Source organism: Marinobacter sp. M5B (assembly GCF_042604615.1).
Taxonomy (GTDB): domain Bacteria; phylum Pseudomonadota; class Gammaproteobacteria; order Pseudomonadales; family Oleiphilaceae; genus Marinobacter; species Marinobacter salarius.
Genome location: NZ_CP156894.1, coordinates 1,152,801 through 1,614,173, shown reverse-complemented (window position 1 = coordinate 1,614,173; position 461,373 = coordinate 1,152,801). Strand labels below are relative to the sequence as shown.

Annotated in this window: 413 protein-coding genes, 4 tRNA genes and 1 pseudogene (2 of these 418 running past the window's edge); 141 read left to right on the top strand and 277 right to left on the bottom strand. The window is 58.2% G+C overall.

Annotation, left to right across the window (positions count from 1 at the left end; translation table 11 throughout):
• The 11 genes from AAGD24_RS07295 to AAGD24_RS07245 form a co-directional block, all read right to left on the bottom strand.
• A protein-coding gene (locus AAGD24_RS07295; protein ID WP_036204606.1) for an RND family transporter crosses the window boundary here: on the bottom strand, positions 1–905 show its start. 1,480 nt of this gene lie to the left of the window's left edge; only the first 905 of its 2,385 coding nucleotides appear in the window; it begins with the start codon at positions 903–905; the stop codon falls past the left edge of the window.
• Between the two features lie 46 nt (positions 906–951).
• On the bottom strand, positions 952–2,100 hold the full coding sequence (locus AAGD24_RS07290) for a YCF48-related protein (protein ID WP_379866999.1): 1,149 nt from the start codon (positions 2,098–2,100) through the stop codon (positions 952–954).
• A gap of 154 nt (positions 2,101–2,254) precedes the next feature.
• Complete coding sequence (locus tag AAGD24_RS07285; protein ID WP_036204601.1) at positions 2,255–3,643, bottom strand: DUF1329 domain-containing protein; 1,389 nt, start codon at positions 3,641–3,643, stop codon at positions 2,255–2,257.
• Positions 3,644–3,828: 185 nt separating this feature from the next.
• A complete protein-coding gene (pepN, locus tag AAGD24_RS07280; RefSeq protein WP_036204599.1) occupies positions 3,829–6,474 on the bottom strand; it encodes an aminopeptidase N in 2,646 nt (881 codons plus the stop codon).
• 30 nt (positions 6,475–6,504) lie between these two features.
• Entirely contained in the window at positions 6,505–7,347 is an 843-nt protein-coding gene (locus AAGD24_RS07275; RefSeq protein WP_085681349.1) for a DUF2797 domain-containing protein, read from the bottom strand.
• Complete coding sequence (locus AAGD24_RS07270; RefSeq protein WP_379866997.1) at positions 7,344–7,643, bottom strand: YeaC family protein; 300 nt, start codon at positions 7,641–7,643, stop codon at positions 7,344–7,346. The genes AAGD24_RS07275 and AAGD24_RS07270 overlap by 4 nt, the downstream gene beginning before the upstream one ends.
• A 138-nt stretch (positions 7,644–7,781) precedes the next feature.
• On the bottom strand, positions 7,782–8,657 hold the full coding sequence (locus AAGD24_RS07265) for a rhomboid family intramembrane serine protease (RefSeq protein ID WP_036204588.1): 876 nt from the start codon (positions 8,655–8,657) through the stop codon (positions 7,782–7,784).
• A 3-nt stretch (positions 8,658–8,660) separates the two neighbouring features.
• Positions 8,661–9,674, bottom strand: coding sequence for a metallophosphoesterase (locus AAGD24_RS07260; protein ID WP_036204586.1), 1,014 nt, complete (start codon positions 9,672–9,674; stop codon positions 8,661–8,663).
• A 4-nt stretch (positions 9,675–9,678) separates the two neighbouring features.
• Positions 9,679–10,563 (bottom strand): NAD(+) kinase, encoded by an 885-nt coding sequence (locus AAGD24_RS07255; RefSeq protein ID WP_007151855.1) that lies wholly within the window; start codon positions 10,561–10,563, stop codon positions 9,679–9,681.
• 132 nt (positions 10,564–10,695) lie between these two features.
• A complete protein-coding gene (locus AAGD24_RS07250; RefSeq protein ID WP_041334726.1) occupies positions 10,696–11,946 on the bottom strand; it encodes a DNA repair protein in 1,251 nt (416 codons plus the stop codon).
• Positions 11,947–12,160: 214 nt separating this feature from the next.
• The gene (locus AAGD24_RS07245; protein ID WP_091644146.1) at positions 12,161–14,227 is read right to left on the bottom strand and encodes an NADPH-dependent 2,4-dienoyl-CoA reductase; all 2,067 of its coding nucleotides are present in this window, start codon (positions 14,225–14,227) and stop codon (positions 12,161–12,163) included.
• 131 nt (positions 14,228–14,358) lie between these two features.
• Here AAGD24_RS07245 and AAGD24_RS07240 point away from each other — a divergent pair, with 131 nt between their 5' ends.
• Positions 14,359–15,417, top strand: a complete 1,059-nt coding sequence (locus AAGD24_RS07240) for an AraC family transcriptional regulator (protein WP_075195588.1) — start codon at positions 14,359–14,361, stop codon at positions 15,415–15,417.
• 209 nt (positions 15,418–15,626) lie between these two features.
• Here AAGD24_RS07240 and AAGD24_RS07235 read toward each other — a convergent pair.
• Together AAGD24_RS07235 and AAGD24_RS07230 are read right to left on the bottom strand one after the other, a co-directional pair.
• A tRNA-Asp gene (locus AAGD24_RS07235) sits at positions 15,627–15,703 on the bottom strand.
• Positions 15,704–15,828: 125 nt separating this feature from the next.
• Complete coding sequence (locus AAGD24_RS07230; protein ID WP_036204580.1) at positions 15,829–16,860, bottom strand: AraC family transcriptional regulator; 1,032 nt, start codon at positions 16,858–16,860, stop codon at positions 15,829–15,831.
• Positions 16,861–17,029: 169 nt separating this feature from the next.
• Here AAGD24_RS07230 and AAGD24_RS07225 point away from each other — a divergent pair, with 169 nt between their 5' ends.
• A complete protein-coding gene (locus AAGD24_RS07225; RefSeq protein ID WP_036204579.1) occupies positions 17,030–17,905 on the top strand; it encodes a MaoC/PaaZ C-terminal domain-containing protein in 876 nt (291 codons plus the stop codon).
• Positions 17,906–17,918: 13 nt separating this feature from the next.
• Here the strand turns inward: AAGD24_RS07225 and AAGD24_RS07220 are convergent, their stop codons facing one another.
• Genes AAGD24_RS07220 through AAGD24_RS07210 form a run of 3 tightly spaced genes read right to left on the bottom strand, consistent with a single transcriptional unit; the run spans position 17,919 to position 22,625 of the window.
• A complete protein-coding gene (locus tag AAGD24_RS07220) occupies positions 17,919–19,508 on the bottom strand; it encodes a response regulator (RefSeq protein WP_379866994.1) in 1,590 nt (529 codons plus the stop codon).
• A gap of 45 nt (positions 19,509–19,553) precedes the next feature.
• Complete coding sequence (fixJ, locus tag AAGD24_RS07215) at positions 19,554–20,180, bottom strand: response regulator FixJ (RefSeq protein WP_007151863.1); 627 nt, start codon at positions 20,178–20,180, stop codon at positions 19,554–19,556.
• Between the two features lie 36 nt (positions 20,181–20,216).
• Positions 20,217–22,625: a Lon protease family protein gene (locus AAGD24_RS07210; protein ID WP_228210815.1), complete on the bottom strand. Its 2,409-nt coding sequence runs from the start codon at positions 22,623–22,625 to the stop codon at positions 20,217–20,219.
• 167 nt (positions 22,626–22,792) lie between these two features.
• On the opposite strand from AAGD24_RS07210, the gene AAGD24_RS07205 reads away from it, so the two are divergent.
• Both AAGD24_RS07205 and AAGD24_RS07200 read left to right on the top strand, forming a co-directional pair.
• Positions 22,793–23,077, top strand: coding sequence for a hypothetical protein (locus AAGD24_RS07205; protein ID WP_036204572.1), 285 nt, complete (start codon positions 22,793–22,795; stop codon positions 23,075–23,077).
• 177 nt (positions 23,078–23,254) lie between these two features.
• On the top strand, positions 23,255–23,632 hold the full coding sequence (locus AAGD24_RS07200) for a PilZ domain-containing protein (protein ID WP_036204571.1): 378 nt from the start codon (positions 23,255–23,257) through the stop codon (positions 23,630–23,632).
• 6 nt (positions 23,633–23,638) lie between these two features.
• Here AAGD24_RS07200 and AAGD24_RS07195 read toward each other — a convergent pair whose 3' ends face one another.
• The 3 genes from AAGD24_RS07195 to AAGD24_RS07185 form a co-directional block, all read right to left on the bottom strand.
• Complete coding sequence (locus AAGD24_RS07195) at positions 23,639–24,109, bottom strand: flavodoxin family protein (RefSeq protein WP_379866991.1); 471 nt, start codon at positions 24,107–24,109, stop codon at positions 23,639–23,641.
• Between the two features lie 37 nt (positions 24,110–24,146).
• Positions 24,147–25,199, bottom strand: coding sequence for a recombinase RecA (gene recA / locus AAGD24_RS07190; protein WP_036204567.1), 1,053 nt, complete (start codon positions 25,197–25,199; stop codon positions 24,147–24,149).
• Between the two features lie 146 nt (positions 25,200–25,345).
• Positions 25,346–25,846 carry a CinA family protein gene (locus tag AAGD24_RS07185; RefSeq protein ID WP_228210812.1) on the bottom strand — a complete coding sequence of 167 codons (501 nt, stop codon included), beginning with the start codon at positions 25,844–25,846 and terminating at the stop codon, positions 25,346–25,348.
• Positions 25,847–25,928: 82 nt separating this feature from the next.
• Here AAGD24_RS07185 and mutS point away from each other — a divergent pair, with 82 nt between their 5' ends.
• Together mutS and fdxA are read left to right on the top strand one after the other, a co-directional pair.
• Entirely contained in the window at positions 25,929–28,562 is a 2,634-nt protein-coding gene (gene mutS, locus AAGD24_RS07180) for a DNA mismatch repair protein MutS (protein WP_379866989.1), read from the top strand.
• A 137-nt stretch (positions 28,563–28,699) separates the two neighbouring features.
• Positions 28,700–29,023: a ferredoxin FdxA gene (gene fdxA, locus AAGD24_RS07175; RefSeq protein ID WP_007151871.1), complete on the top strand. Its 324-nt coding sequence runs from the start codon at positions 28,700–28,702 to the stop codon at positions 29,021–29,023.
• A gap of 67 nt (positions 29,024–29,090) precedes the next feature.
• Here the strand turns inward: fdxA and AAGD24_RS07170 are convergent, their stop codons facing one another.
• The 6 genes from AAGD24_RS07170 to AAGD24_RS07145 all read right to left on the bottom strand — a co-directional run bounded on the left by AAGD24_RS07170 (position 29,091) and on the right by AAGD24_RS07145 (position 36,212).
• On the bottom strand, positions 29,091–29,756 hold the full coding sequence (locus AAGD24_RS07170; protein WP_036204562.1) for a LysE family translocator: 666 nt from the start codon (positions 29,754–29,756) through the stop codon (positions 29,091–29,093).
• Positions 29,757–29,787: 31 nt separating this feature from the next.
• The gene (locus tag AAGD24_RS07165) at positions 29,788–30,822 is read right to left on the bottom strand and encodes a hypothetical protein (protein WP_379866987.1); all 1,035 of its coding nucleotides are present in this window, start codon (positions 30,820–30,822) and stop codon (positions 29,788–29,790) included.
• 157 nt (positions 30,823–30,979) lie between these two features.
• On the bottom strand, positions 30,980–31,930 hold the full coding sequence (locus AAGD24_RS07160) for a DegV family protein (RefSeq protein ID WP_036204559.1): 951 nt from the start codon (positions 31,928–31,930) through the stop codon (positions 30,980–30,982).
• A 106-nt stretch (positions 31,931–32,036) separates the two neighbouring features.
• Complete coding sequence (locus AAGD24_RS07155) at positions 32,037–32,870, bottom strand: metal-dependent hydrolase (protein ID WP_075195840.1); 834 nt, start codon at positions 32,868–32,870, stop codon at positions 32,037–32,039.
• Positions 32,871–33,114: 244 nt separating this feature from the next.
• Entirely contained in the window at positions 33,115–34,491 is a 1,377-nt protein-coding gene (locus AAGD24_RS07150) for a solute carrier family 23 protein (protein WP_085681358.1), read from the bottom strand.
• Between the two features lie 92 nt (positions 34,492–34,583).
• Positions 34,584–36,212, bottom strand: coding sequence for an acyl-CoA synthetase (locus tag AAGD24_RS07145; protein ID WP_136633124.1), 1,629 nt, complete (start codon positions 36,210–36,212; stop codon positions 34,584–34,586).
• 146 nt (positions 36,213–36,358) lie between these two features.
• Here AAGD24_RS07145 and AAGD24_RS07140 point away from each other — a divergent pair, with 146 nt between their 5' ends.
• Both AAGD24_RS07140 and AAGD24_RS07135 read left to right on the top strand, forming a co-directional pair.
• Positions 36,359–37,864 (top strand): sensor histidine kinase, encoded by a 1,506-nt coding sequence (locus tag AAGD24_RS07140; protein WP_085681360.1) that lies wholly within the window; start codon positions 36,359–36,361, stop codon positions 37,862–37,864.
• Positions 37,857–38,495 carry a response regulator transcription factor gene (locus AAGD24_RS07135; protein ID WP_085681361.1) on the top strand — a complete coding sequence of 213 codons (639 nt, stop codon included), beginning with the start codon at positions 37,857–37,859 and terminating at the stop codon, positions 38,493–38,495. Before AAGD24_RS07140 ends, AAGD24_RS07135 begins: the two co-directional genes overlap by 8 nt.
• A gap of 7 nt (positions 38,496–38,502) precedes the next feature.
• Here the strand turns inward: AAGD24_RS07135 and AAGD24_RS07130 are convergent, their stop codons facing one another.
• A complete protein-coding gene (locus tag AAGD24_RS07130) occupies positions 38,503–39,921 on the bottom strand; it encodes a PLP-dependent aminotransferase family protein (protein WP_379866984.1) in 1,419 nt (472 codons plus the stop codon).
• A 190-nt stretch (positions 39,922–40,111) separates the two neighbouring features.
• Between AAGD24_RS07130 and AAGD24_RS07125 the strand changes: the two genes are divergently transcribed.
• From AAGD24_RS07125 to AAGD24_RS07115, 3 genes are all read left to right on the top strand, one after another.
• Entirely contained in the window at positions 40,112–40,921 is an 810-nt protein-coding gene (locus AAGD24_RS07125) for a PhzF family phenazine biosynthesis protein (RefSeq protein ID WP_379866982.1), read from the top strand.
• 61 nt (positions 40,922–40,982) lie between these two features.
• A complete protein-coding gene (locus tag AAGD24_RS07120; RefSeq protein WP_379866981.1) occupies positions 40,983–42,167 on the top strand; it encodes an NAD(P)/FAD-dependent oxidoreductase in 1,185 nt (394 codons plus the stop codon).
• A 142-nt stretch (positions 42,168–42,309) separates the two neighbouring features.
• Positions 42,310–43,065: a MauE/DoxX family redox-associated membrane protein gene (locus AAGD24_RS07115; protein ID WP_379866979.1), complete on the top strand. Its 756-nt coding sequence runs from the start codon at positions 42,310–42,312 to the stop codon at positions 43,063–43,065.
• Between the two features lie 22 nt (positions 43,066–43,087).
• Here the strand turns inward: AAGD24_RS07115 and AAGD24_RS07110 are convergent, their stop codons facing one another.
• The 4 genes from AAGD24_RS07110 to AAGD24_RS07095 all read right to left on the bottom strand — a co-directional run bounded on the left by AAGD24_RS07110 (position 43,088) and on the right by AAGD24_RS07095 (position 47,950).
• Positions 43,088–44,668, bottom strand: coding sequence for a phospholipase D family protein (locus tag AAGD24_RS07110; RefSeq protein WP_379866977.1), 1,581 nt, complete (start codon positions 44,666–44,668; stop codon positions 43,088–43,090).
• Complete coding sequence (locus AAGD24_RS07105) at positions 44,668–45,594, bottom strand: universal stress protein (protein WP_091641629.1); 927 nt, start codon at positions 45,592–45,594, stop codon at positions 44,668–44,670. The genes AAGD24_RS07110 and AAGD24_RS07105 overlap by 1 nt, the downstream gene beginning before the upstream one ends.
• Position 45,595: 1 nt before the next feature.
• The gene (locus AAGD24_RS07100) at positions 45,596–47,083 is read right to left on the bottom strand and encodes a SulP family inorganic anion transporter (protein ID WP_036204539.1); all 1,488 of its coding nucleotides are present in this window, start codon (positions 47,081–47,083) and stop codon (positions 45,596–45,598) included.
• 246 nt (positions 47,084–47,329) lie between these two features.
• Positions 47,330–47,950 carry a LysE/ArgO family amino acid transporter gene (locus tag AAGD24_RS07095; RefSeq protein ID WP_007151886.1) on the bottom strand — a complete coding sequence of 207 codons (621 nt, stop codon included), beginning with the start codon at positions 47,948–47,950 and terminating at the stop codon, positions 47,330–47,332.
• 83 nt (positions 47,951–48,033) lie between these two features.
• Between AAGD24_RS07095 and AAGD24_RS07090 the strand changes: the two genes are divergently transcribed.
• The gene (locus tag AAGD24_RS07090; RefSeq protein WP_036204537.1) at positions 48,034–48,933 is read left to right on the top strand and encodes a LysR family transcriptional regulator ArgP; all 900 of its coding nucleotides are present in this window, start codon (positions 48,034–48,036) and stop codon (positions 48,931–48,933) included.
• On the opposite strand, the gene alkB is transcribed toward AAGD24_RS07090, so the two are convergent.
• Entirely contained in the window at positions 48,903–49,553 is a 651-nt protein-coding gene (alkB, locus tag AAGD24_RS07085) for a DNA oxidative demethylase AlkB (RefSeq protein WP_379866975.1), read from the bottom strand. The two genes, AAGD24_RS07090 and alkB, sit on opposite strands and share 31 nt — an antisense overlap.
• A 106-nt stretch (positions 49,554–49,659) precedes the next feature.
• Here alkB and AAGD24_RS07080 point away from each other — a divergent pair, with 106 nt between their 5' ends.
• Both AAGD24_RS07080 and djlA read left to right on the top strand, forming a co-directional pair.
• Positions 49,660–52,527 carry an HD domain-containing phosphohydrolase gene (locus tag AAGD24_RS07080; RefSeq protein ID WP_379866973.1) on the top strand — a complete coding sequence of 956 codons (2,868 nt, stop codon included), beginning with the start codon at positions 49,660–49,662 and terminating at the stop codon, positions 52,525–52,527.
• Between the two features lie 90 nt (positions 52,528–52,617).
• The gene (gene djlA, locus AAGD24_RS07075) at positions 52,618–53,388 is read left to right on the top strand and encodes a co-chaperone DjlA (protein WP_317306525.1); all 771 of its coding nucleotides are present in this window, start codon (positions 52,618–52,620) and stop codon (positions 53,386–53,388) included.
• 18 nt (positions 53,389–53,406) lie between these two features.
• Here djlA and AAGD24_RS07070 read toward each other — a convergent pair whose 3' ends face one another.
• The gene (locus AAGD24_RS07070; RefSeq protein ID WP_379866971.1) at positions 53,407–54,033 is read right to left on the bottom strand and encodes a methyltransferase family protein; all 627 of its coding nucleotides are present in this window, start codon (positions 54,031–54,033) and stop codon (positions 53,407–53,409) included.
• A gap of 175 nt (positions 54,034–54,208) precedes the next feature.
• Here AAGD24_RS07070 and AAGD24_RS07065 point away from each other — a divergent pair, with 175 nt between their 5' ends.
• Together AAGD24_RS07065 and AAGD24_RS07060 are read left to right on the top strand one after the other, a co-directional pair.
• Complete coding sequence (locus AAGD24_RS07065) at positions 54,209–55,678, top strand: amidase (protein WP_379866970.1); 1,470 nt, start codon at positions 54,209–54,211, stop codon at positions 55,676–55,678.
• A 186-nt stretch (positions 55,679–55,864) separates the two neighbouring features.
• Positions 55,865–57,700, top strand: coding sequence for a sensor domain-containing phosphodiesterase (locus tag AAGD24_RS07060; protein WP_036204531.1), 1,836 nt, complete (start codon positions 55,865–55,867; stop codon positions 57,698–57,700).
• 16 nt (positions 57,701–57,716) lie between these two features.
• Here the strand turns inward: AAGD24_RS07060 and AAGD24_RS07055 are convergent, their stop codons facing one another.
• Both AAGD24_RS07055 and AAGD24_RS07050 read right to left on the bottom strand, forming a co-directional pair.
• Positions 57,717–60,803 carry an efflux RND transporter permease subunit gene (locus tag AAGD24_RS07055; RefSeq protein WP_379866968.1) on the bottom strand — a complete coding sequence of 1,029 codons (3,087 nt, stop codon included), beginning with the start codon at positions 60,801–60,803 and terminating at the stop codon, positions 57,717–57,719.
• A 5-nt stretch (positions 60,804–60,808) separates the two neighbouring features.
• Positions 60,809–61,891 carry an efflux RND transporter periplasmic adaptor subunit gene (locus AAGD24_RS07050; RefSeq protein ID WP_379866966.1) on the bottom strand — a complete coding sequence of 361 codons (1,083 nt, stop codon included), beginning with the start codon at positions 61,889–61,891 and terminating at the stop codon, positions 60,809–60,811.
• A gap of 325 nt (positions 61,892–62,216) precedes the next feature.
• On the opposite strand from AAGD24_RS07050, the gene ilvG reads away from it, so the two are divergent.
• Complete coding sequence (gene ilvG, locus AAGD24_RS07045; RefSeq protein WP_199448719.1) at positions 62,217–63,914, top strand: acetolactate synthase 2 catalytic subunit; 1,698 nt, start codon at positions 62,217–62,219, stop codon at positions 63,912–63,914.
• Positions 63,911–64,189 (top strand): ACT domain-containing protein, encoded by a 279-nt coding sequence (locus AAGD24_RS07040; RefSeq protein WP_199448720.1) that lies wholly within the window; start codon positions 63,911–63,913, stop codon positions 64,187–64,189. Before ilvG ends, AAGD24_RS07040 begins: the two co-directional genes overlap by 4 nt.
• 338 nt (positions 64,190–64,527) lie before the next feature.
• Here the strand turns inward: AAGD24_RS07040 and AAGD24_RS07035 are convergent, their stop codons facing one another.
• The 3 genes from AAGD24_RS07035 to AAGD24_RS07025 form a co-directional block, all read right to left on the bottom strand.
• Positions 64,528–65,556 (bottom strand): proline racemase family protein, encoded by a 1,029-nt coding sequence (locus tag AAGD24_RS07035; RefSeq protein WP_379866964.1) that lies wholly within the window; start codon positions 65,554–65,556, stop codon positions 64,528–64,530.
• Positions 65,556–66,704, bottom strand: coding sequence for an alcohol dehydrogenase catalytic domain-containing protein (locus AAGD24_RS07030; protein ID WP_379866962.1), 1,149 nt, complete (start codon positions 66,702–66,704; stop codon positions 65,556–65,558). Before AAGD24_RS07030 ends, AAGD24_RS07035 begins: the two co-directional genes overlap by 1 nt.
• 80 nt (positions 66,705–66,784) lie before the next feature.
• Positions 66,785–67,858, bottom strand: a complete 1,074-nt coding sequence (locus AAGD24_RS07025; protein ID WP_091641654.1) for an AI-2E family transporter — start codon at positions 67,856–67,858, stop codon at positions 66,785–66,787.
• A gap of 188 nt (positions 67,859–68,046) precedes the next feature.
• Here AAGD24_RS07025 and AAGD24_RS07020 point away from each other — a divergent pair, with 188 nt between their 5' ends.
• Positions 68,047–68,475 (top strand): SRPBCC family protein, encoded by a 429-nt coding sequence (locus AAGD24_RS07020; protein ID WP_075195858.1) that lies wholly within the window; start codon positions 68,047–68,049, stop codon positions 68,473–68,475.
• Between the two features lie 52 nt (positions 68,476–68,527).
• Here the strand turns inward: AAGD24_RS07020 and AAGD24_RS07015 are convergent, their stop codons facing one another.
• On the bottom strand, positions 68,528–68,950 hold the full coding sequence (locus AAGD24_RS07015; protein WP_036204511.1) for a tetratricopeptide repeat protein: 423 nt from the start codon (positions 68,948–68,950) through the stop codon (positions 68,528–68,530).
• A 200-nt stretch (positions 68,951–69,150) separates the two neighbouring features.
• Here AAGD24_RS07015 and AAGD24_RS07010 point away from each other — a divergent pair, with 200 nt between their 5' ends.
• Both AAGD24_RS07010 and AAGD24_RS07005 read left to right on the top strand, forming a co-directional pair.
• Positions 69,151–69,873, top strand: a complete 723-nt coding sequence (locus AAGD24_RS07010; RefSeq protein ID WP_036204509.1) for a YebC/PmpR family DNA-binding transcriptional regulator — start codon at positions 69,151–69,153, stop codon at positions 69,871–69,873.
• Between the two features lie 13 nt (positions 69,874–69,886).
• A complete protein-coding gene (locus AAGD24_RS07005; RefSeq protein ID WP_379866960.1) occupies positions 69,887–70,615 on the top strand; it encodes a glutamine amidotransferase in 729 nt (242 codons plus the stop codon).
• On the opposite strand, the gene AAGD24_RS07000 is transcribed toward AAGD24_RS07005, so the two are convergent.
• The 3 genes from AAGD24_RS07000 to AAGD24_RS06990 are packed head-to-tail and all read right to left on the bottom strand — an operon-like array spanning position 70,612 to position 73,378.
• Positions 70,612–70,962, bottom strand: a complete 351-nt coding sequence (locus AAGD24_RS07000; RefSeq protein WP_091641659.1) for an FHA domain-containing protein — start codon at positions 70,960–70,962, stop codon at positions 70,612–70,614. The genes AAGD24_RS07005 and AAGD24_RS07000 overlap by 4 nt on opposite strands.
• A 14-nt stretch (positions 70,963–70,976) precedes the next feature.
• Entirely contained in the window at positions 70,977–71,720 is a 744-nt protein-coding gene (locus AAGD24_RS06995) for a PP2C family serine/threonine-protein phosphatase (protein ID WP_286811316.1), read from the bottom strand.
• Positions 71,720–73,378 carry a protein kinase gene (locus tag AAGD24_RS06990; protein ID WP_379866958.1) on the bottom strand — a complete coding sequence of 553 codons (1,659 nt, stop codon included), beginning with the start codon at positions 73,376–73,378 and terminating at the stop codon, positions 71,720–71,722. Before AAGD24_RS06990 ends, AAGD24_RS06995 begins: the two co-directional genes overlap by 1 nt.
• Positions 73,379–73,594: 216 nt before the next feature.
• Between AAGD24_RS06990 and AAGD24_RS06985 the strand changes: the two genes are divergently transcribed.
• The 3 genes from AAGD24_RS06985 to AAGD24_RS06975 all read left to right on the top strand — a co-directional run bounded on the left by AAGD24_RS06985 (position 73,595) and on the right by AAGD24_RS06975 (position 76,586).
• Complete coding sequence (locus tag AAGD24_RS06985) at positions 73,595–75,037, top strand: phospholipase D-like domain-containing protein (RefSeq protein ID WP_305936973.1); 1,443 nt, start codon at positions 73,595–73,597, stop codon at positions 75,035–75,037.
• Between the two features lie 142 nt (positions 75,038–75,179).
• Positions 75,180–75,581, top strand: a complete 402-nt coding sequence (locus tag AAGD24_RS06980) for a PA2779 family protein (protein ID WP_350035802.1) — start codon at positions 75,180–75,182, stop codon at positions 75,579–75,581.
• 12 nt (positions 75,582–75,593) lie between these two features.
• Complete coding sequence (locus tag AAGD24_RS06975) at positions 75,594–76,586, top strand: PA2778 family cysteine peptidase (protein WP_379866956.1); 993 nt, start codon at positions 75,594–75,596, stop codon at positions 76,584–76,586.
• Here the strand turns inward: AAGD24_RS06975 and AAGD24_RS06970 are convergent.
• On the bottom strand, positions 76,580–77,257 hold the full coding sequence (locus tag AAGD24_RS06970; protein ID WP_041335864.1) for a class I SAM-dependent methyltransferase: 678 nt from the start codon (positions 77,255–77,257) through the stop codon (positions 76,580–76,582). The genes AAGD24_RS06975 and AAGD24_RS06970 overlap by 7 nt on opposite strands.
• A gap of 137 nt (positions 77,258–77,394) precedes the next feature.
• On the opposite strand from AAGD24_RS06970, the gene AAGD24_RS06965 reads away from it, so the two are divergent.
• The 3 genes from AAGD24_RS06965 (at position 77,395) to AAGD24_RS06955 (ending at position 81,454) form a co-directional block, all read left to right on the top strand.
• The gene (locus tag AAGD24_RS06965; RefSeq protein WP_174447640.1) at positions 77,395–78,429 is read left to right on the top strand and encodes an AraC family transcriptional regulator; all 1,035 of its coding nucleotides are present in this window, start codon (positions 77,395–77,397) and stop codon (positions 78,427–78,429) included.
• A 289-nt stretch (positions 78,430–78,718) separates the two neighbouring features.
• On the top strand, positions 78,719–80,530 hold the full coding sequence (locus AAGD24_RS06960; protein WP_041335862.1) for a choice-of-anchor D domain-containing protein: 1,812 nt from the start codon (positions 78,719–78,721) through the stop codon (positions 80,528–80,530).
• 99 nt (positions 80,531–80,629) lie between these two features.
• A complete protein-coding gene (locus AAGD24_RS06955) occupies positions 80,630–81,454 on the top strand; it encodes a DUF6160 family protein (protein ID WP_379866954.1) in 825 nt (274 codons plus the stop codon).
• Positions 81,455–81,511: 57 nt separating this feature from the next.
• Here the strand turns inward: AAGD24_RS06955 and AAGD24_RS06950 are convergent, their stop codons facing one another.
• Complete coding sequence (locus tag AAGD24_RS06950; RefSeq protein WP_036204490.1) at positions 81,512–81,829, bottom strand: DUF2007 domain-containing protein; 318 nt, start codon at positions 81,827–81,829, stop codon at positions 81,512–81,514.
• A 77-nt stretch (positions 81,830–81,906) separates the two neighbouring features.
• The gene (locus AAGD24_RS06945) at positions 81,907–82,284 is read right to left on the bottom strand and encodes a thiol-disulfide oxidoreductase DCC family protein (protein ID WP_036204488.1); all 378 of its coding nucleotides are present in this window, start codon (positions 82,282–82,284) and stop codon (positions 81,907–81,909) included.
• 107 nt (positions 82,285–82,391) lie between these two features.
• On the opposite strand from AAGD24_RS06945, the gene AAGD24_RS06940 reads away from it, so the two are divergent.
• From AAGD24_RS06940 to AAGD24_RS06930, 3 genes are all read left to right on the top strand, one after another.
• Positions 82,392–83,618 (top strand): RNA polymerase sigma factor, encoded by a 1,227-nt coding sequence (locus AAGD24_RS06940; protein ID WP_036204485.1) that lies wholly within the window; start codon positions 82,392–82,394, stop codon positions 83,616–83,618.
• A gap of 79 nt (positions 83,619–83,697) precedes the next feature.
• Complete coding sequence (locus tag AAGD24_RS06935; RefSeq protein ID WP_007151921.1) at positions 83,698–84,057, top strand: YciI family protein; 360 nt, start codon at positions 83,698–83,700, stop codon at positions 84,055–84,057.
• Between the two features lie 16 nt (positions 84,058–84,073).
• A complete protein-coding gene (locus AAGD24_RS06930; protein WP_036204482.1) occupies positions 84,074–84,427 on the top strand; it encodes a DUF1428 domain-containing protein in 354 nt (117 codons plus the stop codon).
• A gap of 1 nt (position 84,428) precedes the next feature.
• On the opposite strand, the gene AAGD24_RS06925 is transcribed toward AAGD24_RS06930, so the two are convergent.
• Positions 84,429–85,061 carry an MBL fold metallo-hydrolase gene (locus AAGD24_RS06925; RefSeq protein ID WP_041335856.1) on the bottom strand — a complete coding sequence of 211 codons (633 nt, stop codon included), beginning with the start codon at positions 85,059–85,061 and terminating at the stop codon, positions 84,429–84,431.
• 89 nt (positions 85,062–85,150) lie between these two features.
• On the opposite strand from AAGD24_RS06925, the gene soxR reads away from it, so the two are divergent.
• On the top strand, positions 85,151–85,615 hold the full coding sequence (gene soxR, locus AAGD24_RS06920) for a redox-sensitive transcriptional activator SoxR (protein ID WP_052479586.1): 465 nt from the start codon (positions 85,151–85,153) through the stop codon (positions 85,613–85,615).
• Positions 85,616–85,628: 13 nt separating this feature from the next.
• Here the strand turns inward: soxR and arfB are convergent, their stop codons facing one another.
• The gene (gene arfB, locus AAGD24_RS06915) at positions 85,629–86,042 is read right to left on the bottom strand and encodes an alternative ribosome rescue aminoacyl-tRNA hydrolase ArfB (protein WP_091641678.1); all 414 of its coding nucleotides are present in this window, start codon (positions 86,040–86,042) and stop codon (positions 85,629–85,631) included.
• Positions 86,036–87,028: a CobW family GTP-binding protein gene (locus AAGD24_RS06910; RefSeq protein WP_379866950.1), complete on the bottom strand. Its 993-nt coding sequence runs from the start codon at positions 87,026–87,028 to the stop codon at positions 86,036–86,038. Before AAGD24_RS06910 ends, arfB begins: the two co-directional genes overlap by 7 nt.
• Positions 87,029–87,168: 140 nt before the next feature.
• Here AAGD24_RS06910 and AAGD24_RS06905 point away from each other — a divergent pair, with 140 nt between their 5' ends.
• From AAGD24_RS06905 to AAGD24_RS06895, 3 genes are all read left to right on the top strand, one after another.
• The gene (locus tag AAGD24_RS06905) at positions 87,169–87,738 is read left to right on the top strand and encodes a DJ-1/PfpI family protein (RefSeq protein WP_041335849.1); all 570 of its coding nucleotides are present in this window, start codon (positions 87,169–87,171) and stop codon (positions 87,736–87,738) included.
• A gap of 47 nt (positions 87,739–87,785) precedes the next feature.
• Complete coding sequence (locus AAGD24_RS06900; RefSeq protein ID WP_036205757.1) at positions 87,786–88,154, top strand: ribbon-helix-helix domain-containing protein; 369 nt, start codon at positions 87,786–87,788, stop codon at positions 88,152–88,154.
• 107 nt (positions 88,155–88,261) lie between these two features.
• Positions 88,262–89,122: a PA4780 family RIO1-like protein kinase gene (locus AAGD24_RS06895; RefSeq protein ID WP_379866948.1), complete on the top strand. Its 861-nt coding sequence runs from the start codon at positions 88,262–88,264 to the stop codon at positions 89,120–89,122.
• Here AAGD24_RS06895 and AAGD24_RS06890 read toward each other — a convergent pair.
• The 7 genes from AAGD24_RS06890 to AAGD24_RS06860 form a co-directional block, all read right to left on the bottom strand.
• Positions 89,119–89,514, bottom strand: coding sequence for a hypothetical protein (locus AAGD24_RS06890; protein WP_085681383.1), 396 nt, complete (start codon positions 89,512–89,514; stop codon positions 89,119–89,121). The genes AAGD24_RS06895 and AAGD24_RS06890 overlap by 4 nt on opposite strands.
• A 23-nt stretch (positions 89,515–89,537) precedes the next feature.
• Positions 89,538–90,071, bottom strand: coding sequence for a hypothetical protein (locus tag AAGD24_RS06885; RefSeq protein ID WP_041335843.1), 534 nt, complete (start codon positions 90,069–90,071; stop codon positions 89,538–89,540).
• Positions 90,072–90,207: 136 nt separating this feature from the next.
• On the bottom strand, positions 90,208–90,882 hold the full coding sequence (locus AAGD24_RS06880) for a hypothetical protein (protein WP_036204465.1): 675 nt from the start codon (positions 90,880–90,882) through the stop codon (positions 90,208–90,210).
• Entirely contained in the window at positions 90,883–91,227 is a 345-nt protein-coding gene (locus AAGD24_RS06875) for a YdbL family protein (RefSeq protein ID WP_036205755.1), read from the bottom strand.
• A 29-nt stretch (positions 91,228–91,256) separates the two neighbouring features.
• Positions 91,257–91,475: a YnbE family lipoprotein gene (locus AAGD24_RS06870; RefSeq protein ID WP_051946621.1), complete on the bottom strand. Its 219-nt coding sequence runs from the start codon at positions 91,473–91,475 to the stop codon at positions 91,257–91,259.
• 5 nt (positions 91,476–91,480) lie between these two features.
• A complete protein-coding gene (locus tag AAGD24_RS06865) occupies positions 91,481–93,280 on the bottom strand; it encodes a YdbH domain-containing protein (RefSeq protein ID WP_197061284.1) in 1,800 nt (599 codons plus the stop codon).
• 19 nt (positions 93,281–93,299) lie between these two features.
• On the bottom strand, positions 93,300–94,868 hold the full coding sequence (locus tag AAGD24_RS06860; protein ID WP_036204463.1) for a bifunctional GNAT family N-acetyltransferase/carbon-nitrogen hydrolase family protein: 1,569 nt from the start codon (positions 94,866–94,868) through the stop codon (positions 93,300–93,302).
• A 159-nt stretch (positions 94,869–95,027) separates the two neighbouring features.
• On the opposite strand from AAGD24_RS06860, the gene AAGD24_RS06855 reads away from it, so the two are divergent.
• Entirely contained in the window at positions 95,028–95,531 is a 504-nt protein-coding gene (locus AAGD24_RS06855) for a C40 family peptidase (RefSeq protein ID WP_036204461.1), read from the top strand.
• Here the strand turns inward: AAGD24_RS06855 and AAGD24_RS06850 are convergent.
• Positions 95,528–96,565 (bottom strand): sodium:calcium antiporter, encoded by a 1,038-nt coding sequence (locus AAGD24_RS06850; RefSeq protein WP_036204460.1) that lies wholly within the window; start codon positions 96,563–96,565, stop codon positions 95,528–95,530. The genes AAGD24_RS06855 and AAGD24_RS06850 overlap by 4 nt on opposite strands.
• Before the next feature lie 34 nt (positions 96,566–96,599).
• Positions 96,600–96,995, bottom strand: coding sequence for a DUF2784 domain-containing protein (locus AAGD24_RS06845; protein ID WP_036204458.1), 396 nt, complete (start codon positions 96,993–96,995; stop codon positions 96,600–96,602).
• Positions 96,996–97,171: 176 nt separating this feature from the next.
• On the opposite strand from AAGD24_RS06845, the gene AAGD24_RS06840 reads away from it, so the two are divergent.
• Positions 97,172–98,290, top strand: coding sequence for a diguanylate cyclase (locus AAGD24_RS06840; protein WP_051946617.1), 1,119 nt, complete (start codon positions 97,172–97,174; stop codon positions 98,288–98,290).
• Positions 98,291–98,421: 131 nt separating this feature from the next.
• Positions 98,422–100,992, top strand: a complete 2,571-nt coding sequence (locus AAGD24_RS06835; protein WP_085681388.1) for an FAD-dependent oxidoreductase — start codon at positions 98,422–98,424, stop codon at positions 100,990–100,992.
• 27 nt (positions 100,993–101,019) lie between these two features.
• Here the strand turns inward: AAGD24_RS06835 and AAGD24_RS06830 are convergent, their stop codons facing one another.
• Positions 101,020–102,402, bottom strand: a complete 1,383-nt coding sequence (locus AAGD24_RS06830; protein ID WP_075195881.1) for an L-serine ammonia-lyase — start codon at positions 102,400–102,402, stop codon at positions 101,020–101,022.
• 329 nt (positions 102,403–102,731) lie between these two features.
• Here AAGD24_RS06830 and AAGD24_RS06825 point away from each other — a divergent pair, with 329 nt between their 5' ends.
• Entirely contained in the window at positions 102,732–103,844 is a 1,113-nt protein-coding gene (locus tag AAGD24_RS06825; RefSeq protein ID WP_036204452.1) for a GlxA family transcriptional regulator, read from the top strand.
• Here AAGD24_RS06825 and AAGD24_RS06820 read toward each other — a convergent pair.
• The 3 genes from AAGD24_RS06820 to AAGD24_RS06810 form a co-directional block, all read right to left on the bottom strand.
• The gene (locus tag AAGD24_RS06820) at positions 103,836–105,572 is read right to left on the bottom strand and encodes a formate--tetrahydrofolate ligase (protein ID WP_075195882.1); all 1,737 of its coding nucleotides are present in this window, start codon (positions 105,570–105,572) and stop codon (positions 103,836–103,838) included. The two genes, AAGD24_RS06825 and AAGD24_RS06820, sit on opposite strands and share 9 nt — an antisense overlap.
• Positions 105,553–106,482 (bottom strand): methylenetetrahydrofolate reductase, encoded by a 930-nt coding sequence (locus AAGD24_RS06815; RefSeq protein WP_379866943.1) that lies wholly within the window; start codon positions 106,480–106,482, stop codon positions 105,553–105,555. Before AAGD24_RS06815 ends, AAGD24_RS06820 begins: the two co-directional genes overlap by 20 nt.
• 72 nt (positions 106,483–106,554) lie before the next feature.
• Positions 106,555–107,916, bottom strand: a complete 1,362-nt coding sequence (locus AAGD24_RS06810) for a glycine cleavage T C-terminal barrel domain-containing protein (protein WP_379866941.1) — start codon at positions 107,914–107,916, stop codon at positions 106,555–106,557.
• Positions 107,917–108,133: 217 nt separating this feature from the next.
• Here AAGD24_RS06810 and AAGD24_RS06805 point away from each other — a divergent pair, with 217 nt between their 5' ends.
• Entirely contained in the window at positions 108,134–108,535 is a 402-nt protein-coding gene (locus AAGD24_RS06805) for a DUF2721 domain-containing protein (RefSeq protein WP_036205745.1), read from the top strand.
• Between the two features lie 11 nt (positions 108,536–108,546).
• Here AAGD24_RS06805 and AAGD24_RS06800 read toward each other — a convergent pair whose 3' ends face one another.
• The 7 genes from AAGD24_RS06800 to AAGD24_RS06770 are packed head-to-tail and all read right to left on the bottom strand — an operon-like array spanning position 108,547 to position 112,543.
• Positions 108,547–109,890 (bottom strand): diguanylate cyclase domain-containing protein, encoded by a 1,344-nt coding sequence (locus tag AAGD24_RS06800; RefSeq protein ID WP_036204444.1) that lies wholly within the window; start codon positions 109,888–109,890, stop codon positions 108,547–108,549.
• A 3-nt stretch (positions 109,891–109,893) separates the two neighbouring features.
• On the bottom strand, positions 109,894–110,172 hold the full coding sequence (locus tag AAGD24_RS06795) for a hypothetical protein (RefSeq protein WP_075195884.1): 279 nt from the start codon (positions 110,170–110,172) through the stop codon (positions 109,894–109,896).
• 11 nt (positions 110,173–110,183) lie between these two features.
• Entirely contained in the window at positions 110,184–110,612 is a 429-nt protein-coding gene (locus AAGD24_RS06790; protein WP_041335346.1) for a PaaI family thioesterase, read from the bottom strand.
• A 35-nt stretch (positions 110,613–110,647) separates the two neighbouring features.
• Positions 110,648–111,043: a thioesterase family protein gene (locus tag AAGD24_RS06785; RefSeq protein ID WP_036204438.1), complete on the bottom strand. Its 396-nt coding sequence runs from the start codon at positions 111,041–111,043 to the stop codon at positions 110,648–110,650.
• Positions 111,044–111,063: 20 nt separating this feature from the next.
• Positions 111,064–111,636, bottom strand: a complete 573-nt coding sequence (gene thpR / locus AAGD24_RS06780) for an RNA 2',3'-cyclic phosphodiesterase (RefSeq protein WP_075195885.1) — start codon at positions 111,634–111,636, stop codon at positions 111,064–111,066.
• Positions 111,629–112,213, bottom strand: a complete 585-nt coding sequence (locus AAGD24_RS06775; protein WP_177190601.1) for a CPBP family intramembrane glutamic endopeptidase — start codon at positions 112,211–112,213, stop codon at positions 111,629–111,631. The genes thpR and AAGD24_RS06775 overlap by 8 nt, the downstream gene beginning before the upstream one ends.
• A 6-nt stretch (positions 112,214–112,219) precedes the next feature.
• A complete protein-coding gene (locus AAGD24_RS06770) occupies positions 112,220–112,543 on the bottom strand; it encodes an antibiotic biosynthesis monooxygenase (RefSeq protein WP_036204434.1) in 324 nt (107 codons plus the stop codon).
• Positions 112,544–112,855: 312 nt separating this feature from the next.
• On the opposite strand from AAGD24_RS06770, the gene AAGD24_RS06765 reads away from it, so the two are divergent.
• From AAGD24_RS06765 to AAGD24_RS06740, 6 genes are all read left to right on the top strand, one after another.
• Positions 112,856–113,062, top strand: a complete 207-nt coding sequence (locus tag AAGD24_RS06765; protein ID WP_007151952.1) for a cold-shock protein — start codon at positions 112,856–112,858, stop codon at positions 113,060–113,062.
• A 171-nt stretch (positions 113,063–113,233) separates the two neighbouring features.
• A complete protein-coding gene (gene phnC, locus AAGD24_RS06760) occupies positions 113,234–114,085 on the top strand; it encodes a phosphonate ABC transporter ATP-binding protein (RefSeq protein WP_379866938.1) in 852 nt (283 codons plus the stop codon).
• Positions 114,082–114,945, top strand: a complete 864-nt coding sequence (gene phnD, locus AAGD24_RS06755) for a phosphate/phosphite/phosphonate ABC transporter substrate-binding protein (protein ID WP_036204430.1) — start codon at positions 114,082–114,084, stop codon at positions 114,943–114,945. Before phnC ends, phnD begins: the two co-directional genes overlap by 4 nt.
• An 8-nt stretch (positions 114,946–114,953) precedes the next feature.
• On the top strand, positions 114,954–115,784 hold the full coding sequence (gene phnE, locus AAGD24_RS06750) for a phosphonate ABC transporter, permease protein PhnE (RefSeq protein ID WP_126810427.1): 831 nt from the start codon (positions 114,954–114,956) through the stop codon (positions 115,782–115,784).
• 9 nt (positions 115,785–115,793) lie between these two features.
• Positions 115,794–116,804 (top strand): phosphonate dehydrogenase, encoded by a 1,011-nt coding sequence (locus tag AAGD24_RS06745; protein WP_075195888.1) that lies wholly within the window; start codon positions 115,794–115,796, stop codon positions 116,802–116,804.
• Positions 116,798–117,658, top strand: coding sequence for a LysR family transcriptional regulator (locus AAGD24_RS06740; protein WP_379866936.1), 861 nt, complete (start codon positions 116,798–116,800; stop codon positions 117,656–117,658). Before AAGD24_RS06745 ends, AAGD24_RS06740 begins: the two co-directional genes overlap by 7 nt.
• A 21-nt stretch (positions 117,659–117,679) precedes the next feature.
• Here AAGD24_RS06740 and AAGD24_RS06735 read toward each other — a convergent pair whose 3' ends face one another.
• Positions 117,680–118,351, bottom strand: a complete 672-nt coding sequence (locus AAGD24_RS06735) for an SDR family oxidoreductase (RefSeq protein WP_036204424.1) — start codon at positions 118,349–118,351, stop codon at positions 117,680–117,682.
• 192 nt (positions 118,352–118,543) lie between these two features.
• Here AAGD24_RS06735 and AAGD24_RS06730 point away from each other — a divergent pair, with 192 nt between their 5' ends.
• From AAGD24_RS06730 to AAGD24_RS06720, 3 genes are all read left to right on the top strand, one after another.
• Complete coding sequence (locus AAGD24_RS06730; RefSeq protein ID WP_036204422.1) at positions 118,544–119,569, top strand: 2-dehydropantoate 2-reductase; 1,026 nt, start codon at positions 118,544–118,546, stop codon at positions 119,567–119,569.
• 178 nt (positions 119,570–119,747) lie between these two features.
• Positions 119,748–120,527 carry an SGNH/GDSL hydrolase family protein gene (locus AAGD24_RS06725; protein ID WP_036204420.1) on the top strand — a complete coding sequence of 260 codons (780 nt, stop codon included), beginning with the start codon at positions 119,748–119,750 and terminating at the stop codon, positions 120,525–120,527.
• A gap of 66 nt (positions 120,528–120,593) precedes the next feature.
• Positions 120,594–121,445 carry a lipase secretion chaperone gene (locus tag AAGD24_RS06720; RefSeq protein WP_379866933.1) on the top strand — a complete coding sequence of 284 codons (852 nt, stop codon included), beginning with the start codon at positions 120,594–120,596 and terminating at the stop codon, positions 121,443–121,445.
• Between the two features lie 9 nt (positions 121,446–121,454).
• On the opposite strand, the gene AAGD24_RS06715 is transcribed toward AAGD24_RS06720, so the two are convergent.
• Positions 121,455–122,534 (bottom strand): alpha/beta hydrolase, encoded by a 1,080-nt coding sequence (locus tag AAGD24_RS06715; RefSeq protein ID WP_036204418.1) that lies wholly within the window; start codon positions 122,532–122,534, stop codon positions 121,455–121,457.
• A 215-nt stretch (positions 122,535–122,749) separates the two neighbouring features.
• On the opposite strand from AAGD24_RS06715, the gene AAGD24_RS06710 reads away from it, so the two are divergent.
• Together AAGD24_RS06710 and AAGD24_RS06705 are read left to right on the top strand one after the other, a co-directional pair.
• Entirely contained in the window at positions 122,750–123,577 is an 828-nt protein-coding gene (locus tag AAGD24_RS06710) for a zinc-dependent peptidase (RefSeq protein ID WP_379866931.1), read from the top strand.
• On the top strand, positions 123,561–124,727 hold the full coding sequence (locus AAGD24_RS06705; protein ID WP_269399899.1) for an AI-2E family transporter: 1,167 nt from the start codon (positions 123,561–123,563) through the stop codon (positions 124,725–124,727). Before AAGD24_RS06710 ends, AAGD24_RS06705 begins: the two co-directional genes overlap by 17 nt.
• 46 nt (positions 124,728–124,773) lie before the next feature.
• Here the strand turns inward: AAGD24_RS06705 and nuoN are convergent, their stop codons facing one another.
• The 14 genes from nuoN to AAGD24_RS06635 form a co-directional block, all read right to left on the bottom strand.
• Positions 124,774–126,213: an NADH-quinone oxidoreductase subunit NuoN gene (nuoN, locus tag AAGD24_RS06700; protein ID WP_379866929.1), complete on the bottom strand. Its 1,440-nt coding sequence runs from the start codon at positions 126,211–126,213 to the stop codon at positions 124,774–124,776.
• Entirely contained in the window at positions 126,213–127,748 is a 1,536-nt protein-coding gene (gene nuoM / locus AAGD24_RS06695; RefSeq protein ID WP_379866927.1) for an NADH-quinone oxidoreductase subunit M, read from the bottom strand. The genes nuoN and nuoM overlap by 1 nt, the downstream gene beginning before the upstream one ends.
• Positions 127,745–129,613, bottom strand: coding sequence for an NADH-quinone oxidoreductase subunit L (nuoL, locus tag AAGD24_RS06690; protein WP_036204407.1), 1,869 nt, complete (start codon positions 129,611–129,613; stop codon positions 127,745–127,747). The genes nuoM and nuoL overlap by 4 nt, the downstream gene beginning before the upstream one ends.
• Positions 129,610–129,918: an NADH-quinone oxidoreductase subunit NuoK gene (gene nuoK / locus AAGD24_RS06685; protein ID WP_007151973.1), complete on the bottom strand. Its 309-nt coding sequence runs from the start codon at positions 129,916–129,918 to the stop codon at positions 129,610–129,612. Before nuoK ends, nuoL begins: the two co-directional genes overlap by 4 nt.
• Positions 129,915–130,463, bottom strand: a complete 549-nt coding sequence (gene nuoJ / locus AAGD24_RS06680; protein ID WP_379866924.1) for an NADH-quinone oxidoreductase subunit J — start codon at positions 130,461–130,463, stop codon at positions 129,915–129,917. The genes nuoK and nuoJ overlap by 4 nt, the downstream gene beginning before the upstream one ends.
• A 42-nt stretch (positions 130,464–130,505) precedes the next feature.
• A complete protein-coding gene (nuoI, locus tag AAGD24_RS06675; protein WP_036205735.1) occupies positions 130,506–131,054 on the bottom strand; it encodes an NADH-quinone oxidoreductase subunit NuoI in 549 nt (182 codons plus the stop codon).
• Between the two features lie 31 nt (positions 131,055–131,085).
• The gene (nuoH, locus tag AAGD24_RS06670) at positions 131,086–132,063 is read right to left on the bottom strand and encodes an NADH-quinone oxidoreductase subunit NuoH (protein WP_288352322.1); all 978 of its coding nucleotides are present in this window, start codon (positions 132,061–132,063) and stop codon (positions 131,086–131,088) included.
• Positions 132,060–134,792 carry an NADH-quinone oxidoreductase subunit NuoG gene (gene nuoG, locus AAGD24_RS06665; protein ID WP_379866922.1) on the bottom strand — a complete coding sequence of 911 codons (2,733 nt, stop codon included), beginning with the start codon at positions 134,790–134,792 and terminating at the stop codon, positions 132,060–132,062. The genes nuoH and nuoG overlap by 4 nt, the downstream gene beginning before the upstream one ends.
• Before the next feature lie 30 nt (positions 134,793–134,822).
• Complete coding sequence (gene nuoF, locus AAGD24_RS06660; protein WP_379866921.1) at positions 134,823–136,205, bottom strand: NADH-quinone oxidoreductase subunit NuoF; 1,383 nt, start codon at positions 136,203–136,205, stop codon at positions 134,823–134,825.
• The gene (nuoE, locus tag AAGD24_RS06655; RefSeq protein ID WP_379866919.1) at positions 136,202–136,717 is read right to left on the bottom strand and encodes an NADH-quinone oxidoreductase subunit NuoE; all 516 of its coding nucleotides are present in this window, start codon (positions 136,715–136,717) and stop codon (positions 136,202–136,204) included. The genes nuoF and nuoE overlap by 4 nt, the downstream gene beginning before the upstream one ends.
• A complete protein-coding gene (gene nuoC / locus AAGD24_RS06650) occupies positions 136,717–138,462 on the bottom strand; it encodes an NADH-quinone oxidoreductase subunit C/D (protein WP_379867312.1) in 1,746 nt (581 codons plus the stop codon). Before nuoC ends, nuoE begins: the two co-directional genes overlap by 1 nt.
• 11 nt (positions 138,463–138,473) lie before the next feature.
• Complete coding sequence (locus AAGD24_RS06645; protein ID WP_379866917.1) at positions 138,474–139,151, bottom strand: NuoB/complex I 20 kDa subunit family protein; 678 nt, start codon at positions 139,149–139,151, stop codon at positions 138,474–138,476.
• A gap of 72 nt (positions 139,152–139,223) precedes the next feature.
• Positions 139,224–139,640: an NADH-quinone oxidoreductase subunit A gene (ndhC, locus tag AAGD24_RS06640; protein WP_041335332.1), complete on the bottom strand. Its 417-nt coding sequence runs from the start codon at positions 139,638–139,640 to the stop codon at positions 139,224–139,226.
• Positions 139,641–139,743: 103 nt separating this feature from the next.
• The gene (locus AAGD24_RS06635) at positions 139,744–139,971 is read right to left on the bottom strand and encodes a hypothetical protein (RefSeq protein WP_075195906.1); all 228 of its coding nucleotides are present in this window, start codon (positions 139,969–139,971) and stop codon (positions 139,744–139,746) included.
• 169 nt (positions 139,972–140,140) lie between these two features.
• Between AAGD24_RS06635 and AAGD24_RS06630 the strand changes: the two genes are divergently transcribed.
• A complete protein-coding gene (locus AAGD24_RS06630) occupies positions 140,141–141,385 on the top strand; it encodes an MFS transporter (protein WP_379866915.1) in 1,245 nt (414 codons plus the stop codon).
• Positions 141,386–141,536: 151 nt separating this feature from the next.
• On the opposite strand, the gene AAGD24_RS06625 is transcribed toward AAGD24_RS06630, so the two are convergent.
• From AAGD24_RS06625 to AAGD24_RS06585, 9 genes are all read right to left on the bottom strand, one after another.
• Positions 141,537–142,925, bottom strand: a complete 1,389-nt coding sequence (locus tag AAGD24_RS06625) for a C13 family peptidase (RefSeq protein ID WP_379866913.1) — start codon at positions 142,923–142,925, stop codon at positions 141,537–141,539.
• Entirely contained in the window at positions 142,922–143,488 is a 567-nt protein-coding gene (locus tag AAGD24_RS06620; protein WP_085681410.1) for a YdeI/OmpD-associated family protein, read from the bottom strand. The genes AAGD24_RS06625 and AAGD24_RS06620 overlap by 4 nt, the downstream gene beginning before the upstream one ends.
• 153 nt (positions 143,489–143,641) lie before the next feature.
• Complete coding sequence (locus AAGD24_RS06615; RefSeq protein WP_379866911.1) at positions 143,642–144,253, bottom strand: LysE family translocator; 612 nt, start codon at positions 144,251–144,253, stop codon at positions 143,642–143,644.
• Positions 144,254–144,994, bottom strand: a complete 741-nt coding sequence (locus tag AAGD24_RS06610; protein ID WP_379866909.1) for an ABC transporter permease — start codon at positions 144,992–144,994, stop codon at positions 144,254–144,256.
• Positions 144,994–145,941 (bottom strand): ABC transporter ATP-binding protein, encoded by a 948-nt coding sequence (locus tag AAGD24_RS06605; RefSeq protein ID WP_379866907.1) that lies wholly within the window; start codon positions 145,939–145,941, stop codon positions 144,994–144,996. Before AAGD24_RS06605 ends, AAGD24_RS06610 begins: the two co-directional genes overlap by 1 nt.
• A gap of 20 nt (positions 145,942–145,961) precedes the next feature.
• Positions 145,962–147,137, bottom strand: a complete 1,176-nt coding sequence (locus AAGD24_RS06600; protein ID WP_379866906.1) for an ABC transporter permease — start codon at positions 147,135–147,137, stop codon at positions 145,962–145,964.
• A 3-nt stretch (positions 147,138–147,140) separates the two neighbouring features.
• Positions 147,141–148,073 carry an ABC transporter substrate-binding protein gene (locus AAGD24_RS06595; RefSeq protein ID WP_379866904.1) on the bottom strand — a complete coding sequence of 311 codons (933 nt, stop codon included), beginning with the start codon at positions 148,071–148,073 and terminating at the stop codon, positions 147,141–147,143.
• Between the two features lie 226 nt (positions 148,074–148,299).
• A complete protein-coding gene (locus AAGD24_RS06590; protein ID WP_350036184.1) occupies positions 148,300–149,343 on the bottom strand; it encodes a DUF561 domain-containing protein in 1,044 nt (347 codons plus the stop codon).
• A gap of 17 nt (positions 149,344–149,360) precedes the next feature.
• Positions 149,361–150,236, bottom strand: a complete 876-nt coding sequence (locus tag AAGD24_RS06585; RefSeq protein WP_379866902.1) for a LysR family transcriptional regulator — start codon at positions 150,234–150,236, stop codon at positions 149,361–149,363.
• A gap of 142 nt (positions 150,237–150,378) precedes the next feature.
• Here AAGD24_RS06585 and gstA point away from each other — a divergent pair, with 142 nt between their 5' ends.
• Genes gstA through AAGD24_RS06570 form a run of 3 tightly spaced genes read left to right on the top strand, consistent with a single transcriptional unit; the run spans position 150,379 to position 151,615 of the window.
• A complete protein-coding gene (gstA, locus tag AAGD24_RS06580) occupies positions 150,379–150,981 on the top strand; it encodes a glutathione transferase GstA (protein WP_228210501.1) in 603 nt (200 codons plus the stop codon).
• Entirely contained in the window at positions 150,978–151,367 is a 390-nt protein-coding gene (locus AAGD24_RS06575; protein ID WP_379866900.1) for a nuclear transport factor 2 family protein, read from the top strand. The genes gstA and AAGD24_RS06575 overlap by 4 nt, the downstream gene beginning before the upstream one ends.
• A gap of 2 nt (positions 151,368–151,369) precedes the next feature.
• Positions 151,370–151,615, top strand: coding sequence for a 4-oxalocrotonate tautomerase family protein (locus AAGD24_RS06570; protein ID WP_379866898.1), 246 nt, complete (start codon positions 151,370–151,372; stop codon positions 151,613–151,615).
• Between the two features lies 1 nt (position 151,616).
• Here AAGD24_RS06570 and AAGD24_RS06565 read toward each other — a convergent pair whose 3' ends face one another.
• From AAGD24_RS06565 to AAGD24_RS06550, 4 genes are read right to left on the bottom strand one after another with little or no spacing between them, the layout of a single operon-like run.
• Entirely contained in the window at positions 151,617–152,408 is a 792-nt protein-coding gene (locus AAGD24_RS06565; protein WP_041335313.1) for a DUF4239 domain-containing protein, read from the bottom strand.
• 37 nt (positions 152,409–152,445) lie between these two features.
• Complete coding sequence (locus AAGD24_RS06560; protein WP_379866896.1) at positions 152,446–153,750, bottom strand: TRAP transporter large permease; 1,305 nt, start codon at positions 153,748–153,750, stop codon at positions 152,446–152,448.
• The gene (locus AAGD24_RS06555; RefSeq protein ID WP_305937001.1) at positions 153,740–154,234 is read right to left on the bottom strand and encodes a TRAP transporter small permease; all 495 of its coding nucleotides are present in this window, start codon (positions 154,232–154,234) and stop codon (positions 153,740–153,742) included. The genes AAGD24_RS06560 and AAGD24_RS06555 overlap by 11 nt, the downstream gene beginning before the upstream one ends.
• Positions 154,235–154,294: 60 nt before the next feature.
• Entirely contained in the window at positions 154,295–155,305 is a 1,011-nt protein-coding gene (locus AAGD24_RS06550; RefSeq protein ID WP_075195921.1) for a DctP family TRAP transporter solute-binding subunit, read from the bottom strand.
• 232 nt (positions 155,306–155,537) lie between these two features.
• Here AAGD24_RS06550 and AAGD24_RS06545 point away from each other — a divergent pair, with 232 nt between their 5' ends.
• A complete protein-coding gene (locus tag AAGD24_RS06545) occupies positions 155,538–156,845 on the top strand; it encodes a short-chain fatty acid transporter (RefSeq protein ID WP_040474210.1) in 1,308 nt (435 codons plus the stop codon).
• Positions 156,846–156,987: 142 nt separating this feature from the next.
• Here AAGD24_RS06545 and AAGD24_RS06540 read toward each other — a convergent pair whose 3' ends face one another.
• From AAGD24_RS06540 to AAGD24_RS06505, 8 genes are all read right to left on the bottom strand, one after another.
• A complete protein-coding gene (locus AAGD24_RS06540) occupies positions 156,988–157,242 on the bottom strand; it encodes a hypothetical protein (RefSeq protein ID WP_085681424.1) in 255 nt (84 codons plus the stop codon).
• A gap of 199 nt (positions 157,243–157,441) precedes the next feature.
• Entirely contained in the window at positions 157,442–158,365 is a 924-nt protein-coding gene (locus AAGD24_RS06535; protein WP_379866894.1) for a M14 family metallocarboxypeptidase, read from the bottom strand.
• Positions 158,366–158,389: 24 nt separating this feature from the next.
• Positions 158,390–159,079, bottom strand: a complete 690-nt coding sequence (locus tag AAGD24_RS06530; protein ID WP_379866892.1) for a DUF899 domain-containing protein — start codon at positions 159,077–159,079, stop codon at positions 158,390–158,392.
• A gap of 94 nt (positions 159,080–159,173) precedes the next feature.
• Entirely contained in the window at positions 159,174–159,581 is a 408-nt protein-coding gene (locus AAGD24_RS06525; protein ID WP_091641754.1) for a VOC family protein, read from the bottom strand.
• 117 nt (positions 159,582–159,698) lie between these two features.
• Positions 159,699–160,274, bottom strand: a complete 576-nt coding sequence (locus AAGD24_RS06520) for an O-methyltransferase (RefSeq protein WP_085681428.1) — start codon at positions 160,272–160,274, stop codon at positions 159,699–159,701.
• 22 nt (positions 160,275–160,296) lie between these two features.
• A complete protein-coding gene (locus AAGD24_RS06515; RefSeq protein ID WP_136633020.1) occupies positions 160,297–161,328 on the bottom strand; it encodes a branched-chain amino acid aminotransferase in 1,032 nt (343 codons plus the stop codon).
• 480 nt (positions 161,329–161,808) lie between these two features.
• A complete protein-coding gene (locus AAGD24_RS06510) occupies positions 161,809–162,159 on the bottom strand; it encodes a VOC family protein (protein ID WP_075195927.1) in 351 nt (116 codons plus the stop codon).
• A gap of 186 nt (positions 162,160–162,345) precedes the next feature.
• Positions 162,346–162,666: a helix-turn-helix domain-containing protein gene (locus AAGD24_RS06505; protein WP_085681432.1), complete on the bottom strand. Its 321-nt coding sequence runs from the start codon at positions 162,664–162,666 to the stop codon at positions 162,346–162,348.
• 142 nt (positions 162,667–162,808) lie between these two features.
• On the opposite strand from AAGD24_RS06505, the gene AAGD24_RS06500 reads away from it, so the two are divergent.
• Positions 162,809–163,045: a thioredoxin family protein gene (locus AAGD24_RS06500; protein ID WP_085681433.1), complete on the top strand. Its 237-nt coding sequence runs from the start codon at positions 162,809–162,811 to the stop codon at positions 163,043–163,045.
• A gap of 54 nt (positions 163,046–163,099) precedes the next feature.
• On the opposite strand, the gene AAGD24_RS06495 is transcribed toward AAGD24_RS06500, so the two are convergent.
• A complete protein-coding gene (locus AAGD24_RS06495; protein WP_085681434.1) occupies positions 163,100–164,569 on the bottom strand; it encodes a PLP-dependent aminotransferase family protein in 1,470 nt (489 codons plus the stop codon).
• 109 nt (positions 164,570–164,678) lie between these two features.
• Here AAGD24_RS06495 and AAGD24_RS06490 point away from each other — a divergent pair, with 109 nt between their 5' ends.
• Complete coding sequence (locus AAGD24_RS06490) at positions 164,679–165,455, top strand: aldolase (protein WP_085681435.1); 777 nt, start codon at positions 164,679–164,681, stop codon at positions 165,453–165,455.
• Positions 165,456–165,479: 24 nt separating this feature from the next.
• On the top strand, positions 165,480–166,358 hold the full coding sequence (locus AAGD24_RS06485; protein WP_379866888.1) for a dihydrodipicolinate synthase family protein: 879 nt from the start codon (positions 165,480–165,482) through the stop codon (positions 166,356–166,358).
• A gap of 120 nt (positions 166,359–166,478) precedes the next feature.
• Here the strand turns inward: AAGD24_RS06485 and map are convergent, their stop codons facing one another.
• The 8 genes from map to AAGD24_RS06445 form a co-directional block, all read right to left on the bottom strand.
• Entirely contained in the window at positions 166,479–167,210 is a 732-nt protein-coding gene (map, locus tag AAGD24_RS06480; RefSeq protein ID WP_264757619.1) for a type I methionyl aminopeptidase, read from the bottom strand.
• A gap of 34 nt (positions 167,211–167,244) precedes the next feature.
• On the bottom strand, positions 167,245–167,451 hold the full coding sequence (locus tag AAGD24_RS06475) for a ParD-like family protein (RefSeq protein WP_126810457.1): 207 nt from the start codon (positions 167,449–167,451) through the stop codon (positions 167,245–167,247).
• Positions 167,452–167,646: 195 nt separating this feature from the next.
• Positions 167,647–168,069 carry a DUF523 domain-containing protein gene (locus tag AAGD24_RS06470; RefSeq protein ID WP_264757613.1) on the bottom strand — a complete coding sequence of 141 codons (423 nt, stop codon included), beginning with the start codon at positions 168,067–168,069 and terminating at the stop codon, positions 167,647–167,649.
• Positions 168,070–168,177: 108 nt separating this feature from the next.
• A complete protein-coding gene (locus AAGD24_RS06465; protein WP_085681440.1) occupies positions 168,178–168,564 on the bottom strand; it encodes a hypothetical protein in 387 nt (128 codons plus the stop codon).
• Positions 168,565–168,736: 172 nt separating this feature from the next.
• Complete coding sequence (locus AAGD24_RS06460) at positions 168,737–169,072, bottom strand: hypothetical protein (protein WP_199480360.1); 336 nt, start codon at positions 169,070–169,072, stop codon at positions 168,737–168,739.
• 94 nt (positions 169,073–169,166) lie between these two features.
• Entirely contained in the window at positions 169,167–169,700 is a 534-nt protein-coding gene (locus AAGD24_RS06455) for an AAA family ATPase (protein ID WP_126810460.1), read from the bottom strand.
• A 245-nt stretch (positions 169,701–169,945) separates the two neighbouring features.
• Positions 169,946–170,449, bottom strand: a complete 504-nt coding sequence (locus AAGD24_RS06450; protein WP_126810462.1) for a copper chaperone PCu(A)C — start codon at positions 170,447–170,449, stop codon at positions 169,946–169,948.
• Positions 170,450–170,477: 28 nt separating this feature from the next.
• Positions 170,478–172,448, bottom strand: coding sequence for an alkaline phosphatase family protein (locus tag AAGD24_RS06445; protein WP_305937004.1), 1,971 nt, complete (start codon positions 172,446–172,448; stop codon positions 170,478–170,480).
• A gap of 105 nt (positions 172,449–172,553) precedes the next feature.
• Here AAGD24_RS06445 and AAGD24_RS06440 point away from each other — a divergent pair, with 105 nt between their 5' ends.
• Positions 172,554–173,558, top strand: a complete 1,005-nt coding sequence (locus AAGD24_RS06440; RefSeq protein WP_379866885.1) for a glycosyl transferase family 90 — start codon at positions 172,554–172,556, stop codon at positions 173,556–173,558.
• A 38-nt stretch (positions 173,559–173,596) separates the two neighbouring features.
• Here AAGD24_RS06440 and AAGD24_RS06435 read toward each other — a convergent pair whose 3' ends face one another.
• The gene (locus AAGD24_RS06435) at positions 173,597–174,181 is read right to left on the bottom strand and encodes a histidine phosphatase family protein (protein WP_126810464.1); all 585 of its coding nucleotides are present in this window, start codon (positions 174,179–174,181) and stop codon (positions 173,597–173,599) included.
• Positions 174,182–174,305: 124 nt separating this feature from the next.
• Here AAGD24_RS06435 and AAGD24_RS06430 point away from each other — a divergent pair, with 124 nt between their 5' ends.
• The 6 genes from AAGD24_RS06430 (at position 174,306) to AAGD24_RS06405 (ending at position 181,880) form a co-directional block, all read left to right on the top strand.
• Entirely contained in the window at positions 174,306–174,758 is a 453-nt protein-coding gene (locus tag AAGD24_RS06430) for a YaiI/YqxD family protein (protein WP_041336161.1), read from the top strand.
• A gap of 70 nt (positions 174,759–174,828) precedes the next feature.
• On the top strand, positions 174,829–176,619 hold the full coding sequence (locus tag AAGD24_RS06425) for an ABC transporter ATP-binding protein (RefSeq protein WP_199448161.1): 1,791 nt from the start codon (positions 174,829–174,831) through the stop codon (positions 176,617–176,619).
• A gap of 85 nt (positions 176,620–176,704) precedes the next feature.
• Complete coding sequence (locus tag AAGD24_RS06420; protein WP_136633886.1) at positions 176,705–177,478, top strand: ABC transporter ATP-binding protein; 774 nt, start codon at positions 176,705–176,707, stop codon at positions 177,476–177,478.
• Positions 177,468–178,400 carry an iron-siderophore ABC transporter substrate-binding protein gene (locus AAGD24_RS06415; protein WP_305937006.1) on the top strand — a complete coding sequence of 311 codons (933 nt, stop codon included), beginning with the start codon at positions 177,468–177,470 and terminating at the stop codon, positions 178,398–178,400. The genes AAGD24_RS06420 and AAGD24_RS06415 overlap by 11 nt, the downstream gene beginning before the upstream one ends.
• A complete protein-coding gene (gene fhuB / locus AAGD24_RS06410) occupies positions 178,390–180,420 on the top strand; it encodes a Fe(3+)-hydroxamate ABC transporter permease FhuB (protein ID WP_199480358.1) in 2,031 nt (676 codons plus the stop codon). Before AAGD24_RS06415 ends, fhuB begins: the two co-directional genes overlap by 11 nt.
• Positions 180,421–180,752: 332 nt before the next feature.
• Positions 180,753–181,880 (top strand): PQQ-dependent sugar dehydrogenase, encoded by a 1,128-nt coding sequence (locus AAGD24_RS06405; protein WP_136633243.1) that lies wholly within the window; start codon positions 180,753–180,755, stop codon positions 181,878–181,880.
• A 24-nt stretch (positions 181,881–181,904) separates the two neighbouring features.
• On the opposite strand, the gene AAGD24_RS06400 is transcribed toward AAGD24_RS06405, so the two are convergent.
• Positions 181,905–182,318, bottom strand: a complete 414-nt coding sequence (locus tag AAGD24_RS06400) for a GFA family protein (RefSeq protein WP_126810470.1) — start codon at positions 182,316–182,318, stop codon at positions 181,905–181,907.
• A gap of 123 nt (positions 182,319–182,441) precedes the next feature.
• Here AAGD24_RS06400 and dkgB point away from each other — a divergent pair, with 123 nt between their 5' ends.
• Positions 182,442–183,251, top strand: coding sequence for a 2,5-didehydrogluconate reductase DkgB (dkgB, locus tag AAGD24_RS06395; RefSeq protein WP_041335107.1), 810 nt, complete (start codon positions 182,442–182,444; stop codon positions 183,249–183,251).
• On the opposite strand, the gene AAGD24_RS06390 is transcribed toward dkgB, so the two are convergent.
• Together AAGD24_RS06390 and AAGD24_RS06385 are read right to left on the bottom strand one after the other, a co-directional pair.
• Positions 183,220–183,906, bottom strand: coding sequence for a DUF6064 family protein (locus AAGD24_RS06390; protein ID WP_379866882.1), 687 nt, complete (start codon positions 183,904–183,906; stop codon positions 183,220–183,222). The two genes, dkgB and AAGD24_RS06390, sit on opposite strands and share 32 nt — an antisense overlap.
• Positions 183,906–184,829 (bottom strand): aldo/keto reductase, encoded by a 924-nt coding sequence (locus AAGD24_RS06385; protein ID WP_036204296.1) that lies wholly within the window; start codon positions 184,827–184,829, stop codon positions 183,906–183,908. Before AAGD24_RS06385 ends, AAGD24_RS06390 begins: the two co-directional genes overlap by 1 nt.
• A gap of 213 nt (positions 184,830–185,042) precedes the next feature.
• Here AAGD24_RS06385 and dacB point away from each other — a divergent pair, with 213 nt between their 5' ends.
• The 4 genes from dacB to AAGD24_RS06365 all read left to right on the top strand — a co-directional run bounded on the left by dacB (position 185,043) and on the right by AAGD24_RS06365 (position 189,175).
• Entirely contained in the window at positions 185,043–186,620 is a 1,578-nt protein-coding gene (gene dacB, locus AAGD24_RS06380; RefSeq protein WP_379866880.1) for a D-alanyl-D-alanine carboxypeptidase/D-alanyl-D-alanine-endopeptidase, read from the top strand.
• A gap of 311 nt (positions 186,621–186,931) precedes the next feature.
• Positions 186,932–187,306: a DUF4398 domain-containing protein gene (locus tag AAGD24_RS06375; protein WP_036204295.1), complete on the top strand. Its 375-nt coding sequence runs from the start codon at positions 186,932–186,934 to the stop codon at positions 187,304–187,306.
• A gap of 27 nt (positions 187,307–187,333) precedes the next feature.
• Complete coding sequence (locus AAGD24_RS06370; RefSeq protein ID WP_041336782.1) at positions 187,334–188,149, top strand: OmpA family protein; 816 nt, start codon at positions 187,334–187,336, stop codon at positions 188,147–188,149.
• 156 nt (positions 188,150–188,305) lie between these two features.
• On the top strand, positions 188,306–189,175 hold the full coding sequence (locus tag AAGD24_RS06365; protein WP_379866878.1) for a DUF6279 family lipoprotein: 870 nt from the start codon (positions 188,306–188,308) through the stop codon (positions 189,173–189,175).
• A gap of 16 nt (positions 189,176–189,191) precedes the next feature.
• Here AAGD24_RS06365 and AAGD24_RS06360 read toward each other — a convergent pair whose 3' ends face one another.
• The 5 genes from AAGD24_RS06360 to AAGD24_RS06340 form a co-directional block, all read right to left on the bottom strand.
• Positions 189,192–189,962 carry an SDR family oxidoreductase gene (locus tag AAGD24_RS06360; RefSeq protein ID WP_379866876.1) on the bottom strand — a complete coding sequence of 257 codons (771 nt, stop codon included), beginning with the start codon at positions 189,960–189,962 and terminating at the stop codon, positions 189,192–189,194.
• A 16-nt stretch (positions 189,963–189,978) separates the two neighbouring features.
• Positions 189,979–190,668, bottom strand: coding sequence for a histidine phosphatase family protein (locus AAGD24_RS06355; protein ID WP_036204287.1), 690 nt, complete (start codon positions 190,666–190,668; stop codon positions 189,979–189,981).
• Entirely contained in the window at positions 190,668–191,732 is a 1,065-nt protein-coding gene (locus tag AAGD24_RS06350) for a phosphotransferase family protein (RefSeq protein ID WP_379866874.1), read from the bottom strand. Before AAGD24_RS06350 ends, AAGD24_RS06355 begins: the two co-directional genes overlap by 1 nt.
• 174 nt (positions 191,733–191,906) lie before the next feature.
• Positions 191,907–192,722, bottom strand: coding sequence for an SDR family oxidoreductase (locus AAGD24_RS06345; RefSeq protein ID WP_379866872.1), 816 nt, complete (start codon positions 192,720–192,722; stop codon positions 191,907–191,909).
• A gap of 210 nt (positions 192,723–192,932) precedes the next feature.
• Entirely contained in the window at positions 192,933–194,144 is a 1,212-nt protein-coding gene (locus AAGD24_RS06340) for an acyl-CoA dehydrogenase family protein (protein ID WP_379866870.1), read from the bottom strand.
• A 120-nt stretch (positions 194,145–194,264) separates the two neighbouring features.
• Here AAGD24_RS06340 and AAGD24_RS06335 point away from each other — a divergent pair, with 120 nt between their 5' ends.
• On the top strand, positions 194,265–195,158 hold the full coding sequence (locus tag AAGD24_RS06335; protein WP_085681464.1) for a LysR family transcriptional regulator: 894 nt from the start codon (positions 194,265–194,267) through the stop codon (positions 195,156–195,158).
• Positions 195,159–195,167: 9 nt separating this feature from the next.
• Here AAGD24_RS06335 and AAGD24_RS06330 read toward each other — a convergent pair whose 3' ends face one another.
• Positions 195,168–195,524, bottom strand: a complete 357-nt coding sequence (locus AAGD24_RS06330) for a hypothetical protein (protein WP_036204277.1) — start codon at positions 195,522–195,524, stop codon at positions 195,168–195,170.
• Positions 195,525–195,686: 162 nt separating this feature from the next.
• On the opposite strand from AAGD24_RS06330, the gene AAGD24_RS06325 reads away from it, so the two are divergent.
• Positions 195,687–196,853, top strand: a complete 1,167-nt coding sequence (locus AAGD24_RS06325) for an isocitrate/isopropylmalate dehydrogenase family protein (protein WP_036204275.1) — start codon at positions 195,687–195,689, stop codon at positions 196,851–196,853.
• On the opposite strand, the gene AAGD24_RS06320 is transcribed toward AAGD24_RS06325, so the two are convergent.
• The 3 genes from AAGD24_RS06320 to AAGD24_RS06310 all read right to left on the bottom strand — a co-directional run bounded on the left by AAGD24_RS06320 (position 196,840) and on the right by AAGD24_RS06310 (position 198,949).
• A complete protein-coding gene (locus AAGD24_RS06320; protein ID WP_036204273.1) occupies positions 196,840–197,409 on the bottom strand; it encodes a DUF1439 domain-containing protein in 570 nt (189 codons plus the stop codon). The genes AAGD24_RS06325 and AAGD24_RS06320 overlap by 14 nt on opposite strands.
• Before the next feature lie 116 nt (positions 197,410–197,525).
• Positions 197,526–197,717 (bottom strand): CPXCG motif-containing cysteine-rich protein, encoded by a 192-nt coding sequence (locus AAGD24_RS06315; protein WP_007152033.1) that lies wholly within the window; start codon positions 197,715–197,717, stop codon positions 197,526–197,528.
• Between the two features lie 5 nt (positions 197,718–197,722).
• Complete coding sequence (locus tag AAGD24_RS06310) at positions 197,723–198,949, bottom strand: pyridoxal phosphate-dependent aminotransferase (protein WP_036204271.1); 1,227 nt, start codon at positions 198,947–198,949, stop codon at positions 197,723–197,725.
• Positions 198,950–199,208: 259 nt separating this feature from the next.
• Between AAGD24_RS06310 and AAGD24_RS06305 the strand changes: the two genes are divergently transcribed.
• On the top strand, positions 199,209–200,192 hold the full coding sequence (locus tag AAGD24_RS06305) for a D-2-hydroxyacid dehydrogenase (RefSeq protein WP_085681465.1): 984 nt from the start codon (positions 199,209–199,211) through the stop codon (positions 200,190–200,192).
• Positions 200,193–200,275: 83 nt separating this feature from the next.
• Here the strand turns inward: AAGD24_RS06305 and AAGD24_RS06300 are convergent, their stop codons facing one another.
• The 4 genes from AAGD24_RS06300 to AAGD24_RS06285 form a co-directional block, all read right to left on the bottom strand.
• On the bottom strand, positions 200,276–200,941 hold the full coding sequence (locus tag AAGD24_RS06300; protein WP_007152036.1) for a response regulator transcription factor: 666 nt from the start codon (positions 200,939–200,941) through the stop codon (positions 200,276–200,278).
• Between the two features lie 44 nt (positions 200,942–200,985).
• Positions 200,986–202,932, bottom strand: coding sequence for an acetate--CoA ligase (acs, locus tag AAGD24_RS06295; RefSeq protein WP_286811763.1), 1,947 nt, complete (start codon positions 202,930–202,932; stop codon positions 200,986–200,988).
• A gap of 299 nt (positions 202,933–203,231) precedes the next feature.
• Entirely contained in the window at positions 203,232–204,770 is a 1,539-nt protein-coding gene (locus tag AAGD24_RS06290; RefSeq protein ID WP_036204264.1) for a fatty acyl-CoA reductase, read from the bottom strand.
• Between the two features lie 225 nt (positions 204,771–204,995).
• Positions 204,996–206,309, bottom strand: coding sequence for an AAA family ATPase (locus AAGD24_RS06285; protein WP_085681467.1), 1,314 nt, complete (start codon positions 206,307–206,309; stop codon positions 204,996–204,998).
• Positions 206,310–206,628: 319 nt separating this feature from the next.
• On the opposite strand from AAGD24_RS06285, the gene AAGD24_RS06280 reads away from it, so the two are divergent.
• From AAGD24_RS06280 to AAGD24_RS06265, 4 genes are all read left to right on the top strand, one after another.
• Positions 206,629–208,605: an HDOD domain-containing protein gene (locus AAGD24_RS06280; RefSeq protein ID WP_036204260.1), complete on the top strand. Its 1,977-nt coding sequence runs from the start codon at positions 206,629–206,631 to the stop codon at positions 208,603–208,605.
• A 23-nt stretch (positions 208,606–208,628) separates the two neighbouring features.
• Entirely contained in the window at positions 208,629–210,803 is a 2,175-nt protein-coding gene (locus AAGD24_RS06275) for an EAL domain-containing protein (protein ID WP_379867310.1), read from the top strand.
• Positions 210,804–211,042: 239 nt separating this feature from the next.
• A complete protein-coding gene (locus AAGD24_RS06270; protein WP_007152042.1) occupies positions 211,043–211,696 on the top strand; it encodes a class I SAM-dependent methyltransferase in 654 nt (217 codons plus the stop codon).
• Between the two features lie 49 nt (positions 211,697–211,745).
• A complete protein-coding gene (locus AAGD24_RS06265) occupies positions 211,746–212,753 on the top strand; it encodes a DUF2156 domain-containing protein (protein ID WP_041335081.1) in 1,008 nt (335 codons plus the stop codon).
• Here the strand turns inward: AAGD24_RS06265 and murI are convergent.
• Together murI and nudC are read right to left on the bottom strand one after the other, a co-directional pair.
• The gene (murI, locus tag AAGD24_RS06260) at positions 212,731–213,582 is read right to left on the bottom strand and encodes a glutamate racemase (protein ID WP_379866865.1); all 852 of its coding nucleotides are present in this window, start codon (positions 213,580–213,582) and stop codon (positions 212,731–212,733) included. The two genes, AAGD24_RS06265 and murI, sit on opposite strands and share 23 nt — an antisense overlap.
• Complete coding sequence (gene nudC, locus AAGD24_RS06255) at positions 213,579–214,400, bottom strand: NAD(+) diphosphatase (protein ID WP_075195969.1); 822 nt, start codon at positions 214,398–214,400, stop codon at positions 213,579–213,581. Before nudC ends, murI begins: the two co-directional genes overlap by 4 nt.
• Positions 214,401–214,542: 142 nt before the next feature.
• On the opposite strand from nudC, the gene plsB reads away from it, so the two are divergent.
• Positions 214,543–217,011, top strand: coding sequence for a glycerol-3-phosphate 1-O-acyltransferase PlsB (plsB, locus tag AAGD24_RS06250; protein WP_036204246.1), 2,469 nt, complete (start codon positions 214,543–214,545; stop codon positions 217,009–217,011).
• Between the two features lie 14 nt (positions 217,012–217,025).
• Here the strand turns inward: plsB and AAGD24_RS06245 are convergent, their stop codons facing one another.
• The 7 genes from AAGD24_RS06245 to ppc all read right to left on the bottom strand — a co-directional run bounded on the left by AAGD24_RS06245 (position 217,026) and on the right by ppc (position 224,741).
• Positions 217,026–217,835, bottom strand: a complete 810-nt coding sequence (locus tag AAGD24_RS06245) for a class I SAM-dependent methyltransferase (RefSeq protein WP_228210488.1) — start codon at positions 217,833–217,835, stop codon at positions 217,026–217,028.
• Positions 217,835–218,197: a UDP pyrophosphate phosphatase gene (locus tag AAGD24_RS06240; protein WP_075195971.1), complete on the bottom strand. Its 363-nt coding sequence runs from the start codon at positions 218,195–218,197 to the stop codon at positions 217,835–217,837. Before AAGD24_RS06240 ends, AAGD24_RS06245 begins: the two co-directional genes overlap by 1 nt.
• Before the next feature lie 85 nt (positions 218,198–218,282).
• Positions 218,283–219,080: an undecaprenyl-diphosphate phosphatase gene (locus tag AAGD24_RS06235; RefSeq protein WP_036204238.1), complete on the bottom strand. Its 798-nt coding sequence runs from the start codon at positions 219,078–219,080 to the stop codon at positions 218,283–218,285.
• A gap of 36 nt (positions 219,081–219,116) precedes the next feature.
• Positions 219,117–219,812 carry a tRNA (adenosine(37)-N6)-threonylcarbamoyltransferase complex dimerization subunit type 1 TsaB gene (tsaB, locus tag AAGD24_RS06230; RefSeq protein WP_075195972.1) on the bottom strand — a complete coding sequence of 232 codons (696 nt, stop codon included), beginning with the start codon at positions 219,810–219,812 and terminating at the stop codon, positions 219,117–219,119.
• Between the two features lie 4 nt (positions 219,813–219,816).
• Positions 219,817–220,470: an adenylate kinase gene (adk, locus tag AAGD24_RS06225; RefSeq protein ID WP_036204233.1), complete on the bottom strand. Its 654-nt coding sequence runs from the start codon at positions 220,468–220,470 to the stop codon at positions 219,817–219,819.
• 216 nt (positions 220,471–220,686) lie between these two features.
• Positions 220,687–222,057, bottom strand: coding sequence for an HDOD domain-containing protein (locus tag AAGD24_RS06220; protein WP_036204230.1), 1,371 nt, complete (start codon positions 222,055–222,057; stop codon positions 220,687–220,689).
• 38 nt (positions 222,058–222,095) lie between these two features.
• Positions 222,096–224,741 carry a phosphoenolpyruvate carboxylase gene (gene ppc, locus AAGD24_RS06215; RefSeq protein ID WP_336146151.1) on the bottom strand — a complete coding sequence of 882 codons (2,646 nt, stop codon included), beginning with the start codon at positions 224,739–224,741 and terminating at the stop codon, positions 222,096–222,098.
• Positions 224,742–224,844: 103 nt separating this feature from the next.
• Between ppc and AAGD24_RS06210 the strand changes: the two genes are divergently transcribed.
• A complete protein-coding gene (locus tag AAGD24_RS06210; RefSeq protein WP_007152054.1) occupies positions 224,845–225,078 on the top strand; it encodes a hypothetical protein in 234 nt (77 codons plus the stop codon).
• Between the two features lie 83 nt (positions 225,079–225,161).
• On the opposite strand, the gene AAGD24_RS06205 is transcribed toward AAGD24_RS06210, so the two are convergent.
• From AAGD24_RS06205 to cysM, 5 genes are all read right to left on the bottom strand, one after another.
• Positions 225,162–225,506 carry a hypothetical protein gene (locus AAGD24_RS06205; protein ID WP_007152055.1) on the bottom strand — a complete coding sequence of 115 codons (345 nt, stop codon included), beginning with the start codon at positions 225,504–225,506 and terminating at the stop codon, positions 225,162–225,164.
• Positions 225,507–225,634: 128 nt separating this feature from the next.
• The gene (mazG, locus tag AAGD24_RS06200) at positions 225,635–226,492 is read right to left on the bottom strand and encodes a nucleoside triphosphate pyrophosphohydrolase (RefSeq protein WP_041335064.1); all 858 of its coding nucleotides are present in this window, start codon (positions 226,490–226,492) and stop codon (positions 225,635–225,637) included.
• On the bottom strand, positions 226,489–228,726 hold the full coding sequence (gene relA / locus AAGD24_RS06195) for a GTP diphosphokinase (RefSeq protein ID WP_036204223.1): 2,238 nt from the start codon (positions 228,724–228,726) through the stop codon (positions 226,489–226,491). The genes mazG and relA overlap by 4 nt, the downstream gene beginning before the upstream one ends.
• Positions 228,727–228,784: 58 nt before the next feature.
• The gene (gene rlmD / locus AAGD24_RS06190) at positions 228,785–230,122 is read right to left on the bottom strand and encodes a 23S rRNA (uracil(1939)-C(5))-methyltransferase RlmD (protein ID WP_085681478.1); all 1,338 of its coding nucleotides are present in this window, start codon (positions 230,120–230,122) and stop codon (positions 228,785–228,787) included.
• Positions 230,123–230,158: 36 nt separating this feature from the next.
• On the bottom strand, positions 230,159–231,052 hold the full coding sequence (gene cysM / locus AAGD24_RS06185; protein WP_036204217.1) for a cysteine synthase CysM: 894 nt from the start codon (positions 231,050–231,052) through the stop codon (positions 230,159–230,161).
• A gap of 248 nt (positions 231,053–231,300) precedes the next feature.
• On the opposite strand from cysM, the gene AAGD24_RS06180 reads away from it, so the two are divergent.
• Positions 231,301–234,189, top strand: coding sequence for an ATP-binding protein (locus tag AAGD24_RS06180; RefSeq protein ID WP_379867308.1), 2,889 nt, complete (start codon positions 231,301–231,303; stop codon positions 234,187–234,189).
• 15 nt (positions 234,190–234,204) lie between these two features.
• Here the strand turns inward: AAGD24_RS06180 and pdxJ are convergent, their stop codons facing one another.
• The 13 genes from pdxJ to rpoE all read right to left on the bottom strand — a co-directional run bounded on the left by pdxJ (position 234,205) and on the right by rpoE (position 247,584).
• Positions 234,205–234,939 carry a pyridoxine 5'-phosphate synthase gene (gene pdxJ / locus AAGD24_RS06175; protein WP_036204211.1) on the bottom strand — a complete coding sequence of 245 codons (735 nt, stop codon included), beginning with the start codon at positions 234,937–234,939 and terminating at the stop codon, positions 234,205–234,207.
• Between the two features lie 4 nt (positions 234,940–234,943).
• On the bottom strand, positions 234,944–235,672 hold the full coding sequence (gene recO / locus AAGD24_RS06170) for a DNA repair protein RecO (protein WP_379866860.1): 729 nt from the start codon (positions 235,670–235,672) through the stop codon (positions 234,944–234,946).
• A gap of 7 nt (positions 235,673–235,679) precedes the next feature.
• On the bottom strand, positions 235,680–236,597 hold the full coding sequence (gene era / locus AAGD24_RS06165; RefSeq protein ID WP_036204205.1) for a GTPase Era: 918 nt from the start codon (positions 236,595–236,597) through the stop codon (positions 235,680–235,682).
• On the bottom strand, positions 236,597–237,286 hold the full coding sequence (rnc, locus tag AAGD24_RS06160) for a ribonuclease III (protein WP_007152064.1): 690 nt from the start codon (positions 237,284–237,286) through the stop codon (positions 236,597–236,599). Before rnc ends, era begins: the two co-directional genes overlap by 1 nt.
• Positions 237,283–237,672, bottom strand: coding sequence for a DUF4845 domain-containing protein (locus tag AAGD24_RS06155; protein WP_036204200.1), 390 nt, complete (start codon positions 237,670–237,672; stop codon positions 237,283–237,285). The genes rnc and AAGD24_RS06155 overlap by 4 nt, the downstream gene beginning before the upstream one ends.
• A 29-nt stretch (positions 237,673–237,701) precedes the next feature.
• Positions 237,702–238,487 (bottom strand): signal peptidase I, encoded by a 786-nt coding sequence (gene lepB, locus AAGD24_RS06150; RefSeq protein WP_036204197.1) that lies wholly within the window; start codon positions 238,485–238,487, stop codon positions 237,702–237,704.
• An 11-nt stretch (positions 238,488–238,498) separates the two neighbouring features.
• Positions 238,499–240,301: a translation elongation factor 4 gene (lepA, locus tag AAGD24_RS06145; protein WP_379866857.1), complete on the bottom strand. Its 1,803-nt coding sequence runs from the start codon at positions 240,299–240,301 to the stop codon at positions 238,499–238,501.
• A gap of 104 nt (positions 240,302–240,405) precedes the next feature.
• The gene (locus AAGD24_RS06140; RefSeq protein WP_036204191.1) at positions 240,406–243,132 is read right to left on the bottom strand and encodes an EAL domain-containing protein; all 2,727 of its coding nucleotides are present in this window, start codon (positions 243,130–243,132) and stop codon (positions 240,406–240,408) included.
• Positions 243,133–243,275: 143 nt separating this feature from the next.
• Complete coding sequence (locus AAGD24_RS06135) at positions 243,276–244,730, bottom strand: DegQ family serine endoprotease (protein WP_081899258.1); 1,455 nt, start codon at positions 244,728–244,730, stop codon at positions 243,276–243,278.
• 106 nt (positions 244,731–244,836) lie between these two features.
• Positions 244,837–245,295 (bottom strand): SoxR reducing system RseC family protein, encoded by a 459-nt coding sequence (locus tag AAGD24_RS06130; RefSeq protein WP_036204183.1) that lies wholly within the window; start codon positions 245,293–245,295, stop codon positions 244,837–244,839.
• Entirely contained in the window at positions 245,292–246,341 is a 1,050-nt protein-coding gene (locus AAGD24_RS06125) for a MucB/RseB C-terminal domain-containing protein (protein WP_227544260.1), read from the bottom strand. The genes AAGD24_RS06130 and AAGD24_RS06125 overlap by 4 nt, the downstream gene beginning before the upstream one ends.
• Before the next feature lie 41 nt (positions 246,342–246,382).
• Positions 246,383–246,952, bottom strand: coding sequence for a sigma-E factor negative regulatory protein (locus AAGD24_RS06120; protein ID WP_041335054.1), 570 nt, complete (start codon positions 246,950–246,952; stop codon positions 246,383–246,385).
• A gap of 14 nt (positions 246,953–246,966) precedes the next feature.
• Complete coding sequence (gene rpoE / locus AAGD24_RS06115) at positions 246,967–247,584, bottom strand: RNA polymerase sigma factor RpoE (RefSeq protein WP_126813012.1); 618 nt, start codon at positions 247,582–247,584, stop codon at positions 246,967–246,969.
• 199 nt (positions 247,585–247,783) lie between these two features.
• On the opposite strand from rpoE, the gene nadB reads away from it, so the two are divergent.
• From nadB to AAGD24_RS06090, 5 genes are all read left to right on the top strand, one after another.
• Positions 247,784–249,388, top strand: coding sequence for an L-aspartate oxidase (nadB, locus tag AAGD24_RS06110; protein ID WP_177190603.1), 1,605 nt, complete (start codon positions 247,784–247,786; stop codon positions 249,386–249,388).
• Between the two features lie 50 nt (positions 249,389–249,438).
• Positions 249,439–249,693, top strand: coding sequence for a succinate dehydrogenase assembly factor 2 (locus AAGD24_RS06105; RefSeq protein WP_007152075.1), 255 nt, complete (start codon positions 249,439–249,441; stop codon positions 249,691–249,693).
• Positions 249,677–250,165, top strand: coding sequence for a hypothetical protein (locus AAGD24_RS06100; RefSeq protein ID WP_228210485.1), 489 nt, complete (start codon positions 249,677–249,679; stop codon positions 250,163–250,165). Before AAGD24_RS06105 ends, AAGD24_RS06100 begins: the two co-directional genes overlap by 17 nt.
• Positions 250,166–250,179: 14 nt before the next feature.
• Positions 250,180–251,178 (top strand): folate-binding protein YgfZ, encoded by a 999-nt coding sequence (locus AAGD24_RS06095; RefSeq protein WP_228210484.1) that lies wholly within the window; start codon positions 250,180–250,182, stop codon positions 251,176–251,178.
• Between the two features lie 117 nt (positions 251,179–251,295).
• Complete coding sequence (locus tag AAGD24_RS06090) at positions 251,296–252,129, top strand: HDOD domain-containing protein (protein ID WP_036204169.1); 834 nt, start codon at positions 251,296–251,298, stop codon at positions 252,127–252,129.
• 145 nt (positions 252,130–252,274) lie between these two features.
• Here AAGD24_RS06090 and ung read toward each other — a convergent pair whose 3' ends face one another.
• The 13 genes from ung to ffh all read right to left on the bottom strand — a co-directional run bounded on the left by ung (position 252,275) and on the right by ffh (position 266,079).
• A complete protein-coding gene (gene ung / locus AAGD24_RS06085; protein WP_036204167.1) occupies positions 252,275–253,015 on the bottom strand; it encodes a uracil-DNA glycosylase in 741 nt (246 codons plus the stop codon).
• Positions 253,016–253,017: 2 nt separating this feature from the next.
• Positions 253,018–254,550, bottom strand: a complete 1,533-nt coding sequence (gene lysS / locus AAGD24_RS06080) for a lysine--tRNA ligase (protein WP_379866853.1) — start codon at positions 254,548–254,550, stop codon at positions 253,018–253,020.
• 51 nt (positions 254,551–254,601) lie between these two features.
• Positions 254,602–255,697 (bottom strand): peptide chain release factor 2 gene (prfB, locus tag AAGD24_RS06075; protein WP_126810486.1). Its coding sequence is split into 2 segments (ribosomal slippage): positions 254,602–255,624 and positions 255,626–255,697, totalling 1,095 coding nucleotides; the frame shifts between segments, so codons are not numbered across the junction.
• A gap of 386 nt (positions 255,698–256,083) precedes the next feature.
• Positions 256,084–257,817 (bottom strand): single-stranded-DNA-specific exonuclease RecJ, encoded by a 1,734-nt coding sequence (gene recJ, locus AAGD24_RS06070; RefSeq protein ID WP_228210483.1) that lies wholly within the window; start codon positions 257,815–257,817, stop codon positions 256,084–256,086.
• A 5-nt stretch (positions 257,818–257,822) separates the two neighbouring features.
• Positions 257,823–259,226, bottom strand: coding sequence for a threonine synthase (gene thrC / locus AAGD24_RS06065; RefSeq protein ID WP_228210482.1), 1,404 nt, complete (start codon positions 259,224–259,226; stop codon positions 257,823–257,825).
• Positions 259,227–259,238: 12 nt separating this feature from the next.
• Positions 259,239–260,540: a homoserine dehydrogenase gene (locus AAGD24_RS06060; RefSeq protein ID WP_036204154.1), complete on the bottom strand. Its 1,302-nt coding sequence runs from the start codon at positions 260,538–260,540 to the stop codon at positions 259,239–259,241.
• Between the two features lie 112 nt (positions 260,541–260,652).
• Positions 260,653–261,396, bottom strand: a complete 744-nt coding sequence (locus AAGD24_RS06055) for a DsbC family protein (RefSeq protein WP_228210481.1) — start codon at positions 261,394–261,396, stop codon at positions 260,653–260,655.
• 148 nt (positions 261,397–261,544) lie between these two features.
• A complete protein-coding gene (gene xerD, locus AAGD24_RS06050) occupies positions 261,545–262,477 on the bottom strand; it encodes a site-specific tyrosine recombinase XerD (protein ID WP_085681492.1) in 933 nt (310 codons plus the stop codon).
• A 109-nt stretch (positions 262,478–262,586) separates the two neighbouring features.
• Positions 262,587–262,943, bottom strand: coding sequence for a 50S ribosomal protein L19 (rplS, locus tag AAGD24_RS06045; RefSeq protein ID WP_007154388.1), 357 nt, complete (start codon positions 262,941–262,943; stop codon positions 262,587–262,589).
• Between the two features lie 26 nt (positions 262,944–262,969).
• The gene (gene trmD / locus AAGD24_RS06040; RefSeq protein ID WP_036204148.1) at positions 262,970–263,728 is read right to left on the bottom strand and encodes a tRNA (guanosine(37)-N1)-methyltransferase TrmD; all 759 of its coding nucleotides are present in this window, start codon (positions 263,726–263,728) and stop codon (positions 262,970–262,972) included.
• A gap of 3 nt (positions 263,729–263,731) precedes the next feature.
• Entirely contained in the window at positions 263,732–264,259 is a 528-nt protein-coding gene (rimM, locus tag AAGD24_RS06035) for a ribosome maturation factor RimM (protein ID WP_036204145.1), read from the bottom strand.
• 32 nt (positions 264,260–264,291) lie between these two features.
• Positions 264,292–264,537 (bottom strand): 30S ribosomal protein S16, encoded by a 246-nt coding sequence (gene rpsP / locus AAGD24_RS06030; protein WP_007154391.1) that lies wholly within the window; start codon positions 264,535–264,537, stop codon positions 264,292–264,294.
• A 153-nt stretch (positions 264,538–264,690) separates the two neighbouring features.
• Positions 264,691–266,079 (bottom strand): signal recognition particle protein, encoded by a 1,389-nt coding sequence (gene ffh, locus AAGD24_RS06025; RefSeq protein WP_036204143.1) that lies wholly within the window; start codon positions 266,077–266,079, stop codon positions 264,691–264,693.
• Between the two features lie 182 nt (positions 266,080–266,261).
• Here ffh and AAGD24_RS06020 point away from each other — a divergent pair, with 182 nt between their 5' ends.
• From AAGD24_RS06020 to AAGD24_RS06005, 4 genes are all read left to right on the top strand, one after another.
• On the top strand, positions 266,262–267,068 hold the full coding sequence (locus tag AAGD24_RS06020) for an inner membrane protein YpjD (protein ID WP_036204139.1): 807 nt from the start codon (positions 266,262–266,264) through the stop codon (positions 267,066–267,068).
• Between the two features lie 96 nt (positions 267,069–267,164).
• A complete protein-coding gene (locus AAGD24_RS06015) occupies positions 267,165–268,442 on the top strand; it encodes an HlyC/CorC family transporter (protein WP_041333515.1) in 1,278 nt (425 codons plus the stop codon).
• Between the two features lie 283 nt (positions 268,443–268,725).
• The gene (locus AAGD24_RS06010) at positions 268,726–270,966 is read left to right on the top strand and encodes a DUF1631 domain-containing protein (RefSeq protein ID WP_036204133.1); all 2,241 of its coding nucleotides are present in this window, start codon (positions 268,726–268,728) and stop codon (positions 270,964–270,966) included.
• Positions 270,967–270,991: 25 nt separating this feature from the next.
• Positions 270,992–271,786 (top strand): energy transducer TonB, encoded by a 795-nt coding sequence (locus AAGD24_RS06005; RefSeq protein WP_041333513.1) that lies wholly within the window; start codon positions 270,992–270,994, stop codon positions 271,784–271,786.
• Between the two features lie 11 nt (positions 271,787–271,797).
• Here the strand turns inward: AAGD24_RS06005 and grxD are convergent, their stop codons facing one another.
• Entirely contained in the window at positions 271,798–272,124 is a 327-nt protein-coding gene (gene grxD / locus AAGD24_RS06000) for a Grx4 family monothiol glutaredoxin (RefSeq protein ID WP_036204127.1), read from the bottom strand.
• Positions 272,125–272,436: 312 nt separating this feature from the next.
• On the opposite strand from grxD, the gene argF reads away from it, so the two are divergent.
• Both argF and AAGD24_RS05990 read left to right on the top strand, forming a co-directional pair.
• Entirely contained in the window at positions 272,437–273,351 is a 915-nt protein-coding gene (argF, locus tag AAGD24_RS05995; protein ID WP_228210480.1) for an ornithine carbamoyltransferase, read from the top strand.
• Positions 273,352–273,355: 4 nt separating this feature from the next.
• Positions 273,356–274,426 (top strand): ABC transporter ATP-binding protein, encoded by a 1,071-nt coding sequence (locus AAGD24_RS05990; protein ID WP_036204120.1) that lies wholly within the window; start codon positions 273,356–273,358, stop codon positions 274,424–274,426.
• Between the two features lie 11 nt (positions 274,427–274,437).
• On the opposite strand, the gene glpK is transcribed toward AAGD24_RS05990, so the two are convergent.
• The 3 genes from glpK to AAGD24_RS05975 all read right to left on the bottom strand — a co-directional run bounded on the left by glpK (position 274,438) and on the right by AAGD24_RS05975 (position 278,566).
• Positions 274,438–275,919: a glycerol kinase GlpK gene (gene glpK / locus AAGD24_RS05985; protein ID WP_036204117.1), complete on the bottom strand. Its 1,482-nt coding sequence runs from the start codon at positions 275,917–275,919 to the stop codon at positions 274,438–274,440.
• A 276-nt stretch (positions 275,920–276,195) separates the two neighbouring features.
• On the bottom strand, positions 276,196–277,770 hold the full coding sequence (locus AAGD24_RS05980; protein ID WP_036204115.1) for an ATP-binding protein: 1,575 nt from the start codon (positions 277,768–277,770) through the stop codon (positions 276,196–276,198).
• Between the two features lie 58 nt (positions 277,771–277,828).
• A complete protein-coding gene (locus AAGD24_RS05975; RefSeq protein ID WP_036204113.1) occupies positions 277,829–278,566 on the bottom strand; it encodes a response regulator in 738 nt (245 codons plus the stop codon).
• A gap of 299 nt (positions 278,567–278,865) precedes the next feature.
• Between AAGD24_RS05975 and AAGD24_RS05970 the strand changes: the two genes are divergently transcribed.
• Both AAGD24_RS05970 and AAGD24_RS05965 read left to right on the top strand, forming a co-directional pair.
• Positions 278,866–279,630, top strand: coding sequence for a GNAT family N-acetyltransferase (locus AAGD24_RS05970; RefSeq protein ID WP_075195990.1), 765 nt, complete (start codon positions 278,866–278,868; stop codon positions 279,628–279,630).
• Positions 279,631–279,666: 36 nt separating this feature from the next.
• Entirely contained in the window at positions 279,667–280,473 is an 807-nt protein-coding gene (locus tag AAGD24_RS05965; RefSeq protein ID WP_228210479.1) for a 1-acyl-sn-glycerol-3-phosphate acyltransferase, read from the top strand.
• A 1-nt stretch (position 280,474) separates the two neighbouring features.
• Here AAGD24_RS05965 and AAGD24_RS05960 read toward each other — a convergent pair whose 3' ends face one another.
• The 4 genes from AAGD24_RS05960 to AAGD24_RS05945 form a co-directional block, all read right to left on the bottom strand.
• Entirely contained in the window at positions 280,475–280,933 is a 459-nt protein-coding gene (locus AAGD24_RS05960; protein ID WP_041333500.1) for a peptidylprolyl isomerase, read from the bottom strand.
• Complete coding sequence (locus AAGD24_RS05955) at positions 280,933–283,143, bottom strand: acetyl-CoA hydrolase/transferase C-terminal domain-containing protein (protein ID WP_379867306.1); 2,211 nt, start codon at positions 283,141–283,143, stop codon at positions 280,933–280,935. The genes AAGD24_RS05960 and AAGD24_RS05955 overlap by 1 nt, the downstream gene beginning before the upstream one ends.
• 160 nt (positions 283,144–283,303) lie before the next feature.
• Positions 283,304–283,618, bottom strand: a complete 315-nt coding sequence (locus AAGD24_RS05950; protein WP_041333497.1) for a hypothetical protein — start codon at positions 283,616–283,618, stop codon at positions 283,304–283,306.
• A 249-nt stretch (positions 283,619–283,867) separates the two neighbouring features.
• Entirely contained in the window at positions 283,868–284,905 is a 1,038-nt protein-coding gene (locus AAGD24_RS05945) for an NADP(H)-dependent aldo-keto reductase (RefSeq protein WP_228210477.1), read from the bottom strand.
• Positions 284,906–284,995: 90 nt separating this feature from the next.
• On the opposite strand from AAGD24_RS05945, the gene AAGD24_RS05940 reads away from it, so the two are divergent.
• A complete protein-coding gene (locus AAGD24_RS05940; RefSeq protein WP_136633240.1) occupies positions 284,996–286,243 on the top strand; it encodes a glycosyltransferase family 1 protein in 1,248 nt (415 codons plus the stop codon).
• The gene (locus AAGD24_RS05935) at positions 286,209–286,784 is read left to right on the top strand and encodes a phosphatase PAP2 family protein (RefSeq protein ID WP_228210476.1); all 576 of its coding nucleotides are present in this window, start codon (positions 286,209–286,211) and stop codon (positions 286,782–286,784) included. The genes AAGD24_RS05940 and AAGD24_RS05935 overlap by 35 nt, the downstream gene beginning before the upstream one ends.
• Here the strand turns inward: AAGD24_RS05935 and dinB are convergent.
• The gene (dinB, locus tag AAGD24_RS05930; protein ID WP_036204097.1) at positions 286,759–287,823 is read right to left on the bottom strand and encodes a DNA polymerase IV; all 1,065 of its coding nucleotides are present in this window, start codon (positions 287,821–287,823) and stop codon (positions 286,759–286,761) included. The two genes, AAGD24_RS05935 and dinB, sit on opposite strands and share 26 nt — an antisense overlap.
• A gap of 124 nt (positions 287,824–287,947) precedes the next feature.
• On the opposite strand from dinB, the gene AAGD24_RS05925 reads away from it, so the two are divergent.
• From AAGD24_RS05925 to minE, 5 genes are all read left to right on the top strand, one after another.
• Positions 287,948–288,229, top strand: coding sequence for a DUF1244 domain-containing protein (locus tag AAGD24_RS05925; protein WP_228210475.1), 282 nt, complete (start codon positions 287,948–287,950; stop codon positions 288,227–288,229).
• Positions 288,226–288,615, top strand: coding sequence for a HopJ type III effector protein (locus AAGD24_RS05920; RefSeq protein WP_036204091.1), 390 nt, complete (start codon positions 288,226–288,228; stop codon positions 288,613–288,615). Before AAGD24_RS05925 ends, AAGD24_RS05920 begins: the two co-directional genes overlap by 4 nt.
• On the top strand, positions 288,612–289,382 hold the full coding sequence (gene minC, locus AAGD24_RS05915; protein ID WP_228210474.1) for a septum site-determining protein MinC: 771 nt from the start codon (positions 288,612–288,614) through the stop codon (positions 289,380–289,382). The genes AAGD24_RS05920 and minC overlap by 4 nt, the downstream gene beginning before the upstream one ends.
• A 65-nt stretch (positions 289,383–289,447) precedes the next feature.
• Positions 289,448–290,260, top strand: a complete 813-nt coding sequence (gene minD / locus AAGD24_RS05910) for a septum site-determining protein MinD (RefSeq protein WP_036204085.1) — start codon at positions 289,448–289,450, stop codon at positions 290,258–290,260.
• 3 nt (positions 290,261–290,263) lie between these two features.
• Entirely contained in the window at positions 290,264–290,518 is a 255-nt protein-coding gene (gene minE, locus AAGD24_RS05905) for a cell division topological specificity factor MinE (protein ID WP_007154416.1), read from the top strand.
• A gap of 8 nt (positions 290,519–290,526) precedes the next feature.
• On the opposite strand, the gene AAGD24_RS05900 is transcribed toward minE, so the two are convergent.
• The gene (locus AAGD24_RS05900; RefSeq protein WP_379866844.1) at positions 290,527–291,540 is read right to left on the bottom strand and encodes a DUF2804 domain-containing protein; all 1,014 of its coding nucleotides are present in this window, start codon (positions 291,538–291,540) and stop codon (positions 290,527–290,529) included.
• 131 nt (positions 291,541–291,671) lie between these two features.
• On the opposite strand from AAGD24_RS05900, the gene AAGD24_RS05895 reads away from it, so the two are divergent.
• The 3 genes from AAGD24_RS05895 to AAGD24_RS05885 are packed head-to-tail and all read left to right on the top strand — an operon-like array spanning position 291,672 to position 294,377.
• Positions 291,672–292,421 carry an START domain-containing protein gene (locus tag AAGD24_RS05895; RefSeq protein WP_379866842.1) on the top strand — a complete coding sequence of 250 codons (750 nt, stop codon included), beginning with the start codon at positions 291,672–291,674 and terminating at the stop codon, positions 292,419–292,421.
• A 58-nt stretch (positions 292,422–292,479) separates the two neighbouring features.
• Positions 292,480–292,971 (top strand): CBS domain-containing protein, encoded by a 492-nt coding sequence (locus tag AAGD24_RS05890; protein WP_036204075.1) that lies wholly within the window; start codon positions 292,480–292,482, stop codon positions 292,969–292,971.
• Between the two features lie 20 nt (positions 292,972–292,991).
• Entirely contained in the window at positions 292,992–294,377 is a 1,386-nt protein-coding gene (locus AAGD24_RS05885; protein WP_036204072.1) for a PhoH family protein, read from the top strand.
• Positions 294,378–294,447: 70 nt separating this feature from the next.
• Here AAGD24_RS05885 and AAGD24_RS05880 read toward each other — a convergent pair whose 3' ends face one another.
• Genes AAGD24_RS05880 through AAGD24_RS05870 form a run of 3 tightly spaced genes read right to left on the bottom strand, consistent with a single transcriptional unit; the run spans position 294,448 to position 297,394 of the window.
• Positions 294,448–295,974 (bottom strand): tripartite tricarboxylate transporter permease, encoded by a 1,527-nt coding sequence (locus AAGD24_RS05880; protein WP_036204071.1) that lies wholly within the window; start codon positions 295,972–295,974, stop codon positions 294,448–294,450.
• Entirely contained in the window at positions 295,974–296,420 is a 447-nt protein-coding gene (locus tag AAGD24_RS05875) for a tripartite tricarboxylate transporter TctB family protein (protein WP_036204068.1), read from the bottom strand. Before AAGD24_RS05875 ends, AAGD24_RS05880 begins: the two co-directional genes overlap by 1 nt.
• Positions 296,417–297,394, bottom strand: coding sequence for a Bug family tripartite tricarboxylate transporter substrate binding protein (locus AAGD24_RS05870; RefSeq protein WP_379866839.1), 978 nt, complete (start codon positions 297,392–297,394; stop codon positions 296,417–296,419). The genes AAGD24_RS05875 and AAGD24_RS05870 overlap by 4 nt, the downstream gene beginning before the upstream one ends.
• Positions 297,395–297,660: 266 nt before the next feature.
• Here AAGD24_RS05870 and AAGD24_RS05865 point away from each other — a divergent pair, with 266 nt between their 5' ends.
• The gene (locus AAGD24_RS05865) at positions 297,661–299,253 is read left to right on the top strand and encodes a sensor histidine kinase (protein ID WP_051946591.1); all 1,593 of its coding nucleotides are present in this window, start codon (positions 297,661–297,663) and stop codon (positions 299,251–299,253) included.
• Positions 299,250–299,930: a response regulator gene (locus AAGD24_RS05860; RefSeq protein ID WP_136633619.1), complete on the top strand. Its 681-nt coding sequence runs from the start codon at positions 299,250–299,252 to the stop codon at positions 299,928–299,930. Before AAGD24_RS05865 ends, AAGD24_RS05860 begins: the two co-directional genes overlap by 4 nt.
• 16 nt (positions 299,931–299,946) lie before the next feature.
• On the opposite strand, the gene AAGD24_RS05855 is transcribed toward AAGD24_RS05860, so the two are convergent.
• The 11 genes from AAGD24_RS05855 to AAGD24_RS05805 form a co-directional block, all read right to left on the bottom strand.
• Positions 299,947–301,299 (bottom strand): sigma-54 dependent transcriptional regulator, encoded by a 1,353-nt coding sequence (locus AAGD24_RS05855; protein ID WP_075195997.1) that lies wholly within the window; start codon positions 301,297–301,299, stop codon positions 299,947–299,949.
• On the bottom strand, positions 301,296–303,110 hold the full coding sequence (locus AAGD24_RS05850; RefSeq protein WP_379866836.1) for an ATP-binding protein: 1,815 nt from the start codon (positions 303,108–303,110) through the stop codon (positions 301,296–301,298). Before AAGD24_RS05850 ends, AAGD24_RS05855 begins: the two co-directional genes overlap by 4 nt.
• Positions 303,111–303,223: 113 nt before the next feature.
• Positions 303,224–305,404 (bottom strand): TRAP transporter permease, encoded by a 2,181-nt coding sequence (locus tag AAGD24_RS05845; protein WP_379866835.1) that lies wholly within the window; start codon positions 305,402–305,404, stop codon positions 303,224–303,226.
• 90 nt (positions 305,405–305,494) lie between these two features.
• Positions 305,495–306,475 (bottom strand): TAXI family TRAP transporter solute-binding subunit, encoded by a 981-nt coding sequence (locus tag AAGD24_RS05840; RefSeq protein WP_379866833.1) that lies wholly within the window; start codon positions 306,473–306,475, stop codon positions 305,495–305,497.
• A gap of 241 nt (positions 306,476–306,716) precedes the next feature.
• A complete protein-coding gene (locus AAGD24_RS05835) occupies positions 306,717–307,706 on the bottom strand; it encodes an ornithine cyclodeaminase family protein (protein WP_379866831.1) in 990 nt (329 codons plus the stop codon).
• A 100-nt stretch (positions 307,707–307,806) separates the two neighbouring features.
• Positions 307,807–308,232, bottom strand: a complete 426-nt coding sequence (locus AAGD24_RS05830) for a secondary thiamine-phosphate synthase enzyme YjbQ (protein WP_379866829.1) — start codon at positions 308,230–308,232, stop codon at positions 307,807–307,809.
• Positions 308,233–308,246: 14 nt separating this feature from the next.
• Positions 308,247–309,314 (bottom strand): succinylglutamate desuccinylase/aspartoacylase family protein, encoded by a 1,068-nt coding sequence (locus tag AAGD24_RS05825; RefSeq protein ID WP_036204041.1) that lies wholly within the window; start codon positions 309,312–309,314, stop codon positions 308,247–308,249.
• A gap of 1 nt (position 309,315) precedes the next feature.
• Positions 309,316–310,221, bottom strand: a complete 906-nt coding sequence (rimK, locus tag AAGD24_RS05820; RefSeq protein WP_036204038.1) for a 30S ribosomal protein S6--L-glutamate ligase — start codon at positions 310,219–310,221, stop codon at positions 309,316–309,318.
• A complete protein-coding gene (locus AAGD24_RS05815; protein WP_087148985.1) occupies positions 310,218–310,703 on the bottom strand; it encodes an ATP-dependent zinc protease in 486 nt (161 codons plus the stop codon). Before AAGD24_RS05815 ends, rimK begins: the two co-directional genes overlap by 4 nt.
• Positions 310,696–311,556 carry a mechanosensitive ion channel family protein gene (locus AAGD24_RS05810; protein ID WP_041336562.1) on the bottom strand — a complete coding sequence of 287 codons (861 nt, stop codon included), beginning with the start codon at positions 311,554–311,556 and terminating at the stop codon, positions 310,696–310,698. Before AAGD24_RS05810 ends, AAGD24_RS05815 begins: the two co-directional genes overlap by 8 nt.
• Positions 311,557–311,631: 75 nt before the next feature.
• Positions 311,632–312,450, bottom strand: a complete 819-nt coding sequence (locus AAGD24_RS05805; protein WP_036204032.1) for a hypothetical protein — start codon at positions 312,448–312,450, stop codon at positions 311,632–311,634.
• Positions 312,451–312,556: 106 nt separating this feature from the next.
• Between AAGD24_RS05805 and phrB the strand changes: the two genes are divergently transcribed.
• Positions 312,557–313,957: a deoxyribodipyrimidine photo-lyase gene (gene phrB, locus AAGD24_RS05800; protein ID WP_379866827.1), complete on the top strand. Its 1,401-nt coding sequence runs from the start codon at positions 312,557–312,559 to the stop codon at positions 313,955–313,957.
• A gap of 139 nt (positions 313,958–314,096) precedes the next feature.
• On the opposite strand, the gene AAGD24_RS05795 is transcribed toward phrB, so the two are convergent.
• Genes AAGD24_RS05795 through hemA form a run of 4 tightly spaced genes read right to left on the bottom strand, consistent with a single transcriptional unit; the run spans position 314,097 to position 318,057 of the window.
• A complete protein-coding gene (locus AAGD24_RS05795) occupies positions 314,097–314,855 on the bottom strand; it encodes a molybdopterin-synthase adenylyltransferase MoeB (RefSeq protein WP_228210456.1) in 759 nt (252 codons plus the stop codon).
• Complete coding sequence (gene prmC / locus AAGD24_RS05790) at positions 314,842–315,693, bottom strand: peptide chain release factor N(5)-glutamine methyltransferase (RefSeq protein WP_085681511.1); 852 nt, start codon at positions 315,691–315,693, stop codon at positions 314,842–314,844. The genes AAGD24_RS05795 and prmC overlap by 14 nt, the downstream gene beginning before the upstream one ends.
• On the bottom strand, positions 315,686–316,771 hold the full coding sequence (gene prfA, locus AAGD24_RS05785; protein WP_379866825.1) for a peptide chain release factor 1: 1,086 nt from the start codon (positions 316,769–316,771) through the stop codon (positions 315,686–315,688). Before prfA ends, prmC begins: the two co-directional genes overlap by 8 nt.
• A complete protein-coding gene (hemA, locus tag AAGD24_RS05780; protein WP_007155284.1) occupies positions 316,768–318,057 on the bottom strand; it encodes a glutamyl-tRNA reductase in 1,290 nt (429 codons plus the stop codon). The genes prfA and hemA overlap by 4 nt, the downstream gene beginning before the upstream one ends.
• 231 nt (positions 318,058–318,288) lie before the next feature.
• On the opposite strand from hemA, the gene AAGD24_RS05775 reads away from it, so the two are divergent.
• The 10 genes from AAGD24_RS05775 to AAGD24_RS05730 all read left to right on the top strand — a co-directional run bounded on the left by AAGD24_RS05775 (position 318,289) and on the right by AAGD24_RS05730 (position 326,754).
• Positions 318,289–320,037 carry a tetratricopeptide repeat protein gene (locus AAGD24_RS05775; RefSeq protein ID WP_136633791.1) on the top strand — a complete coding sequence of 583 codons (1,749 nt, stop codon included), beginning with the start codon at positions 318,289–318,291 and terminating at the stop codon, positions 320,035–320,037.
• Complete coding sequence (lolB, locus tag AAGD24_RS05770) at positions 320,034–320,672, top strand: lipoprotein insertase outer membrane protein LolB (protein WP_036204017.1); 639 nt, start codon at positions 320,034–320,036, stop codon at positions 320,670–320,672. Before AAGD24_RS05775 ends, lolB begins: the two co-directional genes overlap by 4 nt.
• Positions 320,669–321,526 carry a 4-(cytidine 5'-diphospho)-2-C-methyl-D-erythritol kinase gene (gene ispE, locus AAGD24_RS05765; protein WP_379866823.1) on the top strand — a complete coding sequence of 286 codons (858 nt, stop codon included), beginning with the start codon at positions 320,669–320,671 and terminating at the stop codon, positions 321,524–321,526. Before lolB ends, ispE begins: the two co-directional genes overlap by 4 nt.
• Before the next feature lie 19 nt (positions 321,527–321,545).
• Positions 321,546–321,620: transfer RNA gene (locus AAGD24_RS05760), tRNA-Gln, on the top strand.
• A gap of 52 nt (positions 321,621–321,672) precedes the next feature.
• Positions 321,673–322,623, top strand: coding sequence for a ribose-phosphate diphosphokinase (locus AAGD24_RS05755; RefSeq protein WP_036205696.1), 951 nt, complete (start codon positions 321,673–321,675; stop codon positions 322,621–322,623).
• A 155-nt stretch (positions 322,624–322,778) separates the two neighbouring features.
• Positions 322,779–323,432, top strand: coding sequence for a 50S ribosomal protein L25/general stress protein Ctc (locus tag AAGD24_RS05750; protein ID WP_036205694.1), 654 nt, complete (start codon positions 322,779–322,781; stop codon positions 323,430–323,432).
• A 30-nt stretch (positions 323,433–323,462) separates the two neighbouring features.
• Complete coding sequence (gene pth, locus AAGD24_RS05745) at positions 323,463–324,050, top strand: aminoacyl-tRNA hydrolase (RefSeq protein WP_041333474.1); 588 nt, start codon at positions 323,463–323,465, stop codon at positions 324,048–324,050.
• A gap of 36 nt (positions 324,051–324,086) precedes the next feature.
• The gene (ychF, locus tag AAGD24_RS05740; RefSeq protein WP_075196009.1) at positions 324,087–325,178 is read left to right on the top strand and encodes a redox-regulated ATPase YchF; all 1,092 of its coding nucleotides are present in this window, start codon (positions 324,087–324,089) and stop codon (positions 325,176–325,178) included.
• A gap of 21 nt (positions 325,179–325,199) precedes the next feature.
• A complete protein-coding gene (locus AAGD24_RS05735; RefSeq protein WP_379866820.1) occupies positions 325,200–325,928 on the top strand; it encodes a 4'-phosphopantetheinyl transferase in 729 nt (242 codons plus the stop codon).
• A 58-nt stretch (positions 325,929–325,986) separates the two neighbouring features.
• Positions 325,987–326,754, top strand: coding sequence for an ATP-binding cassette domain-containing protein (locus AAGD24_RS05730; RefSeq protein ID WP_075196011.1), 768 nt, complete (start codon positions 325,987–325,989; stop codon positions 326,752–326,754).
• Positions 326,755–326,803: 49 nt separating this feature from the next.
• Here the strand turns inward: AAGD24_RS05730 and fhuF are convergent, their stop codons facing one another.
• From fhuF to AAGD24_RS05670, 12 genes and pseudogenes are all read right to left on the bottom strand, one after another.
• The gene (gene fhuF, locus AAGD24_RS05725) at positions 326,804–327,574 is read right to left on the bottom strand and encodes a siderophore-iron reductase FhuF (RefSeq protein WP_379866818.1); all 771 of its coding nucleotides are present in this window, start codon (positions 327,572–327,574) and stop codon (positions 326,804–326,806) included.
• 37 nt (positions 327,575–327,611) lie between these two features.
• Positions 327,612–328,202 (bottom strand): annotated as a pseudogene (locus AAGD24_RS05720) (GNAT family N-acetyltransferase); the annotation flags it as partial.
• 32 nt (positions 328,203–328,234) lie between these two features.
• Positions 328,235–329,254 carry a TauD/TfdA family dioxygenase gene (locus tag AAGD24_RS05715; RefSeq protein ID WP_379866816.1) on the bottom strand — a complete coding sequence of 340 codons (1,020 nt, stop codon included), beginning with the start codon at positions 329,252–329,254 and terminating at the stop codon, positions 328,235–328,237.
• Positions 329,255–329,259: 5 nt separating this feature from the next.
• A complete protein-coding gene (locus tag AAGD24_RS05710) occupies positions 329,260–329,466 on the bottom strand; it encodes an MbtH family NRPS accessory protein (RefSeq protein WP_075196014.1) in 207 nt (68 codons plus the stop codon).
• Positions 329,467–329,546: 80 nt separating this feature from the next.
• The gene (locus AAGD24_RS05705; protein ID WP_085681518.1) at positions 329,547–330,476 is read right to left on the bottom strand and encodes an iron-siderophore ABC transporter substrate-binding protein; all 930 of its coding nucleotides are present in this window, start codon (positions 330,474–330,476) and stop codon (positions 329,547–329,549) included.
• Between the two features lie 8 nt (positions 330,477–330,484).
• Positions 330,485–332,512, bottom strand: a complete 2,028-nt coding sequence (locus AAGD24_RS05700) for an iron ABC transporter permease (protein ID WP_379866814.1) — start codon at positions 332,510–332,512, stop codon at positions 330,485–330,487.
• A gap of 95 nt (positions 332,513–332,607) precedes the next feature.
• Entirely contained in the window at positions 332,608–334,785 is a 2,178-nt protein-coding gene (locus AAGD24_RS05695; RefSeq protein WP_379866812.1) for a TonB-dependent siderophore receptor, read from the bottom strand.
• A 149-nt stretch (positions 334,786–334,934) separates the two neighbouring features.
• Entirely contained in the window at positions 334,935–350,996 is a 16,062-nt protein-coding gene (locus AAGD24_RS05690; RefSeq protein WP_379866810.1) for a non-ribosomal peptide synthase/polyketide synthase, read from the bottom strand.
• A complete protein-coding gene (locus AAGD24_RS05685; protein ID WP_379866808.1) occupies positions 350,996–360,700 on the bottom strand; it encodes an amino acid adenylation domain-containing protein in 9,705 nt (3,234 codons plus the stop codon). Before AAGD24_RS05685 ends, AAGD24_RS05690 begins: the two co-directional genes overlap by 1 nt.
• A gap of 68 nt (positions 360,701–360,768) precedes the next feature.
• Complete coding sequence (locus AAGD24_RS05680; RefSeq protein ID WP_126810534.1) at positions 360,769–362,082, bottom strand: lysine N(6)-hydroxylase/L-ornithine N(5)-oxygenase family protein; 1,314 nt, start codon at positions 362,080–362,082, stop codon at positions 360,769–360,771.
• A gap of 134 nt (positions 362,083–362,216) precedes the next feature.
• Entirely contained in the window at positions 362,217–363,881 is a 1,665-nt protein-coding gene (locus AAGD24_RS05675) for a multidrug ABC transporter permease/ATP-binding protein (RefSeq protein ID WP_379866806.1), read from the bottom strand.
• A 39-nt stretch (positions 363,882–363,920) separates the two neighbouring features.
• Entirely contained in the window at positions 363,921–364,514 is a 594-nt protein-coding gene (locus tag AAGD24_RS05670; RefSeq protein WP_126810535.1) for a sigma-70 family RNA polymerase sigma factor, read from the bottom strand.
• Between the two features lie 279 nt (positions 364,515–364,793).
• On the opposite strand from AAGD24_RS05670, the gene AAGD24_RS05665 reads away from it, so the two are divergent.
• A tRNA-Met gene (locus tag AAGD24_RS05665) sits at positions 364,794–364,870 on the top strand.
• A gap of 111 nt (positions 364,871–364,981) precedes the next feature.
• The gene (locus AAGD24_RS05660) at positions 364,982–365,407 is read left to right on the top strand and encodes a PACE efflux transporter (protein ID WP_075194959.1); all 426 of its coding nucleotides are present in this window, start codon (positions 364,982–364,984) and stop codon (positions 365,405–365,407) included.
• Here AAGD24_RS05660 and AAGD24_RS05655 read toward each other — a convergent pair.
• The 7 genes from AAGD24_RS05655 to AAGD24_RS05625 form a co-directional block, all read right to left on the bottom strand.
• A complete protein-coding gene (locus AAGD24_RS05655) occupies positions 365,400–366,101 on the bottom strand; it encodes a transporter substrate-binding domain-containing protein (protein ID WP_091644365.1) in 702 nt (233 codons plus the stop codon). The genes AAGD24_RS05660 and AAGD24_RS05655 overlap by 8 nt on opposite strands.
• Positions 366,102–366,207: 106 nt before the next feature.
• The gene (locus AAGD24_RS05650; protein WP_091644368.1) at positions 366,208–366,645 is read right to left on the bottom strand and encodes a VOC family protein; all 438 of its coding nucleotides are present in this window, start codon (positions 366,643–366,645) and stop codon (positions 366,208–366,210) included.
• A 104-nt stretch (positions 366,646–366,749) separates the two neighbouring features.
• The gene (locus tag AAGD24_RS05645; protein WP_379866803.1) at positions 366,750–367,754 is read right to left on the bottom strand and encodes an oligopeptide/dipeptide ABC transporter ATP-binding protein; all 1,005 of its coding nucleotides are present in this window, start codon (positions 367,752–367,754) and stop codon (positions 366,750–366,752) included.
• Positions 367,751–368,719, bottom strand: a complete 969-nt coding sequence (locus tag AAGD24_RS05640) for an oligopeptide/dipeptide ABC transporter ATP-binding protein (RefSeq protein WP_379866802.1) — start codon at positions 368,717–368,719, stop codon at positions 367,751–367,753. Before AAGD24_RS05640 ends, AAGD24_RS05645 begins: the two co-directional genes overlap by 4 nt.
• Before the next feature lie 19 nt (positions 368,720–368,738).
• Positions 368,739–369,671: an oligopeptide ABC transporter permease OppC gene (oppC, locus tag AAGD24_RS05635; protein WP_379866800.1), complete on the bottom strand. Its 933-nt coding sequence runs from the start codon at positions 369,669–369,671 to the stop codon at positions 368,739–368,741.
• Positions 369,671–370,591 carry an oligopeptide ABC transporter permease OppB gene (oppB, locus tag AAGD24_RS05630; RefSeq protein WP_036203943.1) on the bottom strand — a complete coding sequence of 307 codons (921 nt, stop codon included), beginning with the start codon at positions 370,589–370,591 and terminating at the stop codon, positions 369,671–369,673. Before oppB ends, oppC begins: the two co-directional genes overlap by 1 nt.
• 8 nt (positions 370,592–370,599) lie before the next feature.
• A complete protein-coding gene (locus AAGD24_RS05625; protein ID WP_075194955.1) occupies positions 370,600–372,342 on the bottom strand; it encodes a peptide ABC transporter substrate-binding protein in 1,743 nt (580 codons plus the stop codon).
• Between the two features lie 145 nt (positions 372,343–372,487).
• Between AAGD24_RS05625 and AAGD24_RS05620 the strand changes: the two genes are divergently transcribed.
• From AAGD24_RS05620 to AAGD24_RS05610, 3 genes are all read left to right on the top strand, one after another.
• Positions 372,488–373,765 carry an O-acetylhomoserine aminocarboxypropyltransferase/cysteine synthase family protein gene (locus AAGD24_RS05620; RefSeq protein WP_036203937.1) on the top strand — a complete coding sequence of 426 codons (1,278 nt, stop codon included), beginning with the start codon at positions 372,488–372,490 and terminating at the stop codon, positions 373,763–373,765.
• A gap of 140 nt (positions 373,766–373,905) precedes the next feature.
• Positions 373,906–374,952, top strand: coding sequence for a lipoyl synthase (gene lipA / locus AAGD24_RS05615; protein WP_075194954.1), 1,047 nt, complete (start codon positions 373,906–373,908; stop codon positions 374,950–374,952).
• Positions 374,953–375,056: 104 nt separating this feature from the next.
• Entirely contained in the window at positions 375,057–377,543 is a 2,487-nt protein-coding gene (locus AAGD24_RS05610) for an RND family transporter (RefSeq protein WP_379866797.1), read from the top strand.
• 405 nt (positions 377,544–377,948) lie between these two features.
• Here AAGD24_RS05610 and AAGD24_RS05605 read toward each other — a convergent pair whose 3' ends face one another.
• A complete protein-coding gene (locus AAGD24_RS05605; RefSeq protein WP_036203929.1) occupies positions 377,949–378,389 on the bottom strand; it encodes a Spy/CpxP family protein refolding chaperone in 441 nt (146 codons plus the stop codon).
• A gap of 220 nt (positions 378,390–378,609) precedes the next feature.
• On the opposite strand from AAGD24_RS05605, the gene ylqF reads away from it, so the two are divergent.
• A complete protein-coding gene (gene ylqF, locus AAGD24_RS05600; protein ID WP_041333456.1) occupies positions 378,610–379,497 on the top strand; it encodes a ribosome biogenesis GTPase YlqF in 888 nt (295 codons plus the stop codon).
• On the opposite strand, the gene AAGD24_RS05595 is transcribed toward ylqF, so the two are convergent.
• Positions 379,470–380,291, bottom strand: coding sequence for a helix-turn-helix transcriptional regulator (locus AAGD24_RS05595; RefSeq protein WP_379866795.1), 822 nt, complete (start codon positions 380,289–380,291; stop codon positions 379,470–379,472). The genes ylqF and AAGD24_RS05595 overlap by 28 nt on opposite strands.
• A gap of 40 nt (positions 380,292–380,331) precedes the next feature.
• Positions 380,332–380,856, bottom strand: coding sequence for a DUF962 domain-containing protein (locus AAGD24_RS05590; RefSeq protein WP_199448256.1), 525 nt, complete (start codon positions 380,854–380,856; stop codon positions 380,332–380,334).
• A gap of 218 nt (positions 380,857–381,074) precedes the next feature.
• On the opposite strand from AAGD24_RS05590, the gene fabB reads away from it, so the two are divergent.
• Positions 381,075–382,283, top strand: a complete 1,209-nt coding sequence (gene fabB, locus AAGD24_RS05585) for a beta-ketoacyl-ACP synthase I (protein WP_075194951.1) — start codon at positions 381,075–381,077, stop codon at positions 382,281–382,283.
• A 13-nt stretch (positions 382,284–382,296) separates the two neighbouring features.
• Here the strand turns inward: fabB and AAGD24_RS05580 are convergent, their stop codons facing one another.
• Positions 382,297–383,175, bottom strand: coding sequence for a sugar nucleotide-binding protein (locus tag AAGD24_RS05580; protein ID WP_075194950.1), 879 nt, complete (start codon positions 383,173–383,175; stop codon positions 382,297–382,299).
• A 249-nt stretch (positions 383,176–383,424) separates the two neighbouring features.
• On the opposite strand from AAGD24_RS05580, the gene AAGD24_RS05575 reads away from it, so the two are divergent.
• Positions 383,425–383,784 (top strand): hypothetical protein, encoded by a 360-nt coding sequence (locus AAGD24_RS05575; RefSeq protein WP_075194949.1) that lies wholly within the window; start codon positions 383,425–383,427, stop codon positions 383,782–383,784.
• A 4-nt stretch (positions 383,785–383,788) separates the two neighbouring features.
• On the opposite strand, the gene alr is transcribed toward AAGD24_RS05575, so the two are convergent.
• The 8 genes from alr to rnr form a co-directional block, all read right to left on the bottom strand.
• The gene (alr, locus tag AAGD24_RS05570) at positions 383,789–384,889 is read right to left on the bottom strand and encodes an alanine racemase (RefSeq protein WP_075194948.1); all 1,101 of its coding nucleotides are present in this window, start codon (positions 384,887–384,889) and stop codon (positions 383,789–383,791) included.
• On the bottom strand, positions 384,889–386,286 hold the full coding sequence (dnaB, locus tag AAGD24_RS05565) for a replicative DNA helicase (protein ID WP_036203907.1): 1,398 nt from the start codon (positions 386,284–386,286) through the stop codon (positions 384,889–384,891). Before dnaB ends, alr begins: the two co-directional genes overlap by 1 nt.
• A 183-nt stretch (positions 386,287–386,469) precedes the next feature.
• Positions 386,470–386,916 (bottom strand): 50S ribosomal protein L9, encoded by a 447-nt coding sequence (gene rplI, locus AAGD24_RS05560; RefSeq protein ID WP_036203904.1) that lies wholly within the window; start codon positions 386,914–386,916, stop codon positions 386,470–386,472.
• Between the two features lie 20 nt (positions 386,917–386,936).
• Positions 386,937–387,803 (bottom strand): hypothetical protein, encoded by an 867-nt coding sequence (locus tag AAGD24_RS05555; RefSeq protein ID WP_036203901.1) that lies wholly within the window; start codon positions 387,801–387,803, stop codon positions 386,937–386,939.
• Between the two features lie 27 nt (positions 387,804–387,830).
• On the bottom strand, positions 387,831–388,061 hold the full coding sequence (rpsR, locus tag AAGD24_RS05550) for a 30S ribosomal protein S18 (protein ID WP_007154918.1): 231 nt from the start codon (positions 388,059–388,061) through the stop codon (positions 387,831–387,833).
• A 29-nt stretch (positions 388,062–388,090) separates the two neighbouring features.
• On the bottom strand, positions 388,091–388,507 hold the full coding sequence (gene rpsF / locus AAGD24_RS05545) for a 30S ribosomal protein S6 (protein WP_036203898.1): 417 nt from the start codon (positions 388,505–388,507) through the stop codon (positions 388,091–388,093).
• Positions 388,508–388,739: 232 nt separating this feature from the next.
• Entirely contained in the window at positions 388,740–389,477 is a 738-nt protein-coding gene (gene rlmB / locus AAGD24_RS05540) for a 23S rRNA (guanosine(2251)-2'-O)-methyltransferase RlmB (RefSeq protein WP_036203896.1), read from the bottom strand.
• Between the two features lie 3 nt (positions 389,478–389,480).
• A complete protein-coding gene (gene rnr, locus AAGD24_RS05535; RefSeq protein WP_379866791.1) occupies positions 389,481–392,093 on the bottom strand; it encodes a ribonuclease R in 2,613 nt (870 codons plus the stop codon).
• A 273-nt stretch (positions 392,094–392,366) separates the two neighbouring features.
• Here rnr and AAGD24_RS05530 point away from each other — a divergent pair.
• Positions 392,367–392,453 (top strand) — tRNA-Leu (locus AAGD24_RS05530).
• Between the two features lie 120 nt (positions 392,454–392,573).
• Here AAGD24_RS05530 and AAGD24_RS05525 read toward each other — a convergent pair.
• The 4 genes from AAGD24_RS05525 to mpl all read right to left on the bottom strand — a co-directional run bounded on the left by AAGD24_RS05525 (position 392,574) and on the right by mpl (position 397,929).
• On the bottom strand, positions 392,574–394,427 hold the full coding sequence (locus AAGD24_RS05525; protein ID WP_379866790.1) for a hypothetical protein: 1,854 nt from the start codon (positions 394,425–394,427) through the stop codon (positions 392,574–392,576).
• A gap of 153 nt (positions 394,428–394,580) precedes the next feature.
• Positions 394,581–395,726, bottom strand: a complete 1,146-nt coding sequence (locus tag AAGD24_RS05520; RefSeq protein ID WP_036203889.1) for an acyl-CoA dehydrogenase family protein — start codon at positions 395,724–395,726, stop codon at positions 394,581–394,583.
• Between the two features lie 118 nt (positions 395,727–395,844).
• Positions 395,845–396,492: a flavin prenyltransferase UbiX gene (locus AAGD24_RS05515; RefSeq protein ID WP_228210432.1), complete on the bottom strand. Its 648-nt coding sequence runs from the start codon at positions 396,490–396,492 to the stop codon at positions 395,845–395,847.
• A gap of 42 nt (positions 396,493–396,534) precedes the next feature.
• Entirely contained in the window at positions 396,535–397,929 is a 1,395-nt protein-coding gene (gene mpl, locus AAGD24_RS05510; RefSeq protein ID WP_228210430.1) for a UDP-N-acetylmuramate:L-alanyl-gamma-D-glutamyl-meso-diaminopimelate ligase, read from the bottom strand.
• Between the two features lie 154 nt (positions 397,930–398,083).
• On the opposite strand from mpl, the gene AAGD24_RS05505 reads away from it, so the two are divergent.
• Positions 398,084–399,346 (top strand): 6-phosphofructokinase, encoded by a 1,263-nt coding sequence (locus AAGD24_RS05505; RefSeq protein WP_036203882.1) that lies wholly within the window; start codon positions 398,084–398,086, stop codon positions 399,344–399,346.
• Between the two features lie 63 nt (positions 399,347–399,409).
• Here the strand turns inward: AAGD24_RS05505 and AAGD24_RS05500 are convergent, their stop codons facing one another.
• Complete coding sequence (locus AAGD24_RS05500; RefSeq protein WP_379866787.1) at positions 399,410–399,661, bottom strand: GrxA family glutaredoxin; 252 nt, start codon at positions 399,659–399,661, stop codon at positions 399,410–399,412.
• 179 nt (positions 399,662–399,840) lie between these two features.
• Positions 399,841–401,967, bottom strand: coding sequence for a methyl-accepting chemotaxis protein (locus AAGD24_RS05495; RefSeq protein WP_300496669.1), 2,127 nt, complete (start codon positions 401,965–401,967; stop codon positions 399,841–399,843).
• Positions 401,968–402,073: 106 nt separating this feature from the next.
• Here AAGD24_RS05495 and AAGD24_RS05490 point away from each other — a divergent pair, with 106 nt between their 5' ends.
• The gene (locus AAGD24_RS05490) at positions 402,074–402,514 is read left to right on the top strand and encodes a YqaA family protein (protein WP_292049720.1); all 441 of its coding nucleotides are present in this window, start codon (positions 402,074–402,076) and stop codon (positions 402,512–402,514) included.
• Here the strand turns inward: AAGD24_RS05490 and AAGD24_RS05485 are convergent.
• Positions 402,457–403,899 carry an ABC1 kinase family protein gene (locus AAGD24_RS05485; protein ID WP_379866786.1) on the bottom strand — a complete coding sequence of 481 codons (1,443 nt, stop codon included), beginning with the start codon at positions 403,897–403,899 and terminating at the stop codon, positions 402,457–402,459. The genes AAGD24_RS05490 and AAGD24_RS05485 overlap by 58 nt on opposite strands.
• Positions 403,900–404,157: 258 nt before the next feature.
• Between AAGD24_RS05485 and AAGD24_RS05480 the strand changes: the two genes are divergently transcribed.
• Positions 404,158–405,246, top strand: coding sequence for a GGDEF domain-containing protein (locus tag AAGD24_RS05480; RefSeq protein WP_379866785.1), 1,089 nt, complete (start codon positions 404,158–404,160; stop codon positions 405,244–405,246).
• Between the two features lie 36 nt (positions 405,247–405,282).
• Here AAGD24_RS05480 and lipB read toward each other — a convergent pair whose 3' ends face one another.
• The 11 genes from lipB to AAGD24_RS05425 all read right to left on the bottom strand — a co-directional run bounded on the left by lipB (position 405,283) and on the right by AAGD24_RS05425 (position 415,310).
• The gene (gene lipB, locus AAGD24_RS05475; protein ID WP_379866783.1) at positions 405,283–405,921 is read right to left on the bottom strand and encodes a lipoyl(octanoyl) transferase LipB; all 639 of its coding nucleotides are present in this window, start codon (positions 405,919–405,921) and stop codon (positions 405,283–405,285) included.
• Between the two features lie 4 nt (positions 405,922–405,925).
• Entirely contained in the window at positions 405,926–406,195 is a 270-nt protein-coding gene (locus AAGD24_RS05470; protein ID WP_036203854.1) for a YbeD family protein, read from the bottom strand.
• A 32-nt stretch (positions 406,196–406,227) separates the two neighbouring features.
• Positions 406,228–407,394: a D-alanyl-D-alanine carboxypeptidase family protein gene (locus AAGD24_RS05465; protein WP_379866781.1), complete on the bottom strand. Its 1,167-nt coding sequence runs from the start codon at positions 407,392–407,394 to the stop codon at positions 406,228–406,230.
• Between the two features lie 31 nt (positions 407,395–407,425).
• Positions 407,426–408,295 carry a septal ring lytic transglycosylase RlpA family protein gene (locus AAGD24_RS05460; RefSeq protein WP_379867304.1) on the bottom strand — a complete coding sequence of 290 codons (870 nt, stop codon included), beginning with the start codon at positions 408,293–408,295 and terminating at the stop codon, positions 407,426–407,428.
• Complete coding sequence (mltB, locus tag AAGD24_RS05455; RefSeq protein ID WP_292049714.1) at positions 408,295–409,320, bottom strand: lytic murein transglycosylase B; 1,026 nt, start codon at positions 409,318–409,320, stop codon at positions 408,295–408,297. Before mltB ends, AAGD24_RS05460 begins: the two co-directional genes overlap by 1 nt.
• 138 nt (positions 409,321–409,458) lie before the next feature.
• The gene (gene rodA, locus AAGD24_RS05450; protein ID WP_292049713.1) at positions 409,459–410,601 is read right to left on the bottom strand and encodes a rod shape-determining protein RodA; all 1,143 of its coding nucleotides are present in this window, start codon (positions 410,599–410,601) and stop codon (positions 409,459–409,461) included.
• Positions 410,601–412,493, bottom strand: a complete 1,893-nt coding sequence (mrdA, locus tag AAGD24_RS05445; RefSeq protein WP_379866779.1) for a penicillin-binding protein 2 — start codon at positions 412,491–412,493, stop codon at positions 410,601–410,603. The genes rodA and mrdA overlap by 1 nt, the downstream gene beginning before the upstream one ends.
• 9 nt (positions 412,494–412,502) lie before the next feature.
• A complete protein-coding gene (gene rlmH, locus AAGD24_RS05440; protein ID WP_379866777.1) occupies positions 412,503–412,973 on the bottom strand; it encodes a 23S rRNA (pseudouridine(1915)-N(3))-methyltransferase RlmH in 471 nt (156 codons plus the stop codon).
• Between the two features lie 2 nt (positions 412,974–412,975).
• Complete coding sequence (gene rsfS, locus AAGD24_RS05435) at positions 412,976–413,326, bottom strand: ribosome silencing factor (RefSeq protein ID WP_036203834.1); 351 nt, start codon at positions 413,324–413,326, stop codon at positions 412,976–412,978.
• A gap of 88 nt (positions 413,327–413,414) precedes the next feature.
• A complete protein-coding gene (gene nadD, locus AAGD24_RS05430) occupies positions 413,415–414,047 on the bottom strand; it encodes a nicotinate-nucleotide adenylyltransferase (protein WP_292049710.1) in 633 nt (210 codons plus the stop codon).
• A 6-nt stretch (positions 414,048–414,053) separates the two neighbouring features.
• Positions 414,054–415,310 (bottom strand): glutamate-5-semialdehyde dehydrogenase, encoded by a 1,257-nt coding sequence (locus AAGD24_RS05425; RefSeq protein WP_379866775.1) that lies wholly within the window; start codon positions 415,308–415,310, stop codon positions 414,054–414,056.
• Between the two features lie 179 nt (positions 415,311–415,489).
• On the opposite strand from AAGD24_RS05425, the gene AAGD24_RS05420 reads away from it, so the two are divergent.
• From AAGD24_RS05420 to AAGD24_RS05410, 3 genes are read left to right on the top strand one after another with little or no spacing between them, the layout of a single operon-like run.
• Positions 415,490–416,500 carry a GGDEF domain-containing protein gene (locus AAGD24_RS05420; RefSeq protein WP_379866773.1) on the top strand — a complete coding sequence of 337 codons (1,011 nt, stop codon included), beginning with the start codon at positions 415,490–415,492 and terminating at the stop codon, positions 416,498–416,500.
• Entirely contained in the window at positions 416,497–417,495 is a 999-nt protein-coding gene (locus AAGD24_RS05415) for a GGDEF domain-containing protein (protein WP_379866771.1), read from the top strand. The genes AAGD24_RS05420 and AAGD24_RS05415 overlap by 4 nt, the downstream gene beginning before the upstream one ends.
• Positions 417,492–418,946: a bifunctional DedA family/phosphatase PAP2 family protein gene (locus tag AAGD24_RS05410; RefSeq protein ID WP_379866770.1), complete on the top strand. Its 1,455-nt coding sequence runs from the start codon at positions 417,492–417,494 to the stop codon at positions 418,944–418,946. Before AAGD24_RS05415 ends, AAGD24_RS05410 begins: the two co-directional genes overlap by 4 nt.
• Positions 418,947–418,956: 10 nt before the next feature.
• On the opposite strand, the gene AAGD24_RS05405 is transcribed toward AAGD24_RS05410, so the two are convergent.
• On the bottom strand, positions 418,957–419,535 hold the full coding sequence (locus AAGD24_RS05405; RefSeq protein WP_075194935.1) for an LON peptidase substrate-binding domain-containing protein: 579 nt from the start codon (positions 419,533–419,535) through the stop codon (positions 418,957–418,959).
• Between the two features lie 56 nt (positions 419,536–419,591).
• Entirely contained in the window at positions 419,592–420,848 is a 1,257-nt protein-coding gene (locus tag AAGD24_RS05400) for an HDOD domain-containing protein (protein WP_036203812.1), read from the bottom strand.
• A 145-nt stretch (positions 420,849–420,993) separates the two neighbouring features.
• Between AAGD24_RS05400 and ilvD the strand changes: the two genes are divergently transcribed.
• A complete protein-coding gene (gene ilvD, locus AAGD24_RS05395; RefSeq protein ID WP_379866768.1) occupies positions 420,994–422,829 on the top strand; it encodes a dihydroxy-acid dehydratase in 1,836 nt (611 codons plus the stop codon).
• 68 nt (positions 422,830–422,897) lie between these two features.
• On the opposite strand, the gene AAGD24_RS05390 is transcribed toward ilvD, so the two are convergent.
• Both AAGD24_RS05390 and AAGD24_RS05385 read right to left on the bottom strand, forming a co-directional pair.
• The gene (locus AAGD24_RS05390) at positions 422,898–423,323 is read right to left on the bottom strand and encodes a peptidoglycan-binding domain-containing protein (protein WP_379866766.1); all 426 of its coding nucleotides are present in this window, start codon (positions 423,321–423,323) and stop codon (positions 422,898–422,900) included.
• Positions 423,324–423,404: 81 nt separating this feature from the next.
• Entirely contained in the window at positions 423,405–424,520 is a 1,116-nt protein-coding gene (locus AAGD24_RS05385; protein WP_379866764.1) for an AI-2E family transporter, read from the bottom strand.
• Positions 424,521–424,670: 150 nt separating this feature from the next.
• Between AAGD24_RS05385 and AAGD24_RS05380 the strand changes: the two genes are divergently transcribed.
• From AAGD24_RS05380 to AAGD24_RS05370, 3 genes are all read left to right on the top strand, one after another.
• Entirely contained in the window at positions 424,671–425,015 is a 345-nt protein-coding gene (locus AAGD24_RS05380) for a hypothetical protein (protein ID WP_041333415.1), read from the top strand.
• A gap of 137 nt (positions 425,016–425,152) precedes the next feature.
• Positions 425,153–425,401, top strand: coding sequence for a hypothetical protein (locus tag AAGD24_RS05375; RefSeq protein ID WP_075194933.1), 249 nt, complete (start codon positions 425,153–425,155; stop codon positions 425,399–425,401).
• Between the two features lie 122 nt (positions 425,402–425,523).
• Complete coding sequence (locus AAGD24_RS05370; protein WP_350034698.1) at positions 425,524–426,423, top strand: haloalkane dehalogenase; 900 nt, start codon at positions 425,524–425,526, stop codon at positions 426,421–426,423.
• A gap of 19 nt (positions 426,424–426,442) precedes the next feature.
• Here AAGD24_RS05370 and AAGD24_RS05365 read toward each other — a convergent pair whose 3' ends face one another.
• On the bottom strand, positions 426,443–427,231 hold the full coding sequence (locus AAGD24_RS05365; RefSeq protein ID WP_036203796.1) for an acyl-CoA thioesterase II: 789 nt from the start codon (positions 427,229–427,231) through the stop codon (positions 426,443–426,445).
• A 198-nt stretch (positions 427,232–427,429) separates the two neighbouring features.
• Between AAGD24_RS05365 and AAGD24_RS05360 the strand changes: the two genes are divergently transcribed.
• Positions 427,430–428,944: a DEAD/DEAH box helicase gene (locus AAGD24_RS05360; protein WP_036205678.1), complete on the top strand. Its 1,515-nt coding sequence runs from the start codon at positions 427,430–427,432 to the stop codon at positions 428,942–428,944.
• Between the two features lie 17 nt (positions 428,945–428,961).
• On the opposite strand, the gene AAGD24_RS05355 is transcribed toward AAGD24_RS05360, so the two are convergent.
• From AAGD24_RS05355 to AAGD24_RS05340, 4 genes are all read right to left on the bottom strand, one after another.
• Positions 428,962–429,477 carry a dihydrofolate reductase gene (locus tag AAGD24_RS05355; protein ID WP_036203793.1) on the bottom strand — a complete coding sequence of 172 codons (516 nt, stop codon included), beginning with the start codon at positions 429,475–429,477 and terminating at the stop codon, positions 428,962–428,964.
• 441 nt (positions 429,478–429,918) lie between these two features.
• The gene (locus AAGD24_RS05350; RefSeq protein WP_379866761.1) at positions 429,919–430,758 is read right to left on the bottom strand and encodes a thymidylate synthase; all 840 of its coding nucleotides are present in this window, start codon (positions 430,756–430,758) and stop codon (positions 429,919–429,921) included.
• Entirely contained in the window at positions 430,755–431,543 is a 789-nt protein-coding gene (lgt, locus tag AAGD24_RS05345) for a prolipoprotein diacylglyceryl transferase (protein WP_036203787.1), read from the bottom strand. Before lgt ends, AAGD24_RS05350 begins: the two co-directional genes overlap by 4 nt.
• Before the next feature lie 15 nt (positions 431,544–431,558).
• The gene (locus AAGD24_RS05340; protein ID WP_379866759.1) at positions 431,559–432,353 is read right to left on the bottom strand and encodes a sulfite exporter TauE/SafE family protein; all 795 of its coding nucleotides are present in this window, start codon (positions 432,351–432,353) and stop codon (positions 431,559–431,561) included.
• Positions 432,354–432,439: 86 nt separating this feature from the next.
• On the opposite strand from AAGD24_RS05340, the gene AAGD24_RS05335 reads away from it, so the two are divergent.
• The 4 genes from AAGD24_RS05335 to dxs all read left to right on the top strand — a co-directional run bounded on the left by AAGD24_RS05335 (position 432,440) and on the right by dxs (position 436,499).
• Complete coding sequence (locus AAGD24_RS05335; RefSeq protein ID WP_379866758.1) at positions 432,440–433,225, top strand: NRDE family protein; 786 nt, start codon at positions 432,440–432,442, stop codon at positions 433,223–433,225.
• A gap of 48 nt (positions 433,226–433,273) precedes the next feature.
• Positions 433,274–433,528: an exodeoxyribonuclease VII small subunit gene (locus AAGD24_RS05330; protein WP_036203780.1), complete on the top strand. Its 255-nt coding sequence runs from the start codon at positions 433,274–433,276 to the stop codon at positions 433,526–433,528.
• Positions 433,528–434,427, top strand: a complete 900-nt coding sequence (locus AAGD24_RS05325; protein WP_379866756.1) for a polyprenyl synthetase family protein — start codon at positions 433,528–433,530, stop codon at positions 434,425–434,427. The genes AAGD24_RS05330 and AAGD24_RS05325 overlap by 1 nt, the downstream gene beginning before the upstream one ends.
• Positions 434,428–434,564: 137 nt before the next feature.
• Positions 434,565–436,499 carry a 1-deoxy-D-xylulose-5-phosphate synthase gene (gene dxs / locus AAGD24_RS05320; RefSeq protein WP_085681566.1) on the top strand — a complete coding sequence of 645 codons (1,935 nt, stop codon included), beginning with the start codon at positions 434,565–434,567 and terminating at the stop codon, positions 436,497–436,499.
• A gap of 18 nt (positions 436,500–436,517) precedes the next feature.
• Here dxs and ribA read toward each other — a convergent pair whose 3' ends face one another.
• The 6 genes from ribA to AAGD24_RS05290 form a co-directional block, all read right to left on the bottom strand.
• Positions 436,518–437,132: a GTP cyclohydrolase II gene (gene ribA / locus AAGD24_RS05315; protein WP_007154564.1), complete on the bottom strand. Its 615-nt coding sequence runs from the start codon at positions 437,130–437,132 to the stop codon at positions 436,518–436,520.
• 83 nt (positions 437,133–437,215) lie between these two features.
• A complete protein-coding gene (gene moaC, locus AAGD24_RS05310; protein ID WP_007154565.1) occupies positions 437,216–437,704 on the bottom strand; it encodes a cyclic pyranopterin monophosphate synthase MoaC in 489 nt (162 codons plus the stop codon).
• A 76-nt stretch (positions 437,705–437,780) separates the two neighbouring features.
• Positions 437,781–438,746 carry a Nudix family hydrolase gene (locus AAGD24_RS05305; RefSeq protein ID WP_350034709.1) on the bottom strand — a complete coding sequence of 322 codons (966 nt, stop codon included), beginning with the start codon at positions 438,744–438,746 and terminating at the stop codon, positions 437,781–437,783.
• A 2-nt stretch (positions 438,747–438,748) separates the two neighbouring features.
• The gene (gene argJ, locus AAGD24_RS05300; protein ID WP_350034711.1) at positions 438,749–439,966 is read right to left on the bottom strand and encodes a bifunctional glutamate N-acetyltransferase/amino-acid acetyltransferase ArgJ; all 1,218 of its coding nucleotides are present in this window, start codon (positions 439,964–439,966) and stop codon (positions 438,749–438,751) included.
• 127 nt (positions 439,967–440,093) lie between these two features.
• Positions 440,094–442,844 carry a preprotein translocase subunit SecA gene (gene secA / locus AAGD24_RS05295; RefSeq protein WP_041333407.1) on the bottom strand — a complete coding sequence of 917 codons (2,751 nt, stop codon included), beginning with the start codon at positions 442,842–442,844 and terminating at the stop codon, positions 440,094–440,096.
• A gap of 175 nt (positions 442,845–443,019) precedes the next feature.
• Positions 443,020–443,973, bottom strand: coding sequence for a M23 family metallopeptidase (locus tag AAGD24_RS05290; protein ID WP_075194901.1), 954 nt, complete (start codon positions 443,971–443,973; stop codon positions 443,020–443,022).
• Positions 443,974–444,266: 293 nt separating this feature from the next.
• On the opposite strand from AAGD24_RS05290, the gene AAGD24_RS05285 reads away from it, so the two are divergent.
• On the top strand, positions 444,267–444,713 hold the full coding sequence (locus AAGD24_RS05285; protein WP_036203758.1) for a DUF721 domain-containing protein: 447 nt from the start codon (positions 444,267–444,269) through the stop codon (positions 444,711–444,713).
• Between the two features lie 11 nt (positions 444,714–444,724).
• On the opposite strand, the gene lpxC is transcribed toward AAGD24_RS05285, so the two are convergent.
• The 15 genes from lpxC to rsmH all read right to left on the bottom strand — a co-directional run.
• Positions 444,725–445,639: a UDP-3-O-acyl-N-acetylglucosamine deacetylase gene (lpxC, locus tag AAGD24_RS05280; protein WP_007154571.1), complete on the bottom strand. Its 915-nt coding sequence runs from the start codon at positions 445,637–445,639 to the stop codon at positions 444,725–444,727.
• A gap of 196 nt (positions 445,640–445,835) precedes the next feature.
• The gene (gene ftsZ / locus AAGD24_RS05275; RefSeq protein WP_007154572.1) at positions 445,836–446,993 is read right to left on the bottom strand and encodes a cell division protein FtsZ; all 1,158 of its coding nucleotides are present in this window, start codon (positions 446,991–446,993) and stop codon (positions 445,836–445,838) included.
• Positions 446,994–447,094: 101 nt separating this feature from the next.
• Positions 447,095–448,330, bottom strand: a complete 1,236-nt coding sequence (ftsA, locus tag AAGD24_RS05270; protein ID WP_007154574.1) for a cell division protein FtsA — start codon at positions 448,328–448,330, stop codon at positions 447,095–447,097.
• Positions 448,331–448,366: 36 nt separating this feature from the next.
• The gene (locus AAGD24_RS05265; protein WP_036203755.1) at positions 448,367–449,206 is read right to left on the bottom strand and encodes a cell division protein FtsQ/DivIB; all 840 of its coding nucleotides are present in this window, start codon (positions 449,204–449,206) and stop codon (positions 448,367–448,369) included.
• The gene (locus tag AAGD24_RS05260; protein WP_075194899.1) at positions 449,199–450,176 is read right to left on the bottom strand and encodes a D-alanine--D-alanine ligase; all 978 of its coding nucleotides are present in this window, start codon (positions 450,174–450,176) and stop codon (positions 449,199–449,201) included. The genes AAGD24_RS05265 and AAGD24_RS05260 overlap by 8 nt, the downstream gene beginning before the upstream one ends.
• Positions 450,169–451,614 carry a UDP-N-acetylmuramate--L-alanine ligase gene (gene murC / locus AAGD24_RS05255; RefSeq protein ID WP_379866751.1) on the bottom strand — a complete coding sequence of 482 codons (1,446 nt, stop codon included), beginning with the start codon at positions 451,612–451,614 and terminating at the stop codon, positions 450,169–450,171. Before murC ends, AAGD24_RS05260 begins: the two co-directional genes overlap by 8 nt.
• Positions 451,607–452,692, bottom strand: a complete 1,086-nt coding sequence (gene murG / locus AAGD24_RS05250; protein ID WP_075194897.1) for an undecaprenyldiphospho-muramoylpentapeptide beta-N-acetylglucosaminyltransferase — start codon at positions 452,690–452,692, stop codon at positions 451,607–451,609. The genes murC and murG overlap by 8 nt, the downstream gene beginning before the upstream one ends.
• A complete protein-coding gene (gene ftsW, locus AAGD24_RS05245) occupies positions 452,685–453,887 on the bottom strand; it encodes a putative lipid II flippase FtsW (RefSeq protein WP_379866749.1) in 1,203 nt (400 codons plus the stop codon). The genes murG and ftsW overlap by 8 nt, the downstream gene beginning before the upstream one ends.
• Positions 453,887–455,230, bottom strand: a complete 1,344-nt coding sequence (gene murD, locus AAGD24_RS05240; RefSeq protein WP_379866747.1) for a UDP-N-acetylmuramoyl-L-alanine--D-glutamate ligase — start codon at positions 455,228–455,230, stop codon at positions 453,887–453,889. The genes ftsW and murD overlap by 1 nt, the downstream gene beginning before the upstream one ends.
• Before the next feature lie 14 nt (positions 455,231–455,244).
• Positions 455,245–456,330 (bottom strand): phospho-N-acetylmuramoyl-pentapeptide-transferase, encoded by a 1,086-nt coding sequence (mraY, locus tag AAGD24_RS05235; RefSeq protein ID WP_007154581.1) that lies wholly within the window; start codon positions 456,328–456,330, stop codon positions 455,245–455,247.
• Positions 456,315–457,706 (bottom strand): UDP-N-acetylmuramoyl-tripeptide--D-alanyl-D-alanine ligase, encoded by a 1,392-nt coding sequence (gene murF / locus AAGD24_RS05230; protein WP_379866745.1) that lies wholly within the window; start codon positions 457,704–457,706, stop codon positions 456,315–456,317. Before murF ends, mraY begins: the two co-directional genes overlap by 16 nt.
• Positions 457,703–459,187 carry a UDP-N-acetylmuramoyl-L-alanyl-D-glutamate--2,6-diaminopimelate ligase gene (locus AAGD24_RS05225; RefSeq protein ID WP_379866743.1) on the bottom strand — a complete coding sequence of 495 codons (1,485 nt, stop codon included), beginning with the start codon at positions 459,185–459,187 and terminating at the stop codon, positions 457,703–457,705. Before AAGD24_RS05225 ends, murF begins: the two co-directional genes overlap by 4 nt.
• Positions 459,188–459,191: 4 nt before the next feature.
• Positions 459,192–460,931, bottom strand: coding sequence for a penicillin-binding protein 2 (locus AAGD24_RS05220; RefSeq protein ID WP_126810564.1), 1,740 nt, complete (start codon positions 460,929–460,931; stop codon positions 459,192–459,194).
• Positions 460,932–460,961: 30 nt separating this feature from the next.
• Positions 460,962–461,369 carry a cell division protein FtsL gene (gene ftsL / locus AAGD24_RS05215; RefSeq protein ID WP_007154585.1) on the bottom strand — a complete coding sequence of 136 codons (408 nt, stop codon included), beginning with the start codon at positions 461,367–461,369 and terminating at the stop codon, positions 460,962–460,964.
• Positions 461,370–461,371: 2 nt separating this feature from the next.
• Positions 461,372–461,373, bottom strand: partial view of a 16S rRNA (cytosine(1402)-N(4))-methyltransferase RsmH gene (gene rsmH, locus AAGD24_RS05210; protein WP_036203728.1) — a 2-nt sliver only. 979 nt of this gene lie beyond the right edge of the window; only 2 of the gene's 981 nt are visible here; the start codon falls outside the window, past its right edge; only part of the stop codon is in view: it crosses the right edge, with 2 bases visible at positions 461,372–461,373.

Below are 461,373 nucleotides of genomic sequence, written 5' to 3'. Positions count from 1 at the left end.
GGAACCAGAACCGAGTAAGGGTCCAGGCCATACCCCAACAGCCTCAATGTGCCCAGTTGCAGGAACACCGCGATGATGGAGGTGAACACCGGAACCAGTGTTCCGGTAATGCAACGTGAGTACCCGAACAGCAACAGGGTCGTCAGGATAATGGTGATGCCCGCAAACCAGGCAATGGAACCAATACCCTCAATGAGGTCGCCCACTTTCTTGGCGAAACCGACGATGTGAATTTCAATGTTCGGATTCTGCGCCTCGTACTTGTCCCGGATCTTTTCTTCCAACTGGCGCGAGAACTCACCGTAGTCCAGCGGCTCGCCAGTTTCAGGGTTGTTCTCATAAAGCGGCGCGTACACGATGGTAGAACGGAAGTTGTCGGAAATCAGGCGCCCTACTTCGTTCGAACGGAGTACGTTCTGACGCAGCTGTTCAAGGGTGGCCCGGGAGCCATCGTAACCGTCCGGGATCACGGTGCCGCCCTGGAACCCTTGCTCAGTCACCTCAACCCAGCGAACGTTGGAGGTCCAGAGTGATTTCAATCCGGAACGGTCCACCCCGTTGAGATAGAACACCTCATCGGTGATCTGCTTCAGGGTTTCCATATACTCGGCTGTGAAGATATCGCCCTCTTCCACTTCCACGGCGATACGCACAAAGTTACCCAGGTTCTCCAGATCGTCCCGGTGCTCAAGCATATTGACGATGTAGGGATGCTCCAACGGAATCATCCGCTCGAAACTGGCATCCGGCTCAATCTTGACCGCGTTGTAGCCAAGGAACAGCGTCAGGAAGAAAAAGGCAATCAGGATGATGGCCCGATTGTTGAAGATCAGCCGTTCCAGGAACGGTTCTGCCTTCGGTGTAGTCAGGTAATGCTCGCCCTTGTCGTGCTTCGGGTTCGACATTCAAAAGCCCCTCTAATTTTCTATCTGTTGGTGCCGCATCAGGGCGTTATTGAAGATTCTTGCCGCGGGCGTCGGTGTGCTTCACGCCACCCTCGCCCACAATCAGCAGATTGGTTCCCGATACGGGGACAACATCCATCACCCCTTCCCGATCATCCCGGAAGTAGGGACGGAAGGTATCTCCACCGTTGGTGCTCATTAGCACTGCGCCACCATTGCCAACCAACGTGATACGGCCGTCTTCGGACACCGTGCCATCATTGAGGGTTGCGTCCGACTCACTGGGCACCACTTTCCAGCTTCTGCCCAGGTCGGATGAAAAGAAGATGTTCCCACGCAAACCGAATGCGAGTATCTCATTCACATTACCGGTTCCGATTGCTCCGAACAGGGAGCCCTCATAGGGGCTCTCACGTCTCTCCCAGCTGTCACCGCCATCGACGGACACGAAAATCTGCCCAGCCTCACCGACGATCACCAGGCCACCGCCAGTGATCTGGCCAATACTGTTCAGGTGAAAACTGCTGGGGTTTTCAAGCTTCGGCGCCCAGTCTTTCCAGGTCTTTCCGCCGTCCGTCGTGCGCAAAAACATGCCATAGGCACCAACAACGAAACCGTGGTTCTCATTTTCGAACCAAACATCCAGAAATGGGTTCACCGGGCCGATTTCAAGATCCGCCTGCAGGTTTTCCAGCGAGAAATACAGATCACCCAACGCCCAATCGAGGTCGTCTTTCTCGTCCTCCGGGGCTTCTTCCAGTTTCTGCTTCATTTCGTCGATCTGCTCCTGGCGACTTTCAATCGCCAATTCAGCAGCCCGGACACCGGTGAGCTGGAGCTCCCAGTTTTCGCCCGCATCGTCTGAATGGAGAACAACACCACTGTGCCCAACGGCCCAGCCATGCTGTTCAGTGCCAAAATCCACGCCGGTCAATGTGACGGATACCGGAACTTCACCCTGCACCCAACTTTCACCATCATCATCGGAAAAAATGATATGACCACGCACACCGGCTGCCACGATTCGTTCGCCCGCCGTGTCGACATCATTGAGCAGATGCTCTGGCGCAAGCGCAGTTGGCCGGGATGGGGTTTCGATGATATCTGCAAGCGCAAACACCGTGGGCGCGGACAATGCCATGGATAGTCCAAGACAGGCCGCTCCCAGAGTCTTGCACATCAACCTTGTAGCCATTCAGATTGCCTATATGTTGTGTTGAACTGTGTCACTCTGATTTTACCGGTCGCACCGGCCAATACTATGAATATACCGGTGACCTTCCGACCACCGGTATATCCGTCGCCATCCGTCTCTGGCGAAAATCGTGTTCCAACAGCGAGTCAAGACGTTAACGCACACTCCTGCGACGCAGGGAAGCCGGCGAGAAATACCGTCGGTTGGGCACGTCGTTGGTAAACTTACGGGTGGAACCCTCTTCGGTATCCAGGCCCAGCACGTGATAACGACGGGCCTGAAGGTCATGGTACACATCCAGCACTGTCCATACGCCAGGCAATTCATAATAGTTTTTCGCCAGGCCCATGGTTACGCGCCAGAGCTCACCGCGGCCATCGTACTGGTCCAGCAGCAAGGTGTTCCAGCTATCGGCATCCACATAGAAGCGACGCTTGCCGTAAATATGGCGCTCCCCTTCCTTCAGGGTCGCTTCCACAACATGCACCCGATGGAGCTCCCAACGGGTGAGGTCCGGATTCAGGTGGGAAATACCCAGGATTTCGGAGTAAGGCGTGCCCTGCTCACCGATGCGGTAATTGTTGTAGGGAACGTAGATCTCCCGCATACCCTCATATTCCCAATTGTAGCGGTCCAGGGCACCGTTAAAGATATCGGTGTCATCGGCTGTTCGCAGATTATCTGCGGCTGCAATCGGAGAGTCATAGCCCAGGTTGGGTGCACGGCGAACACGGCGCTGGCCGGCGTTGTAACCCCAACCATTACGCGGGTTGATAATCTGGTTCAGAGTTTCATGGATCAGGATGGCACCACCGGCGAGACGGGGTGGCGACTGGGTGAACGACAGATAATAGAAAATAACGTTATCGAGTTCTTCTTCACTACCCTCAGGGTTGTAGTAATTGAAGAAGGCTTCCTGCTGAGAGGTCACAAGGGAGTAATCGCCATCCGGCTGCACTGCCACTTCGCTTGAACGGCGGGTTACGGAAACGCCACGCCAGCGAGTCAGGTGATTCCAGATTACCTGCCAGGCTTTTTGCTCATTATTACCGTGCAGGATGGGGAAAGGATAACCGGCAAAGGCGCCATCGATCCCCTCGCCTTTACCCACTACCTCAGCATCTACGGCATTTTCCCTGGTGTTTTCAGCAACCCAATCCGGCACCGCGTGTGTGCGACGGCTTTTGTAGACCGGAATACGGAAGGTCGTCGGATAGGTGTCGAGCATGGCGCGGAGGCCGTCGGTCAGGTACTCGTCATACTGATCCATGTTGGACGCGCTGATGGTGAATAACACCTCATCGTCCGGGAAAGGGTTGATATGGTGCTGACCACTACCCTCATATCCGGTAGGGGCTTCGGTGAGGCCACCCGTCCACGCGGGAATGGTGCCTGCCTCGTTGCCGGCTTTCACGGAGCCAAACGGGGTAAGATCCTGACCCAGTCGAGCGGCTTCACTACTGGAAACGGCGGAACTGGCTGGCATGGCAAAAACCGAAAGAGCAAACAGACTGCCCAAAATCACATTGTTCTTGTATGTCATTTTTTAACCTTAAACCTGTCTGAAAGCCCTGTAGAAGGCTTTTCTTATTGTGTTGTCATGGAATATCGGCTCCTGACAGAGTAGCCGATTGGCCGATATTGTCTATCGACCGAAAGTGCGATTTTGTATCCGCCTGTGACAGGCCCCGCGTTGCGGCAGACGGATACCCCAGCGATCTCGCTTCCCTATTGGCCGGCAAGGCTCTTGTGAACCACCTCGTAGACATCCCGCGACAATCCAGACTTGTCACGAACGGTCTCCAGCGCCGATTTCATCTGCTCGCCGTGAACCGGCGCGAATTTGCGCCAGCGCGTCAGCGGAGACACCAGCCTGGCCGCAATCTGTGGGTTACTGTCATCCAGTTTTCGCACCTGCTCCGCCAGGAACTGATAACCGGCTCCATCCTCTGCGTGAAAGGCAGGGAGATTCTGGCCGGCAAACACCCCGATCACCGAGCGGATCTTGTTGGGGTTCTTCCAGTCGAACGCCGGGTGCTCCATCAGTTCATGGACTTTGCGCAAGCCTCCGGTGCGGGTACTGCCCGACTGCACCGCGAACCATTGCTCAACCACCTGGGGGTCGTCCTTCCACTGCTGGTAGAAGTCTGCGAGTGCCTGCTCCTGCTCTTTTTCGTAACCGGAGTTCACCAGGGCACGAAGGGCTCCCATACGATCCGTCATGTTATCGGCCTCGTTAAACTGGCTTGTCGCCAGCGTCCGGCCCTCTTCATCATCGATGTGCAGGAGCCAGGCCAGGGCGGTATTCCGCAAGCTTCGACGCGCCACGGCCTCCGGCGTCACCTCGTAGTGACCGCTCAGGGTGTTGCGGTGATAGCAGGCCAGAAGCTCGTCCCTCAGCGATCTCGCCAGATGCGCAAGCACGCGTTCACGGGCTCTGTGGATGGCAGGTACGTTGGGCTGATCAGCCAGTTCGATCAGATAGGCTTCGGATGGCAGTTGCAGCATTTTGGCAACCAGCGCCTGATCCAGAGACGAGTCCGCCAACAGGCTGCGATACGCCTCAACCAGGCCGGCGTCCACGTTCCCATCGGTGGACGACACCAGTGAGTTGATGACGTCCACCGCCAGGCGCTGTCCCGCGTCCCAGCGATTGAAACCGTCCGAGTCATGGCTCATCAGGAAGGTGAGCTGCTCCCGTGTCCACGGGTAGAATACCCGCACCGGCGCCGAGAACCCCCGCAACAATGAAGGCACTGGCCGCTCCGACAAGCCGTGGAATTCGAAGGTATGACTGGCGTCGGTCAACTCCAGGACCCGGTCCGTTGGCGCATCGGCATCATCTGCAGCCAGCTTCAGTGGCAACGACTCACCCTCGGCACCCAGAAGGCCGATGGCAAACGGGATGTGCTGCGGCTTCTTATCGGTCTGTCCCGGTGTATCCGGAATCGACTGTTTGATGGTCAGGCGATAGATGCCAGCAGCGTCATCAAACTCATCCCGCACTGTCAGCTCTGGCGTGCCAGACTGCTCGTACCAGAGACGGAACTGCGACAGGTCACGACCACTGGCATCCTCCATGGCGCGGACAAAGTCGTCTGTTGTCACCGCCTGACCGTCATGCCGCTCAAAGTACAGGTCACTGCCTTTGCGGAACAGATCGGGGCCCAGCAGCGTATGGATCATGCCCACCACTTCCGAACCTTTCTCGTAGATGGTCAGCGTGTAGAAGTTCGTGATCTCCATATAGGATTCCGGGCGAACCGGGTGTGCCATTGGCCCCGCATCCTCGGCGAACTGAGCGGTACGAAGCATGGTCGCATCCTCAATCCGCTTGACGGTGGGCGAACCCACATCGGCAGAAAAACAGGAATCCCGAAACACCGTGAAGCCTTCTTTCAGGCTAAGCTGGAACCAGTCGCGACAGGTCACGCGATTACCGGACCAGTTGTGGAAATACTCGTGGGCCACGATCGACTCGATGCGCTGGAACGCCATGTCCGTCGCGGTTTCCTGGCTGGCCAGTACGCACGAGGAGTTGAAAATGTTCAGCCCCTTGTTCTCCATGGCGCCCATGTTGAAGTCATCCACTGCGACGATCATGAAAATATCCAGATCGTACTCGCGGCCATACACCTCCTCGTCCCAGCGCATGGCGCGTTTCAGGGAGTCCATGGCGTGGTCGCACTTCTCGGCGTTGCGGGGCTCAACGTACATGCGCAGATCAATGTCACGACCTGACATTGTCTTAAAGGTGTCCCGCTTCTCCAGGAGGTCACCGGCCACCAGAGCAAACAGGTAGCAAGGCTTCGGGAATGGGTCTTCCCAGGTGACAAAATGCCTGCCGTCGGCCAGATCGCCCTTTTCAACATCGTTGCCGTTGGACAGCAGGATGGGATAGCGGGTTTTATCCGCCTCAACACGGGTGCGGAAACGGGCCATCACATCGGGCCGGTCAGGAAAGTACGTAATGCAGCGGAAGCCTTCGGCTTCACACTGGGTACAGAACATGCCCGACGATTTGTACAGGCCTTCCAGGCGCGTGTTGTTCTGGGGTTCGATCCAGGTCACGATCCCCAGATTAAACTGATCCGGCACTTCATGAAGGGTGAGTTTGTCGTCACGGTCCTCGTAGGCGCTGCCCTCCAGGGGTTTGCCATCCAGGCTCACCGATTCAAGTGTGGTCAGGCTGTCGCCGTCGAGTTCAAGGCTCTTGTCCGAGGAATCGCTGTCGGGATTCCGGCGCATGGCCAGGGTACAGTGAACCCTGGCCCCATCTTCAAACAGTTCAAAACGCAGATCCACATGGTCCACCAGAAAGGCGGGCACGCGGTAATCCTTGAGGAAAATGGTCTGTGGCTGACTGGTACGCATTCACTTTCTCCAGAATTCGTTGGGCCGGGCTCAGTGGTTTGGGAAGACCCGGAAGCGGACTTCATAACCGGTGTATTTACGGATATTGATAACACCGGTATCCAGAATCAGGTATTGGCCCTTGATCCCCTGGAGCACGCCGTCCGCCGAGGGCGACTTGTCCAGATTATGAGTTTTTACCGTCCGGGGCCATACCTCGACCGGATAGCTCAGAGCCAACCCGTCTTCATCGACAGCCCGGATACTGTTCTCACCGTGGGCGGCGCGCAATTCCGACAAATCGTCGGCGACCAGCTCCAGCATGCGGCGACGCTCTTCAACCAGATCCAGATCCGGCACGTCGCCTTTAAGCATGGCCCGCCAGTTGGTTCGGTCCGCGACGTACTTCTTGCACGCGACTTCCACAAAACCTGCTAACTGTCGGGTAGTCACCCGGACCATCGGGATGGCATCGACGGCACCCTGGTCTATCCAGCGAGTTGGCACCTGAGAACCACGGGTTATGCCCACCTTGAGACCGGACGAATTAGCCAGATACACCACATGCTCAATCATGCAGTGAGTCTCTCCCCACTCCGGCTCACGGCAGGTGCCCTCATGGTAATGGCATTTTTCCGGGCTCATGATGCAGCTGTCACAGGCGGCCAACTTGCGAAAACAGGGATAGCAGTAACCCTGGCTGAAACTCTTGTTGGTCTTACGATCACAGTTGATGCAGCGTATCACGCCATCGAAATCAAACTGCAACGGGTACCCGACCATCTCATTAAGGGGGATGAGGGTATCGCCCACCCGGATGGTATAGCTGACCGGATCACCGGCCTCTGCAGGCATCTTGCGCAGGCGACCGGTCACATCAACCAATGCGGTCAAGACTTCACCTCAAAGTACTGATCTGAGCCAGCGGTACCGTTTGACGATTTCCCTGCTGTGCGCGACACGCTGGGATCGCACGCAGTCCCCGCCTTTTCGCCGCGGTCAAGGTAACCAACCCGCTCTTCCATCGGTGTGTTGTGGTGGTCTTCGTAATAAATAACGGCCTCCATGCAGATCGACCGCTGCTCGTCACTCAGTTTACGATCATCCGGCCACTTGCCCAGCTCAAGGGCGCGCTTGAGGCTCTGATAAACAGCGGGGTCCAGCCGTTTGATCAGCTCTTCGTAGGTCATTTCGTTCTCCAATCATTTGCTAGCAAAAAATGTGAGGAAACCCGTTGACAACAATAAACGATAATGATTATCATTAACTCACCAAATGACGAAGGTCGTATTCATTTGGTCTCTCTCATCAGGAGCTATACGCTCTTTTCATGCCCCGCGGTTTCGCGGGGCTTTTTTTGGTACCGGCAAAATGGCCGCCAGGGCAAGGCCAGCCACAAAGCCTCCCAGGTGGGCTTCATTTGCCATCTGCCCCAACCCCACCATTTCGGTAAATGGCGTAAAGCCAATCACCATCCAGGCCACGGCAAACGTCACCAGTGCAGGCGGGAACTGGAAACGGGGCACGCGCCGCTGGCTCAACCAGCAATAACCCAGAATGCCGTACACAACGCCAGACAGACCGCCAAACAGAGGCCCACTCACGATGTACTGCAATCCGTTGGACAGCAGGCTGGTCACTACGAACAGGGCAAGTAACCGCGCACGGCCATCGAACCACTCAACCTGACTGCCCAGGAACCACAACATGACGGAATTAAAGATGATATGGGTCCAGCTGAAATGCAGGAAATCCGGCGTGATCAGGCGCCAGACCTGCCCACCAGCCAAGGTAGAAGACAGCGCCTGGATTCGATCCGCCATGGTACCAACATCATAGAAACGCGGATCGACGAACATCAACAGGGTGGATAGCTGATTCTGTCCCATGGCCGTCACCCAAGCCATCAATACGGCCAGGGCAATCATGGCGAGCACCATGGGTGCGTGGCGTGGCGACGGCTGCCAACGCCCCCCGACAAACACCGGCGATTGCGCTGTCGTATTGACAGCGTCCTGCACCTCGGGTTCCTTCAGGAAGCGCTCAAGGGCCTGTAACACCGGCTCCGTATGCTCAGGGTTCTCCAGCCACAGCACCTGTGACCCACCCTCCTCGGTGATCCGGTGCTCCACCCCCTGCTCTTTCAGCCAACGACTGAAACCAGCCAGGTTTATGTCGGTCTCAATCTGTTTCACGCGATACACAGGTTACCTCGCCACGCTGTCTTCGCTGGTGGGATAGTCCGGCTGCTCCGGCCTCTCCACATCCACCCAAACGAACTTGTCACGGGACAGGGTACGTTCGCCATCCAGGCGATAGGCCACTAGCTTGCCGTATTTGACCGCACTGAAGTCGATGCAGGCCACATTGTGTTTCAGTGGTGCCGGCTCGCCTTCCATCCAGTAATGGCCCACGAACACCGGTGGCGCTGAAGCGGGATAGCTGATCAGCTGGCCTCGCTCAGCGTCCGTCAGCTCACGACAGGCGACGTCCTCCGGCAAGGGGTCGGGCTGGAACACCACATCGGCGTAGGTTTTCGGGTTATCAGCCCAGAACTTGGTGCGGAAAAACTCCCTGACGTAGCCGTCTTTACCGGTAATCTTCACGCCCGGCGGCAAGCGAAGATCCGTGCCGCGCAGCAAGGTATCCATGACTTGGCCGGCGAAGGACTCAATCGCCGCCGATGCATGGAGGAACTCGTCATCGATACAGGCACCTCCCTGATTTTCCTTGAATTTGGTGATCAGGTCACTGTCCCAACACGCATGTACTGCCCGGAAATCCGGCTCATCGATAAACAGGGGAATGGTGTAGAACCACTCCAGAAACTCGTTCCATTCGTGGGGGTAATGCTCGAACTGTTCGAGGGTTTCGCGGATCAACCGGTCGTGCCGGGCATTGTGCTCCCGCAGGAACGTCTTGCCACTGCCGGGGCGGGCACGGGTGCAGTAGCCCAGGGCGTTGTACTCGTGATTTCCCATTACGATGCGGGCGGAACCGTGCTCGACCATGTCCCTGACCAGATGCAGTGCCTCACGGATACGAGGTCCGCGATCAATAATGTCACCAATGAATATGGCCTGGCGCCGGGGGTGTTCATAGACACCGTTAACCTTGCGATAGCCCATCTGGTCCAGTAGCCGCACCAGGGTATGAGCGCATCCGTGAATATCGCCGATAATGTCGTAGCCGCGGCTCGCGGATCTTTCCTGTCCTGGCATGTTGTTAGCTCGCTGCAATCTCACTGGCCCAGCCCAGCTTGTCCCGGCATGTGGCGTAAAAATTATGATCCGCGGGGTGAATCAGGCGAATCTTGAAGGGTTTCTTGGTGATTCGGATGATGTCGCCGGGGGCACAGGCAATGTTCATCTGCCCGTCGAAACTGATCTGCGGATAGGTTTCGTTGGTTTCACCGATCACCAGCTTGATCTCACTCTTGCCGTCCACCACGATCGGGCGACTGCTCAACGTGTGCGGGAACATGGGCACCAGCACGACGGCATCGAGTTTCGGATGCATGATCGGCCCGCCCGCCGATAACGAATAGGCGGTCGACCCGGTCGGCGTAGCCACGATAAGCCCATCCGAGCGTTGGCTGTATACGAAATGTCCGTCGATGTAGAGGTCGAACCCGATCATCCGGGTCGATTTGCCGGGATGCAGCACCACGTCATTCAGGGCGGTTCCAAAGCCCAGCGGCTGGCCATTGCGCTCCACGTGCCCATCCAGCAGGAAACGTGTCTCTTCGATGTATTTCCCCTGCAGGACCTTGCCCAGCCGTTCCTCCAGGTCAGACGGAGAAATATCGGTCAGGAAACCAAGACGACCACGGTTCACACCCAGCAGCGGAATCTTGGATTTGGCCAGTTCCCGGGCAGCGCCCAGCAAACTGCCATCACCACCCACTACAATAACCAGGTCACAAATTTCACCCAGCAGCTTCTTGCTGGCCACCTGAAGACCATGACCAGGCAGCATACTGGCGGTGTCTTCCTCAATGATCACGTGATAGTTATTGCTCACCAGATACTGTTTGAGCTGACGCAGCGATTCGACCACCTTTACGCTGCCCATGCGGCCAATCACGCCAATGTTTCTGAATTGATCCATGTAGCTTCCTGTGGGTGTCTGGGTTGGGCCGGGGCGGAACTGATTCATCACCCGGGGGCGTATCAGCACCCATAGTAACGAAATACGGCCCGATTCTGAAAAAAGATCCCGCAGGAAATCGCTAGAGGCAGGTTAGTTGGAGTCCTTCGGCCGGTGCTGTTCGCAGCGATCATCCACCTCTGCCCGAAACTCAGCCGGCTGACTGATGCGCATGACGGGCTCACCACAGGGTTTACCGTTGGTAAGCTTATGATGGCAGACCGGGTGTTCATAGTGGTCAAGCCATTGCCGGTAGGCCGGCTCATTGAGCCCGCAACGCTCAGCAGCGTAGGCCACAGGGTTGCGGAAATAGCTCTCGATATCATCGTAAGGCAGGGTAATATGACCTACCCCGGCGTGGTAGGCCACCAGGAAGACCGAATGGTTTTGCAGGTGATCCATGACTGAATTTTCGGTTGGCGGCTGGTGTCGCAAGTCATAGTTTTCCTGCTCCAGCACCACGATCTTTTCGTCTCTCAATTCCAGTTCGCGCTGACGGCGCTCCAGTTGCTCTCGCAGCAACACCACCTCGGCATCCGCCGTAGCACCCTCGCGCTCATTACGGGCCTCACCACTGGCGATCTGCTCCTGCATCATCAGGTACTGTTCATTGCGCTCAGCAAGGCGTTTTTTCAGCTGCTCATTGCTGAGTTTCTGGCGCTCATACTTCTGTTGGAGTTCGGCGGTTTCATTACGCAGAGCCTGCATCTCATGGCGGTTTTCACGCTGCAGATCAGACAGCGCATCGCGATGAACACTTTGCAGGGTTTTGATGCGAAGCCGCTGTTCCCGGATAACACGGGCAAGCCGCACCCGGTCTGCGGAAACCTCAGGTTCTTCCTGGGAACGGGACTCGGCACCCAACACAGGAATATCCTCTTCCGGCGTGGGCTCCACCTTGCGGAACCTCAGTGTGTTCGCATCCACGGCGCGCCGAATGGCCTGGAAGTGGTTGCTTCCCGGGGTCATATCAGGATCCCAGAAATCCTCGGCACTGGCAGACTTCGGGCATTGACTGCGACACACCAATCGAATCGGACCAGCACCCATATCCGGGCCCTTGGCACCTTTGCGGGCCAGTTTTTCTACGGGCAAGTTCCAATGGCTGTCAGCCCTGCCTTCCTCATCAAAATAGATTCGGAAGAAAACCAGCGAACGCACCAGAAGGTCGCTGCCAAGCAATACGTAAACGGCCTTTACATCGGTATCTGCCAGGTCGGACAGGCCAACGTAGCCATCAAGAAAGGCTCCGAACTCAGACGCACGCATCTGGCGCGACACGTCGCTGCCGTCCATGAAAAACACCGCCGAATAACCATCGCTTGCCTGGTCGGCAGACCCCATTGCTAACTCCCCACTCTCCGAAAACCCGACCGCTACACGACAAACACACCAAAAGTGTTCCGTTTTTTCGTCAGACACCAGAAACCGGCCCTGCACAGTGCGCGGGGCCGGCTTCAAACTGACAGACTTCCGGATAATAGTCTAGCGGGTCAAACCTCTGAAGGTAGAGTAAAACTGCAACGTTTTGTGATCAGGGCCCGCACGCCCGTGGCACTCAGAGCTCCGCTGCCAGGCGGCTGCCCTGATTGATCGCGCGCTTGGCATCCAGTTCCGCGGCCACGTCGGCGCCACCGATCAAGTGCACCTTCATTCCAGCGGCTTCAAGCCCACTCTGTAACTCACGCAAAGGCTCCTGGCCGGCACACACAACAATGGTATCCACCGGCAATACCCTATCCTCTCCCTGCTCGGCACCTTTCGGGGTCACCGTTATGTGCAGCCCGTCATCATCAATCTTGCGGTAGCTCACGCCCGGAACCATCTGCACCTGGCGATTCTTCAGTGAAGTGCGGTGAATCCAGCCTGTGGTCTTGCCCAGGTTTTTACCGACTTTCGATGCCTTGCGCTGCAACAGGTACACCTCGCGGGCCGGCTCCGGCACCTCCGGCTCCATGCCCTGAATACCGCCACGATGACCAACGCTCAGGTCCACTCCCCATTCACGCATGAAGTGCTCGGGATCCAGCGCCGCCGAGGTGCCCTTGTGGACGATGAATTCCGAGACGTCGAAGCCGATGCCACCGGCACCAATCACCGCCACTTTCTGCCCTACGGGCTTGCGACCCAACAGCGCATCCAGGTAACCAATGACACTGGGGTGATCCACTCCCTCAATCTCCGGTGTGCGCGGGCTGACGCCGCTGGCCAGCACCACATGGTCGTATCCACCAGCCTTGAGGGCATCGACATCCACACGGGTATTCAGGCGTACGTCCACCCCGTGCTTGTCCAGCATGACCCGGAAATAACGCAGGGTTTCGTAGAACTCCTCCTTGCCCGGTATCCGCTTGGCCACGTTGAACTGACCACCCACTTCGCTACCGGCGTCAAACAGCGTTACTTTATGACCACGCTCCGCCGCTACCGTCGCAAACGCCAGGCCTGCGGGGCCGGCCCCAACCACCGCGATCGTTTTGGGCTCGGCGGTTTTGACGTAGGTCAGCTCAGTTTCGTGGCAGGCACGGGGGTTGACCAGACAAGAGGTCAGCTTGCCGCTGAAGGTATGATCCAGGCAGGCCTGGTTGCAACCGATGCAGGTGTTGATTTCGTCCGCGCGGTCTTCGGCAGACTTCAGAACAAGGTCCGCATCCGCCAGGAACGGACGGGCCATGGATACCATATCAGCATCGCCTTCCGCGAGGATCTTCTCGGCAACATCCGGCATGTTGATGCGGTTGGTGGTCACCAGGGGGATGCTGACCTCGTCTTTCAGGCGCGCCGTTACCTTGGTAAACGCGCCCCGAGGCACAGAGGTAGCAATGGTCGGTACACGGGCTTCATGCCAGCCGATGCCGGTGTTGATAATGGTGGCGCCGGCTTTCTCGATTTCTTTCGCCAATTGCACCACTTCATCCCAGGTACTGCCATCTTCGATAAGATCCAGCATCGACAAACGGTAAATAAGGATGAAATCGCTGCCCACGCGCTCGCGAACCCGGCGAACAATCTCGATCGGCAGTCGAATGCGGTTCTCGTAGCTGCCACCCCACTGGTCAGTACGATGGTTTGTATGGGCCACGATGAACTGGTTGATGAAGTAACCTTCCGAACCCATGATCTCCACGCCGTCGTACCCGGCTTCCCGCGCGAGCGCCGCGCAGTTGACGTAATCCTCAATCTGCTTTTCGATACCCGCTTCGTCCAGCTCTCTAGGCTTCATCGGGTTGATGGGTGCCTGAATCGCGGACGGGGCCACCAGCTCCGGATGATAAGCGTAGCGACCGGCATGGAGAATCTGCATACAGATCTTGCCGTCGGCCTCATGCACCGCGCGGGTGATCACCTGATGCTTGTCCGCTTCTTCCTGGGTGTTCATCTTGGCCGCGTGCTGGAACACCGCACCTTCCACATTCGGGGAAATACCACCAGTCACAATCAAACCCGCACCGCCACGGGCACGTTCGGCGTAGAAAGCGGCAAGCCGATCAAAACCATTCTTCGCCTCTTCCAGGCCAGTATGCATGGACCCCATCAGTGTACGATTGCGAAGACGCGTGAACCCGAGATCCAACGGCTCCAGCAAATTGGGGTAACGTTTAACGCCCGGTGTCGATTCGGTCATGATCTCTCTCCTGTTATTGGATCGGCAATGCCGTGATATGGGCTCTAAATTAGCCATCCGGCCCTTCCCAAACAATATCCCGAAACAACAGTTTGATATCCTGTAACGACTTGTCGGACAATACCTGCATCATGAAAACGAGCACCAGACACAAAAACCCCCTTGGCGATATCAGCGTGCTGTACGTCGCCGTCATGGCCCGCGCACTTCGGGCCGAAGGCCGGGACCCCACAGACCTGCTGAGCCGGTTTGGGCTGGACGAACAAGCACTGGGAGCGCCTGCGGCCCGGATCAGCATCCCCCGGTTCATGAGAATGGGTCAGGCGGCTATCGCCCTCACCGGCAACCCCGCGCTCGGCCTGACGATGGGCCAGCTGTCTCGCCCCGTGGACGCGGGTATCGCAGGGCTTGCCGCCCAATCTGCCGCCACAGCTGGCGAAGCCATCAGCACGCTGATTCATTATTCCCTACTCAACAGCCGCAACAGCAGGGGTGTTCCCTGGACAGCCGGCAAGGGCCGTGAAGCGCATTTTTACTCCATCAAACCCTACAACGCGTTTAATTACTTCGTGGTGGATTCGGTCCTTGCAGCCTGGGCCCAATTCCTGAGGCTCATTACCGGCCACGACCGGGTCGTTGAACGGGTCTGCATTGAGTACCCTTCCCAGGGTTACGACGATGTGTTTGAACAGTGGTTCGGGTGCCCGGTGAAGTTCGGTGCCGAAGGCAACAGCCTCAGACTGGCCCCGGGAATAGCGGAAGCCGCTTCGCTACAGGCGCAGGCCGCCATGTTCGAGTCACTGTCAGGGCAGTGCGCACTGGAACTGTCACGTATCCGCGCCGGGTGGAGCACGGCTGACCGGGTGAAAGACCAGCTCCCACCCCTGCTACAGGGCGGCACTCCGACCCTGATGACCGTCGCCCATAAGCTCGGCGTCGCGCCCTGGACACTTCAAAGGCAATTGGCAGAGGAGAACACCGGATTTCGGGAACTGGTGGACGACACCCGCAAGGAGCTGGCTGTCGAGTACATACGGGAAACACGGGTATCTCTGTCAGAAATTGCGTGGCTATTGGGCTTTGCCAATCCGGCAGCATTTCATAAGGCGTGGCGTCGCTGGTTCAACACCAGCCCGGGGGAACATCGAAAACAGTACCTGGCGGAGCAGGCTGCCAAAGGCATTCTCTAAAAACCTGAAAGCACCACTACAACTCAGTGGCATCGTCCAGAGTATCGTCATCATCATCATAGTCTTCAAACTGACAATCCATCAGCTCTTCTTCGTAATCGGACATTATTCGTCTCCCAAGTTTCAAACAGGAGAACGATAGCATGGACAATATTACAGAGAGATGAATCGGGAATGACAACAAAAAGAGGTAATCAAAGAAGGGAAAATGGCGGAGCGGACGGGACTCGAACCCGCGACCCCCGGCGTGACAGGCCGGTATTCTAACCAGCTGAACTACCGCTCCGCGTGAGCCGCCACCTCGGGCGCAATCAAGGGTGTGACTGCTCGGTGACAACGAGGGCGCATTATAAAGAGGCCGCCCTGCATGTCAACGTTTTTCATGAAAAAAGTTCGGTTTTCAGAAGGCTCTTACATGGCATCAACCATGGCATCCTTTCCCTGTGCGGTCTTTCGGTATTCGATAGGCGTCATGCTCGACCAACGCTTGAACGCCCGGTAGAAAGTACTGGGTTCCGAGAAGCCGGTGAGATAAACGATTTCGTCAATGGATTCGTCGGTGGTTGCCAGCAACTGCCGCGCCAGGCGATAACGGAAATCCGCCAGCACCTGGTTGAAGCTGGTTTCTGCTTCAGTCAGGCGGGTACGCAGGGTTCGGGGCTTAATGCCAAGACGCTCGGCCACGGCATCCAGAGTAACCTCGCCGCTGTCCAGCAGTTCCGCAACAATCCGCTCGACCTGTCCGACGATGTCTTTCTTCTCAAGACGGGCCACCTGCTCACTGGCAAACCGCTCATGGAGGTCCAGCAACTCCGGTTCCGCATGGGGTGAAGCATGGGACAGCAGGGTGGCAGGGAAATACAGCCGGTTTTCCTTGGCGCCAAATATGACATCGCAGCCAAGCACGTCGATCACATGCTCCTGGCCATGCTCACGCTGATGCTCAAACTCGATGCGCGACGGATAGAAGCTGTCATCGGTGATCGATCTGAAAAAGGTAATCAGGCCCTGCACGAAACATTCGTTGAAGTGCCGCAGACGGCTGACTTCGCTGGAAGCGGCATCCAGAACCATGCAAGCCTCGTCGCCCTCGATGAAGAAGTCGGTATTGGCAGCATCGCTCAACAGGCGCTGATAGTTCTGAGCCCGCCGCAGGCCCTCGCCAAACGTGGGGCTACTCAGAAACAGATATTCCAGTACCTGCCCCTTGTAGGCCGGTAACAACTGACCCAGGTGGAGGCCGGCGTCGGAGTCACCCGACACATCCTCAACCACCTGCCAGAAATACAACTGGGCACTGTGAGGTGTTCTTAGCTGCTCGGTGTAGACATAGTCTTCATCCACTCCCAGCCGGGCAAAAATGGCATCTGTATCAATCCCTTTGCGTTTCATGGCCTGATAAATCAGGCGCAACATCACACCCGCATCGCGAAGTTCCTGCATAAAATCCCGCTTTATAGTTGTTTATTAATCGGCTTGGCCGGCCGGACAACCTTGCTGGCAAGCCAGGTCAATGCTCATACTGGCCGGGTTTGCCAGACTCTGAGACCTTAGTCTTATATTAGAGCATATCAGGCCACAGACGCACAGGTGTACCAGGAGAGATAGCAATATGACAGATACTTCAATCTACCACCGTCACCCGCCCGGCCTATGGTCGCTTTACAGCAAGGCCCTACTCCCGAAAACCAAGCCATCCGGCGACGAACTCAGGATCCCCGGCCTGTCCACCCGATTAATCGGTGTCAGTACGGCCAACGATAACCTGAAACGCTACCGGAAGGTATGTGGCTTCGATACACAGGCTAACGTGCCCATCACCTGGCCCCACATCCTGGCGTTTCCGTTGCATCTGAAACTGCTGACCGAGAAAGACTTCCCACTGCCCCTGCTTGGGCTCGTTCACCTTCGCAACAACATCACGCAGCACCGAGCCATCGGCACCGGGGAAACGCTGGACATCACCGCACGGCTGGACGGTCAGAACAATACGTCGAGGGGCCTGGAGTTCGATCTGGTCACCGAAGCCTGGTCCGCAGGGAGGCTGGTGTGGGAAGAGACGAGCACCAACCTGTTCCGGCAGCCGGATAAAAGCAAAAAGGCCTCGGGCGATAAACCTCCCGAACTGCCCCACTACCCTGAGACCACCGACATCAGTGCCGCGGAATCCATTGGCCGGCAATACGCGGGGGTATCCGGTGACAGAAACCCGATACACCTTCACGCGCTGACCGCAAAGGCCTTCGGTTTCCCCCGGGCGATTGCCCACGGCATGTGGAGCAAGGCCCGAGTGCTGGCACTACTGGAACAGCAAAGCGGCTGGCGCCCGGACGCGATATCCGTCTCCTGCCAGTTCAAGAAACCGCTGTTCCTTCCCGGAACCGCACAACTCAACTGGCAGGCGGGGCAAGACGGCTGGGATTATCAGCTACTGAATGCGTCCGGAAACGCACCCCACCTGAGCGGCCAGATACATTGGGAAAGTTAAGTGGGGAGAGAGGTTACTCTGTCGGCTCTCCGGAGCCGTCAGTGGACGCACAGGGCGAACCCACGGCCCCGGCGACCGGCAGGGTAAAGAAGAAACACGCACCACCGTGCTCGGGCCGCTCAAACCCGATATCACCGCCCTGGGCCTGGATCAGGGATCGACACATGGGCAAGCCAATCCCCATGCCTTCTTCCTTGGTGGTGTAAAACGGCAGGAACAGCTTTTCTTCCGCATCGTCCTGCAGACCAACACCATGATCGGTGACCGCCACACGGACACAGCCCGTGCCTGACATCGCCACGGTTACCTCCACAGGCTTTTCCGACTGGGCGCTGCGAGTGGACTCCAAGGCATTACGAATCAGGTTCAACGCAACCTGCTGTACCTGAATCGGGTCCGCCAGGACATCCGGCACGTCATTGGCCACCGAAATCTCGACGCCGCCCTCGTTGTTGCGGATATCCACTTCTGCGAACTGGCGGGTATCTTCCAACAGCGCCGCAATCGACAACACATCCTTTCCGGCAGCCGGCTTCTTCATAAACCGCCGGATGCGTCGGATCACCTCACTGGCGCGGTGTGACTGGGCTTCGATCTTCTCCAGCGTTTCCTCAAGCAACTCGTGGTCCGGCGCTTCCTTGGCCAACACGCGCTTGGCAACGCGGGCATAGTTGGTGATGGCCGTCAGTGGCTGGTTAACCTCATGTGCCACACCGGCAGCCATCTCCCCCATGGTGGTCAGGCGGGAGAAGTGGGCCAACTGCTCACGCTGCTCCTGAACCATGTGCCGGGCGTCGTCCAGTGCCCGCTCACTTTCAAGCTCAGCAGTGATGTCACGGAAGACCACAACCGCGCCATGCAGTTCATCACCATCCAGTTTCGGTGTCGCACGATACTCCACCGGAAACGGTGAACCATCTGCGCGTAACATCTCAATATCGCGCTGGTTCTCCGCAACACCCTTGGTACAGGTGGCATAGATAGGGAGTGACTCACATCCGTGGCCGGCGGTGCGGAAATGGAGATCGAAAAAACCCTCACCAATCAACTCTTCAACAGACCTGCGCATGATCAGCGCCGCCGCCGGATTGGCGAACACGATGGTACCCCTGGCGTCGAGACCGTAAATACCTTCGCTGATGGAATTGAGTATGCGGGCCTGATCGTTTTCAAGCTGGCGATTACGGGCCTGAAGCGCCCGCTCAAGGCGGATGACCCTGGCATGGGTTTTCACCCGGGCAATCACCTCCTGAGCCTGGAACGGCTTGGAGATGTAGTCAGCGCCTCCCAGGGAGAATCCCCGGACTTTCGCCTGCAGATCATCCAGAGCGGAGAGAAACACCACGGCGCTGTCTGACGTAACCGGGTCTGCCTTGAGGCGTTCACACACCTGATAGCCGTCAAGTTCCGGCATCATGATGTCGAGAAGGATCACTTCCGGCTGATGGCGATGAGCAAGGTCCAGCGCCTTTTCACCATCGTTGGCAATGAGCAGGCGATAACACTTGTCTTTCAGGGTCTCATAGAGAACCTTGAGGTTCTGCGGGTTGTCGTCAACGAGCAGAACCGTTACGTCTGTTGTCTCAAGGACAGCATCTGTCATAGAAGTACGGCCGGTTACGATGATGAATGCATGATGCCGGCCAAATCAGCGCGCGTCGATAAGGTCCTTTACGGACAGAACCATACGGACCAGGTGTGCCAGTGAATGAGTACCCATCTTATGCATCACCCGTGAGCGATGAATTTCCACGGTACGCTGGCTGATCTCCAGTTCGATGGCAATGACCTTGTTCGCCTGCCCGGCAATCATCCGATCCATGATTTCATGTTCCCGGGGCGTCAGGCTTTTTACGCGGCGCAGGATTTCCTGCTTCTCACCGAGAGTTTTGCGCTGCTCCTTGTCCTGTTCCAGGGCGGCTTCGATTTTCTGGAGCAGGGCCTCTTCACGATAGGGTTTCTGAATGAAATCGACCGCGCCCTCTTTCATGGCATCCACGGCCATGGGGACATCACCGTGCCCGGTGACGAAGATAATTGGCAGGATGGAGTGCTTTTCATTCAGTTTCTTCTGGAGCTCCATACCATCCATGCCCGGCATGCGGATATCCAGTACGATACAGCCGGCCATTTTTTCGGAGTAATCCTTGAGGAATGCGTTGGCATTGTCATAAGTCTTGACCGGCTTGCCATCGGATTTCAGCAGCAGTTCAAGAGAATCACGAACCGCCTCATCGTCCTCAACTACGTAGACCGTTTGCTGGGTATCAGTCATGTGCCTTGTCTCTCCTTTCAATGACCGCCGTGGCTCTTAATGAATCGACGGATCTTTGTGGTCGTCCCGGGCATGCTCCTGACGCTCATGCTCGCGCATTTTCTCCAGACGTTGCTGGATAATGCCAAAAACGCTCTGCTTAGGGTACCTGCCTTTGTCATCAGCCTTGCCTGCCGGTTTACCGAGCAACAGCGTAATCGCTTCCTCGGCACGGCTGACCGCATGCACGGCAAACTGTCCATTGCGAACAGCCTGGACAACCTCCTGCTCAAGCATCAGGTTCTGGACGTTGGTGGAGGGTACAATCACCCCCTGGGTGCCAGTGAGTTCCCCGGTCAGCCTGCAAGTGCTGAAAAAGCCTTCAACCTTCTCGTTCACGCCACCAATGGGCTGAACCTCTCCGAACTGGTTCACCGACCCGGTGATCGCCAGGTCCTGCCTGACAGGCAGGCCGGACAACGCAGACACCAGGGCGCACAGTTCCGCCAGTGAGGCACTGTCACCGTCCACTTCGCCGTAGTTCTGTTCGAAGGTCAGGCTGGCCGACAGGTGCATGGGATCCGTAACGGCAAAATGGGCAGACAACCAGGAACTGAGGATCATCACCCCTTTCGAGTGAATGTTACCACCCAGTTTGACGTCCCGTTCGATATCCATCACACCGCCATCTCCATAATAGCAGGTGGCAGTGATACGGTTGGACAAACCAAACTCGAATCCGCCGGTAGAGAGCACTGACAACGCATTCACCTGCCCAACGCAGGTGCCCGTCGTGGACACCAGCGTGGTGCCATCGCGGATGGAGTCGTAAAACTGATCACGGATACGGCTGCTGCGATATTGGGCGCTCTCCAATGCCTGATCCACATGGGAGTTCTGGATCAGCTTTGCCCCCGCCTGTCTCGCCCAGTAATCAGATTCCCTCAGCAGATTGGCGATATCCGCTGCGTGCAGCGACAGCCGATCCTGATGTTCTGCCATGCGCGAACTGTGCTCAATCACACGTGCCACGGCTTTGTTGCTGCAATGCAGCAGCTTCTTTTCGTTCACCAGGCTGGCGATGAACTTGGCGTACAGGAGCTGGCTCTCGTCCGTACGCATCATCTCGTTTTCAAAGTCTGCGGTGACCCGAAACAGCTCAGCGAACTCGGGGTCGTATTCCTGCAACAGCATCCAGGTTTCCCGATCGCCAAACAGTACGATCTTTACGTCCAGCGGAATCGCTTCGGGTTCCAATGAAATCGTGCCCGACAGGGTCAGCTCCCGTTCCAGCGAGTTGATCTGGATGGACTTGGATCGCAAGGCACGCTTCAACCCGTCCCAGACAAATGGCTGCTCAAGCACCTTGATCGCATCCATCAGCAGATACCCCCCGTTGGCACGGTGAATACTGCCAGGGCGTATGAGCGAGAAGTCGGTAAACACCGAACCCTTGAAGGTTACGCTTTCCACGTAGCCAAACAGGTTGTGGTAGGTGGGATTGTCCTCGACCACAACCGGCACTTCGTCGGTTTTCTGGTGAACCAGCACATTGACCAGATAGCGCCGGGGCATTTTTTTATCCAGCGACGCATAGGCGATGGCCGCCTGCTCTTCATTGTCTTCCAGAAAAATTTCCAGGCTCTCGGACAGATCCTTACGCACTTCCTCGAAATACGAAACCACCTCCGGCATATCCCTGTATTTCTCGATCAACTCGTCGATCTGGTGTCCGGAGATGCTTTCCAGTGTTTCCTCGTTGAGTGCCTGCTGGCTTTCGGCGTATTCCTGCTCCCAATCCGCCAGTTTGCGCAGGGCCTGACGCAGCTTCTTCTCGAGCTTGTTGATGTCGTTCTCGAATTTGTCCCGCTGAGCTTCTGTCAATGCCTGGAAGGATTCAGCGGTATGGGGTTCCTCGCCATTCATCGCCACCAGCCGATAGCCGCCGGGTGTCGTAATATTCAGGCTGACCTTCTTTCGCTTGGCCTGGGCCGCCACCTTCTCCAGTTCATCTTCCTGCTTCTTGCCATACCCGTTTTTCAGCTGCTCTGCACGCTCAAGGAAACTGTCGCTGTCGAACGTCTGGGGGATCATCTTCATCAGACGCCCCATCAACTTTTCCATATCCTGTTTGAGCTCGGTGCCCTTACCGGCGGGCAACTGAAGAACACGGGGAATTCGCGGTTCCTCGAAGTTGGCGACATAACACCAGTCGTGGCTCTGATTCTCAGTGTCCACGTGATGCTCCAGATAACGGAGCATCATCGTGCGCTTGCCTAAGCCGTTACGGCCCACGGCGTAGACGTTGTAACCGCCATGGGGCATGGCAAGCGCAAAACGCACCGCTGCCTGGGCCCGATTCTGGCCAACAATTTCCGCCAGGGGCTCGAGCTGTCGCGTGGTCTTGAACGGTAGATCTTTTAAAACACAGGCTTTGTAGAGCTGGTTCAGGGACAGTGACTTCAAGGTTCGGTCCTGTAACGGTATGAAAGCATTTTGGTGTTGGCCGCTCATTGTAGAATCTGGGGCCGGCCCTGTCGCGCTCTCGCTAAAGATTTAGCCCAACTTGTCGATAAATTGATCAATCGGGCATAATAACAGAGGCCTCAACCTCAGGGCGGGACACTCATTCAATGGATATTTATCGAAATCAGTCACAACCGTTGACGGTGCTGGAGTCACTGCGAAAACGCAAACCCTTTACCGCACCGCAGCCGCAACAGGCGTCACCGTCGCCGGAAAAACCGCAGGGCGACCGACGTGTACAGCCCGACCGACGCCGGGCACAGGTGGCTTTTGAGGGGCCAGACCGCCGCAAGAAGCGGTCCAGGCGCAGCCCGCGATTACTGAACCCGAAAACCGGCAAGGCCGCTCCCACCGAAGACCGCAGGGGACGACTGGTCAGCACCCAGGCCTGAACACCATGTCATTAGGGGCATGATTTTGCTGTCGGCACACTGCAGCCCCATTTTGATAACCCGGTCACAGTTCTTCGCTTGGTCATTTTTCAGTCACCATCGTGGGCACTAGACTTCAACGTCCCGGTGGAAGAACGGGCCAATAATAATCACAAGATACGCAACGGATGCCAACGTATGATGAGTGATTCCGCAGACCGCAGAATCAAGGACCGCTACCCTGCCATGTGCCTGAAGGTACAGCTGCAGGAGCGTGGCTTCTTTGGTCGAGGGAAGAATTCAACCGCTGTCACCTGCCTGGACCTGAATCGCTATGGCATGGCGGTGCTTTGCCCAAGGCCAGTAGAGTCTGGCGCCCGTCTCTATATGGACTTTCATGGCAAGTACATCTGCGAATCCCGTGTCGCCGCCCGGGTGATCAGTTGCCAGCCCTATCAGACCGGCTACCGGGTAAGCATCCAGTTCAGCTACTGTTTCGACAAAAAGGGGTATTCACGAACCGTGGACAATGCCCTTTCCCGCATTGAAGGCCTGTACAACCGCTACGCCAGCTAAAGCTTCCTAGAACAGCCCGGCATCCAGGCTGACGGCCATGTAGAGCCCCAGTTCCCGGCACTGATCCTCGAATTCGTCCCGATAGTCGCCATGACAGAGCAATGGCTCCTGCACCAGCCGCCAACGCAGGCCCGTGGTGATGGAATCGATAGCGCGATGGGTGCCGGTACCGTCGAGACCGGCGCGGATGTAGAAGGTGAAGGGCAAACCCTGGGTTTTCTCAAGGCAGGGGTAGTAACTGCGGTCAAAAAAATCCTTTAACGCACCACTCATGTAACCAAGGTTTTCAGTGGTACCGAGGATGATGGCATCACAGGCCAGAACATCTTCCGGGCCTGCTTCCAGCGGAGGGAGCACCGTGACCTCGACATTTTCGATGTCTTCGTGTTTTGCGCCCTGCTCTACGGCTTGCCTTAGTTTAAGGGTATTCGGGGAGGGTGCATGGGCGACAACCAGTAGTTTTTTCTTCGCATCCATACTATCTCCCCGATAACGCAGGAACTAATAACAGAGCTTAGAGAAGCTCACCGTTCGCGTCTGCTGTTGCCTCTTCCTTTGCCGCTTCTTCTTTCTTGGCCGGCTTGGGCATCAGCTTGTCACGCACCGCCGCTTCGATCTCATTGGCGATCTCAAGGTTCTCTTCCAAAAACTTGCAGGCATTGGCCTTGCCCTGGCCGATCTTGTCGCCCTTGTAGGCGTACCAGGCGCCGGACTTGTCCACGAAGCCTTCCTTCACACCCATATCGAGCACTTCGGCCATGTGGTAGATGCCCTTGCCGTACATGATCTGGAACTCGGCCTGCTTGAACGGCGGAGATACCTTGTTCTTGACCACTTTCACTCGGGTTTCGTTGCCCACCACTTCATCGCCATCTTTAACAGCACCGATGCGGCGAATGTCCAGGCGAACGGATGAGTAGAATTTCAGGGCGTTGCCGCCGGTGGTGGTTTCGGGGCTGCCGAACATCACACCAATTTTCATGCGGATCTGGTTGATAAAGATCAGCAGGCAGTTGGCATGCTTGACGTTACCCGTCAGCTTACGCAGCGCCTGGGACATCAGGCGGGCCTGGAGACCAACATGGCTGTCCCCCATCTCACCTTCAATTTCGGCCTTGGGCGTCAGCGCTGCCACGGAGTCCACGATGATGACGTCAACAGCGTTGGAGCGTACCAGCATGTCAGAGATTTCCAGCGCCTGCTCACCGGTGTCCGGCTGGGATACCAGGAGTTCATCCACGTTCACGCCCAGTTTTTCGGCATAGACCGGGTCCAGGGCATGCTCCGCATCCACAAACGCACAGGTTTTTCCAGCCTTCTGGGCCTCGGCAATCACCTGCAGGGTCAGCGTGGTTTTACCAGAGCTTTCCGGGCCGTAGATCTCACAGATGCGACCATAAGGCAGACCGCCTATTCCCAGCGCCACATCCAGGCCCAGGGAACCGGTGGATACCGCAGGGATCGCTTCCCTGGGCTGGTCGCCCATCTTCATGACGGCGCCCTTGCCGAACTGGCGTTCGATCTGGCTCAGTGCTGCACCCAGTGCTTTCTTGCGGTTGTCTTCCATCGTTGCAAACCCTCTGTCGCCAATGCCGTTATCGGGACGGGAGCCCGGCGGCCAAAATCATGGACTGCGGAACCCGGAAAAACCGGACTCCTGTATATTTGAACAGTATTAAAACACAACACGAAGGCAAGACCAACCCCTCCGTTTCAGGGCTTTTCCAGAAAGCCCCTAACTCCCTGTAACACATAAAGAACCGCCTGGCGCCGAACCTGATCACGGTCGCCCTGGAACTGCTCAACCACCGCTTCGGTGTCAGCCGGAGAGCGCCCCCAGGCAAACCACACCGTGCCTACCGGCTTGTCGTCACTGCCGCCACCAGGGCCCGCCACGCCGCTGATCGCAACAGCCACATCCGCACCCGTGGCCGCCAGGGCACCAGCAACCATTTCCCGTACCACCGGTTCGCTAACCGCGCCGTGCTCCCCCAGCGACGGTTCAGTCACACCCAGCAAGCCCCTTTTTGCATCGTTGCTGTAGGTCACCAGTCCCGCCAGAACGTAGGAAGAAGAGCCCGCGCGGTCGGTCAGCACCTTGGCAACCCAGCCGCCAGTGCAACTTTCGGCAGTGGCTATCGTAAGCTCGCGTTGCATTAATACGTCAGCCAATTGCGTGCCGGCTTCCGCCAATGCCTCGTCAGTCAGTGGCATAATGATCTCCTTCGTTTCATCATGGCGGTTATTTTCTTACAATCCCTGCCTTCACATAAAGCCAATGGATCCGGAACCGTTCATGTCAGCAGCCCAGACCGATCTGTCCCACCACACCCCGATGATGAGGCAATACCTCAAGATCAAGGGTGAACACCCCAATGAACTGGTGTTCTACCGCATGGGGGACTTTTACGAGCTGTTCTACGAGGATGCCAAGAAAGCCGCCGAACTGATGGATATCACCCTGACGGCCCGAGGGCAGTCCGGGGGCAGCCCGATTCCCATGGCGGGCATTCCTTACCATTCCGCTGAAGGCTACATTGCACGTCTGGTTCGTGCTGGTCAATCCATCGCCATTTGCGAACAGATTGGCGACCCGGCGACCAGCAAGGGGCCGGTAGAGCGCAAGGTGGTTCGCATTGTGACGCCGGGCACGCTGAGCGACGATGCGTTCCTGGAGGACCGCCGGGATAACCTCCTGGTCGCCATCTACAGCCACCGGGAGCAGTTTGGTTTTGCCTCCCTCGACATCTCCAGCGGACGGTTTACCGTGTCTGAACTGGACGATCTCGAGGGCCTGCAAGGGGAACTCCAGCGCCTGCGCCCAGCGGAGATCCTGATCAGTGAGGACTTTCCTTATCAGGACGTACTGGACGGCTATACCGGTATCCGTCGCCAGGGCCCATGGCTGTTTGAGTCCGACACCGCCCGCCGCGTGATTACCCAGCAACTGCAGGTCCGCGACCTGACCGGCTTTGGCTGCGAAGACCTCACGCTGGCCATCTGCGCCGCCGGATGCCTGCTGCAGTACGCCAAAGAAACCCAGCGCACCGCCCTGCCCCACATTCGCAAGCTCAGCCGTGAACGGCGCGAGGAAGCGGTAATCCTGGACGCCACCAGCCGCCGTAACCTGGAAATCGACACTAATCTCATGGGCGGCACCCAGCACACCCTGGCCTGGGTGATGGACCGGACGGCGACCGCCATGGGTGGGCGCCAGCTAAGACGATGGCTTAACCGGCCCTTACGGGACATTACCGTGGTGGAACAACGCCAGCAGGCGGTTTCAGCACTTCTGGACGGCTTTCACTATGAGCCGGTTCATGACCTGTTGAAAAGCATCGGTGATATCGAGCGGATTTTGGCCCGCGTGGCGCTGCGTTCAGCGCGCCCAAGGGATCTGGCACGGCTGCGGGATGCCTTTCAGGCACTGCCTGAGCTGCAAAAATCGCTGACCTCGGTCGAATCCCACCACATCGTCAGGCTGGCCACGACCATCAGTGAATATCCGGAACTGGCGAACATGCTGGAACGGGCCATTATCGACAACCCGCCGGTGGTCATCCGGGATGGCGGCGTTATCCGCGAAGGTTTTGACGAAGAGCTCGACGAGCTGCGTAACATCAGCGAGAACGCAGGCCAGTTCCTGCTGGACGTTGAGACTCGTGAGCGCGAGCGTACCGGGATCAGCACGCTGAAAGTGGGTTATAACCGGGTACACGGCTACTACATTGAAATCACCCGCGCCCAGTCCGGGCAGGCGCCAGTGGACTACATCCGCCGTCAGACCCTGAAAAACGCCGAACGCTTTATCACCCCGGAACTGAAAGAATTCGAAGACAAGGCCCTGAGCGCCAAGAGCCGCTCGCTGGCACGGGAGAAAGCCCTGTACGACGAGGTACTGGAAACCGTAGCCGCAGAACTGGCACCCCTGCAGGACGCTGCCCAGGCCCTGGCGGAGCTGGATGTGCTCAGCAACTTTGCCGAGCGGGCCACCAGCCTGCGCTTCAATGCCCCGGAATTCAGTGACACGCCCGGCTTCGATATCGAAGAAGGCCGCCACCCGGTGGTGGAACAGCTGTTGAGCGATCCCTACGTGCCCAATGATCTGCTGATGGACCAGCAACGGCGCATGCTGGTGATCACCGGCCCCAACATGGGCGGTAAGTCCACCTACATGCGCCAGGCAGCACTGATTGCCCTGCTGGCTTACACCGGCAGCTATGTGCCCGCCAACCGCGTGGTCATCGGGCCACTGGATCGTATTTTCACCCGCATGGGGTCGTCAGACGACATCGCCGGCGGCCGCTCAACCTTTATGGTGGAAATGACTGAGACCGCCAATATCCTTCACAACGCCACGGAATACAGCCTGGTGCTGATGGACGAGGTGGGGCGCGGCACCAGCACCTTCGACGGCCTGTCCCTGGCGTGGGCGACAGCGGAACACCTGGCCAAACACATTCGCTGCTACACCCTGTTTGCCACTCACTATTTCGAGCTCACGCAACTGGCCGACGATCTTGAGCACGCCGTTAATGTTCACCTGACTGCCACCGAGCACGACGACACCATCGTGTTCCTGCACAACGTTCATGACGGCCCGGCGAGCCAGAGCTATGGTTTGCAGGTGGCGAAGCTGGCTGGCGTGCCCCAGGACGTGATTCGCAATGCCAAGGAGCAGTTGTCCCATCTTGAAGGCGGTGCGGCACCAGCCAGGCCGGCAGCCGATCATGCCGCCGTGGCGCCGGCTGAACCTGAAAAACAGCCACGCACCGCCCGCGTTAGCGAGCCGGTTATGCAGGCAGACATGTTCGCCAGCCTGGAGCCCAGCAAAGTGGAAGAATGCCTGGCCGACCTGGACGTGGACGGACTGACTCCGCGGGATGCCCTTAACCGACTGTACGAATTGAAAGAACTGCTGGGGAAATAGCGGAACTCAGCGGCAGAATTGATCTGTGTAATAACGATAGTGCGCCTCAGCGCTTGCGACAGGGCAGGCCGCTCAATACAATATCGCGCAATTATTATTACACTGATGAGATTGACTACTGGACCAGGAAACTGACTATGACGTTTGTCGTTACTGATAACTGCATCAAGTGCAAATACACGGACTGCGTGGAAGTATGCCCGGTTGACTGCTTCTACGAAGGCCCGAACTTTCTGGTAATCGATCCGGACGAATGCATCGATTGCGCCCTGTGTGAGCCGGAGTGCCCCGCTGAGGCCATTTTCTCGGAAGACGAGCTGCCGGCGGATCAGGTCCAGTTTGTGGAGCTCAACGCCGACCTGGCAGGCAAGTGGCCCAACATCACCGAAAAGAAAGACCCGCTGCCAGAAGCCGAAGAGTGGGACGGCAAGCCGGACAAGCTGCAGTACCTCGAAAAGTAATAGCTGCGTTCAGCGTATTACCATCAAAAAGGGGAGCCTCGGCTCCCCTTTTTCATACATCACCACTTCACTGCGTCGCCAGTTTTGCCCCGATAGCGACGAAGAAGCCACCAGTCAGCGCGTTCAGCATGCGCTTTACGCCCTGCCCCACGCCAAGCCTTCTTGATTTGACCACCACCAACGCCAGCCCACATTGCCAGGCCATCGCCAGCACAAAGTGAACCGCCGCAAGGAACAGCGATTGCTGGAATGCATTCCCGGCGGGATCGATAAACTGAGGAAGCAACGCCATATAGAACAGCGCCGTTTTCGGATTCAGCACGTTCGACAGCAGGCCTTCGCGAAACGCCACCCAGATTGATACCGGTTTCATCAATGGCGGTTCGGCGCTCGATATCGAGGATTCATCGGCGTTTGCGGGGCCCCGGGCCATGGCCTGACGCAACGAACTCAGCCCCAGCCAGATCAGGTAGCAGGCACCTGCCCATTTGACCGCGGTAAACGCCCAGGCCGTCTCTACCAGCAGCACCGAAATACCCAGAGCGGACAGGGTCGCGTGAATAAACAACCCACAGCAGATGCCCACGCTGGTGACACAGCCATCCCGCAAACCATGTTTCAATCCACCGCGCCCGGCGTTCCGCATCACCAGCAGGGTGTCCACCCCTGGCGTGACAGTCAGTAGCGAGATGGCCACCAGATAGGCCCAGAACAGCTCCGTTGGTACCAGCATTGCCAAACATCCCACGCGAACGCAGGAGTGCTCAGCTCTCCTGCTGCAGAAGTTTTTTCGCCGCGGCCGACTTATAGAATGGCGCAAGACGACGACGGATCAGGGCCTCAAGATACCCCTCCTCCCGCAGCACGTCTATCACAGGAAGTGCGTAGGCATCCACCTCCGCCATGACCACATCGCGATCGACCCCAACGGCAGCTAACAGCTCAATTACCGGCTTGTCGCCATACAGGGTGAACAGGTGCTCCACCACGGCCCTGGCACACCCCTCAAAATAGGCCGTCTGTCGGAACTGCAGCCAGAACTCATACCCCAGAACCACAAACTCCTGAAGTTGTATGTCACCCAGCCCCTCGTGCAACTCTTCGATGGTTCGGTCTTCCAGTGACACCCATACGGCCATCACACTGTCGCGCAGCTCCTCGTCGCTCAGCGCCTTGTTCAGGAACTGTTCACTCCGGCTGATCAACCCCGGCAGGCTGTCGGACAACCAGGCCTTAAAACGGCGCTCAAAGGTCTCGTCCAGGCCCGGAACCGCCCTGTTGGCCATGCGCTTGCCAAACTTCATCATCGAGCCGACACCGGGAACACTCTTGGTAATCAGGTTGTCCTCGTAGAGGTAGTTCACCACGCCCTGATACACCACGTTGGAAACCAGCTCCTGATAGACCGGGTGAGCCATGATCTCGCTGATCACCCGCTCACGCTGCTGACGTAGTTCAAGGGCCTCTTCGACGAACCCGGTGGCCTGCTCTCGGGTGATAATATCCCGTAACCGGGACGTGCGCTGGACCGGCGCGTTCAATACCTCCGTGGCCATTTCGGCCGCCAGTTCCGGGATACCGGCATCCAGTTCCATGTTGATCACAATGCGCTGGATCACGCCCATAACCTGTTCCGCCGAGGTCAGCCGGTTCAGGGTGATGGCCCCGGCGTAGTCAAACAGTTCATCCACTTCGGTTTCGAGAAAACGCCGCAACTTGGCCCCTTTCAGGGAAGCCAGTTCGTGTTTTACGTGTTGCTCGAGCAACGCATTGGCGAGATCCGTTTTACCTTTGGTCATAATCGGGGTCCGGTGCTGTCTGGAAGTGGGCTTCTGAATTGAGAACGACATGAGGCTAACACGAAGCCCGACCGGCTGCGTTTGCCGAAGATACAGCCTTTGGTGTGCGAGTGGGCCAAGAATCGCGAGGCGCTACCGGGATGCCCGCTAGCCCCGGCTACTGGAAATCGCTGAATTCGTGGGGTTCTGCGGCAAGCGCCAGGCACAGGCTGCCGGGGCCGATGTAGATGCTGCTGGTAATGCCCATCTGGGAGAGCAACAGCTCAACACCGTTTTTCTCACAGGCGTCACGCAGGCGATTCAATCCTGGAAGGTCCTCGATTTCAGTCCAAGTCAGGCCGCAGGAAAGGCTGACATAGGGCGTCAACAGTCCTGCCTCGACCCTCGCGGTGGCATAGTTCATCACTTTTTCCACTGCCACGTCGAAACTCCGGGTTTTGGCGACAGGTTGTCCTTCAGCGCCCTGACCAAAAATAACCGGGGTAATGTTCAGTGCCTTGCCGAGAAACGCCACCAGTGCCGACACGCTCTTGTCTCCACGCCGACGGGCCCGTTCGCGGATATAGTGCAAATCCCGGGGAATCACGCAGGTGTAGATTCTGTCGGTGAACGTGTCGACTTCATTGCGTAAGGCGTTTTTCGAAAGCTTCTGCTCAATCAGGCGAAGGGTGTGAGCCGCCAGCAGCCCCTGGCCGGCAAAGATCTGTTTGCTGTCGATCACCCGCATGGAGAATTTGCCCTCCCGCCCGGCGGCGTGGCGGGCCTCATGATAGTGCCCCATCACACTGTTCATGGCTTCCGTGGCATTCTGGAAAATCAGGCTGCGAGACCGGGTGACCGTTTCGCAGATGGCAACGTCAAATTCCGTGACAATTTTTTCCATGAACAGGTCGTGGATCTGTTCGGCGGAGAAGGCGTGCGTTTCGGCGTGGTGGCCCTTCTGTAACAGGCCGCTCTGGTAGAATTCCTGGGTCCTGACCGGGTCGTGCTCGTCGATGTAGGTCTGGCCATCAATAACGGCCGTGACCGGCAGAACAAACAGATCGTGCTTGCGACTGAACTCATAGGGCAGATCGCAGGCGGAATCAACGATAAGACCAACGCGCATGGGGCCTCCAGCTATGGGAAGCTATTCCAGCCGGTTGCTTCCCTTTATTGTCATTGTTTTTGGCAGGCCCAGTCTTACACAAAGCGGTCAATATTTCAGCACCCTGCTAGCGAGCGGATGGCTTCAGTTCAAGTTCATTGAGGTTTTTCTCGATCAGTTCACGGTTATCCTGTTGCCACGGATGAAACCCCTTGCGGAAATAGGCCAGGAAGTCCGGCATGCACTTGCGCAACACCCCCGGTTTACCCCATAGAAAGTTAATACCACCGATCCACGTGCCGAGGCTCCACAACTTGCCGTCGGTTTTCAACAGGCTGCAGGTGTTCAGGAAGGTGTACTTGAAGAAATTCCAGGTCACAAACAGGAATACAATCCGGCGAAGACGCTCATTGCCAACGCAGTGTCGATAGACGTCGAAAGCCACCGATTTGTGCTCAGTTTCCTCGATGGCGTGCCAGCGCCACAGCTTTTCCATGTCCGGTGTGGCCCCTTCCATCCATTCCGGGTGACGGAGAATGGCATTCGCCAGCACCGCGGTATAATGCTCGGCACCGCAGGTTCCGGCCAGTTGGCGACTGGGCGGCAGGTTGCCTACCCACGCCATATGCCTGCGGAATCGCTCATCAATGGCATCGATGTTGTACCCACGAGCCTTCAACGCTTCGTTGTAGTGCTTGTGCTCCCGGCTATGCAGCGCCTCCTGGCCAATAAACCCGCGAATCTCTTCCTTAAGCTTGGGATCGTCCACCTTGTCCCGGTAGAGCCGAACCGCATTGATAAACTGCTGCTCGCCATCGGGGAACTGGAGCGAAAGCGCATTGAAGAACGCCGTGCGGAAGGTGTCATTGCCGTGCCACAGGGTTTTGAGGTCGTCGGCAATATCGAAGTGCATGTGTCGGGGTGCAACCGAAACGCCTTCGGGCGTGGAACTGATGGTCATGACTGCCTCCGGGTTATTGTGATTATGGAGCGGCATTCACCGTACAGCGGCAACGTCGCGTACGAAAATTGATCAGAGACTTCAGTTTAAACCCGAATTCAACACGGAAGGAAGGTGGCAACCCAAAAAATTGGACAAATTGTCACGAAATGACAGGTTGTCAAAAAAAGGAGGCATGGCTGAGCCAATGCCTCCAAGGACACATAAGGGTATAGTGCTTCGGAACAGCCAAGAGGCCGTCGGTTTAATGCTCTTCCGCGCCTTTAACGCCCGGCGCTTCTGGGTCGGATGTAAATCCGAGGAGTTTTGTTCGCTCAATCAGGAAATACAGAACCGCTCCGGTGGCCAGGCCCCAGCCCGCACCGTAAACCGCCAGAACCACGCCCATGGTACCGGCGATACCGCGCTCGGTGTTGTTCTCCAGTTGTTCGAGGCCAACCATCAGGCAGATGTAACCAGTCAGTAGTAGGGTCAGGGACAACGCAATCGGCAATACTGGCTGAAAAAAGCTTACCAACGGCAAAACAAATAACGCGATGAAGCCAGTGATCCAGAACGTACCGCCGCCGCTGTAGATAGAATCCATCGCGTTGCGGCCGTATTTATAGCGCTCAGCCATGGTAGCGGTAACCGCAGTCCAGATAGGGCCGGCAAGACCAGGATAAGGCGCAAAGAATGCGTGACCACCGTTACGAATGGCCGTTACCAGGTGGGCCCGGTCAATGCTGTTGTCGATGTCCTCATCCTTTCGCAGGTGGTCTACCCGATTCATCAATGACTGGCCAACCACGATATCGCCAAAGGCAATGACATAGGCAATCACCGCTGTCGGAATCGCATACATGAATACTTCGGCATCCGGAAACCCAACTGTAAACGGCAAGTAGTTCCAGAGCTCGTCGAATGCCGGCTTGGTGATTCCCCACTCCACATTTGGAACGGCATACTCACCGGTGGCAAAGCCCACCAAAATGGCAACAACCATGCCCGGAACCATGCCGTAATTCGCGATTTTACGGGCAAGATGGCTGGTGTCGACGAAGCCTTTGAAGGACACCGAAAACATCAGGTACAGGCAGACCAAGCCACCCACTATCAGGGAGATAGGGGTTTCCGCAAGCCGTCCACCGGCTTCAATCTCTCCCATCAGCGCAGCAATACCGGCACCAATAATAATGCCGCCTTTCATGGAACGGGGAATCAGCTCCACCAGCTTGCTACCCAAGCGGGTAACCCCCAGCACCAGAAAAATAATGAACACCAGGAACTGCAGCGCAAACAACGCTTGAATGGCTTCCGGACCCGGCTCGTAGTCACCCAGGAAGAGAAGCACTACAGGGATGCCCGGCGTGATCCAGCCCGGTATCAATGGAACACCGAGTAACGCTGGCAACATGAAACCGATGCCACAGATCACCACGTAGGCAAGCGCAACGTCGTAGGGCACACCGAGGTATTTCTCCAGAAGCGGAATCATCGCAAGGCTGACCACGAACATGATCAGCGCTTGCACCATTTCGGCAAACTCCCAGCGGTAGTGAACAAACGGCAGCCGAATCTTGAAGGGACCAGCCGGCCAATATGGCTGCTCTTCCCCATTTTTACGGTGGTAAACTTGCATAAAAAGTCTCCTGGTGCGGAATCATCCGCACCTCATGTTGTTTTTGTGTTAACGGTTTCCAGACCCGGTCGCCGGGCTATAACAGCACCAGATCAATCCAGTTCTTTTGCCTGGTCTCGCAGCACGAATTTCTGGATCTTGCCGGTTGAGGTTTTTGGCAGGTCAGTAAATACGATCGTCTTGGGCACCTTGAAGCGAGCCAATCGTTCACGGCAGAAGTCGATCAGATCCTCCTCGCTCACTTCGCTGGCTTCCGGCTTCAGGGTGATAAACGCACAAGGAGTCTCGCCCCATTTGGCGTCTGGCCGCGCAACCACCGCTGCCTCCAATACCGACGGATGGCGATACAGAGTGTCTTCCACCTCAATGGTGGAAATATTCTCGCCCCCCGAAATGATGATGTCCTTCAGACGATCCTTGATCTCCATATAACCGTCCTCGTGCCACACAGCCAGATCACCGGTGTGGAACCAACCGCCGCGAAAGGCTTCCTCAGTGGCCTTGGGGTTCTTCAGATAACCCTTCATTACGGTGTTACCGCGCAGGAAGATCTCGCCAATGGTTTTACCGTCTTTGGGTACCGGCTCCATGGTGCTGGGCTCACCTACCATCGTGCCTGCCAGCGTGTGATAACGAACGCCCTGACGTGCTTTGATCGTGGCTCGCTCATCCAGCGTTTTCTCATCCCACTCGGATTTCCACGCACACACTGTCACCGGGCCGTATACCTCGGTGAGACCATATACATGGGTAATCGCAATCCCCATTTCCTCAATGGCACCGATAACTTGTGCAGGAGGGGCTGCACCGGCTGTCATCGCCTTCACCTCGTGATCAATCCCGGCTTTCGCAGACTCTGGCACATTCAACAGAGCGTTGAGCACAATTGGCGCACCGCACATGTGAGTAACCTGATGATCGCGAATCAGCTGGAGGATTTTCTCCGGGTCCACCCGCCGTAGACACACATGGGTGCCTGCCATCGCTGTGACGGTCCAGGGGAAACACCAGCCGTTGCAGTGGAACATGGGAAGCGTCCACAGGTAGACGGGGTGCTGGCCCATTGACCACACGGCCTGATTGCCAAGGCTGTTCAGATAAGCGCCACGATGGTGGTAAACCACACCTTTCGGATTGCCGGTGGTGCCTGATGTATAGTTCAGTGAAATTGCATCCCATTCGTTTTCGGGCAGGTTCCACTGGAACTCCGGGTCGCCTTCCTGAAGGAACGCTTCGTAATCCAGATCGCTCACCTGGATACCTTCACCGTATTCGGGATCGTCAACGTCAATGACCAATGGCTTTGAGTCCAGACGACTGATTGCATCGCGAACCACGCTACCGAACTCCCGATCGGCCACCACCACTTTGGCCTCAGCGTGCTCCAGCATAAAAGCAATGGCCTCTGCATCCAGTCGCACGTTAAGAGTGTTGAGCACAGCCCCAATCATCGGAACGCCAAAATGACATTCCACCATCGCCGGAATATTGGGCAGTATCGCCGCCACCGTGTCGCCACGACCAATGCCCCTGCTGGAAAGCGCAGAGGCCAGTCGGCGACACCGTTCATAGGTCTGTCCCCAGGTATAGCGAATGGCTCCGTGTATGACTGCCGGATAGTCCGGGTACACACTGGCGGTACGCTCAATGAAGTCGATGGGAGAAAGAACAGAGTGATTGGCGCTGACTGGCTCGAGGCCCTGATCAAAAATTGATGTCATTGTTATGGTCCTGTAGGCGTCATTATTCTTATGGTGTATTAAAGAAGTCCACTGAAAGGGCTACAATCTCTGGTATCGAGATACTATTTTATAGCAACAATACTAGAAATTACACCAATGTATTATAGTATATATACTATATTAAAATGAAAAATAACCAAGGAAGCACTATCACAACCTTCCAACTGCCAAGTTCCGACCCTGAAGCGGGGCTTATACTCGATTCCGACAGCCAGCTGCTAGGCCAGAATCAGGCAGCGAAAGATCTGTGCGCAGAGACCGGAACCGACAACCCGATCAGACTGCTACCAATCAATTTCTCAGCTCTGATCAATGCCTGCCTTACCCAGGGACGTGCTATTGAAGGCGTGGAGAGTCGCCAGCATTCGGCCACCCTGTCATGGACCTTCATTCCCGACCAGGACTCTCGCCAGGTTCTGGCGCGGGGACGGGATGTCACCGACAATATCCGGAAACTGGATGAGGCAACCCGATCCAGCCGGCTGTACCGATTGATTACCGAAAACACCACAGATCTTATTTCCCGACATGCACCGGACGGCAGGTTCATTGACGCCACGCCGGCATCCTGGAGGCTATTGGGGTACTGGCCTGAGGAGCTGAGGGGGAAACCTCTTGAAGAGGTATTCCGAAGCAATGCGTTCAGCGCCGAAGTAGAAGAAGCCCGCAACCGGCTTCGGGACGAAGGCTACGCCACCATGACCATTGAGATCACTCACAGGGACGGCAGCAGGCGATGGTTTGAAATTGCCAGCCGGGCGATCAGGGAAACCTACACCGGAGCGGTGATCGAGGTCGTCAGCGTCTCGCGAGACATAACCGCAAGGGTAAGGTCCGAAGAAAACAACCGCCGTCTGGCTGAAGAACTCGCCCACACTGCCCGCCTGGCGACACTGGGCGAACTGGCATCCAGTATCGCCCACGAGATGAACCAGCCACTGGCATCTATCGTTAACTTTGCCAGTGCAAGCCAGCGCTATCTGAAACTGGCTCAGGAGAACCCGGAATGCCTTGAGCGGGTGGACGACGGTCTGCAACGAATAACCCATCATGCCAACCGCGCTTCGGAAGTCATCAAGCGACTGAGGGCCTTTCTACGCAAGGGGCAGCAACGCACCGCGCCGGTTAACATCAATGACTCGGTAACCAACGTCAAGCGACTGTGCCAATGGGATGCCGACAAGCATAATGTCGTCATCCAGGAGAACCTGACGCCGCTCAACCCTGTCCTCACTGCCGACCCGGTCTTACTCGAGCAGGTGTTGATCAACCTGATTCGCAACGGTATCGACGCCAATACCGAAGCCCGACAGGGTGACAGCGCCCCATCTCGCATTAAGATTGAAACCTGCGTAACACCAACGCAGGAGACCCTGATCAAGGTGACTGACTACGGAGCGGGCCTTGACGAGGAAGGCATGCGACACATGTTCACGCCTTTCTATACCAGCAAACCTCAAGGGCTTGGCCTCGGACTTTCCATGAGCCGCTCCATTATTGAGGGATATGGCGGCTTCCTGGATGCACAACCGGCGGAATGTGGCGGCCTGACACTGATATGCCGCTTCCCGCCCCCTCACTGCAAGAAGAATGAATCCGGCAACCCCAGGGAGACAGATCAGGATGAGTGATTCAGCCCATACTGTTTATGTTGTAGACGATGATGCCGGCATGCTGGAGTCTACCCAGTGGCTGCTGGAGTCAGTTGGCCTACATGTGCAGCCTTATGCAGATGGACGGCAATTTCTGAACGCCGTTAATCCGGAGCATACCGGCTGCGTAGTCCTCGACATACGGATGCCCGGCCTCGGCGGCCTGAACGTTCAGGAAGAGCTTCAAAAACGGGGCTCGCAACTTCCCATCATCTTTCTCTCTGGACACGCGGATGTGCCCATCGTGGTCCGCGCCTTCAAATCCGGGGCGTTTGATTTCATTGAGAAGCCATTCAACGAACAACTTCTCCTGGACAGCGTCCAGCAGGCTCTTCAGCAACATCAGAAAGCCAATAGCCAACAACGTGGAGACCAGCATACTGACACTCTGGTTGCTTCTCTGACACGGCGGGAACGGGATGTATTCGTGCCATTGGCACAAGGATACACCAGCAGAGAAATAGCGGAACAACTGAACATCGGCGTGAAGACAATTGACTTGTACAGGGCGCGCGTAATGAAACGGCTGGGCGTGGAGCGCGTGCCGGACGTCACAGGCATTGCGATTGCCATCGGTCTGCTGGATCCGATGAGCCTGCGACAGCAATAGGCCTGGGTCAGGCCCGGGACTCAGCCGCCACAGCCGTTGAAATAGCACCGAGGCGCGCAATCGCCTGCTCAACCCTCTCGCTCCAGGGGTTGGCACCGTTCAGCCGCAGACAATTTTCGTACTTGTCTGTGATAGAGAACATCAGGCCCGGAGCCACGTTGATATTCTCCTCCCGCGCCCGGCGAAACACCTCTGTACCGGACACTGTGCCAGGAAGCTGAACCCACAGTACGAAACCACCCTGGGGACGGCTGACGGCCGTACCTTCGGGAAACGAGCGCCCTACTGCCGCACGCATACGGTCCGTCGCCTCGCGATAGCGTTGCCGGGCAGAACGAAGGTAACGATCATAACCGCCCTGCTCCAGGAAATGCGCCACGGCAAGCTGCGGCACGCTCGCGGTGCCCAGGTTGCTGAAATACTTCTGTTGGCTAGCCTCGGCCAGATATTTTCCCGGCATCATCCATCCCAGACGCAAACCGGGCGAGATGGTCTTGGAGAAGGAATTGCAATAGATAACGTTGCCGGTGCGGTCAAAGACCTTTGCCGGTCTGGGTCGATGGGTGCCGTAATACAGGTCGCCGTAGATGTCGTCCTCAATCAACGGAACGCCCGCCGCTTCCAGCATCCTTACCATCTGCTGCTTGCGAAGATCAGACATCGTCGCGCCCATGGGATTGCTGTGATTGGGGACCACCACGCATGCCTTCACCGGCCATTGTTCCAGCGCCAACTCCAGTCCCTCCAGGCTCAGCCCTTCCGAAGGATGCGTGGGAACTTCAATGACCCGGAGCCCAACTACGTCCAGCGCCTGGAGGATGCCCGGGAATGACGGCGACTCAACAACTACGATATCCCCAGGCGAAGTGACCGCCTGCAGGGCAAGAATAATGGCTTCCTGGGCGCCGTTGGTGGCAAGAATGTCGTCGGGCGTGGTAATAATCCCCAACGCCGCCATTCGCTGGGCCACCTGACGGCGATATTCGATCTTGCCGGGAAAGGCATAGTCTAATGTTTCCAGCCCACGCCGCGCAGCCCAGAGGGTGGCATGCTGGATCTGCCGCACGGGCAAAAAATCGGGATGTGGCACAGCAGCGGCCAGAGGCACCATGCGCTTCTCTTCATCAGCACAAAGGTCAAGGGCCATGTCACGGGCACTCACCGGAACTGGCTTGGCCTTGTGCTTCTGCATCACCGGTTCCGGCGTATCCCGCCTGGGCAGATGCACAAAATAGCCACTGCGCTCCCGCGCTTCGAGGTAGCCTCGGGCCTCCAGCGTCTGGTGGGCCTGAAGCACCGTTGAAACGCTTACGCCAAACTGGCGGCTGAGCGCCCGAACGCCAGGCAGCCGCTCGCCTTCGCGATAAACCCCATCGCGAATCAATGCGTGTAACTGGTCTGCTACCTGATTATAGAGAATGCCCATCGCTTCATCCTGCCAGATCAATCCAGAATGGCTGCAGTACAGATCAAACAGATTCTCACCAGTACAGATGTCACACAGAAAAGCCTGTACCGGTCCAAAATCACAATATCTGAATCTGTTATGGTTGTCTGCATAAACGGAGAATGGTGACTCTGGCTATCATCCATCGAATCTCGCGAAAGGAAAGGGAATGAAAACACTACCGATATATCAGGTCGACGCCTTCGCCAGTCAGGTTTTTAGCGGCAATCCCGCGGCCGTCATGCCGCTTGAAGAGTGGCTGCCGGACGACGCCATGCAGAAACTGGCACTGGAAAATAACCTCTCGGAAACAGCCTTTCTGGTGCCCTTACCCGAGGAAGCGGACGAAGACTTCCACATACGCTGGTTCACTCCAGGCACTGAAGTGCCGCTATGCGGTCACGCCACCCTCGCCAGCGCCTGGGTCCTATTCAACAAGCTCGGGTGGCAAAAGGAACAAATCCGATTCCAGTCCAAAAGCGGCCCCCTGGGAGTGAAACAGACCGACGACGGCTGGCTGGAACTGGACTTCCCTAATCTGGGCTTTGAGGAACGCCCGACACCCGGCCTGATTCTGGAAGCCCTGGAAGACTGCCCGAACACGTCGTTTTTTGTCCCCAAAGACACCAACTATCTCATCGTCCTCGGAGACGAAGCGGCGGTAAAAACCGCGCAGCCGGACATCCGCAAGCTCAAGGAACTTGGCAATCTGGGCGTCATCATCACTGCGCCTGGCAATGACTGCGACTTCGTCAGCCGTTACTTCGCCCCCGGCGGCGGTATTGATGAAGACCCGGTCACCGGCTCAATCCACAGTATTCTGGTGCCCTACTGGGCCGAGAAGCTCGGCAAGGATCACTTGTTGGCACGCCAGGTGTCCGCCAGAGGCGGCGTTCTGCGGTGTGAACTGAAGGGCAACCGCGTCGCCATTGCGGGCCAGGCAGCGTTTTATATGGAAGGTTCCGTGCAACTGCCCTAACGTCTTCGCAAAAATGTATACTGCGCCGGAACTCCCAGAGCCAACACTGTAACTTCAAATCATGACAACCCAGAACTACGACGTCATCATCATAGGCGCCGGCGCCGCAGGCCTGATGTGCGCTCTTACCGCAGGCTACCGTGGCCGCAGTGTGCTGTTGATCGACCACGCCAACAAACCCGGCAAGAAGATCCTTATGTCCGGCGGTGGCCGCTGCAACTTCACCAACCTCAACAGCACGCCGGCCAACTTCCTCTCGGACAACCCCCACTATTGCATCTCAGCGTTAAAACGCTACACCCCCCAGCACTTCCTGGACCTGGTTGAGCGTCACGGTATTGAGCACGAAGAAAAAGCCGCCGGCCAGCTTTTCTGCAAAGACAGCAGCAAGGACATCCTCAACATGCTGCTGACCGAATGTGAATGGGCGGGCGCAGAAGTACGGCTCAAGACAAGCGTCAATACAATCAGCGGTGTCGATCACGGCTATCAGCTACAAACCAGCAGCGGCACCCTGACCTGCGAATCCCTGGTCATCGCCTGCGGTGGGCTGTCCATCCCCACCATGGGCGCAACCGGCTTTGGCTACGATATTGCGAAACAGTTCGGGCTTGCCATACTGCCCACCCGGGCAGGGCTGGTGCCCTTCACCCTGCACCCGGAGCTGAAGGAACAGTTGGCCCCGCTGTCGGGCGTCAGTTGCCCTGTGGATGTGCATTGCAACAACGAACATTTCCGCGAACCGATGCTGGTCACCCACCGCGGGCTTAGTGGCCCTTCGATGCTGCAGATTTCCAGCTTCTGGCACCCCGGCGACAGGCTGAGCGTCAATATGCTGCCCGCCACCAACGTAGAACAGGACCTGCACCACCTGCGTAAATCAAAACCGCAATCCACGGTGGCCCAATACCTTGCACAACACCTGCCCAAACGCTTCGCCCAGGCCCTGAACGACGTTCACGGCTGGGCCGGCCCACTGCAGGGCTATAAGAACAGCGACCTAGAACAGGTGGCCCGCGCCCTGGACCAATGGACCATCAAACCTGCCGGCACCGAAGGCTATCGAACGGCGGAAGTAACCCTCGGCGGCGTGGATACCCGTCAGCTATCCTCCAAAACCATGGCCGTTCTGGACAGGTCTGACCTGTACTTTATTGGTGAAGTGGTAGATGTGACGGGGCACCTAGGCGGACATAACTTCCAGTGGGCGTGGGCGTCTGGTGTGGCAGCTGGGAACACTGCCTGACAACTCATAAGTCTTATTACCGCAGTGTAACGTCTACTGCTCGTTGAAGCCTTCCTGAACCTGCTAGCCTGATGATAAATCCTTTGGTCCCTGTTTGTGGTGTTATCAGGGCGACCATTCCCAGATGGAGGAGCGCAGCACTATGGCTGACAACGACCAAAGCAAGTCTGCCCAACTTTACCGCATGGTCATGTCGGAACACTTGTGTCCGTTTGGCCTGAAGAGCAAATTCCTGCTCAAACGCAAGGGCTATCGGGTAGAGGATCATCATCTGACCACTCGGGAAGAAACCGATGCTTTCCAGAAAAAGCACAATGTAAGTACCACACCCCAAGCCTTTATCGATGGCCATCGCATCGGCGGTTATGATGAGCTTCGTGAATATTTCGAGCTCGACGATCCGGATACCGAGACCAGTTACCAGCCGGTGATCGCCATTTTCGGCACGGCTCTGCTGATGGCCGTTGCCATCATGTGGCTTTTCAACAGTGCGGTGTTCTCACTAATAACCATAGAAAAGTTCGTGGCCATTGCCATGATCCTTCTAGGGCTGCAAAAACTGCAGGATGTGGAGAGTTTCAGCACCATGTTCCTCAACTATGACCTACTGGCGCAGAAGCAGGTTGGTTATGGCTACCTTTACCCCTTTGGCGAAACCTTTGCGGGCATCCTGATGCTGGGAGGTGCGCTGATATGGTTAGCAGCTCCGGTGGCGCTATTTATCGGCACCGTAGGTGCCGTGTCAGTATTTAAGGCGGTTTACATCGACCGCAGGGAGCTGAAATGCGCCTGCGTAGGGGGTAACAGTAATGTCCCCCTTGGTTTCGTCTCTCTCACGGAAAACCTGATTATGATCGCCATGGGGCTCTGGATGCCCTTGAGGACGTATCTACTCTAAGACAAAAATGCATGCTGGTGTGCTAGAGATATTTCTCGACAGGTAACCAAGACAAAAACCCGGACTTCGCCCGGCGCCACCAATGGACGGTCGGCTCGCTGGTGAACACCGCTTCACCGCTGCGCCACTGAAGATCTCCGTCCTCGTCCAGGGCCACCTCCCAGCTATTACGGGGCTCCATGGTCAGCCGTATATCCGCCGCCACACGCTCTGCCAGCTCGGCACTGTGGATAATCAAAACGGTTTCACCGTTGAGGTAGATGGAGCGAAGGTTGACATTGAAAGACCCCACCACCAGGGTGCTGCGATCAAAAACCACAGACTTGGAGTGCAGGCTGACCTCACCCGTGGCGCAGAAGGCGTCGTCACTCAGCCATTGCCGGCAAGCTTCAGCATCGGGCTTGAGTTCGTAGATGTCTATGCCCTGCTCCAGCATGTAGGGGCGCCAGCGGGCGTAACCGGCATGATTGGTGACCAGGTCGTTTGAGGCCAGTGAGTTAGTCAGCGCGGCAACCTCCAGTTGCGGGCGCTCGTTGGCCCCCAGGGCCTGTAACTGTTCCCTGGCAAGAATGAGGTAGGCGGACTCGATCAGGATTTCCCTGGTGGCTGTCTGCGCCAGGCGTTGCAACGCCAGTGCGCTCCGTTTGGGTGTCTCGGATGGCGCGTCCATATGTTCAGGGGGAGGGTCAAACACCAGTTCCCCCTGAGCAATCGTCATTCGGCTGAACACGCTGGTCAGTTCAGACCTGCCCTGTTCCGCCCCGGTGGGGGCAGAGATGGGAAGCCGGGGTTGTGCGATAGCCTGCTGCCGAAGCCCCTCCAGCGTCTCGGCCAACTCCGCGCCAGTAGGCATGGATGTGTATAGATCGGAAGCGGGGTAAGCCCAGGGGCTGCTCCAGTAAGCCTGGAAATTATCCGCCATACCCTCAACCACCGGCCCCAGGGCAAGGACATCGCGATCCCTGAAATAGCGGCTCTCATCGAAGCCGAAATATTCATCACCAATGTTGCGACCACCGACAATGCCCGCAGTCCCGTCAACCACAAATGTTTTGTTGTGCATTCGGCGGTTTATTCGCTGGAAATCCATCAGGAACGATACCCATCGGCCCCAGCCACTGCGGTTTCTGGCTGGGTTGAAGATGCGAATATGAATATTTGGGTGGGTATCCAGGGAAGCAAACAATTCGCCGATCCCCTCGGCGTTAAAGTCATCCAGCAGCAGCCGGACCTTAACACCACGGTCCGCTGCGAGTAACAGCCGGCCGGCCAGGTGCAGTCCGGAGTCATCACGGTTCCAGATGTAGTACTGAGCATCAATACGGTGTTCAGCCGCCTCAATCATAGCGGCTCGGTATAGGAAGGCGTCCTGACCAGAATCCAGCAGGTAATAACCGGATTGACCGTTCGCGTCAGCCAGCCGTTGCCGGGACTGGCTGGAAAGGAAACTGTCGTCAGTCAACACGGCGGTTTCGGCTCCGGAATGAGTGGCCGGCGGCAAACTGCCGGCACAGCCTGTCAGCAACACCAGCAGCACTAGCAGCCCCGACAGAAAGTAGCGGGCCGACATCAGCCCGGCAACAGAGCGCCGCTGGTTCAGCATTAGCGCAGGATCACCAGCGGCTTTTTCGCCGTTTTCAGCATGGTGGTTGTGGTGCTTCCCACCAGGAACTGTCGAATTCGTGAATGGCCATAGGCACCCATTACCAGGATGTCGATGTCGTGTTCTTCCTGGTAGGCGTGGAGCGTTGGCTCTACATCCCCGGCGCGGATCGCCAGGGTGATGTCGGAGCCAAGGTCACCCAGCATCTTCTCTGCTTTCTTGAGCTGTTCCCAGCGGTCATTGGTGTCCGCTCCAATCATCACCAGATGAATCGGCATGCCTTTCAGTACCGGGCTACCCGCCAGAAGTTCCACGCCCTTGAACGCCGTGGCGCTGCCGTCAAAAGCCAGCATGGCGCTCTTTGGCTGCTCGTACTCGTCCGGAACCAGAAGAATCGGGCGGTGGACACTACGAATCACCGTTTCCAGTTGGCTGCCCACATGTACGTCACGGTCTGAACTGCTCTCACCGTGCAGCCCCATGACCAGCAGACGGGTCTGGTTTTCCAGGGCCAGCAAGGATTCCGTCAGATCCCCATGGCGCTGGCGCTTGATCACGCCGTCAATGCCCTGTTCCTTCACCCGGTGTTCTGCCTCATCGAGCATGTGATGGCCGTGTTCCAGGGCCAGCTTGGAACGCTTGCGGTCAAGCTCGGCAAGCTCATCCATCAGCTGTTCACGGCTTCCCAAGCCAATGCTACCAGCCAGGTCCGGCTCTGTTGGATAGCGTTCCTCGTCGAGAACGTGCAGCAGAGTCATCGGGGTTTCCATGTGCTTGCTGGCCCAGGCAGCGTAATCACACACCGCCGGTGCAGCCCGGGAGCCGTCGATACAGGCAACTACTCGTAGCATTTCAACCTCGCCTTGGTGATCCTTGTGGTTGTTATTCTGACCGGTTACGTCTTTGAATTCCTTGGCTTGTGTCATATCAGTGCGCCATCAACTGGTCAACGGCGTCGGGTTTATCGTGCACCCCAAAGCGGTCAACAATGGTGGCGCTGGCTTCATTCAGCCCGATAATCTCCACCTCCGCACCTTCGCGACGGAACTTGATAACGGCCTTGTCCAGAGCGCCCACTGCCGTAATGTCCCAGAAGTGAGCCCGGGTCAGGTCAATCACCACATTATCCACTGCTTCCTTGAAATCAAAGGATTCCGTGAATTTTTCCGAGGAACTGAAGAACACCTGACCGACAACATTGTAGGTGCGGGTATCTGTCGCCTCATCAAAGTCGGACGTCACCAGCATGTAATGGCCCACCTTGTTGGCAAAGAACAGGGCCGCCAGAAGCACGCCTGCCAGCACGCCGAAGGCAAGGTTGTGCGTGGCGACGACGACAATAACGGTCACCACCATCACAATATTGGTGGACAGGGGGTGCTCTTTCAGGTTCTTGATCGACGCCCAGCTGAAGGTACCGATGGACACCATGATCATCACGGCTACGAGGGCCGCCATTGGAATCTGTACCAGCCACTGATCCAGCACCAGCACGAGAACCAGCAGGAATACACCCGCTGTCAGCGTGGAAAGCCGGGTTCGGCCGCCGGATTTGATGTTGATAATGGACTGGCCAATCATCGCGCAGCCGGCCATGCCGCCCAGGAGGCCAGAACCGATATTGGCAACGCCCTGCCCTTTGCACTCCCGGTTACGGTCACTGGTTGTGTCCGTGAGGTCGTCCACAATGGTGGCGGTCATCATGGATTCCAGAAGGCCAACAATGGCCAGACCGACGGAGTAAGGCAGGATGATCATTAGGGTTTCAAGGTTCAGCGGCACGTCTGGCCACAGGAAAATCGGAAGCGTATCCGGCAGTTGCCCCATATCACCGACCGTGCGGATATCGATGTTGTAGACCATCGCGACGATGGTCAGCGAGACAATACAGATCAAAGGCGATGGCAGTATGCGGCCGACGACCGGCACCAGTGGAAACAGGTAAATGATACCCAGTCCGGCAGCGGTCATCGCATAAACGTGCCAGGTGACATTAGTCAGTTCTGGCAACTGCGCCATAAAGATCAGGATAGCCAGCGCGTTCACAAACCCGGTCACCACGGAACGGGACACAAAGCGCATCAGGCCGCCGAGTTTCAGATAGCCAGCGCCGATCTGCAGCAACCCGGTCAGCAGCGTAGCTGCAAGCAGATACTCCAGGCCGTGCTCCTTTACAAGAGTCACCATCAACAGCGCCATAGCGCCTGTCGCGGCGGAGATCATACCGGGGCGGCCGCCGACGAAGGCTATCACCACCGCAATACAGAACGAGGCATACAGACCCACTTTCGGGTCCACACCGGCGATAATGGAAAAAGCGATGGCTTCGGGAATCAACGCCAGCGCCACCACAATGCCGGCAAGCAAATCGCCGCGTATATTGGAAAGCCAGTCGGCCTTAAGCTTGTTCACCATATCGTTGGTATCCAGTCAGAGAGGGCAAATTCGGGACGTAAAAACCGGTTGTAGTCCTCATGAGGTGACTACCGGAGTTCAATCAGGACGTAAACCTGGAAGCACAGGACGCTAGGGCGGAGTGATCGTCGTAACTGTCGTGGGGACGTTCATTAAGGTACGTTCATAAGCTGCGAATTAAAGGCGGCGAAGCATACCAGAACGGTGCTGGAAAAGTAACCGGCGGGCCCGGAGACCGGGCCCTGTTTACGCCACCGGCCCGGACAGGCCGTTGCTGGCGAGGTGAAAGGCAATGATCGCCATCATGGAACCAATGGCGCCATCAATGAACCGCCAGGACATGGGGCTCGACAACCAGGGGGAAAGCGCCGCCCCGCCGAACGCCAGCAGGCAGAACCACATGACAGACGCACTGCTGGCGCCAGCCACAAACACCAGCGGGCTGGCCTGTTGCGCGCCGATGGCAGGGATCAGCAACAAGGTATCCAGATACACCTGGGGATTCAGTAGCGTTACCGCCAGGGTGGTCAACACCACGGTCCGCAGGCTCGAAACATCCGCTTTCCTGGCATCCAGGGCATCACGTCCTTTCGCAGCACGAGCGAAGGCCAGCAACGCCAGCCAGCTGAGGAACGCCACACCCAACCAGCGCATCACGTCCAGCGCTTCAGGCACGGCCATCAACGCGGCGTTAACGCCGAACATGCCTGCCGTGAACAGCAAGATATCCGCCGTCATGCAAATGCCAGCGCAATACCAATGATGTTCCCGGCGAATCGCCTGCCCCAGGATGTAGGCGTTCTGAGCGCCAATCGCAATGATGATGCCGCCGCACACCAGCAGCCCTGTCAGATAACTTGTCAGCATATTTCCCTCCGAATTTGCTGGAAGCTTAAGGGGTAAGGGCTATACTTAAAAATCATAAACCTTATATCCCATGAATATTTCTTATGTTGGATTACAAGCTTCTGCAGGCACTTGCCGCGGTGATCGAGAACGGTGGGTTTGAGCGTGCCGGGGAGATACTCGGGCTCACGCAATCCGCCGTATCACAACGCATCAAGTCACTTGAAGTACGCCTGGGCCAGCCGGTTCTGGTCCGGCACCCGGAACTGCAGGCAACGCCGGCCGGGAACAAGCTACTGAACCACTTCCAGCAGGTACAGCTTCTGGAAAGGGACCTGCGCAAAACCATACCCGCCCTTGCCGAGGACACCACCCGCCTGCGTATCGCTATCAACGCCGACAGCCTGGCCACCTGGTGGGCCGCTGTGGTTGGGGAGTTCTGCAGCCGGGAGGGTTTATTGCTCGATCTGGTTATTGAGGACCAGGACGTAGGCCTGAAGCGAATGCGCGATGGCGATGTCGCCGCCTGTCTGTGCAGCAGCAGCCAGCCCATTGCTGGCGGGCGTTGCGTGGCACTGGGGGAAATGACCTACATGCCGCTGGCGACCCCACAGTATGTTCGCCAGTTTTTTCCGGATGGCATCACACCAGAAGCTTTCGCCACCTCTCCGGCTATTGTATTTGGCCCCAACGACCAGCTACAGCACCGATTCATGGCCGGCTGTGGCTACCACGGCCGTTTCCCCTACCATTTGTGCCCCTCCTCCGAAGGTTTCGTCCAGCTTGCCAGGGCCGGCATGGGCTACGGCATGATTCCGCAAATCCAGGCCAGTCATTGGCTGGACAATGGGGGCCTGGTCAATCTTGCACCGGGTCATGAGCTGAAGGTGCCCCTCTATTGGCACTTCTGGCGACACAGCGGGGAGTTGCTACAGCGTTTGACCACCACGCTTGAGGGTGCCATCACCCACCATTACCGCGCACGGCGAAACGTCAGGTTGTAACGGCAGGCGCCCGTCAGCGAATGCAGTGCCTGCTTGAGCGTTAACACGCCATGGTAGCGGAGCCGCGCCGGGCCGCCCCAGACCACAACATCACCATGCTCAAGTGGCACTCGCTGCGGCCGGTCACTGCGCCGGGCGCCTCCGAACTGGAACATTGCCGGCGTGCCCAGGGACACAGAAACGATCGGCTGATCGAAGTCGTCCTCGTCTTTGTCCTGATGGAGCCCCATTTTGGCGCCAGGTGCATAGCGGTTCACCAGGCAGGCGTCCGGCTCAAACCCCGAGTAGCCCCCCGCGCTTGCTGCCTTTCCCGCCAGGGACCGAAACACGGCCGGCATCAAAGGCCAGGGTTCCCCCGAAAGCGGGTCGGTTTGCTGATACCGATAACCGCCCGCATCGGTCACCCAGCCCCAGTCTCCGCAACAAGTCATCGCCACCGACATGGCGTGGCCACCGGGTGTCTGCATTTGCCGAAACTGGGCCTGTTCCGCCACGACTGAAATCGCCTCCAGCAATCGGCTGGCGTCGGCCCGGGCAAAACGGCGAAGAACAACTGCCCCGTCGCAGAGCGGCTCGACCCAGGGCTCTGATGAAGATGACTCGAACAAATCCATGGTCATTACGCGTTCACCGTATGATCAGGAAAACCGGGAGTTTAACGTCTACCCTTAGGGCAGTGCAGTCCCCTGCGCTTCGCTACGCCAGACCACCGTTTAAGGATGAACCATGCGTCGGAACCGCCAGTCCGCACAGGTATCGCTTGCCTTTCTGATTGCCTCTACAATCACCCTCGGCATGCTGGCACTCACCATTGTACTGGTCGGGCAAAGCTTTCGCGGCATGGAAAGCGCCAAAATAACTGCCGCCAGCGCCACGGCCCGCCAGCTTGCCGTCAGTGTAGATGACCGGATCCGCGCCATCACAGGCCCGCCGTCAACCGCCCTCGCGGTCCTCAGCCATGACCCTTTGGCCGTCGCCGATACATTGCAACAACGCCTGGTCCGGATGCCGGTTGTCGCAGACATTCTCGATAGCAGCGACATCGTCAGTGCCGTTTACGCTGGCTATGACAACGGCGATTTTTTCCTGCTACGCAAGATACGTAGCTCTGGCGCCATGCAGTTTCCTGACGCCCCCACCAATGCGCAGTACCTGCTCCAGTCCATCACCAGGGCCGAGGATGGAAGGCCGCAACCCATATGGCACTTCTACGATGCCAGCCGCACCCTTCTGGAACGCCGCACGCCTTCCGACTACCGCTTTGATCCCAGAGATCGTGGCTGGTACGAGCTCGCTGATGCCTCCGGTACGACGGAACTGACCGCGCCCTATGTTTTCTTTACCACGGGTGAAACCGGTTTGACGCTTTCCCGACGGCAAGCCAATGCGAAGGGGATGGACAACAATACCGTGTTTGGCATCGATGTAACTGTTACCGACCTGGGTACGCAGCTGGCCGAACTGCGGCAGACGCCCGGCACCCGGATTGCCATCGTCAATGCCGAGGGTTCCCCCCTGGCCTACACAGGGCCTGATACCACCAACAGCGGAACAACATCCAACACAACAAAGCCACAGGGGCTGAATGACGGAGCCATCAACGCCGTCCTGGAACGCGATGGCATGCAAGCCACGAGTGAATTGGTAAACCGCTTTACCACTGAAAACCGGGACTGGTACGGCATGACCGAGCCCCTTGAGTCCCTGGACCAGGAGAACCTGAAAATCGCCGTGGCCATTCCCGCCGACGAACTATTGGCTGATGTTTGGGCAGCTTTGACCCGTCAGACTATCCTGGCGAGTGCTATCGCACTTCTGTTGCTGGTCATCGGCTGGTTCCTGGGCCGTCGTGTGGGTAGGCCACTGGAATTGCTGACACGCCGGGTGGGGGCACTCTCCCGTTTTCGTTTCGACACGTCCGTTTCCGTTGATTCCCATATTCGCGAAGCGCGTCAACTCAGCGTCGCCCTGGACGATATGGCCAGTACGATCCGCAGCTTCCAAAGCATTGCGACCGCACTCAATCGGGGTCAGGATCTGGATAGCCTTTTGCAGGATATCCTCGAACAGATCGTTCACATCCTCGGGCAGACCCGGGGTGCTATCTACCTGATGAGCCGTCAGAACAGCGAACTCAGGCTTTCCGTGGACCGCGACATACACCCGCCGGAGACCATCACCGGCGTCAACGCCAAGGACGACGACAACGACGTGATAAGGGCACTCCGTAACGCCCTTTCCGGCCATCCGGTATTCGCCATTCTCAGAAACCGGCGCAAACAGTTGATTGGGGCCCTCGTTATCGAAATGGAGCATGGTGAGCACACCCACCTCAGCGACGACCTGATCGTATTCGTCGATGAGATCGCCGGCTCCGCCGCCGTTGCGATCGAAACCCGTGAACTGATTGAAAGCCAGCAGGCGTTGCTTGAGGGCATCATTCGCCTGGTTGCCAACGCCATTGATGCCAAGTCACCGTATACGGGTGGCCACTGCGACCGCGTACCAAAACTCGCCCAGATGATGGTCGATGAAGCCATCCAGAGCCCCGCAGAACCCTTTGCCAACTTCACCATGAACGACGACGAGCGCTACGAGTTCCACCTGGCAGCGTGGCTTCACGATTGTGGAAAGATCACCAGCCCCGAGCATGTGGTGGACAAGGCCGTCAAACTGGAAACGATCTACAACCGCATCCATGAGATTCGCACCCGCTTTGAAGTTCTGCATCGGGATGCGGAGATCCGGTGCCTGAAAAGGCAACTGGCTGGCGAGAGTTCTCAGCAGGCGGAAACCGACCGGGATCGGGAACAGGAAGAGCTGCAGGAAGCCTTTCGCGCAGTCGCCAACGCCAACACTGGTGGCGAATTCATGTCGGAGGACGACATAGAGCACATCCGACAGATCGGCCAACGCACCTGGGTGCGTCATTTCAGTGACAGGCTGGGATTGTCCGGCGACGAAAAGCAGGTTTTGACTGGCACACCGGAGCAGACGCCACCTGCTACAGAACCTCTGCTGGCAGACAAACCCGGCCACCTTCGTCCCTGGGGTGAACACAAACCACCCGTTGCCAAAGACGACCCACGAAACCGGTGGGGATTCGACATGACACTTCCAGAACATGCCGTTAATCAGGGTGAGCTCCACAACCTGACCGTGGCAAAAGGAACCCTGACCCCCGAGGAACGCTTCCGGATCAACGACCACATCGTACAGACCATCTGCATGCTGGACGCCCTGCCCCTGCCTGACAGACTTGCGAACGTGCCCCACCTGGCAGGCACCCACCATGAACGCATGGATGGACAAGGTTACCCCTGCCGGCTGAACGCAGACGACATGGGCATTCCCGAGCGGATCATGGCGGTGGCGGATATTTTCGAGGCGCTGACCGCCGTGGACCGCCCCTACAAGGAGGGCAAGACACTGACCGAATCCCTGGCCATCATGCAGAGAATGGTGAATGACGGACACATCGACCGGGCGGTGTTCCAGTTGTTCGTCCAGACAGGTATCTACCGCCGATACGCAGAGCAACACCTGCGTCCGGAACAAATCGACGCCGTGAATGAAGAACGCTTTCTGACATGAACATTCCTCCATCGCGACGGGTTATTTTCGAATTCTTCGCCGAAACCCGTATACTTTGCGCAGTTTTAAACACTTGAAAAGGACACTGACATGTTCGGCCTGTTTATCGGCGGTTTGATCGGCTACCTGTTTGGCCGCTTTCCCGGCCTTCTGATTGGCGCTGTGGCAGGCGTACTGTTGACCCGATACATCAAGAGCCGTCTGTGGCAAAAACTGCGCAATGTGCAGACGGACTTCCTGGAATCCGTGTTTGCGGTGATGGGCGCCCTGTGCAAAGCCGATGGCGTTGTCACTCGCGATGAGATCCAGGTGGCGGAACGCCTGTTCGATCGGTTTCGTCTCTCCGGCGAACACCGGGAGCGCGCCAAGGCTGCCTTCAACCGTGGCAAGGCCAATGACTTCGACCTGGATGCGGAACTGCAACACTTCTTGCGGGTGAGTGGCCGCCAGCCCGCATTACTGCAGATGTTCCTTCAGGTACAGGTGTCTGCCGTTGCCGCCGATGGTGTGGTCCACCCGGCCGAACATGAGATGCTGGTGCGTATTGCCCGGGGCCTGGGACTGCCCGAGGCTCAGGTAGACCAGCTGGAAGCCATGTTGAGGGGCGCCCACGCCGGCCAGTCTGGCGCCGCAGGCCAGGCATCGTCCGCCAGCCAGATTGATGATGCCTACAAGGTTCTCGGGGTATCGCCTTCCGCCAGCGACGCCGAAATCAAGAAAGCTTACCGCAAACTGATGAGTGAAAATCATCCGGACAAACTGGCCGGGCGTGGCCTGCCTGAAAGCATGCGGGAAATGGCGGAAGAGCGCACCCGTGAAATCAGTCACGCCTACGACGTGGTCAAGGAAGCCCGAGACTAAAGTCCCGGCGAGCCAGACCTACAGCCAGCGAGGCACGCGCCTGCGATAGGCCTCGTAAGCCTCGCCGAATAACTCGGCGAGGGCCTTTTCCTCCACCCTCGCCTGCCTGACCAATACCGTTACGCCCGCAACCAGGCATACCAGCGAAAACACCGAAGGCAGCGCCAGAAAAAAGCCCAACTGGCCGAGCATAACCGCCATGAACACTGGGTTTCGGCTGCGACGATAAGGACCACCAGTGAGCAGGTGGCGATCCTGTTTTGGGTCAACACCCGAACGCCAATCCTCGTGCATGTAAGCCTGTAGATAATTGACCAGGCTGAACGACAGCAACAGGAGCACCATTCCCATGACCAGTACCGGCCCATGGTAGAGCGCATCGAAAACGCCCAGCCAGGAGTCAATATCCACAAAGACACGTGCTAAAACCACCGCCAGGATTGAAGCCCGAAAAACATTGAAAATGTGCCTATGCCACCATCCGGCAGTGGCCCGCTCGCCGTAGTTTATAAAGGAAAACCCCATCCTGGCGTGGAGGCCGAGGCTTCGTGCCGCGAACTGGAGGCCGATCAACAGGAAGAAACTGCCGAGAAAGTATCGGACGAGTGGTTCGGAAAATGAGTCGAAAGTGTCCAGGGGAATCATTAAATTCGCTTATTACTGTGATGGTGGCCAGAACAAGCTTATCGCCTGTCAAAACGGTCTGAAACTGGATTCTTACCTTTTGTGCAGAGCGATGCAATTTCCTGATATGACATATCATCACGTTTAGTCTTTGTATACAGTGGATGCAGCCCGGAGCCAACACGGAGTATCCGCCTTGACCATCCAGCCTCAAGCACAATCCCTGCACACGTTCAGTGACGATCTACTTGACCGGCATGATGCCACCGCGCTGGCCGAACTGATTCGCAACGGCGACGTCTCACCAGACGAAGTGCTTGGGGCAACCCTGGCACGGGCGCGGCTGGCAGAACCCGTTATCCATGGTCTAGTCGCTACCATTCCTGATAATGCGGAACTCATCGCGACTGAAGTCTGTTCCGGGAAAAACGGGCCAGGCTTGTTTTCGGGAGTCCCTACGGTAATCAAGGACAACACCGAGGTAAAAGGGTTCCCCACCTCCCATGGCACCGCAGCCATCGGTTCCTATCCGGCGGACAAAACCAGCCCTTTCGCCCGCCAGTTGCTGGCTCAGGGCCTGGTGTGTTTTGGCAAAAGCACTCTGCCTGAGTTCGGTTTCAACGCCACCACAGAACCCACTCATGGCAGCCCGAGCCGTAACCCCTGGCACCTTCAATACTCCACCGGCGCTTCGTCAGGAGGTTCCGCAGCGCTGGTTGCGGCAGGTGTTGTCCCGATCGCCCACGCCAACGATGGCGGTGGCTCCATCCGCATTCCGGCCGCCTGTTGCGGGCTGGTGGGGTTGAAACCAACCCGGGGGCGGCTGATCGATAACGATGCGGCTAAAACACTACCCATCAATATCGTCAGTGATGGTGTCGTAACACGCACGGTCAGGGACACCGCCAACTTCTATTACGGAGCGGAACGCTTTTTCCGGAACCCAAAACTCCCGGCCATTGGAAAGGTGGAGGGGCCCGCCACGCGTCCACTCAGGATTGGCCTGGTGACTGACTCCATTAATGGTCACGCCACGGACATGCAAACGCGCGCTGCCGTTGAAAACACGGCGCAGTTGCTGGAAAAGCTGGGGCACAGGGTGGAACCGATGGGGATTCCCGTTGCCTCCTCTTTCCCCGATGATTTCGCGCTCTATTGGGGAATGCTGGCCTTCGGCGTGCGCGCCAATGGCAAGCGGTTAATTCATCCAAGTTTTGACAAGTCACGGCTGGACGGGCTGACCCTTGGCCTGGACAAGTCCTTCAGGAGGCAGTTCTACAAATTGCCTGCTGCGCTCTGGCGCCTGCACCGGTCGTATCACGACTACGCCCGGGCCATGGCCAGTTACGATGCCATTCTCACGCCGGTACTCGGTCACACCACGCCCGAGATCGGTTACCTGAGCCCCACGGTTAATTTTGACACCCTGTTTGACCGCCTGACCCGATATGTGAACTTCACACCGTTGGCCAACGCCACCGGTGCACCCGCCATTTCACTACCAGCCAGCCTAAATGAGCACGGCCTGCCGGTCTCCATTCAACTGATGGGCAAGCACGGGGGTGAGCAGACACTGCTGGAACTGGCGTTCTTGCTGGAGGACGCCGCGGGTTGGCCCAGAATAGACCAGCATCCCGATCAACTGGTGGCGGGTTTCGCTCCATGAACGGACAGGGGTTCACAAGCGACAACCGGTTTCCATCCACGCCCCTCATGACTTCGAAATGGACAGTATCACGGCCAGGGGCGAATATGAGAGAGTCGGGGAATGGAAGCTGCTGGCGCAAAGACGGCCAATCGCTACTTATTGTCGTAAACTTACTATCGTTCCCGAAACAGACAGCCAGAGACTATGCCCGATACGGACACCTTCGTGACCTTTCACAAGGCACTGACGGAACTCAGCCACAGTCCCGCGTTTGTCGACAAGAAACGCCCGCAGAAACTCGCAGACCTGACGGCGCTCTGTGCGACGCTGCTCGACGTTGACCGGGTCAGTGTCTGGCAGTTCCCGGAGGAACGTGATCGCATTGAATCCGAGTGGCTTCATACCGGAGACTTGGCCACCGGTGAAACCTCCAGTCTATACAAGTCCTATAATCCGGAGTACTTCTCGGCCCTCGAAACCGAGCGCGTCATTTCCGTCCAAGACGCGCAGAACGATCCCCGAACCCGGGCCTTCACGCCTGGGTACCTGGCCCCCCTCAACATAATGTCAATGCTTGACGCACCGGTGTTTGATGGTGCCCGGCTTAGCGGCGTTGTTTGCCTGGAATCAACGCGCAGACGTCAGTGGACCCTGCCGGAAATCTCCTTTGTCGTCGCCATTGCCGACACCATCAGTCTGATCAATACCTACGAAGCCTGGCTCGACTCGCAACGCGCACTCGAATACGTCACCCGTTACGATTCACTGACCGGGCTATCAAACATCGACTCCCTTCGAGGCCGTATCGGCCATCTTGCCGGTAAAATAGAGCGACGGGGTCTTGGTAGTCTGGCCCTGATATGGATTGATGTGGATCGTCTGAAATCCATTAACGATGGGCTTGGGCCGCAGGTAGGAGACGACGTTATTGCCGAAGTCGGCCGCCGACTGAAAAAACTCTCCGTTCCGGGTAAGGATCTACTGGCCAGGATTGCCGGCGATGAGTACGCCCTGATTGTGCGCAACCACACCATGCGGGACTCTCTGGAACTGACTGCCTCACGGATACGGCAGGAGATTAACAAGCCCATCCGTCTCACCGGCCACGCCATCAACGTTGGCGCAAGTCTTGGTATCTGTCACCTGCCCGGAGACTTTCAAACCACCGAAGATCTGTTACGAGGCGCAGAAGCCGCCATGTACAACGCCAAGCAGCGAGGCCGGAACCAGGCCTGCTTCTTTGACTCCAGCATCCAGACAACGGCCCGTTCCCGCTTCGCCCTGGAAAACGAATTACGGGTGGCCATCAGCGACCACACTCTGGACGTGTTCTACCAGCCCATCTTGAACACCTCCGGGTTGAAAGTAGAGTCCCTGGAAGCACTGGTGCGCTGGAAGCACCCGCAACGCGGCTGGCTGCCACCCATTGAGTTTCTGGATATAGCCAGAAGCGGTGGCCTGATGTATGCGTTGGGGGAGTGTGTGCTCCGCCGCGTATGCGAACACTGGCAACAGGCCCGCAACCAGGGCATCACGGTGCCAGAGATTTCAGTCAACCTGGCGGCCGAGCAGGTGTCGGTGGCGGAACTGCCCAGCCTGATCCGGGGAACCTGCCGTGAACACAGCGTGCCGGTCAGCGCATTGCATTTCGAGGTAACCGAAGATTCCATTCAAGGGGATTTCAGCTCACTGACCCGTATTCTGAAAGAGCTGGTCGCCGACGGTGCAAGCCTGTCCATAGACGACTTTGGAACCGGTTATTCGTCGCTCTCCCGTCTCAAGAGCCTTCCCTTCTCGCGGATCAAGATTGACCGTTCCTTTATCAGCCAACTGCCAGACGACGAAGACGACTGCGCCATTACCCTGTCAATTCTCGGCCTGACGCGGGGCCTTGGGCTCTCGGTCGTGGCCGAAGGCGTCGAAACCGAAGCTCATGAACAGTGGCTTTTCCAGCAGGGCTGTGACTATCTGCAGGGCTATCGATACAGTAGGCCTCTGCCGTTCAACGCTCTCATGGATGAGTTTTTCCCACTGCCCTGACAATACAGCTCAGATGTCATGCGTCGCTGGAGTGATCAGCGGTAGCTGACTTGAATGCCCGCCCTACTTTGTCTCCCAGAACCAGCAGTGCAGGGGTCAGCAACAGCGTGAGCACCGTTGCAAATGCCAACCCGCCTGCGATGGCGCTGGATAGCTGGGTCCACCATTGCGTGGATGGAGCACCGATGCCGAGCGATGGCGTTAGGAGATCCACGTTTACCCCGAGCACCATTGGCATCAACCCGAGTATGGTGGTGATGGCCGTCAGCAATACCGGTCGCAGGCGCAGACATCCGGTTTCCAACGCGGCCTCGAAGGCCGCCATACCGCTTCGGCGCATCTGGTTGTAGGTGTCGATCAGAATGATGTTGTTGTTCACCACGATGCCCGCAAGGGCAATGATACCCATACCCACCATCACGATTCCGAACGACTGCCCGTTCAGCAGAAGGCCAAGCAACACGCCCGCCGTTGAAAGCACAATGGCCGATAGAATGAGCATGGTCTGATAGAGCGAATTGAACTGGGTCACCAGGATCAACAGCATCAGGGCAATGGCCACCAGAAACGCCGATGCCAGGAAATTCGAGGCCTGCTCCTGGTCCTCATTTTCGCCTGCAAATCGGACGGACACACCCTCGGGCGTTTCTGGCATTTGCTGCTGCAGCGCCATCAGAAGTTCGTCCGCACGGCGCCCCGGCTCTATCTCTGACTTGATCGTAATGGTGCGCTGTCCGTCTACCCGTGTAATGCTGCCAATCTTGTCACCGGGAGCCAGCTCAACAAACTCCGAGAGCGGCACCTGCCCGCGGCTGGTGTTAATCGTCTGGCGCTGGAATTGATCCAGCTCCCGCCAATTATTGGGCACTCTCACGGCGATATCGACTTCGTCGCGCACGTCCTCAGGACGATAGGTAGCGAGCACCAGTCCGTTGGTAATCAGTCGCACCGCACTGCCAACGCTGAGCACGTCAGAGCCAAATCGGGCGGCGGCTGAGCGGTCAACGTTCAGGCGCCATTCGATGCCCGGAAGGCTGCGGTCGTCTTCGACATCCACAAAGCCATCGATGCCAGACATCCGTTCCCGGACAAGAGCGACATACCGTTCCAGTTGGTCGCTGTCCATACTGCTGACCATAAGCTCAATGGGCTTGCCATCCGCAGGACCACCCTCTTGCTTGCGAAACTCCAGTTCAATGCCGGGAATGTCCGCAGTGAGTGAACGGAAATCTTCCAGTATCTGTGTCGCTGGCCGGCGCTCAAACCAGTCCGTGAACTGGAACTGCAGCACACCGATGACGTCCGGCGCCATCTGGTTTCCGGGGCTGACCATTGAGCGGGCATAGAGGGCTTTCACCTCAGGCATTCCCTGTAAACGCTGCTCGACCTGCCGAACGATGGAATCGCGCTCCTGAACCGACAGATCCCCTCTGGCCCTGACATGTACCTGCGCTGAATCCGGCTCCACGCTCGGGAAAAATTCAACACCATGGTTGAACTTGCCATAAGCCGCATAGATGACCACAACGACGCCAAGCACGCCAAGAAGTGTAAAGCCGGGCTTTGCCAACAATCGCCCAAGAACGCCACGATAGACGTCCGTCATGCGGCCACTGATTGCTGACTGGGGACGGCGTTTTCCGCCGCTGATGCTGCCAAGGACCGGCAAAAATACGAGAGCCATGGCCAACGAGGCGGCCAGACAGATGATAACGGTGGTGGGCAAAAAGCTCATGAACTCGCCGACCACGCCCGGCCAGAACAACAGGGGGATGAATACCGCCAGCGTGGTGGCGGTTGACGCGATGATGGGCCAGGCCATGCGGCTGGCCGCCTCGCCCCATGCAGACTTTACGTTCTGGCCCTCGGAGAGGTTCCTGTCGGCAAGCTCCGACACCACGATGGCCCCATCCACCAGCATGCCAGCCACCAGTATGAGGCTGAACAGAACCACAATATTAAGGGTAAAACCCATTCCCCAGATCACCAGGATACCGGTCAGGAACGCACCGGGAATGGTGAGCCCCACCAAAAGCGCAGAACGGGGACCCATGGCGGCAATGATCAGGACGATCACCAGCACGATGGCCGTCAGCACATTGTTGAGCAGGTCACTAAGGATATCCCGGACTTCACCGGACTGGTCCATGATATAGCGAACCTCGAGCTCGTCGGGCAGTTGCGGCCCGGCACGTTCAATCAGCGCCTTCACCTTTTCCACGGTTTCGATGATGTTGGAACCGGTCCTCTTGGAGATTTCCAGCACCAGCGCCGGCTCACCGTTGATCCTGGCGAACCCTCGCGGGTCTTTGAAGGTTCGCTGAAGCATAGCCACGTCGCCAAAGGTCACAACGGTGTCGCCGCCCACCTTGACCGGCATGGCCATGACATCTTCCACGGATTCAATAACGCCCGGAACCTTCATGGTCATGCGACCGGCACCGGTATCCAGGCTTCCGGCAGCAACCAATTGATTGTTGCGAGTGACCAACGTCGCCAACTGATCAAAGTCGACGCCATAGCTTTCAAGCACCTGGGGATCGACAACGATCTCCAGGAGGTCTTCCCTGTCACCACCAATGTCCACTTCCAGCACTTCCGGAATGCCTTCGATGGCATCCTGCAAACGCCGGGCAATAGTGACCAGCTCGCGTTCGGAAAGAGGCCCGGAGAGGCCAACCGACATGACCGGAAACAGCGCCACGTTAATTTCATTGACTCTTGGTTCGTCAGCTTCCTGAGGCAGCTTGCTGCGGGCGGTATCAACCTTTTCCCTCACATCCTGAAGCGCGATGTCCGGATCAAACCCGGCGTCGAATTCCAGCATCACCGAGGCGTGGCCCTCGGAAGCCGTACCACGCATTTCCTTGACGCCCTCGAGGGAACGCAATTCCTGCTCCATTGGCCGGATAAGCAAGCGCTCACCGTCTTCCGGGCTGATTCCCTCCAGTGTCATTGACACATAGATCATGGGAATGGTGATGTCCGGGTTCGCTTCTTTGGGGATGGTCTGAAAAGCCGCAACACCACCCAGGATCAGGAAAGCCAGTGTCAGCAGTGTGGTCCGGCTGCGGTCGAGAGCGGCGAAAATCAAGGTTCGCATATCGGTTAGCCCCGGTCCGAATCACGATCAACCGGGCGTACCTGCTGCCCGATGGATACAAAACCCGCGCCCCGGGTAATCAACCGGATTTCATCCGGCAGGCCAGTGACCCAGGCGCCATCCGTGGTGACGTTCAGGAGTTTGACCGTGGTAAACACCACTTCGTTATTGTCGCCCACATAGCGAACACCGGGCCGGCCATCATCCCCAAGACTGAGATAGGCCGGCGAAATGAACATCGCCTCCACTTCCGGCAGCGCAATGCGCAGCGTGGCACTACCGCCGGCAACCCGCTTACGTTCCGGGTTGTCTATGGCCACCTCCACCGGGAAACTACGGGTGTCCGGGTCTGCGGCACTGGCCACGAAATTCACCACGCCTTCCAGGCTGTCACCATCCAACGTGCGAATGGTTACGGCCTGCCCTTCTTCGACGGCGCTCACTGACTGCTGCGGGATTTGCCCCGTCGCTTTCAGCTGATCAACGCGTACCAGCTCCAACAGTGGTGACCCGACCTGGACCAGATCACCAAGGTCGACATCCCGTCGATTCACCGTTCCATCAAAAGGCGCTCGTGGCTCCAGGTTGTCAACAGCAAGACGTGCCTGAGTGAGCTCAGCTCTCGCCGCAGACAGATCACTTTGCAGGGTCAACACTTCGGATTCGGAGGTGAGATTCCGGGATCGGAGCTTCTGGGCAGCCGATAAATCGGCTTCCAATTTGCGAATGCGGGACTGCCATTGTTCTACCGAGGTACGTCGCCCATCCTCGGACAGTCGAAGCAGGACATCCCCCGCCTCAACCTGGTCACCCTGCTCCACCATCAGCTCTTCTACCGTGCCGGCTACCCGAGCGCCCACTGATACGGTTCGCCAGGGCTCCAACTGCCCCTGCAGCATTAACCCGGGCTCGTAAAGCCTTGTCCTAAGCACATCCACCTGAACGGAGGGCGCGCTATCCGACTCCTCAAGTGTGTCCTCTGGCGCCTCGTCCCGCGCTTCCTTGACGTCACCAGTTGCCATCCATACCACCAAGAAGGCCAGTACCAGAAAGGACAATCCGATAGATCCCAGTTTTGCTTTGGTCATTGATCGCTCGCAGTTACATTCGGGTGATGTCGGTTTACAGTCCAGGCAGTCGTTTTAGAAACTGTCAGAAAACGGTTGCATCCGGTTGTTTTCGTGGGGTAGATTCTACACATAAACTTCTCACAGATTCAGAGCAGATACTGATTTTATGAATCTCAACGCAGTGGTTGTCCTTGTGAAGCTAGTCCTGGTGGTCGTGGTACCGTCCGGGGGCTTCTGCGTGGACAAGCGGGTGAGATAGAAACAGACTCGACAAACACACGAAAGCCCCCGGCACCGAAAGGTCCCGGGGGCTTTTTTTTGCACCAGAAAAAGGAAAACGACCATGAACGGCGCACAGCACATTCTTGACGCGTTCCAACGTCATAACATCAGCACGGTTTTCGGATACCCGGGCGGCTGCATCATGCCGCTATACGACGCGCTGGTGGACGATGTGGGCGTAGAGCATGTGCTGTGCCGCCACGAACAGGCTTGCGCCCTGGCCGCCGACGGCTACGCCCGCGCCAGCGGCAAGCTGGGCGTATGTATTGCCACCTCAGGCCCCGGCGCCACCAACCTGATCACCGGCGTTGCCAACGCTCACCGGGACTCCATCCCCATGCTGGTCATCACCGGCCAGGTGCCCTCGGGATTGATCGGTACCGACGCCTTCCAGGAAACTGACGTATTGGGCATGACGCTGGGCATCGTTAAACACAGCTATCTGGTTGACGACGCGGACAGCCTGCCCGCGATCATGGAAGAGGCCATGGAACTGGCTCAAAGTGGGCGGCCGGGACCGGTGTGGATTGATATCCCCAAGGACCTGCTGCTGGCTGATGTCAGCGATGCTCCCTTCCCCCGGTCCGAGCCACGGGAGATCAGCTTCCCAGACCTGGCCGAAGCGCTCACGATGCTGCGGGCGGCCCGCAAACCCATACTCTACAGCGGTGGTGGCATCAGCCTGGCACACGCTGAAGATCGCTTTCGCACGTTTGCTGAATCCGCCGCTCTGCCAGCGGTGGTAACGCTCAAAGGTATCGGCAACCCGGGAAAACACAACCCTTACAACCTGGGCATGCTGGGCATGCACGGCTCCCGGGCGGCCAATAAAGCCGTGGATGAATGCGACCTGTTGCTGGTTATCGGTGCCCGCCTGGATGACCGCGCCACCGGCAGCCTGGATGGCTTCGCCCCCAATGCAAAGATGATTCACATTGACGCCGACGCCGCCGAGATCAACAAACTGCGCCCGACCGAGCTGGCTATTCGGGGGGACCTGAATGACATTCTCGAAACACTGACCAACGCCTTACAGGACAAGCCGCTGGACATCGGCGACTGGCGGAAACAGTGCCGAACCTGGTACACCACCGGCGGCTTCCACGCCGCCGACAACGAAGAACCCCTGGCGCCGATCACCGGCCCGGCCTTTGTTCGCCAGCTCTCCCGAATTGCCCCGGACGATACCGTCATCGCCTGTGACGTTGGCCAGCACCAGATGTGGGTAGCCCAGCACTACGACTTCGACCACCCGCGCCACCATCTCACCAGTGGCGGCCTGGGCACCATGGGCTTTGGCCTGCCCGCTGCCATCGGTGCCCAGTTTGCCAACCGCAATAGTACGGTGATCAACGTGACGGGCGATGGCTCGTTCATGATGAACGCCCAGGAACTGGCCACCATCCGCCGCTATAACCTGCCTGTAAAACTGATCGTCATGGACAACCAGTGCCTGGGCATGGTGCGCCAGCAACAGGAACTGTTCTACGGCAATCGTGAAAGCCAGATCAACCTGGACGACAACCCGGACTTCGTCGCCATGGCCCGTGCCTTCGACATCCCGGCATTACACATCAGCCGTACTGACCAGATCCGCCGTGGCATCGAAACCATCCTGGCCTACAACGGCCCGATGCTGCTGCATGTGGCCATCAGCCGTGACGATAACGTCTGGCCCATCGTCAAACCCGGCGCCAGCAACCGCGAAATGATCGACGAAACCCGACGCACCAACAACAAAAAGGAACACGTTGCATGAAACCGCAAAGCCAGTCCTCAACACCGAGCTATAAAATCAGTTGCCGCATGTCGCAGGAAGCGGCTGGCCTGGAGCGCCTTTGCCAGGTGGTCCGTATTCGCGGTTTCCGGATTGCAACAATGGCGGTGGAGTCCGCCGGGGAGCACCTCAATATCACCCTGACCCTGGAGGGAACCCGACCGATTGCCATGCTCCAGTCGCAACTGGAGAAGTTGCATACGGTCGCTGAAGTTGCCCTTGGTCAGGTTTCGGTGGTTCGGGCTCAGACTGCATGAAGTTTGGGAGTTGCCTGCCTTCTGTAGCCTGCCGATTTTGGGGCGGGCTTGCGGGGTGGCATCTGTATTTTTCTTGAAAAAGAACTCGCTTCGCTCAGACATCTTTTTCTGGCGAAAGATCCAGATACCACCCCGCGCCGAGCTGACCACGGAGGGTTCGCGAAGCGCGAAGAGAGGAAAAGCGACTGGAAAGGTTGACCTGGATATTCCTGAGCTGCACGTCGATAGGGGGTTGGGGTTATTTTTTCTGGCAAGGAAAAAGATGTCTGAGCGAAGCGAGTTCTTTTTCCAGAAGAAAAAATACCCCCACCCCCCGTATCCGCCCGCAAAACCTCAGGCTACAAAAGAATGTGAGTAAGCCCCCCACAGTCCACCATCGGATCATCGCAGTTCACGATGATATCCGCCCGGTTAAGAACGTAGCTCTTGCCGGTGATGGTATTCTCGACCACCTGGTGCTTCCCTTCCTGGCGCACGCCTGTGAACTCACCGATAAACCCGGTTTCACGCAGGGAGACGGTTTCCAGGCGGTCGCCCGGGCTGATTTTGCCCTCGTAGTTCATTAACGCAAGCCGTGCTGAAGTACCCGTGCCGGTGGTGCTGCGACAGATGACTCCAGGGTGCACATAAGTGGCCGAACGGGTGCGATACGAATGATCCGACAATTGTTCAACCGGCCCCATGAAATGGAGAAAGGGTAAGGGCCCGACATCACCCAGCGTGTAGTGGGAGAAACCACGCTCAGCCTGGATAGCCTCTACTATATGATAGGCGCATTCGCTGAGTTTGCGTTCTTCATCCAGGGTCAGGGAAAACCCAAGGCTCGTTGCATCTACCAGGGCATAGAAACCACCACTGTAGGCCACGCTGTAGGATACGTCGCCGATCGAGGGCACGTGGATGCTGGCCTGGTAGGTGTCAATGTAACTGGGCAGCCCGCCGCAGGTAATGGCTTCTACAACACCGTCCCGAACAAGGGCGTCAATGTGGACCAGGCCCGCTGGCGCTTCCAGGGCGAAACTCTGCCACCCTTCCCGCTTGGCGACAATGCCACTCTCCAGAACGGCCGTGGCGGTACAGATGGTGTTGGAACCGGAGTAAATCGGATATCCCATCACTTCCATGATGATATAACCGGCGACTGCCTCGGGGTCCGTGGGCGGCACCAGCAGGTCCACGGACATTTCCGGGATGCCGTAGGGCTCTTCCAGTAGTAGAGTGCGAAGGCCATCTGCCTTGTCCCGCAGGTATTCCATCTGGGCGCGCACGGTGTCCCCCGGAAGCGGGCAGATCCCGCCAGTTACTATCCGGCTGACATCTCCGCCGGCGTGGGTGTCCATCAGTTGCAGTTTGAGTTCGGGACGCATTAGGACTTCTCCAGGGCAAACGGGGCGCCATGCTCGGCCCATTGGGCATCCGGGACGATCACGATTTTGCCCAGGTAGTTGCTGTTGCGATTGACGAAGTAGCGTTCAGCTTCGTGCAACTCTGACAGTCTGAAAGCGGCGTGCAGCACCGGCTTCAGTTGGCCGCTGCGAATCCAGGCCACCAGTTGTTCGGCTTCCTCCCGGGTGCCGTGTGACACGCCGAACACCTGCACCTGATACAGGTAAATCCGTGTCCACATGATTTCACTGACGTTTCCGGCGCTGGCGCCAGCGATGCTGAGCCTTGGGTAATCATTGCGGCTGTTCATGTCGAAGATCATGGTGTCGATAAACTGATCGGTCATCTCGCCACCGGCCAGGTCCATCACGGCGTCTATCGGCCGCCCCCCAGTGACGGACCGCACCTGATCCGTGAAGTTGTCCATGTCGGAACGGTCCAGCACGGCTTCGGCGCCCAGCTTGAACAGAGGGTCGGCCTTGTCACGCTGGCTCAGCGCATAGGGAATCGCCCCCATGATGCGGCAAAGCTGGATAAGGGCCGTACCGACGCCACCACTGGCACCGGTCACAAGGATGTGCTCGCCCGCTTTTACCCGTGCTGATGTGAGCATGTGCAAGGCGGTCTGGTAGGAGCACATGCCCATGGCGGCAAGTTCGGCATCGGCCAGATCGGCATTCTCGACATGGTGAAACTGGTCGGAAGGCACAGCAATATATTCCGCGAACCCACCATCGGCGCCGTGGCCGTAGTAGTCCGGGGTCAGGTTGATATCCCGGCGGTCGTCGGCGTAGAGGTTGAAGTCCAGCAGGCCTCGTTGGCCGATCCGCGTATCCTCAACACCCTGCCCCACGGCGACGATACGCCCAACAACGTCCGCGCCTTGAACTCTTGGGAACGTCAGCGTGGCTGAGCCTCCCATCTGGAAGGAGGTTACGTCGCCTTTATCCTTGGTGGGGTATAGACCCTCCCGGGCTTTGCGGTCGGTGTTGTTCTTCGCGGTGGCGGTGACCTGGACTAGCACCTCTCCCGCACCAGGGGTGGGGATGGGCACGTCTTCGGTGTATTCCAGTTTCTCGACGCCACCGTGGCCGGTGAGCAGCATGGCTTTCATGGTCTTCTGGATCATGGGCGTTCTGCTCCTGCTTTGCTGGATATCAGGTCAGGATAGGCCAGATTCATACCAGTGTCAGGGCCCCCTGACAGCTTTTACCGCGCAATAACCTTGTAGATCGGCCGCAGTTTCGGGATCTGTTTGAGGACCACCTGGATGATGGTCATCAGAGGCACCGCCAGCAGCACACCCACCGGCCCCCACAACCAGCCCCAGAAGAAGATGGATACGAAGATAACCACGGGATTGATGGCCATGCGAAAACCGTGGATCCAGGGTTCGATGAAAAAACCGACGGTGGAGGTAAGTGCCAGGTAGCCGAGCGGGGCGATGGCCATTATCCAGAGTGTGTCGAGGCTGGTGGCAGACACAACCGCAAGCAGGATGATGGTCAGGATAACGCCCAGATAAGGGATGAATCTGGCCAAGCCGGCAACGAGCCCCCAAACGGCTGGGTCCGGAAGCCCCACTGCCCAGCAGATGAGCCCGGTGGTGATGCCAACCAGCAGGTTGCTGAGGCTGAGTACCGCCAGATACTGGGCGATCTGCTGCTGGGAATCGCGGGCAATCTGGAGCACATTGCGACGTTGTCGTCTCGGGAGTTGCCGCACAAAGTTGAGGATGATGCGGTCACCGCCCACCAACAGGAAATAGGTCAGGGCCAGCGCAAGTGCGAGGCCGGCCGCACCGTTACGGGCCTTGGTCAATAGCTGGTTGCGCCACGAGTCGGTTTTAAGCACGACAGTGTTGGTTGTGGTCTTCTCGTCCTTGGACAGTTCGTCCATGGACTCCTCCACTTTCTTTGCCGATTCGTTGACCTTGTCAATCTGGCTTTTAATGCCGCTCTCCCCCATGAGCAGTCGTGAGATCCCCTGTGGCGCCTGCTGCGCCCACTCCAGGGCAGGCGTCGCGACGGCGGCCCCAACACCCGCCAGACCAGCGATCACCACGATGATCAACACCAATGAGCTGAGCACCCTTGGGATCCCGGCTTTGTCATAGGCTTTTTTGACAAGGGGAAACAACAGCAGGCTGGTCAGGACCGCCAGGACAATTGGCAGGACAATCTGGTGGGCGACGTAGAGGGTATAGAGTATCCCGAGCGCAAAGAGGCCATTCAGTGGTGTCGCGAGTTCAGAGCGTGCGGGTTGTTCGTTATCGTTGTTCATGCGGGTCCATGCACCTTGTCGGGCTGTGTTGGGGGTATGATACCTGAGGCACCACGAGGCTCAGTGTACCTGTCGCTCGGCTGCCATTCAGCCCTTTTGGGCCAACGCCCGGTCATTGCCAGCACGTCACTTTTGTTGTAACACATAACCGGATACCCTGTTGGAAACTGTCTCTGAAGAGTTCATACATGGCGAACTACAAGATTGAAATTGACGAAACCTTTGATGTGCCGCGCAACCGTGTGTTTGCACTGTTTGCGGATCATGAGCGCTTCGGGAAGCTGTTGGGAGCACCAGTGAAGCGCATTCGCGACAGCGACCAGGCCGACCCCAACGGCCTTGGGTCCATCCGCAAGATCGGCATCGGCCCCATCGGCCTTGAAGAGACCGTCATTACCTTCGAGCCGGGGTTGCTTATTGAGTACACCATTTCCAGCATGAGCCCCATCCGCAACCATATCGGTCGCATCCGCTTCGACGATGCCGCCAATGGCAGGACTCGCGTCCAGTACACCATTTCCTTTGACGACATCGTGCCGTTCACCGGCAAACTGGTCAGCTCCGCTCTTGATCAGGGGATCCGTAAGGGCATCCGCAGGGTGCCCAAGTTGGCGTAAGCAACTGAAGAACTCGTTGCTGGGCGGGGGTATTGTGGCAGGTTGATAATGATCAATCTTCGGTTGCGGCACGCTCCCGCCAGTGGCGGGCCAGTTGCGGATCTGCCCTGGTACCAATGCCCGCTTCATAGGCCTTTGCCACTTCGGACATGCTCAGCTTGTCGCCAGCCTCCGCTGCCCTCAGATACCACTCGAAAGCCTTCGAATCGCTCTGTGCCGTGCCTTGCCCGGCTGCGTGCATATTGCCCAGGTTATACATACCCTGCCGACTCCCCGCTTCGGCAAGCGCCTGGTAACGTTCGAACGCCAGATCGTACTGGCCCATCTTGTAGACGGCATAGGCCTCCAGGACCTGGATCATCTCCCGAGCCACGCCCATCTGCTGATCCGGCTCGGCACTGTTTGCCACTGTCGGAGCTCCGGTGAACAGCAGCAAACTCACGGCTGCAATGAGCGATGTTCGAACGGACCTCATGGCAATCTCCGCGTTCGGTGATAATGGCGATGTTCCGACCGTAACACGAACACATTCTGCGGTACCTGACCGGAAAGTTCTGAAACCCTGGCACTTTGGTACCATGGAAGAGCCGTCGACAACCTCGATAAATAAGGCTGTCACCGGCCTGTGTAGTCGAGTAAAATCCGCACTTTTGAAAATGAAATTGAGGCAGCGTAATGGGCAGAGCCTATCAAAACCGCAAAGACTCCATGGCCAAAACGGCCGCCGCCAAAACCAAGGTCTACAGTAAGTACGGCCGCGAAATCTATGTGTGCGCCAAGTCCGGCGGCCCGGACCCGGATGCAAACCTCAGCCTGCGTGGCCTGATCGACCGTGCCAAGAAAGATCAGGTGCCCGCGCACGTCATTGAGAAGGCCATCGAGAAAGCCCGGGGTGGCGCTGGTGAGGATTTCTCCCCTGCTCGCTATGAAGGATTCGGCCCCGGCAACTGCATGGCCATCGTGGATTGCCTGACCGACAACCCCAACCGTACCTTCGGCGACGTACGCCTGGCGTTTACCAAGACCAAGTGCAAGATCGGCACCCAGGGCAGCGTCAGCCATATGTTCGATCACTGCGCCATTCTCGGCTTCAAGGGCGACGACGAGGAAGCGGCTCTGGAAGCACTGATGATGGCGGATGTGGATGTCACTGACATTGAGCACGAAGAGGGTATGATTACTGTGTTCGCGCCCCACACCGAATACGCCAAGGCGCGACAGGCACTGCAGGAAGCGTTTGAAGGCCTGGAGTTTGACGTAGACGAGATCCAGTTCCTGCCCCAGACCACCACCACTGTCGAAGGCGACGACATTGAGCTGTTCGAGAAGTTTATGGACATGCTGAACGACCTCGATGACGTCCAGAATGTTTACCACAACGCAGTCATCGCAGACTGACGGGAGCAACACCTTGGCCAGGGTCGTCATACTCAAAACAGGTAATACCTACCCGTCCCTTCTGGAGTCGTTCGGGGATTTCGATAACTGGTTTTTGGCCGGGCTGGATCCGGAGCTCGACCTTCACGTAGTCGATGTTACGGTTGACGACCTACCGGGCAAACCCGGGAATTGGGACGGGATCGTGGTGACGGGATCACCGGCCATGGTCAGCGACCGGGCGCCCTGGAGTGAGTGCACTGCCGCGTGGCTGGCTGAGGCAGTGACGGAAGAGGTGCCAGTTCTGGGGGTCTGCTATGGCCATCAGCTGCTGGCCCACGCTCTGGGTGGTGAAGCAGGTTATCATCCACAAGGCCGGGAAACCGGCACCCATCAGGTAGAGTTGCTGGACGCTGCGATGGATGACCCTCTGTTTAAGGGGTTGCCCCAAACATTTCCGGCGCAATTGACGCATCGGCAATCCGTACTCAGGTTGCCGGAGAATGCCGTTCTCCTGGGCCGAAACGAGTTCGAACCGCACCAGGCCTTTCGTGTGGGCCGCTGCGCCTGGGGTATCCAGTTCCACCCGGAATTCTCAGCAGAGGTGATGCGGGCCTACCTCAAGGTGCAGGCACCCGATCTGGAAAAGGAAGGGCTCGATGCCAAGGCTCTGATTGAGAATGTGATCGACGCGCCCAACGCCACGTCCCTGCTCGGTCGGTTCTCCCGACTCGTGCTCAACGGCCTGCCAACGGACCACTAATCCAGTATGTAGGCGGTTTTCTCCAGCGCATTTTCATCTTCGTCAATGAAGCGGAATTCGTTCCAGCCAATGCGAACCAGGTCGTTACTGTTCAGGCGCTGGCGTCGGTCAATCCGCAGTTCATTCACAAACGTTCCGTTGGTGCTGTTCTGGTCGGTGATGTAATAGTCCACCGTGCCTTCCAGATAGGCATTGGGCACCGCCTCGATCAACGCATGATGGCCGCTGACTGAAATCTCGTCGATGCGGATATCGTTATCGCCACGCCTGCCGACATGAATCTCCGGCTGATCCAGCTCAAAAGTGGTCACCACAACGTTGTCCACCAGTTGGGAAAGTGACGCCATACAGGCCTCCTCCATTAATTAAGAATCAACAGTACAACGGACACATTGTCGGCCGCCTCGTTATCCAGGCTCGCATCCACCAGCGCCCGGACTTTATCGTCGGGTGTTTCGCACACAGACATCAGCGACAGCCATTGGTCCTCTGGCAAGGCCCCCGTCAGGCCATCGGAACAGAGCAACAGGGAGTCTCCAGCTGCCATCCGCACGCGGCGGAAGCTGGCAATGGCCGCTGAGGCGCCAAGCGCCCGTGTCAGCACATTACGGAAAGGCACATGGGGCACGTCATCAGGGCGGATGCTGCCGTCATCCAGCATGTTCTGTACCACGGTGTCATCCCGGGTCTGGCATGCCAGTTCGCGCCCTTGAACGAGATAGCAGCGGGAATCCCCCAGGTGGGCAATGTGAGCCTCACCGTCAATCACCCAGGCCATGACCAGCGTGGTCCCCATTTTGGCCAGGTCCGCATCGGCAGCCCTTCGATCAGCAATTCGCTCACTGGCCAGGTTGATCGCAAACTGTATGGCATCGTCCGGCTCCTCCGGCACCCCCTCATCCGGCGACAACCAGGGCACCAGCACTTCCATCACCGTGTCTACGGCAATGCGGCTGGCCACTTCTCCGCCGTGGTAACCGCCCATGCCATCGGCAACCACCAGCAGCACCTGCTGGTTATCCTCGCTGACCCGCCAGTCAATAGCGTCCTGGTTGGCTGTACGCAACGCCCCTACATCCGTTATGCCAGCCACCTGGGGATTCATCACGATGCTTCCTCCCTTGCCTCACGGCTCGCCTGTCTTCGCAACGCTTCCGCCATGGTGGCGGCACTCAGGAAGCGCTTGTCAGGCTCCCGTTGTATGGCTTTATTAATCAGACGGACAACACCGTTGGGGAGTTCCGGGTTGAACTCGCGGACACTCCGTGGGCGCTTGTTCAGAATCTGGTAGGTCAGGTTGGCCAGGGTATCACCCTGATAGGGTGTTTCCCCGCACACCAGTTTGTACAGCGTGATTCCCAGGCTGTAGGTATCGGTGGCGCCAGTCACTTTCTGGCCCTTGAGCTGCTCAGGGGACATATACAGTGGGCTGCCCATGACACTGCCGGTGCGAGTCCGGGAGTCGTCGGAGATCTTGGCTATGCCAAAATCGGTAATCTTGATCTCACCGTTGTCCGGGTTGAAGATGATGTTACCCGGTTTGATATCGCGATGAATGATCTTCTGGCGATGCGCGTAATCGAGGGCATCCGCCACCCGGGCGACGATATCCAGCACCTTCGCCAACGGCAGTAACCGCCCCGGCTTGCCAAATTCACTAAGCGGCCTGCCCTTGGCATAATCCATGGCGATAAACGCAAGGTCGGCCTCTTCCCCGACATCATACACGGTGACAATTGCCGGATGGCTGAGGCGGCCCGCCGCCTCGGCTTCCCGAAAGAAGCGTGATTTCAGGTCCCGCAGCTCGTTGTCCTCAAACGCCTGGTAACTGAGCGTCTTGATAGCCACGGTACGGGCAATCTTGGGGTCCTTGCCGAGATAGACCACGCCCATGGCGCCCCGCCCTATCTCGCGCTCGATCTCGTAGCGGCCCAGGGTGGGCCGGCTGACACTTTGCTCGGGCATGACCAGGGTTCGGGTACTGTCAAAGCCACCGGGAGAAACAACGGTTGCCTCGGTGGTCAGGCTCCCGAGTGCCGCCAGGCGTTTTTCCACGTCCCGATACTTTCGCTTCTGCTGAAGAATCTGCTGGTAGGTGGCTGACGCGCGGTCATACTGCCGCTTGCGCTCCTGCTGAATGGCGATGTCGTATTGCAATGCCAAGGTATCTTCGGTGGGCGGGCATTCAGCCAGCACCTCCAGCGCCTCTTCGGGCTGTCCCTGTTGCAGCAGCAGACGACCAAGCCGCGTGCGGGCTACGCGGACATTCTCCGACAAGGCGACGATATCCCGCCTCGGTTGCAGCCAGAACAGCATGATGACATAGCCGACCATCAGCAGGGTCACCACTTCACCCAATGGCAGCCAGGCGCTCTGATAGAACATGAACGCTGCTTGCAGAACCACCAGTGCCCCGGCAATCAGTAACAGCACCGGCAGCGCGACCGCTCCACCCATTCTGGGAACTGCAAGTACCAGGATGAGTGTCGACATCATCAACCCGGCACGAATCGCCAGCGCCGACCACTCTGGCTCGACGAGCCCCCGGGCCTGCAGCGCTATTGCGAAGGCGTCCGGTGTCATATCCACACCCCGAACAGCATCCCCAATACCCTCAGGGTTGCCAAGAGCGCTGAACAGCACCCGATCCAACCAGCCCAGCAGTGGCAGCGCGTCACCCACAAACACACAAGCCAACGCCAGCACAACAATGAGCAGGCGCAGACTGAACAGACGGGAACCAATAAAAGCCAGTGAATTCACAGGAATCGTTATCGTAAATGATTGATCCAGCAAGTTTAGAAAGTGAACGCCGGCAGCGATAGTTCCAGAAGAACGTTTTTTGTAAGTGTTTGTTTACCTGTGACCACGATCACGTCGCGACCATTATTAACCCAGGATGACAAGGGTGTAAGGACGGCACAGGTTCCGGTGCAGTATAGTTTCGTCTTTGGACCTTTTCCGTCAGGAAGTACGACGATGACAGTGAAGTTACTGATCGGCCTGGTTATTCTGACCATCACAACAACTGGTTTTTACCACACATTGAAGCCCCTGCCACCGGGGATAGGTTACGAGGGCACAGTCCATCCTCTGACGAATGCCAGGCTTCTCACCGACAGGACCCTGCATTTCGGCAACGAGGAACCGCGGCTGGACCAGGAAATTTTCGACGAGGCCCTCAACATGATTTCGGCGGCTCGCCGTTTTGTTCTGGTGGATATGTTCCTCTTCAACGGCACCCGCGAGGAAGGCAGCCGTCAGCGGCCATTGGCAAGGGAGTTGACTGACGCCCTGCTCAAGCAACGCAAGGCGAATCCGGATGTGCGTATTGTCGTTATTTCCGATCCCATAAACACCGTATACGGTGGTACGGTCTCGCCCTACTTCCAGCAATTAAGGCAAGCAGGCATTCCGGTAATAGAAACCAGGTTGGAGCGCCTTCGTGACAGCAACCCCACCTGGTCCGGCCTGTGGCGCTTCTGTTGTCAGTGGATGGGCAACTCCGCGACCGGGGGCTGGCTACCAAACGCACTCGGTGAGCAACCGGTCACCCTGCGCAGTTACCTGGCACTCCCCAACTTCAAGGCCAACCACCGCAAAGTCCTGATCACCGACAACGCAGAGGGCTTTAACGCCCTGGTGACCTCCGCCAACCCCCACGATGGCAGTAGCCGGCACAGCAACATCGGCCTGCGATTCGGAGGGCCAGCCGTGGCCGATTTGCTGCTCAGTGAGCGTGCCGTTCTGGCGATGTCCGGTGCAGACACCGAGGTGGTGGACGAAATGATCAGCAGCCTGCCGCAAGCCGCAGCCGGCATCGCTTCGGTCGATACCATCCAGGTCGTCACAGAATCGGCCATACGGACAACCGCGAGAGACATCATTGGCACCGCAAAGGCAGGCGACAGGCTGGATCTGGCCATGTTCTACCTGTCGCACCGAACGTTACTGGAAGAATTGAAAGAAGCCCACGAACGCGGTGTCGAAGTGCGGATACTGTTAGACGCCAACAACGATGCTTTTGGCATGGAAAAAAGCGGCATACCCAACCGGCAGTCGGCCATGGAGCTTAATGGCGCCGGCATTACCGTACGTTGGTGCAACACCGAAGGTGAGCAGTGCCACAGTAAATTACTGATCAGGCGCGACAGCCACGGCAACGCTCAACTGCTGCTCGGCTCGGCCAACTTCACCCGCCGCAACCTTGACGACCTGAACCTTGAAACCAGCGTACTCGTGCGCTCCAACGTGCACTCAGAGATCGTGCGCAAAGCGGCCGGCTTCTTCGATGAGCAATGGAACCACGGCCCGGGCGAAACACCGGTAATGAGCCTGCCTTACAATGCCTGGGCCGATGAATCCCGGATACGGTATTGGCAATACAGGCTGATGGAGGCAACGGGACTGTCCACATTTTAAGTTTCCGTCACCATTAGGAACCTGGGACGCCGAAAACGCGTGCTACTATTAGGTCAGCTTGAATGTCGGATGTAGCCGTCGGCTACATCGCAGGCAGCAACCGGAAAGACCGCTTCTTGAACGAAAATAACAGGAGAGTGTAATGCAAACCCTGAGAAACCATCTGCGGTACGTATCGTTTGTCATGGCCATCATGATGGCTTTCGGCTCCGTTTGGGCATCGTCCGCCTCGGCGGGCATGGTTGGAACCGGTGAACTGCTGACCGAGCAACGCACGGATCTGGACCGCCAGTCACTGCTCAACATGCTTGAGCAGGATGAGGTTAAAGAGAAACTGGCGGAAATGGGCGTTAGTCAGGAGCAGGTTGAACAGCGCATACAGAACCTGACGCCGGAGGAGTTGTCGTCGTTTGAGCAACAACTGGCGGAGGCTCCCGTTGGCGAGGGCGTTGTCGGGATCATCGTTCTGTTCCTGCTGGTGTTCATCATCACCGATATGCTGTGCGCCACCAATATCTTCCCGTTCATCAACTGTATCCGGTAGCGCAATAGCTCCGTGATCCGTCCTACCCAGTTGCACCTGCTGCGAATCGTTGTCAGTCTCTTACTGGCAACGATTCTGGCGGGCTGCGCCAGCCGCCCCCAATGGCCCGATACCCCTGCCCTGAACACGGCCGGTGTTGACCAGCGGAAAGTGCTGGACCATGTTCCCTTCCACGCTCAGGAACTGTACCAGTGCGGCCCGGCATCCCTGGCCATGATGCTCAACAGCCAGGGCCTGAACACCAACCCCGCCGTACTGAAGGAGTTGGTGTACCTGCCTGCCCGCCAGGGCAGCCTGAAAGTTGAAATGGTGTCCGCCGCCCGATCCCATGGCTTACTGGTCTACCCGCTGGACGGTTCGCTCAAGAGCCTGTTGGAGGAGATAGCCTCTGGCCACCCGGTGCTGGTGATGCAGAATCTGCGATTCGATTGGTGGCCACAATGGCATTTTGCCGTGGCGATTGGTTACGACGCCAGCGACCGCTCCATCATCCTTCACACCGGCACCCAGGAGCGGCACGAGCAGGCACTGGAAGTGTTCATGGCCACATGGGACCGCGCAGACAACTGGGCCACGGTCATCCTGCCGCCCGACCGACTACCTGCAACGGCGCAGCCCCTGCTTTATCTGACATCCGCCAACGACCTGGAAACCACTGGCAGGACCATCGCTGCCACTGAGGCCTATCGAACGGCCGAGCAGGCCTGGCCAGACCAACCGGCTGCCATCATGGGGCAGGGAAACATTGCCTGGCAACAGGGCCAGGTGGACCTGGCCGCGCAACATTTCCTGAGACTGACCGCCAAATTCCCGAACCTGGCCGCAGGCTGGAACAACCTGGCCCACGCACTGGCCACCCAAGGCTGTGCCACGGCATCAAGAACCGCAGCGAGCTGTGCCAGCGCCATCGATCCAGAGCGTTTCGACGGCAATGTCCAGAACGACAGCGACAGACCCCGTCCCGTCGAGTGCCCTGCACTGGACTGCCCTACCCCGATTCACTGAATCTTCTGGAACAGCGCGACATCCTTGGCCGGAACCTCCAGGCGCCACCCATACCTCCGGGCCAACCAGGCCATGGTGAACTCCCGATAAAACACAACGTGGGTTGGGTCCCGCCGGTAATGCCAGTTGGCAAATAACTGGTCGTCTGTCTGGAAGCAGGTCATCACACCCAACCAGCCACCCGGTTTCAGCAGCCTGTCCAGCCGACGGAACGTATCCGCCGGGCGGTGAAGGTGTTCCACCACCTCCGTGCAGGATACGAAATCATACTGGCGGTCCAGAACAGACGTTTCCGGATGAAAGAAGGGATCATAGAGCGACATGTCCATGCCCGCTTCCCGCAGTATCCCGGCCAGCGCCGGGCCGGGGCCACAGCCAAAGTCCAGGCCGCGTGCACCCGCTTCCAGCCTTTCGAGTAACGGCCTGGTCATCTTCGAAAGAAAGCGGCGATAGCCCTCATCTTCCGGATGATTGTCGTGAAGGTTGTAGATATCCGTTTCCCGGCGCTCGTCCAGCCAGCAAGACGAGTCCATGACTGTGGCCTCACAGGTTTCACAACGATAATACGGTATGCCTTTGATGGTCTGGAACGGCACCAGTGAGCGTGTTTCACACACCGGACAGGGCACTTTCAATGGGAGATCTCCTGCAAAATCTAACGAATGTTTCATTGTCATTTCCGGCCATCACACCAGAACCGTGACCGGTGAGCAAAATCGACCCGAGCAACCCTGCCTATACTAGGCCAAGACAGAGTAAACAACTGTGCGCTGAACGCGACAGTTCCAGTTCAATAAGGCTACCTCTCATGGAACGAACGGTGGAAACGTCCAGCCCGATGGCGCTCGAAGTGCCGCTGATCTCGGCACGCTACGCCCGACAGTTTATTCGGTTTATGGAGCGCAAGGGCGTTCGGCGCCACGCCATCCTTGGAGATACCGACATTTCCAGCGACATGCTGGACGATCCCGATGCGAGTCTTTCCATGGGGCAGGTCCGGCAACTGCTAGGCAAGGCGGAGTGGCTGATGGGCGACGAGAGGGCGGCCTTCCAGTTCGGCCAGCAACTGGACCTCCCGGCCCACGGATTACTTGGCTTCGCCGTGCTCGGCCAGGAAAACCCCCGGCGACTGATCAGCATGATTGTACAGTACTTGCGCGTGGGCCTGCCGCTGATGGACATGGACCTCAGTTCAACTGGATCCACTTTCAGGATACAACTGATCGACAATTGGGGCCTTGGCGACTTACGCCCCTGCCTCACCAAAATCTATATGGGCAGCATCCATCGAATTTCATCCCAGGTGTGCAATCACTTCTGTTTTGAGTTCGATTTCGACTCGTCCCTGGAACCCGAGCAGTGGCGCAGCATTGCTGCCGACTGCGAATTTCGCTTCAACGCTCCGGCGAGCCAGGTCACCATGCCTTTGTCCGGCCGACCTGTTCGCAACGACGATACCGGCCTGGAATTCATCCTGGCCAACGCCCGCTCACGAGAGCGGGAACCATCAGAACAGGCCGATGAAACCGTCATGCAGGTGCGGGAGATGATCATGAGCCAACCGGGCCGCCCCTGCACCATGGACAATCTTGCACGTCGGCTCGACATGAGTCCCCGCACCCTGCGACAGCACCTGTCGACCGCAGGCACCTCATTCAGAGTGCTCAGAAACGAGATACGTCAGAACTTTGCCACTCTGTACCTCACCGATACAGTCATCCCACTCGATTCCATTGCTGAGAAGCTGGGGTTCAGCGACCAGGCCGGTTTTACCAAAGCCTACCGCTCCTGGACAGGCCAGACGCCCGGTGATGTCCGCCGGCAGGCCCGCGACCGTAAATAGCTCTCATCCTCAAAGTGCTCTCGCTCCTGATAGCCCGCACTGAATGATTTTCGGGATTTGAAGGGCGTCACGAAATTGGAATTTCCCCGGCTCTCTCTCCGCTTTGAACAAAAACCTTGCCGGCCTTAGCAATGACCCGAACCGCTCGGCGACGGCCTAATGGCACTGCGTGGAGATAGTAACCTCCGCGCAGTCATAAAGGGACACATTGCAAGACCGATACAGCAGTCCTCATCGGTGATTTCTGCATACCCACACAACAAAGATTGAAACCCTAGAGGACGAACTCATGAAACTCAGGAATCCCAACAAAAGCGTCCGCACGCTCGGTACTGCGATAGCAGCCGCGGCGCTTATGACCGGTGGTGGCAATGCCTTGGCCGAACCGGTGTCACTGGAACTGGAATTCACCTGCCCGTTCCCGTTGATTGGCGAACAGCCCATTCGAGCGCAAATCAGTGCCGATGTACCCACCCAGGCAACCGTGGGGCAACCCACACCAGAGTTCACGGTGGATGCCCTGACAACGGTGAATGAAGATTCCAGGCTGGGCCTCAAGCTGGTGGGTTCCGCCACCATTGAAGGCACCGCCACCAATGAAACCATTGTTGTCACGCCGAGCCGTGAGATTGACCTGACGGTACCGCTGACCATTCCCCAGTCGCCCATTCCCGATGAAACCGGCGAATTTACCGTTCCGGCTCAGGGCACTTCCCCGGCCATCACCTTCACCGAGGATGATGTTGGCGAGGCGGTCATCAGCATCGGTGGCCTTACACTCGACATGATCGCCCGTGTTGAGAACGGCGATATTGCGCCTGCGCCCATCGGTGAATTTACCTCCGAGTGTGTTCAGAACGCCGGCCAGGACAACATTCTGCAGACCGTGCAGGTGGTTCCCGACGAGCAGTTTGAACCCCGTATCGCGGTCAGCCCGGAAAACATCGACTTCGGCAACGTGCAGGCCGGCACCACCGCGGAAGAGGTGGTTACCATTTCCAATACCGGCCAGGCAGAACTTGGTATCAACAACATCAGCCTTGGTGGTGCGGACGCAGCAGCGTTCACCCAGACCAACAGCTGTACCACTGTTGCTGCCGGCGAAAGCTGCGACGTCAACGTCACCTACATCCCCGATGGCGAAGGTGACCAGAGCGCTACTCTGAGCATTGAATCCGGCGACGCCGAGAACCCTGTGGTGGACGTACCGCTGACAGGCACCAGCGTGCTCGCGCCCGTTCCGGAAATCAGCGTTACGCCTGCTGACGTCAGCTTTGGCTCGGTGATGCTCGGTGAAACTGCCACCGCACAGGTCACCATTGCCAACGAAGGCAACGCATCGCTGATGATCAACGCCATTGAGATCGCCGGTACCAACAGCAGCGATTTCACCCAGACCAACGACTGCACAACCGTGGCACAGGATGGCAGCTGTACCGTTGAAATCAGCTTCATGCCGTCTGCCGCCGGTGGACGCAGCGCGACGCTCAACATTGCCTCTGACGACCCTGAAACCCCGGACGTCTCCGTGGCCCTGAGTGGTCAGGGTAACGATGGCAGCGACGATGTGCTCGAGGTGCTTCTGGATCTGGAAGGACAGACCGACATCAACGCTTCCGGAAGCTCTCTGCCTCTCTCAGGCAGCATTGCAACGCAACTGGAGCTGGCAACCGGTATGTTCGAAGCAGATCTTGCGCTTGACCCCACCCAGGGACAGTTCAAGATCCCGCTGCTGTTCAAGAGCTTGACTGCCAACGCGAAAGTGACGTTCGAACAGGCTGACATGACTACGGGCACGCTGATAGACGGCAACCTGACGGCCAACTCCTCGCTGTATGTGGAAGTACCGAAGGTAACCGTACGCCTGTTCGGCCTGAAGATTCCGGTAGGTGGTGGCCAGGATTGCCGCACGGCGGATCCGGTCAACATCGAGCTGGCTTCGGTGGAAGGCACCAACTTCTCGCTGTCCGAAGGCGGCGATGTGACTGGCAACTACACACTGCCTCCCCTGCAGAACTGCGGTCCGCTGACCGACGTTCTCAACCAGTTCCTCGCCGGTCCGGACAATGGCATTGATCTGACATTGACCCCGAACCTCTGAGGGAAGTAAGGGAGGCCCCCAGAGGCCTCCCGGTTTGCCGGTAGCCGCACTTTCGGGTGCTGGCAAACCACCATAACAACACCAGGAAGGATGATAACAATGAAAAGCCTGAAGCAATCAGCGTTAGTGTTAGCCATCGCGGGCTTACCCCTGAGCGGGTATGCCGAACTCAAACCACTGCACGACGCCGACATGGGCCAGATTACCGGCCAGGCCGGCGTTACCATTGAACTCGAAACCCAGGTCACCATGGACGAGTTCACCTACACCGATGAAGGCACGCTGGGCATCAGCGACATCTTCATTGGCGGTGCGGATCGCATCGATATGTTCGAGGAATTCACCTCCGGGCGCGATGCCATTTTCGGCACCAGCAGTACGGATCTGATCGACAACATCAAAATTGAACTGGATGTCGCCGACGATGGCGATGCCATTATCAACGTATTCCCCATCACCGCACGGCCCGTGGACTTCGCCATACGCACCGGCGCCTGGGAGCTGCGGGGCAACGGCGGCGAGAGCACGTTGTTGGCGGACAACTTCTCTGCGGAGGGTCTTATACTCCAGGCCCAGGCAACCGTGGATACAGACACGGACACCCTCAACCTGACCACCCGGTTCGCCATCGATGAGCTGGAACTGGATGTGCCCTTCATGGCCGTGGGGATTCGTGACATGCGGATTACCGGCGCTGGTTACGATCCGGACAACCCTTCACTTCTGCCACTGTTCACACTGGTGGATATGGACATCTACAAGGATGCCAATGCGGCGGGTACCGACAGCCTGGCTATCGACATCAACACCTTTGAAGCCGATATGTCCATCGGCCAGGTGCTGGTGGGAGGCACCTCCATTGGTTCGGTGGGATTGGATGATCTTGCTATCCGCAACACCTCCATGCGGGTGTACGGGCACTGACACCCGGCATCGCTCTCCGGGCGCAAGCCCGGGGAGCCCCCAATCTCCGACCGGTCGCTACAACGCGCCAAAGAGCACCACCATCACGACCGCCAGGAACAGCAGAAACCAGGTGGCGTAACGGTTGGCCCGATCCTCTCCATGGGCAGACGCACTCTCCGGGGCATTTGCCGATTCGTATTCAGCGACCAGGGTACGAGCCAGGACGTAATCTTCATCCTCAACATGAACATTGGTAAATCCCGCGGCACCTATCTCGCCCATGGCCCCTTGCAGGTAATGACCGCCAACATGACACTCGATGCCTCTGGACTGCAGGAGGCCGGCGACGATATGGGCTTCGGCCAGATCTCGGGCGCGATACGCTATTTGCATTGGCAGGCTCCGGTCACTTCCAGGAATGTCTTAATTGAACCCTAGCCTGCTTCACGACATTCGTCGATTCTCGCGGGTTATTTTGGCAGTCGACCGGTCCTCTCCAGCCGTTCACCCACCCAGCGGTGATAAAGCTTTGCGAGTGCCGGGCGAATCACCGGTAAGCCAATCAGCCATGCCAGTGGCTTCAGCAACCACACCCGCGACATCAGCAAAATGTAGGCATCCAGTTCCCGATGAATGTTGCCCCGGCCATCTTCAACATGCAGTTCCTGAAGTGCTGCAACCGGGTCAATACCCAGCTGTTTCAACTCTTCGTCACGACCGGTGATATCAACCCACTCGACAGCGTCACCGGTTCGGCCCGCCAGCCGTTCATAAAATTTGCGATCCCTCACACAGCTAGGACAGGCGCCATCATAAAATACCCGAAGCCGATCTTCTGATGCGGTCATAGCCCTCTCCATTTGTTTCATCGCATTCACTTGATTACACGATAAAACAATGATTACTGTTATCAAAACAATCAGAAAATCGCCGCAAGGGACCAGGTGTAGCGACTATGACCATAGCCAGCCGTATCAACGCGCTTTACCAAACCGAGTCACGCCGGGTGCAGGCCACGCTCATTCGCCTGCTTGGCGACTTTGACCTGGCCGAGGAGTCCATGCAGGAGGCCTTCGCCGCTGCGGTGAAACAGTGGCCTGAACAGGGCATTCCTGACAATCCTGCGGCCTGGCTGATCAAAACTGGCCATCGACGCGGCATTGACCACATTCGCCGGCGACAGACCGCCCGGGATAACCTTTCCCGCGTCGCCGAGGACGAGCCCTACACCCCAGAGCCGGACACCGACCACATTGACGACGACCTGCTGCGGCTGATTTTCACCTGTTGCCACCCGAGCCTTGCCATCGAGGCCCAACTGGCGCTGACGTTGCGCGAGATATGCAGCCTTACCACCGAACAGGTCGCCAGCGCCCTGCTGCAGAAACCCACCACCACAGCGCAACGAATTGTCCGCGCCAAGCGCAAGATACGTGAAGCGAATATTCCCTACGAAGTTCCGGAACGAAAGGAGCTCCCTCAGCGCCTGCAGAGCGTCCTGAAGGTCGTCTACCTGATCTTCAACGAGGGTTATTCCTCCAGCGAAGGCAACACCGTCGTCAACATCAGCCTCGCTGGCGAGGCCATTCGCCTGGCCAAACTACTGGCCGAACTGTTGCCGGATGGGGAAGTCTTCGGCCTGTTGGCGCTGTTGCTCCTGCACGATTCACGGCGGCATGCGCGCCAGGACGCGAATGGCGAACTGATAACCCTGGAGGACCAGAACCGTACCCTCTGGGACCAGGAGCAGATTCGCTCCGGACTGGCCTGGCTCGCCCGAGCCCTGGAACTGACACCAGCGGCACCCTATACCCTTCAGGCTTCCATCGCCGCCGCCCACGCCAAGGCCGCCACCGCTTCGGATACCGACTGGGCCCGTATCGCCAGGCTATATCAGGCTCTCTATCAACGTCAGCCATCCCCGGTCATTGCCCTGAACCACGCCGTGGCGGTGGCCATGCGAGACACACCGGAGGAAGGCCTGAAGCTGCTCGACCAGTTGGCCGGCCACAAAGCCATCCAGAGTTACTACCTCTATCACGCCGCACGCGCCGATCTCTTTCGCCGTTCGGGCGACCTCGCAGGCGCCCGCACTGCTTATCAGAGAGCATTGACCCTCACGCAACAGGGGCCGGAACAACGCTACCTGAGCCGACGGCTGACGGCTCTCGACAGCGCGTGATAAAAAATTTTCCCGGGCTGTCGATTCAGCCACCTTCCGTACGACATACAGATAACCACACGCAAAAAGGGAGATTCACATGAAGTACGTGGCTCTGGTGTACTACCAGGAAAGCATCATCAACAACATGACGGAACAGGAGTGGCACGACCTCAACCAGGAGTGTATTGCCGGCGTGGAGAAGCTCACCAGTCAGGGCAAGTTTGTAACCGGCCAACCTCTGCAGCCCATCGACACGGCTACAACGGTGAGAGTCAGGGACGACGAGGTGCTGATCTCAGACGGCCCGTTTGCCGAAACCAAGGAACAACTGGCGGGTTTCTACCTGCTGGATGCCAACGACCTGAACGAGGCTCTGCAACTCGCGAGCCGTATCCCCCCTGCGCGCTTTGGCAGCATTGAAGTCAGGCCCGCGCGCGAACTTCCTCCCAAGGACTGATACCAGGAGATTCAACATGACGTATGTCGACGGATTTGTAGCGGCGGTCCCTACCGCCAACAAAGAGCAATACATCAAACACGCCAGCGATGCGGCCGTGGTGTTCAAGGATCACGGCGCCCTCAAACTGGTGGAGTGCTGGGGTGACGATGTGCCCGACGGCGAGGTCACATCGTTCCCCATGGCGGTGAAGTGCAAGCCCGATGAGACGGTGGTGTTTTCCTGGATACTCTGGCCCTCACGCGAGGCCCGGAACAGGGGCATGCCAAAAGTGATGGAAGACCCCCGTATCCAGGCGGATGTAAATCCCATGCCCTTCGATGGGAAACGCCTCATTTATGGCGGATTTGAAACGGTTGTGGACGAGTAGTCTACCCCAGCCGTTTCAACGCGTTCTCGATGGCCCCCGCCCAGCCATCCGGAGTCTCTTCCCTGAACCCGGACGTGCCAGTATATGCACTGGAGATAACCACGTCCGGTGTCAGGGTACCCAGCAACCTCACGCTGCGAGCCAGCTCTTCCCTGTCGCTGACACCCTTGATGTAACCCGCCTGCCACTCACCGGACTCCGACAGGAACAGGGTATCGCCGGTGAAGAGATAACGCTTCCCACTCGGAGACAACACCTGAAAACAGGTGCTTCCGGGTGTGTGCCCTGGCGTCGGGATCACCTCAATGTTGTTCAGTATGGTTTCACGATGATCAAACAGAACGTCGGGATCGCGGATCTTGGCGAACACCTCCCGCTCTCGGACATGACCGCCAAGAGTGGCACCAAAGCGTTGATGGATCGTCACCAGCGTCTCCCCCAATTCGTCCTGATGACTAAGGAGTTGATGGGCGACACCACCAAGCTCTGCCATTCTATCAATCTCGTGATGATGGCCTGTGTTGTAGAACAATACGTTGCCGTCGTCCCGGGTCAGTAGATAGGCGTGGGTTGTCAGCCCCGGAAACGGGCTTTCAACATCCGTTTCCCACAAATCAGTCTGGATCTGTCTCATCGCTTCCTCCTGTTGTTGTGTCAGGTTCGACAGCAGCTTAAAACCTGAAGTAAACTTGAGGTCAACAAATCCAGCGATTGGAGTTGGCTATGGTGAGCATAGAAAACGGAGAAATTAAAACCGCTCTGAGCGTCGGCGAGGTTGCTGAGCGCAGTGGAGTCGCAGTCTCAGCCATACACTTCTATGAGAAGAAAGGACTGATCGACAGCTGGCGCAATGCCGGAAACCAGCGACGTTTCCATCGGGGCGTGTTGCGTCGAATCGCCGTTATCAAAGTAGCGCAACGGCTTGGCATTCCGTTGTCGGAGATCGGCGAAACCCTGGCAACCCTGCCGACCGACCGCACCGTGACATCCCAAGACTGGCAGCGGCTCTCCGAGCAATGGAAGTCCGATCTGAATCACCGCATAGAGTTACTGGTCGGACTTCGGGATCAACTCACAAGCTGCATCGGCTGCGGCTGCCTGTCCATTGACGCCTGCCGGCTACGCAATCCCTGGGACGAGCTTGGCGATGAAGGCCCTGGCGCGAGATTGCTGGATAAAAACGAGTAGCCGATGGGCAGGGCTAGAGAGAAACCTTACCCCGCAGTGCCTTGGTTTTACCTTTCCGGGTCTTTTTGTCCACGCGCCGACGCTGTGATCCCTTGGTGGGGCGCGTGGGGCGGCGGGCTTTCTGCTGCTTCACCGCGTCCTGAATCAGGGCTTTCAGGCGTTCAAGGGCGTCTTCCTTGTTCAGCTCCAGGGTGCGAAATTTCTGCGCCTTGATGACAATCACACCTTCCTTGCTGATGCGCTGATCGGACAGTCGCATCAGCCGTTCTTTATAGAACGGCGGCAAACTGGAGTTGAGGACGTCGAAGCGCAGGTGAACGGCGGAGGCTACCTTGTTGACGTTCTGGCCACCGGCGCCCTGGGCCCGGATCTGGGTAAGCTCGATCTCCCAGTCCCCCAGTTCCACCGCATTGGAAATTTTCAGCATGACAGGTCCGTTTTTTCGATGGATTCACGCAGGCTGGCATCCAGTTCGTCAACGTCCAGGCTTTGCTCGCTGATGACTTCGAGACGGGACAGTTCTCGTGGTTCACACTCAGATACCGACAGCGCCCCGTCCGCCATGTTGATCGTCCGCCAGCCATCACTGGTTTGAGCCACAGCCTTGAACCGGACAAAACGGCTATCGAGCGACAATGCCAGCAGAGCGGTTTCTGAAAAGACCGTGTCTGGATGGACACGCCAGCCCACGCTGAAATGCCCCTGCCCACGGTTGCTGACCCGCTGCCACGGTTCGTCCTGGATATCGGGAACCGGCGAGGCTTCCGAAGAGGCATGGTGATGATGCGCGTGGGGCGTACTGACCTCGGAGAGCGCGGTCTCCCCGTCGAGCCAGGCGGATTCCAACCGGCCTTGCCGGGTGTGGAAAACAGCCGTCTTTCCCGGCTGCTGCTCGGCCACCCAATGATCAAACCGGGCAACCTGCTCCGGTGTGCAAAGGTCGGTTTTATTGGCGATCACAATATCAGCTGCCGCGACCTGATCCTGAAACTGTACGTTTTCCAGAACCTTTTGCTCTTCAAGCCTTCTCGGGTCGACCAGGCAAAGCACAGGGCCCAGTTGAAGCACATCCTGATAATGCTCTCCCGTCAGGGTTTCAATAATCTGGGAGGGATGCCCAAGGCCCGTGGGTTCAATCAGCAACCGGTCTGGGCGGGCTTTATGAATCAACTGGTTGAGTCCGATTTGCATCGGTAACCCGGCCACGCAACACATGCAGCCTCCTGGCACTTCCCGCACGAAAGCACCTTCGGTTTCCAGCAAGGCGCCATCAATGCCCACTTCGCCAAACTCATTCACCAGAACCGCCCACACCTCCCCTTCCGGCTTTTTTTTCAGCAAGTCCAGTATGGCGGTGGTCTTTCCCACGCCCAGAAAGCCGAGCACCAGATTGGTGGGTATTGGTGAAGTCATAGATCGCCCGTGTCGTTCATTGAAAAGGTCGGCAGAACATAGTGTTATAACATAACACTGTAGTATTCCCCTAATACCCGCTGCGATTCGCCCGCTGATACTGTATTCAGGCTACCACCAACAAGCACAAGGAGACGGGTATGAACGGTAAAAAAATACTGATGATCACAGGTGATTTCACCGAGGACTACGAAACCATGGTGCCCTTTCAGGCACTTCAGGCCGTTGGCCACACGGTGCATGCGGTCTGCCCTGACAAAAAGTCGGGAGACACCGTGGCCACGGCCATCCACGACTTCGAAGGCGACCAGACCTACACCGAAAAGCCGGGCCATCGTTTCGCCCTGAACGCCGATTTCGCCGGACTCAACCCCGCGGATTATGACGCGCTTGTCGTACCCGGTGGTCGCGCCCCGGAATACCTACGCCTGAACGACGACGTCAAGAAACTGGTCCGCCACTTCTTTGAAACCGAAAAACCGGTGGCTGCCATTTGTCACGGCGCACAGCTGCTGGCCGCGGCCGGTGTGCTCGAAGGCCGCGAATGCTCTGCCTACCCGGCGTGCCAACCGGAAGTGGAGCTGGCGGGAGGCCGCTTCGCCGCCATCGACGTTGACGCCGCGGTCACCGATGGTAATCTGGTGACAGCACCGGCATGGCCAGCGCATCCGCAGTGGCTGGCACAGTTTTTCAAACTGCTGGACAAGTGACGGAAACGGGGCTGCCAATGCAGCCCCGGATTCACGAGGACCACACCATGTGTAAACTCTTCGTCCACGCGGATTCCGAACTCTGGATCAGCCGCACCCATTCCCTGCGCATCGACGGCATGGTCACCAGTATTCGCATGGAGAACGCGTTCTGGAACGCACTCACAGAAATCGCGGCCCGGGACGGCATGAACCTGCCCCAGATGATCACCAGGCTTTATCACGAATCCATCGATGCCGGGCATGACCTGGGCAACTTCACCTCCTTTTTGCGGGTCTGTGCCATGCGATACGTCGCCCTGCAACTCAGCGGCGATATTCCCCGCGACACCCAGATACCCATCGCCTCCCTGGATGCCGACAAGATCCTCGCCAGGAACATGGACCAGAAGCCTCCCAGCGAAGCCACGCACTAAATCCGCGAATATGAGGGGTCTTTTACCAATTTCAGGTAAGATGCCCCCATACACGCCGGTCGACATCCGATGACCCGCCAGGCCCAACCAGCCGACCGAAAGGATCTATGAAGATACCCAAACGATTGCAGCCCCTTGTCGATGACGGCATGGTGGACGAAGTGCTCTACCAGTTGATGAGCGGCAAGGAGGCCCAGGTGTTCGTAGTGCGCTGCGGTGACAGTATTCGCTGCGCCAAGGTGTACAAGGAGGCTCAGAAACGTAGCTTCAAACAGGCCGTTCAATACCAGGAAGGCCGTAAGGTTCGTAACAGCCGTCGCGCCCGCGCCATGGGCAAGAAAACCCGCTACGGGCAAAAGGAACAGGAAGACGCCTGGCTAAACGCCGAGGTGGACGCCCTTTATCGTTTGGCAGGCGCTGGCGTGCGAGTACCGGAACCGTTTGGGTTCGTGGATGGCGTGCTGCTGATGGAGATGATTGCCGACGAAGACGGCAAAGCAGCGCCACGGCTGGACGATGTCACGCTCACGCCGGAGCAGGCTCGGGATTATCACAGCAAAGTCATTGCTGACGTGGTGCGCATGCTCAGCGCCGGCCTGATCCATGGCGACCTGTCAGAGTTCAATGTACTGGTCGATGCCACTGGCCCGGTCATCATCGACCTGCCGCAGGCGGTGAATGCTTCTGGCAACAACAGCGCGGAAAGAATGCTGGAACGGGACGTGGACAACATGCGCCGTTATTTTGGCCGCTTCGCCCCTGAACTGTTAAACACGGATTATGGCAAGGAAATCTGGGCGCTCTATGAGTCCGGCGACCTGCACCCCGACAGCCGGCTGACCGGGTGTTTCGAGCACGACACGGAAAGCGCGGATGTGGACGAGCTGATGGCGGTTATTGGTGCCGCGAAAGAGGAAGAGCGCGAACGTCTGGAACGCCTGAGGGATGCCGAGGCCGGCGACGACTAACCGGCCTTCCCCACGAACCGGGCTGCCATACGGTCTGACAACATCAGGTGGGCCAGCGCCGGGTACGGCAGGTAGTGACTAAGCAGGAACAGTACTCCCGAGGAATCCAGCCCGGCAGACAGGCCCACATAGGCACCCCAGGCCACGAACAGTGCGCCGAGAAAGCCGCCATAGGCCCACAGCACGCGCCCGCGCTCTTCACTGGTCGGCACCCGTTTCAACACCCGGGCCACCGACCAGCCGATGTAGGCCGCAATCAATGCTGCGATCACCACGGAAACCACCACCCCTGTCAGCCCGAACAGGAAACGCGCCAGATAGTTGGTGAGAAAAAACAGAACAACGGCGCTGACGGCGACAATAGTTACCCGCGAACGCTTCAGATCTTCCATACACAGAATCCCGGTCGGTTACATCACAAGGTCTGCACTGTTTTAACATTCCGGGCGCGCAGAAGCGACTTTGCTTCCTGAATCTGTTGTGTGCTTTCTGCATGAATGGCCAATACGTAATGGCCCTTGCGCAATGCTGACTGTGCCTTCATCAGATAGGGTGTGTGGTCCGGGCGGATTGTTATGCCCCCTGCGAGCAATAGCCCGAGCATCAAACCAAGCGCGGTGAGCGCAGACGCTGAAACCACCGTATTCTGCGAAATAAAGCCAATGCCAAGGGCATTCAGTATCACATAGACGACAAAACCCGACACGGCACCGCCGACACTCAGGCCCACATGGGAACGCACAAGCGTCTGCCAGATACCCTGGTCTTCAGGTTCAAGTTCTTTTCCCTGGCGCCGGTCCGCGGGGCTCAGCACGGATACCTGATCATTGGTCAGGCTGGTCTCGTTGCACAATGCTTTTGCCGTTCCATTGGCATCTGACTCTGTCTCGAAAACGGCAGCCACTTTGTGGCTTTCGTGCTCACCGGTCAAACTCATTGAGGGTTTCATGACAATACCTCCTGAGTCTTTCAGCGAATGGATGGGGCGTTTGCTGTGGAGCATCGCCCCTCTATCCACAAACATACAACACACATACCTGTATTTCGAATGACCATCCAGCAATAAGGCCCTCGGAGGGCCCGCTCTACCAGGCCAGCCAGATCACGTGGCGTGCGCCCTTGCCCGGTCGCAAAGCCCTGACCGTAACCGGCTCTACGGAGAAGCCCGCGCGGCGCAGCCTTTCGGTGAATGCATGCTCCGGGCCGGCGGACCAATAGGCCAGTACGCCGTCGGGGCTAAGGGACTTCTGGGCAGCTGCAATACCGTCCGGGGAGTAAATCCAGTTATTCTCCTTGCGGGTGAGCCCTTCCGGGCCGTTGTCCACATCCAGCAGGATGGCATCCCAGTTGCCATCGCCTTCTCTCAGCAACTCCGCCACATCGCCCACATGAACACTGGCACGAGCATCGTTCAGTGGATACCCGGCGGCAGCGCCCAGCGGCCCCCGGTTCCAGTCCTCGACCTCGGGCACCAGCTCCGCCACGGTTACCCTGGCATCCTCTGCAAGGGCCGACAACGCCGCAGCCAGCGTGAACCCCATGCCCAGCCCACCAATCAATACCCGGGGCCCAGCCAGGCCGCCGATACGCTCGCAGGCGAGCGTGGCCAGAGCGTCCTCCGAGCCATGCAGGCGGCTGTTCATCAGCTCACCGGTGGTACCGGCAATCTTGATAGAGAACTCATCATTACGTTGCAGCAGTCGCAACCGGGTCCCGTTACCGGGAATCGTCGCTGTACCGATTTCCTGGAATCGGCCCATCTATTTTTTAACCCACTGGCCATCCTTCAGGATGTACTGCCCCGATGGTGTTTTTTCCAATGCTTTCTGGCCGGCCACCGTTTCCACCTGGGTGACAGGAATATCGTGTTTCTCCGCAATGCGGGCGTATTCATCCCGACGTGCCTGGTTGATGGCGTCGACAATGCCCTGGGCGTTTCCGCTTGCCTTGACCACGTCCAGATAACCCGTTGGGGTTTCCCCTACCAGCCCTTGCTGTTTGGCGGTATCCAGCTGGTTTTTGGCCTCTTGCAGCCCCATTGCCGCGGCCGGTAGTGCCAGGCAAAGCACGAGGAAAAACGCACCGAGTTTGGAAAACCGTTTCATGAGTGACTCCCTGGATTCAGAATTGACCATCAGAACAACCCCTTCTCGCCGAAGAGTTCATCCACCTCTTCATCCACCTTCACGTAGATTTCATGCTGGATCTTGACGTTCAGGTTCACGGTGATGGGCTCCTTGGGCGCCTCCATCCTGACCGTAGGCGTGCAGGCCGCCATACCCAGGGCCAGTGCCAGCAGCACCAGCGTGTAACCACCTTTTCCGGACAAACCGCCCGGCCCAAATGCGACCATATACCTTACTCCTGATTGTTTCCCGCCCCGGTGGATTGACGTTGCGCGTCCCGCTCCCGTATCAGGTTGCGCACTTTTTCTGTCACGGCTTCATTGACCCGGCCACTCAGTTGCAGGCTGGTCAGCAACGCTGGAATGTCCTCTTCCAGATTGATATTCAGGACAATGGGATGACCATCTCGGACTTCGGGGCTGCTGCCTTCCAACCGCAATCCCAGCATAAGGGTACCATCCTGAGCGTAGTCTATCGTGCTGTTGAGAACCGAGTAGTGAAAGTTTTCCATGGCCTGGACCACCAGTGCCATCGCCTGGTTACCCTGGGCCATCCCCTTCAATCGATCGGCTGGCAGTTTCAGCGTGCCGCCAGGGGCCACCGCCTGGACCTGCCCGGCATCAATGCTCACACCCTCCGGACCAACCCGGACCGGAATGGCGCCCTGAAGCAAACCACTGCCCGCCAACCCCTCGGCGGGGTATACCTGCATCAGTTTCGCCAGCTCAATGCCGCTGAGTTCAAGGGGAATCCGCAGCGGCATGTCGGCAAGTTGCCATTCTCCGGGTGTGACCCGAACCTCGCCACCCAGAAGCTCGGAAGAGGCCTGGTCCAGAACCAGGGTACCGTTGGCGATCTGATCCCGGGGTGAGCGATAGAGGCCGGCGACCCGCACATCGCGCAAGGCGATGCCCGGATTGAGGGCATCCAATACCAGGTCGGAGGTCCGGACATTTACGTGGTCATTGTCCAGGTTCAGATTCACCCTGCCGTCGAGACCGGTCCAGGCCGTCCGGTCGTACAATCCATCAAGGTTATCGAAAACAAGATCTCCCTGAACGCGGATGCCCTGGGATGGGAAGCGCGCACTCAGGGCCGTCTCGACGCGGCCGTCACTCACCTCGAGCGCCGCTGGCCACGCGGTGAACGTATCCGCCAGCGCGCGACCGCCACTTGCTCCGACAGCGTTCATGCTCACCTCAAGCGCCGGTATCCCTTCGAACGGATAGTTCATGTCCATGTCAGCATCGACGCCGGCGTCCGACGAAAGCCTGCCGTCGATCTTCAATTCGCTGAGGGTGCCGTCCAGCTGCCCATCGAATCGCCAGGGCTGGGGAAGCAACTGGGGGTGGTGAATGGTGGCGACGGTCGCCTCAAACGGCCCCTCGACCGCAAGACGCTCCAATTCCATGGGGGTCAACTGATATTCCCCGACCAGAGTCACACCGGCCAGGTTGACCCACAGGCCATCCAACCGGGAATCCTTGCCGGGCGCGGCAATATCGTCGAACTCGACGCGGCTTTGTTCGCCGAGGGTCAGTGTTGCAGCCTGCTCGCTGGCTGTACCGCTGACCGTCAGGTTTATCCGGCCTTCCCCCATGGTCCAGCCAGCGAGGGCCCGCTCAGCCAAGCGACCTTCGATCTTCATGGCGCGAGTGATGAGTTGCCGTTCACCGGGTTCCAGGGGCCTTGAGATTGTCAGATCGCCCTCGGCATGGACACCTTGCGGCAGACTCAGTGCCAGTTGTTCGATCACAATGGCCTCGGGCATGGGACCATACCAGTGCCAGCGCCAGGCCAGCGACAGTTGTTTCCCCACCAGGTGATAGCGCTGCCCTTCCCGGCTCTGGGTCGCAGACAAACGGTCCAGCCGCAGGCCCGCCAGCGAGACGTCACCCCATCGCCATTCAACGTTGCTGATGCCATTGGCCTTCCGCCAGGTCTCCCACGCCACAAGGGCGTACAGGCCTCCCGCCATCGACAACATGACAATCAGGCTCAGAAGCAGTAGCAGGCATCGGCGTAGTGTCATGAAAGCAGTCATCAATGGGTCAGTGTCCGCGCCAGTTCACCGTGTACAGATCGTGGCGGCGATCCTTGAGGTTCTTCACGGTACCGCTGTTGCGGGCGGTAAGCAGTGTTTCCGGCCGTAGATCGGCAAAGGCGACGGTCTCCACATTCGGCGTGGTATCCGCGGCGATGCCATCACGGGCGAACGGAAAATCACAGGGTGTCAGGATGCAACTCTGGCCGTACTGCAACTCCATGTTGGGCACTTTGGGCAGGTTGCCGACATTGCCGGACATGACCACGAACAGCTGGTTTTCCACCGCACGGGCCTGACAACAGTACCGTACCCTCAGATAACTCTGGCGCTCATCGGTACAGAAAGGCACGAACAGGATCTGGATGCCCTGGTCCACCAGATGACGCGTCAGCTCGGGAAACTCCGCGTCGTAGCAAACCAGGACCCCAATGGGGCCGCAATCGGTTTCAATGGCAGTGACACGGCTGCCACCGGTGATATTCCACCAATAGGCTTCGTTCGGCGTGGGGTGAATCTTGGGCTGCGAGAACACTTGCCCGTCTCTCAGGAACACGTAGGCAACATTGCGAACCCGGCCGTCCTCTTCCTTGACCGGCGTGGAGCCACCGATAATGTTGATGTTGTGCCTCAGGGCCAGATCGCGCATCAGGTTGCGGAAGGGTTCGGCGTATTCCGTCACCGCTTCGATGGCTTCCGCCGGGGTCCCTTCACGGCTTTCAATGGACAGCAATTGCAGCGTGAACAACTCCGGGAACACCACGAAATCACCTTTGTAGGTGGACACCACATCCACAAAGTACCGGACGATGTCGCTGAATTCTTCAAACGATGCCACCCGGCGCTGCTGGTACTGGACCGTGCCGATCCGAACGGTGTCGGGCATTCGCCGGCCGTATCGCTTGCGCTTGCCGTTGTCGCCGTTGCGGGCCACCTTGGGATTCCTCCAGGTCAGGTGAATACCGTAACCCAGGGAAGCGTGGTCAGCATCCAGGTAGTGCGGAATAATGCCGTGGATTTCAAAACCGTTGTGTAATTGGAACGACAGTACTGGGTCCCGCTGCTTTTTCGATTTCACCGCCTCCACGTACTCTTCCACCGATTCAAACTTCTTCAGGCGCTTGGCCAGCGTCGGTAACCTGCCCGCGAACACAACGCCCTGCAACTCCAGCGCCTGGCAGAGCGTTTTTCGTTCGTTGTACAGGCGCTCACCAATGCGGTAGCCACGGCAGTCGGGGTCTACACACACCTCCATGCCGTACAGCCACTCCCCTTCCGGGTCGTGGCGCGAGGCATAACCATTACCAGTAATTTCTGTCCAGTCATGGGGCGCCAATGCAACGTCTTCACCAATACGAAACGTGGCGCAATACCCCACCACACGGTCACCCAGCATGGCGACAAACTGGCCCTCAGGAAAGGTGTTGATCTGCCCTGTCAGGGGGCCAGCTGTGTAGCCATACATCCCTGTGCCCGCGTACACTCGGCGGCTCAGGGCGATGATTCCCGGTATATCACCAAGGGTGGCGTTTCTTACGTACAGGCGCTGTGTCTTGTCTGAAAAGGGAGGACTCATGGAAACCTCGGAAGCTGGAAGCCTAAAGGCATAGTTCGCGAAATGTCCTCGAGCCGTCAAGTGGCCTCTGCAGAAAACAAATCGAAGCAAACTTTAACCTGACAAACCGGCGCCAGGCCTTTTAGAGTAGGCCCATGTAAAACGATTAGAGGCTTTCCCATGAATCGGCGCCCAGTGCTTCCGATGCTCGCAATCCTGATGGCCGTCGGCCTCGCAGGCTGCGCCAGTAACCAGAACCTGCCTCCAACGAATGGCACCACCTGGCAGCCCCCTCACAACGCCACACCCGAGGATGCTGCGACAGCAGATCGGTTATGGCAGGTATTCGAGCGTTACGAAGGCACGCCCTATCGCTACGGCGGCACCTCAGCCAATGGCTTCGATTGCTCTGGCTTCATCGCCACTGCCTTCGATGAAGCCCTCGGCCGTCAGTTACCCCGTACAACCTCACAGATGCTGGCATCCGGTGACGTGGTCGGGCGTGACCAACTGCGTGCTGGCGACCTGGTGTTTTTCCGTATCAAAGGCAAGGACCAGCATGCTGGCATCTACATGGGTGGTGACAGCTTCATTCATTCCTCGACCTCCATCGGCGTTACCCGCTCGTCCCTCAACGGATACTACTGGCGGGATCGTTTCAGCCAGGCTAGACGGTTTGACTAGCCAGCCAGTAACAACACTACGCCCAGCAGATAGAGAACCATGATAACCACGCTTTCTGTACCAATCTGACCGATACCGTGACGCTCACGGCGGATTAATCCCATCATCAGCACGCCGGACATCAATAGGGTGAGCGCCGCCCAGAATACCGAATCCTCCGGCATGGCATGGTAGATCGACCCGTCCCGGTAGGCGATATCGGAGGCTGCAGTAAACAACGTGTCGAACGCGTTGCCGCCAATAATACCGCTTACAGCCAAGGTCAGAGCGCCTCGGCGAACTGCGGCTATGGACGTCACCAACTCGGGGATTGAGGTACTGATCGCCGTCAACATCACGCCAACAATGGTCTGGCTCAGGTTAGCCCTGTCTGCAATCACCGTTGCCGCCGGCTCCAGCATCCAGCCTGCAATTCCGAGCACCAGCATCAGCGCCAGAAATTCAATCCAAAGCCGCAGCAGCGGCGGCATGGCTGTAACGTCGTCAGGCTCGTCTTGCCGCGTGTCCCTGGTTATTGAAGGCCGCCACATGGGCGATTCCGATGCGTCCCGCACCAGGTATATTCCGTAGATGTAGGCGCCCAGAAGAACCGGCGTGACCGGATGAACGCCGAAGAACGTCACGTCCGGCAGGTGGGGCGCGAACAGGATCAACGCCAGAAGGCAAATCAGCAAGCCGTTCTGCATCATGTTCGGCACAGACGCAGCCGCATGCTCAAGATTGGCGCGACGATAAACCATATCCGCCACCGCAAGGAAAAACGTCTGGACAGCAATGCCACCCAAAGCGTTGCTCACGGCCAGTTCCGCGTTGCCGTGCCACGCTGCAGTCACCGACAGCACCGACCCACCCAGGGATGTCGACGCCCCCAGAAGCACCGCGCCCGCAGCGGCCTCTCCTATTCCAGTGCGGTCAGCGAGTTGGTCCACAACCCGTGTGATACGCGTGCCGGCCAGCGCGATAATGGCGGCACACACGAAAAACACGAGACTACCCTGAAGAAGGGTCCAGCTTCCGGGAGACGATAGCTCCACGTTAAAAATCTCCTTGGAAAAGAGAGAATGGCACCTATCTGCGCGAGCGAGGCGGAAACCACCACCAGGTAGCGACGACCACAAGCCCGAATACCGTATAGGCGGCAATGAATACCCAGGCAGGCGCATCGTAATAGAGAATCTGCTGCAGCCAATGCTCGATAAAGCTGCCGGTATAGCCATCAATACCGGCCTTTGACCGCAGCCATATTTCCAGTGTGGTCAACGGGCAGACAATGCCAAGCCAGGCCTCTGCAACCACGATGGCAATCGCACCCAGGTGAGCCAGCCGGAACCACAAATTGTTCACCCAGCGCCAACCCAGGCCGTTGCCCGCCAGCACCAGAACCAACCCGAACAGAACGAAGGCCACCACCAGCAGATGAATGGTCAGGACGGTATCGGCGAGAATCTGATAAACGTTGCCCATGACGACTGTCTACTCTATCAAATTGCCAGGTCCCCATGATCCCGCCAGACAACATCGGTTGGCAAACGTGGACTCGCGCACGGAATGCACGATAATATCTGTAGCAAATATCTACAATCTTCTGTGGTTATGTCGGCGCCCCAAGCGCGCCCGCGATAAACGGAATTACAAACGCTATGGACCCAGCACCCGGAAATCATCTCCAAGCCGTCAAAATAGAACTTAACCGCCTTGAGACCTACCGGCGGCGCACCTATCTTGGCGTTCTGGCCTTGACCGTGGCTATCATGATGCTCAGTTGGGCCTTCCGGGAACAGGGCGACCCGTTCATTACCATCGCCTACCCTGTTTTTTCTGTCATTCTCACCATTCTTGGCTTCGCATTCTGGCGCCGATCCTTGCAGCTCAGAACCATGGAAATCACCCTCGTTGCCGTGGTCGGTACGATGATACTCAGCCGCCTCGCATGGCATTTTGCGGTTGGCGACCCGCTCGGCGAACACCTTCTTTTGCTCACGGGCGGGCACTACTGGGCAGTGGGTATCATGATCGTTGGCGGTTTTATTGCGCTTGGTTTTCGGGGCGGCATGGTGACAGGTGTCGCGACCTTGCTGTTTTCGGGCGCGCTGACCACTCAGGAAGTCTCTCAATGCTTCCTGGCAGCAGGCGATCACTGTCAAAACTGGGTATACCTGCTGCGCATCCATCTGTTCCTCACCGTTCTGTTGGTGCTTACCAGCGCCGGAACGCTGCTGCGTGAACGCTCCTGGAGTGCCTTTGCGCGAGCCGAGACCCTGCACCATTGGGCGAACACAGATCCGCTATGCGGCCTGGCAAACCGCCGGGGTGCTGACCGTTTCCTGTCTGCCGAAGCCGCCCAGGCAGACCGATACCAGCGCCCTCTGACCATCATTCTGATTGATATTGACGAATTCAAGAGCATCAACGATGACTACGGCCACGAAGTTGGTGATGCGGTGATTCGCGAATTTGCCGCTATCCTTTCCAAAACCGTTCGTGAAGTGGACCTCGCCGCACGCTGGGGCGGAGACGAATTCCTCGTCGCCACACCGGGCGTGGACCTTCGCAGCGCCCGCCACGCCGCACAACGCTGCCGCCGCGCCATTGAAAGGGCACCCATCGCGGGTGTCTCCGTGACTGCCACCGTCGGTATTGCCGAGTACCTGCCTGGACAGGGCATCGAGGATGCCATCAGCCGGGCCGACGCCATGCTATACCGCGCCAAGGCCGCTGGCCGAAACCGGGTGATTACGGAGGCCTGCGAACTGGCCTGAACGCTACGCGAGCATCCCTGCCGTTTTTGGACGACTTGATGTCGTATTGGATTTACCACCCTTGACCGATCCGGGCCACATTGAATCAAGGCCGCGCACGCGGCTGCCATTGTGGGTAAAGGGGAATCGAGATGGCACAACTACCGAAACGTGCAAAAGTCGTCATCATTGGCCAGGGCGGTATCGTTGGCTCATCGGTCGCCCACCACCTGATCGAACAGGGCTGGGACGACATCGTCGGGCTGGAAAAATCCGCCATTCCCTCGGACATCGGCTCTACCTCCCATGCCTCGGACTTCTGCTTCACCACCTCCCACGACAAGCTGAATATCTATACCACCAAGTACAGCCAGGCGTTCTATGAAAAGCGCGGCAACTATGTGAAATGCGGCGGCATGGAAGTGGCTCGCGCTGATGACGACGAGCGCATGGACGAACTCCGCCGCAAGGTCGGTTCCGGCAAGGCATTCGGCACCAACGTCAGTATGATTTCACCGAAACAGGCGAAAGAACTGTTTCCCCTTTTGAACGAAGACTGTATCCAGGGCGCCATGTGGGACCCGGACGCGGGGCTGGTGGTGCCCCGCTCCCAGAGCGTTGCAGGCGATCTGGTTGAAGAGGCGGTCGCTACCGGGAAATTGCAGGCCTTTGCCTACACTCCGGCCATCCGCATCGACGTACAGGACGGCCAGGTACGGGGCGTGGAAACCCACAAGGGCTATATCGAAACCGAGTACGTGGTGCTGTCCATGGGCATCTGGGGGCCCCTGATGGCCAACACCGCCAACTCGCCCCTGCCGCTGATGCCACTGGAACACCCGCTGCTGTTCTTCGGCCCTTACGAGGAACTGGCCGGCACCGGCAAGCAGATTGTCTACCCCTTGTTCCGCGACCAGGGCAACTCCGCCTACGTGCGGGATACTGGCGACCCTACCACCACCGAGGGTGGCCGCATTGAGTGGGGCTATTACGAAGCGGAAGATCCCCGACTGGTCTACCCCGCGGCCATCTCCGAGCCCGGCGAGGCGCGGATGTCGCCATCCATGCGAGATCTGACGTTGGATCAGGTTATGGACGCCTACGAAAAAGCCATCGAAATGACGCCGATCCTTGGCGAACTGGGCTGGGAGGAAAAGCACTCCTTTAACGGCCTGCTGTCGGTCACACCCGACGGCGGATCACTGATGGGGGAATCCCCGGAAGTGCGCAACCTCTGGTTCTGTGAAGCGGTCTGGGTCAAGGATGGCCCCGGTGCAGGCAAAATCCTGGCGGACTGGATGACCCATGGCTCTCCGGAGATGGACCCCCACAGCATCGACATCGCCCGCCACTATCCGCTGCAGAAAACCCCGGACTACGTTTACAACCGATGCTACGAAACCGCCAAAAAAATCTACACCCCGGCGGTGCATCCCCGCGAGCCCTACATGACCGGTCGTAAGATGCGAACCAGCCCCTTCTATCTGCGGGAAGTCGAGCTGGGTGCCTACTTCATGGAAGCCGCCGGCTGGGAGCGGGCTCACGGCTACGCCGCGAACGAGTCCACTTTGCTGGCGAAATACCGCGACCGCATTCCGGTACGGGAACATGAATGGGACGCCCGGCATTTCTGGGAAGTGTCCAACGCCGAGCAACTGGAAATGAGCGAATCGGTGGGCATGATCAACCTGTCCCACTTCGCTATTTTCGACATCTCCGGAGACGACGCCGAAACTCTGCTGGAGTATCTGTCCGTCGCCAAGGTGGGCGGTACCATCCCTCATGGCAAGGGTGTTTATACTCACTTTCTGGATGCCCGTGGCGGCATCCGCTCAGACCTGACCATCATCCGGCGGGGCGACAACGATTATCGGGTGGTCTGCGGCGGCGACACTGGCCATCGGGACCATTGCTGGATCAAACGCATCGCACGGGAAAAAGGCCTGAACAATATCCGCCTGCAGGACCGCACCGATGAGCTGGCCACCCTGGGGCTTTGGGGGCCGAAGGCGCGGGAAACGCTGGCACAGTTCGTCACCAACCCTGACGAGCTGTCGGCAGAGAATTTCCCATTTGCCACCGCCCGGGAACTGAATGTCCAGGGCGTTCCGGTGTGGGCATTCCGGATATCCTATGTGGGCGAACAGGGCTGGGAGCTCTACTTCCCGTTCAGCTATGGCCTGCGAATCTGGGATCTGCTGTACGACGCTGGCGTTACGCCGGTTGGCATCGAAACCTACGCCAACACGCGCCGTCTGGAGAAGAGCCTGCGGCTGCAGAACGTAGACCTCGAAACGGAGTACAACCTTTACGAAGCCGGACTCCAGCGACCCAAGGTCAAGGAGGCAGACTTCCATGGCAAGGCCGCCTACCTGGAACAACGAAGCTGGTCACAGCAGGCCGCGTACCTGTGCACCATGACCATGACGGAACATCGGGATGCCAACGGGGTATTGCGCTACCCGGTTGGCCAGTGGCCGATCCTCGACCCGCAAACCGGAGAAGTGCTGGTGGACAGTCACGGCCGCCGCTCCTACAACACCAGCGTGGTGTGGGGGCCGTCAGTGGGCAAGATCATCCTGCTGGGGTACATTCCCGTGGAGTATGCTCAAGAGGGCCGGGAACTGACCCTGGAATACTTCCAGGAGCACTACCCCATCCGTATCGAAGCCGTCGGCTACCGGGCGCTGTTTGATCCGGACAACGAGCGGGTCAAGTCCTGAACGCCATCGTTCAGCCAACACTGGCGGTCAGCACTCGATGATGTTGACCGCCAGCCCGCCTCTTGAAGTTTCCTTGTACTTGTCCAGCATATCGCGACCGGTTTCCCGCATGGTGTGCAGCACCTTGTCGAGGGACACAAAATGCTTGCCGTCTCCTCGCAAAGCCATAATGGCTGCGTCGATGGCTTTCACCGATGCCATGGCATTACGCTCGATACAGGGAATTTGCACCAACCCACCAATGGGGTCACAGGTCATCCCCAAATGGTGCTCCATACCAATCTCGGCCGCGTTCTCAACCTGTTCTGGTGAGCCGCCTGTCGCTGCAGCCAGGCCGGCAGCAGCCATCGCACAGGCCGATCCCACTTCGCCCTGACAACCCACTTCCGCCCCTGAAATGGACGCGTTTTCTTTGAACAGAACGCCAATTGCCGCCGCTGTCAGCATAAAGCGGACAACGCCGTCTTCATCCGCCTGGGGGCAGAACTCCCAGTAGTAGTGCAGCACCGCAGGAATAATGCCGGCGGCGCCGTTGGTCGGTGCAGTCACAATCCGACCGCCGGCCGCGTTCTCTTCATTGACGGCGAGGGCATAGAGATTCACCCAGTCGAGCGCGCTCAACGACGGCGATATCAGGTCCACTCGCGTTTTATCCATCAGCGAGCGATACAGCGACGCAGCCCTGCGCCGAACCTTGAGGCCTCCGGGCAACTCCCCTTCATGGCGGATACCGTTTTGCACACACTCACGCATCACCCGCCAGAGCTCGAGAATGCCTGTTCGAATGTCATCGGCCGTACGCCAGGCCTGCTCATTGGCCAACATTATGTCGGCGATGGTGAGCTCGTGTTCCTGGCAAAGGGCCAACAGGGTTTTCCCGCTGTTGAAGGGATAAGGCAAGGGCGTGTCGTCTGCGCGGATTTCCAGGCTGCCATCGGCGTTCGTCGCCACCACAAAACCACCGCCGACCGAGTAATAGGTATGCTCACACAGGCACTGCCCGTGCTCGTCAAATGCCTGACAGACCATGCCGTTGGGGTGTTCTGGCAGGGATTTCCGTCGGTAATACACGATATCGGTACTCTCGCGGAAACGAATCTGATGTTGACCAGCGAGGCTGAGTGTTCCTGTGCTTCGAATACGCTCAAGCCGCCCCGGCATTTGCTCCGGATCAATCCGGGCCGGTTGCTCGCCTTCCAGCCCCATCATCACAGCCGGTCCAGTACCATGCCCCTTGCCGGTAGCACCTAAAGAGCCATACAGGGATACCTTCAGTCGATGCACGGAAGCCAGCAGACATTCATCATCCAGGCCACCTGCAAACCGGCGCGCGGCCTCCATGGGCCCGACGGTATGGGAACTGGACGGGCCAATGCCTGCCTTGAACAGCTCAAACAGACTGACAGCCACTTTTCAGCCTCCTACCTTGGGGTGTGCTTCAAGGATAGCTCCTTCGACGATCCGCCGCCTGCTTGCTGACGACATTCGAACGATGGTTTACGACAGTTCTGACCAACCAGAATAGTGGCATAAACGTCGCTTCTGGATCATTCCGCAAACTTCCGTGTCGGTTGTGGACCATTCGCTACCGGGCCGCCAGCATAGAATGAGATCACATTGGAACTGATCACTTATTGCACTATCAAAAGGCAACAACTAGTGTTCAGGTTGAGGTAATACAATTGGTGTGACAGCCAGACATTGCCGCGACAGGCCCAGGCGGGGCAAGGGGGTTTACCATGACCGCTGACACAGGCTCACACACAGACAGGCCCGCCCAAGAGCCCTATCGGGTCGGCTTCCTGCTGATCGATAATTTCACCCTGATTGCCCTCGCCACGGCCGTTGAGCCACTGCGCATGGCCAACCAATTGGCCGGTACTGAACTCTATTCCTGGAAGCTGCTTACCGCCGAAGGCGAACCTGCCCGTGCCAGCGATGGCATTACCATGCTGCCCGACGGGTCGATCCAGGAAGAGCACCGGTTTGACCTGGTGATCGTGGTGGCCGGTATTGATGTTACCCGGAGTTTTTCCCGCAAAGAGGTCGTCTGGTTGAAGCAGATGGCGCGTCGCCACGTCCTCCTTGGGGCGGTCTGCACTGGCCCCTATGTCCTGGCCAGCGCAGGCCTTCTCGACGGTCATGCCTGTAGCGCCCATTGGGAATGCCTGGAGGCCATGCAGGAGGGTTTCCCACGGGTACAGACCAACAACCGCCTGTTCACCGTCGAGCGGGAACGCATGACCTGTACCGGTGGTACCGTCCCCATGCACATGATGCTCAGCTTTCTGGCAAGGCGTCACGGCCAGGAGCTCAGTAATGCAATATCCCACATGTTTGTGTGCGACCGGGTGCGCGAGGAAAGTGAACAGCAACCGATGCCCATGCACCCGCGACTGGCGTGCGCCCAACCCAAACTGGCGGAGGCGGCCCAGTTGATGGAGGCCAATATCGAAGAGCCCATCGAACTGAAGGAGCTGGCAACACTGGCCGGCATTTCGCGGCGGCAACTGGAACGGTTGTTCCTCAAGCACACGGGCTGCACGCCTTCGCGCTATTACCTGCGGGTGCGCCTTAACCGGGCACGCCGATTGCTCAAGCAGACATCCTGCTCGATTGTGGAAATCGCCTCCATGTGTGGGTTCGTGTCCGCCACCCACTTCAGCCGATGCTATCGCAAGACCATGGGGCGAGCGCCCAAACACGAGCGAATGGAAATTTATTCCCAGGGCTCTTCCAGCGCGGTTTTTACCGATTCCATGGCCAGCCTGCCGTCTTCCTCTCTGCAGGCATTGAGGCGCGCCCGGTCTGAGCCGACCTATGGCATTTTCGAGAACACCGGGTCAGGTTAACCCCACCACCAGGCCGTTTTCATCCAGAGCAATGTCCAGTGCCGCGGGATGGCGTGGCAAACCGGGCATGGTCATGATGTCACCACACACCGCCACCACAAAGCCGGCGCCGGCCGCCAGGCGCACTTCCCTTACCGGAAGCATATGGCCGGACGGCGCTCCCTTCACCGACGAGTCCGCCGAAAAGCTGTACTGAGTCTTGGCAATACATACTGGCAGGTGGCCAAACCCCAGGCTTTCGTATTCCTCCAGCTGCCGCTTCGCCACCGTGGTGAATTCCACGCTACCGGCGTGGTAAATGCGCGTGGCGATGGTGCGGATTTTATCCGCCAGCGGCAGGCCGTCTTCATAGAGAAAGTTCACCTCAGGTGTGCCTTCGTCCATCTGATCAAGCACCGCCTGGGCCAGTTCGGTGGCACCCTCACCACCCATAGCCCAGTGGTCGGCAGGCACAGCACGCACACCCAGCGACTCACTGATGGACTGCACCAGCGACATTTCCTCCTCGGTATCGTCTGGGAAACGGTTGATGCACACCACTGGCGTCAGTCCGAACTGCTGCAGATTACGAACGTGTCGCTCCAGGTTGGCGGCACCGGCCCTCAAAGCAGCAAGGTCGGGAACGGAGAGCTGGCTGCGAGGGACCCCACCCTGCATCTTGAGTGCTCTAATGGTACAGACAACCACGGCGGCGTCTGGCCGCAAGCCTGTTTGCCGGCACTTGATATCTATGAACTTTTCCGCCCCCAGGTCGGCGCCAAATCCCGCCTCGGTGACGACCACATCGTTCAGTGCCAGAGCCGCACGGGTGGCGGTCACGGAGTTGCATCCATGGGCGATATTGGCAAACGGCCCACCGTGGATAAACACCGGGTTGTGCTCCAAACTCTGGACCAGATTAGGCTGCAGCGCTTCTTTCAGAAGCACGGTTAACGACCCTTCCACACCCAGGTCACGAACGGTCACCGGAGTCATATCAGAGCGCCTGCCGATAATGATATTGCCCAGCCGCTGCTTGAGGTCCGCCCGACCGTCCGCCAGGCACAGGATCGCCATGATCTCGGAGGACACCGTAATATCGAACCCGGTTTCCCGGGGCACGCCATGGGCCGCACCACCAAGCCCGCACACCATGTTGCGCAGGGATCGGTCGGTAAGATCCATCACCCTCCGCCAGCTCACATAACGAGGGTCCAGGCCAGTTTCATTACCCCAGTGAATGTGGTTGTCGATCAACGACGCCAGCAGATTATGGGCCGTGGTGATGGCGTGGAAGTCACCGTTGAAATGCAGATTGATGTCTTCCATCGGAATCACCTGCGCGCGGCCACCGCCGGCTGCGCCCCCTTTCATGCCGAAACAGGGGCCCAGGGAGGGCTCCCGCAGGCACACGGACGAACGCACGCCCAGGCGATTGAAACCGTCGTTCAATCCCACACTGGTGGTGGTCTTGCCCTCCCCCGCTGGCGTGGGCGTTATGGCGGTCACCAGTACCAGCTTGCCCCGGGGCGCACTATCAGAGGTATCCACATAGGCCATATCCAGTTTGGCCTTGTAGTGGCCGAACGGCACCAGGCTCTCCCCTGGCAGACCGAAACGCTGCTGGGCCAGCAGCAGAATAGACTGAGGCTGGACCGAGCGAGCGATCTCAATGTCAGGAGTGCCCGGCGGCGGAAAGTCAGCTTCCGGTGGTGTTGCGGGTGTCAGCTTACTGTACTGAAGACTCATGGAACTGACCTCTCTGGTCCTCAATGGACCCACTGTGTTCTTGAATCCATTGCGCCGATTGGCGCAGGCCACCGAATGGGAAAAGATGAATGCCCCGTAGCAAAGTATCCGGGTTGTCCAGGCAATACTGGACAAGCGCGCGCACCATTCCGTCCGGCGACCACGCACGCAACAGTTTGGCGCTGCCAGGGCGTCGCAGCATCAGGCGGGCCGATGCTCCCACTCCGCATTGAGCCGCATAGGCAATGAGCGTTTTCACCCGTGTCGGGCCGGCCATGCCAATGTATACCGGCACCTCTTCCAGGATGCTGCCGAGGCTTTGCAGCCAGTCGATGACCACGTTGGCGTCAAAGGTGAACTGGGTGACCACCCAGAGCCGCGTGGACGTCGTGCGCGCGTATTCGCGTTTGATACCAAGGGCCTGGATGAGTGTTGCCCGGTCCGCCATGGGATGCCCGTCCGGATGGGCTGCCACACCGATACCATGGAATTGGAACTGGGCCAGCAAGCCAGATTCCAGAACGGCCAGGGTATCTGGAAAAGGGCCGGCGATCGCATCGCTGTCGCCGGCAATCAGCAGTAAACGGTCAACGCCGCTTTCATTCAGTTGCGAGAGCCAGTCCCGAAGTTGCCCGCGGCTCTCGGCCATACGTGCGGGTACGTGAGGAATCGGCTGCATGCCAACGCTCAGCATATGTCGGCATGCCCGCAGGGTATCGCTGAACTGGCCTTTTGGCAGAAAAGGCACGTAGACACAGGTGCCCCGCGGCAGCAAATCCGGCAAATGCTCCTGTGCCAGTATCTGGCGGGGTGTTGCCTCAATGGACGCCCAACGTACCAGGGCCTGCATCCGTGCGGTGGCTTCCGCGTCATGGGCACTGAACGGCTGTTTATCACTCACCAGTTTCATGAATCACGCACCCCATTGATACCTGCTTGCATCGGGCAGGCGACGGCCACCGCCGTCTGCCCCACTGCATTGCTAGTCCGCGAAGTCGATTCCCTTCGCCCGTGCCCTCTCGCGGGCGTTGGGGTTCACCGAAGGCCGGAACGGAACTTCCACCACTTCCGCCTCGACAGCCGTTGAGCCATCCGTAGCGGCGTATTCCACCGGCAGGTGGACCGTCAGGCGGGTGCCAACAGCACGCAGGTCAAACGGCACATAGGCCAAGCCAATATTGGTTTCCAGCTCGGGCGAATACCAGGGCGAGGTAACATAGCCCTCTGGCTCGCCGCCTTCTGGTCCGCTGACCAGCCAGAAGTCGTTGGCATAGTCGGTTACCTGGCCACCGCCAAAACGGATACCCACCATGATGTGACTGAAAGGCGGTCGGCCAGCGTCCAGTTGCTCGCGGACTTTCTCGAGCTTCTGCTTACCGATGTAATCCGCGTCCTTGTTGCGAGGCACCTGATACGCTAGGTTGCACTGGAATGGCAGGGTTTCCTGATCCACATCCTGGCCCCAGGAAAGGATACCGGCAGCAATTCGGCGGTGATGCGCCGGCGCAATCACTCTCAGATTGTGGGCCTCACCGGCGGCAAGCACGGTGTACCAGAGGTCTTCGGCGTATTTGGTGGCTTCCTTGAGGTAAATCTCGTAACCCTTCTCACCGGTAAAACCGGTTTGGGAGATAATCACGTCATGACCGGCCACCTGGCCCTCCATCAAGCCATAGTAGGGAATATCCTTCACTCGCTCACCGAACAGGTCAGCCATGAGCGCCTCAGATTTGGGACCCTGGATCTGCACCGGTGCTACATCGATTTCCGCGATGGTGACGTTGAAGCCCATCCCGATGTTGACGCCCCGCAACCAGAATTCCAGGTCGCTATCGGAAAGGGAGAACCAGAACTCGTCCTCGGCAACACGAAGCAGAACCGGGTCATTGAGAATGCCGCCCTCTTCATTGCACAAGATGACGTACTTGCCACGCATAGGTTTTATCTTGGTGGCATCTCGAGTAATCACATAGTTCACGAAGCGTTCCGCGTCCGGCCCCTTTACCTGAATCTGGCGCTCTACGGCGACATTCCACATGGTGACGTCATGTATCAGCGACTCGTATTCCACCATGGCGCCGCCATCTTCCGGACGGACATAGCCCCGGGGGTGATACATACGGTTGTAAACGGTCGCCCGCCAGCATCCAGCTTCGTACGCCAGGTGCCAGTATGGCGACTTGCGTACACGGGTGGAGATCAACATCTCCACCGGCGTGGGGCCGGACTGGCGCAGGTTAATGGGAACCCGACGGTCGGACTGGTCAACACTGTCAGGCTGGCGGGCGGCGCCCGCCCGTTGCTGCGGATAATCCAGAAGTGCTTGCTCAAATTTAACGGCCATTGCTATCTCCCCCTACCGGGTTGTCGATAGCTCTAATGTGACCCTGTTTTCAGTTATCAGGTTGAACCAATACGACACTGGCACAACCAAAAACGTCAACACCACCGTGATGAATCCTGGAAGCCGCGCCAAAGTGCCAAGCATGAGATGGGGCTACAGCAACCGACAAAGCCTGCTATATTGGTCAAACCTGTCCGTGCAGATCAAGGAGTCGACGTTGACACTGACCACCCCCGCCCTTCTGTTTCCCGCCATTTCACTGTTGCTGCTGGCCTACACCAATCGCTTTCTTGTTCTAGCGCAATTGATACGCCAGCTTAAGCAAATGGATACGGAAGAAGACCATGCCCTTATCGCCCGCCAGATCAGCATGCTGCGCAAACGCATTTTGCTGACTAAACGGATGCAGGCTTACGGTGTACTCAGCTTTTTTGTCTGCACCATGTCCATGTTTGTTCTGTTTGTGGGAGCTCAGCTTGCAGGGGCCATCGCGTTCGGCATCAGCCTGATATTACTGTCGGTCTCATTGTTGTATTCGCTGTACGAAATCGTGATTTCGACCAACGCCATCAACGTTGAGCTTGAAAACTTCGAAGCCAGGAAACGAGCCGGGGAGTAACACGCAAACGTTCAGGAAACCGGATCCGGTCTTCCTTTTTTCATCCGGTACATGGCGCTGTCTGCGTAGCGAATCAGTGCTTCATGGTTGTCCCCGTGTTCGGGATAGACAGCCACACCAATACTTGGAATCAATGTCAGGGATGCCATCGGCAACTCGTAGGGTTCACTGAGAGTTGCCCGCAATTTTTCAGCAACACTGTCCGCGTCACTTGGCTGTTCAATTCCATCAAGCAGCACGATGAACTCATCGCCACCCAGCCGACCAACCGTATCTGCGGCCCGAACCCCCTGCACCAATCGGCGAGCCATTTCCTGCAAGACCTGATCTCCGACGGCGTGTCCGTAGGTATCGTTGACCTGCTTGAAGTCATCCAGATCGAGGTACAGTATCGCCAGAAAGCCGACTTCCCTGGCTGCACGCGCAAGCGCTGTCTGAATCCGGTCCAGGACCAGGCTACGGTTCGGCAATTCCGTCAGCTGGTCGTACCTGGCCATATGCTCCAATTGCGCTTGCATTTGCTTACGCTCCACCGCGGCGGCAACCTGTATGCCGACAAACTCCAACAGCTCTCTGTCTTCGTCCGTGTAACACGCACTCTTTGATTGCCTTTGTACGGCAATCGCGCCGAACACACCCTGGGATGATTTCAGAGGCACACCCAGCCAGTGGTGACGTACCTCAACGTGCGAGGTATCGATCGCCTGAGGCGAAAAAGCCACGCTGCTTCCGGGCGTCAGCAACAGAGCCCTGGCGGAACGGATGACCTGTTCACAGAGAGAACCGATATCCTGAGAGAAACCGGGGGTTCCCGTCTCATGACGGTCGGCATTATAGGGAAAGTACAACTCACCGCCCTGCGTATCCACGAGCGCCACCATAAAAGCAGGCGCTGACATCAGGCCTTCCACAACCTGGTGAATTCGCCGGAACATGGCAGGCAGGCTATCCGAACTGTTCGCTGCGTCCGATATGGCATACATGGCGGCCTGCATAGCCTCGGCCCGCTTGCGCTGGGTCACGTCACGGGCGACCGCCACGCGGATCTGTTCCTTTTCAGACCAACGGGCAGACCACATGATATGGGCTGTTGAGCCATCCTTGCGGATGTAACGGTTCTCAAAGTACGGCTTCAGCTCTCCCCGCAGGATTTCTTTGACAGCCTGGCGCGTTTTCTCAAGGTCCTCCGGATGAACAAAATCCAGGATTCGCCGTCCAATCATTTCCTCCGGCAGATAACCAAATACCCGCTCACTGGCTGCGCTGACGTAGCGAACGTAGCCATCGCGATCTACAACGCAGAGTGCGTCCAGCAGCAGGTCGATAAAGCTTTCCGGCGGAATGGTGGGGCCCATGGCCTATCGGGTGCCCCAGATCCGGGCTACAGCACTATCGCTGCCCAGCAGTCCTACCACGAAACAGACGAGACTGATCACGAAAAACAGCACAATAGGTAACAAAGCGCTGAAGGTTTCCGCGAAGATTGAAAAGAAAAGCGACACCCCGGACAGAACCAGGAACAGGAAACCGACCACCAGCAGTATTTTACGATGCGACTGACGATAACCCTCGACGCTTCCACCTTTCTCGAAAAAACAGAGAATGGGCCAGAACAGCTTTCGAAAAATGTCTTTCACTGCACGCCACCTCACCTGTTTTTGGGGCTGACAATGGCCAGTGTCACCGTTGCCTTGGAGACAAGCCTCATGTCGCCGGCCTTGCCACAGTACACCTCAGACTCTACCACGGTTAACGTGGAGCCTGCCTTGAGCACAGTGGCGACACACTCGATATGTGTCCCGCTGGCTGACCGCAGCAGCTTCAGCGAGAAATCCGATGTCAGGACCATCTGCCCGGATTTAACAGCGGAGGCACCGGCAGCACCGGCCGTATGATCCGCCACCGTAGCCTGCACCCCGAAGTGCACGAAACCGTCCTGCTGCAGATGCCGTTCCGCCAGTACCAGACGGGAGCGACATTCACCGGTTTTGATAGACACCAGTTCCAGACCAATATCTGCAACAAACGGTGCCGATGAAAAAATCCGTTCCACTTCGTTATTGTTAAGCGTGTCCACGTTGTCTCCGGAACTGTGGTTGGCAATCCAGCGGTTTATGCCTCAAAAGTATGCACTGCAAGCTCGCTACGAACCGCTTCAGGGATGGGGACCGACTTTTGAGTCTCGTAGTCGAAATGAATCAGCACGGTAACGCCACGCGCAACCAAAACACCATTTTGCCAAGCTTCCTGGATTACCTCGAAGGAAGAGTTGCCGACTTTGCCAATTCCGGACCGCACCTTAACAGGCGTGGCCCAGTAACACTGGGCTTTGAGATCAATTTCCATGCGGGCGAGAATCAGTGGCCAGCCTTTCGGCTCCAGGGAAGGATGGAATATACGGAACACCGGTGTTCTCGCCTGCTCAAACCAGACCGGGTAAACCGTGTTATTGATATGGCCAAGTGCGTCGGTGTCGCTGAATCTTGGTTCGGTTTCGTAGTGGAACATTTGACTCCCCTTACATCGTGTTAGCGGCAAAGTCTCTCGGGATTTCCGGCGAGGGGAAACCGTTCAATGATCTGATAGACAGACCCATGAGCCCCCTGTGTGCTTTCAAACAACGCGATCCCGCCCACCGAAAAGGTCCCTATAGGTTGTCGTTCCTGAGACTCAAGCAATTCGGCGACTGACCCACGCTGCCTCTTGAAACGAGCCAACGTGATATGTGGGCAGAACGGGCGTTTTTCCTGCTCAAACCCAGGCATGCACAGACTCTGGTTAAGCACCTCGTGAAGCTCAGCCAGTTTATCCGCTGGCTGAACTCCGGCCCACAGATTTTTTGGAAAGTCCGGTCGGCCGAAGCAGCCCAGGCCGCAAACGGTGAGATCAAATTGTCCAACTGGCAGGTTTCGGGCAGCATCACATACATCTGGCAACCGCTGCCTGGCCACACTACCGAGAAATACCAGCGTAAGATGCAACTGATCCGGTCGCTGCCAGCGCGCCCCTGCAACCGGTTGCTGAATTGACACCAGACGCTGCTTCACCGAATCGGGGATTTCCAACCCGAAGAACAGACGATGTGTTTCTGGTTTATCCAACCCGCACCCCAAACCATTCCGGAAACCGACGCAGACAGTACAGCGCAATCATGTCGTAAACACCATGCCAGACCATTACCAGCAGCAGGCTGTCCGTCAGTGCATACGCTACTCCCAACACCACTCCCAACCCGGTCGCCAATAGAAAGTAGGTGAACGAAAGATAATGCACCATGCCAAACAGCACCGACGCAGCGACTATCGCAACCGCATCGTGGGTGTGTTGGGCCAGCCAACCCTGGATCGCCCCGCGGAACAGCAATTCTTCACCGACTCCTGCGAAGACTGCCAAGGCTACCAGCACCGACCAGGAATACTCGCAGGCGAAACGATGCAACTGCTCCAGTTGGGATTCCAGAGAGTCACGAAGCCGGCCCGGAAGCCAGGTCAGCATCATGATCACGACGTACGTTGCCACACTGCCGGCCACTCCCCATAGAACGACCGAGCCAAAGCTCAAACCATCGTACTGAACCGGTATACCGAACAGAAAAATCGCCAGCAGCCCCACCACACCAATGCCGGCCTGGAATCCCAATGCGGCCGTGGATGGGATCTGCGGGCGTTTTCGAGCCATGGCCACTCATCTACCTCGCTTGCCAGGCGGCATAACTACCCACTCAGGGTCCTCGAATTCGCCAAGCGGCGTAATTTCGCAAAATGGCGCGGCGCTGCGGATGATTCGGGCCACTTCCGGGTTATGCTGCCCTTCCATGGCATCCCGCTGCTCTTTGCTGTCCCAACTGGCGATGGCAATCAGCACATTCGGGTCACCAATTTTCCGGTGCAGCTCTGTTCCGCGCGCGCCCGGCGCCTGCTGGATGATCTCGCTGGCACGAACCCAGGCATCGGCGTATTCCTCTGCCGTGTGCCCTTCTCGTATGCGAACCTCGAAGATGTATTTCATGAGTTCACCCTCGTTCCAAACGGCAATTTCCCAAATAACGGGCCTCTGACTCTCAGAGTAATTGTTTTGATTTTGGATCGCATCGGTAAATGCCTACAAATAAACTTGGCAATTCCGGGGACATAGGAGTAAAGTTCGTTTCGTAGGAAAGATTTAGCACAGCATTTCACGAATAAGACGCATCTCTGTTGTTTTGGTAGTTGTCCGTCCTGTTTTTGATTCCGCGCGTTTTTTGTTTCCGCACAACGCTGATCAGTCATCGTTCAAGATGGTCTGGCGGCACATTAAATTATCGATTTCAGGATTATGATTATGTCGACTACTACCGGTACTGTTAAGTTTTTCAACGAAGCAAAAGGCTTTGGTTTCATCACTCGTGAAAGCGGCCCTGACGTATTCGTTCACTACAGCGCTATTCAAGGCGGCGGATTCAAGACCCTGGCAGAAGGCCAGCAGGTTGAGTTCACCGTAACTGACGGCCAGAAAGGCCCTCAGGCAGAGAACGTTGTTGCTGTTTAAATAACAGTCAGCACGTTTGAAAAAGGCAGCTTCGGCTGCCTTTTTTTATTGCCCCTTCATAATTTCGTCATTGACCTGTCACCTACCTGACACTGTTTTGTCACCCTCAAGGATTACCGTTGCATTGTAACTCGCAATAAAGCGAGCTTATGTATTGCAAAAGGTGATTCCATGCCGTCTGTGCATTCCCCCGATATGATGCTCCGCATCGAGGACATGGGAGTAACATACCCCGGCAACGTCCTGGCGCTGCGACCTACCACCGTCGAGTTCCACAAAGGTGAGTTTACGGTACTACTCGGCCTTTCGGGCGCGGGCAAATCGACCCTTCTGCGTTCACTCAATCATCTGGTGCAACCCACCACCGGCACGGTGATCTCGGCTGAGTTCGGCACCCTGAAGACCAGCAGGACGGTCCGCCGGCACCGATGTAGAACTGCCATGGTCTTCCAGCACCACCAACTCATCGAACGACATACCGCGCTCCAGAATGTACTCACAGGCCGGCTTGCCTACCACAGTACGTGGCGCAGCCTGTTTCCCCTACCGAGGGCGGAACTGGAGTACGCCTTGCGTTGCCTGGAGCGTGTTGGTCTTGGTGAAAAGGCCCTTGCGCGGGTGGATCAACTGTCTGGCGGCCAACAACAACGGGTGGGTATCGCCCGCGCCCTGGCGCAACAGCCGTCCATGATCCTCGCGGATGAGCCTGTCGCCAGTCTGGACCCCGCAACGTCCGAACGGGTACTCACACTCTTGCGCGATATCTGCCGGGAGGACGGTATCACCGCCGTAATGTCACTCCACCAGCTGGAGTACGCCCGGCGGTTTGCCGATCACATCATCGGCCTGGCAAACGCCCGGATCGTATTCGATGCGGAACCGGCAAAGCTGGAGCAACACCATCTTGATGAGATCTACCACAGCGCGAGCGTTGCAGTTTCCGACCCCGGCAAGACCGCCGCGCAGCCCTCCCACCCTCAACCATCGAACCATCCCACCAAGCAACTGGAGATCGCCCAATGAAACCGTTATTCAACCTCGTGTTAGTGCTCTGCCTGATGATGGGAATGAACATGCAGGCCTCCGCAGCAGACCCCAACCCGGATCTGCTGAAGGTCGCCCTGCTCCCCGATGAAAATGCCTCTGAACTGATCAAGCGCAACCAGCCTCTGAAAGACTACCTGGAAAGCACCCTCGGGAAAGAAGTGGAACTGATCGTCACAACGGACTATTCGTCCATGATCGAAGCCATGCGCTTCGGCCGTATCGACCTTGGCTATTTCGGCCCACTGTCCTACGTGATGGCGAAGAGTAAAAGCGACATCGAGCCTTTCGCCGCCATGATTGTAGACGGCAAACCCACGTACCGTTCCATCCTCATCGCCAATGCGGACTCGGGCGTGAAGTCCTATGACGATATCAAGGGCAAGAAAATGGCCTATGGCGATCGCGCCTCCACCTCAAGCCACCTCATCCCCAAAACGGTACTGCTTGAATCTGCCGGACTGGAAGCAGACAGGGACTATGAAGCCCACTTCGTCGGCAGCCACGATTCCGTTGCGGTGAACGTGGCCAACGGCAACGCTGAGGCCGGCGGCCTGTCGGAAGTCATCTTCCAGCATGTCATGGACCGCGGCCTGATTGATCGCGATAACGTCCGGATTCTTGGCTACAGCGGCGAGTTCCCACAGTATCCGTGGGCCATGCGGTCAAACCTGAACCCGGACCTCAAGGCAAAGATACGCGACGCCTTCATCAGCATTAATGACAAAGAAATCCTGAACAACCTTAAGGCCGAGGGGTTTGCCGCTATCGAGGATTCCGACTACGACGTGATCCGCAAGATGGGCGGCCTGCTCAACCTTGATTTCGCGAAGATGTAAGAGGCTTTATGACTCACACGACGACGGAACCGGCGGCCCTGTCGCCGGCTCCGTCGGCTTCCGTGCTGGACGAACACGCACGGGGCTGGCGGAGCAAGCTTTGGCAGGCAGGCCTGGTACTGGCGGTGGTCTTTTTCGCCAGCTGGTACGTGGACCTGCTCGACTTCCGCACCCTTGCTAACGGCGTCCCCGCGATCGCCACCCTGTTGCGAGAGTCACTACCACCTGATTTCACCAATGTGATGGACTGGATGTCGCCCCTGCTGGACACACTGGCGATGAGCATCGCCGGCACCGCGATTGCGGTTTCGGCCTCTGTGCCCCTGGCTTTTCTGGCGGCCCGAAACACCACGCCCCACCCTGCTGTGTTTCACCTGACCCGCACCCTGCTGAACGGCCTGCGTTCCGTACCGGAACTCATCATGGGCATTATTTTCGTCGCGGCCGTGGGTTTTGGCGCACTGCCAGGGGTGTTGGCCCTTGGCCTGCATTCCATCGGCATGGTCGGCAAGTTCTTCGCAGAAGCCATAGAGCATGTGGATGAAGCCCCCGTTGAGGCCGCTGATGCCTCCGGAGCCACGCGTTTGCAAGTACTCTGGCACGCGGTTCTGCCGCAGGTGCTACCACAGTTTGCCGATGTGTCTATCTATCGCTGGGAATACAACTTTCGCGCCTCCACCGTCATGGGCATGGTCGGTGCCGGCGGTATCGGCTTCGAGCTCATGGGGTCGTTGCGCATCATGCAGTATCAGGAAGTCAGTGCCATCCTCATTGTCATACTGCTGATGGTAACGATGGTGGACAGCCTGAGCGGCCACCTCCGTAAGACATTCAAATAAGGACAGCGAATGAAACCAAGAGTTGTCATCACCCACCGGGTCCACGACAGTATACTTGCCAGCCTGGAGCCCCACTGCGAGCTGATCACTAACCAGTCTGCCGTCACCCTGCCACCGGATTCGGTGAGAGCCCGCGCGGCTACGGCCGATGCCATGATGGCGTTTATGCCAGATCGCGTTAGCGAGGAATTTCTGGTGGCCTGCCCCGACCTGAAAGTGATCGGCGCTGCCCTGAAGGGATTCGATAACTTTGACGTGGACGCCTGCACCCGTCACGGAGTCTGGCTGACCTTCGTGCCCGATTTGCTGACCGTGCCCACCGCCGAACTCACCGTTGGATTAACCATAGGCCTGATTCGCCAGATCCGGCCAGCAGACCAGTTCGTCCGTTCCGGAGAATTCCAGGGCTGGCAGCCTCAATTCTATGGCCTCGGCATTGAAGGCTCGACCATTGGTATTGTGGGCATGGGAGCCATCGGCAAAGCCGTGGCTACACGGCTCCAGGGCTGGGGCGCACGAATACTGTACTCACAACCGGAAAGCCTACCGGCTGCCGAAGAAGACGCCTTGGGCCTTTCCAGGTCAGAGCTTGATGACCTGCTGGCCGAATCCGACATCGTCATACTGGCCCTGGCGCTTAATGAACATACCCTGCACACGCTCAACGCTGACCGCCTGCGCCAGATGAAACGCGGTAGTTTTCTGATCAATCCCTGCCGGGGTTCCGTCGTGGACGAGGCAGCCGTTCTGCAATCGCTGACGTACGGACATCTGGGTGGCTACGCGGCGGACGTGTTTGAAATGGAAGACTGGGCCAGACCGGACCGCCCGCAGCGGATTGATCCGGCACTGCTGGCCCACCCGAACACCCTGTTCACCGCACACACGGGCTCGGCCGTCAGGGACGTGAGATTTGCCATCGAACAGCGGGCAGCCGACAACATCCTTCAGGCGCTCAGAGGCCATCAGCCCCAGGACGCGGTCAACTCACCGCTCGAACCCAAGGGAACAGTATGCTGAACCTGGTCTGGCTCAAGAGTTTTATCACCCTCGTTCAGCACCGCAGTTTCCAGGCCGCCGCCAATCACCTCGGCATCGCCCAGCCCACCCTATCCCAGCACATTCAGAAACTGGAGGAGCAGCTGGACGTATTATTGATCCAACGCGGCAAGTCCGGTTGCGAACCCACCAGGGCGGCCCAGGCGCTGATGCCGTTCGCCCTAAGCATGTTACGCCTGGACCAACGCGCGCGGGAGGCGGTCACGGGAACAAGTCTGCGGGTAGGTGCCAGCTCCAACATCGGTATCTACATGCTGCAGCCTCACGTTCGCTCCTTCATGGACCGGAAGACCTCTCCGCACGTGGATCTGGTGATCGACAATAACCCCGCCATCGCACGACAGCTCACCAGCGGCGAATTGGATATCGCAGTCATGGAGTGGTGGCACCCCAAGCCCGGCTTCCAGGCCCGTGACTGGAAACAGGAGCCAGTGGTGTTGATTGTGCCGCCTGGCCACCCCTGTGCCGATATGACGCAGATCAACCGGGAAGCCCTGGCAGGAATGACGCTGCTGGGCGGCGAGCCAGGGACCGGCACTGGCCGTTTATTGGCTAATTTCTTTGGCGACGACGGGCCTTTTCCGGAGGTATCGATGCAACTGGGCAGTACCGAAGCCGTAAAGCAGGCGGTCAAGGCGGGGGTGGGTATTTCGCTGGTGTTGGCGGCTTCGGTCACTGACGAAGTGCAAGCAGGCACCCTGCGAGCCATCCCCGTCAGCGATCCCGGGCTTGCCAAGGAACTGGTGGTCATCTGCCCCGAGACGATTGCCCGGCACCCACCGGTCTCCAGCTTTGTCAGCCACCTATGCCACTGAGCGAGGCCCCCTGGCAAGTTATTACCAGGGCAGTTCCTCACCATTGCTGTGCCAGAAGGAGCCCGTGTTTTCCAGGTTAAGGCCCTCGATTCTCGCCGCCAAGCCCTTTGCTGACTCCTCGGGCGTAATCAGTCCGCCGAAATTCACCATACGGGTTTGCACATAACCGGGATGGAGCTGGGCCACCGCAATGCCCTTTGGCTTAAGGTCCATCGCCAGGGACTTGCCAAAGGCGTTCAGCGCCGCCTTGGACGCACGATAGCCATAGCGGCCGCCAGAGTCGTTGTCCGCGATGGAGCCCATCCGGCTGGTGATGTTGGCAATCTTACCGCCGTAAGGTATCTGGGACACCAGCGCTTCCGCCACCCTCAATGGCGCGTAAGCGTTGATTTCCATCTGGGTACGAATGGAATCGAAATCAATGCTGCCCAGTTTTTCATCCTGCAGCAGGCCGGCATTATTGATCAGCAGGTCGATCGACTGGCCCTTCACGCCGTCAATCAATGACTGAAGTCCACTTGCCGTGGTGACGTCAACAGATTCAATGACTCGAGTCGCCACCTCCTTGAGCTCGGGAGACGCTTCCCGACATACGCCAATCACGTCACAGCCTTCACCTGCAAAGTGACGGGCCAACTCAAGCCCGATGCCGCGATTGGCCCCGGTAATCACAACGGTTCTTTGTTCAGGCATGACAGCCTCCTGTTATTGAGATAAAGGTCCGTTATACGGACTCACCACTGCAGTGTTCAACCCTCAAGTTGAGAGAAAAATCGCCGGGCACTGTCGTTGGCGGGAAAGATCATCTCAACCCGTAGCTCCGCCTGATAGTTGACTCTCGCGGGCAGCCCTTCCACTATTTGGGAAAACAATAAGGCAAAGCCCGTGACGCAGAGTTCTTTCAAGGTCGTTATATTTGGCGCTGGCAGTATCGGCTGTTACCTCGGAGGCAGGCTGCTTTCTTCCGGTGTGAACGTGGTCATGGTGGGCCGAAAGACCATGCAGGAGCGCCTCCGAACCTCCCCACTGACGGTCACTGACTATGAAGGGTTTCGCTTCCACAGCCAGCTGGCCGAGCATCAGTATGTGACCTCTGCCGAGGCGGCAGGCAACGCCGATCTTGTGCTGGTAACGGTCAAATCCGCCGCCACCTCCGAGGCCGGCAAACAGCTCGCGCCCTGGGTGAGCGAGGGCATACCGGTGGTCAGCCTGCAAAACGGAATCTCCAACGCAGAGCACCTCCAGGCCGCTATGCCCAACGCCAACGTATTGGCCGGGATGGTTCCATTCAACGTGCTGCAACAGGAGCCGGGGCATTTCCATCAAGGCACTCAGGGCCACCTGATGGCCGACCGGCACCCGTCACTGCAGCCGGCCCTGCCCTGGTTTGAGCATGCCGGGCTCCCCTTGGAACTGCGGCGCGATATCGAATCGGTGATGTGGTCCAAGCTGTTACTCAATCTGAATAACCCGGTCAACGCCCTTTCTGGCGTTCCGCTGCTGGAAGAGCTCTCGCAAAGGGACTATCGCCGCTGCCTGGCAATGGCTCAGAGAGAGACGCTAGAGCTCCTTAAATCGGCAGGCATACCCACGGTAAAACTCACAGGCCTGCCTACCAAACTGATTCCTTCCGTGATGTCACTACCAGACTGGCTGTTTACCCGACTAGCCAAACGGATGCTCACCATCGATCCTGTTGCACGTTCCTCCATGTGGGAAGACCTCCAGGCCGGGCGCCCAACCGAAATTGACTGGATCAATGGCGAAGTGGTGAAACTGGCGGAAAAGCTGGGTACGGACGCACCGGTCAACCGCAAACTCGTGCGACTGATGCATCAACGGGAGGAAACGGAAAAAACCTGGGGTGCTTCTGAATTGCTGAATGAGCTCACCGATCACTCCAGACCATAACCTGCCGGTCAAAAGCGAACACATCGTTTCGAGAGGCCAGTCACACTCCAGCTCATCCCGCCGAAAAAGACAAAAAAACGGCCACTTCCGACCTGTTGCGCTGATCATAATTTGTGCAAGTTGCGAATGAATGGCGTCTCGCCAGGCACCATTCATCCCCAACAACGGAGACACAATAATGAACAAGATCCGACACTGTGACGAAAGAGACACCTCCTCCAAAGGCCATTCCCTGTTTCGACTCCTGGCGGTCACTGCGATGGCCATGGCTATGACAGGCTGCGGCCAGCTGGGACAACTGCTCAGCAATCCCCAGGTCTCTGATGCGGACAACGACCAGGTGATATTCCTGGGCGACTCAATCTTCGCCCTGTCCGGCAAGATCCAGGACGAACTGGAAGCCAAAGCCGGGGAAACCTTCCGCCGCTACACGGTCTCCGGCGCCGAACTCACCGGTGGGTTCCTCGCGCCCTCTGTTGTCGAGCAGTTCGCCACCGCACAGGAGGACAATCCCGACATCCGCACCATGGTTGGTAATGGCGGCGGTAACGACATCCTTATTCCGGCGATTGCCCTTGACCCATACAACTGCAAAACCCAGTGGTATCAGTTCGGCCGCCTCAGCAGCAAGTGCAAGGATCTGATCGATGATCTGTATGTGGACGGCGTGAACTATCTGAACGAATTGTCCGATGCGGGCGTGGAGAACGGCGTGCTGGTGGGTTACTACTACACCAAGAACGGCCTTTTCCGTCTTAAAAGCATGAAACAGGCGGTCGACTACGGCAACAAAATCCTCGCCAGGGCCTGCGAATATTCCACTCTCGACTGTACCTTCGTGGACCCAAGACAGGTGGTGACGGAGAGCGACATCATCTTCGATGGCATACACCCGGCCGATAGTGGCTCCCAAAAGATCGCAGAGTTGATCTGGCCGAAACTCCAGCCTTTGCTGTAACTCAACCAGGGGGCCGTCAACGACGTTGAAAGGCTCCCTGACAACCGGCGAACAGGAAAATACTTTGTGAAAACATCCCTTTGGCTTGCAGGGCTGGCCGTGGTGATTCTGGGCACGGCCGGCTTTATCCTTGGCCTGTCAACGACGCCCGTACAGCCTTTGACGTCCGAGACCTCGTCCACTCCGGTGCTGCCCGGCCAACCAGCTACATCACCGCCGGCCCAATCGCAGGGGCCATCAGCCCTGAGCAATGAAGACCTTGCAAAGCTCTCCGCGTACGAGCAATGGCTGGAAGAAAACCGGCTGCTGTTGCAGGGCATGCCCATGCTCGAACGCCAGACAGCGCTCTGGGAAAAACGGGAGGCACTGTTCGGTGACGAGGCCAGCCGTATATGGGGCGAGCGGGAGTCTCCCATGCATGCGAATCAGGACGCCTTTCAGGCGGAACTGCAGCGACTGGACCAAGCCCACGAAATCACCCCGGAAGAAACCGCGCACCAGCTTAAAACCTCCGTAGAACAGCTTTACAACAACGATATGGCCCGACGACTTATTGGCCCGGACGTGATGGCTCGCACCTTGTTCAGCCTCGACGCTGTTCAGAGCCACCTCCACACCTTATCGGCAGACGCTCGCCAGGAACGCATCAACAGCCTGCGCCGCCAGATGGGCTATCCGGAAGAAGCCATCAGCCGCCTTTCAAAGCAGGACCAGCAACGCAACGAACGCTGGCAAAATGGCAAAGCCTACATGGCCGAACGAAACCAACTTGCCCGGCGCTATTCCGGAGATCAACTGGATAAAGCGCTGGACGATTTGCGTGCAGAACACTTCGGGCGCTCTGCCAAAACCATTGCCCTTGAGGAACGGGACGGATTCTTCCGGTTTGAGCGAGAGCGGCGATTTGGGGTTAACTGAAATCCGCAATCACAATCGGTGAACGTTTCGTGACGGATCATAACGAGTCGGCTTCTCAGCCACTTTTCCATTCAACGATGCTTTGAAGAAATCCAGAACTTTCGCGTTCTTTAACGGCGACTCCTCAAAGTAGGCGTGGGAATCCCCGACATGAGGCTGGCTGGTAACGTCGATATAGGTCGCCACCCTGGAATCCAGCCGGCGCAGGTAATGGCCAAGCCGGGCTTTCTGCTGTTCGCCCATTTTCAGGCGTGAGGCCTTTAGTGCTCCGTCGTTTTCGTTGATGGTGATATAGAGACGATTGCGGTAGGGAATTCGGTCCACCCACTCGGCGTGGTTCTCATTATTGGTGTCCGCGGCCACCATCACAACGTTATCGAACAACAGCCGATCTCCGCTGTACACCGAACTCCCGAGCAAATGCTTGTAGAGATAGTTCCCCATGCTGTGCAACATCAGATTCACAGTGAACGGGCAGTGCTTCTCGACTTCCTTCGCAAAGTAGCGGTCCCACGCGGCGGCGTTGTCTGCAAACCGGGCTTCCGCACGCGCCTCCAGATCCATCACGTACTGCGCATGAAAGTCGCTCACCAGGGCTTCCAGCTTCTCCAGCACGCGATTGAATGCCCCTACCGAGGCGAGGGCGTCCCGCTTGTCGCTCTTGTAGCTGAGCACGCCGTGCAACCCTCCACCATTGGCGGGCCAACTGAACACAATGACTTCAACGCCGAAGTTCTGCTCCAGCCTTTCGGCACGATCAAGCACATCAGTCATATCGTTGTTGTAACCATGAACAAACAACAGCAGGTTTCTTCCGTTCGGGCGCGCACCAGCGCCGTGGCCGGATCTCTCGATCAGTTTGCGGGCCACGTAGGCGCTCGCCGGGTAGGTATTGTCGGGATTAAGATCGACACTCTTCGCCATTTGCGGTGTGATCTGGTCAGGCAGGATATCAATATGCCAGCGGTTTCGCCGGCGGGATGCCTCCGCCAGCCGCAACTCGTTGGGGCCTTCAATGGGTTTACTGCCAAAGGCCTCACTCTCTGTGTGTTTGCTTTCATCGACGGTTCTATTGGTTACGATATACATGGAGCAGATTCCTTTATGCTTCCATGCCACGGAACGACCTGGTGGCCACTACTGATAGGAAGTAACGAAAAGTTCCCTGACGGCCGCCCTACAACCCCCTATGATGAACGGCATCAGAATTCAATCGCACGGTGGGAATGTTGCTACCCAACACCTAATTAATTAGCAAACCGAACTAAAATGTCAAATCACCACACGGCCCCGGAATCTTGCCCATGCTGATCTACACTCTCTGCGCGATTTCCGTGATTGCCGCCTCGGTTTTCTATCTGTTTTTCTACCGCAACTGGCGTCGCGAGAGACAGCTTCAAACTCCCTTTCCGGAGAACTGGCGCGCGACGCTCGAGTCCCAGGTGCCCCTATTCCCCGGGTTGCCGGCCAAGCTGAAACGACAACTGGAACAGCATGTACAGTTGTTCCTGGCGGAGAAATCCTTTTACGGCTGCGATGGGTTCGAGGTGGACGACACCGTACGCCTGACCATCGCGGGACATGCCTGCCTGCTCATCATGAACCGCAGCTATTCCGACTTCGACGACATCCGCAGTATCCTGGTCTATCCGGATGCCTATCGTGTCAGGGATATTGAGCATGATGGCCTGGTGGTGAGCGAGAGTAACGAGATTCGCGCGGGCGAAGCCTCAAGTTATGGACAGGTGGTTCTGGCCTGGACACAGTGCGAGGAAGGTGCCGTCAACCCTGATGGGCACCACAACGTCATTCTTCACGAATTCGCCCACCAGCTGGACTACCTGGACGGCACTGCGGACGGCGCTCCGCCACTCAGTGGCGAACAGGCAAGACATTGGCAGGAAACAATGACCCAGGCCTATGAACACTTGAGACAGTCGCTTCAACATCACCAGAAGCCCTGGCTGGACCCATACGGCGCCACCGAACCCGCCGAGTTTTTTGCAGTGCTGACGGAAGCCTTTTACCAACAACCGGAGCACCTGAAAGCGGAACAGCCGGAAGTCTACGAAGCGCTGCAACGGTTTTACCGATTAGATACGGAGGCAATATCCCATGGAGAACGGCGATAAGACAAAGCGTGAGGAGTCGGGAGCAGACAACAACTCCCAGAACAGTCAGGCGCTGATTGACGCCATCAACATGCGCAGCATGTCGCTTATCACACTCACAAGTATCGCAACCCTTTATTTTATCGACTGGGCCCAGGCGGTTCTTTTGCCACTGGTGGTGGCGGTGTTAATCAGCTACGCCCTTGAACCCCTTGTCGCCACAATCAATCGGTTGAGAGTACCCCGTCCCCTGGCGGCGGCTGTGGTGTTGATTCTGCTTATCGGTATCATCGCCGGAGCCAGCATTCCCCTGAAGCAGGAAGCCATGGCTATGCTGGACAAGATACCGGTGGCCATCGAGCAGTTTCAACAGAATGAAGCCAGCCGCCCCAAGGACGGGGAAAGCATGATGGAAAAAGCGCAATCCGCCGCGAAGAAAATTGAGGCGACCGCCAGCCCCGATCAAGGTAACGGAGACGCATCGCGATCGGGTGCAACACCCGTGCGCGTGGTTGACGACCCTCTCGAGATCAAAGATTACGTACTTCAGGGTTCCCCGGCGGCGCTGGTGCTGATTTCCCAATGCTTCTCGGCATTATTGCTGGTGTATTTCATGCTCGCGATTGGCTCACTGTACAGACGCAAGATCGTCAAAATATCCGGGCCATCTTTTGCTCGAATGCGCAAAGCCGCCCGAATCATGAACGAGTTCCATCGCAGCGTACGGCAGTTCCTGTTTGTGATGTTTGTAGGTGCCGTATTCGTGGGCGTGCTGACCTGGCTGGCGTTCTTGGCATTGGGCGTCGAGCAGGCCGGTTTTTGGGGCGTTCTGGCCGGTGTCGCCAGTGCCATACCGTACCTGGGTCCGTTCCTGGTGCTCGTGGGCACGGGTGTGGCCGCCTTCATCCAGTTTGGCGAATTGGAGATGTCGATCGTCGTTGCCGGCACCTCGCTGGCCATCACCAGCGTTCAGGGCTATCTGCTGACGCCCTGGCTTACCAGCCATATTTCCAGCCTTAACGCGGTTGCCATTTTTATCGGCCTGCTGTTCTGGGGCTGGCTCTGGGGCCCCGTCGGGCTCGTGGTTGCCACTCCAATCCTGATGATCGTCAAGTCATTGTGCGACCATGTCGTTAACTTGCGTCCGGTTGGCGAACTTCTTGGTAAATAGAGTAAAACGGTGCTTCCACCCGGGCCGCAACTTTCGGAGCTAAACGTCAGAAAACCGTTGCCGACAGCCCGGCCACCCACTGGATCATTGGCGAGGGATAAACACCCAGCACCAGGATCAACACGGCCACGACCAGCAGCGTCAGCCCACCAATGCGGTTACCCCAGTCGTTGGTGGCGTCCATCCGGCGCATTCCGGGTTCCGGCAGGTACAGGGTGACCATCACCCTCAGATAGTAGAACAGGCCAATGGCACTGCCTGCGACGATACCGCCCACCAGCCACCAGCGGTTTTCAGCAACCCCCAGTGCCAATACATAGAACTTGCCGATAAACCCCGCCGTGAGCGGGATGCCAGCCAGGGACAGGAAGCTCACGGTCATCACGGCTGCCAGCCATGGACGGCGCCAGAACAGCCCACGGTAATAGTGTAGTCCGGCGGCATCTTCACCACTGAATGGGCTGGACAGCTGGGTAACCACGCCGAAGGCTGCCAGTGTGGTGACAAGGTAGGTCACCAGATAAACCCCCACGGTTTCTACTGCCAGTGCCCCACCTGCAACGATAGCCACCATCAGGTAGCCAAAATGGGCAATGGAGGAATAGCCAAGCAGTCGCTTCAGGTTGGATTGGAACAACGCCAACAGGTTGCCCCCCAACATGGTGATCAGGGCCAGCAGTGTTATCAGCGTGTTCAACCAGTCGCTGTTAAACACCGGCGCAACGGTCACCAGACGCAGTAACAGCACGAACACCGCCAACTTGCTGACCGTGGCGAGGAAAATGGTGGCCGGCGCAGGCCCACCCTGGTATACGTCCGGCGTCCAGAGATGAAAGGGAACAATGGAGAGCTTGAAGCCAAGCCCCACCAGCATCAACACAGCCCCAGCCAGCGTCCACGCATCGGAGGTGTTTGCCAGCCCCGTCGCCAGGCCCGCCAGGTCGAGATGCCCGGTACGGGCATAGATCAACGCCATGCCAAACAACAGGAACGCCGTCGCGGCCGCAGACAGAACCAGGTACTTGATGCCGGCTTCCAGAGACCGTTCTGCCCGAAAGCTATAGGCCAACATGCCGTAGAGGGGCATCGACAACAGTTCCAGGCTGATGAACAGGGTCGCCAGATGGTCGCTGGCCACCAGCCCCAGTGCCCCGGTCACCGCACACAGAAGCAGCAGGTAAAACTCTTCCTTGGGGCCAATGTAACCGGTCAGGTAATGATGACTCAGGGCGACCGTGACCAGCGCACACAGGAGCACCAGCACGCTGCCCATTAACGCCAGCCCATCCATAGTCATTAGTGGCGGCGATGACAATGCTGTAGAGGCCACAGGCACGCAGGCCAGAGCCAATACCAGCCCAACGGCCGAAACCAACGCCGTGGCGCCATGGTGCCGCTGCCAGGCTACGCCAAGCATGACGATCACCGCAGTGGTGCCAACGACAATCAGTGGTATGAGTGCAACCAGATTTGCCAGGGTCAGCATCAGTTCACCTCCCCTGCGTGGCTGGCCAGTTCTGCCCCGGCCTGCTCAAACAGCTCGGCAGCCGGGCCCGCTATCGGGGCGGTAATGTCGAGTATTGGCTGAGGATAGAGCCCCACCACAACCGTCAGCACAAGCAGCACCAACATCATGCCGTATTCTCTCGCGTCCGGCCCTCTCAGGGCGCCCTGGCGGTATTCCGGGCCATAATGCACCCGCTGCATCAGCAGCAGGGAGTATATCGCCGCCAGCACCAGCCCCACGCTGGCGATCACCACAACGACCGGTGCACTGGGGAAGGTGCCAAACAGCACCATGAATTCACCCACGAAATTGGCGGTGGCAGGCATACCCAGGGAGGCGGCAACGAAACACAGGGTAAAACCGGGCAGCACCGGAATTCGACCCCATAAGCCGCCCATGATCCGCATGTCACGGGTGTGAATGCGCTCATACAGTTGGCCGCTGAGAATAAACAGCCCGGCACTGGAGAAGGCATGGGCCACCATTAGGATGATCGCCCCCTGAATCGCCAGTTCCGAGCCTGAATACAAAGCAATCAGCACGAAGCCCATGTGGGAAATACTGGTATAGGCGATCAGGCGCTTGATGTCCTGCTGTCCACACGCCAGGACGGCACCATAGATAATGCCCACCAGCCCGAGTGTCATGGCGACAGGCGCAAACGCCTGGGACTCTTCCGGGAACAGCGGCAGCGCAAACCGCAGGATGCCATAGGCGGCGGTTTTCAACAGGATACCGGCCAGATCGACACTGCCGGCGGTCGGCGCCTGGGCATGGGCATCCGGAAGCCAGCCATGGAATGGGACCACCGGCAGCTTCACGGCAAAGGCCACAAAGAAGCCCAGCATCAGCCACGGCGCCAGCGCCTCCGGGACCTCAGTATCCAGCAAGGTGTCGTAGCTGAAAGACAGTTCGCCGGTGTTGGCATAATGCACGAACACCAGTGAGAGTATCGCCACCAGCATGAGCAGGCCACTGGCCTGGGTGTAGATAAAGAATCGGGTAGCGGCACGAATCCGGGTCTGTCCCGCCGAGCCGCTGTGCCCCCAGAGCGCGATCAGGAAGTACATCGGCACCAGCATCATTTCCCAGAACAGGAAGAACAGGAATAGGTCCAGCGCCAGGAATACGCCCACAACACCACCGAGGATGAACAGCAGGTTCAGGTGGAAAAAGCCCACACGGTGGTCAATCTCGTGCCAGGAACAGAGTACAGCCAATGCGCCGAGGAACCCGGTCAACGCCACCAGGATCAGCGACAGGCCGTCCATCGCCAGATGAATCTCAATACCAAAACGCGGAATCCAGGACGTTCTCCATTCCAGCAGCCAATGCCTGGTGACCTCGCCCGGCAACGCAAAATCACCGGATACCCAGAGCACCAGGCTGATGACCAGTACAAACAACATGGTGGCCAGCGCTATCCAGCGAGGCGCCCTGTCGCCCCACTGGTCCGCCTGCCAGCACAGCAGCCCACCCACAAACGGGATCAGGATCAGCCACACCAGGATCATGCTAGCCCTCCCGGCAACACCGCCAGAGCCAGCAGAATGATTGTGGCGCCCAACACCATGACCAGGGCGTAGCTGCGCACGCGACCGTTCTGGCTTTTCACCAGCCCGGCGTTAAGCGCACGCGCCAATAGCGCTGGCAGATTCATCACCAGGTTCACCAGATCCACCCTCAGAATCTTCACCATCCACTGCCAGGGCTGCACCAGCACCCGGTCAAACAGGGCGTCAAAACCCCACGCATGGTGCCAGAGTGTCCACAGACGAGCGCCTATGCCCTGCCCGACCTGTTTTGCAAGCCAGTCACGCCGCCAAAGGAACAGCCATGCTGCCAACAGCAAACCCGCGATAGCTGCGCCCATGGCAAGCACCTGCAACAGGGTGTGGCCGGTTTCCGCTGCTTCTCCGGGTGCGTCCGGGAAGAGTCCGCCAAGGCCCGGATAGAGCCAGGCGCCGATAAAGGTCGACAACGCCGCCAGCACCATCAACGGCAGGTGATGAGTCAGTGGGTTGGTGCCGGGTTCCGGATGGCGGGCGTGGTCGCTTCCCGGGGCTCCATGAAAGGTGCCCAGGATCAGTCGAACCGTATAGATGCCGGTCAACACCGCGCCCAGCAATCCAACAATCAATAGGCCGGTCTGGTCAGCCGCCATTGCCTGCCACAGGATTTCGTCCTTGCTGAAAAAGCCAGCCGACACCAGTGGCAATGCCACCAGCGCCGCACCGCCCACGAGGAAGCCACCATAAGCCACGGGCAGCTTGCGCCAAAGCCCGCCGAGCCGCCGCATGTCCTGTTCGTGGTGGCAACTGATGATCACTGCCCCGGCAGACAGGAACAGCAGGGCCTTGAAGAAGGCGTGGGTCACCAGATGGAAGATCGCAGCATCGAACGCGCCTACCCCCAACGCCACGAACATGTAGCCAATCTGGCTCATGGTGGAGTAGGCCAGCACGCGCTTGATATCGGTCTGGGCCAGAGCCGCAAAGGCCGCCAGCAGCAGAGACACCGCCCCGATCACGCCGACCAGCAGGAGCACATCCGGGGCCAGCAGGAACAGGCCATTGAGCCGGGCAATCAGGTACACGCCCGCCGTGACCATGGTCGCCGCGTGGATCAGCGCAGACACCGGCGTGGGGCCAGCCATGGCGTCGGGCAACCAGGTATGCAGCGGCACCTGAGCCGACTTGCCGAGGGCACCACCAAGTACCAGTAACGCCGCCAGGTTGGCGGTGGTACTGCCTTCCTGCCACTGCTGCGGAGCCAGGGCCAGCAATTGTTGGATATCGAGCGTGCCCAGCTCCATGAAGATCAGGAACAACCCGAGCGCCAGGAACACGTCGCCAATGCGGGTTACCACGAACGCTTTGAAAGCCGCCCAGCCATTGGCGCTGCCCTGGTAGTAATAGCCGATCAGGCCATAGCTGCAGAGGCCTACACCCTCCCAGCCGAGGAACAACAACAGCAGGTTGTCTCCCAACACCAGCAGCATCATGCTGAACACAAACAGGTTCATCCAGGCGTAGAAGCGGGTAATGCCTTCCTCACCGGTCATGTACCAGGCGGCGAAGAGGTGAATCAGGAAACCCACACCGGTAATCACCGACATCATCACCAGCGCCAGGCCATCCACTGCCAGGCCGATGGTGGGCTGGAAATCCCCGACGGCAATCCAGGTCCAAAGGGTTATTCCTTCACTGCCGCCTGCATGAGCCATCGTCGCCCATGCCGTGGCCAGCGACGCCAGCCCCACGCTACCAACGCCCACGACGGAACTGGCCAATGCGCCCAAGCGTCCGCCGCTGAACGCCAGGATCAGTGTGCCCGCCAGAGGCAATAGAAACGAAAGAATCACTGCCATCGCCATCATCCACGCATCCTGCTAACGGCATCCAGATTCAGGGAGCGGAAGCGCTGGTAAAGCTGAATCATCAGCGCCAGCCCAACACTGGCTTCCGCCGCCGCCAGTGTAATGACCAGCAGGAACATGGCCTGGCCGTCCGGCTGGTTCCAGGCCGTGGCCCCCACCACAAATGCCAGCGCCGCCGAATTGAGCATGACTTCCAGGCTCATCAGTACAAACAACATGCTGCGGCGCAGCATCAGCCCCAGCAGCCCCAGGCTGAACAGAATGGCGGCCAGGATCAGCCCATGCTCCATGGGAATTCCCGTCATGAGTTGCCTCCCTGGTTGCGGTTATCCATTGACCTCTGCTTCTGCTTCCGCAGGGGATTTGATCGCCGGCCCACATGGGACGCTGTCACCAGGGCCGCCAGCAGGAGAATGGCGGCCAGCTCCACCACCATCAACCAGGGCCCGAACAGAGTCAGGGCCACGGCCCGAGCAGTCAGCAGCTCACCATCGATCATCTGCCCCATGCCACCCTGACCGATCAGGGCCGCCAGGGCACCCAGAAGCAGCAACGTTAGCAACGACGGCCCTGCCCAATGGCGAGGATTCCGCCAGGACTGGTCCCGCTCTGCATCCGACCGCAGGTTCAGCATCATCACCACGAACACAAACAGCACCATGATCGCCCCGGCATACACGATGATTTCCAGGGCGCCGGCAAACGGTGCCCCCAGGGCAAAAAACACCAGTGCCACGGCGATCAGCGACACGATCAGATACACCACTGCATGAACCGGGCTCGTGCCGGTGATCACGCCAATGGTCGCCAGCACCGCCACCAGTCCGCTGACATAGAAGGCCAGCTCCATCAGGTTCCCTCCTCCGGCTTACGGTCGCTATTGCGGTGACTATCAGGGTAACAACGTGCGCACATCCTCCGGCGCCTCCTCGTTCTGGGCCTGCCCCTTGTCCTTACCCCCGATGGCCATGCCCGCCACCTTGTAGAAGTGGTAGTCATGGTCTTTGCCGGGACCGTTGATCAGCAGATCCTCTTTCTCGTACACCAGTTGCTGGCGATCGTACTCGCCCATCTCGAAGTCCGGCGTCAGCTGGATGGCCGACGTCGGGCAGGCTTCCTCGCACATGCCACAAAAGATGCAGCGGGAGAAGTTGATGCGGAAGAACTCCGGGTACCAGCGGCCGTCTTCCTGCTCTCCCTTCTGCAGCGAGATGCAGTCCACCGGGCAGGCTACCGCACACAGGTTGCAGGCCACGCAACGCTCTTCCCCGTCTGGATCGCGTGTCAGCACGATGCGGCCGCGGTAGCGCGGTGGTAGATAGACCTGTTGTTCCGGGTAGTTCACTGTCTCCCGCTTGCGAAAACTGTGCATGAACACCATGCCCAGGGTGCGCAATTGCGACCAGGTGGCCGGCAACAGCCAGAGCATGTGTTTGATGATCGGGACCTTTTCTCTTTCCATAAGTCCTCCCTTATTCAGCCACCAGGAGCATCACCGCCCCCGTCGCCAGTAAGTTGATTAGTGTTAGCGGTAAGCACACCTTCCAGCCAAAACTCATCACCCGGTCATAGCGGGGCCGGGGCAACGATGCCCGCAGCAGGATAAACAGCATCAGGAAGAAGCCGGTCTTGAGCGCGAACCACAGGATTGGTGGCAGCCACGGGCCGTGCCAGCCGCCAAAGAACAGCGTGACGATCAGCGCCGACACCAGCACCATGCCGACGTATTCGCCGATGAAAAACAGGCCGAATTTCATGCCGGAGTATTCAATGTGGTACCCGTCGGCCAGTTCCTGTTCCGCTTCCGGCTGGTCGAACGGGTGGCGGTGCGTGACGGCTATACCGGCGATCAGGAAGGTGGCAAAACCGAAGAACTGGGGAATGATGAACCAGAAACCTTCCTGGGCGTTGACAATGTCCCGCAGGTTGAACGACCCGGCCAGGGCCACTACCCCCATCAGCGACAGCCCCATGAACACTTCGTAGGACAGCGTCTGGGCCGTGGCGCGCATGGCGCCCAGCAGCGCGTATTTGTTGCCGCTGGACCAGCCCCCGAGCAACACCGCGTATACGTTGACCCCAGCCATGGCCAGGAAAAACAGCAGGCCAATGTGCATGTCCGCCACGCCCCAACCGGGGGTGATCGGGATAATGACAAACGACAGCAGCAATGAGGCAAAGGCAATCACCGGCGCCAGGACGAACAGCGGCCGGTCGGCGAATGGCGGTATCCAGTCCTCCTTGAAGAAGATCTTGATCATGTCCGCCACCAATTGCAGCGTGCCAAACGGCCCGACCCGATTGGGCCCGTAACGGTCCTGCCAGAGCCCCAGCAGGCGACGCTCCACTACCGTGAGCACTGCACCCAGCAGCACAGCACCCAGCAGGATCACCAGGGCCTGGAACATCCCCCAGGCAATGGCAGCCAGTTGCGGAGTCCACCAGCTCATGGTTCACCTCCGGCGGAGTTATCCAGTGCGACTGGCTCTCCCGGAAGCAGTCCGGCAAACAGCCCGGCCGGAAGACCGATCCAGCCTTTGGGCCAGCCATCCTGCTGAACCACCGATAGCGCTTCCCCAAGAATGGTCACCGTGTCACCGCCCCGGATCGACAAGTGTTCAGCGTCATCCATGCTCAGGGTGACACTGGGCGTTTGCGTACGCTCCTGAATGGGCACGGCCAATGAGGACGTCTCTTCGCCACCGAACAGTCTTGGCAGAATCAGAGCCCGTAAAGCTGGCGAGCGTTCTCCACTTTCGACGCCCTCGGCACGTTGAGGCGGCAGGCTGTAATGGCCCTGCCCCGGGACCGGACACACCAAACGCACGCCGGGGTCACCGCCGCGCAAATGCCCGCCTACTTCGTCGGTAAACTTGTTCCAGGCCTGGGGCGAGTTCCAGCCAGGCGCCCAGGCAAAGGGCACCTGCTGCCGGGGCTCGTGATAACCGCTGTAGCCCTCCATGGAATAGGCAAACGCGGAATCCGGGTCCTGCGGTACCCGTGGTTCGCTGACGTTCTGGTTGGCCCGCATGGAGGTACGGCCACTGTACCGGTGGGGCTCCCGCGCAAGCTGCAGGCCGTCAATTCGGTAGTGTGAGGCGGGAGCAGCCTCCTGCATTCCTCCCAGCTCTGGATGGGCCTCAACACACGCTGCGATGACGGTATCCAGGGTGATATCACCGGCCTTCTCGCCTTGCATGTTCACCGCCAGTGCGTGCAACCAGCGCCAGCTTTCATGAATACGGCTTTCCGGCCGCATGTAACCGGGGTCATATACCTGGAAGAAGCGTTGCGCCCGGCCCTCCAGATTAACCAGCGTACCGTCCGCCTCCGCGAAACTGGCCGCGGACAGCAGGAAGGTGGCGCGCTCGGCCGTTGCTGTGCGTTGATGATCAAGCACCACGCAGATCTCTGCCTGCGCCAGTGCTGTATCCACCGTTTGCCGGGGCAGTCGTTGGAACAGGTCGTTTTCCAGCACCACCACCGCATCCGCGTGGCCTTTAGCCAGCTCCTCCAGTGCCCGGTCCAGCGGTTGGCCGCCCATCATGGACAAGCCCGTGCTGTTGGCCTCGCGCCGTATCAGTGCCAGCCCTCCCCGTTTTGCGCGCCGGGACAATGCTCGGGCCACATTCCCGGCCGCTTCCAGTACCGGTTCGGAGGCCAGCGATCCACCACTCACCACCAAAGGGCGCTCCGCCGCCATTAAAGCAGTGGCAATGGTTTCAGCAGCCTCAACCATGGCCTCAGAAAGCCCTTCCACTGGCGGGGCGGCCGGGTCGATCCGATGGGCCACCGCAAAGCCAAGGCTGGCAATCTCATCGGGACTCAAGGCATAACGAGCCGCAGCCACATCGTCCAGCTCCGTTGTCGTAGGCCAGGCGATAAACAGCGGGTGGTAACGATCCTGCGCCAGGGTTTTGAGGGCTTCGGCATTCCAGGCGGGCACACCAATGGTCTCGCCCAGTGCCTCACGACGCGACAGCGCGGCCTGACGAAGGCTCAAACTCAGACGACCGGCGCTCTGGACCGGGTCCTCGCCCAGCACCAGCACGGCGTCGTGATTTTCCATCTCCCGGGGCGTGGGCGTTGGCAGGCCGGTATGGCGCTGCAGATGATTCATCAGGTCAAGGCAGGCCTGTTCCCGCGACTCAATGCCGGTGGAGAAATTTTCCACGCCGACCAATGCCTGCAACTGGTGATTACTCTCCAGGCTGGCCCGTGGCGAGCCGATGCCGATCACCCGGCGCGAATGGCGCAGAGCGTCGCTGATACGGGCCAGAGCGGTGTCCACTTCGAGGCTGACCGGATCACTGTCTGGCGATTCCCGGCATTCCGGCAGTCGCGGCCGGTCTGCGCGGTTGACGTAACCATAGCCGAACCGGCCCCGGTCACAGAGGAAATACCCGTTCAACTCACCGTGGTAGCGATTTTCAATACGGCGCAACTCTCCGTACCGCTCCCCCGGGCTGATGTTGCAGCCCATTGAACACTGGTGGCAGATGCCAGGCGCAAACTGCAAATCCCACTTGCGGGTGTAACGTTCGGAATGGCTCTGATCCGTGAACACGCCTGTGGGGCATACTTCCGTAAGATTGCCGGCGAAGGGGCTTTCCAGAATGCCTTCTTCGTAGCGACCGAAATAGACATTATCCTTGGCACCAAAGGCCCCCAGGTCGGTACCACCGGCGTAGTCGTTGTAAAAGCGCACGCAGCGGTAACAGGTAATGCACCGGTTCATCTCATGGGCAATGAACGGGCCCAGATACTGGTTCCGGCGCGTGCGCTTGCGGAATCGGTAACGCCGTCGATCATGGCCGGTCATCACCGTCATGTCCTGCAGGTGACAATGCCCGCCCTCCTCGCACACCGGGCAGTCATGGGGATGGTTGATCATCAGCCACTCCACCACACTGGCGCGGAAGGCTTTGGCTTCCTCATCGTTGATATCAATGCGGGTCTGGTCCGCGGCGGGCGTCATGCAGGACATCACCACCATGCCCTTGTCGTCGTCCTTGTCCTTATACTGTTTGACCGCGCACTGGCGACAGGCACCCACACTCCCCATGGCCGGGTGCCAGCAGAAATAGGGAATATCCAGGCCGAGGGACAGACACGCCTGGAGCAGGTTGTGGGCTCCATTGACCGTATAGCGTTGTCCATCCACGTGAATCGTCGCCATGTTGCCTGCCTATCCTTCGATGACTTTCGCTCAGATTTCTCCCACCGGAATCGGGTCCTGATGGGCCTCACCCCGGGGTTTGCTGACGCCCTGCTCAAACTCCTGCCGGAAGTGTTTCAGGGCCGTCTGTAACGGCATGGCGGCGCCGGGCGCATGGGCGCAGAAGGTCAGCCCTGGGCCGCAGTCCGCCGCCAGCTTGTCCAGTAGTTCGATATCGCCAGTTTCACCCTGCCCCAGTTCCAGTGCCCACAGCAGTTTGACCGTCCACGGCAGCCCGTCCCGACAGGGGGTGCACCAGCCACAGGATTCCCGCGCAAAAAACTCCTCCAGGTTGCGCATCAGCGCCACCATGCTCTGTTCCTGAGGCACCACCGTCAGCAATCCCGTCCCCAGACGACTGCCTTCCTTGCCCACGGTGTCGAAATCCAGCGGCAGGTCCAGATGCTCCGGCAGCAGAAACCCGGTGCTGGCGCCGCCTGGCAGCCAGGCCTTGAGTGATCGGTTGCCACGCATACCCCCAGCCCGCTCAAGGATTTCTGCGCCGGTTGTCCCCATGGGCAATTCCCACAGGCCGGGCTTCTCCACCGGGCCGGACACGCCATAGAGTTTGCTGCCGCCGTCTTCAGTGCGATCTCCGGAAAGTGCCTGATACCAGTCCGCACCCTTGAGGATCACCGCCGGCACGTTGCACAGGGTTTCCACATTGTTCACCACCGAGGGTTTGCCCCAGGCCCCCGACTGGCCCGGGAACGGCGGCTTGGCACGGGGGTTCGCCCGTTTGCCTTCCAGCGAATTGATCAGTGCGGTTTCCTCGCCACAGATGTACCGCCCTGCGCCGGTATGCACGGCAATGTCGAAATCAAAGCCGCTGCCATTAATGTTGGCGCCCAGCCAACCGGCCTCCCTGGCTTCGTCCAGAGCTCGGTTCAGAACTCGCGCGGCCTCCACGTATTCACCGCGTAGGAAGATGTAGCCGTAAAAGGAATTGTTGGCCAAAGCCCCCAGAATCATACCTTCGATCAGCAGGTGAGGCTGTTGCTCCATCAGCAGGCGGTCCTTGAAGGTGCCTGGTTCCATTTCGTCCGCATTGCAGATCAGGTAGCCCCGGGGCATGTCGCCACCCTGCAGGGTCAGGCTCCACTTGAGCCCGGCGGAAAAGCCTGCACCGCCGCGACCTCGTACATTGGCGTCTTTCATGGTGGCGATGATGGCCTGAGGGTCGCCGTTGTCCAGCGCCTTGCGAACCGACTGGTAGCCTTCCTTGCGCAGGTATTCGTCAAGCCAGATCACTTCGCCGTCGTCCCGCAGCCGCCAGGTCAGCGGATGGGTATCCGGATGGCGGTCCGCCTCCGGTTGCAACAGCCGGCTGCGATAACGCACGGACGCACGCTGGCTGGAAATGGACTCGCTCATGGGTAACCCTCCAGCAGGCCCGGCAGGTCGTCCGGCGACACCGGGCCATAGGTATCATCGTCAATCATCAGCGCCGGCGCGCCATCGCAGGCACCCAGGCAGCAGACCGGCAGCAGGGTGAACCGGCCGTCTTCTGTGGTCTGGCCATAGTCGATTCCAAGATGGCTCGCCAACGCCTGTTTCAATTCGTCGAAACCACTCAGAAAACAGGAACTGCTGTCACAGACCAGCACCACATGCCGGCCCACCGGCTGACGGAAGATCAGGCTGTAGAAGGTCGCCACGCCCTCTACCGACGCGGGGCCGATACCAAGCACCTTTGCAATAGCGCCAATGGCACCGTCCGGCACCCAGCCATAACGGCGCTGGACAATTTTCAGGGCCTCAATGCACGCGGCCTGGGGCTGCTCGTAGTGCCCTACGTCTTCCAGCATCGCGGCCTCATCCGCGGGATCAAGTTCGAATCCGTCGGTGCCGATAACCCGAGGTGTCTGCGGTGTTGTTGCCATCATCAACGGTCCACGTCTGCCATCACGAAGTCGATACTGCCCAGGTGGGCGATCAGGTCCGGTACGAAGCCTCCGCGCATCACCGCCGGTATCTGCTGCAGGTGCGGAAAACTCGGGGTGCGGATGCGGGTACGGTAGCTCATGGTGTTGCCGTCACTGGTCAGGTAATAACTGTTGATGCCCTTGGTGGCCTCAATCATCTGCAGGGATTCATTGGGTTCCAGCACCGGCCCCCAGGACACCTGCAGGAAGTGGGTAATGAGGGTTTCGATGTGCTGGAGCATGCGCTCCCGGGGCGGCGGCGTCGTCAGTGGATGATCCGCCTTGTAGTCACCCGCGGGCATGTTGTTGACGCACTGCTGGATGATTCGAAGGCTCTGGCGCATTTCGTCGATACGCAACTGCCCCCGGTCGAACACATCCCCGTTGTGACCCAGCGGCACCTCAAAATCGAACTGTTCGTAACCTGAGTAAGGCCGCTGCTTACGCAAATCAAAATCGCAGCCGGTAGCCCGCAGGTTAGGCCCGGTTACTCCCCACTCCAATGCCTCGGCTGTATTGAAGGCCGCCACATGGCGGGTCCGCTCGCGCACGATGGCGTTTTCCATCATCGCCCGCTCGTATTCCTTCAGGCGTGCAGGCATCCAGTCCAGAAAGCCCTGCACCAATTTTTCCCAACCCTGTGGCAGGTCCTGCATCACACCGCCAATGCGGTACCAGGCCGGGTGCATGCGAAAACCGGTAATGCCTTCGATCACCTCGTAGCCCCGCTGCCGGTCGCTGAAGGTGTAGAACACCGGCGTCATGGCCCCCAGATCCTGCAGGTACGTCCCGAGGAATAGCAGATGGCTGGTGATGCGGAACATCTCGGCCATCATCACCCGAATCACCTTCACCCTGTCCGGCACCTCAATACCGGCCAGTTTTTCTGCGGCCAGCACATAAGGCAGGTTGTTCATCACGCCACCGGTGTAATCAATGCGATCGGTGTAGGGAATAAAGCTGTGCCACGACTGGCGCTCGGCCATTTTCTCGGCGCCCCGGTGGTGGTAGCCAATGTCCGGCACGCAATCGACGATTTCCTCACCGTCCAGTTGCAGCACGATGCGGAAAGCCCCATGGGCGGATGGGTGGTTGGGCCCCAGGTTGAGGAACATAAACTCCGCCCCGTCGCGTTCACGCTGCATGCCCCAGGCTTCCGGGTCGAACCGCATGGCTTCCTGTTCGGCATCCTGGCCTTCCACAGTCAGGGTATAGGGGTCAAACTCGGTGGCCCGGGCGGGGTAATCCTTCCGCAGCGGGTGGCCTGTCCAGGTCGGCGGCATCAGGATCCGCTCCGGATGCGGGTGTCCGGCGACGGCGATGCCAAACATGTCCAGAATTTCCCGCTCGTACCAGTTGGCATTGGCGAAGACGTTGCTAACGGTGGGCACCCGCAAATCGCTCTCTGGCAGCCCAACCTTCAGGATCAGGTCTTCATTACGCTCCACCGACAGCAAGTGGTAGAACACGGTGAAGTCAGCCTCTGGCAGACCGTTCCTGTGACCACGCAAGCGCTCATCCACGGCCGACAGGTCATAGAGCATGGAAAATGGCGCTGGCTGCCGCTTCAAGTGGGTCAGGATATCCACGATGCTCTCACGAGACACCCAGAATACGGGCATGCCCGTCAGCGTGGGCTGTACATGCAGTACATCCTCTCTAAAATCGCCCAGCAGGCTCTCTAAGTCAGCGGTGCCTGTCGTCATCGTTGCGTTTGTCACAGTTTGTCCGGCGTTCTCAGTTCGGTGGCCTGGATGCGCTGGTCCCGCCATTTTTCACGCTGGGACGGCATCTCCGCCCGATAGACACCCTGATCGCCCACCACCCAGGACAGCGGGCGGCGCTCCTCCTGAATGGAGACCTGCAGCAACTGCAACCCCTGCAGAAAGGCCTCTGGCCGGGGCGGGCAACCGGGCACATACACATCCACTGGCAGGAACTTGTCGACGCCCTGCACTACCGAGTAGATATCGTACATACCGCCGGAGTTTGCGCAGGAGCCCATGGAGATTACCCACTTGGGTTCCAGCATCTGGTCGTACAGTTGCTGGATCACCGGTGCCATCTTGATAAAGCAGGTACCGGCAATCACCATGAAATCCGCCTGTCGGGGCGATGCGCGGATAACTTCGGAGCCGAAACGGGCAATGTCGTGGGGCGCGGTGAAGGCCGTGGTCATTTCCACGTAGCAGCAGGACAGCCCGAAGTTGTAGGGCCAGAGGGAATTCTTGCGGCCCCAGTTGACCGCGGAATTGAGAACGTCGCTCAGCTTGCCGGTGAACACATTGCGTTCAAGCTGGCGTTTCACCGGATCTTCCGACGGTTCCTGTTGCCGTACAGGGTATTGCGTGTCACCGTCCGGCGAAGGTTCCGCCCTGGTCAGTGTGTAGGACATGCTGCGCCTCCATGGGCGCTGGTCCCAACAGCGAAATCACCGTTGGCCCGCGCCATAATCGGGTGCGTTGAATCAGCCTGCCGGACTACGAGGTCTACCGCTGGATGATTCCGGGGCCCAGTCCAGGGCACCGGTACGACTGTCATAGAGCAGACCGGCCAGCAGAATCAGGATAAAAACCGCCGCGCCCCAGAATCCTGTCCAGCCCACGTCGGGAATGACAATGGCCCAGGCAAACAGGAACACGGCTTCGATATCGAAGATCACGAACAGCATCGCGACCAGATAAAACTTGACGGAAAAGCGTTGTCTGGCATCACCGGTGCCGACGATGCCGGACTCAAAAGGGAGGGATTTGCTGACACCCCGGCTACGCCCTCCAAGCAAGCTGGAGGCACCCACCATAAAGGCACAAAGGCCCAATGTGGCAACGATGAAGAAGCCGGTGGCCCAGTAGCGGACCAGCAAGTCAGTGACGGTGTCTGCCATGCGCTCTCCCTATGAATTCAGGATGAAGCCCTGACTAGAAACCTAACAGTGGATTAGCGTTTGCGCAAATAATGAACGGCGAAAATCAATGACCTGGGGCAACTCAGCCGCCCCTCACACCCAACCTGTCCAGATAGACATGGAGCTCCGCTTCGCTGATGTTGACGTATTCCACCACCCGGCCATAGAGCATAACCGTTGGCACGTTACGACCTTTTAACTCATGCTGGGTTTCGTGTAACACATAGAGAATGATCCGCTCCGTGCGGGTGAGACCGTCACGGGCGTCGGGGATGGTTTCCAGCAGGGTATCGATTTGTTCCGGCGTCAATGAACTTTCTACCTCACATCTGAAGCGCTGTTCTCAACAACGCACGAATTCACACCACAGACGGATCGGCCCCTTTAATTCAAGCGAGACCATCACTACAGTATTTCCGCACAACCCCACAAACTTATACGGACATCCAGACTAGCGGACAAGCGGGGACGGACGATTGATGCGGCAAACCATCATCAGCCTGACGTCACTGATCCTGAGCATCATTCTGCTCATCGCGGGTAACGCTTTCCTCATGACCCTGCTGGGGCTCAGGCTCAGCATCGAAGACTTCAGCGCCAGTGTGATCGGGTGGATCCTGGCGTTCTACTCCATCGGCTTTGTGGCCGGCACGCTCTATGCCGGGCGCATCATTGAAAAGGTGGGACACATCCGCGCGTTCGCGGTTTTCGCCGCGGTGCTTTCTGCCTCGATTCTGATTTATCCAATGGCCGTCCAGGCCGGACTCTGGGGTGGCCTGCGGGCCGTGGGCGGCTTCGTAATGGCCGGCCTGATGATCGTGATGGAAAGCTGGTTCAGCAGCAAGGCCGACAACCGTAACCGGGCCAGCCTGTTTGCCATTTACCAGGTCATCTTCTTCCTATCCACTGCCGGGGGTCAGGTATTGATACGCGTCGCCGACCCGGCGGGCTTTATTCCCTTTTCCCTGGCCACCATCCTGGTGGTGCTCGCCCTCACCCCCCTGACAATGACCCGCCGGGAGTCACCGTCGGTTTCGCAGGGTGAACGCCTGTCATTACGTAAACTCTATAACAAGTCACCAACGGGCACGCTTGGTGCACTGATCGCCGGGCTTCTCATCAGTGCCTTCTATGCCATGGGACCAGTGTACGCCAATCAGATTGGCCTGAACCTCGGGCAGCTCTCCAACTTCATGGCTTCGGCCATCGTGGCTGCCATGCTGATGGCCTGGCCCATCGGGCAACTGTGCGACCGCTTCGACCGATACCGGGTCATGCTGGTGGCCGCCATCGTCGCTGCCGTGTGCAGCCTGGCTGCCGCTGCTATTGGCAACATCAGCATGGTGGCCCTGGTATTGTTTGTCGGGTTGTACATGGGCATCAGTGCTGCCATCTACCCAATCGCTGTGGCCATCACCAATGACCTGATGGAAACCCACCAGATCACCGCAGCGAGCACAACGCTGTTACTGAGTTACGGCATTGGCAGCATCATCGGCCCGCTGGTCAGTTCCCTGTTCATGGACTTTCTGGGGCCGCGGGGCCTTTTCGTCAGCAATGCCCTGATGCTGGGAGGGTTGATCCTGTTTATGGTGGCGGGGCCGAAGCGCCAACACCCAACTGTGGAGCAGCAGGAGCAGTACTACACCGTCACTCCGGAAGCAGGATTGGGGGTTGAGGAACTTGATCCGCGCAATACGGAGTTTGAATCCCGGGAGACCTAGGATGCGCCTGTAACAACCCGAATGCGCCACCTTTTCATGGATGGTTTTAGCAGCTAACCCGGACAACGAACTGCCCACTTTTCCCGCCTCCACAGAAGAAGCGGCTGTGATCAGTGGGTCCATCGCGAGCTCATCACAGTGTTTTAGCTTTCTAAGGTGCAAGCTGAGGCATCTGGCTCAACCACTCTCGCAGGTTCTCACCCACGTGCGACTGGGGATAGGACCAATTCGATTCCTCCATACCAATCTCTTCTTCCCAGGTTCGGATCTGCTGGTTGATGTCCTCGAACATGACATCAGGGTCGGCCAATGACAGCCCCACACTCTGATAAACCGCCTTGGTGAACCAGGTCATCTCAGAGTCATCACCACAGCCGAAAGAGGTACGGTCTGCCCGGGCGGAGGTCATGATCAGTGTGTCTTCGTCCTTGAGTGGCTCTATCCATTGGCCGGAGTAGCATGCAGAAATCACCAGCAGTTTTCGGCGCACATTCAGTGGTTCCAGCATTTCCGCAAAATCCTGCGGCGAGAGGTTCGGCAACTCGATACCGGGTTGCTGCAACAGCAACTGCCCGTTTTGCATGCCGTGGCTGACCAGGTGAACCACAAGCAGGTCTTCCTCAGGATTCATCTGCGCATCCAATGCCTCCAGAGCTGAGGCAATGGATGGCCGGGTAGCCAGAGGAAACGTTTCATAGTCCCGGTGATTGAGCAGCATGATGGCGCGGTTTTCCACATCGAACTGCGCCTGAAGGCCAGTTTTGGCAACCTGGATATCGCGCATGAACACCGACTCGGTGCCGTCGCCACCAACTGCCAGGAAGTAAGCATCTGCTGCCTCCGCCTGTTCAGGGGCGAGGCTCTCGATCTGGTTGTTCAGGCGCCGACGGTCTTCGACGAGAATAGCCTCGGTCAAAAGCGCTGGCTCTTCCGGGACAGGTGCTTCCGCGACGTACTCTTCCTGGTCGACGAACTCACCATACTCCCAGGTTCCTGTGAGGCTACCCCGATCCTCCGATTCGCCGGTAAAGGCGTAGCTGCCTTCCCCGTGGTAATACCAGTCACGGAACTCCCCTTCGTAGGTGCCGTAATCCGTAACGTGTTTTCCCTCCACGGGCTCGCCATCTTCAAACTCAGCGATATAGACACTGCCACCGGCTTCGTAACGCCCCTCACCGTGAAACTCACCGTTCCGGAATTCCCCCTCGTAGCGACTGCCGTCGTCTTCGATTACGCCCTGTCCCGACATCGTCCCTTTCTGGAACTCGCCCTCGTAATGCCAACCCGCCGGGGACTCGAGCTCACCATGGCCGTGCCAGTAGCCCTCCTGGAACTGACCGGTGTAAACCATGCCACTGGCAAATTCCTGAACGCCTTCACCGTGAAAATAACCGTCCTGAATATCACCGGAATAGGTACTGCCGTCCGGAAGGCGGGCGTCAGGCGGAAGCAGTTGTGGCGCATCGCAGGCGGTGAGCAAAAGGATTGCGACAAGCGGGAAAGCTCGCCGCAGGGGGCTTGATACAACGGGCTTGCTCATCCAATCTCCTGTGTGTCCGCCGCCTTGGGCGCACTGAGTGCTTTGCTGTAATACCCTGAAGGATCAAAGCAGCAAACGCGCCGCTTTCCCGAGGCCAGCATGTCGCACGCATCGCTAATTCGCTTCGTCCGGGTTTTTGCCTGCTTGGCTGAGACAATCCAATGAATCCAGTCCAGACGCGCGATGGTGGTTGTCTCATTCCAAACCACCCGAGCCTCGGGGGCCGCTTCCAACGCCTCTTGCAGGTCCGAGGGAACTTCTGGTTCAGGTTCCTGGTCCACCGGCCTGATGCCCAAATCAACAACATCACCGACGCTCACACCTGCGGCTTCGAGATGTTCCTTGCTCACCTTTAGCCAATGGCTCAATTGACCATCGGGCTCGAGCGTTACCTGAAAATGATGACCGTTGAGGCTGGCCTCTACCGTTGTTCTTCCCCGCCTGGGAAGCTTTTCGCTTGCCTCCCGGGGCAGAACGATAAAGGCCCAGGGAGCGCCTTCGCCGGGCTTCGCCGGACAAAGTAATTCCGCGTTGAACTGAGAGTTTGTTTCACTTTGCTCCATGCTTTTCCTCCCCTCGACATGCACTAGGCATTACCACTTTCTTTGACTTTATCGCCGACATGTTTGGGAAATCTAACCGATGGCTACACCACAGACAATGGAGCAGTTTCCAACGACGGAATCACCCATACAAGCGCTGGAAGTGATTCGCCGCTACCTGCTCGCCGTTGCCAGCCCCACCCCAAAACCAACAAACGTCGCCCCACCCAGTTTATTGACCAAGTGCCCCCCTTTTTCAGATGAAAGCCAGCCACGGGCTGATCTGGCGAGGCGCGCATACAGCAAGTGGATGGCGACAACCAAAGCGCTGTAAGTGACGACCAAAAGGGCAAACTGGCCGACAAATTCAGTCGAGTAATCAATAAATTGAGGAAAAACAGACAGGAAGAAGAATACGGCTTTCGGGTTTGTGAGTTGCAATGTCAGCCCCTCAAGAAACTGGAGTTTCCTGCTCCGAGCTACCGTCGTCGCTTCCTCAATTTCGGTGACAGGAGACCGCCACAGTTTTACCCCCAGATAAATCAGGTAGGCGGCACCAATAAACTTCATGATGCTAAACGCCGTCGCCGACGTCGCCAGTACAATGCCCAGGCTTGTGGCTGAAATACCCGCAACAATGAACGTACCAGAGGCAATCCCCAGAATTCCGCCGAAGGCACCGGACACACCGAACCGAATGGCGTTGGTCAGTGTCAACATAACGCCTGGCCCCGGGCTGAGGACAGTCGCGATAGCGATAACTACGAACAGCAGATAACTACCCATCTAAACTCCTACGGATTGCAATCGACGATCCCAGGATCGTTCAAGTGCTTCAAACAGGCTATCCGTTGTCAGCGCAAGCAACCCGATCAGAATCGCCCCTTGCAGCACATACGCGGTATTGCCGTTCACCAGCCCGGCGATCACCGGATCGCCCAGGGTGCGGGCTCCAATGGTTGAGCCGATAGCGGCGGTCGCGATATTGATAGTAACAGAGGTTCGAATACCCGCGAGAATGACCCTTCCGGCCAGGGGCAGTTCTACTCGCACAAGGACCTGCACTGGCGACATGCCCATACCCAGTGCTGCCTCCCGTACAGCCGAATTGATACCTTCCAGCCCCGCCAGGGTATTGCGCAGAATGGGCAGCAAGCCATAAAGGACCAACGCAAGAAGAATCGGAGCCTCGCCGAAACCAAGCACTGGTACCGCCAACGCAAGTACAGCCACCGGCGGAAAGGTCTGGCCAATGGAGGCCACTTGCCCAACCAAGGGCAGGAAATCGCGGCCAAAAGGACGGGTAACAAAGATGCCGCCGGCCACCGCAACGAACGTACCCACGGCCGCCGATACGACGACCAGCATCAGGTGATTCTGAAGCAGGAATAAAAAGCTCTCCCGTTCATAGATCACCTGCTGCTTGCCCGGCTGCACCCAGTTAAACAATGGCTCCAGCACCGGCATGCCGGCACTCAGCACGAGCAGCAGTGAGGCCAAAAGAGTGGCAGGTAACCAGACACGCATTACACGCCTTCCTGGATAATGCGTTCACGGGTAATCACACCTGTCTCCTGCCCCTGCGCATTGAACACCGCGACCTGCCGCAGGTCCTGCCAGAGCATCACGGACAGAGCCAGGCGAATACTGTCCTCCTCCCTGAGCACATGCTCCCCGGGTTCCGACTGCCGCGGCTCGGTGTGATTGGCCATCAGGTCCCGCACAGGCCGCAGGCTCATCAGTTTCAGACCGCGGTCCTGCTTGCCAATCAGGTTTTCAACAAAGTCCGATGCTGGATGGCGGAGGATATTCTCCGGCGTGTCATGCTGGATGATGCGCCCCTGATCCATCACGGCAATGCGGGTGGCCAGCTTCAGTGCTTCATCAATATCGTGGGTCACGAAAACAGTGGTTTTACGGACCTGCTTCTGGATCCGCAGCATTTCCAGTTGGAGGTTTTCCCGCGTTATGGCATCCAATGCACCAAAAGGTTCGTCCATCAGCAGAATGTTGGGGTCCGCCGCCAATGCCCGCGCAACACCGACCCGTTGCGCTTGGCCGCCAGACAATTGCTGGGGGTATTTGTTGGCGTGGGCGCTGGGATCGAGATCCAACAAGGTCATCAACTCGTCGACTCGTGCGTCGATCCGCTCCCTCGGCCAGTTCAATAACCTGGGCACCATGGCGATGTTGCGCGACACCGTCCAGTGAGGAAACAACCCCGTACCCTGGATCACATACCCCATGTTCAGCCGCAGCTGTTCCGGATTCATGGTGGTGATGTCCTCACCATCCACCAATATCTCGCCAGCGCTGTGGGGCAAAAGACGGTTGATCATGCGCAGCGTGGTCGATTTACCGCAGCCGGAACTGCCCACCAGCACGCAGACTTCACCCGTTTCGATGGTCAGGTTAACCCCATCCACTGCGACGGTATCGCCGAAACGCCGGGAGACATTCTTCAGTTCGATCATCCGACCAGTTCCTTCCCCTATCAGGCCGTTGCCGGTGTCGGCTTGAGACTGGCCGCCAACATCGTGAGTAACGCGTCGGCAAGCAGCGCCAACGCAATCGTAGGCAAAGCACCGAGCAACACCAGGTCCATCGCCGCCTGCCCCAACCCCTGAAAGATAAAACCACCGAAACCACCCGCGCCGATGAGGGCGGCTACCGCCGTCAGGCCGATTGCCTGAATGGTTGTGATCCGTACACCCTCAATCATCACCGGCAGCGCCAACGGCAGCTTGAGCTGATAAAACACCTGGTGTTCATTCATACCCATACCCCGCGCCGCATCGGCCAGGCTTTCGGGAACTTCGGTAAGAGCCACAAAGGTGTTGCGCACCATCGGCAGCAAACTGTAAGCGATCAACGCCAGTAGCGCTGGCGCCCAGCCAATCCCCCGGATGCCAAGATCCTGCAGAAACGGGAGCGCTGACGAGAGCGCACTGAGTGGCGCAATCAGCAAACCAAATACCGCAAGGCTTGGAATGGTTTGCAGAAAACTCACGGCGCCCAGAAGAGGACGCTGCCAGGCGGGGCTTCGGATCATTTTAAGCGCCAGGGCGAACGCCAGGCCCGCACTGATGGTGACCGCACCCAATGCCAGCGCCAGGTGCGTCCAGAGCGCTTGCTGGAATTTGTCGGGGCGAGCGTTGAACTCCCGCACCAGCGACAGACTCTCCAGGCCCTCGCCACGCAGCAGGACAATCCAGCTCCCACCGATAAACACGAGCAGTATCAGTTGAAGCCAACGCCGAGCTTCGAGCCGGCCAAGGGTCTCAATCAACATCAGCGAAAGCAGGAACAGAAGAGACCAGAACCCTGCCCCGACCGACGAGCGGGCGTAGGGCGAACCCTCGGGCAGATGGAGGGCGGCAAACATATCCAGCAACAGCGGCATCGTTGCCAGTGAAAGCCCAATCAGGCCGAGCAGGAGCTCATAGCGACGACGTAACGGCAATGTGGACAGCACAATGGTCGCCAACAGAATCCCCGTAACCAGCCCTGCCCCTGTCCATCCCACGGCCGAAAACAAGCCATGGCCGGTGCCCGGAACAATACGATTGGGCTGAATAGTACCAAGGTCCAGCAACCAGACCAGTGCCAGGGCCAACACCCCAAGCACCGGAATGACTCGGTTTGGGCGCAAAGTCTCGGTGATCGCCAAATCTTAGTCCTGAGCCAGGGAATCCAGATAGTCCCGGGCAACTGCTTCGGCAGGCACACCATTCACCGCAACCTGACCATTCAGACGCTGAAGGGTTTCCAGGTCCAGTGACTCAAAGATCGGCGCAAGAACTTCGCGGATGTTCGGATACGTTTCCAGCACCTCTGCGCGCACGATAGGCGCGGGCTGATAGACCGGTTGAACGCCCAGGGTGTCTTCCATCACCTTCAGGTCGAGTGCGTTCAGACCACCATCAGTGCCGTAGGTCATGGCGCCATTCACATCGTTGTCGGTCAGGGCCGCAGCCCGGAGCGTCGCAGCAGTGTTGCCGCCGGACAGGATCAGCAACTGATCAGACCCCAGTTTGAAACCGTACGCTTCCTGGAACGCCGGCAACGCGCTGGCAGATTCGACAAACTCGGCACTGGCTGCAAACTTGAAGGCGCCGCCGCCATTGATATAGGAAGCCAGATCTTCAAGCGTGTTCAAGCCGTTCTCACGTGCCAGATCGCCCCGCACACTCATGGCCCAGGTATTGTTGGCTTTCGCCGGTGTTAGCCAGACAATGTTATGGGCCTTCTTATCAAGGCTGGCAGCCTGCTCGTAGGCCTTGGCGGCATCTTTCCAGATGTCCCGGTCTGCCTGATCATGGAAGAAAGCGGCATTGCCGGTGTACTCCGGGTACAGATCTATCTCGCCGGCCTTGATAGCATTGCGAACGATGCTGGTCGCGCCGAGCTGCAGGCGGTTCTCAACCGGAATGTTCGCTTCTTCAAGGGTTTGCAGGATCATCTGGCCCAACACAGCGCCTTCCGTATCGATCTTGGACGACACCACCACAGGGTCAGCAGCCATAGCCGGCCCGGCGATCAGAGCAAGGGTAAAAGCCGCTGCGCGGTAAAAAGGGGAGATAGCGGACACCGTGATTCCTCTCATTGGTTGGCCTTTCTTTGATTATCAAGCAGCAACAACACCCTAAGACGGGTTTCCGACTGCAGTTATCAGTCTATTGCAGGCAACTACGAAGACAAGGTTAATTTGGCTTCTCGCTGCATCATAGCGTCGACTAGCCCTCAAACATCACCGGCTCTGGCTTGCTGATTCGCGGAAGTCTCAATCTTCCATGCAAACTTGCTCCTGAGCCTGTCACTCGGTTTTGAAGTTACTTACCCACCCAACCTGCCAGTTCCCGCGTAAGAGCTGCCGCCGAAACCTCCTTGCAGCCACCAACATTCTGCCCCGCCCACAGAGGCGAAAAGTCACCGCTCCCCTCAGCTTCGGCTTTCGCACGTAATGGTGCAATGGCGGATGATGCCAGGGGGAAAGCAGGAGCTTTGGAACTCATCGGCCCCAATTCACGCATTATTCGGTTCACAATACCCCGGGCGGCGCCACCGCTAAACAGATTTGTCAGTGCGGTTACACGGCTGGTCTCTGATTTCAGGGCGGCGCGATGCACTGCTTTGGTTTGAGCTTCGGGGCACAACAAATACGCGGTGCCAATCTGCGCTCCGGCCGCCCCAAGCGCCATTGCAGCCACTACGCCTTTGGAGTCTGCAATACCGCCAGCGGCGATAACGGGAATGTTCACCGCGTCTACCAATTGTGGAATCAAGGCAAAAGTGCCGACCTGAGTACTGATGTCCCGCGACAGAAAAAACCCGCGATGGCCGCCCGCTTCAAGCCCTTGCGCGATAATGGCATCGACGCCCTGCGCCTCCAACCAAAGCGCTTCGTCCACGGTTGTGGCGGTCGACAGTATCTTCCCGCCCCACCCTCTTATACGAGCCATCAACTCGGGTGCCGGCAAGCCAAAGTGGAAACTCACCACCGGTGGCTTGAAGTCCGCCAAGACATCCGCTGCCTCAGAGCTGAAAGGGGCCCTTCCCGCTTGCGCGGATACATCATTAGAATCGATACCCAACTCGTCGAAATATGGCGACAGCGCTTTGCGCCAATGATGCTCTGCATCGGCATCTGGCTCTGGGGGCGTGTGACAGAAGAAGTTGACGTTGTAGGGCTTACTGGTCTGGCTTGTCAGTGCTTCCAACTCTTTTCGCAGTGCCTCAGAGCTAAGCATGGCACAGGGCAACGAGCCCAGCCCTCCAGCATTGGACACAGCTACAGCCAGTTCATGCCCCTGCACACCGGCCATTGGCGCCTGGATGACGGGCAGATCAATTCCCAGCACATTCTGGATGGTCATTTTTTACCTCTAGATTCTTAATTGGTGGAGAGTCGCTCCCAAAGCTCATGGGCAACCACCCCCAGAGCGCCTTCCCGACGACGCACCAGGTGAAGCTGTGAACGGCGGATCGGGTAACCTTTCAGATCAAGCGTTACCAGTTCGCCGGCCTCCAATTCACGGGCAATCAAGTGCTCCGGCAGACCGCCCCACCCCATCCTGGCCAGCACGATCTCTTTTTTAGCGGCAAAATCCGACACCGTCCACCTTAGGCTCTCCGGAACCACGTCCCGGCTCTGGTCATATTGCCCCTGCCCGGTACCCGCCACCACAACCTGAACGTACGGGCGCATTTCAGCATTGCTCAGCCGCTTGCGACTGCTTGCCGGACCATAGCCGGGATGGGCTACCGGGATGATATTCACAGCAGTGTAGGGCGAAGCATGAACTGCCTCTGTGGAAAGACCATCCATTGTGGCAATGATAAAATCAACCTCGCTCGCCATGAGTCGTTCTGCACTGCCACCCATGGCATCCGACATCAGCCGGATATCCGTGGCTGGGTATGCCTCCTTGAGCTCACCAATCACTGACAGGAGATTACCCAACGGACAAGTGGCGGATACCGACAGCCGCACCTCCGCTTCCTGGCTGGCCGACAACTTGCCGGCCAACTCCTTCAGAGCCTGTACCTGGTCCAGCACACCCCGTGCCTGGCGGTAATAGGCCTTACCGGCTGGGGTAAGCACCGGGCGGTAACTCTCCCGGGACAGCAGGGTTAGCCCGGTTTCCTCTTCCAGGCTTTTGATAGCCTGGCTCAAAGCGGGCTGGGATTTGTAGAGCACCTCAGACGCTTTGCGAAAGCTGCCTTGCGTCACGATGGCATCCAGTACACGCAATTGCTCCAGCTTCATCGACGCCTCTTGTTTCTTCACCCAAAGATGATTCTATTAAATTATCATTATCATAATAACTCAATATTATTTTATTCTTGTTGCAGGCAGTAATCTCCTCTGCATCCAAGCCTAGTGCTTATCACACAGAGGAGATCTACCGATGAAACTGTATTTCAAACCCGGCGCCTGCTCACTGGCGACACACATTGTACTTAGAGAACTGGGTATTGATTTCACCCTTGAGCCCGTTGATACCCAAACCCAGCGCACCGAGTCCGGTATCGACTATAAAACCGTCAACCCCAAAGGTTATGTGCCGGCGCTGGATACCGGCAGAGCGGTACTGACCGAAGGCGCTGCGATCCTTCAATACCTGGCGGAATCAACTACATTGATACCCGATGTAGGCACCCTTGAGCGAGCCCGTTTGCAGGAGCACCTGAACTACATTGCATCGGAGCTGCACAAGGCCTTTGGTCCCTTCTTCAAAGCCAGCGCAACGGACGAACAGCGTGCCCAGGCACTGGAGACCATCCCCCGCCATTTCGACTACCTGGAGTCTCTGCTCGACGATGGTCGAGCCTATCTGGTGGGCGACACCTTCACCGTTGCTGACGCCTACCTTTTTGTAGTGTGCAGTTGGGCTGCCGTGCCCGGGATCGATCTCAAGGATTGGCCGTTCCTGAACACCCTCTGGAATCGCATTGCGGCCCGGCCGAGCGTTAAAGCCGCAATGTCGTCGGAAGGACTGGTCGCACAATGAACTCGCCCAAGCCTTACGAAGCCATCCCGGTCCTGCTCGAAACCTATTTTGAAGGACTGCACAAGGCCGACAGCGCCATGCTCTCTGGCGTGTTCCATCCGCACGCCCAGTATGTGAGTGCGACACCAGAGGATTACCGGGTACTGTCGTTCGACGAATACCGGAAGGTGCTGGATCAACGGGTGCCGCCAGCAAGCAACGGAGAAACCCGCAACGAGCGCATCATTTCGATCGAAACGGGAGGCCCGACTCTCGCGTTCGCGCGAGTGGAAATGACCATGATGGACCGCGACTACACCGATTTCCTGACCCTGATCTACGATCAAGGCCGCTGGGCCATCATGGCCAAAATCTTTCACTATGAAATGACAAACCAGGGAGACTGACCATGCCGTACGTCAATATCAAAATTACTCGCGAAGGCGGCCCGGAGGGCAAGGGACCTTCTGCGCAACAGAAAGCGGAACTCATCGCGAGTGTTACCGACTTGCTCGTCCGAATTCTGGACAAAAAACCGGCCTCAACCATGGTCGTGATTGATGAAGTGGCGCTTGAGGACTGGGGAATCGGGGGATTGCCGGTGCCAGAATATCGGGCGCAAGTGACAAAGCACAAGACAGCGGCAAGGGAATGAATCACTCCTTGCGATCATTCAGCAGTTGAGTCATGACACTCTGGTTGACCTGTATAAGACCGCGTTTTGGTCGATCCAGATCAATTATTATAAAGACGATCAAGGTAATCAGTATGGAAACCAACACTATCGGCGCGAACATACGTTTTCCACTCAACCCTGCGGAATACCCCATTATTCCCCCGGAGGAGACGAACACTATAAACAGTAAAACCAGTACAACTTCTGGAACTTGCATTTGAAGCAATGCATTTCTTTTACCTTGGCTATCAATAACGTCATTGAGTGATTTTACAAATGCGCCAGTTGTTACCGGGCGAGGGTCCACCTCGGTAGCTGATATTGCCAATGCCCATAACCGATTCTGCAAGTCGGCGATTTTATCATTGTAGGAAGTACGCTCTTCCGTTTTGGTAAGGTCCAACTGGCCAATTTCTACACGCAAACCAACATATTGCCGGAATAGATTGCCAGCTTCGTCTCTGTATTCCTCTGGCAGCAATTGAACCCTCAGTATTGCGGTTCCTATGGCATTCGCCTCATCTATTAAGGCCATACTTCGATTATCATATCGTTGCATGGACATGCTGAATGTAAACCCAAGCAACAATGCCAATAAACCCAGTACGCTGGCCTGAATGGAACTCGTGAGCGCTTTAACTTCATCGTCCGTATGGGACTGCACGAAACGCCCTACTCTAAATCCCACTTCATTAAGCGCAACTATCGCCATGAAGAGAATTACAACGATAACGACACTGCTGAATCCGTAAAGCAGATCAAGTTGGTTCATAGGTAATCCTTGGGGAGACCGCGTAGCGGTGCTCTATTTACCACGGCCCCACAACATAACCAAGCTTTTCCGGTAACCACAACGCAATCCCCGGCACCAACATCACCAGCACCAGGCTGACAGCCATCGCAGCCACAAACACCATGGCCCAGCCGATGGTGTGTTCCAGGCGGATATTGGCGATGCGGGTGGTGACCATCAGGTTCACGGCGACTGGTGGTGTGAACTGGCCAATGGCGATGTTCATGGCCAGCAATATGCCAAACCAGATCGGGTTCCAGCTAAAGTGATTCATCAACGGCAAAACAATCGGAATCAGGATCAGGTAGATCGAGATGGCATCCAGCAGCATCCCGGCAATCAGCACCAGGACCATCACCAGACCCAACAGCACCCAGCCGTTTTCCGAGAGCGACAACAAGGCATCCGCAAGGTGCTGGAAAGTACCCAGCGTCGTCCCCGCCCAGGCGAAGATGCCCGCCAGCGCAATGATAAACATCACCACGCCGGAGGTAACGGCGGCGTCTGTCATCAGGCCCCAGAGGTTCCGCAGGCTGAGATTGCGATACAACACGCAACCGACCAGCACGCCGTATGCCACCGCCACCACGGCCGCCTCAGTGGGCGTAAACAGGCCTGAGCGCAGGCCCCCAAGGATGATCACCGGTGCAAACAGCGCAGGCAAGGCCGCCTTGAGGCTGGGCCAGAAAGGCGGGCGTTCGACCGCTTCGGGGTCTTCCCAACGGTACTTCTTCGCAAAATACAACGCTGGCGCCAGCAACGACGCGCCCGCCAGAATGCCCGGAAAAATACCAGCGGCGAACAGCGCCCGCAGATCAACACCAGGCACCACGATGGAATAAAGAATCAATGCAATGGACGGCGGAATCAGGATTGCTGTGGACGACGAAGCCGCAATCAATGACGCCGAAAACGGCTTCGGATAACCGGCCTTCTGCATGCTTGGCAGCATCACCATGGCAACAGCGGCCGCATCAGCTGGACCAGAACCGCTCATGCCACCCATGATCAGGCACACCAGCACCGCGACAACGGTCAGCCCACCATGGCGGGGGCCGATGATCGACTGGGCAAACCGCACCAGCGCGGCGGCAACGCCCGCACGCTCGAAGATCAGGCCGGTCAGGATAAACAGGGGAATCGCAATCAGCGGGTATTTGGCCACGCTGTTATACGTGTTGGTACCAAACGTGCCCAGCATCGCGGGCGGCAGTCCCGCGACGATACCCACCAGCCCGCCCAGGCCCAGGGCAATTGCGACCGGCATGCCCAACAGCAACGCCAGCAGGAAACTGCCAATCATCAGCAGATCAGGACTCATGGATCACCTCTGGGGCTTCCCGGCCGCGAAGGCGATCAACAAGGTTCTGGGTCATGCGGATAATGATGGCTGCAGATAGTAGCGGCAGCCAGATCACGTAAATCCAGTTAGGTAATCCCAGGCCTGGTGACAATGACTCCCACTGGTATTCCTGCATGGCGAAGGTACTGCCATACCACGTCATGATCCCCAGGACTGTCACCCCGCCCAGCCATTGCAGGACAAACACCACCTTTCGTGCCCAGGGCGGCAGATAGTGCTCGATCAACTCAATGCGAATGTGCTGGTTGTGTCGCGCAGCCACCGCAGCGCCTGCGAAGGTAAGCACCACCAAAAGGAACACCGAGAATTCCTCGGTAAAGGCAAAGGAGGCATCTGTCGCGTAGCGCACGATCACATTGCCGAGGCTGATCAAGCAGATCGCAACCAGGGCAATGGTGGCCAGCCAGGCATCGAGCCGGAATTTGGGAGGACGGGACGGCATGGTAACTCCGGTTCGGAAAGAGCGCCCACCGGCAACGGTGGGCGCCTGAACAGATCGCGCTTACTGGTTACGGTTGGCGACCGCTTCCTGCGCTTGCTTGACCAGATCCTCGCCAATGCGCGGAGTCCAAGTTTCATAAACCGACTGGGTGGCCTTCATGAAGGCATCACGCTGCTCATCAGTCAGTTCGGTGACCTCTACGCCACGTTCCTTGATGGCGGCCAGGGTCGCATCGATTTCGCTACGGGATTTCTCGATTTCCCACTGGCCGGCATCAATCGCCGCCTGCTTCAGCAGCGCCTGGTCTTCCTCGCTGAACTGGTCCCAGATGCTGTTGCTGACTGCAAACACCAGCGGGTCTGCCATGTAGTGCCAGCGGGTCAGGTACTTCTGGCCAACCTGATCGATACGCGCCACGTCAAAGACCGATAGCGGGTTCTCCTGGCCGTCGACGGCACCGGTGGTCAGCGCCGGCTTGGCATCGGCCCAGCTCATCTGGGTGGGGTTAGCGCCCAGGGCCGTAAAGGTATCCTGGAACAGCGGCGAACCGACTACGCGTATTTTCAGGCCATCCAGGTCGGCCGGCTCATCGATGGTCAGCTTGGAGTTGGAGAGCTCGCGGAAGCCATTCTCGCCCCAGGCCAGCGGTGTAACACCACGCTTCTTGATCGCGGCAAAGACAGCTTCGCCAGCCTCGCCCTGGGTGATCGCATCGATGGCGGCATAATCCGGCATCAGGAAAGGCAGGGAAAACAGGTTCAGCTCGGGCACCTGAGGCGACCAGTTGATGGTGGACCCCACCGACATATCGATCAGCCCGGAGCGCATCGCCGAGAACTCTTTGGTCTGGTCACCGGAAACCAGTTGGGAGTTGCTGTAGATTTTCATGTTGATACGCCCATCGGAGCGCTCTTTCACCAGCTCCACCCATTTGTCGGCAGCCTGGCCCCAGGGAAACGCAGACGGCAGTACGGTGGAAACGGTGTATTCATCCTTGTAGTCGGCTTGAGCAACGGCACTGAACAGCAGGGTAGCCGCCGCGGCAGCAAGAAGAGAGCGACGTTTCAACATGTGGTTTTCCTTTTTATTGGGATTGTGAAGATCGCTGTGCCGCTATCAGGCAGCGGACCAACGATTGATTATAGAAATCGGGCTATCTGGGAGCAATAGACGAAGGTGGGAGTACCCCCTTCCCCCAATGAATGAGTAATGCAATACGGCGAAAGGATAGTTGGTGCTACCCCAGGCTTTTAGTTTAGCTTGCCAGCAACAAAACAAGCTGAAAAAAATATTGGGGGACAATGTGTTAGACAGAGCAGCCAAACCTATGGTCAGTCTGGTAGACAAATACCTACCGGACCCCTACCTATTCGTCATCATACTGACACTGCTGTCATTCGTTGCCGCTATGGTGTTCCAGGGGCATAGCCCCATGGCGGTAGTAGAGATGTGGGGGGACGGTTTCTGGAACCTGCTGACCTTCTCAATGCAAATGCTGCTGGTACTGGTCACCGGCTTCATGATGGCGAGCACCCCACTGGTGCGTGGCATCCTGAACCGGATTGCAGGCCTTGCCAGAACACCGGGCCAGGCAATTGTACTGGTTACCTTCATCGCGTTGGTCGCCAGTTGGATCAACTGGGGCTTTGGCCTGGTGGTCGGCGCGCTGTTTGCCAAAGCCCTCGCCCGGCAAATCCGCGTACACTATCCGTTGCTGATTGCCAGTGCCTATTCCGGGTTCATTGTCTGGCACGGCGGGCTTGCAGGCTCCATCCCACTGACGATTGCCACCGAAAACCACTTCACAGCAGATGTGATCGGCGTTATCGGCACCAGTGAAACCATCTTCGCCTTCTTCAACCTGGCCATCGTCGCCGCACTTTTTATTATTGTGCCCCTGGTTAACCGCCTCATGCTACCCAACGAAAGAGACAGCGTGTACGCGGACCCCAAAATCCTGGACGATGAGCCCGACACTTCGGTTGTTATCAATCGCCCGGCCGACTATCTGGAGAACAGCAGAACACTTGCCTGGCTGATCGGATTCAGTGGTATCGCATTCATCTTCCAATACTTTATCGAGGGTGGCGGGCTGAACCTGAACATCGTGAACTTCATGTTCCTGTTCGTTGCCATCATCCTGCACCAGACCCCAAAGCGCCTGCTTGCCAGCCTGAATGAAGCCGTGAAAGGCGGCGCCGGCATCGTTATCCAGTTTCCGTTCTACGCCGGCATCATGAGCGTAATGACAGCTTCCGGACTGGCAGCAAGCATCTCAACAGGGTTTGTGTCCATTGCGAGCGCCGAGAGCTTGCCATTCTGGAGCTTTATCAGCGCCGGGGTGGTCAACATATTCGTGCCATCCGGCGGCGGCCAGTGGGCCGTTCAGGCGCCGGTTATGCTGCCTGCTGCACAGGAGCTTGGCGCTGACATATCCAGAGTGGCCATGGGCGTTGCGTGGGGCGACGCCTGGACCAATCTCTTACAACCTTTCTGGGCTCTGCCTGTGCTTGCCATCGCTGGGCTGAAAGCCAAGGACATCATGGGCTACTGCCTGATGCTGCTGATCGTCACCGGCATCATTATCAGCGCGGGCCTGACCTGGCTTTAACTGCCATCCAAATATAAAGGCCGGAGAGTAGCGCTACTCTCCGGCCTTTGACACGGATAAAAGCTATCTAGACACGCGTTCAGGATACGCCTCTAGCGCTTCCTCAGAATGGCGCGGTCTTGCTCAACCTTGCTCAATAAAGTCACATGCTTTTACCTTGGGCCATATGCCGCTCATGGAGCTCATTGTTATACTCACCAAGGCGCTCACGAGCGTTCTCAAGCTCTTTCCAGGCTTCCTGTAGCTCCGATAGATCTTCCTCGGCGGGCGCCTGGTCCTTGATGCCACTATCGAGGCTTTCGTATTTGGCATCTATCCGCTCAGCCACGTTCTGGTACTTGGCCCAGGCCGCCTGATACTGTTCCCGCTCGCGTTTCCAGTTTTGTGCGTTTGCCATTGCTTACCTCCCACTGGTGCAATTGAGTGATGGGGGATTTTCGCCTCACTCATCATGACGTTACGGCGGGAAGGGGCTTTTTCAACCAGAGACAAATTACGGAATAGACAGTTGGAAGCCGCCTGGGTTGAGCAGCCCCTCAAACATTTTTTCTGCTCATAACGACCCACGTTAGTTGCAGAATCATGACTGCCCTTCCCTACGGGTTCACCAGCACGTAGTCGATCGCCGCACACACGGCAGCAGCCTGCGCTGCATTGCATCGCTCGGGGGTTACACGTGGACTGTCGGGATAGACCTCGGTGGTGGTCCTGTATGGAGCACTGGTGATACTGGCGCACAGGCCCAGCTGTTTGAGCGGGTACTGAATGACGCCTCGAGCGGCGACCGGTGAGCCAAAGATCTCGCCGTTACCATCGGCCGGTGCGATGTGTGTGACCTGCTCCACCGCCTCAATCAACGCCTGTTGAAACTCGGGCTCTGGGCTTTCGCTGTCATCGACCAGATAGAAGCCGTCAGGAATTTCCCCCGGCTCGAACGGCTTGCCGTCTCGGGCCGCGAGCGCGGGACGAAACTCGGTTTCATCCGTATCAGTGGTCTCGTGCAGATCGATATGCATCAATGCATGATCGCGAACGGGGGCCACCAGGCGCATAAGCGCCGCCGCCTCATCCGCCAAACCGTCATCTCGGAACGAACGGTTCGGGTCGACCGCGTTCGGGTTCCAGCGATGAATGCGCTCGTATGCCCAAGGGCTGACGCACGGCGCAACCAACAAATTGACACGGCCCGCGTAATCCTCCGCATGCTGATCAACGAACTGCAGCGCACCGTGTACGCCGCTGGTTTCATAGCCATGAACCCCGCCTGTTATCAGCACGACCGGCAAATCCTCACGCCAGTCGCGGCTGCGAATCGCCATCAGCGGATAACGGTTGGCGCCATAATCCAGATGGCCATATTCTTCCACATCAAAACGTGGGCGCAGACGCTCGATCACGCTCAACACATCAGACTCGTAGCTCCGTTGACGGGTCTGCTGTGACAACCACTCAGCACGTTCCACCTCACCCCAGGGAGTGCCAGGCTTACCGATGGGATAGGGTGCGGGAGCCGTGTTCATATCATCTTTCCTCCATATGAGTTGTCAGACGTCGTACTCGTCGTGGCGGCGATTCCATACGTAGGGCTCCGTCTGCGGCCAGCCTTCCGGTGAGTCTTCCCACGTTTCCTGACGACCAAAGGGAGTCAGATCCAGGTATGTCCAGAGAGTGCCAAGATATTCGACGCCACGCGCACCCGTATAGTAGGTGCGGTAGATGTCATCTCCGTCGCGAATAAAAACACTGGCACCGTGCCGTTCACCGTTATCCGTGGTTGCGCCGAAATCGACGTTAAAGTCGCTCTCGTAAGAGGAATACCATGGAACAGGCGCCGTCCATCCCATCCGCGACCTGTACTGCACGAGCTTTTCCCTTGGTGCGCGTGACACCATAACCAACGACGTATCGCGAGCATGCAGGTGGGCCGGGTGTGTCATGGCATCTACCAACCAGGAGCAACCGTCGCAGCCAGCGTTCCAATCCGGGGCAAACATGAAGTGATAAACAATGAGCTGACGGCGCCCTTCGAACAAATCGAGCAGGGACACTGCGCCATTTTCCCCCTGGAGCGTATAGTGCTTGGCCACCTTGACCATCGGTAACTTCCTACGCTCTGCGTTCAGTGCATCCCGTGCCCGGGTTAACGCTTTCTCTTTTACAAGAAGCTGATCCAGCGCCGCTTTCCACTGTTCCGAAGAAACGACCTCCGGTAATGGCTGTTTATCTGTCGCCATTGTCTGAGTCTCCTATGCGTTCAATGTAGGGCCTCCGGCAACCGCGGAAACTGCATAACACTGCGCACGGTTTTGGGCTGGAGTTGTCGCCACACTAGTTCGACAGGTTTAGCTGCCAAGACACACCATACCTATCATTCAACCACCCGAATTTCTGGCTAAAACCATAATTATCCAGCGGCATTAGCTCTGAGCCACCTTCTGCCAGGGCTTTAAATACGTCCTCAATTTCGCTCGCCGATTCGCACTCAACATACAGCGACATGGAGGGCGTAAACGTAAATTGGTGATCAAGGTGGCTGTCGAGCGCCATAAACTCTCGACCGTTTATCTTAAACTTCGCCATTTTCACAGAACCTTCTGGTTCATGCTCGCCGGCCTGGTAACGTTGAATATCGTCGATCTCTGAACCAACGAATAGCGAGGTATAAAACCTGACGGCCTCCTCGGCTTTCCCAGCCTGCTCTCCAACAAACATGAGTGACGTTGCGATGGATTTCATCTGTGTCTCCGTTCCAATCAGATAACATTCCGCAGCGGACCACACACGCGCGCATCCGCCGGTGCTTAACGAGGTTGTAAAGAAACCGGTTCCAAGCGTTCCCACCACCAGTCTTGATTATGTTTTTTTACACGCCACGAACTCACCTTTGCCTACCGGCACAGTAGTGGTGGTAAACCCGCCAGTGCTGTCGACAAAATCAATGAATTCCCTCAGTTCCTCAGCGTGCGAAACCGCGTTGTCACACACCAGAATGCCCCCGGGCCGAATGAGGGAAACGATTTGGTCAGCAACTTGAACGTAGCTCGCGCGGTCGGCGTCAAGAAAAACCAGATCATACAAACGGCTAGCTTGCCCGAGATAATCGACGGCGCCCATTTGTACCACAGTGATCTTATGATCGAGATTGGCACGTTTGAAGTTGCTTTTGGCCTGACTAATCTTGAACGGAGACACCTCCAGAGTGGTCACATGCCCATCCTCTGGCAGCGCGGACGCTATCCACAAAGTGGAATAACCGTTAGACGTTCCGATCTCCAGAACCTGTCTCACGGCGCCAGCTTTTATCAGTACCGACAAGAACTCCCCGGTATCCCTGGTGATGTTGAGATACTTGCGATCTTTCTGCTCTACCGACGCATCGTTCTCTTTCCCTAGCGTCTCGAGTTCTTCTAAAAGTTCCTTGAGTTTCACGTCGCTACTCCAGAAGCAACATTCAGCTCAGCCAGCCGAATCTATCTTCAGTTCTGCCAGATTGCAGTGCCCGCAGTGCGTCGCTCAGTTTTCGAGTGTTAGGGCCGGTGCTACCATCGCCTACCTTGTATGTAGCGCCTTTGTGCACAAACGACCCCACACCAGAAAGAACAGCCGCTGTTCCGGATAACGCGGCTTCTCCGGTCTGAATCCAATCCATGACCTCAGCAACGGTAAAATCTCGTTCGATGACGTCATAGTTCAAGTCTCGAGCAAGGGTTATTACCGAATCCCGGGTGACGCCATGCAGAAACGACGCATCCAAAGGCTTCGTGAGCAGCTGAGAATCATTGATCAGGAAGAAGTTCGACGCCCCTGTTTCCTGCACATCGCCGTTCGGGCAGAACAACACCTGATCTGCTCCATGTTCTTTCCTGGCTTTAACGACATGGCGAAGCGCTGAGGCATAATTACCTCCGGCTTTCGCCTGACCGAAGCCGGGAGTACTCCGCAACTCCTGATCTTCGATCAGGATAGTCAAACCATGACCACCTCTCGAGAAATAATCTCCGACGGGCGATGCCAACACATAGAGCATGGCCTGTGCAGAGGGCGCACCCGCCGCACCGATGTTCTCCTCCGTGCCAATCAGTGCCGGCCGTAGGTAGAGCGCACCAGGTGCTTCCGGTATATCGTCAAAACATAAATCAACGAGTTGGCGGATCATTGCTTCGACAATGTCGGCGGGCGGCAGAGGCAAGCAAAGCAACTCGGCGCTGCGCTGGAAGCGCTCAACATGGCGGTCGAGGCGAAAAATACGAACGCCGCCATTCTGCATCCGAAAAGCTTTCATGCCCTCGAAACACGAACTGCCATAATGCAACACATGAGATGCTGGGTGTAGCGGCAAAGGTCCTACCGGCAGTGTCTCCACCTCAGACCAACGCCCATCGGCAAAACGGACGAGTGTCATATGATCGCAAAACTGAGTGCCAAATGGCGAGGCGGTATGATTAGCTGACGATACAAGCTTTGCTGACGGGGTTTCTTTCACGATTGAATGCCTCCGCAGAGACAGCGACCCATTTGCTTCATCTGTACACCTCCTTGTCTGCTTGTTTGATCCCGTCAGAACCTGGACTGAATCTACTGTTCCATACCTAACATTCAGTTTGAATTTTGGCTCCCTTTTGAACCAAACCCATGAACCGGTGCAGGCCACCACTGCTGTGGCCTATTCGCTTTATATCTCAATGTACCACTTGGGTTTCATGCGCCCGAAATCCCGGCGGACATTTGCTTTCAGTGCCTTCCTGGAATCCAACACCTTTGCATCACCACGCTCTCTGACCAAAGCGCCGTATCGTCGGCGTAAATACCCAGCGCGTTTGCCGTCCGTTTAGCCTCGGCATAACTGATGCCTGCTAAAGCTGCACTTGCGTGCTATACCACAACCAGTGGTTTCTTCCTGAACAACGGGTTCCATATTTGTACCATCTGACACGGAACGAACCGTTAGAGCAATCCCCAACGGTTACTCATGCTGTAATACATTGATGAGCTTCCCGAACGGATCACGAACATAGAACCGACGGACACCCCAGGGCTCACTTACCGGGCCGTACTCAATCTCAATATTTCCATTCTTCACTCTCTCCAAAGCGATCTCCAGGTTATCAACCTCGATAGACAGATCAGGAACTGGCGTTCCGGAGCCACCTTCCGATGCCACGCTTACCTGAGTAGTCATTTCCTCGCCCGAGCTATAGGTTCTTATCCATCCATGATCCATCACAATCTTAAGCCCAAAAATAGCCGAGTAGAATTTCTCTGCTTCGGAGGGGGTTGCCGCCGCTATGTTGGTAACGATTCGTTTTACCTTCATTTTGTCTCCCGCAGATTGAGGTTCATTTAGCTCTAACCGGTGAGTCGCTAATCGTCTGAAAGCTGAACGAAACTGTCGAGGCAAATGTTCTCGCTCATGAGTTCAGTTTGCCGCTGGCGCGGCCAACAAAATGCCTATTCTCTGTTGATTCCGAGAAGGATCATATGCGTTATGTGATAGTTGCATCTACACAGACTTTTCACTCTTTTCGCTCATTTCGACATCGAGATCTTGGATTTGCTGAATGATTTTGATGAGCCTCTGACCAGACTTAGTAAGCGAATACTCGGTACGCGGTGGGACCTCCGGGAAGCTCTCCTTGTCCATCAGGCCATATGCCGTAAGTTTTCGAAGTCGTTCAGAGAGGACTTTTGCCGAGATTCCTTCAATATGTCGCTCAAGGGCCCCCGGCCGGTTAATCCCCTTCTCCACGGCGAGAAGGACGGAAACCGACCATTTGCAGCCCACTATATCCTCCAACTTTCGATAGGTACTGCGAGTCTGCAAGAAATTTTCTCCTTTAGTTTCGACAAATTACACCAAAAGGTGCCCAGCCCACTCATTTGTGCCCACTAGTCAACGCACTCTGCCAACTCTATCGTTTAGTCGTGCGCACGCCAATCAACCAACTGATTCTAGGAGTTCAATAATGAGTGGCAAAGCTATTTTCTACCACGCAGGATGCCCTGTATGTGTCGCCGCTGAGGACCATGTTGCCGAGGCGATTGATCGCTCTCGCTACGATGTTGAAGTGGTCCATCTCGGCAACGACAAGAAGAGGATCGCCGAAGCCGAGGCAGCCGGAGTCAAGTCAGTCCCGGCTCTTGTCCTGGAAGGGGCTCCGTTCCATATCAACTTTGGGGCAAGCATCTCAGATCTGAAGTAATCGTTGCCTCCACTCGCGGCGCCTCTGATTGCTGAGGCGCCGCACTTTCGCTGTCTAACGTCCTGTCGAGTTCAACTCCTCCGCTAACAACTCCACCGATTGGGTTATCTCAGCTTTACTTAACGCTCCAAACCCAAATCGCAGGTGAGTCGGCGCCACCTGATCGTCCGTATAAGCAGTACTAAGGGTCGAATCCTTACCTGGCAGGCTATCCAGCTCCCGGCTTTTGGCCAGCTTGGAAATATCAACCCAGATAGCCATTCCGCCGGTAGGCAAAGTAAAAGATACCTTGTCACCAAACACCCGGGTGAATTCGGTCGCAGCAAAATTACGCCGGGCCTCATACTCCTTGCGCGTCTTACGAATGTGGCGCCGGACCTCACCAGACTCCATCAGGTTAGACAAAACCTGCTCTGTGACTGTATTGCCCTGGCGGTCAATTAGTATGATTTCCTGCGCAGCTCGTTCGATGAACCGGGTGTCCGCTGCGATGTAGCCAAGCCTTAAACCCGGCGCAAATACTTTGGACATCGAGCCAATGTGCACCACGTTCTCGGCATTGGGCAAGCTCGCAAGTGGGGGAACAGGGTTCGTCTCGTAGTGGAATTCATGATCATAATCATCCTCCAGCACCGCGAATCTGTGTGCTTTGGAAAGTTCCAACAGTGCTAGCCGACGATCCATGGGCAAGCAAACGGTGGTGGGATACTGGTGATGCGGTGTGACATAAATAGCGGCAACCGAATGCTCGGCGAGCAAAGCCTGCAGGTGTTCGATATCCAGCCCCTGGCCATCCAGCCTGCACTTCAGCACCTTGAAACCATTCGACTCGAAGGCTGCCCGGGCGGGCAGATAGCAGAGGTCTTCCATCACGATGGCCCCCTTACTCGGGTCCAGAATACGGGAGGCGAGATAGATACCCATCTGGCTACCCCTGACAATACACACCTGCTCGGCTGAGCAATTCATAAAGCGGTCACCAGACAGCATTTTCGCAACCGACTTGCGCAGATCAACACTGCCTTTGGGATCGCCATAGCCCAGCCTGGAGTTGCGGCTCAGCTCAATACAGACCCGTCGATAGGTGCGCGCCAGCAGTTGATAGGGGATCAACCGGGAATCCGGGGTGCCGTCATTGGTGACCGGCACTGCGTCGTAGGCGCTAAGCGCGTCCTGATAGAGGATTTCCACCAGCTCCGAGGCGGATCGAGTCCTGTTGGTACTGTTAACCAGTTGATGGTCAGAGGACGACAGCCCCTGCTCGGGCAGGGTCTCGGACACAAAGGTTCCCGACCGCGGGCGCGTAACCAGCCAGCCCTGGGCCTCCAGCTCTTCATACACCTGTTGCACGGTTTTGCGATTTACACCCAACTGCTCGGCCAGTGAGCGGGAGCCCGGCAGCATGCTCCCCGGCGACAGCCGGCCTTCCTTGATATCCACCGTCAACGTATTCAGCAATCTTGCATGCAGGGTTTTGCCGGGGCTGTCCTCCAGCCACAGCTGCGTTTTCCAGGGTCTTAACATGCCTGACTCTCCACTGGACCAGATAACCTAACAAAACTGGCTCTTATTGCCGGTCCAGAATAGCGATATCGTACTCCCCACGTCAAAGCTGACACCAAGGAGAACGCGTATGAAGACCGCCGCCGCAAGCAAGCAGGCACTGATGCAGAGTACCGAACGCGATATGCAAAGCATGATTCAGGATATGGAGCTGTCCGACCGTGAGAAGCTCGCACTCACCTGTCGCATTCTGTTCGACAAGGGGCATGACTCGGGTCTGGCGGGCCAGATCACCTGTCGTACCGGGCACCGCGACACCTTCCTGACCCAGCGACTGGGGCTGGGGTTCGACGAGATTACGGCCGACAACCTGATCACTGTCGATCATGATCTCAAGTCGCTGGCAGGGGAAGGCATGCCCAACCCCGCCAACCGCTTCCATACCTGGATCTACAAAGAGCATTCGGAGGTTAACTGCATTATTCACACCCACCCGACCCACGTGGCTGCGCTGGCCATGCTGGAGGTACCCCTGCAGATCTCCCAGATGGACGTCTGCGCTCTGTACGACGACTGCTCGTTCGTCGCGGACTGGCCTGGTGTCCCCGTAGGCAATGAGGAAGGCGTGCTGATCTCAAACGCCCTGGGCAACAACCGCGCCGTATTCCTCTCCCACCACGGCCAACTGGTCACCGGCAAGACGATCGAAGAGGCCTGCAACCTGGCCGTGCTGATAGAGCGCGCGGCACAGCTGCAGCTGCTTGCGATGGCTGCAGGAGAGATCAAGCCGCTGCCACACGAGCTGGCCCGAGAAGCACACGACTGGGTATCCACCGACAAGCGCAACAAAGTGAATTTTGCCTACTACGCACGGCAGGCGCTTAAACACCACGCGGACTGCATTTAACAACCTTTTTTCGAGGAACAGGACATGAACCTATCAGGCATCATTGGCTATCCGGTAACCCCTTTTAGCCAGGACAATAAACAGGTTGAACTCAATAAGCTCGGCGACGTCATCGATGTGCTGCTTGAAGCCAAAGTGGACGCCATAGCGGCCTTGGGCAGTGCCGGTGAAGCCGCCTATTTGAGTGAAGCGGAATGGAAGCAGGTGGCCGAGTACACGGTGCGACATGTTGCAGGTAAGGTGCCGGTGGTCATCGGCATCGCCGAGCTGACCACCGAACAGGCTGTGCGAAAAGCGCAGCATGTCTATCAAATTGGTGCGGACGCGATCATGCTCTCGCCATTCTCGTACTACAAGTTGAGCGAGGCGGAAATCTTCCAGCACTACGAAACAGTCGCAAGCGCCAGCCCACTGCCCATCATGATCTACAACAACCCCGCCACCTGCGGCGTGGATATGTCCCCAGAATTCATGCTGGAAATGGTTGAGCGCATCCCGAACGCCAGCATGATCAAGGAAAGCACCGGCGACATTCAGCGTATGCATAAAATCTACACGCTATCGGATGGCAAAGTGCCATTCTTTAATGGCTGCAACCACATGGCCCTGGAAGCCCTCAATGCGGGTGCCACCGGCTGGTGTACGGCGGCCCCCTGCCTGATCGGTGACAAGCCGAAGCAGCTGTATGATGCCGTTAAGCAAGGTGAAAACGAGAAAGCCAAAGAGCTGTTTTACCGGCAGTACGCGTTTCTGGAGTTTATCGTTTCATCGGGCTTGGCGGCAGCGGTGAAATCCGGCCTGGCCCTGCAAGGCAACGATGTCGGCAACCCGAGAAAGCCTCTTCTTCCTTTGAATGAGCGGGCACAGCAGCGCCTTCAGGGAATGTTGGAGGGGCTTGCTTAAGAGCAGGTGATAACAAAGGCTATTGCGGAGTTATCGATGCCTGTCTATTGAAGTGAGGGAAGTCCACGGTTTTGTAGTGAAGGCGCCGCCGCAACGAAAAAGCCGTGGACTTAAAGGCTCTTAACTATGCTCTTCGGCCCGGAGTGTCAGTACCTCATAACCATCGGAGGTAACGGCCACTGTATGCTCCCACTGAGCCGACAGCTTCTTGTCACTGGTGACAACGGTCCACCCATCCTTCTTCAACTTAACCTTGGCCTTACCCTGGTTAATCATGGGCTCTATTGTAAACACCATGCCTTCCTGGAGGACCAACCCTTTTCCACGCTGGCCATAGTGCAGAACCTGTGGCTCTTCATGCATTTCTCGACCAATCCCATGCCCACAATACTCGCGAACAACTGAATAGCCGTTCTTCTGGGCGTGGCTTTGAATGGCATGGCCGACATCTCCAAGTGTGGCACCAGGCTTTACGCTTCGAATCCCTTCCCACATGGCTTCATAGGTTTTATCGACCAAACGCCTGGCGACCGGAGGTACGTCGCCGATCATGTACATTTTACTGGAGTCAGCGATAAATCCGCCCTGCTCTAACGTGATATCTACGTTGATGATATCCCCGGATTTCAGTTTCTGAGCGGTCGAAGGAACGCCATGGCATACAACCCGGTTTACAGAGCTATTCAGAACATACTGATACCCATACTGACCTTTACTCGCTGGGCGAGCGTTCAGCTGATCGACGATGTACCTCTCCGCAAGATCGTTGATATCCATAGTAGATACGCCGATCTCGATATGGCCATCAAGGTAGTCGAAAACCGTTGCGAGGAGCCGACCGGACTCCCGCATTGCATTCAGTTCCTCGGTGCTTTTCCGTTTTACACTAGCCACCGACAGCCTTCCTTATGTCTACCTCGGCCATTTTCATTTGGTCGCGCATGATTTCGGAGAACGACATGCTGGGATTCGCCTCGGCAAGCATGCCAACTTTTATCCAATATTCAGCCTGAGCATTGATAGAGCGAACCATCACGGCACTTGCCTTGCGGATCTCCCCGTGTAATTCATCGTCAATCTTAACAATTCCCATAGCAGCCCCTTAATATACGATTTATATACGGATCATATATCGGCAGTGGCAGCCATTCAAGATGAGTAATGAACTGTTTAACGTGTGGCTGCACTGCGCAGAAAAGCGCAGCATAGGTAGGTCTGACATCCCATTGCCGAAGTATCAATCGTTCCGTTCTAATCATGGTTCAGGTGGTGCCTTGGAAAAGGACCATCACGCGCTTGTCGCGTGGATGGCGTTATTAGCTTCTGCTATCTCATATTGGCTAAATACCTGGATATTATGCCGACGTAACAACGCAGCCGTAACACCCATGCCTGGAGTTCGGTTACCTGAAAAGCGACCGTCATAGATAAATGAACTTCCACAAGAAGGACTGGAATCGGCCAGTATCGCTATCTCAATACTGAACTTTTTGCACAATTCCAGAGCAATAGAAGCACCTGCAATAAAATCGTCGGTGACAATATTTCCGCCCTTTTCAATAACGTCGGATTCGCCGTCTAATACATTGTTCCCGCCTCCTCCGTAAATCTCCGCAGGCATCCTTGGGATATTCATTCCGGCTTCAACTTCGGGACACACTGAAACAACCCGACCTTCTGTTATCCAGATCTCTACAAGCTGATCATTCATCGAAAGGCTCCCACCATCGTATCGAACCCGTTTCCCTAGAAGGCAGGCGCTCATTAATACTCTTCTCAACTTACTAGACCTCAATATTGCTGTGTTTATGCAGCATTCTCAAAATGCCATTGCCGATGATATCGCCACGATCAGTAGCCCAACCCACCCCGGGTGCATTCCTTTAGTTGCGAAAAGTACCAATGCGCTGGACACGCCCATTGAAATTGCCACCGCTCGGAGAAACAAGCCTCGGACATCGGTGACCGGATGAAGAGACATGAAAATGAGTACCCCCGCAATGGCCAGACCGAATACAGAAACGATGTGCCATGTGGCCCACAAAATTCTAACGTAACGCTCTCTGAGGACCGGCTGCCCCTGCGTTGGGACAATTGTCTCTTTACGCATTCGCTGGAAAATCAGAACTTCGCCAAGCACTGAATGGACAACCGCTACAACGATGGCGACCAGTCCACCAATTAACAACCAGCTTTCACTCGCCATCCGATTCATTCCTTTGATGCAGGGTCAGGGTGTAGTGGCTTACTTTAGCGCGTCCACCGACACGTATAGAGAATTACCATCGCAGCTTGCTATTTTCTACTGGCAGCAAGGTGAGATGGCCTTTATTTGAGGCTTGGGGGTCGAAACCATAGTCTCTGGTGATGTGCTTGACCTATGAGGCACACGGTTGGAGTGAAAAAATGAAAAGCCCAAACCATACATTACCAAGAAGTATCAGTAACTTGATGCCGCCCCGCGCAAAGGCCGGAATATTTTGATATCGGAATAAATACCCGATCACCACCCATTGCACAACCAGCCACACAACTGAGAAATACAGAAAACCTTTGTGGCACTCTACGTCAGTTGCTGTGTAATACGCATACCACCAAGCCGAAACTGCCCCCGTAGCGAGTAGCACAAGAATCACGCAAGATAGAATATTGCGCCAACGCGGGTAACCCGTTCTTAAAAGCTTTTCTTTCGCTTGGCTCAATTTTGCTGTCATTCAAGTCTCTTTTCCAATTGCCACACAACGCTCGGCACATGCCCCGGTTTGGAGCCACAAAGCAGCGGGAAAATTGTCCGCTAACAGTGAACTTTTAGGGGGTATGTATACGCTGCAAAATGAACGAAACACGCTCATTGATACTACCTCGTGGGACCTCAAGTGCTTCGTAACCCCATTGCGAGTACCACTTTTTCATACCCTCAAACACCTCTACGGACTGCTCAAACGTTTGATCACGTTCCGAATCTGTTTCGTAAATTTCTTTCCATGGAGGCAGAAAAAAGACAACGCTGTTATAGGGAAACTTTTGAACGCATTTCGCGATTTCATCGCGCATTAATGCGTCCTGCACATCGAGCATGTACAGCGCATCCAGCACCCCGCGATCAAAGAACATGGCATAGGCACAGGAAGTGACGTTCTGATACTTCTCGATATCCGAACGGAGTATCTCCTGGGCAAAAGAGACCGGGTCCGGTCGAGGCGATAACCCCGCCGCCAGTCGCTCCTTGATAATTTGCCTGGCAGACTCCGGTGCGAAACTATATCCGCGCTCTGCTAGTGCGCTGAGAATTGTAGTTTTGCCACCACCGGGACCACCAGTGATTACGAATCGATGGGTCATATCACCCCTAGACATTATGACTCCCCTCTAGCGGGCGACCGCCACCCTGCTCCACTCAACCATTTCGCCCTGAGACTCAACTGCACCGGCATCTACAACCGCAGTAACGCTAAACGCGCTTGTAGAGAGTTTCTGGTATTCCTTGCAGTGACAGGCAACAATCATCATAGGCGTCGCAAGCTACAGGTATTTAACTCCTCCGCATTGGCAGGAACCTTCGATCGCATACCCCCAGCCAACATCAATCAATGCCCGGAATGATCCATCCCGTGCTCTTCCATCTTCATGTCGCCGTCCAGCGGCTCAACATGCAGCATCACGTCCATCGTGTCTGCTCCGTCAAAGCTCACCGTCAGCGGCACGCGCTCACCTTCTTTCAACGGCCCATCCAGTTTTTCCAGCATCATGTGGTAGCTGTGGGGCTTGAGCTCCACGGTTTCACCGGCGGGGATGGTCAGGCCGTCTTTCAGGGGGCGCATGCTCATGGTGCCGTTGGTCATGGTGCTTTCGTGAATGGATACGTTCTTCGCCCTGGGAGTGGTAGCGCTGGTCAGGGTGATGTCGCTGTCGCTGTGGTTGGTGATCACCATGTAGCCAACGCCCATGGGTACACCGGGAGGCGTCGGGCGGCTCCAGGGGTGATTGATGGTTACGGAGTCTGAGGAATGATCGTGGGCGGCGGCCGGGGTGACAATCAGGGTGCTGCAGGCGATCAGGGCGCTGGCGGCCAGTTTTTTGAGTGGGCTCATGTTCCTTGTTACCTCATCAATGGTTGTTTCAATGGAAGTCGTCGTCAGGGCCGTGGCGTTCCGGTTTCAGGAAACGTGTGCCGCCAGAGCGCGAATTCAGTTGCTGGATATTGGTTGGCGCACCGGTTCCATCCAGCTCTACCAAGCCGATACCGGCGTTGTTCCATAGCCGTTCGCCAGCATCACGCCCCTCGGGCAGCCTGGGGCTCACTCGCATGCGCCGGCGCTTGGTAAACCAGTTCAGCGGGGACCAGGGCGCGTACAACCAGCGATTGATCCTATCCAGCCACTCCATAAGGGTGTGGGGGAATTCGTTCTTGAGGCCGCTGCTGGTAATTTGCCAGATTCTGGGCCGTTCCGGCCTGTGCCGCAGTCGAACATCGTAGACGAATGAGTAATGTACGTCACCCGAGAGAATCACGAAGGTTTCCGGTGTGCGGGAGTGGCCGAAGATATTGAGCAGAACGTTGGCAGCACCCCGGTGGGCCATCCAATTTTCAGCGTCCACCACCAAGGGTTTGCCGAAGAAGGTGAACACACTCTGGATGGCTTCAATCAGTTTTACACCAAACATGGGCGCAGGCGACACCACAATGACAGCGTCTTCGCCCATCACATCCTGCTGGAATTCGGTCAGCGCTTCCCAGTCCAGCAGGCCGGAAGGCCGCGCCCGATTGAGCTCGCTTCGCCATCGGCGGGTGCGGGTATCCAGCACCACCACTTTAGGTGACGTCTGCAGGGAGTAGTGCCATTGCTGAAACTGCAGCAGATCATCAATCAGTTGGTCCTGCCCGGCGTGATTAAACACGCCACCCTGCTCTGCGGAGGCGGCCAGTTCCTTGATGGCCGGCATGATGTCATCGAAGACGTCAGGGTTGTTGCCCCAGCCCTGGCACAACAGGTAGGCCACCAGGGCATTGCCAACGATGCGCCGGGAAAACGGGTGTTCATAGGTGGTGGTTTCCCAAAGGGCAGACAGGTTCCAGTCGTCGGTCACGTCGTGATCGTCAAAGATCATGTAGGTAGGCAAGTGTGCCAGCGCCCGGGAAGCTTGTGGCAGGCCAGCGACGAAGTCATCGATGGCGGCCTGCTGGTCCTGAAAAACGGCGGCATCCTTGGAAGCCAGCGCAGGCTGGTCCCGTTCGACCAGTTCCCAGCACACAGGCGACCACACCAAGAGGTACATGGCCATCACTTCGCTGAGGGAAATCAGGTGGTTGTGGGCATTGGCGGTGGTGAACACCGGTTTTCGCACACCGCCGAAGAATCGCTCGATCAGCGCTTCATTGCTACGCACATCCGGGAGCAGCTTTTCCCTGTGAAAGTAGGTGTCTGCGTTTTCCCGCAGGGTTTTGCTGTCGCTGACCGAACCGCCGGTGAGCGTTTCCTCGTACAAGCCCAGGCGGTCAATCAGTTGGTGTATGGCCCGCAGCATGGGGCCGGCCACGTCGTCCGCGTATATCTGGTCGCCGGTCATCAACAACAATGCTGGCCGGTCGGCGATATCGCCTTCGGCTTCCAGTAACGATTGATCCACTCTCACCATACCGTCGGAAGCGGCGGAATGGGGCCGCCGGCAGGAACCATGGGCGATCCGGTCCAATCGCTCCCGGATCACGAAGTCAGGCCGCTCGGCGCCCGGCAGGCACAGGTGTGGCGCCCATTCCCGTATCCATCGCTCGTCGCTCCCGACCGAATCCACGGTGTCGTCCGAAACGCCCAGGTCGTACCCGATGCGGGTGTTTGCCGGCAACGAGTCGTTCAATTCAACGTCGATCAGATAGAGGTAGGCGGAGGCGCCGAATCGCACCCTGGTGACGTCCTTCTCTGTCAGTACCCGGTCCATCCATGGCTCATCCGCATCTTGCAGATACAGGCGCAATCTCAGGGCGAGCGCACAGGAGCCGACCAGCCAGAGCGTAAGCCGGTTGAGAGAGGTATGCCGGAGAACAGGCCCGGCCAACACCGGCGACAGGGGCTTTGAAGATCGCTCATTCATTTAATCCTCCTGACACACTTTGCTGTTTTAGTGGTGTCTACCTGACCTATTTCGGGCCCTTGCGTGCTGCGGAAGGCGCGCCTCAACCAACGTCTGGTGACAACAATGCGAGTCGGTGACAATTTTTCCAAGAACCTGCACAAACTGGGTTACTACTCCGGAAACGCGGTGCGCTCCCTGGTTCCTCGAGCCTACTGGCAATGGCAGTGCGACCTGCTGATGTCGGAATACGAGGCGATGACGGGCGAACGCAGAGCGGCGATTGACGCAAGGGTTGCGTACTACAATCGCCTTTCAAACCCGTTCACGCTACCAGCAACCGCCGAACCCGCCGGCGACTTTACCTTCGCCGGCAAAAGCAGCGCCTACTGCTTCGATTTTCGCAATCTGATCCAGTGTTTCCCCCGGAACCGAAAAGTGGACTACCAGTTCGGTGATGTAACCGAAATCCCGAACGAACCCCGTTTCGTGAAAAGCCGCCCGGTACGTCGTGATGCCTCCAACCGTAACTCAGTATTGCTCAAACTCAACTCGGTTCGGCATTACCAGTTTGTAGAGGACCCGACACCTTTCCGCCAAAAGAAGCCCCTGGCGGTGTGGCGCGGCAAGTCCAACCGCCAGCACCGCATCGAATTTGCTACCCGCTTTAATGACCACCCCCTCTGCGATATTGGCTGCACCCAACATAAGGAACCCGCACCCCAGCCCTACCACAAGGACTTCATGAGCATTGAGGAACAGCTGCAGCACCAGTTTGTGGTGAGCGTGGAAGGCATTGATGTGGCGACGAACCTGAAGTGGATCATGGCCTCCAATTCCCTGTGCCTGATGCGCCGGCCCCGCTTTGAAACCTGGTTCATGGAAGGCTCACTGGTGCCCGGTTATCACTATGTAGAACTGTCCGATGACCACTCTGACCTGCCGGAAAAAGTACGCTATTACCAGAATCACCCTGAACAGGCAGAGGCCATCATTGCCAACGCCAACCGGTATGTAGAGAAGTTTTTCGATCAGCAGATGGAACAGACCATTGCACTGCTGGTGATCCAGAAATACCTTCACCTGAGCGGGCAAGAGGTGTACGACCTCCCACGCCTGAAGGCCGGTTGACCGATAGATAGGGAACATCGAGCCCTGGATTTGAGCGCCTAACTCCCCGGCGACACACGCGCCAGTATCGTCGGGTTTTCTGACAACGGCAGTGCCATAACCACTCCCTCGTTCGACGATGGGTATATGCCGGTCAGTGCCGTAATATTTACCTGATGGGATACCAGCACCACTGGCAGGCCTGGCTCCATTTCATTCACAATGGCGATGGTCTGCTGGGTATGCATGTCTGAGTTGCTACGGTTCTGGAAAAACGAGTTCAGCGACATCATCTCCTTCACCGGCCCCACATCCATTCCCCGCGCGGTATCGAGGCAGCGGCACCACTGACTGCTGAAGACCCTGGCCTCCTCAACGCCATGCTCCGCCAAATAGACCTTCCAAGCCCGCGCCTGCTCGCGCCCTTCGGCATTCAGGTTTCGCTGCGTGCTGCAATCGTCGACATCAAAGTTCGCGGGGTCGCCTGTTCCCGGTGCCAGGGCGTGTCGCAACATCAAAACCGCCCGGCCTTCCCGGAGAGCCTCCCAGGCCTCTGATTCATCGGCGTACGCAGTTCCTGCAAAAAGGGAAATCAGCCCCAGCGAAAACACAAGAAGTGCAGTAAGAAAACTGTGAGTTTTCATAAGTTTGTCGATCCTCCACCCGCAAAGCATGCAACCACGTAATTAATACGCACCCCAAACCTACCAGGCTCACATCATCAAAAGGTAAACTTCACCAAGCACCGAACCAACAAAGGAACCAAACATGCCAATCTGGGTCGACGCCGACGCCTGCCCCGTGCCCATTCGGGAAATCCTCTGCCGCGCCGCCACCCGCTGGCAGGTCGATACCACCTTCATCGCCAACCACGCCATTAACCTGCCCCCGAGCCCTTACATCAAACGCCGGCAGGTACCCCAGGGTTTCGACGTGGCCGACAACGACATCATTGACCAGATGGAGACAGGCGATCTGGTGATCACCCAGGACATCCCCCTGGCTGCCGAAGCCATCGAAAAAGGCGCGGACGTGTTCAACCCGCGCGGCCAGGCTTTCACCAAAGAGAATATCCGCCAGCGCCTGGCCATGCGCAACTTCATGGAAGAAATGCGCAATGCTGGCCAGGTCACCGGTGGCCCGGCGCCCTTCAGCCAGACCGACCGCAAGGAATTCGCCGACAAGCTTGACCGCTGGTTGCAACAGAACGCCAGTAGGTGATAATGATTCCATTTTAAATTCTCGACAAATCCGCTACCCTTGCCGCTTTCTGGCGCAAGCGGAGCGAACCATGACACAGTCTTCCCCCCACACCACCAGCAGCTTTGCCGCCCTGGGCCGACTGCTGAAATACGCTCGCGGCTATCGCCGTCAGATCATTGCCGCCACCACCTGCTCCATCATCAACAAGCTGTTCGATATTGCGCCGGAGATCCTGATTGGTATCGCCATCGACGTGGTGGTAAACAAGGAAGAAAGCTTTGTGGCGGGCCTGGGCTTTGAGACCGCTCAGGAGCAGATCACCATCCTGGCTGTGCTGACCTTCTTTATCTGGGCCGGCGAATCGATATTCGAGTACCTGTTCCAGATCCTCTGGCGCAACCTGGCTCAACGCCTGCAGTCCGACCTGCGGCAAGACGCCTACGAGCATGCCCAGAAGCTGGACATGAGCTTCTTTGAAGCCCGCAGCTCAGGGCAACTGGTCGCCACCATGAACGACGACGTCAACCAGTTGGAGCGTTTCCTGGATGGCGGCGCCAACGCCATGATTCAGGTGGTGGTGACGGTCGTTGCCGTGGGCGCTGTGTTTTTCGTGTTGTCACCGCTCATTGCCCTGCTGGCGTTTACTCCCATTCCGCTGATTATCTGGGGCGCGTTCTACTTCCAGCGCAAGGCTGGCCCGCTGTACGCCGACGTGCGCGAGAAGGTCGGTGACCTGTCGAGCCGGTTGGCCAACAACCTGGGCGGCATTGCCACCATCAAGAGTTTCACGGCCGAAAACCGGGAAGCGGAGCGGCTGAAAGCCAGCAGTGAAGCCTATGTGGACGCAAACCGCCGGGCCATTCGCATCAGCTCCGCGTTTATTCCGGTGATCCGCATGGCGATCCTGGCGGGTTTCCTGGCCACCTTTACCGTGGGCGGCATGATGGCCCTGGAAGGCTCTCTGAACGTCGGTGCTTACGGCGTGCTGGTGTTCCTGACCCAACGTTTGCTGTGGCCTCTGACCGGCCTTGCGGAAGTAATCGACCTGTTTGAACGAGCCATGGCCAGCACCCGCCGCATCCTGGACCTGCTGGCTGAGCCGGTTCACGTTCGGGATGAATCCGGCAAAACGCTGGAACAGCCGGTGAAGGGCGAAGTCACCTTCGAGGGCGTGAGCTTCCACTACCCGTCCAGCGGTGCCGGTATCGACGACATTTCGGTAGCGGTACCAGCCGGCAATACCCTGGCGCTGGTCGGGGCGACCGGTTCCGGTAAGTCCACACTGATCAAGCTGTTGTTGCGTTTCTACGACCCCACGGGCGGCCAGATCCGCATCGACGGCCAGCCCATCCAGTCCGTCAGCCTGAAGTCCCTGCGGGAGGCCATCGGCCTGGTCAGCCAGGACGTATACCTGTTTGAGGGCAGCATTCGTGACAATCTCGCCTACGGCTCCCCCGGCGCGAGTGACGAACAGATTATCGAAGCGGCCAGGACGGCGGAGGCCTGGTCATTCATAGAGGCACTGCCCGAAGGGCTTGCCACCGCCGTGGGTGAACGAGGAGTTCGGCTTTCCGGTGGCCAGCGCCAGCGCCTTTCACTGGCCCGCGCACTGCTGAAAGACCCGCCCATTCTGGTGCTCGACGAAGCCACGAGTGCCGTGGACAACGAAACCGAGGCGGCCATCCAGCGCTCCCTGAAGCGGATCGGGCACAATCGCACCGTGATCATGATCGCGCATCGGCTGTCCACCATTGTGGATGCCGATACCATTGCCGTGGTAGCCGGCGGACGCATTCTGGAATCCGGCCGCCATGAGGAACTGCTGGAGAACAACGGCCCCTATTCCGCACAATGGCGCGTACAGACCGGTCAGGCCTGACAGCACGCCATACATTGCCAGGCACACATTGATAGTAATTCGCATTTAGATTATTCTGCAGGCCCTCAGATCCTTGGGAGCCTGCATGTCTGCGTTCTTTGAAGTATCCAGCCTGGGCGTGCACATTGGTGACGCTGCGATCCTTGACGACATCAACATCGAGTTTCGTGAAGGCGAGGTCACTGCCCTGCTCGGTCACAATGGCTCCGGCAAGTCCACGTTATTGAAAGTGCTGGCCCGCCAGATGTCGCCTTCTTCGGGCAATGCAAGCCTTCTTGGCAGCTCATTCCGGACCACCGGCGCGCGGGAATTCGCCCGTACGGTCGGTTACCTCCCCCAACATCCACCGGGCACGGACGGCCTCACCGTACGGGAACTGGTTGCCCTGGGGCGTTATCCCTGGCGCGGGCCTTTAGGCCGCTATACCGGCGAAGACCACCAGTTCATCGACCAGGCCATACACGATACCGGGCTCGACCACTTCCATCACCGCTCTGTGGACACGCTCTCCGGCGGCGAACGCCAGCGCGCCTGGATTGCCATGCTGCTGGCTCAACAAACTCGCTGCCTGCTGCTGGACGAGCCGATTTCCGCCCTGGACGTCAAACACCAGGTGGAAACCCTGCGCCTGGTGCACCGCCTGGCCGAAGAACGGGAACTGACGGTGATTGTGGTACTGCACGATGTCGACCTGGCCGCCCGCTTCTGCGACCGCCTGGTGGCCCTCAAAGGCGGCCGGTTGATTGCAGATGGCAGCCCACGCGACATCATGGATTCGGGAACCCTGGAATCCATTTACGGCGTACCAATGGGGGTGATGGAGCGGGCGCCGGGCCAGTGGGTCTCGTATGTGCACTGAGCGTGTGGCTAAAACCCTGATTGCCATGGTGTTCATTGGTGCTCTGTCGCTGCCCGCCAGCGCCGGCACCTGGCAGCATGAAGGCGGCACCCTCACCCTGGACGAGCAACCTGAGCGGATTGTTGCCCTCAATTGGGCCGCCACAGAAGCCTTGCTGTTGCTGGGCGTGACGCCCGTGGGCGTCGCTGACCGCGATGGCTATGACGTGTGGGTGAATGAGCCGCAGCTTCCAGAGGAGGTTGCCAACATTGGCACCCGCGTCGCCCCCAGCCTCGAGGCTATCGCAGAACTCAAACCGGATCTGATTGTTACCAGTGCCGAAATGGCGCCCGCCGCAAAACTGCTGGAGCGTATCGCCCCCACTTACGTTATCAGTGTGTACAAAGAGGGCAGTCAACCCTTCGAGAAAGCCAGTGACATGCTGACCACCCTCGGCGAGATGCTGGGCCGCGAGGCTCGCGCCGAATCGATTCTGGCGGATATTGACACCACTCTGGAAACGCAACGCCGCCGGCTGGAAACGGCGGGACTGACAGACCGGCCGGTTGCACTGGTTAATTTCATGGACGCCCGCCACGTGCGTATTTATGCCCCCAACGGGCTTTACCAGAGTGCCCTGAATGCCCTCGGGCTGGAAAACGCCTGGCCCCGGCAAGGCAACTTCTGGGGCTTCTCGGTGGTGGGCCTGGAATCCATAGCTCCTTATGAAGACAGCCGTATTGTGGTGATTGCGCCCACCGCCCCCGGGCTTGCAGACACCCTGGCCGCCAGCCCGTTCTGGACGTACCTGCCAGCGGTCAACCGCCATCAGGTTTACGAGATCGACGCCATCTGGCCGTTTGGCGGGGTTTTTCCGGTGAAACGGCTGGCCACCATGCTGACAGACAGCCTGCTGGCCGGGGGCTCTGACAATGTACGCTAGCACCTCCGGCATGCCTGCTTCCCGGCCTGATATGCCCGCCAGGCTGCCCATCGCCGCCACACTCCTCTGGCTGGGCGCGTTACTTGCCAGCGCCGCTCCCTGGCTCAACCAGTTGGATGCCGGCGCTGTGGTGTCAGCATTCTGGGCCTTCAATCCGGACGACTATTCATCGGTTCTGGCTCACTTCAGTTGGGCGCCACGTGTGTCCATCGCCATTCTGATTGGCTGCGGCCTGGGTCTGGCCGGAGCCGTTACCCAACAGGTGCTGGGCAACCCACTGGCTTCGCCTACCACCCTCGGTGTGGAAGCGGGTGGCCAATTCGGGGTGACCGTTGCCACGCTGTTCGCGCCCGGTTTACTGGCCTTCAGCCCGGATCTGGTGGCCATTGCAGGTGGCCTCATCGCCATCGGCATGGTCATCGCCCTGACGTGGCGGCTTGGTTTTTCACCCGTGACGGTGATCCTTGCCGGCCTTGTCATCACCTTCTTTCTGGGCGCCCTTAACATGGCATTTCTGCTGCTCAAGGGTGAGTGGCTGGGCAATCTTTTCATCTGGGGCGCCGGCTCCCTGGTACAGAACAATTGGGGGCCGTTCATGGAGCTGTGGCCCCGCGTGCTGGTCATCTCGGTGCTGATATTGCTGCTGATGCGCCCGTTGCAGGTGCTGCAACTGGGGCAGTCGTCCGCCAGTTCACTGGGTGCCAGGGTCGGGCTTATTCGGGCACTGGCTCTGTTCCTGGTGGTACTGATGACGGCAACGGTTGTCAGCCGGGTGGGCGTCGTGGCCTTTGTGGGGCTGGCAGCGCCGGTACTGGCACGCCTGCTGGGCGCGCGTACATTAGCCAGTCGCATCCTGTGGAGCACGCTCATGGGCGGTGGGCTATTGCTGCTGGCGGATACCCTGGCGCATTGGGCATCTACCTGGGGTGATGGCTCCCTGGTGCCGACGGGAACCACCACCGCCCTCATTGGCGGCCCCATCATCCTGCTGGCGTTACAGGGTTTCAGAAACACCCATCACATGCCCGGGCAGGAATCCAACCTTGCGGGCTTCCAGCCCAGGCGGCGAGCGCCGTTGCTGGTCAGTGGTATCGTGACCGGGCTGATCGCACTGACCGTTGTCGTTTCCATGGGTTGGTCCCCGGGCCTGGATGGCTGGAACTGGACACCTGTCACCCAATGGGACAATGCCTGGGTGTGGCGCGGCCCGCGCCTGTTGGCCGCCATGCTGGCAGGGGTCGCATTGGGTCTCGCCGGCACGCTGATTCAGCGGATGACGGGTAATCCAATGGGGAGCCCGGAGATGTTGGGTATCAGCGGCGGCGCCGCGCTGGCCATGGTTCTTATCGTGCTCACCGGCGCGGATGTAGGCCGGGCCGGGCAGCTTGGCGCTGCGACGCTCGGCGCGGCCGGCGCACTCGGGTTATTGATTCTCCTGGCCCGAAAACATCGATTCGCCGGTAACCAACTGCTGCTGGGCGGCCTGGCCCTGTATGTATTCATGGATGCGGGGCTGAGATTGGTCATGGCCTCCGGCGGCACCGTCGCGTCACAACTGCTGAACTGGATGTACGGTTCCACCTGGCTGGTTTCCGAAACCGAAGCGTTTGGGCTGCTGGGATTCATCCTTCTTATCTGCGGCGTTTTGGCGCTGATCGTAAGACCCCTGACGCTCTTGCCTCTGGGAGATACTTCGGCATCGTCCCTCGGGCTTCCCGTCACTAAAGCCCGCCTGCTATTGCTGCTGCTTGCCGCGGTACTGACTGCATCGGCTACGGTGGTGATTGGCCCTCTGAGTTTCGTAGGGCTCATTGCACCGCACCTGGCACGGGTACTGGGGCAGCAAACCGTTGGCAGGCAATTGATCGTGGCCGGGTTGGTGGGTGGCCTTCTGTTGGCCCTGGCGGACTACCTGTCGCGCATTGTGGTCTTCCCCAACCAGTTACCGGCGGGCTTGCTGGCTGCGCTAGTTGGTGGCGTCTACTTCTTGTGGGGGCTAAGCCGGCACGGTAAAGCGTGACCGACGGGACGTGTCACCAGAGCACCAGGAGGCTGGCTATGATCAGAACAAACACACCGGCGCCGGCGGCCAGTTTCAGCCCTTCAATCGCTTCCTCTTCCGGGGTCATTGTACGTCTCCTTGTGTCCATGGGTATGGATGGTTCCCGTTGATATTGAAGTAACTGTACATGATACTCGCCCAAATGTTAATAGTTCTCATTACCGTTTTGGTAACGTCAGGGTCGTAATGCCTGGTCGTAATGTTATCGCCTGATACTGCCGGCCATTCCGTTCGTATCAAATGCTAGACTTTATCGATGCAGGAATAACCTGGCGGACGGAGATCATTCTATGAACCGACTCGGCAACATCGCGACTCTACTGGCGTTGGCTGGGCTGGCAGCGGCCGGGCCAGCCTTCGGGCAAACGTTCAGCTCAGACAAAGCCGAATTTCGTCTGGATACGGTCGCGGAAGGCCTGGAACATCCCTGGAGCCTCGCCTTTCTCCCCGATGGTTCACAGTTGGTGACCGAGCGCGAAGGCCGGCTACGCCGAATCGAGAACGGTGAATTGCAGGACAAGCCAATTGCCGGTGTTCCCGAGCTGGTGGTCTCCGGCCAGGGTGGCCTGCTGGATGTGATCCTGCATCCGGACTTCGAAAACAATCGCACTCTGTTCCTGAGTTACGCCCATAAGATCAGCCGCGACGGGCTGACGACCAGAGTGGCTCGTGCAACGTTGGACGGCGACCGGCTGTCAGAGGTTGAAGTGATTTTCGAGGCCCTCCCCCGAGGCAACACCAGCCGTCATTTCGCAGGCCGCATGGAGTTTGATCGCGATGGCAATCTGTACGTCGCGGTGGGCGACCGGGGTGAAATGGACCGTGCCCAGGCCACCGATGACGATGCTGGCGGCGTTCACCGCCTGACCGTTGACGGCGCCCCCGCGCCGGGCAATCCGTTTGTCGACGACCCGTCAGTGAATGACACCTTCTTCACCTACGGCAACCGCAACATTCAGGGCATGACCATTCACCCGCAAACAGGCGACATCTGGAGCCATGAGCACGGCCCCAGGGGTGGCGACGAGATCAACATCATCCGTGCGGGTAACAACTACGGCTGGCCAGACGTCACCTATGGCATCGACTACTCCGGAGTGCCCATCACCAGCAAAACCACCATGGAGGGCGTGACCGACCCGCTGCACTATTGGGACCCGTCCATTGCCCCCTCGGGCATGGCATTCTATACCGGTGACGAATTCCCGGAGTGGCGGGGAGATCTGTTTGTGGGTGCCCTGAAAATGCAGAAGCTGGTGCGCCTGAGCATTGAGAACGGCGCGGTCAGGGAAGAAGAGGATCTTCTGGAAGACCTGGGCGAACGCATCCGTGATGTGCGAATGGGGCCCGACGGTGCATTGTGGCTGTTGACGGACGCGGACAACGGCAAGGTCTACCGGATAGTTCCAGCAGAATAGTTCGACGAAGAAACCAGCGAAGCGTCAGTGAGGATCGTTGGTTCTCTCGGTTTTCTCAAACTGCGGAGTATCGTCGGTGATGGTGAACCAGTCCGACTTGGAGCCCACATAAACGTGTGATGCCGGCCGCTTTTCCAGGGGCTCATTGATCACGCCCACCCGCAGGCGCAGTATACCGGGGATGGCATCCACGCGGCTGTATAACTGGCTACCGCACCTGGGGCAGAACCCACGGTACTTTCCCGGCCGGGATTCGTATTCACGGATCAGGTCCTCACCCGCTGTAAAACGGGTACGGATTTTCTGGATCGGCGAACTGGCGGAAAATGCACTGCCGTGAGCCCGGCGGCACTGGCTACAGTGGCACAGGGCAATCGGCCCCAGAGGGCCGTCGTATTCAAGTTTTATATCGCCGCACAGGCATTGCCCTGTCAGCATAACGTGACCTCAACCATGGTTTCGCTTGCGGGTTCCGAAGGCCGGTATGATAACCACCCGCCACTTGAAGAACCAGCGGGCGGGCACCACATATAAGTCACAGCGTTCACGAAGGAGGACACTATGGCATTCAGCACACTTCCGAACATCGGTATGGGTACATTCCGCCTGAAGGGCAACGATGCAAGAGACGCCGTGAAGAGTGCCCTTTCCCTTGGCTACCGGCATATCGATACCGCCCAGATGTACGGGAATGAGGCTGAAGTAGGCGATGGCATTACCTCAAGCGGTATTCCACGACGGGAGATTTTCCTGACCACAAAAGTGTGGCACGACCAGCTCCAGCACAGCGACCTGATCAACAGCCTGCACGACAGCCTGTCGCGACTGAAGACCGACCATGTCGACCTCACACTGATTCATTGGCCATCGCCGGGCGACGCCATCCCCATGGAGGAATACCTGGGTGCACTGCGCGACGCGCAACGCGAAGGGCTAACCACCCACATCGGGCTGTCCAACTTCACCTGCGCGCAAATGGACAAGGCCAAGGAAATACTGGGTGACACGGCGATTTTCACCAACCAGGTGGAAGTGCATCCGTTCCTGGCCAACCGCAAGGTGGTGGAGCATGCCCAGAAGCTGGGCATTACCGTAACCGGTTACATGCCGCTGGCGGTGGGCAAGGTAATGGACGATGAAACCCTGGCTCGCATTGGCCGCGAACACAATGCGTCTGCTGCGCAGATTGCCATTGCCTGGGTGGCCTCCCGAGGGGTGGTACCGATTCCGTCGTCAACCCGGCCCAAGCACCAGAAGTCCAACCTCGACGCGCTGAACATCACGCTTAGCGAGGATGAAATTGCGGAAATTGACGGCCTGGACCGTGGTGATCGGATCGCTAATCCGGATTTCGCGCCTGCCTGGGACTGACGAAGCAGGCCATCGCCGCCAACACCAGCGTGGTACCCGGAATGACCGCCAGCACCCAGGTGCCTAATGTCCAAAGGGTCGCCACGCTGAACAGTGACCATATCAGTGGTAATAATAGAAACAGCCACCGCACCCGGCGGGGAAACAGCAGCATGCAGGGCACCGCGCCCAACGCCGTGACATCCGGTGTAACGGCGAACAGCGCTGCTGCCTGACCATTGCCGGTTTGAGCGACTGCGAGGAGAGGCGACAGCCCCATCAATGCGATCCAGCCGATGCCCATCAGCCAGCGAGACCATATCGGCCGGTTCGTTGCCGCATTCCAGGGCCAGAACAGCCCCGCCACCGTCAGTAAGGCACCCTGCAGGACAAAGGCCCAGCCGAACCAGATTGCCGGCAGATTGATCGGCCCGTAGTAATGCATCAGGAAGCCGGCCCCGCTCCATAGCCACGCCGCGGCCACCAGCAGCAGTGCACTGCGCCTCGCCATCGCGTCCCCACGTACCAGTAAGGCGCCAATCGCGATCACCATCACCACCGCAACACCCTGCCATGGCCAGAGATCCTGGTTGATGCGAACAAAGAGCCGAAGAAACACCTCCGGCCCGAACATCAGGAAATCCGACAGGGAATAGCTGAGCCAGGTGGTCCCCATCACAGCCCTGCGACATAGGCCGCCATTCGGCGCCGTTGTTTCTCATCCGGCAAAGCACCGTATAGGGCGCCCATGTTCTCTTTCATATGCTCAACGCTGGTGGTGGCCGGAATGGCACAGGTAACCGCCGGGTGGGAAAGGATGTACTTCAGGAAAAACTCCGCCCAGTTGCGGCAGCCCACCTCATCGGCCCAGGGCGGCAGTGCTTCGGACTGGAAGCGCCGGAACAGTCGCCCGCCCTGGAAAGGCCGGTTCGCAATCACGGCGATCCCGCGTTCCCTCGCCAAAGGCAGCAGTCGGTCTTCCGCCTCCCTGTCCAGCACATTGTAGGTCAGCTGCACAAAGTCCAGCGGTTCCGTCTCCATGATGCGTGCAAAGTCTCCGTGCCTGCGGCCATGGGAGGTGGTGATGCCGATATAGCGCACGTCACCATCGGCTTTCATTTGCTGTAAGGTTGCCAGGTGTTGCTGCCAGGCCACCAGGTTGTGTACCTGCTGCAGGTCAAAACGCTCTATACCCCACTTCCTGCGGGATTCCCGGTCCTGTTGCCGGGTTGCATCGCCGTCTCCGGTCCAGATCTTGGTGGCGGAAAACAGTTTTTCACGGGCATTGAGGGTGTCCAACGCCTCGCCCATCACCTCTGCCGCCGAGCCGTACATGGGTGAGCAGTCCACCAGGGTGCCACCGAGATCGAAAAAGGTTTTCAGTACCTCGGTACGCTGATCAATCAGGTACTGGTCACCGCCGACATTGAAGGTACGCCAGGTACCCATGCCCACGGCAGGCAACCGTTCGCCGGAGGAAGGAATGGGATTCATCATCACATCCCCCTTCGGAGCAGCCATCAGCGCAGGCATTCGACATGAAAGACCTGCCGCGGCCATGGCAGCCAGAAATCGCCGTCGAGTCAGTTCGTGCGCCATACTCACTCCATTTTCTGTTTCCATCATACTAATCAAGAGGTTGTACAAATGCTAACCAGTTGATTAGCATGGGCGCTTACATCCGTTAACAAAAACGCAATATAAACAACGCCCCTACTGGCATTTTTTAACGTCATGTAGAGCCTTTCCACATAGTACACGCTTAGAATATGGGCTATTGTTAATGCACTTGGAATCAATGAGCGCCACACCATGTTGCTGAAGGCACGACGCCACCCGAACACGTCCCGTTATGGAACTATCCGCCAGCATGGTCGGGTGGCCCGTGGCATGGTGGCCTCCACCATGGCTGCAGTCCTGGCAGTCGGGTCTGCCGGTGCCTTTGCTTCGGAGTCAGCCGAGGCTGGTGGCACCAATAAGACCTGGAGCAATCAGGTGCGGGATTACGCCACCGAATCCCTGAACGACGAACAGGCGCTGAGCCTCGCGGCCATCCCCATGAACGGGCCGGGCATCGAGCAGTACATCAATGCAGATGCCTTGATGAGCCCCGGTTCTATCATGAAGCTGGTCACCACCTATGCGGCGCTGGAAATCCTGGGGCCAACCCATCATTGGGACACCAGCTTCTACACCGATGGCGAGCTTGTGGGCGATACCCTCAACGGCAATTTCTACGTTGACATGGGGGGTGATCCCAAGCTGACCATTGAACGGCTCTGGAGCACCCTGAACGAGCTTCGCGGGATGGGTATCAGTGCCATCAACGGCAACCTGGTGCTGGACGGTGATGTGTTCCGCATCGCAGACGAGCAACCCGTTTTCGACGACAACGGTGACAACCCCCACGCTCCGTTTCTGGTAAAGCCGTCGCCATACCTGAGCAATCTCAACCTCGTTCACTTTCAGGTTCGCGCAGATGAACGCGGAACACAGGCCTGGAGCGCGCCTTCACTGAACGACGTGGTGATCGACAATCGAGTGATCGCTACTGCGGAAGCCCCCTGCCCCGCTCGCCGTCATTTTACCTGGGAGCCGTTTTTCCACGAGGATCACCGGGTCACCGTTCGGGTGTCAGGCGAATTACCGCAGGGCTGCCGCACCACGACCTATCTGTCGCTTCTGCCTCACGAACAGTACACCGCATCCATGATACGTTCACTGCTGTCAGACATGGGTATCGACATCAACGGCAAGAGCCTGCTGGCCAAAACGCCGGATGACGCCCGCCTGTTGCTGAGGACCACGTCTCCGGATCTGGTAACGATGGTTAGGGACATCAACAAGTGGAGCAGCAACGTGATGGCTCGCCAGTTGCTTCTTACCATCGGTGCTGAGAATCGCCTGGAAGATGAAGAAGACGATCGTGTGGCCGGTATTCGCGTCGTTAACGAGTGGCTACAGGAAAAAGGCGTCAATACCGCTGGCCTGGTGATCGAAAACGGTGCGGGTCTGACACGCGACGGCCGTATTACAGCGCGCCAGGGTGCGCAGATTCTGCAGCACGCCTGGAACAGCCCTTTCGCTTCGGACCTGATGGCCTCCATGCCGTTGATTGCTATGGATGGCACCATGGCCAGACGGCTGCGAAATTCCGGCCTGGACGGCAAAGGGCGCATCAAGACAGGTTACCTTGAGAACGTGCGCTCCATTGCAGGCTTCACCCGCGACGACACCGACACCACCTGGGCCATTGTCGGCATGGTCAACAACGACCCTGCCTGGAATGGTCAGGCCGTGCTGGACCGGATTATCTACTCCCTTCACTACCGTCCGCCCACTGGAACCACCCTCTCCAGGGCCCAATCCAGCGGCACAAAAATACGCTGAACCACACCAATAAGCGGTAACTGCCGGGTTTCGGTGGTTACCGTTCTGTCATTTACCCGCCCAAAGCCACCCCCCGCACCCGCAACCTTTTGTGGCGCATTCGGCAACAGATCCGTTGTAGCGACGCCTCTCCCTACCAAGTTTATTTCCATACCTTCATGCCGTAATCAGATCCCGCTGCTAATCTTAAGCGTAGCAGTAGCACTAGGTGCTTAAATGGCGGAGCCTTCAGGGGTGTCGCCAAAGACAAGTACCAACAAGAGTCTGGACGGGGCTATATCGCCCCGTTCCTCACTGGAAGGAGATTGTGCATGAGCAAGCATACTTCGATGTTAGGTGCTGCAGGTGTAATCAGCATCGCTGTCATTGCCGGAGGCTGCGCCAGTTCGGTTGAGCGGCCGGATGGTGAACTCCGGTCCGCCGAGTCTGCCATTCAGCAGGCGGTGTCGTCCGATGCCAGGGATTTTGAACCCGTACTCTTGAATCAGGCTCAGAACCGGGTTGCGGATGCCGAGGAATTGATCAATCGCGAACAATACCTTGAGGCAAGCCGCTTACTCGAAAAGGCAGCCGTGGATGCGCAACTGGCCGGCGCTCGCTCGGAAACCGCGAAAGCAAGACAAGCGGTTGATGAGGTCAATCGCAATATTGAGTCTCTTCGCAAGCGAATCGACGAACGCCAGTAAAGGCCTCATCGGAAACGGGAGATGGTTATGAATAAGCGCAACATGACTTTGGGTATGGCAGTAAGCGTTTCTGTCCTCGTGGCAGGCTGCGCCAGCACGCCCCAGGATAACGCAAAGGTCGATGAAGCACGGGCCGCCTATGAGGAAATCCGCAACGACCCGAACGTAGCCCGCAGTGGTGATCGCCAGTTGAGGAACGCAAGGGAGCAATTGTCCCGTGCTGAAACTCTGCTCGCGGACGGTGCGGACGTTACCGAGATTGAACACGCGGCTTATCTTGCCAACCGGCATGCACAAATAGCCGGTGAGCAGGGAGAGCGCGCAGAGCTGCAGGAGCAGATTGATTCCGCGGAAGCGCGTCGCAAGGAGCTGGAACTGCAGATGCGCGCTGACGAAGCGGCACAGGCCAGGCGGGAAGCCAAAGAGCTTCGCCTGCAAATGGAAGCCATGCAGGCAGAGCAAACCGACCGGGGAATGGTGTTGACCCTCGGAGATGTGCTGTTCGATCTCAACAAGGCCGAACTGAAGTCTTCCGGTGAAGCCACTGTCAGGCGACTGGCCGAGTTCATGGCCGAGTATGAAAACCGGCGTGTGCGGGTGGAAGGCTACACCGATAGCACCGGTGAGGCCTCCTACAATCAGGGGCTGTCCGAGCGTCGTGCGGAAGCCGTTCGCGATACCCTTGTCGATATGGGCATCAGCAGAAGCCGCGTTGAGACAAAAGGGTTTGGTGAGCAGTTCCCCGTTGCCAGCAATGACACCTCTGGCGGAAGGCAGCAAAATCGCCGGGTAGAGATTGTCATCTCCGACGAAGAGGGCAATATCAAAGCGCGGGAGAATTGATCACCCCGTTGCCACTTACCCATAAAAAAGCCCCGGTTTAACCGGGGCAAGTTTTTTCAAAAGATGCAAAGAATCAACGCTTCAACCTGATTCTGAGGTGTTATACGTCACTCATCGTTTTTGGATCAGGTTACCCGCTTTTCCCGAGGACCGATCATGATTCGGATTATTTCCATTGCGCTGCTGGGCCTCGTACTCCTCGCCGGCTGCAGCTCCACCAAGATGGCATATCGCTATGCGGACTGGGGCATCGTCTGGTGGGTGGACGACTACATACCCATGACCGCCGAACAGGAATCCCGGCTTGAACAGGACATCCGTGGCCTCCGCCAATGGCATTGCGCCACTGAATTGCCACGCTATTCCGAGTGGCTTGCCCAGTTAAAAAGCGATGTTCGCTCTGGCAACCTGAGTCAATCCACCGTTACCCACCACCAGGAACAGCTGCTTTCCTTTTTCCCCCCACTCATGGAGCGCGCAAGGCCGGCAGCCACACGCCTGTTATCAAGCCTCAGCGATGAACAGGTTCAACAGTTGGCCAGCAATATGGAAGAGAGCCAAAAAGAGCTGGAAGACGAGTTCCTGGCGGACAACCCGGAACAAACCCGGGAAGCCCGGGCCGAGCGCACGATGGAACGGGTTGAACGCTGGCTGGGGTCCCTCAACGAGCGACAGCGTGACACGGTCAACGCCTGGTCGGAAGGCCGGGGCAAGCAGACTGAAATCTGGCTGGAGGGGCGTCGGAATTGGCAACAGGCGTTAATCGATGCCCTGGCAACGCGAGACAGCGACGATTTTTCAGATCGAGTCCATTATCTAATGAGCAACTACGAGGAAGTTCGGGGGGAACGATACCAGCGGATGATGTCGGAAAGCCGGGCAGCCATGGCGGGCCTGATGACCGATTTACTGCAGCAGGCCGACCAGCGCCACCTTGACCACTTGCTGGAACAGGCGGCAACCATGCAGGGCGATTTCGATACCCTCGCCTGCACCAGCGAGGGTACCGGAAGCCTTAACGGCTAACGTCAGGACGCCCGGCTCAGATCGTCAGGTAACCGCCGTCCACGTTAATGCAGGTGCCTGTGGTATAGCTGGAAGCACCCGACGCCAGGTAAAGGACCGTGCCGGCCATTTCGTCCGGGTCTGCCACCCGCTTCATGGGGATGTGGGCCATCGCCTGCTTCTTGATGGCTTCGTTGCTGGTCAGCGCACTGGCGAACTTGGTGTCGGTCAGCCCCGGCAGCAGGGCGTTTACCCGAACCTTCTGCTGCCCCAGTTCCATGGCGAAGGACTTTGTCATGGATATCACCGCTGCTTTGGTGACGGAATAGATACCCTGGAAATGGCCAGGGTTAACACCATTGACCGAGGCCACGTTGATAATGGACCCACCGCCATTCGTCTTCATGATCTGTGCGCCGCGGGCACACATGAAGAAATAGCCGCGAATGTTCACGTCCACCGTCTTGTGGTAGGCGCCCAGATCCGTGTCTTCGATGGGACCGAAATAGGGGTTGGCTGCAGCGTTGTTCACCAGAACATCCAGCTTGCCGTGTTTCGATTCGATGTGCTGCCAGATGTCTTCAATCTGATCCATTTCGCCAATGTGGCAGGCATAGGCTTCGGCGCTGCCCCCGGCTTCGCGGATGCTACTGGCAACCGCCTCGCAACCGTCAATCTTGCGGCTGCTGACAATCACATGGGCGCCGTAGTTTGCCAGGGTGCGGGCGATGCTCTCGCCGATGCCACGGCTGGCGCCGGTGATCAGGGCCACTTTCCCACTCAGATCAAACAGGTCTTGCTTACTCATTCTTCACCTCAGTTCGTTATCGGAAGGTCACCAGGGAGGGATCTTCGGCTTCCAGGTGACTGTAATTGTTGAACACCGCCAGGCTGCGCCGGGCCCCGGAATGCAGAACCCGGGTAACACTGGTATTGGCAATCACGGAATTCATATCCAGGGCCTTGCGATCACTCAGTTCCAGCAGGTGCTGGGCGATCACGGCAATCGGGCCGCCGGATGTGGATACCAGGGTCTCGCCACCGTCGGCATACTCAATCAGTTGCTCCAGCGACGTAATCACCCGTTGACGGAACGCTTGCCAACTTTCGGTGTATTCGTGATCGTGTCCGCCACTGACCCAGCGCTGCATGGCTTCCTCGAACACCTGCTGGAACGCCCTTGCCGGCTTGGGGAAGGCGGCCAGATCACGCGCCATGCGTTCGCGGTCTTGCCACTCGGGGCGCAAACGCTCCACCACCTGGGTATGATCAAACTCGTTGAAGCCATCCACCGCCTGCATGTCTGGCAGTGCATCACCGTAACCACTGGCGATCGCCTCTACCGTTTCCCTATGGCGCTCCATGTTGCCGCCGAAGACCGCGTTGGGCGTCACCTTGCCCGCAAGCCACCGGCCGAGGACACGCCCCTGCTCCCAACCACGAGGAGAAAGCTGGTCATAGTTTTCCTTGCCGAAACTGGCCTGCCCGTGGCGAATCAGATAGATCGTTGCCATTACAGGTCACTCGCCTCGATCAGTCGCTGACAGCGTTTTTCCAGGTAGTTCGCGGCATGGCCAAAGGCGGCGAATCGCTTGTCTTTGGTCTGGCCGTGGTAAAAACGGTAATAGATCTGCTGGACAATCACCGCCAGCCGGAACAGACCATAGATCTCGTAGAAATCGAAGTTGTCGATCTTGCGGCCGGATTTCTCCGCATAGTAAGCGACCACTTCCTTGCGGGTCAGCATGCCCGGCTGGTGGGTCGGCTGTCGACGCAACATCTGGAACGGGCCTTCGTCATCGGCCTCAATCCAGTAGGCCAGGCTGTTGCCCAGATCCATCAGCGGGTCGCCGATGGTCGCCATTTCCCAATCAAGAACACCAATCACCTCGAACGGGTTGTCCTGATTGAGCACCACATTGTCGAAGCGGTAGTCGTTGTGAATGACCACCTGGGCAACGTCGTCCGGCATCTTGTCGTTCAGCCAGCCCATCACCGTTTCAAAGTCACCCACGTCATCCGTCTTCGCCTTGCGGAAACGGTCACTCCAGCCACCAATCTGGCGCTGCACATAACCGGCGCCCTTACCCAACTTATCAAGGCCGGTGGCCTTGGCATCGACATTGTGCAGGTCCACCAGTTTGTCGATCACATTCAGGCACAGCTTGCGGGTATCCGCCTCACTGAGCTCAAAGTCCTTGGGGAAATCCTGGCGCAGGATGATGCCTTTCAGGCGCTCCATGACGTAAAAATCGCAGCCCAGAATGTCGTGGTCGTCGCAGATGGCGACAATGTTCGGAACATACGGGAATTCGGGCTTGAGAGCCCGCATCACCTTGGCTTCCCGCAGCATGTCGTGGGCAGACTTGGCAATATGACCAAACGGCGGGCGCCGCAACACGTAAGAACGATCGCCATAGTCCACCTGGTACGTCAGATTGGATGCACCACCGGGATACTGCTTGATCGCAGGCGCGCCTTCCAGGTCCGGGATGGCCTGCTTCATGAAGCGGTCAACGGCCGCAATATCCAGCTCTTCACCTTCGCGGATATCAACAGCCTGGTCGATCTGGGTCATTCGGCTCTCCTCTGTTTAAACGATGGCGGTCAATATCGCCAGTCAGCAAGGCGGCAGGTCTCTTCAGAACACGCTGTAAATACGTCCCTGTACGCTCGTCCTCCGCCATCCATGGCTCCGGACGGTTCTGAAGAGACCTGCCGCCTTACTTCCTTATCTCGCAGTAGACTGATACTAGACCTTGCCACCCATTTTCTTCATCCAGCGCTTGCTTTCCTGATGCATCAACCAGTCAAACGCCTTGGGCGCGTGGCGTTTGAGTACCCACATGCGACGCTCTTTGGCGTGTGGCAGCACCCAGAAATCGCCTTTCTCTACCGAGCGGACAATATCCTCGGCCACGTTTTCAGCAGTGATGGTGGAGCGTTTCATCAGTTTGTTGACGTTCTGCTGAATGCCCGGAATATCCGACCGCATGCTGCTGGTCAGATTGGTCTGGAAAAACGCCGGGCATACGCAGCTAACGTGTATACCGGAGTCTCGCAGCTCCTGGCTGAGGGTTTCCGAGAGCGCAATCACACCGGCCTTGGACACATTGTAGCTGTCCATCAACGGCGCGAGCATAAGCCCGGCCATGGAGGCGATGTTCACGAACGCGCCGGAGCCCTGCTTCTTGAACTGCGGGGTAAAGGCCTTGCAGCCACGAACGACACCCAACACGTTGATGTCCATGATCCATTCCCAATCGGCCATGGTGGTGTCTTCAATCGAGCCCGCGGAAGCGACACCAGCGTTGTTCACCACCACGTCTACCCCGCCCCATTTGCCGGTGAGGTCCTCGCAGATCTTCTCAAGGTCGGTCAGCCGGCGCACATCGCACTCAACAAAGTAACCTTCGCCACCCGCGTTGTTGATCTCCTGCTCTACGGCAATGCCCTGCTCGGGATTAATATCGCCAATACAGACCTTGGCGCCTTCTTTGGCATACCGCAATGCAATAGCCCGGCCCAGGCCGCTGGCCCCGCCGGTTATAAATACTCGCTGTGTCATCTGTGTTTCACCGTTATCTTAGTTATCTGAATCCGTGCAAGAGCTGAAACCCCAAAACGCCAACTCGCAAGGTTTGACTGAGCGGACGGACGGGGTGTTCTGAAACTGTACGGAGCCATGGATGGCGGAGTCCAAGCGTCACATGGATGTGCCGAAGGAGCGTGTTTCAGAACGCCCCGTCCGTCCGCTCACACTCCGAAACTAGCGGGCTCACTTCCGGTACTTTGCCAGCTCCAGACGAGCAACCATCGCACGGTGAACCTCATCCGGGCCATCAGCCAGGCGCAAAACCCGAGCATAGGCGAACAGCTGAGTCAGTGGGAAATCATCGTCGCTGACACCAGCACCACCGTGAATCTGAATCGTATCGTCCACAATCTGCTGAAGCATCTTCGGAATAACCGCCTTAATCATGGACACTTCCTGCAAGGCTCCAGAGATACCTTTGGTATCCAATGCCCAGGCGCATTTCAGCGTCAGCAAACGCGCCTGCTCAATCGCCATACGGGCATTGGCAATCACATCCGGATTACCGCCCAGTTTAGCGATCGGCCGACCAAACGCCTCACGACTGGTCGCCCTTTTGATCATCAGTTCCAGAGTACGCTCCGCCGCACCGATGGCACGCATACAGTGGTGAACACGCCCCGGCCCAAGACGGCCCTGGGCAATCTCGAAGCCACGGCCGGGGCCCGCAATAAATGCAGTCTTGGGCAAGCGCACGTTGTCGAAGGACACAACACCGTGACCGTATGGCTCATCGTAGGCGCCGAACACCGGCAGCATTCGCTCAATTTTGACCCCAGGGGTATCCAGCGGCACCAACACCATGGAATGACGGCGGTGCTTGTGGGCATCGGGATCGGTCAGGCCCATGAATATGGCAACCTTGCAATCCGGGTGGCCAACGCCAGTGCTCCACCATTTGCGACCGTTGAGAACAACCTCGTCGCCATCCACGGTGGCCGTGGCTTCCATGTTGGTGGCGTCTGAAGATGCCACAGCTGGCTCTGTCATGCAGAAAGCGGAGCGTACTTCACCGCTTTGCAGACGGGGCAGCCACTCGGCTTTCTGCTCTTCGGAGCCGTAGTGGATCAGCACTTCCATGTTGCCGGTGTCCGGCGCGTTGCAGTTGAAGATTTCCGGGGCAATGAAGCTGCGGCCAGTTTCTTCGGCAATCAGGGCATAGTCGGAGTTGAGAAGCCCACACCCGTATTTCTCATCCGGGAAGAACATGTTCCACAGGCCCTGTGCTTTGGCCTTTGCTTTCAGTTCCTTGATGATGGGCAACACCACCCAGCGGTTTTCCTGCGCCATCAGTTCCTTATGGTACTGCTCTTCAATCGGGAAGATTTCTTCCTCCATGAAAGTTTTGACGCGCTTGAGATAGTCCTGGCCCTTCTCGGAAATACTGAAATCCATTGCCATGTCCTCTTGGTTTGACCGATATCGAGCCAGTCTAGTTTTCTATCCACTATTACGCGACTGAATAATTCTTATCATTTATCATAAGGCTGGCTTATTCGCGAAGGGGAGATGCTTATGGCACTGAATCGACTGGACCTGAACCTGCTGCATGTATTCGACACCATCTACCGGGAGGGCAGTCTGACCCGCGCCGCCCGGGCCCTCCACCTCACCCAGCCGGCGGTCAGCCATTCCCTGTCACGTCTGCGGGAGCATTTTGATGACCCATTGTTCAGCCGTCAGGGCAACCAGATGGTGCCCACTCCCCTGGCCCGTCGTTTCCTGGAGTCCATGCGCCCGGGGCTGACCCAGATACAGAGTGCGGTCAACCAGTTCCACGCCTTCGACCCTGCCAATCAGCGCAAAACCTACTCGCTGGCCTTGCGGGATATCCTCGAGTCGACGTTCCTGCCCAAACTGATGGGCCGGCTGGAAAGCTACCCTGAGTTGGAGATTGTCAGCCAGCGGGTGCCCCGGCGGGATATGGAAACCCAGCTAGCAGCGGGCAAATTGGATTTTGCGGTGGATGTGCTGTTGCCGGTCAGCAATCAGACGGGCCATGAACTATTGCGACACGACAGGTTGGTGGTGCTGGCGAGAAAGGGCCACCCGCTCACCGGCGGCGGCCTGACCTTGGACAAGTATCTCGAAGCCAAGCATGTACTGGTTTCGTCCCGGTCGGAGGGCCCCGGCATTGAGGACTTTGAGCTGTCGCGGTTCGGAGTGCAGCGAAACATTCGTCTGCGATGCCAGCACTACTACGCCGCCTGCCGGGTAGCTGAGGGAACCGACCTGTTGCTGACCATGCCGGAAAACTACGCGCGGATCATCGCGGAACGGGCTGACATCGATATTCTGACCACTCCGGTGGACCTACCCGGTATCGATGTGCATCTATACTGGCACAAGGCCTATGAAAGGGAGCCAGCGCTCATCTGGTTCCGGGAGCAGTTGGCCAGCATCGTGTGAGCGCCACCTTCAGTAGGCCCCCACCAGTTTCAGGAAACCAAGAAATCCGGCGGCGGTAATACCCAGTGACGCTACAACAATGCCGAAGCCCCACCAGATCGCGGCCCCATCAGACACCTCAGTGTCGTGCCCTCGCAAGGTGCGGTAGAACGCCCAGGGGCCAAGAATAAAGGCACCCAACACCGCAAACACCAGCCCCACACTGACGCCAGCAAATGTCCAGGTGGCCAGCACCGTGGCGCGATCAGATACCTGCTCCTTGACGCCATGGCGAAGCAGGAACTGTTTGCAGAAGAACCAGATCAGCGCGAACAGGATGATGACAAACAACAGTCCGCCAACGACGGTAATCAGGCGATAGAACAAGGCAAATCCTCAGTAAAATTAGTCAACCACAGCACTATAACCAGCAATCCATAACTGGTAAAACAAACGAGGGATTAAATGGTGTGGAATCCCCATGGCACATGACTACACTGAATCACACGACTGACTCTACGATCACAGCAACAGGAAGGAGTATCCGGAATGGCCCAGAAAACCCGAATTGCGGTGACCCCCGGTGATGGCATCGGTCCTGAAGTGGTTGCCGAGGCGGTACACTGCCTGGAGACCCTGCGCAAACGACACGATTTGCCGATGGAGTGGACACGCTTTCCCTGGCCATCCCATGCCTGGCACGAAGAAAACGGCGAATCCATGCCGGCTGATGCTCTGGACCAATTAAAATCCTATGATGCGATTCTGTTGGGTGCCCTGGGCGACCCCGGCCCGGTCGACGACCCGGACCGTTACCTGCTGCCAGACAGCATCTCCCTGGCCCCCCTGCTGGACATGCGCAAGGGATTTGATCAGTGGGTTTGCGAACGGCCCGCCAGACTGCTTCCCGGTGCCCGTCAGTATCTGGCGGATGAGCGCGCCAAAGACATCGACATGCTGGTGATTCGAGAAAACAGCGAGGGCGAGTACGTTAGCCAGGGCGGACGGCTCCGTAAGGGCGCACCGGATGAAGTGGCTACCCAGATGGAAGTATTCACCCGCCGGGCGACCGACCGGATTATCCGCTATGGCTTCGAGCAGGCCCGCCTGCGAGCCGCCGCACGCGCCGAAGAAGGCCGCACCCGACACTTCCGTACTCTGGACGGTAAAACCTGCGAAAGCCAGGTGTGCATCGTGACCAAACGCAATGCCCTACGCTATTGGGGCGACATGTACACCGAAGCCTTCGAAGAAATGGCGAAACAGTACCCCGACGTAGCAACGCACCACGAACTGGTGGATGCGGCCTGCATGAAGTTCGTTCAGGCGCCCTGGGCGTTCGATGTGGTGGTGGCCAGCAACCTGCAGGGTGACATCCTGACCGACCTGGCAGCCGTATTGTCCGGCGGCATGGGCGTGGCGCCCTCCTGCAACCTGAATCCCGACGAAAACGGCATGCCCTCGATGTTCGAGCCAACCCATGGCAGCGCACCGGATATTGCCGGCCAGGGCCTGGCCGACCCCACAGCAATGCTGTTCACCACGGCACGCATGCTGGAGTGGCTGGGGCGGAAGGACCCGGCTGTGGCCGCGGCCGGGCGGGAATTGTTTGACGCAGTAGCCGCTGATCTGGCGGAGAACGCCGGCAAATCCAGGGGTACACAGGAAATCGGCGCCGCCGTGCGCGAGCGCCTGGAGTCACTTACTCGGCCATAACGAACTCAAGCCGCCCGGGCGCAACCCTCACGTCCATGGGCACCATGCCGAACATTCGTTGGGTGAAGTCCGCTTCATCCAGCCGATACACCGGCATGGTTTCCAGCATCTGGGCAACCACCCTCATGACGTTATCCGTAACCGGTTTGAGATCCCCTTTGAAAAACGACGAATCGATACTGCTTTCCAACAGTTGCAGCCGCCGAATGTAGATCGCTTTCTCCTTACTGTCGTAAACAGGCGCTCCTTCCACTTTCAGGGCAATATCGACTGGCAGCTTTGCCATCAGCGCATTCAGGGCGACCTGCCCTCTCAGGTCAATGACAGCCACGTCACGGCCATCCGGGCCAAGGGTAATGTCCGCATTGCTCAGACTCAGGCTAAGTGGCGACCCGCTCTGCAGCTGCCGGCGATCAAAGTCACTGACGGTATCCTGAAAGTGGCGCTCCAACGTCGCTTCGGAAATGGAATAGGGTGACAGGCTGGCACAGCCGCCTAGCACAAACATGGATAACAGAATAACGGCCGAAAACAGGCGGGTTGATGCGTTGACCATCGAAAGACTCTCCTTTGCAGTTCCTCCTATCCTGAGCCAAGGTGGCTGCCCGGGCAAGCCGGGCAGGTTAATCATCGGTCAGGAATAAATAGACCCCGCCGAAGGTTGGCGGGCGGTTATTCGTTCTCGGCCCGGACAGTCACGGAGGGGGTCAGGTTCTCGTCGAGGACCACGTGGACCAGGATGGGCTGACAGCACACCTGGCAATCCTCCACGTACTCCTGATCTTCCACCGAAGGGTCGACGCTGAGATCCAGCGTCTCCCAACAGTAGGGGCATTGCACAAGCACTGAGTCCAGAGCCGACATGACGATCAGAACTGCTGCTTGGCCATCCAGGGGATGATCCGGTCGAAGGCTTCATCCAGTTTCTCGCACGTGGTCGAGAAACTGATCCGAACGGCGTTCGTGCACCCTTCCCCGAAGGCATCTCCCGGCACCAGGCAAACACCCGTTTCCTTGAGCATTCGCAATGCCAGGTCAGAACCGTCTACATGGGGCGGCAAATCCGGAAACGCAAAGAAGGCGCCACCGGGTTTGTACCCTGTCAGATACGGTGTCTGGTCGACCAATTCCACCACCTTGTCGCGGCGTTCACGGTAGATATCCACCATGTTCTTGACGCATTGCTGGTCTCCGGTGAGTGCCGCGACGCCCGCGAACTGGGACGGCGTGTTGGCGACAGAGGTGGTGAACATGTGAAAACGCCGCAGCGACTTGATCGCCGCCTGGCTTGCGATCACCCAACCTACCCGCAACCCGGCCATGCTATAGGTCTTCGAGAAACTGCTGATGCACATGATGTTGTCCAGGTCCATCGAGCAGTTCAGCACGCTGGCGAAGTCGTCATCGTCAAAGATGAGGTGGTCATAGACCTCGTCGGCGTATACCTGGATTCCCCGGTAGGCGCACTCTTCCAGAATGGTCTCGACGGTAGTGCGGGGGTATACGGCCCCGGTGGGGTTATTGGGGTTGTTCAGGATCAGTGCAAACGTGCGCGGCCCCATGGCCCGGATTACTTCGTCCGGATCCAACTGGTGGTCGTTATCCGCCCGGGTGGGCACAAACTTGACCTCACCACCGTTCATGCGAATCAGCGGTGCGTAAAGCAGGAACGACGGGTCAGTCACGATGAACTGCCGGCCTGGAGCAGACGTCGCCGAAATCGCCAGGTACATCGCCTCGGTCGCCCCGCTGGTGATCAGGATGTTGTCCCGGGTCAGCTTGCGATCGTAACGTGCGCCATAGTAATCCCGCAGGGCAACCAATAACTCGGGCAGGCCCGCGTCCATGGTGTACCCCGTCTGCCCGGCATTGAGCGCGTCAATATAAGCGTCAATGACATGCTTGGGGGTTGGCAAATCCGGCTGACCGATGGAAAGATGAATGACATCCTTCATGGTGGCCGCCATATTCACCATGCGACGAATGCCCGGCACCGGAACCGCCTGCATCGCCGGGTTCCAACTGGCCTTGTTCTTCCGGTATTTCACTTTACGCGGTTTGGTCTGGCCGGTTTCTCGATTGGCGGCTTCTGCCATAAACACCTCCTGGACGCGGGGCAAAATAGTAGCTACTCCTGCAGGTTAGTCAGTAAACAGGGGCCGTACAAGACATAAAACAGAAAGATTGGATTACCGGAACGAAACGCCGTAGTACCCGCTATAACAAGGGCTACGACCTTTATCTTATATGGGGTCAGGTTGACCAGTTCAGGCTCAGATACCAGACTGTAGACTCGACATCCGGACTGTCGATTCCCGCGGCCGGACGCGGACAAACTGCATTGGCGGAGGACAGATGACCCAACACAGCAAACCGGTTGTAACCGTTCTGACAGCACCCGGTGAAAACGAGCCTCCTGGCATGGATGCCCTGCGGGCACGAGCAGAGGTTCGCTTTGCCTCTGACGAGCCCACTCTGCGGGACACCTTGCCGGGCACCGACGTAATGATGGTGACGGACTTTCGTACCGAGGCCCTGGCCGCCGCCTGGCCGTCAGCGGACAAACTGCAGTGGATCCACGCCACCAGTGCCGGCGTGGATGCCTTGATGTTCCCGGACCTTATTGAAGGCGACGTTACCGTAACCAACGCCCGAGGCATCTTCGACCGCACCATTGCCGAGTACGTGCTGTGCACGATTCTGATGTTCGCCAAGGATTTTCCCCGCTCCCTGCGCCTGCAGGCAGAGCACAAATGGCAGCACCGGGACACCGAAAGAGCTGAAGGCAAACAGGTACTGATCGTTGGCGCCGGTTCCATCGGCGGGCAGATTGCCCGGCTATGCAAGGCCGCCGGCCTGAAACCCCACGGTATTGCCCGCAAACCCCGCCACGACGATCCGGATTTTGTCGCGGTTCACGGCAATGACGACCTCACCGAGCAACTGGGCCTGGCGGATTTCGTAGTCATCGCCGCCCCACTGACCCCCCAGACCGAAGGCCTATTCAACGAAAAAGCCTTCAAGGCCATGCGCAAGTCCGCCCGCCTGATCAACATTGGTCGCGGGCCCGTGGTGAAAACCGACGACCTGATTGCCGCCCTGAATAACGGCGACATCGCTGGCGCGGCGCTAGACGTGTTCGAGGAAGAACCCCTACCGGCGGATCATCCGCTTTGGGATATGGAAAATGTCATCATGACCGCCCACATGTCTGGCGATTTTATCGGCTGGAAACGGGCGCTGACCGACCAGTTCCTGGAGAACCTGGACCGCTGGCATCAGGGTGAGGAGCTGTTCAATCTGGTGGATAAGAAATTGGGGTATGCCAGTAAAAAGTGAGCACGCCCGCTCAAACAAAAAAAAGCGGAAATCCCATTCGCAGGGATTTCCGCTTTTTCAATTCAATAGAACCTCTGGGCCAATCAGCTACCAGACAACGACGTATCCGAAGGATCTATCTCCATTTGCTGGATCGCAATTACCGCCTGGGTCCGGTTGCGAACCCCCAGCTTCCGGAACACCGCCGTGATATGGGCCTTGATGGTAGCCTCTGAGACGTCCAGATCATAAGCGATCTGTTTGTTCAAAAGCCCCTCAGCCAGCATACCCAGCACCCGGAACTGCTGCGGCGTCAGTGACGCCAGTTTTTCGGAGAAGTCCGTCATGTCCGAATGCATCCGCTCGATCTTGTCCGCCACACCCTCCGGCAACCAGACGTCCCCTTCCAGGACTGCCTGAATCGCCTCGGTGATGGTTGGCAGAGGCGCCGACTTCGGAATAAAGCCCGACGCCCCGTAGTCGATCGAACGGCGCATCACCTGCATTTCTTCCGATCCTGACACCACCACCACTGGCAGGCCGGGGTACTGCCCGCGCATGAACACGAGCCCCGAAAAGCCGTGGGCGCCCGGCATGTTCAGATCCAGCAACACCAGATCCGCATCCGGATGCGACTCTACCGCCGCCTGCAGCGCCTTGATGCTGTCCACTTCCACTGTCTTGGCATCAGGTACCGCCTGACTGACCGCCTGTTTCAGAGCTGCCCGAAACAGCGGGTGATCATCGGCGACGATAATAGTTTGTGTCATTCAACAGATTCCTCACAGGGTCACAGCCTGATAGCAAGCAGGCCTTACTTGTTCGCACGACCGCTTATCAGGTCATCCACCACGCCCGGGTCCGCCAGAGTGGAGGTGTCGCCCAGCTGATCGTGCTCATTGGATGCGATTTTACGCAAAATACGACGCATAATCTTGCCAGAACGAGTCTTGGGCAGTCCAGGCGCCCACTGAATTACGTCCGGAGACGCAATCGGCCCGATTTCCTTGCGCACCCACTGGACCAGTTCCTTCTTCAACTCGTCGCTGGGTTCCTCGCCATGAACCAGGGTTACATAGACATAAATGCCCTGCCCCTTGATTTCGTGGGGGTAACCAACCACAGCTGCTTCGGCAACCTTGTTGTGGGCTACCAGGGCGCTCTCAACCTCAGCGGTCCCCAGGCGGTGGCCGGACACGTTCAGAACATCGTCCACCCGGCCGGTGATCCAGTAGTAGCCGTCTTCATCACGACGGGCACCGTCGCCAGTAAAGTACATTCCCTTGTAGGTACTGAAGTAGGTTTGCTTGAAGCGCTCATGATCACCGTAGATGGTGCGCATCTGGCCAGGCCAGCTGTCCAGGATCACCAGGTTGCCCTCAGTCTTGCCTTCCAGGATATTGCCGTCATTATCCACCAGTGCCGGCTTGACGCCGAAGAACGGCACAGTCGCGGAACCCGGTTTCAGATCGATGGCGCCCGGCAGCGGCGAAATCAGGATGCCGCCAGTTTCCGTCTGCCACCAGGTGTCCACAATCGGGCACTTGCTGTTACCGATTACGCGATGGTACCACTCCCAGGCTTCCGGGTTGATCGGCTCACCCACCGAACCCAGCAGGCGCAAACTGTCGCGGGTGGTGCCGTTCATGCAGGACTCACCTTCGGCCATCAAGGCACGGATGGCGGTAGGTGCGGTGTACAGGATATTGACCTTGTGCTTGTCCACCACCTGACCCATACGGGAGGTATCCGGGTAGTTGGGTACACCTTCAAACAGGACGGTAACAGCACCATTGGCAAGCGGGCCGTACAGAATGTAGCTGTGACCGGTGACCCAGCCAAAGTCCGCCGTACACCAGTAGACGTCGCCATCGTGGTAATCGAAGACGTATTCGTGGGTCATGGAGGTAAAGACCATGTAGCCACCGGTGGTATGCAATACGCCTTTCGGGGCGCCAGTGGAGCCGGAGGTGTACAGCATGAACAGCGGATCTTCGGCGTTCATGGGTTCTGCAGGGCAATCCGTGGACGCGCCCTTCATCAGCTCCTCGTAACTCTCGTCACGACCGTCTTTCCAGGGCACATCACCGCCGGTACGCTTGACCACGATAACCTTGTCCACATCTGCGCCGGCTTCCTTACTCAACGCAGCGTCGACGTTTTTCTTGAGAGGAATCTTGCGGCCGCCGCGGACACCTTCATCAGCCGTTACCACGAATCGGGATTTACCATTAGCAATCCGGGCACCCAGTGCTTCCGGAGAAAACCCGCCGAAGACAACAGAATGGATAGCGCCGATGCGGGCACAGGCCAGCATGGCAACACCCGTTTCAACAATCATGGGCATGTAGATAGTGACAACATCGCCCTTCTTGACGCCCTGATCTTTCAGAACGTTCGCGAACTTACAGGTTTCTTCGTACAGTTCGCGGTAGGTCACGTTGCGGGAATCGGCCGGGGCGTCGCCCTCGAAAATGATGGCCGTCTGATCACCGCGCTTTTCCAGGTGACGGTCCAGGCAGTTAGCGGCGGCGTTCAGTTGGCCGTCTTCAAACCATTTGATGGATAGGTTGTCGTAGTCGTAGGTGGTATTTTTCACCTTCGAGAAGGGCTTGATCCAGTCCAGTCGCTTGCCGTGTTCAGCCCAGAAGGTCTCCGGGTCATTCACCGACTGTTGGTACATCTTCTCGTACTGATCCCGGTTTAGCAGGGCCCGTTTGGCCACGTCCGGACTTACCGGATAAACCTGTTTATCAGTCATTGTGCTCCCCCTTATTAGTCAGAGTCTGTTGTCATTATCGGTTATTTAATAAAGAGCGTGACGGGCAAAAAAGCCCTGAAGACGGATACCCATAGTTCAACACGCGTGCCAGTGAACAATGAATTAGACTAACGTCCCAATCCGCCAGCACTTTTAGCTAGAATGACGGTCTCACGAGGGGTGACCCTATGTTCTGGAGCCTGCCCTAAAGGATAGACCCGCCAGCGGAAACAACAAGTGAGCTTCCGCCCCCCGGGAACCGGGGGGACGGGTAGAAAGGACAGCCGACTGACCGGGTGTCAGGCGGCTTTCTTGCGGGTCTGGGCAGCCCGCAGGCTGTACAGTTTCCTCTCCTTGAGAGCGTAACGGTTAAGACCTCCGAGGTGGATCTTGCACAGGTACAGCTGCCAGTCGATCTGGCGTGCATCCACCGGGAACAGGACACGATCCAGTTCACCCATGCGGGAAGCCAGGGCCATCAGCGAATCGTTACGGAAGATGTAATCCGGTGCAGTGTAGAAACCAAAGATGGTGGCGAGTGAACGCGTGGTATCGAGGTTTTTGAGAACCTTTAGCTCACGGTTCTGGCCAGCCAGCCTCAGTGCCTTGCCAGCGATGGACAACGGCACGCGCATCCCGCCAACCACAACATCAAACAGCTTGCGATTGACCGCCACAAACGGTTTCGTGGGCCGTCGATAGAACAACTGGTCATACGCTGCATAGTTGGACTTGGCTTCGGCCATCAGGTAGTCAATGAACGTGCCCAGCGAAATTGGGTTTGAACCGCCACTGCAGCATTGATAGATGCGGCGATGCCCAGGCTCGGAAATGGCTTCAGCCAGGGACAGGATAATGCTGTTGGCCACCAGGTCCACCGGAATCACGTCGATAATACCGCTGCGTTTGCCGGGAAACAGGGAGACCTTCTCACGGGCGTAGGCAAGTATGATCGCATCCGCCACCTTCACACCTTCAATCCATCCCGGCGAGGGTTCTTCCAGTGCACTTTCAATGATGGAAGGGCGAACAATTGTGAGTGAGCGCCCGGAAAGGGCTTTCATCAGGAGTTGCTCACCCAGCCATTTGGTAAACGTGTAGGTGTCGCTCCAGCCGTAGTTGTTGGCCTCGCGAATACCCAGGTCCACGAGCTTTTTCTCAAGCACTTTGCCGGAGTATCGGGCCTTCACGTCGGAGATCTTGTCCTGCAGAAGGTGTACAAGCTCTTCCGTTTCATAGTATCCGTCGGTGCTGCGGGGGATAGACTCTCCCGCCGGCTTGATAACGGACTCCGTGATCTGACCGGAATTTTTTCCGTTGACGTAGCAGGTGGATACCTGGATGACCGCCATAGTGCTGTTGAGCTCCGCCAGAGCGGCAACGTTCTCGAGGCAAAGGGTATTGATCTTCAGCGCCTTATCGAGCTCCTCCCGGAAATTTACGCTGGCTGCGGAATTGATAAACGCATCGACCTGCCCGGCAAGAGCACGGAACCGCTCCTGCGTAAGCCCAAAACGGGGTTCAGTCACTTCGCCGGTGATGCAATGAACGCGTTCCTCAAGAAAGCTTTCGAACGCCTCGTTGTCATCGTGCCTAAGGCGCTCGAACACGGAAGAACTCGCGATCTCATTGAGAAATCGTTCCCGCGCTGCCGGATGCCTTTTGTTACCGCGGATAAGCAGATGGATCCCGCCAATATCCGGCACCGTGCGAATCAGTTTTTCCAGTACCACCTTACCAAGAAACCCGGTGGTGCCGGTGATCAACACGTGTTTACCACGTAGTTGCTCAAGAACACCGGACGCTGACGCTCCATTCTGTTGCTGCTGTGTTGCCATGGCGAGAACTCCTTCTCAAATTCACTGTGTAGCCATCAAATGCAGTGGGTTTTACTGCATTTTGCGGGCCACGATTCCGGGAATAAGGCTGATTTTTGCACAGACCGAATGACAGTGCGGTGACATAGAGCAAAGTTACGCTACAAATTGCATCAATAAAATGACCATAAAATAAGGTGACTAAATGCAAAAAAAAGGAATGGAGAGAAACCGGATAAAAGGCGCTCAGGAACCGTTCTTGTCGGTGTCCGCCAGCGAGCGTAGAAGCTGATCCAGGGAGATATTGGACGGCTGCTCCTTAAGCGCCCGAATCAACCGGCTTTGTTCACCAAAACTGATACGGTCGTAGTACGGCTCCCGCTCTGGCTTATTTACTATTGCTTCCGCCTTACGGGGAACTGCCGCAGGGTCAACTTCTGCAGCGAGATGGCGAAGATGAGTCGCCATATGTTCTCGTTGTTCCTTTTCCAGTTTGTCCCAATTGAGAGAGGCTAAACCGGTCTGGATAATCTCAATGGCATCTGCATCCATTCTGCGCCCTAACAGTGCAAAGAGCCCCTGAAACGCTTCATAACGCAGCAGCGGCTTATCATTGCTGTCAGCCAGTATTTCACCGAGCTCTGCTGTCAGCCGCTTGCATTCCTGGGCCGGGTCTTTTGGTGCTTTTGCCTGGCCACCGCCGGACGCAGGCGCCGTATCCGCTGGGCCGGACGACACCCGGTGCCAATACGCCGCAATCCCCGCCTTTCGCGGCGGCAACTGGCGCAGCCGCACGTTCAGCATGTCAGCCAATGTTCGGAATTGACGGCTGGACGGATCAGAAGCCGGCAACAGTGCCACAGGGCGTTGATTCATCACTGACTGGCGCAAGGTTTCGTCACGCCAGATCGCACCCAGGTAATGCAACTGCAACCCCAGGTGCCGAACTGCAGCAGCATCAAGGCGCTGAAACACGGATCGAGCCTGACTTGCACCCTGGGCCATGTTCACCAACACGCTCGGCGTCCTTCGGTAGCCACGACGAATCAGAAGTTTTATCAGGGAGAAGGCATCGGTCAGCGATGCAGGGTCTGGCGTGACCACGACGCAGGCCAGTTCCGCCGCCGCAATCATGTGCATGCCGGTCTTCTGCAAACCCGAGGCCGTGTCTGTGATCACGTAGTCGTAGTTTTTCTCCAGCCTCGACAACGCCTTGAGAACACGCAGGCTTTCTTCAGCGGCCATATCCACACATTGTTCAACTCCCGAGGCGCCGGGAATGATGTGCAAACCCCACTCCGCTTCCATAATCACGTCGCGGAGAGAGCACTCACCGGCCATTACGTTGGCCAGGGTGCGCTCCGGATACCGGCCCAGCATGATACTGACATTAGCCAGATCCGTGTCACCATCCAGCAACAATACTCTGTAACCCTCTCGCGCAAGGGTCAGGGAAAGGTTCAGTGCCACCGATGTTTTTCCGACGCCACCTTTGCCACCGGTTATGGCCAGTGTTCTGGGTTGCTTCGGAATGTGCCTGGAAGTGCGGGAATCGGTCATGAATGCTTAATAGGCGCTGTCTTGTCCGTCGACTGACACGTGATCCGGGTAAAATTTGAGTACTGTGTCAAAGTGTAACCCGGACGGAGTTCTAACTGTAGACAAAAAGAGACGGGTTGAATGCCCGATCATGGACGGTTTTGCGACATTTAACCTGTAAAAAGTTTACACACATCACAACACGGGTAATACTCTGCTTAAAAAAGGACCAATAACTGTTTAATAAATGCAGGTTATTGACTAAGCTCCATCGGGTTAATGTTTATGAACAAGTCGTCAGATACTAACGAAATATCTGGCGCGTTACACAGGCAGGCCTATGCAGATTGCCCCTGACATACAGCTACCGAGTCTCCCGGAGGTTACCCTTCGGGCGCTTGAGGCCTGCCATCAGGATGAAAACTATCGCCGAATAAGTGACATTGTGTCTGCCGACACCGCTCTGGTCACTCGCGTTCTCGCCCTCGCCAACTCGGCACTGTACGGCCCCACCTCGCAAATACGTTCCATTGACCAGGCCCTGCTCCGGCTGGGAACCCGACGTTTTCACACCCTGGTTCTGACTGCTGCACTGCGCCAGATTCTTTACGAACTCGGGGCAGACCAGTGGCAACAGCTGCGGGACTTCTGGCGCCATTCCCTGACCACCGCCCTGACGGCCAGGGCTCTGGCAACACTGACTCGCTACCCCGAACCCGACCAGGCGTTCATGCTGGGTATGTTGCACAACGTAGGCGAGCTGATCGCACTGAAAACACCGCCTGGAGAAACCCAGCAATACTACTTTGACCACCAGTCCGATATTGCTGCCGAACTGGTCAATTCATGGGGGCTGGGCCCCATGGCGGTTGACGCTATGCGCTATCAGCAGGCCATGCCAACGGAAATACAGGATGCCGGGCACCTGGTCAAACTGATCAGTCTGGCAACGCGCCTGGCACTCTCGGACGCGGCGGGCATTGCGGCGGCGGGGACCATTTTTGGGCTCAATGAAGAGCTCACGCGAGAGATCAACCGCAGGATCGACCAGGAAGTGAGCGGCGTGGCCGAGTCACTGGGCATTCCGCTATCGGAAGACTACGACGCCCGCCATTCCAACCACAAACTCAAACAGACCATACTGAAACAGGCCATGGCCAGCCAGGCGCTGGAACTGTCGCCGATTCGCGGCAGTGCCCAGGAGAGTCTGGCCTCAACCGTCACCAGCCTGACACTGATCACCGGCCTGCCGGCACTGTATTTTGGCCAGGCCGGAGACGGGCTGACACTGCTATCCGCCAGCAACGGCGATACTCCTGACCTTACAGTTGCCAGCGGGCCGGCCACCAGCGTGTTGACCGAGGCCTACAGCAGCGGCACCGCCCTGTGTCTTGGTGACCGCACAACGACTGTGCTGGACCGCCAGCTGCTTTCTCTCTTGAAAACCCCTTCTCTGGTGGCTATTCCCGTTCGGGGGGAAGATCAATGTGCTGGCGTCTTTGTCGTCGGTACCGACCATGACAGTTCCGGTCAGACAGAAGAAATCGGTCGCCTGTTCAGCGCCAAACTGTCTGACGCCGTCACTGCCACGCTAGCCAATAGTGGTACCCAGGACAGTATGGAGTCGGAACTGGCCCGACAGGCCATTCGTCGCCAGGTCCATGAGGTGAGCAACCCGCTGACCATCATCCGGCAATATATCTATCAGCTACGGAACCGGCTGGATGATGACGAAGTACAGGAAGAGCTGGACGTCATACGTGACGAACTCGATCGCGCGGGGGATCTCCTGTTGCAGATCAGCCGGGGTCCGGGCCATGATGCAGCAAACCCGACCGGCGTCTGCAATCTTAATGACGAACTGAGAATTCTGCGGGACTTGCTGGAAGACAGCCTGTTCAGCGGCGACGACATGGCGCTGGAGCTTGACCTGTGCGCGGACCCCACCGATGTTACCGTGCCCGGTGCGGTCATCCGGCAGGTGGTTATCAACCTGGTCCGTAATGCGGCAGAATGCCTTGTTGACGGTGGCGAAGTGGCTATTCACACACAGGCACCGGTCTGGCAGAGCGGAAAAACCTGGGTGGAACTGGAAGTGGCGGACACCGGTAATGGAATTCCCGACGAGGTCCGAAAACACTTGTTTTCACCGGTTCAATCCACCAAGGGCAAGGGCCATAGCGGCCTGGGTCTGAGCGTGGTCAAACAGTTGATTGATGACATGGAGGGCATCATTAGTTGCCGCACGGGGCGCGGAGGGACAGCATTCCGAATTCTGTTTCCCGCGGCGGCAAATAAAAAAAACGATGAAAAATGACGAAGAAACGACGGGCTACTGACATGAAACCTGCGAGCACCGAGTGGACTTACGGCGACGACGGAAAGGCGCGCATCCTGGTCGTCGACGATGATCCGAGACTGCTTTCCGGCCTTGCTTCACTGCTCAGAAGCAAGGGGTACGAGGTCACCGAAGCGGAAGGTGGGCGCATGGCCTGTCGCATCCTTGAGACCGAATCGTTCGACCTGGCAATGCTGGATCTTCGCATGCCCGATGTGGACGGATTCGGTGTGATGGAACGCCTGTCATCGGAACAACCAGAATGTGGCGTGATTGTCGTGAGCGGTGAAAGCTCGTTCAGCGCCGTCAGCCGCGCCCTGCGCCGGGGGGCACTGGACTATATCCGCAAACCGTTCGACCCGGAAGAACTGCTGGCAACGGTCGACGGCGTGCTCGGCAAGCGTTCTCTGCTTCGCGCCCACGAGCACATACGAATGCGCCTGGAAAAGTCCGAGGAACTGCATCGCTACATCGTCAACAGCTCACCCGATATCGTTTTCATGCTCGATGGCGACGGGCATTTCTGTTTTGTGAACAGCAAGATTGAGAGTCTGCTTGGCTACCAACCCGCTGAGCTGTGCGGGCGTCACTTTCGCCACATCCTGGATGACCGGGACATCGCCCGGGGAACCTATGCCCTGAAAGGCCCGAATATCAGCGCCGACAATCCCCGGACACTGGAAGTTCGGCTCAAGACCCGAGGCAGCCGCAAAGCCACCCGACACTTTGAAATTACCGCGTTTCCGATTGACCCGGAAACCTGGCCCCACACCGTTCACGACGACGGCAAATACAATGGTCGCGAGGCCCGCTACTACGGCACTGCCCGCGATGTGACCGAGCGTAAGGAAGCGGAAGCCTTTATCAACTTCCAGGCCTACCACGACTTGTTGACCCGACTGCCAAACCGCGCCCTGTTCAAGGACCGGCTCGACCTGGCCATCACCCACGCGCGCCGCAGTGAGCAGAAGCTGGCGGTGATGTTCCTGGACCTTGATCGCTTCAAGGTTATCAACGACACGCTGGGACATGCCATGGGCGATCGCCTGTTGCAGGCTGTCACACAGCGACTGGAACGGTGTCTGCGCAAAGGGGACACCCTGTCACGCTTCGGTGGCGATGAATTCACTCTGCTGTTGCCGTCGATCCACGGTTACGAGGACGCAAGACAGATTTCAAAGAAGTTGATCAAGGCCTTGCGCGCGCCTTTCCAACTGGGCGAACACGAAGTTTTCGTAGGTGTGAGCATTGGCATTGCCACCTACCCGGAAGCCGGCGAATCCATGGATCAACTGATCCAGAACGCCGACATTGCCATGTATCACGTCAAAGCACGGGGCAAGGATGGCTATCGCTTCTACTCGGAGAGCATGAGCATTGACACGGCCAACCGCCTGAGCCTGGAAAGAGACCTTAGGATGGCACTGGAGCGCGATGAGTTGCGGGTGTTCTATCAGCCGCAAGTCTGTTCCTCGAGCAATCGCGTGGTGGGTTTGGAAGCGCTGGTGCGCTGGCAACATCCGGAAAGGGGATTGCTCTATCCACGGGACTTCCTGCCGCTGGCGGAAGAAACCAAACTCATTGCCAAACTCAGTGAATGCGTACTCGACCAGGCCTGCCATGATGTCGGCCAGTGGATTCGAGAAGGACACAGCGACCTGCGACTGGCCGTAAACCTGTCCCCGGTCCAGGTGGAGCACCCAAGGTTTGTAGAGACCCTGATGGCTCAACTCCAGGCCCACGGCTTCCCACCCCAAAACCTGGAAATCGAGATCACTGAAAACGTGATCATGAACGATCTTGAGCAGATCAGTCAGAAACTCCGGGAATTAGCGTCATTGGGCGTCAGAATTGCCATTGATGATTTCGGCACCGGCTACTCCTCCCTGAACTACATTCACCGGCTGCCCATTCACACCCTGAAAGTGGATCAGTCCTTCGTCAAAGCCATTCGCAGAGGCGAAGATGGTGCCTGTATTGTAAACGCCATTGTCGCCATGGCCCATGGACTGAAACTTCAGATCGTGGCGGAGGGTGTGGAAACGGACGAACAGCTCACCTACCTCAAAAGCCTGGGATGCCACCAGGTTCAGGGATTCTTCTACGGCCCGGCGCGGCCTGCAGACGTCATCGGCAAAACCCTCGGACATACCCCGGCGCGCGCCGTCGCTTTCTAACCTACCGCATTATCGATACTCCATTGTCGGACAGTCAGATCTAAAATGTTGATCTGGTTTGCAAAGTGTTGCTGTTCGTTACGTTATGTATCTGGAAATGCGCGGTACTGCACATAATTCCCCCACCGGCTTCTCTAAGCTCAAATCCATCAGGCGCTTCCTTCAATTCACCTGACGGTGAATCAACAATCACAAGAAGAATGGAAGCATCCCCAGGATATGGACAGGCAGAAGTCACCATGCGCGATAAATACAAATACATTGGCCCGGTATACGATTTTCTGAGCAACCTCTACAGCGGCAAGAACATCCATCGCTGCAAGACTGCCATGCTCGATGTGGAAACCGTCAAGCCCGGCGCCCGCATCCTGTTTGCAGGCGTGGGCCATGGCCGTGACGCGATCCGTGCCGCAGAGTTGGGCGCGGACGTGACCGTGGTGGACCTCTCCGAGACCATGCTGCGCAAGTTTGCCGAAGCCCAGGAAAAAGAGGCGCCGCACCTGACCATCCGCCGCATTCACAGCGACATCATGAAGGTCGATGAGTTCGAACAGTACGACATGGTGGTCGCCAACTTTTTCCTCAACGTGTTTGACGAAGACATGATGGTGCGGGTGCTGGAGCATCTGATCCGTCTGGGCAAGGCCGACGCCAGGGTGGTTGTGGGTGACTTCTGCTACCCCACCGGCAACATTGTGGCCCGCCTGTTCAAGAAGATGTACTGGTACATGGCCGTCTTCATCTTCTGGCTGTTCGCCAACAATGCCTTCCACAAGATTTACAACTACCCCGAACACATGCAGCGCCTTGGCCTGCACGTTACCGAGAAAAAGCATTTCAAGCTGCTGAACATGAACTGTTACTGGTCGATCCTGGGACGGAAACAGGTGTAGACACGAGGCCTCACGCCGGATTTAAAACAATAAACGGGGGAGTTTCACAATGTCAGACCAGATCCTTTCACTCGATGGCGTACGCTCTCTGGACGAAGGTGTATTTACCTTTCCGGAGCGCATCAGTTACCTCAAGAAGTACGGCACCCATTCCCAGTCGTTCTCGACGTTGCAACCTGAGATGCAGTATTTCGATGTGCCCGGCGTTGGCTACCTGGCGTATATGCGCAAATGGGGCGGCACGTTCGTGCTCTCCGATCCTGTCACCGCACCGGAACACTTTGAGTTGATCCTGGAACAGTTTCACCAACGCTTCCCTTCCGCCTGCTACATCCAGGTATCCAAACCTGTCGTGGACTACCTCTACCGCCGCTTTGGCCTGTTTGGCACCCAGTTTGGCAGCGAATCCCGTATCAACCTGAAAAACTGGTCGCTCAGCGGGAAGAAGAAACAGATCCTGCGCACGGCCCTCAACCAGGCGGAAAAAAACGGCATTACCGTGAAGGAGCGCTTCAGCGATGACCACACCCGCGAAATTTCCGATGCCTGGATTCGCACCCGTAAATGCAAGAGCAAGGAGATCCGTTTCCTGATACGTCCCATGGAGATGGAGTACCGGGAGAACGAACGCCATTTCTACGCGTACCAGGATGGCAAGGCCGTGGGCTTTATCTACTTCGACCCCATCTACCGCAATAACGAGATCATCAGTTACGTGCCTAACATCTCAAGGGCTAACGCGGATTTCCGCCAGGGTATTTTCTACACCCTGATGGCCCATGCCATGGATGTGTTCAAGGCCGAAGGCGTGCCCTATCTGGACCTGGGTTTAATTCCGCTATCCCTGGACCCGGCTACCGAGCACCAGGAAAGCCGACTGCTCAAGCGCATCATGCACGGCCTGTATGAGAAGGGGAACTTCCTTTACAACTTCAAGGGCCTGGAATTTACCAAGTCACGATTCCGTGGCGACAACTTTAAAACCTACTGTTGCCACCGCCGATCCTTACCGGCACTGGAGTTCCTGGCCATGTTCAAGCTGACCCGCTTGCTGTAGCACCGACTACCGACGAGGACCAGTTACCACGGATCTCGTTGGTGGCCAGGCTGAGCCCATCCAGGAACTCCCCGATACCTCGTGGGATGTCCCCGGAAAACAGGGCGGCATCAACCACATCGCCATCGCTGTTGAGGGCCATAAGACTTTTCACTTCCAGCCCCTGCTGTTCGAATAACCAGGCCGCTCGGCGGGCGATGGCCTCTCCGGAATCCACCCAGTGTTTTACGGTCGGCAACTGGCTCTGCAGCAGATCCTTTATCAGCGGGTAATGAGTGCAGCCCAGAACCACAGTGTCCACACCCACGTCCCGGAATGGTTGCAATGCCACGGACAAGGCCTGCTCGGGGACTGGCGAACCGGACACCAGATTTTCGATCCATTGCACCAAGTCCGGATGCCCCAGCCGTTCCACCGTGCAATCACTGGCAAACTCGTCAATCAGGTCGGCAAGGTAGGGCCGACGAACAGTGGCGGGGGTGGCCAGCAGACCAATACGGCGGTTTTCAGACACCGCCGCCGCAGGCTTTACCGCCGGCACCACGCCGATCACCGGTATCGGTGTCATGGTCCGAAGATGCGGCAATACCACAGTGCTCGCAGTGTTGCACGCCACCACAATGACATCACAGGGAAATTCCGACAGCGCCAGCCGGATCAGTGTCTGGCTGCGCTCAATGACCACCGCTTCCGGCTGGGCGCCGTAAGGAAAGCCAGCGTTATCAGCCAGGTACACCAACTTCACCCCCGGCAATTGTTGGTGGATACAAGCAGCAACGCTCAATCCGCCAACGCCTGAATCAAAGACCAGCACTCTTGGCGCAGTCACGACGATGCCCCCTGCCCTTTAATTTCCCGCACCATGGCCTGGATCAGGCCGCCGGAGATGGTGGTCACCGGCGGCACAGGTGGCATATCGCCCGGCAGAAACCAGTCCGCTTCCGCAATTTCGTCTTCCTGCAGCACCAGCTCGCCCCCGGCGTAGTCTGCAAAAAAGCCCAGCATTAACTGATGGGGAAACGGCCATGGCTGAGAGGAGTGGTAGCGAACCCCACTAACCTCAAGGCCGGTTTCCTCTTTCACTTCCCGGGCAACCGCCGCTTCAATGGTTTCACCCGGCTCCACAAAGCCCGCAATCAGGCTGAAATAATGACGCTTTGTCCGCGATGACCGGGCCAGCAACATGCGTTCACCACGGCGGATAACCACAATTACGCAGGGCGCCAGCCTGGGATACCAGGGAATGCCGCAGGGCTTGCACCACTTGGCCCTTTCCAACGGGTGCAGCTCTGTCAATTCACCACAGCGGCCGCAGAAGCGGTGATCCCGCCACCACTGATGCACCTGGAACGCGGTGCCCAGCATTTCCGCGGGAGCATCCTCCATCAGCAGCAGCGCTTCCCGAAGCGTCACCCGTTCTGTAGACCCCGCCAGTCTGGCCGCGTCGGCTTCGGCCACGTAGACAGGCTTGCCGTCCATCTGGCCAACATACACCGGCCCGATATCACCGTGCGTACTAGGGGCAATCATCCGCCAAGGCTTCAGCCAGCCAACGTCGGGCTTCAGCACCGCATCACCGTCGATGGCCAACACAAGATCGTCATCGTCGGGCCCTTTCGAAGACCAGCCGGGAGTCCATAACGCCATAATCCGTGTCCAGAAGCTATTATGTGGGTAGAGCTGGAAATGTATCACAGCGGCACAACACAACAGAACGACCGCATGGCTTTCCGCACTGCACGCAACCAAGTAAACTTACCGCCTGTTTTGTGAACCGGAGCGACCGTTTATGCGTTTTTTCCTGGGCCTTCGCAGCCTGATCCTGACCCTTTTCCGCAAAATCCTGTTTTTGTGGGTCCGGACGGATGTGAGCGGCAACAGCGTGGAAGCCCTGGGAGTAGACCCGGAAAAACCGGTTTGCTACGTACTGCAGTACAGCTCGCTGTCCAGCCGATTGGTCCTGGAACAGGAGGTGCTGCGAGCTGGCCTGCCTGGTGCCGAGTCGTCCCTGCCGGTCAAGAACGGTCCGAACCACTCCTTCTTTTTTCTCTACCGTCGGATTGGTGGTCTTTTCCGTCGTCGCCAGACGCCCGTTCCCACCGGTGAGTTCCGGGCGCTGGTTCGCCATGGCCTGGAACACCCTGAGCAGGATGTTCAGATCGTCCCTGTGTCGCTGTTCTGGGGGCGCTCCCCGGACAAGGAAAAATCGCTGGTCAAACTGCTGCTGTCCGACACCTGGTCCGTGGCTGGACGTTTGCAGAAATTCCTGATCATCATGGTGCATGGGCGTAGCACTTACGTGCAGTTCAATCAGCCCCTGTCCCTGAAGCAGGTGATTGACGAATACCGCCATAGCGAGGAACGCGCCAACCGTAAGCTCGCCCGCATTCTCCGTACCCATTTCCGCAGGGTGCGCCAAGCCGTGCTCGGCCCGGACCTGTCTCACCGCCGCACCTTGGTGGGTGGACTGGTGCGGACCCAGGCGGTCAAGGAAGCCATCCGGGAAACCGCCCGCAAGGATGACATCCCCCCGGAAAAGGTGCGCGCCAAGGCGTACAAATATGCGGACGAGATCGCTGCCAGCATGTCCATCGTGACCATACGTTTCCTGGAAGTGGTGCTGTCTTGGCTGTGGAACCGTATCTACAACGGCATCGCTATCAACAACATCCGCGTTGCCAAGGAAGAAGCCCAGGACAATGCCGTGGTGTATGTTCCCTGCCATCGCTCCCATATTGATTACCTGCTGCTGTCCTACGTGCTCTATAAGAACGGGCTGATGCCCCCGCACATTGCCGCCGGCATCAACCTGAACATGCCTATTGTTGGCCCCATCCTGCGACGCGGCGGCGCGTTCTTCATGCGTCGGAGCTTCCGTGACAACCCGCTCTACGCCACCGTGTTCAACGAATACATGCACGTGATGTTCTCCCGCGGCTATTCCGTTGAGTACTTCGTGGAGGGCGGGCGCAGCCGCACCGGTCGCATGCTCCAGCCTCGGCCCGGCATGCTGTCCATGACCGTCCGCAGCTTTCTGCGAGACCATCGCAAGCCCATCGTGTTCGTCCCGGTATACATTGGTTACGAGAAGGTGATGGAAGGCCGTTCTTACCTCGGTGAACTACGGGGCAAGAAAAAACAGAAAGAGAGCGTGTTCGCGATTGCCAAGACCGTTCGCAAGTTGAGCAACTCGTTTGGCCAGGTCGCTGTAAACTTCGGTGAAGCCATTCCCCTTGCTGAGGTATTGAACGAAGTCGAACCAAGCTGGCGGGAAGAAGCCTACGATTCCGAATACCGGCCAAAATGGCTCAATCAGGCGGTGTCTGAACTGTCCAATCGTGTTGCGTCCAGCATTAACGCATCTGTCGCCGTCAATCCCATTGGCATGACTGCAACGGTTTTGCTGGGCACCGATCGCCTGGCTATGGATGAAGGCCAGTTGATTCGCCTGATGGACCAGTATGCCGACCTGCTGAAAGCCTTTCCCTACGCCGACACCATCACGCTGCCGGAAGGCAGTGGCAAGGATTGGGTCGACTACTGCGAAAACATGGGCCTGATCACGCGCCAGCCCCAGAAACTGGGTGACATCATCGCGCTGGAAGGCAGCAACGCGATCCTGATGACCTATTACCGCAACAACATCCAGCATCTGTTTGCCCTGCCGTCTCTGATCGCGAGCCTGTTTGAGAACAAGAACTCCCTGCGCCGGGACAAAATTGAGTTCCTGGCCAGCGTGGCGTACCCCTATCTGAAATCCGAACTGTTCCTCAAATACGACGCCGAGGAGATTGACGGGGTCATCAACCAATGGATCGACGTCCTATTGGAGAAAGGGTTGCTGTTCGAAGAAGAGGAAGACAGGATCAGCCGCCCTGAGGAAGGCACCGATGCCATGCTGCGCCTGCGGGTGCTGTCACGGTTCATCATCCAGACCCTAGAACGCTATCACATTGCCATCGGCATCCTGCGCAAATACGGGTCGGGTAAGATTACCGCCGGCGAACTGGAAGAGCAGAGCACGCTTCTGGCCGAACGTATGTCCATCCTGTTCGGCCTCAATGCGCCGGAGTTCTTCGACAAGACCCTGTTCCGTAACTTCATCGCCAACATGCAGCACAATGGCGTTATCACCACCGATGACGACGGGCTGTTGTGCTACACCGACGGCCTGGATGAAGTGGCGGAAGACGCACGGTTGGTGCTAAGTGTGGAAAAACGCCAGGCCATTCAGCAGGTGACCATGCTTGGGGCCTGAACGCGACCGGTGACCTATCCGGCAGGAAACGCCTTGATGGAGTAGATATCGTACCGGCTGCTCTTTCCTTCAATACGGGTGGTGGGTTCGGGGCCACTCACTGGCTCCGCCTTGCGCGGGCGTTTGACGACAACCCGATAGGTTGCCACTGCCAACGCGGCCTTCAACAACGCCGGTGAGTCATCGTCGTCTCCCACCACCGTGCGGAACACCTGCATTTCCTTCTTGACCAGGGCCGACTTGTCGCGATGGGGAAACATCGGGTCAAGGTAGATCACATCCGCGGCGCCCGCGCCCGCCTGCGATAACCAGTCGATACTGCTACCCGACTGCAATGCCATCCGGGCGACAATGGGCGCGCTCTGCTCGTTCAGGGCCGCACGGGAAAGTCCATCACTAAGCAACGCATGGATAACCGGCGAGCGTTCGAAAAGGGTTAACCTGCAGCCCAGGGAGGCCAGTACGAACGCGTCCTGGCCAAGACCGGCCGTTGCATCCAGAACATGAAGGGGCTGGCGGGCTTTCTTCAGGCCAACAGCCTTGGCAATCAGTTGTCCGGTGCCACCGCCGTGTTCTCTCCGGTATCCCGCCTTTCCGGTCACGAACTCGGCTCTGACAGGCCCTGGAGCCCCCTTGCCGGTCACCTGCAGGCCAAGACCATTTTCATCCAGAAACAGCAGCACTGGGTAATCCCGCACGTCTCGCGGACGAAGCGTACCCAGCAGAGGCAATGATAATGCTTCAGACAGGGAACGTGCAGCGTGGAGATCGCCAAGGGGGCTGCAGCCAACTGCAAGTTCAGACAGGGTGCTTCCTGGCGACATCAAACCAGGATATCGATGCCTGAGAGCCCTGCATCCGCAACATCGCCTCCGGCGGCGACATCAGCAAACGTGGACAGGGCTCTGGAGGTGCTCAGGGAAACTTCATCGGCACGGAAACGCTCCAGGCGCACGTCCTCCGCGGCTTGACGTGCCTCGACACGGCGTTCTAGCGACTCAGCAGAAGGAACCGGCCGTTGTTCGGCGTTGGGGGGCCGTGCATCGGTGAGATCACGGCGAACGGCCTGGCTATCGTTATCGGGGGCGGACGCAGGCGCACGAGCGATGTCACTGCGCTCACGAACCGGGCTGCTGTTGCCGGACTGGAAAGGAAGACTGCTGTTTGGGTTAACACCACCGATCATTCTGGCACACCGGTTAAAAAGACCACAGGTAGTGGATTATGGAAGATCCTGGACCAATTTTAAAGCAGGCTGTTCAATGTTTGCACTACCAGAGCATGACAAGCAACAGCAGACCGAGTACCAGGCGGTATATAACGAACGGCATCAGGCCAAGTCTCTCAAGGAACTTGAGAAACAGGTGGATACAGACCACGGCACTGACAAATGACAGCGCAGCACCCAGGGCAATAGCCGCCCAGTCGGTTGCCCCGCCCTGCTCCACCAGCTCCAGGGTTTTCAGCAGACCGGCGGCGAGAATCAGCGGGATCGACAACAGGAACGAGAATCGGGCGGCTGCCTCCCGTCCAAACCCGAGAAACAGAGCCGCCGTGATGGTAATACCGGATCGGGAGGTGCCCGGAATGAGAGCCAGCGCCTGGGCCACGCCAATGATCACCGCATCTTTCATGGTCAATGCCGGCAGGTCCCGGTTGCGACGTCCCACCGCGTCCGACCACCACAGCACCAAACCAAAACCGATGGTCGAAACTGCAATCACCAACCCGGAACGCAGGGAGGTTTCAATGAAATCATTAAGCAACAGACCAGCCAGTCCGGCTGGAATGGTGCCGGCGATGACCGCCCACGCAAGGCCACTATCCTGCCCGACACGGCCCCGAACCGTATCTCCAACCCAGGCAACCGTGAGACGGCCCACTTCCGCGCGAAAGTACCAGATCACTGCTGCCAACGTCCCTACATGCACGGCGACATCGAACGCAAGGCCTTGATCCGGCCAGCCAAATACCTGTGAGGGAAGGATCAGATGGGCCGAACTGCTGATCGGAAGAAATTCCGTCAGCCCCTGTATAACGGCCAATACAATAATGTGCCACAGTTCCATCGGCAGTGATTCCGGGTGGTAGCAGTGAGGTTGTTGTTAGCGGCCGGGCAGTTTTTTCCAGGCCACTTCATCACGAATGTATACCGGTTGTGCCTGTTCGGCCGGTACCCCGGCTCCCGCATGAAAGGCACGGGCGGCGATCTCCGCCACTCTGGAAGCCCTGGGCACCAGAGTCTCGTCGATGCGGTCCATGGTTGCGGCAACATCGGCCGGGAAATTTTCTTTCAGGCTCCACCCCTGACCGGCACCAAACCACCGGGATGCGCCATCGGCCAGAGTCACAGACGCCGGAGCGCAGACCTGCTCGTGACCCATCAACTCCGGTTGCCCATCTCGGCACATATAACAGGCCCAATAGGCTTCACCCATGCGGGCATCGAAGGCCACTGCAACGGCGTCGCCGTCCAGCATTTGCCAATGCTGTATCGCATCCTCGGCAACGGCTGCCAGGGATGACACTGGAATAACGGGGATTCCAAGACCATAGGCCAGGCCCTGGACAACCCCCGTAGCAATGCGAAGGCCCGTGAACGAGCCCGGACCACAGGCAAATGCGAGCGCATCGAGGTCCGCCGGCACCAGTTCCTTCTCGGCGAGAAGCTCGCGGATCATCGGCATCAACAGGCGGGTGTGTCCGCGTGGAGCCAGCTCGAACCGCTCCACCAGGCTGTTATCCACCAGCAGGGCTGCTGAGCAGCCCTCTGATGAGGTATCCAGTGCCAGTAGTTTCACAGGGTTACTTCAGTTGGGTAAGAATCTGGTCGCGAATGTCATCCAGGCTGCCCACGCCTTTTACGCGCACATATTTCGGCGCAGCGGCAGGGGCTTCTTTCGCCCAGTCCTGATAGTAACCGACCAGTGGCGCGGTTTGCTCGTGGTAGATCTTCAGGCGTTTACGGACGGTTTCTTCCTTGTCGTCCTCGCGCTGGATGAGGGCATCGCCAGTCTCGTCGTCTTTACCTTCGGTCTTGGGCGGATCGTACTTCACATGATAGATGCGACCACTGCCCTCGTGCACCCGACGACCTGACAGACGGCTTACGATTTCCTCGTCATCAACGGCGATTTCCACCACATAGTCAATAACAATACCCTGGTCTTTCAGGGCCTCGGCCTGGGGAATAGTGCGGGGGAAACCGTCGAGCAGGAAGCCGTTCTTGCAGTCAGGCTGCTTAACCCGTTCTTCGATGAGCGCAATGATGATGTCATCAGACACCAGGCCGCCAGAAGCCATCACTTCCTTGACCTGCTTGCCAAGATCGGACTCGGCTTTCACCGCCGCGCGAAGCATGTCGCCGGTCGAAATCTGCGGGATTTCAAACCGTTCGGTGATGAACTGGGCCTGCGTACCCTTGCCTGCGCCTGGCGCGCCTAACATGATGATTCTCATAACGCTGTGCTCCCGTTGTAGTCATTATCATTTGAAAAGCTGTTGCAAAACCCGGCGGCTTTGCGACAGCTTCTCGGCAGCAACGAGCCCGCAGCCCCTGCCAAGGAAGGCGCATTATACGAACTCAGCCCCCTCATAGAAAGTGGACCTCCGTAGCATGCACCAAAAGGTTACATCGGGCTGTGAGTTGCGGCTGTAGCTGATAGTGCTCGACGGTCAGGATGACAGGGATAACGCCAGCGCGTCCAGCTCCCCGGAAACGCTGTCAATCTCCTCGTTCAAACGAGCAACATCCCCTTCGGAAAGCCCGAGGGACGACGCAAGGGAGGCGACATCATCCGGGTTGAACTCATCCCCAATCCCCCTTTCCTTCAGCAGCCCATTGGCCAGCTGGACCATGAGCACATACTGTTCATGCTCGCCATGGTAGCCCTCCTGCTGATGCATGCCCGCGGCCTTGACCACCGGGTCAGGCAGCTCCCAAAGTCGGTGAAGGATGCCGCCAATGGCGCCGTGGCCAACCGCCAGCATCTGTTGATCGTTGCTGGCCCCGAACACCTGTTGCTCCAGCGAGTGCATGCTGGCGTCGGGATTGGCTTCCCGCAGCGAATTCAGCTCGTCAAACTCCTGGGGAAACAGGTGGCCGATCAGCAGTAGGCCGAAGTTGTGCAGCAAGCCACACAGATACGCCAGGCCTTTATCGGAATGGCACTTTGGCGCCATACGCTGGCAAACAAACGCGTTATACAGAGAGTGGCGCCAGAACTGGTCCATCCCCAGCATACCCTGACGGGGCACTTCGAAAGCGCGCACGGACGCAATACCCAGCGCGATATGGGCCACACGATCAAACCCAAGAACCCGGGTCACCGCTTCCTGTACCGAGTTGATCTGACCGGGATAGTTGAACAGGGCAGAACGGGCATAGCGCATGATCTGCGCGGTAAGGCTGGGATCAAACTCTATCAGCTCGCCCAGTTCGCGGGCGGTCGCCTCGGAATTGGCCGTCAAACGGAGAATGCGCAGCGCCAGCGCTGGCATGGGCGGCAGACGGTAAAGCTTCTGCAGCTTGTCGGCCACTTCTTCCAGCGTCAGGGCATCACGCTCATCGTTGTTTTGCCCGCGAATCGCCAGGTGGCCCTGAGTGGCATCCGCCAGGGCCCTTGCCAGAGAGGTGCGGTCCAACTCGAGAAGCGTGTTGTCGGTCCCGCAGCACATGAGGGTGCGGGGGTATCCCAGGATATCCTCATCAACGAGTACCGGCAGATCGTAGGCAGCCCCGACCGGCGGCTGGAAGCCCGGGTCACAGTCGGCAAACAGCCGGGCGGACTGGCGAGCCGTTAACGGCTGCAGGCGTCGGCCAGTTTGCTTGTGCACCAGGTCCATATCCAGACTGGTGTTGTAACCGTGAACGGCCATGACGACGCCATTGATGTCGATCAGGGGCGTTGCCCGGATAAACTCATCCTGAGGACGCCCGGACGCCATGACCGCGGCGTCAAAGCTAAGTACCTGATCAATCTCAAGTTCCCGATAGGCAATTCCTTTGCCGGTTAAAAAGCGTTCCAGTCTTGCCGCTAACGCCACGGCGTTACTCCTGTTTTTTATGATCCGCTGAACCTGCTTTAGCCGGTGTTCCGCATGCCGGCCGCAATACCGGCCATGGTTACCTTGAGTGCGCGCTCAACCATCTCGGGCACTTCGCCCTTGCCCTCGCCCTCACGGTCACGCTTGAGCAGTTCCGCCTGTAAATAGTGTAGCGGATCAGTATACGGATTACGTACACGCATGGAATGGGCAAATACAGGTTCCTGTTCCAGTAAGGTGTCCTGCTGCTTCAATTCCAGCAAATGGCGGATGCAGCCCTGCAGGCGCTCCCGCAGGTTCTTGCCGAGTTCAAGCAGTTTTGGATCATCGACCAACGTCTTTTCGTAGTAGCTGGCAATTCGCAGGTCAGATTTTGCCAGCACCATTTCCAGCATATCCACGTAGGTTTTGAAGAACGGCCATTGCTGCATCATCTCCCGCAGCACCGGCACGCGGTCGTTGTGAAATGCCTCCTCGAGGGCAACGTCGCTACCCAGCCAGCTGGGCAGCATCATCCGCATCTGGGTCCACGCGAAAATCCAGGGAATGGCCCGCAGGCTTTCCACTCCACCGCCGGGTTTGCGTCGTGCCGGGCGGCTACCCAGGGCCAGCTTGCCCAGCGCCTGCTCCGGAGTGACCTGGCGGAAATAGGGAACAAAGTCCGGATTCTCCCGAACCACGTCACGGTATGCTTTGAGGGAGCGTTCGGTGAGCCAGTCCATAGCCTCCCGCCATTCCGGCTCTGGCCCTCGCGGTGGCGCCAGGGTGGCTTCAATCACCGCCGTGGTGTACAGCGTCAGGCTCTGTTCCGCCAGCCGGGGAAGGCCAAACTTGAAGCGGATCATCTCGCCCTGCTCGGTGATCCGGAAACTGCCGTTCACCGAACCTGGCGGTTGAGACAGGATTGCACGGTTGGCCGGGCCACCACCACGGCCGACGGTGCCACCGCGGCCATGAAACAGCGTGAGGTGGACGCCATACTGATTGGCGACCTCGGTGAGCTTTTCCTGAGCCTGGTACTGAGCCCACGCGGCCATCATCTGACCAGCGTCTTTGGAGGAATCGGAATAGCCGATCATGACTTCCTGCCGGCCTTCGCAATAGTCCCGATACCAGTCCACGCTGTAGAGCGCCGCCATACTGTCAGGGGCGCCGCGCAGGTCATCCAGGGTCTCAAAGAGGGGCACTACCCGCATCGGGTTTTTCATACCCGCTTCACGTAGCAGCAAAATCACGTTCAGCACATCCGACGGTTTGCTGGCCATGGAGATGACATAGGAACCCAGCGCTTCCGGCGTCTGCTCTGCCACCACTTCGCAGGTAGCCAGCACCTCAGCGACTTCGTCGGAGGGTTTCCAGTGCCTGGGAATCAGTGGCCGGCGCCCCTTGAGTTCGCGCACCAGGAAATCCTGACGTTCCTGTTCGGACCAGGACAGATAATCGCCCAGCCCCAGGTAATCCACCATTTCCGCAACCGCCTCGGCATGACGGGTCGACTCCTGGCGGATGTCCAGGCGAATCAGAGGCAAGCCAAAGGTGTGGGCGCGGCGAATGGTGTCCAGCAGCGGACCATTGGCAATGGATTCCAACCCGCAGTCCACCAGGGACCGATAACAAAGCTCCAACGGCCCTGTGAAGTCCTCGTTGGCAAACAGAATGCCGGTGGCGTCAGAGGGCTCGCCGGCAACCCTGGCTTCCGCCCAGTCCCGGGTTTTGATCAGTTTCTCCCTCAGCCCGGCCAGCACCTGGCGATAGGGCTCCCGGGTATCACCAACGACGTCCCTCAGCTCATCACTGGCCTGCCACATGGACAATTCCGCACGCAGGGACTGGATGTCCCGCAGGTAGAGATCGGCTGCCATCCAGCGGCCCAGCAGGAACACCTTGCGGGTTACTTCATGGGTTACATTGGGGTTGCCATCGCGATCACCGCCCATCCAGGAGGCGATCCGGATGGGCGACGCGTCCAGCGGTAACCCCTTCCCCGTGGCGTCTGAAAGCGATAGATCCAGGCTTCTCAGAAAACGCGGCAATGCCTGCCACAGACTGTTCTCAATAACGGCAAATCCCCACTTGGCTTCGTCAACCGCCGTCGGGCGCTCATGCCGAATCTCATCCGTGTGCCAGGCTTCGGTGACCAGTTGCGACAGGCGTCCGACGATTTCATCGCGCTCCGCGGGCAACAGGTCCTCATGATCCAGTCGGGCCAGGCAATCGGACATTTCGTCGTACTTCATGATCAGCGTACGGCGGGCCACTTCGGTGGGATGTGCTGTCAGAACGTACTCGATACGAAGGTCAGCCACTCGCTTGTGCAGTTCATCGGCACTGACGCCACCGTCTTTGAGGCGGCCAAACACCTCTTCGAGGGATTCCACCATCAGGTCCGATTGATGACCCCGCTTGCGGCGGATGCCGTGGTATTGTTCCGCCAGATTGGCCAGGTTCAGGAACTGGTTAAAGGCGCGGGTTACCGGCAGCAACTCGTCATCACGAAGCTTGCCCAGCAGGTTGACCAGGCGCTGGCCGGAACCGCTTTCCTGGCGACGGTCGGCCTTGGCAGCCGCCCGCACTTCTTCTATCAACTCGTAGCAATCTTGCCCGGGGTGACGCTGGATACTCTGCCCTAGCAACTCGCCCAGCATGCGAACGTTTTCTCGAAGGTCAGGGTGTAGCTCAGTCACATTGACGTCCTTTTAAATTGACGGAGGCGAAGTAAACTAACGATACTGTTTACTCTTATAAAGCCTTTCTAACGATTAAAGCCTTTCGCCGCAAGGAGTATCCATGAAAGTAACCGATCTGCCCAAGCACTGGGAAAGCAAGAAAGAGTCTGTTGAGCGCAGCCACGATTACAATCTCCGCTTGCCGCTGGAAGATGCCGCGCGCATAGCAGCACTGGCCGAGCTTTACCCGGATCGTTCAGAGAGCGACATACTGAATGACATGATTGGCGCCGCGTTGGACGACCTGGTCAGGCTGAGCCCGTTGAAGGACAAGCTGGAAGGCAAGGATAAATAAAGCGGGGGCACTTCTCTGCGGGGTGGCGAAGCCACCCCGTCGGGTATCGCAGGGCCGTCGCGATCAATCAGGCGTTGGCCTGATCAGGCAACCGATTCGAGCTGGCGCGCCTTCAGCCGCTGGATATGCTTCTGGCTGAGACTGATGAAGCGCGGGGTCATCCCCTGATCTTCATAGATTTCGAAGCCGTCTTCATCGAACGCAACAACCTTAGACCCCTGAACGTACGGAAAGCTGGTTTCCAGCTCATCAAGGGCAGCGGAAATCAGGTCTCGCATCAGGTCCTGGGAAGACTTCATCGGATACAACGCGGCCAGTTTTTCCAGTCGCTTGTGATGCTGGTCAGAGAGGTCGGCAAAATACGCATCACGGGTCAGCCGACCACGTGCGTGCTTGTCCCAGTAGTTGACCAGATCTTTGATTTTCATGGTGCCTTCACTCCTGCATCTTCTTGGTGGCCCACAGGGTGCACAAAGTGTGTGCATCCTTAACCGGAAGTGTAGACGAAGCGACCGCACCAGGGGCGGAAAACTTGGTAACGGATTGTACTTATCCGTTACCTTTTACGAGTCTTTTCAACCCCTTTGACGGCTTGCCAGACGGCGTCCAATGCCTCCAGCGATTCGCCATCAAGATCACGGCCTTCGCGTTCGAGGTGCTCCTCAATAGCACGGAATCGCATCTCAAACTTGTGATTCGTGCTGTTGAGGGCCTGCTCAGGATTAACCTTCATGAAACGTGCCAGGTTGACGCACACAAACAACAGGTCACCCAGCTCGTCCTCCACCGCCTCCGCCGGACCATCGCCGGAACTCGCGTCATACCAGGCTTTCTTTAGCTCATCGATCTCTTCGTGAAGCTTGTCGAAGACCGGCTCAACCTCTGGCCAGTCAAAGCCATGGTTGGCGGCCCTGCGCTGAAGTTTCTCAGCGCGCACCATTGCGGGGAGCGTCCGGGCAATGCCGTCGAGCCGGCTTGATGGCGCAGTCTCCACAGACGCCTCCGGCTTCGCCGCCCGCTCCTCTGCCTTGATACGTTCCCAGCTCGCCTTGATATCAGCCTCACTGGGCCGGTTGTTCGGATCGATCCTGCTTTCCAGGGTGCCTTCCGGGAACACGTGGGGATGACGCCGGACCAGCTTGCGCACGAGGTTATCAACCACCGAGTCGAAGTCGAAGTGGTTATCTTCCTTCCCCATCTGGCTGTAGAAGATCACCTGAAACAGCAGATCACCCAGTTCATCTTCCAGGTGCGGGTAGTCTTCACGGTCGATGGCATCGGCAACCTCGTAGGCCTCTTCAATGGTGTGGGGCACGATGGTCTTATAGCTCTGGCGGGTATCCCACGGGCACCCGGACTCCGGGTCCCGAAGCCGTGTCATCAAGGTTTTAAGATCGTCAATGGAATAGCTCATGATCGCTTTCGCCTGACATTAATGATGTTGGGGAGATTGCGAATCTGGGCGAGCAACTTGGCCAACTGATCAAGGCTGGAAATTTCCAGGGTAACGGTCATGGTGGCTGTGTTCTCATCCTTGTTGGACAAGGTATTGAGTGCCAGAACGTCACTTTTGGAAGACGACAGCACCTGGGTGATATCCCGCAACAACCCGGAGCGGTCGTAAGCTTCAATTTCTACATCAACGGGATACACGGCTACAGGCTGACCGCCCCAACTCACCTCGATAATCCGATTGGGCTCGAACTCCTTCAGATTCAGGAAGGTGATGCAATCCTGCCGATGCACGGTGACACCACGGCCGACGGTGATGTAGCCACCGATCGGATCACCCGGCAGGGGTTTGCAGCATTTCGCCACCTGGGTCTTGAGCTTGCCAACGCCCAGAATCTGGATATCCGATTCGGTGTCGTAGGGCTTGCGCCTCTGTGTGCTGAGCTTCAGATCCAGTTGCTCGGATTTCGGCTCCAGCATCTGCTGGGCGACGTTAGCCACGTGGGTGGGTCGAAGATCCCCGGCCCCCACTGCCGCATACATGTCCTCGGCAGCCTGGTAATTCACTTTGCGAGCCAGGTCGTTGAGGTCCACCTCGTACAGCGACAGGCGTTTGAACTCGTCTTCCAAAATGGCCCGACCATCAACAATGTTGCGATCGCGGTCCTGTTGCTTGAACCAGTGGGTAACCTTGGCCCGGGCACGGGAAGTCTGGATATAGCCCAGGCTCGGGTTAAGCCAGTCACGGCTGGGCGCCTGGTTATTGGACGTGAGAATGGATATCTGGTCGCCGGTCTTCAGCGGATAAGTCAGCGGCACGATACGGCTATTAACCTTGGCCCCGCGACAGGCATGACCGATTTCCGTGTGCACACGATAGGCGAAGTCCACCGGCGTCGCGCCTTGTGGCAGGTCCACCACATGGCCTTCGGGCGTGAACACATAGACCCGATCGGAGGCGACATCGGATTTGAGATGATCCGCCAGCCCGGACAGGTCGCCGAGTTCCTCCTGCCACTCCAGCACTTGGCGCAGCCAGTTGATCTTGGCGTCATAGCCCACGGACCGGTTGCCCTTATCCATGCCTTTGTAGAGCCAGTGAGCACAAACGCCAAGCTCAGCTTCCTCATGCATGGCCTGGGTACGGATCTGCACTTCCATCACCTTGCCTTCAGGGCCGATGACAGCCGTGTGCAGGGACTGATACCCGTTTTCCTTGGGATTGGCAACGTAGTCGTCGAATTCGTTGGGAATATGGCGCCAGAGTGTGTGCACGATACCAAGCGCGGCGTAACAGTCACGGACCTCAGGCACCAGGATACGGACGGCCCGAACATCGTACACCTGAGAAAAGTCGATGCCCTTGCGCCGCATCTTCCGCCAGATACTGTAGATGTGCTTCGCACGCCCTGAAAGCTCACCGTCTATTCCAGACGCATCCAGTTCGTCCTTGATGGTGGTGATGACACGCTTGATGTAGCTTTCGCGGTCAAGCCGTTTTTCATCGAGCAGCTTGGCGATCTTTTTGTAAGCGGTTTCGTGCAGGTAGCGGAACGAAAGATCTTCCAGTTCCCACTTGATGTGACCGATTCCCAGTCGATGCGCCAACGGCGCATAGATATCAAACACCTCGCGGGCCACACGCATGCGCTTCTCTTCAGACGCGTTTTTCACCGCACGAATGGCGCAGGTCCGCTCTGCAAGCTTGATCAGCGCCACCCGGACGTCGTCGATCATGGTGACCAGCATCTTGCGAACGTTATCGAGCTGGCCCTCGGTCTGGCCCAGCACATTACCCTTAAGAGGGTGATGGATGGACGATATTGCCGCCATCTGCTGAACACCATCAATCAGCCCGGCCACCTCATCGCCGAACTCCTTGCGGATGTCCTCCAGGGGAATCCGTTCCTCCCGCACTGCCCGGTAGAGAATTGCTGCCACCAGGCTGGTCTGGTCGAGGTGCAGTTCCACCAGTACCTGAGCCATTTCGATGCCGGTTCGGAAGCTGCTGGCCCCCGGGGCCCAGACCCTGTCCTCGCGTACCGCCTGGACATCAATCGCGGCGGCCATTTCACAGGCCCGCCGGAACTGTTCAGCATCCTCAAGATGCGTCTGTGACTCGATCTGACGGACCCAACGCTCGATATCAACCTGGCCGTCACCCGTCACTGCATAGTCTTCGCGAACTTTTACCATATCGCTCTTGTTCTTCCTGGTCGCTTATCCGGCCATCCCTGACCGGTCCCGAGAGGCATCAATTATCCACGCGCTCGAACATCGCCATGGATTCAACATGAGTGGTGTGGGGAAACATGTCCATAACGCCCGCCCTCACCAGTCGATAACCATTACGTACCATCACCCCTGCGTCCCTGGCCAGCGTGGCCGGGTTACAGGAAACATAAACAATTCGCTTCGCACCAAAGGCTGTCAGGTATTCACACACCTCCTGGGCTCCGGAACGCGGCGGATCAATCAGGATTTTGTCAAACCCTTCCGCTGCCCACGGTTGTGCTGTGAAATCCGCCTGCAAGTCAGCGCCGTGGAATGCGACATTCGATAGCCCGTTGAGTTCCGCATTTTCCCGCCCGCGGACGACCATGGCATCGTCACCTTCCACTCCAACCACCTGCCCGGCACGGCGAGCCAGCGGCAGGGTGAAATTACCCAGTCCGCAAAACAGGTCCAACACCCGCTCACCGGGCTGGATGTCTAGCCACTCGACGGCCCGATGTACCATGTTGCGATTGATGTCCACATTGACCTGGGTAAAGTCCATGGGATGGAACTTCATGGTCAGGTCGAATTCCTCCATGTCGTAGGACAGTCGCTCTTCGCCGGTCTCGGGCCAGATTCTGTGAACCGTATCCGGCCCTTTCGGTTGCAGATAGATATGCAAGTCATGGGCCTGGCCGAAATCGATCAACGACTGCCTGTCGGAATCGCTCAACGGGTCCATGTTGCGGAATATCATCGCCGCCGAATCGTCGCCGCAGGCGACTTCCACCTGCGGTATGCGACGATAGGCGTCCATGCCATGAAGAAGTTCACGTAGCGGCGTGATGCGATCGCCGATACGCGGATCCAACACCACGCAACGATCAATATCGGTCAGGAAACTGTTGCGCTTTTCTCGGAACCCGACCAGCACCGATTCCCGTGCTGGCACGTATTTCACGCCCAGCCGTGCCTTGCGACGATAGCCCAGAGCCGGGGAACGCATGGGCGCCACCCACTCGTCCGGTTCAATGCCCCCAAAATGGGCAAAATGCTCCCGCAGGGTATCTTCCTTGAACCGGATCTGGGCATCGCCACTCATGTGCTGAAGACTACACCCACCACACAGGTCGGCAAAGTCGCAGGGCGGAGTCATACGCGCGTCGTCGGCTTCAAGCACTTCCACAGCACGTAATTCATCGAACTTGCTGCGTGTACTGGTAAATTTGGCCATGACCGTCTCGCCAGGCAGGGCGCCGTCAACGAACTGTGCCTTACCGTTGTCCCGGGCGATGCCCCGGCCATCGTGACTGAGGGTTTCAATCACACAGCGCACCGGTTCGCTTGGCAGGGCCTTCCTGCGTCTTCTACTCATAGAAAGTCTCTTAACTGGATTCAGGTCTTGATGGGTTCAGGCACCGGGAAACACACCGGTGGAAAGGTAACGATCACCCCGGTCACAGATAATGGCCACGATCACCGCGTTTTCAACCTGTGCGGACAGCTTGAGGGCTGCAGCGATGGAGCCACCTGATGAAACACCACAGAAAATGCCTTCCTCGCTGGCCAGGGCACGCATGGTGTCCTCAGCTTCCTGCTGGCCGATGTCCATGACCGTGTCCACACGGGTGGCATCAAAAATTTTCGGCAGGTACGGCTCCGGCCAGCGCCGGATACCGGGGATAGACGCTCCTTCCTGGGGCTGCAGGCCAACAATCTGGATATCGGGATTCCGTTCCTTGAAATACCTGGACACGCCCATGATGGTTCCGGTGGTACCCATGGAGCTGACAAAATGCGTAACCCGCCCTGCCGTCTGCTCCCAGATTTCCGGGCCGGTGGTGCGGTAATGCGCCAGCGGGTTGTCCTGGTTGGCAAACTGATCTAGCACTTTACCCTTACCTTCCGCTTCCATTTGTTGGGCCAGGTCGCGGGCGGTTTCCATGCCTTCCTCTTTGGTGACGGTGACAATCTCCGCCCCATAGGCGCGCATCGACGCCCGACGCTCCTCGCTCATGTTCGCTGGCATGATCAGCACCATACGGTAGCCCTTGATGGCAGCCGCCATCGCCAGGGCAATTCCGGTATTTCCACTGGTGGCTTCGATCAGGGTATCGCCTGGTTTGATTTCACCCCGGCGCTCTGCTTCCTGGATCATGCTGATAGCAGGACGATCTTTCACCGAACCGGCGGGGTTATTACCCTCAAGCTTGGCCAGAATCACATTGCTGGTCTCGCCCGGAAGTCGCTGCAGACGCACAAGAGGCGTATGCCCTACATAATCTTCGATGGTCGGGAAATGCATGTTGTAACCTTCCTCAATTCTTCCGGAACCCCGCCGCCAGCGGGTAACGCCGACGACACAAGCCTGTGATACACTCCGGGTTCGCATGATACGCGGAATATCCGCAGTCTCCCAATACAGCTTCTCGCTATATCCATGACTGTGGGCTATATCCGGGGACGCCATCACGGCCAGACTGCGTGGAATCAACTATTCTGACAGGGAAGAATGCCGGATATCAGGCCGGCGACGTCAATCGGGAACTCACTATGCGGCGCTGGGGCATACGCAAAAAAGTACTGGTGGTGACACTCGTCCCCACCCTTCTGACCACGTTGATGCTGGGGCTTTTCTTCACCTACAGCTGGGTCAACAACATTGAAAGCCTCCTGCAGGATCGTGGCGAGTCGCTTTCGCGGCAGCTGTCAGCCGGCTCGGAATACGGCCTGTTCACTGCCAACAGAAGCCTGCTCAGCAGCCTCTCCAACGCCCTTCTGGAAGAGCAGGATGTGCGCTCGATTACCTTCTTCGACAGCGAGCATAACCGGCTGCTGCACACAGGCCCCGGCAGCTCCGACGATATTGGCAAGGACACGTTGACCGGCGAAGAAGCGGTACGGGTTACCCGCGCCGACAGTACTGTTTTCGTGACACCGGTCTATCTCCAGGACCTGATGATCGAAAGCATGCTGGACCCGGATTCCCGACAGAACGTGGGGGCGGGCAAGAAACCGATCGGCTGGGTAACCGTGGAGATGTCCCACATACGCACCGAAAAGGAAACCTATAAAGCGCTGCTGATTTCCCTGTTGCTCGTCTTAGGCGGCGTACTCCTCAGCCTGATGATTGCGCTACGCATGAGCCGCTCGTTTACCGATCCTGTCTTTGAACTCAATGAGGCGGTGGCCAAACTCAAGGAAGGCAAACTGGACACTCGGGTCTATACCCGCGCCGGCCCTGAATTCGAGCAATTGGAATCTGGCCTGAACGCCATGGCCGGGGAACTGAGCAAAGCCCAGGCGGAAATGCAGCAGAACATTGACCAGGCCACGGAAGACCTGAGAGAAACCTTGGAAACCATCGAAATCCAGAACATCGAACTCGATTTCGCCCGCAAGGAAGCCCTGGAAGCCAGCCGCATCAAATCGGAATTCCTGGCCAACATGTCCCATGAAATCCGCACCCCGCTGAATGGCATCATCGGCTTCACCGAGTTACTGCTTAAAAGCCCGCTACCGCGCCAGCAGCGGGATCACCTGAGCACCATCCGCAAGTCATCGGAAATACTGCTGACCATCATCAACGACATTCTCGATTTCTCCAAGATCGAGGCCGGCAAACTCATCCTCGACCGCATTCCCTTCCAGCTCCGGGACATCGTAGAAGAGGTCATGGTCATGCTGGCTCCGGCGGCTCACAGCAAGAACCTGGACCTGGTACCACTGGTCTACAATGATGTACCCGACAACATCATGGGCGATCCCCTACGGGTAAAGCAGGTGATCACCAACCTGGTCAACAATGCCATCAAGTTCACCCAGACCGGTGAAGTGGTCCTGCGCGCCAGCCTTGAAGAAGAAGATAAAGAGAGTAACCGGATCACCCTGAGACTCAGCATTACCGATTCCGGTGTCGGGCTCTCGCGAGCTCAGCAGCAGTCCCTGTTCAACGCCTTCAGCCAAGCCGACGCGTCTACTGCCCGGCAATACGGTGGCACCGGGCTGGGGCTTGCGATCTCCAAGCGCCTGGTTGAGGAAATGGGCGGCAAGATCGGGCTTGAGAGTGAGCTGGGCAAGGGCTCCACATTCTGGTTTACCCTGACCTCGGAACTGTCTTCTAACGGCGAAGCCATCGCGCCCAAAGACTCTTTGCGCGGCGAAAGGGCCATCTACCTTGACCAACAGAAAACCACCGGCCTGGCGGTAGAACATATGCTCCGGGAATGGGGCATGACGGTCGACCGGGTTTCATCACCGGGTGCCATGCAGGAGCAGATAGAGGAAGCTCAAAAAGAGCAGTCCGGTTACGCCGTTGCGGTTGTCGGCATCACCCGTCACCTGCTGAATTCAAGCCAATACTGCTCGTTAGTACGGTCCCTGGAGCTGGAGCGGGATTGCCGCACACTGCTGTTGACCCCTACCCTTGAAACTCACGATACACCGCTATCGGGGCTGGCCAGTGGCCACCTGACCAAGCCAGTATGCCGCGACTCCCTGTACGACGAACTGTTGCTGCTGGTGCACGGTATCAGCAACCGGCAACGCCAGTTGCCGGATCATTCCCATGCCATTAGCCGTGAGTTGCCAACCCAATCAACACGCGTACCCAGAGTGCTGGCGGTGGACGACAACGATGCCAACCTGAAGCTGGTAATGACCCTGCTCAACGACTGCGGCGTTGTAGCTGAGGGAGCAACCAGCGGCTTTGAAGCGCTGAGCAAGGCGCGCCAACACTCGTTCGACCTGGTTTTCATGGATCTTCAGATGCCCGGAATGGACGGGGTGGAAACCACTGAGAGATTGAGAAGCCTTGATGGCGCCAGCCATCGTACTCCGATCATTGCGCTCACGGCCCATGCCCTTGCAGAGGAGCAGGACCGCCTGATCCAGCAGGGATTCGATGGCTACCTGGCCAAACCCATTAGCAACAGCCAACTGATCGACATTATTCATGACTACACTGGCTATACCTGCCACCCCGACCCGGATGATGGACACCTGCCGGTACCCGAGGTGCGCGATACACGCCGCTCGGTTCGCCCGTCAACCAGAAAGAAACAGCCTGACTGTGTCAGCGTGGCCGAAAGCGTACAGTTGGCCGCCGGAAAAGCAGATCTGGCCGAGGAACTGTTCAGCATGCTGATCGAACAGATCCATACCGACATTAACCAGGTGCCGGCACTCTGGAACAAAGGCGACATGGACGAGCTACTGGAGTGCGTCCACAAACTGCATGGCGCCACGCGTTACTGTGGCGTGCCGGAGTTACGCGCTGCTGCAAACCAACTGGAAACCGCCTTGAAGTGCGCGGCGCCGGATATGGAGTACCAGAAGAATCAATTGCTTGCAGCCATGGAGCGCTTGCAGACCTGGAGCGAACAAACTGACTGGCAGCAGTTGTTCCGGCAGCAAAACCCTCGGCAGGCAACCGTGGACTGAGGGACGATCAGCGCCTTAGGTTCGGGCGCTTTCGAGGATTGCTTTCATATCCTTTACCGCCTCTTTGAGCCCGGTAAACACCGCCCTGGCAATGATGGCATGGCCAATGTTGAGTTCGTTGATACCCGCGATGGCGGCAACGCGTTCAGTGTTGTGGTAGTGCAGACCGTGGCCGGCGTTGACCACCAACCCTTTCTTGCGAGCGTAAGTCACCGCGTCCTGCAAGGTGTTAAAAGCCGCCTCAACAATCTGAGGGTCTGTCGCTTCCGCGTATTCCCCCGTGTGCAGTTCCACCACCGGCGCACCGCAACGGACTGCCGCATCAATCTGCGTTACATCCGGATCGATAAACAGGGAGACCTCGGCACCAACCTTTGCCAACCTGTCACAGGCTTTAGCCACCCGCGCCTCCTGGCCGTCCACATCCAGGCCGCCTTCAGTTGTCAGCTCTTCACGCTTTTCGGGCACCAGACACACACATTCCGGCCGCACCTGCTCGGCGAATGCCAGCATCGCATCAGTGACCGCCATTTCCAGGTTCATCTTGGTGGTGAGGATTTCCTTCAGCAGGAGCACATCACGGTCCTGGATGTGCCTGCGATCTTCGCGGGGATGGATGGTGATACCATCGGCACCCGCCTCTTCCGCCAGAATCGCAGCCTGTACCGGATCCGGATATCGGGTTCCCCTGGCCTGACGCAAGGTAGCAACATGGTCAATATTCACACCCAGCAAAACTCTGGGCTTCATTGAGCTAGAGGTCATTACGGTCTCCTCGATGATGACTGAACAGGCTTCTGCTATGGAGCACCTTGCCCTGCAACAGGTAGTCCACAAGTACCCTTGTTACCCGCTTGGCGATGCGCCGGCACTCCGCAGATTCGAGGTCGCCATCAGCCAGCGCCAACAGTGTATCCCCGGGCAGGTTCCGGAGCCTGGAGCCCGGCGAGGGCTCGGCCAGAATCCCCTGCTCCGGATCATAGCAATAAAGCCCACCGGCCTCGACCGGCTGTCCACTATCCATCGCCTGATCCCAGACGAAGTCATACCCGAGTTCCGCAGCCAGGGATTGCTCGAAACGTCGAAGAACCGGCTCCACGTCACTGGCTTCCGACAACTCAGCAATCACATCAATGTAGGCAGCAAAGAGTTGGTGGTGAGGGTCGGCCATCGGCAGCAGACGCTGCAATAACTCATTCACGTAAAGACCGCTGTACAGGGAGAGAGTGCGCTTCAGGGTGGGGCCGCTGCGAACGTCCGCCTGAGTCAGCGTCTTCAGGTCGCTGTGTCCGGTCCAGTCCAGCAACAGAGGCTGGAACGGTTGCAACTGCGCCTTGAGCGGGCTCTTTGCGCTGTTGCCACCACGGGCAATCACGGTTACCCGGCCCGCGTTGAGGGAAAACACATCCACCATCAGACTGGTTTCGCGCCAGGGCCGGCGGTGGAGGACATACGCGGGCTCCTGTTGCATTGGCCCCGTCATAGCTGCCTCAGAAGTCGTTCATACCCAGGCTTTTCAATGCCCGGTCGCTGTCCGCCCAACCTCGCTTGACCTTGACCCAGAGCCTCAGCATGACTTTACTGTCGAACAGGCGCTCCATATCCGTTCTGGCTTCCTGACCGATGCGCCGCAGGCGTTCGCCCTTGTCGCCAATAATGATCTTCTTCTGGCCCTCACGCTCTACCAGTATCAGCGCAGAAATGTGAAGAGTCTTACCGTCCTTGCGAAATTCTTCGATCTCGACCGCCACGGAGTAAGGCAGTTCTGCTCCCAGTTGCCGGGTAATTTTCTCCCGCACCATTTCGGAAGCCATAAACCGTTCGCTGCGATCCGTGATCTGGTCATCCGGGTAAAAATGCACACTTTCCGGCAGGAACCGACTGACCGCAGCCTCCAGCGGCTCCAGGTTCATCCCCTTGAGAGCTGATAACGGAATGATTTCGGCAAACTCGCGCTTCCGGGATAGCATATCGAGGTGCGGCAACAGGGCCTCCCGATTTTCAATGCGGTCGACCTTGTTCACTGCCAGAATCACCGGGCATTTCAGGCTACTGAGTTTCTCCAGAACCATTTCGTCCGCCGTCGTCCACGCCATCTGGTCGACAACAAACACAGCGACATCGACATCCTTGAGGGCCGATGTCGCCGCCTTGTTCATATACCGGTTAATAGCGCGAGGTTCTTCTTCGTGCATCCCCGGCGTATCCACGTAAATTGCCTGAACCGGGCCTTCGGTCTTGATGCCCAGTACCTGATGACGGGTTGTCTGGGGTTTACGGGACGTAATACTGAGCTTCTGGCCCAGAATGTGGTTCAGCAATGTGGACTTGCCCACATTGGGCCGACCGACGATCGCCACAAAACCACAACGGCTGTCCGGGTTTTCCGGACGAGTCACATCATTCATCAGTCATTCTCCACACCCAGTTGCTTAAGGGCATTGCGGGCGGCCTGCTGCTCGGCGATTCGACGGCTATTGCCCGTGCCGGTCGTTTTTCGGTCAAGTGATGGCAGGGCACAGGAAACATGGAACGTCTGGGCGTGGGCTTCACCATCCACGGAAATGACGTCATAGCGAGGCAGCGGAAACTGCCGTGACTGCAGGTACTCCTGGAGCCGGGTTTTGGGGTCTTTCTGGGTATCCTGCAGATCCAGCTTTTGAAGGCGTACCTCAAACCAGCGCAAAACCTGTTCCCGACAGGTGTGAAAATCACTGTCCAGGTATATGGCACCGATGATGGATTCAACAGCGTCGGCAAGAATGGATTCACGACGGAAACCACCGCTCTTCATTTCACCGGAACCCAGCCTGAGGTACTTGCCCAATTCGAATTCACGGCCAATTTCCGCAAGGGTTACACCCTTGACCATACGGGCTCTCAGACGGCTCAACTGACCTTCCCGGGCTTTTTCAAAATGCAGGTACAGGTATTCAGCAATGACCATGTTAACGATGGAATCACCCAGGAACTCCAGGCGCTCATTGTTCTGGTTGCCAAAACTCCTATGGGTCAGCGCCAGCAACAGCCGCTCAGGCGTCTTGAACTGGTAGCCGATACGTCGCTGTAACTGCTCGAGATCCGGTTGCGAACTCACTTGCCCTTCATCTCATACTCATGTTGAAAATGGATAACGGTATCCACATTACGGAACAGGTTATTACGGACTTCGTAATCCACATTGATGATGACCAGATCCCCGTCCTTCTCAACGGTGATGTTCTTTTCATCAAAACCGCGAACATTGTTCACGCTAAGTCGCTTGTTTATCAGACTTCTCACCTGAGCAGGCCCCATGGTGGAAAGGTCCTCTGTTCCTTCCAGGCTCTCAAGCGCTTCCTGAATGGTAATGTCATCAAGATACGCTGGCCCCAGCTTGATGGCCAGTGTCAGCAAGCCGCCGAAAAAGAGCACCATAATCATGATAACGAGCGCCGATGCACCCGACTGCCGATGCATGGAGGAAAGACTGTTCTTCTTCATGTTAGATACACCCCTGAATAACAACGTACTTATTCCAAACCGCCCACTCGGTCAAAGGATGGCAGACTGGTGAGCGATTGCCAGTGCATCCAGATCGCGAACGCCTTGCCAACGACCATTTCATCCGGAACAAAGCCCCAATAGCGACTGTCATTACTGTTGTCCCGATTATCACCCATCACGAAATACTCGCCTTCGGGCACCACCCACTCGCCTTCACCAGAGCGCCCCGTGCGCCCCAGGGTCAGGAAGATGTCGTGCTCAACGTCGCCCAGGTATTCACGTCTCAGCTCCACTGGTGGCAGCCGGGCAACAAAGCGTGTCTCCACTTTATCGCCATTGATAAACAGCTCCCGATCCTGGTATCGGATACGGTCTCCCGGAAGCCCGACCACCCGCTTGATGTAATTGGTGCTGCCGTCATCCGGATAGCGGAACACCATGATGTCACCGCGCTGGGGATCATCCACTGCCAGGATTTTGTTGCCCGCAACCGGCAGGCGAAGCCCGTAGGCGTATTTGTTAACGAGGATGAAGTCTCCGACTTCAAGGGTAGGCAACATGGAGCCGGACGGAATCTGGAAAGGCTCCACCAGAAACGAGCGCAGAACCAGCACCACCGCCAGCACCGGGAAGAACGAACGGCTAAGATCAACGAGGTAGGGCTCCTTAGGTTCTTCCTCAGCCTCAACCTCCCCGCTGGCGCCTTCTGCAACCGCGAGCCTGCGCTTACGCAGAAATACAACATCCAACAGCCAGATCAGCCCCGTTGCAAACGTCAGAACAACCAGAACCAGGGGGAAATCAATATCCATTCAGGTGCCTTTTAGTTATCCACTTTCAATACGGCAAGGAATGCTTCCTGAGGCACCTCAACATTGCCCAGTTGCTTCATGCGCTTCTTACCTTCTTTCTGCTTCTGCAGCAGTTTCTTCTTCCGGCTGACGTCGCCACCGTAACACTTGGCGGTGACGTTCTTGCGAAGCGCCTTGACGGTCACTCGCGATACCACCTGATTCCCGATAGCCGCCTGAATGGCGATGTCGAACATCTGGCGTGGGATCAGCTCTTTCATCTTGTCGATCAGGGCGCGACCCCGGTAGTGGGACTGGTCCTTATGGACAATCAGCGCCAGTGCGTCCACGCGCTCGCCGTTGATCAGCACGTCCAGACGTACCAGGTTGGCCGCCTGGAACCGCACAAACTGATAGTCCAGTGACGCGAACCCGCGGCTGGCGGACTTGATCCGGTCGAAAAAGTCCAGCACCACCTCGGCCATCGGCAACTCGTAAGTCACCTGAACCTGGGTGGACATAAAGTGCATGTTCTTCTGGATGCCGCGCTTTTCCTCACAGAGGGCGATCACGTTGCCCAGGTGTTCCTGGGGCACCAGAATGCTGGCCTCCACGATTGGCTCGCGCATCTCCTCGATGGACCCAATATCCGGAAGACTGGACGGATTGTCTACCGACAGCGTCTCACCCTGCTTGGTAACGACTTCATAGATAACCGTCGGGGCCGTGGTAATCAGGTCAATGTCGTATTCCCGCTCCAGCCGCTCCTGGACGATCTCCATGTGGAGCATGCCCAGGAAGCCGCAACGGAAACCGAATCCGAGGGCATCCGAGCTCTCCGGTTCGAAGAACAGCGAGGCGTCGTTCAGGGTCAGCTTTTCAAGAGCATCCCGGAAATCATTGTAGTCATCGGAACTGACTGGAAACAGGCCCGCATAGACCTGAGGCTTGACCTTCTTGAAGCCGGGCAGCATCGGGATGTCGTCCGAGCCTTTCTGCTGAACGATGGTGTCACCCACCGGCGCCCCATGAATGTCCTTGATGCCGGCCACCACAAAGCCGACATCCCCGGATTCCAGAATATCCGTGTCTTTGGGTTTGGGATTGAAAATACCGACCTTGTCCGCATTCCAGGCCTTGCCTGTCGACTTCATGACGATCTTGTCGCCCTTCTTGAGGGTGCCTTCAGTCACCCTGACCAACGACACAACCCCCAGATAGTTGTCAAACCAGGAGTCGATAATCAGTGCCTGCAAGGGTGCTTTTCGATCACCCTTGGGTGGCGGGATTTTCCTGATCAGATCTTCCAGAACATCCTCGACGCCCAAACCACTCTTGGCGCTGCAGCGCACGGCGTCGGTTGCCTCTATACCAATGATGTCCTCAATTTCCTGGGCTACGCGGTCCGGCTCAGCCTGCGGCAGGTCCATCTTGTTGAGCACCGGAACCACTTCCAGCCCCTGTTCAATCGCGGTGTAACAGTTGGCGACAGACTGGGCCTCAACGCCCTGGCCGGCATCCACCACCAGCAACGCACCTTCACAGGCGTACAGTGAACGCGATACCTCGTAGGAGAAGTCGACGTGGCCGGGTGTATCGATGAAATTCAGTTTGTATTCAATGCCGTCCCGAGCCTTGTAGTTCAGAGTCACACTCTGGGCCTTGATGGTAATACCACGCTCACGCTCAAGATCCATGGAATCAAGGACCTGCTCAGCCATCTCGCGTTCTGTCAGGCCACCGCAGATCTGGATAAAGCGGTCTGCCAGAGTGGATTTACCATGGTCAATATGGGCGATGATCGAAAAATTTCGGATTCGGCTCAGTTCAGTCACAGACAATGAATACTCGCAAAAGACGAAGGATTGAGCCCGGAAGGGCCGTTGCCGGAGTCCGGCGACGGCGTGATTTTACCGGTTACCGGCCGCTATTGCCATGATCAGGAGATCAGCGGCCGTTCATATTGCCGAATAAGGAAGCCGATAAGCGCATCCTCGTCCAGCGGATAACTGAACAGGTTGCCCTGACACTGGGCGCAACCGGCGCTTTTGAGGAAGCTCAACTGCTGAGGCGTTTCCACACCCTCGGCAACAACGGTCAAGTGTAACTTTCTGGCCAGTGCGATCACCGCCGAGGCAACATCGGTTGCACTGACGTTGTACGGGATGTCGCGAATAAAACGATGGTCAATCTTGATAACGTCCAATGGCAACTGCTGGAGCGCCACCAGAGAACAGGAACCGGTGCCAAAATCATCCAGGATCAGGCAGACACCCATGTCGTGCAGGGACACAAGGAGCTCTCTCAGCATACGCGGGTCTTCATTCAGAAGCTCCGCTGGCATTTCAAGTTCAAGCCGCTCTGGCGACACCCCCGTTTCGGTAATGACCTGGCGCATCATATCCAGAAACCCGGAATCCGTCAGTTGGCGAACGGACAGGTTGACCGCCATTTTCAACGATTCAAACCCGGCCCGTTCGAGGGCCTGAACCTGGATACAGGCCTGCCTCAGCGCCAGCTCGCCAAGACGTATGATCAGGCCCGTTTCCTCGGCCAGGGTAATGAATTGCTGGGCACTGACCAGCCCCTTCTCGGGGTGGTGCCAGCGCAGGAAAGCCTCGACGCCAATCACCCGCTCACTCTCGAGATCCACCTTGGGCTGGTAATGCAGCACAAACCGATCGCCTTCCAGTGCGGTCGCCAGTTCTTCCTGCTGAAGCAGCCGCCTGGCGGCCTTGATGTTCATGGCCGGGGTAAAGAACTGGTAGGTGTTGCGCCCTAACTCCTTGGCCCGGTACATGGCCAGGTCGGCATACTTCATCAGCGTACCGGGGTCTTCACTGTCGTGAGGGATCATGGTAATACCGATACTGACGGTAACCCCCACTTCGTGATCGTTGAGACGAATTCGCTGGCACAGCCTCCGCAGTATGGCTTCGGCAACCTTGCCAGCGTCATCGGGACCGCTGATTCGTGACAACAGCACCACGAACTCGTCGCCACCCAGCCGGGCCACCGAATCTTCCTCCCGCACGCAGCCGGATAACCACTGGGAAACCTGCTTCAGCAGTTCGTCGCCACTATCGTGGCCGAGGGTATCGTTGATACGTTTGAAGCCGTCAAGATCCAGGAACATCAGGGCGGCCGGCTCTTCGGTGCGACGACTTCTGCGCACCACATGGTTAAGCCGGTCACGGAACAACTGGCGATTGGCAAGCCCGGTCAGCGGATCGTAGAACGCCAGGCGATGCAGCTCCGTCTGTGCGGCTTTCAGCTGGGTCAGGTCACGGAGGCTCAACACCACCCCATTCACGCCGGGCACCGTCAGCATGGCTGTGAACGTGCCTTCCATATCCCGCCACTGACCTTGCGCATCGCGTATACGACCACGGATCACCGGCATCTGCTTCCCAGGTGATTTGACCGCTTCATCAAACCCGGACTTTAACTGCGGCCAATCCTCGGCATGCACCAGGGAGGCCAACTCCAGACCATAAACCTTGTCGGGATCGAAGCCCAAAATGTCGTGACTGGACGGACTGGCGTAACGCGGCGTGCCATCGCGATCCAGCACAAGAGTCACGTTCGCGGCACCTTCGGTAATAGCCCGGTAGCGACCCGCGCCAATCTGCGCCATGATCCGGCCGCGAATCATGGTCAACACGAACAGGAACATCAGCAGACTGATAACAATACCGGAACCGAGAACGATGGGCGGCCGCGGATCAGACGCCAGGTAGTCAAACGCCGGTGTGGAACGGGTTTGCAGCAACCAGTCGCGCCCACCATGGGTAATGGTCTGACTCATTTCAAAACTGAAATCCTCATCCAGGGAGCCCAGGTTTGACCCATACATCTGCGTATCCCGTGACACCTCCCCGCTGTCGTATATTTTCACGTCCAGGAATGGCGAGATCAGGCCGACGATGCCATCGAGCAGGGTGTTCATCCGAAAGGCACTGAACACATAACCGGCGAGCATCATCTGCCGCTCAACACGACTTTCAGGTATTTCCCCACCCTGGTAAACCGGGTAATACATCAGGAAGCCAGCCTGATCCTCCGCCACTTCCTCCTGAACCAGCACGACTTTACCCGTCACTTTTGGCTCGGCATGGTCCCGTGCCCTCGCCATGGCATGCCGGTGCACCGGATCACTGAAGGCGTCGTAACCAAGTGCCTTGCGATTCCGCTCCGTTCCGGGCTCCAGATACACCATGGGGTAGTAATCCGGCCCGGTACCAAGAGGCGTCACGAGGTAATTGAGGACACCATCTTTCCTGACCGACGCGATGTGGTCCGCCATCTGGCGGACACCTATTCTTTTCACGTAGCCAATGCCCTGGATGCCCGGGTAATAACGGTTGATATCCACATTGTCGACGTATTCACGCCAATCGTCCCTATCCACTTCACCGGCAACGGCAAACAGGCCCGCACTGCCGGCCAATACCTGCTCATAATTCAGCAGGCGCTCTTCAATAGCAGTTCGCAGCTGTAGTGACTGTGTTTTGAAACGGGCTTCGGTACGGTCTTCGACCAGGCGAATGGAAACTTGCCATAACAGGACGGTGACAGCGAGAGATGCAATCAGCACTAGCCATGCTGCCCACGAGTAGCGCAGCTGGAGCAGTTTCCGGAGGGGAAGTTCCTTTCTGTTCATCATTCTCGTGCAGGTCCGATCCGTGGCCAGTAATCTGATTATTTTGGGAAGTATAACAAAAGCCCCACTGGCTGTCGTTTAAACGACCCCCAGCAGGGCTCTCAGTTTTGTACCATTTTGTGTCCGCCGATCCGGCGGATCAACCGTCAGGGCTTCATCACCAGATAAGTGGCCCGCCCCTGGCGAACAACGCGCACCGAGACGGCGCTGTCGTCTGGCAAGGAGGACACCGCTTCGCGGAAATCCTCCACAGAGGTGACTTTGCGGCGGTTCAGCTCGGTGATCACATCCCGTGGACGGATACCCGCATCAAGCGCTGGCCCGCGGGCAACGTCTGCCACAAGCACTCCCCCAGATATCCCCAGCGACTCCTGAAGCTCAGTTGGCAGAGGCTCAACCGTCATCCCCAATGGCGCCGATGATGGGCCGTTGTTGCTGGACGCCGGAGCGGAGGCTTGCTCCGAACCCTCTTCCGGCAGTTTGCCGATTTCAACGTCCAGTGTAATCTGCCGGCCTTCCCTCATTACTTCCATGGTGGCCGTTTCACCGACCGGCGTACGCCCTACCATCGGCGGCAGATCCGAAGACAACGTTACGTCCTCGCCCTCGTACTCGAGCACAATATCACCCGCCTGCAATCCCGCTTTCTCGGCAGGCGAGCCCGCCATCACTTCTGCAACCAGGGCGCCTCGAGGACGCTTAAGGCCAAATGACTCCGCCAGATCTCGATTAACCTCCTGTATCAGCACACCCAGCCAGCCACGGGAAACCGATCCATCGTCCCGAAGCTGCCGGAACACATTCATGGCATCATCAATGGGGATTGCAAAGGACACCCCCATGAATCCACCCGAGCGGGTGTAGATCTGGGAGTTAATACCCACAACCTCGCCGTCCAGGTTAAACAGTGGCCCGCCGGAGTTACCCGGGTTGATAGCAACGTCAGTCTGGATAAACGGAACGTAGTTTTCCGATGGCAGTGAACGGCCCAGGGCGCTGACAATGCCCGCTGTTACGGTGTAATCAAAACCAAAGGGCGAGCCGATAGCCAGGACCCACTCACCCACTTTCAGGTCATTGGAGCGCCCGATCCGCACCACAGGCAAGTCGTCGCCGCCCTCAATCTTCAGAACCGCCATGTCCGAACGTGGGTCAGTGCCAATCAGTTTGGCAGGCAATTCTCGACGGTCATTCAGGCGCACAATGATCTCGTCGGCCCCTTCCACCACATGGTTATTGGTCAACACATAGCCATCACTGGAAACGATAAACCCGGACCCCATGGACTGACGCGGGGCTGAACCACCAGGGCTGCCGCCAAACGGTGACTGGGGACCGCGGAAGAAATCCTGGAAAAACTCCGGTAACTGCTCAAGCTGTCGATCGTTAAAAGGGAGACCGTTTGAGCGGCCACGATTCGCTGACTTGGGCTCGGTCGTTGTACTGATGTTGACCACAGCATTCGAGTTCTCTTCGACCAACTCGGTAAAGTCAGGGAGACTGCGAGCTGAGACAGACTGAGCCAGAGACAAGGGAACAAGAAGACACAAAAGATACCAGACGAACACAATGGAACCCTGGCGCTGAGGCCGGCGCAGCATGTCTTGATCGTTCTTTACTTCAGGCATTAAAGACCCCCTGTTCAGCGGACGTTATAAACTCAATGTGCGGTCAAAGCCGATAATTTCAACAGAGCCTGTTGGAACATCATTCCGGGGAAGCGACCACCCCCTGCCTGACCTCCACCAGTGTCGGCTCCCAGGTTCCCGCTTTACGTGACTGCCCCCTGCGAGCGGCCAGGAAGCCCAGGGCAAGTCCCGCCGCAGCACCCATCATGGCGACGGCCTCACTGGCCGCGTGGCCTGCCGACAACTGGTGCCCCAAAACAGCCCCGGCCACCATCGACACCAATGGCAGGGCGTAAACAAGCAGGGAAGCACCAAGCAGCGCGGACTCATCAATGGCCACCGTCACCTCATCACCCACCTCGGCACCAAGGCTGTTGGCCACCAGAACCTGATTGGCCCTGCCTCCTGAAACACCGGCCAGTGCACGCTGGCCACAGCCATGACGAGCCGAGCAACTTTCACAGGCGCTGGTGCGAATCGTCTGCACCCATACCCGGTCGCCGGCAACACCGACAACCCTCCCGGTTTCCGTAATCATTTCCGGCCTCCGCCGAACGCCAGGGTATCGTCAATCGTCACTGATTCGGCCACCTTACGGGCCGTCGTCGGTGGAACTTCCCCAACCACAGTCACGAAAAACGCGATGTCATCCACACTGAGCTGTTTCATGTACACCGTGGTTGCGCCAATTCGCGAAGCGCCGGTGGGCATCACCATCTTCCGTGCTGGTTCGACAAACACAGAAAAGGCTGCCAGCCCATCCGAGAACGCCACTGCCTGCCCTTTGCCTGATCGCGGGGCAGCGGCGGGAACAAAACCATCCGGGCGCCACTCAAGCGTCCAACCATCCATCCGTGCCGCGGGAGACGACGTCTGTTCCGGTTTCAATTCCCGTTTGATGGCCTCTCCCTCCGTTTGCACGATAAATTCGCTATCCGGGAGAGAGTCCGTTATTTCAAGGCTGGTGAACTGAAAATGCTCAAGCACCTCACCGCCGACGGAACGCACATGGCTCTTCACCAACAGACCGGTGGATTTTTCCAGCCATAGCTGGTGACTGTATCGAAGATCATCCCTCGCCCTGAGCCCGAGCTTGACCACATCGTAACCAGCAATACGATCATCGCCCACCAGCTCTGGCTGATACCATTGACTGACCGGCATCAACTGATGGGAAAATGCCTCGGCAAAAGGACCCGACGGAATAACCTGATCCAACTGGATGCGCCCATGGTCAGGAAGCACACAGACAACCCGCATCCCCTTTCGCACGATCTCACCGCTGGCTCCGTCCTGCAGAACCAGCCGCTCTTCCACCATGCCATCCCGATACCGGTGCGCAATCTGCATCGAACTGACCTGATCACCCCGGGCATACACAAAGACGCCGCGATAGGACGTCATGTTGAGGGCAGGACCAAGACGGTTGAGCCAATATTCGGCGCTCTGTTCATTCTTCCCGGCGCTCTCCGCCGTCTCGGCAGACACTTGCCCTGTCAGAACGGTGAGCAACGTTAACATGACCAGCCCGTGCCTGATTGCACCAGGGAATCGACTCTGGATTGCCATTGCGATTCTGCCCATCAGCCGCTTAACTCCAGCCAGTGTCCTGCAAACATGAAACGTCAATACCCTGGTCCGGACGCGCTAACGACACGCGCATAGCCAACGGAGCCTCGACCGGCTCCTACGCTGTTGTGTTGGGCGTGCTCAAGAAGATAGCGGCTAAGATGTTCCCATTGCTCCTCATCAAGTCCTTGCAATGCCACCTCCGGCACCGGCTCGACCGCCGACTCCTGCCGATCCTGTTCTTCTGAAACGCCCGCGGCTGCAATCGCTCCACCATCTTCGGCGGACTCCCAACCAGCACCGGCGCCAAAACCAATCACCGCTGCCAGTGTGACCATCGCAACCGCTGGCCAATGCCAGCTTTTGTCCCGGCGGGGCATCGAGCCGACTGTCGCAGCAGGCGATACCGCACCGCTGCCATCCAGAACATCCCTGACCCCAGCACTGACATCCACAGCCTCCGGTGCCACGCTGCCCTGATGCATGAGATCCCGCACCTGCTGCCAACGCTGCCACTGCGAACGAACCTGATCCTGCTCAGCGTGTGACAGCAGTCTGCGAACTGACAATTCATCTGCCTCGTCATCCATCATTGCCGACAGCGTTTCTTTGAGACGATCATCCATAGGATGCAACCTCATTACGTCCGGGAATCATTTAACAAAGGGCCCAGGTGGCGATCCACTGCATCCCGTGCCCTGAATATTCGTGACCTTACCGTGCCGATGGGGCACTCGAGAATACCGGCGATGTCTTCGTAACTCAGCCCGTCGTACTCCCTGAGCAAAAACGCAGATCGAAGCTCCTCCGGCAAGTTTGATATCGCCACCCTGAGCGCGCTCTGCAACTGATCCCGCTGCAACAGTTTCTCCGGTGACGCATTGTCCCTGAGTCTTGAACCGTCGTCGTAATTCTCGGCTTCCCCCGCGTCGGCACTGCCTTGCGGACGACGCCCGCGGGACTCAAGAAAATTCTTGGCCGTATTCACGGCTATACGGTACAGCCAGGTGTAGAACGCGCTGTCTCCCCGAAAACGGTCAATCGCCCGGTACGCCTTGACGAAGGTTTCCTGGGTAAGGTCCATCACCTCCTGGCTGTCGTAGACATAACGACTGATAATCGACGCAACCCTGGACTGATATTTGACAACCAGAAGATCAAAGGCAGGCCGATCACCATGACGGACCTTTTTTACCAGCTGAAGGTCTGTCTGGCTTTCGCTGCCGTCTTCCTTGTGTCTTTCTGTATCAGCATTCATAGACGGAGTGCCGGAGTTGCCATAGCGTTCGACCGTCTGGCCCACTTGCCTGCTATTCAATGGAATCATGCTGCTGTCCGGCATCCGATGAGTCTACAATGCCCCCTTTTATCCGGGAGCACCCCGTCAGGCCAAATAGACAGCGAGCGCAAAGTTTAGTTCAATACACATCCACATTATGGCCCGCGATTACGACCCGATGCCACAGTCCTACGAATTCGATGTCCTGATTGTCGGCAGCGGTGCTGCCGGCCTCACTGTTGCCCTGAATTTGCCCGAGCACCTGCAGATCGCCGTCATCAGCAAGGCCGATATCAGCAGCGGCGCAACACTCTGGGCCCAGGGCGGCATTGCCGCCGTGCTGGATGACGACGACTCTCTTGAGAATCACGTCAGCGACACCCTCAACGCCGGGGGCGGCCTCTGCCACGAGGATGCTGTCCGGTTTACGGTTGAGCATGGCCGCGAGAGCATCAACTGGCTGATCGACAGCGGCGTCACCTTTACCCGCGATGACCAGTCCCAGTACCACCTGACACGGGAGGGCGGGCATAGCCACCGCCGCATTATCCACGCGGCCGATGCCACCGGTCACGCTGTTTCCACCACCCTGACGTCCCAGGCCCAGGCGCGCCCCAACATTACCCTGATGTCCCGCAGGGTTGCCGTAGACCTGATCACCAATCGCAAGCTGGCATTGCCTGGAAACGCGTGCGTAGGCGCCTACATACTGAACCTGGAAGACAACCATGTCGAACTGTTCCGGGCCCGGTTCACTATCCTCGCCACGGGCGGCGCCAGCAAGGCGTATCGCTATACCACCAACCCGGACGGAGCTTCGGGAGACGGTATAGCCATGGCCTGGCGCGCCGGCTGCCGGGTCGGCAATATGGAATTCAACCAGTTCCACCCCACGTGCCTGTACCACCCACATGCCAAGTCGTTCCTGATTACCGAGGCAGTGAGGGGTGAAGGCGGTGTGCTGAAGCTTCCGGACGGCTCCCGCTTTATGGATCGCTTCGATGATCGAGGCGAGCTGGCGCCCCGGGATATCGTGGCCCGCGCCATCGACCACGAAATGAAACGGCTGGGTGCTGATCATCTATACCTGGACATCAGCCATAAACCGGCCGAGTTCATCAAACAGCATTTCCCAACCATTCGCGAAAAATGCCTGACGTTCGGGATTGATATCACCAAAGAACCGATCCCGGTGGTACCCGCCGCGCACTACACCTGTGGCGGCATACTCAGTGACGAACGCGCCCGCACCGACATCAACCAGCTCTATGTTGTCGGCGAGGCTGCGTTTACCGGTCTGCATGGCGCCAATCGCATGGCCAGTAACTCCCTGCTTGAATGCCTGGTCTACGGCCGTGCCGCCGCTGCGGATATAGCGCGACGGGAATCGGACATTCCTGCACCACCCCAAGCACCGGACTGGGACGAAAGCCAGGTAAGGGATTCCGACGAAGACGTGGTAATCTCCCACAACTGGGACGAACTGCGGCATTTCATGTGGGACTATGTTGGCATCGTTCGTACGACCAAACGCCTGCAGAGAGCCAAGCACCGGATTGATCTGCTGGAACGGGAAATTGGCGAGTTCTACAGCAACTACCGCGTCTCGAACGACCTGCTTGAGCTGCGCAACCTGGTGACCGTGGCGGACCTGATTATCTGTTCCGCGTTGCAGCGCCGGGAAAGTCGCGGCCTGCACTACACACTGGATTTCCCCGGACTACTCCACGAGGCAAGGGATACCGTACTGGTTCCCACCACTTACCGACGGTCGTCTCCCTGAAGGAAATGGCTCGGTCCACTCCAATGCCCACTGGTTAACTGAGAGAATCAATGTCTGACAACACCGAATTCAACCGCCTCTACTGGCACAGCCGCCGCGGCATGCTTGAACTGGACGTTTTGCTGATCCCGTTCCTTGAAAACGCCTATCGAGACCTTCCCGCTGAGGACCAGGCACGGTACCAAAAGCTGATCAACTGCGAGGACACCGATATGTTCGAGTGGTTCATGCAGCGCAGCCGCCCGGAAGACCCCGACCTGCAACGCATCGTTGACCTCATACTGAACCGTGTCCAGCCGGATTGAACTGGCGCTGATTCCATCCCACGCTGTCGGGTTACTGTGCACCCTGCCCTGGCTGGCGCTGACCCTGTTCGTAGCCGCCGTAGCCAGTGAGTTCAGCCCCCTCCTTCTGGTGCTGGCTATCCCCTCACTCGTGGGTGCGGTTTTCGAGTATCGCCGAACCGGCTTGCTGGTCGGTCCGGCAGCCGTAACCGAACTACGGGTTGAGGGCGAGCAATTATACGTGCGCCTTCGCTCAGGGCAGGACCGCGCTGTTCAGGTTGCGGACGAAAGTCGTCTGGGTGCCCACTTTGCGATCTTGAAACTGCAGCATTCCGGCACCATATCGTGTACATATCCTGTTGTCCTGGTTGCCGTTACGCCGCGGTTTCGCAACATCCCTTCCGATGCATTCCGCCGTTTGCGGGTCTGGCTTCGCCTGGGCCCGACCTCTGGCAGCAAGGCATCTGGTCGCCAAACGCAGGAAATCCACTGATTCTGGAGTGCTTCATGTCAGACATCGAAAGTCCGTTGGCCAACCATCCGCTTCCCCAGCCCCGCTGCGCTTCCATCTCTGACCGTGTCATGGTTCGAATATCCGGGCCAGGCACTGACAAGTTCCTGCAGGGGCAGTTCAGCCAGCAGATCGACGATGTCACCCAGGGTCATTCGCCAAGAGCGGCAGCCTGTACACCCAAGGGGCGCGCCTATTGCCTGACCCGGTTGGTGAGGGATGGTGATGACATATTGATGGAGCTGCCAGCGGATCTCTCCGACGGCACGGTGACTCATTTGCGCAAGTACCTGATGTTGTTCCGTGGTACGTCAATGGAGGTAGAGTCGGACGCTCGGATCATCGGACTTCTGGGCGATGCCGCAGTAGAAAAACTGCTGCCAGAAGGCACCGGTGCACTGGCAGTCGCAGGCGATTCCGTGAAAATCAACGGAGGCCACGTGATACGTACGATGGACACCGCCGAGGGCATGGCTCGCTATGAACTCTGGCAAACGGGTGATCTGGACACATCGCTACAACAGGCTCTGGCGGACATTCCTGCAGCCCCCCTCGCCGATTGGCAGGCTTCCGAAATTGCTGCCGGCGTAGCATCGCTCACGGCCGCCACCACGGAGAGCTTCGTGCCGCAAATGCTGAACTGGCAGCATGTTGGAGGCATCCACTTCAAGAAAGGCTGCTACACCGGGCAGGAGGTGATCGCGCGCATGCACTTCCTGGGGCAACTCAAAAAAAGCCTTTTCCGGTATACCTGCAGCGATGCCGGTACCCTGCCTGCCCCCGGTGAGTCGCTGCTGGACGGAGATCGGTCAGTGGGAAATGTCGTGAATTCTGTTGGTTTCTCTGACGGACACTCGGAGATTCTGGCCGTTGTGCGCCACGATGCGGCGGAGAAATCATTGGTACCCGAGAGCGCCTCCGACGCGGTTCTGTCACTGCACCCCTTGCCGTATTCTGTTCCGGAGCGTGAAAAAACCGACACGCCTGATACATAAGTTGACAGGAAGAATCCCGATAATTTGCTATAAAGTACGTCATATACATGAACATATTAGCCTTTCCGGACGTTCCTGCCGGCCAGGTGACACTTAACAGGCGGATTCAAACTGACTATGTCCAACATTGTAGAAACCATAAAAACCGACCTGACCGACGCTATTGAAAACGACAAACTGGTACTTCCGACACTTCCGGAAGTTGCGCTTCAGGTACGCGACATCGCAGAAAACGAGGACTCGGCCATTATTGACCTGGTGAAGGTCATCAGCAACGACACGGCCCTGTCAGCCCGTATTATTCGAGTCTGCAACAGCCCGCTATTTCGCGGCAGCCGGGCGATTGAGAACTTGAATATGGCGGTTGGTCGCCTGGGCATGGCTTATACCAGCAACCTGGCGATGGGCCTTGCCATGGAGCAGATGTTCCAGGCCACTTCGGACATGATCGACAAGCGCCTGCGTGCCACCTGGCAAAAGAGCACTGAGGTGGCCGGGGTGTGCCATGTGCTGGCACAGCATTACACCAATCTCAAGGCAGATCAGGCCACCCTGGCCGGGTTGGTTCACCTCATCGGGGTGTTGCCGATTCTGCGCTATGTGGAAGACCGGGATATTCAGATCAGTAGCATCATGCTGGACAATGTGATTGATGAAATTCATCCGCGTATCGGGGCGACGATTCTGCAGAAATGGGATTTCCCGAAAGAACTTCAGAATGTGCCTCTGGAATACGCGAACCTGCATCGTGAGGTGCCGGCAGCGGATTATGCGGATCTGGTGATGATTGCCAATCTGCAGTTGATTGCCGGGACAGATCATCCCTGGACGGAGGTGGACTGGAAGACGATTTCGGCGTTTGATCGTCTTGGGTTGGATCCTGAGGTGGATATGAGCGAGGAAGAGGACCTGAATGCGCAGATGGAAGCTGCTATGGCGCTTCTTCAGTAGGTTTGGGGGCTGGCCGAAGGTGGGGGTATTTTTCTTCGGGAAAAGAACTCGCTTCGCTCGGACACCTTTTCCTGTCAGAGAAAATACCCCCACCTCCGGCCGATCAATACAGTTGCGGGCCGCTCTTTCGGGCCGCTTCATTTTTTCAGGATTGGCTCTTACCGTATTGTTCCAGTAGCTGCGATTTGTTTGGCAAAGACCAATCAACGGTCGGCAGGCCCTTCTGCTGTAACCACTCGTTGGCCCGGGAAAAATGCTTGCAGCCGAAGAAGCCGCGGTAGGCGCTTAACGGCGATGGATGTGGCCCGTCCAGTACCAGATGCTTGCTTCGGTCGATGTGCTGGCCTTTTTTCTTGGCGTAGCTTCCCCAGAGTAGAAACACCACCCCTTCACGCTCGCGGTTAATGGTTTCGATGACGCGGTCGGTGAAGGTTTCCCAGCCTTTGCCCTGGTGGGCGCCAGCCTGGCTTTGGACGACGGTGAGGACGCTGTTGAGAAGGAGCACGCCCTGCTCCGCCCAGGGTTGCAGACAGCCGTGGTCTGGGGGCTGAATGCCGAGGTCGGCGTGGATTTCTTTGAAGATGTTGACCAACGACGGCGGCGTGGCCACGTGCGGGCGCACGGAGAAGCACAGGCCGTGGGCCTGGCCGGGACCGTGGTAGGGGTCCTGGCCGAGAATAACCACGCGCACCTTATCCAGCGGTGTGCTGTTCAGGGCGTTGAAGCAATGCTGGCTGGCGGGGAACAAGGTCTTTCCCGCCTGCTCTTCCGCCGCGAGGAATTCAGCCAGCTGCTGCATGTAGGGCTGACGGAATTCGTCACCAAGGTGCTCCGTCCAACCTCGCCCTGATTTTAGCTGGCTTGCCAGTATCTCCACCGGCTGCATGTTCAGCCCTCGTCTTTCTTCGTTTCAGCCTTGTGCTCCGGGCGCATGGCGGGGAACAGGATGACGTCGCGAATCGAGGCGGAATCCGTCAGAAGCATGGCCAGACGGTCGATGCCAATGCCTTCACCTGCGGTCGGTGGCAGGCCATATTCCAGCGCCATGACGTAGTCTTCGTCGTAGAACATGGCTTCGTCGTCGCCGGCGTCTTTCTCGGCCACCTGATCCTGGAAGCGCTCAGCCTGGTCTTCCGCGTCGTTCAGCTCGGAGAATCCGTTGGCGATCTCGCGGCCGCCCACGAAGAATTCGAAACGCTCAGTGACGAACGTATCGTTGTCCTTGCAGCGGGCCAGCGGTGACACTTCTTTCGGGTAATCGGTAATGAATGTGGGCTGCATCAGGCGATGCTCAGCAGTCGCTTCAAAGATTTCGATCTGCACCTTGCCCAGTCCCCAGCCTTCTTTAAGGTGAATGCCCAGATCCTTCGCTACCTGTCGAGCACTGGTTTCATCGGCCAGTTGTTCGGCTTTGATATCGGGTTTGTATCGCAGGATGGCGTCCACCACGGTCAGGCGCTCGAAAGGCTTGCCGAAGTCGTACTCAATGGTTTCTTCTTCGCCATCGGACAGGGTACGGGTGTTCACCACCGTGGTGGTACCGAGTACTTTCTGGGCAATGGTGCGCAGCATGTCTTCGGTAAGGTCCATCAGGTCGTTGTAATCGGCATAGGCCTGATAGAACTCCACCATGGTGAATTCCGGGTTATGACGGGTGGAAAGCCCTTCATTACGGAAGTTGCGGTTGATTTCGAATACCCGCTCGAAACCACCGACCACCAGGCGCTTGAGGAACAGCTCCGGAGCAATACGCAGGTACATGTCGATACCCAGGGCGTTGTGGTGAGTCACGAACGGACGCGCCGTGGCACCACCAGGAATCACCTGCAACATCGGGGTTTCGACTTCCATGAAGTCTCGGTCGGTGAAGTACTGACGCATGACGCTGATAATCTTCGAACGTGCATAGAACACGCGGCGACTGTCTTCGTTCACCATCAGGTCAACGTAGCGGTGACGATACCGGGCTTCCGTGTCGGTCAGCCCCTTGTGTTTCTCCGGCAATGGACGCAGCGACTTGGTCAACAGCGTGTACTCGTCCATGCTTACATAGAGGTCACCCTTGCCTGACTTACACAGAATACCCCGCACCCCCACGATATCGCCCAGATCCCAGTGCTTGGTGTCTTTCTGGACATCTTTTGAGGCGTAGATCTGAATGCGGCCCGTCATATCCTGAACCACTTTGAATGCTTTACGATCAAGCATCATGCGGCCGGCAACAGCCACCTGAATGCCCATCTCAGCCAGCTCTTCCTTGCTCTTGTCGCCATATTTGGCCAAAAGCTCGGCCGCGGTGGCGTCGCGACGGAAGTTGTTGGGAAAGGCATTGCCCTGATCACGCATCTCCGCCAACTTGGCGCGACGCTCGGCAATCAGCTTGTTGTCCTCTGGCTGTGCATTCGGGGTGTGTTCAGTCATGTTGGCTCGCAAAATCGGGAATTGTCCGGGTTAGCATGGCAAAGGCGCTGTTTACAGCGCCATCTTCAGGCTGGCTTCGATGAACTTGTCGATGTCACCGTCCAGCACCGACTGGGTATTGCTGGTTTCCACCTTGGTGCGTAAGTCCTTGATACGGCTGTCGTCCAGCACGTAGGAGCGGATCTGGCTGCCCCAGCCGATATCCGCCTTGGCATCCTCAGCCTTCTGTTTCTCGGCGTTACGCTCCTGCATCTCACGCTCAAACAGCTTCGCTTTCAGCTGTTTCATGGCCTGGTCTTTGTTCTGATGCTGGCTTCGGCCAGCCTGACAGGCCACGACAATACCAGTGGGATTGTGAGTCAGACGCACAGCAGATTCGGTCCGGTTTACGTGCTGACCACCCGCACCCGAGGCGCGATAGACGTCGACACGAAGGTCTGCCGGATTGATTTCAATCTCGAAGCTGTCGTCCACTTCCGGTGAGACAAAGACGGATGAGAACGACGTGTGACGGCGGTTGCCGGAATCAAACGGCGACTTTCGCACCAGACGATGCACACCGGTTTCCGTGCGCAACCAACCAAACGCATAGTCGCCCTGGATGTGGATGGTCGCACTCTTGATGCCAGCCACATCGCCTTCCTGCAATTCGACGATCTCGGCCTTGAAGCCACGGCGCTCAGCCCAACGCAGGTACATGCGCAACAGCATATTGCCCCAGTCCTGGGCCTCAGTACCGCCGGAGCCGGCCTGAATGTCCAGATAGGCGTTGTTGGCATCCATCTCGCCGGAGAACATGCGGCGGAATTCGAGCTTCTCGAGCTCTTTATCAAGCCCGGCCAGATCGGCTTCGATCTCCGCGGCCGTGCCCTCGTCCTCTTCCTCGTCCGCAATTTCGAGCAGACCTTCGGCGTCTTCGAGGCCGGAGGTGAGGTTGTCGATGGTACGAACAATCAATTCAAGATCGGAGCGTTCCTTGCCCAGCGCCTGTGCTCGTTCGGGGTCTTCCCATACGGAAGGCACTTCCAGCTCACGCTCAACTTCGGTCAGTCTTTCACTACGCTGATCGTAGTCAAAGATACCCCCTGAGCGCTTCAGTGCGCTCACGAAGGTCTTTTATCTTCGTAACAATGGGATTGATTTCCATGAAATCCTTACTCTCGCTCGGAAAATGAATGCGATCAAAATCAGACGCGAGATTCTACCGGAAATCTGTTTTTAAATCAGCCGGTGGTAACCGCTACTTCGGTGAAAGCGTCAGGCAGGGCCGTTGTTCCGGGAGACGCTGTGAATACGTCCATGTACGCTTGACGAAAACATCCATGTTTTCGACACTCCCGGAACAACGGCCCTGCCTGGCGCCCAAAGCTGGGTGTGGCATTCATACAAGGTGTGATCGGGCTCGGGGTGGGGGTATCTTTTCTGCCAGAAAAAGGTGTCTGAGCGAAGCGAGTTCTTTTTCCAAAGAAAAGATACCCCCACCCCGGGCCCAGCCCGCCAAGGCCAAGTCCCCAAATGCCAGACTCCCAACCTTCAGGCCAGAGGCTCCAGATAATCCACCAAAAGCTGCAGGTTAGTACGCCCACGAAAGGTATTTGCATCAGGTTTGTAAACCACCCGCGCACCAGTCCTGGTGTAGTCGGGCACTTCCGGCCCGGTGTTGAAGGCGATGCCATCGATGATGGCGCCGCCCTCTTCCGGCTGGAGCACCAGCTTCAGGTGGTTCTCGCCAACGATGCGCTGGCTGACCACACGAAAGTTGCCGTCAAACAGGGGCTCCGGGAAATGCTGCCCCCAGGGACCGGCACGCTTTAACAGGGTGGCGGTTTCCAGGTGAAGCTCGTCCGGGCTCAGAGGGCCATCGGTGGTGATGGCCGCCTCAAGGTCTTCCGCCCGCAAGGTATCGCGGACCGCCCGGTCGAACGCATCACTGAACGCATCCAGATCACCGCGGGACAGGGTCATGCCTGCCGCCATGGCATGGCCGCCGAATTTTTTCATCATCCCCGGGTGCCTGGCATCAACCACGGCGAGCACGTCGCGGATATGCAGGCCCGGGATGGAACGGGCCGAACCCTTGATGTCCTCGCCGTTGTCGTCCGGCGCAAACGCAATCGTCGGGCGGTGAGTCTGCTCGCGGATACGGGCCGCCAGTATGCCGATCACACCCTGGTGCCAGTCGGTGTCAAACAGGGCCAGGCCCCATGGCAGGCCCTCGATGTCCAGCGACATGGACGCCAGCAGGTCCTGAGCCTGGGTTTTCATATCTTTTTCGATGGTGCGACGTTCACGATTGAAGGTATCCAGTTCTCGAGCCAGGCGCTGGGCTTCGTCACGGCTGTCCGCCAGCAGGCAGGCAATGCCCACGCTCATATCGTCCAGGCGACCGGCAGCATTCAGCCTTGGGCCAACCACAAACCCGAGATCCGTGGAGCTGATTTCGCTGTGATCGCGGCCTGCCACTTCCAGCAGCGCCAGAATACCGGGGCGGGCCTCCCCCTGGCGGATGCGGCGCAGGCCCTGTTCCACAAAGATGCGGTTGTTATGGTCCAGGGGAACAACGTCCGCTACAGTGCCAAGCGCCACAAGATCCAACAGATTGCCGAGATTAGGTTGCGCCTCTGGCAACAGGCCCTGCTCACGCAGATGCTTTCGAAGAGCCGTCAGCACATAGAACATCACACCCACGCCCGCCGCGTTCTTGCTCAAGAAGGGGCAGCCGGGCTGGTTGGGGTTCACGATGGCGTCCGCCTCAGGCAGGGTTTCACCGGCCAGGTGATGATCGGTCACAACCACCCGGATGCCCAGTTCCCGGGCTGCGCGAACACCTTCCACGGCGGAAATACCGTTGTCCACGGTCACCAGCAGGTCCGGCAGCGCACCCTCATCTCTCAACCGGTGGATAATGCCCGGCGTCAATCCATAACCGTCGGAAAACCGGCTGGGCACACGGAAGTCAATATCGTTCAGCCCCAGCATCCCCAATCCCAGCATGGCAACTGCCGTGCTGGTGGCGCCGTCGGCGTCGAAGTCCCCAAGCACCAGCACTCGCTGCTGACTGGTGATGGCGTCCGCCAGGAGCGCAACGGCACGGTCGACACCCCTTAGATCCATGGGCGATGCCAGGTGTTTCAGTGTGTAGGTGAGTTGGTCATCGGAAGTCACGCCACGGGCGGCGTATAGACGGCGAAGCAGTGGGGGCAGATTCTGGCCCCAGTCCGGAGTGGTGTCCGGGCTGGGGCGACGAAGGATTTTTTTGGGCGTCATACCACTCAGGTATTTTTCCAGTGTTTGGCGATAAAGTCCTGCACGGCGGACAGGTCATTATCCAAAACGGTGTATCGCTCCTCCCGTTCGAACAGATCCGACATATGCACCGGCAGGGACGGCTCGGCCTTAACACCCGAGCGCAACACGGCATCCGGGAACTTGGCCGGATGCGCAGTACCCAGGGTAATCATCGGTACCGCCGGGTCGCGACGACAGTTTCGGGCCGCACGCACGCCGATGGCGGTATGGGGGTCGAGCAAGTACTCGTTCTGGTCAAACACCTCACGGATGGTGTCTGTGGTGCCCTCATCACCCACCGCGTCACTGTCAAACAGTTTGCGAGCGTGCTTCCAGCGGTAATCTTCAATGCTGACTGGGCCCTTGGTGGCATTCTCCAACAGGTCCTTTACCGCAGCCCCGTCGCGGCCGTGCAGGTCGAACAACAGGCGCTCGAAATTGCTGGACACCATGATATCCATGCTTGGTGACAAGGTATGCTCAAGCTGGAGCTGCTCGTAGCGATTGCCACTCATAAAGCGATGCAGGATGTCGTTACGGTTGGTGGCGATCACCAACTGGGAGATCGGCAAACCCATTTTCTTAGCCAGATAACCCGCGAAGATATCGCCGAAGTTACCCGTGGGCACCGAGAAAGCCATACTCCGATCCGGACCGCCGAGCGCCAGGGAAGCATGAAAGTAGTAGACGATCTGAGCCATGATACGGGCCCAGTTAATGGAATTCACCGCCGCAAGCTGGGTTTGACCACCGAGGAACGACTGGTCACCAAAGCTCGCCTTCACCATGCGCTGGCAGTCATCAAAGTTGCCGCGCACCGCGATGTTATGGATATTGTCACCCTTCACGGTGGTCATCTGGCGACGCTGCACCTCGGACACCCGTTCATGGGGATGCAGGATGAAAATGTCGACGTGTTCGCACCGGCGGCACCCCTCAATGGCGGCGGAGCCGGTATCACCGGACGTTGCCCCCATGATCACCACGTGCTGCTTGCGTTTCTCCAACACGTAGTCCAACAGGCGCCCCAGCAGTTGCAGGGCAAAATCCTTGAACGCCAGGGTTGAGCCACGGAAAAGCTCCATGACCCACTCATTGGTGTCCAACTGAACCAGCGGGGCCACCGCTTTATGGGCAAATACGTCACCGTAGGTCTCGTCCAGCATCCTGCGGAAATCCTCCGCAGGAATCGCATCGTCGACAAACGGGTGCATTACCTTGAAAGCGAGCTCGCTGTAGGAAAGCCCACGCCAGCTGCGAATTTCTTCCAGGCTGAAATGAGGCAATGATTCCGGGACATACAGGCCACCGTCGGTGGCCAGGCCTGTCAGCAGGACGTCTTCAAAGCCCAGGGCGGGAGCTTCGCCCCGTGTACTGATGTATCTCACCTTGCGTTCCTGTCAGTTAAAGTTTTCGGCGCGGATACGGACGACTTTTTCGTCGATATCGCTCAGGGCTTCCAGCTCTTCAATAGCGCGGTTGATCTGTCGCTCCTGGACCGTGTGGGTCAGGATAATTACCGGGATGCGGCCATCTTTCAGCTCCGATTCCTTCTGCATAATGGATTCGATGTTGATGCCGTGCTCACTGAGAATGGAAGCGACTTTCGCCAGCACGCCGGGACGGTCCAGCGCCTGTATGCGCAGGTAATAGGCGGACTGAACATCCTCCATCGGCAGCACCGGCAGATCTTCCATTGCCGCAGGCTCGAAGCCAAGGTAGGGAACCCGCTGGTTGCTCTTGGCAGCCACGGAACGGGCCGCGTCGATGATATCGGCGATAACCGCTGATGCCGTGGCCTCATCGCCGGCGCCGGGGCCGTAATACATGGTCTGGCCAACGGCATCACCGTCCACCAGAACTGCGTTCAACACACCATCCACCTGTGCAATGAGATGGCTGCGCGGAACCAGCGTGGGATGCACCCGCAACTCGATGCCCTCATCGCGGCGACGTGCGATCCCCAGGTGCTTGATGCGATAACCAAGAATTTCCGCGTGAGCGATGTCGTAAGGGGTGATTTCCGAAATCCCCTCGGTGTAGGCTTTTTCAAATTGCAGCGGCACACCAAAGCCCGCAGAGGCCAGGATCGTCAATTTGTGTGCAGCGTCAATGCCTTCCACATCGAAGGTCGGGTCCGCTTCGGCATACCCCAGGTCCTGGGCTTCTTTCAGCACTTCAGCGAACTCACGACCGGCGCGCATCTCGGTGAGAATATAGTTACCGGTGCCGTTGATGATGCCGGCGATCCAGTCAACGCGATTGGCGGCCATGCCTTCGCGAACAGCCTTGATGACGGGGATACCGCCAGCAACGCCAGCCTCGTAGGAAACGATCACATTCTGCTTCGCCGCTGCCTCGAAAATCTCGTTGCCATGGACCGCAATCAACGCCTTGTTGGCGGTGACTACGTGCTTGCCATTTCGGATGGCAGCCAGCACCAGTTCCCGAGCGGTTTCGTAACCACCAATCAATTCGACCACAACATCCACAGACGGGTCGTTCACCACGTCAAAAATGTCGGTACTGAACGGGATATCCCCCAGATCAATATCATTGCGCGGGGTGCGTGTCGCCACCCGGGCAATACGGAGATTGAAACCTGTCCGGCCTGTGATCAGGCTGGCATTACGGGTCAGTACGTTGAACGTACCACCACCGACTGTTCCCAGTCCGCAGATTCCGACATTGACGTCTTTCAAGCTTTCACCTCTGTTCCCGATGGGTTGCTGTGGGGAGCGATAGTATAACGGTTAACGGGCGCCCGAATAAGCCCCGCCTGATGAACAGGCAAACAAGGCATTCCGTAGCCTATCAGAGCAGCCCCAGGCCTTCAGCCAGTTTTTCAGATGGCACATAACCACGCACCATATTACCGTCTTCCAATACGATCGCCGGGGTACCCGTCACACCGACGCGACTACCCAGCTCGAATTGCTCCCTGACCGGGTTCTCGCAGCTCTGATCATCCACGGATCGACCCTGCTTGGCGGCATTCATGGCAGCCTGCGGATCATCGGAACACCAGACGGAAATATACTTGCGAAAAGAGGGCGTATTGGGGCCGGAACGGGGAAAGCCATAGTAATTGACAGTAATACCCAATTCGTTCAGTCGCGGAACCTCGTCATGCAGCTTGCGGCAGTATGGGCAATCGATATCGGTGAACACAGCAATAGAAGCCTTTTCGGTGCCCTTGGCCGGAAAACTGATCAGCCCCTCATCACCGAACTCGTCCATGGTTTGAGCGCGCTGGGACGCCCTGCCCTGTTCAGAGATATTGGCAATACCGTTCGCGGTCACTTTCAGTAGGTCGCCGGTCAGGAGGTACTGACCATCGGCCGTTGTGAAAATGGTATCGCCGTTATTACTGTACACCTCGTACAAACCCTCAGCCTCCGACTTGCGGACATCGGATATCTTCAGCCCCGGAATCGCTGCGGTGAGTTTGTCGGCAATCGCATCCTCGACCTCGCCCGCATGAGCAGTGTGAGCGCCAGCCGCCAGAGCCGCGAGCACCAGTGGCAGCATGGGTTTAAACAAGTTCTTGATCAGCATATTGGTTTCCAGTTTTCCAGAATCACGAAGGTATATAGCCTGTGAGACGGCGAATTCCGCCGAGTTTGTGCGACACCGCTGCCCGCAAAAAGTTCAGTGTACCAAGCGCCATGCCCGCCGACTAACCCGGGATGTTACGACACTCTAACTAACCGCGCGGATGGTGAGCCTGATGCAGCGATTGTAATCGCTGACGTGCCACATGGGTGTATATCTGGGTTGTCGACAAGTCCGAATGCCCAAGTAACATCTGGACCACCCGTAAGTCGGCACCATGATTCAACAGATGCGTCGCAAAGGCATGGCGAAGGGTATGGGGTGACAAATGCTTGTGAATTCCAGCACGGAGTGCGTAATGTTTGATCCGATGCCAGAAGGTCTGCCGCGTCATCGCAGCGGGACGGTTACCCGGAAACAGTGCGTTGCTGGCCCGCCCCTTGAGAAGCTCACCTCGCCCCTCCCTCATGTAACGTACCAGCCAATCAACTGCCTCTTCACCAAGCGGAACCAGGCGCTCCTTGTTGCCCTTGCCAACAATCCTGATCACCCCCTGGCGCAGGTTCACCTCATCCACCGTTAAAGCCACAAGCTCCGAAACCCGCAAACCGCAGCCGTACAGAATTTCCATCATCGCCTTGTCACGAAGCTCAATAGGCACTTCAGGATCGGGTTCCGACAACAGGCTTTCCACGTCGTCTTCCGACAACGAGTCCGGCAACCGTCGAGGAAGGCGGGGGCTATCTATTCGCAGTGTAGGGTCTTCAGCGATCACGCCTTCTCGCAAAAGGTAGCGGAAAAAACGACGAAGACCGGAGAGACGACGGGCAGCCGTGGAGGTTTTGAAACCATCAGACAACCCACGGGATATCCAGCCCAGCAAGTCGGTCCGGCGCACCTCGGTCAGCAGGGGCGTTCCCGGCTGCTCCTGCAGCCAGGCCGCCAACCGCTCAAGATCACTCCGGTACGCCTGACGGGTTTTTTCCCCCAAGCCATCTTCAAGCCAGATGGCATCGGTGAAGCGCACAATGACCGCTTCATCCTGCGATCTAAGCTCAACTCTGGAGGTGGGTTTCCGGGGCATGGCGGCCTACTCGAAACGAAACGGGAACGAAAAGTTCCGGCAACCGGATACGAAAAAGGCAGCCTTGGGCTGCCTTTTCCTGACGAACTGTACCAGCAACTTCTGCTGATCAGCCCAGCTTTTCCTTGATACGAGCTGCCTTGCCAGACAGGTCGCGCAGGTAGTAAAGCTTAGCCTGGCGAACGTCACCACGACGCTTCACACTGATGCTGTCGATCAGCTTGGAGAAGGTCTGGAAGGTACGCTCAACACCCACACCGTAGGACACTTTCCGTACAGTGAAGGAAGAGTTCATGCCACGGTTGCGCTTGCCGATCACAACGCCTTCGAACGCCTGCAGACGCTCACGGTTGCCCTCGGTAACGCGAACCTGGATCACCACGGTATCACCCGGCGCAAAGGCAGGGATTTCCTTGGTCATCTGCTCTGATTCAATTTGACTGATGATGTTGTTCTTGCCGCTCATCGTATGTGCTCCTGATACCCAATCTTTTAATGCCCTGATGATTCAGAGGCACCCGGTTCGTTCAAAATCTCTTCCAGCAGCTCACGCTCTTCGTCCGTAAACACCCGCTTATCCAGCAGGTCGGGGCGTCGCTCCCGGGTTCGCCTCAACGACTGTTTCAGCCGCCAACGCCGGATCTGATCATGGTGACCGCCTAACAAAACATCCGGCACAGCCTGACCTTCGTAAACCTCCGGCCGGGTGTAGTGCGGACAATCCAGCAAACCGTCAGCAAAGGAATCCTGCTCTGCCGACTGCGCATGACCCAGCGCTCCGGGGATGAGGCGTGTAACCGCATCAATGACAGCCATGGCCGCCAACTCGCCACCGGAAAGCACGAAATCTCCCAGTGACACCTCCCGATCGACTTCCGCCGATATCAGGCGCTCATCAACACCCTCATATCGCCCAGCGACGAGAATAAGACTCTCTTCCGCTGCCAGCGATTCAACCACGCCCTGATTCATCGCCTCCCCCTGGGGAGACAGATAAACCACGCAGGCGCGTCCGGGTGCAGACTCCCTTGCCGCATGGATGGCATCCCGCAGTGGCTGAATTTTCATCAGCATACCGGGGCCTCCACCGTAAGGCCGGTCGTCTACCGTTCGGTGACGATCATGAGTGAATTCCCGAGGATTCCAGGCCGTGAACGTCAACAGACCATCACGAACGGCCCTTCCGGTAATCCCGTAATCCGTCACCGCAGCGTACATCTCCGGGAACAGACTGACTGCGCCAATCCACACCCGTCAGAACTCCGGATCCCAGTCGGCCACCAAACGCGAGCCGGCCAGATCCACACTCCGGACCACTTGGTCCGGAAGATAGGGAATCAGCCGCTCACGCTGGTCAATGGAGGCGTCGGTTGCCCGCACCACCAGGACGTCGTTGGAGCCTGTTTCTATCAGATGATGCACCTTACCCAGGTACTCATCCTCTGTCGTGAAAACGTCAAGGCCTTCCAGTTGATGCCAGTAGTATTCCCCTTCGGGGAGCTGCGGCAATTCCTCGGTAGACACAACAACGTCGGCACCACAGTAACTGCGGGCCACTTCACGATCATCGATACCTTTCAGCCTGACGACGATCCCCTGGCCTTGCCGGCGACCTTCCTCAAGCCTGGCCGGGATACGCTTGCCGTTGTGAACCAAGGTCCAGTCCCGGTAGTTCAGTATTCCGTCCTTGGGGTCAGTATAGGAGTAGACCTTGAGCCACCCCTTAACCCCAAACACCGAGGTAATCTGACCAATCACAGTTTCCTGCGAATGTTGAGCCATACCCTAACCCCGGTGGTGAAACGTTCTTTCAATTACTCTGCAGCAGCGCCTTTCAGCAGCTGTGCAACGCGCTCGCTGGTCTGGGCGCCTTGACCCAGCCAATGATCGATGCGATCACGATCAATACGCAGACGCTCTTCCTGGCCACGGGCAACCGGGTTGAAGAAACCAACACGCTCGATAAAACGACCGTCGCGGGATTTGCGGCTATCTGTCACTGTCAGATGGTAGAACGGGCGCTTCTTGGAGCCGCCACGAGCCAAACGGATTATTACCATTTCGACCAATATCCTGTTCTGTTGTACGAACTTTGTACGATTCACACCCGCCAAGCTTCAGAAATCACTGGCTGGCGCGAAGACCCATACTCGAAAGGGGCGCTATTCTATGCTAAATGAACGCCAAAGAAAACAGGGAAAACATCCCGGTTTCTACATACGCCCACGCGGAGGCATACCACCGCCTGCGCCACCCGGCGGCATCATACCGCCAAGACCGCGCATCATGTTAGCCATTCCGCCCTTCTTGCCGAATTTCTTCATCATTTTCTGCATTTGCTTGTGCTGCTTTAGCAGACGATTCACATCCTGGATTTGCGTACCGGACCCCGTCGCAATGCGGCGCTTGCGAGAGTTATTGATCACATCCGGGTAGCGGCGCTCCTTTGCCGTCATCGAGCAGATAATGGCCTCCATCTGCCCCATGGACTTGTCATTGACCTGTTGCTGGGCCATCTGTGCCATCTGGCCCATACCGGGCAGCTTATCCATCAGACCGCCGATGCCGCCCATGCTTTTCATCTGCTGAAGCTGGTCACGGAAGTCTTCAAGATCAAAGCTCTTACCCTTCTTGATCTTCTTTGTCAGTTTCTGGGCTTTCTTCTGATCAATCTTGCGCTCGGCTTCCTCTATAAGGGAGAGCACATCCCCCATACCCAGAATCCGGGACGCCACCCTGTCAGGGTGGAATGGCTCCAGGGCATCGGACTTCTCGCCCACACCCAGGAACTTGATCGGCTTGCCAGTAATGTGACGCACCGACAGCGCGGCACCGCCACGGGCATCGCCATCGGTCTTGGTCAGGACAACGCCCGTCAGTGGCAGCGCATCATTAAAGGCCTTGGCCGTGTTGGCAGCATCCTGGCCCGTCATGGCGTCGACCACAAACAGGGTTTCAACCGGGTTGACGGCTTTATGAAGACGACCAATCTCGCCCATCATCTGCTCATCGACGTGCAGGCGGCCGGCGGTATCCAGAATCACAACATCAACATGTTTCTTGCGGGCTGCATCCATGGCGCCATTGGCGATATCAACAGGGTCCTGGTCCTCAGAACTGGGAAAGAACTCCACACCCACTTCACCGGCCAGCGTTTCCAACTGACGAATGGCCGCCGGGCGATACACGTCGGCGCTCACCACCAGAACGGACTTTTTCTGCCTTTCCTTAAGGAAGCGGGCAAGCTTGGCCACCGTGGTGGTCTTACCGGCACCCTGCAAGCCGGCCATCATAATCACTGCCGGTGGCTGTACTGCCAGGTTGAGGGATTCGTTGCCATCCCCCATCACGCGCTCCAGCTCCTGCTGGACAACCTTCACGAATACCTGGCCCGGACTCAGGCTACGCTGAACTTCCTGCCCGATTGCCCGCTGACGCACGCCCTCAATGAATGCCTTGACCACAGGCAGGGCAACGTCCGCCTCCAACAGCGCCATGCGCACTTCACGCAGCGTTTCCTTTATATTGTCGTCAGTCAGCCGCGCCTGCCCAGATATCTTGCGCAGACTGCCGGAAAGTCGGTCCTGGAGGTTTTCAAACATGTTGCTCTTCCGTACCCGGATAAATTGGTTGCATGAAACACCGGAACCCGATCAGGTTCCTTGATTCCTGTTGCATAATCGCGACATTATAACCAGACTATCGCCCTGAAACGACCAGCCCGGTCAAATCGGCGTGGAACCCCGCCGATCTCGAGTCAGAAAGTGGTTATAAAAAGGACGTCATGGGAACGTTGATCCTCGCGGTCACTTCGTTATTGCTTTACAGCGTAGGTACCGCCCTGCAGGCTCTCAGCTTCCGGGGACGGGTACACACCAGCATTGCCATCACCACCCTTATCGGCCTGCTGGCCCTGACAGCACATGGACTGTTGATTGCCCAGACCGTTCATCGTGAAGGCGGTTTCGATTTCGGCTTCTTCCAGAGCTCTGTCCTTATTTCCTGGCTGATCGCTTTTTTGCTGCTAGCCCTCAACCTTCGCAAACCGGTACAAAGCCTTTTCCTTGGCGTTTACCCGCTGGCAGCGCTGACCATCATTATGGGTCTGATTACTCACTCCCCTTCCCGATTGGTGCCGGAAGACCACTACGGCATGCTCTCCCATATCGCACTGTCGGTGACAGCCTACAGCCTGTTTACGCTGGCCGCCATACAGGCGGTGCTGCTTTACCTGCAGAATCGCCAGCTCAAACAGAACTATAACAGCGTCCTGATACGCAACCTGCCGCCGCTGCAGACCATGGAGTCATTGCTGTTCGAGCTGGTGTGGGCAGGCGTGGTCATGCTGATTCTGGCCATCGTGACCGGCGCCCTGTTCATTGACGACCTGTTCGCTCAGGATCTGGCCCACAAAACGCTGTTCTCGCTGTTGTCACTCATCGTCTTCATCGCATTGCTAATCGGACGCTACACGAAGGGCTGGCGCGGCATTACCGCCAGCCGCTGGACACTGGCAGGGTGCGCCCTGTTAATGCTCGCCTTCTATGGAAGCAAGTTCGTGCTGGAACTGATCTTTCACCGGGGCGGCTGACGCTACCATGAATTTCCCCGGACAGACACCAACTTGACACCCCGACTTTCAACCACCTATTTTCCCAACTTGTCGGCAACATAAGGACACTCAGTCTTGAACGAAACATCGCTTACTGCGCTGTTCATCATCCTGGCAGGACTCATCCTGCTTTCCGCCTTCTTCTCCAGCTCTGAAACCGGGATGATGTCACTGAACCGGTACCGGCTGAAGCACATGGCCAAGACCGGCCATAGAGGCGCCCGCAGAGCCCAGTCTCTCCTCAATCGCACCGACCAGTTGATCGGCGTCATCCTGATCGGCAACAACTTCGTCAACATCTTTGCCTCAGCCATCGCCACGGTGATCGCCATCCGCATTTGGGGCGACGCCGGGATTGCCATTGCCACCGTTCTGCTGACCATCGTTATCCTGATTTTTGCGGAAGTCACCCCCAAAACCCTTGCTGCACTGTTTCCCGAAAAGATTGCCTTTCCAGCCAGCCACGTACTGGGACCGCTGCTCAAATTACTCTATCCCGTGGTTTGGGCGGTTAATCTGTTTACAGGCGCCATCCTGAAGATCATCGGCGTGTCCGCCGACGATGCCGCCAACGAGCACCTCAGCCGCGAAGAACTGAGAACCCTTGTAAATGAGGCGGGCGCACTGATCCCAGCCAAACACAAGGACATGCTGGTTAGCATCCTCGACCTTGAGAAAGTGACCGTGAACGACATCATGGTGCCACGCAACGAGGTGGTCGGCATCGATCTGGATGATGACCTGGACACCATCCTGCGCCAACTAAGAAGCAGTCAGCACACTCGCTTGCCGGTGTTCAAGGGGGACATCAACAACATTCAGGGCGTGCTTCACCTGCGCAACGCCTCAAAACTCCTGCTTCACGATGAAATCAACAAGGCCATGCTGATGCAGCTGTGCCGTGAGCCCTATTTCATTCCGGAAAGCACACCCCTCAACACCCAACTGATCAACTTTCAGAAGGAGAAACGACGCTTCGGCATCGTTGTTGACGAGTACGGAGAAGTACTCGGCCTGGCGACACTGGAAGACATTCTTGAGGAGATCGTTGGCGAATTCACCACCGATTACGCCGCCACCAGCCCCGACATCATTCCCCAGGACGACGGCACATACATCATCGATGGTACGTCCGCTGTGCGAACCATCAACAAAACCCTTGGCTGGAAGCTACCTATTGATGGCCCCAAAACACTCAACGGCCTCATCACCGAAACCCTGGAAAACATCCCGGACACCAACGTGTGCCTGAAGGTGGGCGGGCACCGCGTTGAGGTGCTCCAAATCAAGGACAATGTGGTCAAGGCTGCGATCGTTCACCCCAAAAAGAAGAAAAAGCGCGCTATGGGCTAGATCATCTGGCTATAACACCTGACTATTTAGAAAGATCAAATTTTAATATTTTTCTTGACCGAAATGCGGTTCCACCCAAGACTGGAGTCACGCAAAAAATAATAACAACATGCCGTAAGGCATATGATCCGCCGTTCCTTAGGGTGCTTTGGAACATTAGTGGGTTTCGTTAGCGTTTGGTCATGTTACCGTGTGTTAAAATGCGGTAGATTTAACGTATAAAGAAAAAATACAGCTGTAAGCTCGGTCATGTATCCGGTTGAGGCGTACACAGGAGTCGGCCATGAATAAGCAGTCCGGCATACATTATCTCCGCGAGCACCGGGAGGCAGGGAGCTCAAATCCCGTACCTGCGCAGGTGGTTCGCATCCGCGACACTGTCGTTGCTGGACTGGGGGATTTGTTGCAGGGTGCATTTGATGCAGTTGATGACTCGCTGTTCGAGCTGGCAAACAACGCCAGAAGCAACAACGAGCAGAACCGCTATTTCGAGGCCATGCGCGAAATCCGTATCAAGCGGAAGGGTGTAGAGCGTCACTTCCAGAATGCGGTAGCACAACTGTTCGCCAATCCGCCTCAAAGCGGCAGCGTGGCAGCCGACGAAAGTCTAGCCAGCCAGACCAGCTCAGACAGCCTGTCGCTGGTAGGCGACGACGACCTGGAAGAACAGGTTGCCCTCAATGCCATGATCACCAAGTCCAAGGTCCACTTTCAGGGTCCCCTGTTACAACTGCAGACACGCTTCAGCGTGGTTTATCCGGGCGCCAGTGACGAAGCGCCGGTTAACCCCATGGCGCCGGAACATCTCTGCAGCGCCTTTGTGGAAGCCATCCAGGCGCTGGAAATCCAGATACGCGAACGCCTGATTCTGCTCAAGCAATTTGATCGTTACGTTGTCTCCAACCTTGGCATGTTGCTGGACGAAGCCAACCGAATCCTCATCCAGGCCGGCGTGATTCCGAATTTCCGCTACCACGGCAAGGCCGGTAAACAGCAGAGCAAGACAGCATCCGGCACTCACGCTGACGAAACAGGTGGGAACGCCAGCGCGATGACGGAACCCGCTGCTGCGGAAAGTCAGCAAGGGCACCATGAAGGCGCCATGTTCGACCAGATCCGGCAGATGCTGGCGCTCCAGCGCGCCAACGCAGGCATTCCGCCGCGGGCATCCGACCCCAATATTCATGTCGTTGGGGGAGCGGAACTGGCAAGTCTGCTCGGCTCACTTCCCCAACACCCCCCTGGCGAACAGATTAGCGGTAACCTGAGTGCCGGCGAGCCGGTGATGGTTGACCTCCATCAGGTTGTCCAACAGTTGCTGGCACAGGCCGGAACGACCAGCGATGGCAAAAAGCCGGCGTTGGCGGAAATGGACGAGGACCTGATCAACCTCGTGTCCATGTTGTTTGAATTCATTCTCGACGATTACAACCTCTCGGCCCCCGTGCAGGTCCTGATCAGCCGATTACAGATCCCCATCCTCAAGGTGGTGATCAAGGACAAGTCATTCTTCAGTAAAGCAACTCACCCAGCCCGCCGCCTGCTGAACTCCCTGGCACGGGCCGGCATTGGCTGGAGCGAGAGTGACGAGAAAACCCGCGACAAGCTGTACGAGCAGATCCACGCCATTGTCGTTCGCATACTGAACGAATTCGATGGTGACGTAACACTCTTTGAAACCCTGGGCGAGGAGTTCGAACAGTTCCTGGCAAGGGAAAACCGCAAGTCCTCCCTGGTGGAGCAGCGCACCCGGGAATCCGAGCGCGGACGTATCAAATCGCAGAAAGCTCAGGAAACCGTCGATCAGTTGCTGCAGAAAAAACTGGCGCGATACAAGCTTCAGGAGCCAGTGCGGAACATCCTGATCAACGGCTGGAGCCGGGTGATGTTCCTGGCTTACCTGAGGGACGACGTGGAACACCGCTGGCTACAGACTGTCCGCGTGGTGGATGACCTCATTTGGTGCCTGCATCCGCATCAGGAAGATGAAGAGCGGGATCAGTGGGTTCGCGTGGTTCCCGGCTTGCTGAAGTCACTCCGGGCCGGGCTTGAAGAGGTTTCCTACAACTCATCCAAGCTGGATGAGATGATGGCGGACCTCAAGCACGAGTTAACGGAAGCTTTCCGAGCCAACGCGCTGGCCGAGGCCATGGAGGACTCTCCCGAGCCGGAGCCCGAAGAAGACATCCCCACGGCTCATCAGACTGCCATCGAGCGCCAACAGGAGCTTGAGGACGCCGCCATCGCCGAATATGTGGCACAGATCGATGCTATTGAAATCGGCAATTGGGTGGAGTTCAACCTGGTCAACGGGGCCAGCTTCCGCTGCAAACTGTCCGCCATCATTGAGGAAGCAGACTGCTTTGTTTTCGTAAATCGCATGGGGCTCAAGGTGATCGAGAAAACCCGCACCGACCTGGCGCATGAGATGCGGCGCGGCCGTCTGACCGTCCTTGAGCAGGGAGCGCTGATTGACCGGGCGCTGGACGCAGTCGTGGGCAGCTTGCGGAGCAAGGCAGGTTAAAAGTACTGGGAGCGTCTGAGCAACAATGCTGGAGTATGGCAGTGTTACCGGCCTCCCGGACAAATACCGGATCACCCTGGCGATATCGGTTGCCTTACTGCTTCATACCCTGATAATGGCCACCCTTCCCTATACGGCTCCAAGCGCGGAAAGCCATCGCCAGACGGTGAAAGTGGAACTGGTCAGTCCTGGCAGTATTCCCTTGCCGGAATCCGCCGCCAGCGCGACATCGCCGACTCGCACGACAGCTCCGGACCGCAACACGATCACAACTGAACCAACGTCCACCAGCGACCAGCGTGACCCCGTTGCTGTGGAATCGCCGCAAGTCGACACCAGTCATCCCCGGCACAAAGAACCAACTGCGCGTTCGGCGCCATCACCACAAACACCCGTGGTGGAGCCCCAATCTCCAGCACGGACAACGCCCTCGCAGGACTCGGCCGCTACTGCCGCAGGCAACCCGGAGCAACCGGTGGAGGACACGCCGGAAAAGGTCACTCAGATAACCTCGTCGCCACGAGATGTGGATCCCTATACGGCAAGCCTGGCCGTACACATTGGTAAGGAACTCGGCAAACGACCGGTTCCTTCCAGCCGCAGTGTCACCGAGCCGGTGAGCAGTCAGCTTGAGCTGAAACTACTCCCAAGCGGAGCACTTACTGGTGCCAAGGTCACCAAATCGACGGGGTTCAACGACATAGACCGAGCGATTTATCAGGCTGCCCTGCTAGCCAGCCCTTATCCAAAACCACCGGAAGAATACTCAGGAAGGAAGCAATTCCGGGTCGAACTCATTTTCGCCCCGGAACGACTTTAAACACGGTTAACTCAGGCTTCTGCCTGTTTCGCAGCGGCTTTGACCTGCTCGGCCAGCTCACCACTTTCCGACATTTCGAGAATAATGTCGCAGCCGCCTACCAGCTCACCATTGATATAGAGCTGCGGGTAGGTGGGCCAGCTTGAATAGACCTTGAGGCCTTCACGCAATTCCTGGTTATCAAGAATATTTACAAAGGCGAACCGCTCGCCGCATGCCATCAGCGCCTGGACGGTCTTCGCTGAGAAACCGCACTGCGGAGCCTGTGGAGTGCCTTTCATATAGAGGATAATGGCGTTTTCCTCAAGCTGGCTCTTGATGGTTTCGTTGATGTCCATGAACTCTCACCTCTCATTGGAAACGGGGTCGCCCGGTTGCGACATGCCTGACACTATTGTACACGTCCCGTGACGCTCACCAAACACCGCCTGACACCTGCATATGCCCTGGCGTTGTCTTCAGCCCCCTGACGGGCTAGACTTGAGCCCCTGCCTTTCAGGCAACCTCCGTTTCCGTATTTCCCGCCAGTGCGGCTCTCACCGCGTGCTGGCGTATTGCCGTTTCAGGACAATGACCACCGCGGGCCGGTTGTAACCACGAATAGATCCGGATTTCTTGGATAGGGTTATCGATTAATTAAGGGCCACTCCATGGCAGCAAGACATTTTCTCACACTCAATGACTTAAGCTCCGACGAGCTTGAAAGTCTGGTCGACCACGGCACTAAACTCCGCAACGATTGGCGCCAGGGCGTCGTGCGCGAAACCCTGAAGAATCGTGTCCTGGCAATGATCTTCGAGAAGTCGTCAACCCGTACGCGGGTATCCTTCGAGGCGGGCATGACCCAGCTCGGTGGCGCTGCTCTGTTCCTCTCTCCCCGTGATACCCAGCTCGGACGAGGAGAACCCATTGAAGACTCCGCCATCGTGATTTCCAGCATGGTGGACGCTGTCATGATCCGGACGTTTTCCCACGATACCGTCGACGCATTCGCGGCGGCCTCCAGAGTGCCCGTCATCAACGCTCTGACAGATGATTTCCATCCTTGCCAGCTGCTGGCCGACATGCAGACGTACCGGGAACATCGCGGCAGCATTCGTGGCGGTACGGTTGCCTGGGTTGGCGATGGCAACAACATGTGCCAGTCCTACATCAATGCAGCAACGCAGTTCGGCTTTAACCTGCGCGTTGCCTGCCCGGAGGGTTACGAACCTGACAGTGAATTGCTGAAAACCCATCAGGATCGGGTGTCTGTGGTTCATGATCCGGCTGAAGCCGCCAGAGATGCCGATCTCCTGGTCACGGATGTCTGGGCCTCCATGGGGCAGGAAGATGAACAGAAAGCCCGTCAGAGAGTCTTCCAGAACTACCAGATCAATCCCTCGCTGATGAAATTGGCGGACAAGGACGCCCTGTTCATGCACTGCCTGCCGGCGCACCGTGGCGAGGAGATATCCGCGGACATGATGGAACACCCGCGTTCGGTGGTCTGGGACGAAGCCGAAAACCGCTTGCACGCCCAGAAAGCGCTGCTGGAATTCCTGATCCTCAATCGACTGGACTGACCGAATGACCGATAGCCTGGCTCAGCCTGCTGACTGGCTGCTGGAAGTAAACAACCTGTCCTGCGGGTATGGCGATGGCTCAGTGGTCAGGAACGTCAACTTTGCCCTCAGTCACGGCGACATCGGCTGCCTGCTGGGCCCCAGCGGTTGCGGAAAAAGCACCATCCTCAGGGCATTGGCAGGATTTCTTCCCATCAATACCGGTGAGATTTGCCTGCAGTCCAGTTCCATCAGCCTGCCCGGTCGCACTCTCGCCCCTGAGAAGCGCCGAATCGGCATGGTGTTTCAGGACTACGCCCTGTTCCCGCACCTGACAATTGCCGAAAACGTCGGCTTCGGCTTGCGCAGAGAGGATCGCGAGGAAAAACATCAGAAAGTCACCGAGTTGCTCAAGGTGGTTCATCTGCAGGATCTTGCCGACAACTACCCCCATGAACTGTCGGGTGGGCAGCAACAAAGGGTGGCGCTTGCCCGTGCCCTGGCACCGGAACCCACGTTGATACTGCTGGACGAGCCGTTCTCTAACCTCGACGCAGATCTGCGCCGCCGACTCAGCCTGGATGTGCGGGAAATCCTCAAGACACTGGGCATCAGTGCCATCCTGGTCACTCACGATCAACAGGAAGCCTTCGCCATGTGTGATCAGGTGGCGGTTCTGAAAGACGGCGGAATACAGCAATGGGACGTGCCCTACAACTTATACCACGAACCCGCCAACCGTTTTGTTGCAGGTTTCGTGGGCCAGGGAGGTTTCGTTCCAGGAAAAGCGTTGGGGCCGGACACGATTGAGTCCGAGCTGGGGGTCATCCGCGGCAACCGCGCATACACCTGGCAACCCGGCACGCTGGTCGACGTGCTGATCCGGCCAGACGACATCGTCTACGATGCCAACTCCGAACTTAAGCCAAAAGTGGTGGAAAAGACCTTTGCCGGGACGTCGACGCTCTATCGCTTTCGCTGCTCGGAAGACACCGAGTTCGAGGCCCTGTTCCGGAGCCATCTGGACTTTCACCTGGGCGAACACGTGCCAGTCCGGGTGGAGGCAGACCATCTGATCGCCTTCGAGAGAACCTGAGAGCCCGAGCCTCAGTTATTACAAACCCGCTCCACGGAATCCAGCCAGCCGGCGTACAGGGTCTCCCGCAGTGCCGGCTTCATAGCCGCCTCGAAGCGATGTTCCCGCTCCCAGAGTTGTGCTATCTCGTCCAGCCCCTGGTATACACCGGTCTGCAGCCCGGCCAGATAGGCCGCCCCCAGAGCCGTGGTCTCTGTCACGCGGGGGCGGTCCACTGGCACGTTGAGGATATCCGCCAGAAATTGCATCACCCAGTCGTTGACCACCATGCCACCATCCACCCGCAGTGCCTGCAGGGACGCACCATCGTTCTGGATGGCGCGGATCAGGTCCTTGGTCTGATAGCAGACGGATTGCAGGCCGGCGGTGACGATCTCGCCGATTCCGGTGTCCCGGGTAAGGCCAAGAATCGCCCCGCGGGCGTGAGGATCCCAATGTGGCGCACCCAGACCGGTAAAGGCCGGAACCAGATAAACAGGGTTTTCCGCCCCCACTTTCGAGGCGTAATCAGAGGATTCGCTGGCGTGACTGATAAGCTTCAACCCGTCCCTGAGCCATTGCATGGCGGCGCCGGCAACAAAGATGCTGCCTTCCATGGCGTAGCACGGTTTGCCATTCAAACGATAAGCCATGGTTGTCAGCAACCGGTTTTCGGAGCGTAGCGCCTTTTCGCCGGTATTCAGCATCAGGAAACAACCGGTGCCATAGGTGCTTTTCGCCATGCCGGGCTCGAAACAGGCCTGCCCAATCAATGCTGCGTGCTGGTCGCCCGCGATACCGGCGACCTGCACCGATGCCCCCAGCCACTGCCTGTCGGTGGTGCCAAAATCCGCGGCAGAATCGAGCACCTCCGGCAACAGCGCCCGGGGAACCCGGAAGAGGGTCAACAACTCGTCGTCCCATTGCTGACTATGAATATTGAACAACGCGGTGCGCGAGGCGTTAGTGGCATCGGTCTTGTGGGAGCGCCCACCAGTCAGATTCCAGAGCAGCCAGCAGTCCACAGTACCGAAGGCAAGCTCGCCAGCTTCCGCCCTCTGACGGGCACCGTCCACATGGTCGAGTATCCAGGCAATCTTGGTGGCGGAGAAATACGGGTCGATCAGGAGCCCGGTGCGTTCCACCACCCTACCTTCATGGCCATCGGACTTGAGTTTGGTGCAAACAGACGCTGTGCGTCGATCCTGCCAGACAATCGCGCGGTGAATTGGCTCTCCGGTTTTCCGATCCCAGATCACCGTGGTTTCCCGCTGATTGGTGATGCCGATACCTGCCAGGGTTGAGGCATCCAGCCCTGACGACTCGAGAACCTCCCTGCACACCGCCAATGTACTTTGCCAGATTTCGCCGGCCTCATGTTCCACCTGGCCATCTTTCGGAAAGTACTGGTGAAATTCCTGTTGCGCCGTGGCGATGGCTTGGCCGGAGGCATTGAAAATGATCGCTCGGGAACTGGTGGTCCCCTGATCGATGGCGAGCAGGTGCTGGGTCATGGGGCGTCCTTTCAGGTGCTTCAGCATTATTCTGGTCAATGCTGCAATCTTCTCAAAGGATTGCTAAGAACGCTACGGTAAAGTCGGGCATAAAAAAAGGGCCGGAAAACCGGCCCTCAAATGACGAATGAAACAAGGAAAGTTCGTAAGAACTACAACCTCAAAAGTCATCCCTTACACATTTAGTATCGGCTCGGATTGCCCAGCCTTCAGTTGAGGTTGTGTTGCGCCTTTGTTACATCAGGTTAGGGGCTGAGAGGCGCATCACAAAACGGCTTAGAGGGTGTGCTCCACCGGCTTCTTGCGAGGCCAGACCAGACTGAAGCGGGCTCCGCCCAACTCGTCGCTGCGACTGACAAACGCCTGCCCGCCATGCCAGTAGAGGATTCTCCTGACAATGGAGAGGCCAAGGCCATAACCGCCCGAGGTTCGGGTACGGCTGTCATCGAGGCGAGCAAATGCAGTAAACACTTTTTCCCAATCCTCTTCGGGAATACCAGGGCCGTCATCCTCCACATCAATGCGGCAATTATCCTCATCAAACTGGCAGTGGACTTTCACGCGGCCGGCCGCGTAGCGTGCAGCGTTTCCTACCAGATTCTGAACCGCCCGGTGCAGATACCGAGGCTCCACATCAGACAGTGACCAACGCTCGGATTCATCGTCAATGTCTGCCTCGATGGTGTGATCCGGGCGGACCATCTGCTGCTCGCTCACCACCTGGCGAACGATATCACTGACCGACCGCTCCTGAAGCGCAAATACGGGACCACCCTGCTCCAACCGGGCGTAGGTCAGGATTTCATCGATCAGCTCATCAAGCTCCTGGATGTCGCCGTCAATGCCATCAAGCTGCTTCTGGAGCGCCTCCGGAGAATTGGCGCTTTCGATCATCTGGACACCGAATCGAATACGGGCAACCGGTGTTCTCAGCTCATGGGAAACCGCGTGGATCATTTCCCGCTGAACCCCTACCAGCCGCTGAATATGCTCCGCCATACCGTTGAAGGCTGCGGCCAACCGGGACACAAGGCGACTGTCGCCTGCATCCACCCGCGCCCCCATCTCGCCGCGGGCTATGCGAATTGCCACCGACTCCACGGCCCGGAGATTGCTGTCTACATCCCTTAACGCCAGATAGAGAGCCAGTGCGAGAACGCTTCCCGCCACTACAAGCAATAGCAGCATTACCGGCCATGCCCAGGGACTGAAGGGCGCAGGCATAGCCATGTCCACGAGAGTGCCATCTTCCAGACGGATCAACACCTGGGCACGATCCCGGGAGGGATGATGGTATAGCGAGATACCCCGCTCGGAGACGCGTTCGAGAACCTCGGAATCCGGGAGTGCGGCCTGATCCCGAACCGCCATCAGCTCTACCCCGAGCGTATCGGATAGCTGCGACATGGCACCTTCCCTTCCATCCGAAGACATGTCATCAAGATGCAGGCGAGCGATGAGAGCGGTTGCCTCGGCAACATCGCTGTAGATATCCCGAAATCGCAGGTCGATGATCCCACCGCTATCGTTCCGGACCATCACCTGCTGGCCGATACTGGTGTCCATCGCCACTACCTGGCCATAGGAAAGGCGCTCCATGATGACATCGGACACCGACAGGTTACCCGGCGGCGTCACCCGGAAATCGTAGAAAGACTTGAGCCAGGGATACTGTTGCTGAGGATGAGGAGTCGCGACAAGCCAACGCAACAGGGGCTCTGAAAAACGCTCCTGCCAGTACTGCTCCCTGACGGAATTCACACCCAGGAACAATGCGGCACAAAACAGGAGAATCAGAAAGGTAAGACCAATCAGCCGGGCGTAAAGCTTGAGAAAAAACTTGAGGGGCATTGCGATAACCCTGGCAATGAACGCCGGCCCCGCCGGGCCAGCGCCAGAGACTGAACAGTCAGGCTTCCTTTACGAACAGGTAGCCTTTGCTGCGTACGGTTTTAATGCGCCTCGGGTGGATGGGATCGTCGCCAATCTTGGGACGTATCCTCGAAACCCGGACATCGATCGAACGGTCCTGGCCATCGTATTCGATCCCTCTCAGGGCGGTGAAGATTTCCTCCCGACTGAGCACTCGGCCAGCATTGCTTGCCAATAGCCAGAGCAGGTCGAATTCCGCGCTGGTGAGGTCGATACTGTCGTCGCTCAGCCATGCTTCACGCATTGACCTGTCCACCACCAGGTTGTTGAACTGCAGCCTGACCGGTTCTTCACCGCTACCCTCTTCCGCAGCCACCGAACCATTCTCGGTAACCCGCCTCAGCAAGGCGCGGATTCTCGCCAGCAGCACCCTTGGCTGAACCGGTTTGCCGATGTAATCGTCGGCACCCATTTCCAGGCCGAGCACCTGGTCCAGATCGTCCGTGCGGGCAGTAAGCATGATAATCGGGCCTGGATAAAAAGGCCGCGCACGCCTGCAGATAGACAGTCCATCCTCACCCGGTAACATCAGGTCAAGCACGACCAGGTCCGGCTGTTCCTTGCGAATGCGCTCCACCGCGTTCCCACCGTGAGTTTCGAGGGTGACAGTCAACCCGTTACTCTCCAGGTACTCCCTGGTCAGCTCTGCCAGCCTCTCATCATCTTCGACTATAAGAATCCGCCAACTTTCGTTCGTCTGTTCCACGCCATCCATCTCTGATTTTGTTTTTCCGGTTTCTGAAACGTCCGGCCAACGTCACCCCACATGGCCGGAACAGAGCTGCCTGTCAGAAGATCAGCTACCCAACTGACAATACAGGCTACCTCCTGTAACAGCAATTATACATGCTATTCAGAAATATACATGGAACCGCCTGTTCGTTACAGCCCGTGACAAAGGTCACACCTCCACACCGATAACGGGACTTGTCACAAAGTCGTCATCCCCCGTTCATTCCGATGTCACACCGGATTCATAGCCTTGTCGAAAAGTGGAAACAAAGAGGCATTGCCATGAACGCCCAGACCGCCCGCCTGTCACGCTCGGCCCGACAGCTCAAAACCGTCATTACCCAACAGCCGGATCTCGTTGAATCCGCTCAGAAATTGCGCTATCAGGTTTTCTCGGAAGAGTATGGTTCTGACCTGGGGGCTACCGTCCCTGGCATTGATGCGGACGAGTTTGACCGATTCTGCGATCATCTGATTGTCACCGATGAGAACACCGGTGAACTGGTCGCTACAACACGAGTGCTTCACCACAGCCAGGCCATGGAAGCCGGAGGCTTCTATTCCGAGGGTGAGTTCGAACTCTCTTCCCTTTACCAACTCCCCGGGACTGTCGCCGAGCTTGGGAGAACCTGCGTGCACCCGGACTATCGTAATGGTGCGACCATCAGCCTGTTGTGGGCATCCGTTGCGGAATACCTGGTATCGCGAAACGTGGATTACCTGATTGGCTGCGCCAGTATCGGTATGTCAGATGGCGGCCTGAAAGCCTGGCGCATAGCCCGATACCTGCAGCGGGAATTCCTGGCCGGCGAGGAGTACCGGGTAACCCCGTTACGGGCAATGCCGCACCTGACCCACACTGTCAGCGAGGATCGCCCGGTGGACGTTCCCGCGCTGATCAAGGCCTACATGCGCCTCGGCGCCCGCGTCTGCGGCGAGCCCTGCTGGGACCCGGACTTCCGTTGCGCAGACCTGTTGGTGGTGCTGGACGTCAACAACCTGGCCAGTCGCTACAGCCGCCATTTCATGCGTAAACAGGCCCAGTAGACAACCGGGACTACCCTGGCAACCCGAGGATTGGTTATGGAACTGATACGCCTGACCGCAAGACTGGTACTCTTTACCGGCTTCATGGGCCTGACGGCAACGCTTGCCGGCACTCTGTTACTGGTTGAGACCCTGTTCCGCTGCCAAATCGACCGCGCGCCCTTCGCCCGCATCTGCTTTAACGGAGCCAGTCGCTGCCTTGGCTTTCGCATGTCCACGCAGGGCACCTTCAGCAACAGGCCCGTGCTCTATGTCAGCAACCACATCTCCTGGTCGGACATTCCTGTACTTGGCGGACAGGCGCCCCTGCGCTTCCTGTCCAAAGCGGAAGTAGGCCGCTGGCCGGTGATCGGTTGGCTGGCCACGCAGGCGGGCACGCTGTTCATTCAGCGCGGCAATGGCAAAGCCGGCCAGGCCCGCGACGAAATTGCCCGAACTCTTCTGAACGGGCAGTCGGTGCTGGTGTTTCCCGAAGGCACCACCACAGCCGGAGTGACCGTCCTGCCCTTCCATAGCAGGCTGCTTCACGCCGCGGCGGATGCAGGCGTGGACATACAACCTCTGAGCATCGGTTATTTGAGAAACGGCCACCCCGACCATTTGGCGCCGTTCATTGGCGACGATGAGTTTCAGCATCATTTAATGCGCATGCTGCGCCAGCCGGCGGTCGAGGTCGGCGTTATCGCCCATCCGGTGGTGACTATCGACGACAGCACGGACCTGACAGATGTAACGCGGGATTTGTGGCAGACAGTACACGATGGGTTGCGGCAGATTCAGGCGGGACGCCTTTCAGACCAGGCATCAGACGGGCCGACAGCGGTTGCCGGCCCGGAGCTGTAATTCAGCTCAGCGGATGGCCGGCGTTGATTTCCTCTTCCGTGGCTTCACGCTTACCGATGATCTCCAGATCAAAGTACAGGGTAAAACCCGCCAGAGGATGGTTGGCATCCACCCGCACCAGATTACCATCAATGCTTACCACCTGTACCACCTGGGCCGTGTCGCCGGTATTGGTTTGAAACTTCATCCCTACCTGCAGGTTCTCCACGTTCTCGAACATGGAACGGGGTACTTTGCGGATCAGCTCCGGATTATGTTCTCCATACGCCATGGCCGGAGGTACGGTCACTTCCAGGCAATCACCGACATTACGGTCTTTCACCGCTTTCTGGATGCCTTCGATGATTTCCGGGCTGCCTTCCAGGAAATGAAGCGGCTCGCTGCCCTCGGAGGTGTCAACCAGCTCACCGAGCTTGTTCTTGAGGACATAGTGGACGGTTAATACAGCAGGTTTTTGCATCAGGCGTTTGTGTTTCCTGTATTCGGGGGTGTATCAGTCAGATTCAGGCCATGGATAACCAGGCGCCGGTCCAGTCTCGCCTTCAGGCTCCGGGGTTTATCCAGGCTCATGCGCTCCAGCAACGGCTGGTAGCGATTGTCGTCGTCGTTTGCCTTAACGGCGCGCCACAAAGTCAACAGTTTACCACGACGAGTCGCCGTTGCGGCCTTCAGAGTTTGTAAAGCCTTGCCCAGCCGGAGTTCTTCATCGGTAAAGTCCCGCCCGAACGGGAATGCTGGAAACATATCCGTGTCTCCGGCGATCTTTACAGCCTCTCCAACCGCCTCCGGCGTGTTATTGCACCAGTGCTCAGGCAGACGAAACGAAGCATCCACTTTTCCCGCTTTCTGGGCCTGCTTCAGCAAATCGGCCTGGAAACGGGAATCTGCAATGCGGATCAGTTGCAGGTATACCTGCTCGTCGGACTGACCCCTCAGATCCGCAATACCGTACTCGGTGATGACTATGTCGCGAAGATGACGGGGAATGGTGCAGTGCCCGTAACTGAAGACAATGTTGGACAGTGTTTCCTCACCGGACTTACGGGTGCTGCGCAGGGTCAGGATAGACCGCGCGCCCGGCAGCTCGTGGGCCATGGCGACAAAATTGTACTGGCCGCCAACACCGCTGACCACACGGCCGTCTTCCAGCCCGTCGGACACGGCCGCACCGCTTAGCGTATGCATCATCGCCGAGTTGATAAACCGGCCATGCACCCTCTGTGCAGCTTTCAGACGCTGGTTGCCGAACGCGTGGTCATATAAGTGGTTGATGTAGTTGACGCTGGTCATGCAGATGCGTTGGCGGTCGCGCGGCGCCAGGTCCCGCAACCGCTGATAGAAGGCTTCGGGGCCGACGAAGAAGCCACCATGCACCACAATCCCTCCGGTCAGTGACTTTCCCAGGGCCAACGACTCAATGGCGCTTCTCGCCTCCTCACTGTCGAGATCCGGATCCAGGGATTGCTCGCCCACACGCAACCGCCCGCCTTTGAACTCGACCTCCGGATTAAGGATGCCGTAACGACACAGCCACTGCACGTCCCTGGCCCGTAACGGCGAGTCGATCAACTGTTCCCGCCGCAGGACATCCAGGGTGTCGAGAGAAACACTGTGAGTAAGTTCGCCCCGGTTTATCAATGTTTGCAGTCCGGCATGATCAAACACCTCGCGGGTCAGGACACCCGCCTCCATGAGGTAAATAAAACCATCCACCATCATTTCACTGCAGCCGTAGAGTCCCTCCTCGAAGACATCCGTGCCACCGCACTCGGAAACCACCGGGAAGCGGTCTGCCACCTTCAGGTGATCAAACACCTGCGTCCAATGCTCGTTGTGACGATGCCGCAGAATCGCGCTGTGAACCAACGCCGCGCCCAGCGAGCCAATCCCCACCTGCAGGGTCCCTCCATCCCGGAGCAACGCACTGGCGTAGAACCCGATAAGGTGATCCTCCGGGCTGACCGACATTTGTGGTGCCGAAAACAGGGGGTAGTCGGAGGCGGCATGCTCCAGGACGATATCAAACTGGCCCGTCTCGACGGCGGCGTCATTGCCGAGAAAGGGCAAATGGCTGTTGGTCTCTGCCACCAACGCCACGGGGGTTCCGGCCGCTTCCCGCGCCCTTAACAGGGGCAGCAGGTCCAGACTCAGATCCGGGTTGCAGCTCAGGCTAACGTAGCCTTCCTGATCCGGCTCGGTCGCCGGAGCCACCATCTGGCCGACGACATTGACACCGAGCGCCATAAGGTCGCGCACTGCATGGGTGTAGTTGGTACAGACATAGTTGCGCTGTTGGTCCTTGTTATTCAGGAAGGACCCGGCCTTGAAGAAGAACTCGGATACCCGCACGTTCTCGGGCAAACGCTGACCAATCACGTCCCGTGCGTAATCAAGTTCCGGAATCCGCCCGTACAGGCGCTCGGCGAACGGGCCCATGAAACGCTTTTCCAGCGATGAACTGCCACCGGGCGCGGTCAGGGATAGCGCCGTGACAATGTGAAGCTCTATGGACGGATCGTCCTTGGCACGCTGGTAGAGAGCATTGGCAAAACGTATGGGTTTACCAAGCCCCAGTGGCAGGCCGAGTGTGATGCGCTTACCCACCCGGCGAATCAGCTCGTCTACACAGGCGCTGCTGTCTGCGAGCATTACCGGTTGTTCCTCCACCATCGCGGCCATAGTGTTACTCCCTTAGTTGCCGTCAGAATGCTTACCGATATGGATAATCACATGTGCCATTGCGACAGGCAATGCACTGAGACAGATAAGCGGTGGCGAGGATTCGTGGGAGGTCAGTCAGGGTTCAGAAGGAGAAAACGTCGGCGGGAGTTCAAAAATTCCAGCGAAGGTTGAGGCAGGCGCCCTCTTCAAGCAATGCGATACCGTGGTCTGGCTTGGCACGATCAGACGCGTAGGACTTCTTTCCCGAATCTGAGCCGCTGAGACTGAGGCTCAGCAGGCGAGAACCAATGGTCGCATACATGTCGGATTCTTCACGCTCGAAGTCACCCGACATCTCTTCCTGAAGCTGATACACATTCTCGGCCGGAACTTCGTCTGCAAACACACGTTCGCTCGCTTCGGCGCGAACGACGAAGGCGATCATGTTGAGTGCAAGTAGTGCGACGAAGATACGGATAATCATAATAATTCTGGCGACCTGTAATCGAAGCGGAATTCTACTGTCATGTAATGCTTAAGTCTAATGATTAAAGGTCAGAAAGATGTGATTTTGCACACAAAAGCGCCGCTTTTTTGTCACAGGATCACCGCATTTTTGTCAAGAAAACAGCAATCTTTGTTGCAAACTGTAAGCACCCCACTCTGCCGCCTGTAACGGTCAGAGTGGCTGCTTCACGATGGGAGTTGTTAAAAAACCGTAACGCTTGCAGGATTAAGGGCAGGGGTAGGTGTACACCTGGTTAAGGTTCTCTATCTCCCCAAGCACCTCTTCGCTCAGGGACACCAACGCTGACCCCAGGTTTTCACGAAGCTGCTCAAGCGTCGTGGCCCCAATAATGTTGCTGGTAACGAAATCACGGCTGGTCACGTACGCCAGCGCCATCTGTACCGGTGACAGCCCGTGGCTGGCCGCCAGGTCTACGTAGGCTCGGGTCGCCTCGGCACCTCGACCGCTGGTGTAACGGGTGAAGCGCTCAAACAAGGTCATCCTGGCGCCTTCCGGGCGCTTGCCATCGAGATATTTGCCAGAGAGCATGCCGAAGGCCAGCGGGGAGTACGCGAGCAGACCAACCTGTTCACGGCAGGCAATTTCCGCCATTCCCACCTCAAACGTGCGGTTGAGCAGGTTATAGGGGTTCTGGACGCTGACCACCCTGGGCCAGTCATGCTCCCGGGCCAGCCTGAGGTATTCGTTCGTTCCCCATGGGGTTTCGTTGGAGATTCCTACGTGGCGGACTTTGCCTTCTTTGACCAGCTCCGCCAGTGTGCCCAGTGTCTCTTCAATGGGGGTAGCCTGTTCGTCCACACTGTGCCGGTACCCCAGCTTGCCAAAGAAATTGGCGTTACGATCCGGCCAGTGCACCTGATAGAGGTCGATATAATCGGTCTTGAGCCGGCGCAGGCTGTCTTCACAGGCCTGACGAATATGGTCCCGGGTCAGGCGCGGGCCATCCCGGAGGTAACCCAGTCCATTACCCGGCCCCGCCACTTTGGAAGCAATCACCAGATCGTCGCGACGGCCCCGCTTCGCCAGCCAGTTGCCCAGATAGCTTTCCGTGAGGCCCTGGGTTTCAGCCCGCGGGGGCACCGGGTACATCTCCGCGGCATCGATGAAATTAATGCCCTCGGAGGTGGCCAGGTCCAGCTGCTCAAACGCTTGCTGTTCGGTATTTTGCTCGCCCCAGGTCATGGTGCCCAGGCAAATCTCGCTTACATCAATGTCGGTCCTGCCGAGCTTGCGGGTTTTCATGCGTACTCCCGAATCTGATTGGTGAAAAAGGTAAAGGGATTGTCACGGGATTGTCCCGGAACTGTCATGCCAGGTTTCCATAGTGGAGGCATGAAAGAGGAAACCACAGGTAACACCGCGATGAGAGTCACCCAGGCTTCAGGGCGCAAGCACCACATTACCATTGTTTCGGAGACCTTTCCTCCGGAAATCAATGGCGTGGCGAACACCCTCAGGCACCTATGCCTGGGCCTGATGCAACGTGGCCACAAGGTAACGGTCATCCGTCCACGCCAGCGCCATGAATCGAAAGGACGATTCGATGGTGCCGGGGAATGCCTGTTTTCCGACGAGCAAGTTGTGACCGGCCTGCCGCTACCGGGTTACAGTGACCTGAGGTTCGGAATGACCCGGCCGGGCTTCCTGGCCTCACTCTGGAAGCATCAACGCCCGGATGCCATTTACGTTGCCACTCAAGGCCCCCTCGGCGTAGCGGCCGTTGCGGCCGCCAGACGGGCCGGCATCCCGGTCAGTTCCGGCTTTCACACCAACTTCCATGCCTACAGTCGCTACTATGGTGCCGGGTTCCTGGAAAAACTGTTGTGCAGCTACGGCCGTTGGTTTCATAACAGGACGGCCATAACACTGGTCCCCACCCGGAAAATCGCACAGACCACCCATGACATGGGCATTCAACCGACATCGGTCTGGAGTCGCGGCGTTGACTGCACCCGTTTTTCGCCCCACAAACGGGACGCGGTGCTCCGGCAACAATGGGGGCTGCAAGCCAACGACCGCGCGGTACTCTATGTTGGTCGCCTCGCTCCGGAAAAAAACCTTCAGATGGCGGTGTCATGCTTTGAGCGTATCCGCGGGCTGCACCCCTGCGCGAAATTCATACTCGTAGGTGATGGGCCGATGCGCAAGCGCCTTGCCGAACGCCATCCGGATTACGTTTTTGCAGGAACCCGCCGTGGCGAAGATCTGGCCCGGCACTATGCCTCCGGTGACATCTTCCTGTTCCCCAGCAAAACCGACACCTTCGGCAACGTGGTTACTGAAGCCATGGCCAGCGGCCTGGCGGTGGTTGCTTTTGACGATGCCGCCGCCAGCGAACATATCCGCCATGAAGACAACGGCATGAAGGCTCAGCTCAGCAACGACGAAGGCTTTGTCGATCATGCCCTGCGCCTGGCTGACCAGCCAACCCTGATGAACAGGGTACGGGCACAGGCACGCCTGGACGCACTGGACCTGAATTGGGCCGCACAGGTTGAGCAGTTCGAACACCTGATACTGAACCAGCCACTGAGGAACAGCTACAATGCCCTCCACAAGCAAGGCATCTCGCTTCTTTAACGTGGTGGATCAGAGGGAATTTGCCCTCTGCCAGTCCATCAATCGCTCTCTGCGGTTTCGACCAGTGCAGGGGTACTTCAAGGTTGTCAGCCGGCTGGGTGATGGTTGGCTATGGTATCTGGTCATCCTGTCGATGCCAGTGCTTATGCCTCAGGCCGGGCTCGCCATCGCGTTGCTGATGGTGGCTACCGGCCTCACCTGCACCATTACCTACAAGCTGCTGAAGCGCTGGCTGATCCGCGAGCGCCCGTTTATATCGTTTCCTTCGATAAACTGCGGCACACCGCCCCTGGACCGTTACAGCTTTCCGTCCGGTCACACCCTACATGCCGTCTGCTTCAATACGGTGCTGGCCATGACAGCGCCTGAGGTGGCCTGGCTGTTGTTGCCGTTCACCCTGAGTGTTGCCGCCTCCCGGGTCGTGCTCGGCCTTCATTACCCCAGCGATGTAGCGGCAGGCGCCTTGATCGGCGGTTGCCTGGGCCTGGCTTCGGTTAACGGCCTGTACGACCGGTTTATTCAAATAACCGCAGTTGCATAACCGGCGACTCATCACTGCGAAAGCGCACGCCCAGCCCCAACAGGCGCACCGGGCGGCCCGTATCAGTCACCAGTTCATCCAGCAGCGGCTGATAGTCTTCCAGCTCGGGCTCCTGAATCCGGTCGCGCACACGCTCCAGGGTATGGGTGGAAAAGTCGCTGTAACGAATCTTGATAAACAGCTTGTGAATGGGTTTTCGGCCGGCCTTGCGGCTGAGCCGGAGGTTCAGATCGGCCACCAGCGAGGCCATCACCGACTCGCAGGCGCGCTTGTCCGGCAGGTCCTGGGAAAAGGTCCGTTCCACGCTGACGGACTTGGCAATGCGCGACACCACCACATCCCGATCATCACGGCCGAACGCCATTTCCCGCAGCCGGTACCCCTGCTTGCCAAACTTCTCCGGCAGGGCTTCAGCGGGTAGCGCCTGAATGTCGCCACAGGTGGCAACGCCCATCGTGTGAAGTTTGCCAGCGGTCACTTGCCCCACGCCAAAAAGCTTTTCGACCTTCAGGTCCTGTACGAAACCCTTGACGTCCTCAGGGCGGATCACGAACAGGCCGTCAGGTTTTTTCCAGTCACTGGCAATCTTCGCCAGGAACTTGTTGGGGGCCACACCGGCGGAAATAGTGATACCCACCTCATCTTTCACTCGCTTTCGCAAGTACTGCGCCATCAACGTGGCACTGCCCTTATGCTCGGTTACCTCGCTGACATCCAGGAAGGCTTCGTCCAGCGACAGCGGCTCCACCAGATCGGTCAATTCCCTCAGAATGGCCATCACCTGTTTCGACACCGCCCGGTAGCGGGCCATGTCCGGCGGCACGGTCACCAGGCCGGGGCACAAGCGCCGGGCTTCGCCGCCAGGCATGGCGGACCGCACGCCAAAAGCCCTCGCTTTATAGTTGCAGGTGGTAACCACTCCGCGGCCACCTTCGCCACCCACGGCCAGCGGAACTTCCCTTAATGAGGGATCGTCCCGCATTTCCACGGCGGCGTAGAAGCAGTCGCAATCTACATGGATAATCTTGCGCTGGGCCATGACTCTTCAATCAAGTAAATTATCTGTACATATGTACAGCCTTGTATCTTACGGTAACATGCTGAGAATGTCAGGAGCTCCGAGTAGCAACTCCCAACGACGACAGAGACAGGTGTGAGCAATCATGACAAACCCGATCCCAGAACAATCGCAGACGGAAATCGAAGCCGCCGCGTTTCGAAAGCTGGTCAACCATCTGCGCGAGCACACCGAGGTCCAGAATATTGACCTTATGAACCTGGCAGGGTTCTGTCGCAATTGCCTCTCCAAATGGTATCGCGCCGAAGCCGCCGAGAGAGGCTTCGAGCTGTCTGACCCGGACGCCCGGGAGATCATCTATGGCATGTCTTATGAAGAGTGGAAAGCCCGCTATCAGCAAGGGCCCAAACAGGACCACAAGGCATGAACGTCAATGACGCGGTTCGTATCCACCTGGCATCGGTTGAGGCCGGTCATGGCGATTTTGACGATACCCTGGCGCTGATTGACCGATTCTTCGACTATCAGCCCACCGGGTTTCACAACGGACCGCTGTACAATGGCACCGGCGAGAACGCCGGTTCATGCCGGGTATTTTCCCTGGCCCAATACTGCAACCTGACCGAATCCGACACGCTGCGTCTGTTTGCCCAGCACTACCAGCAAGTGCTGGACGAACCGGCAGGTGAAAGCCATGGCAATATCCGCCAGTTCATGGGCACCGGCTGGTCCGGTATCCGCTTTGACGGCCCGGCGCTTCGCAAACGCCCGGGCACCACTCAGGACGACACCACGGAAGAGACCCATCCATGAGCGAGACCGCCGTATCCGGGGTAAAGCAGTGCTTCCAACTGAAGAGTGCGAACGTTTCCATGACCGCACTGGAGCTGTATTTTTTTGACAATGACGACTTCGAAAGCACGCTCAGAGACAAAATCAGCCAGGCACCCGGATTCTTCAAGGACATCCCCCTGATCATCAGCCTGGAAAAGTATGAGGGGCTGAGCAGCGAACTGGATTTTTTCAAGATCATCGGCGCCTGCCGCCGCCACAACATCCATGTCATCGGCGTACGCGGTGGCAACGATGATCAGCGCCGCCTCGCCCGCGGTGCGTCATTGGCGCTGCTTCCCGGTGGCAACCAGCGCGACCGGGACATCGACACCGCGCCGGCCACGGAATCGGCCGCCACTGGACCGACCGAAAACCCGACTCCCGCCAGGGTCGAGAATCCGGGTGAGCCAGCGCCCGCGAAAATCATCAATCAGCCAGTCCGTTCGGGCCAGCAGGTTTACGCACCCGAGGGCGACCTGATCATCCTTGCGCCGGTTCAAGCCGGCGCCGAAGTGCTTGCGGCCGGCAACGTTCATGTGTACGGACCATTGCGCGGGCGGGCCCTCGCGGGTATTCACGGCGCGGAACATGCACGGGTATTCTGCCAGTCTCTTGAAGCAGAGCTTGTGTCCATCGCCGGACACTATAAAATCTCCGAAGATCTTCAGGACAACGGCTGGAAAACCGCCGTACAGATCCAGCTCAGGGATGACCTGCTGGTGGTAACGCCACTGGAGAAGGCCTGAAAAGAACGTAACTACCCGCACGGGCGGGAAAAACGACGAATCCACCGCAAAACAGGAATGCAACCTTGGCTAGAATCATTGTCGTTACCTCAGGAAAAGGTGGCGTAGGTAAAACCACAACCAGCGCCTCTATCAGCACCGGCCTGGCGAAGCGAGGCCACAAAACCGTGGTGATCGATTTCGACGTGGGCCTGCGCAACCTGGATCTCATCATGAACTGCGAACGCAGGGTGGTGTACGACTTCGTGAATGTGATCCAGGGCGAAGCCACTCTCAACCAGGCTCTGATCCGGGACAAACGGGTCGACACCCTGTATATCCTGCCGGCCTCCCAGACTCGGGAAAAGGAAGCCCTGACCAAAGATGGCGTTGAGAAAGTGATCAACGAGCTGTCCGAGCGGTTTGACTACATTGTCTGTGACTCTCCCGCCGGCATTGAGCATGGCGCCCTGATGGCGCTCTACTATGCCGATGAGGCGGTAGTTGTTACCAACCCGGAAGTGTCCTCGGTGCGGGATTCAGACCGTATTCTCGGCATCCTGCAGAGCAAGTCGCGGAGAGCCGAGATGGGGCAGGACCCCGTAAAGGAACACCTGCTGCTATCCCGCTACAACCCGGATCGGGTGGAAAAGGGCGAAATGCTTTCCGTGGCCGATGTGGAGGAAATTCTCGCCATCCCCCTGCTGGGCGTGATTCCGGAGTCCCAGGTGGTACTGAATGCCTCCAACCAGGGTGTTCCGGTCATTCTTGAGGAAGACAGCGATGCCGGACAGGCCTATGATGATGCCGTGGCCCGCCTTCTGGGTGAGGAGCGAGAACATCGCTTCATGACGTCCCAGAAAAAAGGTTTCTTCTCACGGATGTTCAAGGGGGGCTGACGGATGAGTTTCCTGGATTATTTCAAGAGCAAGAAAAACAACCGGTCCGCCAGCGTTGCCAAGGAACGCCTACAGATCATTGTTGCCCACGAACGGGGCCAGCGCGACCAACCTGACTACCTGCCAGAATTGCAGAAAGAGCTGCTTGCGGTCATCCGCAAGTACGTTCAGATCAGCGATGACCAGGTCCAGGTGGAAGTTGACCGCAACGACAGCTGTTCGGTACTGGAACTGAACGTTACCCTGCCGGAACACTGACCGCGCCGTTACCAGCGTGCGAAGTGATCCTCCATCAGTCCCCGTAGCCCGTCTACGGGGATTGAGTTGCCCGCCTCATCGCGCACTGTGCCGGAAAAGGTACCGATGTACTGGCGGAAATTGGAGGCAATCAGCCATGCATTGAGTCGCTCCCGCCGAACCCCCGATGGCTCAAACCAGAGATCGATTCTGCCATCGTCCGTGGTGACCTGCCAGGGTGCGGTTTCATCGTAGCGATCAAACACGAAACGGGCCTGCCCGAGCTTGATACAGCGCCCTTCCAGCCAGAGCGCATTTTCCGTCATACCGGTTTCATTCACGCCCGCCGCCAGATTGAGACCAACGGCACGACCATCTGCCAGCCCCCCTGCCACACTCGCCCAGTTCCAGGCGGTTTCGCGCCTCATAAAGCCGCAACTCCAATCAACGGCTGCGCGTGACAGCGAGTCGCATTGCCAGCTCTGTCCCTGCCACCGAATGTCTCCGGACACCGGCAGACCCGCTGATTTACGGGTAAACACCCAACCGCTGTAACCGGCTGGGCACACCAGTCGCAGAGGGCGGGCGTCCCCTTCTATATTCAGGGCTATCCGGAGGTCACTGGGGCCGGAAACCAACACACCACGCGAGTGGCCGTCCGACGTAATACGAACGCATGTTTTCCCTTTACGAAACTCCGTCACCCCGGTTTCAGGCCTTGGCTCAATGTGAGTTCCCTTCGCCAATGGCTGCGTCAGGGACTGCTCCAGCATCTGCCCGGTCTTGAAATCGTAAAGATAGAAAAACGCCGTACTGACCAGTTTCAGATCCACTACCGCCAGCCCGAACACCCAACCCGGCGCCATCGCACTGACGAACTGGAACTGATTAAAACGGGCTTTACGGGCCAGGGCCGAGCGCGGTTTATCCATCACCGTACGGAGGTCAAAGTCCCGGTAGTTGATGACATCCACCGGTGTGTCCAATACGCCGTAGGGAATCCGCCCCCGGTCATCGATCAGTCGCTTGTTCGGTTTTTTCATCGTCAATTCGGGCCAAATGTTAACGTCAGGAATTCAGTCAGTTACCCAGTTCACAAACCCCCGATCGTAGCAGGTTGGCACCAGATCAGTCGTGCTAGACTCGCCCGACCATGTTCAAGGAAGTGTACCTCATGCAAAACCTGAGAGCCCGTGGCAACCAACGCCCGACCAATCGACGCGTCATCTGGCTTGCAGCCATCACGGTTTTCCTGCTGACCTCAGGTTTGGCCTTCGCCGGGCTGCCGGCCGAAGACTCGGAGAACTGGAGCCTCCGCAAGGAAACCGATCGTATCCGGGTCTATACCGCTGACCAGCCGGACTCCAGCTTCCAGGCCTTCAAGGCTGTGGCTGTGCTTGATGTGCCGATCGAGAATCTGATGGCGGTTATGATCAATCCCAAATCCTGTGTTCAGTGGGTTCATAACTGCTCGGAATCCTATGCCTTCGGCTCGGGTGACTTTGATGAGCGCTACGCCTACTCGGTCAACGATATGCCCTGGCCGGTCACCGACCGGGATTACGTACTACGGATTCGCACCCGGGGCCAACAGGTCGACGGCGAAATCGTGATGGACCTCAACGCCATTCCCGATCAACGGGCCGAGGAAGATGACTACATCCGTGTCGACAAGTCCGACACCCTTTACCGCTTTATTCCCGAAGACGGCCAGACCCGGATGATCTGGGTTCAACACACCGAGCCAAACGGTTCGATACCCGGCTGGCTGGTCAACACCCTGCTGGTGGACATTCCTATCCGTTCCATGGAGCAGTTGGAACGGGTTGCCCAGTGGGACCGTTACCAGAACTACGAACTGATCTATGACTCGCAGGGCCAACTGAAAGATGTAGCCCCCAAAGCTGAATCAGGGGATGACTAGAACATCAGTAACAGCTAAGCTCTTTTACAAAGGACCTGCTAACGGAGCCGATTCGTCAATGACCGTTCTCGCTTACGAGATCATGACCCCGAGCATCAAGGCCGTACCCCAATCCTGGACGATGGACCGTCTGGCCAGGTTCCTCACTGACAACGAAATCACCGGCAGCCCGGTTACCGACGAAACGGGCGAGATTGTCGGCATTGCCACCCTGAAGGACATCACCGAATTCCGCTGGAACGCCAGCCGTTCCGAGTCCGATGCGCGCATGACCCCGGAAGAAGAACACGAAGCCCGGCGCCTGCGCATGGCCATTTTTGAGGAGATGGGCAAGGTGCCGGTGGAAGTGCGTGACATCATGACCCCTATCGTTTTATCGGTTGACGAGCAAACGCCTGTGCGCGACATTGCCGATATTATGATGCGTGAACACCTGCACCGGATTTTCATCACCAAAGACGAAAAGATCACCGGTATTGTGACCACGTATGACATGCTCAAACTGATCTCCGACCAGGAGCTCACCAACCGCTGTGCCGGGAACGGCTGACCAGAGAGGTATCACACCCTATGCCAAGAGCATCGCAGGCTCGCAGAAAGATGTATGTCCTCGACACCAACGTCCTCATCCACGACCCGAACGCCCTCCTGAACTTTGAAGAACACGACGTCATCATTCCGATGACGGTCCTCGAAGAACTCGACAGTCTCAAATCCGGCAAACAGGCCGTTGCTGCCGATTGCCGACAGGCCATCCGCAACATCGACAAGTTGCTGGGTGACGCCAGCCCAGGAGAAATCGAGAAAGGCGTACCCATCGTGCGCGGCAAGAAAGCAGAACCGCTCGGCGCGTTATCGATACTGATGAGCACGGACTACCAGGGCAACCATGGCCTGCCCGAGCACCTGAACGACAACAAGATCATCAATACCCTGGCGGCCCTGCAAACCCGCCACACATCGCGCGACATCATCCTTGTCAGCAAGGACATCAACATGCGATTGAAAGCCCGGGGCTTCGGCGTGGAGGCCCAGGACTATCACAACGACATGCTGCTGGACGATATTGACCTGCTGCCGAAAGGGTACAAAGAATTCCCGAACTCGTTCTGGGACACCATCGAGAAGGTCGAAACCATCCAGCGGGAGGGTATTACCGAACACATCCTTCGTCGTGAGGGCGACCTGGCCAGGCTGACCATCAACGAGTTCGTTATTGATGAACAGGGATTCGTTGGCAAGGTGTCTGATGTGGGCGAAGACCAGATTGTCATTCGGGATCTGCACCAGCACGATCTGATGCACGAGGAAGTCTGGGGCCTGGTACCGCGGGATATATACCAGGCCATTGCCCTGAACCTGCTGCTGGACCCCGATATCCACCTGGTAAACCTGACCGGTTCCGCCGGCTCCGGTAAAACCATCCTCGCCCTCGCGGCCTGTATCGAAATGACGGTTGCCAGCAAGCTGTACAAACGCATCATCGCCACCCGTAGCACTCAGGGTCTGGACGAGGACATTGGCTTCCTCCCCGGCACCGAAGCGGAGAAAATGGAGCCCTGGCTGGGGGCCATCGTGGACAACCTCGAAGCTCTCCACGAAGACGATGAAAATATGACCGCCAGCGTGGACTACATCCTCAGCAAGGTGCCACTGCACTTCAAGTCGATGAACTACATTCGTGGCCGCAGCTTCCAACACAGCCTGATCATCATCGACGAATCCCAGAACCTGACACCGCATCAGATCAAGACCATCATCACCCGTGCCGGCAACGGCTCCAAAGTGATCTGCCTGGGTAACCTGGCTCAGATCGACACCCCTTATCTGAGCGCCCTGAGCTCAGGCCTGACCTACATGACCGAGCGCTTCAAGAGCTTCCGCCATGGCGGGCACATTCACCTGCAGGGCGTCCCGCGCTCTGTTCTAGCGGAGTACGCCGAAGCGAATCTCTAACCAGCGCGCACAAAAAAGCCGCACCGGTCATCCGGTGCGGCAAAGCGGAGGTTAGCGACCGGGAACCGAATCAGTCGCTGGCCGGGCTTTCCTTCATGGCCGCGTTCATGCGGCGACGCAGCACCGGACCCACCACATAAGGCAACACCAGGCTCAGAGCGGCAACCAGCCAGAAGCTCTTGGCCAGGGTGCTTTCCCACAGAATGCTCCAGTCGCCGTCTGACAACACCAGGGCATGCCCCAGGTTCTTCTCCATCTCCGGTCCGAGCAATAGCCCGAGAATAATCGGCACCACCGGAATTTCCAGTTTGCGCAGGAAATAACCCGCCACGCCAAACGCCACCATGAAATACAGGTCGAAGGCGCTGTTGCTGATGGAATAGATGCCCACGAAGGCAACCATGGTCACAATCGGCAGCAAGTACATGGGCGGCACCGACAGCAGGCGCACAAAGAAGCCAACCAACGGGATGTTAAGCACCAGCAGCAGCACATTGCCAATCAGCAGGGCGGCAATGACGCCCCAGACAATATCGGCGTTCTGGGTAAACATCAGCGGGCCCGGAGTGATGTTCAATGAAATCAGCATCGCCAACAGCACCGCGGTGGTACCGCTACCTGGCACGCCCAGGGTCAACATGGGTACGAGCGCGCCTGATGAGGCACCGTTGTTGCCCGCCTCAGGCGCCACCACACCCCGGATATCGCCCTCGCCGAACGTGCCCTTCTTGCCTATCACGCTCTTTTCGAGGGTGTAGCTGATAAAACTGCCCAGGGACGCACCGGCACCCGGCAGCACGCCGGAAATGAATCCAAGCACGCCGCCACGAAGCTGGGTGGGAACCGTGGAGACCAACTCCTTGAAGGTAAGGGTCAGCTTGCCCACGTTCATTTTCTTACGCCCACCGCCCATGCGCGACTCGACGAAGAACAACAACTCCGAAATGGCGAAAAGGCCAACAATCGCCAGGATGAAATCAATACCCTCGTACAGCTCCAGCACACCGAAGGTGTAGCGCTGGGTGCCGGTGGAGATATCGATGCCCACAGTGGAGATCATGATCCCCAGGGTCGCGGCAATCACCGTCTTCATCGGGTTCTTGCCGGTAATACCACCCAGGGTGGCGAAGGCCAGCAGGAACAACGCGAAATACTCCGCCGGGCCGAAACTCAAGGCAAACCTCGCCAGCACGGGGGCAAGCATGATCAACCCTATAGTGCCGATCAGCCCACCGGCAAAGGACGCAATAGCAGAGATCGCCAGCGCATCGGCCGCCCGCCCCTTTTGGGCCATGGGGTAGCCATCCAGGCAGGTCATCATCGCCGGTTCGTCACCGGGAATGTTGAGCAGGATGGAGGAAATACGGCCGCCATACATCGCGCCGGCGTAAACCGATGTCAGCAGGATCATGGCAGTTTCCGGCGGCAAGCCAAGGGTAAACGCCAACGGGATGAGGATCGCCACACCGTTTGCCGGCCCCAGGCCAGGCAAACAACCAATCAGGGTGCCCACGAAAGCGCCGAAGAGCGCAAACATCAGGTTGTACGGTGTCAGGGCAACCGCAAACCCCTCCATCAGAAAACCGAGCGTTTCCATCAGTTCACCTCCAGGATGCCAGCAGGCAAGCTCAACGCCAGGCCATAGTTGAACAGGACGAACACCACCACGGCGCTGATCAGGCCCGTTAAAAAGGCATTCCTGGCGGGCGCGCCCATGCGCCAGCTAAGGGTGCCAACCGCCAGGGTTGTCGAGATGACAAACCCCAGGGGTTCAAGCAGCATCGCGTAGACCACCAGCACAACCAGCGACACCACCAGCTCAACTGCGGACCGGCCCAGCGGCCACTGGGCGTCGGGGTCCGGCTTGACCATCAGATAGATGCTGCCGGCAACCAGAACCACCGCAAGGATGGTTGGAAAGGTTTCCGGCCCAACGGTTTCGGCGCCGCCAAACGGCTCGGGCCACTGCTGTGCAACCCAGCCGTAAGCCACCGCCAGAACCATCAGGCCCAGGCCAAGAAGCCGATCACCCAGGCCTGTCATTTCAGCAGTCCTATTTCGCGGGACAGGTTCTCGATGTCCTGTACCTGTTGCTCGACAAAGCTGTCGAACTCATCTGCAGGCGGATGGAACGGGATGAGACCATTGGCCTTCATCACCTTTTTCCACTCCTCACTGGCATACAGGGTATCGACGGTCTCGACCCAAAACGCCTTGGACTCACTGGAAGCACCCTTGGGCATGTAAAAACCGCGCCAGTTCGGGCCAACGGCGTCAACGCCCTGCTCTTTTGCGGTCGGAATATCGGAAAATTCACCCGGCAGGCGCTCGTCGGCCAGCACGGCCAGAACACGAAGGTCGCCCGACGACAGGAAACCGGTGACTTCGGAGATATCACCGGTGAAGGCGTCGACCTGGCCACCGACCACCTGGGTCATGGCCTCACCACCGTTATTGTAGGAAAGGTACGGAATGGCGGGCAGTCGATCGGCGCCGGCGGCCTTCGCGGTGATCAGCACCTTCAGATGATCCCAGCCACCCCGGGCACTGCCGCCCGCGAACTTGACGGATTTCGGATTCTGCTTGATGGCATCGAGCAGTTGATTCAGGTTCTCATACTGTGAGTCCTTGCCTACGGCAATGACGCCGTAATCCGCGCCCAGTGCGCCAATCCAGGTCACCATATCGGCATTCAGCCCGGGGAACTGTTTCTGGGCGAGACGGGTGGTGGTTGCCGTTGATGCGGCGACGATCAGCTTGTCATCTTCCGCTCGTTTGCTGACCGTGTGAGCATAGGCAACACCGCCGCCAGCACCGGCCATATTGATGGTCTGTACGGTGCCATCAACCAGGCCAAGGTCCCTCATTACATTACCAGCGCTGCGACAGGTAAAGTCCCAGCCGCCACCCGGGTCGGACGGGGCGATGCATTCCACTTTTCCGGAGGGTTGCCATGCCATGGCATTAAGGCTGAAAGCCGCTGCCGCGATAAACGACAAGCTTCGTTTGAGAGTCATGATTGTCACCTCTGTCTTGTTTTTGTGATCGCTTCCAGGGTACGGGCCCGCGTTCAGGGCCAACGTGAAGCGCTACCTGACTGAGGTTAAAGATTCACCACTGAGGCCAGAAGTTTGTGCGCGTAATGCCTTTAAAGAAACTAAAGGGCGTTTCGTTCATAAAATTTACGGGCAATCGTAAAGCGGGTGTTTTAACCTGACCCCATAACGACAACAAACCAATCACTGCTGACAACGTGTTCCGAAAAACCAAACTGAAAACCCGAATGATCCTCACGCTCGGATTCGTCAGCGCAGCGCAGACGATCCTCATAGGCGTGTTCGCCGGCTATTACCTCAGCGACTCCCTGTTTGATGAAATCGGACAACGGGCTCTCATGGTGTCGAAGACCGTCGCGGCAGCCCCCTCGGTGATCGAGGGTGTACGCGAGCGTGATATTGAAGGGCTGAACCGGCTGGCAAATCGACTGACCCGCACTAACGAAGCTTTGTTCATCGTCATTGGTGACCACCAGGGCATACGCCTGGCACACCCCTCCCCTGATCGCATTGGCCACTCCATGGCCGACGATGACGGTGACCTGGGCCGGCGTGCCCTGGTTGATGGCAAGGCCTATGTGGCAAGGGCCACGGGCAGCCTCGGCGAATCCATGCGTGGCAAGGCCCCGGTGATCGAGCCAGAAACTGGCGAGATCATCGGCATTGTCTCCGTGGGATACGGAGTTGACCAGGTGGATGCCACCATCAAACGCTACAGCTTCGTACTGTATACCGTGGTTGGCCTTACCCTGCTGGTCAGCATACTTATCGCGATGGTGATCGCCGGGCGCTTCAAGCGCGCCATTTTCGGCCTGGAACCTGAAGAAATCGCACGCCTGTTCCAGGAGCGGGACGCCACCTTGCAGTCCGTTCGGGAGGGCATCATCGCCATCAACCGCGACGGTGTGATCACGACCTTCAACCGCACCGCCCTGGAAACCCTGGGTATCGACCCCGACACGCCGCTGTCAGGCCGTCCCATTCTCGATGTTCTGCCCGAAAGCGACCTGCTGTCGGTACTAGAATCCGGCACGCCGGACTTCGACCGCGAGGTCTGGCTGAGAAACCGACAGATGATCGTCAACCGGTTACCTGTTCGCCAGGGCGCTGAGATTACCGGTGTTGTGGCCAGTTTCAGGCTGAAGGACGAGGTGGATCAGGTCAGCCGGCAACTGACTCGCATACAACAATACGCAGATACCTTGCGAAGCCAGACTCACGAATACTCGAATAAGCTCCACACCATCGCGGGCCTGATCCAGATTGAAGCCTATGACGACGCGTTGAATCTGATCGGCAGCGAAGTCAGCGACCATCAGGCACTGATTCACCTGCTTCTGGAAGCCGTCCCCGATCCGGTTATCGCCGGTTGCCTTATGGGCAAGTACAATCGCGCCCGGGAGATGGGGCTGGGCTTACAGATCGATGCCGAAAGCCGCATGGTGGACATACCCGCCGACATGCCGCGGGATCAGTTGGTGAGTGTCCTCGGCAACCTCATCGACAACGCCCTCGAGGCCACCCTTCATCAAACGGGTGAAGGAGGACGGGTTCAGCTATCCATGACAGACTTGGGGCATGAACTGATCTTTGAGGTTGAAGACCAGGGGCCCGGTATCCCGGAAGAATCTCAACAGAAGATCTTCGAGAAAGGCGTAACCACCAAGGCGGGCGCTGAAGAACACGGTTATGGCCTGCACCTGGTGCGTCAGTTCCTGAATCGCTGGGGCGGCTCCATCACGGTGGAGAACCTACCGGGTGTGGGCTCGCGATTTACCCTTTACCTTCCGAAAACCAGTCAGGGGAGTGACAGTCATTGAATACCCTTCGGATCCTGATTGTTGAGGACGACCGGCAGATCGCCGAAATCCAGCGCCGGTTTGTTGAGCGACTCGAGAATGTGGAGCTTTGCGGCATTGCCCACAGCCTGGGGGATGCACGCGACCTTATCGACGTTATGGCCCCACACCTGATCCTGCTGGATATCTATTTTCCCGACGGCAATGGTCTGGATCTGCTGCGGGAACTCCGGGCGCGGGATAGCAGCAGTGACGTTATTCTTATCACCGCCGCCAAGGAAGTGGAACCGCTCAAGAGCGCCCTGCGCGGTGGCGTCTTCGACTACATTCTCAAGCCCCTGGTTTTCGAACGCCTTGAGGAAGCCGTCAACCGTTACCGCGACCACTTGCGGCAACTGTCTGGCCTGGTGGAAATCGCCCAGAAAGAAGTCGATGCCCTGCTGCCCAGAGGGTCAAATGAAACCAGTCAGCCCGCGCCTACAGACAGACTGCCCAAAGGCATCGATAGCATCACTCTGGATAAAATTCGCGAGGTGGTTTCATCCGGCCAGTGGAGTGCCGAGGAAGTCGGCCAGGCCATGGGCGCGTCACGAACGACGGCGCGACGCTATCTGGAATTCCTCGTTGGCCGGGGGGAGTTAACCGCGGAAGTTACCTACGGCAGCGTCGGTCGACCGGAACGGCGGTATCGCGTCTGAACCCCTGCCTTTAGGGTCAATCCCGGAACTGAGACTTGTCCAGCCCATACTTCTTCATTTTGTCGTACAGCGTCTTGCGGGCAATGCCTAGCTGGACCATGGTGTCCTTAATACTGCCATGGCAGGCATTGAGCGCACTGACGACGGCTGAACGTTCAAAGTCGTCCATCATCTCGGACAAAGTCTGGCGCCCGGACACATTGGCGGTGACGGAGGAATCGTTTTCGTCCAACGCCGCTGGCCCCAGCAAAACGTAGCGCTCGGCCAGGTTCCTTAACTCCCGCACATTCCCCGGCCAGCTATGCTGCATCAGACGCGCGGCCTGGCTGGCATCCAGCGGGATGCTTTCCCGGTCGTAACGGGCTGCCGCAATCAGCACAAAATGGTGAAACAGAACGGGGATGTCGTCCTTGCGTTCGCGCAGTGGCGGAATATCCAGCTTCACCACGTTCAGCCGGTAGTACAGATCAGCACGGAACTCGCCTTCGTCGCTGAGCTGCTTCAAGTCAGCCTTGGTGGCGGCGATAATGCGAACATCCACATTCTGCACCTGATTGCTGCCCAGGCGCTCCACACGCTGTTCTTCGAGCACCCTCAGCAGCTTTACCTGTAGGGCCATGGGCATGCTTTCCAGCTCATCCAGGAACAGAGTGCCCTTGTGCGCGTACTCGATTTTTCCGATGCGGCGTTTTTCCGCACCGGTAAAGGCACCGGCTTCGTGACCGAAAAGCTCGCTCTCGATCAGATTCTCGGGCACAGCACCACAGTTGATAGCAACGAAGTTGTGAGCGCTTCGGGGGCTGTTCTCGTGGATATAGCGGGCCAAGGCATCCTTCCCCGAACCGGTCTCACCGTGCAACAGGATATTGGCGGAGATATCCAGTACCGGGTCGATGGTCGCCATCACTTTCTGCATACCGGCTGAATCCCCCAGGATTCGGGGGCCTGGCCGGGCCAGATGCTTCAGCTGAGCCTTCAGCCGCCGGTTTTCCAGCGCGAGGTGGCGCTTTTCCAATGCATGGCGAAGCAGCTCCAGGAGCTCGTCGTGATCAAAGGGTTTTTCGATGAAATCATAGGCGCCCTGCTGCATCGCGGTGACGGCCGTGCTGATATCGCCCTGCCCGGTCAGGATGATCACCGGGATGGTTTCATCCATGGCGCGAATCCTGTCGAGCATTTCCAGGCCATCCATTCCCGGCATGTTGTAGTCACATAGCACGACGCCCTCATAGTCCTGTGAGATGCTCTCAAGACCAGACCGCGCATCCTCGAAACACGCAATGGAAAGGTCTTCCAGGGTAAGGGTTTGCGCGATGGCCTGGCGAATATGCGGGTCATCGTCCACAAAAATTACCGACGCATCTGTCATTCGGTGGCCTCCCGCTTTCTGAGTGTTAATACGAACTCCGCGCCCGGTCCGTCGCTCCGGTTACGCCCCGTCAGGCTCCCGCCCAGCGCGTCCACGATCTGCCGGGATATCGAAAGACCCAGACCCAGCCCCTGCTTCACCGATTTGGTGGTAAAGAAAGGCTCGAAAATCCGCTCCGTACTGCCCGGCAGGCCGGAACCGTTATCCCGCACAAGGCAATACCAATGCCCGTCATCTTCTTCCACATCAATGGTGATCTCCGGCCGCTCGCTGCTTTCGACTGCCTGAATGGCGTTCGCCACCAGGTTCACCATAACCTGTTCGATCCGGATCACGTCTCCGTGGCACTGCACCGGTTGTTCCGGGCGGTGCCATTGAATGGAGATATCGGATCGGCTCTCCTGCGCCGCCATTATCTTTAGAGCACCGTCGACCGATTGCCGCAAATCAACCAGTGCCGGTGGCCCTTCCGATTTACGGGCAAACACCTTGAACTGACGGGTAAGCTCCGCCATTTTGTCACACAGGGTGATGATCTCTGAAAGATTGGCATCCACCATCTCCGTCGCGCCCTTCTCAAGGAACCGACGGCTGTTGCGGGCATAGGTCTGAATTGCCGTGAGCGGCTGGTTAATTTCATGGTTCAGGCCCGCAGACATCTGGCCAAGCACGGCAAGCTTGGCTGCCTGGATCAACTCATGCTGGGTTTCCCGGAGTTCATCACGGGTTTTCTCCCGCTCGCGGATTTCATCCAGAAGTTGCTGGTTGGAACGCTCAAGCTCCGCCGTTCTGCTGGCGACGCTGCGCTCAAGCTGCTCTCCCCTGTGTGCCAGTTCAGCCTCCCGCCGATAGCGTTCCCGCAAATACAGCGAGGCGAGCAAGCCGACCACGAAGATCGCCACGCCCACCGCCGCAAACCCAAGCCGACTCCACAGCACGGTGCGGGTACTGACCATCACCTGAAGCGTCCAGTCCAGACGTGGCAGAGGTGTAAGCACCCTGAGGTATTCGCGGCTTTCTCCATCGTTGTGGATACGCATGGTCCCTGCCCTGTCGGAAAGCCCCCAGGGTGATCCCAGGCTGTCGAAATCAATCGGCGAAAGCTCACGGTCAGGGTAACGCTGTCGAGACTGCTCACTGGGAGCGCCGCCGCTGTCACCGGTAAAGTTCCGGTACAGCCACTCGCTCTTGCTGGACAGGAAACTGATGCCAGCGTCGTCCAGCACGACCATTTCCGAATCCCTCAATGAGGCGGGGCGACGCCACTGTGATTCCAGTTCATGCACCAGCACTTTCATGGCGATAACACCCAGAATATCGCCGCTGTCGTCACGGACAGGATGGGAGAAATACAGCCCGCGGACATCGGAGGTGACGCCCAGGGCAAAATAGATGGCGGAATCCCCGCTCGCCATGGCGTCCTGGAAATAGGGCCTGAAATCAAAGTTGCGGCCCACAAAGCTGTCCCTGCGCAGATAGTTGTTAGCCGCAATAGTGGTTCCGGAGGCATCCATAAGATAGACATCCGAACTGCCGACGATGGTCGCCATTCGCTGCATCTGGTCGTTAGCCCGCAGAAGTGTACCTGGGTCACCCGGTGATGCCAGGGCTTCTGCCAACAACGGATGCTCGGCCATCAACTCGGGGATGGGCACATACCGGTTAAGCTCATTGGCCACAAGTTGGCGATAGCGAAACGACTCTTCCACGCTCTCCTGTTCAACCTGCCGGTAGCCATACCAGCCACCCAACATCCATGAGAAGGCCAGAGTCACCAGAAAAACAAGAAACGCGATAATCCGGTAGGACATACACTCCGGTTCCTGAAAAACCGTTGAAAGCCGCTAGAGTATAGCCCTGTCCAGGCCAGGGCAATCGAGTTTCAACTCGGCCGCCCTGGCCCGGACACTCCAGCCGCTGCTGTTCAGGTGCTCGCCGGACGCAGTTTGCTCTGACGCTGCGCCAGGAACGCAACTACCGCCAGAGCAATACCGCTGAGGTCTGTCCATAAACCGCCTTCGATCATCAGCAACGCCGCACCGATCAGCAGAAGACGGGTGATCACACCGGCGGAGGCCCGTGCAAACCAGCCCAGCACACCACCGGACAGCATATACACTCCGAACAGAGCGGTGATCAGTGCGCGGGCGATATCAAACCAGCCGGCATCCATCAGCAAGGCGCCGTTGTAGAAAAACATGAATGGCACGATGAACGCTGCAATACCAATTCGGAACGAGGCCACGGAGGTCTCCATCGCATTGGCGCCCGAAATCCCGGCAGCCGCATAGGAGGCCAGTGCAACCGGCGGGGTAATGGCTGACACCACCGCAAAATAGAACACGAAGAAGTGTGCTGTAAGCGGCTCGATGCCCAACTGAACCAGGCCCGGGGCGACCACCGACGCGGCAACTGCGTATGCGGCTGTGGTTGGCATGCCCATACCCAACAGGATCGAGATGAACATGGCGAAGATCAGCGCCAGCAATTGGCTGGCCTCGGCCACGTCCAGCAGCAACACGGAAAACCGCGCTCCAACACCGGTCAGGGAAATGACGCCCACAATCACACCGGCCGCCGCACATACCACAATGATCTGGATGGCCATGTACGACGCAATTTCCAGCGCCTCAAGGATCTTCCGTATGCCCATTTTGTTGGGCGAGAACCAACTGACAACTGCGGCAGACACGGTGGCAAGCGTACCGGCCCGGATCACTGAGTAGCCCATGAAGAGCGCCACAATCAGAATAATAATGGGCACAAACAGGTAGCACTGCTTCAACATGGTCTTGAGCTTGGGCAACTCATCCTCGCGCATGCCACGCATGCCGGTCTTCGCCGCCTCAAAGTCCACCATGAAATAGACCGAGGCGAAGTAAAGGATGGCCGGGATGATCGCCGCAATGGCAATCTCGGTATAAGGAATGCCGGTAATCTCAGCCATGATGAAGGCGCCCGCCCCCATAATCGGTGGCATGATCTGCCCACCGGTTGAGGCCGCTGCTTCCACGGCACCGGCCGACCGTTTGCTATAACCCACCTTTTTCATCAGCGGAATGGTCAGGGAGCCGGTGGAGACTACGTTACCGGCGCTGGTTCCGTTGATCATACCCATCAGGCCGGAGGCAAAAATCGACACCTTGGCCGGGCCACCCCGGGTGCGACCCGCCGCGGCGAAGGCGAAGTTCACGAAATAATCGCCCACTTTTGACGCCTGCAGGAAGGCGGCGAAGACGATAAACAGGATGATATAGGTCGACGACACGGCGGTGGTCGGGCCGAGGATACCAGCGTCGGTATACACCTGACTGAAGAAGCGCTGAACCGATAAACCAGGATAACCCAGGAAGCCAGGCAGGTAGGGCCCAAGGAAGACATATACCAGGAAGACCAGCCCGATAATGACCAGAGCCAGACCTGCCACCCGGCGAGTCAGCTCCATGATCAGGGCTGTGCCGGCAATGGCCGCGAATGAAATGCCGACCGGCGCAAACGAGGTGCCCGTGGACATGCGCATGGAGGTGTTATAAACCACCAGAAAATAGGCAGCGACCGCCACCGAACACACAATCAGCACCAGATCCGGCACACTGAAGCGGGAGCGCTCGCGCTGGTGAAACCAGCTCATCACGATACCGATCGCACTGGCGGCCAACAGCGGCCAGCCGAAATGCCAGGTTTCGAGGTCAACTGGAACTCTCTGGGTGCCATCCAGGATCATCTGGTGGAATGAAAATGTCTGGTACAGCGCGTATAGGGCCGGCACCAGAGCCACGGCACCGATCCAGGTTGTCCAGCGATGACGTGCGGGACCGTCTTCGGCGGAGACAAAACGGGCACCGGCAAACAGGATGAAGCCCAACACCAGGGCCCCCGCAATGTGGACAATCCGGAAAGACCAGGTTTCCAGCGGCGCAATGTTCAAGCTGTAAAGATGAAACGACGAGTAGGCGATGGCCAGTAACGTCACGAATTTCAGCATACCGCCTTCAAACAGGCGGCGATTGGCCTCAACCGGCTCTTCATCGACATCGTGGGCCAGGACGTGGTCATCGCCAATGTCGTTCACCGGGTGTTCTTCGGGGTGTTGCTTGTCAGTCATGATAGACCCTGCTCACGGGGAAACGGGGCCGGCGGTTCGCCGGCTTTGCTCAGGAGGGCCACCACCGCGACCCTCCTGAGCACACGATGGTTACTGATTGATCTTGCTGTCTTCGATCGTGTAGCCGTTTTCGTTGAACCAACGAGCTGCGCCAGGATGCCAGGGCAAGACTTTGTTCTTCGTGTAGTTTTCCGGAATGGAGTTTTTGGCGGCCTTGTGGATGGACACCATCTTGTCGTTGTTCTCCATGGTCAGCTTGGTAATTTCATACACAAAGCTCTCCGGCATGTCGCAGTTGACCATGGCGAAGTTCCACATGGAGACCACGCGGGACGGCTCATTCAGGGACTGGTAGGTGCTGGCTGGAATGGTGAATTCCGATACCGGGAAATTCGCAGTCACCTTCTTGGCCTCTTCATCCGTCATGCCGATGATGGTCACATCGGTCTGCACTTCCAACTGGCTGACGGCCGGGATAGGAATACCTGCGGCAAAGGCCACCACGTCAATCAGACCATCCTGCAACTGCCCGCCCAAGTCAGACCAGCTACCGTTGCGGCGTTCAAAATTGACGCCCAGGGTTTCCATGATGCGGGGGAAATAGGTGTCGGATGTGGAGCCGGCCGGCCCGAATCCGATGGTGGCGCCATCGGGAATATCAGAGATAGACGTAATGCCGGAACTGGAAAGTGCGGTGACGGAAAACGGCGTTTCATACATGGGAAACATCGCGCACACATTGTCCATTTTCATGCCCGGTGCCAGTGGGCTGTTACCGTCGATGGACTCCTGCGCCGGCCCCATGGTGGTCAGCCCGAACTTCAGATCGCCAGTATGAACCAGCGCCATATTCTGCATCGGGCCACCGGTAATTTCAGCACCACCGGATACGCCCAGGTTCTCGGCGACAAAGTTTGCCCATCCGGACCCATACGCAAAGTAGGTTCCCCCCTGACTTGCGGTACCGACCGTGAAGTTATCCGGCCAATCAGACCGGTCCTGAGCAATGGCGGGACTGGTGGCGGCAAACGTTGAGACAAATGCCATGGCAAAGACGGATTGGGTTTTCATAGAGAATGCTCCCGTTTCGTTGTGTTTGTTGGGTGCTAGAACGGAGCCCAGCAGGTTCCGGTTGGACACTTACAGCAACGAACAACAGCAACTAGCAGGCCAGATACTGCAACTAATTGATATTATGGATATTTCATAAATAAAGCCGGGGCAGATCAAGCAGTGGCGGGTAACATTCCACCCATTTCCAGGAGGGTAATGGGTGGAGATCCACCCATTTTGCAGGACAAAAACCGTGTGATCAGGCTTTACCCTGTTTACTGGAACTCGAGTAGTTCTCCCAAACCAGAATCGCCGCAGCCAGATCTTCCAGCGAAACACCCACGGATTTGAACAGGGTAATGGCATCATCACCGTTGCGGCCAGCATGGGTACCACTTGCCAGTTCAGACAACTCCGCCTGAATCTTGTCCATGGCAAAAACGCCATCGTTCACAGCAAAGTGCAGATCTCCCGCTTCGCCTTTAGCGCCGGCATAGGAGTCAACAAAGACATCAGAACGAGCAACGCATTCGCTGTCGGTCTCCCGCATATTCTTTCGGAATGCCCCAACCAGATCCAGATGCGTTCCGGGTTTCAACCATTCACCCTGAATCATGGGCTGGGTTGAGAGCGTCGCCGCACTGACGATGTCCGCCTCTGGAACCACCGAGGCCAGGTTGTCGGTAGCGGTAACGGACTCAAATGCCGCCTGCCCTTTACGGTAACCCGAGTACGACCGGGCCAGATCCTCAGCTTTGCTCAGGTTGCGACCATACACCACGACCCGGCGAATCGGCCGCACCGACGCATGGGCTTCAATCAACATTGGCGCCAGCTTGCCAGTGCCCACGACAACCAGGGTCTCGGCATCTTCGCGGGCCAGGTAGCGGGCTGCCAGGGCGGAGGCCGCGGCAGTGCGCCGACGGGTCAGCTCACTACCATCAATACAGGCCAGGGGCTGGCCCGTGGCGCCATCGCTCAGCAGGTAAACGCCGCTGATCGCGGGCATGCCGCGATTCGCATTCTGGGGGAAAACGTTCACCATCTTCACCCCAAGATAGCCCGGCTGTTTACCCTGATCTTCCCACGCCGGCATCAGCAGCATCGTAGCCTCCCCGTCCTGACGCTCAACGGCATGATGGTGGCGAGGTGGTGTTACGATGCCGCCAGCGAAAACACGTTCCAACTGGTCGACAAGCCCATTCCAGGGCAGGTTTTCGGCGACGACTTCAGAGTCGAGTATTTGCATACTTTGAGTTCCCGTTCGGGGTGCCTACAGAGAAAGACGCCCGTGATGCATGGTTTACAAGGGCGAACACCCAGCCACTTTCTTATGTGGCAGCAAGCGCTTACCACCGTCCCTGCAAAGTTGCTACGACCCGTCTACCGCTGGCCCGATTCCGATGTTCACAAAGATAGATCCCCTGCCAGGTGCCCAGGGCAAGATGTCCGTCGTTCACGGGAACAGTGAGCGAAGGGCCTACCAGAATACTCTTAATATGAGCCGGCATGTCGTCCGGGCCTTCCATGGTGTGCTCATAGTGGGGCGCATTCTCGGGCACCATCACATTGAAATGGCGCTCCAGATCGCCGCGCACGTCCGGGTCGGCGTTCTCGTTAATGGCCAGGGAGGCGGACGTGTGTTGGATAAACAGGTGTAAAAGCCCCACCTGGCAGTTCTGCAGGGCCGGCGCCTGGGCCAGGATTTCATTGGTTACCAGGTGAAAGCCCCTGGATTGGGGCTTCAGTTCGATAAAGGTCTGATCCCAGATCATGTCCAACCTCGTTTCTATTTCTGCCGGTCGTCCCAGGGATGGACGGGCACCACGTCGTCGCCCACATCTCCTTCATAGCTGCTGCGGAAATAGTCCATCGCCTTCTCCGCCTCGCTGAGTTCGTCAAATCGGGCAATGTGGTAGATCGCCTCGCCCTCGTTTACCAGCGGCAGGTTATTCACACAAATAACAATGCCGGAACAGGGTGATGTCACGGCGGTTTCCGACTCGCCGAACGGGTCGGCTACCATGGCCAGTCTCTGACCTTTACGGACTTTCTGGCCAAGACTGGCAACCGGGCGCATGATGCCATCGGTGTCCGTTCGCACCCACTGCGAGTTTGCCGCCGTTTCCGAGCGTTTCCTGGGGGCCTTGGGGCCTTTCTTGGCGGGAATCATCTCCAGTTCCCGCATCACCCGGATGACCCCTTTCACGCCGCTGGAAATCACCACATCGTCAAATCGCAGGGCCTCCCCGCCCTCGAAGGTGACTACCGGAATATCCTGGGAATCAGCGTAGGCGCGAAGGCTGCCCTCCCGCAGGCTGGCGTTGATGATAATGGGCGCACCAAAGGCCTCAGCCATACGGATGGTTTCCGGGTTTTTGAGCTCCGCGCGAATCTGCGGCAAATTGAACCGGTGTATGGCGCCCGTATGCAGGTCAATAATGTGGGAGACATTCTCCATGATCTGCGTGCGCAACAGGTAGGCAATGCGACCACCGAGGGAGCCGGTTTCGCTGCCCGGGAAGCAACGGTTCAAATCCCGGCGGTCCGGAAGGTAACGGGTGCGCTGGACAAACCCGAAAATATTCACGATGGGAACCGCCACTAACGTCCCCCGCAAATGCCGCAGGGCGGAGTTGGTCAGCACCCTGCGCACAATCTCGACACCGTTGATTTCATCCCCGTGTATCGCTCCGCAAACCATCAGTACCGGCCCGCTTCGACGCCCATGAACCACTTCAACGGGAATATGCAGTGGCGTGTGGGTATATAGTTTGGCAACCGGAATCTCAACAGTCTGTCGAGTGCCGGCCTTGACCTCGTGACCGGCGATAACAAACGGCGCCCGAGCAGCCATATCAGCCTCTCCCCTTGGTGCGGGTTTTCCAGGGCTTCTGGTTCTTCTCGGTCCAGTTGATGATCATGCCGGCCACGTTCTTGCTGGTGGCATTTTCAATACCTTCCAGGCCCGGTGAGGAGTTCACTTCCATAACCAGGGGCCCACGGCTGGAACGCAGCAGGTCCACACCGGCCACGTTCAGGCCCATGGATTTTGCCGCCGTGATCGCCGTTTTGCGCTCTTCGGGGGTGATCCTCACCAGAGAGGCAGTACCGCCCCGGTGCAGGTTGGAACGGAACTCTCCTTCCCCACCCTGACGTTTCATCGCCGCAATCACCTTGTCACCAATCACGAAACAGCGGATATCAGCGCCACCGGCTTCCTTGATGAATTCCTGCACGAGGATGTCCGCTTTCAGGCCCATGAAAGCCTCAATGACACTTTCCGCCGCTTTGCGGGTTTCGGCCAGCACCACGCCAATGCCCTGGGTGCCCTGCAGCAGTTTAATAACGACGGGAGCACCGCCCACCATCTGCAGCAGTTCCGGCACGTTGTCCGGCTTGTTGGCGAAGCCGGTCACCGGCATGCCAACGCCCTTTCGGGCCAGCAACTGCAATGAACGCAGCTTGTCCCGAGAGCGGGTAATGGCCACGGACTCATTGACGGGGAAAACGCCCATCATCTCGAACTGCCGCAACACGGCCGTCCCGTAGAAGGTCACCGACGCGCCAATACGGGGGATCACCACATCGAAATCTTCCAGGACTTCCTCGTGGTAGTGAATGCGAGGGTCCGCGGACGTGATGTTCATGGAGCAGTGCAGGCAATCGATCACCTTCACTTCGTGGCCCCGATTGATCCCTTCCTCCACCAGACGACGTGTTGAGTAGAGATGACGGTTACGCGACAGAATCGCAATTTTCATGTTTTCGTCCTTAGGGCCGGCTCGCCGGCAAGATAGGAACATTCAGGAAGAACAATGGCGCGCCTGGCCATTGCCGTTCGACCAAGCAGCATACGGAAACGCATGGAGTCACGATTGGTCAATGTCATTTCGATGGGCCACTCGATGTTCCCGAGCACCAACCGGGTTTCGATCACCAGGCGCAGTTCTTTATGACCACCGGAGTCCGAGACGTTGCGCTCATCCAGAACCGCCGCATCGCACTCCACCACATGATGTAGATCGTTCTGAACCGGGTGCACCCAAAAGCGGACCCGGCGCTGACCGCTCTCTGTGTAGGGTTCGGTACGGAAGGTATGCAGACAAGAGGTGCGGGCACCGGTATCCACTTTCGCCTTGATCCGGGAAATGTCGAACTCCGGCAAAGCAACCCACTCGCGCCAGCCCAATGCCAGCTTTCCGTCTGTGTCCGGCACCGGGCCGGCTTTTGAGGCATCATCCATTCTGGTCGGCATCCGGGCCTCCCTTGTTGGTTGTGGTTTCCGGCCGAAGCAGCTCCACCCGGAAGGGCTCGGAATGGCTTCCGGCATAAATGCTCGTATGGGGGAAGGGTATTTCAACGCCCTCCTCATCAAGCGTTTTCTTGATGGCCACCATCATCTGGCTCCGACCCTCCAACACTTTGTTGCTGGGCACCCAGAACGAGAACTGCAGGTCCACTGAGGATGGACCAAACCCGGTGACCAGTACAAATGCCTTCGGCTCTTCCAGACTCGCACTGTTCTGTCTCGCGAGCTCAAGAAGCAGTTTTTCAACCCGCTCCACATCCTCGGCGTAGGCAATGCCCACCGTCAGGTCCATACGACGGATGGGAAAGCGTGAGCGGTTGACCACGCGGGTCTTGATCAGGGTTTCATTGGGAATACGCACATACAGGTTGTCCGGCGTGCGCAACTTCACACTCAGCATATCAATGGAAACCACCTCGCCAATGGTGTTTTCCACTTCAATAAAGTTACCGATTTCAAAGGGTTTTTCCACCAGCAGGAACAGCCCGCTGATCATGTTGGAGGCGGACGTCTGGGAGGCAAAACCAATGGCAACCGTCAGTATACCGGCGGCACCGAGCACCACGTCGAGAGAGAAGCCGGCTTCACGCAAGGCGGCGACGAAGAATATGGCCAGCACGATGTAGAAAACCAGCCGCCTCAACATCACCGTGTGGTGCCGTGACGCACGGTCCTCCATGAAGCGGGTAACTCCACGGGCCGCAAATGAAGCCAGCACAATGCCAAGAATCAACAGGAACAGGGTGCTGATCCACTTGCCCCAGGCAATGGCACCAAAAAACTGCATCAGGCTGCTTTCAAACTGCTCAATCAAGGAGGTAACTCCGTTTACGGATTCGATGTCGACAATTGGCCGATGATATCAGCCAAATATACGGTCGTAGGCTCGTACCAACCCGCCACGGGAGGTTTGTTCCCGCGCCGGCGAAATAAGCTCGCACTGTCCGGCAGCAGCAATAAGCGACTGGTCAATCTTCAGGCGTGCTGAGTTCATATCGGTTTCGCAGGTCACCGTCACACGCGGTGTCCATAGCTGCCCCTTGTCATTGCGATGCAGGGACAGCAACGGGGTGGGCAGATTGAACCGCTCCAGCAGCAGCGGTTCCTGTCGTTCATTGACGATCCGCACCGGGGTAATCGCCCGCCAGGGACGTTTGGGCACAGCTTCGAGCACCAGGCGCGCAAACGTGGCGGCGGAGTAGCACAGTTCGCCTTCCATGGTGGTTCTTCCCACCCAGGTCAATGACGGATCTGCCAGCGGCAGTTCCATCAGGTGCGTGCCTTTGCTTCCAGCCTGGATTCGCATCCACAGGAGGGTGCCCACGTATATGGTGCACTCACTCTCGGCGGGGATGGTCAGCGGCTGATAGGGACGTATCACCGTAGCAAGGCTGGACATCGCTGGCAGGTAGCAAACCTGACTGCCATCATCCGGCCGTACGAACCGATGAACCTCCAGATCCGCATCGGGTAGCGTGTGGGTTACCCTTTGCTGCCAACGCTCCTGATTGTCGTCTTCGGGCATACGCTGGTAGCGGATCAGCCATTCCTGATCCAGCAGGGTTATCCAGATTCGGGTGTGGCTGAGTTCGTGGTATTGCGTCTGCCCGGGTTCCAATGTGTAAGGCGTTGCCCAGTGGCCATCCTGCATCGTTCGCTGTGTGTCCAGACTCGTCGTCATTCCGGCCCTTTGTCCATAAATTCTTCCATTAACTATAATCCAATCAGCACGTTCCAGCGAATATCCATCCGTAACTGTCGATCCGCCATCAAACTCAGGAAGCTCAATGACTCAGCTCGTATGGTTCCGAAACGACCTGCGCGTTGCCGACAACGCTGCCCTTACGGCAGCCTGCAAGCAACAGCAACCGGTGCAGGCCTGTTTTATCGTAACCCCGGCTCAGTGGCAGGAGCATGATTGGTCTCCGGCGCGGGTTCAATTTGTGCTGGACCACGCCAATGCGCTGTCGGAAGAACTGGCGAAATTAGGCATACCCCTATCATTCATGACCGCAACCACGTTCGCCGATAGCGTTGAAAAACTGGAAAAATTCTGCCGGCGCGAGAGTATCCGGCATGTGCATTTCAATGAGGAATACGGAGTTAACGAAAGGCGCCGCGACAAGGCCGTAAAACACACCCTTGATGATATTGGCGTAGCGGCGAATAAATACCGGGACCAGACGGTAGCGCCTGTTGGCACCATCCTTACTCAACAGGGTGAGCCCTATTCCGTGTTCACCCCGTTTTCCCGTCGGTGGCGAAGCTGGATTGATGAGGCGCAGCCAACCCTCTTTCCCGTTCCCAAGCCCGTCGGCGAGCCTGTTAAGCCTCTTTATTATGAAGGCCTGCCAAAATGCTTCGATAATCCACCACCCCGGCTTGTTGAAACCGGCGAGGACGCCGCCCACCAGCAACTGGAACAGTTCCTCGACGACCACGGCGGGGACTATAAGGATCTGCGCGACCTGCCTTCCGTAGATGGTACCAGCCTGCTCTCCCCTTACCTGGCCAACGGGGTGCTTTCCGGCAAACAGTGCCTGATTGCCGCCCGCCAGCAGCAAGGTATGGGAGGCAACCAGGAAGGCCTGGCCACCTGGACCAATGAAATTGCCTGGCGGGATTTCTACATCAATATCCTTTACCACTACCCCAGGATTAGTATGCACCGGGCGTTCAAACCGGAGACCGAGGCCCTGCAATGGAATACACCCGGCGAGAACTTCGAAGCCTGGAAATCGGGCAACACCGGCATCCCCATTGTCGACGCCGCCATGCGCCAGCTGAACCAGACCGGCTGGATGCACAACCGGCTGCGCATGATCACGGCGATGTTCCTCACCAAGAATCTGTTCATCGACTGGCGACTGGGTGAGGCCTATTTCATGTCAAAACTGGTGGACGGCTTCCTGGCCTCCAATAACGGCGGCTGGCAGTGGAGCGCCTCCACCGGCACCGATGCGGCGCCGTATTTTCGGGTATTCAATCCGGCCACTCAGAGTGAGCGGTTTGATCCGGATGGCGAATTCATCCGCAAATACGTTCCCGAGATCGCAAAGCTGGACAATAAACGGATTCACCAACCCTGGGCCGGTGGTGTGATTCCCGGTGGGTATCCACGACCTATCGTTGACCTGAAAGAAAGCAGGAAAGAGGCAATTTCAAAGTTTCAGGCCCTGAAAAATTAAAGCGCCGGCTTCGTCGTTGGGAGGAAACGGCCGGCTGGGGGAAGGCTCTGCCAAAACACGCTGTGAATACGTCCATGTACGCTCGGCTCCGCCATCCATGGCTCCGCACGGTTTTGGCAGAGCCTTCCCCCAGCCCGCCTTATGCTGACTCTCTGCTTTTGCAGACTGGACATTCTGGGTCTCTGGCGAGTTTCATTTCCCGCCACTCCATTTGCCAGACGTCAAGAATGAGCAGGCGCCCAATCAACGGTTTGCCGACACCGGTGATGACTTTCACGGCTTCCATTGCCTGGGAAGCGCCGATCATGCCAACGAGGGGGCCGATAACACCAGCTTCGGAACAGGTCAGGTCTTCGTTGCCCTGTTCTGAGTAAAGACAGTGGTAACAGGGACTGCTGTCATCGCGGACGTCATAAACCGACAGTTGCCCTTCCCCACGAATGGCTGCGCCAGATACCAGTGGGACGCGGGCAGCAACACACGCGCGGTTGAGGGCGAAGCGGGTATTGAAGTTGTCGGTGCAGTCGACCACCAGGGTCGCCGAGTTTACCTGCCGCTGAAGTTCATCGCCTTCCAGGCGTTCAGTAAGGGTTGTCACCGACACATCGGGGTTTATGCGCCTAACGCGGTCAGCCAGATGTTCGGCTTTGGATTCACCCAGGTCGGACTGTTCGAATGCGATCTGGCGCTGCAGATTGGCGATCTCGATCTGGTCGTCGTCGACCAGCGTCATGTGGCCAATCCCGGCGGCCCCGAGGTAGAGCGCTACTGGGCAACCCAAACCGCCAGCACCGACCACCAGCACTCTCGCGGACTTGAGCTTGGCCTGGCCTGCGATATCAAACCGGGGCATCAGGATCTGGCGACTGTAGCGCAGCAGTTCCTCATCGTTCAGCATCTTGTTTTCTCCCAAGGGTGAAGCGGTCACGCCGGCCGTAGTCCTGGCGGGTTTCCACACAGGTCAATCCCGCATCGGTAAAAAGCTGCCGCACAGCCGCTCCCTGTTCATAGCCGTGTTCCAGTATCAACCAGCCCTCAAGCGAGAGCCAAGCGGGGGCTTCGGCGGTTATCCGCCGGATATCGTCAAGGCCGTCATCGCCGGCCACCAGGGCCGACGCCGGCTCGAAGCGCACATCGCCCTCTCCCAGGTGGACATCATTCCCTGAGATGTACGGTGGATTGGAAACGATGAGATCAAAAGCAACTGATGGTAAATCCTCGAACCAGTTACTTTGTCGCACCGTCACCGGCAGGCCCAACTGGTCGGCGTTGTCGGTCGCCAGGTCTACTGCTTCCCGGACGGCGTCGCAGGCGGAAACCCGCCAGCCGGGTTGCTCGCTGGCCAGAGCCAGTGCGATGGCACCCGTGCCGGTACCAAGATCCAGCACATTGGCATTTCTCGGTAAATCCAGCGCCAGCGCTGCCTCCACCAGGCATTCAGTATCCGGGCGGGGAATCAGTGTGGATGGATTGACCTTCAGCGGGAGTGACCAGAATTCCTGTTCGCCCAGCAGGTGTGCAATCGGGTGGCCTTCACAGCGTCGTTCCACAAGGGTTCTGAAGCGGGCAACCAGGGCCACGTCCACCTCACGCTCGGGCCAGGCCCGGAAAGTGGTTCGGGACCAACCCGTCACATAACCCAGCAGTAGCTCAGCATCGAGGCGCGGAGAATCACCGCCAATAAGCCCGGCAGCTTCTGTCAGCAACGCCTCACAGGCCAGGGGTTTGTCAATCATCAGCCAGGGAGGCCAACAGGTCGGCCTGGTGTTCCTGCTGCAAAGGCATGATGACGGCATCAAGATCGCCGGAAATAACCTCATCCAGCTTGTACAGCGTCAGGTTGATGCGGTGGTCGGTCACCCGCCCCTGGGGGAAGTTATAGGTGCGGATTCGCTCTGAGCGGTCGCCACTGCCCACCAGGCTCTTGCGGGTGGCCGCCATGGTTTTCTGCTGGCGTTCAATTTCCTCATTCTGGAGGCGCGATGCCAGGAAACTCATCGCTTTGGCCCGATTCTTGTGCTGGGAGCGTTCTTCCTGACACTCCACCACAATGCCCGTGGGAATATGGGTAATACGAATCGCCGAATCAGTCTTGTTGACGTGCTGACCGCCGGCGCCAGAAGCTCGGAAGGTATCCACCCGCAGGTCGGATTTGTTGATTTGAACGGCCTCGGTTTCATCCGCCTCCGGCATCACCGCTACCGTGCAGGCGGAGGTGTGAATTCGGCCCTGGGATTCGGTCTCCGGCACCCGCTGTACCCGATGGGCACCGGATTCAAACTTCAGTGCCCCATAGACCGCACTACCAGCAATGCGGGCAATGATTTCCTTGTAACCGCCGTGCTCACCATCGTTGGCGCTGATAACCTCAACCTGCCAGCGCTGGCGTTCGGCATAACGCATGTACATCTTGAACAGGTCACCGGCAAAAATCGCCGCCTCATCGCCCCCGGTGCCGGCACGAACCTCCAGGAATACGTTCTTGCCATCGTTGGGGTCCTTGGGCAGCATCAGGCGCTGGAGCTCTTCGTCCAGTTCCTCGCTCTTCTGTTCCGCCAGGCCCAACTCCTCTTCCGCCATGGCTCGCATGTCGGCGTCACCGTCGCGGGCCAGTTCAGTGGCTTCCTTAACATCGTCACGGGATTTCTGCCATGCCTGGAAGCAGTGAACAATGGGTTCAATCTCGGCAAATTCCCGGGACAGATCGCGGAATTTATCCTGGTTGGCAATAGTACCCTGATCGCTCAGCAACGCGCTGACTTCCTCGAAGCGGTCAACAAGCTGCTCGAGGCGGGACTGAATCGATGACTTCATAGTTTTTCCGGGGTGATGGGCGCGTCGGCATCCAGCACATCAAGCTGATGCAGCTCTCTGAGCCATTGAGTGACTTCGGTTCTGCCCTCCGTGGTGGCCTTGCGGACCTGGATGGACGGCTCGTGCAGTAATTTGTTGGTCAACCCCCGGGCCATGCTTCGCATCACGGTTTCGGGGTCTGCGCCATTACGCAGGGCGCGAATGGCCTTTTCGGTCTCCCCGTCTCTCAGGGCTTCGGCCCGCTGACGGAACTGCTTGAGGGTGGAGACAGCATCCAGGGCCCGTAGCTGGCTCAGGAACTGCTGTACGCCATCAGCAACCATGTTCTCGGCTTCCCGCGCGGCGCCCTCTCGGGAACGAACGTTCTCCTCGATAACCTGCCGCAAGTCGTCAACGGTATAGAGATAGACATCAGCCAGGGAACCCACCTCGGGTTCGATATCCCTGGGAACGGCGATATCCACCATGAAATAGGGACGATGCTTGCGCTTTTTAAGCGCACGCTCCACGGCGCCCTTGCCAAGGATAGGCAACGGGCTGGCAGTGGAAGAAATGATGATGTCCACATTCGCCAGGTGTTCTGGAATGTCGGAGAGCATAATGCCCTGCCCGCCACGGGAGTCCGCCAGCGCCTGGGCACGTTCCAGGGTACGATTGGCGACCAGGAAGTTTTTCACGCCAGCGTCGGCCAGATGCCTCGCGACCAGTTCAATGGTTTTGCCGGCGCCAATCAGCAAGGCTCGATTGCGGGACATATCCGCAAAGATGTGGTGCGCCATGCTGACTGCAGCGTAGGCCACCGACACCGGGTTTTCGCCAATAGCAGTCTGCGTGCGCACCCGCTTGGCAACGGAGAACGTATGTTCGAACAGACGGGACAGGAACGCACCGCTCGCTTCATGCTCGCGAGCGAGGGCATAGGCGTCCTTGAGCTGGCCGAGAATTTGCGGCTCTCCAAGCACCATGGAGTCCAGCCCCGACGCAACCCGCATGATGTGGCGCACGGCGTCTGAGTCCCGATGTACGTAGAGCACGTCTTCCAGGTCTGCCGCCTCCATGTCATGAAACCCCGCCAACCACCGCAATACCGCCGGGGCACAGTCGTCATCTCCGGCCAGATACAGTTCGGTGCGGTTGCAGGTAGACAGGATCGCCGCCTCGCTGGCGCCGGAAGTGGCACGCAGTTCGGCAAACGCCTCGGCCATACGCTCGGGCGTGAACGCGACGCGCTCACGCAACTCTACCGGTGCGGTGCGATGATTGATTCCGAGGGTGACCAGTGCCATATCGGGGTTAGACTGCCTTATCTTTGACGACGGTTCGATACCGCCATTTTAACGATCGGGAGCCAGTGTCGCCACCCATAACCATCGTGATATCGGCAACTGCTGACAGGTTGGGCAATATCAAGCGCTTGTGCCATCATAGAGCCTTGTCGCACTACGCCACATCTGAGACCGCCGCCAGACCCTTCTCCGGCCGATCAGGTGCATCGTACACAGATCATGGGATGTTGCATGCATAAGTCTGCATTACTGCTTGGTACTTGCCTGCTTGGGCTTTCCCTGTCCGGCTGCGCTTTTCTCCAGGACAACCAGGAATCGCAATCCACCTCGTCGCCTGATGACGCCACTGCATCATCCGCGGAACCGTCAGCGGACATCCGTTACGCCGATTTCGAACCGGAAGAACTGTACCTGCTGCTTTCCGGCGAGATAGCCGCCCAACGGGGCCGATTCGACGTCACCCTTGTCAATTACATGAAGGCGGCACAGCAATCCCGCGATCTGGGCGTGATTGAGCGGACCATGCGCATTGCCCAGTCACTGAACGCCGATAACGCGCAGCAGAAACTGGCGGCGCTGTGGCTGGAGGTAGCCCCGAACAACATGCAGGCACATCGCATCTCCGCCATCCAGGCCGTGAAGAAGAACGAACTGGAGACCGCCCTGGGCCACATGGAAAAGATCATGGATCTGGGCGGCGACGCGGATTTTGACAGCCTTGCCGCGATGGCCGGAAACCTGCCGCCGGAACAACAGCAGGAACTGCTCGACTTATACCAGCAACTGGAGCAGCGCCACCCTGACAACCCGGAACTGCAATACAGCATTGCCCTTCTACTGAAGGTGACGGGCGAGCCCCAGCAAGCCCTCGCCAAACTGGAACCCCTTCTGGACAGCAAGCCGGATTTCCAGCCAGCACTGATACTCAAGGGCGACCTGCTCTACCAGACCAACCAGAAACAGCAGGCCCTGGATCACCTGAGGGCGAATACACGACAATTCCCCGATAATCGCCAGATGGGAACCCTCTACGGCCGCATGCTGATCGGCGAAGGTGAGCTGCAAACCGCCCAGAACGAATTCCGCCGGCTGGTTAACCGCTTCCCCGACGTTCCCGGCCTGCGGCTCTCCTACGCCCTGGTCGCGCTTGAAAACGATCAGATCGCGCTGGCCGAGGAGGAACTGACACGCCTGATCGAACAAGGCCACCACAGCGATGAGGCTCACTACTACCTGGGCCGGATTGCCGACGAGGAAAACGAAAACGAGCAGGCCATCGGCTACTACAGGAATGTCGAGAAAGGTAATTACTTTTTCCCGGCCCTGGCCCGTGCCAGCGAACTGATGGCGGAACAGGGAGAGCTGGACGAGGCCCTGGCCGACATTCGCGAGATCCGCAAGAACAACCCCGACCAGGACGAGAATTTCCGCCTGCTGGAAATCAATCTCCTGCTGGATCGGGATCATGACGAGCGAGCCCTTCAGGCGGCCAATGAAGCCCTGGAATCCTTCCCTGGCAATGTCCGCATTCGCTACGCCCGTGCCATGCTGCTCGACTCCATGGATAAGCCAGAGCAGGCCGAAGCCGATCTGAGAACAATCATCGAGGAACAGCCCGACAACGCCGTGGCACTCAACGCGCTGGGTTATATCCTTACCACCCGCACGGACCGACTCGATGAAGCCAGGGACTATATTGAGAGAGCCCTGGCCATCGATCCGGAGAACCCTGCCATACTCGATAGCATGGGCTGGGTACTGTATCTGCAGGGCAACACCGACGAGTCACTGAGCTATCTGTCACGTGCCTGGGAGGCCTACGCTGACCCGGAAGTAGCCGCTCATTACGGCGAAGCGCTCTGGCAAACCGGCAATCAGGAACAGGCCCGCTCGATCTGGAGAGAAGGCTTCGAGCAGGACCCGGACCACCCGATACTGACTGAAACTGTTGAAAGGCTGACCGGGGAGCCGTCCCTGTGAAATTATCGGTTATCGCGCTGACGTTCGCCGCCCTGGTTCTGAGCGGCTGTAGCTCACTGACAGTTGAACCACTTCCCGAAGGCCTGACTGAACAGCCACCGGCCGACTGGCGCAAGACCAGTGCCCGACTTGACCAGCTTCAGCACTGGGAACTGACCGGCAAACTCGCCGTTCGCCAGCCCTCGGACAGCGGCACCGCCGTCATCAACTACTGGAAACAGGACCGGGAAACGTACGAACTGGCGCTGTCATCATCGTTCCTCGGTATGGGCCGCACTACCCTTGAAGGCGTTCCCGGGTTCATCGAACTCACACTTCCCAACGGCGAGCGCTACCAGTCCGGCGACCCGGAGTCCCTGGTCAACGCCGCCACCGGCTGGCTGCTCCCCATTGACAGCCTGGCCTGGTGGATACGGGGCCTGCCCGGCCCTGACGGGGACTTCCGGCTGTTCTTCGACGACAAGGGTCAACTGGCCGTCATACGCCAACTGGGCTGGGAGATCCGCTACGACCGCTGGCAAGCATTCATAGAGGGCTACCCTCATCTGCCCGCCCGTATCACGGCGGTCAAGGGCGAGAAGCGCGTGAGGGTGGTGGTTACCAGCTGGAACCAGACCGATGGAGACAGCCGGTGAACAGCCTGGTTCTGCCCTCCCCGGCAAAACTGAACCTCTTCCTGCATATTCTCGGGCGTCGACCGGATGGCTACCATGAACTGCAAACCCTGTTTCAGTTTCTGAATTATGGCGACACCCTGACCCTGACCGCACGCACCGATGGTAGAATCGTCCTTGAGCAACCCCTGCCCGGGGTGCCCGACGAGGAAAACCTGATTGTCCGTGCTGCGCGACAACTGGCGGCAACCGCAGGTCATACGACTCCCGGTGTCAGTATTGCAGTCGACAAGCAGTTGCCCATGGGCGGTGGCCTGGGCGGTGGCAGCTCCAATGCCGCCACCACACTGGTGGGGCTGAACCGCCTGTGGGGCCTGAACCGCTCCCTGGACGAGTTGGCTGAACTGGGCCTGTCCCTGGGTGCCGATGTGCCCGTATTCGTTCGCGGACATGCAGCCTGGGGCGAAGGCGTGGGCGAACGACTCACCGACGCCAACCCACCAGAAGACTGGTTTCTGGTTATAAAACCACCTTGCGATATAAGCACCAAAGAGATTTTTTCCGAGCAAGGGTTGACAAGGGATAGCCCCGGAATCAAAATAGCGCCCGCTTTTGAGGGAGACGCCTCGAGGTACCGAAACGACTGTGAGGATGTAGTTCGAAGACTGTATCCTGAGGTTCATCAAAGCCTGGAGTGGCTTGCACAATTCGGACCTGCAAGATTAACCGGAACCGGGGCTTGCATATTTGGACGTTTCCCGACAGAATCCGCAGCCCGGATTATCTGGGAAAGCAAACCCTCCGGCATCACGGGGTTCGTAGCTCAAGGGGTGAACATTTCACCACTTCACAAAAAGCTGACAGAGCTGAAATGATGCCAAAAAAGCACGATACTGGGGTGTCGCCAAGTGGTAAGGCAACGGGTTTTGATCCCGTCATGCGCAGGTTCGAATCCTGCCACCCCAGCCACCTTTCTCCCGCTTCTTCTGAATCAAACGCCGATACCGAGAAGGATGCCGTCGTGTCCAAACTGATGATTTTTACTGGCAACGCCAACCCGGAGCTTGCCAAGGCCATCGCCCAGAAACTTCACATTCCCATGGGCCAGGCCACCGTTGGAACCTTCAGCGATGGTGAAACCACCGTTGAAATCAACGAAAATGTTCGCGGGCATGATGTCTTCATCATTCAGCCCACCTGCAACCCCACCAACGATAACCTGATGGAACTGATCGTGATGGCCGACGCACTGCGCCGTGCATCTGCCACCCGGGTTACCGCGGTTATCCCCTACTATGGCTATGCCCGCCAGGATCGCCGTGTTCGCTCCACCCGTGTTGCCATTAGTGCCAAAGTGGTTGCAGATATGATTTCCAGCATCGGCGTTGACAGGGTCCTGACCGTTGACCTCCACGCCGACCAGATCCAGGGCTTCTTCGACATTCCGGTGGACAATATCTACGCCACCCCGGTCATGCTTGAGGATATCGAGAAGCAGCGCTTTGAGAACTTCGTAGTGGTATCTCCTGACGTTGGCGGCGTTGTTCGTGCCCGTGCCGTTGCCAAGCGACTGGACGATGCCGACCTCGCCATCATCGACAAGCGCCGTCCCAAGGCCAACGTGTCGCAGGTCATGCACATCATCGGTGATGTAAAGGACAAGACCTGTATCCTGGTGGACGACATCATCGACACCGCCGGCACGCTTTGCAAAGCCGCCAACGCTCTTAAGGAGCATGGTGCCGCCAGCGTGGTCGCCTACATCACCCACCCCGTCCTTTCAGGCCCGGCTGTTGACAACCTCAACGCCTCCGAATTGGACGAACTGGTTGTCTGCGACACCATCCCACTGGGTGACAAAGCGCGTAATTGTGATAAGATCCGCATCCTCACTATGGCTGGACTGCTTGCGGAATCCATTCGTCGCGTCAGCAACGAAGAGTCCATCAGCGCGATGTTTGAGAACGCCTGATCAGCTAACCACCTGATTTAGTGAAAAGAATCCAGACCGGGAGCCCAGTGGGCTCCCGGTCTGTTTAGTCCGCCGGAAAACAGCCGGCATATCGAAAATATCACCGGTTCAGGACCTGGTCGCGGGCCGCTCTGGTGAAAATTGAGGTTATAACCATGTCTCAGGAATTTCTTATCGAAGCATTTCCTCGTGGCGATCAGGGGAGAGGTGCGAGCCGCCGCCTGCGTCGTGAGGAGCGTAAAATTCCGGCCATCATTTATGGCGGGAAGAAAGAAGCCGTTTCGATTTCCATCTGGCACAACGAGCTGAAAAAAGCTCTGGAAAACGAAGCCTTCTTCTCACACATTCTGACCATCGAACTGGAAGGCAAGAAAGAAAGCGTGATCCTGAAGGATCTGCAGCGTCACCCGTACAAGCCGCTGCTGACCCACGCTGACTTCCTGCGCGTTGACAAGGATCACGAAATCCACGTTAACGTACCGCTGCACTTCCTGAACGAAGAAACTGCACCGGCCATCAAGCTCCAGGGCGGCGTTGCCAACCACCAGATCAACGAAGTAGAAGTGATCTGTCTGCCGCAGAACCTGCCTGAGTTCCTCGAAGTCGACATGACTGCCGTGGAGATGGACCAGGTTGTTCACCTGAGCGACCTCAAACTGCCGAAAGGCGTTCGTATTGCGGCTCTGCTGCAGGGTGAAGACCACGACCTGCCAGTCGTTGCAATCCACAAGCCGCGCGCTGCCAAGACAGAAGATACTGACGAAGGCGAAGACGGCGAAGCGGGTGAAGAAGGCGAAGACAAGGAGTAATCGCTCCTGTACGAATGAGGGCAACGGCAGATGGCACAGGATATCCTCATGGTGGTGGGACTGGGTAACCCCGGCCCCGACTATGCGAATACCCGCCACAACGCCGGTGCCCTGTTCGTGGAAGCACTGGCCCGTGAAACGGGCCAGTCGCTCCGCCCCGAAAAGAAATACCACGGGCTCTACGCCCGAATTCAGCTTCAGGGTCTCGACCTGCACCTGCTGAACCCTTCCACGTATATGAACCGCAGTGGCCTCTCCATCAAGGCACTGGCGGACTTCTTCAAGATTCAGCCCCAACAGATTCTGGTTGCCCACGACGAGCTCGATCTGCCCCCGGGTACCGCCAAGCTAAAAAAAGGCGGCGGCCATGGTGGACACAACGGCCTGCGGGACACCATTGCTCACCTCGGCACCAACGACTTCCAGCGCCTGCGCATCGGCATCGGCCACCCCGGCGACAGCCGCCAGGTCACAGGCTATGTTCTCGGCCGCCTGGGCAAACGGGAAACCGAAGAACTCAACGCCCTGATCGACGAAATCATTCGCGTACTGCCGGACGCTGCCAGCGGCAAACTTCCCGCTGCGATGAATCGCTTGCACAGCTTCAAACCGGTATAATCCGCCCAAATTTTCCAGCACCAGCAGAGGCATTCCATGGGATTTAACTGCGGCATCGTCGGCCTTCCCAACGTCGGCAAATCCACCCTGTTCAACGCACTGACCAAATCCGGTATTGGCGCGGAAAACTTCCCCTTCTGCACCATTGAGCCTAACGCCGGCGTCGTGGCCATGCCCGACCCCCGCCTCAACAAGCTCGCTGACATCGTAAAGCCGGAAAAGGTGGTGGCAACCACAATGGAATTCGTGGATATCGCCGGCCTGGTAGAAGGTGCCTCGAAAGGCGAAGGCCTGGGCAACCAGTTCCTGGCCAACATCCGTCAGACCGACGCCATTGCCCATGTGGTGCGTTGCTTCGAGGACGACAACGTCATTCACGTCGCCAACAAGATTGACCCGGCGTCGGATATCGAAATCATCAACACAGAACTGGCCCTGGCCGATCTGGAAACCGTCGAGAAGGCTATCAAACGGGTTCAGCGAGTCGCAAAAAGCGGCGACAAAGAGGCCAAAGCTCAGCTTGAAGTCTTCGACACCCTGCTTCCCGTGCTGAACGAAGGCAAACCGGTTCGCAGCATGAATCTCGACAAAGAGAAGATGGCACTGATCCGCGAACTCTGCCTGCTCACCGTAAAGCCAACCATGTACATCGCCAACGTCAGCGAAGACGGGTTCGAGAATAACCCTCACCTGGACACCGTGAAAAAGATTGCGGAATCCGAGAACGCAGTTGTGGTGCCTATCTGCAACAAGATAGAAGCCGAAATCTCCGAACTGGAAGACGACGAAAAATCCATGTTCCTGGAAGAAATGGGCATGGACGAGCCTGGCCTGGACCGGGTCATTCGCGGCGGCTACGGTCTGCTGAACCTTCAGACCTACTTTACCGCAGGGGTGAAGGAAGTCCGCGCCTGGACGGTAAAAGTGGGCGCTACCGCACCACAGGCGGCAGGCGTGATCCATACCGACTTCGAACGCGGCTTCATCCGCGCCGAAGTGGTGAGCTACGATGACTTCGTCAAGTACAACGGTGAGGCCGGAGCCAAGGAAGCCGGCAAGTGGCGCCTTGAGGGCAAGGAATACATCGTCCAGGACGGCGACGTTGTCCACTTTCGGTTCAATGTCTGACCGCGCTGGAGCGTTCTGACGGTGAGCCTCGTGCCCGCATGCTGCAGTACCCCGGATGACCGGTGGCCCTGGCCGCAATCGTTGCCGGGGCTTGAGCTGATCAGCCTGGACTTTGACCCCGATAACCTCAAACCGGACGACTTCACGATCAGTGACATCGTCCCACCACCGTCGGTGGAAAGGGCTGTTGCCAAACGCCAGGCGGAATACCTGGCTGGCCGTTTCTGCGCCCGCGAAGGCTTACTGCGCGCCACGGGGCAACCGGTGGTGCCAGCCCTCGGCGATGACCGGGCGCCGGTATGGCCAACTGGCTGCGTGGGCTCGATCACCCACACCCGGGGTTGGGCTGCGGCGGTTATCGGCCAGCAACAGGACTACGCCGGAGTTGGCCTGGACGCGGAAGTCATCATGCCCGATGAACGCGCCCTGCCGCTTTGCCGGCAAATCCTGACCCCTTCAGAGCAGACACGGTTTCGTTCGGAACTGGCCAATCATGCAGGGCATTTCATCACTCTGGTGTTCTGCCTCAAGGAAACGCTCTTCAAGGCGCTGTATCCGCTGGTTCAGAAGCGCTTCTACTTCGAGCACGCGGAAGTGCTGTCATGGGACCCGGATGGCACAGCACGATTGCGCCTGCTCACCCACCTTTCCGAACAGTGGCCTACGAATACGGAACTGGAAGCCCGGTTCGTGCAGGAGCACGACCGCCTGATCAGCCTGATCGTGGTTCCCGCCAACCACCACAATTGATAACCATTACCATTTGAGATAGGATCACGGTTTCTCTCAATCTCCCGCCAGAGGCACTATGTTTAAACTGGACGCCGTCAGTTGGCAGATCAATGGAAAGACCCTGCTCCATCCGATCGACCTGACCATTAAGCATGGTCAGGTGGTTGGGCTGATCGGGCACAACGGCTCTGGAAAATCCACGCTGGTAAAACTGCTCGCCCGCCAACTGACGCCGACATCAGGCCAGGTTTCCCTTGAGGGTAAACCGTTGGAATCGTGGGGCGACAAACCCCTGGCGAGGCAGATCGCTTACCTGCCGCAACAGCTGCCACCGACAGAAGGCCTGCGTGTTATCGATCTGATACGTTTCGGCCGCTACCCCTGGCATGGCGCACTCGGACGCTTTTCCGCCGAAGACCGGGCCCAGGTGAACCGAGCCATGGCACTGACGGATACGGAACAGTTTGCCCACCGCAACGTCGATGAACTGTCTGGGGGCGAGCGCCAGCGGGTCTGGCTGGCCATGCTGATCGCCCAGAACGCCCGGTATCTGCTGCTGGACGAACCCACTTCCGCACTTGATATTGCCCACCAGGTGGAAGTCCTGTCGCTGGTTCGCAACCTGGGCAGGGAGCTGGACATGGGTGTCGTTGTGGTTCTGCACGACATCAATATGGCCGCCACCTACTGTGACCACCTGGTCGCACTCCACAGCGGAAAGTTACTGACGCAGGGTGCGCCCAAAGAGCTGATGAACACCAGCACACTGGAATCCATCTACGGTATTTCCATGTCTGTCATGCCTCACCCTCATAACGATGGGGCACACATTGCCATCGCCTGAACCCCGCCGTTTGGTACCCTGCCGCTTTTAAACCGATTGGTTGTTCTGCTCAGGCCTGCTCGACCAGGCTTTCCGGAAGCCGGGCCCCTTTAGGCGGTTTATCAATATGGGGACAATTCTCACACAGCGCCAGCTCCGGCAGCCGGTAACGGATACAACACTGACGCCGCTGACGCAGGGGCGAAGGCCCGGATGAGCGTTCCACATAGCGTACCGGGCTGAACATCGGGTTTTTGCCACCATCCGGGCGGCGCTCTGATTCAATCAGCTGTTTGCCGTCAGCAAGCATCTCCGCCGGCAATCCAAGGCCAGCCATGGCATGAACCAACCACTCAACATAATTGGCGGCATTGTTCCACAACACCTTCCTGGACAGCTTTACCTGCTGGTTCCAGCCCTCGATAAGTGGTTCGAAGTTGCCGTCCAGCAGCTCCTTAAAGCGTTCGAAAGGCCCTTCGGGCTTGCTCGCAAAGGGCTGTCCCTCATGGGGTAGCCGGAAGGCTTCCGGCAAGCCGTCATCCCCCAGAATAACCTCAAGCTTGTCGAGTGCCACTGGCAGCTCATGCCCCAGCACCATGTTCGCCGCCACAGTCGGCACGATCAGCTTCACGAAGTATGTGCGGGACCACTGGGAAACCAATGCCCGCCGGTCATCACCTGGCTGAAAGCGGCGATAATGTTCCAACAGCCACGCCAGGCCATCGGTGGTTATCAGTTCCCGGACAGGAATTGCTGGCCGCGGATCATCCGGCGGAACCAGTATGTCCCGGTAATGTTCGAAATCCCCGACGAACAGGGGGGCAAGCGCACGAATAGTCATGAATCAGCCTGCGTAAAGCTGTTTGAGAGGAAGGAACCTAACACATCGAAGACCGTTCAAAGAAGCGCTCCCGCGAAAGTGACATGAGCGCGGCTCGTTTGTGGGGGAAATCAAAATCCCGGACCCGATCAAAGCCGGTATTCTGAAGGTGGCGAATCATGCGGTCGTTGTCGGACCGAGGTTCGGAGACGATACGCTGTGTCCGGGGTTCATCCAGAAACAGGTAGTGCACCAGGGACGGCAGCCAGCACGCCACTTTGTGAGGGCCACGATGGTGATCCTCCCCGACCAGCATGTGGATGCCACGATCATACAATCCGGCCTCACAATGGGGCCCGATACGATCTTCCTGGGCCCAATAGACATCGAAAAAACCAAACGGCTCGTCATCAAAACAGCCGATCAGTTGCAGGCAATGGGGGTCCTTCGCGAGGACCTCCAGATGCCTGCGATGCTCTTCCATCGACCCGCTCTCCTCCCAGAAATACTCGACCCTGGGGGAGTTCTGCCAACGATTGAAGCGCGCCAGATCTTCCCGGACATCCAACGTACGAAAAGAAATCCAACTGCACAACTGGGTATCATGGCGGCGGTACACCTCACCAACGGGTTTTTGCGGTCGTATCGGAACACCCGGGTTTTCCAAAGTATCTGCTGTACTCACGTTACCTCCTCTCGAAGCGCCGGATTCTGTGGATTGCTGGAAAGCCCATGCCCCTCGGCCATTGCAACGACGACTTTCCTGGGGCCGGCGAAGGGTTCCCGCGCATGGGCCATCAACATATTGTCCAGCATCAGGATGTCGCCACTGCGCCACGGGAAGACCACGCGACATTCATCCAGAACACCCCGGACTTCCTCCAGGGCGGAGGACTCAATGGCGCCGCCATCGCCGTAGTAAACGTTTCTGGGCAGATTGTCCTCGCCCACGGTTTCCAGCAGGATCGCCTGCATTTCCTCATCCAGCGCCGACAAGTGGAACAGGTGCGCCTGATTGAACCACACCTTGTCGCCGGTACGGGGATGACGGGCAACTGCCTGACAGCGCTGAGCCGTGCGCAGACAACCATCGTCTTTCCAGGTTACGTCAATACCCTGCCGTCGGCAGAAAACCTCAACCGCTTCGGCACTGTCGGTGTTGAACACCTGTTGCCAATCCACATCAAGGCCGTTGCCATAGTTGCGGACGTAAGTCAGCCCCCGTTCACTGAAACGCCGGCGCAGGGCCGGATCGATCCGGCGATAGACCTCTCGGCTGTCCGCGATGGGGGTCTCCCCGCCCTGCTCGGCCGCCCGAGCACAATAGAACCAGATCCGCATTGGCCACTCGGTGGTATAGGCCTGCTCGTTATGCAGTGGAATGCTTCTGTGAGCCGGATACTCCGTTGAGGTATACACACCTTTTCCGGTCACCTGACTGCGGGGCGTTGAACCAAACTCGTAACTGAGCAGCGGATGACCAAAAGAACCGGCAAACGACTGGAAGCCCTCAACGCCGGGCGCTGAAAAGCCGCGAAACAGGATGGCACCGTCTTTTTCCAGTCGGTGCTCGACCAGCTCCCGAATTGCTCCAGCAACCTGCTCCAGGCCGGTATCCGTCGTGAGCGGGCTGACCTTGAGCGGAACACCGTCCTCGATGGCCAACGCCTCAGGCGCTGTTCTGGCCGTGATGGAATTCATCGGCTTCAACCTCCGGCCATCGCATCCTGCAGGCTTTTGGGACGCATATCCGTCCACGCTTCACGGATGTGCGCGAGACAGGAGGCCTTATCCCCCTCCACGCCTATCGCTTTCCAGCCTTCGGGAATGGGTTTGTAGCTCGGCCAGATGGAGTATTGCTCTTCGTGGTTAATGACAACCTGAAAAATGGTGCTCTCGCTATCGAAACTCATGACGTACCTCGCCTGACCTGTAACTGCAGGGGCAGACCGCCCCTCCCATACTCTCCAAGACGAACGGGGCACCCGGAAATTTAGGGCGACGGCCTGTCTGAGCCCATCCCGTTCATCACATCAATCATCTGCTTCATGATGACGGTGGCGGTCAGCGGCCCACCAAACGACCAGTAGTTGGTTGCCAGGAAGCCGTAGCGATGCTTCCGCGCCGCCGGCAGAGCTCGCCAGAGCGGAGATTCAAACATCGGTGCTCCACTGAAATTGCCGATCATGAAGATATGGGCATCGGGTGCCTGGGCAAGCGCGTGGATTTCAATCCGCTGGTGGATGGTGTGGCCTTCCCGCAATGGCCAGGGATTGGTGCCGCCCAGCCGGTTCGCCAGGCTGACGACCAGCGTCTGTTCATTCGAAACAATAAACAGCCCCTGCTCTGCCAATGGGTAAAGCACTGCGATGGGCTCTCCGGCCATCCCCCTTTCACGAGCCACCCGCCTTCCCTTATCCAGGACCTGTTCCAGCCGGGCAACAACCACCTCCGCCTCAGCCTCTCTCCCTGTCAGGGCCGCCAAGTGCCCCAGAATCGCCTTTCCAACGTCTACGGCATCCCGGGGTGACGGTTCCAGGGAGACCCGATACATCACTGTGGGCGCCAGCCGGTCAAGGCGGTCAAATAGGCTGACATGGAGGCTGGACACACCCAGAATCAGGTCCGGCTGCAGGCCGACCAAACGTTCCAGGTTGGGTTGTTGCGGCGTTCCCAGGGATTCCACGCCATCCAGACTGTCAGCCAGAGGCTTGCCCTGCCAGCGATAGCTGTCCGGGTTGGCAACACCCACCGGCTGTATACCCAGCGCCAGCAGAATCTCCGTGGTGAGATCATCCAGACTGACGATCCGCAGAGGCTCGTCGGGAATCGTCTCTGACTGCGCGGCCACGATGGGCTTCGGTGGTTCGGCGTTGGCGACCAGAGATACGAGGCAGAGTGCAATGGCTGCAATTAACGTCATTCCGGCTCTCATGCTTTACGAAAGTAGGTTCGGGTCAGGAGCACCAGGAAAATCGGCGCCCCTATTGTGGCGGTCATCACACCAAGTGGCACGTCCAGCGGTGACAACAATCGCTGCCCCCCCACATCGGCCAGGATCAGCAAAACCGCGCCCATCAATGGCGTCACGATCAGCCGATCCCGATAGCCATAGAAGCCCAGCAACCGCACAGCATGAGGCACCAGCAGCCCAACAAAAGCCACCGGCCCAAGCACACTGACAGCCGCAGCAATCATGAAACTGGCCAGCACAAGCAGTAGCAGGCGTTTACGGGCGGCGCCCACACCCAGACTGTCCGCGACCCCATCTCCCAAGGCCAGCAGGTCCAGCCACCGACGCGCCAACATCGCCAGCACCAGGCCGATGCACAACCAGGGCAACAACACCCATACATCACCCCAGGTAGTGGCGTAGCTGCTTCCAGCCATCCAGATCAGCGCGAGCGTTATGTTCAGGGAGTGAAAGCCAATCAACAGGCTGGTGAGCCCCGCAGCAACACCGGTCAGAGCGAAGCCTGTCAGAATCAGCCGCAAGGGCTCGAGACCATGACGAACGTTGAGCAGAATGACGACGGTCAGTGCCACGGTCGCCCCAAGCCAGGCGAAGGGCAGGCGCCAGCCCGGTGCGAGTTCGGGCAGTAGCATGATCCCGGCCAACACCGCCAGTGCGGACATCTGGCTGACCCCCAACACACTGGGGCTCGCCAGTGGGTTGCGGGTTACTCCCTGTAGAATCAGACCACTGGAGGCAAACAAGGCGCCCCCGGCGGCATCCACCATCAGCCGGGGCAACCGCAGGTCCAGCAACTGCCAGGCCACTCCATCCCCCGCCAATAGCATGGTCAGGCTGATGGCGTCGCCACCTAGCACGCCATAACCCAGCCCACCGCCCAGCATCATCGTCAGTATCACCACGATCGCAACGGCGGAAAGCTTTTTCCCGGCAGGCTCCCCTGACCCCAGGGCTGCCTGAACCGGAAACTGGCGGCTGCGGGTCAACCGCAACAACAGCATGACCGCGATGCCGCCAAGAACCGCCGACAAGGTCGCCAGAGGCAGTTCCATCACCTCCGCCACAGCAGCCACCACCACATCCGCGGACAAAGTCAGGACCCCGCCCCAAAGCGCAGCCAGCGGCAGCAACCGTGATGGCCAGTGTACGCCAAATCCGTAGCGCACCAGGTTCGGCGCAACCAGACCAATGAACCCCAGCGGCCCGGCGATATGAATTGCCAGTGCGGTCAGCAGAGTGCCTATCAGGATAACCACCGCTTTAAGCATGCGGGGTGACAGCCCCAGCACCCGCATCTGGGCATCTCCCAACAGAGCCATGTTCAGCGGTCGCCGCAGCAACGCAAGAGCGAGCAGCAATGGCGGCACCATCGACAGTGCCAATTGCACCCGGGCCCAACCGAACTGGCTGAGTGACCCGGTGTCCCAGATCGCCACCACAAAGGCCGCCCGTTCATTGAGGGTGAGCAACAGCGTCAACAGGGCGTAAAGGATCTGTGCCATGGCCATGCCGGCCAACACCAGGCGCAGGGGCGTCGTACGACTGCCGCCGGCAAAAAAGAACGTCAGCATCGCGGCCACAAGACCACCCAGGAAGACCAGCGGCAGGGCAAACGCCGCTGGCAGCATCATCCCCAGGATGACCCCAAACTGGGCGCCCGCCGTGATACCAAGTAGATCCGGCGACACCAGCGGATTGCGGGTAATCAACTGCATCAGGGCGCCGGCAATACCCAACCCCGCACCGACGATCAGGCCTGCAATAACTCGGGGTAACTGTGCCCACCAGAGCAGCAGGCCATCGAGGGACGGTGACGACTGCCATGGGGTCAACCAGGCACCGGCCTCCGGCATCGGATAACGGAAAAAGCCCTGCCATAACAGCAGGGCTATCAAGGCCAGGGTTCCCGCCCCAGTCGCCAGCCACAGTCGGCGGTTCGTCGCCTTGACCTGGCCACCTTCAATTTGCTGATTTACCGCAGTCACACCAACATCCATTCATCAGGGTGCAGAGAATCCGGCGATGGCATCGGCAGCCGCAGGAAGGCACGACCGCCGTCAGCACATCGCCGGCTCAGGCACTACCAGTTATAGGAAACCGTGCCCTGAACGGTGCGCTCAGCGCCATAGTAGCAACGCGCCGCATTGTTGCATTCGCCGACGTATTCCTCGTCAAACAGGTTGTGGACGTTCACGCGGGTCTCCCAACCGTTAAGGAATTGGTAGGCCAGAGCCAGGTCCACCAGGGTGACCTCGTCGGTCTCCAGTCGTGACGGGTAGGCGAGAGTATCAGACGGGTAGGCGTAGGACTCGCCGACATAGCGCACACCGACGCCAGCTTCCACGCCACGCAACAGGTCCTCGAAGAATTTGTAGTTGGCCCAGAGCGAAGCCTGGTTGCGCGGGACGCCCACGACCTGCCTGCCCTCATAGCGAGGGAAGGATTCATCTTCGACGATCTTTGCGTCGGTGTAGGTGTAGGTGGCCAGCAGGCTCAGGTTCTCGTTGATGTCGCTGTTGAGTTCAAACTCGACACCCTCGGATTCCGTACGGCCGACGTTCCGATAGGCACCAATGGAACCGTCATAATTGACGTCGTCCTTCTTGACAATATCAAACGCCGAAACGGTCACCAGCGTATCCAAGCCCGGCGGCTGGTACTTGAAGCCGGCTTCATACTGCCGACCTGTGATCGGTTCCAGGGCTTCATTATCCGTCGTAGTCTGGCGAGCTGGCACAAACGAAGTGGAATAGCTGAGGTAAGGCGAAAGGCCAAAATCAAACTCGTACATCAGGCCGGCCTGCCATGTGAACTCCTTGTCGTTGAAGTCGAAGTCCTCGCCTCCCGGCAGACGATTATCAAATTCAGTTTCGGCGTAATCAAAACGCCCTCCCAGTAGCCCGATCAGGTTACCGACCCGACTCTGCACCTGTGCATAAACACCAGCCAGGTTCTGAATTTCCTCACCGTCGCTGGAGGTGGTCGGGGTACCCGGGATCCGGGCCCAAACCGGGTCATAGATGTTGATAAATTGAATATCGCTGAAACCGACATCCTGGGTCTGATCAAAACTGGTGCGATCAAAGCTCACACCGGCAAGCCAGGTGTTTTCGGTAGCGCCGATCTGCAGATCTCCAACCAGTTGGTTGTCGATGGAATAGGTACGCGACTCATTAAACCGGTCACGGCCATACGCACCCACGAAATCATCAAACCCATCCCCAGGGAACCCCCACCAGACTTCCTTGCGCTCAATACGGGAACGCAGGTAACGGGCGTTCTGCCGGAAGGTCAGGTCAGAATTGAACTGGTGCTCGTATTCATAGCCCAGTGACCAGACCTCACGATCAAAGGTATCCCACTCCGGATGACCAAGATTGGTGGACGGGTCGATTTGACCGGCGGGGTGATCCAACACGGTTCCGCCTGCCGGTAGCCCCAACTGAATTTCGGTATCGTCTTTCTGATAGGAGACCAGCAGTGTCAGGGTGTCCTGATCGGTCAGTTTCAGGGTCATGGACGGTGCAAAGTAAAGCCGGTCGTCCGGCACGCTGTCGGTCTGGGTATCGGATCGCCGGCTCAGGAACACCATGCGCCCCAGCACCTTGCCATCATCGGTCATCGCACCGGAAATATCAGCGGATACCTGTTTGCGGTCATGGGTGCCGTAGCTCAGGTTTACCTGGCCCTGATCGGTCTCGGTGGGACGCTTACTCACCAGGTTCACCAGTCCGCCCGGCACGTTCTCACCGTACAGTACGGAAGTGGGGCCCTTGAACACTTCAACCCGCTCAAGCCCGAAGGGCTCTGCCGAGGTGGAGTAGGCGTTGGGCTGAACCCTGAGGCCATCGCGGTAGGTACCGTAGCCGTAGTCGCGCTGGTTCATACCGCGAATATAGAAAATGTCACCGGCAAGACCATCACCGACCGGGAACTTGGTCGAGGAAACACCCGGCATGTAGTAGAGAATATCGGACAACGTCTGGGCATTCTGGTCTTCGATGCGCTCCTTGGTAGCAACGGAAACCGACCGCGGTGTTTCAGCCAGCGGCGTGTTCGTCTTGGTCGCCGTCAGGCTTCGTTCCGCCTCGTAGCCATAGTCAGGTCCCTGCGGCCCTTCCCTCTCAGCGGTGACCTGAATTTCCTCGAGTTTCGTTGCGTTATTCTCGTCCTGGGCAAAGGCGTGGCCAGAGGTGCCTACTGCAGCCGCAAGCAGACTGATTCGGAAGGCGGATAAGCCGTTTTCCTTAAACGTCATAACTGATTCCCTACTGAATGTGACAAAAGCGCCAAAACCCGGCGCCTTACCTGAAGCTGAAGCTATCTTAAGCATATTTAATTTTAAACTCAACGATAACAATTCCTATTTACATTAGAAAATGCGTTGTATTCAATGCCTGTTAAGGCCTAACCCACTGGTTCGCCTGAACGCCCCACTTTCATACCATCGGCTCCGACCGTGGAATTGGAGTTCGCTTCCAACGAACGGGGCATCGATTCAAGAAATTCCGGATGGCGTACAATTCCCAGGTGGTGAGTATCGATCCACACCGAGCTGGCAGGTTTGCAGCCGATAAAGGCGGTCAGTAGCGCTTCTGCATTGTCATTGCTCTCTGGTGACCGCTTTGCCCACCACGCATGCACTGGCGCCCGAAGTGGCTTGACCCGTTCATGGGCCCTTGCCAGCCGGCGCATATGCCTTTCCACATCCAGCAATTGCTGCCACTCATCCTGGGCGACGCCCTCAGGGGATGATTCGGGATTGCTTTCGACGGACCGGTGGCCAGCCCCGGGGATATAACCATCGATCAGGCCGACCCAGGCCACTTCCCTGCCCAGGCGCTCCAGCAGGCTCGCCATTTCCAGCACCAGCGCACCACCCATGGACCAACCAAGGAGGTAGTATGGCCCCTGGGGTTGTAGCGCCAGCATCTCCTTCACGTAGTCCCTTGCCATCGCGGCCAGTGACCGGTCGCGCCAGCTTGAATCAAGAATCTGTCGATTCTGAAAACCCCAGACCGACCAGTCGCCCGCCAATCGTGAGGCAAGCGGATAGTAGCCAACCACCGTGCCGCTGACCGGGTGCGGACAAAATAGTTGCGGTGCTGTCCCACGCGACTCTGAAAGACGAATCAGAGGATTCAGCTTACCCGCCGACGGCCGCTCGGCCTCCGCCGGTAATGCCTCCGATGTGCCGGCCACCAGGGTTTCCAGAGCCAGGCCAATCGCTCTCATCAGCCGCTGGACGGTGGAAGCCTGATATCGCTGACCACTGTAGCGACAACTGAGCGTTAACTGCCCCTGATAGACCTGGCCGTTTATTTCCAGCTCCCGCCCGAGGGGCGCATCGGGGTCCACCAACTCACCCGCCGACTCCGGCGCCAATCTAAAACGACCGCTCGCAAGGGTGTCGTCAAACTGACCCAGGTAATTGAATGCCAGGTCCGGTTCCGGCAGGCGTTTCAGACGCGAACGGGTTTTCGGGTCACCCAGGTATCGAAGGGCACCGTATCCGAGTCCCTTGCCCGGAATCCCGGCACGCAGATGGCGGGTCGCGTCTAGGGTTAACAACGGATTGCCTGTGGGTTCGAGCTGAACCGGATACAGGCTGGTAAACCAACCCAGTGTGCGGCTCAGGTCGAGGGCTGCATCGTCGGTTTCCCGGCCATGCCCCTCTACGGCGACGATGGGTCGCTGCAGACCACCCCATGCCCGTAGCCCCTCCGCCAGGGCAGCCAGCATGACATCGTCCATGCCCGCCTCAAACGCCGCCAGGGTTTGACGGAGCAACGTTCGGGTTTGACCGGCGGACAGGCTCCACTCGCAGAGTTCCTCATACCGTGTCGCCCGGCTGCCCGCCGGATTGTCCACCGGCCAGGGCTCAGGGGCAGTGGAAAAACGTTCCCAATACGCCAGTTCCTGCTGCCATGCTCCCTGATCGGCACGCTCGCGGAGGTGATTGGCCCAGGACTGGAAAGTAGCGCGCGGTAGCCGAGCATCAGTTGCCCTTCCCTCGGCAACCTGCCGGTAGGCTTCGCCGAGATAGTCCAGGAGAATCCGCCAGGAGACACCGTCAACAATCAAGTGATGGGCGCTGACCAACAGTCGCTGCCCACCGTCCGGAAGTGTCATCAGCACAATGGCTGCAAGGGGGCCGTTCTCGAGATCGAAACTGCGCTGTATTCGGTCACAAGTCGTCGTCACCAAACCCTCGTCTGGCAGCACCACGACACTGAAAAGCCGGTCCACGGACTCTGTAGCTCGGTAGTTTCCATACCAGACATCCCGTTCACGGTGGAAGCCCAGGCGGAGGACATCGTGGTGTTCGATCAGCGCCGCAACCGCTCGCCGCAGCAGTTCCTCGTCAAGCGGGTGAATGACCTCAAGCAATACCGACTGGTTCCAATGGGAATAATCAGGCATAGGCTGCTCGAAAAAATGGGCCTGAATCGGTGTCAGTGGCACAAGGCCTTCGGCCCTTGCAGTTTCGGAGGCTGACGTCGTTATCGGCTCCAAAGCAGCGGCCAACTCCGAGAGTCGCGGTTTCAGGAACACGGTTTTCGGTGTGACTTGCCAGCGCAACTGACGCAAACGGGTGATCAGCTCCAGGGACTGGATGGAATCACCACCCAGCTCGAAGAAACTGTCATTCCTGCCGACCTCAGCCGCTCCCAGCATTGCAGCCCACAGTTCAGCCAGCAGGACCTCGCGCGCGCCCTCTGGCCGCTGATGCTGTTTCGTTCGCGAGACAGGCTCAGGCAACGCATTGCGGTCCAGCTTGCCATTGGGCAGCTTGGGCAGTTCCGCCAGGGTGACCACGTGCGACGGCACCATGTACTCCGGCAACTGCTCCCGTAGCTGTGTCTTGATGGCACGCTCGTCCAACCCCTCACCAGACACATAACCTACCAGCCGCTGACCGGCGGCGGTGTCTTTCACAACCGCCAGGGTGTCCTTCACCCCCTCGCAGCCTTTCAGCGCCGACTCCACTTCCCCGATCTCGATCCGGAAGCCCCGCAGTTTTACCTGCTGGTCCATCCGCCCCAGGTATTCCAACTGGCTCTCCCGGTTCAGTTTCACCCGGTCACCTGTGCGGTAAAGGCGCTCGCCCGCCCGGAAGGGGTTGGGGACAAAGCGTTCCGCGGTGATGTCCGGGCGGTCCAGGTAGCCCCGTGCCAGGGCGCCACCCAGGTAGAGTTCCCCGGCCACGCCCGGGGGCAGCAGGTTGAGGTCTGCGTCCAGCACATAGCCCTGACGGTCGCCCACCAGGTCCCCGATCGGAGCGTAGGCGCTGTCGAAGTCAGCCGTGTCAGCGGCAATGCGCCATAGCGTGGGCGTAACCACGGTTTCGGTGGGGCCGTAGCCGTTGATCACCCAGTCCGGCTGCAGGTGCTCGATGGCGTGGTGCATCATCTGTCGGCTGAAGGCTTCGCCGGCGAAGCAGTAAATACGCACGCCTGGCGGCTGCCCTTTCAGTTCCGCCCACTCCGCCAACTGGCGCAAATAGCTGGGCGGGAAGGCGGCCACGGTGATGCCTTCGTGGATCAGGCAGTCGTAGGTTTCCTGCACGCTCCACAGGGCCTGGTCCCGCAGGACAATGCGGGCGCCATGGCTGAGCGCGGCCAGCCAGCGCTCGTGGGCGCCGTCGAAGCTGATGGACAGGAAGTGAAGTTCCCGGTCCTCCGGGGTCAAGCCATAGCGGGCGCCGATGGTCTGGCAGTGCATGGACAGGCCGCCGTGGGGGATGGCCACGCCCTTGGGCTTACCGGTGGAGCCGGAGGTGTAGATCAGGTACGCGAGTTGTTCCGGATGAATCGATACCTCCGGTACTGACTCGGGCTGGCTGCTGACATCCAGGTGATCCAGGTTGACCGTCTCGACGCCCTCGGCCGAGGGCAGTCGGTCCAGAGCGGCGTCGTGAGTTAGCAACAACGCGGCGCCGGAGTCTTCCAGCATGTAACGCACCCGTTCGGCCGGGTAATCCGGGTCCAGGGGCAGGTAGACGCCGCCGGCCTTGTGCACGGCGTACAGCGCCACCAGCATGTCAGCGCCCCGCTCCAGGGCCACACCCACGCGGCTTTCGGCACCGATGCCCTGCCCCATCAACCAATGGGCCAGGCGGTTGGCGCGGGTATCGAACTCGGCGAAGGTCAGGCGATCCTCGCCGTGAACTACGGCCACCGCATCCGGGCGCTGGCGCGCCTGTTCGGCGATCAGGGTCGGGATCGGACGCGGGTCCACTACCGGGTGCTCCACGCTGTTCCACTCGGACCAGACCTGTTGTTCGCGGTCCGTCAGCAGAGGCAGGTCCGACAAGTGGGCCATGGGCTCACAACTGATCACCTCCAGCAAGGCTTGCAGCTGTTCGGCCATTCGCGCCACCGACGCCGCGTCGAAGATATCCGTCGCGAAGTCCAGGTAACCGTCGATTCGACCGTCCGCGTGTTCGTGGGTGCCCAGTACCAGATCGAAATGCGCGTTCTCCGCCGGACAGGCGAGCGGCTCGCAGCTCAGCTCATGCAAGTCCGACAAGGGCTTCTGGTCAAAGACCTGATGGTTGTAGCTGACCTGGAACAGCGGATTGTGGCTCAGACTTCGCTCCGGCTGCAGTGCTTCCACCAGTTGCTCAAATGGCAGATCCGCATGCGCCTGGGCTCCGTGCATTCGCTCTCGTACCTGGGCCAGAAGATCACTGACCCGGTCACCGGGATCAATCTCGGCACGCACCACCAGCGTATTGACGAAGAAGCCAATCAGTCCCTCGGTGCCCGGCTGATGCCGTCCCGAAACCGGAATACCCACGCGCAGATCCCGTTGACCACTGAGTCGGTACAGCAGCGCTTCAAAGCCGGCCAGAACGACCATAAACAGCGAAACTTCCTGATCACGGGCCGTGCGACGCAACCGCTCCGCCAGCGACGATGGCAAAGTGAAGGCGTGTCGGGCACCACGGCCATCCCGCTGCCCCGGACGCGGGCGGTCCGTGGGCAGCTCAAGAACCGGATGTTCATCACCCAACTGCCCTCGCCACCATTGCAATTGCCGATCCAGCTCAGCACCCGTCAGTTGCTCTCGTTGCCAAAGTGCGTAGTCCGCATACTGAACGTCCAGCGGTGCCAACCTATCGGGCTCACCTCTTGATGCACAGCGATAGAGCTCAACCAGTTCCTCCAACAGCAACTGCATTGACCAGCCGTCGGAAATGATATGGTGCATGCACAACAGCAGGCGCCAGCCCGATGTATCCATCTGCACCAGGGCAACGCGCCAGGGCGGTGTGGTCTCCAGGTCGAAGGGGCGGCGGCTGAACTCCCGGAATAGCTCTCCGAATACAGTCTCGGCATCGTCCTGGCCGCGAAGATCATAACGCTCCATGGGTACCGCCATGGCTTCCATCACCCACTGTTGGGGGCGACCATGTTCCCCATGTCGAAACGCAGTGCGCAGCGACTCATGTCGCTGAATGAGTCCGACGAAGGCCGCCGTCAACGCCTCTTCATTCAGTCGACCCTGCAAATCCAGGCCGCCCGGAAGATGGTAGGCACTGCTCTCAGGCTCCAGTTGGGCCAGGAACCAGAGCCGTTGCTGGGCAAAGGACTGCGGTGCCAACTGGCCCCGATCATGAACGCGTAACGGAGGCGCTTCATCGGCCGGTATGCTCTGAAGTACATCGGCCAGCCCAGCCAAAGAACCTGACTCGAACAATACGCTCAGCGGCAGCGTCCGGTGCAGGGCTTTGCGGATACGATGAACCAGGGTGACACCCAGCAGCGAGTGCCCTCCCAGGGCAAAGAAATTATCCTGTCGTCCAACCCGCTCAACACCCAGCACTTCCTGCCATAGGCGTGAGAGTGTTTGTTCGATGTCGGTTTGTGGCGCCTCGTAGCCAACCGTGTCCATCTCCGGAGCCGGCAATGCCTTGCGGTCCAGTTTGCCGTTGGCCGATAGCGGAAAGCGTTCCAGTACCATCAGGTGTGCCGGCACCATGTAATCCGGCAGGTGGTTTTTCAGCGACGCTTTCAGGGCGTCCGTTTCGATGCCGGTGCCCTGCACGTAACCGATCAACTGGTCATTGCGGGCGATGACCACGGCGTCCATGACGCCGGCAGATTCCCGCAGCACGGCCTCGATCTCACCCAACTCGATCCGCAAGCCACGCAGCTTGATCTGGTGGTCCAGCCGCCCCAGGTATTCCAGGGTGCCATCCCGGCACCAGCGGGCCAGGTCGCCACTGCGGTAGAGCCGTTCGCCGTTAGCAAAGGGACTGGGCACGAAGCGCTCCGCCGTCAAGTCCGGCTGGCCGTGGTAGCCCTGGGCCAGACCGGCACCGCCGATATAAAGTTCGCCCGGCACGCCCACAGGCTGCGGATTGAGGCGATGGTCGAGGATATGGATCTGCAGGTTGGCGATCGGCCGGCCGATGGGCACGGTTGTGCGAGTGCTGCGATCGTCCTGGCCACAGGTCCAGTGCGTGACATCGATGGCCGCTTCGGTGGGGCCGTAGAGATTGTAGAGTTGCGCCTTGGGCAGGCGACTCAGGCTCTCATCCTGCAGGTCTTTGGCCAGGGCTTCGCCGCTGCAGATCACCCGGCGCAGGGTGTCACAGCCGGTCAGGTCGTCCTGGGTCATAAAGGCCGACAGCATGGAGGGCACAAAGTGAACGGTGGTGACCGATTCGCGCTGAATTTGATCCACCAGCCTGGCCGGGTCCCGGTGGTCCCCCGGTTGGGCGACCACGAGGCGTGCGCCCACCATCAGCGGCCAGAAGAACTCCCATACGGACACATCAAAGCTGTAGGGGGTTTTCTGCAGGACGGTGTCGTCCTCGCCCAGTTCGTAGGCCGCCTGCATCCACTTCAGGCGGTTGAACAGCGCTGCGTGGGTGTTGGCCACGCCCTTGGGTTTGCCGGTGGAGCCGGAGGTATAGATCACATAGGCCCGCTGCTCCGGGTGGATCCCGACATCGGGGATCGATGCCGGCTGATCCGCCAGATCAAGCTGGTCGAGGTTGATCACCGACAGCCCGGCCGGGGCCGGTAGTGACTCAATCACCGCGTCGTGGGTCAGCAGCAGATCCATACCGGCGTCGGTCAGCACCTGGCGCTGACGGGCTTGTGGGTGTTCGGGGTCCACCGGCACATAGGCGGCGCCAGCTTTCTGGATGGCGTAGAGGGCGACCACCAAGGCCACCGAGCGCTCGGCGGCAACACCCACCAGGCTGTTACGATCCACGCCCTGGCCGATCAGGTAATGGGCCAGGCGGTTGGCTCGGGCATCCAGGTTGGTGTAGCTCAGGCGTTCAGCGCCGAACACCAGGGCTTCCCGATCCGGGTGCGCAGCCACCTGGCGCTCGAACAGACGATGCACCGGCTCGGGCCGGCCATAGTCCACGCCCGTCCGATTCCAGCTCGCCAGTTGCTCGTGGTCGGTGTCGTCCAGTAGGTCATAGTCGCCGATTGGCTGCTGCGGGCCTGCCACAATCTCATTGAGCAGCCATTCGAAACGGGCCCCAAAGCGCTCAACCGTTGCCGCGTCAAACAGGTCCGTGGCGTAGTTCCAGTTGCCGGAGAACGTACCATCGGCTTCTTCGATCAGGTTCAGTGCCATATCGAACTGGGTGCTGCCGTCTTCCAGTTCCATTACCTTCGCGGTCAATCCAGGCAACTCGCCCAAACCGCGCTGATCACGGTGCTGGTAGTCGAATGCCACCTGGAACAGCGGGTTATGGCTGAGGCTGCGTTCCGGTTGCAGGGCTTCCACCAACTGTTCGAACGGCAGGTCCTGATGGCTCTGGGCCTCAATCGATGCCTGGCGAACGGTCGCCAATACCTGTTCGAAAGTCTGGGGTGAGGCCAATTCACAGCGTAGGACCTGGGTGTTCACAAAGAAGCCGACAAGACCCTCGGTTTCCCGGCGATTGCGGCCTGCCACCGGCACGCCAACCCGCAGATCATCCTGACCACTGAGCCGATGGAGCAGTAGGTTGTAAGCCGCCAACAACATCATGAAAGGTGTGACATCGCGGCTCGCGGCCGATTCGCGAAGACGGTTGCTCAGGGACTCGCCCAGTCGGAAGTGATGACGTGCACCCTGGAAACTCTGCCGGGCAGGTCGTGGTCGATCCGTCGGCAACTCCAGAACTGGCTGCCCGTCCCCGAGTTGGGCACGCCAATAGTTCAGTTGCCGCTCGCCTTCGCCGCTGGCCAGCCATTCCCGCTGCCACACTGAGAAATCCGCATACTGGATCGGCAATTTCTCCAGTACCGCCGCTCTTTCACCGCAGGCAGCACGATACAGAGACACGAAATCCCGCATCAGCACCGACACCGACCAGCCGTCGGAGATGGCATGGTGCAGGCAAATCAGCAGACGCGATTCCTTTGCGGCCATGGTGACCAACCCAACTCGCCAGAGCGGCTGCGTGCCCATGGAGAATGGTCGGCGCATAAAGGCTTCCGCATGATCGCGGAATGCACCCTCCGGATCATCCGAGTGGCTGACGTCTACCCGTTCCAACGGGACACCAATCGCCGGGTCAATCACCTGTCGAGGGATTGCCTCGCCATCCGGGGCAGCCACCAGTCGCGTGCGCAGCGTCTCATGACGTTGCGCCAACGCGTCGAGTGCCTGCCGCAAAGCACCTTCGTCAACGGTGCCTTTCAGGTCCAGAACGCCAGGCAAGTTGTAGGCGGTAGCTCCCGGTTCAAGCTGGTCCAGGAACCAAAGCCGCTGCTGGGCGAAAGACTGCGGCGCACCCTCCAGCCCCAGTGCGGGAATGGTCTCTTGCGCTGGGGTGCCTTCCAGTGCCTCCAGCAAAGCCGCCATATCCGTCAGCCTGGGCGCCTCGAAAACCATCCTTAACGGGAGTTCCACACGCCATTCGTGACGAAGGCGAGAAACCAGCTGCGTCGCCAGCAGGGAGTGACCGCCCAGTTCGAAGAAATGATCCTGCCGACCGACACGGGACTGTTGCAAAAGATCCTGCCAGATCCGGGCCAGACTCTGTTCGCAGTCCGTTGCGGGAGGTTCGTAATCACTCTGACCCACCACGGGCTCAGGCAACGCATTGCGGTCCAGCTTGCCATTGGGCAGCTTGGGCAGTTCCGCCAGGGTGACCACGTGCGACGGCACCATGTACTCCGGCAACTGCTCCCGTAGCTGTGTCTTGATGGCACGCTCGTCCAACCCCTCACCAGACACATAACCTACCAGCCGCTGACCGGCGGCGGTGTCTTTCACAACCGCCAGGGTGTCCTTCACCCCCTCGCAGCCTTTCAGCGCCGACTCCACTTCCCCGATCTCGATCCGGAAGCCCCGCAGTTTTACCTGCTGGTCCATCCGCCCCAGGTATTCCAACTGGCTCTCCCGGTTCAGTTTCACCCGGTCACCTGTGCGGTAAAGGCGCTCGCCCGCCCGGAAGGGGTTGGGGACAAAGCGTTCCGCGGTGATGTCCGGGCGGTCCAGGTAGCCCCGTGCCAGGGCGCCACCCAGGTAGAGTTCCCCGGCCACGCCCGGGGGCAGCAGGTTGAGGTCTGCGTCCAGCACATAGCCCTGACGGTCGCCCACCAGGTCCCCGATCGGAGCGTAGGCGCTGTCGAAGTCAGCCGTGTCAGCGGCAATGCGCCATAGCGTGGGCGTAACCACGGTTTCGGTGGGGCCGTAGCCGTTGATCACCCAGTCCGGCTGCAGGTGCTCGATGGCGTGGTGCATCATCTGTCGGCTGAAGGCTTCGCCGGCGAAGCAGTAAATACGCACGCCTGGCGGCTGCCCTTTCAGTTCCGCCCACTCCGCCAACTGGCGCAAATAGCTGGGCGGGAAGGCGGCCACGGTGATGCCTTCGTGGATCAGGCAGTCGTAGGTTTCCTGCACGCTCCACAGGGCCTGGTCCCGCAGGACAATGCGGGCGCCATGGCTGAGCGCGGCCAGCCAGCGCTCGTGGGCGCCGTCGAAGCTGATGGACAGGAAGTGAAGTTCCCGGTCCTCCGGGGTCAAGCCATAGCGGGCGCCGATGGTCTGGCAGTGCATGGACAGGCCGCCGTGGGGGATGGCCACGCCCTTGGGCTTACCGGTGGAGCCGGAGGTGTAGATCAGGTACGCGAGTTGTTCCGGATGAATCGATACCTCCGGTACTGACTCGGGCTGGCTGCTGACATCCAGGTGATCCAGGTTGACCGTCTCGACGCCCTCGGCCGAGGGCAGTCGGTCCAGAGCGGCGTCGTGAGTTAGCAACAACGCGGCGCCGGAGTCTTCCAGCATGTAACGCACCCGTTCGGCCGGGTAATCCGGGTCCAGGGGCAGGTAGACGCCGCCGGCCTTGTGCACGGCGTACAGCGCCACCAGCATGTCAGCGCCCCGCTCCAGGGCCACACCCACGCGGCTTTCGGCACCGATGCCCTGCCCCATCAACCAATGGGCCAGGCGGTTGGCGCGGGTATCGAACTCGGCGAAGGTCAGGCGATCCTCGCCGTGAACTACGGCCACCGCATCCGGGCGCTGGCGCGCCTGTTCGGCGATCAGGGTCGGGATCGGGCGCGGGTCCACTGCCGGGTGATCCACGGTGTTCCAGTCATTCCAGACCTGTTGTTCGCGGTCCGTCAGCAGGGGCAGATCCGACAGTCGCTGTTCGCCGCTCCGCGCCATGGCGTACAGGAGGTGTTCCAACTGGCCTGCAAGCGCTTCCGCGCGGGCCGGTGACACCTGATCGTTACGGTAATGCAGGTGCAGGACCAGCCCCTGCCCGGCCTCGACCGCCAGGCTCAGGGGGTAATGGGTCTGTTCGCTCACCCGAAGGTTGCTGGCTCGCACGCCGGAGGCATCGCTGCGCAGGGCATCGTCCACCGGGAAGTTCTCAAACACCAGCAGGGAATCAAACAGCTCTCGCCCCGATTGCCCGGCATACTGCTGAATCTGGTACAGCGGGGTATGCTCGTGCTCCCGCAACGCCAGGTTGTGAGCCTGTAGCTCTGCCAACCAGTCTCCCAGGCGCTGCTCTGGTGCCGGGGCCTCAACGACTGGCAGCGTGTTGATGAACAACCCGATCTGGCGATCCATACCGGACACCGCCGCCGGCCGACCAGACACCGTGGCGCCGAAGGCCACTTCGCGCTGGCCGGTGTAACGCTGAAGGATCAGGGTCCAGGCGGCTTGAATGAGGGTATTGAAGGTCACCTGTTGTTGCCGGGCAAATCCCGCCAGGGAGTCGTAATCCGGATGCATCACAATATCGGCGAGTGAAGCCTCGTCCCGGTCCAGGCAACGGCTGTCGGCCAGCAGTGGGGCCAGACGCGTGGGCTCGGGAAGCTGGCACAGTTGGTCGCGCCAGAAAGTCTCGGCGCTTTCAAGATCCCGCCCAACCAGCCAATTGAAATAGTCATGGTAACGGGCCGGGGTCTCCAGGCGCCCGCCCAGAGTCTCCAGCATGACTTCGCTGAGCAGCGCCGCACTGCTCCAGCCGTCCAGGAGGATGTGGTGAAGCGTCAGGACCATCTGCCAGCGCCGCTCCCCCAGCCGGATCAGCACCATCCGCATCAGCGGCGGCCGGGCCAGGTCGAAAGCGGCCGATTTTTCCTGTTGGCAGAGAGCATCCAGAGTCATGGAAGCATCAGTGCGCCAATCCAGTTCGCGGATCGACAGCACGGCTTTGTGGTGAATCAGCTGCACCGGCAACTGGGAACCGGGCGCATGAATAAACCCGGCCCTCAGAACTGGGTGACGGGCAACCGCCGACTGCCAGGCCGCCTTGAAGGGCTCCACAGGCAGATCGTTCAGGGTCACGGACACCTGATTGACGTAGGTATCGGAGACACCCCCCAGCTCACTATGGAACAGCAACCCCTGTTGCATAGGCGTCAGTGGCAGCAGATCGTCGATGTCGCCCTGCCCGACCGGCAAGGCATCCAGCGCGGTCTGGTCCAGGGCCACCAGCGGGAAATCTGAGGGTGTTACGCCACCGGTTTCCCGGCACGTCGCGACTACGTTTTCGAGGGCGCGACGGAAATTCTTCATCAGCTCGTCAATTGCTTCACGCTGATAACGCGCCGCACTGTAACTGCAGGAAAACGACAGCACGCCGTCACGCACCTGACCGTCCAGCGACAGTTCAAACCCCAGAGGAGCATCCATAGCCCGCATGGCACCCGGCGATTCTTCCGCCAGTACCAGGCCATCCTGGCTGCCTGCGTCCACCTGCCCCAGGTAATTGAAAAGCACCGCGCCAGAGAGATCCGGCAGGCCGTGCTCGCCTTTCAGGTAGCGCAGCACACCGTACCCCAGACCGCCCCGGGGCACCTGACGCAGGGCTTCTTTGGTGGCCTTCAGGTTCTCGACAAGGTTGCCACCACCGGACACACACACCGGGTACAGGCTGGTGAACCAGCCGACGGTCCGGCTCAGGTCCACCCCTTCCATCAACGGCTCACGACCGTGGCCCTCGAGGGCAATCGTTGACTGCGAACGACCACTCCAGTGAAACAGCGCTTCGCCCAGGGCGGTCAGCAGCAGGTCATTCACCTGTGCGCGCCAGGCCTTCGGAGCCTCGGTCAGCAACTCCCCGGTGACCTCGGCGGACAAGGCCATGGTCGACCGGGCCAGTTGATCCACGGTATTGGGCCCGCCCGCGTTCACGATCGGCAGCGGTGCCGGGGCGGGGATGGCCGACCAGTAGTCGATTTCCTCCGCCAACACGGCGTCATTCCAGGGTGTTGGCAGTTGCTCGGCCCAGGCCTGGAAAGGAGTGGCCTTCGCCCCCAGGTCAATGGTTTCTCCCCGAAGGATCTGCTGGTAGGCCTGCATCAGGTCGTCTAGCAGAATGCGCCAGGACACGCCGTCGATTCCCAGGTGATGCACCGCCAACAGCAACCTTTCGGAACCGTCGTCCAGCCGTGCATGCAGTGCTCGCATCAGGGGCCCTTCCGACAGATCCAGGCTGGCCTGGGCCCGGTCGCATTCGTTCACCAACTGTTCAGGGGTTGTGGTCACCGACCACAGCAGATCCGCCGGTTTGTCTGGTATACCGTAGGCTTGCAGCCATTCATCGTTTTTCCGGGCAAAGCGCAGCCGCAAGGCGTCGTGGTGTCGGTAAATCGCGTTGAGTGCCTCGGCCAGAGCTTCGCTATTCAATGCCGTGGCGGGTTTGAGCAACAGTGCCTGGTTCCAATGCTCCGGCCGGGGCATGGCCTGATCAAAGAACCACTGCTGGATCGGTGTCAGCGGGAAGTCCCGTTCCATATCGACGACGTAGTTTTGTACCGTCGCATGGGTTGCTACCAGAGCCAGAGCAGCAATGGTCTGGTGCTCGAACATCTGCCGGGGCGTCAGCTCAAGACCGACGCGTTTCGCCTTGGCGATGATCCGCAGGCTCTGGATGGAGTCGCCCCCCAGGGCAAAGAAATTATCCTGTCGTCCAACCCGCTCAACACCCAGCACTTCCTGCCATAGGCGTGAGAGTGTTTGCTCGATGTCGGTTTGTGGCGCCTTGTAGCCAACCGTGTCCATCTCCGGAGCCGGCAATGCCTTGCGGTTCAGTTTGCCGTTGGCCGATAGCGGAAAGCGTTCCAGTACCATCAGGTGTGCCGGCACCATGTAATCCGGCAGGTGGTTTTTCAGCGACGCTTTCAGGGCGTCCGTTTCGATGCCGGTGCCCTGCACGTAACCGATCAACTGGTCATTGCGGGCGATGACCACGGCGTCCATGACGCCGGCAGATTCCCGCAGCACGGCCTCGATCTCACCCAACTCGATCCGCAAGCCACGCAGCTTGATCTGGTGGTCCAGCCGCCCCAGGTATTCCAGGGTGCCATCCCGGCACCAGCGGGCCAGGTCGCCACTGCGGTAGAGCCGTTCGCCGTTAGCAAAGGGACTGGGCACGAAGCGCTCCGCCGTCAAGTCCGGCTGGCCGTGGTAGCCCTGGGCCAGACCGGCACCGCCGATATAAAGTTCGCCCGGCACGCCCACAGGCTGCGGATTGAGGCGATGGTCGAGGATATGGATCTGCAGGTTGGCGATCGGCCGGCCGATGGGCACGGTTGTGCGAGTGCTGCGATCGTCCTGGCCACAGGTCCAGTGCGTGACATCGATGGCCGCTTCGGTGGGGCCGTAGAGATTGTAGAGTTGCGCCTTGGGCAGGCGACTCAGGCTCTCATCCTGCAGGTCTTTGGCCAGGGCTTCGCCGCTGCAGATCACCCGGCGCAGGGTGTCACAGCCGGTCAGGTCGTCCTGGGTCATAAAGGCCGACAGCATGGAGGGCACAAAGTGAACGGTGGTGACCGATTCGCGCTGAATTTGATCCACCAGCCTGGCCGGGTCCCGGTGGTCCCCCGGTTGGGCGACCACGAGGCGTGCGCCCACCATCAGCGGCCAGAAGAACTCCCATACGGACACATCAAAGCTGTAGGGGGTTTTCTGCAGGACGGTGTCGTCCTCGCCCAGTTCGTAGGCCGCCTGCATCCACTTCAGGCGGTTGAACAGCGCTGCGTGGGTGTTGGCCACGCCCTTGGGTTTGCCGGTGGAGCCGGAGGTATAGATCACATAGGCCCGCTGCTCCGGGTGGATCCCGACATCGGGGATCGATGCCGGCTGATCCGCCAGATCAAGCTGGTCGAGGTTGATCACCGACAGCCCGGCCGGGGCCGGTAGTGACTCAATCACCGCGTCGTGGGTCAGCAGCAGATCCATACCGGCGTCGGTCAGCACCTGGCGCTGACGGGCTTGTGGGTGTTCGGGGTCCACCGGCACATAGGCTGCGCCAGCTTTCTGGATGGCGTAGAGGGCGACCACCAAGGCCACCGAGCGCTCGGTGGCAACGCCTACGAGACTGTTGCGATCCACGCCCTGGCCGATCAGGTAATGGGCCAGACGATTGGCTCGGGCATCCAGGTCGGCGTAGCTCAGGCGTTCAGCGCCGAACACCAGGGCTTCCCGATCCGGGTGCGCAGCCACCTGGCGCTCGAACAGACGATGCACCGGCTCGGGCCGGCCATAGTCCACGCCCGTCCGGTTCCAGCTCGCCAGTTGCTCGTGGTCGGTGTCGTCCAGCAGATCATAGTCGCCGACTGACTGCTGGGGGTCTGCCGCGATCTGCCGGAGCAGGCATTCAAATCGACGGTGTATCCGCTCAACCGTTTCCCCATCGAACAGATCCGCCGCGTAATTCCAGTTACCGCCCACGCGACCGTCCGGGAAGGCCCAGGTGTGCAGCGCCAGGTCAAACTGGGCGGCGCCGGCGTCCTGCGCCAGCAATTCAGCAGTCACACCGGGAGTCAGTTCAAAGCGCTCGCCATCGCGCTGCTGATGGTTATAGAGCACCTGGAACAACGGATTTTGGCTCAGGCTGCGTTCCGGCTGCAGCTGGTCGACAAGATGTTCGAATGGCAATGCCTGATGCGTCTGAGCCTGCCGGGCAATCTCATGCTCCCGGGACAGTATGGCTGTGAATCCATCGCCGCCGGCCACATCGCTGCGCAGCACCTGGGTATTCACGAAAAAGCCGATCAGGCCCTCCAGTTCCGCCTGTTCTCGTCCGGCAATGGGAACGCCCACGCTCAGGTCGGTCTGCCCGCTCAGCCGGTACAGCAGCACCTTGTAGGCCGCCAGCATGACCGTGAAGAAGGTTGTTCCCCGGGACCGCGCCAAGGCATTCAGCGCATTGGCCACGGTGTCGTCGAACGTGAAGTGATAACGCCCGCCCCGGAAAGACTGCTGCGCAGGCCTCGGCCGATCGGTCGGCAATTCCAGCACTGGCGGCTCATCGCCCAACTGCCGCGTCCAGTAGTCGAGGTCCACTTCCCCGGCGCCTGGCTCAAGGCCACGGCGTTGCCACAGGGCCACGTCCGCGTATTGCAGGGGCAACGAAGGCAAGTCGGCCACCTCACCGGCCAGAGCGGCGCGATAGCATTGGGCAAACTCGGTCAGCAGCACCTGGATCGACCAGCCATCGGCAATGATGTGATGCAGGCACAGCACCAGGCGATGGTCGTGTTCCGCCATCCGCACCAACGCCACTCGCCAGAGCGGGCCAGCGGCCAGATCGAAGGGTTGCTGCGCGATCTCCCTGGCCCAGGCCTGGAATGCCAGTTCGCTGCCTGCACTCAGTTGCGGGATGTTGACCGGCGCCACCGGTCCCACCACCTGCAGCGGCTCCCCATTTTCGTCGGCACGGAAGGTAGTGCGCAGGCTGTGATGGCGATGCGCCAGGGTATCGAAAGCGGTCTGTACAGCCCCTATATCCAACGGGCCGTTGAGACGAATGGCGCCAGGCAGATGATAGGCACTGTTACCCGGCTCCAACTGATCGATAAACCACAACCGCTGCTGGGCGAAAGAGGCAGGGCTGGCATCACCGGCCATGCCCGAAGGGATCGGCAGGGACGACAGGTCCAGCCCCTGCTCCTGCAGTCTGCGAAGGAACACCTGGCGCTTGTCGGCGCTCAGCCCCAGGAAGCGGCGTGACAGGGCCATCGCATTGTCCTGCATTATTCAATCTCCTCCAGTTCATTCATCAATGCATCAAGGTTGTCCAGGCGGTCCTGATCCAGGGCCTGTCCCTTCAGGCGTTCAATCACGGCAGCCATGGCCGCCACCGTGGTGGCCTCAAAGGCTTCCGCCAGCGGCACGCTCACGCCCAGGCGCTCGCGAATCCGAGACAGCAGGCGAGTTGCCAGCAGCGAGTGGCCGCCCAGTTCAAAGAAGTGGTCGTGGCGCCCCACCTGCTCGACCTTCAGCAGGTCTCTCCAGAGTTCCACCAGGATTTCTTCCAGTTCGCCTTCCGGGGCGATGTAGCGGCGTACCTCAAGCTCCGGCTGCGGCAGGGACTTGCGGTCCAGCTTGCCGTTGGCGTTCAGCGGCAACCGGTCAAGCACGACCAGATGGGTAGGCACCATCACCGCCGGCAGCTCATGGGACAATCGATCCCGCAGGCTTTCGGTTTCCAGGTGTAGACCGTCGTCGGGCACCAGGTAGGCCACCAGTTGGGCCCCGTGAGGTGTTTGCTGGGCCGCCACCACCGCCTGACGAATGCCGTTGCAGGCCAGCAGGCAGGATTCGATCTCGCCCGGTTCAATGCGCTGGCCACGGATCTTCACCTGAAAGTCCGCGCGGCCGGCGTACTCGAGCAGGCCGTCGTCATTCCAGCGTGCCAGGTCACCGGTGCGGTAAAGGCGGCCACCGGGTTGACCGAAGGGGTCCGGGACGTAGCGCTCCGCGGTCAGCTCCGGACGGCCGGCATAACCACGGCCGACTCCAGTGCCACCGACATAGAGCTCACCAACCACACCGCTCGGTGCCAGCTCCAACTGAGTGTCGAGCACATAAAGCCGGTTGTTGTCGGTAGGTTTGCCGATGGGAATGCCCGCGCGTGTCTCCTCCAGGCCGGTCAGGGTATGAAGCGCCACATCGTCGGCACACTCCGCCGGCCCATAGGCGTTGACCAGTGGAATGCGCGGGTAACGCTCGAACCAGCGCCGGGCCAGTTCCCGGCCCAGGGCTTCGCCCGTGGGCAAAAGCCAGCGCAATCCCAGACGCCGCTCCGGCACCGCGAGAATGCCTTCAATCACCGCCGGCACGCTTTCCAGCACGGTAACGCCGCTGTCGGCCACGGCCTCAAGCAGCCGCTGGGGATCGTGGGTGATCTCATCGGGAATGATGTCCAGGCGGCCGCCAAACAGCGGCGCGGTCAGGAACTGCCACACGGAAATGTCGAAGCCGGTGGCCGCCGTCTGGGCGATCACGTCCCCGTCCCCCAGCTCCAGATAAGGCACCTTGGACAACTGGTTGTTGAGCATGCCCTGCTGGTTGACCATCACGCCCTTGGGCTCACCGGTGGAGCCGGAGGTGTAGATGACGTAGGCCAGTTGATCCATGGCCGGATACCGGCATGGATTACCATCCCGATCCGTAGCCAACAGGGATTCCAGGGTGACCACCCGTGGACGTGCTTCGGTTTCTGCCAGGATGGCGCCCACCTGCTCCAGGCAGGCTTCCGGCGTGACCAGCACGGGCGCCTGACTGCTATGCAACATGCGGCCACTGCGGGCCGGCGGATGGCGTTCATCCAGTGCCAGGTAGGCGCCACCGGCCTTGAAGGCGCCCACGATCATAGTCATCAGGTCCAGGTTGCGGGGCGAATACAGCGCCACCACCTGATCCGGCTGCGTGCCTGCCTCAATCAGGCTGTGACCGATGCGGTTGGCCCGTTGGTTAAGTTCGGCGTAGCTCATGCTGCTGCCCTGGCAGCGGGCGACTTCCCGGCCGGGATCCGCCAGCGCCCAGGCTTCGAACCGTTCGAGCCAGCTCAGGCTCATCCAGCCCGGTTCCATCTGGCCCTGACCAAGTCCGAGCAGCTCGCCCCGTTCCCCGGCGGAAACCAGCTGGATAGCGGCAAGCGGCTGCTCCGGCGCCTGCATCAACTGGCGCAGAACCTGGTGGTACTGGTCCAGCAACGCCTGCATATCCCGATCCCGGAAAACCCGCTGGTCGTAGCTGAACTGAAGTTGGTAGGTCTCGCCCGGCAGAATGACCACGGTCAACGGATAGTTGGTGTGGGTGCGGTTCGCCAGAGGCGTAATGCCGTATGCTTCGGCGGCCTGCCGCACGTCCGCCCCCATGGGCACGTTCTCGAACACGAACAGGCTGTCGAACAGGGCGTCGCCACGCGGGGTGTCTGCCAGGTTCTGTACCTCTGCCAGGGACAGGTGTTCGTACTGGCGCAGGGCCGCATTGGCAGACTGCAGTGAACGCAGGAAGTCGAGCCCGGTCTGGGTTGCGCTTTCAGCGCCTATGCGCAGCGGCAGGGTGTTGATGAACAGGCCAAGGGTGTCTTCGATGCCATCCAGCTCTGCCGGGCGACCGGCGACGGTCACCCCGAACAGGGCTTCGTCCAGACCACCGTGGCGCATCAGCACCAGTGCCCAGGCTGCCTGCATGAAGGTGTTCACGGTCAGCTTTTCGTGGCGTGCCCGTTCAACCAGTCGAGCCGTTTCCTCCGCTGTGAGCGCATGCGTCACATCCTGAATGGATGGCTCACCAATGGCGGTGCGCTGGTAGGGCAATGGCGTGACCTCGGTGAAGCCGACCAGCTTATCGCGCCAGAAGCGGTGCGCCTGTTCGGCCTCCTGGCGTTTCAGCCAGGCGATGAAGTCGCGGTAGGGGCGCGCCGGGGTTACCACCGGCTGCTTGCCATCCACCAACGTACGGTAATGGTCGAAGAACTCCGCGAGCATCAGGCCACGGCACCAGGCGTCAATCAACGCATGATGATGGCTCTGTACAATACGGCAACCATCCTGACCGAAACGCACCAGGCGCAGACGCAGCAGCGGAGGTTTGGTGAAGTCGAAGCCTTGGCGGCGTTCTGCCGCCAGCAACGCCTCCAGCTCCGCTTCCGCATCGGCACGCTCCAGATGGCTCAGGTCGATCAGCTGCGCCGGCGACGGCACATCGCGATAGACAATCTGGTGTTGGGTGCCACCGTCCAGGCCGTGGAAAGCGGTCCTGAGCATGGGATGGCGCTGGACCACCGCGTGCCAGGCCGCCCTGAAGGCCTCGAAATCCACCTCGCTGCGCACTTCATACTGGTCCTGCATAAGGTAGATGCCGCTGCCCTGTTCCAGCAGACTGTGTAGCAGGATGCCTTCCTGCATCGGCGCCAGGGGCAGGATGTCCTCGATATTCGCGGGGTTTTCCAGAGCATCCAGTTGCGGCTGGTCCAGATCAGCCAGCGGTACATCCGACGGTGTCAGGCCACCGGCCCGGGACGCACAGTCTTCAATCAGCGTCATCAGCGCTTCGCGGTACAGGTCGATCAGGCGGGTCACCCGCGACTTCTCGAACCTCGCACGACTGTAGGTCCAGTCCAACTGTAACTGACCATTGTGTACCTGTCCGTCCACCACCAGCGCGTTCGCCAGCAGGCCGGAGCCGTGGCGCGAATCGCCGACGGGCTTGCCATCGAGGACAAACTGCGAACCTGGCTCTCCGTCGAAACGGCCGAGGTAGTTGAACGTCAGACCGGCACCGGTCATTTCCGGCAGTTCCGCGCCCTGCAGTTCCTTCAGCACACCATACCCAAGCCCGTCGCCCGGAACCTGACGCAGCATTTCCTTGGTGCGTTTGAGTGTGCCAAGTGCCTCTTCGCCCGCTTCCAGCGCCACCGGATACAGCGTTGTGAACCAGCCCACCGTGCGACTTACGTCCGGCGCCCCATCCGGGGCATTGCGGCCATGACCTTCCAGCGTGATCACATGGCGGCTGCGGCCGGACCACTGTCCCAGTGCCTGGGCCAATGCCGCCAGCAGCAGGTCGTTGATCCGGGTGCGGAAGGCCGTCGGCGCGTCGTTGAGCAGTCGCTGGGTCTGCCCTTCATCGAGCGTCATTCGCAAGTGATCGCCGTCGGCAACCCGCGCTGTGCCATCCGGGTTGTCGCAAGGCAGTGCCGCGTCTTCGGCAGAAAATGCCTGCCAATACGCCAGTTCCTCATCGAGGCGACCATGGGCCAGATCCCGGTGCAGGTAATGCACCCAGTCATGCAGGCCGTCAATGTCCCCTTCGAGCTCAATGGCCCTGCCGCCTGCGGCCTGCTCATAGGCAAGCTGCAGATCCTCAAGCAACACCCGCCAGGAAACACCGTCCACCGCCAGGTGATGGGCGGCGATCAGTAATTCCTGACGCTCGCCCGGCTGAGAGACCAATACACAGCGCAGCAGCGGTCCGCTCGACAGGTCGAGACTGCGCTGCGCGTCGTTGAAGGTCGACAGTAGGGTCTGTTCATCGTCGGTTTCCAGGGTCCAGAGCAGATCAGCCTTTTCCTCGCGGCTGTAGGTCTGCGTGCGCTGGTCTGCGTCAAAACGTAACCGCAAAGCTGGATGGATATCGACCACGGCAGCCAGGGCCTTGCTCAGGGGCTCCGCCTCCAACGGTGAACGGATACCCAGGCGCAGCGCCTGGTTCCATTGGTTGCGATCATCAACGGGCTGATTGAAAAAACGTTGCTGGATCGGGGTCAGCGGGAAAGCCTGGGGAACCGACTCCCGGGCCGCCAGTTTCGGCGCGGCAGCGGCCTCCTGGACTTCGGCCACGTGAGCCAGTTCAGCAATGGTCTGCTTCTCGAACAACTGCTTTGGGGTGAGCTTCACGCCCTGCTTTCGCGCTCGGGCAATCACCTGGAGGCTGATGATGGAATCTCCGCCCAGGCTGAAGAAGTTGTCGTTACGGCCGACTCTCTCGACATGCAACAGCGACTGCCAGAGTTCTGCAAGCATGGTTTCCACACCCGCCAGCGGCGCCGCGAAATCCTCACCCTGACGCTCCGGTTGCGGCAACGCCTTGCGGTCGAGCTTGCCGTTCGGGGTCAGCGGAAATTCAGCCAGCGGCAGGATATGCGCCGGTACCATGTAGTCCGGCATTTGCAACGCCAACGCGGAAAGCATGGCTTCAGTGTCCAGTTCGACCGCCAACGGATACGCCACGATCAGGCCATTATCGTCGACCTGGACATGGGCATCGCTGACGCCGTCGAACGCGCGGATGCGCTGAGCAATCTCTCCCAGTGAGACCCGGTAGCCGCGAACCTTCACCTGGTCGTCGTTGCGGCCGTGAAAGCTCAGCCGCCCATCTTCCAGCAGCCGTACCCGGTCACCGGTGGCATAAAGCCTTTCCCGCGACGACTGGGGATCATCCACAAATGCGGCGGCCGTCTGTTCCGGCTGACCAAGGTATCCCCGCGCAAGGCCGGCACCGCTCAGGTAGAGCTCGCCGATGGCACCCTGGGGCAAAGGTAAACGCTCTTCGCTCAGCACCTGCGCACGGATGTTCTGCAGTGGCGTGCCCAACGGAACGGTTGAATCCTGCTCGTCGCCCGGTTCCGTGGTCAGCACGCCCACGGTGGACTCGGACGGCCCGTAATGGTTGAACACACGGCAGTCTGGGTTCAGTTCCCGAACCTGGCTCAGCAACGCTGATGGCAACGCTTCACCGCCCAGTACCAAAGCCTCACGAGGCAGCACCCGGGCCGGCTCGGCAGCCTGCAGTAATCCGGAAAGGTGGGTGGGCACGATCTTCAGGATGTCGACCTGATGCTCCGCCATGTAGCTGGCAAAGGCGTCCGCGTCCATAACCCGGTCGGCACTCAACAGGTGCAGCGTGCGACCACTGCATAGGGCCCCGAACAGCGTGGTATGGCCCAGGTCCGCCGCGACGGTGGATACCATCGCCATGGTGGCCTTCGGCGAGGGATCGATGACCTCCAGAACACCCTGTACATAGTTCGCAATGGCACCGTGGCTGACCACCACGCCCTTGGGAGTACCACTGGTGCCGGAGGTGTAAATCAAATAGGCTGCCTGGGCCGGCTCAATCAGCGTCCCCAACGGTTCAACGGGTTCGCTCCGCCAATCGGCCGCCGCGTTGAAACCTATCAAGGCGCCTTCGAAGCCGGGCACAGCTTCATGACCCAGCAGCCACCCGGCACCGCAATCCTTCAGTACAAATGCCTGGCGGTCGGAGGGCCATTTCGGGTCCAGGGGAACAAAAGCCCCGCCCGCCTTGAGCACCGCCAGAACGCCAACCACGAATTCCGGTGAACGGTCGAGGCAAAGCCCCACCGGCGACTCCGCTGCCACGCCCTGCCTTTGCAGGTGCTGTGCCAGCCGGTTGGATTCCGCCTCCAGCCAGCCGTAGTCGAAAGACTGGTCCTCGTATTGCAGAGCCTGTTGCCCGATGGTGGACTGAATATGTCCATTCCAGAGCGACACCAGGTCCCCTGCGGGAAAGTCCGCCTTCGGTCCTTCCAGCGCCGACGGTGTCGCCAGCAACTCCAGCTCGCCCAGCGGCCGCGAGGGATTCGCGGTGACCTGCTCCGCCAGGTTGACCAGTTCCTCGGCAAACTCCCGAATACGCGGCTCGTCGAACAGGTCACACGCGTAGGTGAGCACACCCTTAATACCTTCAATTCCCTCAGTGCCCTCAATACCCGCCGGCTGATCGGTGATATCGAAGCCCAGATCGAAGTGCGCGCTGTCGTCGTCCCGCTGGCGCATGGTGAGTGTCGCCCCGGGTAACCCGACATTCTCGGGCAACGGGAACTGCTGGGTGAACTTCACCTGGCACAGGGGGTTGTGGCGCAGGTTACGCTCCGGCTGCAGCGCGTCCACCAGTTGTTCGAACGGCAGATCCGCATGAGCCTGCGCCCCGAGGGTAGCGTCGCGGACCGAGGCCAGAAAATCAGTGAAGCCCTGCGTCGCGACGGGCTGGCTGCGCAACACCAGGGTGTTGACAAACAGACCGACGAGACCTTCGGTTTCCGGCCGTGACCGACCGGACACAGGCACACCTACCCGCAGGTCCCGCTGGCCGGAATAGCGATACAGCTGGGTTTTATAGAGCGCCAGCATGACCATAAAGAGCGTAACGCCCTGATCCCTGGCCAATTGCCGAAGCTTCTCACTGAGCGGTTCCGGGAAGGCAAAGGCCACCCTGGCACCACGATGGCTCCGGGACTCGGGGCGCGGCCGGTCAGTTGGAAGTTCAAGCACCGGGTGCTCGTCGCCCAACTGCTGCTCCCACCAGCTCAACTGGCGTTCGGCTTCGCCAGCCTCCATGGTCTCCCGGTGCCAGTGGGCGTAGTCGGCATAACGGATGGGCAGGACCGGCAGATCCGGGTCATGTCCCTGTGCAAAGGCGGTGTAAAGCTGCGCGAACTCCTTCACCAGCACCTGCGCCGACCAGCCGTCGGCGATAATGTGATGAATCACCAGCAACAGGCGATGGTCGCTGTCCCCGAGGCGTACCCGGTGCACCTGCCATAACGGACCGTGCTCGAGATCCATGGGCTGGCTGACCAGGGCTCGACTGAGGTTGTCCAGCGCGCTTGCGGGAGAACCCTCCCCGCTGAGGTCATGACTTTGCACAGTTACCGGTGCCGCTGGCTGTATCCGCTGCAGGCCACGGTTTTCATCCGTTTCGGCAAACACCGTGCGCAGGCTTTCATGACGCTCCGCCAGGGCGTCCAAACTGCGCTGGAGCGCGTCTTCATCAAGACTGCCCATGAACTGCCATTCGCCGCACAAGTGATAGGCGCTGGAGCCGCCTTCCAGTTGGCCCAGAAACCAGAGCCGCTGCTGGGCGAAGGATTGCAGGGGCTCCGCGTCGTCCGGAAGAAGTGTGATTGGGTGGACTTCCTGGCCATTGGCACTCTGCTTGGATACCCAGCGGGAGAAGTCACCAAGGCGGGGATGCTCGAACAGGACCGCCGGTTCAATGGTCAACCCCAGGTCACGCTCCACCCGGGACAACATCTGCATGGCGCCGACCGAATCGCCGCCCCAGGTGAAGAAGTGGGCGTTGCTGTCCAGGTCGTCGCGCTCAAGCGCCGCCTGCCAGGCCGCCACAACTTCCGGGAGCAGTGTCGGCCCTACTTGAGCCGATGTTTCAGCCGGGGCCGAGGCGCCCTCTTCCAGCATGCGACCGTCCTGCCAGCCGGCAAACACGGACAGCTCGCCGCGCTCCCATCCCTGGCGACAGGCCGCACGTTGCAGCTTGCCACTGGTAGTGCGCGGCAGGGTTTTGGGCTCCAGCAGCAGGATCACCTGGGGCGCAATGCCGAGGGTGTCGCTCATGGTTTCCGCGATGGTGGCGCAGATCATGGCCGGCTTGATCATTCTGCGGGTGGTCCGGCCCACTTCAAGGGCCAGCCCTATACCTTCCGCCTGCCGGGCGTCCGTGGTGGCAAAGGCGGCCAACCGACCGGGCATCAGGAGTTCTATCTCCCGCTCCAGGGTGCTCTCGATATCCTGGGGATACAGGTTCTGGCCATTTACGATGATGACGTCCTTCTGACGCCCCGCCACGTATAGGTGGCCGTCCTCGACGATGCCGAGGTCGCCGCTGCGCAACCATCGGCTATCCCGCCACTGCACAAAGGTTTCCGCCGTAGCCGTGGGTTTTTCCCAATAGCCCTGAGCAACACTGGGGCCGGATATCCAGATTTCGCCCACTCGACCGTCCTCGACGGGCTCCCTCGTCTGGGAATCAACGATGCAAAACGTGTCCTCCCCATATGCATCCCCACACCCCACCAGCCTGCTGGGCTGATGGGCACTGCTAAGGCCTGCCGTGGAAAGCTGCTCCGGCTCAAAGGTACGGGTCTGGACATCGCCGTTGAACCCATGGGTGGTTACTAACAGGGTGGCTTCTGCAAGACCATAGCTGGGCGCAAAGACATCACTGCGAAAACCATGGGGCGCCATACGATCGGCAAAGCGCTCCAGGGTTTCCGGGCGAATGGGTTCCGACCCGGTGAAGGCCAGGCGCCAACTGGACAGATCCAGGCCTTCCAGTTGTTCATCGGTCACCCGCCAGCCACAGAGCATATAGGCGAAATCCGGGCCGCCGGAGTATGTCACCCGGTACTGGCTGATAGCCTCCAACCAGCGCGCCGGGCGGGCCAGGAAGAACTGCGGTGTCATCATGTTGGCGCAGTGGCCATGCAGGATCGGCAACAGCAAACCCGACATCAGTCCCATGTCGTGAAACAGCGGCAACCAGGTCATCCAGACATCGTCATCAGTGGCCTGGAAGGCTTTGGCCATGGTGTATTCGTTGGCCATCAGGTTGGCGTGGGACACCATGACCCCCTTGGGTGCAGAGGTCGACCCTGAGGTGTACTGCAGGAACGCCAGATCCTGGCTTTGGGGTGGCACCACCTGCAACGCATTCTGCCAGTGCAGCCCGATGCGGTCCGCCGCCACCACTCGCCCACCGTCCGGCAACAGCGGCGCCAATCGAGACTGATAACGCCGGATGTCCTGCTCCAGGGCAAGGACGGCCATCGGTTTCGAGTCCCCGATCATACCGCCGAGGCGATCAATATAGGCCTGACGGTCGTGCTCCGGTGGGTACGCGGGTATGGCGATAATGCCGGCATAGAAACAGCCGAAGAAAGCGGCCGCGAAATCCGCGCCTCCTGGCAGCATCAGCAAGCACCGTTCACCCGGTGCTAACGCCAGTTCGTTCTGTAGATATCCCGCTAGCGCCTGCGCCTTCTGGTAAAGCTCACTGTAGCTGGTTACCAGGGGTGGCGCGTCATCCGAGACCAGTTGCCGGATGGCAAGTGATTGGGGTTGCTGCTCTGCGTAAAAACGAAGGACATCGGCGAAATTCGGAAACCGTTCCGCGTGTAGGCTCATCTTGTCACCTGCATGATTTCAGAACACATTACCGCGAGGACTTGCTCCCCGCGGTTTCCCTCAGGCCATCACACCATGGGGGCGGCGTGGGCTTTGCGATCAGCAACGGCGGAGTGCCCGCGGTCCCGACCTTCGAGAATCGACTCGAGCACTTCCCGTGACCGAACAGCGAGTACGGACAACAGTGTGTCGCTCAGACCGTGCGTGGTCTCGCAGCAGCCCTGGAGATAAATCCGGGCATCGCTGTCCCGCAGGTTGAGACAGTACTGACGGTCAGGCGTGAGGTTTTCCAGGTGGCCACCCAGCCCCGCCAGCAGTTCGTGGTGCTGATTCCGGCGGTAACCGGTGGCCAGGATGACAGCATCAAATCCCAGTTCCTGCTGGCTATCGGTAGCCAGGTCGCGCAGGGTCAGGCGCAGCTCACCGTCACCCACGTCAACCCGGGCAACATCCCGGCGGGTCAACATTTGGTGTCGCTCCTCTCCCCGCAGCTTCTGGAGATAGAACATCTGGAAGATGCGCTCGATCAGCTCAAGGTCGACCACCGCGTAGTTGGTGTTGCGGAACTCTTCAAGCAGTTGCAAGCGTCGCGACTCGGGTTGCTGATAGATCTGGTCGATAAACGACGGGTTAAAGATTTCATTGACGAACGGGCTATCATCCGAGGGCTTCAGAGCGGTTCCACGCAGAATCATGGACGCATCCACCTGGGGGAATCGCTGGGTAAGGTCTTCGAAGATCTCCGCCGCACTCTGGCCGCCCCCGACCACGGCAATCCGCGCCTTGCGACCCTGGTCGGCAAGCAGGGTGTCAATGCGCCCCCGATACTGCGACGAGTGCACGATGCGCGGGTCGGTTATTCCTTCAAACGCAGCAGGAACCTGAGGCGCACCGCCCATACCAAGTACCAGGTTACGGGCCCTGCGGCTTTCAAGCTCGCCCCCTGCGGTTCGGGAGAGCACGTCAAACCCGATCAACCGGCCGTCTTTCAGGAAAGGCTCAACACCCTCTACCTCGCGACCGTAGTGCACCTGATCGTCAAAGTGACTGGCAGCCCACTGCAGGTAATCGTTGTATTCCTCCCGCGCGGGGAAGAACGTCTGAATGTTGATGAAATCTTCGAGCCGCCCCTGCTCCTTCAGGTAGTTGATGAAGGTAAAGCGGCTTTGCGGGTTCCGCAGGGTGGCCAGATCCTTGAGAAACGAAATCTGCATGGTGGAGCCGTCAATCAGCATACCTTCATGCCAGTTGAATTCTGGCTTGCGCTCCAGAAAACAGGCATCGGGCGAAGACCCGCCCTCAGCGTACTCCTGTGTCGCTATTGCCAGCGCCAGATTCGACGGGCCAAAACCGACGCCAAGAAAATCATGCATGTGGCTCATCACCGTTCTCCCGTAATAATGGATTGCGAAAACATTGCCTGAAGGCCTGTCGATACCCGGCCAACAAAGCAAATAATTCTCATTTACATACAGACGAACTGGAACGCCGGATGTTTAGGCCTGGCCGGAAAAAGTCACTCTCCGATCATCTGCAAGGCGTCATGGCGTGACTGCTGGCGATCCTCGGCTGACAACTCGACCAGTCGGCCACTGTCCATCTTCAGCAGCCGGTCCGCGTGGTGGAAATAACGGTCGTCGTGGGTAATGGCGAAAATGGTTTTGCCCTGCGCTTTCATCTCCGGTAGCAGCTCCTGGTAAAACAACCGGCGGAAAACCGGGTCCTGGTCGGCGGCCCATTCATCCAGCAGCAGGATGTCCCGCTTTTCCAGCAAAGCCAGCAACAGCGCCAGCCGCTTTCGCTGCCCCTGTGAAAGCCGGGTATCCTGCAGACGGCTGCCGGCCACCTTCACCTTGTCCTCCATGCGGAGGCGTCCAAGCCAGTAATTCACGTCCGCCGGGTCTGCGTTCTGACCCTGCTGGGCGATGAGCTGATCAAACAGAAAGAAATCGGTAAACACGGAACCAAACAGGCGGCGATAGCTGCTCCAATCCTCCGGTCGCAGGGGCTGGCCGTCGATCTGGATCTCGCCCTGGTGAGGCAGATAAAGACCAGACAGCAAACGGGCCAGAGTGGACTTACCGCTGCCATTACCACCGACCAGGAAGAGGGTTTCGCCACGACGGATCGTCAGGGTGACCGGCCCCACGTCGAACCCCTGCTCACCATGCTGGGCCGGATAGCGATACCGCACCGCATGCAACTGCAATTCCTGCCATTCACCCGTCGGATCACGGCTCATGTCCTGGAAGCCGGGCTGATACTCCGCCAGCGCCAGGGTATCGAGCTTGTCGAGCGAGACCCGAGCCGACAGCAACGCGGGCAACGCCGCCACGGCAGAAACCAGAGGGGTACGCATGAAAAGAATGGTCAGGGCATAGGTAGGCGCCACGGAGGCCGCTGCCCACCCCAGGCCATTGACCAGATAGAACACCAGGCCAATGGTGCCGAGCACCATGATGTTGGCCCAGTTGCTGGCGATGCTGTGATAGCGGTCCGCCAGCGTGACATGGCTGCGATAGGTTTCTGCGCTCAGATCAAACTCGTCGTCGTAGTAACGGCGAGCACGGTCACGGTTGAGGCTCAGCTCTTTCCGCCCTTCAATAGCCGCCTCGTAGTCCTGATAAATGCGATCTTCAGATTCGCGAAGCTTCTGGAGATGGTGACTCAGGGCCCTGATCAGCACCCACCCCACACCAATGGTGAACGTCATCCAGAGCAACGTCATGACAAACAGCGGCAGTGACAGGTAGGCCAGGTACGCGAACGCTGCGACACTCAGGCCAAGGCCGTATATCAGCTGAGGCAGATTGACAAACGCCAGGGTGATATTACGGATATCGCTGGACAGACTGGCCAGGATATTCGCCCCACCAATCTCTTCCAGGCGCTCGATTCCGGTATCAAGAACCCGCTTTACCATCGACCGCCGCAATCCGTAGACAAACCGATGACCAAGCGCCGTCAACAATATCTGGGCGTAGGAGGCGATGATCAGCAGTACCACCAGCAGGCCGGTAAACTGCCAAAGCAGACCTGCCCCGCCTTCTGTCGCAGACACCAGGCGCTCGTTAATAAACGCCACCACCCCGACACTCAAAAGCGCACTCACAACGCTCAGCAAAAGCGCAACGGTCAGCGCCCCCGGGTTGTGACTAAATACCAGACGGATCAGTCTCATGAACAACAGTCCCCAATTCGCGAATGAGAAAGGCTTGGATTAAAACGGATAGGATTGGTCCAGGCTGCCACGGCAATGAGCCAGCGCATCCTTCAGCATGAAGTTGATCAATGTGGGAGAGACCCCAATAGCGAGAGCCACCTCCCTCTGGGTCAGACCTTCAACCCGGGTAAGCATTAACACCTTCTGTACACGAGCAGGCAGCTCTGCGAGGGAAGACAGCGCATGGTGCAGTGCCCGGGTTCCAGCCAACTGCCGTTCTGGTGAAGCCGAAAGCACACCGGCTTCCTCCTCCACATCGACATCGCAGGCTGCGAAGCGGTTTTCCAGGGCCAACCGGCGAAGACGATCGATGGCGAGGTTACGCACCACCCGGTGAAGAAAACGGCCTTCGTCCCTGACATTGTCGGCGAATCCCTGGTCCCACACTTTCAGGAACGCATCCTGTACCACATCCTCAGCCTTTGCCCTGCACCCAAGGAGATATTGAGCGGTGTCCACCAGCGGTTTTCGATGCTGCTGGTAGGCCGCTACAAGGCGCCTCTCCCAATTGGGCGCTCCGGTAACGTCAACGGATCTTAGGTCGGACAGGTTGCGAGCCTGTTGATCCAATTCGTGCCTGAAAGAACTCATAGCAAGCCGTCCCTGGGTAATTGATAAATGACAATCATTTGCATTTAACCATCATTAACATTTGGAATTCAAGGCCTGAAAATGAACAACCGGCAACAATCACGGAATGAGTCGAAAACCCATGCTTTACAGCCGGCTCGTTTAGATCATTGTTTATATGGGTGTTTTCAGGCGAGAAATGCCAAAGACAGATAAAAAAAGAGTCGCGGCGCAGGCTAGGCTCTTGACAGCCCACACCCCCAACCATAAGATACGCGCCGCTTCCATTGGTGAAGTGACGGCAAGGTAGCTCAGTTGGTTAGAGCACGGCACTCATAATGCCGGGGTCGGCGGTTCGACTCCGCCCCTTGCTACCAGAATTTAAAAGGTCGCGACTCACGTCGTGACCTTTTTTCGTTTCGGGGACGCCCCCGCCCTTCCCGGGAATTGAACGCGGGACGACCCGCCTCCATTGTTCCTGAATTTCCATGAGAACCACTAAAGACAGAATCCGTCAGGCCGTCTCGTTCGAGATCATCGGCCTGCTTATCGCCATCCCATTAGCCGCACTTGTGTTTGGCTTCGAGCTCGACAAAACCAGCGTCCTGGCTGCCATAGGTGCAACCATGGCAACCGGCTGGAACTACCTCTTCAATCTCATGTTCGATCACGGCCTGAAACGGCTTACCGGCTCTACTCGTAAGTCACTGAAGATGCGGTTATTTCATGCGCTCAGCTTTGAACTGGGCCTGATGATAACCTTCCTTCCGGTCATCGCCTGGTGGATGGGCATTGGGCTGGTTGAGGCACTGATCGTCGACATCGCCTTCGTGGTCTTTTATCTGGTGTATGCGTTCGTTTTCACCTGGTGCTACGACACGGTGTTTCCTGATGACGACGCCAGCCTCAGTTGAGATCGTTTCGATACCGGCACCATCGAATGGCCTTGCGCAGATCTTCCGTCAACCGGCCATTCCCATGCTCATGGGAAACGTATAGGGAAATGTCTACCCAGGCTGCCCTACGCACAAAATAATCGCCCTCATAACCGTCCATATACTTGTCAACGAGCACCCAGGGAATGACCACCACATCTGCCCGGCCCAGCTTGAGCAGGTAGACTGCCTGGCGCCATTCGGAGACGGGTAGAATCTTTGCGTTTTCGCCTTGAACCAGTTGATCCCCGACGAACTTCCTAACGAACGCATAGGTGAGGCCAGCCGTCTGGTTGAGGGGAGGCATCTCTTTCAGAAACAGGTAGACGTACTCTGTCTGGAAGAGCCTCCCACCGAAATCAGCGTAGCGGTCCCGTTCAGAGGTCTGGACCAGGGGAAGGCCTACCGCAACACCGCCCTTTCGCAGTTGGTAAAGCAGTTGCGCCAAAGGCATTTCAACGAACTGAAAATCCCCGGGAACCCGTTCGAACACGCACCGATAGAAACCGGAAAAGCGCCCCTCCAACGCTCCCTCCGAAACCGTTATTTCCCGCTCTATCCCGGCAACAATTCCGACGCGCACCGGTTCCTGTGCGCGCGAAAGATTCACGGGCATTGCGATCGCGAGGAAGGCGATAAGTAGAGGCTGATAGCGCACAGACTTCCTGTCCATAAGAGTGACTCGTCAACGGATATCCATTCACACCGCAAGCTTAGTTCAATTTTTCCTCGCGCTCCACGTAATGACAGGCCACCCAGTGCCCGGCCTGGTCTTGCCGTCAAGCACCGGCACTTCCCTGGCCTTCGTCATTGGCTCCGGGAATCGCTGTGGGGTCCATCCACATGGCTTCCCATACGTGCCCGTCCGGGTCGGCGAGATTTCTGTTATACATGAACCCCAGGTCCTGTAACGGGTTGATGTCTGCAACGCCGCCGTTGTCAGCGGCAGCATTATTCATCGCGTCGACGGCTTCGCGGTTGTTGCAGGAGATGGCCAGCATCACCTCGCTGGAGGTGGTCGGCGGAATTGGGCGGTCAGTAAATGTGCGCCATTTGTCGTGGGTGAGCAACATGACGTGAATGGCCTCACTCCAGACCATGCATGCGGCAGTATCGTCGGTGAACTGGGGGTTGTTCCTGAAACCAAGCGCCTCGTAGAAGGCCATGGAAGCATTGAGGTCTTTTACCGGCAGGTTTACAAAAATCATTGATGTCATGGTTCACGCTCTCCAGATTGTAGGTGGTAGAAACAGGTTGTTAGTGCCCTGTTACCTTCTTGTCGGATCAGCGTTGCGAATTTCGACATCGTTTCCACACTTTATTACGATTCCCGTCGCTCTACGTAGTGACAGGCCACCCAATGCCCTGCCCCGGTTTTGTCTTCCAGTGCCGGCACTTCCCTACTGCAATAGTCCGTCGCCAGCGGGCATCGTGTACGAAACACGCAGCCGCTGGGGGGATTCATCGGCGACGGCAGGTCGCCTTCCAGTTCCGCCGGGGGCTTGGCCCGTTCCCTCTCCGGGTCCGGGATCGGCACCGCGGCCATCAGGGCCTGAGTGTAAGGGTGCCGGGGGTTGGCGAACAGTTCAGCACGGGGGGCGTTTTCGGCCACATTGCCCAGGTACAGCACCATCACCCGGTCACTGATGTGTTTGACCACGCTCAGGTCGTGAGCAATGAAGATCAATGACAGGCCCATGTCCCGCTGCAGGTTTTTGAGCAGATTAATCACCTGAGCCTGTACCGACACATCGAGGGCGGAGACGGGCTCGTCGCAGATGATCAGTTTCGGCTCCAGTATCAACGCCCGGGCAATGCCCACCCGCTGGCACTGGCCACCGGAGAATTCGTGGGGGTAACGGTTTTTCTGGTGAGGGTGCAGGCCAACGCGATCCATGATGGCATCCACTTTCTCCCTCAGCTCGGCGCCCTTGATATCCGGGTAGTGGGTACGCAGGGGCTCAGCAATGATGTCGCCGACGGTCATTCGTGGCGACAGAGAGGCAAGCGGATCCTGGAACACCATCTGCAGGCGTTGGCGACGCTTGCGCAGTTGTTTCAGGTTGAGCCCCCGCAGGTCCTCGCCCAACCACACCACCTTTCCCGCCTGGCTGGGCACCATGCCCATGATGGCCCTTGCCAGGGTGGACTTGCCGCAGCCGGACTCTCCCACGATGCCGAGGGTTTCGCCCTCGTTGAGGGTGAAGCTGACGTTGTTCACCGCTTTTAGTGGCTGCGGCCGGGTCCAGGGCCAGGCGTTGCGAGGCATGATGTCGAAGGTAACCCGCAGGTTTTCCACCGTCAGCAGGCGCTGTTGTTCGCTCATCGAATCGCCTCCCTTGGCAGATTGCATACGCGAATCCGCTCTGCCCCGAATCGCTCCGGTGGGTCGAGTTCGTGATAGCAGCGCGGCTCCGCCACGGGGCAACGGTCGCAGAATGGACAGCCCGGCGGCAGGTTCATCAGGTTGGGCGGGTTGCCGGGGATGGTGACCAGTTCATCCATCTGCTCATCAATACGCGGAATGGCGCCCATCAGGCCTTTGGTATAGGGATGGGAGGGATCCCGGAACAGGTCCCGGGTGGCAGCGAATTCCATCATCTGGCCACCGTACATCACCAATGTCTGGTCGCAGCTTCCGGCCACTACGCCCAGGTCGTGGGTGATCAGGATAATCGCGGTACTGAATTCCTGTTGCAGCTCCTGCAACAAGTCCATCACCTGAGCCTGTACCGTAACATCCAGGGCGGTGGTGGGTTCGTCCGCAATCAGCAGGCGCGGCCGGCACAACAGGGACATGGCGATCATGACCCGTTGACGCATACCCCCGGAGAATTCATGGGGGTAACAATGAATTCGGTTGCGGGCCTCGGGGATACGAACCGCTTCCAGCATCTGCAGGGATTCCTGAAGAGCCTGTTTGCGGCTGATGCCTTTGTGTTGCACCAGCACTTCGATGAGCTGGTCGCTGACTTTCATGAACGGGTTCAGGGACGTCATCGGGTCCTGGAAAATCATGCCGATGCGGGCCGCACGGATCTGATTCATCCGCTTTTCCGGCAAGTTAAGCAGTGGCTCGCCTTCAAAGATCACCTCGCCATTGACCCGGGCGTTGTCCGGGAGCAGGCCCATCAGCGCAAATACCCCCTGGCTTTTACCCGCGCCGGACTCACCCACGATGCCCAGAGTCTGCCCAGCCTCCAACTGGTAGCTGAGCCCCCTCACTGCCTGCAAGGTGCCATCCGGTGTATCGAAGGCCACTTCGAGATTATTGACTTCCAGCATTGCCATAGATCGAGTTCCTGCCGGCTCAGCGGTCTTTAGGGTCAAGGGCATCCCGCAGCCCGTCGCCGAGAAAATTGAAACAGAACAGGGTGAGCACCAGCATCAGCATCGGGAAAATCAGGGTCCATGGCGCGGTCCACATGGCGTCCGCGCCTTCGGAAATCAGCGCACCCCATGAGGTGTAGGGTTCCGACACCCCAAGCCCCAGGAACGAGATAAAGGATTCGAACAGGATCATCTCCGGCACCAGCAGGGTTGCATAAACAACCACCACGCCCAGCACATTGGGCACGATGTGACGGAGCACGATCAGGAAGGGATGCACACCGACGGACATGGCGGCCTCAATGTACTCCTTGCGCTTCAGGCTCAGAGTCTGGCCCCGCACAATCCGGGCCATATTCAGCCAGCTCACCGCGCCGATGGCTACGAAAATGAGCAGTACATTGCGCCCGAACACCGCCATCAGAACGATCACCAGGAACATGAAGGGAAAGGCGCTGAGCACTTCGAGCGTCCGCATCATGATGGCGTCGGTACGGCCACCCACGTAACCGGAAATGGCCCCATAAAGCGTGCCGATGACCACCGCCGTCAGCGCTCCGAGAACGCCGACCATGAGGGAAATACGGCTGCCCTGCACAGTGCGTTGGTAGAGGTCCCGGCCGATGGGATCAAGACCGAAATAGTGCTGGCTCGCCAGGCTGGGCAAGCCATCTTCATCCAGGTTTGGCAAACTGGCCCAGTCGATGGACTCGTTATCCCAGGGTGACAGGTACTGGCCGAAGGCCGCGAACAACAGCAACAGTGCCAGCACGACCAGGCTAGCCACCGCCGCACGGTGGTTCATAAAACGCCGTCGCGCGTCACGCCACAGGCTGCGGCCTTCGGTGTAGGCGTCTTCCGCAAGGGTGTCCGCCAGTTCGCCCATGCCCGCATGTTTGTCGGAGAAAAACATCAGTAACGCACCCTCGGGTCCAGCCAGGTATAGAGAATATCCACCGCCGCGTTAAAGACGATGGTCAGTACGCCCACCAGAATGGTGACCCCGAGAATCAGTGAGTAGTCCCGGTTGATGGCACCGTTGACGAAGTGCTGGCCAATGCCGCCCGTGGAAAATACCTGATCAATGATCACCGAACCGGTGATGATGCCCACGAAAGCCGGCCCAAGGTACGACACCACCGGAATCAACGCGGGCTTGAGGGCATGACGCAATACGATCTTGTGGCGGGGAATGCCCTTGGCTCGGGCGGTGCGGATGAACGGACTGCGCAGGGTCTCTATCATGCTGCTACGGGTAATCCGCGCCACCTGCGCAATGTAGGACGTCGCCATGGCGATGATCGGCAGCACGATGTATTCCACCTGACCGCCTTCCCAGCCGCCGGCAGGCAACCAGCGCAACGTGACGGCAAACAGCAGCACCAGCAACGGCGCCATCACGAAATTGGGGAACACCACCCCGGTCATGGCGGCGGTCATCACCGTATAGTCCGGCCAACGGTTTTGTTTCAGGGCCGCAACCACACCCAGCCCCACCCCGAACACAACCACGAACAGGAAGGACCAGGCACCGATGTAGGCGGACCGGGGAAAGCTGGATTCGATCAGCTCATTGACCGTGAAGTCCTTATAACGAAACGAGGGCCCCAGGTCGCCCTGGGCGACGTTGCCCACGTAAATGAGGTACTGCTGCCACAGGGGCTTATCCAGGTTGTATTTGGCCTCGATGTTTTCCATCACCGCTTCCGGCACATTACGCTCGTTGGTAAACGGGCCGCCAGGTGCCGCGTGCATCAGCACGAACGAGACAGTGATCAACGCCAGAATGGTTGGTACCGCTACCGCCAGACGCCTGATGATAAAACTGAACATGGCTTCCCTCAGTCCGCAGTGATGTACATATCCTTGCTGTAAACAATGTTACGGGGATTCTTCTCCGGATAGCCCTTCAGGGACGGGCTCACCAGCGCCACCGTGGTGTTGAAGTACACCGGCACCACCGGAAACGCCTGCCACAGGATCTCCTCGGCCCTGACATAGTAGGGATTAGGGTCGTCGCTGGAACGGGCATCCAGCAGCAACTGGTCGTATGTTTCATTGCTCCAGCCGCCGTCGTTATTACCACTATCGCTGGTTAGCAGGGTCAGGAAGGTGGAGGCTTCGTTGTAATCCCCTTTCCAGCCAAACCGGGCGATACCATAGTTGCCAGCCTGCTTCTCGGAGAGGAAGGTTTTCCACTCCAGATTGCTGATGGTGACCTTTGCCCCCAGCTTCTCTTTCCACATCTGGCTGACCACGATGGCCAGCGCCTTGTGGCTCTCGTCGGTGTTGTAGAGCAGTTCGAATTCCAGTGGGTTGTCTTCATTGTAGCCGGCTTCCTCAAGGGCTTCGCGCGCCTCTTCGTCGCGGCGGGTCTGGGACCAGGTAGCGTACTCCGGCTGCCGGAAGTCGAAACCGCTGACGTAGGGCGGTGTCAGTGTGAATGCCGGCATCTGGTTGCCCCGGGTGATGTAGCTGACGATGATATTGCGGTCAATGGCGTAGGTCAGCGCCCGACGCACTCTCACGTCGTCAAAGGGCGGCCTGTTGACGTTGAACGCATACATGTACGTGGCCATGCTGGGTACCATCACCAACTCTTTGGGCCGCTCTTTTTTCAACCGGGCCATCTGGGACACCGGCACCGTGGAGGTCATGTGCAGCTCGCCACTGGCGTAGCGCTGAAGCTCGGCGGACGAAGATTCGATCGGCAGGTAAACCACCCGGTCGATGATGGTGCTGTCATCCCCCCAGTAGCGGGGATTGCGAGCCGCCACCAGCTTCTCGCCGATATGCCAGGCGTTCAACGTATAGGCTCCGTTGGAAACCATCTTGCCAGGCCTGGTCCAGTCCTCGCCGTGGGCCTCGATGGCCTGGCGGGGGGCAGGAAACATCGTGTAGTGGACGGTCATATCCGGCAGGTAGGTGATCGGCTCGTCCAGGGTCACCTCGAAGGTGAAGTCGTCGACAGCGCGCACACCCAGCGTATCCGGTGTCTTTTCCCCTGCGATGATCTCGCCGGCATTGGCCACCCCGGCAGACTCGATGTAATACGCATAGTTTGAGCCTACCTCCGGGTCGACCGCCCGGCGCCACCCATACACGAAATCCTGGGCGGTAACGCGACTGCCATCGCTCCAGCGGCCGTCTTCACGGAGCTGGAATGTCCAGGTCAAGTTATTGTTCGATGAGGCCCAGGACGTCGCCATCGCCGGTTCGGTATCCCCTCTAGGGCCGCTGCGGGTCAACCCTTCGAACAGGTCAACCACGATGGCGCCACCCACGCTGTCCTGGACCAGCTGGGGGTCCAGGGAAGCAGGTTCACTGGCATTGCCACGAACAAGCACCTGCCTTTCGGCCAGTCTCTCACCGGTTTCCGGATGTTCCAGCAGACGGCTTTTCGGAGCGTTTACATCAGCGCCGGCTGGGGCCCGCCCACCATCATCTTCCGGATAATCATCACTGCAAGCGATCAGAAACAGGGAAAGCAGGACGGCCCAAGCGGCCCTCGTCTTGGAGCCAAGGGGGGGCGTTGTTGTCTGGCGGATGATGCCTGTTGTTATTTGCAGGTTTGTGGCTGTCATATCTGTTCGAACCTAGCGCGGAAACACGGAAGTCACAAGCCGATGAGGGTCAACATGAAACAATGCTCACGTTCCTGTGCCTGTGGCATACTCAATCGGGATGTTCGACCTCAACAACAACGCTTGATAAAAGGGATGCTCAACCATGAAACCGGAAACTCTCGCCCTTCACGCTGGCTTCAACGGCGATCCGACAACCAACGCCGCGACCACGCCCATCTACCAGACCACCTCCTACACGTTCGACGACACCCAACACGGTGCGGACCTGTTTGACCTGAAGGTACAGGGCAACATCTACACGCGCATCATGAACCCCACCAACGCCGTACTGGAGGAACGTATGGCGCAGCTTGAAGGTGGTGTGGGTGCGCTCGCAGTAGCCTCGGGCATGGCGGCCATCCTTTACTCGCTCCAGACCATCTGCAAAGTGGGGAATAACATTGTCAGCACCGGCCAGCTCTATGGCGGCACCTACAATCTGTTCGCCCACTCGCTGCCGAACCAGGGCATCAACTGCCGCATGGTACGACACGATGATTTTGACGCGGTGGAGAAAGCCATTGATGACAATACCCGCGCCCTGTTCTGCGAATCCATTGGCAACCCGGCCGGTAATGTGGTTGATATCCAGCGCTGGGCGGACATTGCCCACAAACACGGCATTCCGCTGATCGTCGACAACACCGTGGCAACGCCTTTCCTGTGCCGGCCCTTCGAACACGGTGCAGACATCGTGGTGCACTCGCTGACCAAATACATCGGCGGCCACGGCACCACCGTAGCGGGTGTGGTGGTCGACTCCGGGAAGTTCGACTGGGCCGCCAACAAGGCGAAGTTCCCCATGCTCAACGAGCCGGACCCGTCCTACCACGGCGTGGTCTATACCGAAGCCCTTGGCGCAGCGGCTTTCATCGGGCGCTGCCGCGTGGTTCCCCTGCGCAATACCGGCGCCGCTCTGGCTCCGTTCAATGCCTTTTTGATCATGCAGGGCCTTGAAACACTCGGCCTGCGCATGGAAAGACACTGTGAAAACGCCGAAAAAGTGGCCAATTTCCTGCAAAACCATCCGTCGGTGGAATGGGTAAACTATGCCACCCTGGACGACAGCCCCTACAAAGCCACCTGCGACAAAATCTGCGGCGGCCGTGCGTCAGGCATTCTCAGTTTCGGCATCACCGGCGGGCTTGAGAATGGCGCGAAATTCATCGATGCCCTGCAACTGATCTACCGCCTGGTCAACATTGGTGATGCCAAATCCCTGGCCTGTCACCCCGCCACAACGACACACCGGCAGCTCAATCCGGAGGAACTGGCAAGTGCGGGTGTCAGTGAGGATCTGGTGCGCCTGTCCATTGGCATCGAACACGTGGATGACATCATTGCCGATATCAGCCAGGCGCTGGACAAAGCAACCGCCTGATGTGATTGCCGGGTACGACGAAAGTCGTGCCCGGAACCCCCGTGATTGTCCGTACCTGCCTTGTATCCTCCGCCGGCGCAGATTACCCTTTAGGGTCAGCCAAGCCTTTTATCCGCCGCCGAGAAGAGAGTCCCCCAGTAATGAGCGACAGTGCCAAATCACGCGTCACCAGTGGTTCAAAGTTCCGCAACGAACATGGATTCTCAGCGATCAAGGATGGCATCAAGCGCTCGGGCTCGGGCATCATCGACACCAAAACCCAGCGTAAACCGTCCTGGCTGCGTGCACGCATGCCCGGCGGCGAGCGCTATGAAGCGGTGCGCAAGAACGTCAGCGAACACCGGCTGAGCACGGTCTGCCAGGAATCCCATTGCCCGAACATCGGCGAATGCTGGGCCAACGGTACCGCCACCATTATGGTGATGGGCTCCGTGTGCACCCGCGCCTGCCGCTTCTGCGCCGTTGATACCGGCAACCCCAAAGGCTGGCTGGACCATGAGGAACCGGAAAATACCGCGAAATCCGTTGAACTCATGGGCCTGCGCTATATCGTACTAACCTCCGTAGACCGGGACGATCTGGACGACGGCGGCGCCGCTCACTACGCAGCCTGCGTGTCCGCCATCAAGCAGCGCACTCCCCATGTCGCAGTGGAAGCCCTGACACCTGACTTTGACGCCGTCATGGCGCACGTTGAGAAGGTCGTGGACTCGGGCCTGGACGTTTTCGCACAGAACGTGGAAACCGTGAAGCGCCTGACCACTCGCGTGCGGGACCCCCGCGCCGGCTACGAGAAAACCCTCAGCGTACTGGCGCACGCCAAGCAATACCGTCCGGACGTGCTCACCAAGACCAGCCTGATGCTGGGCCTCGGTGAAACCGAAGAGGAAATCCTCGAAACCATGGACGACCTGCGGGCTATCGGCGTCGATATACTGACCCTGGGCCAGTATCTGCGCCCCACTCAGAACCACTTGCCGGTGGAAAAGTACGTAACCCCGGACGACTTCAATCGCTACCGCGAGATTGGCCTGGAAAAAGGTTTCATGGAAGTGCCGTCGGGCCCCATGGTGCGCTCCAGCTACCGTGCCGATCGCGTGTTCGAAAAGAACAACCTGGGCCTTGCGGTGCCAGACGTACCTGCTTCCTCCAACGCCCAGCAGATTCCGGTCAAAGCGGTAGACTGAACCACTGATCAATTCCCTGGAATAGACCTCAAACAGGGGCACCGTCGACGGACAGTTTGTGGCACACTCTGCACTCGCTTTCACTGTGTAGGGTAATTCTTACGATGTCCTGGCTTCGATCTTTCTATGACCGGCTGATTTTCCCCCGTCCTGTTCTGGTACTTCTGCTGTTTGGCGCCCTGCTGTTGATCGCCAGCCTGCGGCTGGACCAGTTCCGGCTGGATGCGTCGGCCGAGTCGCTGGTTCTTGAGGATGATCGCTCCCTGGAGCAGTACCGGGAAGTGAATCGCCGCTTCACCACCTCTGACGATTTTCTCGTTGTCACCTACACGCCGGACCAGGAATTGTTCAGCAACGAGGGCCTGGCGTTGCTGGCGTCGTTGCGAGATGAGCTCGCAGCCCTGGAGAATGTCAGCTCCACCAACAGCATCCTCAACGTCCCCCTGCTCCACAGCCCGGACCTGACCCTGGACACCGTCGACTCAGAAATCCAGACCATTGACGAGGATGACGTTGCGCCGGACACCGCCAAAAAAGCGCTACTCAACAATCCGCTCTACCCGAACCTGCTGATCAGCGAAGACGCGCGCACCACTGCGATACAGGTGAACCTGCCCACTCCCGAGCGCTATTTTGAACTGCTCCGGGAGCGCAACGAGCTGCGGGATAAAGTGCAGAGCGGCCAAGCCTCGGCAGAAGAACAGCAAAGACTGGAAACCGTCAGCCAGGCATTCATCGAGTTCACCGAGGCCCAGGGCGAGGAAAGGGACCGCACCATCAAACGGGTCAGGGGCATCCTCGACAGCTACCGTGACCGCGCCGAGATCTACCTGGGCGGCGTACCCATGATCGTTGCCGACATGATCCGTTTCATCCAGAACGACCTGTCCACCTTCGGTGTTGGTGTGCTGATCTTCCTGCTGTTGACCCTGGCAATCATTTTCCGCCAGTGGCGCTGGGTGCTGGTGCCACTGTTGTGCTGCAGCTTTACGGTGTGGCTGGTGATTGGTTACCTGAGCTGGGCGCAATGGCCAGTCACGGTGATCTCATCCAATTTCGTGTCGTTGCTGCTGATCATGACCCTGTCGCTGACCATCCACCTGATCGTTCGCTATCGGGAGTTCCAGCACGACGACCCTGAAGCCGAATCACGGGATACGCTGCGGCACACCTTGCTGGCGATGATCAAACCCTGCTTCTACATGGCCATCACCACCATTGTTGCTTTCGGCTCGCTTACCTTCAGCGGTATCCGCCCGGTGATCGATTTTGGCTGGATGATGACCATCGGCCTGACCGTGGCCTTCCTCATCACATTTATCATCTTCCCGGCCCTGCTGGCACTGCTGCCACCGCCGGTGGACGACCGGGTTCGCTCCAACCGAATTCCCTTTACCGATTGGTTTGCGCGGTTTACCGAGCACTACGGCAAAACCGTACTAGTCGGCTCCGCCATCCTCGCGGTGCTCTGCGTCATCGGCCTAAACCGCCTGACGGTGGAAAACAGCTTCATCGACTACTTCAAGTCCAGCACCGAAATCCACCAGGGCATGATCACCATTGATGACCGTCTGGGAGGCACGACCCCACTGGATGTGGTAATCACAGACGAGAAACCACCCGAAAGCGAAGCCGGCGGCGACCCCTTTGCCAGTGATTGCGATCCGTTTGTGGAGGACTGCGAGGGTGCCGAGGAATACCGGGACACCTGGTTCACCTATCAGAAGATGGACCGCCTGGGTAAGGTTCACGACTACCTGGACAGCCTGCCAGAGACCGGCAAGGTCATGTCCATCGACACCACCCTGGACATCCTTGCCCAGGTTAACGGTGGCGAGCCCCTGAATGCCCTGGAACTGGCGTTCGTACCCTCGGCGGTGCCGGACGATCTGAAGGACATTCTTCTGACCCCCTACATCAGCGAAGAACACGACCAGGCCCGCTTCAGCATCCGCATCCTGGAGACCTCCCCGGACCTGCGCCGGCAGGCGTTGCTGGACCGCATCCGCACTCACCTCACCGAAGAGATGGGCTTTGAGGACGATCAGGTGAAGCTTACGGGCATGACGGTGATGTACAACAACATGCTGCAAAGCCTGTTCGATTCGCAGATCAAGACCATCGGCATTGTCTTCCTGGCCATCATGGTGATGTTCCTGATCCTGTTCCGGTCGATAAAGCTGGCGCTGATCGGCATGGCCCCGAACCTGATCGCGGCGGGTTCGGTGCTGGGCCTGATGGGGTGGCTGGGCATTCCGCTGGATATGATGACGATCACGGTGGCGGCCATCACGGTGGGGATCGCAGTGGACGATACCATTCACTACATCCACCGTTTCAAGACGGAATTTGAGAAAGACGGCGACTACCTCGCCACCATGCACCGCTGCCACCGCAGCATCGGGCAGGCGATGTTCTTTACCTCGCTGACGATTATTACCGGGTTTTCGATCCTGGTGCTGTCGAATTTCATCCCGACCATCTACTTCGGGTTGTTTACGGGCTTTGCCATGTTTATGGCTCTGGTGGGGGCGCTTACGTTGTTGCCTCGGCTTATTGTGCTGGTTAAGCCGTTCGGGGCTGAATTGTGAGTAACACTCTCCTAGCCTTCACAATTTGGTGATTGTCGCACCGATGTAGGCCCTTCCCGGAAACGCTACGAGCACATCCATGTGCGCTTGACTTCGGCCTTCCCTGGCCGAAGACATTCCGGGAAGGGCCTACACCGGCGCTCCTTGCAGACTCGGTGATATCGCGTGAGTAAGGCGATATTTTCCAGGTTGAACAAAGCGGCGGGGCGGGCCTTCAGAAACCGTGGAGCGCCAGGGATGGCGCGACCGAGCCCTACAGGGACGTATTCACGGGCGTGTTTCTGAAGCCCCGCCCCGCCGCGACCTGACTCCCAACCAGCAGGCTACAGTCACAAAAAAACCGCCCAAGCCAGAGGCAAAGGCGGTTTTTTTCGGGCTCCGGGGGTTAACCCGGAAAACAGATGTTTACTGCATACCCTGCTGCATCTGACGCTGCTGTTGCATCTGCTGCTGCATTTGCTGCATACGCTTGTTCAACTCGTCACGCTGCTCCTGAGTGAACACAGCATCCACCTTGGCCTGCATCAGAGTAGACATTGCTGTCATCTCGCCAGTTACATCACCCAGCTTCTCGGCGTTGTCACGAATCGCGTCTTCGTCGTAATCCGGCTTGATCTGAGCCTGGATCTGCTGCTGCAGTTGCTGGGCTTCGCCCTGAAGCTCCTGAATCTCAGCCTGCATCTCTTCAATGATGCCGCGAATTTCTTTCTGCTGGTCTTCACTCAAGCCAACCATCTGAGCCAGCTGATCAACCTGGTCCGGCTGCCCGCCAGATTGCTGCGCCATCGCCGGAGAAGACAGCCCGATAGCAATCAGGGCAATTCCGAACAGTTTCACGAGCTTCATAGAAATCTCCACTAATCGATTATTTAAGTCGCTTTGGGTTTTCGAGCCCTACACCCTAAATCAAAACAACCGGGTATTTCACCCCGAACCCCCTTCTTTTTGTACATACTTCACACCCTCGCATGCCTCAGCTCCCACCATGGGCGGGTTGAGAGAAATGTGAAAATTTAGTCATTCCCGTCCATAATGGCGCCGTTCAGCCACTTCAGGAGTATCAACCATGGCCATTAACTGGTTTCCAGGGCACATGCACAAGGCCCGCAAGGAAATCAAAAAGGTAATGCCCCAGATGGATCTCATTATCGAGGTCGTGGACGCGCGCCTGCCGTTCAGCAGCGAAAATCCGCTGGTCCCTGCCCTGCGCGGCGATACGCCCGTCATCAAGGTGCTTAACAAGCGAGACCTGGCTGACCCGGCCATTACCGAACAATGGCTCGGCTGGCTGGAAAAGGAACGTGGCGTTCGGGCCATCACCATGACCCACAACCAGCGCGCGGAAGCCCTCGACATCCTGCGACTGGCCGGTGAAATGACGCCGGATCATGATCGCCAGAAACGGGCGCTGCGGGTGATGATCCTGGGCATCCCCAATGTCGGGAAGTCCACGCTGATCAATACCATGGCGGGCCGGCCGGCGGCCAAGACCGGAAATGAGCCCGCAGTGACCCGGGCGCAGCAGGCCATCAAACTGCCAGACAACGTTCTGCTCTATGACACACCGGGGTTTCTCTGGCCCAAGCTGTCTCCGGAAGCCTGCGGATACCGCCTGGCTATTAGTGGCGCCATTCGCAGTGCGGTGATTGAGTTTGAGGACGTGGCGTTATTCGAGGCGGATTACCTGCTGGACGCGTATCCCGAACTGGCAATGGCGCGCTACGGGTTTGAAGAAAGGCCCCGGGACGGCCTGGCACTGATGGACGGCATCGCGGAAAAACGACGGTTCCTGGGGAGAGGTGGGGTTCCGGACCTGCACAAGGTGTCGGAAATACTGCTTAACGAATTCCGCTCCGGGAAGCTCGGGCGAATTTCGCTGGAGACGCCCGCCATGGTCGAGCAGGAAGCCCGGGAAGAGGCTGAACGTCAACGCGAGAAATCCGACAAAGCCTGATCATCGAGACCACAACGGCATACGTTGAACCATCCCGCCGCCACATAGGCGGACGGCAGTGCGTCGAACATATCACGTGCCGTGCGAACCAGATGGGGCTGGTCGTAGAACCCGGCCTCTGTCGCCAACCGGGAGACGGATATACCCGGTTTCCAGAACGCCAATGCCCGGTTGATCTTCAGGTGCAGGAGAAAGCGGCGCAGCGGCACGCCCGTTTCCTGGCGAAACAGATGCGTCAGCCGTGACGAGGACAGCCCGACACTTTGAGCCAGAGAGTTCAGTTCCAGGCGTTCCGGCAGTTCTGCCCTCAGCTTCCTGCAAATGCCCGCTATACGGTCGTCCAGCGCAACGGGCGCGTGCCCGCTCTGAGAGATCACTCTTGCCAGCGCGCAGGCCATGGCCTCGCAGTCTGTCTCCCCGGGATCAGGCAGACCCACACCGGTCAACGAAAGATCCGTGGAGGCCATGCCTGCCGTAACGGATTTCAGGGACCGCCAGTAAACGCTGTCGGGGTCGAGCTGGACGCTCCAGATTCTGGCCTCCCCAGGCTCCAGTGCCTGGGGAACGTCAGGGGCTACGATGGCGGCGCGGGTTTCCCGCCATTCACCATCCACAGCCAGCCGAAAGGGACTGTCGAGCCCCACCAGCAAGGAAGCGCTTATGTGGCGGTGGGAGCGGTTGGGCATCAACTGTCCGAGTACCTGCCAGTGATCCTGCCACAAAAACAAGGTGCCCTTGTGGCCCTGACCGATCGTTGGCGTTTTGAAGGGCGGTGCCTGCATGGTGTCACTCAACTCTGCATTTCCCTGCAAGCATACCTCAAGCAGCCTTGGTTCAGTGACTCTGAGGCTGGCGCCCACCGTCTTGACCACCCTGTGCATGAGGTACCGGTAAGCCCAGTTTCGCCGCAAACTCGATGCTAACGAAGATCGGCCCGATCAGCAGGAACACCAGGTCTTCCACGAACGACGGCTTCTTGCCTTCAATTTTATGGCCGACCACCTGGACCGCCCAGGCAACGATCCAGACCACAAGGCTGGTCCAGAACAGGGACAGACCGCTGGCCAGCACACTCTGTATGGCCCACAAAGACAGTACAAACCAGCCCGCCATCAATACGAACACCCAAAGCGACAAACGCAGATAGACGATACCCGACAAGCCCGCGAGAATCGTGGCGCCGTTGACCCAATAGGCCCCAGAGCCAGAAAGGCCAAGCCAACTGCCTACCGGTATCAGCCAGAACAATCCCAGTGTTGATATCAGGATTGCCGGAACGCAGGCAATATGGACCCACTGGTTGACGGTGTTCTGATGGCTGTCGCCGTAGTCATGCAGAAATTGAGACAGTGAACGCACGGTGAATCTCCCTCGGGTTATTGTTGATAAACGCCATCTTACCAACGTCCATGATCGCCGCCTTGTACGTAACGGCTATGCCAGCTCGCCTGGCCTCTTCTTGCACCTTACCAAGGTCAAATATCGCCGCAGCGCCAAAGCGCCTAGACTGATGGTTATAGTCAGAGACAGAGGGGACCGGCCCGGTTCGCGGTGCAGGCCCCGCTAAGGAGGAAAGTATGAGACGGGTTGTAGTTACCGGAATGGGCATTGTTTCCTGCCTCGGCAACTCCACGGATGCGGTGCTGGAAAGCCTCAAGGCCGGCAAATCGGGCATCCGGTTCAATGAAACCTATCGTGACATGGGCTTCCGCAGCCAGGTGGCAGGTTCTGTTGATGTGGATACGTCGGTCATCGACCGTAAAACCCGACGCTTCATGGGCCAGTCGGCGATGTACAGCTACCTCGCCATGGAGCAGGCCATTGCGTCCTCACGATTGACAGACGATCTGGTCTCCAATGACCGTACCGGCCTGATTGCCGGCTCCGGCGGCGCGTCCAGCGCCAGCCAGGTGGAGGCCGTCGACATCATGCGTGAAAAAGGTGTCAAACGCATCGGGCCCTACATGGTGCCACGGATCATGACCAGTACCGTGTCGGCCTGTCTGGCCACCGCGTTCAAAATTCGCGGCGTGAACTACTCCATGTCATCCGCCTGCGCCACCAGCGCCCACTGTATTGGCCACGCCGCGGAGCAGATCCAGTCTGGCAAGCAGGACATTGTATTCGCTGGCGGTGGCGAGGAAGAGGACTGGAGCCTGACCATGCTGTTCGACGCCATGGGCGCCTTGTCCACCAAGTATAACGATGCCCCGGAAACTGCATCCAGACCCTTCGACGCCGGCCGTGATGGATTCGTTATCGCAGGGGGTGGCGGCATGGTGGTAATGGAAGAGCTTGAGCATGCCCTCAAGCGCGGTGCCCCCATTATTGCCGAGCTGACCGGTTATGGCGCCACGTCCGACGGACACGACATGGTCGCCCCCTCTGGCGAAGGCGCCATGCGTTGCATGCAACAGGCGCTGTCCACGGTTGAGACACCGGTGGATTACATCAATGCACACGGCACCAGCACGCCGGTGGGCGATGTGGCGGAGATGAAGGCGGTACGGAACGTCTTCGGTGATAAAGTGCCGCAGATTTCGTCCACAAAGTCGCTATCCGGCCACTCTTTAGGCGCATCGGGTGTTCATGAAGCGATCTATTCCCTGATCATGCTGCAGAACGGATTTATTGCGGGCACTAAAAACCTGACAAACCTGGATGACACCATTGCCGGAATGCCGGTTGTGGGGCCTGATTCCAAAGCGGCGCCACTGAATACAGTGATGTCCAACAGCTTCGGGTTCGGCGGCACCAATGCCTCGCTGGTATTCGGAAAAGCCTGACTTCCTGACGAGCCTAGCTTGTGGGCTCGTCCGTGAGTTCCTTGCCGCCGTTCAGGGACAGTAGCTCCAGCTCCTCGGCCAACCCCGAACGCCACGGGAGCTGCTTGACGCCAAAGGTGTTGCGGATCTTGGTGCAGATCATGGTGGCGTTCGCGGGCTCCAGGGTTGCCCATGCGGGCGTTTCATCCACCACCCGGATACCATCGGGAATACCCCTCAAACCGGTGATTGCAAGCCCCAGCTCATAGAGAGAGATATCTTCCGCACCGGCATACTGATAGGTGCCCCACACCTCCGCACCACAGTCTATCTGCTGCACAATCGCGGTAATCACCCGGGCAAGATCACTGACAGTCACAGGTTGGCCACGGCATTTACCGGGTAACTTGATGGTGTCGGACCCTGCGGCAACGGACTGCACCTTGCGGACAAAGCGCCCCAGGCTCCAGCCCGTCCTCAGAATGATATGCCGCGGCAACAACGTTCTCAGCGCCTGTTCGCATTCCCACTGCCAGTTACCCAGCTCGTTACAGGGCTGACCGGGATTGGAGGCAATATAGGCACTCTGCTTTCGGCCGTCGAACACGTAGGAAGACGACAACTGCAACAACGCGATATTGTGCTCACAGGCGTGCTCAGCCAGTGCCACAGGCAACGAAAACGACGCCTTGTGGGCCAACTCGGGGTTCTTTTCCGCACTTTCAGGGTCCGCAAGCCAAAGCGCGTTCACGATCAGATCAGTGTCGTCGGGAACCCAGCCTTCCAGCGCCGAAAGATCCGCGGTTTCAAGCTCGCTGATCAGCAACGGGCTGACATGGAGCGAGGTATTCCTTAAACGCTCCAGCAATACCCGCCCCAATGGGCCATAATCATGAACAACAAGAACGTGCACGAGCGCTCATCGCCTCCGGTTTCTATCTTCGCAACGGGTAACAATACCGTTGCCACTTTATCGGTATGCTGCTGTAAGTCTTTACCACACTGTAATCGTTCCCACAGCTTGTTGGAACGCGTGCACGGGATATCACTGATATGACGGGCACCCGATACCGTTCGAGCCAATGGCACGCGGTGTACACCCCATAGAATACGTGTCGGAGTACTGAGCAGACCTGACGAGCATACAACAACAGGATCCTACATGCTGAAACAACAAAGCCATATCGTTGCCCCCATTCCGGATGAGCTCCGCACCCGCGCACTTTATACCGTCAATGAGCTCCGGGAGCGGGGAAAGGCGGACAAGATAGCCATCGACAAACTGTTCGAACTGATTGTCGAGATGACCGACAACGGTCTGGATTTCTTTTTCCTGGAACCCCTGCGCCGGCTGAATGCCAGCAGCATGCTGATGGGTATGGCCAGAATGGGCATCGGCAGCATGCTCAAAGGCAGCAAGATGGTCGTCCACAAAGTCCTGAAGAAACTGGACGACCGCAGCCTGGCCGCGATTCTCGACTTCATCGAGGAAATCATCCACGAGCCGGAACCCGCTTCCTGATCACCTACCCTGCTGCGGTGTTGCCCGAATCCTCGTACAGCCTGGGCACCCGGGCTGTAATACCCGTTAGCAGTTCGTAGCCAATGGTACCGGCGTGTTGCGCCACTTCATCCACACTGACATGCCGCCCCCAGAGCTCCACAGAGTCGCCAGGACAGGCGTCAGGGGCGCCCTTCAGGTCCACGGCCAGCATGTCCATGGACACCCTGCCAATCAGGCGTATGCGGTTACCGCCGACCCACGCCGGAGTGCCCGTGCCGGCATGGCGAGGATAGCCATCACCATAGCCAATGGCCACAATCCCCATTCGTGTTTCCTGAGTCGCGGTCCAGCTGTAGCCATAGCCCACGGACTCTCCCGGTTGTAGCGTTCGCACGGCGGTTAAAGGGGCTTCCAGTGTCATTACCGCTTCCAGTCCCAGCTCCGGGCCAGTCTTGCCCAAGGTCGGGGAGGCGCCGTAAAGCATGATGCCGGGACGGGTCCAGTCGAACGACGGCTGGGCAGGAAGAAAATGGGCGGCGGAATTGGACGCGCTTTTCTCAAGTTTTGGCCAGTCCACCACGGCTTCACTGAATATTCGCGTCTGCTGGTCCGTGTCATCGCTGGAGATATCGTCCGCACAGGCAAAGTGCGTTACGAAACCCGCCACCTTCTCCGCCGCGGCAATGGTACCCAGTCGTGCCATAACATCGGCCAGTGCGCTCGGCGCGAAACCAAGCCGATTCATGCCGGTATTCACTTTTACCCAGACCGTCGGCGTCCCACCAGCCTGCTCCAGCCAGTCCAACTGATAATGACTGTGGACCACCACTTCAAAACCTTCGCGAACACACATCGCGACGTCCTCGGCACTGTGCATGCCCTGCAACAACACCACAGGATGGTCAACACCGGCCTCACGGATCGCCAGGGCTTCTTCCAGACAGGCAACGGCAAATTTGGGTGCATCGCTCGCCAGGGCCCGTGCGACTTCACGGATGCCATGGCCATAGCCATCGGCCTTGATAACGGCCATCGCCCGGGCCGGGCTGGCCAGCCGACAGGCGAGGCGATAGTTGTGGCGGAGTGCACGGGTATCAATACGGGCAAGGGTCTTCCGTGGCATTAATAATCCCCGCCGTAATCGCCGTGGGCCAGATCCTCGAACTTGGTGTACTTGCCGATGAAGGCCAGTCGCACAGTGCCAATGGGGCCGTTACGTTGCTTACCGATGATGATTTCGGCAATGCCCTTGTCGGAGGTGTCTTCGTTGTAGACCTCATCCCGATAGACAAACATGATGACGTCCGCGTCTTGCTCGATCGCACCGGATTCCCGCAGGTCCGAGTTGACCGGGCGCTTGTTCGGCCGCTGCTCCAGGCTCCGGTTCAGCTGCGAAAGCGCCACGACCGGGCAGCTGAGCTCCTTGGCGATCCCTTTCAGGGACCGGGAGATCTCGGAAATCTCGGCGGTCCGGCCCTCGGTGTTGCCGGGCACCCGCATCAACTGGAGGTAATCGACCATGATCAGGCCAAGCTTGCCTTCGTTCTCCCGGGCAATACGACGAGCCCGGGAACGCATTTCGGTTGGGCTCAGACCAGGCGTGTCGTCGATATAAAGCGGCTTGTCTTTCAGCAGACTCACCGCGGATGTCAGCCTGGGCCAGTCGTCCTCTTCAAGCTTACCGCTACGAATCCGGCTCTGATCAATACGCCCTAGTGACGACAACATACGCATGACCAGCGCATCCGCCGGCATTTCCATACTGAACACCAGAATCGGCGCGCCGGTGCTTATCAAGGCGTTCTCGACGATATTCATGGCAAAGGTGGTTTTACCCATGGACGGTCGCCCCGCCACGATCAACAGATCCGAGGGCTGCATCCCCGACGTCCACTCGTCCAGGTCCTTGAAGCCCGTGGTCAGACCCGTTGTAGTCTCGCCGGACTCGAACAGCTCCTCAATGCGACTGAGGGCCTTGGTGAGAATCGGGTTGATGGCCTGGGGGCCAGAGCCTTCCTTGACCCGCGATTCGGCGATCTGGAAGACGTTACGCTCGGCTTCATCCAGGATCTCGTTGCTGTTCCGGCCCTGGGGGTTAAACGCCGAATCGGATATCTCGCCGGACACCTGCACCAGTTGTCGCAGAATAGAGCGCTCCCGCACAATCTCGGCATAGGCGCGGATATTGGCGGCACCGGGTGTCTTCTCGGCCAGCTCTGCCAGGTAGGAAAGCCCACCCGCGTCTTCGATATCACCGGCACGCTCCAGGAATTCGGTCAGCGTGACAACATCAAGCGGTTCGCTTTCGCCCGCCAGTCGCTCGGCAGCACCAAAAATGAGGCGGTGATCCTGGCGATAAAAGTCGCCAGCGGAAATGATCTCCGAGATTTCATCAAATCGGCGGTTGTCCAGCATCAGGCCACCAAGCACCGCCTGTTCGGCCTCCACGGAATGAGGTGGAACCTTGATTCGGCTGGTCTCAGGGTCGCTGTTTACCGGTTTGAAATTCGGGTTGGCCATGGAAACGTCTTCGTCTGGGCATCACATCCGTGACAGTTTACGGGGATTGTCGATGCGATGGGAGAGCTACGGAAAACACAAATCATACACCAGAAAGCAACAGGCCCGGAATCCACCTGAGTGGATTCCGGGCCTGTATGGCTGCACCGGGTAGTAACCCGATGTTCAGACTAAACCGTCAATTTACTCGGCCACAACAGCCAGGTTAATGTGAACGGTTACGTCAGAGTGCAGCTGAAGCTCGATTTCGTACTCGCCAACCACGCGGAGCGGGCCTTCGGGCAGACGAACTTCACTTTTCTCAACGTCGGTACCGGTGGCGGTAATCGCATCTGCGATGTCACGCACACCGATGGAGCCGAACAGCTTGCCTTCTTCACCAGCCTTGGAGGTAATGGTGACTGAGGCGCCTTCCAGAGCTTCGCCACGAGCCTGGGCCGCAGCCAGCTTCTCAGCTGCCGCTTTCTCCAGCTCTGCACGGCGCTCTTCGAACGCTTTCAGGTTGTCAGCGGTTGCCGCAACAGCTTTGCCATAAGGCAGAAGAAAATTACGACCGTAACCGGCCTTTACCTTGACCTTGTCACCCAGTGAACCAAGGTTTGCTACTTTTTCGAGCAGAATAACATCCATCTCGTTAACCTCTTCGTGCTTTATTCAGCCGGGCCGGAGGGCTTCATTCGCCTCCGGATGTCCAGCCAGCTATCCACAAAAGCCAGAACTACCAACAGAATCATCAGGCTTGGACCAAGCAGTACCAGTGCCAGGTAGAACAGCACCAACCACTGACCACTCAGGTTTTTACGACCGACAACACCATGAACCAGGGCCAGGCCCGCAACAAACAGCGGCAAACCTCCAACCCAGCCCAGCAGCATGGAATTCAACCCGAGAACGGGCCCTGCCACCATGGTAATCACACAGATAACCGCGATTGCCGGTGACAGCCGGAGCGAGTGAAACTCGGTCCGGAATCCGCCGGGGTTGTACAACCCGGCCTGCCAGGATCTTGCCAGCATGGTCATGCACACCCCGATTACCAGGTAGGTGCCCGCCATGCTCGCATTCATGGTTTGCCGAATGACTGTTTCCAGCTCACTGCCAAGACTACTGGCAATTTCGGCGTTGTACTCTTCGTAAAATCTCACCCCGGCCTGCACCAGATCGTTCAACAGATCCGGGTACACCAAGGGCAACATCAAGCCTGTCACAATCCCCAGGAAACTGCCTGCGAGCAGCGCTTTCTCCCACGACAGGGTTATTCTCAGGATGGACGCCATCAACATTGCCTGAAGCAACACCACCAGGGCCGTCGGGTCCTGCCCGAACCAGCTCCAGCCGAGTGCCGGAAGCAATGCCCAGAGGCCGATACTAAGCCCCTGGCTGATACCCAGTCTGAGAATGACCAGGCCAATAACCGCCGCACCTATCCAGAACAACAAGGGTATTGCAGTGGTAACTGCTGCCACCCCGCCTGCCTGCAGAGGACCGCGCATTACAAACTGTGCCAGTGCACGCATGGTCCCGGGTCCTGTTTATTCTGTTACTTAGTTGTCGTGGCTGTCCGAATACGGCAGCAGTGCCAGGTAGCGGGCACGCTTGATAGCGGTAGCCAGCTGACGCTGATAGCGTGCCTTGGTGCCGGTAATACGGCTGGGCACGATCTTGCCGGTTTCAGTGATGTAACCTTTCAGGGTGTCCAGATCCTTGTAATCGATCTCTTTAACACCTTCTGCCGTGAAGCGGCAGAATTTACGACGTCTGAAAAAACGAGCCATAACTTAACTCCTCAACTCCGGTGATGGTTTTACTCTTCTTCGTCCTGGGTTTCAGCCTGCTGACGTGGCTCGTCAGATTCAGCTGAACGACGCGGACGATCATCGCCGCCACGACGGTCTTCACGGGACTCGGAAGCTTTCATCGGGGACAGTTCGATGTCGGCACCATCGCGGCGCAGGATCATGTCGCGGATGATGGCATCGTTGAAACGGAAGTTGTGAGTCAGCTCGTCCATCGCTGCCTGTGAACATTCAATGTTCATCAGAACGTAGTGAGCCTTGTGAATCTTGTTGATCGGGTAAGCCAGGTGACGACGGCCCCAATCTTCCAGGCGATGTACCTTGCCGCCATCTTCATTGATGACGCCGGTATAGCGCTCGATCATCGCGGGCACCTGCTCGCTCTGATCCGGGTGTACCATAAATACGATTTCGTAGTGACGCATGAGTTCTCCCTACGGTTTAAACAGCCTCCAGCACAGGCACCGGTTTCAACAAACAGGGCAAATGCAGAAAGCAAGGAGGTGGCAGGCAAAGCTGCCGGCTTCTTTTTGCTTTTATCAACAAGACATTACGTATAAAGCCTGCTCAAAAAGCCGATATTGATCACCAGGATTTCAGGCAATACAACATCGCCCCCTGAAAAGGGGGTCACGTATTCTAGGCGTGTGGCTGATACTATGCAAGCCGTTGACGCAAGGCTTCGTAAAGGCAGACACCGGTAGCCACCGACACATTGAGACTGTCCACGTGGCCAAGCATGGGGATATTGATCAACAGATCACAGTGTTCCCGGGTCAGGCGCCGCATACCTTTGCCCTCGGCACCCATTACCAGAGCGACCGGGCCGGTAAAATCCGCTTGATACAGGGTATTGTCCGCCTCGCCGGCGGTGCCAATGAGCCAGACGCCATCATCCCTGATCGTACGCATAAACCGCGCAAGATTGGTGACACGTACCAGAGGTACGGTTTCAGCCGCGCCACAGGCCACTTTCCTGACGGTCGGCGACAACGACGCAGACTTATCCTTGGGCACGACCACAGCCTGGACACCCACGGCATCAGCGGTTCGCAGGCAGGCGCCCAGGTTATGGGGATCGGTAACCCCATCCAGGATCAACAGAAACGGCGGCTTGTCAGACCCTGACAGCATGGCCAGGAGATCGTCCTCACTCCATTCACGGCTTTCGGAAACCGCGGCCACAACACCCTGATGCACGCCGGCTACGCGCTGATCCAGTTCCTTGCGATGAACCACCTGCCAACGGACTCCAAGCTCATTCAGAGTTTCCGTTACCGTTTTGACACGGCGATCTTCGCGGCCAGTCTGGATCCACACCTGCTGCAAACGCTCCGGCTCACGTTTGAGGACGGCCTCAACCGCATGCCAGCCAAAAATGTACTCTTCAGACACGGCCTATTTTCCTGACTTGCGGGGCTTTCGTTTCTTGTCAGCGCCGGCGGTTTTAGCCGGTGCCTTCTTGCTCTTGCCCTTACCCAGTGCAAGCTTGGCCGCTTCCGCCACCAGCTTGTCACGGGCCGACATTTCGCCATCATCATCGAACGTTGGCGTGACCGCGTCGGACGCCCCCGATTTGCCAGAGGGCCTTGAACCAGTCGCTTTCCTGCGGCGAGGTTTGGCGGCCGCATCACCAGCCGTGTCCCGGTCAGCCCTTGGAGCACGGCCAGCAGTGGATTTGCCACCCTTACCTCGCCCCTTACCTTTGCCCTTGCCCTTATCCCGCGGCTCTCGCTTGGTGACCTCCAGTGCATCCCGGTCGGCTTGGCGATGCTGTGGCTCGCTTACCAGTTCCAGGTCCACCTTGCGGTCTTCCATGCCCACACGCATCACCTTCACGCGGACCTCATCGCCCAACCGGAAGCTCATAGCGGTACGCTCGCCGATCAGGCGATGTTTGGCAGCATCGTGATGGAAGTAGTCACCACTGAGGGTAGACACATGCACCAGGCCCTCAATGTAAACCCCGGAAAGTTCCACAAAGAAACCGAAAGGCACAACGGCTGCAATCACGCCGTCGTACTCCTCGCCCACGTGATCCTTGAGGTATTCGCATTTGAGCCAGGCCATGACGTCCCGCGTTGCGTCGTCGGCGCGGCGCTCCGTCATCGAGCAGTGCTCACCCAGTTGATGCATTCTGGGAAGGTCATAAGGGTAATCCGCCAGTTCCGGGTCACGCTTGGGCGGCACCGATACGTCTTTGCTACCGTCCTCGCCGTGAATCACGGACTTGATACCGCGATGCACGATCAGATCCGGATAACGGCGAATCGGCGAGGTGAAGTGGGCATAACTGGCAAACCCCAGACCGAAATGGCCACCCTCATCCGGGCTGTAGACGGCTTGGCTGAGAGAGCGCAGCATCACCGTCTGAATGACATTCGCGTCGGAACGGTCTGCAATACTGGACAACAGCGCCTGATAATCAGCGGAGGTTGGCTTGTCTCCACCCCCCAGTTGCAGCCCCAGCTCGCCCAAGAAAAGCCGCACCGCATTGAGACGCTCCTCGGATGGGCCATCGTGCACCCGGTACAGTGATGGCACCTTGTGCTTCTTGAGGAATCGCGCCGTCGCCACGTTGGCGGCGAGCATACACTCCTCAACGATCTTGTGGGCGTCGTTGCGCTTGACCGGAACGATTTCCTCGATTTTGCGACTGGCGTCGAATATGACCCGGGTTTCCGTGGTTTCAAAATCGATGGCACCACGCTCAGTCCGGGCTTTGCGCAGCAATTTGTAGAGGTTGTAGAGGTTGTGCAGGTGCGGCAGCACATGCGCGTACTGCTCCGACAGCCTGTAACCCGGCTCGGAATCCGGCCGCTCAAGCATGTCACTGACCTTGTTGTAGGTCAGTCGCGCGTGGCTGTGCATCACCGCCTGATAGAAGGTATAGCCACTGACGCTGCCGTTGGCACTGATGGTCATGTCCGCCACCATGCACAGCCGATCCACACCCGGGTTCAGTGAACACAGGCCGTTGGACAGCTTTTCCGGCAGCATCGGCACCACGTGATCCGGAAAGTAGACGGAGTTGCCACGGTTAATCGCTTCTTCATCCAACGGTGAGCCGGGACGCACGTAATGGGACACATCTGCGATCGCTACCAGCAGACGGTAGCCACCACGCGGGCGCGGCTCACAATAGATCGCGTCGTCAAAGTCCCGGGCGGTTTCGTCGTCGATGGTCACCAGGCGCAGGTTGCGGATATCCACCCGATTCTGCTTGTCCTTTTCGGTCACCTCATCGGCAATACCGGCAATCTGCTCACCGACGGCCGGCGGCCAACTGTGAGGGATATCGTAGGAACGGATGGCCACATCGATTTCCATACCCGGTGCCATGTGCTCGCCAAGTACTTCCACCACCTTGCCCGTTGGCTGGGTACGCACCGTAGGCTGGCGCAGGATGTCGACCACGACGTATTGGCCGTGCCGTGCATCATTAATGTGCTCTGCCGGAATCAATACTTCGTGGTTGATGCGAGCGTTCTCCGGAACCACAAAGGAGATGCCGCTTTCCTGAAACAGACGACCAACGGTTTGATGGGTACGATACTCCAGCACCTCTACAATCACCCCTTCGCGACGACCACGATCGTCCACCCGGTCCACCCGGGCGGCAACGCGGTCACCGTGGAAAAGCTGGCGCATCTGGCGGGCTGTCAGGAACAGATCCGACCCCCCATCATCCGGGATCAGAAAACCGAACCCGTCTTTGTGCCCCGTGACACGGCCTGTAACAAGATCCGCTTCTTCAATGGGCAGATAGGCTCCCCGGCGATTACAGATCAGTTGTCCGTCCCGGCACATGGCAATCAGCCGGCGCCGAAGGGCTTCGATGCCCTCCTCGGACTGCTGCCCCAACTCGCTACACAGAGTCTCGTGAGTGGCCGGCGCTCCCCGCTCCTTCAGATGGTCGAGAATGAACTCCCGACTCTGAATCGGGTTGTCGTATTTGCTGGCTTCACGCTGCGCGTGTGGGTCTTTGTCGGTCTTCTTTCTGGAAACCATTCGTATCCTTAGTCTGACTTCCCTGCTGGAAATCAATCGTTATATTGCGTTTGCAAAAGAGTATAACGCCGCCAGCACCCGCCTGCCTAACCGACCGCCTAAAATAGACGTAAAAACCGGCCCCGGCGGGACAAAAAATATTTGACAGGCTTTTTCCGAATGATTAAAGTACGCGCCATCGGTTGACGGCAATGCCCGCAGCTGCGGCAGAAAGCCCGGAAATTCAACGAAGTAAAACGTTTGAATGCCCACCGGGAAGACTGCAAATCACCTGCCGAGGTGGTGAAATTGGTAGACACGCTAGCTTCAGGTGCTAGTGGGGGCAACCCCGTGGAGGTTCAAGTCCTCTCCTCGGCACCACTTCCTCCCTCAGGAAGTGTTAAGAATCCAACACCTTTATAAGCACATGTCGCAACAGATCTGCGCTCGAAAACGCATGACTCTCCGCACGTTCGCGAAGAGCCTGACCGCAGCCCTGGCTTACTCCACCAGCCCCGACAAATACTCCGAGAGCCGTTGATAGGTGTAATTCACCCGGGCATAGGCCGCAGAAGGCGCTCTTTCGAACTCCCGCCCACAGGCCCGGCTGCCGCCATGACGATTCAGGTAGGCGATGTTGATCAGGTTGGGCTGGTCTGCCACGAACTCGCTGGAATTGTCGAACGGGTAGTAGAACGCCCAGTCAAACCCTTCTGTATTGCTGACCCCAGGCGTGGAACTCATTTCTTCATCCAGGAAGCCAAACCTTAGCGGCCTGAAACGGTCATTGCGAGTATCGAACTCCAGCGCCGGCGAGGTGAACTCGTCCGGTAGCGTGATACTGCCGGTGACCGTGAAAGGCTGCTGAGCAGACACCACCTGCGCCGCATCAACGTCCTCCGGATCAATATCCCCTTCGCAGGATTGGACGCTACTCGTGAGCGCCACAATCTCCTCGTTCACGCCATCGACGGAACGCGTGAAACCGAAAAAGGCATCGTTGGCGAACTGATAGTCGGGGCGCAAAATTTCCGTCTTGCTATCGGAAGTTGCTGTCAGGGACTCGACCCGGGCATCCGCCATGGTCCACTCGTAACGGATCGCCGGCGGGCCACCCAATGCCGAGGACGACGCCAGTCCAGGATGGCAGGTGGTGGTGGTTTCGAACGTCGCGGTACGGTCCTGCCAGTTGAATGTCAGCCGCTCATCGGCCCCTTCAGCCTCATGGTAGCTGGCACTCTCCTGGGACAGTGATATCGAAGGCATCCACTGCACATCGGTATCGGCGATTTTGCCACGGGCATTGATCAAGCGGGCCATCTCTCTCATTGACGGCATCATGCACCCGTTTGCCGTCACGGCCGTTAACCGGCCATCTTCCGAGTAGTCGAACTCCAGTTCAGCGGACACGCTGAGGTTGGACATTGTGGCCGGCAACTCGCTCCCCTCCCCCCGGGCGAGAACTGTCTGGCGCTCAAGGATAACCGGATCGTCCAGCTCAACCGGCACTTCCGGCAATTCCAGTTCATCAATGTTGATGTTCTCGTAATTGCCTTGGGAGGCAGCGGCATCAACCACCTGAACCACCTCGAGGGCATTGCGGGCAAAGGATATACCCAGAAGATAAACCGCCTCTTCACTCAGGTAGCGTTCACGTCCGTCACCATTGCGCAGGAGATTGGCGTACTCCGGCGGGAACTGGCTGGCCATGAAGCGTGCGAAGGCGCGGGCGTATGCGTGGGCACGGTGATCACCGGACCGGATATAGTTACTGACCAGGTTCACGTTGCCGAGAGCATCAGACAGATCGGTACTGATGACCGAAAGATCCTGCAACCCAATCAGGCGGCGCTGCCGCACCAGGTGGCTCAATGGCGTGACATTGCGCACGCCAGGTGGCGCACTAAGCAGGTAGGCGTCTTCCAGCACCACTTCCCCGATGCGGGTCTGCTCCATGGTCTGGCCAGGCAGCACCACGGCAAACAGCGGAAAGTCCCTGGGATCGATATCCGGGGATATGGACGGGTCCTGCACCAGTTCCGCAGTATCCAGCGAGAACACGCCACCTTCTCCCGTTAACGCGGTAGGCTCTCCGTCCCGCAGGGTTATTTCCGTGCCGGCGCTGTTTTCAAAGGTCATCGGGCCCGGCGTGTATTGGCTGTCACCGTCCATGTCCAGCCACACCCTGGCATTGCGCAGGTAGCCGTCAATCACCCGGCCTGTATAGGGCTCGGGCTCGCTGTAATCCTCGGCGTCAAAGTCACGGCCATCGACCGGTGACTTGTCGGATTCCTCGCCGCAACCGGCAAGGGCCAGCGTGAACAGGGCAACTGTAAAGGAGAGCAGACGTTTCATCGCGGCAACCATTGTCCTTGTTAGAGGTTGTGCCGCTACTGTAGGGGATGTTGCCGGGGGGAACCTTGATAGGTTTGGCAATTTGTAAACTTAGGTAACGAAAACGCGCCGCGGGAGCTGTCCCTGCGGCGCGCTAACGGGCACAAGCGCCTACTAGAACGAGCGCGCAACAATCTCTTTCATGATCTCATTGGTGCCGGCGTAGATACGCTGTACCCGCGAGTCCGCCCAGGCGCGGGCGATGGGATACTCCCACATGTAGCCGTAGCCGCCGTGAAGCTGCACACACTCGTCCATGACTTTGCACTGCAGGTCGGTGGTATGCTGTTTCAGCATGGCTGCCGTTGGAATATCCAGCTTCTTTTCCAGGTGCAGTTCCAGACAACGGTCACAGAAGACGCGGGCAGCGGTGATTTCCGCCTTCATCTCCGCCATTTTGAAGCGGGTATTCTGGAACGCTATCACCGGTTTGCCGAACGCCTTGCGCTCCTTCACGTAATCCAGCGTCCACTCCCACGCGGCTTCCGCAGCAGCGACGGCGGTCAGGCCCACCTGCAGGCGCTCCGCCGGCAACTCCGCCATCAGTTGGAAGAAGCCCTGGCCTTCCATTGATCCCAAAAGCTTATCCGCAGGCACCTGAACGTCCTGGAAGAACAGCTCGGAGGTGTCCTGCGCTTTCATCCCCACCTTATTCAGGTTCTGCCCTTTCTCGAACCCTTCCCAGGCGGTTTCCACCAACAACAGGCTGGTGCCCTTGGCGCCTTCTTTCGGATCGGTTTTGGCCACCACGATCACCAGGTCCGCCAGCTGGCCGTTGGTAATAAAGGTCTTGGAGCCATTGAGTACGTAATGGTCGCCAGAAGCGTTTTTCACCGCCGTGGTTTTCACCCCCTGCAAGTCGGAACCTGCGCCCGGCTCGGTCATGGCGATGGCACCGATCATTTCGCCGGTTGCCAGTTTCGGCAGGTAATACTGTTTCTGTTCTTCGGAGCCGTAATTGAGGATATAGGGGGCAACGATGTCGGAATGCAATGTCCAGCCGATGCCGGACAGGCCCGCCCTGGACACCTCCTCCATGATGACAGCGCTGTAGCGGAAGTCCGCGCCTACGCCGCCGTATTCTTCCGGCATGGTCGGGCAGAGGAAACCAAGTTCGCCGGCCTTCTTCCAGAGCTCCCGGCTGACCTGGCCATCTTTCTCCCACTGTTCATGGTAGGGCGCCGCTTCCTGTTGCAGAAACTTGCGGACGGAATCCCGGAAGCCGTCAAGGTCGGCGTCAAAGACTGTGCGTGGAATCATGGTGTACCTCGGTGAATGACTGTGTTGTGGTTGTCGTTCACCAAGTCTCGGGGGCGCGGCGTTTTCGCTCAATGATGAAAAGCATCAATCGGGCTGACCAAAACCATCGCCCATCGGTTCAGTCGGGCTGTTTCGCCTTCGCCCTCTCCTCGCCCCAGCGCGGCATCAGATCCTGGGGCAGGCCCAGGTGATCCAGAAGTCGGGCAACGATGAAATCCACTAACTCACTCACGGAATTCGGCCGGTGATAAAACCCCGGACTGGCCGGCATGATGACCGCCCCCATGCGGGTCAGGCGCAGCATGTTTTCCAGGTGCACTTCCGAAAAGGGCGCTTCCCGGGGCACCAGGATCAATTGCCGCCGCTCTTTAAGGGCGACATCTCCGGCGCGCTCGATCAGGTTGTTACTGGCGCCGGTGGCCAGGGCAGACAGGGTGCCGGTACTGCAGGGACAAATCACCAACGGAGCTTTTTCACCCGAACCAGAAGCCGGCGGGGCGAACCAGTCTTCCCGGCCGAACACCAACACTTGCCCCGGACGGGCGCTGGCATAGCTGGCAAGCGCCTCCTGCATGGCGGCGGTGTTGCCCGGTAATTTCAGATCGGTTTCCGTGGCAATCACTACCTGTGCCGCCTTGCTGACCATCACATGCACCCGGCAGTTCGCCGCCACCAGGCACTGCAACAGACGCAGGCCATACTGGGCGCCAGAGGCACCGGTAAAGGCCAGATTGATCACCCGCTGTTTTTCAGACGCTGCCGTCATAACTGAAGTTTCCTGATTGGATAGCGGAGGCAGGATGCCCCGTCAGCCGGATTCGCGTTCCAGTTCGGCAATCAGCTTCTGGTGAATACCGCCAAAACCGCCGTTACTCATGATGACAATATGGCAGGGACCGGATACCTGATCCAGAACCTGGCCGATCAGTTCCTCAACGCTGGCCCCGACACGATGGCGATCCGGTGTTGCCGTCTCGGGACTACGGCCCTCAACTAATGCTGGCAACCAGTCCATGCCATTGAGGTTGGCCCAGAATACCTGATTCGCCGCTGCAGCACTGGGCAGCAGGCTCTCCTGGTGAAAACCTTGCTGCATGGTGTTGGAGCGTGGCTCGATCAGCGCAAGGATGGTCTCATCGCCCACCTTGTGGCGTAGGCCCTCCAGCGTGGTAGCGATGGCCGTCGGATGATGGGCAAAGTCGTCGTAGACACAGACACCACCAACATCCGCAAGCAGCTCCATCCTGCGTTTGACGCCCGAAAAGCGGCACAGCGCCGCCACGGCATGGTCCGGGGTAACACCCACATGGCGGGCTGCTGCGATGGCCGCGAGGGCGTTGCGCACGTTGTGCAGGCCGGTTTGAGACCAACTGACTGAAGCCACCGGCTGTTCGTGGTGCACCACCATGAATCGACTGCCATCCTCAGCCAACAGCTCCGCCCGCCAGTCGGCCATATAGGGCACTTCGCTGCCCACAGAGGTAGCCTGCACGCTGCTCCAGCAGCCAAGTTCCAACGCCCGATCAAGATGAGCATCCAGGGCCGGGCGCACAATCAACCCACGGGACGGCACCGTTCTGACCAGATGATGGAACTGACGCTCGATGGCTTCAACGTTGTCAAAAATATCCGCGTGATCAAACTCGAGATTGTTGAGGATTAGGGTATGGGGACGATAGTGGACAAACTTGGAGCGCTTATCGAAGAAGGCGCTGTCGTATTCATCGGCCTCAATAACGAAAAAGTCGCTACTCCCCAACCGTGCCGAAACCGGGAAATCATTGGGGACCCCACCTATCAGATAGCCCGGTTCCAACCCGGCCTGCTCCAGGATCCACAACAACATGGCGGTTGTGGTGGTTTTGCCGTGGGTCCCGGCAACCGCCAGCACCCAGCGGTGACGCAGAACCTCTCGCGCCAGCCATTCCGGGCCGGACATGTAATCAATATTCTGGTTAAGAACCGCTTCCACCTCCGGGTTGCCCCGGGACATGGCGTTACCAACCAGAACCAGGTCCGGCTGAGGCTTGAGGTTGTCAGGATCGTAACCTTCCATTAACCCGATTCCCTGGGCCTCCAACTGGGTACTCATGGGCGGGTAAACCCCCTGATCGGAGCCCGTCACGGTGTGCCCGAGCTCCCTCGCCAGTACGGCCAGACTGCCCATGAAGGTGCCACAGATTCCCAGGATATGGATGTGCATTCGGTTATCGACCTCTTAAATGAAACCTGCAAAGCGTCCCGTATAGAATGCGGGTCGTCAAGCGTTCCTTATGACGTTTGATGTCATGAAAAAAAAAAGCGATTGGCGTATCATCTGCCGCACTTGATGAAACTGCAGGAGGCACCAGCCGGAAATGGCCACCAGAAACGCATTCTATGCCCAATCAGGCGGTGTGACCGCCGTCATTAACGCCAGTGCCTGCGGGGTTATCCAGACCGCCCGCAAGCACCCCGATCAGATCGGTAAGTTGTACGCCGGGCGTAACGGAATCATCGGCGCGCTCAAAGAGGAACTGATTGATACCAGCCTCGAAAGCGATGAGGATATCCAGGCGCTGATCCACACCCCGGGCGGTGCGTTTGGGTCCTGCCGTCACAAACTGAAGAATTTTTCCGAGAACAAACGGGAATACGAACGCCTGATCGAGGTGTTCCGCGCTCACGACATCGGCTATTTCTTCTACAACGGTGGCGGCGATTCCCAGGATACCGCTTATAAGGTGTCCCAACTTGCCGAAAAAATGGGCTACCCGATTACCTGCATCGGCGTACCCAAAACGGTGGATAACGACCTGCCCTTCACCGACTGCTGCCCCGGTTTCGGCTCGGTGGCCAAGTACATCGCAACCTCTACCCTGGAAGCAAGCCTGGACATTCGCTCCATGTGTGACACGTCCACCAAGGTGTTCATCCTGGAAGTAATGGGGCGCCACGCTGGCTGGATAGCCGCATCTGGTGGCCTTGCCGGAAAAGGCGAAGGCGAGCCGCCTCACGTTATCCTGTTCCCGGAAGTGCCCTTCGAGCGTGAGCGCTTCCTTGAGCGCGTGGATTTCTGCGTCAAGGAATACGGCTACTGCGTGGTCGTCGCCTCGGAAGGCGCCCAGTATGAAGACGGCCGCTTCCTGGCCGATGCCGGTGCCAAGGATGCCTTCGGCCATACTCAGCTTGGCGGTGTCGCGCCAGCGCTGGCCAACATGGTGCGCCAGGCCCTTGGGCACAAATACCATTGGGCTGTAGCCGATTACCTGCAGCGCAGTGCCCGTCACATTGCGTCCGCGACGGACGTGGAGCAGGCCTACTCCGTAGGCAAGGTGGCCGTGGAAATGGCGTTGGCAGGTAAACAGGCGCTGATGCCAACAATTGTGCGTGAACAGTCACGCCCCTATCGCTGGCATATTGGTGAGGCACCGTTGAGCGAGGTCGCCAACCAGGAAAAGAAAATGCCGATCCATTACATCACGGATGACGGCTACGGCATCACGCAAGATTGCCGCGACTACCTGGAGCCACTGATTCACGGCGAGAGCTTCCCGCCGTTCGATGATGGTCTTCCGAGGGTCGCGAAGCTCAAGAATCAGCTGGTCGAGAAAAAACTGAAGGCCGACTTCCAGTTCTAAGCCGTTGACCTACAAGAGAGGCGCCACCGAATCATCGGCTGGCGCCTTTTTTTGCAGAGCCGTTTATCCACCAGCAGCTTCGAACCGCTGCACGTAGTGCGAGAAATGGTCGAACCCGCCAACGTGCTCTTCGCCTACAAAGATCTGGGGCACCGTGTACACGGGCTTACCAATGGTTTTCTCCAGATCCGCCTTGCTGATGCCTTCCTCGATCATGTCCACGTAACGGTAGGGAATGTCCCTGATCTCGCACAGTTGCCGGGCGCGCATGCAAAAACCGCAGGATGCACGACCGTAGATGGTGACATGATCCATAAACTGACTCCTGTTCAAAACAATGGGCGACCCTGCGTTTCGCAGTCGTCGACAAGCTATAACGTATGGTGGCACGCCCAGTAGAAAAATAAAATTAATGAACTGAATAGTACCGATAGCCTGGACTGATACATCCAGCGCTATCGGTCCTCACCGTATTGCCTTACCCAATCAGGCGCTCATGTTTTCAGGCGGCTCAGTTCCGTCTCCAGCACTTTTACCTGCTCGTCCAATGTCTGGCCGCTGCCACTGACCCGTTGCGCCAATGCCCGGAGATCGTTGGCGGCGTCACCGATACGGGTGAGGTTGCGATTGATCTCTTCACTGACGGAACTCTGCTCTTCGGCCGCCGTGGCCACATGGGTGACATGCTCAACAATGGTTGCTATGCGCTCAACCACTGAGGCCAACGAGTGGTCCGCCTCGCGGGTTCCCTCCACCGCTCTTGTTGCGCGATCAACGCCACCCTTGATCACGGTGACGGCGCCGCCCACGTCGCTTTGAAGGCCATCAATCATCTGGCTGATCTCATCGGTGGACTCACGGGTTCGTGAAGCAAGCGTTCTGACTTCGTCGGCCACTACCGCGAAGCCTCTTCCCTGCTCACCGGCCCGCGCCGCTTCAATGGCTGCGTTCAGCGCCAAAAGGTTGGTCTGTTCCGCGATTCCCCGGATCACTTCGATAATGCGGTTAATGTCTTCACTGCGAGTGGCAACCTGGCCTATAGCCGTACTGGCCTCATCCATATCGCCCGCCAATGCGCCCACGCCGTCCAGGGCAGACGTCAGCGTATCCTGGGTAAAGCGGATACCATCCTGAGCCATCTGCGCGTTTTCCGCCGCTTCACCCGCGAAACCTGCCACTTCGCCGGCAGCGGCGGACATTTCGTTCATGGCGGTAACCACACTTTCGATGTCCTGATGCTGGTTTTCGGTTTGCTCATCCGTTTCCTTGGCGATCACATCCACATCCGCCGCCTGCTGGCTGACCTTGGCGTTGACCTCCTTCAGATCGTTGATCATTTCCCGTAACCGGCCCAGGAACTGGTTGAACCCGCCGGCCAGCTCGATCAGCTCCGAATGGGTATCAATGTTCAACTCACTGGTCAGATCCCCTTCGGCGCTGGCCAGATTCTTCATCCGGTCACGGATTTCGTTCAAGGGTTTGGTTACCGAGCGAACCAGCACCACCAGGATCAGGATCGCAACGACCGACACCAACACACCCACCATGGTCTGGCGCCCGGCGGTGGTGTCTACCTCGCTGGAGAGCAGGCTGGTGATTTCGGCTACGTCAGCCAACGCGGTCTGCCGTGGTAATTCGATCAACAGTGACCACTGGGCATCTGGCAGATCAATCTCTATGGGGTAAGACACGGCCAGGGTGTCGCCATCGTCATAGGTACCGCCGTCATTGTGCAGGGAAGTGTATGTTTCGGCCTGCCCGGGCAGTGCTTCCGACAACGGCCTTCCAAGATACTCGCTGTAGTGGCTGGACGCAGCAATCAGCCCCTTACTGCTCAGCAGGGTCACCCTTGATGCGCCGTTGTAGAGGTTGTCGCTGACATTCTGAATCGCTTTCTGGAGCGTAGACAGGTTGAGGTCAACGCCAGCCACGCCCGCAAATTCGTTCCCGTTCATGATAGGCACGACCAGGCTGGTCATCAGTTCGGTATAGCCCTCTTCAATTTCGTATTCGTAGGGCTCCATGATGCAGGGCTCCCGGCTATCCCTGGAACACAGGTACCATTCCGCCTCGCGAATACCGAACTCATTCCGGTTGTCCAAATACTTGGTCGAAGGATCCTCGGTGCGACTGAACACCACATCGCCCTCCAGAGAGCGGTAGTAATAGATTTCCAGGGTACCGTCATCGCTGCTGTGTTCTTCGACGCCACCGGTGAAGTAGCGGTCCTGGCCGTCGTAGGCGTCCGGCTCGAATTGGGCATAGATGGAACTCAACCCCTCCTGCTCCTCCAATACCGCACCCACCGTTTCCTGAAGGGCAACGCGGCTGATGCGGCCGGAACTATCCGCCTGTATATTCCGGTTGATGACGTTGCGGACGACTTCCGGTGTCCGATACGCTGTGGCAAACATGCCGCTGACGACCTCACCGTATTTCCCGGCGGTTGCGCTCAACCGGTCGATGGCAAGGCTGCGCACCGTGTCACGGGTTTCGGAGGTGATTCGCTGCTCCATCTGCCCCAGGGAAAGTTGGGCGGTCACCACAATACTGATTCCCATAACCAGTAGCAGCGTAATCACCAGGGCATAGAGTTTGAAGCGCAGTGACAGTTTTTTCATTGATACAGCAACCTGTCTCGGATTGGAGTTCATTATCAGCTTGATGCCCTAGAAGGCACAGCTGCCATTAAAGCCTGATCAGCATTCACCTCAACAGGAGCGTCCATTGGCCTATCTCACCTTGTTTATGACCGCACTGGCCGCAGCAACGATACTCCCGGCCTATTCGGAGATTCTCCTTGGCGGCATGGTGACTCAAGGCTATTCGCTCTGGTGGATATGGCTCTGGGCGACAGCGGGCAACACCGCAGGCTCGGTTATTAACGGGGTTATCGGCCGGCAGGTGGATCGCTTTAAGCACAAACGCTGGTTTCCGATTTCCGAATCCCAGCTCGAAAAGGCCCGCACCCGCTTCAACCGTTACGGGCAATGGTCACTGCTTCTGGGCTGGCTGCCACTGGGTGGCGACGCGCTAACCCTGGTTGGCGGGATCATGCGCGTGCCCTGGCTCAACTTCGTGGTCCTGGTGGCCATCGGCAAAGGAGCGCGCTACGGCTTGGTCATCTGGTTGGTGCTGGAAGCATCGGGGGTTCCGGGATCGCCGTAGAGGTATTTCCGGAGCAGGTCCTCACCGTTGAACTCCGCATTCAGCACCGCGATAAACGTATAGACCCCGATCAGCTTTCGGTTGAGGAACACAAATTCCTTCGGCGGCACCTTGAAATAGCGACTGATGGCCGAGCGCGCGGCCTGACGCGCCACCCGCGACGGCAGGTCGCTCTGTTTCCAGCGGTACTGGCCGCGGTCGTTCACGGCCTCATCGGGCCAGTTGCTTCGGTCCCTCGACAGTGGCTCCAATACCGACATGCAAACCTTGCCAAACGTATCCAGAACGTCTTCGGGCCAATCCCGGCTCATGAAGCGCAACCGGATACCGCCATCAATTACCCCCGGCAGGTCGCCCTCGTAGGACGCCCGGATCATCTGGATGACCGGGTCCAGGAAGGTCGCTGAGTAGGCCTGTACCGCTCCAAAGTCCAGTAACACTATCTGGTCGGTTTCGCTGTCCGCGCCTTCCTCGCCGGCGATGCGGACCCGGTAGTTGCCAAAATTGGGATCCGTCTGGATTTCGCCCCAGATAAACAACTCGCGGAAGAACAATTCCAGCGCGGCGCGCCCCAACTCGCTGCGACGATCCAGGGCAAGTTCCCGTACCGCCACTGAACTCACGGAGTGCCCCGGCTCGTAGGTGGAGGCGATGACATGGGCCGTGCAGTATTCGTCCAGAACACGGGGTACCACAAAACGGGGATCATTCAGGAGCATCTGCCGGAATTTCTCAGTGGTACGGGCTTCGAGCCGGTAATCCACCTCTCGGTGCATCATGTCCCGCACTTCTTCCAGCCAGTCGTTGAACTCAGGACCGAAGGACACCAGGCGGGCAACTTTCAGCAACTGCGCCACTGCGTTAAGGTCGCTGTCGACCGCCTCGTCAACGCCGGGATACTGAACCTTGAGCACCAGTTCCAACCCGTCGCTACGCCGGCGCGCTCGATGAACCTGCCCCAGTGACGCCGCGCCAATCGGGTCGGGATCCACCTCCAGCTCCGCCAAACGGTCAGCACCCAGTTCAGCCTTAAGCACACGCTCGATCGACGGCCATTCCAGCCAGGTGGTCTGGTCTTCCAGGGTATGCAGCGCTTCGGTCACTTCCTCAGGCAGGAAGTGCTCGCCGTACAGAGCCATCACCTGCCCGATCTTGACGACACTGCCCTTGAGCTTGCCCAACTCCTCCACCAGGAACTCCGCCTGGCTGGATAGCATGGCACGGTGTCGGGCCTCCCGCTTGTCCTTGCTACTGAACCAGTTGGTAGCCATGTGGGAGGCCATCCGAGTGCCCGCGAAAAGCCCCGCCCTGGTGAGGGTGAGCCGGCGCTCAAAGCTGCCGGTCTTGATACGTGCAACAGATGTGCTTTTGGGTCTGGATGCCATCAAAAACCTGCTCGGTTCTGTAAGTGTTGGCGCTATCAGCCTGTATGACCATTATACGGATACCCGGGCCCTCAAACCTAACCGGCGTGCCGTCAATTCATTGCCCTTGGGGCCAATGCAAACTGCCCCTTCTGTGTTTACTTCTGTCCTTGGTGAAAGGTTTTACGTTTTTACACAGACCCCACAGCCAAAGCCGTTTAGTATAAAAATGTGGTCGACGACCTCGCCACAGATGCCCAAAACAACAAGACAACAACAATGACACAAACCACCAGCAGACCCTCCGACACCAAACTGTCACAGTTCCGGGTGAAGGGTGAAATTCCGGTTCCGATGCTGATCGGCTGGCTTACTCTGGCAGCGGTCCCCATCCTGCTGTTCTTCGCATGGCGGTCCCTGGACCGCGGAATGCCTGGCTCCGCCACAACTCTGATCGTCTTTGCCGTGCTGCTCGGTGTCAATGGTATTGTTTATCTCATCAGCCACAACAGTACCCTGCAACGCCGCGGTTTTATTACCGCGATTACGATCCTGTTCACCTATCTGGCAATCAATGCGGTGGAGGACGGCTCTGCCATTATCTGGCTGTTTGCCTATCCACCCATCATTTTCTACATCAGCGAATCGAAAGTGGGCGTGCTTGCCTGTTCCGGTGGCCTCGCGGGGGTGGGTCTGCTGTTCAGTCCGCTCGGGGACCTGGTTTTCGATTCGCCCTACAGCACCAGTTTCCGACTCACCATGCTTGCCGTACTGGGGTTTGAGATGTCCACCTGCTACGTCCTGGACCAAAGCCGGCGGCGCAGTAAACTCGGACTGCTGAAACTGGCTGCCGAGTTCGAATACGCAGCCAAACACGACGCCCTGACCGGGCTTGCCAATCGACGTGAAGCTCACGAACAACTGGAAACCGAATATCAGCGCTACCTGCGCAATTCGCGCGGCTTTTCGGTGTTATTGATGGACATTGATCTGTTCAAATCTGTCAACGACAACCATGGTCATCAGGTGGGTGATGAAACCATTGTGATGGTAGCCAGGACGTTGCAGGAACACAGCCGGAAAGTCGATACGCTGGCGCGCTGGGGCGGAGAGGAATACCTGGTATTGCTGCCCGAGACTAACACTGTCGAAGCCGTCAAGACGGCTAACCGCATACGCCAGACCATTGCATCAACACCCATAGAGGTCCAGGACGGGAACATCAACACCACCATCAGTGTCGGAGTAGCCACTATCCACGGCGCCGAGTCCGTCGACCGCCTGCTACAGCGCGCCGACGAAGCGCTTTACCGGGCAAAAACTCTGGGGCGAAACAAAGTGTGTGATTTTGAGACTACCCACGGCTAGCAAGGTAACCGCCTCAGTCGGCACTGGAGCTGAGCTTTACCAGCCAGCTACCCGTCGAACAGCGCCACCCGCCAGGCCACTAACCAGTTCGTCCGACAGAGTAGGGGCAAGGCCGGCAACGGTTGTCTCGGGGACGAAGTCGCTGACCTGGCACATCGCCATGCCAGCATAGCCACAGGGATTGATCCGGCGAAACGGCTCCATGTCCATGGCCACGTTCAGGGCCAGGCCATGGAACGAACACCCTCTCCTTACACGCAGTCCCAGCGACGCAATCTTCGCTTGTTCTACGTAGACACCGGGCGCATCCGGACGTGGCGCTGCCGTCACCCCCATACCCGCAAGCGTCCGGACAATGGCCTGCTCGATGACATCAACCAGTGAGCGAATTCCCAGGCGGTGGCGGGTCAGGTCTATCATCAGGTAGACCACAAGCTGACCAGGGCCGTGATACGTCACCTGGCCACCGCGATCCACCAGTATCACCGGGATATCACCGGGGGCCAGTATGTGCTCAGCTTTGCCAGCCTGCCCCTGGGTGTAGACCCTTGGGTGTTCCAGCAACCAGAGTTCATCGGGCGTGGAGGCATCCCTCTCGGCCGTGAACGATTTCATTGCTTCCCAGGTTTCCAGGTAGGGCTGTTCACCCAGATCACGAACGATCAGCTCGGCCATCAGGTTACAGCACCATATGAACCCGGCCGCTGGCCTTGAGTTCCTCGAACAGGGCTTTCAACTGCGGCTCGCCCGTGGCAACGATCTTAAGGTTTACTGAGGCAAATCGACCGCCGCGACTGTCTTTCACCGTCACGTCGTCGTTCGAAATGCCAGGGGCATGCTGCTCCACAACGCCCACCACAAACTCGACAAAGTCTGGCGCGGCGTCCCCGATTACCTTGATCACGTAGTCACAGGGAAACTCGATCTTGGGTGCCTTTGGTTCGCTCATCTCGGTCTATCTCCTACAGGCAACTCGCGCCCTTACTCGAAGAGCTGAACAAAAAATAGTTTGATGGCGTCCCAGATCCGCTTGAAGAAACCACCTTCCGGGATATCGCTGAGTGCCAGCACCGGCTGATCCACGACCACATCATCGCCGAGCTTGACGGTCACCCGGCCCAATTCGTCGCCCATGGAAATGGGCGCCTTGATCACTGAGTCGAGTTCAACGGTGGATTCCAGGGAATCCCTTGAGCCTCGGGGAATGGTGACGTAAACATCTTCTGTCAGTCCTACGGACAGGCTATCGCTTGCCCCGCCCCATACGCGCGCTTCCAACAGTTCCTGGCCAGTGCGGAACAGGCGCTCGCTCTGGTAATAGCGGAAGCCGTAGTTCAGCATTTTCTGGACTTCCTGGGCGCGGGACGAGGTGCTGTCTGTTCCCATCACCACAGCAATCAGGCGGGTGTCGTTGCGCTTGGCTGACGCCACCAGGCAGTAACCGGCTTCCTCGGTATGGCCTGTCTTCAGCCCGTCGACACTGTCGTCACGCCACAAAAGACTGTTGCGGTTAGGCTGACGAATGTTGTTGTAAGTGAAGTGCTTCTGCGCATACAGCGGGTAGTTTTCCGGGTAGTCATTGATGATCGCCTTCGCCAGGAGGGCCAGATCGTAGGCAGTGGAGAAGTGATCCGGTGCAGGCAATCCAGTGGCATTTGCAAAACTGGACTCGTTCATACCCAGAATCTGTGCCTGCTGGTTCATGATATCGACGAACGCCCCTTCACTGCCGGCAATGTATTCGGCCAGTGCCACCGAGGCATCGTTCCCAGACTGAATGATGACGCCCTTGAGCAAGTTCTCGACCGACACCTCTGTGCCTTCCTGAACAAAGGTACGGGAGCCTTCGGTTCGCCAGGCGTTGACGCTGACCGGCACCATGTCGGACAAGGAAATCCGCCCCTCATCCAGTTCCCGTTCCACAATATACGCCGTCATCATTTTGGTCAGACTGGCCGGCGGCAGACGCTCATGACTGTTCTCTTCCATGATAATCCGCCCGGAAAGCGGATCCATCAGGATGTAGGAACTCGCCGCGATCTGCGGTGATGATGGAATCAGAACAGCCTGTGCCGCAACCGGCATTGCCGGAAGCAAGATCAGGAGCAGAACAGCAGAGAAGGCTCGGAACGCTTTATTTAGTGCCATGGGTCCATTCAGTTTCAAGTAAGTGACTGGTTCAATGAGTGTCGGTCAGAAGTATTGACTGACCAAATCCGTGAGTTTCAAGTAGGCTCTGGGCTCTCAGGGCTTCATCCTCATCCCTGAACGGCCCGACCTGAACGCGGTGAAAGCGGCCAGAGGCCGTCTCCACTTCCCTCACCCGCATTGGGTTTGCGACTGCACGCCGCGCCCGATCCAAAAGGGCTTCGGCCGGGTTGCGCTGGCTGAACGAACCCAGTTGCACGAACAGGGCCTCGCTGACCGCGCCAGGGTCCGTCAGGCGCTTTGCATCCACAGGTGCTCCCGATTCCGGGAACGGCTTGCCGGCAAGCGTCATCGAGCCGTCACGACTCACCGTGATGGCGGCCACCTCGACCCTGGCCGTACCCCTGCCCTGATAACCCAGCTTTTTGGCCGCAGCGTAGGAAAGGTCGATCAGGCGATCCCCATGGAAGGGGCCACGGTCATTGACCCTAACCACCACCGAGCGACCGTTATCGAGGTTGGTCACCCGTGCGTACCCTGGAATTCTCAGGCTCTTGTGCGCCGCTGACATCTCGTACATGTCAAAAACCTCTCCATTCGAGGTTTTGTGACCATGGAACTTCTCACCATACCAGCTCGCAGTGCCGCGCTGAACATAGCCATCGTTACTGCCCACGACATGATATTCCTTGCCCCAGACCTGGTAGGGTGACTTGTTTCCAGCGCGGCGCGGCTCCTCAAATCGAGGCGTGGCATCGGCAAGCCCCGATACATCGAAGTTGCCTGAGGGCGCACGGTCCTGGCTCAGGGTGTAACGGGAGGAATGGTCAGGTTCGGGCGATGATGCACACCCTGCCAGCAGCAGTACCCCGAAAACCAGTAGTAAAACATGGCGTTTCATCACGAGCTGTTACTTTCCCCATTGTTTTCATTTGCCAGCGGTCGCATCCGCTCTTGGAGCGCATCTGCCAACTGGTACACCGCCATGGCGTATAGATGACTGTGATTGTAGCGGGTTATCACATAAAAGTTATGGTAGGTCAGCCATAGTTCAGCGCCCTTATCACTGACTAGACGGATCGCCCTGGCTTTAGCGTCGCCGGGCACATCCAATTTCGGGACGATACTCGCCTGCCGATAGTCGTTGACCGTCAACGTCGGCTTCAGTTCCCTGGTCAGTAATGGTGAGTTATTCGGCAGACTGTCACCCACCTGCTCCGCTACAGGCTCACCGGTTTGCCAACGATGGGCGTGAAAATAATGGGCGACACTGCCGATGGCATCCACGGGATTGGCCAGGATGTCGGTAACGCCATCGCCGTCAAAATCAAGAGCGTAATGCCGGTAGCTGCTGGAGATGAACTGACCGTACCCCATCGCCCCCGCGTAGGACCCCGTCACTTCCAGGGGGTCAAAACCCTGTTCGCGGGTCATCAGCAAATACTGGACAAGCTCGCTGCGAAAAAAGCGACTCCGGGGCGGATAGTCGAATGCCAGAGTGGCAAGTGCATCAAGCACCCGATACTTCCCTTTGTAGGTGCCATACCAGGTTTCGACGCCGATAATTGCTGCGACGATTGACGCAGGTACACCGTACTCACGTTCGGCGCGCTCAAAGGCTTCCTGATGCTGCTTGAGAAAGTTGACGCCCTGCTCTATGCGCTCCTCACGTATAAAGATCCGACGGTATTCGTACCACTCAAGGGTTTTCTCAGCCGGTCGGCTGATAGCTTCCAATATCGAGTCACGGCGCTGCGCATTGGCCAGTATTGCCGAAACACGCTCGGCTTCAAACCCGTAACGTTCCGACATTTCACGAACAAAATCACGGCTTTCAGGTGTTTCATTGTAGGGACCGGCCTGTACAGGGGAAGCAAAGCACGCCATCACCCATCCGACACCTAACCAATACCTGACAGCTTTCATGAATCCCCTTGACTGGCTTCGACTCGAGAACCTTATCAATACAACGTCACCACAGCTGCGGCCCGTTATCGCGGCCAAGATTACCATGGCTGCGGACCCGGCAACCATTACTCCCTGTCCATGGTCGGTGCCGAGTCATCACGCGCTGATCATCCGCCTATGGGTATGGACCGACATCAACACCCCAAACGCCGCCATCAGCGTTACCCCTGAGGTTCCGCCATAGCTGACCAGCGGCAGCGGCACACCCACTACCGGCAGAAGACCACTGACCATACCCACATTGACGAAGACGTAGATAAAAAACGTCATCGTCAGCGCGCCCGCCAGCAGCCGGCTGAACGAATCCTGTGCCGTCGATGCAATGTAAAGGCACCGCAGAACAATCAGGAGGTAGAGCACCAGAAGAACAAGCATACCCACAAAGCCAAATTCCTCCGCCAGCACCGCAACGATGAAATCGGTATGGCTCTCAGGAAGAAATTCAAGATGGGACTGCGTGCCCTGGAGCCACCCTTTGCCATCCATGCCCCCCGAGCCAATAGCGGTCTTGGACTGGATAATATTCCAGCCGGCGCCAAGCGGATCGCTCTGCGGATCCAGCAAGGTCAGTACGCGCTGCTTTTGATACTCACGCATAACGAAGAACCACATCAATGGTGCCGCCACTGATAACATGGCAAGAAAGGCGCCAATCAGGCGCCAGCCCATACCGGCAAAAAACACCACGAAAATCCCAGCGGCGCCGACCAGCAACGAGGTCCCCAGATCCGGCTGCAGGATGATCATCGCCATGGGCGCCAAGACAATGAGTAACGCCACCGCAACATGGCGAAGTCTGGGAGGCAGGTAATGGCGCGAAAGGTACCAGGCGGCCATCATCGGCACTACCAGCTTCATCAGCTCCGAAGGCTGGAAGCGGGGCAACCCTGGAATGGCCAGCCAACGCTGTGCTCCCTTGGCACCAACGCCAACCAGCAAGACCGCTGCCAATCCCACAATCCCGGCCAAAAAAAGCCAGGGCGACCAACGCCGGAACACAGCCGGGTCAAGCTGGGCGAACACGAACATCACCACCAGGGCCACCCCCATCCGGATGCCCTGCGCTTTCACAACTTCCAGGTTGCGGTCGGCCCCGCTGTACAAAACGAACAGCCCACCCGCGATAAGGGTCAGCAACAAGAACAGTAGAATCGGGTCGATATGCAACACCGACCATATTCCCCTCGGGCCTGACAGGGGGTGACGTGCCGACTGATTAAACAGGCTACTGGCTGGCATCAGTGGCTCCCCTCCCCGGATGAACCAACCACGATTTCACTGTCTGTCCCGGAGAAATCCAGCAACCAGGCATCAAACATGGCCCGGGCAACAGGCGCAGCCGTTCCGCTACCGCTACCACCGTTTTCAACGATAACCGCAACGGCGATCTGTGGGTCTTCTACCGGTGCAAAGCCGACAAACAGAGCGTGATCCCGCAAACGCTCACGGATTTCCTCTTCGTCGTACTCTTCATCCTCGGCGAGGCTGAACACCTGCGCTGTACCGGTTTTGCCAGCCATTCGATAAGGTGCCCCCTTTGCTGCTCTGCGGGCCGTGCCTTTGTTGCCGTGCATCACTTCGGCCATGGACTCCACAACAAACTCCCAGTCATCCGGATTTTCAAGCTCGATGGACTGGTGCGTACCCGTCGGCAGCGCCTCATCAATCGATTGATCACCCTTGATGTCTTTCAGCAGCCTCGGTTCGGCCCAATGACCACGGTTCGCGATCACGGAGGTAGCGGTCGCCAGTTGTAGCGGCGTCGCCAACATGAATCCCTGCCCAATACCAAGGTTGACCGAATCCCCGGGATACCAGGGCTCGCTGTGGATAGCACGCTTCCAGTCACTGGAGGGCAGCAGGCCGCTGAGGGCTCCGGCAACGTCCAGGGTGGCGTCTTCTCCGAACCCGAAGTCGGAAAGGTATTTGTGCATGGTATCGACGCCCATGGTCACAGCAGCCTCGTAAAAATAGATGTCACAGGATTCTGCTACCGCTGACTTCAGATCTACCCATCCGTGACCGCCCCGCTTCCAGTCACGCCAGCGTCGACCGCCAGAATTCAGCTGGTAGTAGCCGGGATCCCAGATGGTCTTGTCCCGGGTAACGGAATTGCTGTCAAGCGCGGCAATGGCCAACATGGGCTTGAGGGTGGAGCCAGGTGGGTATTGGCCCCGTAAGGCACGATTGAAGAGGGGCTTATCCACGCTTTTGCTAAGTGATCGATAGGCTTCAACACCTATGCCGGTCACGAACAGGTTGGCATCAAACCCGGGCACACTGGCAAGGGCGAGGATCCCTCCGGTGGAGGGTTCGATGGCAATAATGGCGCCACGCCGGCCATCCAGCAGGTCGTGAGCGAGCCTCTGCAACCGCAAATCCATATGCAACTGAATATCTTCCCCGGGCACCGGGTTTTCGCGCTCCAGTACCCGCAGGGTTCGGCCCCGCGCATTGGTTTCCACATGCTGGTAGCCGACTCGCCCGTGCAGGAGCTCCTCGTAGAAACGCTCCACCCCGGACTTGCCAATATAGTTGGTCCCGGCATAGTTCACCGGATCAATTCGCTGCAGTTCCTGTCGGTTGATGCGCCCCACGTAACCAAGGGCGTGGGCAGTCAGCGTACTGTGCGGGTAGTACCGAACCAGTTCCGCGGACACCTCGACACCGGGCAACTCATGGCGATGAACCGCAAGGCGCGCGATTTCCTGCTCGTTCAGGTCGTAGCGCAGGGGCAACTCCTGGAACGGACGACGAGGTTCAAGCAGCCGACGCTGGAACCGTTCCATGTCTTCCTCGGAAATACTCAGCATGCCCCGGAGCTTTGCCAGGGTCTGCTCCATGTCATCAACACGCTCGGGCACCAGCGTCACGCTGAAGACCGGGCGATTCTCTGCAAGCAGGACATCGTTGCGGTCATAGACCAGCCCCCGGGGAGGCGCCACGGACTGAACCTGAACACGGTTTTTGTCGGAAAGCGTGGTGTAGATGTCATGTTCCACGACCTGCAGTTGGTACATCCGGGCGATCAACACGCCCAGCAATACAAAGACCAGCAACAGCATGACAAAGGCACGACGCTGAAACAGACGCCGTTCGGCAGCGATGTCTTTGAACTCTCCCCAGGGCATATCGGCTTCCTAGGCCCGGTGATAAGGATGATTACGGGTGACGGACCAGGCGCGATAGAGCTGCTCGGCAAGCAGGATGCGCACTAACGGATGAGGCAGGGTCAGCGCCGACAGCGACCACAACTGATCGGCCCTGTCCCGGCAGGCGTCTGCAAGGCCATCCGGGCCTCCGACAAGAAAACTGACGTCGCGACCGTCCAACTGCCAGCTTTCAAGCTGGCCAGCCAATTTTTCAGTGGACCAGTTGCGTCCGCCAACTTCCAGTGCAATCACCCGGTCACGAGGACCCAGCACCGACAGGATTGCGTCACCCTCTCGCTGCATCAGCCTGGGGATATCCGGATTCTTGCCACGATGGGCCAGGGGAATTTCCACCAGATCAAGAGACAACTCCGGCGGCATCCTGCGGGCATACTCGTTATACCCCTGGCTGACCCACTCGGGCATTTTCTGCCCTACACAGACCAGGCGTAACCGCATGATTATTCGCTACCCGCAACACCCAGATCGGGAGCATCACGCCAGAGGCGTTCGAGGTCATAGAACTCGCGGGTTGCCGGCATCATAACGTGAACCACCACGTCGCCGAGATCAACCAGAATCCAGTCACTCGCATTGGCGCCTTCCACATTGCTGGCACGAACCCCCTGCTCCTTCGCTTCGGACAAGACCGAGTCCGCCAGGGATTTCACATGCCGATTGGAGGTACCACACGCGAGGACCATGTAGTCCGTCACACTGGTTCTCCCCCTGACATCAATGATACTTACGTCCTGCGCTTTGACGTCCTCAAGCGCACCCACGACCAGCTCTTTCAGTTGCTCTGCCTGCATAATCACCCTGTTGGACGGGCAGCGGCGAAGGCAGCCACCCGAAAAGTCATTTTCAGACGGGATTGTAGCACTAAAAGTTCCCGTCCGGTCATGCGCCGTATAGTCTCTGGCGCTGAATTTCCCGCCATACCGGGTCGGGCAGCAGATAACGCGGAGAGTGGCCGGAAAGAATCCGATCTCGAATACCGGTCGCAGAGATATCAAGTAACGGCGGGTCGAGTTGCAAAATGTGGCCACAAGGCGCGCGGGACAAGGCCTCTACCCGTTCGACTGACCGTTGGCTCAACAATCGCGCCGGCACACCGTCCGGTGCCAGACCCGGTCCCGGGCGTTGCACGACGACAATGTGTGCCAGTTCTGGAATCCGCTCCCACTCCTGCCAGCGGTCGAAACCGGCGAAGGAATCCGTACCCAGGACCATGGCGAGCGGCTCGTCGGGGCCGATCTCCGCCCTCAATTGGGTCAACGTCTCCGCGGTGTAGGACGCGCCTTCCCGCCCCAACTCGCGGTCATCCAGAGTCAGCCCGGGCTCGCCAGCAATGGCCAGTTCCAGCAAGGCCAGACGCTGTGCGCTCGTGGCACCCGGCACATCACGGTGAGGAGGCACGTGGCAGGGCATCAAAGCCACTTCCGCCACCCCCAACCGCTCCCTTAGCTCGACTGCGAGCCGCAGGTGGCCGTGATGTATCGGGTCGAAGGTGCCGCCATAGATCACATGCATGCGCAATCAGGTCCGGATGTGGCCGTCGCCAAACACCACGTATTTCTGTGATGTCAGACCTTCAAGGCCAACCGGACCGCGGGCGTGAATCTTGTCTGTGGAGATGCCGATTTCTGCACCGAGACCATATTCGAAACCGTCCGCAAAACGGGTCGACGCATTGACCATAACGGAGCTGGAATCCACTTCCGTCAGGAATCGGCGGGCCCGGGTATAGTTTTCCGTGACAATGCTGTCTGTATGCTGAGAACTATAACGATTGATGTGTTCAATCGCGCCATCAAGCCCATCGATCACCTTTACCGCAAGCACCGGGGCCAGATATTCCGTGCCCCAGTCGTCCTCAGTAGCACGAACAACATCGGGAAGAATGTCCATTGTCTGCGGGCAACCCCTGAGTTCCACACCTTTGTCCCGGAAGGCGTCCGCCAGCAAAGGCAGAATATCGGCCGCGATTTCCTGGTCCACCAGCAGTGTTTCCATGGTATTGCAGGTGCCGTACCGCTGGGTCTTGGAGTTCACCGCTATGCTCAGGGCTTTTTCGGGATCAGCATGGCTGTCGATATACACGTGACAGATACCATCGAGGTGCTTGATCACAGGTACGCGCGCATCACGGCTGATGCGCTCGATCAGGCCCTTACCACCTCTTGGGACTATCACATCCACAAACCGGGGCATGGTGATCAGTTCGCCGACGGCGGCCCTGTCGGTGGTTTTCACAACCTGCACAGCACTTTCTGGCAGCCCTGATTCCTTCAACCCCTTGGCCAGACAGGCTGCAATGGCCTGATTGGAGTGAATGGCCTCAGAGCCCCCCCGCAAAATAGTGGCGTTTCCGGACTTCAGACACAGGCTGGCGGCCTCCACGGTCACGTTGGGCCGGGATTCGTAGATAATACCGATGACACCCAACGGCACACGCATGCGACCAACCTGTATTCCAGAGGGTCGATACGTCATATCGGTAATTTCGCCAATCGGATCCGGCAACGATGCCACCTGGCGCAGCCCTTCAATCATTGCATCGATGCGCGTCGGGGTCAGCTCCAGCCGGTCCAGCATCGCTGCGTCCAGACCGTTGGCACGGCCACCCTCCAGGTCCCTGGCATTGGCTGCGGCAAGCTCATCGCGCGCAGCATCCAGAGCCTCGGCTGTTGCCAGCAACGCCTGGTTGCGAACAGCCGTTGTGGAACGGGCCACCGCTCTCGCGGCCTGCCGTGCCTGCTGCCCAACCTCCGCCATATAAGCTGCAATATCCATCCGATTACCTTTCACGTTTAAAATCGATAGTACGAATCAGGACCTAACTTTACCTTTCCCGTTTCAAGTACGCATCCCAAGCGATTATTATACCGGCCTGACACACTTTATTCCGCGGGTCATTGAACAAAACCTGCTGTATGCTTTAAAACACGGACGCCCGGGAGAGGACGGATACCATGGCTCAGATGGCCGAAAAATTCCTGTTAAGCCGCCTGTCGAGAACTGGATTCCTGATCCTGATCGCCATTGCCGCGTTTGCAGTAATCCAACGAGAAACGCTGACAGTCATCACCGCCATTGTCGCGGCGGCGCTGGTCTTCAGCGGCAATACCTTTCACCCCGGACGCTCTCGGCAACCGTGGCCAGCGATCCACCGCCTATTGTTTGTTGCACTACTGTCGCTCCTGGCCACCAGCCTCTGGACAGGGCCCTGGAGCCTGACCCACTGGCTTTACGTGGCACCACTGGTCGGCTTTGCCCTGCTACCCGTCACCTGGGCCGGGGCCATCACCGCGCTCTGCGCCGTTCTTGCTATGTCTGCCACCCATTGGTCCGCCGGCTTGCCAGAACGCCACCAGATGCTTAGTGCACTGCTGCTGACCGTTATGCTTTCCGGCCTGCTGGTTTTCCTGCGGGAGTACAAATCGCGACAACTTGCGCCCCTGCGTCGGACCGACGAGCTTACCCAGGCTGCCAGCCGCGAATATCTGACGGCTGATCTACACAAGGAAATCCAGCGCAGTGAACGGGAAGGCACTGATATGTCGGTGATCATGATCGGCCTGGATACACACCTGAGCGACAGTGACCCGGATGCCGATATACGTTCCATACTGCCACGAATCGGCCGCTACCTGCACTCCCAACTGAGGGATTTCGACACCTACTATCGGGTCGCAGACCTTCAGTTCCTGATCATACTGCCAGGCATCCCCACGGCAGAAGCGGCATCACAGGCCGAGACGATCCGAAAGGGACTACGCACCCTGCTTGCCTCCCACCAATTACATCTGACGGTCAGTGCGGGAATCGCCGGCCTGAATATCGGCGATGATGCGGACAGCTTGCAGCAATCTGCTGCCAATGCCTTGCGGCGCGCCCAGCAACAAGGGGGCGATCGTGCCCAGTCCTACAGTACCTGGACTCACACATCGCCTCCACCCAGAACAGAAGGGCCGGTACTATGACCGAAACCCGCCTGAGAAGTTTTACGCATCTAGCCGGCTATGCATTCGCCAGTCTTTTCATTGCAAGCCTGGCGTTCCAGAACCTTCGTTACGGATTTTATGATTTGTTCTTCCTGGCTGCCGGAATGGCTTTGCTGACGGTCGCGGGCGCTGGCTATACCTTCATATGCCGCCGCCGCCAGTTATCGGCACCTGGGCATCTCATCATCCTGACAGCTCTGAACAGTGGGTTGGTGGCGGCCATGTTTGCCCTTGACCCGCCTGGAATCAGTCATTGGGTTATGCCCCTGGTTGTGCTGAATCTACTGATCCTTCCGCTACGACAGGGGCTGATCCTTTCCCTGTTATTGCTGGTCGCACTGGCACTCTTTCTACTCCTGTCATCGCCCCTGATGTACGCCATAACCATCAGTGCCGGGGTGTTTGCTCTGGTCGCGGTGGCCGCGCTGTATATCTGGCACTACGACCACATGGCACAATCGGCAGAGGATCTGGCCATTACCGACCCGGTGACCGGCGCCCACAATGCACGCTTCCTGGACGAAACCCTGCAAAAGGAAATTTCCCGGGCCATTGTCATGTCACACTCCCTGTCGGTGATTTCCCTGGCCATTGATTACGCCGAGGAAGCCGAAGATCTGCACGGCCAGGCCGGCATGCAGCGACTGCTCAGGGACCTCACCCAGCACCTGTTTGACGTTATCCGTGCTGGCGACACCCTTTACACGCTTGAAGACGGCGAGTTTTTCCTGATCCTGCCCTTCACACCGGAAGAAGGCGTACGCGTCATCGCCGAACGAATTCGGCGGACCATCGCGGAACAGAACTGGCCTCTGGCCGGAAAAGTGACTGTCAGCCTTGGCTGCACCACTCGCGCCAGTACCGACATCCGCACGGCGGACCTGCGAAAACGGGTTAGGCATGCATTGGAGGAAGCCCGTAAACGTGGTGCCGATTCGGTCTGGTACAGCCAGGGAGATGTTCGCCCATCATGATGCCGGAGTGGCTACAGTCACTGACCGACTGGCTGGCAACCAACCCGGGCTGGCTGTCAGCGGCGCTGTTCCTCACAGCATTCCTCGAGTCCCTAGCCTTTGCGGGTATCCTGATCCCCGGGGTTGCCATCCTGTTCGCCGTGGCGGTGCTGGCTGGCCAGGTGGCCATACCGGTGGCCGAAGTCCTGCTGTGGGCCGGCGCCGGAGCCGTTGCTGGCGACGGCATCAGCTTCGCCCTCGGCAGACTGTTTCAAGGACGCCTGGACAGGCTTTGGCCACTGAATCGTTTCCCGGGATTTATCGGCAAAGGCGAGGCTTTCTTCCATCGTCACGGCGGTAAAAGCGTCGTTATCGGACGCTTTGTGGGCCCGATTCGACCAATCATTCCGCTCATCGCCGGCGCATTTCTGATGCCGTGGCGACGGTTCCTGGCCTTCAACCTGTCATCGGCAGTGGCCTGGGCACCAGTCTATGTATTGCCGGGGTATCTGGTTGGTAGCGCCCTGGCCAGCGAATTCGAACCACCCGCTCACTTTTACCCTGTGATCGCAATCAGTGCCGCAATACTGCTGGTGATTTACCTGTTGCTTTTCCGCTTCCAGTTAGGTCTTGGGCATGGCAGCCAGCTCTACCTGTGGTTGTCGCGCCTCACGGCCCGCTACGATTCGACCCACCGCTTCTGGCGCCTGTATACCAGCCAGCGACCCGCGCAGGCCGGCGAGTTCCCGCTACCCTCATTGTCGTTGGCACTGGGAGCCGGGGCTCTGTTTATGATTTGGGGCCAACTGGCCATCGCCACCCAACTGCTGGCGCCGTTTGATGAGCTGACCCTTCAGTGGTTTTCTCAGTTGCGGACCCCGCTTCTGGACCCGATAATGATCCTGCTGACGCTTCTCGGGGACCCACCGGTACTGCTGGCAGCAGCGGCGTTGAGCGCTCTGGCCCTTTACTTTCGTGGTTACTACGCCGCCGCCATCCATGTGGCGGGAGCAGCACTGCTCACGACTGTGTTGGTCTGGGGCTTCAAATACCTGACCGCCATACCTCGGCCGGACGTTGTCTTCGGACCTCCGGATTCGGGCGCTTTCCCCAGCGGCCACGCCACCGGCGTCACCGTTCTTTCTACCCTGGCAGCAAGCTTTATCGCCAGGGAAAGCCGGAATATCAGACGCTGGCGCTACTACCTGCTTTTCAGTATTCCCATTATCCTTGGGGCGCTAAGCAGACTTTATCTGGGCGTTCACTGGTTTACCGATGTGGTGGCGGGGGTGTTTCTCGGGCTCTCGATCTGCGGGTTCGTAAGGGCCAGCTATAGCCGCTACGACAACGTCCCACTGGCAAGGGATGGAACGCTATTGATTGCGGGGTGGGGATGGCTCGCCTTCGTGGCCTGGTATGTAACGACACAATGGTCAAACGCGGTTGTGCTCTACAGTGTCACCGCTCCGTAGCAACCATTGTTCAGCTTTCTTCCAGTGCTTCCAGCAACCCCAGCAGACGCTCCAGGCGCTCCAGGGGCGCCTGGAGCTCCACCAGCCGCTGCTTTTCCTGCTTGTCCAGCGGCAGTAATTCGGTCAACCGCCACCCCACATCCCTGGCGTCGTCGTAGTCTACGTCCATATCCAGTTCCCGGACGACCGGATGGCGAAACAACGCTTTCAACACCGAGGGGAGTTCCGCGAAACGCTCAGGAACAGGCGTTTGCTCCTCCGCCAGCAGGCATTCCACATCCCCGACATTCAGTCCGTCCGGCTGCTGCCAGGAACGTACCACCGTTACCTTATCCTTGCCTTCAACGGTAATACCCAGCAAACCGTTATCCATCTGCTGGAAATCAATAATGCGAACATAGGTGCCGATATCGTAGAAAGCCACCGACTTGCCCGTTTCCAGACCTTCCCGAAGCAGCACGACTACAAATCCCCGATCCTCCTTGAGGCAACGGGTGAGCATATCGATGTATCTGGGCTCGAACAGCTGCAGGGGAATCCGTCCACCGGGCAGCACTACAGAGTTCAGCGGGAAAAGGGGTACATTCATTGTTGGTATTGTCACCAGTAAACTAGCTCCGGAGGAATGACGACCCTGTCATATCCTCAATGAATTGAAAGCAGGCGATGGACTTCGTCCACCCTTGCACGGGCTTCCGTCAATAGCTGCAGGCTTCGGGACGCGTTCAGCTCAAGCTCACCAAGACGGCGATAGGCAGGCACCTCGTCAAACGGTGGCAGAGACCCGTTCTGACTGGACCCAATCATCGCATGCAACTGGGCGACAATCACGATATCCACCAGCTGAGGTGAGGATTCCCGGCACTCATACCCCCAGTCCTCCGCATGCCTTGTCGCCTCCAGAAAGCCATTAGGGAACGACCAGCTTTCCAGGATTGCGGTTCCCACATCGGCCCTGAGCTCGCCAATGGCATGCTCAAGATTGGCCTGATCGGCAAACAGATTGACGTGATGCTCCGCCTGCACCAGCACCGGCACGACTCCGATATCGTGCAACAGCCCTGCGAGCAACGCCTCTTCCGGGTTGATGGAGGTAGCACTATCCGCAAGCACCCAACACAGGGCGGCCATCTCACGGGAATGGCGCCAGAGTTTGTCCATTTCCTTTTGCAGCGATGCCTGTTTGGTTTTGAACACCTCGCGCATCGAAAACACCGTAACCAATTGGCGCGTGGTACGCATGCCCAACCGGATAACCGCCTCGCGAACGTTGCGAACATCACTGAATCCACGGTACAGGGGACTGTTGCAGGCTCGAACCAGTTTCGCAGCCATCGACGGGTCCGCCGAGATTGCACTGGCAACCTGATCCGCCGTGGAATCTTCCCGGTCTACGGTTCTGCGCACTTTCCAGGCCACATCCGGCACGCTTGGCAGGGTCAATTGATTGGAGCGCAGCTCGGCATAAAACTCCATCAGCAGATGGTGTTCTTCGCTGCCCTCGTCGCCAGCCCCGTCACCGGAATCCATTTCCACCTGGGGCACGGGTGCGGCCCGCAATAGCTGGTTGAGGATGTCCTGCTGAATAACGAGGAACTCGCTCGCCTTGATGGCGGTCACGTTGTACATCCGGGGTTGCAGCCGGGCAATGGGGTTAATGGCCTTGTCGGTATCGGCCTCGATGGTGGACTTGCGGCCGTCAATCGACTCCAGCTCTACACTGCCGTGGATCAGGAATATGTCCAGGCCATCCCGCACGCCGCGCTCTACCACTCGCTGGCCCGGGCCGTGGGTTCTTCTTTCCGCCCGACTTGCGAGCAAAACCAACTGGTCATCCGTCAACCGGTTCAAGGGTTGAAACTGCTTGAGACGACGCAGAGGCAGGCTTTCCTGGCCAGCCATAGGACTACTCCTCGATCAGTTATTCGTTCGTTCTGTTACACATTGTAAGCGCGGAATCCCAAAACAACCATGCGATCAAGGGGTAATCTGGTATCCTCTTGCGTTCCATTTTCCGACCCAGTTAAAGAAGAGAGACCAGACAACCATGCCCCAGTATCGTTCGCGGACATCTACCGCAGGCCGCAATATGGCTGGCGCACGTGCTCTTTGGCGCGCCACCGGCATGAAGAATGAAGACTTTGGCAAACCCATCATCGCCGTTGCCAATTCCTTTACTCAGTTCGTTCCCGGCCATGTACACCTCAAGGATCTGGGGCAGTTGGTCTGCCGGGAAATCGAGCAAGCCGGCGGCGTTGCCAAGGAATTCAACACCATTGCCGTGGACGACGGCATTGCGATGGGGCATGACGGGATGCTGTACTCCCTACCTTCCCGCGAGATCATCGCTGACTCCGTGGAATACATGGTCAACGCCCACTGCGCTGATGCCCTGGTCTGCATCTCCAACTGCGACAAGATCACCCCGGGCATGCTGATGGCCGCCATGCGCCTGAACATTCCCGCCATTTTCGTCTCCGGTGGCCCCATGGAAGCCGGCAAGACCAAACTCTCGGAGCACAAACTCGACCTGGTGGATGCCATGGTCATCGCTGCCGACCCGAATGCGGATGACGAAACCGTCGCAGAGTACGAACGCAGCGCCTGCCCCACCTGCGGCTCCTGTTCCGGCATGTTTACAGCCAACTCCATGAACTGCCTCACCGAAGCCATTGGCCTGGCTTTGCCCGGGAACGGCTCAATGCTCGCTACCCACTCGGACCGCGAAGCCCTGTTCCTGAAAGCCGGAAGACAGATTGTGGAGAATGCCCGCCGCTATTACGAGGATGACGACGCCAGTGTGTTGCCTCTGAGCATTGCCTCCATGGAAGCGTTCGAGAACGCCATGGTGATGGACATCGCCATGGGCGGCTCCACCAACACCATCCTGCATTTGCTGGCTGCGGCCCAGGAGGGCGGCGTGCCGTTCACCCTCAACGAAATTGACCAGTTGTCCCGCCGGGTACCCCAACTTTGCAAGGTGGCGCCGAATTCCCCCAAGTATCATATGGAGGACGTTCATCGCGCTGGCGGCATCATGGGCATCCTTGGCGAACTGGAACGGGGCGGACTGATCAACACCGACCTGCCAACCGTACACAGCAGAACCATGCGCGAGGCCCTGAAAACCTGGGACATCATGCAGGAGCCCACCCCTGAAGTGGTCGAATTCTACAAGGCCGGTCCTGCCGGCATTCCCACTCAGACCGCCTTCAGCCAAAGCACCCGCTGGCCCTCCCTTGATGGCGACCGCGAGGCAGGCTGTATTCGTTCCGTTGAAAATGCCTACTCATCTGAAGGCGGCCTGGCGGTTCTCTTCGGCAATATTGCCCTGGACGGCTGCGTGGTCAAGACGGCCGGCGTGGACGAAAGCATCTACGTCTTTGAAGGCATGGCACGAGTATTCGAAAGCCAGGATACCGCGGTCGAAGGCATCCTCAACGACGAGGTCCAGCCTGGAGAGGTGGTCATTATCCGCTACGAAGGCCCTCAGGGCGGCCCCGGTATGCAGGAAATGCTCTATCCCACCAGTTACCTGAAGTCCAAGGGGCTGGGTAAAGAGTGCGCCCTGCTGACTGACGGCCGATTCTCCGGCGGCACCTCAGGCCTTTCCATTGGCCATGCCTCCCCTGAAGCGGCTGCAGGTGGCGCCATTGGGTTGATCGAGAACGGTGACCTGATCCGTATCGACATTCCCAACCGGTCCATCAACGTGGAGATAGACCAGAACGAACTCGCTCGTCGACGGGAGGAGCGGGATGAGAAAGGCTGGAAGCCCGAATTGTCACGGCCGCGCAAAGTCTCGGCAGCGCTGAAGGCTTATGCGTTGCTGGCAACCAGCGCCGACAAGGGCGCGGTCAGAAACCTGGAAAAATTAGGCTAAACGCACGCGGGCCCGGGGTAGCGACTACCCCGGGCCCGAATTCAGGCAGGAAAAACGGTTATCAGGGCCTAGAAGAAGGACCAGCCACCGTCGTCATCTTCCTCTATATCATCTTCTTGCGCCTGCTCTGCCGGCTCGTCAGCGTCCGGCTCCGCGGCCGCACTGGAAGTGCCTGCATCCTGTGACGCTCCGGCGTTGCCGGACGACCCAGCAGCCGCGACCTGAACGTGAACCATACCCAGCGCTTTCTTGGTGGCGTCATCAAGCACACCAGAGGCGTTCAACCCCTGATCCTTTTGAAACGCGGTCAACGCCGAGCGAGTGGTGTCATCCATTTGCGGACTGACATTGTTGATGTCATAACCCGCCGCATAAAGGGCATTCTTAAGCGCCACGGTATCGTTTGCTGACGCAACGGGCGCCGCCGCCAGGGCCATTGCCCCCGCGAGGATAGCAGCCAATATACGGGTGTGAGTGAATATCTGCCTAGCCATGATCTACTCCAGTTACCTGTCGCTTTTTATTGTGTTGCCAGTCCCTACAGGATGGACATTACGACGAAAGACTAACATATTTTAAGCACTGCCGGACCGATCCGATTGTTGTGATTCTGTAGCGGGGGCAGACACATTTACTGACGGGGCTTCACTCGATTCCCCAAACTCGCGTATGAAAATACCCCAGAACGCCATGAACAGAGCCGCGACCAATGGGCCCATCACAAATCCATTAATGCCGAACATCACTATCCCACCCAAGGTGGAGAGCAAAACGATGTAGTCTGGCAGTTTGGTATCCCGGCCAACGAAAACAGGCCGGAGCAGATTGTCCGCGAGCCCGATCACGACCACCCCGAACGCCGTTAGCACAATTGCCGACACCATCTCCCCTGTCGCGGCCAGGTAGAGAGCCGCAGGAACCCAGACCAACGCCGCGCCAACGGCGGGAAGCAGGGACACAATCGCCATCACCACCCCCCAGAGCAGCGCACCCTGAATACCCAGAAGCCAGAAAATACCGCCCCCAAGCGCGCCCTGGATAACCGCGATCAACAAGTTGCCCTTGACCGTGGCCCGCGTGACCTCTGCGAACTTGGCAAACAACAGACGCTCACGCTCGTCTCCCAGCGGCAGCGCACGAATCAACAGATCCACCAGTTTGCTGCCATCACGGAGAAGGAAAAACGCCAGGTAGATCATCAGCGCCAGCCCCAGAAAGAACTGAAACGTATTCTGCCCAAAACCGAGCGCCTGTTTTGCCAGAAACTGACTGCCCCCCACGAAGCCGCTGACCACGCGATCCCTCACCTCTGCGAAGTCCAAACCAAACTGGGCGAAAAACGACTCAATGGCCGGAAACGACTGGATAACCCTGTCAATGTAGTCGCCGGGGCGTAGTTGCCCTTCCTGGATTCGCTGATAGAGGGACAACCCCTCTGCCACCAGCGACGTCACCAACGCCAGCACCGGTATGACCACGATCACCATGCAGATCAGTAGCGTTAGCAGGGCAATGGTATTGGGACGGTCGCCCAACCGCCGGGCCAGGTACTCTCGAACCGGATGAAAGATCAGCGCAATGGCCACGGCCCAGAAAATAGGGCCAAAAAAAGGCTTCATCAGCAGAATGAACGCCAGGGAAACCCCAACCAGCATGGCCAGAAAGGTCCGTGTCTCGAGTTTTCCGTACATAGTGAAATTCCCTGAACCTGGGTGTCGTCGTCTCACAGTAGGTGGGCTGCGGATCTGAATGGGCCTAGACTACCACGCCATCGTGGCCAGTCTAGCGACTTTCAGGTTATAGTGGACGGTTATTGGTCATTCGTTAAACAGGTCGCGACGTTGGATAACGAAGAGTTTGATATTGAAACGGCGCTGGATGCGGTCGCTGCTCTCAATCGTGTGCTGGCAGCCAGAACGCACCGCCGCAAAGTGATGGGCCAGGAAGTACTGATACCGGGCCAGTTAGGCGAAGCCCTGCAGTTGCCGCAGATCCTGCGGCGTTTGCAGAGTAAACAGGCACGCCAACGGGAGCAGGGACTGGAAGACTTTCAGGAGCTGTGGCCAACGCTGTCGCCTGCCACACGGGAAAAGGTCCTCGACAGAATCGGCTGGTACGACCCGAAATCCCTGGACTGGGAGGACAAACGCTCGAACCGTCGCCCGGTTGCCGACCCGGATCATTGAAACCGTCCTGATAATGAAGTCGTCCTGACAAATGAGCCCTTTCGGGCATTCTTTCGTAGTTCTTGTCCTATTTCTCGTTGAACTGACTTTGAATTGTCACAGTTCGCCCTTACGTTGGAGCTAATGGAGGTTTATTTATGCAACAAACAGAACATTACAACGCCATCGCTTCAGAGAGCAGTGCCGTACCCACTTTACTGTGCGGGCATTGTCGCTCCACCCTGTCCCGTAGCCGAATTTTCCGCAACGAAGAAATGCGGCCCCATAACGACCACTGTCAGACACTTGCCTTATGCTCGGCAGACGACTGTGGTGCTCTGAATTGCTGCGACGCAGCGTTGGCGCGGCTTGACGACCCAGACGAACTCTTCAGCAAAGCATCCTGATTCAAACAGTCAACGCACTGTTACGTAAACCAAACACACAAAATTCCCATCTGATTTATCCTGATTCCTGAAGGCTGCGGTAACACCAGCCACGCAACCACTCAGTCAGGACAGTCGATGGCATGCGTATTCTGAGAACCGATGAAGCCCGCTTCGCAGGTCTTCCGGATTACCCTTTTTCCCCTCATTATCTGGACGTAGAGCCAGGCCTGAGAATGCACTATGTAGACGAAGGCCCGAGGGACGCATCGCCCGTGCTGATGCTGCACGGCGAGCCATCGTGGTCGTACCTTTATCGTCACATGATCCCACTGGTGGCAGAAGCGGGGCATCGGGTACTGGCTCCCGACCTGATCGGGTTCGGTAAATCCGATAAGCCAGCCGATGTAAGCGACTACAGTTACGAACGCCACATGGCGTGGCTGTCCGAGTGGCTTAAGGCCCAGGGCCTGAAGAACATCACTCTGGTCTGCCAGAACTGGGGTTCACTCCTGGGCCTGCGACTGGCGGCCGAACACCCTCAACTCTTCCGCCGGATCATTGTTGGCAACGGCATGCTGCCGACCGGGGATACCCCGGCGCCCGCCGTATTCACGCTGTGGAAAACCTTTGCCACCCACAGCCCGTGGTTTCCTGTCGGACGGATTGTTCAGCTCGGAACGGAAAGGGCCTTGAGCAAGGCCGAAATCGCAGCCTATGAAGCACCTTTCCCATCTGCAGAATTCAAGGCAGGTGCCCGCGCATTCCCGAAACTGGTCCCCGTTTCCGCCGAAGACCCCTCAAGCGATGCCAACAAGGCGGCCTGGCGCATTCTGGAAACCTGGAAAAAGCCGTTTATTACCTGCTTCAGTAGCGGCGACCCCATTACCCGGGGCGGAGACCGATACATGCAACGCCGCATCCCCGGCGCCCATGGCCAACCGCACATCACCTTACGCGGTGGCCACTTCCTGCAGGAAGACTCCCCGGACGACTTCGCCCGCATCATCATCGACGCCTGCAAGTCTGAAATGGCGGCCTGAAGCCGCCATGTCCTGATTGCTACCCGAACACCGTCACCGTCTGGCGGCTAGTCGCCACCAGCTCACCACGGCTTGTCCAGATACCGGCCTGAGTATGGCCGTACCCGGCACCGGCCTGATCAATGGTCGCGCGATACAGCAACCAGTCATCCGGCCCGATTTTTGGCCGCGGATGCATGATATCCAACGCCCAACTCAGGGAACTGGCTGGCGCCGGCGATTTCAGGTGTGGCAGCACGGCAGGCGGCCAGGCGTCAACGAGCGCCACAATATGAGCATCGGTAATGGCTTCTGGCGCCTCCCTGAACTGCATCCACCCGCCCATCTCGCGACCGCCGATACCGCTGAAAGGCATGCCTCCGAACGCCCAGCGCATTTCAATGTGCTGGGTAAACTCCGGGGTCACGCCCTTGATGTAGGGCAATGCCTGGCAATCCCCAACGGCCCTCGCCTCTGGAGCAACGAGTGGCTCAACCGCCACTGCCGACTCCCGATCGCCACCAAAGCTCGCCAGCGCCACCAACTTCGGCTCTCCGCCTTGGACAATGCGCCCCATAACCTGGCTGACGGCCTTGCCTTCCCGCAGAATTTCAGCCTCGACTGTCGCCGGTTCATCCGGCGTGACCGGGCCCACAAAGGACACCTGCATTGAACGCATGGGGCGTCCCGGGGCTACCACCTGGGCCATCCGGTCAAATACCAGAGCGGCAATCAGGCCGCCAAAAGAAGCGCGCCCCTGAGCCCAGGTCGTCGGGATAGTAACGCTCCCACCGCTGGCGGTCTTTTCCATCAATTCGTCAAAATTCATCAGCCTGCCTCGTTAGCATCCTATTCGAAACAACCCGGAGATTGCCGAAGATCCACCCGCAACGCAACCGTCATCGCCGGCAACTACCTACTGCACTAACAGCATTAGCCGTGTTAAAGACACAACAAACCAGTTATAATCCCCGCCATAACACGCATTGCATTGCAATGCCCTACCCTCCGAATTCTGAGTAAATTAATGTCTGAATTGTCTTTTGCCGACCTCGGCCTGGATCCCGCTGTCCTCGAAGCAGTTGCCGCCGTTGGCTATGAAAAGCCCTCTCCCATACAGGCCCAGACGATCCCTGCGCTGTTGGCTGGTAAGCACTTACTGGGTGTTGCCCAAACGGGTACCGGTAAAACCGCCGCCTTTGCGCTGCCTTTGCTGAGCCGGATCGACGCGTCTGTTATGGAACCACAGATCCTGGTTCTGGCACCCACGCGGGAACTGGCCATCCAGGTGGCCGAAGCGTTTACCACCTATGCCAGCAAGTTCCGCAACTTCCACGTTCTGCCTATCTATGGCGGCCAGGACTTTTTCCCTCAGATCAAGGGCCTGCGCCGCGGTGCCCAGGTGATCGTGGGCACCCCTGGCCGAATGCTGGATCACCTCCGCAAGGGCACACTGAAGCTGGACAGCCTCAAGGCGCTGGTACTGGACGAAGCCGACGAAATGCTGCGCATGGGCTTCATCGACGACGTGGAAGCGATCCTGGCAAAGACCCCGGACAACTGCCAACGCGCACTGTTCTCCGCGACCATGCCGCCGCAGATCAAGAAGGTCGCCCAGACCTATCTGCGCGACGCCACGGAAGTGAAAATCGAGAGCGAGACCCGCACGGTTGAACGCATTTCGCAGTTTGTGCTGCCGGTCTATGCCGAACGCAAACTGGATGCCCTGACCCGCATCCTGGAAGTGGAACCGCTCGACGCCGCCATTATTTTTGTGCGGACGAAAGCGGAAACCACGTTGCTGGCTGAGAAACTATCCGCACGCGGCCATGCCGTAGCACCGCTGAACGGTGACCTGAACCAGCGTCAGCGCGAGCAGACAGTGGAAGACCTCAAGCGCGGCAAGAAAGACATCATCGTGGCAACCGATGTTGCGGCCCGCGGCCTTGATGTCCCCCGCATTACTCACGTAATCAACTACGACGTGCCTTACGACACCGAAGCCTACATTCACCGGGTTGGCCGCACCGGCCGTGCCGGTCGTGAGGGCAAGGCGATTCTGCTGGTCACGCCTCGTGAACGCAGCTGGCTGCGCACGCTTGAGCGCGCCACCAATTCGCCGATGGAATCCTATGAACTGCCCTCGCCCAACGCTCTGAAGAAGATGCGCGAAGAGCAGTTTGAGTCACAGCTTCTGGGCTTTGCCGAGGATGGCAAGCTGGGCAAGGCGATGGCGTTGCTCGATGAAATCGCGGAACGCAACGACATGGACATTGCGATGGTTGCCGGTGCGCTGGCTTGCTATCTGGAGGCATCCCAGCCGGGCTCACTGCCCCTGGAACAGCCGGAAGCACTGCCGGTGGTTTCTGCCACCGCTCCGCCACGTCGTGACCGTAAAGGTGGCCGTCCGGGCGGTAAGCCAGGCGGGTTCAAGCCAGGGTTCAAGAAGGGCCCCAAGGGCCGCGGTGGCCCAGGCCCGAAGGGCAAGCCTCCCGGCAAGGGTGGCAAGCCTTCTGGTAAACGCCCACCCCGTCAGGGCTGACCTGCTGACTCAGGCGCTCAAGGCTGACTTGGGCGCTGGTAGACGACGAAGCTGTAGTCGTAAGGGTTATTATCGGACGCGGAGAAATCCTCCCGTCCGAGCTCTTCCCACTCATCCCAGTTTACTTCCGGAAAGAATGCATCTCCCTCCACCTCGGCGTGCACCTGGGTGACGTAGATCCGATCCACCATCGGCAGCGCTTCCGCGTAGATCTGCCCACCGCCGATGATCATGACTTCATCTCCGCCTTCAATCTCGGCCTGTGCTTCGGCTTTGACCAATGCGTCTTCCAATGATTCTGCCGCAACCGTTCCGGCGGGTGCCTCCCATTCCGGATTCCGTGAAATCACCACGTTCATTCGCCCGGGCAAGGGTCTACCAATGGAATCCCAGGTTTTCCGGCCCATGATGATTGGTTTTCCCATGGTGGCCTGTTTGAAGTACCTGAGATCGCCCGGCAAGTACCACGGCAGCTTGTTGTTACGGCCGATGACCCGGTTGCGGGACATGGCTACTATTAGAGCTTTTCTCATTGTTTGTTTATCCTCTTGATTGGGAGCTCCGGAGCCCGGGCCCTCGGGACTTGGGGGCTGCAATAGAGCGAGATAATCTGTCCAAAAAACGCCTCAAGGCATCCATGCGCGGCTTGGGCTCCGCCATCCATGGCTCCGCACATTTTTGGACAGATTATCCCGCCCTATTGCGATTCGGCCATACAGATGGTCGATCCACAATTACTTCAATGCAGAGCAGTAGCAAATCTCGAATCATCGCAAACACTCAACCTGACCAACCCTTTCAGATAATCGAACTCTGCTATTCGGTCGCAGGGCAGCGTGTGGGGACTTTCGAAAATGTGCGGAGCCATGGAAGGCGGAGCCCAAGCCGCACACGGACGTCTCGAGGCGTTTTTCGAAAGTCCCCACACGCTGTTCTGCAGGCACCAAAATAAAAGGGCCAGGCCCAGCTAGAGATCAAATAGCAATGGGTGCCTTAATCCCAGGATGCGGCTCATACCCGTCAAACTCGAAATCCTCCAGTTCGTACTCGAAGATCGATGAAGGCTTCCGCTTGATCACCAGTTGGGGCAACGCCCGTGGCTCCCGCTTCAACTGCTCGAACACGATGTCGTCGGTCAGGTGGTTCTGGTACAGGTGACAATCGCCAAAGGTATGGACGAACTCCCCCACACCCAGATCGCACTGCTGGGCAATCATGTGAGTCAGTAACGCGTAGGACGCGATATTGAACGGAACACCCAGGAACAGGTCGGCACTGCGCTGATAGAGCTGGCAGGAGAGCTTGCCGTCGGCGACGTAGAACTGGAACAAGCAGTGGCACGGAGCCAATGCCATGCGACCCTGGCGGACGTTGTCCTGGGGGCCAATGGATTCATCCGGGAGCTCAGCCGGGTTCCACGCCGAGACAATCAACCGGCGTGAATTGGGCTTGTTGCGAATCTGGTCAATCACTTCGCTGATCTGGTCGACGGTGCTGCCATCCGGGCAGTGCCAGCTTCGCCACTGCTTGCCGTAAATAGGACCGAGGTCTCCGCTCTCCAGGGCCCATTCATTCCAGATAGAAACGTTGCGCTCTTTCAGCCAGTTGTTGTCGGTGGACCCCTGCAGGAACCACAACAGCTCCTGGATAATGCTGCGCAGGTGGACTTTCTTGGTGGTCACCAGCGGGAAGCCGTCCTGCAGGTCAAAGCGAATCTGGCGGCCGAAGACCGAGCGGGTGCCGACGCCGGTGCGGTCACCGCGGTCCATACCGTTGTTCACCACGTCTTTCATCAGGTCGAGATAGGCTTTCATTCAGCGTTTCTCCGGTAAGCAATAACGATCAGAACGGCGCCCGCCAGGATCATCGGGAACGACAACACCTGCCCCATGGTCAGCCAGTCGAAGGCCAGGTAACCCAGCTGGGGGTCGGGCTGGCGAACAAACTCCACCAGGAAGCGGAAGATGCCGTAACACGCCAGGAACAGGCCTGAGACCGCCATGCGAGGTCTCGGTTTGGACGAAAACCACCACAGTACGATGAACAGCAGGACGCCCTCCAGGGCGAACTGGTAAAGCTGGGACGGGTGCCGGGCCAGACTGTCCGGCGCGGTACGGAAGACCATACCCCAGGCAACATCCGTGGGTTTGCCCCAGAGTTCGCCGTTGATGAAGTTGCCGATGCGACCAGCACCCAGGCCAACCGGCACCAGTGGTGCGACGAAATCCGCAATCTGCCAGAAGGTGCGATCCACCTTGCGACCGAACCACCACATGGCGAAGATCACACCAAGCAGGCCACCGTGGAAGGACATTCCCCCTTCCCACACGCGTAGCAACATCAACGGGTCAGCCGCGAAGGCACTGAAATTGTAGAAGATCACATAGCCAAAGCGGCCGCCCAATATCACGCCAAGGGCAATGTAGAACAGCATGTCCCCCATCTGCACTTCGGTAATGGGCGACCAGGGCTTGCGGGCGCGAAGGCGGCCCAGCCACCAGCCCACAAGAAATCCGACCAGGTAGGTCAAGCCATACCAGTGTATTTTCAAAGGCCCGATGGCAATGGCCACCGGATCGATTTGCGGATGCTGGAGCATCAATAACCCCTCAGGTCAGAACAGAAAACGGATACCTACGACAATCAGGAAGATGGCGAAGATTTTTTTCAACAGGACTGCGTCCAGGCGATGAGCCAGGTTGGCTCCAACCCGGGCGAACAACACACTGGTCAGAACGATACCCACAAACGCAGGCAGATAGATAAACCCGACACTGAGCTCCGGCAGATCTGGGTTCTGCCATCCGGTGCCAATGTTTGCCAGCGCACCGGCCACAGCGATGGGCAATCCACAGGCAGCGGAGGTGCCTACCGCTTGCTGCATCCGCACGTTGCACCAGCTCAGGAACGGAACAGTCAGCGTCCCCCCGCCAATACCAAAAATAGCGGATGCCCAGCCAATACCGGCCCCGGCACTGCCCAGCCCGACGGAACCGGGCACATCGCGGCCAGGTTTGGGGTTGGCACCGAAAAGCATTTTCAAAGCCACCAGAATGACAAACACACCAATGACCAGCTCCAGGACCTCACCACCGAGCATGGATGCGGTCCAGGCACCCAACACCGCACCGAGCACAATGCCCGCCGTCATGGGGCGGAATATCTCCCAGCGGACGGCGCCGTGGAGGTGGTGGGACCGTATTGAACTGATGGAAGTGAAGACAATAGTGGCCAAAGAGGTGCCCACGGCAAGGTGCGCCGCAATGTCGCTACTCACACCCTGCAGGTCAAAACTGAAAATAAGCACCGGAACAATAACCAGCCCGCCACCAATGCCAAACAGGCCGGCCATGGTGCCCGCCAGGGCGCCCAGCACAAGGTACAGGCCAACAACAGCAAAAAGGGTCATACTCAGCCACACGCAGACAGCAAATCAGGCTGGTATGATACACACCGAATCCCTTTTGTTCACTCGCGACTGATGAGCCCGCCACCATGTGCCTGATTGTTTTTAGCGTAAAACAGCATCCTGCCTTTCCATTGGTCGTGGCAGCAAATCGTGATGAGTTCTTTCACCGGCCCACGGCGGCCATGGACTGGTGGCACAGCGAAACCGCCGGGCGCGATGTTCTGGCGGGACGTGATTTGCAGTCAGGCGGCACCTGGCTCGCAGTCGATGAGGATGGAGCTGTTGCCGCCGTGACCAATGTGCGGGAAGGCTCGCAGGTAACCGGCGCCCACTCCCGTGGCGAACTGCCACTGATGGCGCTGGCAGACAACAGTGATGCGCTCGCAGCCCGACTGCAGACACGAAAAAGCGATTACTCGGGATTCAATCTGGTCAGGCTGAATGGCCACTCGGGATGGTACTACAGCAACCGTGACGCTCACCCCGGGCGCCATGTTCATCGCGGCACCTACGGCTTGAGCAACCACCTTCTGCAGACCCCATGGCCAAAACTGCTGAGATTGAGAAACTCGGTGACCGATTTACTTGAAGGTGCGTCGGCGGACCGCACTGATGACCTCCATCACGATCTTATCGAACGCCTGCAGGACACCACGCCGGCGCCCGACCATGAACTACCGGATACCGGTATTGGCAAGGACACCGAGCGCTTTCTGTCTTCGCCGTTCATTATCGGCAGTGACTACGGTACCCGCGCCACGACAGTGGTCACGGTCAGCGCCGTCGGTGAAGTCCGGGTAACGGAACAGTGCTGGGGACCGGAGGGAAAAAAGGAAGGCACAAGGTATTTCTGCTGGCAGCGGTCGGCCTGAAGCTTTGGTATAATCCGCCAAATTCCGCGAAGCAACCGGAGGCCCTTTATGGCCGGTGAGAAAAGCGCGGCGTCCATCGCCGACTTCGAAAAATCCCTGGATGAGCTGGAAAAACTGGTCCATGACCTGGAGCAGGGCGAACTCTCCCTGGAGCAGTCTCTTACTGCATTCGAGCGCGGCGTAAAGCTGACTCGCGAGTGCCAGCAAGCGCTCAAGACGGCGGAACAGCGGGTAGAACAACTGGTGGAAAACAGCGATGGCACACTGGAAACACGCCCTTTTAGCCCGGACGAACCTGCCTGATGCCAACTCCGAACACCCGCCTGGCGGCTTTCCTGGAGCAATGCCGCAATCAGATTGACGCCGAACTTGAGCGCCAGCTTTGTGCATCTGGCCACGGCTCTGAACGCCTGCAACAGGCCATGCGATACAGTGTTCTGGGCGGTGGCAAGCGCATCCGGCCGGCGCTTTGCCTGGCGGCAGCCACGGCGCTTGGCCAGCCTCAGGAAAGTGCGATCGTTCCCGCCTGTTCGCTGGAACTGATTCATGCCTATTCGTTGATTCACGATGACCTGCCCGCCATGGACAACGATGATCTGCGCCGGGGCCGCGCCACCACGCACATCGCCTTTGACGAAGCCACCGCCATATTGGCAGGCGATGCGCTGCAGACCCTTGCGTTCGGCTGGCTGGCCGAAGCACCGGGACTGGATGATCAGGTGCGCCTTGCAATGATACGTGAATTGGCGACCGCCAGCGGCCACCAGGGCATGGCAGGTGGACAGTCGATAGACCTTGAGTCCGTGGGCAAGCAGCTGACCGTTGAGCAGCTGGAAAATATGCACCGCCACAAAACCGGTGCACTCATTGCGGCCAGTGTCCGGATGGGTGCCCTCACCGCAACCAATGTGAACGAAGACCAGTTGGCGGCCCTCACGGTTTATTCGCAAACCCTCGGTCTCGCTTTCCAGGTGCAGGATGACTTGCTGGACATCGAGGGCGATACGACTGTGATCGGCAAACCCCAGGGCTCGGATCTGGCTCGATCCAAGCCAACCTATCCCTCGCTGATGGGCGCTGACGGTGCCCGAAACTACCTGTCACAGCTGCTTGAGTCCGCACTGGCCAGCATCGAGATGTTTGGCGAGGAAGGCGACCTGCTCCGGGACATGGCCGGTTACGTAGTGGCACGCACCCATTGATCATCAACGGCTCAGGCATGCACACTGACTTATGAAGGACTGGAGGGGCCCGGCTGGCCCAATCAGTATGAAACCGGGTGCCTTCATCCCCTATAATAGAACCCACATTTTGAATCACCCGGAAAAGACCCGAGCAGATGCAGGATACATATACTTTTAAGGAAATCCCGTCCCAACGGCCCAACACGCCGCTGCTGGACAGGATTGACACTCCCGGGCAACTGCGCGAACTGGCAGCAGAGCAACTGACCCAGCTCGCCAGGGAGCTACGTGCCTTCCTGCTATGGTCGGTGGGACAAACAGGCGGCCACTTCGGCGCCGGCCTGGGTGTCCTGGAACTGACCGTTGCCCTGCATTACGTCTTCAATACCCCGGAAGACCGCCTGGTCTGGGACGTCGGCCACCAGGCCTATCCCCACAAAATCCTGACCGGGCGCCGGGAACGCATGAACAGCATCCGTCGAAAGGATGGCCTGGCCGGCTTCCCGAAACGGGCGGAGAGCGAATACGATACCTTCGGCGTTGGTCACTCCAGCACTTCCATCAGCGCTGCCCTGGGTATGGCCATCGCCTCTCGCATGCAGGGCACTGGTCGCAAGAGCATTGCCGTCATCGGGGATGGTGCCATGACGGCCGGAATGGCGTTCGAAGCCCTGAACCACGCCGGGCATCTGGACGCCAACATGCTGGTGATCCTCAACGACAATGACATGTCTATTTCCCGCAATGTGGGCGGGTTGTCGAACTACTTTGCCAAGCTGTTGGCAAGCCGGACCTACAATCAGGTCCGCGACAGCGGAAAACGGGTGCTTCAGGGCACGCCACAGTTGATGGCGCTGGCCCGCAAGACCGAGGAACACTTCAAGGGCATGATTTCGCCGGGCACTCTGTTTGAAGAGCTGGGGTTCAACTACATCGGCCCCATCGACGGCCACGACCTGCCTCTGCTGCTGGAGACTCTGGAGAACATCCGCGAACTGGACGGACCGCAATTCCTCCACGTGGTCACCACCAAGGGCAAGGGTTTCGCCCCGGCCGAAGCCGATCCAATCGGCTACCATGCCATCAACAAGATCGAACCGGTGCCGCCCAGCAAGCCAGAACCGGTTGCTCCGAAGCCGTCGAAGCTGAAATACGCCAACGTGTTTGGCCAATGGCTCTGCGACGCCGCAGAAGCCGACGACCGCATTGTGGGTATCACCCCCGCCATGTGTGAAGGCTCCGATCTTCTGGCGTTCTCCCAACGCTTCCCGGACCGGTATTTCGACGTCGCCATTGCCGAACAGCATTCCGTCACCCTGGCGGCGGGCCTTGCCTGTGATGGCGCCAAACCGGTGGTGGCGATCTATTCGACGTTCCTGCAGCGCGCCTACGATCAGCTGATCCATGACGTGGCCATACAGAACCTGGACGTCCTGTTCGCGATTGACCGCGCCGGGCTGGTCGGCGAAGACGGCCCCACTCACGCAGGCGCGTTTGACATCAGCTATTTGCGCTGTGTCCCGAACATGATCGTGATGACTCCCTCTGACGAAAACGAAACCCGGCAACTGCTGCACACAGGTATGCTTTTTGAGGGGCCGGCGGCAGTGCGCTACCCTCGGGGCACAGGCCCGGGTGCAGAGATGGTCCGCGAACTGGCTCCGCTACCGATCGGCAAGGGCCGGCTTGTAAAAGAAGGCTCGGGCATTGCCATACTCAACTTCGGCACACTGCTCACGCCCGCACTGGAGGCTGCCAAGTCTCTGGGCGCCACTGTCGCCGACATGCGCTTTGTAAAACCGTTGGATGAAGAGCTCATCCTGGCATTGGCGGAAAAGCATGACCTACTGGTTACGATTGAAGAGAACGCCATTGCCGGCGGAGCGGGCAGCGCGGTGACGGAATTCCTGAACAGCCGGGATGTCAGCCAGCCGGTGCTTCAGATCGGCCTGCCAGACACCTTCATAGATCACGGTAAGCACGGCGAGTTGCTGTCTTCCTGTGGACTGGATGCCGAAGGTATCAGGCACACTATTGAAACCCGCCTGGAGCGAATGAAGTACAACCAGTCGCTAAAGGCGGTTCAATAAACACGCGAAGAGATCACATCAGACGGCGGGATCGTCGTCCTGGTGGGTCTCGAACCAGTGTCCGAGCTTGCTCTGCTTGGTATTGAGGTAATGCTCATTGTGGGGGTTGCGCCCCACGTGCAGAGGGACGCGCTCCGCTATTTCTATACCCAGATCGGTCAAAGCATCTACCTTACGGGGGTTATTGGTCATCAGCCTCAGGCTACGAATGCCCAGGTGCGCCAACATATCCCGGCACATGCTGTAGTCCCGCAAGTCAGCCGCAAAGCCGAGTTGTTCGTTGGCTTCCACCGTATCCGCACCCTGATCCTGCAGGTTGTAGGCACGAATCTTGTTCAGCAGCCCAATACCCCGGCCTTCCTGGCGCAGGTACATAAGAATGCCCCGACCTTCGCGGGCAATACTGCGCAAGGCTTCTTCCAACTGATAACCACAGTCACAGCGCATGCTGTACAGGGCATCACCGGTCAGGCACTCGGAGTGGGTCCGCGCCAGCATCGGCTCCGGACTGTTGAGGTCACCCAGCGTAAGCGCCACGTGCTCCTTTCCGGTGTCCGGCTCTTCAAAGCCGTGCATGTCGAAAACGCCGAAAGGGGTTGGCAGCCGGCAAGTCTGGATGTAACGAACAGCCACAGTGTTTCCTCGTGGTTCAGTCAATCGAGCGGCGCATTCTATCACGAGGCCAGCGCCCTGGCGTAGTCTCTGTATGATGGATCCTACGAACCGGAGTCAGAAGCAGACCAGTGGCCACTACGCCCACCCTTCTTCTCCAACAGGCGGACATTGTCCACGACCATCCCGCGATCAACGGCCTTGCACATATCGTAGAGGGTCAGTGCCGCCACGCTGGCGGCCGTCAGGGCCTCCATCTCAACACCGGTCTGGCCGGAGAGCTTGCAGCGAGTGGCGATGTGAATCGAAGCGCCGTCCTTGCCCGGCGTCAGCTCTACCTTTACCGAGGTCAGGTTCAGCGCGTGGCAAAGCGGAATCAGCTCGTGGGTTTTCTTGGCCGCCATGATACCGGCAACCCGCGCCACCGCCAGCACATCTCCCTTGGGATGCTGCCCTTCCACAATCATTGCCAGGGTGTCCGGCGCCATCCGAATCAGCGCCTCGGCCCTGGCCTCACGCTCGGTAACAGCCTTGGACGTAACGTCTACCATACGCGCGGCGCCAGTATCGTCAAGATGCGTCAGTTTGCTCACTGTGTCTCCCAAAATCGTTGATAAAAGCGGCCTTCACGGATCTATCATACCAGAGCGTACAGAACTGGAGGCGGGATCAGTATCCGTTCCCTGACCACCAGAAACCAATACCCGCAATGCCCTGAGCGCCAGCCTGCCGTGCTGCGAGGATATCATCAGGGACAAGCCCGCCAAGGGCATAAACAGGAATCGCGGCGCCTGCGACCAGCTCCTGGAAACGCTCCCACCCAATTCCCGGCGCGCCAGGATGGGAAGAGGTAGGCTTTACCGGTCCCAGGGTAATGAAGTCTGCCTGGAGCTGTTCTGCATGCGCAATTTCCTCTTCATCGTGACAGGAGATTGCCAGCAGGTAGCCCTCGGGTATCGGCCGGGAGGAAAACTGCCGGGCCTCCCGCCACGGCAGGTGCAAACCGGTGGCCTGGGGCAGGCACTCAAGCAGCGGCGGGGCACCGTGAAGCATCAACAGCGAATCGCTGGCGCGACACGCCTCCAGTGACCAGCCCGCCAACCGCTCGTAGACCTCATCGCTTAGTCCCGGTGCCCTGAACAGGCACATCTGTGGGTGCGTTTCGAGCAAGCGCTGACGAAGTTGTTCAGGGAATGCCGAGGGATCGCCAGCAGAACCGGTAATGGCATAGCGACGAGGCAGCTTCAGGGCGCGGATAATCGGACGGTTTGCAGCGGGGAAATCAACATCCGCCAGGTCCTGGACATCGAGCCATTGTATCGCCTGCCCTTCACGGCCCTCGGGGTCGCCTTCAGAGGAAGAGGTTTCCCAGACATCAAGAAACACCCGCTTGTCCCCATAATCGTGGCGAACTCCAATCACCGGCTCAAGCAGGTTCGGATTTATCCGCAACCCGGTCTCTTCCCGAATCTCCCTGACCAGGGCCTGTTGGACCGTTTCACCGGCCTCAACCTTGCCACCCGGAAACTCAAGCAAACCACCCTGATGAACATGGTCCGGCCGACGGGCGATCAATACCTTCCCATCACGAAAGACAACACCCACCGCAACGTGTATTTCCCGAACTGGCGTCATAATCAGGTGCGATACTCAGCATTGATGGTGACGTAGTCATGGGAAAAATCGCAGGTCCACACCCGTTCACTGACATTCCCCCGCCCGAGATCAATGTGGATGGTAATTTCCTCACCGTCCATCACGGCCTGCCCGCGGGACTCGCTGTAATCCGCAGCACGGCCGCCATTGCGGACCAGGCACACATCTCCCAGCCAGATCTCGAGGGCGTTCAGGTCCAGCCCGGCGACACCAGCACGCCCCACGGCAGCCAGTATCCGCCCCCAGTTGGGATCGGATGCAAACAGTGCGGTTTTGACCAGCGGTGAGTGAGCGACCGTATAGGCAACGTCCAGCGCCTCCTGTACCGATGTCGCGCGGCTCACATCAATGGTGACAAACTTGGTGGCACCTTCGCCGTCGCGAACAATCGCGTGCGCCAGCTCGAGGAACACCTCGCGCAGCGCTTCCCTGAGCTTTGGCAGGGACGGGCTATCGGCCGCGATTTCAGGGCCGCCGGACTGACCGCTGGCAATGAGCATGCAGGCATCGTTGGTGGACGTGTCACCGTCGATGGTAATCCGATTGAACGACGCCTCTCCTAATTCTGACGCAAGGCTCGCCAACACATCGGGTGCGATATTCGCATCGGTGGCAATAAAGCCCAGCATGGTAGCCATGTTGGGGCGGATCATGCCCGCCCCCTTACTGATACCGGATATGGATACCGCTTGGCCATCCAGATCAATCCGGCGCGAGGCACCCTTGGGACGAGTGTCGGTGGTCATGATCCCAGACGCTGCTTCAGCCCAGTGGGACTCCGAGACATCCGCCAGTGCTTGCGGCAACGCGCTGACAATTTTACCAACCGGCAGTGGCTCCCCGATAACCCCTGTCGAAAACGGCAGCACGCTACCAGCGGGGACACCGGCGTGATCCGCCAAAGCCTGACAACAGGCCTGGGCATCCTTCATGCCTTGTTCGCCGGTGCCGGCATTGGCATTGCCGGTGTTGATCAGCAGGTAGCGCGGTGCATCGCTTGCCAGATGGCTTCGCGTGACGTGAACAGGGGCCGCGCAAAACTGATTACGGGTGAAAATACCGGCCACTCGGCTACCCGGCGCCAACTCTATAACCACCAGATCCTTCTTGCCGGGTTTCTTGATACCGGCACTGCCGATACCCAGCCTGACACCGGCCACCGGGAAAAACGTCGGCAAGGTTCCTGGACCAACTGCCATTTTCACTCTCCTTTCGTCATGATCGGCTTCTACCCGGCGATCCGGCCGGAACACCGGTTACCAAACGAAAAACCCGCAACCTGTCGATCAGGGTGCGGGCCTTAGTTCGCTCACTCAGCGGCGGAAATCAGTTGACCTTTCCACAACACTGCTTGTACTTCTTGCCAGACCCGCATGGACAAGGCTCGTTTCGCCCTACCTTTCGGTCCTGTCGCACAAAGGTCTCCGGCGTTCCCTGAGGCTGCTGGGTAGCAGCTCCATCTGCGCTGTCATCCTGCCTGTGCTGTGCGGTGGCGCTGGTTTCATCGTGGCGCAGTCGCGCCTGGGCAAGCTCCCGCTCCAGCTCTTCCTTGCGGCGGCGTTCCACCTCTTCCATTTCTTCACGGCTCTGAACACGGACATGAGACAACACCCGGACCACATCACGCTTCATGGTTTCCAGCATGCTTTCAAACAGGTTAAAGGCCTCGCGCTTGTACTCCTGCTTGGGGTTCTTCTGGGCATAACCACGCAGGTGGATACCACGGCGCAGGTGATCCATGTTTGATAGATGCTCTTTCCAGAGCGTGTCGAGCACTTGCAGGAACACCTGCTTCTCGAACTTGCGCATGGGCTCGGAGCCCGCCAGTTCCTCTTTGGCGTCGTAGGCCGCGACAATCTCTTCCAGAATACGCTGACGCAGATTCTCTTCGTAGAGCTTGCTGTCCTCGTCCAGCCATTTCTGAACAGGCAGGTTGATGGCCATCTCCGATTGCAGCTGGCTCTCCAGGCCGGCAACATCCCATTGCTCCGGCATGCTCTGCGGCGGGATGAACTCACTGACCAGAGAGTCCACCACATCCTCGCGAATGGTTTTAATCATCTCGGAAACGTCTTCCGAGGACATGACCTCGTTACGCTGATCATAGATCACCGTACGCTGGTCGTTGGCAACATCATCGTATTCCAGCAGGGTTTTCCGCATATCGAAGTTGCGGCCTTCCACCTTGCGCTGGGATTTTTCAATGGCGTTGGTGACCATTCGATGCTCGATGGCCTCGCCTTTTTTCATCCCCATGGCCTGCATCAGGCTCTTCACCCGATCCGGCGCGAATATCCGCATCAGGTTATCTTCCAGCGACAGGAAGAACCGTGATGAACCAGGATCGCCCTGACGACCGGCACGGCCTCGAAGCTGATTGTCGATACGGCGGGATTCGTGACGCTCGGTACCAATGATGTGCAGACCACCAGCCTCAAGCACCTGGTTGTGGCGCTCGGTCCATTCGGCCTTGGTGCGGGCAATTTCCTCTTCGGTGGGGCTTTCCATACCCGCCACTTCAAATTCCCAGTTACCACCCAGCACAATATCCGTACCACGGCCGGCCATGTTGGTGGCAATGGTGACTGCACCCGGGCGACCGGCCTGGGCAATGATCTGGGCCTCACTCTCATGCTGTTTGGCGTTCAGGATCTTGTGGTCAATCCGCGCCTTCTTGAGCAGCATGGACAGAAGCTCAGAGGCCTCAATTGAGGCCGTGCCCACCAGGATTGGTCGTCCCTCAGCCGTCACGTCCTTGATCTCATCAATGATGGCGTGGAACTTCTCTTCCTGAGTCAGGTAAATCAGATCGTTGTAATCGATTCGCTGGATGGGCTTGTTGGGCGGAATAACAACCACGTCCAGACCGTAGATCTGGCGAAATTCAAACGCCTCGGTGTCCGCGGTACCGGTCATGCCGGCGAGCTTGTCGTAAAGACGGAAATAATTCTGGAAAGTGGTGGATGCCAGGGTCTGGCTCTCTGCCTGAATGCGAACACCTTCCTTGGCTTCAATCGACTGGTGCAGACCTTCACTCCAGCGACGGCCCGGCATGGTACGACCTGTGTGCTCGTCAACGATCACCACCTGATCGCCCTGGACAATGTAATCCACGTCCTTCTGGAACAGATGATGAGCTCGGAGGGCCGAGTGGACGTGATGCAACAGGCTAAGGTTGGCTGCGGAGTACAGGCTCTCACCTTCCTTCAGCAAGCCCCTTTCCAACAACAGCTCTTCCACTTTTTCATGGCCGGTTTCGGTCAATTCCACCTGACGGGATTTCTCATCGATGGTGAAATCGCCACTGGGCTCACCCTCTTCACTGACTTCACCCATCTCAAGGCTTGGCACAAGCTCGTTGATCGCCAGGTAAAGTTTTGAACTGTCCTCCGCCGCGCCCGAGATGATCAGCGGGGTACGGGCTTCGTCAATCAGGATCGAGTCCACTTCGTCCACGATGGCAAAGTGGAGGCCGCGCTGCACCTTGTCTTCCGTGCTGAAGGCCATGTTGTCGCGAAGATAGTCAAAGCCGAACTCGTTGTTCGTGCCGTAGGTAATATCCGCCTGATAGGCAGCCCGCTTCTCTTCAGGCGGCTGGCCGGCTACGACAACACCTACCTGTAGCCCCAGGAAGCGATACAGCTTCCCCATCCATTCGGCATCGCGGCGAGCCAGGTAGTCGTTCACAGTGACCAGATGCACGCCCTTGCCAGTCAGAGCATTCAGATACACGGCCAGCGTCGCTACCAGCGTTTTACCTTCGCCGGTTTTCATCTCGGAAATACGGCCTTCGTGAAGCGTGATACCGCCGATCATCTGCACGTCGTAGTGGCGCATCCCCATGACTCGACGACTTGCCTCACGGGTGGTGGCAAACGCTTCGGGAAGCAATGCGTCAAGGCTTTCACCTTCGTCATAGCGACGGCGAAACTCCGCAGTTTTGCCTTGCAACTCGGTGTCGGACAAATTGCCATACTGCTCTTCAAGCTCATTAATACGCGATACGGTTTTGCGCATTCGCTTGATTTCTCTGGCGTTCTTACTGCCGAACATCTTGGTTGCAAGCTTTGTGAACATAGACCACTGCTTCTTTGATTAAACGGAGGAAGCCGGCATTCTAACCTTATTTCGCAGCAGTACAAAAGTCAGGCCTCACAGAAGCCTGTCACAACGCTGAAAAGATTGAAAAAAGAGTGCCGGACGGGGACAACGGGAAGAGATCAGGCGCCCTCACAGGCGCCTCTACAAGCGGCTAGCGGCTAGCTCGTTTGATGTAGGTTTCCGGATTCTCGGATTTGCCGTTGCGGATTACTTCAAAATGCACGTGAGGCCCGGTGGAACGGCCTGTACTGCCCATCAGAGCCAGCACCTGCCCCTTCTGGACAACGTCGCCCACTTTGACCTTGATGGTCTTGGCATGGGCGTAGCGGGTTACCAGGCCATCGCCGTGGTCCACCTCAACGAGGTTGCCGTAGCCATAGCGCTCGTCGGCATAAGTGACCACGCCACCCGCCACGGAGATAATGTCGCTACCTTCCTTGCCAGCCAGGTCCACACCGGCGTGCCAGGTACGCTTACCGGTGAACGGATCGGAACGATAGCCGTATTTCGAGGACAGCCAACCCCAGGTAATAGGACGACCCTCCACGAAGAGCTCTTTCTCGAGCTTCTGGCGGGAAGTAACCATATCCAGCATGCGCAATTGTTGCTCCCGATCTTCAATGCGGCGGGCAAGCTGATCAATCATGCTGGTCAGTTCTGGCGCGGTGAAAGAGTCGCCATCAAGACTTTCCTCGGGGCCACCGACGGCAGCTGGCTGATCAAAGTCGAATTCGTCGCTGGCCACCAGGCCCGATTCCAGAAAGCGCTGCCCGAGAGCATCAAGCCTGAGCAGACGCCCCTGCATTTCACCCAGCCGCAGCGTTAAGGCATCAACCTGCTGCTGGACGTTCCGCTCGATCCGTGCAAGCTCTACCTTCTGTTCGCCCAGCCGGGATTGCCACTGAGCGACCAATTCTGATTCTGCAGGCTCCGCCGGTTCAATCTGGCTCACCGCCACCTTATAGCCGGACCAGCCCGCCAGTACCAACAGTGCAGTCACGAATAACACCGCGCCTGCCAGGACAGGGGCGTTTACCGAAACCGTGCGGGATTTCCCATGGCGTTTGCCAACGAGGATAATGTTCATATCGTCTTCTGGTTTCATGTGGACGCAACCTGATCCTGTAGTGTTGCATCCAGAGTGTTCTGACTGGGCCTGCCGGGGCATCCTTTGCCAGATTGCGGATTTCCTATCCGACTACTCAATCCTGGGCAGCATAAATCGCGTCTGAAAACGCACGTGCTATCCATTGCAACGACTACGTTTAATAAAATAGCAGCCGCCCGTGGACATACACACACCAGACAATGTAAAACGAGTGTAATACAGGCTCTGCCTATTAACCGTGCCGAAGTGTAACCAATCGTTACCGTTGTCGTCGAGAATTACTGATTGCCATGAAAAAGAAAACCGACCTCGAATTGACTCCGGACAGCTTCTCCAGGGCTTCAACCCTGCGTGAACTGATGGCAAAAGCCCAGCATCATACTCAGGCGGAACAACTCGTTCTCGCTGCGCTTCCGGAAAGTCTTGCCAAAGGCACACGGTTTGTCAGTTGCCGTGACGGGGAGCTGGTCCTGTCGGCTACGGCAGCCACCACCGCCAGCCAGATTCGTTTCCGCCAGCATGAAATCATGGAAGAACTTCGCAAACAGGAGCTGTTCCGTTTCGTCTGGAAACTCAAGGTCAAGGTCGCTCCGCCGCGATTCAGCGAGCGTCCGAAAGCAAAAATGACACCCCTCAGTAACGAAAATGCCCGGCTCCTCAAAGAGGAAGCCGGGCACACGAAGGACAAACAATTACGCGAGGTTCTCGAAAAACTCGCAAGCCACGTCCGGGATTAAGGCGTCCTGCCTCAGCCCGCCGCCAGCACAGGTTTCATGTAGGAAATCGGGGCAGCGGCCTCGTCGTCGAAGGTCACCACTTCCCACGCATCCTCTTCTGCCCTGAGCTTGCGCAGCAGCTTGTTGTTCAGGTCGTGGCCGGATTTAATACCACGGAACTCGCCAATCAGGCTGTTGCCCAACTGGTAGAGGTCACCGATGGCATCCAGCAGCTTGTGCTTGACGAATTCGTCGTCGTAACGCAGACCGTCTTCGTTGAGGATTTTGTAATCGTCAACGACGATGGCATTGTCAACGCTTCCGCCCAACGCCAGGTTCATCGCACGCAACTTTTCAATATCACGCATGAAACCAAACGTCCGTGCGCGGCTGACTTCCTTCACAAACGACGTGCTGGAAAAGTCAACGGTTGCGGTCTGGGCGCGCCCCTTGAAGACAGGGTGGTCAAAGTCGATACCGAAGCTGACCTTGAAGCCTTCGAAAGGCAGCAGAGTCGCCTTCTTGTCACCTTCTTCAACCGTTACTTCGCGCTTGATGCGGATGAAACGCTTGGCGGCGTCCTGCTCGGCAATACCGGCGGACTGCAGAAGAAACACAAACGGACCGGCAGAGCCGTCCATAATGGGCACTTCCGCGGCGCTGAGCTCGACGAAACAGTTATCAATCCCGAGACCAGCCATGGCTGACAACAAATGCTCCACTGTTGCAACCCGGACACCGTCTTTCAGCAGTGTCGTGGAAAGCATGGTCTCACCAACGTTTTCCGCGCAGGCACGGATTTCAACCACAGGGTCAAGATCGGTACGGCGAAAAACGATCCCCGAGTCCACCGGAGCGGGCTTCAGGGTCAGATACACTTTCTCCCCCGAGTGCAAGCCAACGCCGGTGGCGCGGATGGTGTTCTTAAGTGTCCGTTGTCTGATCATCGGTACATATTTCCGTCACATAAAAGCGATATAGTCTGGGCAAAATTCTGCCCGGAGAATACCAGAAAGTAAGACTGAATACCATTTAACCAATCGTTAACCTTTGATTGGCCTCCCGGCACAAGTCCGGACTGATAGTCAGCACACGTAATTCGGTCGCAAAGGTTCCATTACCGAATACATTTGCAACAGATTATCAGTCAGCCTGACGGCGAAGGAATGCGGGAATATCGAGATAGTCGACTCCCTGCTCCTCGCTGTCCTTGCTCTGATCAATCGCCACATTGCCGTGAGCCACGGCGCGACGACGCAGAACGGCCGGACGGTCAAGCTGGTTGTAATCCGTTGTGCCATCCAGGCTACGGGTGTTGTCCACCACCTTGGTCGGCTTCTCGCGGTCACCGCCCAGGCCGGTCGCAACCACCGTCACCTTGAGTTCGTCAGTCATTTCCGGATCAATCACGGTACCCACGACCACCGTGGCGGAATCCGAAGCGAATTCACGAACAATGTCGCCAACCTCAGAGAATTCTCCCAGGTTGAGATCCATACCTGCGGTGATGTTGACCAGGATACCCTTGGCACCCTGCAGGTTGATGTCTTCCAGAAGCGGGCTTCGAACAGCGGCTTCTGCAGCTTCGCGGGCGCGGTTCTCGCCAGTGGCACGCGCCGTACCCATCATGGCGTTGCCCATCTCCGACATAACGGTTTTTACGTCGGCGAAGTCCACGTTGATCATACCGTTGCGGGTAATCAGGTCAGCAATACCCTGAACCGCCCCCAACAGCACATCGTTTGCTGAACCAAACGCGTCCAGCAGGCTGGTTTTCTTACCCATCACCGCCAACAACTTTTCGTTGGGAATGGTGATCAGCGAGTCAACGGTTTCCTCCAGCTCCTTGAGGCCGGCTTCCGCCACACTCATGCGCTTGCCACCTTCAAACATGAATGGCTTGGTGACAACGGCAACGGTCAGGATACCCATTTCCCGGGCCACTTCAGCCACAACCGGAGCAGCACCGGTTCCGGTTCCGCCGCCCATGCCGGCGGTAATGAACACCATGTCGGCGCCCTTCAGCGACTCGGCGATGCGATCACGGTCTTCCAGAGCGGATTGACGCCCTACTTCCGGGTTGGCACCGGCACCCAGCCCTTTGGTGATATTGCCACCAAGCTGAATAATCTGACGTGCATCCAGGTCCGTCAGGGCCTGAGCGTCGGTGTTGGCGCAAATAAACTCCACGCCTTCGATATCACTGTTGAGCATGTGGCGAACGGCATTGCCGCCACCACCGCCAACGCCTACTACTTTAATGACAGCGTTTTGCTGGACATTATCGACGAGTTCAAACATTTCCCCTACTCCTTCGTGCTGTTTATCAGCCTTTTCCAGACTGATTTTTCGAGATTATGATTTTCGAGATACCTTCGTGTATGTCTTCTCCCGGCTCGCCGTCAGAAGTGACCGGTAAACCAGGCTTTCATGCGCTCAAACAGCGTGGGTGCATCTTCACCCTTAAGCGCCGGCGCCCGCCCCAGATCCATCTGGCGGAAGCCATGGATCAACAACCCAACGCCCGTGGCGTAGATGGGGTTGTTGACTACCTCCGTCATACCGGAGACCGCCTGCGGACAGGCCAGCCTTACCGGCATGTGGAAGATTTCTTCGGCCAGTTCCACCACGCCTTCCATGGTGGAGGAACCGCCGGTAATCACGATGCCGGCCGGGATCAGGTCTTCGAATCCCGAACGACGAAGTTCAGACTGCACCAGGGTGAACAGCTCTTCGTAGCGCGGCTCCACCACCTCGGCGAGCGCCTGACGGGACAAATCCCGTGGCGCCCGGTCACCCACACTGGGCACCTTGATGGTTTCATCCGCGCCGGCCAGCTGAGTCAAGGCGCAGGCGTACTTGATCTTGATTTCCTCGGCATTCTGCGTGGGTGTCCGCAGGGCCATAGCGATGTCGTTGGTGACCTGATCACCAGCGATAGGAATGACCGCCGTGTGCCGAATGGCACCACCGGTGAACACCGCGATATCGGTGGTACCACCGCCAATATCCACCACGCAGACACCCAGTTCCTTTTCATCCTCGGTGAGGATGGCGTGACTGGAGGCCAACTGCTCCAGGATGATGTCATCCACTTCCAGGCCGCAGCGCTTCACGCATTTTTCGATGTTCTGGGCGGCGTTCACCGCACAGGTGACGAGGTGAACCTTGGCTTCCAGGCGAACGCCGGACATTCCCATGGGCTCCTTGATGCCCTCCTGGCTGTCGATCACAAACTCCTGCGGCAGTATGTGAAGGATCTTCTGGTCCGCCGGAATCGCCACCGCCTGGGCGGCGTCAATCACCCGGTCAATGTCAGCCTGGGTCACCTCCCGGTCACGGATCGCTACAATGCCGTGGGAGTTGAGGCTCTTGATATGGCTGCCGGCAATACCCGCGTAGACCGAGTGAATCCGGCAACCCGCCATCAGTTCGGCTTCTTCCACCGCACGCTGTATCGCCTGGACCGTGGTTTCGATATTGACCACCACGCCACGCTTGAGCCCGCGGGAGGGATGGGAACCGATACCCACCACCTCAATGGTCCCGTCCATTTTGCGCTTGCCGACGATCGCAACCACTTTCGAGGTTCCGATATCGAGGCCGACAATCATGTTTTCCGTTTCAACCGATGACATGTGTTCCACCAAACCGTAGGTCTGAATTTAGCGTTGCTATGATTTTGTCCGCGAGGCCGTTTCTGACGGCTTCCACTGAACCGCCACCCCATTGCTGTAGCGGGCATCCACCCGTCTGACTTCGTCTGAACGCGACGCCAGCCGTTCCTGATAAACCGTGACAAAGCGTTCAAAACGCGCCTCAACCTGATCCCTGCCCAGAACCACTTCGATGCCGTTGGCAAGGGTCAGCGTCCAGGCACCGCGCTGTTCAAGACTCAACCCGGCAAACCCGAGATTATGACCGGTGAGCGTATCCGACATGGTCCTTGCCATATCAATCACTTCCTTCACACGCTCATCCGGGCCAGCCAGCCGAGGCAGTCGCCCGGCCACTTCGGGGTTAGGCGGCGCAAACAGTTCTCCGTTGCGGCTCACCAGCCGGTTGCTGTTCCAGTACGCCAGTGGCTTTTTCTCACGAACGTCGATCTGCAGCCGGTCCGGCCATACGCGCTTGACCGCTGCAGACTCCACCCATGGGCGCTGCTCCAGGCTCTCCTTGATGTCAGAGAGATCGGTGGCAAAGAAACTCCGCCCTATCCACTTGCCCGCACTGCGCTCCAGCGCTGTACGGTTTTCACCCACCAGTTCGCCCTTCACGTCGATGGCCATGACCTGACGATCCATGGCGCTCAGCACTTCGCTGGTTCCCCAGGGAACCAATGCCGCCAGCAGGACAATACCCGCTCCCATGAGCGCCTGCCCCCAGGGCACGGCGGACAATACAGCTCTCAGCAAACCAAACCGGTCCCGCTCAGGCCCAAGAGAGGTAGCTCCCCTGCGCTTCGGTGGGTCGGACGGTACCGCCCGGCTCCGGATCAGCAGCTTTTCAAGCATCGCCTGCCTCCAAGGTGTCCATGAGGATCCTCACCACCAGTTCCTCGAAACTGATACCGGCCGCCCTAGCCGACATGGGCACCAGACTGTGGTCAGTCATTCCAGGGACTGTGTTCACTTCCAGAATCCAGAACTCACCCTGGCGGTCCTGCATTATGTCTACCCGGCCCCAGGTTCGGCAGCCGAGCACCCTGAACGCATCCAATGCCAGATGCTGGAGCTTCAGCTCGCTGTCCGGGTCCAGCCCGCAGGGGATCTGGTAGCGGGTGTCGTCGGCCAGGTACTTGGCGTCGTAGTCATAGAAAACGTGGTCTGTACTCAAGCCAATGGCCGGCAGCGCCTGATCCTGCAGAAGGCTGACGGTAAATTCGGGGCCTTCAATCCATTCTTCGACGAGAACCAGAGGGTCCAGCGCGGCCGCCTGCGTATATGCTTCAACCAGCTCCTGTTCACTGTTCACCTTGCGAATGCCAATGCTGGAGCCTTCCCGCGAGGGTTTTACGCTCAGCGGCAACGACAGCGACTGTACTAGGCTGCCGGCTTCCTCCACGGACCCCATGGCACGGAATTTCGGAGTTGGCAGTCCGCAGCCTTCAAACACGTATTTGCTGCGCAGCTTGTCCATGGCAAGCGCAGAGGCCAGAACGTCACTTCCCGTAAAGGGAATACCGGCCTGGGACAGGATGGCCTGAATCGTGCCGTCTTCCCCGCCGCGCCCGTGCAGGGCAATGAAAACCCGATCAAACTCAGGCTCTTCCACGGTTTTCAGCAAACAACCGCGTACATCCACGGCATAGGCGTCGACTCCGGCGGATACCAGTGCCGACAGTACTGCCTGTCCGCTTTTCAGTGACACTTCACGCTCGGCGGAATCACCGCCCATAAAGACAGCCACCCGTCCCAGTGCCTTCAGCGTCTCCGGATCGGCCTGATAACCTTGTGAATCTACAGTCCTGGCCATCTCACTCATCCGCAATCACTCCTGCGGCTGCCAGTCGCGCAGCCACTCCGCCTATATCACCCGCGCCCTGTGTAATCAGCAGATCGCCGTCCTGTAACGTGTTGGCAAGCAGGGCTTCGATCTCTCCGTTTTCTTCCACAAAAAGCGGCTCCACGCTGCCTCGCTGCCGCAGGCTGCGACACAATGCACGACCATCCGCACCCGGTATCGCCGGCTCACCCGCTGAATACACGTCCATCAGCAACAGCCCGTCCACTTCCGAGAGTACCCTGACGAAATCCTCATAGAGATCCCGGGTACGGGTGTAGCGGTGAGGCTGATAAAGCATGACCAGCCTGCGATCCGGCCAGGCATCACGGGCCGCCCGGATAACGGCCTCCACTTCCGTGGGGTGGTGCCCATAGTCATCAATCAAGGTGACAGTGCCTTTGCGGGTGTTGTAATCACCGTAGACCTGGAACCGGCGTCCAACCCCGGCAAAACCTGCAAGACCCCGACAGATGGCGGCATCATCCACGCCCTCATCAGTGGCCACGGCAATAGCCGCCAGGGCATTCAGTACGTTGTGGCGACCGGGCATTTTCAGTTCAACGTCCAAATCACTACGGCCACCCGGGCGGCGAACGACAAACCGAGTCCGAAGGCCATCGGATTCAATGTTTTCCGCCCGGTAGTCGGCATCCGGATTATCGATGCCATAGGTAATGATGGCGCGGGAAATCCTGGGGATGATTTCCTGCACAAAGCCGTCATCCACACACATCACCGCAACGCCGTAAAACGGCAAGTTGTGGAGGAAATCCACGAATGTCTGTTTCAGGCGCCCAACGTCTCCGCCATAGGTGTCCATATGGTCGGCTTCAATGTTGGTCACCACCGAGATCACTGGCGTCAGGTGAAGGAATGAGGCATCGCTTTCATCGGCCTCAGCCACCAGATAGCGGGAGCCGCCAAGCTGCGCGTTGGTTCCGGCGCTATTGAGCTTGCCACCAATCACAAAGGTGGGATCCAGGCCAGCCTCTCCCAGAACCGATGCAATCAGACTGGTGGTGGTGGTTTTACCGTGAGTGCCAGCCACGGCAATGCCATGGCGATAGCGCATGATCTCCGCCAGCATTTCTGCACGGGGCACGATCGGCACCCGTCGGCTGCGAGCCGCCGATACTTCCGGGTTATCACCTGTTACCGCAGACGACACCACAACCACGTCAGCACTGGCACTGTTCTCCTCACGATGCCCGATGAACACCTCAACGCCCATGCCGGTCAGCCGGTCTGTCACGACACTCTCACGAATGTCAGAGCCGGACACATCGTAGCCCTGGTTCTTCAGGACCTCGGCAATACCGCTCATGCCAGCACCGCCAATCCCCACAAAATGAATATTGCGGATACGGCGCATCTCGGGCACCTGATAGACCAGCGGGGGATTTGTGGATTCAGCCATTTGCGGCCTCCAAACAGTAATTCACGACTCTCTCCGTTGCATCGGGGCGAGCCAGCGTCTTTGCGGCCTTCGCCATGTCCAGAATCCGGCGGCGGTCCTTGCCGAGATCGGTCAGGGTTTCCGCCAGCAGATCGGCCGACAGCTTTGGCTGCGGGATCAGGATGGCGCCTTTCGCATTAACCATTTGCTGTGCGTTCCGGGTCTGGTGGTCGTCCACGGCATGGGGGAACGGCACCAGCACGGCGCCCACACCGGCAACACACAACTCAGAAACGGTGAGCGCACCAGACCGGCAGAGCACAATGTCGGCCCAGCCGTAGGCCTCTGCCATGTCTTTGATAAACGGCTCCACCGATGCATCCACGCCGTGGTCACGGTAGGCATCACCGGCTTCCTCGATATTTTTCTCGCCACACTGATGGCGCACCGTTGGCCGTTCAGCTTCCGGCAGCTGAGCCAGTGCCTCCGGCAACGTGCGATTGAACACCTGGGCACCAAGGCTGCCGCCCACCACCAGTAACCGCAGCGCACCCGCCCGGCCGGACATCCGCTGATCGGGTTCGGCGAGCTCGGCCAGGTCCTGCCTGACCGGGTTGCCGGTACAGCGGGTTACCACAGTCGTGCCGAAGCTCCCGGGAAAGGCCTCCAACACGGTATGAGCGAAGCGCACCAGAATGCGGTTGGTCATTCCGGCAATGGCATTCTGCTCGTGAATTACCAGCGGCACCCGATTCAGCCAGGCGGAGAGACCGCCAGGACCGGTCACAAAGCCACCCATGCCGATGACGCAATGTGGGCGGATGGTGCGAACGATCGTAAAGGCCTGGCCAAGAGCGCGCATCAGCCGGAACGGCGCCATCAACAAAGCCAGGCGACCCTTGCCCCTCAGCCCAGAGACCTGGATCAGCGACAGTGGTATGTCGGTTTCGCCGATCAGTCGCTCTTCCATACCACCACGAGAACCCAACCAGAAAACCTCATGCCCCTTGTCCTGCAGCTGTCTCGCCGTTGCCAGGGCAGGGAAAACATGGCCACCGGTGCCACCGGCCATCATCAGAAAGCGCCGTTTATCAGTCATAAACCGCACCTCCCCTGGCCGCTGGTTTACGGGTCTTTTCGCTGGCCAGTTTTTCGCGGTCCAGCCTCTCCATCTCCACCCGTGCCAGCACACCAATGCAGACAGCGGTAATCATCAGGCTGGAACCGCCATAGCTCACAAGCGGCAAGGTCAGTCCTTTGGTAGGCAGTAGGCCCGTACTGACCGCCATATTGATACCGGCCTGCAAGCCAATCAGCAAAGTAATGCCATAGGAGAAGCACGCGGCGAATGGCATGCCCGCTTTCTCGGCCCTTCTCGCAATCACAAATCCGGTCACCACCAATACGGTGAACAGGCCCAGGACCATCAGCGACCCCAACAACCCGAATTCTTCCGCAATGATCGCGAAGATAAAGTCGGTGTGGGCCTCCGGCAGATAGAACAGTTTCTGTACCGAATTCCCCAACCCGGTACCCGCCCAGTCGCCACGACCGAACGCAATCAGCGACTGGGTTAGCTGGTAGCCGGTATCAAACTGGTCTTTCCAGGGGTCGAGGTAACTCACAACCCGCTTCAACCGGTAGGGCTGGGTGAATACCAGCACGGAGCCCATCACCACCAACACGCCAATCAGCGGCATAAACCGGCTAAGCCGGACGCCACTCAGGAAAATCATGCCGGCTGATGCAGCAACCAGTACCACCGTGGCGCCGAAGTCCGGCTCGATAACCAGCAGCACCGAGGCAATACCCAGCACGCCCAACGGCTTGAGGAACCCAGGCCAGGTGTTTAGCAACTCATCCCGACGACGCACGACGTAGCCGGCCAGATAGGCAATCAGGCAAAGCTTGGCAATTTCCGACACCTGAACATTGAACAGCCCGAACGAGATCCAGCGGGTGGAGCCATTCACCGTACGCCCGAGGGGCGTCAGCACCAGAAGCAGGGACAGCAAACCGACCCCGAGCAACAGCCACCCGCTGCGCTCCCACCAGGAGATCGGCACGTTGACGGCAATCAGCGCAAGTACGCAGCCGATGCCGGCAAAAATGAGCTGACGGATCACATAGTGGTAACTGTTGCCCATGGTTTCCGCCGCCATGTCCATGGAGGCGGAAGAAATCATCACAATGCCCATGACCAGCAACGCAGCGGAACTGATGATCAGTAGGGGCAGCGGGCGCAGATCACGGAACAGACCGTGATGACCGGTGAGGGACAGGTCAGCGTGCATTACAACAGCCCCTCCACCTGTTGACGGAAACGATCGCCACGATCCCCGTAGTCGCGGAACATGTCGAAACTGGCACACGCAGGTGACAACAGCACCCGGTCACCCGGTTGGGCCAGCTTTTTTGCCGTATGGACAGCGCCTGCGATGTCAGCGGCGTTGACCGTCTCCACCCGATTACCCAAGGCGGTGGCGATGGTCCCAGCATCAGCGCCGATCAGTACAACCGCGCGACAATGAGTTGCCACGGGTTCAGCGAGCAATGAGAAATCAGCGCCCTTGCCTTCACCACCGGCAATCAACACGATCTTTCCACCCGCTGGCACCAAGCTTTCAATGGCGGCGGCCGTCGCTCCCACATTGGTGCCCTTGGAGTCATTGATGTAGTCGACATCACTCACCCGCCGAACGAATTCGCACCGATGCGGCAGCCCCTTGAAACGCTTGGCAGTGTCTAGCATCACGTCCATCGGTAATCCGGCAGCGTGTCCAAGTGCCAGCGCCGCCATCACATTGCTGATATTGTGCTGGCCCATCAGGCCCAATTCCTCGGCCAACAGCAGATTGTCAAAGCCGAAGGTAATCCAGGTGCCTTCATCGTCATCGCGGGTACTGAACGTATCCGGGTTAACACGGTGAAAACCGAAACACAGGAACCGGAGGTTGTCCCTCGCCATGGGCGTGCTCAGGGCATCGTCCAGATTGACCACGGCGTTCTGGCAGCCGTTGAAAATTCGTTGTTTGGCCTGGAAATAGGCCATCTTGTCCGGGTAGCGATCCATGTGATCATCGCTGACGTTCAGCACCGTGGCCGCCAGGGCATTCAGTTCCCGGGTGGTTTCGAGCTGGAAGCTCGATAACTCCAGGACATAGAGGTCGGCACCGCGACCAAGCAGCTCCAGCGCCGGAGTGCCGATATTGCCGCCGACTTCCACTCGGCGGCCAGCGGCCCTCGCCATCTCTCCGACCAGCGTGGTCACCGTGGTTTTACCATTGGACCCCGTAATGCCGATGATCGGCGCGTCCGCTACTTCCGAGAACAGGTCAATGTCACCGCGAATGACAGCCCCTTTGTCGGCCGCCCCCCGAATGGCCGGTTCGGCAATACTGATCCCGGGGCTGACCACCAGTTCGTTAAAGCCGGCAAACAGGTCGGCATCAAACTCCCCCAGGTACACGGGCAGGTGCGGCCATTCGGCCCTGAGCTCATCCAGGCCGGGCGGCGACAGGCGGCTATCAGCCACGGCAACATCGCGGCCTTTTTCGCACAGATAGCGCACGCAGGAGAGCCCGGTTTTACCGAGCCCCACAACCAGCGTTCGACGATCTGAAACGATGACACCCATGGTGCTTTGCTTCCCTATCTCAGTTTCAGGCTGGCCAGGCCAACCAGTACTAACACGACAGTGACAACCCAGAAGCGCACGATAACGCGCGGCTCCGGCCAGCCCTTCAGTTCAAAATGATGATGCAGCGGCGCCATGCGGAATATCCGCCGGCCGGTAAGCCGGAAGGACGCCACCTGCAGAATCACGGAGACGGTTTCCATAACGAACACGCCGCCCATGATGAACAATACGATTTCCTGCCGTACGATCACGGCCACGACACCCAGCGCCGCGCCAAGCGCCAACGCGCCCACATCCCCCATGAACACCTGGGCCGGATAGGTGTTGAACCACAGAAATCCCAGGCCGGCACCCACGAGCGCGCCACAAAATACAATCAACTCACCGGTGCCCGGCAAATGAGGAATCAGCAAATAATCGGCGAACTGAGCATGGCCAGACACGTATGCGAAGATGCCTAGCGCCGCCGCCACCATCACCGTCGGCATAATGGCCAGCCCGTCCAGGCCATCGGTCAGGTTCACCGCGTTGCTGCTGCCCACAATCACGAAATAGCTCAACAAGATGAACAGCACCGGCCCCAGGGTCAGCGATACGTTCTTGAAAAATGGCACGTAGAGCGACGTTTCCTGGGGCAGTGCGGAACTCATGAACAACACGACCGCCGCCGTCGCACCGATCACTGACTGCCAGAAATATTTCCAGCGAGCAGGCAGTCCCCTCGGATTGCGCTCCACCACTTTGCGGTAGTCGTCCACCCAGCCAATCGCACCGAACAAAAGCGTGACCAGAATCGCCACCCAGACATACCGATTACTCAGGTCCGCCCACAGCAATGAGCTGACCCCGACGGCTACCAGAATCAGCGCACCACCCATGGTCGGCGTGCCGGCTTTGCTCAGATGCGTTTGTGGGCCGTCGTCACGAACCGCCTGCCCGATCTGGTATTGGCTGAGTTTGCGAATCATCACCGGGCCGATCAGCAGGGAAATCAAAAGGGCCGTCAACACCCCGAAGATCCCCCTGACGGTCAGGTACTGGAAAACCGTCAGCGCGGAAAAGTACTGTGAAAGAGCCTCTGTCAGCCAGAGCAGCATGCGTTACCCACCTTTTCTTGTATTCCCTCCACCACGCGATCCATGGCGGAACTGCGAGAACCCTTGACCAGTACCGTCTGTGACTCGGCAGGCCCCTCAAACAGACGACGCACGGCGTCGTCATGGCTCGCACACACCTCAGCGGCGTCTCCGAAACCCTCAACATATCCTTCACAGCCAGGACCCACAGCGATCAGTCTTTCGATGCCCTTCGCCCTCGCGAATTCACCAACCTCCCTGTGCAGAACTAAGCTGTCCTGCCCTAACTCAGCCATCGCCCCCAACACAGCCACACGGCCGGCCGGTCGCGCAGCCAACACATCCAAAGCAGCTTTCATGGAGGCAGGGTTGGCGTTGTAGCTGTCGTCGATGACGGTCAGTTTCGGTGTCAGCGCCATCATTTGCAGGCGCCCCTTTACCGGCTTCAAAGCCGCCAGCCCCGTCTTTATCGCCTCATCGCCTGCACCCAACTCGCGAGCAGCGGCAATCGCCAACAATGCATTGGTGATATTGTGCTCGCCCTGCAGGGAAAGGCGGATGTCACAAGACCAGCCGTCCGGCCCCTGTGCACGAAACTGCCGGACATCGCCATCGCTGCTGATATCTTCGGGGACGTAATCAGCCCCTTCACTTGCCCGGCCACTGACACCTGCGACCCGACGCTGGCCCGCCCGCTGACGCCATAGATCGAAGGCCGGGTCATCACTGTTCAGCACCACAAGACCGGATGCTGGCGCGCCATCAATGATTTCACCCTTTGCACGCACCACGTTGTCATAACCGCCAAACCCTTCCAGATGTGCCTGCCCGGCGTTGGTGAGGATGACCACCTCCGGCCGAACAATATTGACGGTGTGGGCTATTTCCCCCAGGCCGCTGGCTCCGAGTTCTATCGCGCCCAGTTGGTGTTCCGGTGACAACCTGAACAGCGTCAGGGGAACGCCAATGTGGTTATTAAGGTTGCCCTCGGTGGCAAGGGTATTGCCTACCTGCGAAAGAATCGCGGCCACCATTTCGCGTACCGTGGTCTTACCGCTGCTACCGGTGATCGCCACAAAACGCGCGGTGCTGGCATTGCGATTGGCCAGGGCCAGTTGTGCCAATGCGTCTACCGTGTCCGAAACCCGGATCTGCGGAAGCCCCAGGCTCGGGTCTGCCTTGTCTACAACAGCAGCCACGGCTCCAGCCTTCTCAGCCACAGCCAGATAATCGTGCCCGTCGAAGTTCTCACCCCGAAGCGCCACGAACACGTCTCCGCTGGCGATTCGGCGCGTGTCGGTCGAGACACCGTCAAACTTCAAGCCTTCCAGATCGCCCACTGCCACAGTACCGCCAAGCCAGTTGACGGCATCGGCCAGCGCGAATGACTGCATCATGCGACACCCCCGTTCAGCGACAGCGCATGCCGCACCTGTTCAGCGTCGCTGAACGGAAATCTCTGGCCTGCCACTTCCTGCCACGCCTCGTGGCCCTTTCCGGCAATCAGTACAATGTCTCCTGCCACAGCAGAATGAATGGCCTGGCGAATCGCCTCAGCACGATCATGGATAACCGCGACCTGTTCCGGGCGCTCGAATCCGGCAACGATGTCGGCGGTAATGGCATCCGGGTCTTCACTGCGCGGATTGTCGTCCGTCACGATCACGACATCGGCCCCTTTTTCTGCTTCCCGGCCCATCTCTGGCCGCTTACCGGTGTCGCGGTCGCCGCCACAGCCGAATACACAGAAAAGCCGCCCGCCAACATGCGGGCGCAAGGCGGCAAGTGCACTGTTCAGGGCATCCGGGGTATGGGCGTAATCCACAACAACGCGCACATCGTTACTGCCGGCGAAGGGCTCCAGCCGTCCTGGTGGGGGCGACAACCGCTCAACCGCTTGCTGAACCCGCTCTACCGGCACACCCAGGCTGAGCACGGCTGCCATGGCCGCCAGAATATTGCTGACGTTAAAGCTTCCCAGTACCCGGGCGGACACATTAAACCGGCCCCAAAGCCCGTCTACGCTGGCACTAAAACCGTCAATGGACGGTGCGAATTCCGTCAGCCAGAGTTCGGTCTGGGCTTCGTGCAAGCTGTAACGGACACGATCACATTTGCCATCAAGCTTCTCATAGAGCTGCCTTCCAAACGGATCATCGAAGTTGATGACCGCGAAATGCAGCTCTTCGCGATGAAAAAGACGGGCCTTCGCCGCTCCGTAAGCATCCATGGAACCGTGGTAGTCCAGGTGGTCCCGGGTAAGATTGGTAAACACCGCGCCGGTCATGGTCAGGTTGTCGACCCGCCCCTGTTCGAGTGCGTGTGAAGAGACTTCCATCGCCGCCGCGCGTCCACCCTGGGCGATGATTTTCGACAGTACGCGGTTTACCTGCACGACATCCGGCGTGGTGTGTGTACCTTCCTGCAGCGCACCAGGCATACCATAGCCGAGGGTGCCGATAACGCCGCATGGTGTGCCGGTTTCCTGTAGCAATGTCGCTATGTAATGGCTTACCGACGTTTTGCCATTCGTCCCGGTCACGCCAATCAGGCGCAATCGTTGGGAGGGATGCTCGAAAAATCGATCCGCGAGCTTCCCGAGGTGAGCGCGCAACATCGTCACCGGAACGATAAGAACACCTTCATGCTCGTAGCATTCATCCGGCTGCGCTGACTCCAACAGGATTACCGTGGCACCTGCACCGATCGCCTGTTCGATGTAGTGGTCGGCGGGTGTTCGGGCACCGGCCAGGGCAACGAACGCGTCGCCCGACCTGACGTCACGGCTGTCGGTCTTCAGGCCGTGGATTGTGACATCAAACACCGACGGTACCGGTGCGATTCCCTGCAACAAGGTGCTGAGTGATGTAATACACATAACCCTAACCCCGCTCCCCGGATGCCAGACGCGGCGCCTTTGCGTCGCCCAGCTCCAGTTCCGGCTTTACGTTCAGCAGCCGCAATGCATCTCCCATCACCCGGGCGAATACGGGTGCAGCCACTTCGCCACCGTAGTATTCGCCGGACTGGGGTGCATCGACAGCCACGACTGTGACAATCCGCGGATTGTCGATGGGAGCCATACCGGCAAATATCGCCTTGTACTGGCTATCCTCATACCCATTCTTACCCACCAGGTGTACCGTGCCGGTTTTACCACCGGCGGAATAGAATCCCGGTTGAGCGCGCTTTCCGGTACCGTTCTCGACCACCTCTCGCAACATTTCCCTGATCTGGAATGAGACTTCTTCGGAAAGAACTCGTTCCCCAACGGGTTTTTCATCGGCCTTCAACAGACTCAACGGGTAGCGAATTCCGCCATTGGCCAGAACCATGTATGCCTGCGCCAGCTGAAGCGCATTGACGCTCATGCCATACCCATAAGACAGGGTTGCCTCTTCGACGGGGCGCCACTTTGGTGGTGCCGGCAACACGCCAACAGCCTCACCGGGGAACCCGATACCGGTAGGCTGGCCCAACCCCAGGCGGGCATAAAGATCGCGGATAGTGTCACCACCCAACTCGGTGGCGATCTTGCTAATGCCGACGTTGCTGGATTTCGCAATCACGTCAGTCAGGCTGATGACCCCATAATTCCGGTGATCACGAATCGTGAAACGACCAAAGCGCCGGTACCCCGGCGCTGTGTCTATGGTGCTGGAAGCCTTGAACTTCCCCGATTCCAGTGCTGCAGCCATGGAAACAGGCTTCATCGTGGACCCCGGCTCAAACAGATCGGTAATGGCCTTGTTCCGTAAACGGTCGGGGCTCAGTTGGCTGCGGTCGTTGGGGTTGTAGGAGCCCTGATTCACCATGGCCAATACCTCGCCGGTGTCCACGTCCAGCATCACCAGAGTGCCACCCCTGGCGTCGTGCGCGCCGACAACGGCTTTCAGCTCCCGATAAGCCAGATACTGGAGCCGCAAATCAATGCTGAGTTCGAGGTTGCGACCAGGCTTCGCGTCGCGGATCAACGTCAGATCCTTGATCACACGGCCACGGTTGTCCTTGAGCACCCTCTTGCGACCACTTTCACCACTCAGCCACTGGTTGTAGGCCAGCTCGATACCTTCCTGACCGCTTTCATCGATATTCGTAAACCCGACCACATGAGCCGTCACCTCTCCAGCGGGATAGTAACGACGGTACTCCTGGCGGCTGTACACACCCGGAATACCCATTGCCAGCACCTGCCGAGCAATTTCTGGCTGAAGCTTACGGCGCAGGTAAATAAACTCGCGGCCCGAATACTTACGCAGCCGCTCGCGCAGCCTGGCCTCCTGAAGGCCCAACAGGCGAGCAACATTCGTCAGTCGCGGCTCATCCGCGTCGATCTCGGACGGATTCGCCCAGATGGTCTGGACTGGAGTGCTCACCGCCAGTGATTCGCCGTGCCGGTCCGTCACTACACCACGATGGGCATCGATGCTCTCCACCCGAATGGTGCGCACATCGCCCTGCTTACGCAGGAACTCGTTGTCCACCACATGCAGATCCACCAACCGCCAGGCAAGGGCACCGACAACCAACAGAAAAACGCCCAACACGGTGCCGTACCGCCAGGCCCCAAGCCCGGCAGCCAGTCGCTGGCCCCATGTTGCTGTTTTTCCCTGGTCCGACACTGTCTTCACCTTACGGTTTGTTGTTTTCGCTTAACGCGACCCGACGAGCGGCGCCATCAACGGCACCAGAACGATATCCTGTTTGCCTGGCACGACCATTCCGAAACGCTCGGAGGCCAGTTGCTCTACCCGTCCGTGGGCACTCAAAGCACTCTGCTCCAGCAACAACTGACTCCACTCACGCTGGTAGTTGTCACGCTGTTCCTGCAGCTGAGATAAGGAGTTGAACAATTCACGGTTCTCGTGGGCACTGACAACAACGCCCAGCGAGGACACAATCAACAGCATCACCAAACCCACGGTGATCAACACGCGCTTCTGCTGAAGTGCGGTAAAGACCTGGTTCGACAACCTGACCGCAGTGGCAACGCCGTCCCTGACACGCTTCCTGTTCAGTCGCGCTGTTTTTGTTGGCTGTTCAATCGCTACCGCGCCCATGATT

What these genes read in the sequence shown, in the direction of transcription:
- AAGD24_RS05830 (WP_379866829.1), bottom strand. Translation starts at nt 308,232, where the DNA reads ATGATCTGGGATCAGACCTTTATCGAACTGAAGCCCCAATCCAGGGGC.
- AAGD24_RS05330 (WP_036203780.1), top strand. Translation starts at nt 433,274, where the DNA reads ATGGCCGGTGAGAAAAGCGCGGCGTCCATCGCCGACTTCGAAAAATCC.
- AAGD24_RS05880 (WP_036204071.1), bottom strand. Translation starts at nt 295,974, where the DNA reads ATGGAAACGCTCGGTTTTCTGATGGAGGGGTTTGCGGTTGCCCTGACA.
- oppB (WP_036203943.1), bottom strand. Translation starts at nt 370,591, where the DNA reads ATGTTCAGTTTTATCATCAGGCGTCTGGCGGTAGCGGTACCAACCATT.
- AAGD24_RS05960 (WP_041333500.1), bottom strand. Translation starts at nt 280,933, where the DNA reads ATGCAAAAACCTGCTGTATTAACCGTCCACTATGTCCTCAAGAACAAG.
- nuoG (WP_379866922.1), bottom strand. Translation starts at nt 134,792, where the DNA reads ATGGCGACGATTCACGTGGATGGACAACGCTATACGGTCAATGGAGCC.
- nuoE (WP_379866919.1), bottom strand. Translation starts at nt 136,717, where the DNA reads ATGATGGCAACAACACCGCAGACACCTCGGGTTATCGGCACCGACGGA.
- AAGD24_RS06570 (WP_379866898.1), top strand. Translation starts at nt 151,370, where the DNA reads ATGCCGTACGTCAATATCAAAATTACTCGCGAAGGCGGCCCGGAGGGC.
- AAGD24_RS05835 (WP_379866831.1), bottom strand. Translation starts at nt 307,706, where the DNA reads ATGCAAATACTCGACTCTGAAGTCGTCGCCGAAAACCTGCCCTGGAAT.
- AAGD24_RS05730 (WP_075196011.1), top strand. Translation starts at nt 325,987, where the DNA reads ATGTTTAAACTGGACGCCGTCAGTTGGCAGATCAATGGAAAGACCCTG.
- AAGD24_RS07025 (WP_091641654.1), bottom strand. Translation starts at nt 67,858, where the DNA reads ATGAACAACGATAACGAACAACCCGCACGCTCTGAACTCGCGACACCA.
- lpxC (WP_007154571.1), bottom strand. Translation starts at nt 445,639, where the DNA reads ATGATCAGACAACGGACACTTAAGAACACCATCCGCGCCACCGGCGTT.
- AAGD24_RS07035 (WP_379866964.1), bottom strand. Translation starts at nt 65,556, where the DNA reads ATGCGTCCCGAACTCAAACTGCAACTGATGGACACCCACGCCGGCGGA.
- AAGD24_RS06605 (WP_379866907.1), bottom strand. Translation starts at nt 145,941, where the DNA reads ATGATCGAACTGAAGAATGTCTCCCGGCGTTTCGGCGATACCGTCGCA.
- AAGD24_RS07115 (WP_379866979.1), top strand. Translation starts at nt 42,310, where the DNA reads ATGGCTGACAACGACCAAAGCAAGTCTGCCCAACTTTACCGCATGGTC.
- AAGD24_RS05805 (WP_036204032.1), bottom strand. Translation starts at nt 312,450, where the DNA reads ATGACGACGAGTCTGGACACACAGCGAACGATGCAGGATGGCCACTGG.
- AAGD24_RS06630 (WP_379866915.1), top strand. Translation starts at nt 140,141, where the DNA reads ATGCGGCAAACCATCATCAGCCTGACGTCACTGATCCTGAGCATCATT.
- AAGD24_RS05610 (WP_379866797.1), top strand. Translation starts at nt 375,057, where the DNA reads ATGTCCTGGCTTCGATCTTTCTATGACCGGCTGATTTTCCCCCGTCCT.
- AAGD24_RS06140 (WP_036204191.1), bottom strand. Translation starts at nt 243,132, where the DNA reads ATGATGAACAGAAAGGAACTTCCCCTCCGGAAACTGCTCCAGCTGCGC.
- ung (WP_036204167.1), bottom strand. Translation starts at nt 253,015, where the DNA reads ATGCAGCCGGTGGAGATACTGGCAAGCCAGCTAAAATCAGGGCGAGGT.
- AAGD24_RS06375 (WP_036204295.1), top strand. Translation starts at nt 186,932, where the DNA reads ATGAGCAAGCATACTTCGATGTTAGGTGCTGCAGGTGTAATCAGCATC.
- AAGD24_RS06530 (WP_379866892.1), bottom strand. Translation starts at nt 159,079, where the DNA reads ATGGCGACAGATAAACAGCCATTACCGGAGGTCGTTTCTTCGGAACAG.
- AAGD24_RS06300 (WP_007152036.1), bottom strand. Translation starts at nt 200,941, where the DNA reads ATGACACAAACTATTATCGTCGCCGATGATCACCCGCTGTTTCGGGCA.
- AAGD24_RS05350 (WP_379866761.1), bottom strand. Translation starts at nt 430,758, where the DNA reads ATGAAAGCCTATCTCGACCTGATGAAAGACGTGGTGAACAACGGTATG.
- AAGD24_RS06620 (WP_085681410.1), bottom strand. Translation starts at nt 143,488, where the DNA reads ATGGAGCAAAGTGAAACAAACTCTCAGTTCAACGCGGAATTACTTTGT.
- AAGD24_RS06945 (WP_036204488.1), bottom strand. Translation starts at nt 82,284, where the DNA reads ATGACCGCATCAGAAGATCGGCTTCGGGTATTTTATGATGGCGCCTGT.
- AAGD24_RS06895 (WP_379866948.1), top strand. Translation starts at nt 88,262, where the DNA reads ATGAAGATACCCAAACGATTGCAGCCCCTTGTCGATGACGGCATGGTG.
- AAGD24_RS05750 (WP_036205694.1), top strand. Translation starts at nt 322,779, where the DNA reads ATGTCTCAGGAATTTCTTATCGAAGCATTTCCTCGTGGCGATCAGGGG.
- AAGD24_RS06370 (WP_041336782.1), top strand. Translation starts at nt 187,334, where the DNA reads ATGAATAAGCGCAACATGACTTTGGGTATGGCAGTAAGCGTTTCTGTC.
- AAGD24_RS06910 (WP_379866950.1), bottom strand. Translation starts at nt 87,028, where the DNA reads ATGACTTCACCAATACCCACCAATCTGGTGCTCGGCTTTCTGGGCGTG.
- nuoJ (WP_379866924.1), bottom strand. Translation starts at nt 130,463, where the DNA reads ATGGAGCTGGCCTTCTATGTCAGCGGACTGGTGGCGGTGCTGGCGACC.
- AAGD24_RS07205 (WP_036204572.1), top strand. Translation starts at nt 22,793, where the DNA reads ATGGATATTTATCGAAATCAGTCACAACCGTTGACGGTGCTGGAGTCA.
- AAGD24_RS07110 (WP_379866977.1), bottom strand. Translation starts at nt 44,668, where the DNA reads ATGCTGAACCAGCGGCGCTCTGTTGCCGGGCTGATGTCGGCCCGCTAC.
- lysS (WP_379866853.1), bottom strand. Translation starts at nt 254,550, where the DNA reads ATGACTGAACACACCCCGAATGCACAGCCAGAGGACAACAAGCTGATT.
- AAGD24_RS06340 (WP_379866870.1), bottom strand. Translation starts at nt 194,144, where the DNA reads ATGGATTTCAGTATTTCCGAGAAGGGCCAGGACTATCTCAAGCGCGTC.
- AAGD24_RS06900 (WP_036205757.1), top strand. Translation starts at nt 87,786, where the DNA reads ATGTGTAAACTCTTCGTCCACGCGGATTCCGAACTCTGGATCAGCCGC.
- AAGD24_RS06880 (WP_036204465.1), bottom strand. Translation starts at nt 90,882, where the DNA reads ATGGGCCGATTCCAGGAAATCGGTACAGCGACGATTCCCGGTAACGGG.
- djlA (WP_317306525.1), top strand. Translation starts at nt 52,618, where the DNA reads ATGTTCGGCCTGTTTATCGGCGGTTTGATCGGCTACCTGTTTGGCCGC.
- AAGD24_RS06890 (WP_085681383.1), bottom strand. Translation starts at nt 89,514, where the DNA reads ATGGAAGATCTGAAGCGTTCGCGGGTAACTATTGTCGCCGTCAGCGCC.
- AAGD24_RS06885 (WP_041335843.1), bottom strand. Translation starts at nt 90,071, where the DNA reads ATGAAACCCTCAATGAGTTTGACCGGTGAGCACGAAAGCCACAAAGTG.
- AAGD24_RS05640 (WP_379866802.1), bottom strand. Translation starts at nt 368,719, where the DNA reads ATGGCAATGCTGGAAGTCAATAATCTCGAAGTGGCCTTCGATACACCG.
- nuoN (WP_379866929.1), bottom strand. Translation starts at nt 126,213, where the DNA reads ATGCTGACCCTGGCAAATCTGGTTGCACTCATACCACTGATTGTCGTT.
- ftsL (WP_007154585.1), bottom strand. Translation starts at nt 461,369, where the DNA reads ATGGGCGCGGTAGCGATTGAACAGCCAACAAAAACAGCGCGACTGAAC.
- AAGD24_RS06240 (WP_075195971.1), bottom strand. Translation starts at nt 218,197, where the DNA reads ATGATCGGTGGTGTTAACCCAAACAGCAGTCTTCCTTTCCAGTCCGGC.
- AAGD24_RS05890 (WP_036204075.1), top strand. Translation starts at nt 292,480, where the DNA reads ATGACCGTTCTCGCTTACGAGATCATGACCCCGAGCATCAAGGCCGTA.
- AAGD24_RS06475 (WP_126810457.1), bottom strand. Translation starts at nt 167,451, where the DNA reads ATGGGAATTGTTAAGATTGACGATGAATTACACGGGGAGATCCGCAAG.
- AAGD24_RS06865 (WP_197061284.1), bottom strand. Translation starts at nt 93,280, where the DNA reads ATGACACTACGCCGATGCCTGCTACTGCTTCTGAGCCTGATTGTCATG.
- AAGD24_RS06705 (WP_269399899.1), top strand. Translation starts at nt 123,561, where the DNA reads ATGGAGAACGGCGATAAGACAAAGCGTGAGGAGTCGGGAGCAGACAAC.
- AAGD24_RS06420 (WP_136633886.1), top strand. Translation starts at nt 176,705, where the DNA reads ATGTCTGCGTTCTTTGAAGTATCCAGCCTGGGCGTGCACATTGGTGAC.
- AAGD24_RS05400 (WP_036203812.1), bottom strand. Translation starts at nt 420,848, where the DNA reads ATGGCTGGCCAGGAAAGCCTGCCTCTGCGTCGTCTCAAGCAGTTTCAA.
- AAGD24_RS05965 (WP_228210479.1), top strand. Translation starts at nt 279,667, where the DNA reads ATGGAACTGATACGCCTGACCGCAAGACTGGTACTCTTTACCGGCTTC.
- AAGD24_RS05670 (WP_126810535.1), bottom strand. Translation starts at nt 364,514, where the DNA reads ATGAGTTCTTTCAGGCACGAATTGGATCAACAGGCTCGCAACCTGTCC.
- rpsF (WP_036203898.1), bottom strand. Translation starts at nt 388,507, where the DNA reads ATGCGTCACTACGAAATCGTATTTATGGTACACCCGGATCAGAGCGAG.
- AAGD24_RS06425 (WP_199448161.1), top strand. Translation starts at nt 174,829, where the DNA reads ATGACACAGTCTTCCCCCCACACCACCAGCAGCTTTGCCGCCCTGGGC.
- dxs (WP_085681566.1), top strand. Translation starts at nt 434,565, where the DNA reads ATGCAGGATACATATACTTTTAAGGAAATCCCGTCCCAACGGCCCAAC.
- AAGD24_RS06860 (WP_036204463.1), bottom strand. Translation starts at nt 94,868, where the DNA reads ATGAGTCCTCCCTTTTCAGACAAGACACAGCGCCTGTACGTAAGAAAC.
- AAGD24_RS07070 (WP_379866971.1), bottom strand. Translation starts at nt 54,033, where the DNA reads ATGATTCCCCTGGACACTTTCGACTCATTTTCCGAACCACTCGTCCGA.
- ychF (WP_075196009.1), top strand. Translation starts at nt 324,087, where the DNA reads ATGGGATTTAACTGCGGCATCGTCGGCCTTCCCAACGTCGGCAAATCC.
- AAGD24_RS07105 (WP_091641629.1), bottom strand. Translation starts at nt 45,594, where the DNA reads ATGACACAAGCCAAGGAATTCAAAGACGTAACCGGTCAGAATAACAAC.
- AAGD24_RS06360 (WP_379866876.1), bottom strand. Translation starts at nt 189,962, where the DNA reads ATGAGTAAGCAAGACCTGTTTGATCTGAGTGGGAAAGTGGCCCTGATC.
- pdxJ (WP_036204211.1), bottom strand. Translation starts at nt 234,939, where the DNA reads ATGAAGCCCAGAGTTTTGCTGGGTGTGAATATTGACCATGTTGCTACC.
- AAGD24_RS06270 (WP_007152042.1), top strand. Translation starts at nt 211,043, where the DNA reads ATGCGCGATAAATACAAATACATTGGCCCGGTATACGATTTTCTGAGC.
- AAGD24_RS06840 (WP_051946617.1), top strand. Translation starts at nt 97,172, where the DNA reads ATGGACCCAGCACCCGGAAATCATCTCCAAGCCGTCAAAATAGAACTT.
- AAGD24_RS06870 (WP_051946621.1), bottom strand. Translation starts at nt 91,475, where the DNA reads ATGGTCGCATTTGGGCCGGGCGGTTTGTCCGGAAAAGGTGGTTACACG.
- AAGD24_RS05920 (WP_036204091.1), top strand. Translation starts at nt 288,226, where the DNA reads ATGAACGTCAATGACGCGGTTCGTATCCACCTGGCATCGGTTGAGGCC.
- AAGD24_RS05340 (WP_379866759.1), bottom strand. Translation starts at nt 432,353, where the DNA reads ATGACCCTTTTTGCTGTTGTTGGCCTGTACCTTGTGCTGGGCGCCCTG.
- alr (WP_075194948.1), bottom strand. Translation starts at nt 384,889, where the DNA reads ATGCCACGGAAGACCCTTGCCCGTATTGATACCCGTGCACTCCGCCAC.
- AAGD24_RS06315 (WP_007152033.1), bottom strand. Translation starts at nt 197,717, where the DNA reads ATGTCGGCTCTGGACTCAGTGCTTGTGCAATGCCCCTACTGTTGGGAG.
- AAGD24_RS05825 (WP_036204041.1), bottom strand. Translation starts at nt 309,314, where the DNA reads ATGGCTGCTCGGGCGCCGTTTGTTATCGCCGGTCACGAGGTCAAGGCC.
- arfB (WP_091641678.1), bottom strand. Translation starts at nt 86,042, where the DNA reads ATGCTGAAAATTTCCAATGCGGTGGAACTGGGGGACTGGGAGATCGAG.
- AAGD24_RS06305 (WP_085681465.1), top strand. Translation starts at nt 199,209, where the DNA reads ATGACCCAACACAGCAAACCGGTTGTAACCGTTCTGACAGCACCCGGT.
- AAGD24_RS07255 (WP_007151855.1), bottom strand. Translation starts at nt 10,563, where the DNA reads ATGGATCAATTCAGAAACATTGGCGTGATTGGCCGCATGGGCAGCGTA.
- rodA (WP_292049713.1), bottom strand. Translation starts at nt 410,601, where the DNA reads ATGCCAGCCAGTAGCCTGTTTAATCAGTCGGCACGTCACCCCCTGTCA.
- AAGD24_RS06385 (WP_036204296.1), bottom strand. Translation starts at nt 184,829, where the DNA reads ATGGCGCACGAACTGACTCGACGGCGATTTCTGGCTGCCATGGCCGCG.
- AAGD24_RS05655 (WP_091644365.1), bottom strand. Translation starts at nt 366,101, where the DNA reads ATGGACAGGAAGTCTGTGCGCTATCAGCCTCTACTTATCGCCTTCCTC.
- AAGD24_RS05855 (WP_075195997.1), bottom strand. Translation starts at nt 301,299, where the DNA reads ATGACAGATGCGTCGGTAATTTTTGTGGACGATGACCCGCATATTCGC.
- AAGD24_RS07160 (WP_036204559.1), bottom strand. Translation starts at nt 31,930, where the DNA reads ATGCGCGTTGGTCTTATCGTTGATTCCGCCTGCGATCTGCCCTATGAG.
- AAGD24_RS07260 (WP_036204586.1), bottom strand. Translation starts at nt 9,674, where the DNA reads ATGCCAGGACAGGAAAGATCCGCGAGCCGCGGCTACGACATTATCGGC.
- AAGD24_RS05370 (WP_350034698.1), top strand. Translation starts at nt 425,524, where the DNA reads ATGCGTATTCTGAGAACCGATGAAGCCCGCTTCGCAGGTCTTCCGGAT.
- AAGD24_RS07290 (WP_379866999.1), bottom strand. Translation starts at nt 2,100, where the DNA reads ATGGCTACAAGGTTGATGTGCAAGACTCTGGGAGCGGCCTGTCTTGGA.
- AAGD24_RS06435 (WP_126810464.1), bottom strand. Translation starts at nt 174,181, where the DNA reads ATGAAAACTCACAGTTTTCTTACTGCACTTCTTGTGTTTTCGCTGGGG.
- secA (WP_041333407.1), bottom strand. Translation starts at nt 442,844, where the DNA reads ATGTTCACAAAGCTTGCAACCAAGATGTTCGGCAGTAAGAACGCCAGA.
- AAGD24_RS06940 (WP_036204485.1), top strand. Translation starts at nt 82,392, where the DNA reads ATGACCATAGCCAGCCGTATCAACGCGCTTTACCAAACCGAGTCACGC.
- AAGD24_RS06055 (WP_228210481.1), bottom strand. Translation starts at nt 261,396, where the DNA reads ATGCTGATCAAGAACTTGTTTAAACCCATGCTGCCACTGGTGCTCGCG.
- minC (WP_228210474.1), top strand. Translation starts at nt 288,612, where the DNA reads ATGAGCGAGACCGCCGTATCCGGGGTAAAGCAGTGCTTCCAACTGAAG.
- AAGD24_RS05650 (WP_091644368.1), bottom strand. Translation starts at nt 366,645, where the DNA reads ATGACATCAATGATTTTTGTAAACCTGCCGGTAAAAGACCTCAATGCT.
- AAGD24_RS05465 (WP_379866781.1), bottom strand. Translation starts at nt 407,394, where the DNA reads ATGGCACTAAATAAAGCGTTCCGAGCCTTCTCTGCTGTTCTGCTCCTG.
- AAGD24_RS05945 (WP_228210477.1), bottom strand. Translation starts at nt 284,905, where the DNA reads ATGAAAACCCGCAAGCTCGGCAGGACCGACATTGATGTAAGCGAGATT.
- AAGD24_RS07200 (WP_036204571.1), top strand. Translation starts at nt 23,255, where the DNA reads ATGATGAGTGATTCCGCAGACCGCAGAATCAAGGACCGCTACCCTGCC.
- alkB (WP_379866975.1), bottom strand. Translation starts at nt 49,553, where the DNA reads ATGACCATGGATTTGTTCGAGTCATCTTCATCAGAGCCCTGGGTCGAG.
- AAGD24_RS06745 (WP_075195888.1), top strand. Translation starts at nt 115,794, where the DNA reads ATGAAACCAAGAGTTGTCATCACCCACCGGGTCCACGACAGTATACTT.
- AAGD24_RS06625 (WP_379866913.1), bottom strand. Translation starts at nt 142,925, where the DNA reads ATGAGCAAGCCCGTTGTATCAAGCCCCCTGCGGCGAGCTTTCCCGCTT.
- soxR (WP_052479586.1), top strand. Translation starts at nt 85,151, where the DNA reads ATGGTGAGCATAGAAAACGGAGAAATTAAAACCGCTCTGAGCGTCGGC.
- AAGD24_RS06925 (WP_041335856.1), bottom strand. Translation starts at nt 85,061, where the DNA reads ATGAGACAGATCCAGACTGATTTGTGGGAAACGGATGTTGAAAGCCCG.
- grxD (WP_036204127.1), bottom strand. Translation starts at nt 272,124, where the DNA reads ATGGACATCAACGAAACCATCAAGAGCCAGCTTGAGGAAAACGCCATT.
- AAGD24_RS06980 (WP_350035802.1), top strand. Translation starts at nt 75,180, where the DNA reads ATGCAAACCCTGAGAAACCATCTGCGGTACGTATCGTTTGTCATGGCC.
- AAGD24_RS05265 (WP_036203755.1), bottom strand. Translation starts at nt 449,206, where the DNA reads ATGCTTGAAAAGCTGCTGATCCGGAGCCGGGCGGTACCGTCCGACCCA.
- AAGD24_RS06280 (WP_036204260.1), top strand. Translation starts at nt 206,629, where the DNA reads ATGCAGATTGCCCCTGACATACAGCTACCGAGTCTCCCGGAGGTTACC.
- AAGD24_RS07185 (WP_228210812.1), bottom strand. Translation starts at nt 25,846, where the DNA reads ATGCCACTGACTGACGAGGCATTGGCGGAAGCCGGCACGCAATTGGCT.
- AAGD24_RS06485 (WP_379866888.1), top strand. Translation starts at nt 165,480, where the DNA reads ATGAACCTATCAGGCATCATTGGCTATCCGGTAACCCCTTTTAGCCAG.
- prfA (WP_379866825.1), bottom strand. Translation starts at nt 316,771, where the DNA reads ATGAAGTCATCGATTCAGTCCCGCCTCGAGCAGCTTGTTGACCGCTTC.
- fdxA (WP_007151871.1), top strand. Translation starts at nt 28,700, where the DNA reads ATGACGTTTGTCGTTACTGATAACTGCATCAAGTGCAAATACACGGAC.
- AAGD24_RS07245 (WP_091644146.1), bottom strand. Translation starts at nt 14,227, where the DNA reads ATGACCGAATCGACACCGGGCGTTAAACGTTACCCCAATTTGCTGGAG.
- AAGD24_RS05575 (WP_075194949.1), top strand. Translation starts at nt 383,425, where the DNA reads ATGCTGAAACAACAAAGCCATATCGTTGCCCCCATTCCGGATGAGCTC.
- ilvD (WP_379866768.1), top strand. Translation starts at nt 420,994, where the DNA reads ATGCCCCAGTATCGTTCGCGGACATCTACCGCAGGCCGCAATATGGCT.
- AAGD24_RS05390 (WP_379866766.1), bottom strand. Translation starts at nt 423,323, where the DNA reads ATGGCTAGGCAGATATTCACTCACACCCGTATATTGGCTGCTATCCTC.
- AAGD24_RS06405 (WP_136633243.1), top strand. Translation starts at nt 180,753, where the DNA reads ATGAACCGACTCGGCAACATCGCGACTCTACTGGCGTTGGCTGGGCTG.
- AAGD24_RS06275 (WP_379867310.1), top strand. Translation starts at nt 208,629, where the DNA reads ATGAAACCTGCGAGCACCGAGTGGACTTACGGCGACGACGGAAAGGCG.
- AAGD24_RS06350 (WP_379866874.1), bottom strand. Translation starts at nt 191,732, where the DNA reads ATGACCCAGATCGACCAGGCTGTTGATATCCGCGAAGGTGAAGAGCTG.
- AAGD24_RS06800 (WP_036204444.1), bottom strand. Translation starts at nt 109,890, where the DNA reads ATGGGCCCCACCATTCCGCCGGAAAGCTTTATCGACCTGCTGCTGGAC.
- AAGD24_RS06390 (WP_379866882.1), bottom strand. Translation starts at nt 183,906, where the DNA reads ATGGGGACCACCTGGCTCAGCTATTCCCTGTCGGATTTCCTGATGTTC.
- AAGD24_RS05305 (WP_350034709.1), bottom strand. Translation starts at nt 438,746, where the DNA reads ATGACGCCAGTTCGGGAAATACACGTTGCGGTGGGTGTTGTCTTTCGT.
- AAGD24_RS07285 (WP_036204601.1), bottom strand. Translation starts at nt 3,643, where the DNA reads ATGACATACAAGAACAATGTGATTTTGGGCAGTCTGTTTGCTCTTTCG.
- AAGD24_RS07095 (WP_007151886.1), bottom strand. Translation starts at nt 47,950, where the DNA reads ATGCTGACAAGTTATCTGACAGGGCTGCTGGTGTGCGGCGGCATCATC.
- AAGD24_RS06290 (WP_036204264.1), bottom strand. Translation starts at nt 204,770, where the DNA reads ATGGCAACACAGCAGCAACAGAATGGAGCGTCAGCGTCCGGTGTTCTT.
- AAGD24_RS06125 (WP_227544260.1), bottom strand. Translation starts at nt 246,341, where the DNA reads ATGGGCAGAATCGCAATGGCAATCCAGAGTCGATTCCCTGGTGCAATC.
- AAGD24_RS07230 (WP_036204580.1), bottom strand. Translation starts at nt 16,860, where the DNA reads ATGCAGGAACTTCGCGATGCGGGTGTGATGTTGCGCCTGATTTATCAG.
- AAGD24_RS05695 (WP_379866812.1), bottom strand. Translation starts at nt 334,785, where the DNA reads ATGACGTTTAAGGAAAACGGCTTATCCGCCTTCCGAATCAGTCTGCTT.
- AAGD24_RS06285 (WP_085681467.1), bottom strand. Translation starts at nt 206,309, where the DNA reads ATGACCGATTCCCGCACTTCCAGGCACATTCCGAAGCAACCCAGAACA.
- gstA (WP_228210501.1), top strand. Translation starts at nt 150,379, where the DNA reads ATGAAACTGTATTTCAAACCCGGCGCCTGCTCACTGGCGACACACATT.
- AAGD24_RS07000 (WP_091641659.1), bottom strand. Translation starts at nt 70,962, where the DNA reads ATGGCGTCACTTTCCCAACTGGTGGACAACGTTGTGGTGACCACTTTT.
- AAGD24_RS06265 (WP_041335081.1), top strand. Translation starts at nt 211,746, where the DNA reads ATGTCAGACCAGATCCTTTCACTCGATGGCGTACGCTCTCTGGACGAA.
- AAGD24_RS06020 (WP_036204139.1), top strand. Translation starts at nt 266,262, where the DNA reads ATGGGAACGTTGATCCTCGCGGTCACTTCGTTATTGCTTTACAGCGTA.
- AAGD24_RS06845 (WP_036204458.1), bottom strand. Translation starts at nt 96,995, where the DNA reads ATGGGCAACGTTTATCAGATTCTCGCCGATACCGTCCTGACCATTCAT.
- AAGD24_RS05420 (WP_379866773.1), top strand. Translation starts at nt 415,490, where the DNA reads ATGGCTCAGATGGCCGAAAAATTCCTGTTAAGCCGCCTGTCGAGAACT.
- AAGD24_RS06455 (WP_126810460.1), bottom strand. Translation starts at nt 169,700, where the DNA reads ATGACCCATCGATTCGTAATCACTGGTGGTCCCGGTGGTGGCAAAACT.
- AAGD24_RS05470 (WP_036203854.1), bottom strand. Translation starts at nt 406,195, where the DNA reads ATGAGCGAACCAAAGGCACCCAAGATCGAGTTTCCCTGTGACTACGTG.
- dnaB (WP_036203907.1), bottom strand. Translation starts at nt 386,286, where the DNA reads ATGGCCAACCCGAATTTCAAACCGGTAAACAGCGACCCTGAGACCAGC.
- AAGD24_RS05515 (WP_228210432.1), bottom strand. Translation starts at nt 396,492, where the DNA reads ATGACGGCAGCGTCTGAAAAACAGCGGGTGATCAATCTGGCCTTTACC.
- AAGD24_RS05840 (WP_379866833.1), bottom strand. Translation starts at nt 306,475, where the DNA reads ATGAAAACCCAATCCGTCTTTGCCATGGCATTTGTCTCAACGTTTGCC.
- cysM (WP_036204217.1), bottom strand. Translation starts at nt 231,052, where the DNA reads ATGCATTTCCCGACCATCGAAGATTATGTAGGGCATACGCCTCTTGTG.
- AAGD24_RS06540 (WP_085681424.1), bottom strand. Translation starts at nt 157,242, where the DNA reads ATGGCAAACGCACAAAACTGGAAACGCGAGCGGGAACAGTATCAGGCG.
- fhuF (WP_379866818.1), bottom strand. Translation starts at nt 327,574, where the DNA reads ATGACTATTCGTGCGCTTGCCCCCCTGTTCGTCGGGGATTTCGAACAT.
- AAGD24_RS07060 (WP_036204531.1), top strand. Translation starts at nt 55,865, where the DNA reads ATGCCCGATACGGACACCTTCGTGACCTTTCACAAGGCACTGACGGAA.
- AAGD24_RS05870 (WP_379866839.1), bottom strand. Translation starts at nt 297,394, where the DNA reads ATGACTCTCAAACGAAGCTTGTCGTTTATCGCGGCAGCGGCTTTCAGC.
- AAGD24_RS06930 (WP_036204482.1), top strand. Translation starts at nt 84,074, where the DNA reads ATGACGTATGTCGACGGATTTGTAGCGGCGGTCCCTACCGCCAACAAA.
- AAGD24_RS05935 (WP_228210476.1), top strand. Translation starts at nt 286,209, where the DNA reads ATGCCCTCCACAAGCAAGGCATCTCGCTTCTTTAACGTGGTGGATCAG.
- era (WP_036204205.1), bottom strand. Translation starts at nt 236,597, where the DNA reads ATGAATGATGTGACTCGTCCGGAAAACCCGGACAGCCGTTGTGGTTTT.
- dinB (WP_036204097.1), bottom strand. Translation starts at nt 287,823, where the DNA reads ATGGCCCAGCGCAAGATTATCCATGTAGATTGCGACTGCTTCTACGCC.
- nudC (WP_075195969.1), bottom strand. Translation starts at nt 214,400, where the DNA reads ATGGCGTTATGGACTCCCGGCTGGTCTTCGAAAGGGCCCGACGATGAC.
- AAGD24_RS06955 (WP_379866954.1), top strand. Translation starts at nt 80,630, where the DNA reads ATGAAAAGCCTGAAGCAATCAGCGTTAGTGTTAGCCATCGCGGGCTTA.
- AAGD24_RS05325 (WP_379866756.1), top strand. Translation starts at nt 433,528, where the DNA reads ATGCCAACTCCGAACACCCGCCTGGCGGCTTTCCTGGAGCAATGCCGC.
- AAGD24_RS05815 (WP_087148985.1), bottom strand. Translation starts at nt 310,703, where the DNA reads ATGGATGATGCCTCAAAAGCCGGCCCGGTGCCGGACACAGACGGAAAG.
- AAGD24_RS06810 (WP_379866941.1), bottom strand. Translation starts at nt 107,916, where the DNA reads ATGGCCGTTAAATTTGAGCAAGCACTTCTGGATTATCCGCAGCAACGG.
- nuoL (WP_036204407.1), bottom strand. Translation starts at nt 129,613, where the DNA reads ATGATGGCGATGGCAGTGATTCTTTCGTTTCTATTGCCTCTGGCGGGC.
- phnC (WP_379866938.1), top strand. Translation starts at nt 113,234, where the DNA reads ATGCCGTCTGTGCATTCCCCCGATATGATGCTCCGCATCGAGGACATG.
- AAGD24_RS05710 (WP_075196014.1), bottom strand. Translation starts at nt 329,466, where the DNA reads ATGAGTTTCGATAGCGAGAGCACCATTTTTCAGGTTGTCATTAACCAC.
- AAGD24_RS07270 (WP_379866997.1), bottom strand. Translation starts at nt 7,643, where the DNA reads ATGACCTACGAAGAGCTGATCAAACGGCTGGACCCCGCTGTTTATCAG.
- adk (WP_036204233.1), bottom strand. Translation starts at nt 220,470, where the DNA reads ATGAGAATCATCATGTTAGGCGCGCCAGGCGCAGGCAAGGGTACGCAG.
- AAGD24_RS06345 (WP_379866872.1), bottom strand. Translation starts at nt 192,722, where the DNA reads ATGACACAGCGAGTATTTATAACCGGCGGGGCCAGCGGCCTGGGCCGG.
- murG (WP_075194897.1), bottom strand. Translation starts at nt 452,692, where the DNA reads ATGACTGATAAACGGCGCTTTCTGATGATGGCCGGTGGCACCGGTGGC.
- AAGD24_RS05925 (WP_228210475.1), top strand. Translation starts at nt 287,948, where the DNA reads ATGACAAACCCGATCCCAGAACAATCGCAGACGGAAATCGAAGCCGCC.
- AAGD24_RS06875 (WP_036205755.1), bottom strand. Translation starts at nt 91,227, where the DNA reads ATGAAACGGTTTTCCAAACTCGGTGCGTTTTTCCTCGTGCTTTGCCTG.
- AAGD24_RS06595 (WP_379866904.1), bottom strand. Translation starts at nt 148,073, where the DNA reads ATGAGAGGAATCACGGTGTCCGCTATCTCCCCTTTTTACCGCGCAGCG.
- AAGD24_RS06130 (WP_036204183.1), bottom strand. Translation starts at nt 245,295, where the DNA reads ATGATTACGGAAACCGGGAGGGTTGTCGGTGTTGCCGGCGACCGGGTA.
- AAGD24_RS06645 (WP_379866917.1), bottom strand. Translation starts at nt 139,151, where the DNA reads ATGTCCTACACACTGACCAGGGCGGAACCTTCGCCGGACGGTGACACG.
- AAGD24_RS06740 (WP_379866936.1), top strand. Translation starts at nt 116,798, where the DNA reads ATGCTGAACCTGGTCTGGCTCAAGAGTTTTATCACCCTCGTTCAGCAC.
- rpsR (WP_007154918.1), bottom strand. Translation starts at nt 388,061, where the DNA reads ATGGCTCGTTTTTTCAGACGTCGTAAATTCTGCCGCTTCACGGCAGAA.
- AAGD24_RS06995 (WP_286811316.1), bottom strand. Translation starts at nt 71,720, where the DNA reads ATGAATCCCCAGGTGGCTGGCATAACGGATGTAGGGGCGTTGCGTACA.
- nadB (WP_177190603.1), top strand. Translation starts at nt 247,784, where the DNA reads ATGCCACAGTCCTACGAATTCGATGTCCTGATTGTCGGCAGCGGTGCT.
- AAGD24_RS06555 (WP_305937001.1), bottom strand. Translation starts at nt 154,234, where the DNA reads ATGCCGTCCCGTCCTCCCAAATTCCGGCTCGATGCCTGGCTGGCCACC.
- AAGD24_RS05290 (WP_075194901.1), bottom strand. Translation starts at nt 443,973, where the DNA reads ATGAAACCAGAAGACGATATGAACATTATCCTCGTTGGCAAACGCCAT.
- AAGD24_RS05660 (WP_075194959.1), top strand. Translation starts at nt 364,982, where the DNA reads ATGAGAACCACTAAAGACAGAATCCGTCAGGCCGTCTCGTTCGAGATC.
- AAGD24_RS07240 (WP_075195588.1), top strand. Translation starts at nt 14,359, where the DNA reads ATGAAAACGAGCACCAGACACAAAAACCCCCTTGGCGATATCAGCGTG.
- phrB (WP_379866827.1), top strand. Translation starts at nt 312,557, where the DNA reads ATGACTCAGCTCGTATGGTTCCGAAACGACCTGCGCGTTGCCGACAAC.
- AAGD24_RS05690 (WP_379866810.1), bottom strand. Translation starts at nt 350,996, where the DNA reads ATGCAGGACAATGCGATGGCCCTGTCACGCCGCTTCCTGGGGCTGAGC.
- rlmH (WP_379866777.1), bottom strand. Translation starts at nt 412,973, where the DNA reads ATGCGGTTACGCCTGGTCTGTGTAGGGCAGAAAATGCCCGAGTGGGTC.
- AAGD24_RS05410 (WP_379866770.1), top strand. Translation starts at nt 417,492, where the DNA reads ATGATGCCGGAGTGGCTACAGTCACTGACCGACTGGCTGGCAACCAAC.
- nadD (WP_292049710.1), bottom strand. Translation starts at nt 414,047, where the DNA reads ATGCATGTGATCTATGGCGGCACCTTCGACCCGATACATCACGGCCAC.
- AAGD24_RS07100 (WP_036204539.1), bottom strand. Translation starts at nt 47,083, where the DNA reads ATGGTGAACAAGCTTAAGGCCGACTGGCTTTCCAATATACGCGGCGAT.
- AAGD24_RS05355 (WP_036203793.1), bottom strand. Translation starts at nt 429,477, where the DNA reads ATGAGAAAAGCTCTAATAGTAGCCATGTCCCGCAACCGGGTCATCGGC.
- AAGD24_RS06585 (WP_379866902.1), bottom strand. Translation starts at nt 150,236, where the DNA reads ATGAAGCTGGAGCAATTGCGTGTACTGGATGCCATCGTGACGCAAGGC.
- lgt (WP_036203787.1), bottom strand. Translation starts at nt 431,543, where the DNA reads ATGCTCCAGCATCCGCAAATCGATCCGGTGGCCATTGCCATCGGGCCT.
- ylqF (WP_041333456.1), top strand. Translation starts at nt 378,610, where the DNA reads ATGGCCATTAACTGGTTTCCAGGGCACATGCACAAGGCCCGCAAGGAA.
- AAGD24_RS06950 (WP_036204490.1), bottom strand. Translation starts at nt 81,829, where the DNA reads ATGCAAATAGCGTATCGCGCCCGAGATCTGGCCGAAGCCCATATCGTC.
- AAGD24_RS06245 (WP_228210488.1), bottom strand. Translation starts at nt 217,835, where the DNA reads ATGTCGCCAGGAAGCACCCTGTCTGAACTTGCAGTTGGCTGCAGCCCC.
- AAGD24_RS06495 (WP_085681434.1), bottom strand. Translation starts at nt 164,569, where the DNA reads ATGTTAAGACCCTGGAAAACGCAGCTGTGGCTGGAGGACAGCCCCGGC.
- AAGD24_RS06550 (WP_075195921.1), bottom strand. Translation starts at nt 155,305, where the DNA reads ATGTTGAAACGTCGCTCTCTTCTTGCTGCCGCGGCGGCTACCCTGCTG.
- AAGD24_RS05485 (WP_379866786.1), bottom strand. Translation starts at nt 403,899, where the DNA reads ATGGCATCCAGACCCAAAAGCACATCTGTTGCACGTATCAAGACCGGC.
- AAGD24_RS06310 (WP_036204271.1), bottom strand. Translation starts at nt 198,949, where the DNA reads ATGGCAGAAGCCGCCAATCGAGAAACCGGCCAGACCAAACCGCGTAAA.
- murF (WP_379866745.1), bottom strand. Translation starts at nt 457,706, where the DNA reads ATGATGCAGTCATTCGCGCTGGCCGATGCCGTCAACTGGCTTGGCGGT.
- argJ (WP_350034711.1), bottom strand. Translation starts at nt 439,966, where the DNA reads ATGGCAGTTGGTCCAGGAACCTTGCCGACGTTTTTCCCGGTGGCCGGT.
- AAGD24_RS05675 (WP_379866806.1), bottom strand. Translation starts at nt 363,881, where the DNA reads ATGAGACTGATCCGTCTGGTATTTAGTCACAACCCGGGGGCGCTGACC.
- lipA (WP_075194954.1), top strand. Translation starts at nt 373,906, where the DNA reads ATGAGCGACAGTGCCAAATCACGCGTCACCAGTGGTTCAAAGTTCCGC.
- AAGD24_RS05225 (WP_379866743.1), bottom strand. Translation starts at nt 459,187, where the DNA reads ATGTGTATTACATCACTCAGCACCTTGTTGCAGGGAATCGCACCGGTA.
- nuoH (WP_288352322.1), bottom strand. Translation starts at nt 132,063, where the DNA reads ATGAGCTGGTGGACTCCGCAACTGGCTGCCATTGCCTGGGGGATGTTC.
- AAGD24_RS05970 (WP_075195990.1), top strand. Translation starts at nt 278,866, where the DNA reads ATGAACGCCCAGACCGCCCGCCTGTCACGCTCGGCCCGACAGCTCAAA.
- AAGD24_RS06490 (WP_085681435.1), top strand. Translation starts at nt 164,679, where the DNA reads ATGAAGACCGCCGCCGCAAGCAAGCAGGCACTGATGCAGAGTACCGAA.
- AAGD24_RS05685 (WP_379866808.1), bottom strand. Translation starts at nt 360,700, where the DNA reads ATGAGCCTACACGCGGAACGGTTTCCGAATTTCGCCGATGTCCTTCGT.
- AAGD24_RS07135 (WP_085681361.1), top strand. Translation starts at nt 37,857, where the DNA reads ATGAGTGATTCAGCCCATACTGTTTATGTTGTAGACGATGATGCCGGC.
- AAGD24_RS06005 (WP_041333513.1), top strand. Translation starts at nt 270,992, where the DNA reads ATGCTGGAGTATGGCAGTGTTACCGGCCTCCCGGACAAATACCGGATC.
- AAGD24_RS07120 (WP_379866981.1), top strand. Translation starts at nt 40,983, where the DNA reads ATGACAACCCAGAACTACGACGTCATCATCATAGGCGCCGGCGCCGCA.
- AAGD24_RS06365 (WP_379866878.1), top strand. Translation starts at nt 188,306, where the DNA reads ATGATTCGGATTATTTCCATTGCGCTGCTGGGCCTCGTACTCCTCGCC.
- AAGD24_RS05505 (WP_036203882.1), top strand. Translation starts at nt 398,084, where the DNA reads ATGGCCACCAGAAACGCATTCTATGCCCAATCAGGCGGTGTGACCGCC.
- AAGD24_RS06320 (WP_036204273.1), bottom strand. Translation starts at nt 197,409, where the DNA reads ATGGTCAACGCATCAACCCGCCTGTTTTCGGCCGTTATTCTGTTATCC.
- rimK (WP_036204038.1), bottom strand. Translation starts at nt 310,221, where the DNA reads ATGAAAATTGCGATTCTGTCGCGTAACCGTCATCTCTACTCAACACGT.
- AAGD24_RS06355 (WP_036204287.1), bottom strand. Translation starts at nt 190,668, where the DNA reads ATGGCAACGATCTATCTGATTCGCCACGGGCAGGCCAGTTTCGGCAAG.
- prmC (WP_085681511.1), bottom strand. Translation starts at nt 315,693, where the DNA reads ATGATTGACAAACCCCTGGCCTGTGAGGCGTTGCTGACAGAAGCTGCC.
- AAGD24_RS06430 (WP_041336161.1), top strand. Translation starts at nt 174,306, where the DNA reads ATGCCAATCTGGGTCGACGCCGACGCCTGCCCCGTGCCCATTCGGGAA.
- AAGD24_RS06815 (WP_379866943.1), bottom strand. Translation starts at nt 106,482, where the DNA reads ATGAAACTGGTGAGTGATAAACAGCCGTTCAGTGCCCATGACGCGGAA.
- ffh (WP_036204143.1), bottom strand. Translation starts at nt 266,079, where the DNA reads ATGTTTGAAAACCTCCAGGACCGACTTTCCGGCAGTCTGCGCAAGATA.
- AAGD24_RS05955 (WP_379867306.1), bottom strand. Translation starts at nt 283,143, where the DNA reads ATGGTGGAGGAACAACCGGTAATGCTCGCAGACAGCAGCGCCTGTGTA.
- AAGD24_RS05335 (WP_379866758.1), top strand. Translation starts at nt 432,440, where the DNA reads ATGTGCCTGATTGTTTTTAGCGTAAAACAGCATCCTGCCTTTCCATTG.
- AAGD24_RS06400 (WP_126810470.1), bottom strand. Translation starts at nt 182,318, where the DNA reads ATGCTGACAGGGCAATGCCTGTGCGGCGATATAAAACTTGAATACGAC.
- AAGD24_RS05885 (WP_036204072.1), top strand. Translation starts at nt 292,992, where the DNA reads ATGCCAAGAGCATCGCAGGCTCGCAGAAAGATGTATGTCCTCGACACC.
- AAGD24_RS06970 (WP_041335864.1), bottom strand. Translation starts at nt 77,257, where the DNA reads ATGAAACATTCGTTAGATTTTGCAGGAGATCTCCCATTGAAAGTGCCC.
- AAGD24_RS06465 (WP_085681440.1), bottom strand. Translation starts at nt 168,564, where the DNA reads ATGGCGAGTGAAAGCTGGTTGTTAATTGGTGGACTGGTCGCCATCGTT.
- AAGD24_RS07165 (WP_379866987.1), bottom strand. Translation starts at nt 30,822, where the DNA reads ATGACCAAAGGTAAAACGGATCTCGCCAATGCGTTGCTCGAGCAACAC.
- AAGD24_RS06770 (WP_036204434.1), bottom strand. Translation starts at nt 112,543, where the DNA reads ATGAAATACATCTTCGAGGTTCGCATACGAGAAGGGCACACGGCAGAG.
- AAGD24_RS06445 (WP_305937004.1), bottom strand. Translation starts at nt 172,448, where the DNA reads ATGAATGAGCGATCTTCAAAGCCCCTGTCGCCGGTGTTGGCCGGGCCT.
- AAGD24_RS06415 (WP_305937006.1), top strand. Translation starts at nt 177,468, where the DNA reads ATGTGCACTGAGCGTGTGGCTAAAACCCTGATTGCCATGGTGTTCATT.
- AAGD24_RS07015 (WP_036204511.1), bottom strand. Translation starts at nt 68,950, where the DNA reads ATGAGGTCCGTTCGAACATCGCTCATTGCAGCCGTGAGTTTGCTGCTG.
- AAGD24_RS05680 (WP_126810534.1), bottom strand. Translation starts at nt 362,082, where the DNA reads ATGAGCCACATGCATGATTTTCTTGGCGTCGGTTTTGGCCCGTCGAAT.
- AAGD24_RS07055 (WP_379866968.1), bottom strand. Translation starts at nt 60,803, where the DNA reads ATGCGAACCTTGATTTTCGCCGCTCTCGACCGCAGCCGGACCACACTG.
- AAGD24_RS05525 (WP_379866790.1), bottom strand. Translation starts at nt 394,427, where the DNA reads ATGAAACGTCTGCTCTCCTTTACAGTTGCCCTGTTCACGCTGGCCCTT.
- dacB (WP_379866880.1), top strand. Translation starts at nt 185,043, where the DNA reads ATGTTGCTGAAGGCACGACGCCACCCGAACACGTCCCGTTATGGAACT.
- AAGD24_RS05360 (WP_036205678.1), top strand. Translation starts at nt 427,430, where the DNA reads ATGTCTGAATTGTCTTTTGCCGACCTCGGCCTGGATCCCGCTGTCCTC.
- AAGD24_RS06565 (WP_041335313.1), bottom strand. Translation starts at nt 152,408, where the DNA reads ATGAACCAACTTGATCTGCTTTACGGATTCAGCAGTGTCGTTATCGTT.
- AAGD24_RS06820 (WP_075195882.1), bottom strand. Translation starts at nt 105,572, where the DNA reads ATGAGTCTTCAGTACAGTAAGCTGACACCCGCAACACCACCGGAAGCT.
- AAGD24_RS07080 (WP_379866973.1), top strand. Translation starts at nt 49,660, where the DNA reads ATGCGTCGGAACCGCCAGTCCGCACAGGTATCGCTTGCCTTTCTGATT.
- fixJ (WP_007151863.1), bottom strand. Translation starts at nt 20,180, where the DNA reads ATGACTGATACCCAGCAAACGGTCTACGTAGTTGAGGACGATGAGGCG.
- phnD (WP_036204430.1), top strand. Translation starts at nt 114,082, where the DNA reads ATGAAACCGTTATTCAACCTCGTGTTAGTGCTCTGCCTGATGATGGGA.
- mazG (WP_041335064.1), bottom strand. Translation starts at nt 226,492, where the DNA reads ATGAGCTATTCCATTGACGATCTTAAAACCTTGATGACACGGCTTCGG.
- AAGD24_RS05850 (WP_379866836.1), bottom strand. Translation starts at nt 303,110, where the DNA reads ATGTCCTACCGGATTATCGCGTTTCTTGTTTTTCTGGTGACTCTGGCC.
- AAGD24_RS05620 (WP_036203937.1), top strand. Translation starts at nt 372,488, where the DNA reads ATGAAACCGGAAACTCTCGCCCTTCACGCTGGCTTCAACGGCGATCCG.
- ftsW (WP_379866749.1), bottom strand. Translation starts at nt 453,887, where the DNA reads ATGCACGCTGACCTGTCCCTCACCGGTCATCACGGTCTGTTCCGTGAT.
- AAGD24_RS05950 (WP_041333497.1), bottom strand. Translation starts at nt 283,618, where the DNA reads ATGATTATCCGTATCTTCGTCGCACTACTTGCACTCAACATGATCGCC.
- rnr (WP_379866791.1), bottom strand. Translation starts at nt 392,093, where the DNA reads ATGGTTTCCAGAAAGAAGACCGACAAAGACCCACACGCGCAGCGTGAA.
- AAGD24_RS06935 (WP_007151921.1), top strand. Translation starts at nt 83,698, where the DNA reads ATGAAGTACGTGGCTCTGGTGTACTACCAGGAAAGCATCATCAACAAC.
- AAGD24_RS06615 (WP_379866911.1), bottom strand. Translation starts at nt 144,253, where the DNA reads ATGGGTAGTTATCTGCTGTTCGTAGTTATCGCTATCGCGACTGTCCTC.
- rplS (WP_007154388.1), bottom strand. Translation starts at nt 262,943, where the DNA reads ATGAGCGGCAAGAACAACATCATCAGTCAAATTGAATCAGAGCAGATG.
- AAGD24_RS06765 (WP_007151952.1), top strand. Translation starts at nt 112,856, where the DNA reads ATGTCGACTACTACCGGTACTGTTAAGTTTTTCAACGAAGCAAAAGGC.
- AAGD24_RS06440 (WP_379866885.1), top strand. Translation starts at nt 172,554, where the DNA reads ATGCGAGTCGGTGACAATTTTTCCAAGAACCTGCACAAACTGGGTTAC.
- AAGD24_RS05940 (WP_136633240.1), top strand. Translation starts at nt 284,996, where the DNA reads ATGAAAGAGGAAACCACAGGTAACACCGCGATGAGAGTCACCCAGGCT.
- AAGD24_RS07125 (WP_379866982.1), top strand. Translation starts at nt 40,112, where the DNA reads ATGAAAACACTACCGATATATCAGGTCGACGCCTTCGCCAGTCAGGTT.
- AAGD24_RS05375 (WP_075194933.1), top strand. Translation starts at nt 425,153, where the DNA reads ATGCAACAAACAGAACATTACAACGCCATCGCTTCAGAGAGCAGTGCC.
- AAGD24_RS07145 (WP_136633124.1), bottom strand. Translation starts at nt 36,212, where the DNA reads ATGACATCAATTTTTGATCAGGGCCTCGAGCCAGTCAGCGCCAATCAC.
- AAGD24_RS05415 (WP_379866771.1), top strand. Translation starts at nt 416,497, where the DNA reads ATGACCGAAACCCGCCTGAGAAGTTTTACGCATCTAGCCGGCTATGCA.
- AAGD24_RS06905 (WP_041335849.1), top strand. Translation starts at nt 87,169, where the DNA reads ATGAACGGTAAAAAAATACTGATGATCACAGGTGATTTCACCGAGGAC.
- AAGD24_RS05605 (WP_036203929.1), bottom strand. Translation starts at nt 378,389, where the DNA reads ATGAAGCTCGTGAAACTGTTCGGAATTGCCCTGATTGCTATCGGGCTG.
- murD (WP_379866747.1), bottom strand. Translation starts at nt 455,230, where the DNA reads ATGGGTGTCATCGTTTCAGATCGTCGAACGCTGGTTGTGGGGCTCGGT.
- AAGD24_RS05555 (WP_036203901.1), bottom strand. Translation starts at nt 387,803, where the DNA reads ATGCGTGCACTGGCACAGTTTGTAATGCGCGGTCCTCTGCAGGCAGGC.
- rpoE (WP_126813012.1), bottom strand. Translation starts at nt 247,584, where the DNA reads ATGAATGCTGATACAGAAAGACACAAGGAAGACGGCAGCGAAAGCCAG.
- AAGD24_RS05625 (WP_075194955.1), bottom strand. Translation starts at nt 372,342, where the DNA reads ATGACAGCCACAAACCTGCAAATAACAACAGGCATCATCCGCCAGACA.
- AAGD24_RS05520 (WP_036203889.1), bottom strand. Translation starts at nt 395,726, where the DNA reads ATGATTCCACGCACAGTCTTTGACGCCGACCTTGACGGCTTCCGGGAT.
- AAGD24_RS07170 (WP_036204562.1), bottom strand. Translation starts at nt 29,756, where the DNA reads ATGCTGGTACCAACGGAGCTGTTCTGGGCCTATCTGGTGGCCATCTCG.
- rlmD (WP_085681478.1), bottom strand. Translation starts at nt 230,122, where the DNA reads ATGAGTAGAAGACGCAGGAAGGCCCTGCCAAGCGAACCGGTGCGCTGT.
- dkgB (WP_041335107.1), top strand. Translation starts at nt 182,442, where the DNA reads ATGGCATTCAGCACACTTCCGAACATCGGTATGGGTACATTCCGCCTG.
- AAGD24_RS05895 (WP_379866842.1), top strand. Translation starts at nt 291,672, where the DNA reads ATGCAAAACCTGAGAGCCCGTGGCAACCAACGCCCGACCAATCGACGC.
- AAGD24_RS06105 (WP_007152075.1), top strand. Translation starts at nt 249,439, where the DNA reads ATGTCTGACAACACCGAATTCAACCGCCTCTACTGGCACAGCCGCCGC.
- AAGD24_RS06535 (WP_379866894.1), bottom strand. Translation starts at nt 158,365, where the DNA reads ATGAACACGGCTCCCGCACCCTATCCCATCGGTAAGCCTGGCACTCCC.
- AAGD24_RS06835 (WP_085681388.1), top strand. Translation starts at nt 98,422, where the DNA reads ATGGCACAACTACCGAAACGTGCAAAAGTCGTCATCATTGGCCAGGGC.
- AAGD24_RS05460 (WP_379867304.1), bottom strand. Translation starts at nt 408,295, where the DNA reads ATGAAACGCCATGTTTTACTACTGGTTTTCGGGGTACTGCTGCTGGCA.
- rplI (WP_036203904.1), bottom strand. Translation starts at nt 386,916, where the DNA reads ATGGATGTTATTCTGCTCGAAAAAGTAGCAAACCTTGGTTCACTGGGT.
- AAGD24_RS05285 (WP_036203758.1), top strand. Translation starts at nt 444,267, where the DNA reads ATGAAAAAGAAAACCGACCTCGAATTGACTCCGGACAGCTTCTCCAGG.
- AAGD24_RS07020 (WP_075195858.1), top strand. Translation starts at nt 68,047, where the DNA reads ATGGCGAACTACAAGATTGAAATTGACGAAACCTTTGATGTGCCGCGC.
- nuoC (WP_379867312.1), bottom strand. Translation starts at nt 138,462, where the DNA reads ATGACGACAGGCACCGCTGACTTAGAGAGCCTGCTGGGCGATTTTAGA.
- AAGD24_RS05865 (WP_051946591.1), top strand. Translation starts at nt 297,661, where the DNA reads ATGATCCTCACGCTCGGATTCGTCAGCGCAGCGCAGACGATCCTCATA.
- AAGD24_RS05795 (WP_228210456.1), bottom strand. Translation starts at nt 314,855, where the DNA reads ATGCTGAACGATGAGGAACTGCTGCGCTACAGTCGCCAGATCCTGATG.
- mrdA (WP_379866779.1), bottom strand. Translation starts at nt 412,493, where the DNA reads ATGCCCTGGGGAGAGTTCAAAGACATCGCTGCCGAACGGCGTCTGTTT.
- ftsZ (WP_007154572.1), bottom strand. Translation starts at nt 446,993, where the DNA reads ATGTTTGAACTCGTCGATAATGTCCAGCAAAACGCTGTCATTAAAGTA.
- AAGD24_RS05975 (WP_036204113.1), bottom strand. Translation starts at nt 278,566, where the DNA reads ATGGATGGCGTGGAACAGACGAACGAAAGTTGGCGGATTCTTATAGTC.
- AAGD24_RS05500 (WP_379866787.1), bottom strand. Translation starts at nt 399,661, where the DNA reads ATGGATCATGTCACCATCTACGGTCGTGCATCCTGCGGTTTTTGCATG.
- ftsA (WP_007154574.1), bottom strand. Translation starts at nt 448,330, where the DNA reads ATGTCATCGGTTGAAACGGAAAACATGATTGTCGGCCTCGATATCGGA.
- AAGD24_RS06235 (WP_036204238.1), bottom strand. Translation starts at nt 219,080, where the DNA reads ATGGAACTGTGGCACATTATTGTATTGGCCGTTATACAGGGGCTGACG.
- ndhC (WP_041335332.1), bottom strand. Translation starts at nt 139,640, where the DNA reads ATGGCAGACACCGTCACTGACTTGCTGGTCCGCTACTGGGCCACCGGC.
- mpl (WP_228210430.1), bottom strand. Translation starts at nt 397,929, where the DNA reads ATGCACATCCATATCCTGGGAATCTGTGGCACCTTCATGGGCAGTCTG.
- nuoK (WP_007151973.1), bottom strand. Translation starts at nt 129,918, where the DNA reads ATGACGGGAATTCCCATGGAGCATGGGCTGATCCTGGCCGCCATTCTG.
- AAGD24_RS07220 (WP_379866994.1), bottom strand. Translation starts at nt 19,508, where the DNA reads ATGACAGATGCTGTCCTTGAGACAACAGACGTAACGGTTCTGCTCGTT.
- AAGD24_RS07130 (WP_379866984.1), bottom strand. Translation starts at nt 39,921, where the DNA reads ATGGGCATTCTCTATAATCAGGTAGCAGACCAGTTACACGCATTGATT.
- AAGD24_RS06180 (WP_379867308.1), top strand. Translation starts at nt 231,301, where the DNA reads ATGCGGCGCTGGGGCATACGCAAAAAAGTACTGGTGGTGACACTCGTC.
- xerD (WP_085681492.1), bottom strand. Translation starts at nt 262,477, where the DNA reads ATGCCCCGGAAACCCACCTCCAGAGTTGAGCTTAGATCGCAGGATGAA.
- recO (WP_379866860.1), bottom strand. Translation starts at nt 235,672, where the DNA reads ATGACGGGGCCAATGCAACAGGAGCCCGCGTATGTCCTCCACCGCCGG.
- AAGD24_RS07150 (WP_085681358.1), bottom strand. Translation starts at nt 34,491, where the DNA reads ATGCAAGTTTACCACCGTAAAAATGGGGAAGAGCAGCCATATTGGCCG.
- nuoF (WP_379866921.1), bottom strand. Translation starts at nt 136,205, where the DNA reads ATGAGCGAGTCCATTTCCAGCCAGCGTGCGTCCGTGCGTTATCGCAGC.
- AAGD24_RS06960 (WP_041335862.1), top strand. Translation starts at nt 78,719, where the DNA reads ATGAAACTCAGGAATCCCAACAAAAGCGTCCGCACGCTCGGTACTGCG.
- minE (WP_007154416.1), top strand. Translation starts at nt 290,264, where the DNA reads ATGAGTTTCCTGGATTATTTCAAGAGCAAGAAAAACAACCGGTCCGCC.
- AAGD24_RS07040 (WP_199448720.1), top strand. Translation starts at nt 63,911, where the DNA reads ATGAAACCGCAAAGCCAGTCCTCAACACCGAGCTATAAAATCAGTTGC.
- nuoM (WP_379866927.1), bottom strand. Translation starts at nt 127,748, where the DNA reads ATGATCCTGGTGTGGCTGATCCTGATCCCGTTTGTGGGTGGGCTGCTG.
- AAGD24_RS05900 (WP_379866844.1), bottom strand. Translation starts at nt 291,540, where the DNA reads ATGAAAAAACCGAACAAGCGACTGATCGATGACCGGGGGCGGATTCCC.
- AAGD24_RS06985 (WP_305936973.1), top strand. Translation starts at nt 73,595, where the DNA reads ATGACAGTGAAGTTACTGATCGGCCTGGTTATTCTGACCATCACAACA.
- AAGD24_RS05775 (WP_136633791.1), top strand. Translation starts at nt 318,289, where the DNA reads ATGCATAAGTCTGCATTACTGCTTGGTACTTGCCTGCTTGGGCTTTCC.
- AAGD24_RS07195 (WP_379866991.1), bottom strand. Translation starts at nt 24,109, where the DNA reads ATGGATGCGAAGAAAAAACTACTGGTTGTCGCCCATGCACCCTCCCCG.
- AAGD24_RS05980 (WP_036204115.1), bottom strand. Translation starts at nt 277,770, where the DNA reads ATGCCCCTCAAGTTTTTTCTCAAGCTTTACGCCCGGCTGATTGGTCTT.
- acs (WP_286811763.1), bottom strand. Translation starts at nt 202,932, where the DNA reads ATGACTGATAAACAGGTTTATCCGGTAAGTCCGGACGTGGCCAAACGG.
- AAGD24_RS05365 (WP_036203796.1), bottom strand. Translation starts at nt 427,231, where the DNA reads ATGAATTTTGACGAATTGATGGAAAAGACCGCCAGCGGTGGGAGCGTT.
- AAGD24_RS07225 (WP_036204579.1), top strand. Translation starts at nt 17,030, where the DNA reads ATGACAGATACTTCAATCTACCACCGTCACCCGCCCGGCCTATGGTCG.
- pth (WP_041333474.1), top strand. Translation starts at nt 323,463, where the DNA reads ATGGCACAGGATATCCTCATGGTGGTGGGACTGGGTAACCCCGGCCCC.
- rsfS (WP_036203834.1), bottom strand. Translation starts at nt 413,326, where the DNA reads ATGCAGGCAGAGCAACTGAAAGAGCTGGTCGTGGGTGCGCTTGAGGAC.
- AAGD24_RS06155 (WP_036204200.1), bottom strand. Translation starts at nt 237,672, where the DNA reads ATGAAGAAGAACAGTCTTTCCTCCATGCATCGGCAGTCGGGTGCATCG.
- hemA (WP_007155284.1), bottom strand. Translation starts at nt 318,057, where the DNA reads ATGGCACTGGTCACCCTCGGAATCAATCATCGCACCGCACCGGTAGAG.
- oppC (WP_379866800.1), bottom strand. Translation starts at nt 369,671, where the DNA reads ATGTTTTTCTCCGACAAACATGCGGGCATGGGCGAACTGGCGGACACC.
- AAGD24_RS06575 (WP_379866900.1), top strand. Translation starts at nt 150,978, where the DNA reads ATGAACTCGCCCAAGCCTTACGAAGCCATCCCGGTCCTGCTCGAAACC.
- AAGD24_RS05495 (WP_300496669.1), bottom strand. Translation starts at nt 401,967, where the DNA reads ATGAAAAAACTGTCACTGCGCTTCAAACTCTATGCCCTGGTGATTACG.
- rimM (WP_036204145.1), bottom strand. Translation starts at nt 264,259, where the DNA reads ATGGCTCAACATTCGCAGGAAACTGTGATTGGTCAGATTACCTCGGTG.
- AAGD24_RS07010 (WP_036204509.1), top strand. Translation starts at nt 69,151, where the DNA reads ATGGGCAGAGCCTATCAAAACCGCAAAGACTCCATGGCCAAAACGGCC.
- map (WP_264757619.1), bottom strand. Translation starts at nt 167,210, where the DNA reads ATGCGGGAGTCCGGTCGGCTCCTCGCAACGGTTTTCGACTACCTTGAT.
- AAGD24_RS06610 (WP_379866909.1), bottom strand. Translation starts at nt 144,994, where the DNA reads ATGCGTGTCTGGTTACCTGCCACTCTTTTGGCCTCACTGCTGCTCGTG.
- glpK (WP_036204117.1), bottom strand. Translation starts at nt 275,919, where the DNA reads ATGACCCAGCACCTGCTCGCCATCGATCAGGGGACCACCAGTTCCCGA.
- AAGD24_RS07155 (WP_075195840.1), bottom strand. Translation starts at nt 32,870, where the DNA reads ATGACCATCAGTTCCACGCCCGAAGGCGTTTCGGTTGCACCCCGACAC.
- AAGD24_RS05385 (WP_379866764.1), bottom strand. Translation starts at nt 424,520, where the DNA reads ATGTACGGAAAACTCGAGACACGGACCTTTCTGGCCATGCTGGTTGGG.
- AAGD24_RS05810 (WP_041336562.1), bottom strand. Translation starts at nt 311,556, where the DNA reads ATGCAGTTTTTTGGTGCCATTGCCTGGGGCAAGTGGATCAGCACCCTG.
- AAGD24_RS06710 (WP_379866931.1), top strand. Translation starts at nt 122,750, where the DNA reads ATGCTGATCTACACTCTCTGCGCGATTTCCGTGATTGCCGCCTCGGTT.
- AAGD24_RS06785 (WP_036204438.1), bottom strand. Translation starts at nt 111,043, where the DNA reads ATGTTCCACTACGAAACCGAACCAAGATTCAGCGACACCGACGCACTT.
- AAGD24_RS06205 (WP_007152055.1), bottom strand. Translation starts at nt 225,506, where the DNA reads ATGAAAATCAAAGATCTGGTCAACTACTGGGACAAGCACGCACGTGGT.
- recA (WP_036204567.1), bottom strand. Translation starts at nt 25,199, where the DNA reads ATGGAAGACAACCGCAAGAAAGCACTGGGTGCAGCACTGAGCCAGATC.
- AAGD24_RS06775 (WP_177190601.1), bottom strand. Translation starts at nt 112,213, where the DNA reads ATGGCTCGAAAACGCCCGCAGATCCCATCCACGGCCGCATTGGGATTC.
- AAGD24_RS05405 (WP_075194935.1), bottom strand. Translation starts at nt 419,535, where the DNA reads ATGAATGTACCCCTTTTCCCGCTGAACTCTGTAGTGCTGCCCGGTGGA.
- AAGD24_RS05480 (WP_379866785.1), top strand. Translation starts at nt 404,158, where the DNA reads ATGACACAAACCACCAGCAGACCCTCCGACACCAAACTGTCACAGTTC.
- rpsP (WP_007154391.1), bottom strand. Translation starts at nt 264,537, where the DNA reads ATGGTAATAATCCGTTTGGCTCGTGGCGGCTCCAAGAAGCGCCCGTTC.
- fabB (WP_075194951.1), top strand. Translation starts at nt 381,075, where the DNA reads ATGAGACGGGTTGTAGTTACCGGAATGGGCATTGTTTCCTGCCTCGGC.
- AAGD24_RS05645 (WP_379866803.1), bottom strand. Translation starts at nt 367,754, where the DNA reads ATGAGCGAACAACAGCGCCTGCTGACGGTGGAAAACCTGCGGGTTACC.
- relA (WP_036204223.1), bottom strand. Translation starts at nt 228,726, where the DNA reads ATGGTAAAAGTTCGCGAAGACTATGCAGTGACGGGTGACGGCCAGGTT.
- AAGD24_RS06210 (WP_007152054.1), top strand. Translation starts at nt 224,845, where the DNA reads ATGAAAGTAACCGATCTGCCCAAGCACTGGGAAAGCAAGAAAGAGTCT.
- AAGD24_RS07030 (WP_379866962.1), bottom strand. Translation starts at nt 66,704, where the DNA reads ATGATCCAGAAGACCATGAAAGCCATGCTGCTCACCGGCCACGGTGGC.
- AAGD24_RS06855 (WP_036204461.1), top strand. Translation starts at nt 95,028, where the DNA reads ATGAATCGGCGCCCAGTGCTTCCGATGCTCGCAATCCTGATGGCCGTC.
- AAGD24_RS06735 (WP_036204424.1), bottom strand. Translation starts at nt 118,351, where the DNA reads ATGCCTGAACAAAGAACCGTTGTGATTACCGGGGCCAATCGCGGCATC.
- phnE (WP_126810427.1), top strand. Translation starts at nt 114,954, where the DNA reads ATGACTCACACGACGACGGAACCGGCGGCCCTGTCGCCGGCTCCGTCG.
- AAGD24_RS06090 (WP_036204169.1), top strand. Translation starts at nt 251,296, where the DNA reads ATGTCCAACATTGTAGAAACCATAAAAACCGACCTGACCGACGCTATT.
- AAGD24_RS06135 (WP_081899258.1), bottom strand. Translation starts at nt 244,730, where the DNA reads ATGCTGCGCCGGCCTCAGCGCCAGGGTTCCATTGTGTTCGTCTGGTAT.
- AAGD24_RS06325 (WP_036204275.1), top strand. Translation starts at nt 195,687, where the DNA reads ATGGCCCAGAAAACCCGAATTGCGGTGACCCCCGGTGATGGCATCGGT.
- AAGD24_RS07250 (WP_041334726.1), bottom strand. Translation starts at nt 11,946, where the DNA reads ATGGGGTCTGCCGACCAGGCAAGCGATGGTTATTCGGCGGTGTTTTTC.
- AAGD24_RS06725 (WP_036204420.1), top strand. Translation starts at nt 119,748, where the DNA reads ATGAACAAGATCCGACACTGTGACGAAAGAGACACCTCCTCCAAAGGC.
- lepB (WP_036204197.1), bottom strand. Translation starts at nt 238,487, where the DNA reads ATGGATATTGATTTCCCCCTGGTTCTGGTTGTTCTGACGTTTGCAACG.
- fhuB (WP_199480358.1), top strand. Translation starts at nt 178,390, where the DNA reads ATGTACGCTAGCACCTCCGGCATGCCTGCTTCCCGGCCTGATATGCCC.
- AAGD24_RS05705 (WP_085681518.1), bottom strand. Translation starts at nt 330,476, where the DNA reads ATGACGTTAATTGCAGCCATTGCACTCTGCCTCGTATCTCTGGTCGCC.
- plsB (WP_036204246.1), top strand. Translation starts at nt 214,543, where the DNA reads ATGCGTTTTTTCCTGGGCCTTCGCAGCCTGATCCTGACCCTTTTCCGC.
- AAGD24_RS06965 (WP_174447640.1), top strand. Translation starts at nt 77,395, where the DNA reads ATGGAACGAACGGTGGAAACGTCCAGCCCGATGGCGCTCGAAGTGCCG.
- AAGD24_RS06095 (WP_228210484.1), top strand. Translation starts at nt 250,180, where the DNA reads ATGTCAGACATCGAAAGTCCGTTGGCCAACCATCCGCTTCCCCAGCCC.
- AAGD24_RS06510 (WP_075195927.1), bottom strand. Translation starts at nt 162,159, where the DNA reads ATGAAGGTAAAACGAATCGTTACCAACATAGCGGCGGCAACCCCCTCC.
- murC (WP_379866751.1), bottom strand. Translation starts at nt 451,614, where the DNA reads ATGGCTGAATCCACAAATCCCCCGCTGGTCTATCAGGTGCCCGAGATG.
- AAGD24_RS06525 (WP_091641754.1), bottom strand. Translation starts at nt 159,581, where the DNA reads ATGAAATCCATCGCAACGTCACTCATGTTTGTTGGAGAGCAGGCTGGG.
- mraY (WP_007154581.1), bottom strand. Translation starts at nt 456,330, where the DNA reads ATGCTGCTCTGGCTGACAGAGGCTCTTTCACAGTACTTTTCCGCGCTG.
- pepN (WP_036204599.1), bottom strand. Translation starts at nt 6,474, where the DNA reads ATGCGTACCAGTCAGCCACAGACCATTTTCCTCAAGGATTACCGCGTG.
- AAGD24_RS07090 (WP_036204537.1), top strand. Translation starts at nt 48,034, where the DNA reads ATGTTGGATTACAAGCTTCTGCAGGCACTTGCCGCGGTGATCGAGAAC.
- AAGD24_RS05990 (WP_036204120.1), top strand. Translation starts at nt 273,356, where the DNA reads ATGACCGATAGCCTGGCTCAGCCTGCTGACTGGCTGCTGGAAGTAAAC.
- AAGD24_RS05845 (WP_379866835.1), bottom strand. Translation starts at nt 305,404, where the DNA reads ATGACTGACAAGCAACACCCCGAAGAACACCCGGTGAACGACATTGGC.
- AAGD24_RS06715 (WP_036204418.1), bottom strand. Translation starts at nt 122,534, where the DNA reads ATGTATATCGTAACCAATAGAACCGTCGATGAAAGCAAACACACAGAG.
- ilvG (WP_199448719.1), top strand. Translation starts at nt 62,217, where the DNA reads ATGAACGGCGCACAGCACATTCTTGACGCGTTCCAACGTCATAACATC.
- AAGD24_RS06590 (WP_350036184.1), bottom strand. Translation starts at nt 149,343, where the DNA reads ATGACCATCCAGAATGTGCTGGGAATTGATCTGCCCGTCATCCAGGCG.
- AAGD24_RS06010 (WP_036204133.1), top strand. Translation starts at nt 268,726, where the DNA reads ATGAATAAGCAGTCCGGCATACATTATCTCCGCGAGCACCGGGAGGCA.
- mltB (WP_292049714.1), bottom strand. Translation starts at nt 409,320, where the DNA reads ATGAAAGCTGTCAGGTATTGGTTAGGTGTCGGATGGGTGATGGCGTGC.
- AAGD24_RS06450 (WP_126810462.1), bottom strand. Translation starts at nt 170,449, where the DNA reads ATGAGCCCACTCAAAAAACTGGCCGCCAGCGCCCTGATCGCCTGCAGC.
- AAGD24_RS06460 (WP_199480360.1), bottom strand. Translation starts at nt 169,072, where the DNA reads ATGACAGCAAAATTGAGCCAAGCGAAAGAAAAGCTTTTAAGAACGGGT.
- lipB (WP_379866783.1), bottom strand. Translation starts at nt 405,921, where the DNA reads ATGGCCGAGCTGATCGTTCGTGATCTGGGTGAACAGCCCTACCTGGAA.
- argF (WP_228210480.1), top strand. Translation starts at nt 272,437, where the DNA reads ATGGCAGCAAGACATTTTCTCACACTCAATGACTTAAGCTCCGACGAG.
- AAGD24_RS06120 (WP_041335054.1), bottom strand. Translation starts at nt 246,952, where the DNA reads ATGGATGATCGTCTCAAAGAAACGCTGTCGGCAATGATGGATGACGAG.
- AAGD24_RS06825 (WP_036204452.1), top strand. Translation starts at nt 102,732, where the DNA reads ATGACCGCTGACACAGGCTCACACACAGACAGGCCCGCCCAAGAGCCC.
- recJ (WP_228210483.1), bottom strand. Translation starts at nt 257,817, where the DNA reads ATGACGCCCAAAAAAATCCTTCGTCGCCCCAGCCCGGACACCACTCCG.
- AAGD24_RS06500 (WP_085681433.1), top strand. Translation starts at nt 162,809, where the DNA reads ATGAGTGGCAAAGCTATTTTCTACCACGCAGGATGCCCTGTATGTGTC.
- AAGD24_RS05875 (WP_036204068.1), bottom strand. Translation starts at nt 296,420, where the DNA reads ATGACAGGCCTGGGTGATCGGCTTCTTGGCCTGGGCCTGATGGTTCTG.
- AAGD24_RS05425 (WP_379866775.1), bottom strand. Translation starts at nt 415,310, where the DNA reads ATGGATATTGCAGCTTATATGGCGGAGGTTGGGCAGCAGGCACGGCAG.
- AAGD24_RS05715 (WP_379866816.1), bottom strand. Translation starts at nt 329,254, where the DNA reads ATGAATTCCATCACGGCCAGAACAGCGCCTGAGGCGTTGGCCATCGAG.
- AAGD24_RS05260 (WP_075194899.1), bottom strand. Translation starts at nt 450,176, where the DNA reads ATGAGTGAGATGGCCAGGACTGTAGATTCACAAGGTTATCAGGCCGAT.
- AAGD24_RS06335 (WP_085681464.1), top strand. Translation starts at nt 194,265, where the DNA reads ATGGCACTGAATCGACTGGACCTGAACCTGCTGCATGTATTCGACACC.
- AAGD24_RS06470 (WP_264757613.1), bottom strand. Translation starts at nt 168,069, where the DNA reads ATGAATGATCAGCTTGTAGAGATCTGGATAACAGAAGGTCGGGTTGTT.
- AAGD24_RS07050 (WP_379866966.1), bottom strand. Translation starts at nt 61,891, where the DNA reads ATGACCAAAGCAAAACTGGGATCTATCGGATTGTCCTTTCTGGTACTG.
- AAGD24_RS06560 (WP_379866896.1), bottom strand. Translation starts at nt 153,750, where the DNA reads ATGAGTCCTGATCTGCTGATGATTGGCAGTTTCCTGCTGGCGTTGCTG.
- AAGD24_RS07140 (WP_085681360.1), top strand. Translation starts at nt 36,359, where the DNA reads ATGAAAAATAACCAAGGAAGCACTATCACAACCTTCCAACTGCCAAGT.
- mutS (WP_379866989.1), top strand. Translation starts at nt 25,929, where the DNA reads ATGTCAGCAGCCCAGACCGATCTGTCCCACCACACCCCGATGATGAGG.